Origin of the sequence: Commensalibacter papalotli (ex Botero et al. 2024) (assembly GCF_947179115.1) — a bacterium.
Lineage (GTDB): Bacteria > Pseudomonadota > Alphaproteobacteria > Acetobacterales > Acetobacteraceae > Commensalibacter > Commensalibacter papalotli.
On record NZ_CAMXCI010000001.1, the window covers coordinates 1 to 461,373 of the forward strand.

Sequence of the window (461,373 nt, forward strand, 5' to 3'; positions counted from 1 at the left end):
TTTGATGAAGGTAATTTATCGCAGGCGCGTGAGTGTTGGGAAGTGATTACTCGGGAAGATGATCCGAAAGCATATGTAAGCGCACGATTATATTTAGGCCTTTCTTATTTTAAGGAAAATAATCTATCGAAGGCACGCGATTGTTGGGAAGTGATTAGTCGAGAAGATGATCCGGAAGCATATGCGATAGTTCAAACAAAACTCTTTTTTTTATTTGTGAGAGAAGCTGATAATCTTCAGGCACATAAGTATTGGAAAAATCTTTGTGAAATTTCAGTTCTGCCTAAATATAATTGGTGTGGTAACGAATGGTTATTTTTCATTATAAAAAAAATAAATTCTTTTATACCGAACAATAAAGATATTGATAGAGCAATAGAGTTATTCAAATTGTTAAGCAACATTAACGATAGCGCAGATCGCATTCGTAAAGCGTTACATATGAATTCGGATTTGTTTTGTAAGGCGTTACATATGGATTCGAATTTATTGGATGATAACGTAATAGCGCATGCTGATTTGACAAAATTAGAAGTGTTTTTTGCACATTATACAAAAGTAGAAGTAGCACAGAAAATTATTCAAAATGGCAGTTTTCACTTGGGTATTTCAAATTATATGAATGATCCAACAGAAGGAAAAATTTTATTAACAGAGTGGGAAATACCTGTTTCTTATAATGACCATTTATTGGCTTTTTTAACGAGTTTTACCTTTAATGAGAATTCTTTGAACCAATTTCGTTTATATGGCAAAGAAAACAACAAAGAAGGCTCTGGGGTCAGTTTGGTTGTTACAAATTCTTTCTTTGATAATCAATTCAACCCAGAAAAGATCGCTCATGTTAATACAAGCTGGTTATATCAAAATACATATCAAATCATACCCAATTTAATTGATGATAAAGAGAAAAAAAATGATCAATGTAAAATAGATAGCAAACTTAAAAAATTATCTGATCCTTTACCCCTTTTTCGATGTATCTACATGGATCCAATGACAAATTATCTCAGTGTAGCTCATCAGAGCAAGTCCTCTTTTCGCAGCAATATGTCGCTTTATCTTGATAATAAAGTTGAGGATATTGAGGTAATTTTTGAAAAACTATGGGCTTTTTACATTGCTACAATGGATCAGATCACAAAAGATGTTAAAACAAAAATGCAAGAGATTAAAAATAATATTGATGAGATCAGAAATTTGATCGAACAAGAAATTACAGCTCATCAAAATAAAATTTATGAGGCAATTGCGACGACTTTACTGCCGATTATTTATTTAACTAAACATGCAGCGTTTGAAGAAGAGGCCGAATGTCGTATTTTATATATAACCTCTATTCTTGATGACGTCATACAATGGCAAGGGGATCGTGTTTATGTCGAGTATACGACAAACCTTGCCGATCAATATCAACAAGGCAAACAGTCTCGTCATTATTTGGAAAAGATTTATTTGGGTCCTAATGCTGATCCCAGAGCCGAATTGGGTATAAAAAAATGTTGGATCGATAAGATGCGAAGTAAAGGCATGCCCAATAATGATATTAAAATTCCCACTCTTAAAAAATCAGAGATGCCATTGGCTAAATCTTAGTCATTACTTGCAGCTCTGAGAAAAATTAAACCGAATTTCACCGGTTTCGCCGCCGAATTCCTTACCTTTGGCAATAGTGATGTTATGACTTAACCATTCTTGTAAAATTCTGGGCATATCTTTAATTTTATACTCATGAAACTTGGCATAACAATACAATCCGCCTTGCGGTGGGATAAAGGATAAATGATCCGCGTGATCGTTTTGTAGCCATTGGCATAAGCGCGTTGCTCTGGCGGAAAGTTGTTGTTTTAACTCTTTGCAATGGTGGTCTAATTGATATCGTAAATAATTTTCTGCTAATAATTGTGGCAGGACGCTTAAACCACCGTCAATTTGCTGACGAATATGTGCCAGTTGAGTAATAATGGCTTTGGGTGCAATAATCCAACCCGCACGAATATTCTTGCCCATATATTTTGACAAAGAACCCACATAAATTACTTGTTGATGCGTATCATAAGCTTTGATCGGCGTAATATTGATGTTTGATGTAAAAGATAACATGCTGCACGCATCATCTTCGACGATTGGGATTTGATATTGATGGCAATAGCTTAAAATCTGTTGTTTACGTTTGTGATCCATACAAGATCCCGTAGGATTTTGAAACAAAGGATTTAAAAACACCATTTTAATTGGATTTTTTTGAATTAATTCTCTTAACCCTTGTAATGTTACGCCGTGTTCATCCATCGGCAGCGCGCAAATTCGCAATCCAGCAGCTTGAAATATGGGTAAACGATAAAACGAAGACGGTGATTCTACACCAATACGATCGCCTGGTTTTAACAAGGTTTGTGAGATTAAAAATAAAGCCTGTTGTGTGCCTGTGGTAATTAATATCTCGGATAGATCAACAGATAATCCCAATCGTTTTTGCATGTGATCTTGCACAGCCTGACGAAAAGAATACAGGCCAAGCTGTGTCGTTTCATTATCTTGCTCAAGTGACAAAAGTTCTTTTACAGGGAAGTCCGTTAAGTTTAAATCAGGTAATAATGTTGGAGAAAGATCTCCAGTCGCCATATCTTGCAGTGATTTTTGGCGTTCAAGGCACTCTTTGCGTAGATGTTGAACTTGTAAAACATAGTCATCCTTGGGAAATGCCGTATAAGCTGATTTCAAAGGCTGCCAATTCATCAAAGGATGTGTTTGTAACCCCCATTTATCCGGATTAACAAAAGAACCACTGCCAATTTTACGAATAATCACGCCTCGATCGCTAAGCTCGTTTAATGCATGAATAATGGTTGAACGATTAACCTGTAATAAAACACTCATCTTGCGTTCAGAAGGCAATTTTTCTCCTGGCGATAATTGCCCATTCATGATTGACTGTTCAATCAGGTCAATGACTTGTTGATATAAAGATTTAGATGAGGATAAAGGTAGATGCCACATAATATTGTTGTTGTTATTTAAATGATAAATAAAAAGTATGGATATATTCTTATGAATATGTAGACAAATAATTTTAAAAAATACAAATTTTACTTTTTAAAACATACTTGCTTAGTAAGTATAGAACATCATATTATCACTGTTTTAATAAACAATAAGATTATATTAAATTTATAAATTAACTAAGAAAATTGTTCTGACTTAAATAAAAAAATTCAGCAGAGCAAAGAACAATTTATTAATTGGTCAATTTAAAATGAACTAAAAAGCAACTTGGATTTTGCTAATAAGGAAAGTTTTATACTTTCCCTATTAAAGTTTTTGATTGGTTGGATTTACTTACTTAATTGTTTTTAAAGTATCTTAAATCAAGAAATAAAATCAGTTGGATAATTGGATACTCGTTTCATATGAAAGAAATAATATCGACCATTTTGAATTATTTCAGGCAATCCGCTTGTGTTTTTCCCATTCATTACACCTAGAACATGATTGTCTGAAATCTTTCTAAAATGATCGAAAATGGGAACGCCATCGTAAACCATTGTTGCTGTTGTAACCCCGCGATATTCTACCATCCATAATGATGCTTCTCCCTTAAATTTTTGTTCAGAAAATAATTTTCCCTGCTGATTAAAACAAACAAGGGGAATAGCTTCCAGTTGATTTTTATACCATTTTCCATACCAATTCATATTAACAAGTTCCTTGGAAACCCAATGACCAGTATTAATGTCTTCACCTTTCCATTTCGAAATCATATCATCAATAGTAAGAGGTAATAGACTATCAAAAAAATTAAATAATTGTTCATCATTTCTGGAATGATCTTGTGATAGTAGCTCTGTAAATTCTTGTGTTTTAGTCACTTATTTTTCCTTAATGTGTTATTAGTGTTTTTTCTTATAACATTCATTTTATATAAAAAAAATGTTGAAAACATTCAAATTTTTGCCTATTTATGTCAAATGAATAAAAAAAATTATAAAAAAATTGTCAAAGATACTATCTCCATGTGTATTACCCAGGCACCTAATGGAACAATGAAAACTGCTGTAAAAGGGGTTAAATTATTTTGGGGAGTTGAAGCATCATTACCTCGACCACTCGTTTATCAGTCAGGTCTATTCTTTTTGCTTCAAGGGGAGAAAAAAGGACAAATCAGAAATTATACGTTTGTTTATGATCAAGATTATTATTTGGTTTTTACGTCACCAGTTACGTCACTATGTTCATATAATGCCAGTTATGAAAAGCCTGTCTGTGGGTTATTTATAGAATTTTGCAAAAACGATATTAGAGAGATTTTAACTAAGTTTCCTATGACCGACAAAACAAAATCAAAAAGACACGATCATTCACCACGGTTTGAAACGATCAATCCGACTAAAGTTAATAGTAATATGCGTATAGCTATTCACAGATTACTAACAATTATAAATGATGATATAGCTTCTCAAATTTTAGGAAAATCTATACATCAAGAAATTTTATTTTACGCATTACAAGATCGGAATAATTTGTCATTAAGATCCTATTATGATAGAAATAATACTAATGGTAGAATAGACAAATTAATAGAAGATATTTATTTAGATATAGCACAACCAATAAATATACAAAATATGGCTAAGAGTGTGAATATGAGCTCATCTACTTTTTATCGTATATTTATAGATAAAACTGGGCAATCACCTTTACAGTTCATTAAAAAGCTAAGGTTACATAAAGCAAGAGATATGATCGTTTTTGATGGTATGAGTGTTGGTCAAGCCGCTCATGCTGTTGGTTATGAAAGCCAATCACAATTTAGCCGCGAATTTAAAAAATATTTTGATATGCCTGCCAAGGAGTATCATCGTTCTTCAGAATCTTATTGGAAATTTTCTGACTAAAATTAATTAAGAAAAAATGAAATTAATTAAATAATTATATTTGAGCTTCACAAAATTTTCCTGATTAAATAAAAATAATGCAAACAGAATATCAAGAAGAAATTAATTCTAGTTATATAGAGGGTTAACTATCATTTTTTAAATAAGAATAATTTTATGGCACTTTTCAAAAAAATTAACAGCTTCGGAAAAAAAATCAGATCTGATTGGCAGAATGCTCTAAAAAATTATCAAAAATATAAAACTTTGCAGCACATTAAAAGAAATGGTCCTTTTTTAACAGGTATATATTTATAACCAGTTTATGCTGGAGAGTATTATGTTCCTGTTTTTCATACGTATGATGACTGTTTTCTCTGCCATTTCGCTGAGCTCTCCTCTTTATTTAAAAGGAAAAAAAGGAGCAAATGATTCAATAAGTATGTTACGACATAAATCTGAATTTCCACAACTTGTTTCTGAGTTCGAAAAACAAGTTCCGTTGGCTTTTGTAAAAGAACTTCATGACCTAATATTAGACCAATTTTATCAACATTTGATTGCTATAGATATTGGTTATTTAATTCATGTGATGACAGAAATTATATTGCTTTTATTTTGGTGTCATCACGATCAAGCTATTATTGACCAAAGAATTAATAAATATAAATCTATTATTCAACAATGGCCTGATGCTGCAAAACTTCGTTTTCAAGGTGAACAGGGATGGGAAAAATCTATACGCCCATTAATGTCAATGGATAGGCTGCAAAAAACAGTTCAAAATGAGTTGTTAAAATTTAAATTAGATCAGATTGAAGATAGTGGGTTGGTTTTTGATTTATGAAAGATAGTTTTTTTAATATCTGTAATTGGATGGGTAAAAAACAATCCAATTGGTTGTTGCAATTTTTCTCTTTTCTCTCCATGATGAACCCAATTTATATATGGAGAAAAAAATGAATAAAAAAATTGGTTCTGATACCGTAAAACGCGGCATGGCTCAAATGCAAAAAGGCGGCGTGATTATGGATGTTGTGAATGCTGAACAAGCAAAAATTGCTGAGGCAGCAGGTGCAGTTGCAGTGATGGCATTGGAACGTGTTCCTTCTGATATTCGTGCTGCTGGTGGAGTGGCTCGTATGGCTGATCCAACCATTGTTGAACAAGTCATGAAAGCAGTGACTATTCCTGTGATGGCAAAGGCGCGTATTGGGCATATTGCCGAAGCTCGTATTTTAGAAGCTATGGGCGTTGATTATATTGACGAAAGTGAAGTCTTAACCCCAGCAGATGATGAATTCCACTTGTTAAAAAGCCAATATACGGTTCCTTTCGTTTGCGGTTGTCGTGACCTTGGCGAAGCACTTCGTCGTATTGGGGAAGGGGCTTCTATGCTTCGTACCAAAGGGGAACCAGGCACAGGAAATATTGTTGAAGCTGTTCGTCATATGCGTATGGTGCAAGCACAAGTCAGAGACGTTGTTGCGACCTCTGATGATGAATTAATGGTTGTCGCCAGAGATATGGGTGCGCCTTATGAACTCTTAAAACAAATCAAAGAATTAGGTAAATTGCCAGTTGTGAATTTTGCAGCAGGTGGGATTGCAACCCCAGCAGACGCAGCATTAATGATGTCTTTGGGTGCGGATGGTGTATTTGTTGGTTCTGGTATTTTTAAATCGAACAGCCCAGAGAAATTCGCTCGTGCAATCGTACAAGCAACAACCCATTTTGAAGATTATAAAATGATCGTAGAACTTTCAAAAGGTTTAGGTGAACCGATGAAAGGGATTGAAATGAAGAATTTAAGCGGTTCAGACCGTATGCAAGATAGAAGCCAATAAAAATGACAAAGAAAGTTGGAGTTTTAGCCCTGCAAGGGGCGGTCAGTGAGCATATCAATCAGATTAATCAACTGGGCGGACAAGGCATTGCCGTTAAAACTCCAGCTGATTTGGCTACGGTTCAAGGGCTGATTATTCCTGGCGGTGAATCTACTGCGATTAGTCGTTTAATTCAACAGGTTAATTTATATGAATCTATTCAGGAATTTGCCAAAAGCAATCCAGTCTTCGGAACTTGTGCAGGGTTAATCTTGTGCGGTTCTGGCATTACGGATGGTGGAGAAAAATTAAAGCCATTAAATTTGATTGATATCGCGGTAACGCGCAATGGCTTTGGCCGTCAAGTGGATAGCTTTGAAGTGGACTTGGATATCGAGAATGTTGGTAAAGCCATTCCTTCAGTCTTTATCCGTGCGCCTTTTATTGCCACAGTCGGGCAAGGGGTAAAAACCTTGGCTACTTATGAAGATAAAATCGTCATGGCAGAGCAAGGCAATATTTTGGTAAGCTCATTCCATCCAGAATTGACCGATAATAACCAAGTGATTGGATATTTCATGTCCAAAATTGCTGGGTAGGGTTTGAACGCGATTGATATAAATGGCGATTGCGTTTTTAAGATGAATAAAACGGATTGATCCAAGAGGGTTTGATTGATTTGCTTATAATAGGGTTAGTCATTTTAAATAATGACTAGCCTTTTTTATTGGCAGATAATTTCTATAAAGAAATATTTTATTTACTTTGGAAATGACTTACACTGAAAATCAGTAATTCATATTTTTGTTCAGGAACCGACAATGAAAGTTAAAAACGTTCATATTCAAAATTTTAAACGCTTTACGGATTTAACTATTGAAGGCATTCCTGAAATAGCTAAAATGGTCGTCTTGGTTGGGCCAAATGGGTGTGGGAAGACATCTGTGTTTGAGGCTTTTAATTATTGGCAATATAATAATTTTTCTTCAGGTATAACGCAGATAAAAGGCCCTATTCAACAAAAATATTTATTGAAACAGTTAGCAGCACATAATCTTTTAGATGATAAAAAACGTTTGTATATGTTAATGCAGAATATCATAATAAATTGCTATAATTTATCTACTAATTTTAAATGCTATTTTAGAACTGCCTATCGTAATCAAGCGATTATGGATGTGAATTCTTTATCATTAGAGAATTTAGAACAAAGACAGTCTACATTATTAATTGAGAATGATGAGAGAGTTTCGTTTAATTATACTAAATTAATATATCAAACCCTTAGCGGTGTTTATGCAGAGCGCAATAATGATAAAACTATTAAAGTATTAAGAGATGAATTAATAGGTAAAATTCAAAAAGCTATGAAAAATATATTTGGAGATTTGATATTAAATAATATTCACTATCCATTAGAAGAAGGTTCTTTTTATTTCCAAAAAGGAATAGTCGATAATTATCATTATAATAATTTATCTAGTGGTGAAAAAGCAGTTTTTGATTTGCTCTTAGACCTCATTGTAAATCTTGATGATTATCAAGATTCCTTATTCTTTATTGATGAGCCAGAAGCGCATATTCATACAAAATTACAAGGACAAGTGGTTGAAGAAATTTATAACCTCATTTCTGAGAATTCCCAATTGTGGATTACAACGCATTCATTAGGGGTTATGACAAAAGCAAAAGAGCTTGCTAGTAAAAATCCTGAAAGAGTGGTTTTTCTTGATTTTGATGGACATGATTTTGATCAACAAGTTACTATAACTCCATCTCCAATTGATCGTATTGTATGGCAAAAATTTATGTCTGTTGCTTTGGATGGCTTAGAAGAAAAACTTGCACCAGAAATTATCGTTTTGTGTGAGGGAAGCTTTAAAGGAACAAAACGATTTAATTTTGATGCAGAGATTTATACTAAGATTTTTCAAGATAACTATCGTAACATTACCTTTATTTCAGGGGGGGCAAGCGAGGATCTTTTACAAGAAAGTAAAGAATTTAAGATGCTTTCTTTATTATTGAACAAACAAAGCAAAATTGTCCGTTTAATTGACCGTGACGATCATAGTGATGAAGAGGTCATCGATTTACAAGCGCAAGAAATATTCACAAGTTCTCGTCGTCATATAGAAAGTTACTTATTTGATGATGAATTAATCCAACAGCTAGTGATCCAAGAAAATAAACAAGAGTTATTGGGTCAAGCTTTAACTATTAAAGAAACAGCTCTTAAAAACAGTATTGCTCGTGGAAATGCAAAAGATGATGTTAAAAGTGCAGCTGGTGAGATTTTTACGGGGCTGAAAAAATTACTCGGTTTAACCCGTTGTGGCAATAAGACCGATCTTTTATGAAAAATACAATGCTCCCTCTCATCACACCTGAAACTGAAGTATACAAAGAAATGGAGAGGGAGATTATTCAACCTATTTTAAAGGCAAGCGGACATTAATTCCATTCATCCACAGACCAGTCACCTTTCGCCCAATTAGCTCGCAAAGTGGCTGCGGTTTCGGTCAAATTATCCTCAATAATCGCCTGACGAATAGTCCGCATTAAACGTTGATAATAAGCAATATTATGCCACGTTAATAACATCGCCCCAAGGATTTCTTTGGCGCGGAATAAATGGGTCATATACGCACGGCTATGTTTTGAACAAGCAGGGCAATCACATTCTGGATCAATGGGGCGAGGGTCATGAATATGACACGCATTTTTCATGTTTAACGTGCCTCGTGAAGTATAAGCACGCCCTGTACGTCCAGCGCGTGTAGGCATGACACAATCAAACATATCGATACCACGTTCAATAGCCCCTAACATATCATCAGGCGTGCCAACACCCATTAAATAACGAGGTTTGTCTGTTGGCATTAAATGTGTGGTAAAATCAAGTGTAGAGAACATTTGTTCTTGAGGCTCCCCAACGGCCAGCCCACCGATGGCATAGCCTTCAAAGCCGATATTGGTTAATGCTTCGACACTTTCGGCACGCAGGTCGGGTTCAATTCCACCTTGAACAATTCCAAATTGCGCATAACCAGGGCGATTTTTAAATTGCTTACGAGAACGCTCTGCCCAGCGCATAGATAGACGCATAGATTTAGCAATAGCATCATAAGTCGCTGGTAACGCAGGACACTCGTCAAAGCACATTGTTATCGTAGCATCTAATAAATACTGAATATCAGTAGAGCTTTCAGGCGTTAAACGGTGTGCTGATCCATCAAGATGAGAGCGAAATGTTACACCGTCTTCGTCCAATTGACGTAAATCCCCTAAGGACATCACTTGAAATCCACCTGAATCCGTCAAAATAGGGCCTGGCCAATCCATAAATTGATGTAATCCACCCAGTTCGTGTACCAACTCTGCTCCTGGACGTAACATTAAATGATAAGTATTTCCCAATACAATTCCAGCACCAGTAGAGCGCACCGCGTCCATAGTCATTGCTTTAACAGTGCCTACGGTGCCAACGGGCATAAAGGTTGGCGTTTGTACATCTCCATGTGCCGTATGCAATGTTCCTGCGCGGGCATTTTTATGTTGAGCTTGTTTAGTCCAGTGGAATTTAGGTTGGGTCATGATGTAACAATTAAATAAAGTGGATAGGTATGTATTCTTATATAAATCTATAAGTTGAAAAGAAAGAATAAATTTATCTCTAATAAAACTTGACGCAATTTAATTCGAAACTATAATTTAATGAGTGATCGTTCATTCAATAAATAAGTGTTAATTTTATGGTTAAGCATCAAGATAAAAAAGCAGATACACGACAAAAACTGATTGTAAGTGCAGCAGAATGTTTTGCAAAGAAAGGATATGAGGGTTGTTCTATCTCAGACATTTCAAAAGCCGCAAAAATCAGCCAAGGCAATATTTACGTGCATTTTACGAATAAAGAAGAATTGTTTTTACATATTATTATTGAAGATCACATGAGTGCGACAAAAAAATTACAAAATGCTTTGGTAACAGCACCTTCGTTTGATGCATTGTTGGGTGCTTTATTGGAGTGTATACGAGATGTATCTTATCCGATTGATCATCGATTATGGACAGAGATCCTGGCACAAGCAACACGTAATCCATCCGTGCGTTCAGCCTTTCTTGCCAGTGATAAAATAATGAGGGAGGCTTTTATTGATTTATTGAAAAAAGCTATTGAGTTGGGACAGATCGATCCTCATGAGGATCTTGAAACTGTATCGATCTGGGTTTACTCGATGGTTGATGGGCTGATTACAAGAACAGCTTATGATCCTAATATTAATTTAGATACGCAAATTCCTATTTTTGAAAAGCTTATTCGAAGAGCTCTGGGAGCATCTTAAACCTAATTGTTCAAGGAATATAATCATGTCACAAAGTAAAACTTTACGGTTGTTAATGCCTCAATGGCAAGGCGGCGGAAATAATCCAGCCTATCCTTTGGGTGCGCGTTTACTTGAATGGTTGGCTCCTAAGGGAAACAGTCCGACGATTGAAGTTCCGATAAAGCCTTATGATGCATCCTCTATTCAAAAGGAAAGAGGTATTGTTGAACAGAGTGTATTGCTAGAACAGTTACAAAAATGCACGGATATTATTAAGCAACATCAACCTGAAAAAATTATTGTTTTTGGTGGGGATTGCTTGGTTGAGCAAGCACCAATTAGTTATTTAAATCAACGTTATGATGGCAATTTAGGTGTTTTATGGATGGATGCGCATCCTGATGTGACCACACCCAAAGAATTCCAACATGAACATGCAATGGTGTTAGGAAATTTATTAGGAGAAGGAGATCCCGTTTTTGCAGCCAAAGTGCCTGTGAAATTGAACCCTAAAAAAGTGATGTTTGGTGGATTACCTAAAACAACAGAACAAGAAACAGAGGTTATCCAAAGATTGGGATTACGCCAAGCCACGCCATTTGAACTAGCTGACAATAGTCATTCTATTGTAGAGTGGATCAAAGAGGAAAACGTTACCAAACTCTTTATTCATATTGATCTTGATGTCCTAGATGCTAGCTTATTCAGGGCTTTATTGTTTGCTGATCCAAATAAAGAAGCAGGTTTCTTTGATCATATTATTCATGGTGAAATGACATTGCCACAATTAACCAGAGTGGTTCAAGATACGGCCGCGGTAACGAATGTTGTAGGAGTGGGAATAACCGAGCATATACCATGGGATGCTATTCATTTACAAAATATGTTAAATCAATTTCCATTACTAAAAGATTGATCACAATTTAAAAATAATTAGTAACTTTCCAGTTAAAGTTCCGTTTTAATTAAAGAAGCTTTATAAAAAAATTATTTTTGTTTACGAATATAACGTGAATTCATATTGTGATTATTAAACCGAACAAAACTATGGGCTGCTTAAGTTATAATTAATACAGCTCATAAGCTTTTTATTTAGTTTTTTTTGCTAAAATTTAAGAGGTTGAATTCGATTTACTCTGTAAAATTACGGCCAAATTCTTATCATGTTTGGCTATTATATCATGAACTACGTGAATTGCTAAATGTTGTGCAGGGAATATAAGCATTACTCGTGTTATATACTAAAAAAGAAATAGATATGTTATAGTTAATATTAAGTAATCTATTCATCTTCTTCAGTTAAAAATTCAAAATCATTATCAATTAAATCTTGTAAATACGCATCAAAACTATCGGCAATGACAATATAGCTATCTGGATCATGTAAATATCGAATGATTTGCCCTATATTGCCTTCTTTTGCAGGATTAAAATCAATATATAGTCGTGAGGTACCACCGTTATTCATACAATGAGAAAAGCATAAATGTTGTTTGAGAGGTAAATGAATATCAATGCGAGGATCGACTTCTACAAATTCTTCTAACGCATCATCTTTTGTATTGTCACCATCCATATATATTTCAAAAATACTATTTGGAGATGATTTGGCTTCGTTTAACATATCTTGTGTTGATAATAAATAATAAGGATATTCATATACATCAGAGCCCAGCATATATATTAATACAACCTCTCTATCTCCATAATCTCGGTGATAAGTTCCATCTACGATACTTAGCAATTCAATGAGACTATCTGGACATAAAGGATATTTGGCTCTAAGTTTTTCTATCTCATAATGTGCGGCACCATGAACTTTATTAAAAGATTTTATATCTTCTGTGGTAAAGTGCGTTTTTAAAGTGTTCAAATATTCAGTAACAACTGACATTATATAGTATTCCTATCAAAAGTTTATCTTATTAAATTACTCATTATGATTAAGATGATCATTTGTCGCACTGTTATTTTTAAAGACAAATTGAGGTTATGACTGTTGTAATGATAGGATACCACAGAAACCAAGTGAGGACACATACGATATTGATGAATATATTTTATAAAACTATGTTTATTTTATATCTAATCCTTTTCTGTATTGAATGTTATATTTAATCAAAATATTAAAAATAAAAGGGAATACTATGCAATATCGTTCACTTGGAAAACAAGGGTTAAAAGTATCTGCTTTAGGATATGGATGTATGGGATGGGGATATAGTGGTGGCACTAAGTCCGATGCTGTTACTTTCATCCGTCAAGTTGTAGATCAAGGGGTTAATTTTTTTGATACTGCAGAAGTTTATGGCCCGTATGAAAATGAAGAAATGGTAGGTGAGGCGTTAAGTCCTATTCGTAATCAGGTTATACTTGCTACTAAATTTGGGTTTAATATTATTGATGGCCAAAATAAAGGCGTTACCAGCAAGCCCGACCATATTCGAAAAGTTGTTGATGCTTCGTTAAAGCGTTTAAAAACAGATTATATAGATTTGCTTTATCAACATCGCGTTGATCCAAATGTGCCTATTGAAGATGTGGCTGGAACGGTCAAAGAACTTATTCAAGCAGGAAAAGTCAAATATTTTGGAATGTCAGAAGCTGGGGTTAAAACGGTCAGACGTGCGCATGCGGTACAGCCTGTTTCAGCATTACAAAATGAGTATTCTTTATGGACACGTCAGATTGAAACTGATGGGATTTTACAAACTTGTGAAGAATTAGGAATTGGCTTGGTTCCATTCAGCCCATTAGGTAGAGGATTTTTAACAGGCACGTTAAATGCAAATTCTCAATTTAATCCTAAAGATTTGCGTAGTGTATTTCCTCGCTTTACTGCCAAAGCTATGGAAAAAAATCAAGGGTTAATTCAGCTTTTGCAACAAATTGCAGAAGAGAAAAAAGCAACGCTTGCACAAATTGCATTGGCTTGGTTATTAGCTCAAAAACCTTGGATTGTTCCTATTCCAGGCACTACAAAAATGCATCGATTGACAGAAAATATTGGATCTTTGAATATCAGTTTAACCCCAGAAGAAATCAATAAAATCAGAAAAAAAGTTGAAACCTTTGAGGTGGAAGGTAACCGCTATCCTGATGCGGTTTTGGCGATGACAGGATTATAAACTCGATTTTACTGGCCAGATAATTGAATATGTTTGTTATGGCCAGTTTAAAGAGGTTTCATTATTTAATTAATGATATTTATATTTTAAAAAAACTTCTTTTCCATCATATTCGCCATCAGAGAACAAGTCAGTTTTAAAGGAACCTTGTATAATTTCAGCTTCTTGATTGTCTTTACGCATGGCTATTCAAAGGAATAAAAAAACCTAAAAGTATAAAAATCTTTAGATAACTCATATTTATTTTTAATGGCATTAATACTTGTCCATAGTTTTTATAATGGTAGAAATTAATCAATTGCTAAACAATTATAAAGTATTGTTTAGCTATATGATATTTTTTACATTGATCAAAAATCGTTATTTAGAGACAAGATTAACCATTTTGTTTTTATTAATTTTTTTTGCCAGATAAAAACAACCAACTAAAAAGATAATCCATATAATTCCTATATAAAGTGCAACGCGTGTTTCTGGAATTATTCCAATCACCACAATGGTGAAAATCATAAAGAGGATGGTTAAAATAGGTCCTATTGGCCAAAAAGGAATTGGATATTGCAAGGAAGCTATTTCTGTCTTTGGTAACTTCATACGCATGCAAAACTGTGAAAGTAAAATCATAAGCCATACTAATACAGTTGCAAATGTAGCCATGGCAGCAATAAAAAAGAATAAGCCGTCATGATAAAAATAATTTAAAACGACCCCTAACACTAAAACTAAAAACATTACTAAAACAGCACTTACAGGTGTTCCATTTTTAGAAAGATAGTTTAATTTTCTAAGTGTTTGGCCTTCTTGAGCTAAACCATACATCATTCGACTTGCGCCATACATGTCACTGTTAATCGCAGAGATTGCGGCGGTAATAACGACAATATTAAAAATATTGGCTGCTGATTTAATACCAATACTGTTAAAAATGGTGACAAAAGGGCTGCCTTCCAGACCAATTTTATCCCATGGATAAATTGACATTAACATGGTTAAGGTCATAATATAAAAAAGCAGAATCCGTAATGGAATGGCGTTAATGGATTTTGGAATATTCCTTTCAGCATCTTTTGTTTCAATGGCGGTAAGGCCGATAATTTCAATCCCACCAAAAGCAAAAACAACAACACTGAAACAGGCCATAAAACCAAACCAACCATTTGGCATCCATCCACCATTCGACCATAAATTATGAAGGCCAGCAGAGGTATGATGAGAATAATTCAATCCAAAGATTAAAATGACAATTCCTGCCAAAATCATAGCAATAATAGCTGTAATTTTCACTGCGGACAGCCAAAATTCTAATTCGCCATAGATTTTAACAGCAGCTAGATTAATTGCAGTAATTATTAAGGTAATTCCCAAAGTCCAAATCCACGGCGAGACCCCCTGATACCAAAAATCCATATAAGTGGCAAAAGCGGTAATATCCGTTAGGCAAACCAATGCCATTTCGAAAACATACGTCCATCCTGTAATGAAACCAGCCAAGGGGCCGATAAAATTGGTTGCGTAATACCCAAAAGATCCTGCGGAGGGTTCATGTAAAGCCATTTCACCCAAAGCACGCATGACCATAAAAACCGCAGCACCCGCGATACAATAAGCGAACAGAACACTTGGGCCTGCAAGTTTAATAGCTGCTGCCGAGCCATAAAAGAGCCCTGTACCGATAGCCGAGCCAAACGCAATAAAAAAGACATGGCGTTTGCTTAGCCCTTTTTGTAATTTATTGTCCGTCAATACAAAGACTCCTTTAGAGTAGACCTAGAACTTGTAAGTAACTCATAAAATATTTTTGGGTAAAATAAAAGCGGATGTTTTTCGAATGGGAAATTGGTTGGTTATTGTATCTTTTCTATTAACAATAATAGGCTTTCAATTAGTGAACTAATTTATATTATCTCAAAAAGTAAAGCGTAATAGATCTATAGTTTTAAACTTTATAGTTATGAGAAACATACGCTTTTTGATTTTCATATTTCTCTTGCCGTTGGTTGCTTATGCACAAATAGAAGTTTCAGATATTATCATTTAAAACGTAGCTAATGATTTAAAACTTGCTTTGTGCAAATGATTTGAAACAAGTGATTCAAATAGTTGAAGGATGTTATGCAAAAGTTGATCAAGATAGTGAAAGCACTAATATAAAATAATACGTAGCAGAGTATATTTTTATTACGAAGAACGTCTTTAAAAAATATACTGGTAGTTTGCAGACAAGCCAATATGCTAATTTAGATTATATTGCGCCAGTTAATATTGACTTACGGATATCAAAGCATCCGAATAGTATAAAAAAACTTTTCTACATAAACGCCTTTTCAATCAAACAAGCATCTCCATAGGAATAAAAACGATACCCATTTTGAATAGCATGTTGATAAGCATGTCGCATTTTCTCTGCTCCTCCAAATGCACTAACCAGCATGAATAAAGTTGATCTTGGTAAATGAAAATTTGTCATCAGCATATCCACGGCTTTAAATTTATAACCTGGGCGAATGAAAATAGATGTTTCTTTGTGAAAGGGATGAATAACCCCATTCTCATCAACGGCACTTTCAAGTAATCGTAATGACGTTGTTCCCACTGCAATTATGCGGCGTTTTTCAGTTTTAGCTTGGTTCAAACGTGTGGCTACCGCTGGAGTAATAATGCCATATTCCGCATGCATATGATGATCGCTTATATTATCGCTGCGTACAGGTAAAAAAGTACCAGCACCAACATGCAAAGTTAACGTCAACCGCTCTACACCAATATCGTCCAGTTGAGTTAATAACTGATCGGTAAAATGCAGACCTGCGGTGGGGGCGGCTACCGCACCTGGAAACTGAGAAAAAATGGTATGATAGTCTTCTTCATCTTCTGCTGTAGGGCCATCTGGCCGTTCAATATAAGGAGGAAGTGCCAGCTTACCAATGTCTCTTAGCCAAGCATCGAAAGCATCTCCTTCTATACTAAAACGAATAAAACCACTTCCTCCTACTTCTAATTCATCAATAGTTGCATAGACTTTACCATCAGGAAAATCCAAGCGATCCCCCTGTTTTAAGCGTTTACTATTTTTAATAAGAACGTGCCAACGCTCATCACCCATAGGACGATCAAGTGTAATGCCGATATGTGCAGCGCCTCGCATTGCAGATAATTTTGCATGAATGACCTTCGTATCATTGGCAACAAGAATATCGCCTTTGCGAAAAAAAGAGGGGAGGTCACGAATAATATGATCTTCTGGAAGGCCTGTTGTCGGAATATATAGTAATTTGGCCATATCTTTGGGACGCATTGGATGATGTGCGATGCAAGATTGTGGTAAATCAAAATCAAAGTCAGCAGTTTGGTCAGTCATTTCAGATCATCCAATGATATTAGGGGCAGTTGAATATGTTTATAGATAACGAATGATTGAAATTAATCAAGAAAGTTTTTTGTTGAATATTACGGTTACTATTCTTCAAAGTTATGAAAAAAAATATTTATTTAATTTTAAATCTATGTTTTTTATCCCCTTTAAAATAATCAGTGCTTGTATTTAAAGGGGATAAAAACAAAATATTGGTAAAGGTTTATCAAGCTGAAAGTTTCTTGGTAATTTCAGCAACATGTTTTCCAAAAAACTCTGCGCCGTTTAACTCATTTTGTGATACTGCACGAGACCCATCTGGACCTGCAATAGTAGAGGCTCCATATGGCGTGCCGCCTGTAACTTCGTTAATTTCACTAAGTCCTGCGAAGGTAAATGGGAAGCTGGCAATCGTCATGCCGTAATGCATTAGATTAGTAATTAATGACATCAGTGTCATTTCTTGTCCTGCATGTTGTGTGCCTGTACTTGTAAAAGCACCGCCGACTTTGCCAATCAAAGCACCTTTGGCCCATAATCCACCTGTTTGGTCTAAAAAACTGGCCATTTGTGAAGAAATCCGTCCAAAACGTGTGCCTGTCCCAAGAATGATACCATCATAATCAGCAAGCTCACCTGGAGTGGCAATTTGAGCTGTTTGATCTAATTTAAAGTGATTTTTACGAGCAATTTCCTCTGGAACCGTTTCTGGAACGCGCTTTACCACAGCTGTGGCTCCTGATGATTCGATTCCTTTGGCAATTGCATAGGCCATTGTTTCAATATGGCCATAGGAAGAATAGTATAAAACTAAGATACGTGCAGACATAATATTTTCCTTTTTATATAATTAACTATACGCAATCATAATCATAGTTGTTTATTATAAAAAGATAATGGGTTCTTTTATAAAAATATTTTAAACTGAGAGTGTGAGATGATATGCTGTATTTTATTATAGTAATTAATCTCAATGTTTCGTTGGATTAAAAAAACCCCTCTTTTTACCGTTCATACAGAATAACACCAACTGAATTACTTTATCTTTCATCATTATCCTTATTACGTATTTGAACAGAATATAATGTTTGAGGATGATATGATTGGTTATGCTGGGTTTAGATGGAATTAATTACTGAAATTATATATAATAAATGGTATAGGTCTTACTTGGGCATTGCCAATATATATACAAACAGAGTTGCTGCATATATTTAACTAAAGACAATAGCTCTCAATCTTTATTGGTTTTTAATAAATATCACCAAATGAGAGATAAAATTTAATCGTGTTTTTTTCGAAATGCATCCAAACTAATGATTTGGCCTTCTTCTTTCTCTTCTGTATTTTTAGATGCTTCTTCATTGTTTTCATTTTCATTTATTTCAGCAATGAGATTGTCAGCAACGCTGAGAATAGAAGGGGGCAACGCAGTAAACGTTAACAATAATTTAGCTTCTGGGTCAGAAAAAGCAGTAAACGCACCGAATGGAATCACTAAAATAGAGGCAACACCACCAAAAGATAATCCAACAGACATCTTTTTTTCTTGTTCATTAACAGTAAGATCCCAAAATTGATGTTGTAAAACAATAGTCATTTCATTGGGATATTGTGCTTTTAAACGAGAGGGAATAGAGACACCAGGATAAGTAGTGTCAAAAGTTAAATAAAGACTGTGATTACCAGGCAATCCATTTTGTGCAGCGTATTTGACAGCATTACGAGCAACTTGACGGTAGGCAGCTTCGATCCATTCTTGATAGGGCAGTAAAATATTTGGAGGGTTGCTATCAAAACCATCTGAATTCGTCATATTATAATTTGTCTCTATTAAGTATTAAGCAATTCATTATTTTCAATATATCAATAGTGAGGGGCTTCTGTTGCCCGGCGCACCCTCAGCCGCGCTTGTTACATTGGCTTATTAGGCCGCAACAGCGTGTGCCTCGAAATTATCGTTGGCATTTGTAAAATAAAGCCCGATAACGGCGGTACAATGCCGAGTAAAAAATATATCTTTACTACGCGTGTCGAGCCTGTTTCATCCCCATATATTTATGGTGGAGATGCCGGGTACTGCCCCCGGGTCCACTACGCTTATTCCATATACCGTTTATTACCATAGCTGGTAAAACCAACACTTTTAATATATGATGAATTCTCAAAGAAAAAAAGAGTAAATTTAAAATAAAAATAATTTTGTTTATTCTAAGAGCCATAAACTACTAAAATGATTTTTTTTTAGAGAAGAATTGTGTATAGTAAGGTGACGTTTATAATTGTTCTTGAGTTTAGATTTTAATAGTTTTAAGGGTGATCTTTATGAGTAAAGCTGCTGTTGTTGGTGCCGTTGTTATTATTGGCGTTGGTGTTGTTGGTGGAGGTGGATATTATTATATGTCCAACAAAGCAAACCAAGAGCTACAGAATACGATTAGTTTAATTGAAAAATCAGCACCAGGGCTTTCTATCAAATATGAAAGTTCCAGTGTCAGTCCATTTTCTCAATCAGCAACTTTGCAAAAACTGATCATCAAAGATAAAGATGGACAAGAATATACAGCAGATACATTGACTTTAAGCGGTGTATCTGATGGTAAGGTTGATACGATTGCAGTTGACAAATTCCATACAGAAATGCAGGGCGGAAAGATTGATGCTGCCCATATTGATGTTAAGAATCTAGATGTGCCTACTGGCGCAATCATTGTTGAAGATGGAAAAATTAAAAAGATTTATCCTTCAAAAATTAGCTTTGACTTATTAAATATTCAAAATGCAAGTGCTTTTGGTCCTGATAAAACAGGTGGGACTTTTGCTCAATATGAGTTAAAAAACTATGGATTGAAACGTAATTCGGATCAAGTTTTAAAACAAGTTGATGTTAAAGCAACTACAGACGGTAAAGAATTTTTAAAATTAAATCAGGTCCAAGTGAACGGTCTTGATTTGGCAGGTATAATAGAGCTGGTCGAGCAGGGGCAAAAACCAAGAGCAATTTCTGGACAACCTAGCAAAGGAACCCTTGAAGGGTTAACAGCGCATGTTGATGATCAGGATTGGTCACTTGATAAATTTGAAACAGATAATTCTGTTGCTGCGAATGGTGATTTAAAAAGCTCTGCTGTATTCTCTGGTTTTAAAGTTTCTACTGCACATAATGCAAGATTATTCCTTTTAAAAGAAATGGGCTATGATCAAATTGACGTTTCTGGAAATATTTCTGGTAACTACATTAAAGCAAAACAAGAATGGTCTTTTACACCATTTGATATTTCTATTAAAGACGTCGGTAATTTAAATGCAAATATGCAATTTACGGCACCAGAAGATCTTTCTAATGTTGACCCTCAAGAGGTAATGAGCAGTTACAAGTTAATTTCTTTAAAAGTTACGTTGCAAAACAAAGGGTTGCTTGAAAAGATTTTTGCTAAAACAGCTAAAGAAAAAAATATCACTGCTGATCAAGCCAAAGAAAATATCGTGACAATGATCAAGCAAGATGCTCAAACAGCAACTATTCCTGTTCAAAAACAAGGGGATGAAGCTTTCATTGCGCTTATTAATGATCCTAAGCAGTCTTTGGTTATTCAAGTTAAACCAGCACAACCTGTTACAGCATTAGAATTGATGGGTAAATCTCAATCTGAGATATTGGACGCATTAAATTTAAGTATTAAAGCAGAGGCCACAAAATAATTTTTTGTTAGAAATAAAATAACGTTGATTATTGTAAAAGCTGTAGAGGCATATTGTGTTTCTACAGCTTTTTTTTAAAAGAATATAATATATAGATTAAATAAGGTGGTTTACATGAGTAAAGCTGTGGTTATTGGTGCGGTTGTAGTTGTTGGTGTTGGTGTAGTTGGAGGGGGTGGATATTATTATGCATCTCAGCAAGCAGAAAAAAAATTCCAAGAAAAGATTGAGTTGATTAAAAGTTCTTTTCCTGGGGTTGCGATTACCTATGCTGATCATCATATTAATGTTTTCTCTCAGGAAACAACAATAGATAAAGTTGTTTTAAAAGATAAAGATAATACTGTTTATACGGCAGATAAAGTCAGTGCAGTTTTGGGTTCTGAGTATGAAATTAAGAAGCTAAATATAGATAAGTTAGCAATAAAAAAAGAAAGAGATACAGAAGCCCCTTTCACCATTGGGTATATTGAGATTGCCAATGCCAAAGCAGATGCTGGGTGGATTGTGTTAGAAGATGGTAAAATAAAAAAAATTGTTCCATCGAAGATCAGTTTTGGATTGCTAAATATTCAAAATTTTAGATTTAAAGATAAATATAGTCCTGAGTTTAAAATTACTCAATATCAAATGAAGAATTATGGGTTAGATCAAAAGACAGATCTTTTGCTGAAAGACTTGACTTCTAAGGACGGAAGAAATGATTTTTCAATAGGGTCTTTTAACATTGATCAAGTGAATTTGGCGGAAATATCCAAAAGACAAGAAGAGTTTTTTGCGGACGAAAATAATTATAGATCAGTGAATGCTGTAACTAACGGTCTAATTCAGCAGTTGTCCACGATGCAGTTTAGTACGTTGAATGTTGAAAATTTGCAATATAAAGATGCATATAACACGACGTTCAAAATGGCTCAATACCAGATAAAAGAGTATGGGTTGGATAAAAAGACAGATATTTTGCTAAAAGATTTGTCTATTAAAGACAGAAAAGATGATTTTTCACTTGGGGCTTTTAACATTAATCAAATCAATTTAGCAGATATTGTAAAAAGTCAAGCAGAGTATTCAGTAGGTGAAAATAATCACAGATCATTGAATGATGAATTCAAAAGAGTCTTTCATACTTTATCGATGGTGCAGTTTAATTTGTTCAGCATCGATAATTTGCAATTTAAAGATTATAATTCTGCGTTTAAAATTGCTCAATATCAAATGAAAGATTACGGGGTGGGACGTAAGACCAGCCAGTCTTTAAAAGATTTTTCTGTAAATATTCCAATATATAACAAAATAGCAGTATCGTTAGCATCTTATGAAAATTCTGGAGTGGATTTGGCAACGATAATGAAGGTGTTTGGATCTCAGTCTTTTGACTTGAATAATCTTAATGATCTCAGCAAAAAAATGAGAGATGTACAACAAGAATATATTCAAAAATTGGGTGGAATTCAAGGAGTGACTAAAGCTGCAGGTTTTAAATTCTCTGTGGGTGAGGATTTTGCTTCGCTTGGTACACTGACAGTAAATTCAAATTTGGATAAACAAGGAAAATCAGATCAAACTTATGCTTTTGATAATCTAGAATTTTCTGTGCTAGATTCAAATTATGGTGAGTACTGGGATATTTTTAGGCAGATGGGATATAAAACAATATCTGCTTCTGGAAGTGTAAATGTGCAATATCAAAATGATACAAATGGCTTATCTGTATCGTTAAATAATTTAGTATTTAAAGATATTGGAAAGATTAATGCGACTTTACAGGGGAATATTCCACTAGATATTGTTTATCGTTCTCCAGAATCTATTTTATCGAACCCTAATGCTAAATTTAAAGAATTTAGTGTGGTTATACAAAATACAGGTATATTTGAAAGACTGTTAAAGTTAGGTAGTCAAAAACAAGGAAAAACAGAAGCAGAAGTTAAAGAATCTATGGTTTCATCTGTGAAAGATGTTATGCAAGGTCAAAAAGAAATTCCTGCATCTTTTGCTGAGGATACAGTAAAAACACTTGAATCTTTTATGCAAAACCCACAAAAAACAGAGATCCAATTTTCATCATTGCCAGCAGCTCCTATTTCTGCAGCTAATATAAATGATAAAAGTCCTACAGAGTTATTTGGTATGTTCAATCTTAAAATCCAAGCTGTTCCTGTAAAGTAGATTGTAAATATAATTTTTTATCAAGCCATGAAATTATTGTCATGGCTTTTTTCGGGATTTATGTGAATAGTAATAATTAAATAAAATTTTGTTTCTTTGTTTTTTTATTCTATGCTTAACAAATAACAGATTTAAAAAACTAACTCGTTATACTCAGGTTGCGAATATTATTTATAGCATGAAAAAGAAGTTCTTATTGATACTGGTGATTCTCTCTCTATTTGTGTGGATAGGGATCAAAGGATACCAAGTTGCTCATTCTCATGCACAAAATGCACTGCACCATGTGCAATCCAGATTACAACAAATAGTAGGCTCTAATGGGCATTATTCTTATTCCAATGCTCATATCAGTTGGTTAACACAGTCTGTTGTTATCACAGATGTTCGTTTGTCACTATCTAACGATGTAATGATTACTATTCGAAAAATCCGTGCAGCTCCAAAAGACACTGGTAGTGTCAGTAGCCTAGATATGGATAATATTGAGGTCAAATCCCCTGACTTATCGGCAAATATTGCTTCGGTTTCATTCAGTAATCTCACAATTCCTGCGTTTACTAAGGAAAATAAAGGGTTGGTATTATCCTGGTCTGATATTTGGAATATTTCTTTTGAACAAGGGAATATGAAAGGGGCTTATTTTTATACAAAATGGGGTAAGTTCAAGTTAGGGAGTTGGAATATAGCGAGACAAGGATCAGCAAAAAAACGTCCTTATTTATTTTATAATGTCGATATTGCTCCGGCTATCAAAACAGGGCAAACGGCATCTTTGGATGCGCTTCATTTTGATCAACTGATTTGGGAAATGTCTAATGATCGCAAGTTTAATGAAAAAGAATTTTTTTCTTCATTTTTAACAAGCACAGATTTTTTCTTTAAAGCCTATAATATGATTGGGTTTCGTGATCATAAAAAACGTGTATCAATTGGACAGTTAAATATTCATCTTTCTCGTCAAGAAACAACTTGGGATGGTGAAATTTTAGCTGATAAATTAGATTATGATTTAACCTCTTCTTTTAGCCTTTTTGCCGAGTATTTAAAAAGATTAGGTTATGAGCATATTAATGGGGCTTTTCATTCTAATTTTACTTATTATACCAAGGATTCATTGTTTTCTTTGCATAAATTTAATTATTTTGGCTATGATTTTCTGGGGCTTTACTTGCAAAGCCGTTTTTATATCGATCCAAAAACTTTTGATTTTTACAAAGTCAATTGGTCCAATAGCATCTTATTAAAATCAATGGTGTTATCAATTTATGATGCAGGTTTAAAAAAACGTTTATTTTCGATTATAGCAAAAACTTCTGGTAAAACAGAAAAAAAGATTTATGATGAAACGTTGGCTAAGTTCTCGGCATTTGCCAAAGGGAAAGATTTCGAGCTTGATCGTCAACTTTATTCGGCTTTAACAGATATTTTATTAAATCCTAGACATATGATGCGATTAGCAATTACGTTTGAAACTCCAGAACGTATTAACACTTTGTTGAATATGAATTTTCTAGACTTTTTCAAGTTAATAAATCAAGATAATATGACGATAACAGCGATACCTAAAAATTAGTTATTTCAGTGGGTATTCATGGCGATAGTTGTGGTTTATAAAGAAAGCACTTTTTTGCATTTTTTATTTTAAATATAGCGGGATGAACATGCCTCTTACAGCAGAACAACAAGCAGAAATTAATTCTCAATCTAATATACAAATACCAACTAAACGCCCTGTTTCCCCAGGGTTGGAGGCGATGCTGTTCAAAGCATTACCTGTTCTAGATCATGGTTTTATTCGCGTTGTTGATTATATGGGGGATGATTCGTCTATTGTTCAAGCTGCACGAGTGTCTTATGGTGCTGGAACCAAGAAAGTATCAGAAGATCGTGGATTAATTCGTTATTTAATGCGCCATCATCACACAACGCCGTTTGAAATGTGCGAGATTAAATATCACGTACGCCTACCAATTTTTGTTGCCCGTCAATGGATACGTCATCGCACTGCTAGTGTGAATGAATATTCTGCACGTTATTCCATTATGGATCGTGAGTTTTATATTCCTGAACCAGAAGCCTTAGCAGCTCAAAGTGTAGTGAATAATCAAGGCAGAGGAGATGTCTTATCATCCGAACAAGCTGCCGCAGTTATTCAATTATTAAAACAAGATGCTCAACAATGTTATGATCATTATGAAACTATGTTGAATCCAGCTGAAGAAGGTGGTTACGGGTTGGCTCGTGAATTGGCTAGGATGAATTTAACATTAAATAGTTATAGTCAATGGTATTGGAAGATTAATCTTCATAATTTGTTTCATTTTCTGCAATTGCGTATTGACCCGCATGCTCAATATGAAATCAGAGTTTATGCTGAGGCCATGTTAAAAACCCTACAAGCTTGGGTACCGATTGCTTGTGAGGCTTTTGAGGATTACCGTCGCGGTGCGGTTACTTTTTCAGCTTCTATGATGAAGGTTTTAGGTAAAATGCTTGGTGGTGAAGTTGTTGAGCAGGCTGATAGTGGTTTAACAAAACGTGAATGGACGGAAATGATGCAAATGCTTGCGCCGTATCATCAAAAATAATTATTATTATGACGAATAGGGAAGAACAAAGTGCAAAAAATTATTTATTGTGGTGCCATTGCTTTATTGTTTATTATTGTAATAGCTGCTATGTGGTTCCTCCCTATCGGTCGTGATTTACAGGTGGATAAAGATTATTTACATCAATCAGTTATTCCAAATTCTAATTAGTCAAATTCTGTAAAGTATTAATTTAATTAAATCGCTAATTGGATTATAGTTTTTAATATGATCTAAAGTTGCTGATGATTTACATAAGTTATATAAATGCTGTAATTAAGAAATTATTATGTTGTTATTTACAAGATTTTATAAGAGATGAGATTTTTTTAGGTCAGTAATTCAAAATTGCCAAGTTGATATGTACTAAGAGCTTATGACTGAAATAAAGTCATCTTTTGAATAATTAAATTAAGAATTCAAAGAAAATCTTGTAGAGGGAAAAAGATGTTCATTGAGACTAAGGCTTGGCATTGGTATGGTTCAGACAATCCAATGGAATTAGATTTAAAAACATACCAAATGGGTCCTTTAGCAGATCATCAAGTATTAATTGAAAATAGAGCAATAGGATTAAATCCTGTTGATTGGAAATTAATGTTAGGGTTTTCCAAAGATTGGAAACAAGGTCAAATTCCAGGTGTAGATGGTATGGGAGTTGTCGTAGCTGTTGGTAAAGATATGCGTCATATTCGTATTGGCTCACGATATACTTACCATACTGATCTTCGCTTTTCAGGCAGTTTCAGCCACCACATAGTGGTTGATGGGCGTGCTCTGATTGCTGTACCTGATCGACTAAACAATGTCTCTGCAGCTGCTTTTCCTTGTCCAGGTTTAACAGCATGGCAAGCTTTCCAAAAAACTTCAAATCTTGGAGGAAAATCAGTTTTGGTTAATGGTGCAGGGGGCGGTGTTGGTAGTCTTTTGACACAATTATTAATTGATGCTGGGGCTAAAGTTTACGTAACTGCCAGTTCACATCGCCATCAAATGTTGCGCAGTTATGGAGCAATTGCAACGTTTGACTATCATGATCAAGATTGGCATCAACAATTGCAAAAAGCTTTGGCAGGGCAGCCACTTTATGCAGCATATGATACAGTAAATGGTCAAAGTGCAGCAGAAATTGCCCCTTTATTAGGGTTTTATGGGCATTTGATTTGTATTCAAGATAGAATAGAAAAAGCCCCATTGCCTGCATTTACAACCAGTATTTCTTTACATGAAATTGCTTTGGCTTCAACACATGTCTTTGGCAGTGATCAGCAATGGGCATGCTTGGTGCAAGATGGACAATTGTTACTTAATCACATTGCTGATTATAAATTACACTTGCCACAGATACATACCGTGCAATTTGAAGATATTCCAGAAGTTTTGTCATCATTAAAACAAAATAATAATGGAATAAAATATGTGGCTTGTATTAATTAAAAAATTAAAATAACCAAAGCTTTTAACAATATCAGTGAGGTGAAAAACGGTTAAATAATATATTTATTTCATAAGATAGAAGTATAATAGTAGAGTGTTTATTCGATGCTGATAATAACGGTATATTCTGACTTTTATATTATATGAAATATATATTAAAAAAGTTAAAATTTAACAAAAGATATGCAAACTATGGTCAAAGCCAATAATAGTTGAAAATGAGGTTTAAATGGATGGTAGTTTATTACTAAATGATTTTTTCTTGGTTCCACAAACAATCCCCAAAGTGGCATTGATTACAGGGGCTACTATTAGGTTAGGAAGAGAGATAGCCTTGACGTTGGCAAGGGTTGGCTTTGATGTTGCTATTCATGCACGCTGTCATACTGTTCAGGCTGATCAAGTCTTACAAGAAATCCAAGATCTAGGTCGTTCTGCTATTTTATTAACAGCAGAGCTTTCTAATCCTGATGAAGTAGGCTTTTTGATAGAACAAGCTACTCAAAAGTTGGGGCCAATAGGTGTATTGGTTAATAATGCCAGTGTTTTTGATCGGGATGAATGGGATACTGTAACGTTAGAAACGTGGCAACATCATCAAAACCCTAATTTGTGGGCACCATTTCAATTGATTCAAGATTTTGCAAAGGCTCTTCCTACTGGTGCAGAAGGATGTGTGATCAATATGCTGGATCAACGTGTTTGGTCACTAACCCCTCATTTTGTCAGTTACACTATTTCCAAAGCAGCTCTATGGACGTTGACGCAAACAATGGCTTTAGCGCTGGCATCAAAATCTATTCGGGTGAATGCAATCGGCCCAGGCCCAGCCATGGCGCACAAGCGGCAAAGTGATGAACAATTTAATCGTCAGTGCCAGTCGACACCTTTGGGGCAAGGTACCTCTTCACAAGAAGTGGCAAGAGCAGTATTAGGGTTGCTTTGCTTACCATCAGTGACGGGTCAAATGCTTGCATTGGATGGTGGGCAGCATTTACAATGGTCTCCTGCGCTAGGGGTTTATAATGATGAGTAATAGAATTTAAAAATGAGTTTTTTCCCTTCATGGTCAAATAGACCAGCACTTAGACGTATTTTTATAAAAAATTTAGTTCTACAAGCTCGAATTGGGGTTTATCCTTTTGAGCAGGAAACTACGCAACGCTTACAGGTTAATATTTCTATTGGAGTGATAGAGGAAAAAGGCGTAGGTATTGATGATATTGCCCGCACTGTTTCTTATGAAGATATTACCAATCAGGTTAAAACGATTATAAAAAATACACATTTTCATTTAGTTGAAACATTGGCAGAAACAATTGTTGAAACAATTTTAGAAGATAAACGTGTCTATGTAGCGCGTGTGATGCTAGAAAAACTGGATATTATTTCTGAAGCGCAAGCTGTAGGCGTTGAAATAGAGCGTTGGAATGAGGATACTCAGATTTAAAGAATGATTGAAGCCAGCAAAGATTCTGTTTTATCAATAAAAAAAATATCTGCTCTTGATCAGGGACCATATTCCCTTGAGGTTGCTAGTGGTGATTGTATTGTGATTACAGGGGAATCTGGTGTGGGTAAATCAGTTTTCTTGCGAATGATTGCCGATTTAATCCCTAATCAAGGTCAAGTGTTTTTAGATGATAAAGAACGTAATTTTTTTCCGGCACCAGAATGGCGTAAACGCGTAACTTATATTGCAGCTGAATCTGGATGGTGGGCGCAAACGGTTAAAGAACATTTTGCTAACCTTGATTTAGTGCGCTATTGGTTACCTAAATTTAACTTAAAAGAAACATTGCTGGATGCAGATATTCTACAACTTTCAACGGGTGAAAAGCAACGAATGGCATTATTAAGAGCGATCTCTGCAAAGGTTCGCTTTTTATTACTTGATGAAATAACGTCTGCATTAGACCCCAAAACAGTTTTGGTTGTAGAGAAATGTGTGCAAGAGTTACAACAGCAAAACATCGGTACTTTGTTGGTCTCTCATAATATGGAACAAGTGCAACGACTGGCAACAAAACATTATCAGTTAAGAACGGATCAGTTAGTAATTTGTGAATAGTCATAAAATACTAACTGATAATTCAAATGATTTTTAGGGTGTTTAGTGATGGGAACTTTAAAAAGAAATTGGATTTAAAAATTTATTATTCTTTTATGGTGGGCATTAGAATAATGCTATCAACGTAGATCAGTTGATAGCTGCACATTAAAAAGCCGCAGATGAAAGGGATAGTGAAGCACAGTATACTCTTGGTTTGCTTTATGAAATGTTTAAAGAGTATGATCTGGCAGTTAAATATTATACTACGGCTGCTGAGCAGATCAATGATAGGGCAGGATTAAGTCTTGGGTGTATGTATGTTAATGGTCGGGGTGTTGACCAAAATTATTAAAAGCCAAAGAATATTATAAATAAGCCTGTTTAAATAAGTCGCAAGTGGGTTGTTATGCTTATAAGAGGCCTAATAAGGAATAGAGTAAATATAATTTAAAAGGTTGTATATTATATCGTGGTTTTTCCTTTTTTTAATGTCAAATACCCCTTAGCATCTCATAAGAATTCATTTATAACAGCCAACAGTAATTACTTTATAAGTGTAATATTTTAAATGAATGGCTATATCCATCTCAGCTTTATCGATCTTTCTTTGGCGACATCGTTATTATTGTTCATTACAATCTTATCGATGGTGTTATCGATTGGTATAGGGCGAACTGTTATAATTGCTGCCACTCGGTTGGTACTGCAATTATTATTGGTAGGTTTTATATTATTAAAAGTCTTTGCATTACAATCTTTTTGGTACAGCCTGTTGGTTGTTATTGTGATGATGTTGGCTGCCAGTCGAGAGATCGTTGCTCGTCTTAAATCAGGAATAAAATGGCGATGGACTTTGGGTATAAGTGGCACGGTAACGGGTATTGTGACATTGATTGTAAGCTTTGTTGCTTTAAATACAGCATTGCGCCCACATCCTTGGTATGATGCGAAATATTTTATTCCTTTAACTGGGATGATCTTGGGGAATGTGATGAGTGCAGCCTCCTTGTCTTTAAAAGGGTTGCTGGATATCATCCAAAGAGAGCAGCGAACCATTGAGGCACGTTTGGCGTTGGGGCATACACGTGGGGAAACTTTTAATCCATTGATACGTCAGGCGGTGGTGATTGGAATTATGCCCTTAATTAATCAAATGTCTGCCGCAGGAATTGTAACGTTACCAGGAACGATGTCTGGGCAAATTTTGGCGGGAATAAATCCTTTTGATGCAGCAAAATACCAGATTTTATTAATGCTGCTTATTTCGAGTGCGGGGATTTTAGCTGCAATTGGGGTATCTTTTCTGGCGGTTTTACGCATTACAGACCACAGAGACAGGTTGAGAATAGATCATTTATTTAAAAAATAATTATTTAATAAAGCTGTTTATAATCAAGAACAGCTTCAATACTTGTTAAAGATACATTTGCACTTATGTAGCGAAAAAACTGAAGAGGAATATCCTGGTGCCAAGGAACAAGATGGTGGTGATAACCATGCAAAAAATGGTTGTAGTAAAGGATTTATACTTATTAATATAGTTAAGTTTTTTTGCTAAGAGGGGGAAGGTGAACTCGAAGAATATTTGAAAATATGGCTTATTCCTGGCGCTAAAAAATACGTAAAACAAATATTGACCAAGTTTATGTCTTTAAGATTGGTATGATAAATATCACAATCTTAGTGATCGCGTATATCTATCGTGAAGTTTCGATTATACTAGGACAATAAAAAAGACTTTGAAAAAAGTTCAAAGCCTTTATTTAAAAAGTTGATATAAATCTGTTTTTAAGAATCGTCGTCTCTGCCATCATCTTTGATGACTTCGATTTCAGAGCCGATTGTATCGTCATCATCTTCAAGATCTGAAGTGTCTTCGATCACAGTATCAACATCTGTATCATCTGTATCTAAATCATCTGTATCTATAGAAGTATCTAAACCTTTATTATGAATAGTATCATCTTCTTCTGGAGGACGGCCACGGGGCAGTTCGACAGGTTGTTCAGTGCTGCATTTAGGGCATACAGGTGGCATTTTGTTAAGATCATAAAAACGAGTACCACATGAACAACATACTCGTTTAATACCCAACTCTATTTTAACCATTGATTTATTCTACCTCTAACCAATAAAGTATACACAGGCGACATGCCAGTTTATAGCCCATATGTCAAACTTTAAAATGACAATTTCAATATTTCTGATAAAAGTTTTATGACGCGTAGTGAATTATTTAGCAATAATTTATTTTAGAAAGTAAAGATATGACCAATTCTTCTGCAACAAAACCACTTACTGTTTCTTTTTTACAATCGCCATTACAAGGGAAAATTAAAGTCCCTGGGGATAAGTCCATCAGCCACCGTGCATTAATGTTTGCAGCCCTTGCTACGGGGGAAAGTCATATCACAGGGTTGTTGGAAGGCGAAGATGTAATGCAAACAGCACAAGCAATGCAGGCATTAGGTGCAAAGCCACAACGTATTGCCGAGGGTGAGTGGCATGTTATCGGTAAAGGCATTGGTCAATTAACTGAACCAGAAGATGTGCTGAATATGGGAAATTCTGGGACCTCTGCACGCTTGCTAAGCGGTATCTTAGCCAGCCATGGTTTTTTAAGCATTATGACTGGTGATGGCAGCTTGCGTAAAAGACCTATGAAGCGTGTTACTGTGCCTTTGTCAGAAACAGGTGCAAGGTTTGAGACACGAGAAGGCGGTAAATTGCCTATGGCAATCATAGGAACAGCGAAAGCCAAGCCATTAGAATATTGCCTGCCTGTTGCATCTGCTCAAGTGAAATCAGCTATTTTGCTAGCAGGGTTAAATGCACATGGGATTACTTGTGTTGAAGAACCTGTTGCAACGCGTGATCATACTGAAAATATGTTAAGTCATTTTGGGGTCGAGGTTCATGTTGAGAACTTGCCCAAAGGAGGCAAAAAAATCAGTGTTAAAGGTCCAGTAACATTGACGGGAAAAGATATCAAAGTTCCAGGGGACCCTTCATCGGCTACGTTTATGTTGGTTGCGGCTGCAATGATCAAGGGATCAGATGTTTGCATTGAAAATGTTGGATTAAATCCATTACGCACTGGTGCCTTTGAAGTTTTGAAATGGATGGGTATAGATTTGCAAATCTTGAATGAACGTATTGAAGGTGGGGAACCAGTTGGAGATTTAGTCATCAAAGCAGGCGAGTTAAAAGCAGTGGATGTTCCTCCTGAACATGCACCTTCTATGATTGATGAATATCCGATTCTCTCTGTTGCAGCTGCATTTGCTCATGGCAAGACAATTTTCAGAGGACTAGAAGAGTTAAGAGTTAAAGAAAGCGATCGTTTTACTAGTATCGTGGAAATGTTGCGTGGTAACGGTGTACAGGTTGATATAGACGGGGATGATTTAATTATCCATGGCACTGCGGGCAATATACCTGGTGGTGGATTGGTTGCTACACATATGGATCATCGTTTGGCGATGAGTGCATCTATTCTAGGTCTGGTTGCGCAAAAGCCGGTGAAGGTTGATGATATTACTTTTATTCGTACCAGTTTCCCAAATTACTTTCCATTAATGAATGCTTTGGGGGCAAAGTTTGACATATGAGTAAGAAACTAATTATTGCAATTGATGGCTTGTCAGGGGTTGGCAAAGGCACTTTGGCCAAAGCGCTGGCAAAGCAATTATCCCTTCCATATTTGGATACGGGTTTATTATACCGTGCAGTAGGCCGAAAAATGCTGGATGCGGGTGTTGCGGTAGAAAGTGAAGCTGTTATTCATATCGCAGAGCAGTTATCCCAAAAAGATTGGAGTAGGGATGATTTACGCACACCCGAAGTTGATAAAGCGGCCAGTCAGGTTGCAGCACAGCCCAAGGTAAGGGCTGCTTTGTTAGATATGCAGCGTCACTTTGCTACGCAACAAGGGGTAGTCATGGATGGTCGTGATATCGGTACAGTGATTTTTCCCAGTGCAGATATTAAGCTCTTTGTGATTGCTTCGGCCAAGGTGCGTGCAGAGCGTCGTTGGTTACAATATACCAAAGATCCCAATGATCCTTTGAAGACAAAGCAAATTGAAAAAATTGCTGCAGAGCTTTCCGAGCGAGATGAAGCGGATGCTTCTCGTGCGATTGCGCCCCTTCGTCCAGCAGAAGATGCTAAAATCATTGATACAGATCATCTGAGTGCTGATGCGGTGCTTGCTCAAGCACTGGAAATAATACATCGTTACTAAAGAGAGTTTTTGTTGTCTTATTTTTATAATTATCATTAAATTGGATTACGATACATTATAAAAATGAGTCGACAATGAAAGTAATTGGTTTATTGGGTGGTATGAGCTGAGAGTCAACCGTAACTTATTATCAACTCATCAACCACAAAGTCAAAGAAAAGCTTGGTGGATTACACTGTGCTAAAATTTGTCTTTATAGCGTTGATTTTGGTGAGCTTTAACAACTACAACATCAAGGAAAATGGGACGAAGTGGGGGAATTACTTGCCAAAGCTGCTCGTAAAGTTGAGGCGGGTGGAGCAGAATTTTTGGTTATTCGCACCAATACAATGCATAAATTTGTAGATCAAATCCAAAGTGTGATTGCTATTCCAGTCAGTCATATTATAGATGTCACGGCTTAAAAAATATAGAATGATGCGTTAAAACTGTTGGGCTGTTAGGCACAAAATTTACAATGGAAAAAGATTTTTACAAGCCTCGTTTATTGGATAAGTTTGATATTTAAACAATTATTCCTTCCTCTTCTCCACGTGAAATCATTCACGATATTATTTATAACGAGCTTTGTTTAGGAATAATAAATTCTGCTTCTAAGAGGATATTTTTGGATATTGTTCAGGATCTACATAAACAAGGTGCAGAGGGGATTATTCTTGGTTGCACTGAAATCCCACTATTGATCCAGCAACAAGATTCAGCTTTAGGTGATAAAAAGTATCTGGTTGATATGTAATAATCAATATTTTTAAAGCAAAGTGATGACTATATAATTAATGATTACTTTTTTAATTTTCAGGAATGGCTCACTTAATGAAAAATAAGTTGTAATTATGAAAGCTGAATATTCGTTGGTTCGCATCGAAGTTGATCTTATCAATGTTTTTTTAATTATTTATACTGTGAAATATAATTTTAAATCAGCTTTTCAATGTAACTTGTTAAGTATATAGTTTTTGAAAATTAAACCGTTATTTAAATAACAGGTGCGCTGATGAAAAATACAAATACTCCCTTTTATAATCCATCGTTAAGTTATGAAAATAATTACCAACAAGGTCCTTTTGGCGATTTTTCAAAGCCTCCTAAGGTAAATATCCAAGTTGCCAAACCAACACGTTTTTTGGATTTGGATGTTAATTTACCATTTGGTATACCCGCTGGCCCTTTGTTGAATGCTAATTATATCAAAGCTGCTTTTGCATATGGGTTTGATTTATGTGTTTATAAAACCGTGCGCACCAAAGCGCATAAAAGCCATGCTTTACCTAATATATTATCCATTCATCCTCAGGGGATGCTATCAGCCAACCTTGATACTGTATTAGCTGATTATCATTATCAATCCCCAATTTCAATTACTAATTCTTTTGGTGTGCCTTCTTATAGTCCTGAAATTTGGCAAGAGGATTTGGCCAATGCCGTAAATGCGGCTCAAAAGGGGCAATATGTCATTGGTAGCTTTCAAGGGACACCAGGAAATTCTGTTAATATCGAAGAGGATTATGCATTGGCTGCACGGTTGGTTGCTGAGACCAAAGCGCCTATTTTAGAGGCTAATTTGAGTTGTCCTAATGAAGGTGTAAATAAATTACTGTGTTTTGATTTTGACAGGGTTGAACGTATTGCAAAAGAAATTAAAAACAGTGTTCCAGATAGACCTTTATTTTTAAAGCTTGCTTATTTTGCTAATGATACAGAGGTTTTACCGCTTCTTAAAAAATTAGATGGTATTGTTGATGGTTTCAGCACAATTAACACCTTATCAGCAAAGCCCGTTGATCAAGAGGGAAAACCAGCCTTGGGGGCTGACCGACCAACAGGGGGTGTTTGTGGGGATGCTATTCGTTGGGCTGGGCTTGATATGGTAAAGCGTTTAGTTAGATTACGGAATGAGTTAACCAATCATTTTGCCATTATTGGTGTTGGGGGTGTTTGTTCCGTAGAGCATTATCAAGAATATATTGATGCTGGAGCTGATGCTGTAATGAGTGCTACGGGGGCTATGTGGAACCCAAATTTAGCGTTTGATATAAAGACACAATATAGCTGAGTAATTTCAAGTTATTATCTTTAAATATTTTTAAAAATTTTACTAAGAAATGATTGAATTACTTATGTTGTTTCTATATAATCCCCGATAATATTTTTTCAGAAATATTACAAGTATTACTCTCATCTGTTTTTTGAAAATTTTCAAAGAAAAGTCGTATGTTTATTTTATCGTAATTAAAGTAAAAACGCGCAAATTAAAGTTGTATAATATTAGGGCAAGTCAAGCGTTAATGTTATAGCTAGGATTATAAAAGCACATGGCTGAAGCCACACAAAACCATCAAGATCACTTTGCTGGTGAAGATTTTGCAACCCTACTTGAAGAAAGCTTGGGTCAGGATATTGGGTTCGAAGGTTCCGTTGTAACAGGAAGAATCGTCCGTTTGACGGACGATTATGCGATTGTTGACGTTGGTTTAAAAAGTGAAGGACGCGTTCCTTTAAAAGAATTCGCACCTGTTGGTGCTAAACCAGAAATTAAACCTGGTGACATGGTGGAGTTATATATTGAACGTTACGAAGATCGTGACGGTTTAATTCTACTTTCACGCGAAAAAGCACGCCGTGAAGAAGCTTGGACTGCTCTTGAAAAAGCATTCGAAAACAACCAACGTATTAACGGAACAATTTTTGGTCGTGTTAAAGGCGGATTTACAGTTGATCTTGGCGGTGCAATGGCATTCTTACCTGGATCACAAGTAGATATCCGTCCAGTACGTGACATTAACCCAATGATTGGTGTTGCTCAGCCTTTTCAAATTTTGAAAATGGATCGTGCTCGTGGAAATATCGTTGTTTCTCGCCGTGCAGTTCTTGAAGAAACACGTGCAGAACAACGTAGCGAATTAATTCAAGGTCTTAAAGAAGGCATGATTCTTGACGGTGTTGTTAAAAACATCACTGATTATGGTGCATTCGTTGATCTTGGTGGTGTTGATGGTCTGTTGCATGTTACCGATATTGCTTGGAAACGTGTTAACCATCCTTCAGAAGCATTGCAAATTGGTCAACCAGTTCGCGTTCAAGTTATTCGCTTTAATCCAGAAACACATCGTATTTCTTTGGGTATGAAACAACTTGAAGCTGATCCTTGGGAAAATGTTGCAAGCAAATATCCTTCTGGTGCTCGTTACACAGGTCGCGTAACTAACATCACTGATTATGGTGCATTCGTTGAGTTGGAATCTGGTGTAGAAGGTCTTGTTCATATTTCTGAAATGTCATGGACAAAGAAAAACGTACATCCAGGTAAAATCGTTTCTACTTCTCAAGAAGTTGATGTGGTTGTATTAGACGTTGATAGTTCAAAACGCCGTATTTCATTGGGCTTAAAACAAGTTCAACCTAACCCTTGGGAACAATTTGCAGAAACACACAAAGTTGGTTCTGAAATTGAAGGTGAAATCCGTAATATTACAGAATTCGGCTTATTCGTTGGTTTGTCTGCTGATATTGATGGCATGGTTCATATGTCAGATTTGTCATGGGATGAAGCAGGTGAAGCTGCAATGGCCAATTATAAAAAAGGCGACGTGGTAAAAGCTAAGGTTCTTGATGTTGATGTAGAAAAAGAACGTATTTCTTTGGGTATTAAACAACTTCAAGAAGATCCTGCTGCTGATGCATTAGCTCAAGTTAACAAAGGTAGTGTTGTTACTTGTACCGTTACAGGTATTCAAGCAAATGGTGTTGACGTTAGCGTGAATGATGTTCTTGTTGGCTTTATCCGCCGTACAGAACTCTCTCGTGACAAAGCAGAGCAACGTCCAGAACGTTTTGCTGTTGGTGAACGTATTGATGCTAAAATCGTTACAGTTGACAAAGCTGCTCGTCGTTTAACTTTGACTATTAAAGGTCGTGAAGTTGAAGAAGACAAACAAGCTATTTCTGATTATGGTTCTGCTGATAGTGGAGCTTCATTGGGTGATATTCTTGGTGCTGCTATTCGTCGTCGTAATGAAAACGATACCGATGAAGAATAATTTCTATTTTAAGTAGTAACTTAATAAAAAAGTAACTTAGAATGAATATAAGGCTAAGTGTTATATATAATGCTTAGCCTTTATTATGTTCAAATATATTTATAACTTAAGGCAATTAAGTAATAGCAACTATTGACTATTTAGATTATAAATACATTTATTAAACAAGTCTCAATTAAACAATTTATATTAACAAACAATAAATTGCGTTTTAAAATATCAACTGGATGATAAGATTAAATCATGGCCGTTATTTACAATACGAATTATACGCACAATTCTAACTCCTATTTAACACTTGCTGTTGCTAGAGCTGCAAAAAAACTGTGGGGAGAGGAGAATGTTGAAGTTGCTGATAATATGACTTTACTATCTATTGCAGCAACACATGAGCATGAAGTTCTTATTTGTATAGATGGCCAGCGCACTGATTTTGAGTTAATGAAGCGTTTGCGTCCCTGCTTTAAGACGATGATTTTTTGGGCATTTGAAGACCCATTTATGTTGGATTTTAATGTACATGTGACATCCAATTTTGATTATGTGTTTACAAATGATCCGAGTTGTGTAGATTCATATCAAGTTGAAGCTTATTATTTACCCTTAGGGGCGAGTACATCTATTCATTTGCGTGATGTAAAAAATACCGAAGATCTAGATTATGATATCTTTTTCGCGGGTACAATGTGGCCTAACCGTGTCGATGTTTTGCGCCGCTTACTAATCGCTTTCCCTCAAGCACGCTTTAAGTTAATTTGCCCCGGCAATGATTATTTGCCGCCTTTACCAAAAGATTTGGTTGAGCGTATTATTCCAAGGCCTGTGAGTATTGAATCATTTATTGATTTTGCAAATGCAAGCCAAGTTACTTTAACAATGTTTCGTAATTATGCCAGCCACGGGGATGTTGGGCAGGCAACGGCTCCAGGTCCACGTTTATATGAGTTGGCTTTGGCTGGAACGGCGCAGGTTGTAGAGCTTCCTACTGAGATGGATGAGAAATACCTCAAAGAATTAAAAGGCGTTTCCATTGCGCGTAATACGAATGAAGTTATTGAATCCATTGCTAAAATCTTAAATGAAAAAGGTTTAAGAAAAAAAGTAGCAACTGATACACAAAAAGTAGCTTTAAGTCAGCATTTATATCTTAATCGCTTGCAAAAAATTGCAGAAATAACAGATGCGAATTTTAAGAAAAAATATAAGCAAGATATTTTACCAGAAAGACCACTAAAACAAGGTAAATTAAGAGTTTTATTCGTAACTCATTCAACTGTTCATGAGCATGTTTGGGGTGGAATTGAAGTTTATCAACAAATACTTTCTACGACTTTAGTAAAAGATGTTGAATTTTTTTACTGGTTGCGCAGACGAGGTGCATGTTATTTAACTGATGCAAACGGTAAAGAAATTGAGCGGTTTGATATGCCTGATGTGGGCTGGCTTGATTCTATGAATGATGCTGGCGAGGAAATGGCATTCTCAAGTGTTATAAATCAATACGGGTTCGATATAGTTCATATTCAGCATTTGGGGCATCATACATTATCCTTGCCTATTATAGCCAAAGCCTGTGGCGTTGGTGTCGTTTTCTCTTTTCATGACTTTTTAGCAGTTTGTTCCCATTATAATTTACTGAATTACGAGCAACGTTATTGTGAAATAGATAAAAAAAATATAGGTGCATGTGATATTTGCTTAAAGACGTCAGAGAAACTTGAGTTTGGTGTTCAACAAACAAGACGTGCTTTTGTCGCAAAAATTATGAAAAATGTTGATGTTTGTTTATACGGAACTGAGCATTCATATGAGTTAGCACGTAAAATTTATCCAGTTTTGAATGCAAAACAAAATTATATTTTAGGCATTCCTTCTCCTGATACTACAATCCCTTTGAGAAAGAAAAAATATGAGCCACTAAATGGTAGAAAACTAAAAATTGCGACGGTTGGTAATTTTATTCGCTCTAAGGGTGCGGATACTATTCTTTCAATTTTACAATCGGCCAATCCTGATTTGTATGAGTTTCATATTTTTGGATATATGCAGCCCGACTATGAAAACGTTTTGAAAGAAATGAAAAAAGAGAACGTCGTATTACATGGTGCATATGGTTTAGGTGAAGTTGCAGCATTACAAGTTGCTGATGTGGCGATGACGCTTTCTATATGGCCGGAAACATACTGTATTTCTTTGTCAGAGGCATGGCAAAATGGTTTAATACCTATTGTTACGGATGTTGGTGCGTTGGGTGATCGCATCACTGATGGTGTGAATGGTTTTAAAGTTAAGATAGGCGCTGTTAATGAAGTAATTGATCGTTTAGAGCTTATTCGTTCTGATGAAAAATTACGTCAACAGATGATGGAAAATATAGTGCCAGATTTATGGGTAACTGCGCTAGACTATTCTAAAGAATTGTTGACTATTTACGAGAAAATTACTCCTTATGATAAATTAGGCATGAGTAATTTAAAATGGGATATTGGTCGCCTTCATTATTTACCACATGTTTCATGGAAAGACCAAGCGCCACCACGTCATATTTTTGATCCACCAATAGGAAATGACCTGCATGTTGAATTGCCTCAAACAGTTGATGATTGGGCTGTAGTTCAAGGTGCACATTATTATTTAGATGATATTTGTTATCATATTTTGAATGTAGATGATATTAATAGTTTTAAACCTGTAAATGAATTTCATATTCGAGGATGGTTTATTTTTCCAGAGCTTTCGAATGCTGGTACTTTATATACGGTACTAATTCAAAAGGATGGTGATTTGACTATATTTTTGGAATGCCAACGTGAAAATCGTGGAGATGTTGCACAAACATTTGCTAATGCACCTATTCGTAATGGTTTTTCAGGGACTGCTGCATTAAGAGGAAAATGGTGTGAAGGTCGCTTTAGAATAGGGTTGATCAATATCGTTAACGGTTCTGCTGCGTTTCAACTGACAACAAATGAAATTGATGTTAGTGAAGGGCAAGTAAAATCAATTCATAATGTGGCTCATAGTAATCAAGATATTTTGGATGATTTCTTTCGTATTATTGAAAAAGATGGATTAATGCGAGGGATTAAATTGAATGCATTTGTAGAAAAAAATATTCACGCTCAACGTTTTGGAGAGTTAGAGTATTGTATTGAGTATTTGACAGGCTTTATTCAAGATGATGAAGAAGTTATAGATAATGACAAGGGTTTATTAAAAATTTCGGGATGGGCATTTAATCGTAATAATTTAATGGCTGGTCGGATGTATATAGCATTTATTAACGAACAAAATGATGATTGTTTTGTCGTTGGTACATCAAGATTTATGCGACCAGAGACCTCAGAATATTTTCAATCTGCGCCATTAAATAATGGTTTTGTTTCTAAAATAGATCTGAAGCAAGGTTGTTTTTCTACGGTAAATGGGCATTATCACCTTTATTTAGTTAATGTTATACAGAATGAATATAAAGTTGCACAAACAAATATAATCATGCATATCGTTGACAACACAGTTGAGGATATAGCAGATAGTATTTTAACAGATGATGTGATCACCAAAAGTATTCAGCTGATTGATAGAAAATTTAAATAATTCGTAATTTTATAATTTATTAAATGATATCTGATTATATTTTATATTAAATAAAATGTAAGAAAATAAGGGTAATCTGGCTTGCAGTTATGTAAGTCAGATTATTCTACATAATGATTGAAGAGTAATATGAATCAAATAGAACGATCAAATATAAAATGGATGCAGTTTGATACTGAATGGTACTGTAAACGTTATTCTTCTGTTAATCCAATAGTTCAAGATATTTACGGAGGGGATATTCATTTATATTATCGAGAAAAAGGGAGAAAAGTTGGTCATTCACCTAATCCTTATTTTGATGAAAAATGGTATCTCTTACGCTATCCTCTGATTGCTAAGGCTGTTCGAGAAAATCAATTTCAGTCAGGTTTTGATCATTATTGTCAAGAAGGTTTTCAAAGTCATTCACCGCATTGGTTATTTGATGAAAATTTTTATAACCAAGCATATCAAGAGCAAACTAATAACTTTTCTGGTTATAAAAATGGTTATGATCATTATTTGAGTGAGGGGGATCAGTCTTTATATTCAGGAAGCCTTTTATTTAATCCTAGGCTTTATTTGTTACAAGGAATTAATAAAGAAATAGTAAATGAGCAGGGAGGTCCCTATCAATTTTTTTTAAAAACATTAGTTCTAAAAGATAAAAAGTTCAAAACTTCTTGGTTGTTTGATGAAGAATGGTATTTGCAAAATTATCCTGAAGTTAAAGTTTTAATATCTCGTAATTTGTATTTAAACGGGCTGCACCACTACCTATCAAATGAGACACCTTCATTTTTCTCTCCATTAATCGATTTTTCAGAGGAATTTTATTGCAAACAATATCCTGATGTTGCCTCTTCTATTGGTGTTGATAAGGCATTTAGAAGTGGGTTTATCCATTTTATTCTATATGGTTTTCAAGAAGGAAGAAAACCTAATGAAACATTAGATCTTGAGCAATTTAAAAAACAAGAAGATGTTGTTGAAGTTGTATCTAGTCATCTATTTTATAATGCGTTTGAATATTGGGTTGCACAGCGTCAGTCATTATTATTTGAGAAGTTTTATGAAACCTATAAACTTGATTATAATCTTCATATTTCAGAGAAGACCGAAATATCACAAGATAAGACGAGCCTTGTTGATGCTGAGATAATATCAGATGATCAAGACTTAGAACGGCTTAATTTGGATGTTAAACAAGATGATCTTGAACATACTCATATCAAAGAAAATCTAGATACTAAAACGTTAAATGAAGAACAAGTGAATGTTAAACCACAAGTTTCAGAAGTTAAAATTGATAATGAGGAAGAGGTTCTATCATTTACTGTAAAGGAAGATCCTTCTTTATTCTTGGTCGATCCACCCAAGAAAGAAATTAAATTTGTTGCGCATCATACAGAAACTTCTAAAGCAAAAAATGATGTAGATGCTATTCAAATTACTAAAGAGAAATCAGAGATAATTGCTGTTAGTTCTAATCACGCTTTTTGGAAAGATTTTGATGAAGAGTGGTACACTCGCATATATAAAGATGTAACTTCTCAAATGAAAGCATTAGAACTAGATAGCGTTGAAGAATATTATAATGCGTTTGGATGTCATGCGGGTCATTCTCCAAATCCATATTTTGATGAGCAATGGTATCTCGAAACTTACTTAGATGTTAAAGAAGCCGTAGAAAAACGCCAATATATTTCTGGATTTGATCATTATTGTAAACAGGGATATTTGACAAATTCCCCGCACTGGCTATTTTCTGAGGCTTATTATAAAAAGGTAAACACTGGGTTAACAGATAAAGTCCTTGCAGAAAGTGGCTTTGTTAATGGGTATGATCATTATTTGAAAGCTGGAGATAAAGAAGGGCTGAGCGGAAGCTTGTTTTTCGATCCAGAATTTTTCATAGGTCATTATAATAAACCAATTCAATATAATATGGGAATTTATTCGTATTATTTAAAGCATATTGATAGCATTGATGGTTTGATAAGAACATCTTGGTATTTTGATCCTGTGTGGTATTCTCAGACATATCATGATGTTCAATTATTGATACAAGAGCAGAAATTTATCAATTTATTACATCATTATTTAACGAATGATATCCCAAAAAAATATTCACCATTACTTTGGTTCGATGAAGAATTTTACGTTTCTGAATATGCGGATTTATTGGTAGATCAAAATAAGATTGAATTATATAGAAATGGTTATGCTCATTTTATAGATAAAGGGATCGCTTTATTACTACAACCATCAATGTATGTAAATTTAGGAGCGTATTCCCTTAAAAAAGACGTAGTACATGATATGAAGGAAGGACTATACCCTAATATTTATGTGCATTGGTTGTCTAATCATATTGATATTCAGCATATTGATGATTTAAAACAAGAAGATACTGAAACTTATAAAGTTATTAGTGATATTCTTGAGGATAATAACGCTTATCAAGGTGCTGTGTGGGCACAGTTTGATGAAGAGTGGTATTTAACAATGTATCCTGATGTTTCAGAAAAAATGGAAATCTGTGGTATTGAGACCGTCCAAGAGTATTATGAACAAATTGGTGCCTTTTTAGGACAATCCCCCAATCCTTATTTTGATGAAGAATGGTATCTTAATCACGATGAAGCTATAAAAAAAACGATCAAAAGAGGAAAATTCAAAACAGGTTTTGAGCATTATTGTCAAATAGGATATAAGAAATATCAGCCTCATTGGCTTTTTTCTTCTGAATATTATTTATATCATAACCCTCAATTTACTTTTGAAATTAATAATTCGAAAGAGTATATCAATGCTTACGATCATTATCTAAAAAAAGGTGATGCATTACGTAAATCAGGTTCTCTTTTCTTTGATCCTTTGGTTTATGAGCGTCATTGCTACGAAAGTGGCAATGTAGAGAAAACTTTTTTTCCATATCGTAATTATTTATTGAATATCAGTAAAGCAGATCTCAGGGCTACTGTTTCTTTATATTTTGATACAAGATGGTATCTAGATAGATACCCTCAAGTGTTGGAAAAGATAAAAGCAGGAGAATTGACAAGTCCTTTACAGCATTATTTTATGAATTCTACACCAACGTTATTTGATCCTTTACCTTGGTTTTCTGAACAATTTTACATAGAGACTTATCCTGATTTAGCAGGTGCCATTTTGCAAGATGGTAGTGGCTTTTTTCGTAATGGGTATGAACATTTTATTTTGCACGGTACTTTTGAGTTTAGGAATCCCTATCCTGATGTTCATTTAAGAGAATATTTCTTATCAGGTTCAGTTCGAGAAGATATTGAGAACAAGCTTTATCGAGATGCATTTGCACATTGGATTTTTAATAAGCGTTTAGAGACATGGATTAATACTCTTCCAGAAGATTCTCATTATCGTTTAAATAATAAAACTATTGAATCTAGAGAATATTTTCGTAAAAAAGCACATTTTATATTACCTACAGTAGCACATCAAAAGCTGGATTTTTCTTATGAAGGAAAACCAGATATTAGTGTGATTATGTTGGTTAAAAATCAGCTGGCTGTTACATTGACGGCATTAGCTTCTTTACGGACAAATTACAAAGGAAAAATTCAGCTTTTAATAGGGGATAACTATTCAACTGATGATACGCGGTTTATGCAAAATTCTTTGATAGGTGCCCATATTACTCGTTTTGCTTATAATTTTGGATATGGCAGGGCATGTAATTATTTGATTGAACAAGTTGATGCTCCAATAACTGTATTCTTAAATAATGATATTTATTTATATCCCAGTGCGATTGACGTTTTATGCCAATATTTAGTGTCAAAATCAGATATTGGTGCTGTTGGTGGTAAAATTATTCATCCGGATGGTAATTTACAAGAAGCAGGTTCAATTATTTGGCGAGATGGAACGACGACGGGATATCTACGTGGAAACGACCCATCGATTGCAGAAGCAAATTTCGTCCGTGATGTTGATTATTGTTCAACGGCAATGATGGCGGTAAGAACAATTTTATTACAACAACTCAAAGGGTTTTCGCCTATTTATTATCCCGCTTATTTCGAGGATACTGATTTATGTGTTCGGATTATTAAGGCAGGGTATCGCGTTGTTTATCATCCTGATGCTGTTGTAGAGCATATGGAATATGCGTCAAGTGATCCGATTGTGTCTAGTGGGCTGATTCGTCGTAATCATCAAAAATTTGTTCAAGAACATACAGAATTTTTGCGTTTTCAGCATCCTCGGCACTCAGATAATATAACGATTGCAAGACAACGTGAAGGTGAAGGTAAACGAATTTTATTTGTGGAGGATCGTGTTCCACTTCGTCGTTTGGGTTCTGGCTATGTTCGTTCTAATGATATTATTCATCAAATGGCAAAATTAGGCTATCAGGTAACTGTTTACCCAATTAATAATAATTTTCCACATCTTTATCAAATCTATTCTGATCTTCCAGAAACAGTAGAAATCTTATTTAATAAGACTATTGATAATATTCGTGATTTCTTTTTAGAACGTGCAGGATATTATGATGCAATTTGGATTGGACGTACTCATAATTTACATCGAATTTTACCGATGATGGGTGAAGCTAATCGATATTTACCTCAAGATTGTTTAGTTTTAGATACAGAAGTAATAGCAGCGCCTAGAACTATATTGCGCAAACAAATTCTGGGTCTGGAAACTGACGAAGATGAAACATTACAAGATGCTTTGGAAGTTGAATTGTCTTGTGCACGACATTGCCAAACAATGATTACTGTCAATCAAATCGATGCTGATTATGCAAAAGAGGCAGGGTTCAATCAGGTCTCAATTTTGGGTCATATGGTGCATATTAGGGCAACACCTAAGGCATGGGAAGATCGCAAGGGTATATTGTTTGTAGGTGCTTTGCATGATGATATGTCACCTAATTTTGACAGTTTGCAATGGTTTGCTAGTGCAGTTTTGCCAATTTTAGTTGAAAAAATGGGAGACGAATTTACATTAACAATTGCTGGTTATGTACATCCATCTGTTGATATGTCTATATTTGCAAAATATCCACAAGTAAAACTATTGGGTCCTGTTGAGGATTTAACAGAGTTGTATAATAACCATCGTGTATATATAGCGCCAACGCGCTTTGCGGGGGGAATTCCTTATAAACTGCATGAAGCAGCTTCTTTTGGTATTCCAATCGTAGCAACAGAGTTGTTGGTTCATCAATTAGGATGGAATGACGATAAAGATATTCTAGCAGCATCGATTGATAACCCAGAATTTTTTGCATCACAAATTATACGTCTTTATCAAGAGAAAAAATTATGGAATAAGCTGCGAAAGAATGCTTTGACACGTATTGATACAGAATGTAACGAGCAGAGATTTAGAGACACTCTTCAACAAATTTTAACACAAGTAACTTCTCATACATAGGGAATGGGCAAAAAAATGGCAGTAAAAACGACAAGAAAAAAAACTCCAACACAAACAAAGGCGAGTAGCACGACAATCAAAGAAACGGCTACTATCAAAGTAACCAATGATAAAATGAGTGGCAAAATCATGGTTTGTAGTGGTGGTCGTTATGAATCTCAGGCCAATGCTCAAATTCGCGAAGCAATTATGTCTGGGTGGGAAAATGTTTTTGGTGAAGGAAATGTAATTTCTACGAATATCGCAGGCGCGGCAGCAGCGATTGAGTATATTAAACCTAAAATTGTTTTCTCAATTGGGTCTTATTTGCCAGAAAGTACATATTTTGGAGAAGTCTGTCAAAAAGCCAAAGAAGTTGGAGCAATAACGATTTTTTGGGCTACAGAAGATCCTTATGAGCAAGATGCAAATTATCGCATTATTGATGATTTTGATGTAATTTTATCATGCGATCGTTGGGGGGTTAATTTTTATGAGCATCCTCATGTACATTTTTTACCATTAGCAGCGTGTGAGAAATTACATTATCGTCCTTTGGACGAGACAATGGAAAAAAATATTGATGTTATGTTTTGTGGTGTTGCTTTTGGCAGTCGTAAAGACGTTATGCGCAGTATCAGACCAGCATTATCAGATTTAAATATTAAAATTGTTGGACCTGGATGGGGTGAATTTGGAATTGGTTTTTCTGATGCCCGAATTGAAAAGGATCAGTTGGTTGAATTATATCAACGCTCCAAGATTGTTCTGAATTTAGGCCGTAGCTTACATTTTGAAAATAAACGTTTTATTATCATGCCTTCTAATCCTGGCCCAAGAACGTTTGAAGCAGCAGCAGCAGGCGCAATGCAGTTATTTCATGAAGATAACTATGCCATTCATGATTTTTATGAACGTGATGAATTGCCGGTTTTCTCAACACGTTATGATTTTCAACAATTGTTGGATAAATATTTAAATGATCCAAAATTAATTCTTGATACTGCTAAAAAGGCTCAGGCACGAACATTAAAAGATCATACTTATACCAAGCGTATTGAAACCGTACTACAGATTTTGAAACAGGATGGTTTCTTGTCATAAGTGAGTAGTAATATTCATGGAAATATAGAAGGCATGTTTTTTAAAAGCATGCCTTTTTTAATAATTTAGGGGCTTACTTAATGATTATAGAGAAAGTAACGAGAGATAAAATAGGTGATTTACAACAAGTTGCTAGAAAAAGTTTCTTTGATACATTTGTGGAATTTAATACCCAAGAAGATATGAATGCTTATTTGCAGAATAATTTGTCTGTTGAACAATTAACGAAAGAGCTTTTGCATCCTCAATCAGATTTTTTTATAGTAAAATATGATCAGGATTATGTTGGATATATTAAATTAAATTATGGAACGGCTCAGAATGAGTTCCAAGAAGATAATGCTCTTGAAATTGAGAGATTATACGTACTGCAACAATATCATAGAAAACAAATAGGACAGAGTTTGTTTAATTATGCTTTGGAAATTGCACATAAAAAATCTGTTGATTATGTGTGGTTAGGGGTTTGGGAGAAAAATCTAAAAGCAATTTCTTTTTATCAAAAGAATGGATTGACTGCTTTTGACAAGCATGAGTTTATATTAGGGAAAGATATACAAACAGATATTTTAATGCGTAAATATATTACTATTTCTTCTGAATGAGATGCTTAGAATGGCTAAACCTCTTAAACCTAATTTAAATTATGATTTATTAATAAAAAATACAGAGCGATTAGAGGATTTGTTAACTACATATAAAGACGGTGAATATGGTCTTAAAGCATTATACGAAATATTACAGCCATTATTCCAGCGAGTATATGAAAGGCAAGTAGAGAAAAATTTTGATGGTAAATCTTCAGTAAATGCTATTCTGAGTTGCGCTGGTTATCAAATTTCTGATTCAGGATATGATCGTTATTATCCTGATTTGAGAAATCTTTACTCTGATTTTTATTGGGAGGTCCAAGGTTTAGGGATACACTCAGATAGAAAGCCAGGTCATTTTCATATAAATAGTATAGAAACTGAAAATTTAAGATCTGGCGGTTGATATTTGTTATGACTTGCCAACAAAATAAGATAATTTACCAGGATCGATAGAAATGGCGTGTAAAGCGTTGCGCCATTTTTGTGTGTAATGGGGACTGAATAAAAGATATTCATCACAAGGTGCAATATGCCAAATACTATTTTTTAACTCTTCTTCTATTTGCCCAGGGGCCCAATTTGCATGCCCTAATGCAAGCAATGCATGTTTAGGGCCTTTTCCCATCGCAAGATCACGCAAAACATCAAGACTAGCGTTCAGCATAACCTTATCTGTAACAGGAATACATCCATTCGTTTCCCAATCAGTTGAATGCAGGACTAATCCATGGGCATTTTCAATAGGTCCTCCAGCACTGACAGAGAATTGTGCTTGTTGTGGAATAGGTGGAATACCCAATTGTTGCAATAACTCTTCGGGAGTTGGTTTTGTAAGGTGACGATTGACAATAATTCCCATAGCCCCTTCTTGAGGAGAGTAAGCACAAATAAAGATTACTGTTTGTGCAAAAGGAGGCGTTGTAATAAAGGGGCTGGCAATTAAGATATAACCAGCAAGACCATTGGTAAGATCAGAGAAATGCAAAATCATTTACCTTTTGACATAAGGAACTAAACACTATGAGTTTATTTTATGAGAATAATGAAGCTTTTTAAAGGTTATAATTGAAATATATTTTTAAACTATCAAAATTAATTTACTATAATTGCGTATCAATATGATTTTATAATGGTACAAATAGTTTATTATTTCAAGGAAACAATTTATGACGCATAAAGGGATTGCGCTGGTAACGGGTGCCTCTGCTGGTTTCGGTAAGGCAATCACTTATCAATTGGTTCAAGATGGCTATAAAATTATTGCAGTTGCGAGGCGTAAAGAAAAATTAGAACAACTTTCTCATGATTTTCCAGATCAGATTTATCCTGTTGTGATGGATATGACGGATACTCGTAATATGGAAACCACTATTCATACACTTCCCCCAGAATGGCAAGAGATTGATGTTTTGGTCAATAATGCAGGTTTGGCTTTGGGAGTAGATCGTATTCCTAATATATCTTTGTCCAATTGGGATCAAATGATCAAAACCAATGTAATTGGGTTAATTCATTTGACACAGATTATAATAGGTGGAATGCTGGATAGAAAGAAGGGACATATTATTTCTCTTGGCAGTATTGCAGGGACTTATCCATATCCTGGTGGAAATGTTTATGGAGCAACTAAGGCCTTTGTTGCTCAGTTTATGCTTAATTTAAAAACCGACTTGATCGGTACACCTATTCGCGTAACAAATATTGAACCTGGACTGTGTGGAGGGACTGAATTTAGTGATATTAGGTTAAAAGATCATGAAAAAGCACAAGCAGTATATGAAGGAACAACACCTTTAACAGCAGATGATATTGCCAAAACGATCAGTTGGGTTGTTGGGTTGCCTGCTCATGTAAATATAAACCGAATTGAAATGATGCCAGTATGCCAAGCACCTGCAGGTGTTGCGGTATTCAAAAATATTAAATAAATAACTTATTGGAGAACAAATATGATTGATAAATCTATTCGCGAGATATTAAGAACAAAATATCGCGTTGAAAATGGTAAAAAATTTAAACTTACTGATTTTGATCCTGCTGATACAGCTGGCTTGTCCTTAACCAAAAAAGAAGCCAAAAAAGCGCTCAGAAAGCGTGTTAAACGTCTCTGTGAATTGCAAGAGCTATTATATGCCAATGCTCAACGCACATTAATTGTTGCTTTGCAGGGGATGGATACATCAGGCAAAGATGGAACAATTAAACATGTAACGTCTGGTATTAATCCTCAAGGTATTTCTGTGGCATCATTTAAGCAACCTGGACCAGTGGAGTTATCTCATGATTATTTATGGCGTGTCCATATGGCAGTCCCGGCTAAGGGTAAAATTGGTATTTTTAATCGTAGCCATTATGAAGAAGTTTTGGTTACAAAAATACATCCAGATGTCTTAGAAAAACAAAACCTACCTAAAGAAATTATGAAGGATAAAAAATTCTGGCAGCATCGCTATGAAGATATTTGTAATTGCGAGACTTACCTTGATCGCCAAGGTTACAAATTTGTCAAGATTTTCCTAAATATTTCCAAAGAAGAACAGCGTTTACGGCTTTTATCCCGTTTGGATCTAACTGAAAAGCAATGGAAGTTCTCTCCAAGTGATCCAAAAGAAAGAAATTTCTGGGATCAATATCAAGATGCTTATCAAGAAGCTATTGCGACCACGGCAACAACTGAGGCGCCTTGGTTTGTGGTACCTGCGAATAATAAGTGGTTTACCCGTCTTGTGGTTGTTGAGTTAATGATTGCAGAGCTTGAAAAGTTTGAAATGGTTGCTCCCAAACCTAATCCTGAAGTGCTAGCCTCTTTGAATTTGTTAAAGAAAGAGTTGGGTGGGGTTCCTGATCATCAAGAGCTTGAGAAAGAATTAGAAGTCAAAAAAATTAATGAGCTTAAGGAGATAGAAAAAAAGATACAAATGGAAAAAGAGAAATTAAAAAGTAAAAAGATTAAATAACGAAGAAAATGTATATTCGTAAATTTTTGAACCTTATTTTTGTTTGTATTTGCACTTTTGCCAATGTAGCCGCATTGGCAAAAGATTATGCGGCCTCTTGTGATAATAGAGGCTTTTTACAAGCACAGCAGAATTTTGAAAATAAAAGCGATTATTCAAAAGCTGATGTGCCTGTGCATATCTGTGGAACAGTTTTGGCTATTTCAGCGTCACGTTTTACACGTAGTGGCAAACATGGATATTTTTATTTGAACATCGGTTCTGGTGTTTCAATTCGCATTGTCAGCAATCTTGATGAGATGCATGCACCCCTTTGGCCTTGGGTAAAAAAAGGCGATTATGTAGAGGTTGCGGGGCGTTATTATTATGATAACCCTAGGCGTCAAGGAGTTGATTGGACGCATAAAGGAACCAGTCGTAAATGGCCATATCCAGGATATGTCAAAGTCCATGGTATCAAATACGACTAGTTCACTAATTATTTATGAAGATTCCAAAGCAGCTTTTTTCTGAGCTTTACGTTTTTTTGGTAAAGAGTTAGGTTTATATTCAAAAGATAATTGATCATTATGTGTTTGAATATGGGCTTCTCCACCATTCATTAACTGACCGAATAAGATCTCTTCGGCTAAAATTTTACTGATATTATCCTGAATAATTCTATTTAAAGGCCTAGCACCGTAAACAGGATCATATCCGTGTTTTATTAACCATTCTTTTGCACTGTGGGATAAAGTTAAAATAACTTTTTGCTCATTTAATCTATCTTGAAGTTCTTGAATGAATTTATTAACAACTTTGGCAATTGTTAGTTTAGAAAGAGCAGAGAATGGAACAATTGCGTCTAAACGGTTTCTGAACTCAGGCGAGAATGTTTCTTTGATAGCTTCATTATTATCAATATTAACGTGGTTATTTATAAAGCCAATTGAGGGTTTACCGAACTCGGCTGCACCAGCATTTGTCGTCATAATAATAATCGCATTTCTAAAGTTAACGAGCTTACCATTATGATCAGTCAATGTGCCATGATCCATCACTTGCAGTAAGATATTATAGATATCTGTATGTGCTTTTTCAATTTCATCAAGTAATAAAACACAATGAGGATGTTGATCTACAAAATCGGTCAGCAACCCACCTTGGTCAAACCCAACATAACCAGGGGGTGCACCGATAAGTCTGGAAACAGAATGTTTTTCCATATATTCAGACATATCAAAGCGAATAAGTTGTATCCCAAGGACTTGTGCAAGTTGACGTGCAACTTCGGTTTTTCCAACCCCAGTTGATCCACAAAATAAATAACTGCCGATTGGCTTTTCAGAAGAGCGCAGCCCTGCTCGGGACATTTTAATCGCAGAGGTTAATATGTCGATAGCCTGATCTTGTCCAAAAATTGCCTTTTTAAGTTTACCCTCAACTTGTTTTAAGGATTTTTTATCATCTGAAGAAACAGTTTTTTCTGGAATTCTAGCAAGCTTGGCAATTGTTTTTTCGATATCAATAATATTGATCGTTTTTTTCCTTTTGCCATCAGGAAGTAAAGCCTGGATAGCACCAACCTCATCGATAATGTCAAGAGCTTTATCAGGAAGTTTACGGTCATGAATATATTTTACTGATAAAGCAACGGCTGTTTTAATGGCTTCTTTAGTATAAGAAACATTATGATGTTTTTCATAATTTTCTTTCAAACCCAACAAGATTTGGAAAGTTTCTTCGGCAGAAGGCTCTACAACATCAATCTTTTGAAAACGTCTAACTAAGGCGTGATCTTTTTCAATATGCTGACGATATTCTTTGTAAGTAGTTGAACCTATACAACGTAAGCTGCCATCCGCCAGAGCAGGTTTTAATAAATTAGAAGCATCTAAAGATCCATTGGATGTAGATCCAGCACCAACTATTGTGTGTATTTCATCAATGAAAAGGATTGCTTTATCTTCGTTTTGCAAAGCTTGAACGATGGCTTTTAATCGTTCTTCAAAGTCTCCTCTATAGCGTGTTCCTGCCATCAAAATTCCCATATCAAGGGCGTATATTGTACTTTTTTGTAAAATAGCAGGAATAGTTTTATTCACTATTTTTAAGGCTAATCCTTCAATTATTGCTGTTTTGCCAACGCCAGGGTCGCCAACCAATAATGGATTATTTTTGGTACGACGACATAAAATTTGAATTGTGCGTTCAACTTCTGCATCTCGGCCAATCAGAGGATCAATAAGACCCGATGCAGCCTTTTCATTGAGATTAACACAATATAGATGAAGGGGGTTTTCATTATTTTGATTGGGCTCTTTATGCTCTTCTAAAAAGAAATCTTCCAAATCATCATTTTCTTCGCCTGCATAATGATGCATTGGGGGGGCTTTGTTGATTTTATGAGCAATAAAATTAAGAACATCCAGTTTTGTAAGATGTTGAGTTTGTAAAAAATAAATAGCGTGGCTTTCGTGTTCCGAAAACAGCGCGACAATCACATTGGCAGCAGTGACTTCTTGTGTTTCGCTGGATTGAACGTGAATGCTGGCACGTTGTATTACGCGCTGAAAAGCCGTTGTGGGTTTGGGTTGGGTATCTATGTTCGTTGTTAAGATTGATAAATCATTTTGTACAAAATATTGAATATCATGACGCAATTGTTGAATATTAATACGACACGCATCAAAAATAACCAAAGCATCAGGATCTTCTGTTAATCCAAATAACAGATGTTCTAATGTTGCATACTCATGGTGATATTTCCCAGCTAATTCAAAAGCCCGGCGCAGGGAATGCTCTAAATTATTGGATAACACAATATTAGTACCTTTTATAACTACAAAATGCTTGAAGATTGATTGTATTGCAAGAAAGTTATTTTTCAAACACTATTTTCTATATAGATGCACTGTCTGTGCCTTCAAAGCTATTTTTTATTAATAATCAAATAGATAACGTCTAATTATTCTTTTTCAAGGATGCATTGTAAAGGATATTGATACTTTGTTGCTAATTCTATCGTTTCTTTTTTTTTCGTTTCGGCGATCTCGTATGTGAACGCTCCACAAACACTAAAGCCTGTATTGTGAATCTGGAACATAATTTTTGTGGCTTCTTCATTATTTTTTTGAAAAATAGTTTCTAAGACATAAACAACAAAATCCATTGGCGTATAGTCATCATTCAACATAATAATTTTATACAAGGGGGGTTTTTGTATTTGTGCAGATGTAAGGATATTTGTTTCTTCAAGAGTTTGAGAATCGGCATCATTAAAAACAGCGCAAAAGCAAATATGTGTATATAGAGATGAAAAAACAGACATATTAAGTGATAAATTTTCATGAAAAAAATAAAATTGAACCAAACTTTACAAAATTATAAAAAAAAAAGAAACATATCTTTTTTTAAACATGCAAAAGCTTATTCATTATTGAATTCCAAGCATATCTATTTTATTTGGCTTTAAAGTTTATTTTTTTGATTATAATTTCTTGATAATATACTTTAATTATATGTAGTATCTGATTGTATTTTATAATTTTTATTATATTTTGGATTGATAGGATGGAACGAAAATGATAGAGTTAATTGGTTAAAATTACATAGATTAAGTTCGTATAGCGTTGACATTAAATAGTGCGTTACGTGGTATCCGTTACGAAGAAAAATATTAATCTCTGATTATTGGGGCAGCATTAGGGGAGCAAAGTGACAAGATATATTTCTCATCATAAGAAAGACGTTCTATCAAAGACACGGCTTTTAATGGCAAACTCACTATTGAAAATAAAGAGGAAGAAAACAGCAGGTTTCGTTGCGTGTTCTGTGTGGTTATGCTCTTTTATTTTGTCCCCGATGGTGCATGCACAATATGTAGGTCGAATTAGTACAATCGTTACGGATCTTAATGGAAGTGTTCTTTCTAAAGATGATGCTGATTTACAACGTTATCCTGCCAGTTTAACCAAAATGATGACGTTATACATGACCTTTCGTGCTTTGCATGCCAATGCGATTTCCTTAGATCAACGTATTCCTGTATCTATTCGTGCTGCTTCTATGGAGCCTTCTAAGTTAGGGCTAAGAGCGGGATCTACGATTACCATCAGAGAGGCCGTTTTAGGTCTCGTAACGAAATCAGCGAATGATGCGGCTTGTGCTCTGGGTGAATTTATTGGTGGAGGGGATGAAACCCGTTTTGCCCAGATGATGACCCAACAGGCCAGAGTGATTGGAATGAGTCGCTCAACATTCCGTAATGCTTCTGGTTTGCCCAATCCTGATCAAGTTACAACAGCAAGAGATATGGCGACTTTGGCGCGTCATCTAGTTTTAGACTATCCTGAATATTATCCTTTTTTTAAAGTTCCCTCTTATAACTTCAGAGGACGTAATATTCCCAATCATGACCCTTTGATCAAGGGTTATGCGGGTGCAGATGGTTTAAAGACAGGATATACAGCTGCTGCAGGGCATAATTTGGTGGGTTCCGCTGTCCAAGGAAACGTCAGGTTATTTGGTGTTGTGATGGGAGCATCAAGTAATGGTCAACGTAATACGATTATGATGAATGCGCTTGATAGCGGATTTGTTAAAAACGGTGTATCGCCTGCCGAAAGACCCTTATTTTTAGCAAGAGCCAGTAAACGTGTAAAATCAAGGGGGGGCTCTAAAGTGATCCTTGCAAAGGCCAGTCGTTCTTCTAAAGTGCGAATTGTCGAAGTCGCACAAGCATCAAGTAGGTCAAAGAAAGCTACCGTTTCTAAGGTATCGACAAGCCGTGCTGTAAATAGCAAAACGACAGCAGCCAAACATAAAAAAAGATAATTTTTTTAATTAAAATATAAAAAAATCTATAAAGAATAAGTTTACGTTACCCAACTAATATGTATTATTAGTTGGGTATTATATTTTATAGCTTGCTTATATTGGAGACTTTGATGGCTGATAGACGGATGGTATATTATACTCAAGAGGATTTCGTTGGTTTAAGGGCGGCGGGACGTTTGGCTGCTGAAACCTTGGATATGATTGCTCCTTTTATTAAGGAAGGGGTTACAACGGAAGAGTTAAACCAAATTATTCATGATTACACGATTGAACACGGGGCTATACCAGCACCATTGAATTATAGAGGGTTTCCTAAATCTTGTTGTATTTCAATTAATCATGTTGTTTGTCATGGTATTCCAGGTGATCGTCGTTTAATGAATGGGGATATCCTCAATATCGATGTGACGCCAATATTAGATGGTTGGTATGGTGATAGCAGCCGTATGTATGTTGTGGGTAAGATATCTCGTTTAGCACAAAGATTAATTGATGTGACGTATGAATCTTTGGTTCGTGCAATTAACGAGGTTAAACCTGGAAATACTCTGGGTGATATCGGGTATGTTATTCAAGAATATGCCGAGGCTCAACGTTTCTCTGTAGTAAGAGATTTCTGTGGTCATGGTATTGGACGTGTTTTCCACCAAGAGCCTAATGTTTTGCATTATGGTAAAAGAGGACATGGACTAGAGTTAAAACCTGGTATGGTTTTTACAATTGAACCCATGTTGAATGTTGGAAAACCTGATGTGAAAATATTAGATGATGAATGGACGGCGGTTACACGTGATCGTTCTTTGAGTGCACAATTTGAACATATGATGGGTGTGACTGAGGATGGATGTGAGGTCTTTACGTACTCACCCAAAGGGTTAAATCAGCCCCCTTACGAGTAATAGGGATATAAATGGGTATTCCAAGTGAAAATTTTCATAATAAATCTCGTCAAGTATTTGATGAACTTAGAAATAGTGAGTTGTGGCAAGTAAGGGATGACGTTTATATCCCTACATTGCAACATGCTGTATTGGTTATGTTGGTTAAAAATGTAGAGGATATTATCGGAATTAATCTTCGTCATCATTATACATTAGGTTTTCGTAAATTTTTTATCTTGGATAATAACAGTAATGATACAACTGCCAGTATTATCAAATCGTTTAAATATGATCATAAAGATGCCAGTGTTTTTTATAGTACAGATTTTTTAGAAGGGCATTACCAGCAGACGAAAACTGAGGCAATGGCACGTTTTGCTGAATTTTATCTTAGAGAAGAGGGGGTTCCATCTTGGATATTTCCTATTGATGCGGATGAGTTTATTACGTGTTGTACTAAGGAAACAGATCAAGCTATTGAGAATTTTACGAAATATTTGATGGATCCTCATGCTCAAGTTTTTGTTTTTAATTGGGCACAATCCGCTTTGTTTTCAAAAGAAAGAAATGAGCTTACTACTTTTGAGCAAACTTTGTCGCAAACAGAGTTCGTCGTATGGAAAAGAATGAAGCCATGTGTTACGAAATCAGCCTATAGAACGGGTCACAATATGTCTCCAACCATGGGTAATCATTTTGTCAATGCTTATCAAGGCACGGATGAGGGGTTACGTTCTATGGTTGATATTGGTTTTTGTATGTTACATTTCCCGTTTCGTTCTTTAGATCAGTTTCGTTTAAAAATTACTGATGGAATGAGGGCGCTTGCACTTACCAACTATGATCAATCCATTGGGCATCATTGGCGTGCTTATTTTGCAGACTATCAGGAAAAAGGAGATAGTGCGTTAAAATGGTATCTTGATGAGCATATACGTCAATGTTTATAGTGCAGTAGAGTAACTAATTTATAATTTTGCAGCAGCTTTAAATATACACTCTTTCATTATTTGTGACGGATAATTTTTGCTTGTATCTTGTTTTTGTAAGCATTGTTCGAAAGATTGTTGAGTTTGTCGAGTTAAGTTTAATGTTGCTGCATCCCATATATATTTCTGAAATAGATTTTTTTTAGGATCAAAGTAGTGATTTTGGTAATATGTTATGCATAAATAAATTAAAACAATACTGAGCAAAGATATAATGATCCAATAAGATCCTACAAAAACACGATTGGTTATATGAATTATTTCAGATAAATTCATCGGATCCTATATGTACATTTCTTAACAGCTTCGAAATAAGTAAAAACTTTCGCTGTTTTGATACAATGATCAAATTGTTGTTGCACAATCGTTTGCCGATTAAAATCGATACGTAGAGAAGATGCATAGGCAATAATTGGGATGAATTCTTCATAATATCGGCGACTATCGTCAAAAGCGGTCATTAAAGCAAGCCTATAACAAGCAAAGCATAAACCAACTATCAGTAAAAGTCGTAATGTCCATTGCAATGTGATTTTCAAAGCGTTATGGAGCATATTTGCTTACTTTTCTTGTTACAAAAGAACAAATATTATCTCATTTTTTTAAAGAATCAAGGGAATAACAAGTAAAATTATATTTTTTCACAGAATCTTGAATAGTGTCTTGTCATGCCCATTTGCCTTGGTGCATAGTAGAAACAGTTATTTGAATAATTTTTAAAATTTAAGGATGGATCATGTCAAATTTCTTTTTTAATGATCGTACAGCTCTTGTAAATGATGCGATAGAAGGTGCTTTGGTTACAGCACCCCATAAAAACCTTGCTAAACTTGATACAGACCCTTCAATGCGGGTTGTCGTGCGTAAAGATTGGGATAAGAAAAAGGTAGCGGTTGTTTCAGGAGGAGGTGCAGGACACGAGCCAGCACATCTGGGTTTCGTTGGAAAAGGAATGTTAACGGCTGCTGTTTGTGGTGATTTATTTGCATCCCCTAGCGTTGACGCTGTATTAACTGCAATTATTGCAGTGACGGGTGAAGCTGGTTGTTTATTAATTATTAAAAATTATACAGGCGATCGTTTAAATTTTGGGCTTGCTGCTGAAAAAGCAAAACATCTGGGATATAAAGTGGAAATGGTCATCGTTCGTGATGATATTTCTTTACCTGACAATAAACAACCTCGTGGTATTGCGGGAACAGTGTTTATTCATAAAATGGCTGGTTATGCAGCAGAAGCAGGCTATTCTTTGGCTGAAGTCAAAGAATTCGTTGATCATGCAAATAAACAAGTGTTCAGTATCGGTGCTGCAATGTCTGGGTGTCATTTACCTCAAGCACAAAGTGATGCACAACGTATTCCAGAAGGTTCTATTGAACTTGGGTTGGGTATTCACGGAGAGCCTGGCGCCAGCACAGTTGCAACCCAAAATAGCCGCGAAGTTATTGAGCTAATGCTATCAAAGCTTACTCCTCATGTCACAGGTAAAGATCGTGTTGCAGTGATGGTTAATAATCTTGGTGGTGTGTCTGCATTAGAAATGGGGATTTTAACCAAAGAACTCTATCACAGTGCCATTGCTTCAAAAATCTCTTGGATTGTTGGGCCAGCTTTAATCGTGACAGCTTTGGATATGAAGGGTTTGTCATTAACTCTTTTAGCACTTGATGAAAAAATTGAAAAAGCTTTAACAGCGCCTACAGAAGCTCCAGCTTGGGTTAAAGCTGTAGAACCTGAAAAAATGTCTGTTATTTCTTTGGAAGCAGTTGAAACCAAAGTCCAATATACACCTTCTGATGACAAAGTTTCTGGTAAGATCGTCGATGTGGTTACTCAGACATTAAGCGAGCTTGAAGACGAGCTTAATGCCCTTGATGCTAAAGTAGGTGATGGCGATACAGGGGCAACCTTTGCAGCGGGTGCGCGTGGGATTGCAGCATTATTAAAAGCTCAAGATTTACCATTGGCTGATCAATCTAAGTTATGTTTGGTTATTGGTGAACGTTTGGCTGTGGTTATGGGTGGTTCTAGCGGTGTTCTGATGTCAATTTTCTTTACTGGCACAGGACAAAAGTTGGCAGAAGGTCAGTCTCTGGTTGATGGTTTATTGTTCGGGTTAAAACAAATGAAGCATTATGGTGGTGCTGATTTAGGTGACAGAACTATGATTGATGCATTACAACCTGCACTAGAGGCTCTAAAACAAAGTAACAGCTTGGATGTTGCCGCCAAAGCTGCAAATAATGGAGCAGAAGGCACCGCAAAATCCACCAAAGCGAATGCAGGACGTTCGTCTTATTTAAACAGTGACAGCTTGGCTGGAAATCCTGATCCTGGAGCGGTGGCTGTGGCAAAAGTATTTGCAGCATTGCTTAAAGCAGGTATTGTTTAATAATTAACCTGAAAAACTAATGTTTTGAGTAAATAAAAAAAACCGTATTCCAGCTAAGGATTACGGTTTTTTTATTGATAGAGTCTGATGTTACTTATGAACTGTTTTTAATTAAAGAATTATGTAAGAATTTTATTCTTGCTAAGACTGATTGAGTGTCTTCAATTTCTGAATTTTCAAATTTCTTGATTACTTAAAAGAGTAATTAAATAACTTCGGAGCGTTTTTCTATTTTTGCAAGCGCATTAGCTAGATTCAGATATGCTTTTGCTGCTTAAAGCAATACATTTTCATTCGTGGCGTTTTTAAAGCGATCTATTAATTTTAAACAAGTAGTAATCTTGTTTACACCTTGGCTATTGCGTACTGCTTTAAAAAGATTAATAGCTTCTTATTTCCTCATCATTTGTAGAAGTTAAATTTCAGCTTCTAATTTGTCTTGTTTAATATTTGTTTCTTTATTTGATACTGTAGAAATTGTTTTGTGGCTGACTGCTTCTATTAATCTATAAGTATTTTCTTATTTTAGAAAATTTAAGAAATTTTTTGGTAGATTATCTTTGATATTTAGAATGGTTTCACTTTTATTATCGGCTAACCATTATGTATATTCTCTTTAGGCAAAGATACTAGTAATAATACTTATGATTGTAACAATTAGGGTTATAAAAGCATACTAATAAAAAACTATTAAATGTAACCATTGTATTTCTGCTTTATTACTTCAAATGTCAGACTTTAACCCATCGATTTTATCATTAATTTTTCTAACTCTTCAACTCTAAACTCAAGGATAAAAACTTGTTTATCCAAAAAGATATAGTTACTCTGTGTGCCTTCAATTTTATCAGAATGGTCTTGTGAAAAAAAGAATGGTGAAAATAAAAAAAACTCAATAACATCATGGGTATCACAGTCAAAGAAACTATTTTCATTATATAAACTACCTATTAATACAAAATATAAATAAGGCGATAACATAGTATAGTCATATATTACTGAATAGTGATGTTATTGGGGCAATGCCACCATACAATTCATTAGATTTGAATTGTGTAACTCTGGACAGAGCAACAAAAAATAGAATAGTATTTTTGAAATATATTGAATGAACACATAACAAGAAAGAATTGCCGTGAGAACGATTTCTCCCCGAATGAAACTAAATGTTTTAAAATCCACCTTTGGAGCATTATTGCTCTCCAGTAGTTGCTTTTCTGTTCCTGCTTTTGCACAAGCGGGTAATGGGGCTGATGCGTTGGCATTCGGTGGAACACCAGCGGCAACGGTGTCAACACAACCCGTTGCGGCATATAATGGCATGGTTGTTTCTGCCAGTGATTTGGCTGCCAAAGTTGGCGCACAAGTGTTAAAAGATGGTGGAAATGCTGCGGATGCTGCGGTTGCGGTGGCTTATGCAATGGCGGTGACGTATCCTGCGGCGGGGAATATTGGTGGGGGTGGGTTTTTAACCATACGTTTGCCCAATGGTCAGGCTCATTTTGTTGATTTCCGCGAAAAAGCCCCTAGCGCTGCGACTGAAACAATGTATCAAGACAAAGATGGCAAAGTTATTCCGAACGCATCTGTTCTGGGTTGGAAAGCGGTCGGTGTTCCTGGAACAGTGGCAGGTATGGAACTGGTTCGTGAAAAATGGGGCAGTAAAACCAGAGCAGATTTGATCGACCCTGCGATTAAACTTGCCAAAGATGGGTATGTTCTAACTAAAGAAGATATTGAGTTATTTTCAACCTCTACTTCTGACTTTGCTAAGAACCCCGAGGCAGCCAAGATTTTCTTAAAAGCAGATGGGTCTCCTTGGAAAGTTGGCGATGTGTTCCGTCAAGAAGATTTGGCAAGAACGCTGACTTTAATTGCGAAAAAAGGGAATGATGCATTTTACAAAGGCAAAATTGCCAAACAAATTGTTGCTGCCAGTGTGAAACATGGGGGTATTTTGCAAATGAAAGATTTTGAAACGTACCAACCGCGCATCATGCAACCTTTAACGTGTTCTTATCGAGGATATGTGATTGATACGGCACCGCCTCCAAGTGGTGGTGGGGTGGCATTATGTGAAATGCTGAATATCATTGGTGGGTATGATATGCGCAAGCTGGGATTGCAAACATTACCAGCAGCCCAAAGAGAAATCGAAGCCATGCGTCGTGCGTATTCTGATCGTCGAGATTTAGGGGACCCTGCGTTTGTGCAAAATAATATCGAACGTTTTTTAAATCCACAATATGCAGCGGATGTTCGTAAAACTTTAAATTTCAAACATGCAGTTGATTCTGCCGCTTTGGTTCCAGGACAAGTGGCGTTGGCTAAAACTATAAAAGCTGGCGTTCAACAAAAGCATGAAAAGAATGAAACCACGCATTTCTCTATTATTGATAAAGACGGCATGGCAGTTTCAATGACCTATACTTTAAATGGTTGGTTTGGTGCGCGCGTGGTTGCGGGGTCAACAGGAATCGTTATGAATGATGAAATGGATGATTTTGCAACCGCAGCAGGGCAAGCCAATATGTATGGAATTGTAGGAAGCAAAGCCAATGCTATTGCAGCGGGAAAGACCCCATTGTCATCGATGACTCCAACCATTGTTTCTAAGGATAATCAACCATTCATGGTGATTGGCAGCCCTGGTGGATCTCGTATTCCAACGATTGTGTTGTCTGTGTTAACTGGTGTCATTGATTATGATCTGAATATTCAACAAGCGATTAATTTGCCTCGCATTCATCAGCAATGGGAACCTGTTCCTGTACAGTTGGAATTTAATGCGTTAAGTCCTGTGGTTCGTGAAGAGTTGAAGAAAAAAGGATATCCTTTGGATTTATACTCTACATGGGGGATTGCAGAGGGCATTGTTGTTGGTAAAGATAAAGATGGAAAACGTATTTATTATGGAGGTACGGACTATCGTCATTCTGGCGGTGCCGCTGTTGGAGAATAATTTTTTTAAAATGTGAAAAAAAGACTTGTCATCCACCCCACTTGTTGTGCTAGAAGAGGGGTGGGAAGTCATGAGTGGACGAATACCTTGTGAACTCGGTCAGGTCCGGAAGGAAGCAGCCATTGCGAGTATCATTCGGGTCACTTGTGGCTTGCCACCTTACATTCATCGTTAAAGGTAAGGATGCAGGTTTTTAAAATCTATACCTGCCTTTGTTATTTTATTTCCTGGAATGAGTTTATGACAGATCTTCCGGACGAGAATTTTCCTTTACCTAACGAAACACTAGCTGCTGGTTTATTTGAAGATTTACCCAAATCAACGCCAAAAGTTGAGAAATCTTATCGCGTACTGGCACGTAAATATCGTCCCCAAAATTTTGATGATTTAATTGGCCAAGAAGCCTTGGTGCGCACGATGCGCAATGCTTTTGCCATGGGACGTGTGGCGCACGCATTTATGTTGACGGGGGTGCGCGGTGTTGGAAAAACAACGACGGCTCGTATTATCGCACGCGCATTAAACTGTGTTGGTGAGGATGGTCAAGGTGGCCCGACGGCTGATCCTTGTGGGGTTTGCCCTAATTGTAAAGCAATTTTAGCAGATCGTCATCCTGATGTATTAGAAATTGATGCTGCCTCTCATACAGGGGTAGATGATGTGAGAGAGATCATTGAGGGGTCTCGTTTCCGTCCGTTGCAAGCGCGGATGAAAGTATATATTATCGACGAAGTCCATATGTTATCTCGTAATGCGTTCAATGCATTGCTAAAAACGTTGGAAGAACCTCCAGAACAAGTTACTTTTATTTTCGCCACGACGGAAATCCGTAAAGTCCCCGTTACGGTATTATCACGTTGCCAGCGCTTTGATTTGCGCCGTGTACCCCAAGAGCAATTACAAGATCATTTTGCTAAATTAGCCGAGTTAGAGCACGTATCGATTGCCCTAGAAGCAATTAATTTAATTGCCAGAGCTGCCGATGGATCGGTAAGAGACGGGTTGTCTTTGCTTGATCAAGCCATCGCTCAAAAGGATGGTCAAGAAGGTGCTGGACTAATTGAGGCATCCACTGTTTCAGAAATGTTGGGTTTTGCTGATCGTGCATTGGTGTTTGATTTGTTCAAAGCAATGATGGGGGGCAAGCCTGATAAAGTTTTAGAGCTTACCGATCAAGCTTATGCCACTGGTGCTGATTTAGGGGTGTTATTAACAGATTTGTTGGATTTAGTGCATTTGCTTTCTCGGATGAAAGCGGTGCCTACGTTACAAAAGAGTGCTGAACTTTCTGAATTAGAACGCGTTCAAGGTGGGGAGTTAGCAGATAAACTTTCTGTGCCGGTTTTGGGGCGTACGTGGCAAATGCTTTTAAAGGGCACAAATGAAGTAGATATGGCACCTAACCGTAAGGCTGCGGTAGAAATGGTGCTTATTCGTTTATGTTATGTTTCTGATCTTCCGTCTCCTGATGAGTTGATCAAGCAAATGAAGAATGAGGGAGGTAGCCCACAAGGAAATAATAATAAACCTCATATATCTTCATCGTCTTCTTCTGGCTCAACAGCCTCGTCGCCTGTGCAAGGAGATGGAGACACATTTTTATATGCAGTAGGGCAAAATAGTTCTGTATCTTCTGGATATCCTCAGGCGGATGTTATGCAGGCCGTGGGCGTTCCTGCGGTTCAAGAAGTGGAAACTTTACCAGAAAAAATCACTTGGCAGAGTTGGCGAGAAGTTGTTGTTTTTGTCAAAGAAAAACAAGAGCGTTTACTCCATGCGCATTTGCGTAATTTAGTACATTTGGTAAAATTTGCGCCACCCACGATCGAAATTCGAGTAGAGGATAAAGCGCCAAACAATTTGGCACAGCAACTTTCCAAGTTACTTAATACCTATTCAAATCAACGTTGGACGATTGTTCTGTCTCAACATCAAGGGGAACCCTCTTTGATGGAGCAAGAATCTTTACAAGCCGAGGCGGATTTAAAAGAGGTTGGGCAAGACCCATTTATATTAGGGATTCTGGAAATATTTCCAGGGGCACGACTTGGAAAGCTTGTCAATCCTCAACTAGATGAGTATGGTTTATTTCCAGAAAACATCCCATCAATGGAAGATGACGAGGGGGCAATGCGTTTTGATGACGAAGATATTCCCCCTTATGATCCTGATGAATATTAATTTTTAACTCATGGAGTGTATAAACTATGAAAAACTTTGCTAATCTTATGAAGCAAGCCTCGCAAATGCAAAGCAAAATGAATGAAATGCAAGAAAAGCTGGCTTTGATTACAGTAGAAGGTGTTTCTGGTGCTGGCATGGTGACGGTTGAATTGGCAGGTAAAGGGGAAATGAAATCGATTAAAATTGATCCTAAACTTGCTGATGCGAATGAAATGGAAATATTGCAAGATTTAATCGTTGCTGCTTATACCGAAGCGCGTCGTCGTTTAGATGAGAAAACCAAAGAAGAAATGCAAAAAGTAACTGGTGGAATGAATCTTCCAGAGGGGTTAAATTTACCCTTTTAATTGATTATATATTGCTGGATTATAGATCAGTAATATTATCAAAGGACAGAATAATGGGTGGCCCTGAAATAGAACGATTAATTGCGTTACTAAGCAAATTGCCAGGATTGGGGCCACGCTCTGCTCGCAGGGCAACACTTGCTTTATTAAAGCAGCCGCAATCTCGTATGTTGCCATTGGCTCAGGCATTACAACATGCAGCCGATCATGTTAAAATCTGTTCAGAATGTGGAAATCTTGATAGTTCAGATCCTTGTGTAATTTGTAGTAATCCAGATCGAAATGACGAGCAAATCTGTATTGTTGAAACGGTCGGTGATTTATGGGCATTGGAAAAGACATCGATCTTTAAAGGACGCTATCAAGTTTTGGGTGGGTCTTTGTCTCCATTATCAGGTATCGGACCAGAAGATTTAAATATTACCCCATTATTGCATCGCCTTGAGAAGCTTGAAGTTAAAGAAATTATTCTAGCTTTGGGAGCGACAGTAGATGGGGTGACCACCATGCACTGGTTATATGATCAACTGTTACCTTATGGGGTAAAGATCACGCGGGTTAGCCAAGGCATTCCTATGGGTGGATCTTTGGAAGTTATGGACGAGGGAACGTTGACCGCGGCGATGACAACAAGACGATCTGTTTAGTTTTGTTGTGTGCGCAAAACCATAATTCCAGGTTTATTTTTTATATATTCTAAAAAAGGACTATCAACGACTTTTCTATTTTTTTTCAAAGAGGAAGCATTGCGGAAATATACTTGGTTGCCTTTTTTAATTAAAATACCTACATGGGATGCATCAAGCCCTACTTGATTAGTATAAATTCCGATAAAGTCCCCTGTTTTTAATTTACTAATCACGGCTTCATTGACATAGCTGCTTGGGATGTAATTGATATTTCTGGGGATGGCTCCAATCCCTGCCAGATATTCTGTGCCATCAGGTTTTTCATTAAGGCGTTTAAATACAGTAATACTGTTAGGGCTGATTTTTTTTGTTATTTCTTCAGCATTTTTAGGGGCGATATAATACCAGTCAGAAAAGAAATGTTTACGATTATAAAAACTGATGGTTCCATCAATATATCGCACTCTGATAAGGTTCTCAATAAAAGCATCAACGTTATTTGATAAAGATAATGCCAATACATAATCAATAAAAGTAAAGCAATCTACAGCATTTAAATTAACGACCATTTTTTCAGGCTGGGTTGAAGAGCCAATTAAGGTATCACTTTGATAGGGCGTGTTCAGAAATTGTTTTGAAATTTCTTCGATAGAATGCGATTTATTTTTTAAAACAGTATTGATTTCTTGTTGGGATTTATCATCAAGATAATAATGATAAGCAGCTTTGGCATCAGGTAAAGAGATACAAAAGCTATATAAAGCAAAAGATAAAAGCGTAATTTTTTTGGAAATAATCATGATGTTTCTGCTTTAGAATTAATTTAGCTATAATTGTATTATCTTCTTCTGGGATTAGGCATAAAGTAAAGAAAAAATTAAATAAAAATATCAACTTTTTGTGCATAATAGATTTTATCAAAGATAATTCTGTATCAATAGAAAAAACTTGTTAGGATTATTTAATTCATTAAAGTTTATATAAATAAAGGGGGTTTGTAAAAAATGAAGGATGATCTTTTATATCATGCACTAGAGCAACTCTCTGAAAGTATTTTATTATCTATTCCCGAGCAGTGCAAAGAAGGTGTCTTAAAAAACACGAAAATATTGCATGATTATAGTCAGCTTATTCATCAATTTAAAATTCCTGAAATTAAAGAGAATGGGTGAACGGAATGCGTTCTGTAAAAGACATTGCCAACTCTATTCGTTTGGGACGCGCTTCTGCACAACAAACTATATCTCATTATTTGCAAATTATTCGGCAATATGATCCACCAATAAATAGTGTAACGCGTATTTTGGGTGAACGTGCGTTAAAAGCGGCAGAGCGGATCGATCTTCTTATTGCCACAGGTCAAGATCCAGGGCCTTTGGCAGGGGTTCCTTTTGCGGTCAAAGATCTTTTTGATGTGCAAGATGAGGTAACCACTGCGGGTTCAAAGATTTTATCAAAAAAAACATGTGCCAACCAAGATGCTGAGGTTATTCAACGATTATGTAAAGCGGGTGCTATTCCTGTGGCGACGTTAAATATGGACGAATTCGCTTATGGGTTTGTTACTGACAATGTTCATCATGGTATGACATATAATCCTCATGATTTATCGCGCTTTGCAGGAGGGTCATCGGGAGGATCTGCTGCCTCCGTTGGTGGAGGGATTATTCCGTTCTCTTTGGGATCTGATACGAATGGATCTATTCGAGTGCCTGCATCTTTGTGCGGTGTGTGGGGCATAAGGCCAACTTTTGGTCTTATGCCGATGCAAGGGGTTTATCCTTTTGCTAAAAGCTTTGATACTATTGGTCCTTTTTGCCAAACGGTTGAGGATTTAAAGCTTGTTTTTAATGTGATGGCAGGGGTTGAGGATAACGCTTCTATTTTACCATCTGTTTCTGATTTGCGGATTGCACAAGTAGGGGGTTGGTTTGAAAGAGATGTTGAGCAGGATATTTTAAAAACTATTCAAGAAATTATGCATCTTTTTAGTCAGCAAAAAAAAATTGAAATTCCCTATATAGAGCAAGTGCGCACAGCATCCTATTTAATGACTGCTTCCGAAGGCGGAAATCTACACTTACCCATGCTCAGAACACAGCCTTTGGATTATGATCCTGCAACCCGAGACCGTTTGATGGCAGGGGCGATGTTACCTGTTGCCTCATATTTGCAAGCACAAAAAGTTAAAACATGGTTTCAAAATTATCTGGCCGAGATCTTTAAGGAATATGATCTGCTGATTGCGCCAGCAGTAGGGGCTGCAGCACCACTTATTGATAATCCTATTGTGTATGTCGATGGACAGCCAGTTCCTGCCAGAGTGCATTTGGGGATTTATACTCAACCCTTTAGTATGAGTAAATGTCCTGTTTTATCAATACCTTTTCAAAGAAAAGGAAAGCCACCAGTTGGTCTGCAACTGATTGCACAACCTTATCAAGAAAAGCTATTATTTGCTGTAGGTTCAGTATTAGAGCAAAATGGTTTGGCAAAAGCATCTATTATTCACCGTGATGCTATTACATAAGTATTTTTTAAAGAAAGGAAAATCTAAATGGAGATGAAACGTCGACATTTTCTTAGTGGTATAGGGGGCTCTTTGATTGTTCCCGCTGCTAATGCAGCAGAACCCGTTGCTCGAAATAAAGTAAATTCATACAAGGTAACTTTATCCACGCATATTTTGGATATGGTTTCAGGAAAACCTGCGTCGAATGTTAAAGTAAATTTATATCAAGAAACAACGCTTTTATTTGAGGGTCAAACCAATCAGGATGGGCGCTGCGTGATTTTACCTCGTCATCAAGAGAAACTGGCAGCAGGATATTATCAACTGGCTTTTTATGTTGCAGAGTATTTTAAACGGCAACATTACGCAGTTACCGATCCTGCTTTTTTAAATATTGTGCGAATAGACTTTGGAATTGCTGAAAACCCTGCTTCAGATCATTATCATGTGCCTTTATTGCTTTCTCCTTATGGATTTTCAACATATAAAGGCAGCTGAATATAGATCGATTGAAATTAAGATAGTAATATATACAAATTGAATTTCTGGTTAAATATTCTATAGTGTTATTCATTCTTATTCTCATAAACCAGAAAAACTTCTTATGATTAAAAAAATACTGTTTATCTTAACATTTATCCATCGTTGGGGCGGTTTAATTGGAGGATGGTTTTGTTTTTTTTTGGTGATAACAGGTACGATTTCAATTTTTGACCAAGAAATTTCACAATGGATGCAGCCAGAATTGGCAAATTACAAGCCAACACAAATAGTGTCAGAAACGGGGTTACAAAGTGCTTATAATGTCTGGCAAGAAAATGCGCGCAAGAACCAATTTAGTTTTGTAATTTTACCTTCTGAACGATATCCATTTTTACAAGTGCTGAACAGCCATGATAAATTATTAAGCTGGCAAAATATCGAACCAACTACTGGAGAGGTTATAAAATCTCCCTCTACTGTAGGAGGATATTTTTTTGATAGTTTACATAATAATCTTTTAATGGGTCGCCCAGCAGGTGATATAGCGATTATTACTTTATCTATATTGTTTTTTCTTTTTATCCTCAGCGGCTTTATAATTCATCTGCAGCATTTGTGGAAAGAGTTTTTTAAAATCAGACCTAAAGCATCTGCACTACGTTTTGTATTAGACATTCATTTGGGAATAGGGGTTTTCTTTTTACCGTTTTTACTCATGATGGTTATAAGTGGTTTTTTATTTTATGCACCCAATTATATTTCATTTTTTAATCCATCCGCCAATCATTATCACTCAGAAACTTTGAAAGATGTTTCTGTTACCACTGACCTTCCAGCACAGAATTTATATTCTTTGGTGCAAAAGGCACAAACTTCTTTTCACTCTATGCCAGGGTTTATATTAATTACCTCAAAGCAAATCCGTGTGGTGCAAAGTGATGTGGATCAATTGGCAATTATGCGTAATTATATCGAGTTAGATAGAGCCACTGATCAAGTTTCTCGTAATATTAATCAATCCTCAGCTGGCCGATATTTCCTTAATTTAATGTTTGGACTACATTTGGCGCGCACAGGGGGAGATGTGTTGAGGTGTATTTATTTTATAGCAGGGGTTGGGTCTGCGGCATTAATCGCGACGGGGTTATTATTTTTTTCAAATAAACGCCGCCATTATAATAAAAAACATGTCTCAGCAAAATTGCTGATGTTCTACAAGTTAACTGATGGGTTGCATGTCGGGGTTATAATGGGTGCTTTATTGGCGTTATTATCAGTATTTTGGGTGAATATGCTTGTGCCTAAACACATTATTGATAAACCGTTTTGGGAAGTGACAATCTTTTTGTGTGTATTTATTTTATCGTTTATTCAAGGATTGTTTTATAGTTTTTATTCGACAGTGATGAAAGCATGGCAATATCAAATTGGATTATTTGCATGCTTATGTATTTTATTACCAGTTGCAAAAGCTATTTTATTCCCACAAATCCTGACGTCAATTTTTAATCAAAATGGTGTTTACACTGTGATGAGTATTACGTTTATCAGTATTGGTTTGATTTTTGGAATAGTGTATTTTTATTTGCAACGAAAAAATGTTTTTAAGCGAAGAGCGTAAAGAAACTTTTATCCAAGTATGATAATATCTTGGATAAAAGTAAGCTAAAATTACCAGTTATAAGAAAGCTTTCCAATAACAGTTCTGCCTTGCCCGATGGCACAACCAAAAGACTGGCTGTAACAAGCAGTAAAGTAACGTTTGTTCGTTAGGTTTTGAAACGTAAGTTGAGCATCAAGCCCTTTTAAGGTTGGAAGTGTATCATCGAACTTATAATGTGCTTGCATATCTATCAAAGTATATGCAGCGGTTCTAAGGTAAGATGTATAATTCCCATTTGTATTGCCGTTATATCTGACACCAATAGCACCCCCTAGGTTTTTAAGTGTGCCAGACTGAATGGTGTAATCTCCCCAAAAGGAAAACATGTTTGCAGGGACTTGAGTTGGACGAAGACCGCTATATTGTCCTTCAGTAAATTTAACATTTTGGTGTGTATAAGCTAAGATTAAGTTTAACCCAGCAATTGGCGATGTATGGGCTTCCAATTCTAGACCTCTAGAACGCTGTTTTCCTGCTTGAATACTCCATGAAGCGTTTTCAGGATCTGGAGTTAAGACATTTGTTTGTTCTAGATTATAAATAGCTGCTGTAAAGAACCCATTGAAACCTTCGGGTTGATATTTAACCCCGAATTCATATTGTTCTCCTCGCGTAGGTTGGAACGGTTTTTGATCTTTTTGAGATACTTGATTAAGCGGTTGAAACGATTGTGAGTAGATGAAATAAGGAGAGATATTATGAGGTAAATTATAAAGGATACCTCCACGAAAGGTAAATGCCTGATCACTTTGTGTAAAGCTGTTTGATGGGCTAAGGTGATTTCTCGTATGAATAGTAGACCAATCATTACGAAATCCTAACTGCACGTGTAGGCGCTTATAACTCATATTGTCTTGTAAGAAAATAGCTTCTTGATTGGTTGTTGCACTCGTTTGAGTACTAATTGCAGGAATTTTAATCGGGGCTGAATAATTTGGGTGATATAAATTAAGAGGGGGGGCAGAGCCCCAACCATAGTCAAACCCATCACGTAGATTTTGCCAACTGACCCCTAATAATAAATCATGTTCAACAGGACCAGTATGAACGTTTCCATGTAGTTGTTCTTCAATAGTCATCGTATCGAGATGTTCTTTGGAACCATTTGCTAGACGATACATATATTGACTTCCTGGGGAGTATCCAGCACTACTATTGCTAGCTCCACCTGTGCCATAGACTTGATTATAGTTGGTTCCAACATTGGTATAACGCCCTAGAGATCGAAATTGCCATTCTGGATTAAGTTGATAGATAAATTTATATCCTACGGAAGCTTGAGTACGATCATAATCTTCGAAATTTTTATCTCCTGAATAAAAATTAGAAGGAAAATGATATGGGCTGGATAAAACAGAGCCATAGGCAGGAAAGGTTTGATAGGATGTATCACTAGGATCAGCTTGGTAACGACCGTAAACTGTTAAGTTAATATCATCGGTGGGTTCCCAGTATAAGGATGGCTGGATTGCATAGCTTTCTGCTTTGGTATACCAATCCATTCCATCTTTTCTAAATCCAGTGCCAACAACGCGCCAAGATAGATTATCAAGACCTTTGAACGTATCGCCCAAGTCAAAAGTGCCGCGGACATAATCATAATTTCCACCTTCAATGGATACATGACGAAAGCGTGATCCATTGGCAAATTTACTGGTTAAGGCTATAATGCCCCCTGGACTACTTTGACCATACACAACGGAAGATGGACCTTTGACGACTTCTATTTCTTGCAATAAGTAGACATCTACTTGTTGAGCGGCGTAATATTGCCCTTTGAACATTAATAGACCATCAAGATATTCGCTGGAATCAAAACCACGGATCGTCCCAAGATTATATCTGTTATTTGCACCACGCTGCTCCATAGCGACACCCGAACTGTAACGTAATGCTTGCCCTAGTGTTGTGGCATTTTGCATTTCCATTTGTGAAGCGGTCACCACGGATACTGATTCTGGTGTATAGATCAAAGGTGTATTCGTTTTAGTGGCTGCTGAAGATGACTTGACTACAATAGAGTTTTTCTGACCTCTTACGACAATTTGCTCATCATTTGATGATGAATCGTCAGATGCTTTTGTAGTATTTGTATTTTGTGTTGTTGATGAAGTTGTTTGTGCAAAACTTTGTTTTGGTAAACAAAATAAGACAACACCAGAGGTAACTAATAATAAATAACGATACGTACAGGTCATGGGTTTGACAAACACTCTATATTAATAAATGATAATGATAATCGTTATCAGATAGTATATAAGAATACTCTTTTCAACCTAAATTTTTAAATAAGTATATTTATAATATTGATTTTTTATTTCGTATTTTAAACGTCTTATATTTGTAGAAGTTATTTCTTTTCATCTATTTTTAGTTTAAATAAAGTTGGGACTTTATTTGATGTAAAATCATGGTGTGAAAAAATGATAAAACGAGTTTTAACCGTAGCGATAGCAGTGGGGGCTTGTATATGGTTTGTTACGTATATCAAATCTTATAACAGCAATACAAACTTTAATGTTCAACAGCGTTTTGATGATATTATGGATTCAGCACAAGATCAGGCTCAATCCATTTTAAAAGAAGCGGATGAGAAGAAGAAAAAAGCGTTTCAAATTCTCAAAGAGAGAAAAGATACATTAATACAACAACAGCAAAAAGAATTATTTGATCAGCGTTAATGGATCATGAGTATTTTTATTTGCTTTTATATTCCACTGGGTCAAATTCAGTTCCATGGGTAAAAAAGACACGCCTTTTTTTGAAAATTCTTTATCAAAAGGTTGGAACTGAAATTTTTCATAAAAGCGAATAGCTGTTACTCTGGCATTTAAGTATATTGTTTCAATTTTTTTATTTGCTAACTCTAGTAAAATATGATGAAACAAGAAACTTCCAATACCTCGATTTTGATAGTCTGTTTTTGTTGCAAATTTACGAATTTGATATCGTATGGGCGAACGGTAAAAAACAGATAAACAACTAATGACTTTTTGGTCTTTAATATACCCATAATGAGTGGCATTCTCATCATCTTCTTCAATACAGTCTTGTAAAGTGCCATTAGGCCATAAGATATCCCTTCTCAAATTCAGGCAATCGCTTAGTTCAATTTGTTTAATTGAATTATGTAACATCGTAGACTCCTTTTTTTTGTAATAGATATGTTATTATTTTCTAGTAGAAATTTAATTTATTGATAATGTAGGTTTTTAATCTTTGATCTTAAAAGAGTTTATAATGAAACAAGTCTATAAACGTTTTTTCTGTAATGGAATATTTTGTGCATTCGTAATTTATGCCAACTTTCCTGAACAGTCAAAAGCATTTCAGGTACTTGAGCATACGGTTCATCTTGAACAAGCCGATACAAAACAAAATTTGGATCAATTAACCAAAGCAGCCACAGCTGGGAATGCGGTTGCACAATATCATTTGGCCCTTAGGTATCAACAAGGCCAAGGGGTTCTTCAGGATCAAAATACAGCAATAGAATGGTTCGAGAAAGCGGCTAAAAACGGTAATGCCAAATCACAATTGGCATTAGGAATTTTTTATGGTGGGGGTATTGGTGTGGAGCGCGACTATATTCAAGCGAGAAAGTTTTTAGAGCAGGCCGCTGCTCAAAGTGAACCAGAAGCTAATTTTTATTTAGGGTTGATTTATTTTAAAGGATTAAGAGTTCCCAGACTATACATAAGAGCAAAAAAATATTTTGAACTGTCGGCTCAAAAAGGTAACAGTGATGCTCAATATTTTCTTGGGCGGATGTATTATAGTGGACAAGGAATTCCACAAGATTATCACAAAGCAATAGAATGGTTTGAAAAATCTGCCAAGCAAGGAAACAAGCATGCGAATGCAATGCTTGGAATTGCATATGATAATGGTCACGGTGTTAAAAAAGATTATAAAAAATCGTTTTATTATTATCAACAAGCAGCCAAACAAAATGTTCCCGAGGCCCAACTCGCTGTTGGAGTGTCTTATTTAACAGGGCATGGAACCAAAAAAAACAAGCAAGAAGCAAAAGTATGGTTGCTTAAATCTTGTCGACAAAATAATAACTCTGCCTGTGAGATAATCTCCAGTATGAATTAAAGACACAATGGTTTGATAAAACATTTTTTCTTGATTTTTATTATTGATTATCCGTCATAGTCTTATTAATTTTAACGAACTAGCTGTCTTTATTTTTCTCGGGCATTGATTAGGGTTTATATGATTCATTATATTTTTATTATACTGATCATCATATGCGTAATTTGTATTGCATTTGTTGTATATGATATAGGAATACGTAAATTTCGAATATCCAATCATATAAATCATGCCAGTTCCGCTATCAATTCAAATAATGAAGTAGAAGTGGATTTCATTGAATCCAGTACGCCTATGGATAAAGGTTTGATGCATTTTAAAGGGGATGGCGTACCTCAAAACTATAAAAAGGCCAAAGAGTTTTTTGAAAAAGCGGCGTCTGGTGGTCATGTTCAAGCAATTTTATACCTAGCTATTATTTTTTATGAGGGATTAGGCGTTGAACAAGATGATTCCAAAGCCCTAGCTTATTTTGAAGAGGCAGCTAAAAAAGGTAATGCCAAAGCTATGTTTGCTTTGGGAAGAATTTATATTACGGGTCATGTGGTAAAGCAAAATTATGATACCGCCCGCGAATATTTTGAATCTTCTGCACGTCAAGGTGAGGTGGAAGCGCTTTTAAACCTTGGTATGATGTATTACGAGGGGGTTGGAGTTACTCAGGATTATAGCAAAGCAAGAGTATATTTAGAGCAAGCTGCTCAAAAAGGGGCTGCTGAAGCACAAAATAATCTAGCTTACATGTATGTCCGAGCCAAAGGCGTAGAAAAAGATCTTGAAAAAGCTAGAGAATATTATTCTTTTTCGGCTCGACAGGGAAATAAGCAGGGTGAATATCAATTAGCATTAATGTATTGGAATGGTGACGGAGGAGAGCAAGATCGTCCAAAAGCCAGAGGGTATTTCGAAAAGGCTGCTTATCAAGGTGAGGTTGAAGCTCAGTTTTTTATGGCTAATATTTACTATCATGGTCAAGAAATGGCTGTGGATTATAAAAGAGCTGCTTATTTTTACGAAAAAGCCGCACGTCAAGGTCACGTACAGGCTCAAAATATGATTGGCTACATGTATTCAGAAGGGCAAGGTGTTTCCAAAGATTACAAGCTAGCGATATATTGGTATGAGCAAGCTGCTAACTGTGGAGATGTTCAGGCACAATATAGTTTGGGATATGTCTATTTAGCAGGGCAAATTATTAAGATTGATCTTGTGAGAGCCTTTGAATATTTCCAAACTGCGGCGGAAAATGGGTATGATCTGGCTCAATTTAACCTTGCGATTATGTATTATAAAGGTGATGGTGTCCCCCAAGATTTTTTAAAAGCAGCGTTTTGGTTTGAAAAAGCTGAGGCTCAGGGTCATAAAAAATCCAGTTTTATTCTTGGAAAAATGTATCTAGAGGGGCAAGGTGTTCCTCATAATCATGATAAAGGAATGGCGCTGATTGCAAAAAGTGAAGGCTAAATAAGCGTTTCAATTATAAAGGTATTTTTTTTCTATAATGAGATCATAAAACGTAGTATAGTCTTTTCACACTCCTAATATTCGCTTTTTGTCTTTGTTATATCGGTTTTTTATGTCCAGATCTCATATTGCTCTTGTTGGAAAAATAGCAGCGATTGCCTGTATTATTTTTATTGTTTTTTGTATTTGTTTTTATAAAACAATTCGAACTGGTTTTATTGAGGCACAATTTGATCGTGCCAGTATGTATATGCAAGGTGAGGGTAATCCTCAAGATTTTAAAAAAGCACGTGAATATTTAGAGCAGTCTGCTACTGCTGGCAGTGATAATGCTCAATATATGTTGGGTGTTATGTATGAGAAAGGCCAAGGGGCCTCTCAAGATTTTTCAAAAGCGATGAATTTTTACAAACAAGCTGCTAATAAAAATCATGCCAAAGCTCAATATGCATTAGGTAGTATGTATGACCATGCACGTGGCGTGCCAGAGGATCATACCGAAGCCGTTCGGTGGTATGAGAAATCAGCAAATCAAAATAACCCTGCGGCGCAGTATGCGTTGGGCTATGCATATTATAATGGTATCGGCACCAGTAAAAATATTGATAAAGGGTTACAGTATCTTCAAAAATCCGCAGAAAATGGGTATGTTAAAGCCCTTTTTTATATTGGATCCTTGTATTTCGAAGGTAAAAATATTCCTCAGGATACCAAAAAAGCATTTTCATATTTCGAAAAGGCTGCTTACAAAGGCAATCATGATGCACAATTTTATTTAGGGGTGATGTATGAAAATGGGAATGGGGTAAAGCTCGATTATACCAAAGCAATATATTGGTATGAAAAATCATCAAAAACCCACTCGAGTGCAGCATTTAATTTAGCTAAAATGTATAAAAATGGTTTGGGAGTAGAGATTGATTATAACCATGCCTTTGAACTCTTAAAAAGAGCAGCGAATGGAAATAATATTCAGGCGCAATATTATTTGGCTAATTTTTATGACAAAGGGGACAATGTTCCACAAGACAGTGCTAAGGCAGCTTTTTGGTATGATAAAGCTGCAAAACAAGGGGATAGTAGATCTGCTTATCGATTAGGTGAAATGTATATAGATGGTCGTGGTGTGAATGAAAATTTCGACAAAGCGTTTCAATTATTTCAACAAGCTGCTCAGGATGGAAATGTTCAGGCCCAATTAAAGATGGCCACAATATATTTCAAAGGAATGAATACGCCAATTGATCATAATAAAGCAATTGAATGGTATCAAAAAGCTGCTAATCAAAATAATTCAGAGGCTTTACTTGCTTTGGGAAATATTTTTGATCAAGGGTTAAACGTTCCAAAAGATCCAGCAAAGGCAGTAGGATTTTATCAAAAAGCTGCTGAGGGTGGAAATGTCGAGGCTCAATTAAAAATTGCATCGTTTTATTTAGCGGGAACGAATTTACCAAAAAACCCAGCAAAAGCAATTGAATGGTATCAAAAGGCTGTCGACCAAGGAAATATTCAAGCAATGTTGGTATTGGGCCAGATTTACGAACAAGGTATTGGAACGACTGAAGATTATCAGAAGGCCTTTGAAATATATAGTAAAGGATTAAGTAGTCACAATGCTGATCTGCAATATGCTGTTGGCATGTTATATGCAAAAGGATTAGGGGTTTCCAAAGATATTGAAAAAGCGAGAAATTTCTTAAAAAAAGCAGCTCAACAAGGTTTAGTCGTAGCGCAACGTGAATATGCTAAACTTGATTTATCAAATCAGGTTCAAGATCCCAATATGCAAACAGTGATATCTTATCTTCAAGAAGCGATAAAAAATGGTGATGCGGAGTCTATGTTCATACTAGGAAATTTATATTTAAATGGTAATCATGTAACCAAAGATACCAAACTTGCCAAAGAATTGTTTATGCAAAGTTGCGAAAAGGGTTTTGAAAACGCTTGTCATATTTTAAAAACTACATATTAATTACGTTGTTTTTTTAATCAATTCTGTAGCTATTTTTATGATTTGAATATATAAATAAAGATGTTCATTTTTAAGTGATCTCTTTTCAAATTTGAAGTAGGAGTCTGTTCAATGTATATTGGTATTGATATTGGAACGTCTGGAATCAAAGGTATTTTGTTAGATGATAAACATCAAATACTTGCCAGTCATACTGAAAGTCTAACAGTATCGCGCCCACAAGCTTTGTGGTCTGAACAAGATCCTCATTCATGGTGGGAAGCTGCAGACAAAGTAATGTCTGCTTTAGGTCAAAAACATTCTTTGAAAGATGTCCAAGCAATTGGCCTAACAGGTCAAATGCACGGGGCTGTTTTATTAGATAAAAATGGCAAAATATTACGTCCAGCAATTTTGTGGAACGATGGACGTAGCTATCAAGAATGTGTGGAACTTGAACAAGCGGTTCCAGAATCTCGTAAAATTACTGGTAACTTGATGATGCCAGGATTTACCGCACCTAAAATTTGTTGGGTGCGTAAGTACGAACCTGAAATTTACAGTAAAATCGATAAAGTCTTATTACCCAAAGATTATCTTCGTTGGTTAATTAATGGTGTTTTTGCATCTGATATGTCTGATGCTGCAGGAACCATGTGGATGGATGTTGGGGCACGTTCTTGGTATAAACCTTTATTAAATGCTTGTGGTTTAACTGAAGACAATATGCCTAAATTATTCGAAGGTAATGAATCTACAGGAACAATCAAACCCGAGTTAGCTAATCGTTGGGGGATGCCAAAGACTGTAACGATTACTGCTGGTGGTGGTGATAATGCTGCGGGTGCAATTGGTGTTGGTATTTGGCGTAAAGGTCAGGCAATGCTGTCCTTGGGAACTTCTGGAGTGTATTTTGTTGCAAGTGATGGTTTCCTAAGTAATCCTGAAAAAGCAGTTCATAGTTTTTGTCATGCTTTACCGAATACATGGCATTTGATGTCAGTAATGCTGAGTGCTGCGTCATGTTTAGATTGGGCTGCTAAAATTACAGGTGTTAAGTCTGTTCCCGAGTTATTAGCACTGGCTGAAACAACAGGCAAAGATCCTTCTTCTGTTATTTTCTTGCCTTACCTATCAGGTGAACGTACTCCACATAATAATGCCAAAGCAACAGGATGTTTTATGGGGCTAACACATAAGCATGACAGACAAGATATTGCACGTGCTGTGGTTGAAGGTGTTAGTTTTGGTCTTGCAGAGGGAATGGAAGTTTTACATGCTACAGGAATTAAGCCTGATAATATCAGTTTGATTGGTGGTGGTGCACGTAGTGCTTTTTGGAGACAATTATTAGCTGATATTACTGGATATCCGTTGGATTATCGTGAAGGTGGGGATGTTGGTCCTGCACTTGGCGCGGCAAGATTGGCGATGTTAAGTTGTAACCAAAACACTTCATTTGGAGATTTGTTGCCGCAACCTCCTGTTGAGGCATCTTATATACCACATCCTGATATTAGTGTTTTGTATACTGAAAAATATGAACAATTTAAAGCTATTTATAAAGCGTTAAAACCTATTTTTTTAAAGTCACTGTTATGACTAATTATTGTGATTTTGACGATGGTTATTGTGATGATTATGGTGATTATTGTTATAATCCCCATTACGATCAGAATTGTTAATGTTGTTATTATTATAATTATTGCGAGGATTATTCATATTATCTAATTTTTTCTGTAAACCGTCTCTTTTTTTGCAAAAACCAATTGCAGCTCTGGGGTTAGGAAGGTTATTACGGCAATTATTATCCGCAATATCCCTTTGTTTGCTAATTTGTTGTAAGGCATTGTTTCTGTTTTGGGCGAAAGAAACTGTTGGCAGTAAAGTTATAGATAAAGCAAATACTAAATATTTTTTCATTTTATCTCATTATATTTAATTGATTATCGTTTGTTATAAAAAGGTTCCTTTAATCATAAGAAACCTTTTTCGCATATGTTGGTTTGACAACTAATGTTGGTGGCGGTTTCCACGGTCATTGCGATCATTATCATGACGGTTTCCACGGTCATTGCGATCATTATCATGACGGTTTCCACGGTCATTGCGATCATTATCATGACGGTTTCCACGATCATTGCGATCGTTATCATGACGGTTTCCACGATCATTGCGATCGTTATCATGACGGTTTCCACGGTCATTGCGATCGTTATCATGACGGTTTCCACGGTCATTGCGATCGTTATCATGACTGCTTTCACGGTCGTTATGATAATTATCATGACGTTTAGAACTGTTGTTATCTTGGCTATTTGTTTGTTGTGTTTGGTCTGTAATTGTATCAGTGCTTTGTGCGAAGGATACTGATGGCACCATGAGCACAGATAAAGCAAGTAAAGTATATTTGTTCATTATTTAAGTTCTTTGACGTTTTATTAATTTATAATGATATTTTTTGTATTTTATTATGGTTATTTTATGAAATTATAAAGGTAATTATTCCATAATTGGAAAATTAGAGTAAGCCAAATTTTAAAAATATTTCTGATTTTTTTAATTATCAGTTATTTATTTTGTTACTCAACGAGAAATATAATTTATAGATACATCTATATGTATTGAAGTTCTCATTGTGCTTTGTATTATAATGCAAATAAGTTTCTGTATTGAAGTATCTTTATAGTTCAAGATTAATATTAAAAAAATATAAAATGTGTAAAAGTTAAAATTAAGCATATTTAAAATTATAGAAAATATGCTTAATTTTAGATTATTGTAATGGCGGCGGAACCTTTGCCTCTGCTAACGCTCGGGCTTGATCTTGATTCATCTTGTCTTGATTAAAGCCTTCAACCATTTCTTGGAAAAGATTATGCCAATTTAACTTTGCATGTAGTTTTGTGGATATACTTCCCAAACCAATAGCAGAGCGATCAATTAGCACAAATTCACGTGGAGGGGTAATGCCACCTGTTCTTTGCAAGCCTTTATGGACTTTTTCAGCGAGTTTTCGCGCAAAAGCAGGATCTTGACTATCTTGAATAAATCGTTCTCTATCTTGAGTTAATGGTGCATATAAATAACGTGCCCATTCATTTAAGATTTCCATTGTTTCTTTGGAAATATCTTTAAATCCCCAAGAAGTATAAGCATGATGAGCCAGTTCATCATCATGTGTTTCAATCGCTCGACAAAGATCAATTACACCTTGTACAAATTTACCATCAAAAATACGAATGGAACCAAAATCAAGTAAACATAGTTTATTTTGCGAGTTGATTAAAAAGTTACCCATATGAGGATCGCCATGAATGACCCCGTAATGATAGAAGGGAACATACCACGAGCAGAATAAAGAACGTGCAATTTCGTTACGACTTTCTTGATTTAACCCACTATCTATTAACTTTTGTAAGCTTTGCCCTTCAATCCATTCCATTGTTAATAATCGTTTAGTCGAAAGTTCCTCAACTATATTTGGGACAATGGTTTGGTCGTAATCTTTAAGCATCAGAGAGAATAGGCGTATATTTGCGGCTTCTCTTTTATAGTCAAGCTCTTCTTGAATGCGAGTAACCAGCTCTTTATAAACTTCATCTTGTTTGATGGCATTATCTAATCGATGATAAATAGCAATTAATAAATTTAGCTGTTTTAAATCTGATTCAACAGAACTTGCCATGTCGGGATATTGTAATTTACAGGCAACCTCTTTTCCGTTTGGTAACGTAGCACGATGTACTTGCCCAAGGCTTGCAGCAGCAGCAGCCTCTTGAGAGAATTTGGTAAAATGTTGTTCCCAATTGGCTCCTAATTCTGCTTTCATTCTTCTGCGAACAAAAGACCAACCCATTGGGGGCGCATTAGATTGAAGATTAGCCAATTCATCAGCATATTCTTCGGGTAATACATTAGGAATAGTGCTTAATAGTTGAGCAACTTTCATAATGGGACCTTTAAGACCACCCAGTGCATTTTTTAAATCTTCTGCGTGCGCTGCTTTATTTACAGGAATTCCCATTTTTTCGCCAGCTAAACGCGCAGCAATCCCACCGACAGTTGTCGTGGATTTAATCATGCGACGCATACCACCAAAAAGGCTTGTTTTGTCTAGATCGTCATCTTTTTCCATGGTTTATGCTTGTTCCAGTTCATCGATAAATTGAGAAATTACATCAAGTCCTTTGCGCCAAAACGCTGGGTCAGAAGCATCCAACCCAAATGGAGCCAATAATTCTTTGTGTTTTTTTGTACCACCAGCTTGCAGCATTTCTATGTATTTTTCTTGGAAATTTTCATGCCCATCTTGATAAACTTTATACAAAGCATTTACTAAACAATCCCCGAACGCATAAGCATAAACATAAAATGGAGAATGAATAAAGTGCGGAATATAAGTCCAATAAGATTTATATTCTGGAGTAAACTCGAATGCAGGCCCTAAGCTTGCTTGTTGAGTTTCCATCCAGAAATTGCCTATTTCATCGGGCAACAACTCATTCGTTTGACGTGCTTCATGAACTTTACGTTCAAATTGGTAAAACGCAATTTGCCTTACGACAGTGTTTAACATGTCCTCAACCTTACGGCTGAGCATGATGCGACGTTGTTCTGGAGTCTTTTGAGATCGTAACAGACTTTGAAAAGTTAACATCTCTCCAAATACACTGGCCGTCTCAGCCAAAGTCAAAGGAGTATTGGATTGAATGTAACCTTGTTTAGCAGCTAAAATTTGATGAATACCATGACCTAATTCGTGCGCAAGGGTCATGACATCACGATTTCGTCCATGATAGTTTAATAAAATATAAGGATGAACGTCGGGAACTGTTGGATGTGCAAAGGCTCCAGAGGATTTTCCAGGGCGCAATGCTGCATCAATCCAAGGTTGATCAAGGAATTGCTTGATCATACTACCCATATCTGGATTGAACTCGTTATATGCTGTATGAACGATTTCTTTGGCTTGCTCCCAAGGGATGGTTTGATCTGTATCATCAGGCAAAGGGGCATTACGATCCCAATGTTGTAACTTATCAAGACCCAACCATTTTGCTTTGAGTGTAAAGTAACGATGAGAAAGACGTTGATAATCTTGGGTTACAGCATTCACCAAAGCGTCAACAACATCGTCTTCAATCATATTATCGCAGTTACGCTCTGAATCAACACGGGGAAATTTGCGCCATTCATCCGTAATATGTTTATCTTTGGCCAGGGTATTTGTAATCAAAGAGAAGAGGCGTATATTGCCATTAAAACTTTCACCTAATCCTTTGGCTGAATTTTCTCTCATTTGACGATCAGCAGAAGAAAGTTTGTTTAAAGCCTCACCCAGAGTAACCTTTTCATCTTGCACAGTTACTTGCATAGAGGCCAAAGTTTCATCATATAATCTTGACCAGGCCGTTCTGCCGGTAACAGATTTTTCATGCAGAACTTTTTCGATTTCATCGTTAAGCTGATAAGGTTTAAAAACACGTATACTATCAAGAAAAGGTTTCCAAGATAACAAAGCTTCATTGCTTAGTTTTGCTTGTAACTCTTCTTCGGAAATGCGGTTTAACTCTAATGTAAAAAACAGAGTTCCAGAACTTATATTGGTAATTTGTTCGTTGATATACTGATAGAATTGAGCAACCTTGGCATCTGTTGAATCGGTAGCAAACATTAATTGTGCATAAGAACCAACACGCCCTAAGATTTCACTGATTTCTTGATAAAGATCAATTGCCATAGCAAGCTCTTGGCCAGAGGCATCTTTAAGATTGCCTTTCCAATTAGCAGCAAAAGCTTCTACTTTTTCACGTGCTTTTTCCAGATCATTTTTTAATTCTGGACTGTCAGGAGAGGGGTAAAGGTCAGATAAATCCCAAGAGGGAAGATCTTCGTTATTTGACATTCCTGAACCAGTTTGATTTTCGGTATTATATTTAAAATGCTCTGATGAAAACATGATGTTCCTATCGTTAACTATATAAATTCTATTAAATTAATTTATCTTAATATAAATTATTCAGAAAAGGAAAGATTTACTGGGAATTAAATACAGGAATAAAAGGAAAAGATACTTGAGTATGGTTGTGTTTAGATTATATGCAGGCCTGGTAAGTTCTTATTTGATAAAAATTACTTGTTTAACTCTTAATAATATCAAACTTTAAACGGCTCCAAAATTTAGGGGTATAGCGGTTAACAAATTCACAATATTTTCTGAACCTTTTTCTATAATCTTTCATTGAAAAATCAGTAGACCATGGAAAAATAATCTTTTTGAAAACTTCGATACTATAAGTATTGTAGCTAAATATAAAAGTAATTTTATTCGGGGGAATAAGTTGAAAATCTTCCAAATGTCCATAACATAGTGGGTCGTAAACCCACTCGAAGCCATCACTTTCAGATTCTGCTTTTTCTTGATCTGATGCAGCGTCTATACTCCAGCGTTCAAGAATCTTACCCGATGAGGTGATTAAATAAATATAGCAAGCCTCTAAACCCAAGTTTCCGTAATCTTCTGTTGTAGAAACAAAGAGCAAATAGTAAGAGTGAATTTGGATAACTTTTTCTAAGCATTTTCCCCAGATTGTATATCGAGTGCGGTGTCCATTTATATAAATTCGACTGCTATATGGTTTAGATTTGATTGGATCTAACGTAATTCGATTATCTTGAATAAATTTCATATAATAACACCGTTTTAATATACACTCATATTACAATTTAATATAAGAATCCATTAGATAAATAGCTAGAAAACTTCCTATCAATCCTCCTCCATACGCACAAAATGGCCCGCATATAACTCTCCCTACAAAACCACCAGCATACATACCAACCGCTCCTGCTCCATACGACATGAGTTCACGTTCAGTCGCAGCAATCTTATCATCCGCAGTTATAATATTATAACAGGAAACATAAAGCGTATATTTTCCTATAACATCTAATGTTTTAATTGTTGTTTTAAATAGCCTAAGATTTTTAAGAGCTTCCATTGCTTCTTGCTGAGGATTACCAGAAGCTTGCAATATTCGTTTTTTAATGCGCGGGCAAATCCTCATACATCTTAAGTTGCTCTTAAGAGGATAATCTCGCTTTTATTGCCTTGACTTGTTGTTTGATAAAATCCTTTTTTTATATTCTATTACTTAAGCTTTGCTATATATAGTTGTTAAAATATATTGTTTCTAATATCATAGAGATAACGCTTTATCCTTTAATAACAATGTTTAAGTCTTTTTGTAATTCCCATGAAAAAAACCAAAGCTGCAGATTATAAAGTTATTTTCCATCCTGATAAGATTCCTGCAAAACCAAAAACTAATCATTTGCAGGTTGTCTCTGAATTCGAACCTTCAGGGGATCAGCCTACGGCGATTAAAGCTTTATCTGAAGGGATAATCGGGGGAGAGCGTGATCAAGTTTTATTAGGGGTAACAGGTTCAGGTAAAACCTTTACTATGGCCAAAGTTATTGAGACTGTTCAAAAACCAACGTTAATCTTGGCACCCAACAAAACTTTAGCAGCTCAGCTTTATGGGGAAATGAAAGAGTTTTTTCCAAATAATGCAGTTGAGTATTTTGTAAGTTACTATGATTATTATCAACCCGAAGCCTATATTGCCCGCTCTGATACATATATTGAAAAAGATAGCCAAATTAACGAGCAAATTGACCGCATGCGCCACTCTGCAACGCAGGCTTTGCTAGAACGCAATGATGTAATTATTGTTGGGTCTGTGTCTTGTATTTACGGTATTGGATCCCCCGAACTCTACTCGCAAATGGTAGTGAAGATAGAAGTTGGGGCTGAGATCAGTCGGGATCTTTTAATAAAAAGATTGGTAGAGCAACAATATCGTCGTAATGATTTGGCCTTTCAACGTGGGACTTTTCGGGTGCGTGGTGAGACAATTGATATTTTTCCTGTGCAAAATGCTGACCGTGCTTGGCGCGTGCATTTATTTGGCGATGAGGTTGAGGAAATAGACGAATTCGATCCTTTGACAGGTATTAAAACGGGATCATTACCTTCTATTACCGTTTATGCAAATAGTCACTTTGTTACACCGCGACCAACCCTTACTCAAGCGATGAAAACAATCAAATCAGAGCTAAAATTACGGCTTGATCAATTTGTTTCTGAAGGGAAGTTGCTGGAGGCAGAGCGCCTGCAACAACGTACGACTTTTGATTTGGAAATGATTGAGACGACTGGGTTATGTAAAGGGATTGAAAATTACTCTCGTTATTTAACAGGTCGTAATCCTGGTGAGCCACCACCGACTTTGTTTGAATATCTGCCTGAAGATGCATTATTAATTGTTGATGAAAGTCATGTCAGTGTTCCGCAAATAGGCGGGATGGAGCGAGGGGACTATGCGCGCAAAAAAACTTTGTCAGACTTTGGGTTTCGACTGCCATCTTGCCTAGATAACAGACCCCTTAATTTTGCCGAGTGGGATTCTTATCGTCCTCAGACTGTTTTTGTCAGTGCAACGCCAGGCCCTTGGGAAATGGAGCGAACACAAGGGGTTTTCGTTGAGCAAGTTATTCGTCCCACAGGGTTGGTAGATCCTGTGACAGAGGTTCGCCCTGTTGAGCTTCAAGTAGATGATTTATTAGCAGAATGCAGAAAAGTTATTGGCCAAGGTGGGCGTGTGTTGGTTACAACATTGACCAAGAAAATGTCCGAGAAATTAACCGATTATATGAATGAATCTGGGATAAAAGTGCGTTATCTTCATTCAGATATTGATACGTTGGAACGTATTGAGATTATCCGAGATCTTAGGCTTGGTGTTTTCGATGTCCTGGTGGGAATTAACTTGTTACGAGAGGGTTTGGATATTCCTGAATGCCAATTAGTTGCAATTTTAGATGCAGATAAAGAAGGATTTTTACGTTCCAAGACTTCACTTGTGCAAACAATTGGGCGGGCAGCGCGTAATGTTGATGGTCGCGTTTTGCTTTATGCTGATAAAATGACGGACAGTCTGAATTATGCAATTTCCGTAACGGCCAGTAGGCGAGAAAAACAAACGCAGTGGAATAAGGAACATGGGATTACGCCTGCTTCGGTGAAAAAGAAGATAGGGGAGTTGATGGCTTCGGTGTATGAACAAGACTATGTGACGGTTTCTAAGGGTAACATATTTTCAGATACTTCGTTTGTGGGTAAAAATTTACAACAAACCATTGCAGAGCTCGAAAAAAGAATGCATGCTGCAGCCGCAAATTTAGAATTTGAAGAAGCAGCGCATTTACGAGATGAAATTAAAAAGCTAGAAGAAACAGAATTAGGGATAGGAGGGTCTTTTTTAGATCAGAAGCAATCTTCTGTAATTTCTCCTAAGTTCAAAAAAAATAAGAAAGGCTGAGGGGCAGATATGTTAGAAATCAAATCAGGGCACCATAGGGTTGGTATATATCCTGCTTTGGGTGGTGCAATTGGGTATTGGTTATGTCAGGATACTCCTATATTTTATCCTTTGATTAATTCACATCTGGCAAAAAGCGCAAATCAGATTATTGCCGCATATCCACTATTACCTTATTCAAATCGTATTGCAGACGGAAAATTCGAATTTGAAGGACGCAAATACCAACTTGATGTGAATGCATTAAATGAAAAAGATGCTATTCATGGCAATGCCTGGGAAAGAGAATGGGAGCTAGAAAGTTTTTCCAAAAACAGTGTGACCATGATTTTGTGTCATGAGCCTGACAAAGATTCTAAAAAGCAATGGCCTTTTTCTTATAAAGCTCAGATAATATACACTATATTGGAAACAGGATTATCTGTTCATTTATCCTTACAGAACAGTGATCGTTGTAATCAACCTGTAGGGCTTGGATTCCATCCTTATTTTCCTCGCAAAGATTCCGTTGAAGTCGGTTTTACAGCGAAAACAGTATGGAATAACGGTAATGATGGATTACCACAAGGTCGTATGTCGATTGATGGTCGATGGGCTTTTAACGAAATGCGCGCTTTAACTCAAGATGAACAGTTAGATAATTGTTATGCAGGGTGGGATAATTTCGCATTTATTCGCTGGCGATATTCTAATGCATATTTAAGCATTACCAGCAGTCATAATTTTCAACATTTAGTGTTATTTAATCCTGAAAATAAACCATATTTTACACTTGAGCCTGTGATGAATATGAATAATGCTATTAATATGCCTGAAATTTCAGATCGTGGCTTAACTATTCTAAAGCCAGGGCAACGTCTTGAGGGTAATATTTTTTACTCTTTTTCAGGGGACTGAAGAGGAATAAAAAAATGGCAGTTGCATCTCAAACGCCTCCACATTTAACGCCACAAGGATTTGATCGTTTAAAAGATGAGCTTAATAGTTTATTGCACAAAGAACGTCCCAAGATTGTAGAGATTGTTTCTTGGGCTGCGGGTAATGGTGATCGATCTGAAAATGGCGATTATATATATGGTAAACGTCGATTAAGGGAAATTGATCGTCGTGTCCGCTTTTTGTTAAAACGTCTTGATAATGCCGTTGTGGTTGATCCCAAAGAACAACCCCAAAAGGACAAAGTTTATTTCGGTGCAACTGTGACTTATGTCACTGAAGAAGATCAGGAATATACAGTTACCATTGTTGGTGTGGATGAAGCAATTACCGAGCAAGGTCAAATTAGCTTGATTTCTCCTATCGCTAGAGCTTTAATAAAGTCGAAAGTTGGCGATGAGGTAAAATATCAAAGCCCTGCTGGAGAAAAATTTCTCGAAATTCTAGAGATTGCTTATCCATCTTAAAAGATAGTTTAATATAAGTGAGTATAAAATCTATGCTAAAAATTGCTGTGCAAATGGATCCGCTGGAAAATATTAATATTAATGGGGATTCTACGTTTGCATTAATGTTAGAGGCTCAGGCCAGAGGGTATGAATTATTTGTTTATTCTGTTGATACGCTAAGTTTATGTAGCAACTCTAATTCAAAAAAAATCACCGCCAGGGGCAAAAATGTTACTGTGCAACGCGTACAGGGTAACCACGCTCAATTGGGTGAAGAAAAAACGGTTGTGTTGAATGATTTTGATATATTGTTAATGCGTCAAGATCCTCCATTTGATATGGGATATATAACAGCAACACATTTGCTTGAACAAATTCACGGTATCGGTAAAGATAAAGTTTTCGTTGTGAATAATCCTGCATCCGTAAGAAATGCACCAGAGAAAATCTTTGCAACCTTATGGCCTCAGATTATGCCTCCCACTTTGATTACAAGAGATATTATTGCCATACGTGAATTCCGCGCTGAATATAAAGATATAATTATTAAACCTTTATATGGAAATGGTGGAATAGGGGTTTTTCGCATTCGAGAAGATGATGAAAATTTAAACTCCTTATTAGAAATGCAATTTGCTGCTTCGCGTGAACCTTTGATGATTCAACGTTATGAACCTGCTGTACGTAAAGGGGATAAAAGAGTTATTTTGGTTGACGGAGAACCTATTGGGGCGATTAATCGTGTTCCACAAAAAGGTGATTTGCGTTCTAATATGCATGTTGGTGGTGTTGCGGTCAAAGTCGAGTTAACACAAAGAGACAAAGAAATTTGTAAAATAATAGGACCTACTTTGAAACAGCAAGGATTAATATTTGTTGGAATCGATGTGCTTGGGGATTATTTGACAGAAATAAATGTAACATCCCCTACAGGCCTACAAGAATTAGATCGATTTAATCAGATCAACTCTGCCGCTATGATTTGGGATGTTATTAATTCTTATGTAAGATAAGGTTTATTCTTTAGAAGGTTCAGCTTTTGATGTTTTTTCGTAATTGAAAGTTGTTCCTTCTCCTATATTTAAAGAACTTTCTTGTTGTTTAGGTACAGGAGGCATAGGATCGTCTTTACCAAATTTATTGTCTAACCAGTCCGTAAATCTTGCGCGATCATATACAATATATGTTCCAACCCATATAGTGATGCTTAATATCGCCATAAACCAATTAAAATATGTCAACCACATAAGGGGAGCTGCTCCTGAATCTGCTCAATTATTTATTTACTTGTTGTGATACTTATAATACATATTTGCTTTATAATAAACAATTAAAGGGCATCAAAAAAATAAAGTAATTAAATATGTTGCTTTTTAGTATTTTTTTCCTTGTTAAAATGTAAAAAAAAGAAAATCTAACTAGATTTTTCTTTGTTTTTGGTTAATAAGACTTGTTGTATAGTAATTTTGTTAATTGTTTTTAGGAGCAATAACGTGCCTCCTTCACCTCATACTGCGTTAAGCGCAGATGCTGTTAAATTAGCTTATCGTCGTTGGGCGATGGTTTATGATGCTGTTTTTGGAAGTATATCCTCGTTTGGGCGCCGCTGTGCTGTTGCCGAAGCTAATCGTCTGCCAGGACAAAAAGTTTTAGAAGTAGGGGTTGGGACAGGATTAGCTCTTCCTTCTTATAATCTTGATAAGAGAATTACAGGAATTGATCTGTCGACAGACATGCTTAAAAGGGCAAGGCAACGGGTTCAACGTCAAAATTTATCTAATGTAGACAATCTATTCGAGATGGATGCTGAGGAGACAAATTTTGAGAGTGGCTCTTTTGATATTGCAGTAGGTATGTTCGTTGCCTCTGTAGTACCACATCCAGATCGTTTATTTGCAGAACTAAAGCGAGTGGTTAAGCCAGGCGGTCATATTTTGTTTGTAAATCATTTTTTAGCACAAAAAGGGATCCGTTATCATGTTGAACGTATTATGGCCCCTGCATCAAAATCATTAGGTTGGCACCCAGACTTCTCAATAGAATCTTTGCTTCCACCAGAGGAGTTAAAACAAGCGACTCTGCAACCTGTTCACCCATTTGGTTTGTTTACATTGGTCAGTCTCCCTCGATAAAATTTGATGGTGATACTTTGTAAAAGCTATGTTATATCATAGCTTTATTTATTAGTAATGCGATAGAATATGTAATGAATACACATTATAAAATTGGAATGAGTGCTTTATTTCTGGCTATATTGGCAGGGATTAGTGGTGGTATTGCAGCTTTGTTTGTTCAACTCAATACATATATTCCTGTTTTGGGCAAGTTCAGTACAGTTGATTTTATACAAAATTTACCAAGAACACATGCCAGAATGATGGTGTTTTTTGTCCTTCAACCAGCATTAATGTTAGGGTTTGGGGCTTGGTTCGTGCCTTTATTAATTAAAGCAAAAGATATGGCCTTCAAAGGAGTGAATGCTTTTTCTCTTTTATGTCTTGTTATAGGCTTTATTTGTAATTTCTTAACTTTTTTATACCCTGATCATGCATTATTTGCTTTGTATAGTTTGGGGTTGTGGTCGATATCAGCAGTTTTGTTTTCAATAAATATGTTAATTACGATCATTAATAATAGAGCACCTGACGTTAGTTATGCGTCATTGCCTTTGTTCGTTTGGGGACAAGGGATTTCTGCGGCTTTATTGTTACCTACGGCGTCTATTTTATTAGCAGCCTTAACAAAAAATTATTATCATGCTGCTTATTCAGCTGCTGCACTTCAACAAACTGTTCGTTCTTTTTCATATCCAATGTTGATGATTTTGATCATCCCAGCAATTTGCATGGTATTTCATATTATTACTACGATTTCTAATCAATCTATAAAACAAAATAAAAATGTTATTTTAATGCTTATTTTGGTGCCTTTTATTGTTTTACTTTCATGGAATAAAATGATTTTTAACACGCACTTAATAAGCATGCATCAGAATATTACATTACAAGTATTTTATGCATGTGCGTTATATGCGCTGACTTTATTTTTATTAGTTTATTGTATTAAACTTTTCTTTGTAGGTGAAAAACACTGTCCAGCACCTGTGCTATGGTCTTTTGGTTTTATAGGGTTATTAGCAATTGGTTGGCCATATCAAGGGATCACGAAAGAAGTTGGATTAATCCATTCTTCTATTTCCTATGGAATTCTTTTTGCGGTTTTTGCAGGCTTTTATTTTTGGATGGGCAAAATTCTAGGTAAGCAATATTCAGAATTATTAGCAAAAATACATTTTATAACGACCTGTGTTGGTGTTGTCTTTACACTAGATATGTTTGTAATAGGTGAAAAATCCATTCTTATTGGGGCAGTTTTCATGGGGCTTTCTTTGCTATCCTTTATTGTGATGTTGGTGAATGCATTACGTAGTGAAGTGAAATTACCAAGTAATTATTGGGGAGAAGGTGCAATAACTAATGAGTGGCAACTTCCTTCCCCTGTCTTTTCTCATGTAAAATAGGATTTACAGAATGGGGCAATCACTTTCAGATGAAGTCGTAGGATCAAAACGGGTTCGATTCGATCCGGCTATGGTAGGCAGTGATGTTAAAGATTGGGTTGCTTTATTAAAACCCAGAGTGATTTCTTTGGTAGTTTTTACAGGTGTGGTTGGAATTGTTCTTGCACCTGGTCATATTAACCCAATTATTGCACTGATTAGTATTCTATGTATTTGTATGGCGTCTGGTGGGGCTGGTGCAATTAATATGTGGTATGATCGTGATATTGATCTGATCATGCAAAGAACAATCACACGCCCTTTACCTGCGGGCAGAGTTAAATCTGATGATGCGTTGATTTACGGAATTGGCGTTTCTGTCCTGTCTGTAATTTTAATGTTTTTGGCTACTAATTTTCTAACCGCAGCTATTTTAGCTTTTTCTATTTTCTTTTATAGCGTTGTTTATACAATGTGGTTAAAGCGCTCTACCCCACAAAATATTGTTATTGGCGGGGCAGCTGGGGCTTTTCCTCCGTTAATAGGGTGGACTTCTGTTACTGGCAGTCTTGATATATTCCCTATTATTTTATTCTCTATTACGTTTTTTTGGACACCACCACATTTTTGGTCATTGGCTTTGTATGCGTGTAAAGACTATGGACGTGCAGGTATCCCTATGTTGCCTGTTGTAAAAGGTGCGCGTTATACACGGTGGCAAATTTTAATTTATACAATTATTTTAGCAATTGTTACTTTATTACCTGTTTATTTAGGATATACTTCTTATATTTATATGGGTACAGCAATTTTATTAAATGCTGGATTTATTTACATGGCGGTTAGAGTGTTATCAGAACAGCAAACCGCTGACGGATTAAGTTTGAATAATGATAAAGCTGCCAGATATTCTTTTCGTTTTTCTTTGATTTATTTATTTTTCTTATTTTTTTCTTTGATTATTGATCATTTTGTTTAAAAGGAAATCGTCTTAATGAAAAGACAACAACAGGCCAAAGCAATTGCAATTTCGCTAACTGCGGAACAACAAAAAGAGTTTGACCGACGTCAAAATAAACGGAATATGGCGTTACTTTCAGCGTTGCTTGGATTAAGTGGGATTTTATATACTCTAGCGTTGATTCAATTATAATCAATGGCTTTATACTAAAAGGCAGATAGTTCTTCGATTATCTGCTTTATTTATATTGAGTGTAATTAGTTTATAAAACTATGAAATATCATGAGGGTTTATCATATTTTATAGTTAATTAATGATTTGATATTATTATTTATTTCTAAAGAAGAAATATTCAAAAGGTAAGTTTTTCATACCTTAAAAGTTATTACATAAGTTGTATCGGAAAAGTAAGGTAGCATTTCAGATGTTATTTTTTCTATGTACCTTCAAGCGGTATGGCTGTGGATAATCAGACCGAATATCAATGCCACTATTGATGCTGTTGTATAACAATTTGGTCCAAGTTTGTGTGCAATGACAGTTGATGGTATTCAAATAAAGTCGCCGCTGAAAAATCTATGACTGTTATCAAAAAATGCCTAAAGTTTGCTTTTTAGGTGATGGTGTTGTCAGTTCAATCTTACAACCACTAACAGAAAAATCTGAAGCTTGAGGAAAAGCTAATCCTTTTGAGGATATTACTTACTCTAAGAACCACAAATTTTTAAAAGAATAAAAGAAAGAATGGTTTTTCAAAATATAGAAACTATACCGAGGAAGAAGAAAAAGAATATCAATCAAGTTCTGGAAGAGTATTCGTTAATAAAGTAAATGCAACTTACAATCTATTAGGACTGACCAATTTTTTAATTATATGAGTAATTAATAAGTTAAATAGGTGCATGTATAAAACAAGTAATTGCTTACATTATAAACTTAAAACTACTAATTACTATATTTTAATAAAGAAAGAGGACTATATAGTCCTCTTTCCAGTTTGGATTAGATTAGATGAAATTCCTAGTTTATTTGCTGAATAGCAGATAACAACCACCAATTATTATTAACAGCTCTGACAAAAGTCCAAAGCTCGGTAATAATAACAGGTTGATTTGGATCACCTTCAACAACGCGTCCAGTATTGTCTGTGGTAATATCAATCAAAGAATAACGCATAGAAACGGTTGCATATTCTCTGTTTCCTTCTTGCCATGCTTCTGACAGATCACCTTGCAAGAACTGAACATTAGAGGTGCTGTTATGCAAACCTTTGGTAGAAAGATCAGTTAATTGCTCACTGAAGTAAGCCAACATCTCTGGTGTGGTGATTTTTTGTAATCCAGCAAGATCTTGCCTATTCCAACTTTCTTGCACTTCAGTTAAACGTTGTTGGAATGCGATATAATCTTGTTGTTGTAACTGAATATTAGCTTGCTGTGTAGTAGGTTGAGCAGCATTCATTGCTGGATTAACACGACTAGCAGACATATTATTATTGTTATTATTAAGATTTGCACTACGACGTCTACGAATAAAGCGCATAACTAACCAAACAATTAACCCAATGATAATCAGGCGTGTTAACAAGCTCATAAAACCACCGCCTTGCTTTTGTGGGGCTTGTTGTTGGTTTTGTGCTTGGCCTTGTTGTTCTGCACCATTACTTGGTTGTTGAGCATTACTTTCTTTGCTGCCTGTCAGCATATGATAACCTGCTGCACCAATAGCACCCCCAACAAGACCTCGAGTAAAGTTACTCATTCCTGATGCAGGGGCAGCTTGTTGTTGTGGTTGAACAGGGCGATTCATCCCGCCACCAGCCATTCCTGAATTTACACCTGTGGGAGCAGCATTCGGCGTTGCAGCTGGGGGACGTGTCATCGAACGTTGCATGGGCTGTGCACCCATAGGGCTACTTCTGGTATAAGAAGGCGCACTAAATGTTCTGCTGCCACGGCTGCCCATTGATGAGCCTCGACCCGCTCTTGCCTCTGCCTGAGGAATTAAATCCACAAGAATAGGAGGAGCAACAAGAGTAAAACTTAAAAGACAAAGTAGGGTACGGCTATTTAAGGTCGTACGATTCATTTCTTTCATCCATTTCGGTAAACGTATGTTAATTGCCCGCAACACTCATTGCATCAATGCGTAATGTTGGGCTGTTAGTACTATAGCGGAATTTTAAATCATTAGCGACATGTAGTTGTGAAAACATTTCCTTGAGTGTCGAAGCAAGGGTAAATTCCATAATTGGCTCTGCGATTTGACCATTGCGGATCATAAAACCACTGGCGCCACGACTGTAATCCCCTGTGAGCATATTTACCGAAGAACCAATCATCTCTGTGATATAGAGTCCTTCTTTGATATCGGCCATCAGTTCAGTAGGGGTTTGCTGTCCTGCCATAACGTATAGATTAGTAGTTGTTGGTGATGGAGGAGAAGATGGGCCTCTGGTTGCATGCCCATTACTTTTTAACCCAAGTTGATTGGCGGTGCGGTTGTCTAGCAACCAATTCGCAATTTTTCCCTGATCAACCAATTTAAGTTCTTCGGGATATAACCCTTCAACATCAAATGGACGAGAGGCTAACCCTTTTACTTGATAAGGTTGATCAATAATAGTTATGCCTTCAGGAAAGATCAGGTTCCCCATATCATTTTTAAGAAAAGAAGTGCCTCTGGCAATGGCATAACCATTTAAAGCACTAGCCAAGTGTCCAATAATGGAGTTTGCTACTCTGGGATCAAAAATAACTGGTAATATACCCGTTTTAGGTTTGGTTGGATTTAATTTAGCGACTGCTTTTTCACCAGCACTGCGCCCAATTTGTTCTGCATCTTCCAGGTCTTTTAAATGCACGGTTGAATGATAATCATAATCGCGCTGCATGTCTGTGCCTGTGCCTGCTAATACACAAGCAGATAAAGAGTGAGACGTGCGGGCATAAGTGCCAAAGAAATCGTTACTGTTGGCCAGAATCATTTCAGTTTTGCCATAACCACAGCTGCCGCCCATAGAGTTGGTAACGCCTTTGACCGCCAAAGCTGCGGCTTCTGCCCTTTTGGCTTGTTCTAACATTTCCTGTGTAGAACGTTCAGAGGCATCTAACAAGTCAAGAGTTCTAGGATCAATGCAGGGTTTATCAGAAGGTTCTGGTAACCCAGAAAAAGGATCTTCTGGTAAAATCTTGGCCATAGAAATCGCTTGTTCCACCAATTTTTCGATATTATCTTTTTGTAAATCTGTGGTGGAAATGGTAGCAGAACGTTTATCAATAAAAACCCGTAACCCAACAGTCTTTGTTTCTGAACGTTCCAACTCCTCTGGCTGGCCATTTCTGACCTGCACGCCAACAGAGGTCGACGCTAACATTACTGCATCAGCTTCAGTTGCGCCCGCTTTTTTAGCTTGATGGATCAAATCTTTGATAAATTTTTGATGTTGTGTCATGAGTTCAGACTTTCAGTAATATCGGCAAGAGAAGGCACATGGCGAATAGGCCCCAACGTGGTTAGAGTAGGTTTTCCATGAAAAATACTCTTGGCAATCTGATAGATATCTTCGATTGTAACGGCATCAATTTTTTCAACCATCTCTTGTGGAGAAATAATACGATTATAAATTTGTAAATGTCGTGCTATTTGCTCACAACGACTGGCGGTGCTTTCCATAGACATTAACAAAGAGGATTTAAGCTGGGCTTTGGTACGGTTAAGCTCTTCTGGTTTGATCAGCTTTTGGATTTTCTTGAGTTCTTGGATTAAAATGGGCATCAATTCTTTTGTTTGTTCTTCACCTGTGCCAGCATAAATACCAAATAACCCATCATCTTGATGTGCCGTGTTATAAGCATAAACAGAGTAAACTAAACCATGTTTTTCTCGTACTTCTTGGAAAAGACGTGACGACATTCCACCACCCAAAATAATAGAGAGTAGAATTGCTGCGTAATATTGAGGATGGTTATAATTAACGGATGGGAACCCCATTAAAATATGAGCTTGATCTAGCTCTTTTTCTTTACGAAATTCACCACCTTGATAATTTGCAGGTAAGGCGGATTGTGCAGGTGTTCGAGGCAGATCTTTGAAATATTTTTCTGCTAAGGTTACGATGTTATCGTGATCCAGATTTCCCGCCGCAGCAAAAATTGTATTCTTACTGTTATAATGACGCGTCATATAGTGTTGCAAATGATCACGTTGCATAGTGCGAATCAGGTTTTCTGTACCCAGCGTTGGGCGACCCATTGGTTGATCAGGATAGGCAGTTTCTTGGAAGTAATCAAATACAATATCATCAGGGGTATCATTTGATTGTCCAATTTCTTGCAGGATGACACCACGTTCTCTTTCCAACTCAGCTGGATCAAAAGTGCTGTGGGTTAAAATATCCCCTAAAATATCAACGCCAAGCTCGTGATCATTCTTTAAAAGCTTGATGTAATACGCGGTAATTTCACGTGCCGTATAGGCATTAATATGCCCCCCAACATTCTCAACAGTTTCCGCAATATCCAAAGCAGATCTGGTGTTTGTTCCTTTGAACGCCATGTGCTCTAGAAAATGGGAAATCCCATTTTCTTCGGCAGTTTCATAACGTGTTCCAACATTGACATACGCACCAAGGGAAATCGTTTCAACACGATCCATTTTTTCCGTTACAACTAACATTCCAGAGGGTAGGCGTGTGATCTTTATAGCTTGGTTCATATTTATCCTAGAGTGAAATTAAATATTGTTTTTATGCGCAACGGCGCGAACTGAATCTTCGATTTTTTTAAGGTCTGCAGGTAGAACTTCATAGCGTTCTTTGCGTTCATATAAATCAGCCAAAGCCAATGGCAACGCAGGTGTTATGCCTGTTGCTTGTTTAATGGCATCGGGGAATTTAGCAGGATGAGCTGTCGCAACAGTAACCATTGGAATTTCAGGGTTACGATATTTTTGTGCTGTTGCAATCCCAATAGCAGTATGAGGATCTGCCAAATAAGCTGACTTTTTGTAATATTGCTGAATAACTTCTTTGGTTTCTTGATCGCTTAGTGCCATACCTTTGAAGTTTTCAGAGGCTTTGTTCCAAATGCTGGCAGGAATATCCATTTTGTTATTTTTACGGAAATCTTGCATAATTTGGCGGCATTGATCAGTATTTCGATCAAGTAATTCAAATAATAAACGTTCAAAATTAGAAGAAATTTGAATATCCATAGAGGGAGATAGGCTTGGGCGAACGCCTTGGATACTCATATCATTATTAAGTAAAAAGCGTGTAAGAATATCATTATGGTTAGAACCCACGCACAGAAGGTTAATGGGCAGTCCCATTTTACGTGCAGTCCAAGCCGCCAAGATATTCCCAAAATTGCCTGTTGGAACGGTAAAGGAAACTTCTCTATCAGGAGCCCCCAGTAACAAAGCTGCATAAATATAATAGGGAACTTGGGCTGCAATACGCCCCCAGTTAATAGAATTTACAGCAGAGAGATGCATTTCATCTCGAAAAGGCGCATCTGCAAACATTGCTTTGACCAAGTCTTGGCAATCGTCAAAAGAACCTTCAACGGCAATATTATTAATATTAGGTTCCATTACGGTCGTCATTTGACGACGTTGCACTTCTGAGGTTCTGTTATACGGATGCAATATTGTAACGCTGAGGTATTTGCTGCCTTTAAATGCTTCAATTGCAGCAGAGCCCGTGTCTCCAGAAGTCGCTCCAACAATGGTTATTTTCTTATTTTTTTGACTGAGGACATAGTCAAATAAATGACCCAATAACTGCATCGCCATATCTTTAAAGGCAAGCGTTGGCCCATGAAATAATTCTTGGACAAAAAGATTATGGTCTAGCTGTACCAAAGGAACAATGGCTTGATGATTAAATCCTGCGTAAGATTTTTTACAAATATCAAGTAAAACAGCTTCGGGAATTTCATTTCCTGTAAAAAGATGAACGATCTTTGCAGCTAGTTCTGGATAGCTTAATCCCCTCATGTTGCGCAAATCATCCGCAGAGATTTGAGGCCAAGTTTCAGGAATATATAATCCACCATCTTGGGCAAGACCTGCAAGAAGGGTGTCAGAGAAATTTAAAACGGGGGCTTGCCCTCTGGTAGAAACGTAACGCATTGTATACCTAGTAAAAAATAATCAATTGAGGAATTTATTTATTTTGTAAAGGAGGTGGGGTTAAACTGTATATTTTTAAAGGCCATTCAATCGTTGAATGGTCTTGTTTATTCAAAATTTGTGTTTGATCAAGTTGTATCGTTGGGATATAAAGCTGGTTATTCTTATCCACATAAGGATGGGCAGGCCATTTTAAACGTTCATCCGTGATTAACTTGTTTAAAATACGCCCTGTGGTAAATCGATAAATACTGTTGGTTGCAATATCATCAATGTATATAGTTCCATCTGGCCCACAAACAATCCCCCCTGATGAAGGTGTTTTAAACCAAATCATCATTGCTTCGTTCAGTTCGGCTGGGGAGTAGGTTGCATCTTTGAGATACATGGTATCAATACGGTATAAAGGTCCACTGACAGCTTGGTAATATAAACGTCGGCCATCAGGAGAAACGGCAATTTGGTTAACGTTAAATTGTGACGTTTTATCAGAATTCGGCTTTATCATTTTATTATTGACAATAACAGCTTGTCTTGAATATAAAGAAGGCGAATTTTCAAGCAAACGTCTTGCTTTGCCCGTATTAAGATCATAGATAATAATTGCAGGCGTGCCTCGATCAGCAAGATAAATATGGTTCTGATATACAGCAATACCATTCAAAGCACTTTTATCAAGGATAACATTCTCAGGAATAGGGTATGTTTTGACGACTTGATCTGTTTTAGTATCAATTTTTACGATTTTAGCCGCTTTTTTATTAGTGGTCTCACCAATTTTTGAAATGCCACTATCTAATACCCATAGATTACCATCTGGGGTCAAAGTCATCCCAGCAAGTCCAATAAAATTATTGCTGGGATCTTGTGTATTAATGGTATTCCATTGCTGATTGGGATAAGGAACAAGTGTATTATCAGATTTGACCACAGCCATAGAAATGCCTTGCTCGTCTGTAAATCGGGGGAATTGGGCGATCATACGCTTATTATCATCTACAACGATATAATCGGGCAAATATTTATTAATTGTTGCGACTTCTTTTAAGGCATCAGAAGACAATAGAGCAGGTTGATCTAGTTTTTGTTTTGAATAAGCCAAAGATGGAGGTAACAGGCTTAATGCCAAGGCCAGAGATGCAGAACGGGTAAAAGATTTTAAAATGACCATAACCGATTTCTATTCCTGATATAAAATATAGATTTCATTTATAAGGTAATTTTACAAAAGATGATAGGGAATATCCAAGATAAAAGCTGATATTTAGGCGAGTTTTTTTTACACATTCATTATTTTGTATTTGTGCAAAGCTTTTGTATAGTATTGATATGATGTATTGCCTTGTATAACTAAAAATTGAGTGAATTTTATGGTAAATGAACAAAAAATTAAAACAGGACTGTCTTTACTATCTCAAGGGCTGTTCAAAGAAGCTGATAAAATTTTCTGTGATATTTTACAAGAAACACCAGATTTTCCTGAGGCATTGCATGGCAGAGCATGTGTTGCTCGCGCAGCAGGAGAGATTGCATTGGCGATTGGATTTGCGGGTCGTGCTATAGAAATTGAACCTCAATCATATTATTATATTACACTGGGTTGGGCTTTATATGAAGAAGGGCATCTTGTCGAAGCTCAAACAGCTTTTAAAAATGCGATTTTATCAGAGTCATATGATCCCAGAGCCTATCATGGATTGGCAATTGTCCAAGACGCACTTGAGGATAAGGCACAGGCAGAATTATCCTTTCGTAAAGCGATAGAGTTAGCACCTGATTCTTTGATATTTTGGAAAGAACTGGTGCGTTTTTACTGGCAAGGTAAAGCATTTGATCAAGCTTTAAATATTGCCAAGGATGCAGTCACTAATAATCCAGGAAAGATCGAATTTTTACACGAATTGGGCTTGGTTTTATATCAGCTTGGCCAATTGGGTGATGCGGAACGTGTGTTTAGAAAAATCATACGATTAAACCCTAAAATAGCCTCAGCTTATGCAAATCTGGGGGCTATTTTATTCCAGTTGAACAAGCTGAGGGAAGCAAAGGCTTATTTGGCTGAGGCATTGAAACAGGCTCCAGAAATTATAGAAACGCAAGTTAATCTTGGTTTGGTGCAAATGGGGCTTGGAGCATTAGCTGATGCTAAAATATTACTTGAAAATGCATATCAACACTCTCCACATGATGCACGAATAGGACTAAATCTGGGAACTCTTTATTATGAGCTTAGGGAATTAGACAAGGCCGAAAAACTTGATCATTATTTATTGGAACAAGCACAAAATTTAGCATTAATTCAGAATGATAAAGATAAGATAAAAAATAACCTATCAACCATATTGCTTGCCAAAGGGCAATTTCAAAAAGGGTGGCAGCAAATGGAGGTGCGTCATCGCTTGTTACATCATTTCAAAGAAAAGGAAGCTATTCCAGTTTGGAATGGTAAAGAAAAAGTCGATCTTTTATTGGTTCGTGTTGAGCAAGGTTTAGGAGATACGATTCAATTTTCCAGGTTTTTAGGGGCTTTATTACAAAAATATTTGATTATAATAGAAGCCCCTAAAAACCTGGTAAGGTTGTTGCAAGAGATAATGAGGTCATATAATGAGGGTAATTCATGGCAAGTCATCGAAATGGGGCAGGGTTTACCCCAAGGAATAACACATCAAGTCATGCTGATGAGTTTGCCTTATTTATTAGATATAAACACTGTTCCTTCACACTCCCTTGATAACTCATTATTCCAAGAAACGGTTCCATTAGTTAGCTCAGATCATTTGAAAGTGGGCTTATGTTGGTTTGGGAATAAAGATTATCGTTTTGATCAACTACGTTCCCTTGCTGTATCTGAGCTTTTTCCACTATTTAGTGTGCCTAGGATTGATTTTTATGCATTGCAAACAGGGCTTCAAAAATCAGATCTCCTCAAAGGCTTTGCTGGGATGATACCCAGTGGAGATTTATATAAAACCGCTTGCTTTCTACAAGAGCTTGATCTTGTCATCAGTGTGGATACGGTTATAGCCCACCTAGCAGGGACGCTTGGTAAACCAGTATGGTTATTAAACCGATTTGGAGGAGATTGGCGCTGGTATCCAGCGCATCAAGACCAATATGGATATAGTCTTTGGTATCCAAGCCTTAAAATTTACCAACAAGCTCAGTCTTTGCCTCCTGATCAAGCCTGGAAATCTTTGATACAAGAGGTCAAAACTGATTTAATCAAAATGCAATCAACTGCAAAAAATTAATTTTTTTCTTCCTTTGGAGGCACCACTTCCATTTGCACAATAGAGGCTGTGCTGTTGGGTTGAATACCAGTAATATTTTCTTCAACCTCTTCTAGTACTTTCAAGATCGCTTCACGGATGATAGATAATCTTTTTTTATCCAGAACTTTAAGGCCAAAAACATCTTTGACATAAAATACGTCAACAGCACGAATGCCATAAGTTGTAATATGTGCAGAGCTGATTTGTAGTTTTTGTTCCTTAATAGTCTTAGTAACATCATATAAAAGCCCAAGACGGTCTCTGCCGTTAACCTCAATTACAGTGAAACCATTAGAGGCCTGATTATCAATAACAACGCGTGGAGGTACATGAATGGCACGCATGCGACGGCCATATAGCATATGACGATTACAATCATTTAAACGTTGTTCAATATCAATTTTTTCTGCCAAAGCATCAGAGATTAATTCTATGATACGTTCTAAACGATGGGGATCATCAAACACATCTTGCGCTGCATCTTGTACCCAAAAAGTATCTAACACCATCCCATTGGTCAGGGTATGAATACGTGCATCAACAATTGATGCCCCAGCGACAGCTAACGCTCCAGCTATTTTAGAAAATAACCCAGGGTGATCTACTGCATAAACTGTAACCTCTGTCACTCCACGATCTGGTAAAGGATAAGAACGGATGGTTAAAGGTGATTCTTCTTTGTGTGCTTGGGTAATGAGATGCGCATGGCGGATATGTGTGTCTTCATCAAAAGACAGCCAATAGCTTGCATATCCCAAGTTCATAAAAAATTCGACCGCAGAATTTGGTAAATTTTGAATAGCAAATTGTTTTTCTAAATGATTTTTAACGCGATAAACGCGTGTGTCACGCTCTTGAGTAGCAAGGCTACCTTCTAATACTTCAGCAACACGATTGTAAAGCTCGGTTAACAAGGTTGCTTTCCAAGCATTCCATACTTTTTTATTAACTGCACGCATATCTGATACAGTTAATAAGAACAATAATCTTAAACGTTCAGGGGATTGTATGGTATCGACTAGATCCAAAATGGTTTTGGGATCATCAATATCACGTTGAAAAGCAGTATGACTGAGTAATAAATGGTGCAGAATAAGCCAAGAAACCGTATCTGTTTCTTCAGCAGACATGTTTAACCTTGAACAAATGGTTAGCGCCATTTCAGAACCTACTTCTGAATGGTCACCACCTCGGCCTTTACCCATATCATGCAATAAGGTCGCCATATACAAAGCTCTTTTGGATTGAATACCTTGTAATAATTTATGAGCAAATTGTAAATCGTCTTGGTGATATCCAGCTTCTAGTAATGCAAGTAATCTTACGGCCTCTATACTATGTTGATCCACAGTAAAGATATGATAAGTATCAAATTGCATTTGCCCTACCATACGTCGCCATTCGGGCATAAACTGGCCCAGGATTCCAGTCTCATTCAAAATATGCAACCAGTGCATATTAAATTGTTCTTCAGGTGGAGGCAGAATATAGGTTGTTCTTTCTTCCTGATTATCTTTGTTATTTAATAAACGATAACGTGCTTTGGGTGATAAATGTATAGGGGTATCACATAAAAGATCAAGAAAAATCTCTGAAGCTTCGGCATTCCCACGTAAAGATGCTGCTTTGCGCTCCCAACGAATAAGTTGATGAACGGCCAAGGGATGAATAGCGCGTTTTTGTGTTTGTGCAAGCTTTAATAAGCACATCATTTCAATAGGATTTTTTTCAAAAGAAATATGTGCTGTTGGAAGGATTTTTCCTTCTAATAACGTGCATCCTGTATGAGGAATAAATTTGCCAGATTCAAACTTGTTAAGTGTTGTTTTCTGAGTATAAAGTGTTAATGCAGATTCGATCACATAAGTTAAACGCATGACTTCTCTGGCAGTAAGGAAGTAGTGACGCATAAAACGCTCGACACCTACTTGTTGACCATGTTTCGTATAACCAATACGCCCACCGACAACTGGTTGCATATCAAACGTTAAACGATCTTCTGCTCTACCAGAAATATAATGAAGTTGAAATCTTACCGTCCATAGAAAATTATGTGCTCGTTGTAAACGATGAATTTCTTGTTCAGTTAGGAGGTTAAGTTCACGAATTTTAGGAGATGAGAAATCAGCAAATTGATCAAATCCCAAAGTAAAATGATATTCCCAGTATATGGTTTGTAAGTCTCTTAGACCACCTTTGCCTTCTTTAATATTAGGCTCAACAAAATAAGGTGTATCTCCAAATTTTTTATGACGATTTTCACGCTCTTTACTTTTTTCCAAAATAAAACGAGAGGCACCAATTTCATTGCATAATTCTTTTAATTGAGGAATAAAATCGTTATAAAGCCCTTGATAACCACTTAGCAAACGGATATCTAATAATGCGGTTAGGATTGTAACATCCTCTTTTGCTGCCGTTAAACATTGCGGTATAGAGCGAATAGCGTGGCCAATTTTCAATCCTAAATCCCATAAGAAATACAGATGTTGTTCGATCGTATCCTGTAATTCTTTGGATGGTTGTTTTGGAGTTATGAATAGTAGGTCTAAATCACTAAATGGGGCCAAGCAGTTTCTGCCATATCCACCTGTGGCAACAAGTGCAATATAATTATTTGGATCATCAGAGTTTAATAATTTATTATAAAACAGATCAAAAAGGACACTCATTAACCCATCTATATATGCAGTCAGTTGTTTGCTTGCTTGCAATCCAGAGAGTCTGTTAATTTCAAATTCAGTACGAACTTGTGTTTGTACGCGTCCTAAATGGCGGCGAAAAATTTGAAGCAACTCATCTCTTGATAGATTAGAGTTGTCACGAAACGCTATACGAGTTTGTTCTCGTAATGTTTGTGTGGCGAGAGTAGGATTAGAAGGAAAGTCAGCTGTAGGATGCTTCAATTATTTGACCTGTTAGCAAAATTAATAAAAAACCAGTATTATATATTAATTTAAGGGGATATAATTATTTATCAATAAGATTTTTCAGTTCATAAAGAATATTTAACGATTTTTTTGGGGTTAATTCGTCTGGATCAATTGTTTTGATCAAATCAACAATTTTTTCATATTTTTTTGGTAACGTTTCTTGCTTGTTTTTTTCTTCAATACAAGGTGTAGGCAAAGGAAGAGTAATTTGAGGATTTAGATATTGTTTTTCTAAATTTTGTAAAATCTGCCCTGCACGTTTTAAAGTGGGTAAAGGAACACCCGCTAGTTGAGCAACATGAATACCCCAACTATGCTCGGCAGCTCCAGGAATGACTTCATATTGAAAAATAATACTATTTTTCCATTCTTGAACCTTCATTGTAAAAGGCTTGCATGATTTTAAGTGCTTGGTTGATTGAACTAATTCATGAAAATGAGTAGCAAAAATAGTTCTACATTGAATAATATTATGTAATGTTTCTAGCATAGCCCACGCAATGGCCATACCGTCCAGTGTTGATGTGCCACGGCCGATTTCATCGATAACGACCAAAGATCTTGGCCCAGCTTGGTTTAAAATTGCAGCAGCTTCGGTCATTTCAACCATAAATGTTGAACGTCCATGAGCCAGATCATCAGAGGCTCCAACCCGAGAGAATAAATGATCAACAATACCAATTTCAGCCTCTTCTGCGGGAACAGGCAGACCTGCTTGGGCTAAGATTACGCATAAAGCCACTTGCCTAAGGAAAGTAGATTTCCCAGCCATATTAGGACCAGTAAGCAACATAATTTTTGTTTTTTGAGATAAATCACAAGAGTTGGGAGTAAAATTAGCTTTGTGTCGCAAAGCAGCTTCAACAATGGGATGCCTACAGTTGGTTAGTTTAAAGACAGTATCATCACTAAGTGTTGGAACACACCAATGATAGGATAAATATAAAGTGGCACAAGATTGTAAAACATCTATCATGGCAATCGATTTTGCCAGTAAAGGCAGCTTTTTTTCTTTTAGAGTTTCCTCTATTAATTCCGAAAATAGTTGCCATTCTTTGTCCGCAGCCAGGGAATTTGCTTCAAGGATTTTTTCACTTAGTTCGTTTAATTGGACGGTGGTAAAACGTGAAAGATTGGCGGTGCCTTGTCGTAATATTAAGTCTGGATGCTCTCTAAGTTTGCTGCCTGCAGCATTACTAACTTCGATAATGTGCCCAAGTTGATTATGGTGCTTAATCTTTAATGTGTTGATATTAAATTTAGTTTTATACTCTTCTTGCAAACTGATAATAACTTGACGGCTATTATCCTTTAAACGTCGATAAGCATCTAATTCATCATTATAGCCTTCTTTGATTATAAAACCCTCTTCAACTTTTAAAGGAGGATTTTCATTTAATGCTGTGCGTAATTTAATGAGTAGTTCTTCACCATATAACAGATAGCCAGAAGTATTTTGAATGATTGAACAATAACGTCCTGTTTCTTTTTCATATTTTTTAAAAATATGCGCTATATTACGGCTAATTTCTAGACCATTACGAATAGAAGCTAAATCTCTGGGTTGACCTCTGCCCAAAGATAATCTACTCAGGGCACGTGCAATATCAGGTGCTCCTTTTAATATTTTGCGTAGCTCATCTAAAAGAGCTGCGTTTTGGTGTAAATATATCCAGCCTTCTTGTCGTTGTTTAATATATTTAATTTGTGTCAAAGGGGCTGATAACCAATTGGCCAACATACGAGCACCAGAGGCCGTTACGGTATAAGATACGCTGGAAAAAAGAGTAAATTTTTGACTGCCGTTACTATTTTGTAAAATATCAAGACTGTTACGTGTGGCGGGATCAATAGCCAAAATGGTTTCATATTGTTGGGATTGTGGGCGGGCTAATTGAGGGATTTTACCAGCTTGGGTTTTTTGAATATAATGAACTAATTCAAAGCTAGCGATAATCTCCTCATCACTAAAATTACCCAACGCATCAAATGTATTCACATTGAAAAGCTCTGATAATTCTTTTTCTGCTGTTTTTAAAGAATGATGGTCTCGAATAAGGGTGCGACGATTATCATAATCATTTAGTATAATATCTTTGCAACATAAAATTTCTGAAGGGTTAATTCGCCCCAGTAAATCATTTAATTTAGAGTGATCAATAAAAGTTGTTTCAAAAAAACCAGTAGAAATATCAACCCATGCTACACCAATTGTAGACCCTTTATTTTTGAGATGAGGGATAATAGATGCAATATAATTGGCTTGTCCAGCATGTAATAATTCATCTTCTGTTAATGTACCAGGAGTGATCAGGCGAACAACAGCTCGCGATAATGGTCCTTTTTGTCCTTTAGGGCGATCTGCAGGAGTTTCTGTTTGTTCTGCAACAGCGACTTTAAATCCTTTTTTAATTAATCTGGAAAGATAATTGGATGCAGTACCAACAGGAACTCCACACATGGGAATTGGGTTTCCTCCATGGGTGCCACGTGAGGTAAGAGCGATGTCTAAAGCATTTGCTGCGGCTTCTGCATCACTAAAGAATAATTCAAAAAAATCTCCCATACGAAAAAAAAGTAACGCATCAGGATACCAATCTTTTAATGAAAACCATTGTGCCATTACAGGTGTGGCACCTTCAGAGGATGGAATTGTCATTTTAACTCGTCTAGTTCAGCAGTGAATGATCAACAATTTTCAAGATAAAATTGCTTTGTATTATTTTTTTAATATTCTCTTTGTAACTTTTGCAAAAAATTGCAAAAAGTTAATAACTCCGAAAATATGTAAAATAATACCGTACAATAACCCTCCTAAAGAGGTCAATAAAATCACAGAAAATAAGCGATATAAAATATTTTGTTCTGGAATTTCAACGAAACATAGATGCATTACGCTCATTAAAACCACACACATTAAAAGTGAGGCCACTGTCATAGCAGCGATTCGTTTCAACAATGAAAAAGGTACGGACAAAGCATCTCTTTTATAGAGCACAACAGCCAGTATAATGACATTGGTTATAGCTGCTAAACTATTAGCAAGGGGTGGACCCATATGGGCAAGAGGCTTCATAAAAATCAGATTAAGAATAAGGTTAAGAAAAATTGTAAATATTCCGATTTTAACCGGAGTTGTGGTATCTCCTCTGGCGAAAAATCCAGGTGAAAGGACTTTGATTAACACAAAAGCAGGTAATCCGATCGAATACATTTGTAAAGATTGCGCAGAATAATAAACATCTTTAACTGTGAAGGCGCCATGCCCAAATAAAGTCGAAATAATTGGAGTTGCAATACTGAATAATCCAAAAGCCGCTGGCAGGGTCAACAGTAAAGAATAATCAAGGGCTTTATTTTGTGCATCAAACGCTGCATTGGGATCTTTGTTATGAAGGGCTTTGGTTAAGATGGGTAAAAGGGTTGTTCCTGCTGCTGCACCTAAGACCCCGAGTGGAAGTTGATTGATACGGTCGGCAAAATACATCACGGAAACACTGCCTGCTGGCAGTAAAGTTGCAATAATTGTACTAATAGTTAAATTAATTTGAGTAATACCGCTTCCAACAATACCAGGAGCCATTTTTCTAAATAATTGGCGTATATCGTTGGTTAATTTTGGAAAACATATCCTTATTCGCATTCCCGCTTTGTGGGCTGCAAATAACAAAATACCTAATTGCACAAACCCTGATAAAGTAACGCCCCATGCTGCAGCCCAAGCAGCATTAGGCATAAAAGGGGTTAACCATAAAAGAGCTGCAATTCCTACTACGTTAAAGCTGACATAAGCCGCTGCTGCAACACCAAAACGATGAAGACTGTTTAAAACACCGGCAACCAATGCTGCTGCACAAATTAATACCATATAGGGAAAGGTAATACGACTGAGGGCAACCGCTTCATCATAACGCGCTTTGTCTACGGTAAAACCAGGTGCAATCACTCTTACAATTTCGGGCATAAAAATTTCAGCCAAAATTGTAATAATAACTAATAAAGTTATAAGAACACTAAATGCTTCATTGGCGAAACGTTGTGCTTCTTGTTGATTTTTTTTCGTTAATGTCGTGGTGAATAAAGGTACAAAAGCTGCGTTAAAAGCACCTTCACCAAAAAGGTTGCGAAACATATTGGGAAGGCGAAAAGCCACCTGATATGCATCTTGTAAAGAGCCAGCCCCTAAAAAAGCCGCCAAAAGTTGGTCTCTGACCAGCCCAAGTAGGCGGCTGAGCATTGTCCAGCTGCCCACAGTTAAAATATTTTTTAACATTCTTACCTTAACGAAATTGAATGCATTTGAGGATAGTTAATCTGTTAAGATTACATATTCTCTTTTAGAAATCATAACAAGTCCGTTCAACTGCATTAACAAATCGTTTAGAAGCAGGGCTGGTTATACTGGAAAAGCTTTTATAAAGTTTTCCTTGACGATTAATAACATATTTATAAAAATTCCAACGAGGTTTTGCAAGGATTCCGCCTTGTTCTGATAACCATTTGAACAAAGGAATTGCATCATTGCCTTTTACATGGCTTTTTTGGGCCAAAAGAAAGCTGATATTGTAATTATTATTACAAAAATTTTGAATATCTTCATTACTTTTAAATTCTTGATTCCCAAAATCCCCAGATGGAATACCAATAATTGTTAATCCCCAATGGCGATACATAACCCATAAATCTTGTATAGCTTCATATTGAGGTGTGAATTTACAATGTGAGGCTGTATTTATGATTACTAAAGGCTTACCGCGATAGTCATTTAAATTGAGGGTTTCTCCAGATTGCATCGTTAGGCTAAAATCATAAATAGTTTGTGTGGGCATTTTTGTTCCTTGGTATCGTCTAATATTATTATTTATTAGTTTAACAGAGTCTTATTCACTGCCTAGGGGTCTAGACATTAAAATATTTTGCGCCGTTTTAATAGTAATTTTCTTATTTAAAATATGGGTAACGGCTTCTATAATCGGGGTATTAACGTTATGCAGCTTGGCTCTTTGTAGGATTGCAGGGGCAGTGGTAACGCCTTCGGCAATGGTTGTTCTTTGTGATAAAATTTCTTCTAGGGTTTTCCCTTGTCCCAGCTCATATCCCAAGGAGTAATTTCTTGACCCTTGGCCTGTGCAAGTTAAGATCATATCTCCAACACCTGCCAAACCTGATAAAGTCATTGGTTCTCCACCAAGTCCAGTGCTCAATTTAGAAAGTTCGGAGATACCACGTGTAATAATTGAGGCTCTGGCATTTTCTCCGAGGCCTGCCCCCATTGCAATTCCAGATGCGATCGCAAAAACATTTTTTGCAGCGCCACCAATTTCGACACCAATAGGATCATTATTAGCATAGAGGCGGAACGTAGAAGTAGAAAGCTTATTGGCCAAATCTTGGGCAAGCTCTTGATCTTTAGAGGCAATTACACTTGCTGTGGGATAACCTTTAGCCACTTCATGAGCAAAGTTTGGACCCGATAAAGCCCCATGCTTACGGTGGGGATAAATTTCCTCCAAGATTTCCAAAGGAAACTTAAGGCTAGTTGTTTCAACACCTTTACAACAAGCAATCAGCGGGCCATGACCATCAGGAATATAAGGTAAAATAGAGCGCATATACTGTAAAGGAACAGTTAGAAAAACAATATCAGCTTGTTTTGGAAAAGCATTGCTTACGGTAATTGTTTCAGGGATTTCTATACAATTTAAACGTGATAATATATTTGTTTGAGGATCAGGAAGCTCTTTTCTGCTCCATAAATATACATTAGCACCTGTTCTGGCCATTTGCAGGGCAAGGGCTATTCCCCAAGCACCCGCACCAATAACAGCAATATTTATAGGCATATTATATCCTTTAAGAGTCAAAAATTTGTGACATTTCTGATAAAGGCCAACGTGGACGAGGCAACATAGAAATATCATCTATGACTTTATTGTTTTTGGCAGCTTGTTGCAATATTTCTATGGCTGCCCAACCAATCATAACTGCGTTATCAGTACAATATTTCATGGGGGGGGCAACAAAGGGCAGATTATATTTATTGGCAAGCTCTTGTATATGTTTGCGTAAATATTGATTGGCCGCAACCCCACCAGCAGTAGCTAGTAAGGTGCTGTTTGGAGAGGCTTTAATCGCGTTTTCTAAACGATTAATAATGGCACTGGTAATCGCTTTTTGAAAACTTGCGGCAATATTAGCAGCCAGCTTACGTGGAAGTGTGTCTATATTTTCATATTCTGTTAACAAATTCCCCACAGCAGTTTTTAACCCAGAGAATGAAAAATCACATCCTGGCCTGCCATATAAAGGGCGGGGTAAAGAAAATGTATTCTCATCACCTTCTTTGGCTAAAGCTTCTAATGCAGGTCCCCCTGGCCAAGATAACCCTAACATTTTGGCAACTTTATCAAAAGCCTCACCAGCAGCGTCGTCAATTGTCCCTCCTAGGCGATGGTAATCACCAATATCCTTCACGTGGATGCATTGGCAGTGCCCCCCAGAGGTTAAAAAGAGGAGATAGGGAAAGTGCACTTGATGTTCAGAAATATGGGGGATTCTCACGGTTAATGCATGAGCTTCTATATGATTAATTCCGATAAATGGAAGGTTTCGAGCCAAGGCCAACCCTTTGGCAAAGCTGCTGCCTACAATAACACCACCGATTAATCCAGGTCCACAAGTCGCAGCAACGGCATTAATGTCTTTCCAGTCGATATTTGCTTGATTTAATGTTTTTTTAACTAGATCAGATAAATGAGAAAGATGGGCTCTAGCAGCAATTTCTGGAACGACACCACCAAATTGAACATGTTCTTTTTGTGAATAAATCTGTTCTGCCAGCACTGTTCCATCTGAGCATACGATCGCACAGGCAGTATCATCACATGATGATTCTATTGATAGAATTATCATGTTGTTATTTGTTTTTACGTCACTTTGGTGTATGGATGGCATAATAAAGCATTTCTTTAGTTAAAAATAGTCACTATTAAAGCGTAAAGTAGATCTTAAATGAGCACGGATACAGTATTTAATATTTTTTCTAACTCTGCTTTGCAAGATATTGCAGCCAAAGCAGCTAATAAAGGGTTACAAGAAAATCATGATACGTATAAAAGAAAAGGCCTACCTTTGAGAGTTGGTACCAGAGGATCTCCGCTTGCCCTGGTCCAGACTCGTAATTTTCTTACAAGATTAACACAATTTTGTCCATTGTTACGAGAGCTAGGCGCATTTCAAGAGTTTCAAATTCATACCACTGGGGACAGAGTACAAGATCGTCGTTTAGCTGAAATCGGTGGTAAAGGTTTATTTTCCAAGGAAATTCATGAGCAGCTTTTGGCTGGAAATATTGATTTTGCTGTGCATAGTTTAAAAGATTTGGAAACAACCTTGCCTGATGGATTAGTCTTGGCTTGCACTTTAAAACGTCAAGATGCCCGAGATGCATTGATTGTTAATGCCAAATATCGGCCTATTGATGTGGATTATCCTTTTGATTGCTTACCCCGAGGCGCAAAAATTGGAACGTCTTCGGTGCGCAGGCAAGCTCAGCTTTTGCATATGCGTCCAGACTTGGAAATTGCTTTGTTACGCGGAAATGTTCAATCACGTATAGATCAAGTGACCGCAAATAAATATGATGCAACCTTTTTGGCGGCTGCTGGATTGCAAAGATTAGGAATGGAGGATCGTATTGATGTGTTACTAGATCCATCTGTTATGGTTCCATCTGCGGGTCAAGGAATTGTCGGCGTTACGGTTCGTGCAGCTGATGTTGAGCTCAGAGAAATGTTGGTTGCCATTGAAGATCAAGAAGCAAAAGCAGTTGCAACCGCAGAACGTGCGTTATTAGCCGAGCTTGACGGGTCTTGTCGTACACCAATCGGAGGTTATGCTCAATTATTACCTGTTGTCGCGGGTGGGGAACCAGAGTTGCATTTGGTTGGTTTAGTTGCCAGAGAAGATGGTTCGTTTTTACTTAAAAAAGAGATTAGCGGTTCACCTGATGATGCCGAGGCTCTGGGGCGTGAATTAGGCGAACAATTGCGCAAAGATAGCCCCTCTGATATTTTTGATGAATAAGCAAAAGCCCTTTTTGGTTATTACGAGGCCAGAGCCTGGTTTAAGTGAAACGGCACAAAGAGTAAGCCAACTAGGGTGGGAACCTTTGTTAATGCCTGTAATGATCATACAGTCATTGCCTATTGACTTTGTTACGATTGAAAATGTTCAAGCAATCATTTTTACCAGTCGCCAATCCATCACACCAATGACAGAGCAATTATCAATACAGAATATTGCGTATCAACAAATTCCAGTCTTTACGGTTGGGGATATTACCGCCAAAGATGCTCTGCAAGCTGGGTTTTGCAATGTAATTAGTGCTGACCAAGATGCTGTTGCTTTGGCCTCTTTAATTAAAAAAAAATTAAATCCTCAAGCAGGAAGATTACTGTTTCCCTGTGCAAAAGGGCAGGGGAAATTACTGATTGCGTTGCTTAAACAAGCTGGGTTTATCATTTCTTATTGTGAAGTATATCAAACAAGGCCTGTGAAAAATTTGTCTGCTGCGTTTTTACAAGCTTTAAAAGCAGATAAAATTAATAGTATTTTATTTTTCTCTTCTGAAACGGTGCGTTTTTTTCTTGAATTATTTCCAGAAAACTTACAAGGAAATTTAAAATTTATTCAAGCTGTGGGAATAAGTATCAAAACAAAATCAATACTTGAACGTGTTTCTTGGCGCTCTATTGAAATTCCCAGCTATCCAAGAACGGAAGAAATGCTCTCTTTGATAAAAGAGCATTCCTGAATCTGATATTATGCGTGACCAGCTTCAGTTTGTGTTTGAGCTGCTTGCTGTGCTTGTTTATTTTGCCACAAAGAGACAAAATCAATTGGTTGTAAGATAACGGGTGGGAAACCACCATCACGAGTTACATCACCAATAATATTACGAGCATATGGGAAAATTAAACGAGGAACTTCGACAAGTAGTATTGGCTCAATTAGTTCTTGAGGAGGTTCATTTAAAGTTACAACTGCGCAATAAACAAGCTCTGTAACAAAAACAGTGCGAGGTGTAATTTTATCTTTTCTTTCTGCTTCTGTTGCATCAACTTTAATAGAAAGACTAACCTCGTAAACACCCTCTTCACTCAGACGATTAGCATTTGCATCAATCGCAACAGAAATTTGAGGAGATTCTTCTAGGGTTGCAAAAATTGATGCACCATGAGGTACTTCAAAAGAAAGATCTTTGGTAAATTGAACATTTAAAGTCAGTGGAAGTGGTGGAGGTCCTTCTTCTAGATGAGAATCAGCGACATCATTCATTGTTTCAGACATAATTATCCTTTAAATTTATTGAACGTTATTCATTTTATTACTAAGAATTATACCATAATATTTAAAAATGATAAAAAATTAATATTAAAATTTTTATCATCATAAATAATAATACAACGCTTTGTTTTTATTTTTATATTTTATACGTAAAGATAAAATTAATTAAAAATAAATATGAATTTTTTTTGTAATGTGACAAATTATAAATATATTGTTAGTATAGATTTATAAATTAACGCAATTCTCTTTATCAGGAATTCATTAAGTTAACAGGTTTGAAAATGGATTTTGCTAATTTCCCAGTGGATATTATTATTCTGGCTTTAGTTGCTGGTTTTTTAATCCTACGCTTACGCAGTGTTTTAGGAAAAAAAACGGGCTTTAATAAAGAAGATAGAGTAGCCGCACCAACAAGTCGTTCATCAAATATGCAACAAGTGATGAGTAATAATCAGGACAAACCGACGGAGCCTGTGAAGCCCAAGGTTGAAGTTAATGTTCCTGCACCTGAAACAGAAGTTGGGCAAGCCCTTAGTAAAATAACGCAATTAGATGCATCTTTTTCAACACAAAAATTTGTTGATGGGGCAGAAATTGTTTTTCGTAAAGTGTTAACAGCCTTTTCTGCTGAAGATTTACCAGTCTTACAATCAATGTTGGTTGTAGATGCTTATAATGCATTTGAATCAGCAATTATCGCACGACGTAATCTTCAACAAAAACAAACGATTGAAATAAAATCTATTCACTCTATTACAATTAATAAAGCCCAAGTTATAGAGGATGCAGCGGTTAATCGTGCAATCATAGAGGTACAGTTTATTTCTAATCAAATTAATTGTACTTTTGATAAAGACAATAATCCTGTTACAGGGACGGAATCTGTTACAGAGTTCATTGATTTTTGGACCTTTGAGCGTTTATTAGGTGTAAATAGTCAAGGCATATCTTGGCGTTTAAAATCAGCACGTAGTGGTAATTAAATTAATTCTTTAAAGGGATAATTATGAAATCGTTTGTTCGTTTTTGTGCTTTGTTTTTAGCAGGTGGACTTGTCGCATGCGTACAAACTCAAGAGAATCTTTCTGACTTTTATCCTGTTTCATATCAGAATTTATCAGGTTGGGATAAAGAGAATTATAGCCAATTATTAACATTATTTCGTCAAAATTGTCAGCAAATTCAAAAATTACCTCCCAATAGATATTTGGGAGGGGTCAAAGGTTTGTTTGGCGGAAAAGCTCAAGATTGGCTTCCCGCTTGTAATGCGGCAATGACGATAAATATTTCTGATCCTGTACAGTCAAAACAGTTTTTTGAAACTTGGCTGCAACCTTATCAATATACATCATCAGGGCAAACAGGCAAAGTTACTGGCTATTATGAACCTGAGGTGCAAGGATCAACAGTTCGTTTTGGAGCTTATCAAACCCCAGTATATGCGAAACCCAGCGATTTAATTGCCAGAAAAAATACCGATGGGCAGGTTGATTATGGCGTTGTTAAAGATGGTATTTTGGTCCCCTATTATTCTCGTGCAGAAATTGATCGTGGCGCGTTAAAAAGTAAAAATCTTGAGATTGCATGGGTCAAAGACCCAATAGATTTATTTTTTATGCAAATTCAAGGCTCAGGAAGAATAGTTTTACCAGATGGTAATATTGTACGTTTGGGCTATGCGGGTAAGAACGGCCAACCCTATACAGCTTTGGGTAAGGTAATGATTGATCAAGGTTTACTGGATGCTCAATCTGTAGATATGTATTCTGTAAGATCATGGTTACATAGTCATCCAGATCAAGCTGTCGCGCTGATGGAACAAAATAAAAATTATGTATTTTTTCGAAGCTTAAAAGATCAAAACCCGAATACTGGGCCTATTGGGGCTTTTGGGTCTTCTTTGATTGCGGGCCGCTCTGTTGCTGTGGATAGACAATGGATACCACTAGGTGTACCTTTGTGGTTGGAAACGACAATGCCTACAACTGCAAATTCCCAAGGCAGATCGCCTTGGAAACATATGGTTTTTGCACAAGATATTGGTGGTGGTATCAATGGGATAAATCGTATTGATTTATTTACAGGATGGGGCAGTCAAGCCGCGTGGTATGCAGGGTTTATGAATGAACAAGGTAAAATCTTAATGTTATTACCGCGTCATTCTGAACAACAATCTTTGCCAGTAATGACGACAAAATAATCTTCTATTTAATGGTGAGGATTTAGGGTGTCTCCTAAAAAAATTAAAAAAATCGATATGGTGGTCGAGAGGGAAACTTCTCGGCCTTATAGTTTTAAGGTAGGTCAGCACACATTTGTGCGTGGCGATTGTTTAACTGTTTTAAAGAAAATGACAGAGGAAAGTATAGATGTCATTGTGACGTCTCCGCCTTATAATCTTGGTATAGCCTATAGTTCTTATAAAGATAAAAAAGAAGAAACTGATTATTTAGACTGGTTAGAGACAATTTGTGTCGAGATCAAAAGGGTTATGAAAAAGGATGGATCTTTTTTCTTAAATATTGCAGGATCTTCTTCTTATCCTTGGTTACCTTTTGAGTTGATGGTCAGGCTAAGACAACATTTTTACTTACAAAACCATATAGAATGGATCAAGTCTATTTCAATTGGTGAGGATAGCCATGGTCATTTTAAGCCAGTGCCAGGTAGCCGTTTTCTACATAGAAACCACGAACATTTATTTCATTTAACTAAAACAGGTAAAGTAACTTTGCAGCGTCTTAATGTTGGTGTTCCTTATAAGGATAAAACCAATATTAAACGCAGATCTCATGCTCATGATTTACGTTGTCGGGGGGATGTTTGGTTTATCCCTTATAATACGGTTCGAACAAAATCTGAAAAATTCAACCATCCGGGGACTTTTCCTGTAGCTTTGCCAGAAATGTGTTTGAGGCTTCATGGTAATTTGAAGCCTGTTGTATTAGATCCTTTTATGGGGACTGGTACGACTATATTAGCAGCAGACAAGTTGGGGGGACAGGCAATTGGGATTGATGTGGATAAAAATTATGTCAAAATAGCAATAGAAAGAGTAAAAATGTTACACTCAGATGGTAAAAATGGCTCTAAATTGTAAAGTTATTTGCAGAAAACGAAGCTTTTGATATTATCCCCACTGATTAAAATGTTTTGATTAAATAAATTTTTAGATATTCGATAGAAAGCTGATCATGAAAAAACTGATCCTAGCCATCATTGTTTTAGGCGCCGTAGTCTATGGTGGCACGACATTATATTTGTCTAGTTTTGACCGTAAAACAGCTCCTAGACTGGCTGAAAACTCACCTTCCCATTCAGATGCTGTGACAATGGCTGCTTTTGATGTATTAAAAGAAGCACGTTGTGATTATTGTCATGCTGAAAATGTTGAGTTACCTTTTTACTTTAAATTACCCATTGCAAGTAGTTTAATGGAACAAGATCGCTTTAAAGGGTTAAGAAATTTTCGTATGGAACCCGTTATTGCAGCAATTAATGAGGGTAAACCTGTTGGTTTAGTTGCGTTGTCACGAATTGAATTCGTAATGCAACGTAATTTAATGCCTCCTACATTGTACTTGATCATGCATTGGCATGCGCGTCTTTCCGAGCAACAACGTGATGATGTGATTAAATGGGTTCGACAAGAACGCCAAAAATATTATGCTACTCAAGGTGTTGCAGATCGTTTTGCTTCAGAGCCAGTACAACCTGTCCCTGAATCTGTGCCTGTTGATCCTAAGTTGGTTGTTTTGGGTAAAGAGCTATTCTTTGAAAAAAGATTATCAGGTGATAATACATTAAGTTGTGCAAGCTGCCATGATCTACAAAAAGGTGGTGTAGATGGATTAGTGACTGCAACAGGTATTTTTGGGCAAAAAGGGCCTATTAATGTCCCAACAGTTTACAATTCTGTTTTCAATCACAGTCAATTCTGGGATGGTCGTGCGGCTGATCTTGAAGAGCAAGCCGCAGGTCCTGTGATGAATCCATTGGAAATGGGATCAAAAACTTGGGAAGATGTTATTAATAAATTACGTCAAGAACCTTCTTATGAAAAAAGATTTGAAGAAGCTTTTGGAACGCCAGTCATTGATAAACAAAGAATTACTGATGCGATTGGTGCTTATGAAAAAACATTAATTACACCTGACAGTCCTTTTGATATGTATTTAAAAGGTGTGGACGGTGCTATTAATGCACAAGCAAAGCGTGGTTATGAGTTATTCAAAGAAAATGGATGTGCCAGTTGTCATAACGGTGTTGCCCTTGGTGGTGCTGCATATGAAGAGCTTGGTTTACAAAAAGATTATTTCGCTGATCGTGGTGGTAAATTAACTGATGCCGATATGGGTCGTTTTAATGTCACTCATAAAGACATGGATAAACATAGCTTTAAAGTGCCATTGTTACGTAATATTGCTTTGACAGGTCCTTATTTCCATGATGGAAGTGTAAAAACATTAAAAGAAGCTGTTGAAAAAATGTTGAAATATCAAACCCCTTATCATAAATTAACAGATCAAGAGGTTGATGATATTGTTGCTTTCTTAAAAACATTGACGGGTAAATACCAAGGCCAATCAATAGATAAGCTGGCACCATAACAAATAAAGATTTGTAAAATCGTTTAACCTTTCACTGGTTCACTGGTGAAAGGTTTTTTATTGGTTATGTTTAAAGAATTTAAAGGTAAAATAAATTGGCAAGAGGGCGACAGTTAAATAAAGAAGAACAATCATTATGGGATAATTTTGCCAATCGCATTAAAGGGATTCGTAAAGACACACCAAGGGAAACATCTATTGCTAAAGTGGCATTTCATGAGCGACCAGATAATAAAAAGAAATTATTAGCGAACGCTTATCGTTCACAAAGGCTTACTCAAACAGATAGTTTTATTCAGTATTATAAATTATTTAAGAAGAGACAAGAACAACCTCTTGAACACATAAGCTTTATAACAATAGGACAAAAGCAAGCAGGTTTGGATACGAATACTTGGAAAAAACTACATAAAGGACAAATGCAGCCTGAAAAGATTCTAGATCTTCATGGTTATACTGCACAACGAGCTTTTTTTGTCTTAGAAGAATTTTTAATTCGAGCACAGCGTAATAATATACGCTGTGTTGAAATTATTACTGGCATTGGAACTGGATATAAAGAGGGAGGCATCTTGAAACGAGAGCTCCCTTATTGGTTAAATCGTCCAGCGATTCAATCTTTGATCTTGGGAACAACTTATCCCGCACAATGGAATGGCGGGGCAGTCAGAATTTTACTTAAGCGTAATCGTTAAATTTATTGGCCAGGTGACCATTTTTGAAATTTAACAGATAACCAACGTTGGAGTGCCATTGTTGTAATAATAGGTGGACACATTTTACTTATCGTATCGTTACAAACAGGGTTCTCTTGTAATGTCATTTCCTCGCTTTTTGCTAAGTTAACAATTGCATTATCTTTTATAACTTTACCTGTATTTAAACGCCATTTAGCCAAGAGTGCAGATGGTGTTAGCATAGGAAGCATAACTGCAATATTCATTCGAGAAGCCAACGCAATCGCATTCCACGCATCAAATAACGTATTATCTGTTTTATAGTGATGTAGCTGATTATATAAATCAGCAAAGCGAGGGCCATATGTCGTCGAATTATCAAGAGAGAAAAAACTGTGTAGTCCGTCTTTTAATAAATCTGGTAAAGCCGCAATTGCTTGAGGAGTGCTCAGTTGCAAAGCGTCAACATCTCCTTTTTTCAAAGCCTTCACTGCGGTTGAAAAATCAGTTAATCCTTCAACGGGAATCGTATTTATCTTCAGTAACTCAATGCCCAGTAAAGTAGGTAGCTCACGGCCAATAATAGACGATACGGCAACTTTCATAGATCTATTTTTCAAAAGATCTGGAATAGAATTATGGAAAGGTTGACGAGCTATGGTGATTGACGGTGAAAGGCTGCATAAAACAGGGATCCACCGCTCGCAATCAAAATGGACACGTTTATCACCAGACATAGAGGCTATAAATGTATTTCCAGAAGTAATAAAAGCTGTATTTCCATCAGGTGTTGTTCTGGTATCGAACAAGTTTGCTCCTGTTACCCCATCATAACCAGTGGTGAAATGTACAGGTAAGGGGGTGTCTTCTTGTAAACTAGTCGCAAAAGCAGACGAAAGTTGAGATGCCCAAGAACCGAGTTCGCTTTTTTCGGGTCCTCCTACTAAAAAAGAAAAATCGTCATCTTTATGAGTTTTGATAGAGGTCATAGGCAAAGTTTCATTGGCATTCGCTTGTAATATACCAGTGGTTAGATCTGCTCCTGCTAGGGAAAGAAGACGAAAAAATTGACGTTTAGTTACCGATAATGGCATTCGAGTAGTATTTCTTTGTTAGTGTTTAGGTTGATGAAAAAAGGGTGTGGCAATTATGAAAGATTTTAGACTTTCTTTAAAGGTTTTTTTTACTTAATTTTATTTTCCATATAAATATAGCAATATAAAGGCAAAACTATTTCAAAAAAATGGTTTTATGCCTAGAATTAGTAAAGTTTATCATATCATTTGATGCAAAGTGGTTGTAATGTCTCAAACCTCTAAACCCTGTCCAGATCAAGACAAACAAAAAAAAATCAATAAAAAAACAATTTCACAATGGATTGAAGAACGATTACCTGTTTTTTCAATGATTCAACGTGAGTATATTCGGTTTCCTATGCCGCGTAACTTAAATATTTGGTGGACATTTGGAGCTGTGCTTACGGTTGTTTTAGTATTAATGCTGGCAACGGGTATATTTTTAGCCATGTCTTATACACCCTCTGCTGAGGGGGCTTTTGCATCTATTGAAATGATAGAGAGACGTGTGCCCAGTGGGTGGTTGTTAAGATCATTACATATGGCAGGATCTAATTTATTTCTTGCTTTTTTATATTTACATATTTTCAGAGGATTATATTACGGTTCTTATAAAAATCCCAGAGAATTAGTTTGGTTTTCGGGATTGTTCTTAATGCTCATGGTGATGATGACGGCATTTGCTGGGTATATTCTACCATGGGGGCAAATGTCTTATTGGGCTGCAAATGTTGTTATCCAAGCCATTTCTTCTATTCCTTGGATTGGGGAAGGGTTGGCTCATTGGTTAATGGGTGGCAGCTCACCAAATGATTTAACATTGCATCGGTATTTTGTATTACATTTTGTCATGGCCTTTTTAATTATTGGGGTTGTGTTTATTCATGTAGTTTGTCTGCATTTCGTTAAATCAAATAATCCCAAAGGAATTGAACCGAAGACTAAAGAGGAAACCTTACCTTTTTATCCTTATTATGTAGCCAAAGACGCGGTTGTTATTGTTGTTTCTTTGTTATTACTAATTTTGCTGGCTTTCCTTTTTCCTGACCTATTAACGAATAGTGAGAACTATACCCCAGCTAATCCTTTGGAAACCCCTGCGAATATAGCCCCTGAGTGGTATTTCTTACCTTTTTATGGAATCTTACAATTAATTCCTTTTAAATTTTTAGGGTTGGTTCTATCTGCGGGTTCATTACTTATTTTATTTGCTGTGCCATGGCTTGATAGATCATCGATTAAATCCGCGACATATCGTCCCCTATATCGCTTATCATTATTTATCTTGTTAATAGCTTTTGTGATTTTGGGTATTGTTGGGAAATATCATACACATGGTGGGTTAATTTGGTTGGGTAGACTAGCGTTGCTATATTATTATTTACATTTTTTAATGATTTTGCCATTTTCACATCGTTTTGAATTAAAACGAATATTACCAGTCTCTTTGTTAGATGATGATAAAGGGATTAAATCATGATACAAATTACTCGCAAGCTTACTTTTAAAGCCATTGGGCTATTGATTGTGATGTTTTCTTTGAATGTTGCTGGATATGCAGAGAGAGTAGCAACTGATAAAAATTCCTACCCAAAATATCCTTGGAGTTTTTCAGGTATCTTTGGATCTTATGATTTATCTAGCGTGCAAAGAGGATATCTTGTTTATCGTAAAAGCTGTGCCTCTTGTCATTCTACAGAGTATATGCGTTATGCTGATTTACAGCAGATGGGGTTAACACTGGACCAAATTGATAAAATGGCGAAAACAGATCAAATTCTGGATGGTAAAGATGCGCAAGGCAAAGACCATTATCGCCCAGCAACTGTTGTTGATTATATCCCTTCGCCATATGTGAATAAGTTAGTGGCACAATCTGTTAATATGGGAAAAGTGCCTTTGGATTTATCCAGATATGCCATGACTGTTGATGGTCAAGCAGATTATATTATGGCGATCTTATTAGGCTATACAAAGCCTCCCGCAGATTTTAAGCTTGATCAGGATGGACTATATTATAATCGATATTTTCCTGGCCATCAAATTGCCATGAGGCCTCCATTGGTCAAGGGGGGTGTTCAATATACGGATGGTACGAATACAACGATTGAACAGCAAGCCAAAGATGTGACTACATTTTTGAGTTGGACAGCGCATCCACATCTGATAGAACGTCATCGTATTGGGATTATGGCCCTGATTTATGTGGCCTTTATTGCTGTCTTAACCTTTATTATAAAACGAAAAGTTTGGTCTAATGTCAAATAAACAAACACATGCTCAACCAGTTATTGGGATTATTGGTGGTTCTGGCCTGTATGATATTTCAGGATTAACCGATCAACAATGGGTCAAAGTGGAAACACCATGGGGCGATCCATCTGATGAGTTGTTGATGGGAAAACTTGAAGGGGTTTCTTGTGTATTTTTACCTCGTCACGGTCGTGGGCACGTCATTTCCCCTACAGAGGTCAATTACAAAGCCAATATTGCAGCGATGAAAAAACTGGGTGTTACTGATATTGTTTCTGTGTCTGCGGTGGGATCGTTAAAAGAGAAGTTGGCTCCTGGAACTTTTGTGGTGGTGGATCAAGTGATTGATCGTACTCGCCTAAGAGATAAAAGCTTTTTTGGCACAGGATGTGTTGCGCATGTTTCTTTGGCCGATCCTTTTTGTGATAGAATAGGACAAATATTATTTGATAATGCCAAAGAATTAGGATTATCGGTGGTTAAAGGGGGGACTTACCTTGTGATGGAAGGACCTCAGTTCTCTACTCGTGCAGAAAGTAATCTCTATCGTTCATGGGGAGCATCAGTAATTGGCATGACGAATATGCCAGAAGCTGCTTTGGCTCGTGAAGCAGAGATTTGTTATGCAACCGTGGCAATGGTGACGGACTATGATTGTTGGCACGAAGACCATGATGCTGTAAGTGTCGAGGCTGTGATTAAAACATTAACAGCCAATGCCAGCAATGCACGTTCTTTGGTTGAAAAAATCATTCCTAGTTTAGGAAAGCAAAGACCGGATTGTTCTGCTGGATGTGATCACGCATTAGAATATGCGTTAATGACAGCACCGCAAAAACGTGATCCTAAACTGGTAGAAGATTTAAAAACGATCGCTGGACGAGTTTTATAAAAAATAGAATAGGAAAACCATGAATGAATAAGCAAAATTTTAGAAATAAAAACGTAGTTATCGTTCATGGTTATGCAGCTCCATCTCAGTCACATTGGTTTCCTTGGCTAAAGGAAACTTTAGAAAGCCAAGTTGCTGTCGTGACTATTGCTTGTATGCCCAACTCATCGACCCCTGACCCTGTGGAGTAGTTACAATATTTAGGACAACCTCTCTTTACCTTTAGATGAAAATACTATTTTTATAAGTCATAGTTTAGGGTGTGTCAGCGTGCTTAACTTTGTAAATAAATCCTGTAAAGAGATCGATAGAATAGGGGGGTATATATTGGTTTCTGGTTTCACTGAACCATTAGAAACACTTCCATTTTTAAAAAGACATACAGATAGTAAGTTAGATTATAAGGCTTTACTATCCTTCACATAGCAGCGCGTTTCTATAATTTCTTCGAGTGATGAAATTGTTCAGCCAAAGCTTTTTGAAAATTTAGCCATAATACTTAAAGCACAGATCGTTTATGTTAAAAATGCTGGCCATTTTCTTGATAGGGATGGATATAAAGAATTTGCTAATATTTTGCCAATTTTAGAAGTTAAGTGATATTAATACGAAACAAATTATCAAAGGTTGTTTCTCTGATAAGTTTTAAGAGTTCTTTATCGGTCACAAAGTTGATATGAATAAAGATACTGTAAACTATTTTTTTGATAATATAGCGAGTGTTTACAGGATAGAGCTTAATGGTTCGTTTTGTTATAATGTTTACTTTTAGTTTGATGCTATCGTCTTATGCTTTGGCAAAATCACCCAAATTATCTTCTTATCAGGTCGAAGAAATTTACCAAGGTAAAAATCATCCTGCGCAACAAGGTGACGAATATCGTTCTACCACCCTTGAGCAAGTTTTGAACAGTAAAAAAGTTAATTGTGCTGGCCACTATATTATTTATATGGATAGTTGTGGGACAGGCGGTTGTATTCTATATGCTATTGCAGATGCTATAACAGGAAAAAACATTGCCATTTTTCCAACCAGTTATATAGGAGACGTCGAGGATCAATATACGCCCAAGATTGATTGTAAAGTGAATAGTAAACTTATTCATGTTTCTGGAGTAAATGCAGAAAGAACAAATCAATATCAGGATGATTATTTTATCTTGGAAAATAATCGACTTGTCAAAATAACTGGAGCGAATAAAGTTATTCGAAGTGAATAAAATTGGTTAAAATTGCAGGAAAAATAAAAAAAGCTCTTCTTACATTACGTCAGAAGAGCTAAAGAATGGGATCATTTAACATATATTAGATTATATGGGGTGAGTTTTTTTAATTTCAATAGTCGGTATACCCTTTTTTTCCTTGAGTGAACCATGTTTCAGCATCATCAGGTGTAAATGGAATATCGTTTCTTATTTTATTCACAAGATCAGGATTGGAAATATAAGGGCGTCCAAATGCAACGCCGTCTGCTTGGTTATTTTCCATTATTTTTTTTGCAGATGCGCCATTATAAGAACCATTAATGATGAATGGGCCATTAAAATTCTTTCGCATCGCAGGGGCGATTGGTGAATGTAAGTCATCGTCAGTTAAATCCGCCATGATGAAATTATTCTCACCTGGTCTTGGTTCACGCACCTCTAAAAAATTAATTTTTGCATTGCTCATCGCTTGTGAGGCTGCAATAAATAGGGGTTCTGGATTGCTATCAAAAACACCTTGGATAGGTTCGTTAGGTGACAATCTAACTGAGGTCCGGTCTGAACCAACTGCTTGGCAAACAGTGTGAGTTACTTCCGTCAGTAGGCGAATTCTGTTTTCAATGCTTCCGCCATAATCATCAGTTCTGAGATTTGTACTATCTCTTAAAAACTGATCAATTAAATAACCATTTGCAGCGTGAATCTGAACACCATCAAAGCCTGCTTCCATCGAATTTAAAGCAGCTTGACGATAGTCTTGTAGTAATCTTGGGATTTCTGCAACTGGTAATGCTCTGGCTTGTTCAAGCGGTTTTTTACCTTCATAAGTGTGTGTATGGCGAGGTGATGTTGTCGCGGAAGCAGAGATAGGTGAGGGGTGAAATGAAGGATGAACTGTTCGACCCATATGCCAAATTTGACAAATGATTTTTCCACCTTCTTCATGAACGGCTTTTACAATAGGCTTCCAAGCTTCAATTTGATCCTTATTCCAGATCCCTGGTGTATATGGCCAACCTAAACCTTCTTGTGAGATGCCTACACCTTCGGAAATAATCAACCCTGCACTTGCACGTTGTCGATAATAGTCAACCATCAAAGGTGTGGGAATATGTTCTTTACTCGCACGTCCTCGCGTCATAGGAGCCATGATAATACGATTTGATGCATGAATTGCGCCCAACTGAATAGGGTCAAATAGACTTGGCATAACGATAATTTCCTTTTTTGAAATATATTAAAAGTAAGTTAACAAAAAATAGACCGGTCGTCTATACTTTTATCAAAGTATTTTTATTTTTCCAAAATATTCATTGTATAACGAAGTGCAATTTTGAAGGGGTGTTTATTTCTTTGGATTTTTGTAAGTAAACTGGCTCCAAGCCATTGTTGATATAATTCTTGTGCTGTTAAATCAGGATTTAGATGATCGGGTATTGAGCCATCTTGTTGGCCTTTATATATGACGCTGGCGATTAAAGTTAGAACTTTATCGATGCCTTTACAGAATTCATGACGCATTGCTTCAGAAAAATCAGCTACCTCAGAACTTAATTTTACAACCAAACATCGACCTTCGTAATCATTATTGCATTGATTTTCATTCCAATTTTCCCAACAGCTCAATAAACGTTCTTTACCCGATAGATCAGGAGTATTAAATAATGTAGAAAGGTGAGTTGTATATTGATCCATATAATATTGAATAACAGCAACGCCGTAATCTTCTTTAGAGTCGAAGTAATAATAAAATGACCCTTTAGGAATCCCTGCTTTTTTTAAAAGTTCAGTTAGTCCAACATTGGTAAATCCGTGGCTCGCAAAGATTTCTTGTCCAGTTTTTAAAAGTAAATTTTTTTTATTATTAGGTATAGAGTTCATAATTATTTGAGATCTTTTTATTATTAGTTTAAGAAGCACTATAAGTGTAAATATTGCGCTTAATGTTGAGTTTTATAAGTTTTTTGCAAAAAAATCTAAAGTTCTTTGTTGAGCTAATTCATAAGCTTCTTTGTGAAAACTTGCACGTGCTTGGCATCCAAAACCATGATCGGCATTTTTATAAACATAAATATCGACATCATTATAGGTGCGTTCGATTTTTTCAATCGCATCCAAAGGAATACTGTGATCAAGCTCGCCAAAATGCATTTGCACAGGGCAATGATGAGGATGATCAAGTAATGAAGGAATCATCGCTCCATACCAACAGCTTGCTGCGGAAAAGAGTTTTGTTTCTGTGGCCGCGCGCCAACTTATGCTGCCACCCCAGCAATATCCTACGATGCCTATTTTGTCATAATTCAGATGCTGAGCCGCGGCAATAATATCCAACAAGGTTTTTTCAGGTTCAATTTTTTTTCTTAATTCGATCCCTTGCTTCATATCTTCTGCTTCATAACCCAGTGAAACATTGCGTTCAGCCCGGTCAAATAAAGCAGGGGAAATAATATGATAGCCATGTTTGGCAAAATTATCGCAAACATCACGAATATGAGGATTAACCCCAAATATTTCTTGTAATACAACTAACCCAGCCAAAGGCTTTGCGGGGATATGCTCATAAGCATTTAAAATATGCTGATCAGAAGTTGTTAATTGAATATCACGTTTCATAAATAAAACCCTTACTCTGTAATATAATGCGTAAAAATTAAGAATAATATAGATTATTCTAAGATATGTTTCAAATGATGGTTTTAATGAGAATTTGTGGCTGAAATAGATTTAAATTTTCTTGACAATGTCTTAAGCAATACATAAATTAAACAATGAAATATCAATTTATATTATTGATATATCTTGGAGTAACGCGGCAATACGCGCGTAGTTAAAACCCATAATGCTGCTTTCATAGAAGGGCATTATATAGAAATATGGAGCGATCCAAATGACGAATTTTCGTCCTCTACACGACCGTGTGGTCGTTCGCCGTTTAAATGGTGAAGAAAAAACTGCTGGTGGTATTATCATTCCAGAAACAGCAAAAGAAAAGCCTCAAGAAGGTGAAGTCGTTGCCGTAGGACCTGGTGCTCGTAACGAGCAAGGTCAAATTGTTGCCCTCGATGTTAAAGCTGGTGACAAAGTATTGTTCGGCAAATGGTCAGGCACAGAAGTAAAAATCAATGGTGAAGATCTTCTGATCATGAAAGAAAGCGATATTATGGGGATTGTTGGTTAATTCCACAATTCTATCAATAAGTGATTAGCTTTATTTTTGACTTTATACTTTAATTGGAGAAATGAATTATGGCAGCCAAAGATGTAAAATTTGGTTCTGATGCTCGTCAACGTATGTTGCGTGGTGTTGATATCCTTGCTGATGCAGTAAAAGTAACATTAGGTCCAAAAGGGCGTAACGTTGTTCTTGATAAAAGCTTTGGTGCACCTCGCATTACTAAAGATGGTGTATCTGTTGCTAAAGAAATCGAACTTGCTGACAAGTTTGAAAATATGGGCGCACAAATGTTGCGTGAAGTTGCTTCTAAAACCAACGATATTGCTGGTGATGGTACAACAACAGCAACCGTATTGGCTCAAGCAATCGTTCGTGAAGGTTTAAAATCAGTTGCTGCTGGTATGAATCCAATGGATTTAAAACGCGGTATTGATAAAGCTGTTGGCGTTGTTGTTGAAGAACTACAATCAAAAACAAAAAAGATTTCTACACAATCTGAAATTGCTCAAGTTGGAACAATTTCTGCAAATGGTGAAACAGAAATCGGCGAAATGATCAGCAAAGCCATGGAAAAAGTTGGCAAAGAAGGCGTGATCACTGTTGAAGAAGCAAAAGGTCTACAAACAGAACTTGATGTTGTAGAAGGTATGCAATTCGATCGTGGATATATCTCTCCATACTTTGTAACTAATTCAGAAAAAATGACAGCTGATTTAGACAATCCTTTAATCTTGATCCATGAAAAGAAGTTATCTTCTTTACAACCTATGCTTCCATTATTGGAAAGCGTTGTTCAAAGTGGTCGTCCATTATTGATCATTGCTGAAGATATCGATGGTGAAGCATTAGCAACTCTAGTTGTTAACAAATTACGTGGTGGTTTGAAAATCGCTGCTGTTAAAGCTCCTGGTTTTGGTGATCGTCGTAAAGCAATGTTGGAAGATATTGCTATTCTTACTGGCGGACAAGTTGTTAGTGAAGACCTTGGCATTAAACTTGAAAGCGTTACTTTGAAAATGCTTGGTAATGCTAAAAAAATTCATATCGACAAAGAAAACACCACCATTGTTGAAGGTGCTGGTGATGCTGATCAAATTAAAGGTCGTTGTAACCAAATCCGTGCACAAGTTGAAGATACAACTTCTGACTATGACCGTGAAAAATTACAAGAACGTTTAGCTAAATTAGCTGGTGGTGTTGCTGTTATTCGCGTTGGTGGCTCTACCGAAGTTGAAGTGAAAGAACGTCGTGATCGCGTTGATGATGCTTTACATGCAACTCGTGCTGCTGTTGAAGAAGGTATTGTTCCTGGTGGTGGTACAGCACTTGCTCGTGCATCATTGAAACTTGCTGAAATTGCATCTCATACCAATGATGATCAACGTGTTGGTGTAGAAATCATTCGTCGTGCATTGCAAACGCCATTACGTCAAATCGCAGAAAACGCTGGTGAAGACGGTGCTGTAATCGCTGGTAAAGTTCTTGAAAATAACTCTTATAGCTTCGGTTTCGATGCTCAAGAGGGTGAATATAAAGATCTTGTTCAAGCTGGTATTATTGATCCAACCAAAGTTGTTCGTACAGCATTACAAGATGCAGCATCTATTGCTGGTCTATTGATTACAACCGAAGCTATGGTTGCTGAACGTCCAGAAAAGAAATCTGACGCTGGTGCAGGAATGGATGGTATGGGCGGAATGGGTGGTATGGGCGGAATGGGCTTCTAGTCCAACGTTAATACCCTTATTAGCTTGATAAATAAAAAGAGGGACGCCTCTTAAAGTTAAAAACCGCTACTTTTCAAAAGTAGCGGTTTTTTATTATGGATATGTGTATTTGGGGCTGCGTTAATTATTTAAGAACTAAGTCATACCAAACAGGTTTTTCCAGTATTATATCTATAGAGTTGATAAATTGTTTATTTCAAAAGGGCTTTTAATAATATGGATTCTAATATATTTCAAATATAGATAAATATTAAGATATCGTTTTGATGATGCTAAGCACGCTAAATATAATATTGAAAAAATAACAAAACCAAAAGTCTTTATCTTAGAAAAAACCGTAGTTGATATTAAAGTTAATTTATTAGGCAATATATTTTAATATAGTTATAAATGTTTGGTTAAATTCGGATATTATGTATCAAATTTTAACTGGATAGCGTGATTTATTAGGTGTTCTGATAAGTATATATGCTTATAGTATGATTCTTTATACTATTACCTCGTACCAATGTGATCAAAAGCAAATTAATGGTGATTAGCTGCTAAATGATATTAAATAAGTTTAAACCCGCATTATTTTATTAAATATAACTTCTTATAATAGTCATTACTTACTTTAAGATATGTTATATCTTTTATACTATCTTTTATTGTATAATTATTTTTTAATTACTTTTATTTTTAGACTAATTTTTTTTGGTTATTTTTATGTGATTTATAGTTTAAGAATGATTTGAAGAAACAATTTCAACTATAAGTGACTAATATTCTATTAAAAATAAATAATATTATTAATTTATACAAAAAATTAGAAGATTTAGAGTTCGAAAATATGAAATTAAGTTTTCCTTTAATCAAATTATTTTAAATGTCACTGAAATAACGAACTAGTCCTTTGTTAATAAAAAATTAACTTTTTATTAATAATCAATCATTCAAAATTAATATTTGATTAAATAATTTATTTTTTTTACATATTTTTGCATATTTTATTTGACACAAAGACCCTTTTCAGTGTCAAATGTAACTCAGAAAGGATTATTATAATTCTTTCGTACAAAGTAAATAAGGTTGTAAAACTTTATTTAGATATTTTAACTCTGATATCAGGTCTGTTTTTCAAGGGCTTGATTCTCTAATTGATAAAGGATCCGCGGTTAATGCAAACTGGAACCGTGAAATGGTTTAATCCTACAAAAGGATTTGGTTTTATTGTACCTGAAGAAGGTGGTAAAGACGTTTTCGTTCATATCACTGCAGTTCAGGCGGCTGGTTTACGTGATTTGAAAGAAAATCAACGTGTAAGTTACGATATCGTGACAGAGCGCGGTAAAGCTGCTGCAGCTAACTTAAAGCCTTTGTAAGGTTTAAAGCATTAGATTACTGGTATTAGAGTAAGCTCGTTTACCGTAAGCATACCGGTTCTTGTAAAAGAGCCGGTTTTGTCGTTTTAATAATCCTTCAACTAATATCTTGATAAAATTCATGAATAGATGTTATTGCATCTTGTAATGCGATTCGTACAATCGGCACGTCAGGAGGAAATGCAGAAAGCATTTTAGTGGGTGTGCGGCGGTCCAAGATAACGAAAATACCACGGTCCGTTTGTGTCCGTATTAATCGACCGAAAGCTTGCCTCAAGCGTAGGCGAACTAATTGTTCGTCATAAAGATTCGGATTTTCTGGGTAAAAATACTTACGTCTTTCTCGGTGCAGGATATCAGGTCGAGGCCATGGTATTTTTTCAAAAACAACTAATCTCAAAGCGTCCCCTGGGATATTAATTCCATCACGCATAGCATCTGTTCCCAATAAACATGAATGTGGCTCTGATTTAAAGAGCTCTATTAAACTGTTGTTATTCATAGGGTCGACGTGTTGAGCAAACAAAGAAATATTTTTTTCTTCAAGGGGCTGAATGATCCGTTGCTGCACGGCTTTTAAACGTTGTATAGCCGTAAATAATCCTAGGGCTCCGCCTTTGGAAGCTACAAAAAGATTGAGATAGGCATGTGCTAGATTGCTAATAGAATGGCTGTTTATATCATTAATAATATAAATACGTGCTTGTTTGGAATAATCAAAAGGACATGCAAGCGACGCCCGAATTGGGGCAAGAGGTAGATGCGGGGTGCCAATACGTTTTTCCGCAGCTTGCCAAGTAGCTTCAGTATCATGATGGCTATCGTCTCTGAGTGTAGCAGAGGTTAATATCATACCGTGGGCATAATTTGATATGGTTTTCATAAAAGGGAAGGTGGGGTCTAGCCAATGATGAAAAATACCAATATCCAAAATACGTGTGCCAACTTTATCCATTTTCAAGAATGTTACATGAGTTTGTTGCTGTTGTAGATTTTTGTTGGGTTGATCCAATAGGTTTAAGATATCTACCCATACACTCAATGGATTAATAGCACGTCGTTCAAGTGAGCTCATCGTGGTTTCAATACGATCTTTAGTGTATTTATCCAGCGTATCGATATCAGCTTTTAATTTATGCTCCAGCGTTTGGATAAATTGAGTTAAAGGGGTTAAAATTTGAAGAAAATATTCAGAGAGAATAGATGCTTGTTCTTGAAGTTGTGGCAGAATAGGGAATAAATCACATTCGTTTTGATCATAATATTCTGGCATAGGAATAGGGGAAGCATTTTTCTGAGAGCGCGCTTTAATTTGTGTATATACTAAATGGAAAAAATATTCAGTTGGGTTGCTGTTCGGAATATGTCGATCATCAAGCTCTGTGGAAAAATGTGAAGACCAGTTCAAGACAGGTAAGGCATGTGTGGCTTGTAAGATAGCTTCAAGTAAATTTTCAAGCTTATTATCGCCAACAATAACGTCGTGTATCCGTTTTTTTAACCCTTTAGAGCGAGTTTTGTTGCCTTCATTACCCAGCAACCATCGGCGAAGTTCACTGGTCTCTAGCATTGAAAATGCAACAGAATAAGCGCTATCGGTTGCGTCTAGTAAATGATGGGCTTCATCAAAAATAAAACGTGTGGGAAAGCTAGATTGTTCAGCAGAATCGTTATTTGCTTGCCAAGAGATATGCTGCATCACCAAAGCATGGTTGGCAATAACGATATCTGCGCTTTGTGCTTTATGAATAGAATGCTCAACAAAGCAGCATTGATAATGTGGGCAGGCTCCGTGAATGCATTCTCCTCTACGCTCAGCCAGTTGATAAAGTAACCTTTCGTTAAACAGATCATTAAACCAGTTGGGTAAATCGCCACCAAATAAATCACCATCGTTACTTTCTTCGGCCCAACGGCAGAGTAGAATAAGTCCAATTTTATTTCTATATTGTTGTTGAGGTAAAGTATTAAGATATTCCTCTAAGTTCAATAAACATAGATAATTTTCCCGTCCTTTGCGCACGACAACGTGCTTATTTTTTTCTTCTTGGTCGGGATAAAATCTTGTAAATTCGTCCTCGATTTGACGTTGAAGATGTTTGGTATAGGTATTAATCCAAACAGATCCTTCATTTTTTTCTGACCATAACGTAGCAGGAGCCATATAACCCAAAGTCTTTCCTGTCCCTGTTCCTGCTTCGGCCAAGACAACATTAGGGCATTCTTGGTGATTGCGTGCGGCAAAGGCTGCTCTGGATATATCGGCAAAGTCGATTTGTCCTATTCGAGTTTCGGCATCTGGCCCCAAAAGATTTGATAAACGTTGTAATGTTTCTTTGCGTTCTAATGGCAATTGCCTTGGAGGTGGGCGAGGTGGGGTATCTTGCCATTTAGGCAGATTGCGCCATATTTTGAGACTATCATTAGGTTGCAGATTTTTGGCTGGGATCGGTAAAGTTATCTTTAAAACATCCAGAATTAAAGGTGCCCATTTCCATTGTGCGTAAAATAATGCTGCACCTTGGGCTTGAAGAGATTCCGAAGGAAAGTGCAGTTGCTTTTCTTGTAATAATTGAGCAAGATGCTGAATAATAGTAAGAAGAAAATCTGCTTCTACAGGGGTTGGACAAGGAATACCCAGTGACTTAGCTATGCTTTGAGGGGTAAAGCCCAACGATTTTGTTGGATAAATAAATGCGGCCAGCTCTAAAATATCGAACCATTCATGTGGATTGATATGTTTAGGAGAATGTAATTTGCGATAGGTTATGGGGGCATGAATGACAAAAACAGCCGGTTCTTTACTGATTTTATTTATAGTTTGCTCTATAGATAAGTCGAGGATTTCTCCTTCAGATGTTAAAAGAGAGCATTGATGTTGATGGATCGTGAGTGCTGAATATTTGTCTAAAAACATTTTTTTACTAACAGTTTAAGAATATATGATGATATTCTAATTTTTTGTGCTGTTCAATTGAACAGAGTGTTTTGTTGTTAATTTAATTTATTACAGAGGGTAGGCATGTTTAGAATGCCTGTAAAATAATGTCTGAAAATAACTTTTCTTCTTTTACATCGATACCAAAATCTTGGCCTTTTGAGGAAGCTGTTAAGCTTGTTGATCGTATAAAAAATAAGAAAGATAAATCAGATAAACCTGCTTTGTTGGAAACGGGGTATGGACCTTCGGGATTGCCTCATATTGGAACTTTTGGTGAAGTCGCCAGAACATCTTGGGTACGTCAGGCATACCAAGCATTAACGGGACAGCCTGTTCATATTTTGGCCTTTTCTGATGATATGGACGGTTTGCGTAAAGTTCCTGATAATGTTCCAAATAAAGATATGTTGGCACAGCATTTAAATAAACAACTTTCACGTATTCCTGATCCATTTGGAACACATGATTCTTTTGGGGCGCATAATAATGCGCAACTTTGCTCTTTCTTAGATCGTTTTGGGTTTGAATATGAATTTGCCTCTGCAACGAATTATTATAATTCTGGTCGCTTTGATGCGGCATTAAAGCGTGTGCTGGAAGTTCATGATGAGATTGTGGCTGTTGTTGGTAAGACCTTAAGAGAAGAAAGACGTGCGACTTATTCACCTGTATTGCCTATTCATCCTGAAACAGGGATTGTGATGCAAGTGCCAATGGAAAAAATTGATCCAGTTGCAGGAACTGTGGCTTGGCGTGACGAAAATGGTAAATTTTTTGAAACGTTGGTTACAGGTGGTCATGCCAAATTGCAGTGGAAAGCAGACTGGGCGATGCGTTGGTATGCTTTGGGTGTTGACTATGAAATGTCAGGAAAAGATTTGATTGATAGTGTGAAGTTATCAAGTAAGATTTGTAAAATTTTAGGAGGAGAACCTCCTATCAATCTGACCTATGAATTATTCTTGGACGATCAAGGGCAAAAGATTTCTAAATCTAAAGGTAATGGTCTGTCTATTGAAGAATGGTTACAATATGCGCCAGAGGAAAGTTTGGCTTTGTATATGTATAATGCGCCTAAACGTGCGAAAAGATTATTTTTCGATGTTATTCCAAAGGCTACAGATGAGTATTTAAAGCATGTTTCTGATTGGGCAGAATTGGAAAAAAATAAAGATAATCTAGAAGCAGCAGAAAAAGAGAAAATTTTCAATAATCCAGCATGGTTCATTCATCAAGGGAAAGTCCCAGAAAAAGTTGGTAGCCCAATCAGTTTTGCGATGTTATTAAACCTTGCGTCTGTCGCGAATGCGGAGCGTGCAGAAATTTTATGGGGCTTTTTGAAACGTTATGATGAAAGCGTTTCTCCTGAAAGTCATCCTATGTTGTCACAGCTAGTCGAGTATGCATTGGCATACTATGCTGACTTTATAAGACCTCATAAAGTATATCGTGCTCCTGAAGTCAAAGAAAAGCAAGCTTTGACAGCGCTTGCGGATAAATTGCGTGAAGTTCAAGGCCAATCTATCAATGCAGATGAACTTCAAAATATGGTTTTTGCAGTCGGTAAAGAGTTCGAGTTTGAACCTTTAAGAGCCTGGTTCGGATGTTTATATGAAGTTTTGTTGGGGCAAAAAGAAGGACCACGATTTGGAATGTTTATTGCTTTATACGGGGTTTCAGAAACAATTGAGTTAATTGAAACAGCTTTAACCCGAGAATGACCAGGTTATCGATCATAAGTAGTTTGTTTTAATAACGATATAGTATGGATATGCAGCCAAGAAAATCTTGTTCACAAGAACTGACAAATTCGACTAAGAGAAACCATTTTAGAGATAGAAGCTGGAAAACATATTTTAAATATGGTTCCAAACTGTTCGGAATTATTCTTTTTGCGGCTGCAATCTATGTGGTGCAGAATGAGTTTAAACAACTTAGCCTTAAAGAAATTAAGGCTTCTTTAAGAGAAATTCCGAATGTGGCTTTATATGCTGCTGGGGCATGCACATTTTTATCTTTTTTAATTTTATCTTTTTACGATAAGTTAGCGGTCATTCAAGTTGGCCATCGTTTATCCTTTTTAAAAACTGCTTTTGCCTCATTTTGCTCTTATGTTTTATCGCATAATATCGGGTTTTCAGCGGTTTCAGGGGCGATTGTTCGTTTTCGATTATATGGCAGCTGGGGATTGCAAGCCATCGAAATTGTTCAAGTTATTGCTTTTTGCTCAGTTACTTATTTCCTAGGTGCTGCTGTTTTAATCGGGGGGTTGTTTATTTTCAAAGCAAGTGATCTTCCTGTAATAGGTCATGAGTTGCCTGGATATATTTTTGTTATTTTAGGCAGCTTATGTTGGTTATTTGTTGCTGGATATGTGATCATTTCTTTTTATTGTCATGAATTAAAATTTTGGAAATATCGTTTTTCTTTTCCTAGACCTGTTATGGCCATTGCTCAAATCATCATTGCTACTGCTGAAGTGATTGCAACAGCGGCCATTCCTTATTGTATTATTCCTGATCATTCACATTTGATCGGTTATCAATCTATTGATTTTGCAACATTTTTAGGAGTTTATATTGCAGCTTACTCAGCTGGATTAATTGCGAGTGTCCCTGGCGGTGCAGGTGTATTTGAAGGCAGTATGTTGCTGGCATTAAAACCTTATATGCCAGCTTCTGATATTATTTGTGTTATTTTTATATTTCGACTGTTTTATTACCTTGTTCCTTTGTTTTTTGCGGGCATTATGTTCGCAGGTCATGAGGTCTTTTTGAGAGGTGAGAACGCCCTTCAGAACAGTGCGAAAAAGTTTTTTATTTTCAAGTTACGTCCAAGATCATCCTCCACAGCCAATATTAGAGAAAGCGATGCTGCATTCTCAGTTAATATTGCAGCAGCGACAACCGCTTTGTGTGGTATAATTGTTTTAGTACTTCCGATGTTCGATCCGACGAAATGGGTGGCGCAGCAATCTATTTTCCTATTTATAGAGATTGCGGGAGATTACTTGCTATCTTTTCTAGGGATGTTTTTGTTAATATTAACAGTTGCCTTGACCCGACGGATTACAATAGCGTGGCGGCTAAGTTTAATTACTTTGGTTGTTTTGGTTGCTATTACTTTAATTCGAGGTGCACCTTTATTTATACCATTTTTGTTAGCACTTTCAGCCTTTTTTATTGCACCATTCAGAAATTGCTATTATCGCAAGGCAAATTTTTGTGCGGCACCTTTGTCTTTGAAAACCTTGATAGAAATCATGGTGCTATTTATTACAATTTATGTAATTATTTGGATTAGTCCACATTATACCAAAAGTCATGGCATCGTCGAAATTTTAATGTCTCATGCTGTCCCTTCTGAAACAAAATGGGTCGTTTTTTTAATGGTTGTCGTTGGGTGTGTTATTTTATTTAAAATGATGTTGCCTGCACAAATAAAGTTCAAAAGCTGGTCTCATGAGTCAGAAGAGTTATATAATGTACTATCAAATTCTACGATTAATAGTTTAGTTGATCATATTCTGCCTAGTGCGATTTTGATTTGCTCTACAGAAGGCACTGTCGCACCATTTTTAAGGAAAGAAGGGCTGTTGGTAGGAATTGGTGATCCTGTTGGAAAAGAAAGTGAGATTATTAATACAATATGGCGACTGCGTGATTTAGCAACCCAAGAGCACCGCTCTATTGCATTTTGGAATGTTAGTTCAAAATATTTGTCTGTTTACCAAGATTTAGGTCTGGCCAATATCGTATTAAAAGACGAGCGCTATGTTTGTTGTGAGCTGTATTACATGAACTATTTACATCAAGCTATTGAAAGGAAAACAAAAGAAGAAAAAGAATGGTGTGAAATCTTATCGTAATAGATAGGTTGATACAATATCGCAATTAAATTCTTTTTTATTGGGAAAAGAGCTAAAAAGTGAAAATTGGCAGATTTGGAAAGGTTCTGTTTTAAATAAGTTATATTTAAAGAGCCAATTTGAAATCTGCTCTTGGTTGATACCGATACCTTTTGCAAGCGTAATGTGAGGAGTAAAATGTTTCTTTTTAGTCTTTATACCAAGCTTGCGGTTAATATACTCAATTTTATTTTTTAAAAGCGACAAAGACGATGTTGGTAAAACAGTCGCACAAAGTTTTATTTCTTGGGTAGGTGATGTATAATGGCTGACACCTTGTATGCTAAGTTCAAAATTATTAAACCCGATTTTCTCTAAGGCGAGATCAAGGTCATTGAGTAAAACATTGCTATTAATTTCACCAATATCGCAAAGGGATATGTGATAAGTATCTGGATCGTTCCAGTGAATTGATGGCAAACTGCCACGTAATGATCCTATTTGCGTGCAGATCGGATCAGGGATAGTTAAACCAATAAAAAGCCTCATTATTTCCACTTTTTTACTATAAGTTTGTCAAATCTAGAATTTTTATAAACATAAAAACAACATATTTTTTTGTACACTTGATATTTAACTAACAATTGCAATATATTATTAGTTAATGAAAACTATTTTATGAGAAGAGTAAATGGCATTTCGTCCTAATTCATATAACGATACATCACAACATGTTGATGCTCAAGTTGCATTCGATGCAGGTCTTCGCAGCTACATGCTCCGTGTTTATAACTGGATGGCGTCTGGTTTATTATTAACAGCACTGGTTTCATATCTTGTTGCGAACTCCTCACTAGGAAGCCTATTTTATAAAATAGGTTCAGTGAATGGTGTTGTTACAACTGCCCCGACAACACTTGGGTTTATTGCAATCTTGTCCCCGTTGGCATTTATTTTAGTAATGTCCTTTGGTATTAACCGTCTGTCAACTCAAGCTGCACAAGCGTTATTTTGGGCTTTTTGTGCTGTTATGGGAATCAGTATGGCTAATATTTTCTTTGTATATACATCAGGATCCATTACTCAAACATTTTTGGTAGCAGCCAGCATGTTTGCAGGGATGTCTTTGTGGGGATATACGACAAATCGTGATTTAACAAGACTCGGTTCATTCTTGGGAATGGGATTGTTCGGTCTAGTTATTGCGATGGTAATTAACATATTTATGCACAGCTCAGGCATGTCTTTCTTGATTAGTTTGGTGGGCGTTGTTGTGTTTACAGGTTTAGCTGCTACTGATACACAAAGAATTAAACTTTCTTATCAAACATTTTATCAATATGAAGGTGCTGAAATGGCAGCAAAACATAGTGTGTTTGATGCGTTGACGCTTTACTTGAACTTTATCAACCTATTTCAATTTTTATTGCAATTCATGGGGGTCAGAGCGGGCAGTGATAACTAATTATAGTTAACAAAGTCGGCTTTTATCTTAAAAACGCACAGAAAAAAAACTGTGCGTTTTTTTATATTTTTGAAATTGTGTTGTAATTATCACTGACCTAGCAAAGTTATAATTGAGTTATTTTTTACATCGTTTTTATTAGGTATTAGGAGTAATATAAGTCAATCAACTCTATGAATAATGTTGTTATTTATAGAGTTTTTTTGATGTCTTACGAAAGTTGGTTGTAACATATTGTTATTTATAGTAGGAGTAAGGCACCAACTTAACATTATTGCTACACAAAGATTTGTGTCTTTTTTAAGTGTATAAAATGGTGTTATTATGAGTACAGGGTTTTTTATAAGGTAAACCATTATTTTATAAGGAATTCTAACAAAGAAAGATGTTCTATTAAATGAACAGGCTGATGAGTTGAGCAATGTCAGAATCAACGAGGCATAGAATGAAAAAAATATTACCGAAAATTACATTATCGGTAGTGGGTTTAGCATCTACCTTAATGTTAGGTGGATGTAATTTGGTTATAATGGATCCTAAAGGAACCGTTGGGCAAGGTGAAAAGCAATTAATTATAATGTCTGTAATAGCAATGCTGTGTATTGTTATTCCAGTAATTATTGCTACTTTGTTGGTTGCATATCGTTATCGTAAATCTAATACGAATGCGACCTATGCACCAAAATGGGACTTTTCAACAACGATTGAAATTCTTGTTTGGGGAATACCAATGTGTTTGATTGCATTCCTAGCATATCATACATACGTATCCTCTCATGAATTAGATCCTTATAAACCGATTGCTGCTCCTGCTGATAATCCAAATGTAAAACCTATAAAAATACAAGTTGTTGCATTAAACTGGAAATGGTTATTTATTTACCCAGAATACGGAATTGCAACAGTTAACGAAATGGCAATACCTGTGAATACACCTGTTGCGTTTCGTTTGACATCTGATGCAACTATGAATTCATTTTGGATACCACAATTGGGGTCTCAAGTGTACGTCATGGCTGGTATGCAAACACAATTGCACTTAATGGCAACCTCTCCTTCAGCAGAAGGTTATAGAGGGGTTTCTAATAATTACAGTGGTGCTGGATACTCAGATATGAAATTCCGTGCGATTGCAACTGATCAAAAAGGTTTTGATGAGTGGGTTGAGAAAGTTAAAGCTTCTTCTAAACAATTAGATGGAAAAGACGGTGACGCCTATAAACATCTAAAAAACAATCAAATGGAATATGCTAAGCAAAATGAAGGAAATGTTCTTCCTGAACCAGTACAATATTTTGGTACTGTAAAGCATCATTTGTTTGATGATATTGTTATGCAATATAACCACGGTCATTATGAAGTTGATACTCATGGCAACCCCCAAGCAGTTCCTACTCAATCTAATGATAATCACTCAGGGGAATAGGAAAAATGTTAGGAATTTTAACTCTTAAAGATATTCCGTATAATGTACCCATTTTGGTGGGAACATTTGTCGGTGTAGTCATTGTCGGGTTGGCAGTTCTTGCTGCTATTACTTACTATGGCAAATGGACAGTTTTGTTTAAAAACTGGCTTTTCTCGGTTGACCATAAACGTATCGGTATTATGTATATCGTTCTTGCGTTAGTTATGTTATTCCGTGGTTTCTGTGATGCGTTAATGATGCGTACGCAACAAGCGATTGCTTTTGATAGCCCAGGCTATTTGCCGCCTCATCATTATGACCAAATCTTTACAGCGCACGGCACCATCATGATTTTCTTCATGGCGATGGCGTTTATGCAAGGTTTGTTCAACTTAATTGTTCCATTACAGGTTGGTGCTCGTGACGTTGCGTTCCCATTTCTTAACTCATTAAGTTTTTGGTTAACAACAGCTGGTGCAATTTTAGTTAACATCTCTTTGTTTATTGGTGAGTTCTCAACTGCAGGTTGGTTAGCATATCCTCCAGTATCTGAATTACAATTCAGTCCTGGCGTTGGTGTTGATTATTATATTTGGGCTGTTCAGATTTCTGGTATTGGTACAGTGTTAACTGCGGTTAACTTTATGACCACAATCGCAAAAATGCGTGCACCTGGCATGACATGGATGCGCTTGCCAGTATTCTGCTGGACAACATTAGCATCATGTATAATGATTTATACAACTTTCCCTGCTTTAACCGTATCAGTAGCTGAGCTTACACTTGATCGTTATCTTGGTATGCATTTCTTTACCAACGATCTTGGTGGTAACGTCATGTTATACTTGAACTTGATTTGGGCATGGGGACATCCAGAGGTTTACATTCTTGTTATACCTGCTTTTGGCTGTTTCTCTGAATTGGTTCCTGTATTTTGTAAAAAACCGTTATTTGGTTATGCTACGATGGTTTATGCAACCTTAACAATTACTGTTTTGTCATTGTTAGTTTGGGTTCACCATTTCTTTACCATGGGTGCTGGTGCAAGCGTTAATGCCTTCTTTGGTATTATGACGATGATTATTGCTATTCCAACAGGCGTGAAAATCTTTAACTGGTTATTCACAATGTATAGAGGTCGTATTGAATTTACGGCGCCTATGTATTGGACGATTGGTTTTATGATTGTCTTTGTGATCGGCGGTATGACTGGTGTTATGCTTGCTATTCCTGCAAGTGACTTCGTATTACATAACAGTGAATTCTTGATTGCCCACTTCCATAATACAATTATTGGTGGTGTATATTTTGGATATATTGCTGGTATGAATTTCTGGGCTCCAAAAGTAACTGGCTTTAAAATGAGCCAAGGACTTGGTAAAGCTGCATTCTGGTTCTGGTTCTTTGGCTTCTTCCTATCATTCGTTCCTTTGTATATTACAGGTTTCGATGGTATGGTTCGTCGTTTGAACCATTATGACAATCCTGATTGGCATATGTGGTTAATCATTGCTTGTATTGGTGCTTTCTGTATTCTTTGTGGTGTTGTTTGCCAATTGTTACAAATATTCCTTGGTATTTGGAATATGGACAAACCAGGTCATAAAGATGTTACGGGTGATCTTTGGGATGGTCGTACTTTAGAATGGTCAACATCTTCACCAGCGCCTATTTATAACTTTGCTCATATTCCTGTTGTTCATGCACGTGATGCATTTGCATATGATAAAGAGCATGGCATTGATACACGTCGCACATCTGAACCATATCAAGATATTGTTATGCCAAAAAATACTTCTGCAGGCTTCTGGATTGGTATGATTGCATTCGTTTTAGGATTTGGTGCAGTTTGGCATATTTGGTGGTTAGTTGTTGTTTGTGCTATTCTCATACTGTTGATTGTAATTGGCTATAGCTTTAAGGAAGACAAAGAATTTGTTATTCCTGCAGCAGAAGTTGAACGTATTGAGAAAGAGCATTCTCGTAAACTTATGACACAGGTGGCTGAATAATGAGTGAAAATACTACAATGACAGCAAACGGTGCTCATCACGAACATGAAAATCATTCAGCATTTGGTTTTTGGCTATACCTTATGTCTGACTGTATTTTGTTTGGATGTTTGTTTGCCAGTTATGCTGTTTTACACGGACAATTTTTCGGCGCGCCAACATTTAAACAACTTCTGGATGCTGGAGATATCGAGTTTACCACAGTAGCTTATGAAACAGCTTTGTTGTTGCTCAGTTCTTTGGCTTTTGGTTTTGCGATGTTGTCTGCACGTAAAAGTAATAAATCTGGAACATTACTCTGGATGGTGGTTGCAGCTGTATTAGGTGCAGGATTTCTTGGGCTTGAAATCAAGGAATTCATACATTTAATTTCTAAAGGTGCGACTCCTGAATCCTGTGCACATTGGTCTGCATTCTTTACACTTGTTGGTACACATGGGTTGCATGTGACCATAGGGTTAATTTGGATGATTGTTTTAATGATCCAAGTTGCTACTAAAGGTGTAAATTCAAATATGATGCCTCGTTTAACTTGTTTAAGTCTATTCTGGCATTTCTTGGATATTATATGGATCTGTGTATTTAGTTTTGTATATCTGTTGAGTATGGTGTAATGGTAGAAAATCATGCAGTTTCTTCTCATGGGGAAGACCATGGACACGGCTCTATAGTTTCTTATATTGTTGGGTTCATATTATCCGTTGTGTTGACTGTAGCGTCCTTTTGGATTGTTTTGGCACATGCTTTATCAAATAGTGCGACAGTAATTGCATTAGGAGTGTTGGCTGTAATACAAATTTTTGTTCAAGTCTCCTTCTTCTTGCATGTTAGTGCAGCGCCTGAACAACGTTCAGAGGTAGTTTCTTTCTTATTCTCTGTATTTGTTGCTTTGGTTATTTGTTTTGGCACGCTATTCGTTATGCATAATGTTGGTCATTTAATGATGGCTCGATAATTTTCATAACAAGCTGTCTTTACTTAACTGGTAAAGACAGCTTATTGAATACAATAAAAGCCCTTAACTTTAAATAAAGTTAAGGGCTTTTTTAATAAGCAAATTAACGCTTGAAAATGGAACTAGTCTTTATGAGGTTCTTTTGAAAGCATATCTTTTTTATCTGTTTTGCCATTCCATTCATCTGCATCAGCAGGGGTATCACCTTTTCTGCTCATATTGGGCCATGATTTCGAAAGTTCAGCATTGACTTCTAACCAATCTGCAGCACGATCATCACTATCTGGGAAAATGGCTTCAGCTGGGCATTCTGGTTCGCATACGCCGCAATCAATACACTCTTCTGGGCTAATAACAAGGAAGTTTTCACCAGCATAGAAACAATCTACGGGGCAGACTTCGACACAATCCATATATTTGCAACGGATGCAGTTTTCTGTGACCACATAGGTCATTGCTTTCTCCGATTCATATCTGTTAAAGGGATAGTTCCCTGATCATTAAGAATTCTTTGGCATTCAGGCAAAGGCTGAATGGTTTGTCATAGAGATTTAGTAACTATTTACAGCTATGACAAGGAAATATTTATATTCTTTATTACTTTACTTATGAATTTTCAAGAATTTCTTGATAAATCAAAGATATATTTTTTCCTGCAACACGTTGTTTAGTTAGATTTAGGATTTTAATTACTCTGATCGTGTCATTCCAAGGAAAGGTTAAAATATCATTTAATTTGACTTGATAGGCTGGTTTACAAACAGAACAAGCGTTTATACGAAAAATATTTTGGCTTACAAAACGTGTGCTGATGCTTCGTGTCTTATATATTCTGGCATGCCAAAGCCAAATGTCTATTCTTTGTGTATCAATATCGTGGTCAATCATGTCGGTTGTTATTATAGAGTTGTTGTAGATCAGAAACAGAATGGGTAAGATTTTTCCTTTTTAGAAAAGGTTTCTTTTTAACTTTTTTATGAATTTGAAAAGGACGATTAGCGATTAATAAAGGAGCAGGGGGGCCCATGAGTTTCTTTGATGGGATTTGAGCTTTTTGCACAAATAAATTTAGAGATTTTAATAGTGAAGGGAGTGCTTCATTAATATAAGGCAGGGGTGATATATCTTGTTTTTTTATAGCAGCAGGATGATTTTTGATTTTATTATGTAGCGCTTGCCCTATTTTTTCGGCAATATCCAAACGGATAAATTGATTATCTGCTTTGATCCATCCCAAATAATGATAAAAATTAAGGTCTGCTTTCTGAGTAATCGCTGGAATATGAACGAGATGTGGCAGCGGGATCGTTTCTGGATCAATGGGTGCATAATATACATGATAAATTAATGCTCTAAGTTTAACTTTATGAGCTTTAAAAATATCTTTTACATAAAATGCATATTGTCCCTGATTAATGCCGTGTCTGGATAAAATTTTCAGCATAGATTTTGAAAGCTGGAAAGGTTTGTCTTGCCATAAAATGCCGCCGTTTTCACTGATTTGATGAAACAGACCACGGATTAATGCTGGAAGCTTTGTATTATGTTGTAATGTAAAAAGAGCAGGGCACAAGGTTTTAATTTGTGCATTAAGATAGTCTTGTAATTTTTTTAAAACAATTTGTTGTACGTCATTTTCTAGAAACTCATTTTCAATCAGTTGAATTTCTGGATGAAATAAATCATGGCCTTTCCTTAACCTTGCAATATTTGTGTTTTCCCATAGAATCAGCTTTGCTTTAATATCGATGTGAAACTCTTCAGGTTTTGCATTGATAAATTTTTGGAGTTGTTGAGGTATAAGCAGACGGATATTACGTCTGATACTTTTAAGTGCTAGCTTATAATCTTCTTGAGGGATTGCTTCTTGTAACTCAATTGAAAATCCTTTGAATGAGCCAATTGATTGACCTTCGATTAAAATTTGCCCTGTTGTAGAAATAGAAGTGAACAGATTATTTTGTTCTTCGTTTTTTAAGTTACGTAATAATGAGGTTGCTCGTTGGTTTACAAAACGGCTCATTAATGCAGTGTGCAGTGAGTCCGAAAGGCTGTCTTCAACTTCTCTGGCTTGAGCTTGCCAATATATAGCATTTTCTAGCCATTGGTTTTTAGCAGCAATATAAGAACAAATTCGAACACCAGAAAGCCTTTGCATCAAGGTATCAATATCTCCGTGAGGATGATTTAGCTGTTCAATTTGTTGGTGCATCCATGTTTCTGGAATATGACCTTGTTTTAGTAAGAATAAAAATGTTTTTTTACAAATTCTTGCATGATTGTCGTTTCCAAGTTTTTTAAAGTCTGGGATTTGGCAATTTTCCCAAAGCAATTGTGTTTTTTCAATCGTCGTACAAGCCGCCATTATTTCTGGGTCTTGGATTAAATAAATCAACGTTTGTAGATCAGTAGCATGTTGGCTGGTGATTAATGTTTTCAGAGGGGCAGATTTGCTGAGAGAGCTTAGTAAGCGGGATGGATTTGAAAAATCTGGTGTGTGATTGCGCCAATAAATTTGCTTTAAAGAATCAAAATTGTGATTCTCCACTGCATTGACTAATTTCTCAGACATGCCAGAGCAATTCGCCGTGGTGCCAAAAGTACCATCTTGCATCCCTCGACCCGCTCTTCCTGCTATTTGAGCGACTTCAGAAGGGAACAAATGACGCAATTGCCGACCGTCATATTTAGATAAGCTGGCAAAGGCAACGTGATTAACATTCATATTTAATCCCATTCCAATAGCATCTGTAGCGACAAGGTAGTCTACTTCTTTATTTTGATATAACTCCATTTGTGCATTGCGGGTACGTGGTGAAAGGCGCCCCATTACAATAGCGCATCCCCCATGGCGTCGTTTGATAAATTCCGCAATGGCATAAACTTCATTTGCTGAAAAGGCCACAATCGCCGAACGAGGGGGCAATCTTGTAAATTTATCAAAGCCTGTATAACTCAAAGAAGAAAGACGAGGGCGGGTATCAATCTCTATTTCGGGAATCAGCTGTTTCAAGATAGGAGTAATTGTATCAGCTCCTAGAAACATTGTTTCAATAAGACCTCGGCAGTGAAGCAATCTATCCGTAAAAATATGTCCACGATCAGGGTCAGCACATAGCTGAATTTCATCAATAGCGATAAAATCAACAGAAATATGCGTAGGCATTGCCTCGACTGTGCAAGAGAACCATTTGGCTTTGGGTGGAATGATTTTTTCTTCGCCCGTAATCAGGGCAACATTCTTTTCACCCTTGATTGCAACCATACGGTCGTAATTTTCTTTGGCAAGCAAACGTAAAGGAAAACCAATAATGCCAGATCCATGTGCCATCATACGCTCAAGAGCAAGATGTGTTTTACCTGTGTTGGTTGGTCCGAGAATTGCTTTGATGATATGAGTTTGAGGCATACAAAAACTTTATTTTAATGAAAATTTAAATTTATTATTCTGTTAAAAAAAAATATGACATAAGCTTTATATATTTTGAAATTTATTTTTAGAATCTAGGATATCATAAATAATTCTTATTTTGTATTTTAGGTGTCATAACAGTTAAAAAATAATGAGACAAAATCAATCGATATGATCTTGTTTCATTATTGTAAATACATAAGGTGATAAAGGCTTTTATATGGATCAAGATCAAAACGACAGCTTACAGCGTAATTTAAGCAATCGTCATATACAATTAATTGCTATTGGAGGATGTATTGGTACAGGTCTGTTTTTAGGATCTGGTAGTACTATTCAATTGGCGGGACCTTCAATTATTTTTATTTACATGTTGATTGGTATAGTTGTTTTTTTGGTCATGCGAGCGTTAGGAGAATTGTTACTTTCTAACTTGAACTATAAGTCTTTTGTTGATTTTGTTAGTGAGTTACTGGGACCTTTCGCGGGATTCCTTTTGGGGTGGTCATACTGGTTATGTTGGGTAGTCGTTGGAATTGCAGATTTGGTAGCAATTTCAGGTTATACGCATATGTTTTATCCCAATCTGCCATCATGGGTTCCTGCCCTTGTTTGTATTTTTTTGTTTTATACATTGAACTGTTTAACCGTTAAACTTTTTGGAGAAATGGAATTTTGGTTTGCAATTATTAAAGTCATAGCTATTTGTGTTTTAATTATCGTGGGTGGAACTTTTGTTGCGGTTTCTTTTAAAGCACCCTCTGGTGAGGTGGCCTCTTTAAGCAACATCTTTAACGGTGGTAATTTACTTCCTAATGGGTTTAGAGGGTTTTTGGCTGGATTTCAAAGTGCTACTTTTGCTTTTATAGGTGTAGAATTGATTGGAACAGTGGCAGCAGAATCGAAAAATCCTTTTAAAAATCTACCCAAGGCAATCAATAACATTCCACTGCGAATCATTATGTTTTATGTTTTGTCTGTAATGGTAATTATGGCTGTAATTCCATGGCACAGCATTGATCCAAATAAAAGTCCGTTTATCGTTTTATTTTTGTTTGCAGGGCTACCAGCTGCTGCGGCAGTGGTTTATGTGGTGGTTCTGACGTCTGCTGCTTCATCAACCAATAGTGGTATTTTTTCAAGTAGCCGTATGTTATATGGATTAGCATCATTGGACAAAGCACCACGTTTTTTTATGCAACTATCTAAATCATCAGTTCCAGTTAATGGATTGCTTTTTTCTTGTGTATGCTTGTTATCAGCCGTAGTTTTACTGGCTGTTGGAGATAAAAGTATAATAGATACTTTTACTTTAGTGGCTTCTGTAGCAACAATTATTACCTTATTTACTTGGTTTTTAATTGTTTATTCTTATATTCAATATCGCAAAAAATATCCAGAACGCCACAAGGCTTCAACATTTAAAATGCCAGGAGGTGTTTTTACGTGTTGGGTCTGTATTGTGTTTATTTTTCTTATTATTTTAACGCTTACTTTACAACCCAATACACGTATTGGTTTATATTTGGGAGTCATATGGTTTGCCTTTTTAGGCGGTAGTTATCTTTTAATACCTCAAAGTGTAAAGAAGAGATGGAAAGTATTATTAAATTCAACTATAAGTACAAATAAATATTAATCTTAATTGTTACGAATATGTAAGTAATTAAATAGCCATTATTACGAATATGTAAGGTTTATTTTCATAAATAAACCTTATTTCATAAATAAACCTTACCTTTTATTTAAAAATATATTAAATGTATTTATAAATCTGTAAAACTACATTGTAATATTGATCAAAACATTTGAAGTATTTTCTATACATGTAATTATATTTAAAATTATAATTTCACCAACATTATTTTGATTTCAATCTTGATATTAATGATGTGGATACTCATTTGTTGGACATAAAGAAATAATCTTGAAACAGTTTTGATAAAATGAATGGTTTAAATAATATGGTTAACGAAACTTTATCTTCTAGACGACAAATTGTTATATTAAAAGAAACAATCACGACAATGGTTCGCCAAGAAGCCCCTGATCTATCTGCACGTCAATTAGCGGTTTTTTTAATATGCTATTTGGATGATACTGTTCAAACCGTTAGAGGTTTGGCAGCTAGTCTTAATGTATCTAAACCGGCAATTACGCGTGCCTTAGATCGTTTAGAGGAATTAGAATTCTTATCTAGAAAAACGGATCCATTGGACCGTCGTTCTGTTTTAGTTCAACGTAGTGATGCTGGTAATGAATATTTATTAAATATTCAAAAAATTATGAATAGTGCCTCTCAGGAAGATGCATAAACATATTAAAACTGACCTTATTTAAAGATGATCAGAAAAGGTCAATTTTAATATGGGTATTCAAAATAAAAAATGGCTAACGAATACAAAAACAATATACCCAATAAGATATATTGTTTTTGTATAAGGCTTGAGTTATTTCTGTATTTATTGTTAGATAAAACAAGTATATAAATAATTAACTATAATTTATTTTGAAGGATTTATAATGAAAAAAATATCTGTCTTATTAGCCGCTACTTTTATTAGTGCACCTTTGTTGTTCAGCAACCAATCTTTTGCTGCTAATGATCATAAGCCAGCTGAGCATCCTGCTGCTGCATCTGAGAAACCATCAGGCACAGTGAATATGACCTTTCATTCTGCAGATGTAGGAGTTGGGTATACTTGGGGTGAAGGTGTTCTGAAGTATCGTGGTAAAAGCTATAATTTCCGTATTAAGGGTGGAGATATTGTAGCTCTTGGTTTTTCAAAATCTCAAGCTTCAGGTCATGTTTATAACTTAAAACATCTTTATGATTTTGCTGGAAACTATGCTTCTGCAAGTGGTGAAGCAACTGCTGGTGTAGGTGTTGGTGCAGGTAATTTGAAAAATACCAAAAATGTTGTTATTGCTTTTGATACGAATACAATGGGTGGGCGCGTAGCTGGTGCACCTGGTGGATTTACAATCAAATTTACAGATTCAAAATTACAACATGCTGCCAAAGCCAAAAATAAAGCTGATAAAAAAGCTGATAAGGCAAAGACAACAACAGAAGATTTAAACGAGCAACAATTAAATAAAATTAGTAAGTAATTATATTTAATACAAGCGATATTTGAAAAAATGGTAGGAGTTCCTCCTACCATTTTTTTATATGGTATTGTCTGGTTTTGTTAAGGATAAAAAGGGTCCAAATCAATTGGGGAACAATTAATAAGCTGTAGGCACAAAGTGTATTAAACATAGTGCTTAAAGGGATAAATAATATGATTACCCCTCCCCAAATACAAAAGCTCCATTGAACTAATGTTACAATGGCAGCTTTAACGCCACAACGATGTGCCATTTGATAAAGGTGGCTACGATGTGCTTGTAAAATTGGATCTCTATTTTTTGTTCGTCTGATTAATGTAAATGTTACATCGTAAATCACACCAAATAATAAGAAAAAGATCAAGATTGTTTCTGTAGGTATCGTAGTGAGCGTTATATGATCAATGTTATTCAAAGGAATAACAGCAAAAGTTGCTAAAAGTAACCCACAAGCTTGGCTGCCGACATCTCCCATAAAGATTTCTGCTTTGGGATAATTAAAAGGTAAAAAACCAATTAACCCACAAAGTAAAGCTAGTGCAATCAATCCAAACTCGATTTGATGTGTAGAATAATAAAAAAATATACAACAAATTGCTGCAATGCCCGCAGCTAGACCATTTAATCCATCCATAAAGTTAAAGGCGTTAACGATATAGACTAGCCAAATAAGGATAATAGGTAATAAAAGAAAATATGATTGTTGAAGCAATGAAAGTGAAGGAATGATTAGGGTTATAGTAATAGCACAGATTATCTGAGCTGCTAATTTGATAAGTGCAGGCCATTGCTTGATATCGTCTAACCATGAAATGATGGATAGAAATGCAACGGTTCCTAATAAAGCAATGATCGAAAAAAGATAAGGTTGATGTAGTAATGGAAAAATTACTATACTGCCTGTCAAGAATGCGCAGATAATTCCAATACCGCCTCCTTTAGGTGTTGGAACTGTATGAGAGCTGCGTTCTACAGGATTATCCATGACCCCAATTCGTGCCATTGTTTTAACAATAAGAGCAGACAAAAGCGTCGTTCCGATAAGCCAGGCTAAAAATAATAGATGATTTGTGTCAGGGGTCATTGTTTTTTTGAATAGATCAGTGATATGAGTTGATGATGTGTTATAGGCTATAAAGATGGAATGACGACATTGCAACAGTCTAATTTATCAACGACAACAAAGCAAACTAAGAGATATAATCGGATAGCGATCAATATATTTATGGACGCTATGCTTGCTGCGATTGCGGCACCTCTGGCGCGTTGGTTGTCTGATCCTCAAGGTGGATTGTTGCATCCATTGTGGTTTTTAACAGGGGGAGTGTTGACTTTATTGGTTAGTGGATTGCCATTTCATATCCCACAGCAATATTGGCGTTTTTCTGGTATAGCAGATTTGTTGAATATTGCTGCTGCCTCAATTGCCAGTTCCGTTTTATTTACATGCCTTTTATTAGTTACAGGATTTTCAACGCCATCAATTACTTTCCCTATTATATATGCAATGGTTTTATTAATATTGATGGGGGGGGGGCGCGTTGGATATCGTTTATGCACTTCTGAAAATATAAAACTAGACCGTAAGAAAAAACAAAAAATCTTATTGCTAGGTAGTGATGAAGACATTGACCTTTTTATTAGAGCAACAAAAAAAGATGTGCAGAATTCCTTAAAAGTAGTAGGTCTTATTTCTTTTCGTCAAAGTCGTAAAGGACACCGTATTCATAATGCGCCTATTTTAGGTAATTTAGAAGAGTTGCCCAAAGCGTTAGCGACATTGGAAAGTCAAAAAAAATTACCTTCTACTTTGGTTATCACAGGATCGGAGTTAAGAGGGCCACAGTTACGTCAACTCTTGTCGGTTGCTGAACAATGGAAAATCCAAGTACAGAGAACGCCAAGTTTAACCAGTCTAACGCCCGCCAGCAATGTAGAATTGCAACCTATTGCTCTTGAAGAACTTTTGAACAGACCGCAAGTCCCTTTGGATGAAGAGGGAATGGAGTATATGATCAAAGATAGAGTGGTTTTGGTCACTGGGGCAGGAGGCAGTATTGGTTCAGAGTTAGTTCGACAAATCGCAAGATTATCACCCAAGTTATTAATTTTACTTGATCATAGTGAATATGCGTTATGGAAAATTAACGTAGAACTTGTAGAAAATAAAATCCCAGGTGAGCGAAAGTTAGTGCTGGCTAATATTCGTGATCAAGCAAGAATCGAAGCAGTATTTCAACATTATAAACCAGAGCTTGTTTTCCATGCAGCGGCATTAAAACATGTTCCCATGATTGAAAATAATCCTATAGAAGGGTTTTTAACGAATATTATTGGCACACGTATCATTGCCAACGCTGCGGCACAAGCAGGTGTTAAAGCACTCATTATGATTTCTACGGATAAAGCTGTTAATCCGTCTAGCTTGATGGGAACCTCCAAACGTATTGCAGAAATGTATTGCCAAGCATTGGATATGGCGATGCATCATCAGTCAGATGAAACGCAAGATATTTTGAATATTCCTGATAACAGTAAAATGCGTTGTGTTACCGTACGTTTCGGAAATGTGTTGGGATCAACAGGGTCAGTTGTGCCGCTATTTAGGCGACAATTACGTCATGGTGGCCCTTTGACAGTAACGGATCCAGAAATGAAGCGTTATTTTATGACGGTTCCAGAGGCTGTAGGTTTGGTTTTACAGGCAAGTGTGCGGGCGACTGTACATAAAAACGGAGATGTTGCAACGGATGAGATGTTGCGTAATGGGGGTATCTTTGTTTTAGATATGGGGGAACCCGTTAAAATTATTGATCTTGCACGCCAATTAATTCGTTTGGCAGGATTGAAACCAGACGAAGATATTCAAATCGTATTCACAGGATTAAGACCGGGTGAAAAACTGTTTGAAGAACTCTTTCATGGGCGTGAAGCCCCGATGCCGACAGATCATGCAGGGTTAATGATGGCGACTCCGAGAATAGTAAATTTGCTAGAGGTTAATTTTTTAATTGATCAAATTGCCGAAGCTTGTCAGCAAGAAGATGTAGAAAAAGCGATTACGATTGTTCAAAATCTTGTCCCCGAATTTAAACATAAATTGAATGAGAGTTGAAGTTTAATAAAAATTTATTCTTTATTGGCCATAACTTTATTTATACAGTCTCTTTATTAAATCTTAATTTGTGTGATAGCTTTAAATAATTAAACTTTATTTTCACATTATATTAAGGAAAGTTCTAATGTTATTTAGTCATGTGGCAGTTGGAAGCAATGATATAGAAAAATCAAAAAAATTCTATGACGCGCTCTTCAGCGTTATTGGTGGAGAAGCTCTTTCAGATCCTAAAGGGCGTTTAATGTATATTAAAGATGGTCAACTTTTATTAGTTACCAAGCCTATTGATGGTAAAGCTGCAACCTGTGGGAATGGGATAACAATTGGCTTTATCTTAAATTCTGCAGAGCAAGTAAATCAGTGGCATCAAGCTGGCATAGATCATGGTGGTAAATCGATTGAGGATCCTCCTGGTGTCAGAGAGGCAGGTAACAAAAAAATGTATTTAGCTTATTTACGTGACCCCGATGGAAATAAACTTTGTGGTTATTTTTCAATAGCGTAATTGATATAACTTTATTTAACTGATTAGGTTTAAAAAATATAATCAATTCATTTTAGCAAAAGAGAATAAAGATGAACAATATGATATCCTTTCTTGATTTAAAAAAACAACAACTTCGTTTAGGCGATGCCATTAAAAAACGTGTTGATCAAGTGTTATCGCATTGTCAATTTATTCTCGGGCCAGAAGTCCAAGAGTTAGAGGAGCGATTAGCAAACTATGTTGGGGCTAAATTTTGTGTTGGAGTTTCTTCTGGAACGGATGCAATACAAATTGCTTTGATGGCAGAAAATATTGGACCTGGCGATGCTGTATTTTTACCAGCGTTTACTTATACTGCAACAGCAGAGGTTCCTTTGGTTTTAGGGGCAACCCCAGTTTTTGTAGATATTGATCCTGAAACATTTCAGATTGATCCTACGCATTTAAAACTTTGTATTCAAAAAATTCGTAATGAGGCAAGGTTAAAACCAAAAGCGATTATTGGAGTTGATTTATTTGGACAACCAGCTCCTTGGGATGTATTACGTCAAATTGCCAAGCAAGAGCAATTATTCTTGTTAGATGATTGTGCGCAGTCTTTTGGAGGAATGTATCAAGGTCACAAGCTTGGAAGTGAGGCAGATGCAACCGTTACTTCTTTCTTTCCATCCAAACCTTTTGGTGGATATGGCGATGGTGGTGCAATTTTTACCAATGATGCAGAAAAAGCCGAATTATATCGCTCCTTAAGAAGTCATGGAGAGGGCAAAACGCGGTATCAAGTATTGCGAACTGGAATGAATGGTCGTTTAGATACCATACAGGCGGCTGTTTTATTAGCTAAGTTAGATTTTTTTGATGAGGAACTATCGAGACGAGAACAAATTGCATGTTTATATGATCAACATTTAGCATCAATTGTTCAAGTTCCCATTAGAGTTCCCCAGAGTCAAAGTGCGTGGGCTATTTATTCAATTTTATTACAAGATGAACATTCACGTATTAAATTGCAAAACAAATTAAAAGAACAACATATTCCAACAGCAATTTATTATCCTTTACCCTTACATCAACAGCCCGCTTATTGTAATTCTCATGATGGCAGTGTATTACCTGTTTCAGAAAGAATATCTAAACAAATACTTGCATTGCCCATTCATCCAGAATTAACGGATCAAGAGGTTCTGCAAATTATCCATGCAATCAAAGGATAAGGCCTCGTTCTATGCGTAAACAGAATATTATTTTAACCTCACTCTTGGCATTTTGTGTTTTAGTGGTGCTGGTTGTATGGTTGTTGGTTCGTAAAGAGCTTACGCCTGTAACATTTCCTCCTGTTGTGAATGCTGAATTGATTGTTGGGCCATTACATAAAAAACGTGTTTTAACACCAGCAGAATTAAAAATTGTTCAAGATTGGATTCAAAAGAACGAAAAAGGATGGGGACCTTTGAAACGTAACCCACCCTCGACAGGGGATGTAGAAATACGTTTTAATCAGAATATTGATCCAAAAGAATATGCGGACAAGCCAAAAGAGCAACAGCCTTATCCTTTTACTTTGGTATTATGGTTGGGGATCAGCCAAGCAGATTGGAATAACAGAGTTTTTTATGAAGCAAACAAAGATGGTAAGACAAAAGTATTCTTGAAAAACTGCGATGATGATGAATTCGACCCATTAAGGAAATTGGTTGATCAGTATGATTATCAACGGACATTATTTCCCTAATTAAATAAAAGATTATCAAATGTCATCACAAGTACAAATCGCATTATTGAATAAAAAATTAATATATATTTTGATATTTGTTGCTATTTTTTTTGTTATTGCAGCTAGAAGGCCTGATATTCTTTTACATCCTCAGCTTTGGGCCGAAGATGGTAAAATTTGGCTTTCAGGAGCATATAATCAAGGGATATATTCTTTTCTTTTACCGCAAAATGGATATTATCAAACAATTTCTAGACTGACTTTTAGTATTGGATTGCTATTTGGTTTGTCTAAAGCAGCTTTGGTTGCAAATATTATTGCTATATCAATACGTTGTTGCTTGGTGATGTTTATTTTATCTTCAAGAATATCGTTTATTCATATATCTTACCGTATTGCAGCTGTTATTTATTTTTTATTTATGCCGAATCTCTCTGAGGGATATGTTAATATAACTAATGTACAATGGTATTTGTCTATATATCTTTTTATGATTATTTTTGCCGATGATGCCGAAAGTTTTAGTTGGAAGTTACATGATTATATTGTTTTGATTATTGCTGCATTGAGTGGTCCTTTTGTCATTTTTTTATCTGCATGTTTATTTATTAAACGGGTTGCACAATGGGGTGGTATAATTAATGCTGTGAAGCGAATTAATTATTTTGATATAATAATGGTTATTTGTTTTGTTATACAAGCTCTTGCCATTATTTTAACTGTCAGTTCACATGCACGATCTTCAGCTCCTTTAGGAGCTAGCTTTTCACTATTAATTAAAATTTTATCAACTCGTATCGTTTTGGGAACTTTTTTTTCTAACGATATGGTTTTTAATTTTGCGTCTAAAGAATGTTTTGTTTTTTTTAAAGGCTGGTTAAGTTTTGCTTTGATGTTTGTGGTTATGATTAGTATTTGTAAAGCAATTATATCTTCTGGATGGCGTTTTTGGATATCTGTAATTTTCCCTTCATTGATTATTGGTTTTACTTTGGCTAATCCAATGATGAGTTTAACAGAGGATCAATGGCCAACTTTTTTGATACCAGGTGGAGGAGAAAGATACTTTTTTATTACTAATTTTGCTTTTTTTTGTTTCATTTTATTTATAATTAGCCAAATGGGAAAATTCTCGCAGGCTTTATTATCTTGTTTAATGATATGCATAGTACCTTTGTTCTTTTTAAATTTTTCGATACCACCTTTGGCTCATGTTGGGTTTAGAGAGGATATTAAAAAATTTGATTTGCTACCAAAAGGGCAAGAAATGTCTATTCGAATTAACCCACAAGGTTGGCAGATGGATTTAAAAAAGAAATAAGCTATCAAATGAATGAGTAGTAAATAAATATTTTTATTTTTATTTACTACATTGTTTTAAGTTACTCTTGATTTTCTTCCAACTCTGTATGGAGTTCTAGCCATAACTCTTCAGCTTCGGTTTGTTGTTTTTGAAAATCAGCCATTTTAATCTGAATGGCGGTGATTTCTTCTGGTTTGGCAGAGCTATAAAATTTTGTATCGGAAAGTTTATCCTCTAGTTTTTGAATCTCAGAAGCGCATTTGTTCATTATTTTTTCAGCATCTTTAATTTTGTTACGTAAAGGTTGAAGTAATTTACGTTTTTCTGCTCTTTCTTTTCGAGCTTCTTTTTGAGAGCTGCCACCAGAGTTACTTTCTGATTTTGCTTGTTGATTGGCTTCTTTTCGTTGATCATCCAACCATTGGCGATACTCTTTAATATCTCCATCAAAGGACGCCACGGTACCGTTATTAACGAGCCACAAGGTGTCTGCGATTAATTCAATCAAGCGTGCATCATGGGAAATAAGAATAACTGCACCTTGAAAGGCTGACAGAGCATGAACCAAAGATTCCTTGGCATCCAGATCCAGATGGTTTGTTGGCTCATCAAGCAGTAAAATATTGGGGTTATGACGTGTGGCTAATGCCAGTACTAACCGTGCTTTTTCTCCACCAGACAAAGAGTTGACTTTGGTATCTACACGATCTGCATCTAAACCAAAACGTGCAAGTTGAGCACGAAGTTCGGTAGGAGCAGCTTTGGGTAAAGCAGTTTGAATATGTTGAAGAGGGGTTTGCTCGGGGATAAGATCTTCCAGTTGATGCTGGGCAAAATATCCTACAGATAATTTAGGATTATTTTGAATAGTGCCGGTAAAAGGGTTTAACCGTCCAGCTATCAGCTTAATAAAAGTTGATTTACCATTACCATTCGCTCCCAACAAGGCAATACGATCATCGGGGTCAATACGTAGGGAGAGATTAGATAGAATAGTGCGATCCCCATATCCAGCATTTACTTGGTGCAAAGTAATCAGCGGTGGAGGAAGTTCTATGGGTTGTGGAAACTCAAAGTGAATAGGGGTTTCTTCAACGATTGCTTGTAATGGTGGTAGTTTTTCAAGGGCTTTTAATCGAGCTTGTGCTTGGCGTGCTTTGGTGGCTTTGGCTCTGAAACGATCTACAAAAGACTGCATATGCGCGCGTTTGGCGGCAATTTTTTCGACTTCTCTATTTTGCTGTAAGGCTTTTTCATTTTTAATACGAATGAACTCTTCATACCCACCGATTGTCAAAGAAAGTTTGCGTTGATGTAAATGGGCGATCGCATTAACAGAGCTGTCTAATAAGTTACGATCATGACTGACGATCAAAGCGCTACCAGGAAAAGCCTCTAACCAAGATTCTAACCATAAGGTAGCTTCTAAATCCAAATGGTTGGTAGGCTCATCAAGTAATAAAAGATCAGGATTTAAAAACAAGGTGCTGGCCAAGGCAACACGCATACGCCATCCACCAGAAAAATCAGAGACTGAACGTTGTTGGTTTTCTTCGTTAAAGCCCAACCCTGCTAAAATAATAGCAGCGCGGGCAGGGGCGCTGTCGGCATTAATTGCGATAAGACGTTCGTGGACTTCTGCCAGTCTATACCCATCTTGGATTGTTTCTGCTTCGTGCAATAGACTCGCACGTTCTTGATCAGCAGCCAAGACAGTATCAATTAAGGATAGAGGACCAGAAGGAGCCTCTTGTTTTACACGAGCCATTCTGATTCGGCTTGGAATTAGGATTTCACCATCATCAATAGGCATATCCCCAGCGATAGCGGCCAGTAATGTAGATTTTCCTGTACCATTACGCCCAACCAATCCTACTTTTTGGCCATTTTCAATGGTTAAAGAAGCATTTTCCAAAAGGGGGCGACCGAAAATGCGAAGGGTCAGATTATTGATAACCAGAGTGCTCACAACGTTGCTCGTGTAAAATAGTGTAAATAATGATCGACAAAATAATAAAATTTCCTTTATTTACCAATAACGCGTGTCATTTACAAAGAATGATTTGCTTTATATCGAAATAAGGAAATATATCATGGCTATTCAAAGAACATTATCAATTTTAAAACCAGATGCAACACGTCGTAACTTAACAGGTAAAATTAATGCTGTTATCGAAAGCACTGGCCTTAAAATTGTTGCGCAAAAACGTTTGCAATTAACCCAAGCTCAGGCAGAAGCTTTTTATGCAGTTCATAAAGAACGCCCTTTCTTTGGTGAGTTAGTATCTTTCATGATCAGTGGCCCAGTTGTTGCTCAAGTTTTAGAAGGCGAAGACGCAGTTCAAAAAAACCGTGACATTATGGGTGCAACAAACCCTAAAGACGCTGCACCACATACTGTACGTGCTCAATTTGCTGAATCAATCGAAGCTAACTCTGTTCATGGTTCTGATTCTGCTGAAAATGCAGTAAATGAAATTAAATTCTTCTTTGCTGAAATCGAAATTAACGCTTAATTATTAAGCTGTTTAATTTGCTTTTTTTGTGGGCTGTAAAGGAAACTTTCAGCCCTTTTTGTTTTAATATTTTAAATATTTTTTCTAAAGTAAATGCCTTTTATATTAAGATAAATTTTTATTTTGTAAGAGGTTATAAGAAAATGTCAGTTACATCTAAAGGTGATCTTAAAAGTGCACTGGAAAAGGCTACTTTAGATCAATTAAATGCCAAATGTAAGCGTGTAGAAAAGTTTTTTTTGATTGATATCATAAGAAGATTAATATTAGATTAAAAGGAACTAGCCTTAATAATTCATCATTTGAAATAACGGGTGATATTGATAATGTTGAAGATGTTACAAAAATAGTTTTGGAACAAATTAAAAAAATGTAGATAATAATTATATTTATATTTTGGATCAGGTTATTTCATTAAAAAAGCCCAAGAAATATTCTTTCTTGAGCTTTGTTTTAACCATTTATGAGTGCGTCAACGCTTGCCTCAGGTTCTTCTTTATGTATAAAGTTTTTTAAGACTTGAGGGTAAAGAAGATGTTCTTGTTTCAATAAACGCTTGGCAAGACTATGCTCTGTATCGTCGGGAAGAATAGGAACAATGGCTTGGCCTAGGATAGGGCCTTCATCCATAACTTCAGTGACAATATGCACGGTACACCCATGCACTTTCATGCCAGCCTTGATGGCTTTGGCATGCGTATCCAGACCTGGAAATAATGGTAAGATACTGGGATGGATATTAAGAATTTTACCTTCCCAATTATTAATTAAGAATGGGGTTAAAATCCGCATATATCCAGCAAGGCACACCACTGAAATATTGTGAGCTTGCAGGGCGGCATCAATTTGACGTTCGTGTGCTTGGCGATCTTTGCCAAAACCATGATGGTCTATAACCTGAGTTGGAATACCAGCTTCTCGGGCAGCATCCAACCCAGCAGCATCAGGGTTGTTGCTGATCACCAGTTTAATAGAGGCAGGAAAAGAAGGTTTTTTACAAGCCTCAATCAGGGCATCCATATTGCTGCCCCGACCACTGATAAGTATCGCAATCCGTTCTTTAAAAGTCATAAGCGTTTCCTGTTAGGGGTTAGTCTTCACCTGAAATAAAGGTAAAGTCTGGAAAATCGCTAAATTCAACTGTTGGCTCACTGTTTTGATCTTCCGCTGCGGAAATATGACCAATGACATAGGCCTCGGTATCTGTATCTTTGAGTAGCTCATTAACTGCAGCAACGTCAGAAACAATTAAAATCATACCGATACCACAGTTAAAGACTTTTAACATTTCTTCAGTAGATACTTTTCCCGCATATGCTAACCATGAAAAGACAGCAGGCATAGGCCAGCTTTCTCCATCAATAATCGCAACACTTCCTTTGGGCATTACGCGTGGAAGGTTTCCTGGAATACCACCCCCTGTAATATGAGCAGCACCATGAAGTAATCCTGCATTATGTAAAGCAATAACAGGTTTAACATATAATTTTGTCGGTGCCAGCAAAGCTTCACCCAAAAGTTGATCTGGATCAAAAGGAGCAATATCATCCCAAGCAAGATTTTGAGATTTAACGATTGAACGAATTAAAGAAAAGCCATTAGAGTGAGGACCACTAGAAGCCAAACCAATAATTTTGGCACCAGGCACGATATTTTGAGGAAGTAAAGAATCTCTTTCGACAGCTCCCACGGCAAAACCGGCCAAATCATAATGACCATGTTGATACATCCCTGGCATTTCAGCTGTTTCGCCACCGATTAATGCACATCCACAATCCTCACAAGCATTACTGATCCCTGTGATAACGCGTTGTGCCTGTTCAAGTTCCAGCTTTCCTGTCGCAAAATAATCAAGGAAAAATAGAGGTTTCGCCCCTTGGACAATCAAATCATTAACGCACATACCAACAAGGTCAAATCCTAGGTTGTCACAAAGACTTGTTTCAATGGCCAATAATAACTTGGTACCAACACCATCCGTACCAGAAACGAGGATAGGATCTTTGAACCCTGCGGCTTTGACATCAAATAAAGCACCAAACCCCCCAAGATTACCCATGACACCTGGTTGGCGGGTTTTAGAAACAGCTGGTTTGATTGCTTCAATTAAAGCATCCCCAGCTGCTATATCTACGCCAGACTGTGCATAGGTTGCACTGTCATTTTCACAAGGGGTTTGTTTCGGTTCTGAGAAATCTGAAGTCATTATTAAGCAGCCTTTTATCTATATACTTGAAGTAATTGACGTTGAATTTGATTATGAATGATTTTTGCTTCATATTAAACTTATATTTACGGGCAGATATGATTTTTGGCAAAGCAAGAATGCAGAAAAAAATACAACAACAGCATTTTATAGAGCATTCGCGGCAGTTGGCATTGCCTTTTCCCTATACTCCGCGCTTTATTTACTCAGAATTTATCAGTGCACCCTCTAATGCAGGGGCCAGAGCGTGGCTGGGAATTAATCAGCGTGTTCGCTCTGTTCCTGATTGGCCAGATCAACGGTTGGCTATATGGGGCGATTCTGGTACGGGGAAAACCCATTTGTTACAAATATGGGCAGAAAAAGAATCTGCTTTATTTCTACCAGGATCAATCTTGGCTCAAAATTCTTCGGTTTATTGGCTGGAACAAATAAAAGAAGAATGGGTCAAAGCATTGGTTATAGATGATGCAGATATCATCACAAATTCGAATGCATTATTGCATTTATTAAACCTTGCTAAGGAATTGAACCTTTCTATTATTCTAAGTGGTCGCTCTCCACCAGCACGGTGGGATGTTGGTTTGCCTGACTTGGCTAGTCGGTTGCGGGCAATGACGACGGTTAAAATTGAACAGCCAGAAGATGAGTTGTTACGTATTTTATTTTTACGCTTGTTAGCTGAACGACAACTTATCGTATCGTCTTCTATGATAGAATGGTTGATTATTCGATTGCCCAGAACGGCTTTTGCGATTCGAGATGCCGTAAATCGTTTGGATAAAGCCACCCTAGCTGATGGAGGTGGGGTTACAAGAAATTTAGCAATCCGTGTATTAGAAGATTTACTTTCGTTTGATTTTGTAGAATCATTAAAGGATACTGAGGAGACATTATTTTTTTCTGACTTGAAATTTTAAAGTAGGATTCGATGACGCCCAAACCAAAAAATGTTGAGAGTAAACCAGTAAGTCAATCCGTTAACAAAACAACAACGGTGCGAACTCGCAAAGTGGCGCCTAATCGCAAAGTTGTGCCTGCGCACACAAAGCCAGAAATTGTTACTGTGCCCATTAAAAAAAGCCCAGAGCGATTTATTAATCGCGAATTATCTTGGCTGGGGTTCAACCAAAGAGTTGTCGAAGAAGCTCAAAATATCAGAAACCCTTTGTTGGAACGGTTACGTTTTTTATCGATCAGTGCTAGTAATCTTGATGAGTTTTACTCTGTTCGCGTAGCAGGGTTGGCAGGACAAGTCAGAGAGAAATTGATTACATCTTCTCCTGATGGATTAACGCCTGCTCAACAAATGGCTGCGATCAGAGAACGTGTAAAAGGCCTGTTTGCAGATCAGCAAGACACTTATACAAAGCTAAAGCAATTATTAGCAGAAACGGGTATTGTTGTTAGTCAGTCTCATGATTTAACTCATGATGATCTGTCCTGGTTAAAAACCTATTTTCTAGAGCGAATATTCCCTATATTAACACCTATAGCGCTAGATCCAGCTCATCCTGTTCCTTTTATACCCAATTTAAATATGGCACTTGCATTACGCTTGATAAGCCAAAGGAATGATCGTAATCGTAAATATGTATTAATTTTATTACCCTCGCAGCTTCCCAGATTTGTAGCGTTACCCATCTCAACAAAGCATCCTAAAATACAACGCTTTGTTTTATTGGAAGATATTATTACGCAGTTTATATCTATTATATTTCCAGGTTATAAAATCGGAAATTATGGGCTTCTGCGTGTAATTCGTGATACAGATGTTGAGTTTGAGGAAGAAGCTGAGGATTTAGTACGCTCCTATGAAACGGCGTTGAAACGTAGGCGCAGAGGGGTTGTTATTCATCTGGATATAGATAATCAGCTGCCAAGTAAGTTAGCTGATATGGTTGCACATGCGTTGGAAGTCCCTCCAGAAGAAGTCACTGTGCATCATGGATTATTAGGGATGGTCGATGTAAAACAACTTATTGTTGATAATCGACCTGATCTATTGTTTCCATATTATAAATCTCTTATTCCTGCGCGTATTCGTGAATGTGGAGGGGATATTTTTACCGCGCTTCGTTCCAAGGATTTATTAGTTTATCATCCATTTGAAAGCTTTGATGTTGTTGTACAGTTTTTACGTCAAGCAGCCCAAGATCCTCAAGTGCTGGCTATTAAACAAACGCTTTACCGCACTTCTAGCAACAGTCCAATTGTCAGAGCCTTGATTGAGGCTGCAGAAAGTGGAAAATCGGTTACGGCTATTGTTGAGTTACGTGCAAGATTTGATGAGGAAGCAAATATTCGTTTGTCACGTGATCTTGAGGCAGCTGGTGTGCAAGTGGTTTTTGGATTTGCAGACTGGAAAACACATGCAAAGCTCAGTCTTGTTGTTCGCAAAGAGGGGAATGTTATTCGAACTTATGCTCATTTTGGCACAGGAAATTATCATCCGATTACAGCAAAAATATATACTGATTTATCATATTTTACCTGTAACCCCAAACTTACGCGCGATGCGGCAAAATTATTTAACTATGTAACTGGATATGCACGTCCTTCACAGATGGAATCTATCGCTTTTTCTCCGCTAACTATTCGTAAAACTTTAAATGAGCTAATTGATCAAGAAATTGACTTTGTGAAAGCGGGTAAGGCAGGTTCCATATGGTTAAAAATTAACTCTTTGGTAGATCCAAGGCTTATTGATCGCCTTTATGAAGCGTCTTGTGCAGGGGTTAAGATTTCGATTATTGTTCGCGGGATTTGCTGTTTAAGACCTGGTGTTATTGGATTATCCGAAAATATAAAAGTCAAATCCATCGTTGGACGTTTTCTTGAACATGCAAGAATATTTGTGTTCGGCAATGGGCACGAGCTTCCTTCTAAATATGCCAAGGTTTATATGTCTTCTGCTGATTGGATGGAACGTAATATGGATCGCCGTATAGAGGAAATGATTCCTATTATTCCAGAGGAAATTCATGATAAAGTGCTTAACCAATTAATGGTTGCAAATTTGAAAGATAATTTGCAATCATGGCGTTTGGATCATGATAAAAATTGGCGAAGAGTAGAGCCAACAGATAAGCCTTTTTCGGCTCATGAATATTTCATGGAAAACCCATCTTTGACGGCAAAAAAGCATTAACTTTCAATCAATACTAAAGATACGTGAACATTAAACGATAAGGGTCATTTATATGAATTCTCACTCCTTGATACGCTCAGCAATTGTTGATTTAGGTTCTAATTCTGTTCGTTTGGTCGTTTTTGAGGGGAGAGAACGCAATCCCGTAATTATTTTTAATGAAAAAGCAACTCTTAGATTAGGTAGTGGTTTAGAAACGACTAAAAAGCTTAATCTTAAGGGCGTGGCTTTGGCAGAAGGCGTTTTTAAACGGTTTTATGCTGTGGCCACAACGATGGGTGCTGATCCTTTTGTTGTACTCGCAACAGCTGCGGTCAGAGATGCAACTGATGGACCAGAATTTATTGAAAAGCTGAAGCAATGGATGCCCAATGTTCCCATTCAAATTTTAACTGGGGAACAAGAGGCTGATTATGCAGCAGCAGGTGTTTTATGTAGCATTTCAAATGCAGATGGTGTTGTTGCTGATATTGGTGGCGGATCCATGGAGTTGGTGCAGATACGGGGTCAACAACGTTTTAACGCCCAAACATTGCCTTTGGGTGTTATTCGATTGATGGATCGTTCCGAGAAAAAACTTTCCAAAGCTAAACAGATTGTAAATAAAGATTTAAAAACAGTTGAGTGGATGGATGAAGTTAAGAAAAGAAATCTATATTTAGTGGGTGGTGCGTTTCGTGCCATGGCTCAGCTTTATATGGAATTTACTTCTTATCCACTTTCAATTGTGCATTACTATACGCTTCCTTATGATGAAGCAAAACGTATGGTCGAATGGACGATAGAAAAATCCAAAGGAGGGGTAAATAATATTCCTACCTTCATTCATAAACGCTTGAATGATTTGCCTTATGCGGCAACTGTTTTGGGTCAACTCTTGATGAGAATGCGCCCTGAAAAAATTGTCTTTTGTGCGGAGGGGGTGCGTGAAGGATGGTATATGCGTAATGTGGTTTCTGAAATAGCAAGATATCAAGATCCACAAGAAGCAGCAGCATTGGATATCAGTGAACGTTTAGGAAGAGTAAAAGAATTTCCTTTGGCATTAATGCAATGGACCAGCAATTTATTTAAAAATGAAAACGTTAATATGAAAAGATTACGTTGGAATGCATGTTTAATTTCCGATGCAGGATGTCATGATCATCCATCTTATCGTAAAGAGCAATCTTATTTTAGAATTTTATGTATGGCGGGCATGGCTTTTGACCATCCAACTCGAGCTTTCTTAGCGTTAACAACAGCAATGCGTTATGAGGCAGATGTTGATGAGGGATTTCTATCTTCTGCAAGAAAAATTTTGACACATAAACAGTTTGAACAAGCGATTATTTTAGGGATGGCTTTTCGGGTTGCTTATACCTTATCTGGGAACTTACCCAGTTTACTATTAAGAACACGGTTGAAAGTAGGTAAAAAGAAATTAACATTATATTTCTCTCATAACCTTGATGCGGTAATTAGTGATGCCGTGACAAGACGCCTAAGTCGTCTAGGGCAATTAATGGGTGTTGAAACTCAATTATTACCAGAGCACGAAGATGAATCTAAACTATTAGTAAAATAACAACAGAATATTTTTGAATTAGGATATTCATTACTGTGTATCCTAATTTCAAAGTTACATTTATTTTTTTATACCTATCCATTTTATATAAATTGATGGATAAAATCCTAAGCCTAGTGCAACGATAAATGCGTTGATTGAGGTCAGATTGATCCAGATCAACCATCCTGGATTGTCCCAATGATATAGACAAACTAGCAAACTCAAACAATTTAATATTACAAAACCACTTTTATAACAAAGATTTTCAGTAGGCGATGTATTCGCAAGATTATAACGTTTTCTAATAACGTTAAGTGCGCAAATCAGGAAAAATATACTGATCAGGTTAATTGTAATCACAAGAATAAACATTATTTTCTTCCTATGCTTTGGATATAAAAAAATAATCGTAGAAAAATCAAGCCTAAGAAGAAAATGGCACTATCCATTATAATATATAAATAATGTTGATTAAAGATGGCTGCTTTCAGATAGGAAGAACATAGGGCTATGTCTAAAACAGGTAAAAATAAACATAATATTGAGAAAAATCCAATTGAACTTATCCAAGTAAGATAAGTTTTATTATAGGTTGTGCTTAAGATAGATGTGATTAGTATAATAAAAAAAACTGAAAAAAAACCAGTTATTTCCCAGTGTAATCTTTGAGGTAATGATATGGGAAGTAACCGATTAAGCCAAAAGAAGGCAACTAATGCGATTAATATTCCCATAATAATTCCAATATTAATACCTTCTACGGTTTTATAAAAATATTGTTTATACATCGAAGTATTCGATGAAACACTGTTTCTTTTTTTATTACAGAAAAGTAATAGGCCATAAGCTACTAAAACTGAGCTGCCTATACCCATGAGGAAAAAAACAATTCTTAAGATGGTATCGCCAGCCCTGACCATATGAATACCTAATAGCGTTTTATTTAAAAGACTAAGTGCCGTAGGGGGCGTGGAGGATGAAGTTTGTTGCATGGTATTGCGATCAAATGCGACATAGTTTTTAAGTCGTGCAATTCTCGCCTCATCATTTTCCATAAAGCGAATTTCTTTTTTTGCAAACACAATAGCACTGGGCATAGCTCCAAAATAAGTTTGTGCTTTTGCAAGGAGAGGGAATAGATCGGGACGTGTGTCAGCATTCGTTTTTTTAAGATGTTGCGCAGAAATATGAGGTTTAGGTTCTGTGCTAGGCAAGTAACGGGGGGCTAAAAATAAAAAACCACTTATGGCAATAACAAAGAGGAAAGGTAAAAAGAAAATTCCAATAAGTGTATGTAGATCAGATTTAAATCGTAAAGATTTAGGTTTTGGATAAATGAAAAATAACTTTTTTATCAATGTCGGTAGGTAAATAACGATACCTGAAATTAAAATTAATATAAATGCGATATCTATTGTTAAAACAATAGCTCCGCCAATTGAGCGGCCTATAAATAAATGGCGGTGTAAACTATCAATAAAATCGCCTCCTCCAGTGGCTCTGGCAGGAATGATATTTCCCTCTTGAGGATGAATAACCACACCTTGGAGTAGTTCATCTTGATAATGTAAAACTCTAATAAACGGATCTCGGGCTGAGGGCAGGATAATTAAATTTTTACGAATATCCTTATATTCTTTCCAACTATCATAAGCTTGGTTCAAGGCTTGTGTAGACACATCCTTTGTCGGAGAATATAAAGCCAGTTCCGGTTGCATCCATTGCGTAATTTCTTTATCAAAAATAGAAATACTGCCTGAAATAAATATGATAAATAAAAACCAACCTCCGACTAATCCAATCCATTGATGACAAATACTAAAAAAAGAAAAAGTTTTTTTATTCATAAAAGTAGCCTATTGATAATAATGATTATTATTATCAATAAGTTTATAAAATATCTACTATTAAATTAATAATTATGAGAGTATGAATAAAATTATTGCTTTATTATTTATAATAAGTGGAAGTTTATGACAGTAGAAGGTGCATTACTTATTTCACCCCTTATTGGGTATATATTAATTATAGTTGGAATGATTGTTTTAATTATTTATAAGAAATTTTTTAAAAAATAATTGAACTATTTTAGCTTTTGTTGAATAGAATCAACAATATCTTCGAACATTTGTGTAGTTAATACACCTGTGCTGGTGTTGTAACGAGAAACATGATAGCTGTTTACCACAGTAATGTGATCATTGATTTTAAAAAATTGGCCGTGTTTAAATTTGATACTGGTTACGGGACGATTAAAACAAGCTAAAATATTTTTATGTGCGATTACACCCAGAGTTAAAATAAATTTCAAAGCTGGCATATGGTGTAGCTCTTTTAATAAAAAAGGACGACAGTTTTTTTCCTCTTGAGAGGTGGGTTTATTTTCTGGAGGGACACAACGTACCGCATTGATAATTCGGCAGTTACCTAAAGAAAGACCATCTTGGGGATCAGCTTTGTAAATACCGCTGGCAAAATGATATTTGACTAATGTGTTATATAATAACATGCCTGCATAATCCCCTGTAAAAGGGCGACCACTTAGATTTGCACCTTTGACCCCAGGTGCAAGACCCACAATTAAAAATTCTACTTGTGGATCTCCCCATGGTGGTACAGGTGCATTCCATCCTTTGGGATATAATTGTTTATTTTTCTCTCTATATTCCTGTAATCTAGGGCATAAAGGGCAATTCATATCAGGTTGCAAGGCGGGTATCATTATTCTGTAACTTATTCTGTGAAAGGAATAACAGGATTGGGAATATCATTTTGTACGGTGTTATCCCCCGAGCGACGTGTAAATTCAGGGGCAATATCAACAAGATCTAAAAACTGATCAGCTTGTCTTCGTAACTCATCACCAATCATTGGAGGGTTCGTTTTTACAGAAGATATCACAGTTACACGCACACCTTGTTTTTGTACCGATTCAACCAAACGGCGTAGGTCAGCATCTCCGCTAAACAATACAGCATGATCAATATGTGGTGCAATTTCCATCATATCGACTGCAAGCTCAATATCCATGCTTCCTTTAATTCTGCGACGGCCATTTTGGTCAGTAAATTCGCGTGCATTTTTGGTTACAAGGAAAAATCCATTATAAGCCAACCAATCAGTTAATGGCTTTAAAGGAGAGTATTCCTCGGTATCTAGCACAGCAGAATAATAATAAGCGCGTACAACATTACAATGTTTTCTAAAGAAGGCTAATAAGTTTCTATAGTCAACATCAAAGCCCAAGTTGCGAGAGGCAGAATATAAATTAGCGCCATCAATAAAGAGGCAAACCTTTTCATTTTCTCTAAAAAGCATGCAAATAATCCCAATTAAAAAAACAATTATGTAAAAAATCAGTATAATTGATATGAATAAAGTAGCAGATAGTATAATGATAACAATCTTAATATGTTTCAATTAAGTGACGAATTTTGTGTTAGATGAAAATATGATTATTATAGCAGTTGGTAGCAATCTTGGAGGCGTTTGGTCTGATACTCCTTATGGTATGTGTCAAGAGGCGTTGCGTCGTTTATCCGTTAAATTGCAATGTTCTATAAAGCAATCTTGTTGGTACCAAACTAGCCCAATTCCTCCATCTTCTCAACCTCTTTATACGAATGGGGTTGTTGCATTGGATGTAAAAATCAAGCCAATTGACTTGCTGAATATTTTAAATGAGATGGAAAAAGAGGCTGGTAGAGTGCGTCAGAAACTTAACGATGCACGACCGTTAGACTTGGATATTTTGGATGTTAACGGCGAAATAATCAATGATATACCCAAGCTCATAGTACCTCATCCCAGGATGCATCAAAGGGGGTTTGTATTATATCCATTACGTGATATTGACCCTGAATGGATACACCCCATATCACATAAAAGTGTTGATCAATTGATCTCGGAGCTTCCTAGCGATCAAGAAATCATTCCTTTTATAGATAATAAACAAGAAGAAATTTGATTTTTAGTTAAATTTAGAATAAACATACAAGATTGATTTAAAATCCGGAGATAAATGATTCATGGCACGCGTTACTGTCGAAGATTGTATTGAAAAAATTCCTAACCGTTTTGATCTTGTTCTGCACGCAGCACAAAGAGCACGTAACCTTTCAAGAGGGGAAGCTTTGACTTTGGAACGTGATAATGACAAGAATCCTGTCGTTGCATTGCGTGAAATCGCCGAAGAAAAATTAGATTTAGAAGCGATTAAAGCGGATATTATTCGTTCATTAGCCAGAGCACCAGAACCAGAACCTGTTGATGAAGAAGTTGTGGATTTAATTCCAACTGAAAAAAATATTTTCGGTTTACAAGATGTAACTGCTGAAGAAGAAAAACGTCATACTTCTCAGAACTCTTTTGAAAACATTAATGAAATTATGAGTGAGTTAGATCGTCGCCGCTCTGGGTCTGAAAATTTTTAGTAAAACCCTTGTTTTATTATCGGTTTTTATGCTTATACTTAATGATATGGTAATTAATCAGTATCAGGGGTTAAGTGGAAAATATTTATCTTCCCACAGTTTCATTAAGTGAAAGCGATCATATTGATTGTGAAGGTTTGATTCGTCATATTCGTAAATATGATAGTGAATCAGACCTTTCACTTGTTGAAAAAGCGTTCAAAGTAGCGCTTAAAGCGCATGAAAAACAGTTCAGAGATAATGGGGCCCCTTATATTATTCATCCCCTAGCTGTTGCTAATATCTTGGCTCATTTAAGGGTTGATACTACCTCTATTATTACAGGTTTATTGCACGATACAATCGAAGATACTGAAGTCACACGAGAGTTCTTGGAAAAAGAATTTGGGGTTGTAGTTGCTGATCTTGTCGATGGTGTTACCAAACTTACCCGTTTAGAATTACAATCAGATCGCACAAAGCAAGCGGAAAATTTTCGCAAGCTTGTCTTGGCAATGTCCAAAGATATCAGGGTATTAATTGTAAAGCTGGCCGATCGTTTGCATAATATGCGAACGCTTCATTATGTTCAACGTTTGGATCGCAAACAACGAATTGCGCGTGAAACCATGGATATTTATGCGCCCTTGGCGGAGCGCATTGGTATGGATAATGTTAAAACAGAGTTGCAAAATATTGCTTTTGCTGTTTTAGAGCCAGAAGGTGATGCTTCTATACGGGCTCGGTTAAATTATTTGAGGGGGCAAGGGGCTGATATTGTTGAAGAGGTTTGCTCTGAATTAAAGGAATTGTGCGAGCATTCCGGTTTAAAAAATGTTGAAATAACAGGGCGTGAAAAATCTTGTTATTCTATTTGGGAAAAGATGAATAGAAGGCAAGTCGCATTTGAACAACTATCTGATATTATGGCATTTAGAATTGTCGTTGATAGTAAAGAAGAATGTTATACTGCTTTGGGGATTGTGCATAGCAGCTATCCTGTTGTTGCTGGACGGTTTAAAGACTATATTTCAGCACCCAAAGCCAATGGTTATCAAAGTATTCATACAGGTGTTAACTTAAGGCAACCGCGTAATCAGCGTATTGAGATACAAATTCGTACGCGTGAAATGCATGATATTGCTGAAAATGGGGTGGCATCTCATTGGGTTTACAAACAACTACCTGTTGCAGATAAAGGGCAAAATAAACTTAACTCTGAAGTCAGTGTGGTGGCTCCTAGATTAAAGAAACTGCGCTGGGTTCAGGATCTTTTGGATATTTTAGAGGATTCTGCAGCACCTGATGAGTTTTTAGAAAATACCAAATTAGAATTATATCAAGATTCAGTTTTTTGCTTTACCCCAAGAGGTGAGTTGATTCAGCTGCCAAGAGGGGCAACGCCTGTAGATTTTGCCTATGCTGTACATAGTCAGGTAGGGGATCGCTGTGTCGGAGCCAAAGTAAATGGGCGTTTGGTGCCTTTGCGAGAGCAATTGCATAATGGTGCTCAAGTTGAGATTATGACTGCCCGTGAAGGAAACCCTTCTCCTTCTTGGGAGCGTTTTGTTGTCACGGGTAAGGCTAGAGCGCGTATTCGCCATTTCGTCAGCAGTCAACAAAAAGAAATTAAGGTTGAAGCAGGGCGCGTTGCGTTGGCTAAAGCATTTCGTCAAGAGGGTGTTGACGGATCTCAGAAAATTCTTGAAGGGGTTTTAAAACCGTTAAAACAAGCGTCCGTTACTGATTTATATGTTTCAGTGGGCAGTAATTCATTTTTGGCAAAAGATGTTGTTTATACAGCTTATCCTGAGTTGCGCCCTATCAAAAGAGCTCCACGCTTTGTCCCTGGACTGACCGAGAAAAAAACACAATCCGCCGTGTTGAATGCAAATGCGCATCATCATAACGTGATCCCTTTAAAGGGAATGAGTAAGGGGATCAGTGTGCATTTTGCAGGATGTTGCCATCCTTTGCCTGGGGATACGGTTGTTGGAATTGTAGCAACGGGTAAGGGGATTACAGTGCATCGCAAATCTTGTTCTATGCTCAGTAACTATGCTTCTACACCTGAACGTTTTATGAGTATGGATTGGGATTATGATATTCTGGGCCATGTAGATGCCAAGAAAAATTTTGTCGGTCGCGTCAAGGTTGTCGGAGAAAATAACTCAGAACTTTTGGCCAGCATTACTAATCGTGCAGCACAGTATAATGGTAGTATTCTAAATTTAAAGATTTTAAATCGTCATATAGATTTTATTGAAATTCTATTGGATTTAGAGGTGAAAGATGTTGAACATTTAAATTCTCTAATTTTAGGACTGCAAGTTATCAAAGGTATTATTCACGTTGAACGATCTACGTCTTAAGGGTTAAAAATGATTTTAGGTATAGGCTCTGATTTATGTGATGTAAGAAGAATAGAAGAAGTCTTAAACCGACATGGAAAGCGTTTTACTCAACGCATATTTACGCCTAATGAAATAAAAAAAGCAGAAGCACGTTATGGAAAAACGCGAATTGGGACTTATGCAAAACGTTGGGCTGCAAAGGAGGCGTGTGCCAAAGCATTAGGAACGGGATTTACTGAGGACGTATTTTACCAAGATATTGAGGTTATAAATTTACCTAGTGGAAAACCCTCTTTAAAGTTAACAAATGGTGCATTAAAGCAGTTAAATAAATTAGGAAAAGAGGGTTATGAGCCGAACATTTTATTAACGATGACGGATGAGCTTCCTTATGCCTTTGCGCAAGTAATGATTGAATTATTGCCCAGTAAGGAATAAATAGGAGGAAAATTGTGATAACGCATTTGGCATTATCGCAAACTATATAAAATGACCCAACGTGATAGATAAGAGTTTATGAATAATAATTTGAAAAATGAGATAGATCAAATCCCACAACAGGGAAAGAAAAAACCTGGTGGTATCACAGAGTTGATTTCCACAGTTTTTTGGGCAGGGCTGATTATTGTTGTTGTTCGTTGCTTATTGTTTGCACCTTTTAATATTCCATCAGGCTCAATGATCCCATCTCTATTAATTGGGGATTATATTTTTGTCAGCAAATATAGCTATGGTTTTTCAAAACACTCATTTTTCTTTTCCCAACCTGATTTTAAAGGGCGAATTTGGTATACGCCTCCTCAAAGAGGAGATGTTGTTGTTTTTAGAAGTACCAAGGCGCCATTTGATTATTATGTTAAAAGATTGATCGGCCTGCCTGGCGATACGGTTCAGGTCAAGGATGGGGTGCTTTATATTGATGATCAGCCTGTTAAACGTCGTTTAGACGGGCCTTATACATATCAAGAATCTTTGAACGAGTCAGATCTTACTGAAAATTTATATACAGAATATTTACCTCGTAAAGATGGCTCAATTGTTGAGCATAAAATTTTACAAAGTATGAATAGTCCTTGTGGTCAAGATCTTGTATGCGAAGGGGATGTTAATCCAAATTATACTATTCCTTATCATGTTCCTGCAGATCATTTTTTTGCTATGGGCGATAATCGAGATCATAGTGCTGATAGTCGTTTTAATAATCCTGATACGTCGAATTATTTGGGATTTGTACCTATTGAAAATCTAATTGGCAAAGTTCAGTTTATTTTTTACTCTTATGATAGTAAATATCCTGTATGGCAATTTTGGCATTGGCCTGAGGAAATACGCTGGAATCGGTTATTTAAGAGCGTAAAATGATAGTAGAAAAGCAAGAGGCGCTTGGCGTTTCTGAAAAAAAATTAGAAAGCAAGCTGGGATATGAATTTCAATCAAAGGCATTGTTAAAAAAGTCATTGACTCACCGTTCTGCGATTTATGAAAATCGAACTCCGAGGAAAAAAGTAAAGCGTGTCAGCTCCAATGAAAGATTAGAATTTATAGGTGATAGAGTTCTGGGGTTGGTGATGGCAGAATGGTTACTAAAGCGCTATCCTAATGAGCAAGAGGGTGATCTTGGTCCCAGACATGCGCACTTGGTTTCTAAAACTGTATTGGCACAAATTGCAGAGCTTCTTAATATTTCCGAAGCTATCCATGTGGCTTTACATGAAGAAAAAGCAGGTGTTCATCATACAGACAGCGTCTTGGCTGATGCTGTAGAGGCTATTTTAGGAGCTATGTATCTTGATGGTGGGTTAAAACCTGTTCAGAAGCTGGTTCACAAATTATGGGAAAAAATTATTGAATCCCAGCCTTTGCCGCCAAAAGATTCTAAAACAGCGTTGCAAGAGTGGGTTTTGGCTCGAGGATTGCCATTACCTGTTTATGAATTGGTTTCTCAAGAAGGACCTTCTCATACACCGTTATTTGTCATTAAAGTTGTTGTGCAAAAGTATGAGGGCCAAGGGCAGGGCGGTAATAAGCGTGCGGCCGAAAGTGCAGCAGCAAAAAATTTACTTATTCAATTAGACTCAATTAAAAAACCAAAAAAAGCAGGATAAAAAATATGCATTGTGGATTTGTGGCTCTGATAGGGGCGCCAAATGCTGGGAAATCAACTTTACTGAATAAAATGGCAGGTGCCAAATTATCAATTGTCAGCCCTAAAGCGCAAACAACGCGTATGCGTATTTTGGGTATTGTTATGCGTCAGCAAACTCAGATTTTGTTGATGGATACGCCAGGTATTTTTAAACCAAAAAGAAAGCTTGATGAAGCAATGGTTTCTGCGGCTTGGACGGGGGCTGTGGATGCTGATATTACGCTTTTGTTAATTGATACGATTTATGGTTTAACAGAAGAAAATATTGAGATTATCAACAAGTTAAAAGAAACCTCTCGTCGTATTTGGGTGGTATTTAATAAGATTGATAAGATTAATACACAAAAACTATTACCTTTGACCGAGGAAATAACAGCGTTACTACCTATTGAAAAAAGCTTTATGGTTAGCGCTAAGACAGGCAGTGGAGTTGATGATTTACTTGATGCTTTAGCTGAAGATTTGCCTAAAGGGCCTTGGTTATACCCCGAAGATGATTTAACCAATTTGCCTGATCGTTTATTAGCAGCCGAATTAGTCAGAGAGCAAATCTTTATGCAGACGCATGAAGAGGTTCCCTATTCTGTGACTGCAGAAACCGAGAGTTTCAAAGAAAGACCAGATGGTTCTGTTCGCATTGATGTGACAATTTATGTTTTGCGTGCTAATCATAAGGCTATTATAATTGGTGACAAGGGACAAAAAATTAAAATGATTGGTGAACGTGCTCGTAAAGAGTTGAATCGTTTGTTAGAGCGTCCTTGTCATTTATTTTTGATTGTTAAAGAACGTAAAGGCTGGGATGGTGAAAAAGCTCGATTGAAAGCTATTGGTTTGGAATGATAATTTTTTTATAAACAACAAACTCTGTCAAAAATGATTTCATACTTTTAAAAAACCGCCTGCTGATGTAGTATTCTTTACCGTTTATAACCTAAACTAGATGTGAAAAAATAATGAGCTCTTCAAAAAATTATACCCCTAAACGTGTGTTATTAAAAATATCCGGAGAAGCCTTGTTAGGGCGCGGAGCCTATGGTGTTGATCCCGAGATTGCCAATGCAATTGCGGAAGATATAGCAAGTGTTGCCAATTCTGGTATAGAGGTTTGTTTGGTGATTGGTGGGGGTAATATTTTTCGTGGAATGACCGCTGCCGCCAAAGGAATGGATAGAGTTCAAGGTGATTATGCAGGAATGTTGGCAACCGTAATTAATGCGGTTGTGATGAATAGTGTTTTGCAACAACATAATATTGACAGCTATATTATGTCAGCGATTTCTATGCCGCAGATTGCTGAAACATATATTCGTGACAAAGCAATGCGCCATATGGACAAAGGGCATGTCGTTATTTTTGCTGCGGGCACTGGTAATCCATATTTCACAACGGATACAGCAGCTGCTTTGCGTGCCATTGAAATGGATTGTGACCTTATGTTAAAAGGAACACAGGTTGATGGTGTATATGATTCAGATCCTAAAAAAAATCCAGAGGCAAAACGCTATGATACTCTGACTTATACAGAGGCATTGGCCAAAGGATTAAATGTAATGGATGCGACAGCTTTGAGTTTGGCTCGTGATAATCAATTGCCTATTATTGTTTTTGATGTGCATGAAAAAGGGAATTTTAGTCGAGTTTTAAATAATCAAGGCACTTTTACCAAAGTTGTTGTTTCTGCTGAAACTGATTCCTAGTTCACTATATTCAAAATTGATTTTATTAAAAAAAGGATTTTTTCTGTGGTTGATGATATTGATAGCCTGAAAAAAGATATAGAACGTCGTATGAACAGCGCAATTGATTCTTTTAAGCATGACTTAGCGGGACTGCGTTCTGGCCGTGCAACAGCAGCTTTATTGGAACCTATTCGCGTTGATGCTTATGGCAGTATAACCCCTATTACTCAAGTAGCTTCGATCACAGCACCAGAACCCAGAATGTTAACCGTTCAAGTCTGGGATAAAACATTAGTTAGTGCTGTTGACAAAGCTATTCGTGAAAGTGGATTGGGATTAAATCCTATGCCAGACGGTCAGCTTATTCGTGTGCCGATTCCTCAACTAACCGAAGAACGTCGTATCGAAATGGTGAAAGCTGCAGGTCGTTATACTGAGGCTGCCAAAGTTTCTGTGCGTGGTGTTCGTCGAGATGGTATGGATAAAACCAAGGCTGCTGAGAAGAAAGGTGACATCAGTCAAGATGATGTTAAGGATTGGTCTGATGAAATTCAAAAGATTACAGATCAATTTATCAGTAAAATTGATGAAATTTTTATTGAAAAAGAACGTGATATCAAGCAAGTCTAGTTTTAGACTGAATAGATATTTATAGTATGGCTTTTTCTTTAATAGATCACTCTGACGAATGTTTAAAATTGTCTGAACAAAAATCTTTGCCTCAGCATATTGCGATTATTATGGATGGTAATAGCCGATGGGCTAAGGCAAAGTCTTTGCCAAGAGTTGCTGGACATAAAGAAGGAGCGCAAGCTGTAAAACGGTGCATAAAAGGCGCAATTAGCAACCATATTCAATGGCTAACCCTTTATGCATTTTCTTCGGAAAACTGGCGCAGAACGCCAGAGGAAGTTGCTGATTTAACGGCTCTGTTGCGTTATTACTTGAAATTCGAAGCGCGCAAATTACACAAAGAAGGTGTTTGCGTGCGTATTATTGGTGACATAACGCGTTTCGATAAAAAATTACAGCAAGAATTTAAAGCAATTGAACAATTAACAGAAAAAAATAATCGTTTGATTTTAACGCTTGCTTTATCTTATGGCGGTAGAGGGGAAATCCTTCAGGCCGTTAAGCGGATCGCTGATGATGTTCAAGAACACAAACTCATATCAGAGCAAGTGACAGAAGAAATATTTTCTCAATATTTGTTTGCTCCTGATATTCCTGATCCAGACTTAATTGTCAGGACGAGCGGTGAGTATCGTTTGTCTAATTTTTTATTATGGCAATCTGCATATGCAGAGCTTATCTTTGTAGAAACTTTATGGCCAGATTTTAACGAAGATCATTTCAATCATTTGCTGGATGTGTATGTTCGTCGTGAACGGCGTTTTGGCAGCAGGCCAGGATTAAAAGTCAGTGACAAATAAAACGAAATCTTCTTGGCAAGATTTGCCTTTGCGTATTGCATCTGCTCTTGTGATTATCCCCGTAGCTTTATTTTGTATTGTTTATGGTGGTTGGTTTTATATCGGGTTATTGGTTATTATTTCAGTTGCCATGACTGTGGAGTGGGCTAATTTATTTAAAGCAAACCTGTTTAATTATCGAGTAGCTATCTTTTTAATTTGGCCCCTAGTTGCTTATGCAGCTGCATTGCAAGGGATGTGGTTTCCTGCGCTTGTTATCACAGGATGTTTTGCATTTATTTTCGGATCAAAATTATGGTTGGGCTCTGTGGTTATTGGTGGTGCAGGGCTTTCGCTACTTTGGTTGCGTTTTATGACTTTTTATGAAATGTGGACGGTTATTTTTATTGTAGCTGTGGTGATTGCAAGCGATAGTTTTGCTTATATTGCAGGAAAAACTTTTGGTGGGCCTAAGCTTATGCCTTCAGTTTCTCCTGGAAAAACATGGTCTGGTGCTGTTGGCGGATTAATTGGCGCAGGGTGCGTTGGTGGTGGTATTGTTTGGTTTTTATGTGGTGGTTTAACGACTGCTTTTATCGGTGGAGCGTTGTTTAGTGCGGTTACAGGTATTGTTGCCCAAATAGGCGATTTATCAGAAAGTAAGCTTAAAAGAGAATTGGGTGTCAAAGATTCTGGTAAAATTATCCCTGGCCATGGTGGGGTATTGGATCGTTTTGATGCTTTATTGCTTGTATCTATTTTTGTTGCTTTTATTTCCTGTGTCTTACCTACTGGCAATGCTTTGGATAAATGGGGTGGGGCGTTATTATCAACTAAACCAGTTGGCGACCAACAGCCTATCTTTGTTCCTTTGACGATTTTTAGATAAAATAACTGATCAACTTATGTGTAAGGATATTTAAAAATGAAAACAGTTTCTATATTGGGATGTACTGGTAGCATCGGTTGTTCAACAGTTGATTTGTTATTACAAGATCCGTCCTCATTTCAAACCGTTGCTTTGGTTGGTGGTAAAAATGTTAAAAAGCTAGCTGAACAAGCGATTGCTTTAAATGCAAACTATGCTGTGATCGCTGATGAGCAGTTTTTGCCAGAGTTAAAAGAATTATTATCGGGCCATGCAACCAAAGTAAGCGGTGGTAGGCAAGCTGTTTTAGAAGCAGCATCAATTGCTGTTGATTGGACAATGGCAGCTATTACGGGAGCTGTTGGTTTGGAACCGACAATGGCCGCTGTAAAAAATGGTAAATATGTTGCTTTGGCTAATAAAGAGGCCTTGGTTTCTGCTGGTGATGTGATGTTGAAAGCAGTAAAAGAAGCAGGTGCTACTTTATTACCTGTAGATTCAGAGCATAATGCAATTTTCCAGTCTATGGCTGATAAGCAAATTCAATCAATTGAAAAACTTATTCTTACTGCTTCAGGTGGACCTTTTCGTAATACATCCCTTGAAGATATGAAAAAAGTTACTTTAAAGCAGGCCTTGAAACATCCAACATGGACAATGGGTGCAAAAATCACCATTGATTCAGCTAGTATGTTTAATAAAGGTTTAGAAATCATAGAAGCTGCACGTTTATTTGATATGCCAGAAGAAAAAATCGATGTGTTAATTCATCCGCAATCAATTATTCACAGTATGGTTCAATATGAAGATGGCAGTATGATTGCTCAGCTTGGCGCGCCAGATATGCGTATTCCTATTGCTCATACATTGGCATGGCCACACAGAATGTGTTCTAATGTAGACCGTTTAAACTTGACTGAGGTAGCTAAATTAGAATTTGAAGCTCCAGATGAAGTGCGTTTTCCAGGGTTGCGCTTATCTCGTGAAGCCTTACGTGCTGGCAAATGTGCTCCTGCGATTTTATCTGCTGCAAATGAAATTGCAGTTGATGCTTTTTTAAAAGAGCAAATTGGGTTCTTGGATATTCCTCAATCTGTTGAATTTGTAATGAAGAAATTAGGTGCTCCAGAAGCAAATAGTATCCAAGAAGTTATTTACTGGGATCAAGAAGCCAGAAGACATGCTGAAGAATGGATCAAAAACCGTAATAGTATGTAATTTTATAAAATAGTAAGCGTGTAGGGTAAATTTTAATGTTGGCTATGTATGATTTCTTGCGAATGATTTTATCATTTGTGTTTGTCCTAGGGGTACTCGTTTTTATACACGAGTTAGGACATTATTTGGCTGCACGTTGGCGTGGTGTTCATGTTGATGTGTTTTCAATTGGTTTTGGTAAACCTTTATATCGCTGGCACGACAAAGTCGGAACCGAGTGGCGTATTTGTCCTATTCCTTTGGGTGGGTATGTAAGGCCCCATGGATTTGCTGATCCAGAAGACGTTACCGAAGAAGAAAGAGCGACTTATATCGACGGAAAAACCTTTCACGGAAAGGATGTCGGCAGCAGGGCTATTGTTATTGCAGCAGGACCCATATTTAATTTTTTATTAGCGATCATTATTTATTTTGGATTGTTCGTAACAGTTGGTCAACCTAAATTAGGTGAGCCCATTGCACAATCCATTATCGCAGATAGTGCTGCAGCCAAAGCTGGGATTCAACCAAAAGATAAATTGATTAAGATTGGTGATATTGACAAACTCAATGTTGAGAAAGTCATTTTATTTGCTCAACAACATCCTGATCTATCTACAACAATTACAGTCAATAGAGAGGGTAAAGATATCTCTCTGCCTATTACAATTGGCAGTCACAGCCAAGATGGTAAAAAAATTGGCCAATTAGGTATTGGACTTGATATGAATATTATCAAAGGTAAGCCAATGTCTATCGGGAGTGCAGCAATTGCATCTGTAGAAAAAACATGGGACGTTAGTGCTCAAACAGTTGTGGGTTTGGGGCAAATGATTACTGGTCAGCGTTCTGCCAAAGATCTTGGTGGGCCTATCAAAATTGCACAATTATCAGGGCAAGTATCTAAAGGCGGGTTTGCTGATCTTTTTAATTTTATGGCTATTCTTTCGATTAGCTTGGGATTAATTAATTTATTTCCGATTCCTATTCTTGATGGTGGCCGTTTGGTTTTTTATGCATTCGAAGCAATTTTTAGAAAACCTGTGCCAAAACCAATACAGAATTGGGCGTTTCAGATTGGATTTGTTTTGATTTTATTACTTTTTGTATTTTCAATGTACAATGATATCTCTCAATTAAGTGTATTTCGTTGGCTTACAGGTCACACTAATTAAAAATCTGTTATGTTTATAGCAAGTAACGACTTGTCAAATGGTATAAAAAACGGATACTCACTGAATTAAGATTAAATAAGACGATTTGTATTTGCTTATAAAAACTCTTGTGATATGCAATTTAGTGGGTTTCCATTGGTAATAAAGGGTGGCTGATTTGTCAGGTAAACGTTCGGCGCTGTTTGCTTCTGTATGTATGTTTCCGTTTGTGTGTAGCTCTGTGCATGCGCAAACAACAGGTAACGTGTCTCATAATTCCTCACACGGTAAGAAAGCTGTAAAAAGCACTCACCATGGGAAAAAAGGTTCTGTTGGTAAAAACGTAACAAAACAAGGTGGAATTATTCAATCCATCCAGGTTGTTGGTAATGATCGTGTTGAAACACCAACAGTATTATCATATATGTTGGCACAACCTGGCGATCCATTTAACAAAGATTTGTTAGATCGTTCCTTAAAAACCCTATACGCAACAGGGCTATTTAAAGATATAACTTTCCATCGTTCCGGCAATGATTTGCAAGTTAAAGTCGTAGAGAATCCTATTGTTAATGTTGTTGCTTTTGAAGGCAACCACAAGATGAAAGATGGGGATCTGCTTAAATACACGTCTTTAAAGCCACGTGCTGTATATTCACCTGCTTTGATTTCAGAGGATCGTAAACGTATTTTGGCAATGTATGCTGCCAAAGGACGTTACTCTGTTACAGTAACGCCGCAAATCATCCATTTATCAAAAAATCGTATTGATGTTATTTACAAAATCAATGAAGGTCCTAAAACAGCGATTGAAAAATTAGCTTTTGTTGGCAATCATGCGTTTAGTGAGGCACGTTTAGCCCAAGTAACATCCTCCAAAGAAACAGCTTGGTATCGGTTTTTATCTTCTGCTGATGAATATAACCCTGAACGCGTAAAATACGATGCTGAATTGCTTCGTCGTTTTTATCTTCGTAATGGTTATGTCGATTTTAAGATCGTTAACGCTACAGGTGAATTGTCTCCTGATCACAAATCATTTTATATTACCTATACGATGGTAGAGGGGCCTCAATATCGATTGGGTAAAGTTGATGTTCGTTCTAACCTCGAAGGGGTTAAGGAAGATAAAGTCCGAGAAATGATTGTGATGCATAAAGGTCAAATTTACGATGGTAAAGAGATCGAAGATGTTGCGAAATATATTCAAGAAACATTACAATCACAAGGTCACCCTTTTGCAGTTGTAAGACCTGAAATTGCACGTAATCCTGAAAAGAAAAGAGTTGATCTTTTATTTGATGTGATGGAAGGGCCTCGTGTTTATGTTGAGCGTATTGATATTAACGGAAATACCGTCACAAAAGATAATGTAATACGTCGTGAGTTACCTGCTGCGGAAAATGATCCATATACCAACACAACTGAAAAATACATGAAAATGGCAGCTGATGATTTGGGATATTTCAAAGAGGTTAAAGTACAGCAAGTCAAGGGATCTGCTCCAGATAAACGTGTCGTCGCTATTAATGTTCAAGAAAAACCAACCGGTGAATTTTCACTTGGGGGTGGTTATTCTACCGATTCTGGTGTTTTGGGAAACATTGGCCTGAGGCAGCGTAATTTCCTTGGAACTGGTGTTGATGCAGGTATTTCTGGAACAGCAGCTTATTATGCAAAGCAAGTGAACTTGTCTGTTACTGATCCTTATTTTCTTAATAAGAATATGGTTGCTGGTATAGATTTATTCTATATTCAAAACAGTTATCAAACCTATCAGAACTATGGTGAAGATCGTTTTGGGGCCTCATTCCGTATGGGGTATGCGTTTAATAACGTTTTATCTCAACAATGGACATATTCAATTATAGACCGTCGTGTTCATGACATTTGGGATGATTCTTCTTACTATATTTTGGATCAAAAAGGGCATTCTTTATTATCTCAGTTAAGCACAACGATTGCTTATGATACAAGGGATGCTCGATTTAATCCTCATACTGGTACGTTGGTTAAACTAGGTGGAGATATTGCAGGTCTTGGTGGTGATGCAAAATATGCTCGTGGTAAAATTGACGCATCTCACTATATTCCATTGGATGAAATTACAGGCAACCGTGATTGGACATTAAGCTTAACCGCAGGTGCTGGGTATATTGCTGATATGGGCAGTGATAAAGACACAATGGTTATTGATAACTTTTATCTTGGGGGTAATAACTTAAGAGGTTTCTATGACGGAGGTGTTGGTCCACGAAGTCAGGGTATTCCAAAGAGAGGGCCTAATACGCGCGCCCATACTCAAGAAGATTTCTTGGGTGGGCGTACGATGTATACAGCTTCTGCACAGGTCAATTTTCCTATGCCAGCCGCAAGAGATTTAGGGTTAAGTGGACGTTATTTTGTTGATATGGGTGCCCTGGATGGGTTAAGGGTAAAACGTAAATATACTAACCAAGCAACGGCTGGTGATAAATATACTGGTGTTTATGGCGATAGTTTATCACCGCGCGTCAGTACTGGTTTAGGTGTTTCTTGGAAAAGTCCATTTGGTTTATTAAACGTTGATGCGGCACTTCCTTTGGTCAAAGAAAAGCATGACCGTAAGCAATTAGTAAGATTTGGTTTTGGACAACAGTTTTAAGGGTAGATAATGGTTAATAAGTTAGGATTATATTTTGCTGTTGCTGGGGCTTTTTTAGCACCGTCTTTTATTACGATTGCATCCCCAGCACATGCTGAAGAGTCAAATGGTTGGTTTATTCCCAAAAATAGTCAGCCTAAAACTGCGACTACTGCACCGAAAGCAGCTGTCAGGCATGCAGCTCCAAGAGCTATAGCGCCAGCACCACTTCCTAATGATGATGGTTCTGAAGATGGAGACGTGCAAAATCAAGCTCAGGCCGTTTTGCCGTTGCCACCAGTTCCTAAACCAGCGGCTTTGCCAAAGACTAATTCCCCACCAACAGCGGTTATTGGGGTCATTAGTGTTCCAGATGTGATGCGTCAATCAGTTGCTGCACGTGAGGCTGAAAAAATATTAGTAGAGCGTCGTGACCAATTGCAAAGAGATGTTCAAAAGGAGCAAAAAGCTTGGCGAGCTGAGCAACAGCAAATCCAAGCCAAAGCAAAAACCATGACTGATGAGCAACTTCAAGCACGTGGTCGCAAGTTGCAAGCGCGCGTGATTAACGCTCAAAAGGACTTCCGTAACCGCAGTCGTATCATCCAAGAAGCTGCACAAGTTGCTTTTGGTCAGGTAGAACGTGAACTTATTTTGTTAATTCAAAATGTTGCTGCAAGTCGTAATATGAATTTGGTTTTACATCGTGAGCAAGTTGCTTTGAGTGTAAATGAGCTTGATATAACGAATGAAGTTGTTAAAGAGCTAAATAAAAATTTATCTTCTGTATTTATTCCAGCAGCAGATGTTGATCCTGAAGAATTAGCAAAAAGTGGTTCAATGCCAACAACAGCCAACCCAGAGGCTGAACCAAAAACAGAAACAAGTAGTGTTGTTAAAAAAGCTCCTGAGCAACAACAGGGTAATAATCCTAAAAAATAAAGGTGTATCGCGTGAGTATTGAGCAAGAAAATCATCATCCTGGTGACAGTCGTTTTTTTTCTAAATCTGGTCCTTATACTATAGAAACTTTGGTTAAGGAAACAGGTGCTCAACTCAACTCACCTGATATTCTTACTAAAGATATACAATATACAGGTATTGCTCCTTTACAAATTGCTAGTTCCTCAGAAGTCAGTTTTCTAGATAATAAACGTTATTTACCACTACTAGCACAGACCAAAGCTGGGGTTGTGATTGTTGCCCCTGCTTTTGCAGATAAAGTGCCACAAACCAGCCATGCTTTAGTGACCTCAAATCCTTATTTAGCTTGGGCAAGAGTTGCAACTTTATTTTATCCTAAAACGCCTGCAAAGCCTGGGGTTCATCCTACAGCTTACATCCATCCTGATGCAGTTATTCATCCTAGTGTAGAAGTGCAGGCTTTTGCAGTGGTGATGAATGGGGTGCATATCAATAAAGAATGTATTATCGGAGCTCACTCAGTAATTGAGCAAGGTGTGCAAATCGGTCAGTATTGTCGTATAGGTAATCATGTATCTTTAAGTCATGCAGTGCTTGGGGATCGTGTAACCTTGTATTCAGGCGCAAGGATTGGTCAAGACGGTTTTGGTTTCGCTATTGGTGAGCAAGGTTTTGTAAGTATCCCTCAAATTGGCAAAGTAATTTTGAAAAATGACGTTGAGGTTGGTGCAAATTCAACAATTGATCGTGGTTCAGTCAAAGATACTATTATTGGAGAGGGTTCCAGACTAGATAACTTGGTTCAAATTGGCCATAATGTAGAAATGGGAAGATGTTGTATTGTTGTATCTCAGGCAGGTATATCAGGTTCAACACAATTGGGTGATTTTGTTACTATTGCTGCGCAAGCTGGGTTAATTGGGCATATTCATATTGGTGACCATGCCAGAGTGGGTGCCCAATGTGGTGTTATGTCTGATGTTGAGGCAAAATCAGATGTGATTGGTAGTCCGGCAATGCCATTTAAAGAGTTCTTTAAAAACGTTGCGTTTTTAAGACGGATGGCAAAATCGTCAAAAGGCAAAGAAGATAGTCAAAAGTGAATTGATGATTTTGACAAAATAAGTATTAATAGATAACTATAAAACTGATATTATTTATAAGTGGTTAAAAAAAGTGAGCATAGAAACAAATAAAACAAATGTTGCCCCTCAAGACCAAGATTCTGCTATTGATCTTCCCGTCATTGATATAGAAGGCATTATGAGTGCAATTCCGCATAGATATCCATTTTTATTAATTGATCGGATGATCAATGTAAAAAAAGGATTGTCTGCTACCGGTATAAAAAATGTTTCTGTTAACGAGAATTTTTTTCAAGGGCATTTTCCTTCTCGTCCTGTTATGCCAGGTGTTTTAATCATCGAAGCAATGGCTCAAACTGCTGCTGTATTAGTTGTTAAAACGCTAGGCGCAGAATTTGAGGGAAAAATAGTTTATTTTATGACGATTGAAAACGCTAAATTTAGACGTCCAGTCGGGCCTGGCGACCAATTATTTATTGATGTAGTAAAAGAACGCCAACGTGCCAATGTTTGGAAATTTCGTGGTATTGCCAAAGTGGATGGTGTTTCTGTTGCAGAAGCAATGTTTGGTGCAATGATTATGGGATAATCAAAATATATCGTTATCGTGTATATTTTGATTTTTCTTTATTTGGTAAAGCACAAATGACATCAAAAAAAATTAAAAGATGGAGGAAATTCTGGTAGATATTTCAAACGCTACTGTCAGTAATAGCGAAATTCATCCATCTGCGATTATTGCTTCTGGAGCTAAAATAGGTCGTGGGGTTTGTATTGGCCCATGGTGTTCAGTAGGTGCAGATGTTATTATTGAAGATGGTGTCAAGTTAATTGCTAATGTAATTGTTGATGGTCATACTACATTGGGTAAAGATTCTGTGTATTATCCATTTTCAACCATAGGATTGGCTCCACAAGATTTAAAATATAAAGGTGAGCCAACGCGTTGTGTGATTGGCAGTAGAACAGTAGTTCGTGAACAAGTAACGATTCATCGTGGTACGACTTCAGGAAATGGGATTACTACGATTGGTTCTGATTGTTTAATAATGGTTAATGCGCATATTGCTCATGATTGTTATATTGGTGACCGTGTTATTATTGTCAATAATGTTGTATTAGGTGGACATGTTCATATTGATGATGATGCCAGAGTAATGGGGTCTGCGGCTATTCATCAATTTGTTAGAATTGGTAAAGCAGCTTTGGTTGGTGGTGTGACTGGAGTTGAATCAGATGTTATTCCTTATGGTAGTGTGCTTGGAAATAGGGCGCGTTTAGTAGGAATGCATTGGATATGGCTGAAGCGTAATGGTGTTCAAAGCTCAGAAATTCATATTTTAAGAAACGTATACCGCGCTTTATTTCCTAAAGATGAAGAATTATGTGGCGTTTTTGAAGAACGTTTACAAAATGTAAAAGATAAATTTGGACATATAGATCGTGTTCAAGAAATTATTGATTTTATTGAGCAGCCCAGCCGTAGAGGATTGGTAAAAGTAGGACGTTCAATTTCCTCTTCAGAAAAAGAGGGATAAATAATCATTTAAATGCAAAGCCAATTAATGGAAAACAAAACAGCCGTTGGAATTTTAGCTGGGGGAGGGCCTTTGCCAGGTAAAGTTGCAGAGGCTGTTTTTGCTATGGGACGTTCTGTATTTATTGTTGGGTTTCAGGATTTTGCAGAACCGCAAATTATTGAAAAATGGCCTCATGAATATGTAAGATTGGCTGCGGCTGGGCGTATTCTTGCTGCGCTTCGTGAAAATCATTGTGAAGATATTGTGTTAATCGGCCCAGTCAAACGTCCATCTTGGCGTGATTTACGACCAGATGCAGAGGGGGCAAAAATCCTTGCCCGCATAGGTAAAGCGTTATTTGCAGGGGATGATGGTTTATTAGCTGCGTTGGTTCGTGTGTTTGATGAAGAAGGCTTTAAGGTTCGTGGTGCGCATGAGTTTCTAGATCCTGTGATTGAGGGTGTTTTTGGAAAAATACAACCTGATTCTCAAAGCTTGCATGATATTGATAAAGGAATAGAAGTTAATCAAGTCTTGGGTCGTTTAGATATCGGGCAGGGGTGCATAGTCCAAAATGGCTTGGTCATTGCTGTTGAAGCGATGGAGGGAACGGATTCTATGTTAAAAAGAGCCAAGGATTGTCAGCAACCTGGTTTAGGTGCTATTTTAATTAAACAAGTTAAACCTGATCAAGAAAGACGTGCGGATATGCCGACAATTGGTCCACGCACGGTCATTGGTGCATATGAGTCAGGCTTAAGAGGAATAGCGTTTGAGGCAGGAGGTACGTTAATTGTGCATCAAGAAGAGGTCGTTCGTTTGGCTGATGAAAAAGGAATATTTCTGTTAAGTTATAATCCAGATACATTCAAACAAAAATATATAAAATGAAAGAGAAACAAAATGGCAACTTATCTTCATACAATGATTCGAGTTCACAATTTAGATAAAAGTTTGGCTTTTTATCAATCTCTTGGAATGAGAGAAATTCGTCGTAAAGAAGTCCCAGAGGGTAAATATACACTGATTTATGTTGGATTTGACGATAATGCTGCTGGTGAAGCTGAAATCGAATTGACTTATAATTGGGGACATGATGTGCCCTATGATATGGGCACAGGTTTTGGACATTTAGCCTTGGGCGTTGATGATATTAATGCTGTAGTAGAAGCAGTTCGTAAATTAGGTGGAAAAGTAACCAGAGAACCTGGTCCAGTAAAGTTTGGAACGACAGTGATTGCTTTTGTCGAAGACCCAGATGGATATAAGATTGAGCTAATACAAACCGATACTTACAAATAAGATTTCATGGATGATTATGAATAGACAAGATTTGCTTGCGTATGCCAAAGAAAATTTTAAAACCATTCCTGATTATCCATGGCTAAGATTTCCTGAATATGTTGTTTTAAGGCATCAAGGCAATAAAAAATGGTATGGCTTAGTACATGAACGTGTCAGGAGATCGACTGGGTTTAAAATCTAAAGATCATGTTGATATTTTGAATGTCAAAGTTAACCCAGAATCTTCTTATTTTCTGCAACTTAAGCCTTATATTTTTCCTGCTTATCATATGAATCGTGAACACTGGGTCAGTATTCTATTGAATGGCAGTGCTTCAGATGATGAAATTATTTTATTATTAGAGCAGAGTTATAAATTAACTAAATAGATTTATTTTTTGTCTCTTTTAAGTATTCCGCAACTTTTTCAATAGATTGTGCAATAGATTCTGCTGATTGTAATGTTTTTTCATCAGCTGTTTTATTTAACAAGATACGGTCAGCCATCAAAAGAGCTGGTGATAATATGCCTTTGACGTCATGTCGTAAAATAGAGAGTTGTGAGGCATGTTGTGTTTCTATTTTTGCAAGTTTTCTTTGATACCCAGTGATTATCAAGGTGGTTACAGTAGTAATATATAGACCCATTAGGACAAATATGCACCATAAAGGAAGGGTTGCATCATATAGAGAAAATGTTAAAACACATAGAAGGATTCCTGAACTTATTCCGATAAAGTAGCGAAAAAATCTTTTTTTCTGTAATGGTTTGGGCAGAGAGCTTGCCATCTATGAAAAAATCCTTTGGAAAACAAATTATTTTCCTTAAATAGCATAAAAAAGCAATTCTGCCTATGGACTTAGATTGACGATTTTCTATATTCAGATTATAACCACCTCTTTAGGACTATAATTATTTGTTAAGTCTGAATGCAATTTATAATATTTATTTGTTTTCAGAAGGCTTTAAAGGAGAGATTTCGTGAAGCGTACATATCAACCTTCAAAAATTGTTCGTAAACATCGTCATGGTTTCCGTGCACGTATGGCTACTGTTGGTGGACGTAAAGTAATTACCAACCGTAGAGCAAAAGGACGTAAACGTCTTTCAGCTTAATGGCGTTTGGCGTTAAAGCGAGTATGGTTTGTGACTGATATAGGTAACAAGCTCCAGCCTGTCTTGCGTTTAAAAAAGCGGGTACAATTTTTAAATGTAGCTGCAAACGGTCAGAAAGTCCCTACATCTAGTGTTGTCTTGCAATTATTACATAGAAATGATTGCGAAGCAGGTAGAGTAGGGTTTACCGTTACTAAAAAAGTTGGAAATTCCGTTGTTCGTAACCGAGTAAAAAGAAGGTTGCGAGGGGTTATGCAAGAATTAGCGCAAAAAAATTCTTTTCAAGGCATTGATATGGTGATGATAGGGCGTAAAAACACCTTTGAAAAACCATACCAAGCAATTGTAAAAGATTTTCGTTGGGCTTTGTATAAAGCTGGGGTTATATTGAATAAATAAATGAAACGAATTTTTATTGGTTTGATTTATCTTTATCAGCTGACTTTACGGCCATTACTTGGGCATCATTGCCGTTTTAACCCATCTTGTAGTCATTATGCCCAAAAAGCTATTCAAACACATGGTGTTTTTAAAGGAATCATGATGGGTGGATGGCGTATTTTACGGTGTAATCCTTGGAATTTGGGTGGGGATGATCCTGTTCCCCCTAAAAAATAAGGCGATATTTTTTTAAATTCAATGAATGATTGGCTGGCTTTGAATGGATAACAAGCGCTTTTTTCTGGCGACTTTGCTTTCTGTTTTTCTTCTTTTTGCATTTGAGTATTTTACCCCAAAAAAAGAAGAAACACACAACACAACACAACAGGTGAAACAAGAGCAAACGCCGCTTTCAACGCAAAAAGTTGAATCATCATCAAATCAAGAAGTTGCAGAAACAGGGCCAGATATCAGGGTTCCTATTAATGCAAATCAGGTAAAGGGTTCTCTTAATTTAAGGGGTGCTTTATTAGATGATTTGGTTTTAAAAAACTATCGTGAAACGATTAAAAAAGATTCACCACTTGTTCGTGTACTTTCTGGCCCTAAATCCAAAGATGCAAATTATGTGCAAACAGGTTGGGTCAATGCCGATCATGATACAACAAAACTTCCTGATATCAATTCGGTTTGGAAAACTGACCAAAAAGAATTAACCCCTGAACAACCTGTCACCATGACATGGGATAACGGGCAAGGGGTAAAGTTTGAAAAAACGATTTCAATTGATAAAAATTATATGTTCAAGTTTGAACAAAAAGTCGTTAATTCATCAGATAAACCTGTTTCTGTTTTCTTTTTTGGCCGTGTAAGTCGTGGCTTTACACCAAAAGAGTTAAACGGTTACTTAGTACATGATGGCCCGATTGGGATTGTTGATCAGCGTCTTGAGCAATATTCTTATGAAACGATTCGTAAAGATTCAAAAGCACCTTCTGATATTTCTTGGAGCAAGAATACAACTGGTGGTTGGGCTGGTATAACTGATAAATATTGGTTAACGGCTATCGTTCCTCAACAAGATAAAAATGTTAGTGTTGTTTATGGTTTTACACCAGATGCTGATCAGTCTGAGAATATCAACACTGGTGGTGTTGAAAAAGGAACATATCAAGTTGGTTTTACCTCACGTCAACCAATGGTTGCTGCACCAGGTGAAACTGTTTCAACTTTTGGACATGTATTTTCTGGGGCTAAGGTTGTTGAACTTTTAAACCAATATGAAAAACAATATCATATTCCTGATTTTTGGAAGGCGGTTGATTTCGGTTGGTTCGCGTTTTTAACGTATCCTATTTTTATTGTTTTGGATTGGTTGAATAATTTTTGGGGTAATTTTGGGTTAGCTTTGTTAACCTTTACCTTGATTGTTAAAGCTGTGTTTTATCCTTTGGCTTCAAAGCAATTTCATTCAATGGGTAAAATGAAGGCTTTACAGCCTAAAATGAAAGAAATTCGCGAAACTTATAAAGATGATCAACAGTTGATGAATCAACAAATGATGCGTCTTTATAAAGAGCAAGGCGTTAATCCTGCCAGTGGTTGTTTACCAATCTTACTTCAAATTCCAATTTTTTGGTGTTTGTATAAAGATTTGTATGTAACAATTGAAATGCGTCATGCACCTTTCTTTGGTTGGATTCATGATCTGTCTGCTCCTGATCCGACGAATATTTTAAATTTATTTGGATTAATACCATTTGATCCATCGACGATTTCACCATTTTTGCATGTTGGTATCTGGCCTTTGATTTTTGGTTTTACAATGTTCTTGCAACAAAAGTTAAACCCTGCGGTATTGGATCCAGTTCAAAAGAAAATGTTCCAGTTTATGCCATTTATTTTTACGGTTGTTTTGGCTACACAACCAGCAGGTTTGGTGATTTACTATAGTTGGAATAATACATTAACCGCATTACAACAGTTGGTGATTCAAAAGCGTATGGAAGCTAAAGCTAAAAAAGCATCTTTAAAAAAGGCAAAAGGATAAATTGTGGCCGAGTTATTACCACCATCTGCTGATGATTTAGAGCATCAAGCAAAGTTAGAGGCTGGGCGACTTCTCTTCGCCCAAGAATCCAAATTCTTTTTTGGTGCTCAACGATTAAACCAATTAGAGCCAGCAACTTTACCCGAGGTTGCTTTCGCTGGCCGTTCAAATGTTGGAAAATCAACTTTAATTAATGCGATTACTGGACGTAAGATGCTGGCCAGAGCATCTTCTGAACCTGGGCGTACAAAACAGTTAAACTTCTTTAATATTGGTAATCAGCTCGTTTTTGTTGATATGCCAGGTTATGGTTACGCCAAAGCCTCAAAAGATGTTAAAAGTGACTGGCAAAAAATGATGTTTGCTTTTTTAAGAGGCAGACCGACTTTGTTACGGGTAATGTTGTTGCTAGATGCACGGATAGAGTTGAAACAAAGCGATCATAATATTATGGATTTATTAGATCGTGCTGCGGTTACTTTTCAAGTTGTTTTAACAAAAGCAGATCAGTTATCTGCAGCGCAATTAGATAAGAAACAAGGCGAAATCTTAGACGTCATTAAAGAACATACTGCGGCATATCCTTTTATTCGTGTGACCAGCAGTCAAAAAAATATTGGTATTGAGGATTTGCGTGCGGATTTAGCACGTTTAATTACTAAGAACTAAGTTCTATTAGAACGATCAGGATTGTAAAGTTATGACCAACCGAAAATCATTAGATTCTGTAAAAAAGGCTGCAAAAGAGGCTCACGAACAGGCCAGCGTTTTAGCAAGAGCTTTGCCTTATTTGCGACGATATACAGGGGATACTATTGTTGTAAAATATGGTGGTCATGCAATGGTTGATAATGGCCTGTCCAACGCATTTGGAAATGATATTGCTTTGTTAAAACAAGTAGGCATCAATCCAATTATCGTTCATGGAGGTGGTCCACAAATTAATGCTATGTTGGAACGCATGGACGTTGAAACAACATTTGTTGATGGGCTACGAGTGACAAATGCTGCAATTATTGATGTTATTGAAATGGTTTTGGCTGGCACAGTGAACAAACAAGTTGCAACTTTGATCAATCAAGCAGGGGCTTTGGCAGTTGGTATATCAGGAAAAGACGGTGGCTTAATTGAAGCACACAAGCTGGTTAAGCATGTTTGGGATGATTCATTAAAAAGAGAACGGGCTATTGATCTTGGATTAGTAGGGGAGCCTGTGCGTATTGATCCTAGAGTTTTATATGCGTTATCTGGTTCTGGCCTTATCCCTGTGGTGGCACCTATTGGGATGGATAAACAAGGACAGACCTATAACATTAACGCTGACATTGCTGCCGGTGCTATTGCAGGTGCCGTGCGTGCATCTAGATTATTTATGCTGACGGATGTGCCTGGTGTTTTGGATAAAGATGGGAATTTAATCTCTGAGTTAACTGAGGAAGAAGCTAAAGAGGCGATTGCTACAGGTGTGATCACAGGGGGTATGATTCCAAAGATTGAAACATGTTTAGAAGCTGTGAAAACAGGTGCTCAGGCCGCCGTGATTATGGATGGGCGTGTTCCGCATGCCTGTTTATTAGAATTATTTACTGAGGGCGGGTCAGGCACTTTAATTCGTGCTAATCGTTCATAAAATTATTTAAGTATTGATTTAAGAAAGAGGGAAATACAAATGACTGATCATTCGATGTTACAAGCAGAAATTGAAAAATTATGGGAAGATCGTACTAATATTTCCCCATCAACCTCTGGTTCAGCACGTGATGCTGTGGAAAAAGCATTATCAATGTTGGATGCAGGGGAACTACGCGTAGCAACTCCTGGTGTTAGTGGTTGGACGATTAATGAGTGGCTTAAAAAGGCTGTACTATTGTCTTTTCGTTTATATGATAATTATGGCATGAAAAGTGAGGCAGGCGTTCCTGCTTATGATAAAGTTGCATTAAAATTTGCAAATTGGAGTGATGCGGATTTTGCGACAGCAGGTTTCCGTGCAGTTCCTGGTTCTATTGTACGCCGTTCAGCATTTATTGCACCAAATGTTATTTTAATGCCCAGTTTTGTCAATGTAGGTGCGTATGTTGACAGCGGTACTATGGTTGATACTTGGGTAACTATTGGCAGCTGTGCGCAAATTGGTAAAAACTGTCATATCAGTGGTGGTGTTGGTATTGGAGGGGTTTTAGAACCTTTACAAGCAGCCCCAGTCATTATTGAAGATGATTGTTTTATTGGCGCACGCTGTGAAGTTGCAGAAGGTGTGGTTGTAGAAAAAGGTAGTGTCTTGTCCATGGGTGTATTCTTGGGTGCATCTACCAAGATTATTGATCGTAATACAGGCGAAGTATTTATGGGACGTGTACCTGCATATTCTGTGGTTGTACCTGGCACATTGCCTCCTAAACAAGCCACCAGTGAACAAGGTAATCCATTGCCAGGATTGGCTTGTGCTGTGATTATTAAACGTGTTGATGAACGCACACGCTCTAAAACATCTATTAATGATTTATTAAGAAGCTAATTTACAAAATATAGAAGGGGTGACTATTCAATGAGCGATCCAGTTTCTCTGTTACAAGAGTTAATTCGTTGTCCATCGGTTACCCCACATGATGCTGGTGCCCAAGATATTTTAAAGGCACGATTACAAAAAATAGGATTTGAAATCTTTGACCTTCCATTTGGCGAAGGCGAACATCGGATTTTGAATTTCTTTGCAAGGTTAGGCTCAGGCCATCCTCATTTTTGTTTTGCAGGTCATACAGACGTTGTGCCAGCTGGAAAGAATAATTGGGATAGTGATCCTTTCTCAGCAGAGCTTAAAGACGGTGTGATTTATGGCCGTGGGGCTTGTGATATGAAAGGTGGTATTGCTGCTTTTATATCGGCTGTTGAAAATTTCCTTGAGGGTCATTCTGAATTTTCAGGATCTTTGAGCTTTCTTATCACTGGGGATGAAGAAGGTCCTGGCATTAACGGCACGGTAAAAGTCTTGGAATGGATGCAAAAGCATAATCATATTCCGGATTTTTGCTTGGTTGGAGAGCCTACTTCTGCACAGGTTCTTGGAGATATTATTAAAATTGGCCGAAGAGGCAGTTTGAACGCGGTGATTGAGGTCGAGGGCACTCAAGGGCATGTGGCTTATCCTCATTTGGCTGATAATCCTATTCATAAATTAATGACGATTTTGACCTCATTAACACAACCTGTGTTGGATAATGGGAACGAATGGTTTCAACCTTCATCTGTACAAGTAACCTCTATTGATGTTGGAAATGTGGTTACGAATTTAATTCCAGGTACTGCAACAGCTCGTATAAATATTCGCTTTAATAATTTACATAGTGGCACAGCCTTGAAAGGTTGGATTGCCACACAATGTCACCGTGTTGCAGAGTATTGTAAGATTGATGTTGCCATTTCTGGTGAGGCATTTTTAACTGAGCCTGGTGAAGAAGTCAGGGCTCTTTGTGAAGCGATTCATCAAGTTAATCAGGTAAAACCACGTCTTGATACAGGTGGAGGTACTTCTGATGCACGTTTTATTTCTCAATATTGTGCTGTTGCAGAATTTGGTCTGGTCGGACAAACGATGCACAAAGTAAATGAGGAGGTTTCCATTCTGGATTTAAATCAGTTAACAACGATTTATCAAAATGTGATAGAAGCGTTATTTAAAGAATAATCTGAGCTATAAACTATAAAGAGGGTAAAAGTGAAAAGTACTATTCGTGGAATGTTTATGTTAGGAAGAGGAAAGCGTGAGGGTATTCACGAATTTTCTAACAGCTCAGATTCTGTATTAAGTGCGTTAGCCCCATGGATCGCGTTGGCAGTTGTTGGAAATCTTTTACCACTTTTGATGATGAAATTCAAAGACACACATGCGGTTTATATCAGTGTATCTATTTTCCTAGTTAAAATTTGTTCGTTATTGATAACTGTTGCGATTATTCATGCTTTTGCTGTTTTGTGGAAACACGAAGATTATTGGAAACAAACGACTGTTGCCGTATTATGGTGTTTTTGGGTGCCAATTCTCGATTGTATTTTGTTTTTCATGATCGTTGGCTTATTATTTTCAGGTTCTCCTAATATTTTGATGGCTTTACTTGGATTGGCCAGCATTTTATATTTGGCATATAGTCTTTGGTTAAATTGGTTTGTTATTAAGGTTGGCTTACAAACCACTGCGGCCAGATCTGCTGTGATTGTTGTAACATTAATCACGGCAAGTATGGTTATTTATGGTATATTTATGATGCATAACTATCCATACATGATGCAAATGGCACATGATTTACAACAACAAATGCAACATCAAGCTAAATCTGCTCAATAAATGGATCTGTTGGATAAATAACCTCGGTTAAAAATAATCCTGTCGCAGGGGCGTTGATTCCTGCGGCCTTGCGATCTTTGGCTTGTAAAATAGTGAATGCTTGCTCTTCTGGCCAATAGCCGTCACCAATCATTTTAAGGGTGCCAACCATATTCCTTACCTGATGGTGCAAGAAAGAGCGAGCTTCAGGTTCAAAGTATATATAATCATCTTTTTTATAAATATCGAAACGATCTAGTTTACGAATAGGTGAGTTTGCTTGGCAAGCTGTGGCACGAAAAGATGTAAAATCATGTTGTCCTAATAGATATTGTGCGGCTCGAACCATTTTGTCGACATCTAGTGGTTTACGTACATGCCAGACGTAATTCGTATTCAGTGCAGGTCTGCTGAGACGATTAAGAATGACATAACGATATTTACGTTGGACAGCTGTAAACCTGGCACTCCATTGTAAATCGACTTGACCAGCTTGTAAAATTGCAATGGCATGGGGTTTCATATAATGATTTAACCCATCGCATATTTTCTTTGCAGTCAAGGGAAGGTGCGCTGGAAAATCCAAATGGGCGACTTGTCCCATTGCATGCACACCAGAATCGGTGCGTCCCGCGGTAATAGAGTTGATCTTATATTGATGATTGCAGATTTTTTCCGCAGCTTCTTCCAAAACTTGCTGAATGGAAAGGCCTTTTTTTTGACGTTGCCAACCTACCAGTCCTGTGCCGTCATATTCAATTTTGACGGCCCATCTTTGAATATCCATAATCAACTAGCCCAGTATAGCTTTAGAATTGATAGAATTACCCCTAAGGAAATCTTGTACGGACATGGCTTTTTTGCCAGCCAGTTGGACTTCTAAGAGTTCTATAGTGTGATGATCCCCACAAGTTACTAATAACGCATTAGAAGATACGAGAGTAGAACCTGGGGTGTTTGTGTTTTTTTCTGTGCTGATTGCAGCTTTGGTTATTTTCAGCAAGTTCCCATCAAGTACTGTAAAAGTTCCAGGCCAAGGCGTTAAAGCACGGATTTGTTGGTCTATTTCCTTGGCTGTTAAAGCCCAGTTAATTTTACCATCTTGTTTGTTGAGCTGACGAGCATATATTACCCCTTCTTCTGATTGTGGATGGGGGGATAAAGAGGGATTATCAGCAAGAGCGTTTAAAGTTTGAAGGATTAATTTTCCACCGAGTTGAGATAAATCATCATGCAATGATTGAGCGGTTGTTTGATGCGTAATAGGTAGAATTTCTTCCTTATAAACGTCTCCAGTATCTAATCCAACATCCATTTTCATGATGCTAACCCCAGTCTGGGTATCTCCAGCCCAGATAGAACTTTGAATAGGAGAGGCTCCACGCCAACGTGGTAAAAGGCTGGCATGAATATTCAGGCAGCCTAACCTCGGTATATTAAGCATCTCAGAAGGAAGGATAAGGCCGTATGCAGCCACAATTGCTATATCAAGATCAAAAGAAGCAAAACGCTTAAATTCTTCGGGTTGATTTTTCAGTTTTGTAGGAGAATAAACTGAAATATTTAATTGCTCGGCTGCTTGTTGTACTGCGCAAGGGCGAATTTTACGTCCTCTACCAGCAGGGCGAGCAGGTTGGCAATAAACAGCAACAATCTCGTGTCCAGCTTGATGTAATGCTTGTAAAGCAGGAACCGCAAAATCAGGTGTCCCCATAAAGGCGATGCGCATTTTGGCTTTCCTTGAATATAATTAACGGCTTTTTCTTTGGTCTTTAATAATCTTACGCATAATCATATTACGTTTTAACGAAGAAAGATGATCTATAAACAAGATACCATCAAGATGATCGGTTTCATGTTGAATACATCTGGCCAACAAATCGTCAGCTTGCATTTCTTGTTGTTTACCATCAAGATCCATATAGCGCAGCTTGATTTTCTCTGGACGAATAACTTCTGAAAACTGCTCGGGAACGGATAAGCATCCTTCTTTGGCTTCTGAACAGTCCTCTGATTCTTCGATAATCTCAGGGTTTAGGATAACATATTGTTCTTTCTCGTCACCTTCTTTGGCTAAATCCATAATAAAGAAACGTAAACCAATTCCTACCTGAGGTGCGGCCAAACCAATGCCTGGTGCATCATACATAGTATTAAACATGACAGGAACGATTTTTCTGACTTCTTCAAGGTCTTTTTCTTCAACTAGTCGTGCCTTTTTTCTTAAAAAAGGATCTGTTGCAACCAGAATAGGTAAAAGTTCTAAATTTTTTTCTTCAGTATTCATGTTTAATTTTATGCCGTTATAAAAGGTGTTTGTTACGTTTTTATATATATAATACAGTTGATATTACAATATTTTGTCATGATGATAAATCATAATTTTATAAGATATGCTTGCATAACAACCTATTTTTCCCATATTATATATTGAGGTAAGTGCCATAGTGGGCTTATCTGAATACATGTCTCGCTCATAATTAAAGGAGGAGGCTTTCATGTCAGGAAGGCTTTTTACGTCGCCTATGTTCCTGGGATTTGATCATTTGGAACAAATTTTAGAACGTGCTGCTAAATCTACGTCTGATGGATATCCGCCATATAATATAGAACAAATTAATTCTTCTAGTTTGCGTATTACATTGGCTGTTGCTGGGTTTATGATGGAAGATCTGCAAATTACTCAAGAGGATAACCAGTTGGTTATTCGTGGAAGACAGTGCGAAGATAATACTCAAGAACGCGTTTTTTTGTACAGAGGGATCGCCGCAAGACAGTTTCAACGCGCCTTCGTATTGGCTGAAGGAATAGAAGTCGAGAGTGCTTGGTTGGATAATGGCCTTTTACATATCGATATTACTCGTCCTCAACCAGAAATGAAGGTAAGGCGTATTGAAATCACACAAAATACAGTTTCTCGTAAGAAAACCAATACCAAAGTTCCTGCTTACAAAGGGCATCTGGCTGAACCCCATCATACAGAACGCTCTGGTTTAGAGAGAAACATTCAAACGATCGAAAAATAGAGATAAAGCACAAGGTTTTATATTTTTTTGATGTCATTGATGGAAAGGGTCATAAATATGAATGATCAAGATATAAATGATAAGGCTAAGTTAATCGCTGCTAAAGAAGATGAGAATGTTATCGATGTTCGTAATCTGACAGACGGGCAATTAAAAGCATTGGGTGTCAGCCAAATGGCATATGTAAAAATTGTTATGATTAATGGTGAACAAGTTTTTGCTATTCATGCGGCTGATGGAACCCCAATGGCAGTTGCAGATAACGTAAAGACAGCGTTTGCAGCTATTGTTCAGCATGAAATGGTGCCTTCTTTTGTAAATTAAACACAAGGCAAATATTGTTAAAGCAAAAGGGAGGATATCAAATCCTCCCTTTTGCTTTAGTTGCTTATACCAGAATCAAGCCAGACGACTTGGCCATCTGTATGGCGATAAACAACATTGATACGGTCGTTTTCAGAATTTTTAAACATTAGAACTGGACGTTCTGAAAGGTCAAGATGCATAATCGCTTCATATACAGTAAGGCTGTCAATCTCGGTAGCTCTTTCTGCAATGATACGTTCTTTGATTGCTTGTTCCAGTTGCTCTTGTTGTGTGTTTTCTTGCTCTTCTATTTCTTGGTCAGGGCGAATAACATATTGACGACCTTCAACAAATTTATTGAAGGCAGCTTTTGTACCTCGACGTCCTAGTAAACGGCTTTTATAACGGCGTAAGCGTTTTGTAATATGCTCTATTGCATTGTCAAATGCAATTTGTAGTTCTGTAGCTGAACCCTCACTGCGAATAGAAAGACCACGAGATGCATGAGTATGAATTTGGCAGGTGTAAGAAGATGGTAATTTATTAAAAGTAACAGAAATATCATTAATATTATCAAAATATTTTTGTGTAGTTTTTTCTAACGTCTCTTCAACTTTTTGGCGAAACCAATCGGGTATTTCTATTTTTTTTCCATAAATTGATATCTTCATTAATACTCTCCATCTTTTTTTATAAATAGCGATGTATCTAATAGAATTAAGATAAATATCTTATATTTAGGTTACTCATGTCTTGATCATTGTGCAACACTGATTTTTGTGTATGACGAAGATATTATCGATACTATATTATTTAATAGAATTCACAGAGATAAGAGAATAAACTATTGAGCTTCAAAAGATTATCTTGGAATATAAACGGTCTTTTTTATATGTTTTAAAAACACAGTAATGGTAAATGTCATAATGACTAGCAATGCCCATGAACTCCATTTTCCTGTATGTACCATTGACCAAGAGGTAATTTGATTTGGGTATTTCCATATGCCAAAGAAGGTACTAATATTTTCCGCTAGCCAAATAAAAAAACCAATCAAAATAAATGCGAGTAAAAGTGGCATTTTCCTTTCACGGTCATAAGGGGTAAAGACAACGGTTGTACGAGCATAAAGCCCCAATACACCAGCAGCAATATACCATCTATAGTCACCAAAATAGTGATGGGTAAAAAAATTTATATAAATTAACAAAGAAGTAATAACTGCAAAAATATAAGGGGGATGATGATATATTTTCAGATCAAATAAGCGCCATGCTTGGATGATATAACTGCCAATAGCTGCATACATAAAGCCTGAGAATAAGGGAACATTCAGCACTTTGGTATAAGCAAAATCAGGATAACTCCATGATTGGATATTGGCAGATGTTTTGAAAACTTCTAACACAAAGCCTACAATATGAAACAGCATCACGGCCTTTAATTCATCTAATGTTTCTAGTTTGCTATAGACCATCCATAATTGAATTATAATGGCAATAATGAATAAGACATCATAACGTGGAATAATCCAAATACCACTTTTGGGGACGATAAAAATAGAGAGAAAAAATAACCCCACAAACAGGCAAGAACGTGCTTCTTTAGCGCCAAAAAATAAAAATTCAACACAAAACCGCTTCCATCCATAAAGATGTGGGATAAGAGGAGGGTGCAGGAGTTTTTCGTCCAAAGACTGCAATGAGTGCATTTTTTCTCTAATCAAGGCATTTTTGACTTTATTAGGCTTGTTGAATAATATGATTTAATACAAAAAGATATTTTAAAATTATGATTCTATAAAAGAGAATTCCAGAGAAAGAATTCAAGAACAAGCAAAAGAGCATAGTTAAAATTAATTGAAATTATTCGCAACTTGTAAATCAAGTTATCCCCTTACTCAGTAAAAGTTAAGGGGATAACTTGATTTACATAGAGAATTTTTCACCAAGATAAACGCGACGAACATCTTCATTAGCAACAACTTCGGACGGAGCGCCTTCCATCAGTAATTGACCACTATTCATAATATAAGCGCGATCAATAATTTCCAATGTTTCACGAACATTATGATCTGTAATTAATACCCCAATTCCACGATCCTTCAGATGGGAAACAAGGTCACGAATTTCCCCAACTGCAATTGGGTCAATTCCAGCCAAAGGTTCATCTAGCAAAATATAATTTGGGTCACTGGCTAATGCTCTTGCGATTTCCAAACGACGACGTTCACCACCAGATAAAGATAAAGATGGAGAGCGACGTAAATGACTGATCCCGAACTCAGCCAGCAAGCCATCTAGAATTTCTTGACGTTTTTGAAAGTCAGGTTCAACAACCTCTAGTACAGCCATAATATTTTGCTCAACATTAAGTCCACGGAAAATACTGGCTTCTTGAGGAAGATAACCGATACCTAGACGTGCTCTGCGATACATTGGAAGTTTTGTAATATCTGCACCATCCAATTTGATTGAGCCTGTATCAGGTTGGACAAGGCCTACAATCATATAGAAACTCGTTGTTTTTCCTGCACCATTAGGTCCTAATAATCCAACAGCCTCTCCACGATGAACACGCAAAGAAACATTTTGAACAACAGAACGCTTTTTATAGGTTTTGCCAATATTGGTGGCGACTAATCCTTCTCCAGGAACATAATGAGGATTATTCTTATGGGTTGGTGTACCAGTATCAGTATTCATAATAGGATAGTACCTTGTATAAAAAGCAGTAGTGATTATTTAGGTTGATTATTAGATTCGTTTGGAACAACTAGACCCTGAACACGTCGTCCAGGTGCTTCTGTCATATGGGCGATACCTGTTTTCATGTTAATAATGGCGGCATGACCATTTAATTGATTAGATCCTCTGGTGATATGTACATTACCCACAACCCGAGCAATACTAGAATCAGGGACGTAAACACCCCGATCTCCTCTGACGGTTTCTGTTTGTGTTCTGACAACAACATTACCAAAAGCATTCACTTTTTCTAACTTACTAGATCTGCTCATATCATCAGCGTCATTGTTATTAGACGGTTTGTTTTTTGCGTTGGGATCTTTTTGATCTGTGGGTTTACTATATCCAACTAACACATCTGCTGTGATACGGCGACCATCTTTTAGATTGGTAACAGTTGCATCTCCACGCCCCACAGACATACGGGTTTGGGAATGATATTCCATGGCATCTTTGGCTGTCATTAAGTTTTGTGGTGTCGTCAGCTTCATATTCTTACCTGTTAAGACAAGCGTAGCCTGATCAATATCATAAACGGCTTTATCTCCCCAAGCTTGGTCGGTATTGGTGTAAATATGTACATGCCCATAAGCATTTAAACGATAAATCTCGTTGGAACCAGAATCTTTTTGGGTGATGTCACCAGTTTTCTCTTGAGCTTTTTCTTCTGGTTTAGGTTGATCTGAACCAGCTTTTTTACGATATAACGCAACTAACCGATCAGCGGTAACAGTAACATTTCCTCTGACAGCTTTTGCTTGAGTATAGGCGGTTACAGATTTATTATTTTGATCCCAGTCAAACCCACCAAGAGCGGTAACCGTGATTTGTCCTCCATGAGACAAATCAATGTTTTGAGCTGATACAGGGGAAACGTGGAATAATCCAATACCTATTAAAGATGCAAAAGATAAAAATAAAGCTTGTTTAGTATTCATGGAGATTATTCCGACGTTTTAGAAGGTTGCGAAGGAGGAGAAGAATTTTTATCATCATTTAAAATTAAACGACCAGGACCTTTGAATTGAGCAACATTAGTATGCATATCCAAGAAATAAGCTTGTGCATCAAGTTGACCAAAAGGACCTTCGGCATGGATCCAGTCATTAGCGGTAACGATTGAATCTTTTAAAGCAATATCAGCAATATCACTATACATAAACAATCCATCGTCTCTATATAAAACAACATTTTCGTAAAGGTTGAGGTTTTGAAGATGCTGCATATAAATGCCTTTATTAGCTGTAACCATTATCCAACTATTATTTTGTAATAGAATATCAGCTTTTGGATCAGCCAGACGGATCATATCGCTGTTGTTGGATTTTTGAATAACTTTACTCGAAGTAATTGTGTAAGGTCGTTCTGAAGAATCAAGGCCGTGAAACGTTGCCCCGATCATTGTCCCACTTTCTACTTTGATTCTAGATAATTGCTTAACGACTTCTTTATTCGTATTAATCATACGGTCAATCTCTGGCCAAATAGCAATTGAGCCTAATAAAAACAACGCAAGGATCGGTAAAACCCATTTTGTCCATTTAATTACTTTTTTACGACGCAGAATATCTTTTTCATGGGGTACCTGACGCCTCGTAATATTAGAGCTTGCACGTTGCTTTAAATATTTTTGCTTGGCTTGAAAGTCAGTTCTTTCAATCTGCGAAGTCGTTTTTGGCTGATCTTGTTTATTGTCAGTCATGCTATTCCTGCACGTAAAAGATCGTGAATATGTAAGACACCAGTGGGTTTATGGTTTTGGTCTATCACAAATAAACATGTTATGGGATGTTTTTTACTATTCATTAACCGCAAAGCTTCTGCGGCAAGAATATCTTCATGAACAGTCATGGGGCTTTTATTCATTACGTCCTGAGCTGTTAAGTTGCGAATATCTTTGTCAAGCGTCCTGCGAAGATCACCATCTGTAATTAAACCGATTAATATTCCTTGTTCAGAAATAATACCAATACATCCAAGGGCTTTTTTGGTCATTTCCATAATTGCTTCTAAGATTGGCATGTTAGGTGTACCCAGTGGAATTTCTTGATGTGTATGCATAAGGTCGCGTACAGCTTTTAACTTGCTGCCCAAACGTCCTCCTGGATGATATATACCAAAATCGGATGCAGTGAAATGGCGTTTTTTTAATAATGTAATTGCAAGGGCGTCACCAAGGGCTAATTGCATTATAGTGCTGGTTGTAGGTGCTAATCCAAAAGGACATGCTTCTTTAGATTTTGGTAGTGTCATTGCAATATTCGCAGCTTTAGCCAAGGTAGATTGCTCGTTGGTAGTCATAGCAATTAAAAAAATATCAAATCGTTTTGTGTGAGAAATAATATTGGTCAGCTCTGCACTTTCACCTGAGGCTGAAATCGCTATAACGACGTCGCTAGGTTGTATCATGCCCAAATCGCCATGAGCAGCTTCGGCAGGATGAACGAAAAAAGAAGCTGTTCCAGTAGAAGCAAGGGTTGCTTGAATTTTTTTTGCAATATGACCAGATTTACCAATTCCTGTTAAGATAACGCGCCCTTTGAGTGTAAATAATGTTTGAACGGTTTGATCAAAAGCTTCTGATAGGACATGATTATTTTGCAAGGCATCAATAAGCTCTTGAATCCCTTGCTTTTCGATAAGCAAAGCATCACAAGCATTTTGAATATCACAAACAGACATAGGTTCCATTTATTATACACTTAAAAATTGATAAATTATAAAGTATTCATACTATAAAACAGTTATCATCAGGGATCAAATAGATCTTTTACGAACTACGATGTTGAAAAATATCAGGTTCTTCATATCCTAAAATATCAAGATCTGCACGTGCAGAGAGAAAAGAAAAACAGGATTGAGCCAGTTCTAAGCGGTTTTCACGAATTAAAAGTTGTTTTAATGCATCCCATAGTTGATGTAAATATAAGACATCAGATGCAGCATAGACCAGTTGTTCTGGGGTTAAGATGGGTGCACCCCAATCAGAGCTTTGTTGTTGCTTGCATAACTCAACTTTTAAAATATCTCTACATAAAGCAGCTAAACCGTGTTTATCTGTAAATGTTCTTGTTAGTTTGGCAGCAATTTTAGTACAAACTACTGATGAAAGTTTGATATCCAAAGCATATTGTAAAATACCCACATCAAATCTGGCAAAATGCATTATTTTTGTTACAGAAGGGGAGGTTAAAAGTTTTTTAAGATTAGGACACGCAGTAAAGCCTTTTCCCCCTAAATATTCAGGAATAAATTGCACTAAATGAACTTGACCATCACCACTGGAAATTTGTACCAGACACAAACGATCTCGATAATGATTTAATCCCATTGCTTCTGTATCAATAGCTATTATTGACCCAAGGTCTAAATGATCAGGTAAATCATGTTGATAAAGATGAATGTAATCAAGGGCAGTGTTATCATTTGTTGGCATAAATAAAATCCAGTAAAGGCTTTAAGTAAAAAGTGATTTATAATAAGACATAAAATAAAATAAGAATATTATTATTTTTTTATATCAGCTTGAGTAATTCCTCCCAAGTTACATAGTAATTTCCAATGTTCAGGTGTAATAGGCATAACGGACAGGCGTGATTGTTTAATAAGGCTGACTTCTTGTAATTCAGGGATTGCTTTGATTTGTTTTAAAGTCACAGGTGTTGGAACGGAACAGACTGTTTGTACATCCACGCACGACCATTTTTGATCTGGATCGGTGGGGTCAGGATATGCCTCTTTGACAATACGGACAATACCAACAATCTCTTTACCAACATTAGAATGATAAAAAAATGCCAAATCTCCATTTTTCATAGATTGTAAGTTCTTTTTAGCTTGATGATTTCGAATACCTGTCCAAGGCTCAATATTATTTTGTATTTGTTCTTGCCATGAAAATGCATCAGGTTCTGATTTGATTAACCAGTAATTCATCATGTTTGTCCTTATTCTTCATTATATAGTGGTTACTTAATTATATATTATGACTTTTTTTTGTATAATAAAGTTTGATGAAAATTTCAGTTAAAAACAAATTTATTTTGATAAGTGATTTTAAATCATAAGTATGAAGAAATAGTCGATTGTGTATTACGAAAAATGAATAACTAAAGAATGTTTAAAATTATTTTGTAATTTTGCTTGTATTCTTGCTTTCTAATTTTTCATTAATTTTTATTATAGATGTAAGGATTTCTTATGTCACAGTATTACGTTTAAGAGTTATTTCTAACTTATTGTTATATATAAAATAAAATCTTATAAATTTCTTTGTAATAATGAATTGTGATAAATAAACAACATTTTTTATAAGATACATTAAGGTTATTGCTTTTTTATTTTCTTATTGATAATTATTCTCATTAACATCTTTAATAAGAATCATTCTTAATATTATAAAGCGATATGCAATGCAGAAAAACGGTATCAAAAGAATAGTTAAACCAGTATCACTGGCGACGGTGATGGTTACTTTGATTGGCAGCCCAGTATTAGCGAAAGATATTTCTACTGATAAAAAAGAAGTAGAAGCAAGAGACGGAGATACAGAAAGTTCCAAAGCAAATGAGCATATTCTTGTGCGTGGAAAAAAAACGTCGAATATTTTAACGCATGATACAGGCGTGGATTTAATGCCTCAGGATGTGATGCATACACCACAAAATATCAATGTCGTGCCTCAAAAAATCCTTCAAGAGCAAAATATAAAATCTTTAGATGAAGCATTAAAAAATGTTCCAGGGGTCACGTCATCTGTGGGTGAAGGACGTGGTGGTATGTCTGGAAATCAGTTCTTGATTCGGGGATTCCAAGCTCAAAATGATATCTATGAAGACGGATTAAGAGATTTTGGGGTTTATAGCCGTGATAGTTTTAATTATGACAGTGTTGTTGTGATTAAAGGACCATCCTCTTCTGTTTTCGGAAACGGAACGACGGGTGGAGCTATTAATGTTATTACCAAGAAACCAATGTTAACAGATCGCTATGATGTTAATTTCACGGGAGGTAACGGGGATTATTATCGAGGAACAATCGATTTAAATAAAGAAATTAATGATCATATAGCTGTTCGCCTGACAGCTGTGGGGAACAGTAACAATGTTGTTGGCCGTGATTATATCTATTCAAAACGTTGGGGACTAGCACCTTCTGCTCTCTTTAAGTTTAATGACAAAATAAACTATGTTGTACAGTTTATGCATCAACAAGATGATCGTATGCCTGACTATGGAATTCCTACATTAATTAAACCAGGGAACAGTATTGCCAAACCGATGACAAAATATGGGGTCAGAAGAAGTAATTGGTATGGTAGAAAAGAAATAGATCGTGATCAGACACAAGATAATCAATTAACAGGCAGATTAACTTATGATGTTAATCCTGACATCGTTATTCATAATGATACCAGATATGGAAATTATTCTCGTTATTTTGCGGTGACACGACCAAGATGTAATGGCAGACCTACTTGCAGTGGATTATTTTTCTCTAATAATCCAGGCGCAGCTATGATGAATACGGATGGGCCATCGCCTTATAATCAAGATACTTGGTCATTTCAGAATGTGCTATCAACAGTTGCTAATTTTGAAACTTGGAAATTTAAACATCAGTTAACCGCTGGTGTCGACGTTGTCTATGCGAGTGAACGCAGAGAATACGGTGAATTTTCCGAGACATTCCCAGATAATAATGTGTTAAATCCAAGCCCTTATCTTCCAACGAACATTGTTGTGTTACCTGGGAATCCTCATAACACATCAATCAGTGGTGCGACAGGGGCAGGTGATCCAGCTTCCAGAAAAGGAAATACTCGGGATGTTGGTGTATTTATTTATGATCAAATCTGGTTTACCGAACAATGGTCTATCAAAGGTGGTGTAAGATACGATAATTGGAGAGCAAAATATAATACTGAAGGTGGAAGTTCGTTTACCGCAAATAATATGAAAACGAATAATAATGTTGTTAATCCCACCGCAAGTTTAATGTTCAATCCAGATGATAACCAAATGTATTATTTTACATGGGCTTTGTCGACCACACCTCTTGGAATGTATTTAACTAACTCTTATGCGCCGATGCAAGATGGCGAAGGGGGCATGAAACCAGAAAGAAGTCGTTTATACGAATTAGGTGGAAAATGGAGTTTGATGGATAAACGTCTCGGTTTAACGGCGTCGTTATTTCGACTTGAAAAAAACAATCAATTAGTTAGTGATCCTTTGGATGGTTCAGTAGTCAGCTCAGGCGATCAAGTTTATAACGAGGGGATTGAGCTGGGAATTTCAGGAAATATTACGAAACATTGGGACGTTTATGGTGGGTTTGCTGCATATCACAGTAAGGTAACAGACTCTCAAACAAAAGGAATGAAAGGATCTCGTGTTCAATATGTACCAACACAACAAGGGTCACTTTGGACAACGTATGAAATTCTACCGAATACCCCCTATAATTTACAAGTTGGAGGGGGAATTACTTGGAGGGGCGATGTATGGCTCAGTTATGTGAATACACGTCAGGCACCAAGGGGGAAGGCGCCTGCAAATATGAGTATTGATGCAATGCTTTCTCATAAATTTGATGAACATTGGAAGGTTGCGTTTAATATGTATAATGTGACCAATCGTTTAAACTATGATTCTTTATTTAGTAATCGTGTTACACCTTCTGCTGGTAGAGCATTTTTGTTTAGTTTAAATATGACACAATAATTATCAATTTTTCTAGAGGAGAAGATTAAGTCATGATTATTCATATTCCAGAGGTTTTGACCTCAGAAGAATTATCTTATGTGCGTTCTGTCTTTGCAAAAGCTCAGTTTGTTGATGGAAAAGTCACTGCGGGTGAGCAATCGATGCAGGTAAAGAAAAATGTACAAATTGACCAATCTTCTCCTGAAAGTAAAGAATTAGGAGAAATTGTTTTAAAAGCTTTAGGGCGTAATCCTATTTTTAATTCTGCGGTTATGCCTTATCGTGTGGTGCCCCCTTTATTTAACCGATATGATACGGGGATGGAGTTCCCCGATCATGTTGATAATGCACTTCGCCCTATTCCTGGGACAAATATGCGTATTCGTACAGATGTATCATCGACTTTGTTTTTAAATGATCCAGAAGAATATGAGGGTGGAGAGTTAATAATTCACGATCACAGTGGGTCTCAGGCAATTAAACTGCCTGCGGGGGATATGATTGTTTATCCAACATATAATTTGCACTCGGTAAGTAAAATTACAAAAGGCAGTCGTTGGGCGTCTTTCTTTTGGACTCAATCGATGATTAAAGAAGCCGATAAAAGGAAAGTTCTTTTTGATTTAGATATGACAATCATTAAGTTACGTACCAGAATGGATGACAATGACCCACAGATTTTAGAGTTAACCAATGTGTATCATAATTTGATGCGTATATGGTGCGAGCTGTAGGTTATATTCAATCAATCCTACATGAATATTTGTAGGGTTGATTTTATGACTATAAAATCTCAAGAATTTTAAGGGATTTATTAATCAAATCACGACGTAAAGATGGAGGGAACTCTGGCTTCATTTCAAGGTTCAAAGAAAAAGCAATTTTCTCTCCATTAGTTTTTTCAACCCATCCTGTTAACCAACCCACTTGTGGTGTTTTATTTATACCCAAACCACTTTTTGCATATATTTCATTACCATTGATCACGTCAATAAAAAGCATGTTACGAACTTCATCTTGGACTTGTTTCTTAAATGGTAATTGTTGATGTGCAAGTTTATAGACAAATTGTGCTTCTTGAACGGGTGTTACTTTTAAAGGTCCTGATAACCAAAATTTATCAACCTGATGACCTATATTTTCATTCCCAAAGTGGACACGCTTAACTTCTTTTTGCATCAGGGATAAACCCGTACGGCGAGCCAACTCTTGATAAACAGGAACAGCTGATAATCGCATAGCTTCTCCAAGGGTCATATCTTTGTCCCAAGAAGACAAAAAGTGTTTCTTGCCATCCCATTTAAAAATAGTTTTAGGAGTTGCTTTGTTATTTTCCAAGCCTATTAACGCATTTAATATTTTAAAAGTAGAGGCGGGGTTATAATAGGTTTGCGCACGTGTTAAAGAATTTCCATAAGCTGTAATTTTATTATTGCTATCAATAATAATAACGCCTTGAGTATGTAATTGATCAAAAAGTTGTTTTATTTTAAGTTGTTGACGTTGTGTTATTTGAATTACTTTATTTTCGGCATGAGCAGGAATAGAAACCAATCCAGCACAAGAGATCAAGAGAAGCAGTATAAAAAACTGCCAGTTTTTTTTCATTTGATATTCTCTGAGGTCATCATTCAACATTATTGCCAGCATTAAAACATATTTAATAAGCGATAGATATAATCAAGATCTTTTCCTGAACGATTGGGGTCATCAGCACGTTTACGAAGTTCTTCTTCTATTTTTCGAGCAGTAGATGCATTTCCAGACAATTCAATTTGACTATTATTTTCATTTGGAGATCTTCCTAATGGATCTTTCTTTTTATCAACGTCAGCTTTGTTGTCTGCTGAGGGATCTTCTTGAGGATTTTTTGCTGTAAAAACTGGGAAAAAATTAGAAAAACGCTGTGCTTCTTGTTGCATAGTTTTTTTGGCTGAATCTTTCCCTTTTTGCAAATTAATCAACGCTTTTTGTTGAGCTGCAGCAGCTTTGCTATCATCTTTATTTTCTAAAGCTTGCTGCGCATCTTGCATATTTATTTTTGCCAAATCCAGATTTTGGATAGGCTGTTTTGTGATTGCGTGCATTTGAGTTTGAAGTTTGGTCAAACTTTCAATTAATCCCTGTTGAGACTGTGCTGTTTGTTCAACAGAGGCCAGGGCGGGTTCAGATTTCTCTTCGTCTTTGTGCGGTGTTATTTGTTTGATAAGGTCAGAAGTAGAAAGCTTATTTAAATCTTGACTAGGACGCAAAAGAAGAGGGACAGACTGATTAAGTCTGGCATAAGTCTGATTTAATAAATCTTGCTGTTCTTTAATTAACTTTTCAATATCCTTGGTCAGTTTTTCCATTTCTTTTTGGGATTTAAGATGATCTTCCAGCTTTTTAATATCTTTAGGAGTAGCACCTCGCATCGTATTTAAAACTTGATTGGTATATTCCAATTGTTGCATAGCTTTGTCCATATTGCCATTTTCCATGGTTTTGGACATATCTTTGAACATATCTTCGAAGGAACGCGTACTGGTATATTGCAACTCTTTGCTATTACCATCTTGAGGATTATCTTTGGCATTTTGTTTTGCAAGCGCCATCATTTTTTGTGCGACTGCATTTTGCAAGCGCTCTAGTCTTCTATTAAGCTCTTGTCGATCTTGATTAGTAATTTTATCTTTGCCAAGACGTTGCATTTTATCAAGTTGTTCTTGTACGCTTGCCTGTGCTGCACGCAACTCTATATTGGCTTTGGCAATTTCAGAGTTACTACTTTTTCTTTCCTGGGTATCAATCATAAGATCCCAAAGACGAGATAGCGTTTCTGTTTTGACTTGCGCGGTATTTTTATTGGCATTATCAAGGAAATAAATAATGCTGATATAATTTAAAAAGAGATCATAATCTTGAAACGCATTAGGGATGTTTTGTAGTTGAATAAGCTCATTGAGGGTATTTTCTTTAGAGAGCTTATCTGTTCCATAGGCTTGTCGAATTTGATCTAGTTTTTGTGCCACAGGAGAGGAAAAGGTTCTTCTAGGTAAGGTAAAAGTAACCACTTTGCTGGTGGTATTTTGTCCTGTGACATCGGTCGCACTGATGATTGCTTGTGCTTGGCTGCCAGCCCAAATATTGTTAGATAAATCTTGATGTAAAATTTGTATAATTTTTTTTGGATGATCGCCTAAAGGTTGCGTTAAAGAGAGAATTTTTTCTTTGGGGTGATCCTTATTTTGAGGCACCGTTACAACTAAGCGAAAGGACTGGATACCATAATGTTGTGAAGCTTCAAAAGGAAAAGCAGTTTTCCAGTCATAGTTGCTTTTTTCAATAGGGCCTGTCCATGTGACTTTGGGAGGCAGGTTATCAGGTAAGTTTATATTCCAAGAAGCAACTTCTCTGCCACGAGCTTGTATATTGATAGTTCCAGAATTTTCAATTGTTGCCTCAATTTGCCATTGATTAGCCTCAGGCTGTTGAATTGAAATGTTGCTTATTACATTTTTCTTTTCAGAGTAAATAAGTTCAGGGCGTTGTTTTAGATCTGTAAGGGCTATATGCAACCGTGCTTTGGGATCAGTCGCAATCGTCTCAGTTCTAGATTTAATATATATGGGGGCAGCATTACTATAAGAAGGTGGAATCACCCAAGCTTGAAAATTAGGCAATGGCATTGAGGCATCATCATACCCTGGTCGCATCGCGGATAATAAGCGAGATGAAGCAATATGCTTGTTTGATACGAAAAGTGCTGCAAAAATACAAATCGTAACAATTGCAATGCGATTTATATGGTAATGCCCTTTAAAGATTTTAGGTGCACCAACTTTTAAATCAGGAAAGTTTTTAAAAATTCTTTGTATATGAATATTCCAAACAGCTCTATTTTCCGTTTGCACAGGAGTATCGTAAAGCGTTTGTAAAGGTTGATTTGGTAATTTATTAATTTGTTCAATACGGTTTAAGTTTTCTTTGAAAGAAGTAAAAGGAAAACGTTTAATTTGGTAAATTACTAGTCCAATACTGCCAATGCACATAATAGCAAGGATAAGTATACGTAAAATATCGGGTAGACGCTGAGGAATACCCAGCAACCCTAAACAAAGATATATCCCCCATAAAGAGAGAAATAATAAAAAAATAGGCCAATATTTCTCTATCCAAACATTGAGTTTGGTAAGAAAAATAGCTTTTTTAATCTGTGCTTTATGTTCTTGGGGAATATTCATTAATTTACAAAGCTTGTTAAGAGTTTTTAGGATACCAAGAAGGTATTATTTCATCTTTCCATAAATCTTCGATAGATTGACGAGGTTGAATAACAGCAGATTGATTACCAGAAACCATAATTTGTGCGGCCAAAGGGCGTGCATTATAAGTAGAGCTCATGACGCTGCCATAAGCACCAGCATCCAAGATAGCAATGTAATCTCCAGGTAATAAATTCGGTAATAAGCGATCTCTCGCAAAAATATCGCTTGATTCGCAAACAGGACCATCAATATTTAACGATTGACAAGGACGTTGATAGATTTCTGAGGAAATTGGCAAAATGCCATGCCAAGAATCATACATTGCAGGACGAACTAAATCATTCATTGCCGCATCAATAATAATAAAAGGTGCTGCATCAGGACCATTGCTCTTATGCATAACAACTTTACTGATTAACACGCCAGATGGGCCAATAAGCCAGCGACCAGGTTCAATTCCAAGTTTTAAATTCAAAGGACCTAGGACTTCTTTCATCAATGTTGCAATTGCATCGGGACGAGCTTCTTTTTCATCATGATAAGAGATTCCAAAACCACCCCCGCAATCCAGTGTGGAAACCCCTAATCCTTGATTGCGTGCTTCTTTAATCAAAGCAACCATTTTAATAAAGGCTTGACGATAAGGATCCGTTGATGAAATTTGACTGCCGATATGCACATCAAATCCTAAAGGTGTAATATTTGGCAACTCATAGGCTTCTTTATAAACCGCAATCGCTTGTTTATAAGCAATACCAAATTTATTTTCTGCTAGTCCTGTTGTGATTTTATGATGGGTCTTGGCATCCACATCAGGATTAATTCGTAAACAAATGGCTGCATTTTTACCAATTGATTGCGCAATCTTTGACAATAAATGTAATTCTTCACGGCTTTCTACGTTGATTTGTGCAATTTGTGTCTCAATGGCTAAACGTAATTCATCTTCAGTTTTTCCGACACCAGAAAAGCAAATTTTGGCAGGGGAGATGCCCGCTTTTAACGCTCTTAATAGCTCACCACCACTGACGATATCAGCCCCAGCACCTTCTTTGGCTAGCAGATCTAGAATCGCTATATGCCCATTGGCTTTCATGGCATAATGAATAGAGACATCCAGTTGTTCTGCTTTAAATGCTTGGTCCAGGTTGTTGTAACGTGCTTTTAAAATATCAGCATTAATAACCCATGTGGGACTGCCATATTCGGTTGCAATTGATTGTAAAGAAGCTTGTCCAAAAAGTAACCCTTGGTCTTTATCAAGGGTTAAATCTGGATGAGTTTGCAAAAGCGCTTCTATCGTTGCAGGCAAGGATTGAAAAAACGAAGTCATATAGTTAGAAAGCCTTTTTCTAAAAACTTAAACATTATTAAAGCAGTTGAATATATATAAGGGTGTATTGTATCTTTTCTTCATTGTACGTGCAAACAAGAACTAGAAGCTTCATAATATTTTTTGGGAAGATTTCATGAGATTATCAATAAATCTGTTTACAATTTATGTTTTTATTTGTGCTATAACTAGTATGATCATTTTAAACAGCAACAAAGTAATTGCCCAAGATGTGCAAATTCCCAAATTACCTGGGTTAAATAAAGAAGACGAACATCGACAAACCGTTGATGTTTCAGAGGAGCCTTGGCAAATTATCGGAAAAGTGCAAACGAATGCAGGTCAAAAATGTACTGGATTTTTGATTTCTCCTCGAATTGTTGTGACGGCTGCACATTGTTTGTGGATTAAAAAAACGAAACAGTTTTTTGCACCTCAATCGATTCATTTTTTATTAGGGTACCAACGTCAAAAATATAAAATTGCTGCATCTGTTAGTCGTATTTTATCTTTTGAAGCATATCGCGATTTAATGATGAATAGGGTCAATAATTTAATCTTAAATAAGCCTTTGGATGATATTGTTTCAGATCGTGTTTATTTATTACTATCCAAAGATATTTTGCCAGCTTCAAAACTCGTTCCTCTTGCTAAAGAGTTGCCTGTAGAAAAGACCCCTCTTTGGTTGGGTGGTTATGAGCAAGATCGTCAGGAGGTTTTATATGCTGATAAAAATTGCGAAATATCTGAACGTGTTTATTACCCTGACACACCTTCTAAATTATTCCATACGTGCCAAGCAACATATGGCAGTAGCGGTGCGCCTTTATTTACTAAAAATACAGATGGAAAATGGACAATTGTTGGAATACAAGTGGCAGCGTTTGATGGCAAATCAGGTGGAATAGCTGGTTCTTTGATTCAAAAATAAAAGCTTGCCTTTATTAATAAAGACAAGCTTTTTGAAAATCAATCTGCAGGGGGATATCCACGAGGATACGTTATTTTATCTGCTGGTCCAGGTGGTTTAGGAGAGCCTTTCCGTCCGCAACCAGAGAGTTGTAAAGTTGCCATTGTTAAACAGCTAACTAACAAGCAAAAAGAAATATATTTTTTCATGGTTAATCCTGTAATATTTTTATCCATTTTTGTGCTTGAGTGATGACATTGCTTGGCGCGGTGCCTCCCTCACTGACACGAGAAGCCAAAGAAGCTTCGACGCTGAGCACGGAGAAGATATCTTGCGTAATTTTAGGTTCGATTTTTTGCATATCCTCTATGGATACTTGATCTAAAGTAAGGTTTTTTTGTTCAGCGAGGCTTACAATTTGACCTGTAACATGATGCGCTGTACGAAAAGGCATTTGTAGTTTTTGCACAAGCCAATCAGCAAGGTCTGTTGCCGTAGAAAATCCAGATCCAGCCCAACGACGCATATTCTCTTTGTTGGCTTGTAAATCCCCAATCATTCCCGAACATGCAGCAAGGCATAACATCATCGTATCAGTAGCTGCAAATACTTGCTCTTTGTCCTCTTGCATATCTTTGGCATAGGCCAAAGGTAGCCCTTTCATGACGGTTAATAACCCAATTAACGCACCAGAAACACGACCTATTTTCGCACGAACTAATTCGGCTGCATCAGGATTACGCTTTTGTGGCATAATCGAAGAGCCAGTGGTATAGGCATCAGACAATTTGATAAATGAGAATGGAGAAGAGCACCAAATAACGATTTCTTCGGCCATTCGGGATAAATGCATGGCCATAATGGATAAAGCAGATAAATATTCCAAAGCAAAATCACGATCAGAAACAGCATCCAATGAATTTGCCATCGGGCGATCAAACCCCAATAGTTTAGCTGTCATTTGACGGTCAATAGGGAAGGAGGTACCAGCCAATGCCGCAGCGCCTAATGGACTTTCATTTAGACGGTTGCGTGCATCAATTAAACGTCCTTTATCTCTGGATAACATTTCAACATAAGCTAGTAGATGATGGCCGAATGTAACAGGTTGTGCGGATTGAAGATGCGTAAAACCTGGCATTGCCGTATCAGCATATTCCTCAGCACGTTGTGCCAAAGTCAACATGAGATGTTCAGTAGACAGAATCATTGCATCAATATTATCACGAACCCAGAGGCGAAAATCGGTTGCAACCTGATCATTTCTAGAGCGTCCAGTATGTAATCTTTTACCAGCTTCGCCTATATTATCAGCAAGGCGAGCTTCAATATTCATATGAATATCTTCGAGGGCACGGCTAAATTGAAACTGATCATTTTCAATTTCAGTTTTAATGCGTGCAAGGCCTTCGTGAATAGTCATTTTATCTTGCTGTGAAATAATACCCATTTTAGCAAGCATTTCAGAATGTGCCAAAGACCCTTTTATATCTTGGTGCCAGAGCCTTTTATCAAAATCAATAGAAGCATTAATTTGCTCCATAATAGCAGAAGGCCCCTCTGCGAAACGCCCGCCCCATTGTTGATTGGCCAAATTTTTATTTTTATCTTGTGTCAATGAGTTATAGCTCCCAGAATTATTTATAAGTATACTGTCATTATTCTTTTATGTTAAGGATAAGAACAGGTAATTTCAAAAAAGAATCATTTGGATAAAATGTGTGAACAAAAAAACGAATCATTTTATATTAAAATTGAACATAGAATAAAATCAAAAGAAAAACATGTGCTTTCTGATAAAAAATTACTGGAATATTTATCTCAATGGATCAATCTTAATAAAAATATAACAGATTGGCAGAGTCTTACCTTGTCACGTTTTGGTTCTTTTCCTGCAATTTTAACGGCAAGTAAAGATGAACTCCAAAAAGGGTTGAATTTATCAGAGAAAGATTCGGCAAATATTAAACTATGTTATGAAATCTCTTTGCGGTTGTTAAAAGCAAGAATATATAATTGTAACATATTAGAAAATAAAATTTTTTTGACAGATTATTTAATTGCTCATTTGTCGCGTAAACAAACCGAGGATTTTTTAATTTACTTTTTGGATGAAGAAGGCCAAATCATCCAAGAAACGTTGCAAGGAAATGGAACGGTTAATGCTACTTCTTTATATATTCGTGAAGTGACGAGAAGTGCATTAAAATGCAATGCTCACTCATTAATTTTGGTGCATAATCATCCCAGTGGGGTCGCAGCTCCCTCTGGTTCAGATGAAAAATTAACTGAAATGGTCACGTATGCGTTAAAGGTTATCAATGTGCAAGTCGTTGACCATTTAATTATTGGGAATGGTTGTTTTTTTTCTTTTGCAGAAAATAACCTTGTCATTCCTTCGAATATAAGCCGTTTGAAATAGCTTGAATACCGAAATCACCAGGCAAGCTGTTATAAGGGAAGATAACGTTGACATGGCCCATTTTACGACCCTTTTTGGCAATGTCCTTGCCATATAAATGCCCAATCAATTCTGGTGTAGCCAAAATTTGAGGCCATAACGCCATATCTTCTGGGCCAATCAAATTTTTCATCACAGCATCAGAATGCCTGATTGCGGGTGGCAAAGGTAACCCTGTGACAGCTCGAATATGCATCTCGAATTGATCAATAGGACAAGCATTCATGGTCCAGTGCCCAGAATTATGAGGCCTTGGGGCAATTTCATTAACCAATACTTTATTGTTACAATCAATAAATAATTCTACACCCATAATTCCAATTAAATCGAGAGACCTCGCTATATGTATGGCTAGTTCTTGAGCTTGTTTTTGAAGCTCGGGCAGAATGCGAGCAGGGGCAAGACTGATGTCGAGAATACCATTTTTATGCCGGTTTTCGGTAACGTCAAATGTCTGTACAACACCATGAATGTTACGAGCGACCATCACGCTGACCTCACAACTAAAATCAACCATTTTTTCAGCAATTAAAGGATGAGGCTTTAAATGAGCAAATGCGGTTATAAAATCTTCTAAGTTGTGAATGACAGCCTGCCCTTTGCCATCATAGCCCAAGCGAGTGGTCTTTAGAATATAAGGGTATCCTAAATTTAAAGCAGCACACTCACCATCGGCAGGTTGTTCTATTTTGATCCATCGGGTGGTAGGAATATTATGTTGATTTAAAAAAGATTTTTCCAAAATTCGATCTTGGCTGATCCGTAAGATATTCCCAGAAGGATGAACAGGACGAATGGAGGATAATAGATCAATGCCTTGCGCACTTATATTTTCGAACTCGAATGTAATGACATCAACTGCATTGGCAAAAATTTCCAGTGTTTTTGGGTCATCATAAGCTCCAATCGTTGTTTTTGACGCAACTTGACTGGCTGGAGCATTTGGAATATCGGATAAAATATGCGTTTGAAACCCAAGGCGAGACGCGGCAACAGCTGACATGCGTCCCAATTGCCCCCCGCCAACTATACCAATGGTAGAATTAGAAGAAAGCATTAAAGACCTCTTTTAAAATAATATGAAGGGATTATACAGGCTCTAAACCAACTGATTCGGTTTGTTGATTACGCCATTGCATCAGGCGTTGTTCAATTTCAATGTCTGATAAAGATAAAATTGAGGTTGCTAAAATAGCCGCGTTAATAGCACCAGCTTTGCCAATTGCCAAAGTTCCTACTGGGATTCCAGCGGGCATTTGCACAATAGAAAGTAAACTGTCTTTACCATTTAACGCATGGGTTTGCATAGGGACACCCAAAACAGGCAAATGCGTCCAGGCTGCGGTCATTCCAGGTAAATGTGCGGCACCGCCAGCCCCAGCAATAATAACTTTGATACCGCGAGTGGCCGCGGATACAGAATATTCTCTTAATCGATCTGGAGTCCGATGCGCAGAAACGATTTTAACCTCATGAGGGATATTAAGCTCGACAAGGAAATTAACCGTATGGCTCATGACATCCCAATCAGATTGGCTGCCCATAATAATTCCAACAAGAGGGAAGGATTCTTTGGGTAAAGACATCGCTGATTATTCTTCTTCTGAAGTATCAGATTTATCAGCATATCCAGCAAAAATCTGATTAACATCATATTCTGGCTCTTGAGAGCTAGAAGAATGAGGTGGTGTAAATGCGTCTTCTAAATCTTGTACGGGAGCAGGAGCTTGAATGCCTTCTTTGGCAAAGCGTTCATTACCTTCTGCGACAGCAGTATTTAAATCCATTTGACTACAAAGGCCCAAGATAACTGGATCGCGAGGTTTAATATTAGAAGAGTTCCAATGTTGTTTATCTCTAACTTTGGCAATCGTATCTTTGGTTGTCCCTAATAGTTTAGCAATTTGTTGATCCAATAATTGTGGATAATTACGAAGCAAGAATGCAATAGCATCAGGACGATCATTTCTTTTAGAAATAGGGGTATATCGTGCCCCTTTTGAACGTCTTACAATTTGCATTCTGGAAGAAGACAAACGAAGTTTACGAGAAGTATCAGCTTCACAACGTGTAATTTCATCTTGCGTTAACTGACCATTAGATACAGGATCATAACCAATGATACTTTGTGCAACTTCACCATCAGCAATAGCTTGTACTTCTAGAGGATGCATTCCACAGAAATCTGCAATTTGAGTAAAGGTTAATGCAGTTTTTTCAATTAACCATACTGCGGTTGCCTTTGGCATAAGAGGTAAAGTCATATTAATCCTATGAATGATATAGAGGCGTAAGCGTTAATGATTATATAAAATATGATACAGACCCTATTTTACATAATCATTATAAGTGCAAAAGAAAATAAATCTAGAGTTAAGAAAAGTCAAAACCCTCTCTTAACTCTAGATAATCTATTTTGACAATAGAAATCAAAGAAAAAGGGATTAACCTTTTTTTTGACCAATACCAGCAAAACGTTTATTAAATTTGGCAACTTGACCACGAGAATCATTGATACGTTGCACACCAGTCCAAGCTGGATGAGACTTTGGGTCCACATCAAGACGTAAGGTGTCCCCGCTTTTACCATAGCAAGAGCGAGTTTTAAATTCAGTACCATCTGTCATGACAACAGTAATTTCGTGATACTCTGGGTGAATATCGGCTTTCATGATTTTCTCTTAACAGACTATAAAAAAACCTCCGCAACAGACGGAGAAACAGTTTTTCCTTATAATCTGTTTATAAATTGAAATCAATCCATTCTATGTAATCTTTTTTAATTTCTACTCTTTTTTATTATACAGGTAATGAATATATATGATTATAATATTAAAACGATTTTGTTTCATCAGTATTAGAAAGGGACTATAAATTGAGTGAAAATCAAACAGAAGTAAAAAGTAAAACACCTAAATGGCTAGCTGATTTTCAGGCTTTTATCATGCGTGGAAACGTTATTGATTTGGCTGTTGGTATCATTATTGGTGCAGCCTTTACGGCTATTGTTAATAGCTTGGTTAAAGATATTTTAAACCCAGTAATCGGATTAATTATTGGTGGAATAGATTTTAGTAATTTATTTATAACACTTAAAGGCCAACACGTTCAAACCTTGGCTGAAGCACAAAAGATTGGGGCTGTAACGATCAATGTAGGTGTATTTTTAAATGCCGTTATTCAATTTGTAATTGTTGGTTTTGCAGTTTTTTGGTTTGTTAGAGGTTTAAATAAGCTATATGTAAGCACCAAGAAAAAAGAAGAGAAAACACCTGAAAAACCATCAAAAGAAGAAGTTTTATTAAGTGAAATCAGAGATGCTCTGGTTGCGCAAAATAAAAATAATAGCTAAAGATAAAGGATGTATAACCAATACACAAAGATTACAGTGAATGAAAAAAATAAAATGTTTGTTTGTCCTAGCTATTTTGGTTACCCCACTATTAGGGTGTCAAATCGATCAGAATAGCAATTCTTATGATAAGCCAACATCGCACTCTGTTGCGTTAAATTATTTATTTGTTCATGGTATGTGTGTTGGCTATTTACAAAATTCCTCAATTACCAAAGAGCAATTTCTGGCTTTGGCTCAGTTAGATCAACAAGCTAAATTATCTGTTGTAAAAGCACTAACGCATTCCAATTCTGCTAATCTAGAGCAAGCTCAATATTTGATGAAACAGATAATTGCTTTTATATCCTCTGATAAACAGGATCATTGATAACAAAAAAAGGTAGTTCAAATAATGAACTACCTTTTTTTATAGAGTTAATTTATCAAAGTTTTAAGAAGCCTTTTTTGCTTTTCTTTTAAGGCTTCCTTCTTCCATAAAGAGTAATAAAGGTGCCGCAATAAAGATCGAAGAAGATGTCCCAACGACAATACCAAATAACATAACCCAAGCAAAACCTGATAAGGATGCGCCTCCAAATAGTGCCAAAGGCAATGCAGCTAGAAAAACAGTTGCAGAAGTAGCAAGGGTTCTGCTTAGTGTTTCATTAATCGACATATCTATAAGTTCACGAATTGGCATGGAATGATATTTGCGTAAATTCTCTCTTACACGGTCATAAACAACCACTTTATCATTCGTTGAATAGCCTAAAATAGTTAAAAGTGCAGCAACCATAACCAAATCAAACTCAAAGCGAGTAATGACTAGGAAACCGATTGCTTTGGTTAAATCAAGAAGCAATGTGATAATTGCACTGACCGCGAACTCCCACTCAAATCTAAACCAAATATAAATCATGATCATCAGCAAACTAAATCCAAGAGCTAGCAAACCATGATAAAACAATTCGGAAGACACAGAGGCACCAACTGCGTCTGCTCTGACAATTTTCGTACCATCTTGCGCTGAAGTAACAGCCTGTTTAACTTGGTTAATCAGTGTTTGGGTTGCTTCGGCATTATTTTCTTTGGGAGCATCCAAACGAATTAACACATTATTTTTTGTACCAAATTGTTGTAATCCAGCCGTTGAAATATGAGCTTGATTAAGCTCCATTCTAATTTTAGAAAAATCAGCAGGACCTTGGGTCTGGGCTTCGACAACCACCCCGCCACGGAAATCCAACCCCAGATTTAACCCTGGGTGGAAAAATAAGATAAGAGACGCAATAGACAGAACTGCAGAAGTAATCAGCCCAATAAAGCGTCCACGCATAAAGTGAATTTTAGTGCCATGAGGAACTAAATGTAATAAAGGACGGCCTAGCATGTTCTTTCTTTCAAATTGGTAGCTCTTTAGGACGAGTAACCGCATACCAGCGGATAATCAACATCCAAGATAAACATAAAGTCGTAAAGATCGTGGTAACAATACCAATGGTAATGGTTAAGGCAAACCCACGTACTGGTCCTGTGCCAAACACAAAAAGCATGACATGAGATAAAAATGCTGTAACGTTACTGTCAACAATAGTGCTGAGGGCTCTATCAAATCCTGTTTGAAGCGCATTTAAAGGGGTACGTCCATTACGAACTTCTTCACGGATACGCTCATTAATCAAGATATTTGCATCCACGGCCATACCCAACGTTAATAACATACCTGCCATACCAGGCAAAGTCAGCGTGGCTTCGAATAAGGATAAGATTGCCATCATTAATATCAAGTTTGCAAATAGGGCAACATCGGCATAAAAACCAAAACGACCATAAAATACTAACATAAAGACGATAACAAAAGCGAAACCAACAACTAAGCTGATAGCCCCTGCACGAATAGCATCTTCACCAAGTGAAGCCCCAATCGTACGTTCTTCAACGACTTTTAAAGGAGCAGGCAATGCACCAGAGCGTAACATTAACGCAAGATCTGTTGCTTTTTGTGCAGTAAAGCCACCTGTAATTTCCCCTCTACCATTAGGAATAATACCTCTGATGACTGGAGCAGTAATAACCTGATTATCTAAAACAATAGCAAAAGGTTTATCTTTGTTTGCTCTGGTTACATTTGCAAATGCTTGGGCACCAGCTGTATCAAATTGAAAATTGACAGCATATTCACCACTTTCTTGATTTAGTCCAGCACTGGCATTGGTTAATTCTGAACCATCGACCTCTACATGATCACGTATCGGTAGTTTTCTAGAAGGATCTTCCGTCATTGGCATAAAAGTAACCCCAGGAGGAGGAAAATCTGGGTTTGTCGCACTTTCATCCAATAGATGGAATGTCATTTTTGCTGTTGTTCCCAGCAGTTTCTTAATACGTTCAGGATCATCAACGCCTGGTAATTGCACAACAATACGGTCTTCACCTTGACGTGTAATGGATGGATCAACGGCCCCCGTGGCATCAATACGTTTTCTGATAATTTCGATAGATTGTGCAATGGCTTCAGCACCACGCTTTTGCATGGCTGTTTCTGAAAGCGTTAATGAAATCTGATCATTAGCACCGTCATTAACAGAAAACTCATTAACAACAGCTTTGGGCATAGCGCGCAAAGCTTGTAATACGGCATCTTTTTCAGAAGGGCTGCGTAGGGTAAAGTTTACACTACGAGTTTTATCAGAGATATGAATATCTTTATAACCCAGATTTTTAGAAATCAGGGTTTGGCGGATATTATCGCTGAGAGTTTGCAGACGATTTTTTGTAATTGTATTTAAATCAATCTGCATTAATAAATAAGATCCACCTCGCAAATCCAATCCAAGATGCACTTGGCGCCAAGGGATTTTGGGCGAGGGAGAGGACATAAAATTCGGTAAACATAATAATAGCCCAATAAAACAGGTAAGAATAACCAGGGCTAGTTTCTTGCGGCTGTAATACATCATCGCAGTAACGACTAAATCCTTATTTATAGACCATCATGGACTAAAATGGTTGATGAGAACGCTTAACGACGATGTCGTTGTGACGCAGGGTGTGGAATAAAGTTTTGCATATACAATAAAAACTTTATCAAAGTTAAAGATATATAAAACAAAAATGAAGAGTATTAAATAAGATAATTAAATTCGTGCCTATTTTACACTATTTTTGATAAAAAACCATAATATGTATCAAATTATTTTCTGAGTAATTGTTTTAGAAAATTAATTGTTAAGTGATGGTAAATATTTTTCTGTATTCATGTAATTATCAGTATATATTTTTTATGAGTTGCCGATATTCGCCGTTGTGATTTATGGCAATAAACACAAGTCAAGGAATAAAACTGTGAATGATAAGATAATTTCTTCTGGAAATATAATTAACACCAATAGTGATAATGGTAACATTTATCTTAACAGAGCTACTGTGATTACAGGTAATCAGTATGTTGATCAAGGACAAATTGCTAGCGATACAACGATTAGTAGTGGAACACAGTACGTTTCAGGAGGGAGAGCCATTAATACAAGTTTTTATAATGGATCTCAAGTTATCTCTTCAGGTGGTAGTGCTGACGGAAATTTTTTTTATGATGGATACGGATATCAAGTTGTTTCTGCAACAGACGCTTTCGTAGCTAACACCAGTATGAATAGTGGATATCAAAGAATACTAGGAAGTGCTATAAATACTAGTATTGGTAGTGGTATACAAGTGATTGGTGGTCTTGCATATGTATCTAATACTACTATCGATAATGGTGAGCAAGATATTTGGGGAGGTAATGTTCTTTATACCAAAATTGGTAATGGGAAGCAAAAAGATTGGGGAGCAGGAGTAGTTAGTAATACTACACTTATTAGTGGATCTCAAGAAGCTGGTGGAGCTAATTATACTAATAATTTTATTGATAATGGATTTCAAATAATTCATGCTGGAGTTGTTAGTAATACTAGTATTAATACTGGATATCAAATTATTTCTAATGGAAAACTTGATGGGTACCTTAAAAGCACAATTGTTGTTGATACACAAATTAATAGTGGTTATCAAACTATTTCAGGTGGAAGTGTTACTAATACAAGAATAAACAATGGCAATCAGTATATTTCTGGAGGAATTGTTTCTAACACTAATATTAACATTGGATCTCAAATTGTTTCAGCTGGAACTGTTTATGACACAAGTGTAAATAGTGGCGCACAAATTATTTATGGTGGGGCAATCAGCGGTATTACGCATTTATACACGAATGCCTCTCAAGTAATTATGTCAGGTGTTTATTTGAGTGGCGCAGTTGTTAGTGGTTCTGGAAGTCAAATAATTTCATCAGGTGGAGCAGTTTACAATAATACAATGCATGGAATAACACAGGTTATTTCATCTGGTGCTGTTGCGAGTGGAACAATTCTTGATGCAGATTTTTCTGTTTCATCTGGTAATAGTTTTTCCTATTCAGGAGACGGTGCCTCACAATTTGTTTTGGGTGGAGGAAGCGCTTATGGAACCATTATATGGGTTGGATCTCAGGTAGTATCATCCGGTGCTTTTGTGGATAGGACTGTTGTAAGAAATTTAGGTAGTCAATTTATTTCATCTGGTGCTATTGTTGAGAATACTACTCTTATTAATGGGGGTAAACAGTTTGTAAGTTCTGGTGCTAATATTAGCTATACAACGGTTTCACTTGGAGCAGTTCAATCTGTTTTATTTGGTGCTACTGTTGATTATACAAATATTGTTAGTGGTGGCTCCCAAACAGTTGCTTCTGGTGCCATTGTATATAATACGAGTATTCTTGGTTCTGGGCAGGGTACAGGGCGAACAAGTCAAACAATATTATCAGGAGGTATTGCAAGTAATACATTTATTAGTGGTGGATATCAAAATGTTGGTGATGGTGCGACAGCAAATAATACGACTGTGACTAATGGTGCTATTTATGCTGGTGATGGTTCAAATTTAGGCAATATTACTATTAATAATGGTGGTTGGTTAGATGTATCTATGGGTACAAATATTAAAGGCGAGGTTACATTAAATCCAGGTGGCAGTGCGTTGATAACAACATCTAATGGTGGGGTTATTAATCTAGTAGGTGATACAAATGGTGGATTAACGATTATTGGTGAACCACCATTAATTAACTGGGAAGGGAATGATGCAAGTGTTACCACTCAAATTCAAGGATTCTCTGGAACAGATGCAGATCATTCAGATAGTATTTTATTAGAATATGAAGATATCGAATTTGGAAAATTAACTGGTGTAACATTCCCAGATAATGATCATATTACCATTACAATGGATACAGGCTTTTCCCTTACGTTGAATATTGTTGGTATTAAGCAAACAGGATATTCAATTCAGACACCAAGTGATGGAGGATTAGGGTTAGTTCTAACAGTTTGTTTCTTGTCGGGAACAGAAATTCAAACAGAAACAGGAGTTAAAAATGTTGAAGCTTTGCAATCGGGTGACTTAGTAACGACTTATGATTGGGCTAAAAAGAAATATATTGAACGTGTAGTTACGTGGGTTGGGCAAAAATATTGTCGCGTTAATAAACATCTTCCTGATGATATGGCAGGGTATCCTGTACGTATATTAAAGGGGGCTATTGCTGAAAATGTTCCTTACAAAGATTTATTAATTACCGCTGAACATTGTTTATTCTTTGAAGATAAATTCATACCAGTTCGTATGTTGGTCAATGGATCAACAATTTTTTATGATTACTCTATAACTTCGTATGAATATTATCACGTTGAATTAGAGGAACATTCTGTAATTATTGCAGATGGTATGCTTACTGAGAGTTATTTAGATACAGGTAATCGTCATGCTTTTAATCACCATCATAAAGTAATAGAAACTTCTTTATGCTCTGCAAAAGATTGGACTAAGAACGCTGCGGCTCCTCTTGTTGTTGATAGAGGTGTGGTAGAACCATTATATAATGAACTCAAAGAACGCAACTCTATCGTAAAAACAGAGTATCAAGGACGTAATTACAAACTAATAGAAGATCCAGATATTTATTTGGTTACTGATCAAGGTGTAATCATTCGTCAAAAACGCGTTTTCAATGGTTATGTAACTTTTATGCTTCCATCAACAGTTCAATTTGTTTGGATTAACTCAAGAAGAAACCGCCTTTGTGATGTGATTGGTCCTTTCATAGATAACCGTCATTTCCTGGGTGTGTTGATTAATGAAATAAAAATTTATGCTGATAGTGCACTAGAGTTCATAGGAGCTCATAAAGAGCAAGAGGAGTTATTGGGTTGGCATGCAAGACAAGAACAATTAGGGCGTTGGACAAACGGAAAGGCCTTCTTACCAATTAATAGTAAGAACTTATCAGATAACTCAGTATTGTATATTTCAATGCAGATATTGGCTGGTGGCCCTTATCTAGAGATTGCTCAAGAAGATGAGATTATTCTTGCAAGTTAAAAGATTTATTCGGTTGATTTAATTCTTGATAAAAAGCTTGTTGTAAAGCAGGCTTTTATTCGTTGTATTAAGTAAAAATGCAAGAATATATATAAATATCAATTTCGAGTTAATAAAAATATAAGACGAGATTACAATTTATTTTGGAAAAATAGTTAACCTCTCAGTTTCAGCGACTTTGAAAGTGATTGGAATATAGTTCAAAGAAAGTAAATTAGCGATTGCATTAGCTTGCTGTTGTGAAAAATTCCCTTCAATCATTACCCTTCCACCGTATATAGGTGCTCTGATATGTGATGCAAATATAATTTTATTGTTCATAACGGTTGCTATAATTTTATCTACATTTTGGCGTGTAATATTATAAAGTTGTTCTTTATTTGAATTATCAAAATTTATATTTACGGAATAACTTTGTAAATACGGGTCGAATTTTGAGTCTGCGTTGATAATAGACTGACCGCTCATTAATTGTTGTTTATAGATTGGCAATGAGGTGTGTTGTGAAAATAAAAAAGGTAAAATGATTGTATCAATAGAGGAAGTATTATGAGAAATAGAATTCTCATTAACAAGATGCAATGTTACATTCCCAACATTTTGAAAAAGGTTTGATAGATTATTTTTATTATCTTCTATTGGTATAATTATGAATTTATTAAGCGCCATAGGCAACATTATTGCGTGTATATTATTGATCATCAAAACGTCTTGAATAATCCATTTAGACTTTAAATATAATTCTTTTTTAATGCTTTGTTTGGGAATTGTTAAAGTCATTTGCAGTTGGTTACCAATTAATTCATTTTTTACCTCTGCATTATTAAGTATATTTTTAGGTAATATTTGTATGATGTTTAATATATTTGTGGAATCTAGAGCGTTTTTGTAAAAAATAATTAAATCATTATCTTTTTTTGCGATTTCTATATTATGAATAGACCGCTTATCGATTTCATTTTGGAGCTGTAGAGAAATTTTTGATAATTTATAATCAATAACTTTGTCCATATTGGCTTCGATGATGAAATATTTTTTAGCAGTCAAAATATTTATAAGATTGTTTGGATAAGAAGCTAGATCAGAGAGAACACTATGAATGCAATTTGGTTTTGCTTGAACTGATTTCGTATAACCTAGGTTTGTAATAAAGAGAAAAATACTTACACAATAAAGAAAGATATTTTTATTCATCTTGAGGTATGTCATCATTATTTTCATATAGCTATTAATTTCAACAAAGAAACATTTTTAAACTAAAAGAGTGCAGCATGAAAGAAAAAACAATATTACGAGTAGGGCTTGTTGGCGCAGGATATTTTGGACGGTTTCATGCATTAAAAACGGCCGCCTCTCAACGTGAAGCGTTGGTTGGTGTTTATGACCCTGTTGTTGAAAATGCTGAACGAGTAGGCAAAGAGGCAGGTGGTGCACCTTACATGCCTTTGGATAAGCTGTTGGATCAATGCGAGGCTCTGATTATTGCGGCTCCTGCCGAGGAGCATTATAAACTTGCAGTTCAAGCTATTCAGGCAGGCAAACATGTTTTAATCGAAAAACCCATTGCTTCCACCCTAGTACAGGCTGATCATTTAATTGAGCTTTCTGAAAAGGCGGGTATTGTTTTACAAGTTGGACATTTATTGCGTTATTCCGCTGAACAAAAAGCGATTAGTGAACGGATCAAACGTCCTCTTTATATTGAAACAACCCGTATTGCACCGTTTAAGCCTCGTGGAGTAGATGTTTCTGTGGTTTTGGATTTGATGATTCATGATTTGGATTTGGTGATGGCAATTGTAAATTCTCCGATAGATAAAGTCGATGCATTGGGGGCTGCGGTAACTTCCGAATTCGAAGATATCGCAAATGCAAGGGTGACTTTTGTCAATGGGTGCGTTGCCACAATTGCAGCCAGTCGGATTTCCTTAAAAACTGAACGTAAAATGAGAATTTTCTCTGAAGAAGGTTATTTATCAGCGGACTTTATGGAAAAACAATTGGTCATGATTGGTCGAGAAAAAGGCTTGCCTCTGCCTGGCACGAATGGGTTCAGACGCGAAGCAGTTAAATGGAAAGATCACGATAATTTAGAACAAGAACACGCCGCCTTTGCTGCGTCTTGCCTCGATGGCGCACCTGTGATTGTCGATGCGGTGGCTGGACGAAATGCGTTGGAGGCTGCCTTGGCAGTGATTAATAGTGTGAAAGAGTCAAGAGAGCGGATGCAAGCATCAGGGTTGTTAAGCCCGAAGAAGATGAGTTTTTGATTTTAAATGGAAGAAATTAACCTTTCCATTTAAAAGATAGGTTGATGAGCTATATTTCTTTCTGATTAACTCGTTTTGACAATTCTTCTGCACTTTCGATGCGTTCAGAATAGCGGTTGGTTAAATAATCACTTTGTCCTCTGGTTAGTAATGTGAATTTATAGAGTTCTTCCATCACATCGACGATACGATTATAATAAGGAGATGGTTTCATACGGTCTTGCTCATCAAATTCTAAAAAAGCTTTGGGAACAGAGGATTGATTAGGAATAGTAATCATCCTCATCCATCGTCCCAAAATACGCATTTGATTCACGGTATTAAAGGATTGTGATCCACCACAAACTTGCATTAATGCCAAGGTCTTGCCTTGAGTATTTCGAATAGTTCCCGCAGCTAATGGGATCCAATCAATTTGAGCTTTAAAAATAGAGCTCATTGAGCCATGGCGTTCGGGAGAACACCATACCATGCTCTCTGACCATGCTAATAATTCATAAAGTTCTTTGACTTTTGGATGAGTATTTTTGGCGTTTTCGGGCAAAGGCAATCCTTTGGGATGAAATATTTTTACCTCACCACCAAGATATTCTAGAATTCGGCCTGCTTCTTGTACTGTCAATCGACTATAAGATTTCTCACGATTAGACCCATAAAGTAATAAAAAACGTGGTGGATGGGTTAAGTTTTTAGCTTGCACTTTGTCAAAAGAAGGTTTTTCAATTTGTTCTATATGAATATTTGGAAGAATCATGCGGATTGTTCTTTCTTAAAATATTTGCGGTTAAAGCTTAACGCAACATTTACTAATAAAATCAAAGCTGGTACTTCGACCAAAGGGCCAATGACGGTTGTAAATGCAACGGGTGAGTTGAGCCCAAATGTTGCAATTGCAACAGCCAAAGCAAGTTCAAAATTATTCCCTGCTGCGGTAAAGGAAATTGAGGTCGTAATGGGATATGTATTGCCCATCCATTTGCTGATAAAAAAGCTAATCATAAACATCAGCACAAAATAAATAATCAGAGGAACAGCAATTTTAATGACATCTAAAGGTAAATGAACGATATCGTTGCCTTTAAGGGAAAACATCGCAATAATTGTTAATAACAGTGCAATCAGGCTAATAGGGCTGATTTTTGGTAAGAATTGATCTTGATACCAATTAGCACCTTTTATATGGATGAAGATAACTCTGGTTAAAAAGCCTAATAAAAAGGGAATACCTAGATAGATCAATACAGAATGGGTTACTAACCAAAAATCAATATAAATAACTTCTGATTTAATTCCCAAAAATGGAGGAAGGTAGGTTAAAAAGAACCATGCATATGTGCTGAAAAATAGAATTTGGAAAATACTATTAAAAGCAACCAAGGCTGCTACATATTGATTATCTCCTTTTGCTAAATCATTCCAAACCAATACCATCGCAATACATCTGGCCAACCCGATCAGGATTAATCCTGTCATATATTCATAGTTATAACGTAAAAATATAAATGCCAGCACAAACATTAAACACGGCGCAATAATCCAATTTAAAATTAAAGATAAAGTTAGTGTTCGTTTATCTTTAAATATTTTTGGTAGAGTTGCATAATTGATTTTAGCCAGCGGTGGATATATCATTAAAATTAATCCGATAGCAATTGGAATATTGACATTATGAACGCTAGATTGGTTTAAAAATTGTGGAATTTGTGGAATAAAATTTCCAATTGTAATGCCGATCGCCATGGCAATAAAAATCCATAGCGTCAGGTTGCGATCTAAAAAAGAGAGTTTTGATTGGGACATATTGCTTTTTATGCTAAGGGATGGTGGGAAAGAGTGGTTAAAATTTCTTTTGCCCAAATGGGAAGGTCTGGATTTAAACGATAATATACCCATTGACCTTGGCGTTGATCCAGCAAGATCGCATGAGTTCGAAGTAATGCTAGATGACGAGAAATCTTTGGTTGGCTAAATGCCAGTTGCTCTGTGAATTCGCAAACGCAAATATTACTCTTGCTGATTACCATTTTTATGATTTGCAAACGAGTAGGGTCAGAAAGACATTTGAAGAAATCTGTTTGGTTCATTGATATATCCTTTAATATGAATATATATATATACGAATAATCATATATATTCAATCACAAAATCACTTTCTGATTTAGAGGCATTTTAAATAAGATTAACTTTGCTTCAATTCTTCTTGTAACATTTCCAACTCCAACCAACGTTCTTCCATCTGATGATGTTCTTGATGGGCTTTGGTCAGTTGCTCTGTGAATTTATGGAAAGATTTTGGATCTTTTTCATAAAGAACAGGATCAGCTAGTTTTTCATTGAGTAACGCAATCTGAGTATCTATTTTTTCTATTTTTTCAGGTAAATGATCTAGCTCATATTGATCTTTATAAGAGAGTTTCTGTGTCTTGCTTTTGACTGGCTTGCCAGAATTATCAGCTTTAGAGGCAGCTTTTTTAACAACTTCCTCTTCTTTCTGGCTTTGTTTACGCAGTGCCATCATGTCTGAGTAACCACCAGCATATTCAAGCCATTCGCCATTTCCATTGGCTATCAAAGTCGAGGTTGCCACGCGATCCAAGAAATCACGGTCATGGCTAACAACCAGAACAGTGCCAGGATAGGATGCAAGCAGTTCTTGTAATAAATCCAAAGTTTCCAAATCCAGATCATTGGTCGGTTCATCAAGAATTAAAACGTTAGAGGGTTTTGCTAGTGCACATGCCAAAAGTAACCGAGCTTTTTCCCCACCAGATAATGCATGAACAGGTGTTTTGGCTTGCTCTGGGTTAAACATGAATTCTTTCATATAACCTACGACATGTTTTTTTTCATCTCCAATTTGAACATAATCTCCACTGCCACTGGTCATTGTATCCGCAAGCGTTTTATTGGGGTCTAATAATTTGCGTTGTTGATCTAATGTATTGACCTCAAGGTTTGCCCCAATTTTAATTTCCCCACTATCGGGGGTTTCTAAGCCTGTTAAAAGGCGTAAAAGAGTTGTCTTGCCTGCACCATTCGGGCCAACAATTCCCAAACGATCTCCACGCAAAACACGCAGATCAAGGTTTTGAACAATGACCTGATCACCATAGGCTTTGTTGATTTGCTCTGCCACTACCACCAATTTTCCTGAAATATCTGCTTGAGTAGCTTGCATAGAAGTCATAGACGGGTTTTTAACAATCTCTTGGCGTTTCGTGCGTAAGTCAGCCAGCTCTGCCATCCGGCGAACATTGCGTTTTCGACGAGCCGTAACACCATAACGAACCCAGTGTTCTTCTCTAACAATTTGACGGTTGAGTTTATGTTGCTCAAGGGCTTCTTGTTCAAAGAATTCTTCTTTCCATTGTTCAAATTGCGAGAATTTTTGCTCTAATTGTCGCGTTTGTCCTCGATCTAACCAAATAATACCATTCGCTATATTTTCCAAAAAGCGACGATCATGGCTGATGATAATCATAGCCGATGATAGTGATTTTAATTCAGCTTCCAACCACTCAATTGCAGGGAGATCTAAATGGTTCGTAGGTTCGTCCAACAATAATAAATCGGGTTTAGGAGCCAATGCTTTGGCCAAAGCACAACGGCGAGCTTCCCCACCTGATAAATGTTTTGGATTTTCGGTGCCATCTAGCCCCAGCGCATCAAGTAAAATTCGTGCACGATAATGATCTTCATGGTCAGGTAACACAGAACACACATAGTCTAATGTCGTATTAAATCCCGAGAGGTCTGGCTCTTGTGTTAAATATTGCACAGACGTCCCAGGTTGTAAAAAGATACTGCCAGAATCAGCATGTTGCTGTCCTGTTGTAATTTTTAATAAAGTTGATTTTCCAGACCCATTACGTCCCACTAAACACACACGCTCTCCTGCGCTAAGGCTGAAGCTTGCATTATCGATAAGCGGTTTTCCCCCAAGGGTAAAAGAAACATCTTGTAGCAAAAGAATAGGTGTGGACATAATGAATAGAACCTAATGTCAGATATTATATTTTTAATATAGTAAAAAGTTTATATTGAAATATTTAATTTCCAACTTTGTTTTTTGATAGTATTTTAAAAGAAAGTCGTTGAGAGTAATGAATGCTGGGGCGCTCAATCATATAATAGCTCAATATACTAATTAAAATAGTTGTTATTATTTCTATAATAGAATGATAAATAATTGGTAAATGTTGATAGAAGTTTAACTTAAGATTTATTAGAAGACTTAGTCCTATTATCGGAAAATGCCATAAATAAATAGAGTAAGATATATCACCAAGTTTTTTTAGAGATGTTGGTATATATATTTTATTATGATATTCTAATCCAACAAAACCATATAAGAGCAATGCTGAACCAAATCCATTCAAATATACAATCTCCCAATATCCAAGGTAAGCGTGTTTAGGAACATTTACATAAGCATTTGATGCACCAATAAGAATTACTATTGCTCCAAATGTAATACTTATATATTTATCATAGAAAACATTTTTTCTTCTAATTAAAATAGGTAAAAGTAAGCCTCCTATAAAAAACTCTAAGACTCTGGGGTCTGTCATAGTATAATAATTAAAAGTGAATATATTATTATGATGGAGGATTATAAATATAAAAAGAATTCCTCCCCAACATAATAAAAATTGAATGAAGTATTTTTTGTTAAAAAAACATAAAAATAAGAATACACCCAAGTAGAAAAAAACTTCAAAAGAAAGAGTCCATGCTACGCCTAAAAATGGATAAATATGTGCTAATAATAATATAACTTTGAAATCATATAATTTTTGAAATTCAATACCGCGATAACCGATTAGAAATGTTATGTAAGCAGCTACAGATATAGTAATCCAAAAAAGAGGATAAATTCTGAAAAATCTTTTAATTAAAAAACAAAAAGCATTCTTAAAGGAGCACTCATTTGTTTTAAAAATTAACAAAGTTATAATAAATCCACTAATAATAAAAAATAAATCAACACCCCAATTACCAATAGATATAAAGATACGTCCTAATTCCGCAATGATAGAGTGGGTATTTTCATTAGATCCAATTTTAGATGTGATGCAGTGTACACAGCATATTAATAAAGCAGCGATACCACGAAGTGCCTGTATGCTATTAAAAGTTTGTTTTGTCATTTCTAGGTCTTTTGATTATTTTTTTACAGGAAGTTTTATTTGGATCCAATTAGAAGGCCATATTTGGAAAGTGTAGTCTGGATCTTTTTTCCATAATGCTACTTGCTGTTGCCAAGATAAGTAATTTTTAGGTGCTTTGACAATGAATGCTGGTTGTGTAAAAAAATGAATTCCACCAATAAAAATTAACCAACAAATAATTGTTTTGCCAATTTTTCGTCTTGCGTTAGGTAAATGATATGTTATGTAAACAAGCATAATACATAATAAAGATTGGCTGATAAATACGTAACGTTGATTAGCGAATGGAACTAAAAAGCTATTTCTATCCCCGATTGATCCGATAATAGAAATGCAAAAAAGTGTTAAAGCCGCTAGGAAAAGGAATATAGCGGATCTTGTCGTTGCGTTTTTATAAAAAATATAAATTATACCTGTGATGAATAAAGCCACAATGACACAAGGGAATACGAATGCATATAGATCATGCATATGATCATGTAAAAACGCCATATATGGCACTGTGTAGGAATTATTACCTAAAAAGGGAATATATAGTTCATGAATAAAGAAAATATTCAAAAAATCACTTACAAAGAACGCATGAAGGCGACCGTCTACTTTCTCATAGAAGAAAAAATACTGTATTAAACAACTGAGTAATAAAATTGAAAATTGTTCAATCCGAAGTTTATTTTTATCGATCCAGCAACGTATCGCATAAATAGGTAAAAGAGCAAAAACCATTAAACCAGAAAGCCCTGCTAGCAGTAAAATGATTATTTTTAACCATCTTTGATAAGAGTAACTGGGTTGAAGAATGAGGATAACACCACAAGCCAAAGTTAATTGAAACTGAATATGTAAACTATGTAAAGATGTCTCTGCTGTTTCAGGAACAAAGAGCAGCAATAAAGTTAAAAATAATCTTACTTGAAAAGAGACAAGCCATTCATCTTTTGCAGTTAAGAGTAAAAACAAAGGTAACAGTTGGAATAAAATTCCAATAATTGTTGTCAAATAAGGTGCATACTCAAAAGGAATACACCATCTTGCAATCAGGGTGACCCCATTTGTAGAAAGGTTTAAATAGCCAGCAAAAGGATGAAACAATGCTTGTAGAGGAGACATAGTCCAAGCATTGTAAAAGAAAATATACCCTTCTTCTGCCCAAAAGCGCCCATATAAAAACACGTCTGGTGCACGTAAGCACATTATGATTACAAACAAGAACAATAGCGCAATGGTTTGGATAGAGCGGTTACGTTTGAATGATGGCATATTTAAAGCTTTGAATATGTTTAATGAATATAATTTCAGTCAGAGTGTATTTTTATAAACCACCCTTTGGGCCATATTGCAATATTAATATTGGGATTTTGTTTTATTAATTTTATCTGTTGTCTCCACGGGGGGACACCATAAGAATGCGAGACAAAATGATAATAATTATAAGTATTGGCAATTAATAACCAAATACTTAAAGTAATACAAAAATATTTCCCCAATTTAGGTAGAGAATAAATAAAATAAACCAATAATAGACACATTAATGATTGGTTTATAAAAGCATAACGTTGATTAAAATAAGGTTCAAAAAACCAGTAACTTGGACCGATTGCTCCAAAAGTGGAAAGTGCAAGGTTCAATAAAGCGCTAATTAACAAGTAGCCAGCAAGCCTTGTTCTCGGATAATTATAAAAACAATATATTAGGAGCAGCAAAACAAATATACTTACACTACAGGCAAATATAGGTAGTTGCTGATTTTTAACTAATGATTGTAAATATAATAGATAAGGATTTGATAAAGAATTATTACCAAATAACGGAAGATATATATCTTTAGCAAAGAAAATACTTAGAAAATCTATAAAGGACGTATGATATTGGCGTTGATTAAAAGAGGTATAAAAAAAAGAAAATTGAATGATATTACCAACAAGCAATGTTAAGAATTGCTCTATTCTAGGACGGTCTTTATCAATAAGGCAGCGACATAAATATAGAGGAATTAAAATAATGCTTATTACACCAGAAAGAGCGGTTAAAAAAAGAATACTTAATTTAAACCATCTTTGATGTATTGGCTGGGTATCTAGTATTAAAATAATTGCAGTTGCTAAGGTTAACTGGAATTGAATATGTAAACTTTGTAATGAAATTTCCAGGGATTCAGGAACGAAAAGAAGTAATAAAGCGGCTAACAAACGGATTTTAAAAGAACTCAGCCATTTATCTTTGGCGGTTAAAATCAGAAAAGTTGGTAAAAGTTGAAATAATAGGCCTATTATCATAGTGACATAAGGCGCGTATTTTAAAGGTACACACCATTTGGCAAGAAGTGTTGCTCCATTAACAGGAAGATTTAGATAACCACCATAAGAGAAAAATAGCGATTTTATAGGATTGCTTAGCCAAGCATTTAAAAAAAATCCGCCTTCCTCTGCCCAAAAACGACTTTCAATGATAACTTCTGGTGAGCGCGTTATATGGATACAGGCTATTACTAATAATAGGAAAAAAGTTTGATATTTTTTTTTGTCATAATAATTTTGAATAGTTATCTTCATCAGAATGTCTAATTATTTTTTGGTGCCGTGTGTGTAGATAGTTGTTTGGGTATAACCATATACCAACCACTACTCCAGATTTTAGGGTGATATTCAGGATCATTTCTCCATTTTTCTAACTCTTGCCTCCAAACATGTCCAGCGCCATCTTTAGCTTCAGGCAGCAGTTGAAAAAAATTAAAAGAACCAACGATAAGCACCCATATAATAGTAGCATTAGCTACAATTTTTCCTGCTCTGGGTAATGTTATAGAAAAATAAAGAAGCATTAGAGCGAATAAAGCTTGGCTGAGAAATGCATAGCGTTCTGTAAAATAAGGATTAACTAATTGAATTGTGCCACCAACAACACCATAAATGGAAATACAAACCATCAGTATAGCTGTGATAAAAAAAAGTAATCCTTTGCGTGTTTTGGAATATTTGATGAAAATACTGGAGATAAAAATAATAAAAAAACTTGAAATTAAACAGGCTTTTATTGAAATCTGATGAGCCTCAACTTTATGAAATATATTGGCCATAATTCCTATAGACACGTGATAACGATGCCCTAAAAATGGAAAGATTATATCTCTAACATATAGAACACTACAAAAATCATTATAAGAAAAATGGCGTTGACGTACGATTGCAAAGTTATCAATATCGATTTTATGTACTAAGTTAAATAAGTAAAAAGAAAGTTGAATTGAGCTGCCTAATACAAGTGCAATAGTTTGTTCATTACGTAAATTTTCTTTTTCTAGCCAAGATTTTGCAACAAATATCGGAATAAGAACAACAGGGAGTAAGCCACATAAAGGGGCAAAAAAAAGTAAAAAAAGCTTAAAGTAACGTTTATTTTTGATGTCCGTTTTTAAGAATGCTATGATTGTACAGGCCAACGCAAGGTGAAATTGAAGATGAAGGCTTTGTAAAGATATTTCAGAGGATTCTGGAACGAATAATAGCAATAAAGTTGCCAGTAATCGAACGTAAAAAGGGGATAGCCATTCATCTCTAGCTGTTAATAACAAATATATAGGAGTGATTTGAACAACCAATCCAACAAAGATTGTAAAGTAAGGTGCGAATTCTAAAGGAATATATAAATATCTGGCAATTAAGGTGGCGCCGCTGGCACCTAGATTAATATATCCACCAAAAACCACAAATAAAGCGTTCAAGGGGCTCATATTATAAGCATTAGCGTAAAATATATATCCTTCTTCTGCCCAAAAGCGGCCTTGAGTAAAGATATCAGGAGCACGAATAAAAAGAAATAATATATAAACAAATAGCAAGAGGCTGGTTTGATTACTGCGTTTATCTAATATATTGCCAGACAAAATATAAGACTTTCACTATATACTAAAAGATAAAATACGTTTTAAATTTATTTAGTTAGGGTCAGGGAGTTTGATAATTTTATTGACAATTTTTCCTAAATGCCAAATTAGTAGTCCTGTTCCAATAAAAGCAATGGCTAATAATAGATGTTTAATAGAAGCAATATGTTGTGTTTGTAAAGAAGTAACTTCTGTGCTGGCGATATGCCCCATGACGACATAACCAAACAAGGCTGGTAAAGAAGCAAGAGTTCCAATGAGATAAGCTCTTACAGAAATAGACGTCAACCCCAAAGCATAACTGGTTAAAGCAAAAGGCATAATGGGTGAAATACGTAATAAGCACACCAGTTTCCAACCATCAAGATGAAGTAAATTATCCAGTTTTTGCATTCTTGAAGATCGTTTTAAAAATTTTTCTATAAACGATCTAAAGATAGAGCGACTAAGATAAAACGAAATAAAAGCGCCAATCAAGGTGGCAATAGCAGAAAGGATAAACCCCTGCAATATACCATACAAAGCACCAGAACCAAAAGCAGCAGTGGATGCAGGTAATACGCCACATAAGGCAATAATAACTTGTATAATTTCGCTGATAATAAGCTCTTTGAGGGTAGAGGCTTGTTTTCTTTGTTGATAGAATTCTATTAATTGATGAAGAGTATCTGTATTACGACTGATTAAGATCCAGGCTCCAATTATGCTAATCGCGACCAAAAAAATGATAAATAAACAAAATGATTTTTTAGAAGTTTTTTGAGACATAATAATTTATTTTTTGAATAGTGTATTTGAAATCAGCCCCAATTTATGTAACCGATACTCAATTGATGTCTTTAATACGCCCAGCCCATAAATAGTGCTGCGTTTTAAGTTAATAGAAGAAGCTTCTTTAAAATATTTAGTTGGGCAAGAAATTTCCCCAATACTAAAATTTTGATTAATAGCTTGTGCTAACATCTGATTGTCGAAGATAAAATCGTCTGAACAGCGATCAAGAGGCAAGGCTTTTAGGACTTCTTTGGTCCATCCTCTGTATCCTGTATGGTATTCTGAAAGCTTAGTGTTAAGTAAAATATTTTGAATAAATGTTAAGCCACGATTGGCAATATATTTATAAAGTGGCATTCCACCTTTCAAAGCACCTTTTCCCAAAATACGAGAGGCAATAACAGCATCATAATGGCCTGAAGTTAACATACTGACCATAGCTCTCAATAATTTAGGGCTGTATTGATAATCAGGATGTAACATAATAACGACATCAGCCCCTCTTTCCAAAGCGGCTTTGTAACAGGTTTTTTGATTTGCACCATATCCTTTGTTTTTGGCATGAATAATGGTATAAATATTTAACTTTTGGGCGATTTTAGCTGTTTCATCTTTGCTTGCATCATCAGTTAGAATAATATCATCTATAAGATCTTGAGGAATCTCATCAAAAGTTCTTTGTAATGTCTGAGCCGCATTATATGCAGGTAAAACAACCGTTATTTTTTTATTATTCATCATGATATTTGTGTTTCATTTAAATTATGAATTAAATAATTGTTTAACACATGAGACTTATTTTTTAAAAGCATTAATGTTTGAAAGTAAATTAGTTGTTTTATTTTAGTAACAGTAAAAAAATAAATTTTACTTGTTAGGTCGGCTAATTATAGATAGAACCATAGTTAAACGCCTATAAACACTTGGTCTTGTGGATTGGACAAAGCGGATTTACATGCAAAATAATAAAGCAAAAATTAAAAATTGGACGAAACAGCAAACTAGAATTGGAAAAAAGGCAGTTTTGCCACTTATAATATTGGGAATTATATCCAGCTTTATTGCTGTTGCATTGGCATGTTGTGTTGCGCAAATCCTGGGTATTTTACTGGTTCCTTCTTTATTGTTTTCTCTTGGGTTTGATCCATCTATATTACTAGCTAGTTTTGTTATTTTATTTATAATCAAAGGGATGATTATTTATAGCGAAGATTTATTAAGTGCTAAAATTGGGTTAAAAGCGCGTCATCGGTTACGCAAAGATTTTGTTCAACAAATTATGCAAATTGGTCCATCGATTTTATATCGACAATCAGGGGGTGGCTTGGCAACCTTAATTGTCGATCAGGTAGAGTCTTTGGATGGTTATTTTTCCAGATGGCTTCCTGCTTCAGTATTATGGCTAGTATCCCCGTTAATTATTTTAGTTTGTGTTTATTTTGTTCAACCATGGGCAGCTTTGGTAATAGGGGTATGCGGATTAATGGTACCAATTGCACAAGCAGTTTTTGGTATCGGCGCTGCCGTTGCGGCAAGACAACAATTTTTAGCAATGACACGCTTGCAAGCTCGATTTTTGGACCGTATTCAAGGAATTGCAACAATTGTCTTGGCTGGTAGAGCTGAAGATGAAGCAAAAAAGATTGCGCAATCTGCAAATGAGCTCAGGTTTAGGACGATGAAAGTGTTGCGCGTGGCTTTTTTATCTTCGGCCTCAATTGATTGTGCTATGATTGTCGCTATTATTTTGGTTGCGATCATGGATGTGCGACATTTTGCAGCTGCTGAACAAGGTGCAGTCACAATTCCAGTAGTTCATGCTTTATTTGCTTTATTAATCATTCCTGATTTTTTTGCACCCTTACGTAGCCTTGCCCTAGCATACCAAGACAAAGCGAAATTAACAGGTGCAGCGGCTTCAGCGGTTGAGTTGCCAGAGATTGGTCATGAGGTAGAAAAAACAGTAATTTTATCTAAAAATAAACCTGTTAGTATTGTTTTTGATAACGTCTCGTATATTTGGGATGAAAAAAGAGGGCGTGCAGTTGACCAGATCAGTTTTGAAGTTGCACCGAATAGCACAACGCTTTTAATTGGGGCGTCTGGTGCAGGAAAATCTACAATTATCAGTATGTTACTAGGTTTTATTAAACCAACTTCAGGCAAGATTTTATTCAATGGTCAAGATGCTTCTCTGATTAATCATAATTCACTATCTGATTTAACGGCTTGGATTGGTCAGAAACCTGTTATATTTCTAGGAACTATCAAAGAAAATATCCTATTTGCAAAACCTGATGCAACACAAGAAGAACTACAAAAAGCCGTAAAAGCCGCAGCAATTGATCAATATTTAGAAGCTTTACCAAAAGGACTTGATACTGTGATTGGTGAGGGAGGATATGGATTGTCGGGAGGGCAGGCACAAAGAGTAGCAATCGCCAGAGCCTATCTTAAAAATGCGTCTTTATTATTCCTTGATGAGCCAACAGCACATTTAGATCCAGTTACCGAACAAGATATTTTCAAGAGCTTGGTTGATTTAGCACAAAACAGAACCGTTATTATGGCAACACATTCTGCTTTGGGACAACAACTCAAGGGAAATCATATTGAACTTGATCATGGGCATATTATTGCTCAGACAGAGGTGAAATAAGATGTCTGAATTTCAAGATCCTTTGGCACAAAAAGAAACACCCAAAGCAGCTTTTCAGCAAATTTTTAAAATTTGGAAACCTCATTTCGTTTCGTTAATGATAGGGATTGTCTTCTCTTTAATTGCACTGGCTTTGGGTTTGACCTTAATGGCTTCTGCTGGAGGTAAGATCGCATTTGCAGCGATGGGAATGGCGATTATCAGCTCTGTGTTCTTAAAAATGCTAGGTGGCGGACGCCTGTGCATGCGTTATGTAGAGCGTTTATACACTCATAATGTAATGTTCAAAGCGATTGCTGATCTTCGAGTTTGGTTTTTTTCTAAACTATCCAAAGGGGCAGCAGCAGGCCTGGGTTTTCGTCACAGTGGAGACGTTTTGTCCCGTCTTGTCTCTGATATTGAGACGTTAGATGGTTTGTATTTACGGTTAATGTTACCTTTTGCGGGGTCAATATTAACATTCATAGTTTTACTAGTTATTATTGGGTCTATTCACATACCTTTGGCTGTATGTGTTGCTGGATTATATTTTCTGGCAGGCTTTGTTTGTCCTATTATTTCAGCATTAATTACCAAAAAACATGGACAAACCTTGCTGCACTCTGTCGCACAGCTCAGAATAAGTGTTTTGGATTTTATTCACGGTCTCAGGGAAATTCGTGCCTTTGGTGCTGAAAGCCGTATTGAGGATTTATTAGAAGATAGAGAAAAGGTACTATTTTATAAGCAATTTCATCAGGCTAAGAAAATAGCTTTGATGAGTTTTATCTCTTTTGTATTAAGTCAAATAGCTGTTTTACTTGTTTTAGCGGCAGCTTTAAATATTGGCTTTCACGGAATAGGTGCAGCTCATATTGTTGTTTGTTTATTTTTAGTTATTACTGCTTTTGAAGTCGTGATTCCTTTAACCCGAGCTGGTGGATTAGCGGGTCAAATTATTAATGCTGCAACGCGTGTAGTTGGCGTTAATCAAGATCATGTTAATAATATTCCCAAAGGGACAGAGCAAGCTCCTGAGCAAACAGATATTCAGTTTAATCATTTAGGATTTCAGTGGGATAAGAATCAACCTTTTGTATATCGTGATTTAAACCTTACAATCCTTCAAGGACAAAGAGTGGCTATTATCGGCCCTTCAGGTGCGGGTAAATCGACATTAGCAGCATTGTTGTTAAAGGTCATCGTACCTCAAGAAGGTAATATTACCCTAGGGGGGAAAGATATTGCCCTTATAAGCGAGGATTCTGTACGCACAAAAATTGCTTGGCTTTCACAAAATACGCATTTATTTGATGATACGATTCGTCAAAATTTATTACTCAGCCATCCTCAGGCAACTGATGATGAGTTATGGCAGGCTTTGTCCGAGGCTGCGGTTGCTGATGTTGTTAAAGCTATGCCTGATGGATTGGATACTTGGTTGGGTGAAGGTGGTATAAAGGTTTCTGGAGGGCAGGGACGTCGTATTGCGTTGGCCAGAACTTTACTATCGAAGGCACCGATTCTGTTACTTGATGAGCCCACAACAGGACTTGATGCAGATACAGAGGCTGAATTTTTTAATATTTTAAATCAGGTTGCCTCTAATCGAACTATTATTTTGATTGCTCATCGCCTTACGGGCGTGGAAAAGCTTGATAAAGTATGGCGTTTATCTGACACTCGTTTGATTTCTTTAAATTAAAAAAATTTTTATATTTTTTATGTTAAAATGTGGGTATGTTACGAGGTAAGTTATTATAGCTTTGTGCTTTAAAGTTAAGGAAAATTAAATGCGTCGTTTTTTACCAATTATATTTGGCTCTTTTATGCTGGCGGCTTGTTCACAACCATCAAATTTAACACCTAATAATGATAGAACTTATGTGGTGTTTTTTCCATTTGCTTCCAGTGAATTGGATGATGCTGCAATGACAACAATTGATCAAGCAGTAAGATATGCAAAAAGCTTTCCAGAGAAAAAAGTTTATGTAGAGGGATATGCAGCAGTTTATGGTGATTTATCCTTGGATGAAATGATGGCTGCTCAACGCACACAAGCAGTTGCACAACAAATCGTTTCCGAGGGTATTGATAAAAGTCGTGTTGATGACAAAGCACAACAACCAGAACAAAGACAAAGCCAAATTGCAGCGCGTCGCGTTGAAATTGAAGTTAAATAACTGATCTGATTTATGATATTACCTTCTTTATTAAATGACGAAGATTCAATAAGGAAGGGTATCACCCCCCAAGGGGTTCTGGAACATGTTTTCGGATATGAACATTTCAGAGGTTTACAACAACAAGCCATTGATTTTGTTATGCAAGGTCAAGATGTGCTGTTGTTAATGCCGACAGGGGGTGGAAAAAGCATTTGTTATCAAATCCCATCTTTATGCAGAGCAGGTATGGGGTTAATTATTTCCCCACTTATCGCATTAATGAACGATCAAGTCGCTGCCTTACGCCAGCTGGGTATTAATGCAGGAGCTTTACACTCAGAACTAGAACCTCAAGAAGCGACGACTATTCGTCAAGATATGCTCAGTGGATCACTTGATATGCTCTATATTTCACCAGAACGATTGCTTTCTGATGAAATGTTACGATTTTTAAAGAAAATCCCATTATCATTAATCGCTATTGATGAGGCGCATTGCGTTTCAGTGTGGGGGCATGATTTTCGCCCTGAATATCGATTAATGACAAATTTATCCAAAGAATTTCCAGGCGTTCCCAGAATTGCTTTAACAGCAACAGCAGATCCAACGACCAAGCAAGATATTATTGTTTCTTTGGGTATGCCAGATGTTCAAATCTTACAGGCTAGTTTTCATCGAACTAATTTATTCATTAGAGCAATACCTAAGGAAGGTGAAACAAAGCAGCTTTTAACGATTTTACAAAAACATTCAGAAGAAGCCTGTATTATTTATTGTGGTAGCCGTAATAAAGCAGAGCGCATTGCGGCTATGCTTGTTGATCGTGGCTTTACGGCTTTGGCGTATCATGCAGGCTTATCTGCTCTTGAAAAACGAACGGTATTGTTGCGATTTCGCTCAGGAGAGCCTGTTATCATTGTGGCTACGATTGCTTTTGGTATGGGAATTGATCGCCCTGATGTAAGATTGGTCGTGCATTTGGATATGCCCAAAGGACCAGAGCACTATTACCAACAAATTGGCCGTGCGGGCAGGGATGGTGATCCAGCAGAAACTGTATTGCTCTATGGGGGTGAGGATATAGTTAAGGCTCGTTATTGGTTAGAACAATCCAACAGTAATGAAGAACAAAAAAGAATTGCTAGGTCAAGATTAAATACCATGATCGCATTCGCTGAGACAACAGATTGTCGAACACAGATTTTACTGCGTTGTTTCGGTGAAGAGTTACAAGAACCTTGTGGTCATTGTGATAATTGTAAGTATCCTGTTTCTTTGTTTAATGGTACGGTTGCCGCACAAAAAGTGTTATCAGCGGTTTATAGAACTGGCCAACGTTTTGGTGCTATACACATTATTAATGTTTTAAGAGGAAAAAAGAGTGATCATATTGATAATTATCAACATGATCAGTTGCCTGTATTTGGTATTGGTAAAGATAAACCCAATCAGTTTTGGCGTGCTGTCATCCGACAATTAATGGCCAAAGATGCATTAAGGCAAGGGGCAGAACATTCTAACTTGTTTCTTAATCAAGACAAAGCGTTGCCACTTTTAAAAGGCAACGAACAGCTTTACTTAAGAGAGGATATTGTTCAGGTTCGCTCTGAGAAAACGCATGCTTATCCACAGCAAATAGAACTTTCTCAAGAACAGCAACATATCTTTGATCAATTGAAATTGTGGCGTTTATCTGAGGCCAGAGAGCAAGAAGTTCCTCCTTATATCATTTTTCATGATGCGGTTTTACGAGAAATAGCAATAACGTGCCCTCAGAATATAGAAGCATTGAAAAATGTAAAAGGAATTGGAGACAGTAAAATTGAACGTTACGGTCAGATTTTGTTGGAGTATATTCACCGTTAAGGAAATCTTATATATTCTTAGACTATGGATATGATTTATTAGCGAGCTCATTCATTTTAAAGTTAACTTTTTAATTCGTGTTATTGATGTAATTTTCGTTTGTATTGTGGTGTTCATGGTGAACTAAGTGTTACAAATCTTGGAAATACCATTGTTGGCTATTTAGATTATCTTTGTTTTGCATGAGTTGATTATTACGTTTTTTTAAAAATAAAATTTAGAAGGAATATATTATTAATGATGCAGATTATTCTTCATATCTTTAAATAATTACTTGATTTTTTTCGGAAATTCTTTCATATAAACTCTATCGAAATTGCTCGATAAATTCACACGTAAAGTCTTTGCCACTGGTGCCTGAAATATGGATCGGCGCTTTACGGAGGTTTAACCAGAAAGAAAGGATGCACGTCAAATGGCGATGCCACATTTTACCCTACGTCAATTATTAGAAGCTGGTGTTCATTTTGGACATCATACCCGTCGTTGGAACCCAAAAATGGCTCCATTTTTGTTTGGGGTTCGTAACCAGGTTCATATCATCGATTTGCAACAAACCGTTCCTATGTTGGATCGCGCATTGAATGCTGTTCGTGATACCGTTGCTAATGGTGGACGTGTTCTTTTTGTTGGAACAAAACGTACAGCAGCAGAAAGCGTTGCTGAAACTGCAAAACGTTGTGGTCAATATTATGTTAATCACCGCTGGTTGGGCGGAATGTTAACCAACTGGAAAACTATTACTAATTCCATTAAACGTTTACGTCATGTAGAAGAAACCCTTGATGGCGATACAGCAGGTTTAACAAAGAAAGAAGTTCTACAATTAACACGTGAGCGTGAAAAATTGGAACGTTCTTTGGGCGGTATTAAAGAAATGGGAGGTCTTCCAGACATTCTTTTCATTATTGATACAAACAAAGAAAAACTAGCTGTTCAAGAAGCAAATAAACTGGGTATTCCTGTTGTTGCTGTTTTGGATAGTAACTCTGATCCAGCAGGAATTACCTATCCTGTTCCTGGAAATGATGATGCATTACGCTCTATCAATCTTTACTGTGAGCTTGTAGCTGGTGCTGTTTTAGATGGTATTTCTGCTGAACTAGGTGCTTCAGGTCAAGATCTTGGTGCTTCAGAAGAACTGCCTCCTGAAGTAATGATGGAAACAGTTTCTATTGAAGAAACATCTGAAATCCCAGCTTAATTATCATAGTTATCAAAACTTGATTTGATATAGACAAAACCAATAACTTTGTCTGAATAGTGATAAGTGGGCGTCTCGAACTATCGGGACGCCTCTGCATTTAAAAAAGAGGAAAAATATGGCACAAATTACAGCTGCGTTAGTCAAAGAACTGCGCGAAAAAACCGGTGCTGGTATGATGGATTGTAAAAAAGCACTGAATGAAACTGCTGGAAATGTTGAAGAAGCAATTGACTGGTTACGTACTAAAGGTCTTGCTACTGCGGCTAAGAAATCAGGTCGTGTTGCGGCTGAAGGTCTTGTTGGTGTTGCAACTGCAGGTAACAAAGCAGCCATCGTGGAAATCAATGCTGAAACAGACTTTGTTGCGCGTAACGAACAGTTTCAACAATTTGTTGAAGATGCAGCAAAAGTTGCATTAACAACAGGGAATGACGTCGAAGCATTAAAAAATGCAACCATGGATAATGGTAAAACTGTTGCTGAGAACTTAACTTCTTTGATTGCGACTATTGGCGAAAACATGACCATTCGTCGCGTAAGCGTTCTCGAAGTTGGCTCTGGTGTTGTTGCAAGTTATGTTCATTCTGCACTTCGTCCAACTGTTGGTAAAATTGCGGTATTGGTTGCTCTTGAAGCACCATCAGCATCTGCTGATCTTGAAGACCTAGGTCGTAAAATCGGAATGCAAGTTGCTGCTGTTCGTCCAATTGCATTGCGTATTGAAGAAGTATCTTCTGAAGAATTAGAGCGTGAAAAAGCGATCTTTGTAGAACAAGCTCGTGCTTCTGGTAAACCAGATAATATCATTGAAAAAATGATTGATGGTCGTATCCGCAAATTCTATGAAGAAGTCGTGTTACTTGAACAAACTTGGATTCATGACGGCGAAAGTAAAGTTAAAGCTGTTGTTGAGAAAAGTGGTTCTAAGCTAGTTGTTTTCGAACGCTTCCACCTTGGTGAAGGCATTGAAAAAGAAGAAACAGATTTTGCTGCTGAAGTTGCTCAGGCTGCTAAAGGCTAATCTGACGATAAAGGGAGGAGAAGTTATTCATGCTTGAATGGTCTTCTCCTTCTATTATCCTAAGCACACGGTATTATGGCGAGATCGATGGAATTGTCAGTGTTCTGTCCTTAGATCATGGATTATATCGTGGCGTAGTGAGAGCAATGGGGGCTCGTAAAAATTCCTCAGTCTGGCAAATGGGTAATTTTATTGCAGCAGAGTGGTCTGCAAGGTTACAAGATCAGCTTGGTCATTTCAAAGGCGAGCTTGTCAGAGCTAATTTTGCTTCTTTGGCATCATTTCCTTTTGCTTTTTCCATTTTATCTTCGATATGTGCCGTTGCTGAGGGCAGTTTAATTGAAAGACAGTCTGTACCTGATATTGCACGTTTATTATTTAAGATATTGACGTTTCTGACACTAGATCCTCAGGAAGCCGAAGAAAAAGCCTTGTCTCAACTTCTTCGATGGGAAGTCATGCTGTTGGCAGAGTTGGGATATGGTTTGGATTTTTCTGTTTGTAAGGAATATGGAACGGGTATTTCTTATTGGGTTTCCCCTAAAACAGGAAAAGTCGTAACAGAAGAAATGGCAGGAGAGTGGAAGCCTCGTTTATTACCTTTGCCTGCTTTGTTTATTGATGATCAGAACCAAGGAAATTTACAAGATTGGCATGACGGGTTACGCTTAACTGGTTACTTTTTAGAAAAGCATATTTTTTATTTAAAGAACAAACCTTTGCCAAATGCTAGAGGATTATTGCTTGAAAAAATCAAAAGTCAGCTTTGAATTTTCATAATACTGAGAAGTAAATTTTGATTTTATAATTTAAAATATTTTTTTTGAGACAATGAAAATAGTTTTATGAATTTTTTATAACTGTTTAATTGGCTCTTGATTATACAAATAGAAGATAAAATTGGTAATAGAGTTTGCTTTAGATAAGCGTTTTCATCTTTGACAAGAAATTCTTTAAATCTTTGATAATCTTTATCTATAGATTGTGTATTCAATAGCTTAGGAAGAATATGAATTTGATATAATAAAGAGTTAAGGATATTTTTTAATTCAACAGGAAGATTTTTCTCTTGTTGCAAGAAAATGCGTATTTGAATAATTTGAACGCCTGTCAAAATAATGGATTGTGCTCCGTAAAAGTAAATATTCTGATTTTCTTTTGGTAGGTTTTTGGTATCGTCAATAAGGTAAACAAGATTACTGATTTGTTGATCAATCCATTTTTGTGTTGAAGGTAAAATATATTTATTGGGAAGATTGCTCAAATTTAAAATCATTTGTTTACAGGTAAAGCAATATTCTTTTGTGTCATTAATGGGAAAAATCAAACGGCACATTAACCAAGTAAAAATAATGGCGCAGATCAAAGCTAGGCAAAGATTAAAATATGTTATTTCGTTAATACGACTTTGATTATTATAGCTGATTAATACAGAAAATAAAAAATTATAAGCAATACCAGTCAGTGCTATTGCTGGGTTACAAGATGCTAAACCAGCAATAAACATAAAAGGTAGAACAATAATGGTTAATATTTCAAAATTGCTGACAGGTGGGATTAATATAAAATTGATCAAAAAAATGCTTAATATGGCATATACAGCACCATTTAAATAATGCTTAGCTGCTTTTGCTGGGCGATCCGCAATTGAGGTAATCGCACAGATAATCGCAACATACATGACGAATAACATTCCGTTACTCCATGCTGTAACCTGCCATATAATCGATGCTAAAATAATAGAGATAAATACACGCAGCCCATTGCTGAGTGATTTTCTCAAATTTCTATAGGTGTTAATTCGATAGTTATAATAGGTTGCTTTTTTACTTTTTGTATGATTGTTAAGTTGAATAAACATATATTCTAAATGAGATAAAGAATCATAAACAATAGATAACTCCGCAAACAATAATTCTTCTTTTGAAATAGTTTTATCCTGCAAATTGAGCAAAAATTCTGCAGTTTTAAGAAGTTGTTTGTATATATTATTTCTAACTTCTTTAATTCTTTTTAATGTGTCGTTAACGTTGGTATTGCTTTTTATTAAATCAGGTAATTCTGTAAAAAAAATAGCTGCTTTTTTTGGTAAATCTTGAATAGTGTTGTTTGTATTTCTGGTTGGAGCTAGTTTTTGTAAACAAAAAGTTTTAAATAAAATGTTATTAGCGATTGCCAATATCATTCTGCCATGTGCCCCAAGATGACTGTGTGGAGCAATTGCCATGTCTGTAAATTCAGATTGTTGATTAAGTTTATAAAAAATAGAAAAAATATTTTTATTATCTTCTAAGATAGAAATATTTCCTTTGAAAAAGCTTGATAAAACAAAGCAAGTTTTACTGATGGCTTGATCTAGATTGTCTTGTAACCATTGTATTTGTATCGTTCTTTGACCTCCTACACAAATAGAAGTCGCAGTCTTTTGAAGAATAATAGCGAGAATAATATAGGAGGCTCTGGCCATAGCAATATCAAAAGCTTGATTAGGATTAGGAATGGCATCAATAGCAATCAAAGCATATGTAAAAGCAGAAACGCGCATCCCATGAACGCGATAGTTATTAAGGAGCGTTGCCAAAAAGCAGCATAACGATACCCAAAAAGCAAGCGTGATCATAAATAAGGATGCTTGTTGAGGGAAAATCACGACCGACGTTACTGCGGCGATTGTTCCCAAGATTGTACCAAACAAATGCCAACGAGATTTTGCATTGCTTTCTTCTGGGGTTAAAAGGGATACCATCCATACAGTTAAGGGAGCCCAAAAAGGAGAGCTCATCTCCATCCATAAAGCAATATATAGAGCAACAATAGAGGTAACTCCTGTTCTACATGCAAATCCCAATGCAGGTTTGCTGGGTGCATATAACCACTGCCATTTTTTTAAATTGATAACGGGCAAGAATAATTTCATATGTTAAAGTTTAAATAGATATTGATCACTTTATTGTGATGTAAATTATATAACAGTAATTAGCAAAGCTGAGTCATAATTAATCTATTCTATAACGATAGTGGAAACAAAGGATAAATTATCATGGCTCGCGGTCAATTTTCTATTCAGGAACAAGAATATGGTAAAACCAGTGGTGGTGAGATTGTTAAAGAATTTACACTCAGAAATGCCAAAGGTATAGAAGTCAAATTTCTCACATTTGGGGGTGCAATTACTTCTTTGTTAATTCCTGATAATAAGGGACATTTTGAAAATGTCGTTCTAGGATTCTCAACACTAGAGCAATATGAGAATGATCCTGGCCCTAGGCCTTATTTTGGCGCATTGATAGGTCGTTATGGTAATCGTATTGCAGGTAAATTTTCTCTCGAAGGTAAAAGCTATAATTTATCACTAAATGAGAATTCTAATTGTTTACATGGTGGTAAAATAGGTTTTGATAAACGTGTTTGGCAGGCAGAAATTTTACCTCAAGATGATCAACAAGTTTCTGTATCTCTATCGTTACTTAGTGAGGATGGAGATCAAGGTTTTCCAGGAAATTTATCCGTTCGTGTCATTTACAGTTTAAATAACAATGATGAATTTACCATTCATTACCAAGCACAAACTGATAAAACAACTGTCGTTAATTTAACAAATCATAGCTATATTAATTTGTCAGGTGAGGGGAATGGCTCTATTGAAAATCATACTCTTCAATTATTCTGTAGTCATTATACGCCAGTAGATCAAAATATGATACCGACTGGTGAAATTGCACCTGTTGCCAATACCCCGATGGATTTCAGAGCATCAACTCATATTGGCACCAATATTCGTGATAATTTTGAACAGCTATACAGAGCAATTGGATATGATCATAACTGGGTTGTTGATGGTAAGGTTAGTAAAGAAGTAAGACCTGCCGCTAAATTAGTTCATGCTGCCAGTGGCAGAAAATTAGATCTATATACAACGTTACCAGGAATGCAGGTATATACAGGAAACGCGTTGAAAGGTAATTTAAAAGGATATTCTGGTAAAGCTTATCGTCAGTGTGAAGGTATTGCTTTTGAACCTCAATATTATCCAGACAGTCCTAATCAACCGAATTTTCCTTCGACAATATTAAAACCAGGTGAAGTTTACGATCAAAAAACAGTTTATCATTTTTCTGTTGTGGAATAATTCTCAAAGATAATTCTGATTAAATCATGAGGTTTATGATAAGATTTTATGTCATAAAGTTTATGAAAAGGATCGGACAATGTTTAAATTATGGAGTAATTCTTATAAAGAAGGTGATACTATGCCAAAAGCACAACGCTTTAATGGCATGGGCCAAGACGGAGATAATTTATCGCCTTCTTTGTTTTGGGAAAATGCACCCAAAGGCACTAAAAGTTTTGTCATAACAATGTTTGATCCAGATGCACCAACGGGATCAGGATGGTGGCATTGGGTGGTTGCAAATATTCCAGCAACGGTAACTCACCTTGACGAAGGTGCATCTTCCAAAAAAATGCCAGAGGGTTCCATACAAATTCGTAATGATTTTAGTTTTTATGAATATGGCGGTGCTGCACCACCTCCTGGGGTCAAACATCGTTATATTATAACGATCCATGCAATGGATGTTGAAAAACTCGATATCACCAAAGATGTATCCCCAGCATTTGTTGGCTTTAATACGCATTTTCACTCTTTGGGTTCAGCACAATTAACGTGTTTTGTTGAAACAGAAAAGTAAGTTTTTATGGCGATAAAGTTCCTTAATTTAAAGAACTTTATCTTATTTAATCTGGGAGTATGAGAATGAGTAAAACTAAACAGCAATGTGGAATTATCATGCCTATTTCAACCATTGATGGTTGTCATGAATCCCATTGGTCAGAAGTTTTATCTATTTTAAAAGAGGTTATCGAAAGTTCTGGACTAAAAGGGGATGTTGTCAGTTATGCGGATGAGGTAGGAATCATTCAAAAACGTATCATTGATAATTTATATCATAATCCCATTATAATTTGTGATGTGAGTGGTAAAAACCCGAATGTTATGTTTGAGCTTGGAATGCGGTTGGCCTTTGATAAACCAACCATTATTATCAAAGATGATTGCACGTCTTATTCTTTTGATACGTCACCCATTGAGCATTTAGAATATCCCAGAGATTTAAATTATATCAAAATTAATGCGTTTAAAGAACGATTGGTAGGTAAGATTAAAACTCAATTAGAAGCGATTAATAAAAAGGGTGCTTATAGTCCATTTTTAAAGCATTTCGGAGAATTTACAGTTGCTAAATTAGATCAAAAGGAAGTGTCTGGGCAGGATTATATTGTCGAGCAGTTGGGAGAAATAAGTAAAAAAATTGGCACGCTGGAGCGTGGATTTTCAACGGATAGAATTTTAACACAATCTATATCTAAATACTCCGCATCATGTATCAAAGCAAAAAAAGTATCTGATAAAGACTTGTTACGTTTAATTACGGAATTAGAGAGTCTTGGTATCCGTGTATCTGATGTAAAAAGTAGAAGAGATGGTCAACAAGATTTATGTTTTAGTTCATTTATGTATGATCCTAGCGTTATTGATTTAATAGTTGATTCTATATTAATAATTATTGAAAAAGAAAAAAAATAAAATTAAGTATATTATTTTTAGCAAGTATAAATTATTCAGAGTTATTTTTGTATGAACCGTCGTCAATTTTTAATAGGATGTGTAACTGCCAGTATGCTATTAGGCATCAAGCCAGTATTTGCTGCCAAGTTGCAATATACAGAAAAGACTATTCGGTTATGGCCTGGAACGCCTCCTGGTGGTGGTGGGCCTGTTGGTGAAATGACACTGTCTATGAATGGATCGGTCAGTAATGTTAGGGTTCCAACCTTAACCATTATGACACCCCCAAGTCCTAATGGTCATGGCGTTCTGATCGCAGGTGGAGGAGGATATAAACGCATAGCTATACGCTTAGAATCTCGCCCAGCAGCAGAGTGGCTGGTAGCACGTGGATATACGGCATATATATTGACGTATCGTTTGCCCGATGAGGGGTGGAAAGCAGATGCTTTGGCACCGTTACAAGATGCACAACGTGCTATACGTATCATGAAGCAACGTGAAAAAAAAGTAAGTCTTCTTGGGTTTTCTTCGGGGGGGCATTTAATGGGAATGGCGGCGGTAAAATCTAAATTTCAATCTTATGAACCTCAAGATGAGGTAGATAGTTTGCCAGCTACTGTTGATAAAGCTGCATTAATTTATCCAGTCATTACCATTGAAAAACCTTATGATACGACCTCATCTCATCATGTTTTGGTCGGCAGAAAAGCTTCTGATGAGAAAAATGCAGAGTGGTCAATTCAAAATTATGTAACACCTCATTCTCCACCATTCTTTTTAGTACAAGCAGAAAATGATCCTGTTGTTTCCCCACAAAATACTTTAATTATGAAGGAAATTTGTGACAGAAATCACGTGCCAGTCACAATGTATCGTTATCCTAAAGGCGGACATGGATTTGCTCTTGGAAAACCTAACACGCCTGCTTCGGAATGGCCTTCACATTATGAATTATGGTTACAGGATAAGTAAGATCTTATCCTGTCTGATTTAAAAGAGTTATACAGAAACTTTTCCTGCTCCATTCATGGCATGACAAATATAAAAGCTTTCTCTTAAACCTGTTTGTGCGTAATATTCTTTCTCAACAACTTTTCTAATAGGCTCTATCATATCATGAGGGGCAAGGGCCACAACACATCCTCCAAAGCCACCTCCAGTCATACGGACACCACCTTTATTACCTAAGACTGATTTTACTATATCAACCAAGGCATCAACCGCTGGTGCTGTAATTTCAAAATCATCTTTCATTGAGAGATGACCAGCTTGCATTAGCTCTCCTAATTTTGTGATATTATTTTCACTTAAAGCCTTGGCGGCTTCCAGAGTACGGGTATTTTCAGTGATAATATGCTTGGCACGACGATATACAACATTGCTCATTTTTGTTTTATGCTGTTCGAGTAATTCAATAGTTGCGTCACGTAATTTAGGAACATTTAAAATTTGTGCTGCCTCTTCACATTGTTGACGGCGCAAATTATATTCACTGTCTACCAAGCCATGTTTAACATTGCTGTTAATAATCACGACAGACAGATTGGTTGGCATTGAAATGGATTGTGTTTCAAGGTTACGGCAATCAATCAATAAAGCATGATCTTTTTCCCCAAGTGTAGAGATAAACTGATCCATAATTCCACAATTCATACCAACGAATTTATTTTCTGCCTTTTGACAAATTTTAGCTAAAACTTTGGGATCAATAGGAAGATGATAAAGGGTTTTAATCGTGGTCGCAATGGATACTTCTAGCGCTGCGGAAGAGCTTAACCCTGCGCCTAAAGGAACGTTTCCATGAATAATTAAATCTATTCCAGTAAAGTCAGAGTGGAGTTCTTGAACATATTTAAAAACGCCCCTGACATAATTTGCCCAACCTTGCTCGGATTTATTAATAGGTTTACTGAGATCAAAATTATCTTTTCCATCAAAATCTACAGCAATAATATTAACTTGATGATCAGTTCTTTTCTTGCTGGCAATAAAAGTGCTGTAGTTGATCGCACAAGGCAAGACAAAACCATCATTATAATCTGTATGTTCACCAATTAAGTTAACACGCCCTGGGGCTTGAATAACAAGTTCCGCAGGATATCCATAATGGGTTTGAAACTGTGATAAAGTTTCTTGGATCATTTTTTGCATTCAATTAAACCTCTTTATAATGGATGTTGCTTAAGACGCGTAACCGCTCGGCTGCCTGTTCTGCTGTAATATCACGCTGAGCTTGAGCCAACATTTCATAACCTACTAAGAATTTCTTAGTTGATGCAGAGCGTAATAAAGGGGGATAAAAATGGGCATGAAGTTGCCAATGTTCTTTGGGATCGTCAGTGAAAGGAGCACCATGCCATCCCATTGAATAAGGGAAAGAACAATTGAATAAATTATCATATTTTGTTGTAAGAGTTTTTAAAATAACGGCTAAATCGGCTTGTTGCTCTGAGGTAAGTTCGTTAAGACGGTGTACAATTGTTTTAGGTAATAGCAGAATCTCGAATGGCCAAATAGCCCAATATGGCACTAATGCAACCCAAAATTCTGTTTCAACGACAATGCGCTCTTGGAGTTGTAATTCTTTTCGCACATAATCCATTAACAAAGAAGAATTATGTTTTTTGTAATAATTGGCTTGGCAGGTATCTTCTTTACGGATTTCATTGGGAATAAAATTGCCGCTCCAGATTTGTCCATGAGGGTGAGGGTTGGAACATCCCATCATGGCACCTTTATTTTCAAAAAGCTGCACCCACTTATAAACTTTACCCAGCTCGTTTAATTGTTCAATCCAAGTTTTGATAATATCTTGAATCGATGATACAGGAAGTTCGGGAAGTGTTTTGCTGTGATCAGGGGAAAAACAAATAACCCGACATGTGCCTTGAACACTCTCTATTTTAAATAAAGGATCATCAAGATGTTGATATTTCGGTGCATCAGGCAGCAAGGCTGCGAAATCGTTATTAAAAACATAAGTTGATTGATAATCGGGATTAATATCACCCGTGATTCGTTTGTTTCCTGCACATAAAAAACAATCTGGATCATGGTGAATAGCTTCTTTATGAACAGGGGGTTCTGTTTGCCCCTGCCAGGGTCTTTTTGCGCGGTGAGGAGACACCAATACCCACTCATCTGTTAATGGATTATAGCGTTGATGAGGATGATCAACGGGATTAAATATGGGCATTAGAAATCTCCTTAGTTATAAATTAAATAAATCCTTTGGGATTTTGGCTTTGCCAGTTCCATGAATCTTTGACCATGTCATGGAGGCTCAGTTTGGTTTCCCAATGAAGTAATTTTTTTGCTTTATCAGCATTTGCCCAATAGGCAGACAGATCTCCAGCACGACGTGGTGCATAATGCCAAGCTAGTTTTTTACCAAATACATCTTCAAAAGCAGCAATGACCTCTAAAACACTATTCCCGTTACCTGATCCAAGGTTAAAAATATGTGAACCCTTATGATCTTGATTATATTTTAGTGCAGCTAGATGCCCGTCAGCTAAATCCATCACATGAATATAATCACGCACGCAAGTTCCATCGGAGGTTTCATAGTCATCACCAAATACAGCAAGAGATTCTCTTTGACCAATAGCAACCTGGGTCATATATGGCATTAAATTATTGGGAATTCCTTGAGGATCTTCCCCCATCAAACCAGATGGATGAGCACCAACAGGATTAAAATACCTTAGTAATGTAATAGACCAACCGTTTTCAGCAATATTAAGGTCTTGTAAAATCTTTTCGATAAAAAGTTTGCTGCGCCCATAAGGTTGGGTTGGCTCACCCGTTTCCATCGTTTCAACATAAGGAACAATAGGCTGTGTGCCATAAACCGTAGCAGATGAACTAAAGATTATTTTTTTTACATTTGCATCACGCATGGCTTCAAACAAGCTTAAAGAGCCATAAACGTTATTATCATAATATTCCAATGGTTTTGATACAGATTCACCAACAGCTTTTAACCCTGCAAAGTGAATTACACTATCAATAGTATTTTCTTTAAAGATTTTGTTTAATAAGGCCTTATCACGTATATCCCCTTGATAAAATTTTGGTTTTTTACCAGTGATCTCTTTAATGCGATCCAGGACAATTTCTTTACTGTTACATAAATTATCAATTACAATCGGTTCATATCCTTGGTTAATTAATTGAACACAAGTATGGCTGCCGATATATCCACATCCACCAGTAACTAAGATTTTCATGAAATTAAGACCTTTTATCAAAGAGACTATAAATAATAATTAGAGAAATTATATCGTTAAAGTAAAATTATACAAACATCTTCTTCTGAATAAAGGGTGGTATATGTATGATAATGAATGATGAACAAAGAGAGCTTGATTAAATATGAAAAATTATCTGCACTTATTAACAGTTAGTTTCTGTGTATTGATGCTGTCTGCTTGCACAATGACCCCTAGACAAAATGCCATTGTTCAGTGGAAAAAAAATCAGCAAATGATTTTGGTTTTATCCTCTGATTGGAATAGTAACCAAGGAGTTTTATTGCAATTCGAATATAAACATTCTCGATGGATTCATATAGGTCAGTCTTTCAATGTTTCATTAGGAAAAAATGGTGCAGCGTGGGGAATAGGGTTACACCCATACGTCAGTCAAGGTATTGTAAAGACAGAAGGGGACATGCGTAGCCCAACAGGAATTTTCAAAATAGGATCAAGTTTCGGATACGCTAAGAATGTTGATCGTTCGTATCCATATCAAGCATTAACTAAGGATGATTATTGTATCGATAATAGTCTCTCCCCATATTATAATCAAATAGTAAACCATCAAAAGGTCCTATTTAGCTTGCCTCAAGATTCGACCGAACCTATGCGGCGTGATATTCATTATAATGGAGATCAACTTTATAAATTAGGATTTGTTTTAAATTATAATCCTAACAATATTCCCAACGCGGGGAGTTGTATTTTTGTCCATCTTAGAAAAGATCGTTATGCCACAACAGCAGGATGTACTTCTATGGATGAAGTTCATATGCGTGCGTTGTTAAGTTGGCTTAATAGTGAACGAAATCCAGTTTTTGTTTTATTGCCACTAGAAGCTTACGAACAAAAACATAAAGAATGGAATTTACCGAATATAAAATGGGAATTTAAATGATTAAGATCAATAAACTAATGAAAAAATCATTTATAAAATGTATAGTTTGTTCATTACTAGATTATTATAATACTGGTTAAATTGACGAATTTAAATCGTAAGTATTGTATAATCTTAATATGGACAATGTTGACTGTTTTTTGAACATTGAATGTAATTATTTATATTATACTATAAAGATTTTATGGTGCGCCCTGCTGGATTCGAACCAGCGGCCCACAGCTTAGAAGGCTGTTGCTCTATCCTGCTGAGCTAAGGGCGCTTAAATAAAATCCTAGTGTGTCCAATTCATTTTGCGGTTATGATGATAATTATCTTCATAATTTTTTACTACAAAACGAGTTGTTCCTGGTTCTTCTATATCATAAGGAATAGATTTACGCTCAGCATAAGCAATTGCTTGTTCTTTGGTTTGAAAAGAAATGCTTACTTGAGTTTGTGTATCGTTACTGCCAACCCAACCAGTAATCGGGTCATGAGAACGAGGAGAGGATTGTCCATAATCAAGAACCCATAAATGACGAGCATGTCCTGATTGTGTTGCCTTTTTGGCGCGTTTGTAAATACGAGCCTTTGCCATATAATCCTCTTTGTTTTTTAAGTAAGCTCTAACCTAAGTTAGAGTTTATTAATGGTCGGGGAGCCCGGATTCGAACCGGGGGCCTCTTGTACCCAAAACAAGCGCGCTAGCCAGGCTGCGCCACACCCCGAATGAGCTTTTAATTAGATGGTTCTGAGCAAGAACGCAAGTCTTTTTTATAAAAAAAATTCATTTTTTTTTATTTTTTAATTTTGATTAAAGGAGGAGCAAAAGCTGGTGCGGAATCCCAAGGAAATAAAATCCATGTATCCTGTTGAACTTCCATAATAAAATCATCAGTGCATGGTTTACCTGCTGGCTTTGCATATAAACAAACAAAATATGCTTTGGGTAATAATTTACGTATCGCTTTGGCAGTGATACCCGAATCAACCAAATCATCAACAATTAAGAATCCTTCACCATCACCAGCAACAGTAGGATGTTTGATGATTTTTAACTCGCCTTGTTCTTCTTCATCGTAACTAACGATTGAAACCGTATCGATTAATCGGCATTCCAGTTCTCTGGCAATGATGGCGGCGGGAATCATCCCTCCACGTGTAATAGCAACAATTCCTTTGAATTGTCTGTTGCTGAGTCGTTCACTAAGAGTGCGAGCATCTCTATGCAGTTGATCCCACGAGATGGTCATATAATGTGTTGTCATGAAAATAAAGAGCCTCCGTTAGGGATACAGTAATCTGGTTGAATAGGGATGTAATGCCCATCACTATCAAGCATACAAAGTAAAATAGTGTTTAATGTTTTGATATTCTTTTTATATCCTGGAAAGTTAATTATCGCACAGACATGTTTTTCCAAGAGGGATTCAACATTAATATATGGAACGGCTTGTAATAAACACGTTCTGATGCCGATAATTGAGCCAAAATTAACTTTCAACAAATAGCTTCCTGGTGAGGATATAGCATCTGCGTGAATAATTGTGCCTGCACGAATATCAAAAGAATAGGAAGGAGAAGAATTTGCCATCGTATTTTGAATATAAAGTGATCAATAAACGTTTAACCTATAAAAAAAAGAACGCTAAGAAAAGGTAAATATGTCAAACAATAAAAAAAATATGGGTTACGTGTTTTATTTTTATAAATGTTAATATATCGTTTACTTTAATTTTATTCTTCTGTAGTCGATAAAATATTAGAAAACGAGTTTTATATGCAAATATATTTTTTAAAAAAATGGTATCTAGCCATAAGTTTTTTCTTGATATTTTTGCTGATAGGTTGTGCTTCATCTTCTGTTCCAAATCTGAAAAGTGTCACCATGACACCAGAGCGTATAGCTAGACAAAAAATACAAACTCGTTTTTTCGAAGTTGAACAACCAGATCGTTTAATACGTGCAGTAATGAATGTTATTCAGGATCAGCATTATACGATTCGAGAGTCAAATATCCAAGCTGGAATGGTTTTTGCAGATCAAACCAATGAATTAAACGCACCATTTCGATTGTTTGGAATGCCTGTGACAGGATATAATCAGGGAAATATGCCTGGATTTGGATTGTCTTTTGGACCTTCTTTGGATTTTGGAAATGGCTCAGATATTCCTTATGTGCAACGCCATCTGGGTTCAATCTCGGTTGTGATTTATCCTGTTATGGATAAAAAAGGGTATGAAATGCATGTTTCCGTAGAATTGCGCAGTTTTTTAAACACAGGAATGTTAAACCGAGTTTGGCTTGTTAAAGACCCAGCGCTTTATCAAAAATTCTTTGAGGCTGTTTCCAAGGCATTATATCTAGAGGAGCATCCAGTATGAATAAAAGTAACTTATGGGGTGGTTTCTTAGTCTTGTTGATGTTGGCAGGTTGTAGTGGTTCTGATGCCCCAACTGATTTACAGTTGACAAAAACATTGCCTTCACAACTCAGGAATATGCAAAGCAAGCAGTTTAATCAATCAAATCAAAAGATTGTTTTGCAATCTATTATAAAAACATTAGCCAGCCTAGATTTCCAAATTGTCCGAGTAGATGTGCAACTCGGAATAATTGAGGCAATGCAGCTGGATCATGATCATATTATGCAGGTTAACGTTGTTATTCAACCTGCATCTGGTCGAGGTAGTTTAGTGCGAATAAATGCACGATATAATCAATATCCTGTTGAAGAAACGCAATTTTATCAACGTTTCTTTGACACACTATCACGCAATTTATATTAAAAATTATAGGTTATCCCTAGCATGATATCTTGAGTAACAACTTTTATTTTTGATTTCTCATGCCGACCAAGGTAATATGTTGACGCAGGTTGTCTCCATGTGGTGAGTGATGATTTGCCAGCACCTAAATATCGATAGCTAAAATCGAGATCAAAATCTTCATTAATTTTATATCGAACACCAGCGCCAGCATTCCAAGCAAAGTTGTTTGTAGTACGTGATCCTTTAATACCGTTTTTATAATATCCTGTCATTTGATTGCTCGTATCATAATCTGTATAAGAAACGGTTGGTTGAGATGTATGCTTAAATGATGCTAGGCCAACGCCAGCCATAAGATATGGGGTAAATGCAGATTCATTTTTAAAATCATAAAAGCCATTGAACATAAACGTATTTAGTTGGACTTTGTTATTAATTTTATTTTCATAATCAGATCGTCCTTCTAACCAAGAATAGCGAAGGGATTGGCGCTCACGCAGATAATTTGAACTGTCACCCATACGTGCCATAACATCGATTTCAGCACGAACAGGAACATTAAAACGATTATCAAAATTATAACCCACAGCAATACCACCACCTAGTCTGGCATTAGTGTGTGTACCACCTGATTTTCCATAATAAGTTTGATTAAAACGTGTTTCAGTTTCGTAATCATAACGTTGATAGCGCTCAATATATTTCTGATTTTTCTGTTGTAAAACAGAGGCTCCAACTTTTCCAGTAATATAAAACCCGGAATGCTTATTATCAATTGCAAAACTAGTTGTTGTTACACAAATCATACCAGCAACTAGCAAGAGATACTTTTTAAACATAATGAAAAACCTAAACTATTTCATGTGGCGAATAATTTTCATTTATATATAAAAAAATTTAAGAATAGTCATAAAAGAGATGTTTGTTTTTTTTGTAAAAGTATGTGTTGTGATAACAACACATACTGTTGTTATGTATAATCTGAAAAAGTAAAAATGCTCTGATAAAGTATTAAGTTTATACTCTCAGATTAATTAATTTTTTATTCAAATATTATAATTAAGATCTAGAAAATTTTGAGGCTTCTAACATCAGATTTTTGTCTGGACGCACGCCTGTATAAAGTTCGAATTGTTCCAAAGCTTGCAATGCAATCACCTCTGCACCTGTAATGACTGGTTTATTGTGTTTCCGCGCAGCTTGAATAAGGGGTGTTTCAGAAGGGAGAGCCACAACATCAAAGATATAATTAGCTGTCATAATCTCTTTTTCTGTAAATGCTAAATCATTTTCTTCAATCCCACCAGACATACCAATAGGTGTTGTATTTACCAAAACTTCACTTGGATTTTGTGGCATTTCTTTGGAGTATTTAAAGCCATATTTTTTAGCTAGACTCATCCCATGTTCTTCATTACGGGCATATATGATAACGTTGGTAAAACCATTATCACGAAAAGCCGCAATCACAGCCTTTGCCATGCCACCACTTCCCCTTATAATAACTGTCATATTTTTATTGCTATAATTTTGTTCAACAAGTTTTTTTACTGCAAGATAATCTGTATTATAAGCCGTTAAGTGACCATTATCATTTACTATTGTATTAACTGAATTAATGGCCTTGGCTGTTTCTGATAAGGTATCCACAAATGGAATACAACTTTCCTTAAAAGGCATAGATACGGAACAACCCCGAATTTCCAAAGCCCGTACGCCTTTGATAGCATGTTCAATATCTTTGGTTGTAAAAGCTTTATAAATAAAATCTAAACCAAGTTTATTATATAAATAATTATGAAACTTGGTGCCCGTATTACTTGGACGAGCAGCAAGAGAAATACACAGTTTGGTATCTTTGTTAAGCATAATAGACTCCTTACTTTGTGTAATGAATAATGAGTATCTATTAATGGTAACCTGCATCTATAAAATGTAAATGCGTTAATAAATTTTGTTAGCGTTTAAAAAGGCTGCTTGAGATAAATGATTAAAGAAATTTTGATAAAAAACAGGATCATCATCCATAGGAATATTATTCCTTCGTCCTGATGCTCGAACGGTCATTGAGTGAGTGATTGGCTGTATAGTTACGGTAATTTCTGTAATATCATTGGCAAACTGAGCAGCATTTACAAAGCCCAGTTGATTGTCAATCCTGCCAATAATATATCCCATATCTTGCAAGGTTGAGACTATATTTTGCAACATTTTTTGTGTATCAGTTGTTTCAAAAGATCGGCTTTGAATAGCTCTGAGTGATAATGTTTGATGAGTTTGAGCTTTTACGTATTGGGCAGGAAAAGTAAAAACCGCTCCTAAAAGCAAAGAGCGGTATAAGTTCGAATGAAATAGGAACATTTTAAAAATTACTATATCGATAAGAGAAATCTCTTACTTTTTTCTGATCATCAAATTTAACAATGAGGGTCAATGTGCGTTGAGATACGCTGGTAGTATTTGCTTTATTTCCGATGCCCAAGATTAAAATTGTTGCCCATCCGCCAGAGTTTGTATGTGCACGCATGGTTGAAATACGATCCCAGACCCATACTTCGCGGTGCTGATCATCGGTTGTTACTATGTTGGGTGGTCCAAAAGTCTCAATGACTGCAACACTGCTCATACCATTATGAAGCTGGCTTTCAATAGTACCCAACGTTAATCGAGCATCTGCATTTTGTGCTGCTTGCACATCACTTATTTGTTGCGGTGCAGATTTGCAGGCAGAGAAAAGGGCAAGTAAAGGGAAAATTACATATTTTAAAGAACGCATCTGAGGCTCTCTGTCAAAGGGATAAGGGGCGATAAAATTATTTTATGATGAAAAAGGTTAATTGGAAAGATTTTCTTTTTGTATAAATAAAGATTTTGATAGAGGCTCAAAAAAGTCTTTTTGATAAAAAACAGGATCCATAATAATTTCATATCCTGTCGTATTATTACTGAACAAATTGGCGTTTCTTATATAGCGTTGTGCATTGGCGCGAACGGCAAATTGTTGTGGGTTTGTTTGATAGGCAATGACACTGATTAAAACATTCCCATCTCGTTGTGCGGTAATTTCTGCATTGTTACTGTTGACTTTGACAATATTATATCCTTGGTCTTGCAGCGTGGTCAGAATGGTTTGCAAAAGTATTTCTTGGCTTGGGGCAGAAAAGATGCGTGTTTGATTAATTCTTTTTTGTGTGGTGGGTGTTTTTATGGATGGATCATCGTTTGCACAGCCAGTTATTCCGATAGCAAAGCTTATGATTGCAACTTTAAATAGATGAGAAGGGAAAATTTGCATTTAATTAAGTCTTGTTGATGTGGATTGAATATGAAAAGGCATTAAAAAACTGTTGGTATAAAATTGGACTTTGAACCGTGCTGGATTGCCTTGGGGGTTGTCCTGCCAGATTGGCGCCTTCTTCACCATAATAAAAAGGAGAATAACTAAGTGATAACCGACAAGTAATTTTGGCTTCTTTCCCTGGGTTGAGAACTAGGGTTAAAGTAGCTTGGATAATCGTGTTTTCATCAGGCCGCGTTTGATTGGCCTTGATTAATCCCAATGAGGCCGAGCTTTCAGTAATGATAAATCCTAGATCTTGAAAAGTTGCTATTCCTATACTCAAAGCTTGTGCTTGATTAATGCCTGTAAATTCTCTGGTTTGTAAAGCACGAATAGCCAAAGGAGATGTGACTATATCTTGGGCATAAACAGCAATCGGGAAAGGGTTTAAGGCTAACGTTAAAATAAAGAAAGATTTGTATAAACTCATTTAATAAATCTTTATGCTATGAAAAGCGATTTTCTAGGTAAACTAAGATTTCAAGTTTATTCTTTTGCTCAAGATTATCAAGTTTAATTTTGTGACAGAGACTTGGGATAATTCTTTAAAATTGGTAAGTTATCAAGGTGCTTGGCAAGGATGTTATAATAGATTAAAGTAGCAATAATTTTGCACTCTAAATGTTGAGAATATAATGGCACTTTACCTTCTTGGAAAAACAAGTTTTTATTCGTCAGAAGACATTGTCATTAATGGGCGTATAATTTATGAGCAATACCCTCAGATTGCTCAAATCCTAAAAAAGCATTGCCCAACGATCAGCCTTGCTGAACCTACGATTACCGCTAATAAAGAATCTGATGATTCTTTTATTAGTTGGTACGCTGATACGAAAACAGAGCCAACTTTACCTTTGGAAAATCAACAGGATTTCGTTGAACAGAAACTGGCTGAAGCAATAACATCCTTATCAGATGCTTATCCTGAGGGAAGTGCAGATAGAGCGTTATTGAACGCTGCGTTATCGGTGCAAAATAAACAAGATATTTTGATTGCGAATGATCAAATTGTTATCAAAGGATGGGGACAGCCTGGATTGTCCCTTTTTTCTCAATTTACGCCTCAAAAAGAAATACCCCCTTTAACAGAATCTTTGACAGAGCAACAGCAAGCAGCGCCCCTTAAAACAGTTCCTCCTGTGATGGGAACGGCACAAGCGATGCCTAGAACGGTAGTTGGTTCTATGAATAAAATGCCGATATATTTAACACGACTAGTTGCCGCAGTTTTATTCTTTATTATTGGCTTGTTTATTGGTTGGCGATTAATTTATGCAGAGCGCCCAACTAAAATTGCCAAGATTCCAGTGATAGAGGCACAAGATCTGGTGCGTAAGAAACCAGAAATAGAAAAAAAGAATAAAGACCTAGAAGACGAAATTAAAAAGCTTGAAGAGCAATTAAAGAACCCACCTTGTGATCTTGAAAAAAGTAGGGCCGCACCAGAGTTAAATAAAAGTCTTGATAACTCATCTACACCAATGAAGTCGGATGGTAAAAATTTCCAAGGGAGCCTGCCAGAGCTTTTGGAAAAGAGTACTGTTTTTATTTTGGTCAAAGCAAAAGATGAAGATGGTGATGAGGGTGTTGCTATGGGAAGTGGCTTTTTTGCGACTCCAGAATTAATTGTGACCAACAGACACGTTGTTGAAAACTCTGAAGATAATACGGTATTGGTAACCAATAAAGCGTTGGGCCAATTCAAAAAAGCTCATATTATGTCCATCAGCGACCGGTCAAGTGATGTTAATTCTTTTGATTTGGCAGTATTAAAAATAGAAGATGCGCCCCCTCAGCAGCCACTTAGCTTTACTTTGGAGGCTCAACCTTTACAAACGGTGGTTGCTGCTGGGTATCCTGGTATGATTCTTCGTCAAGATGGGGCTTTGAAACGGTTAGCTCAAGGCGATATTACGGCCATTCCTGGTGTTGTGTTAACCAAGGGCGAGATCAATGCTATTCAAGTCAATTCAAATGGTGAAAAAGTTATTCCTCATAGTGCAGCGGTTTCGCCAGGTAATTCAGGAGGAGCCTTGGTCGATCTTTGTGGCCGTGTTGTTGGCGTAAATACATTTGTGACAATGGATAAAGAAACATCTTCTCACAGTAATTATGCTCAAAAATCAGATGCAATTGTCAGGGCTTTGCAAAATGCCAATATTCCAATTCAAGTAAAGGCAGGTGCTTGTAACGATACAACTCCGTCTCAATCATCAGAACCTGAAAAGAATTCTGATACACCTAATAAATCTGAAAATCACGAAGAGTCTACTGCACCACCTGATCAAAAAAACGATGCAACCAAGCCAGAAGAAAGTAAAACTCCTTCTGTGCCAACGGTATCAGAAAAGAAACCTGATACATCTTCTAATACACCTGAAAAACAAAAAGAGCCTGCTGTTAAGCCTGATCAGAAAAGTGATGCTAATAAAGAAAATAACAACAAAGGATCTTCTGAAAATACTGCACCAAAAGCTGATCAAAAAAAAGATAAAATCCCTTCAACAACGGCAGATAAAAAACCAGATCAGCCCTCCGCCACTCATGGAGATAAACCATGACCTATCAGTTTATAGCAGGTAAACCTGTTACAACAACGAATTTTAAATCTGTTCAACCTCTTGGGGTGGGCGGGCAACTTGTGTTGGAACAATGGGAGGCCTTGTATCAAATATTAAAATATGAGATCAGCCCTCAATGTGCAGGATTGTTGTTGGAACCTGTTATTGATCGACAAAGAGGTGAGGTCGATTGGTATATTCCCTCTGATTTACAATCAGCAAAGACCTCTCCAGTTTCTAGGCAAGACTTGTTACAAAAAGCCGATCGCTTTATTGCTCAAGCTAGGCAATTAGCCAAAAAAATGGCTAATTCCTCTGATATGGTTCAAAGACAAAAAGGGGCTTTGCTTGAACAAGCGTTAAGTTATCCGTCTAAGGATTATATTATTGAGACACCCTATGGCCCTGCGTTGATTGCGTGGGGGCATCAATCCAGTGAAAGTGATGTTGAACATGTGGCCGTTGTTGCTGCGAAAGGGGATCAGCAAGGTATAAAATCCACTTTGATTTTACCCCCTCCAATTTTACCGATTAAACAGCAAGGGCTTTTATCTTATTGGCCTTGGTTAATGGGGCTATTATTATTAATTTTAATGATTATTTTGCCTTGGTGGGAAGGTATTATTCCTGTTCAATATTGTCGTTATTATTGGTTAGCCCCGTTGATTTTACTATTGATATTATTACCGCTGATTGGTCTTTTTGTGAGAAATTACTTTTTGTCTGCTAAAAGGAAATAATATCATGGTTGTGGTCCTAAGCAGGCAAGATGTTCATCAATTAACACCTTTATGTCCCAGAGAAATTGGGTTATGTGATCGTTTAGTTCATGAAATATCAACAATCGCCAGTTCTGAGCATGCAGCTCTTTTTGCGCGTGTTGAATATAATAATAATATTGTAAGATGGAGCGCAGAGGGTAAAGATTTTACGCCGTGGAATAAACTGAACTCATCTCAACAAGAAGCCTTATTAAAAGCTATTCAGTCTATATTGTCGGATATTCAACTTCAGTTGCATGATTATCCAGATATGATGATAGCGCAACATTTTGATCAATATCGACAAATTCCATCTACAGAGTATATTTATGCAGTTGATGGTAAACCTGTATTAACAGGCTGGGGATATGGCGGGGATAAAGGCAGCTATGACCCATTGGGTACATTGTTGGTTTCCATTACACCTCAAAAAAAATATCCATGGTTTATGTTCCCATGGATTACGGCATTAATGGCGTTATTTTTAGGTGTATTAGCGTCTTTATTATGGAATGTTTCTCGTCATTCAGACAAAGTTTGTTATGCAACTTATCCCCTGGTTAAAGAGGTCGAGGATGCCTTAAAAGAACAAAACAATAATAATGATCTTACTAAAAAGCGCGATGGTTTATCAAAAGCGTTGGAAACTTTAAAAAAACAATGCAAAATTCCACCTGTACAGCCATTAGAACCACAAGATGTGCCAGACCTGAAGCCTTTACCAGAAGAGCAAAAAGTTCCTGAATTGCCTCCTGTTCCAGAAGTGGATAAGCTACCTAATCCAGAAACTGTTAAAAAGCAAGAAGTTCCTCAACCCAAACCTGAACCAAAACCCGATAATAAAGCTGCTTTGCCTCAAGATTCTTGGAATAAAAAAGATAAATCTATGTTAAATGGTTGTTGGCATTTAACAACGCATCTAGAGCTTTATGAACAACGTTTATTTGGCTCATCTCACCAACCGGTAACAAACTGGAATTTATGCTTCAATCCTAATGGTGCAGGAAGACAAGTCTTAACCCGTCGTGATGGGGGAACGTGTACTGGCCCCTTAAACGCGCAGTTCCAAGGGAATCAACTGGTTTTAAATCAACCAACAGATTGTCAAGGGGCTTTCCATTTAATTCCTGGACGTAATGTTTGTACGAGAATAAATGACCAAGAAGCTCGTTGTACATATATAGATGCTGAAGGGCACCAATCTACGGGAACGTTCAAGCGTTAAATTATAGAAAATATAAATATTAAAATTAAGATTGGTTTAATAGAGAGCAGATGTGCACAGGAATAAATAAGATATGAATTTGATTTTAGCACAGCACTCTCTTGGTCAGTTGTTTTCTTTATATAAAAAAACGCCTGAACAAGATCAAGAATTCATTCGTGAAGTATCTTGGAAGGTAAGCCTTCAGCATGCTGCTTTATTTGCCAAACCAAATTTTATAAAAGATACAATTTATTGGCATTCTGAAGGGCAAAATACAGTTTCTTTGCAATCATTGTCAAAGGCGCAACAACAAGAAATCATTGAAATCATTCAACTGATATTAATCGATATTGCTTCTATTGCCAGACTTCACCCAAATGACAAATGGTCTCGTTCTTTCAGTCTTTGCAGTTGTTTTCCCTCGTTGGATTATGTGTATGTTGTGGATGGTCGTCCTGTTATTACTGGATGGGGATATGCTGGGGAGAATGGGTTCTATGATCCATTACAAGGAGAAACAGTAACAATCAAAAAACAAACACAACGGTTTTTATGGTTAAAATTTCCATGGGTTACCGCTTTAGTTGCTTTGTTTATGGGTGTTTTAATTTCATTACTGTGGCATGTTACTCAGCATTCAGATAAAACATGTAATGTTCAATATACTTCAGCTCTAGAGGTGGAAGGTGCGTTGAGAGCTCAAGATAAAAATCAAGAGCTTAATAAAAAACGGGATATATTATTACAGTCTCTGAAAAACTTAGATACACAATGTAAGGTGCCACCCGTTCATACGCAACAACCTCAAAATACACCTGAATTAAAGCCAAAATCACAACAAACAATAGATTTGCCAAAAGAATTTTGGAATAAAAAAGAAGTATCAATGCTTGATGGATGTTGGAATTTGACAACACCGTTAACACTTGTGTCTCGCCAAAGTAAAAAAATTGTTCCAGTTAAGACGTGGCAGGTTTGTTTTAATGAGGCTGGTAAGGGTAATCAAGCAATTACGATGATGAATGGTGTTTCTTGCAAAGGGCCTCTTGCTGCGCGGTTTGAGGGTACAAAAATTATTTTAGAGCAGCCCAAAAATTGTGATGGTGAATTTACGCTTGTCAAAGGAAATCATACTTGCACCAGAATTAACGATCAAGAAGCAAGTTGTATTTACAAAGACGAAGAGCAAAAAGATTCTCATGGAAGTGTTGGTATTTTCAAACGATAAATAAAATAGAAGTAATTGTAATGATTAAAAAAATATTCTTAATTACCGCAGGTCTACTTTTCCCGTTGATCACGAATGCGGGCGAACCAGTCTATCAACTGGATGGTAAAGATGGAAACTGGTCAGCTTTTCATTATTATGATCCACAGTTACAAAAAGTTACTGCATGTTTTGCTCTGTCTAATGATTTAACATTAGGGTTCAAAAGTAATGATGAAGGAGTAGGGTTATTACTTTGGGATAAGCAAGGAAACCTGGTTCCCAAAACAGATTCTAAGGCTGCAATTACTGTTGGTAAGCAACATTTTATTTTTATGATGCAGGCAATGGATAAAAATATATCTATGAATAGGTTAACTGAAACTGATTTTAAAGGGTTATTGCAAGCTTTGTCTTATGGGCAGATTGCTTTGCTTGAGTACCAAAAACATCCCGTTTCTATGGTAGATTTATCCGGATTACCCAATATGTTAGTCAAGTTTCATCAATGTATCGAAAAAGCCAAATTTAAAGATTATAAATAGGATAAATGGTTTGATAACAAAAGGTTGATAAGAAGATGTGTTTATACTTAATGAATATTTTGTCTTGTTGAATAATGGGTATTTTTTAAAGCAGCTATTATGCTTATCAAATTGCCAGAAATAATAATCTGTGCACTCAGATATGATTTTGGTATAGTAGCTATTATTAATCCAGCGCAAATGCCAAGTTAAATGATTAATATAAAAAGGCTTTATAAAATAAAGCCTTCATAGAATAAACAGTTATTTTACATCTTGTGCTTGCTTCAGTTTTTCAAAAGCAGCTCTTTGTTCAGGGGTCAGTTTGCTTAACTGTTCTGGACTAACATTTTTCAATTGTGTTTGCATAGCTTTTTGTGATGTCTCAATTAGTGCTTTGCGTTCTTCTGGTGTCATTTTAGCCATCATATCAATTTGTTCAAGAGCTTTTTCTTTTGCTGTTTCAAATTGTTTTTTTTGCTCTGGAGTAGATGCCTTTTTAATCATAGCATCCATTTGTGATTCAACCACTTTTCTTGATTGTGCTATTTGTTCTTTTTGTTGCTCTGGAGATAACTTATCGAAAGCAGCCATTGCGCTGGCCATATCATTACCAGCAGGAGCTGAAGAAGCATGAGGTGCAGTGGTTTGCGCATATACTTGAGATGTGATCCCAGCTGTTAATAAAGCTGTACATACACCAACGGATAGCATGATTTTTTTTGAAATTAATTTCATGATAGACAATATCTCCAAAACACTTAAAAGGTTAAGCTTGTATAATATTGATAATTATACAAGCTTTTATAGTATAATAGTTTTTATAAAAAAGCTATGAACTAATTTGATCAAGTATAATAAATATTATTTTACTTCTTGAATCCATTGATGTGTATCTGTGGCATTGCCATATTGAATATCAACAAGCATTTTATGGATTTCTTGGGTTAGTTTTCCAGGATTTCCATCGTGGATTTGATATTCACCCTCTTTATTTTTAACAAAACCAATTGGCGTTACAACTGCTGCTGTACCACAAGCGAAAACTTCACGGATTTTACCAAGCTCAATATCTTTGATCCATTGTTCAGCAGAATAACGTTCTTCACGAACAGTAATCCCTTTTTCTTTTGCAAGGGTAATAATAGAGTTGCGGGTAACACCAGGTAAAATAGTTCCCCCCAAAGGTGGTGTTAATAATGAACCATCATCCATGACAAAGAAAATGTTCATTCCGCCCATTTCCTCGATCCATTTATGTTCACCAGCATCCAAGAAAACCAATTGGTCGCAATTATTTTTTGTTGCTTCTTGTTGAGCGAGTAAGCTTGCAGCATAATTACCACCACACTTTGCTTCACCAGTTCCACCAGGCGCAGCACGGGTGTAATGTTCTGAAATCCATACAGTTACTGGTTTTGCACCTTTGGAAAAATATGAGCCTGCAGGAGAAGCAATTAACATAAATAAATAATCAGGGGAGGCTTTTACCCCAAGATAAGGAGTGCTAGCAATCATAAAAGGACGAAGATATAAAGTACCAACGGATTGATCTGGAATCCAATTTTTTTCAATTTTAACGAATTCATGAACTGCTTGTAAAAAATAGTCTTCTGGTAAAGGTGCCATTGCCATACGTTTGGCAGAGTTAATAAAACGTTTAGCATTTGCCTCTGGGCGGAAAAGTAGTATACGACCATCTTTTGCTTTATACGCTTTTAGCCCTTCGAAAATTTCTTGTCCATAATGAAAAACACAAACCGCAGGATCCAAGCTGATATTCCCGTATGGCTTGATATGTGCATTATGCCAACCTTTTTCTTCATTATAGTGAATTAGCAGCATGTGGTCTGTGAATTTTTTTCCAAAACCAGGGTCTTTTAATATTTCTTGTCTTTGATCTTCTGATACGGGGAATGAATTTTGTTCGAATGCAATTTCAAGACTTTTCCCAGAGCTCATTTTCTTATCTTTCTTTAATTGGCTATTTTATGTAATTTTATTACAAAATATATAACTACAAAATTCTTTTATTTGCAAGAGTTTTAGTTTTATATAATTATCAAGACCGTTATAAAATAAACAAACTTTGTATAACAAGCAAATTTTATGATAAATAGCGTTTTTTATATATTAATATATAACGCACTTGAATGTGATTTTATCATATATAAGATTAACGGCTAGAATAGGAGTAATTTTTATAATTAGAAGCTTAATGCTAACAATTATAAAATACCAAAGTTACTCACAATAATACTAGATCAAATGAGAAAGAAGTTATTATGAATCTAAAAAATCCATCCTTATTTCGTCAACAATGTTATATTAACGGCCAATGGCTTGATGCAGACAGTGGTCAAACAGTTAACGTAACAAACCCAGCGACGAATGATGTGATTGGTACTGTGCCTAAAATGGGTGCAGATGAAACACGCAGAGCAATCGAAGCAGCACAAAAAGCACAAGTTCAATGGCGCAGAAAAACAGCCAAGGAACGTTCTGTTATTTTGCGCCGTTGGTTTGATCTGGTGTTAAAAAATCAAGAAGATCTAGCGTTATTATTGACCTTAGAGCAAGGTAAACCTTTGGCAGAAGCAAAGGGTGAAATTGCATATGGTGCGTCGTATCTGGAATGGTTTGCCGAAGAAGCAAAACGTATTTATGGAGATGTTCTTCCTGGGCATATGACGGATAAACGTATTACGGTTTTAAAACAACCTATTGGTGTTACAGCTGCGATTACACCTTGGAATTTCCCTAATGCAATGATTACCCGTAAAGCTGGGGCGGCTTTGGCTGTTGGATGTTCGATGGTTTTAAAACCTGCAACTGCAACGCCATATTCTGCATTGGCTTTGGCTGTATTAGCTGAAGAAGCAGGCTTGCCAGCAGGGGTTTTAAATGTTGTAACAGGGGCTGCTAAAGCAATTGGTGATGAATTATGTAACAATCCAATTGTTCGTAAAATAACCTTTACAGGCTCTACGGAAATTGGTGCAGAATTGATGAAAAACTGTGCTGCAACTGTTAAGAAAATGTCTATGGAACTGGGTGGAAATGCACCATTTATTGTTTTCGATGATGCTGATCTTGATGCAGCGGTCGAAGGGGCAATGGTATCTAAATATAGGAATGCCGGTCAAACTTGTGTTTGTGCTAATCGTCTTTATGTTCAAAAAGGTGTTTATGATGCTTTTGTTGAAAAATTAAAAATTGCAGTTGGTAAATTGAAGGTTGGTAATGGTACAGAAACTGGTGTTACTATCGGACCAATGATTGATGCTAAGGCTGTTGCAAAAGTCCAAGAACATATTGATGATGCTGTTTCAAAAGGTGCTAAAGTTGCTGCGGGTGGTAAGGCATTAGGCGGTAATTTCTTTGAGCCAACTATTCTTGCAAATGTTCCAACCAGTGCAGTTGTCTCTAAAGAAGAAACATTTGGGCCTTTGGCACCTGTATTTTGTTTTGAAACAGACGAAGAGGTCATTCGTTTAGCAAATGATACAGAATTTGGTTTAGCTTCTTATCTATATGCGAATGATATGTCTCGGATCATCAAAGTATCAGAAGAATTAGAATACGGCATGGTTGGTATTAACACAGGTTTGATTTCTAATGAAATGGCACCTTTTGGTGGTATTAAAGCTTCTGGTTTGGGTCGTGAAGGATCTAAATACGGTATTGAAGATTATTTAGAAATTAAATATCTTTGCTTAAGTATCAAGCAATAAGTTAAATAAAAGGCTATTTAGAATATTCTAAATAGCCTTTTTATTAAGAAGGTTAACCTCCTAATGTTTTTTCAGCTAAAGCAATTGCAGATTCTTTGGTTTCTGTAACAGCAATAAACAAGCCTTTATGCACAAATTTCGATCCTGGAATTCCTGTTTCAGTAGCTAGAGCTTCACCCTCTAGTCCACCCCAGCTGGCTGGGAATAATTTACGCCGATCATTACCGTGCATGCGAATGGGAACCGTTCCAATACGCCATTCATTTTCTGCTGGGTATATGACAAGCTGTGTAGCCCATGCGTTGGCGAAAATAGGATAAATATGAGGCATCCAACGAGGGAGCATTAAAATACGTTTATCTGGACTATTTTTATAAGCTTCTTCAGTGCATCCAATGGCTCTGAGGCGAGCAAACTCGATATTTAACTGATAAATTAAAATAGTACGAACAATTTTCGATGCTTCAAAAAAACGCTCTAGTTGAGTCGAGGAATCATCTGTATCCCATGCTGGATTAAATACATTGATAATAGAGGAAAAATTTAATCCATTTTCAGGACGCATTTTACCGTTATCAATGGCATCAATAGGTATAACGAGTGCTTTTTCAATAACATTATGTGCGATTTTACGAGATTTATCATCAAGATCAGGTGCCAGTTTTTGAATTACGTCCAATCCAAATGCACGCCAAATTAACCCAGCAGAGCTGTAGGGAATGGTTCCCTCTATACCCTTGGGTGTTTGTTTGATATCTCTTTCTGGTGCGCCAATTTGATGATGGTCAAAAAGACGTTTTCCATCAAATACCCCCCCTACATCAAAGACTATATCTGCCTTTTCAATAATTTCAGTATCCCGCGTTCTTTCTACTTTAAAGGGGCGGTTATCTAAATCTAGTGCTAAGGATAATGTTGTGAACGAAAAAACATCATCAATATGAAATCGGCCATTATGGGTAACAATCAAAAGTTCTTTGTTACGATCCATGAGCCCTTCTGTAAGAGAATCAGAAGGAATTGTAACTGCACTAGACATAATGTCTCCTGTGATAAAAGCTATTAATATATAAAAATGTTAATTTTTGCCTATCATAAAGAAAAATAAAAAGAGAAGCGAGTGTAAAATTGTTTTTTAAGCTATGTATCAAAATCGATTATTTTTTTATACTATGTGGCTTTTCTTAAGATTGATTATAACAATTTATAATATTTTAATATTTGCAGAATTACTTTAAAACAGTATAAGAGGCTCTTAGTAGTTTTTGGACTAAGAGCCTCTTTAATGATTATCCTATAAATTTACTGACTGCGTTTAATAGCGCTTTTAATGAAGAGCTAAGAATATCATTATCAATAGCAACCCCCCAGAAGCTCTCACCAGTTTTATTAGAACATTTGATATAGCTTATTGAACGACTATCACTATTTTTCCCTAAAGTATGTTCATTATATTCTACAATACGAAAATCTAGATGTGTTTTTTCTTTTAAGATTGCTGTTCCTGCGGATAATACACCATTACCTTCACCTTCCATTGTTGATTTTTTACCATCAATATTCAATGTTAATTTCAATTTGGTGTTGTTGGGCGCATTTTGCTCGACATTGAATTCTTGCAAGGTCAATTTGTTTTGACCTGTTAAGCCATAGTGCTCACGGAAAATAGACCAGATTTTAGCAGGGGTTAATTCATGACCTGATTGATCTGTTTTTTGTTGAATAATAGTACTAAATTCACGTTGTAAATGTGGTGGCAATTCAATTCCATGATTTTGTTGTAAAATCCAAGCAGCGCCACTTTTTCCGGATTGACTGTTTACGCGAATGACGGCTTCATAGCTACATCCCAAATCAGCAGGGTCAATTGGCAAATAAGGCATTTCCCAATAAGTATGATTTTGTTTTTGGCGATTTTGAAAGCCTTTTTTAATGGCATCTTGGTGGCTACCAGAAAATGCACTGAACACTAAATCACCAACATAAGGATGCCTTGGATGAATTGGAAGCTCGTTACATTCTTTGACCACTTCACCAATATGTTTAATATCATGGAAATCAAGGTTAGGATGGATCCCTTGGGAATATAGATTCAAAGCTAATACAACCAAATCAGCATTGCCCGTACGTTCGCCATTACCAAATAAGCATCCTTCGATACGATCAGCACCGGCTAGTAAGGATAATTCTGCGGTTGCAATGGCGGTGCCTCGGTCATTATGAGGATGGACGCTGATACATACTTTGTCTCTTTGTGAAAAATGCGTGCAAAAATATTCGATCTGATCGGCAAAGACGTTCGGAGTGCTGGCTTCTACAGAGCTGGGTAAATTGATAATCATTGGTCTTTGTTCGGAAGGTTTCCATACATCAGCCACCGCTTCACAAATACGAATGGCGTAATCGATTTCAGCCAACGAAAAATTCTCGGGCGAATATTCAAATGTCCAATGAGTTTCTGGATTTTTATTACAATGATCGACCACTAATTGTGTGGCTGTCGTGGCCATATCGATAATTTCGTCTTGAGATTTATTGAACACAATTCGTCTGAAGATTTCCGCAATGGCGTTATAGACGTGAATGACGACTTTTTTTGCACCCTTTAACGCTTCAAAGGTGCGTTCGATCAATTCTGGTCTGGCAGCCGTTAATACTTGAATAGTGACATCTTCAGGGATCATGTTGTTATCAATTAAGTAACGAACAAAGTTAAATTCTGTCTCAGAGGCGGATGGAAAGCCGACTTCAATATGTTTAAAGCCACAATCGACTAACAACTTAAAAAAGCGAATTTTACGATCATGATCCATAGGGTTGATTAAAGATTGATTGCCATCACGCATATCCACAGCACACCAAATTGGAGCCTTGGTAATGGTGTTATTCGGCCATGTGCGTTCAGGAAAAGGGAATGCGTTAAATGGGCGGTATTTTGTTTCTGGATTAGTCAACATTGGAGTTTACCTTTTTAAAATGTCTTTAATAATGACGATTGAGATCAGTATAACCAAGGTAAATTTGATTCGCTTTTGAAGCCCAGACATGTTTTTTCTCAAAATGGACAATTTGTTCTATTATTAGCATTAAAACTGCTGTAAATTATCGTATGTTCGATAATATATAGCATGAATGGTTAGTCTGTTTTGACCCTCTTATCCGTTAAAGAATATCATTTTTCGAGTGAGCATTTTGAAGACAAGTTGCATCGGCATGAATGTGTGCAATTATTGGTCATTAAAAAAGGGCTGATTCGAGTAGAAACACAGACAAGCTGCTCGGTCATTACAGAAAAAGATGGTATTTGGATTATTGCAGGGTCGATGCATAGGCTGACAATGCTTAAGGATACGTCTTTATATAGTATCTATGTTGATCCGTTTGCGCGTGCTGATTTTCCCTATAAAACTCAAGTCGTGAATGTTTCGCCGTTAATGCATGCGTTGATGCCAAAACTGGTTGGGATCGATAGTCATTATTTACCTCATTCTATTGAAGAATGGACGATTGAACTTTTTTTAAATGAATTACGTTCTTTGTCGGATTTATATGCATTCGAATTGCCTTATCCCAAAGATCTGGAGTATCAAGAAATCTGTCATTATATTTCTGAAAATTTAGACTACCCTTGGTCTGTGGCTGATTTTTCTAAACGATTAAAGGTCAGCGACCGCACAGTCACACGTCAATTCTATAAACAAACAGGGTTGAGTTTTGTCGAATGGCTACGCAGAAAACGGATGCAAGTCGCTTTGGAATTATTGACCTCTGGTGAACCAATTACTCAAGTTGCATTACAAGTTGGCTATGACAGCCCCAGCGCGTTTACGACTGTGTTTAAACAAAGGTTGGGTTTTACGCCTAGAGATTATGTGAATAAGGTGATGGGTAAGTAATAATAATGTTTATATAATAAACAAAATATAATCGTTTCAACTAAAGAGAAACTGAATGCACAAATTATCCTTAATTGTAGATACTAATTTTTTTCATGAATGTAGAGAAATCGAGACTCTGAATTGGGCTATATTAGGGAGTTTTGATAGCATTAATGTGATTGTTACTTCGCGTGTTATAGCAGAGCTAGATAAGCAAAAAAATGATTCTAAACCAAGAATTAAACGTCGTGCATTAAAGGTTAATACAATCTTAGCAAGTATTATAGATGCTAATTTAGAACCTTATGTAATTCAAGAAACGGTTCCGCGTGTTTTACTAACAGTTGAGAATATAGCACCATCTCGTCAATATAGTCATATTTTAGATGATCGTGTAACAGATGATATGATTGTTGCAACAGCATGTGCACTAAGGGATAAATATCAAGATAGAGAATTCTATTTGTTGTCAGGAGATTTGGGCGTAGCAGCAAAAGCATTAGATCCAGACATTCAATTAGCTTTTAAGCGTATTCCTGATGAATGGAAACGTGGTTTAGAGGAAGATGAAGAGCAAAAAAAAATACGGCGGTTAAAAGAAGAACTAGCTAAATATACAAAACAAGAGCCTGATATTCAGATTTCTGTAAAGAAGAAAGATGACCAAGAGAAAACAGATAAACTAGTTTTATCGCGCGATGCTTTTGTTTCATTAACCTATGAAGAAGTGCGTAAATTAGAAAAATATTTAAGAAATCAATATCCCGTAGAACCACAACCATATTCTTTAGTAATGTCACATATTAATCGCTTTTATAATGCTAATCCTGGAATTACTTTAGAAGAATATTATAATTATGAAAGAGAACATAACTATTGGTTGATAGAGAGTGAAAATGAATTTTCTAAATTAGATAAAAATTTTAATAATAACCTTTCTTGGATAGCTTGTATCTCTATTGATAATCAAGGGAGTATTCCCGCACAAAATGTTACTGTGCGTTTAACAGCGAAAGGAAAAATAAAAGTAGCTTATTATTGTGAACGAAATATAAGTAGAAATATTTTAACTAATCCTCCTTGCTTACCCTTTGCTAGTGGAATAACAGCTAACTATAATCCATATTCTAAACAACGTAATTTAGATAATATAGATTACCAACCATATAAATGGATAGAATTTACATTTGATTCTTTACAGCATCAGATTGGTGCTCAAAAATTATGGATAGATATATTTGCTGAGGATATTGATGAGCAGCTTAACGCCGCAATTGAGGTGAAAATATTTGCAGCAAATATACCGACTTCTATTAAAAAAACTATTTCCGTTCAATTACAACAAAAAAAGTGTTTGGCATTATTCGATAAAGCTAAAGAAATGATTGATCATATTGCAGATTAAGAATAGATAAGCTTTACAAAAATGAAATAGGATCAATATCCACATCAATTTTAACGCTTTTCTTAGCTTTTACGCTAGATAGCCATTGATGTAAAATCGGTTGAATGGCGATATGTTTCTGCGTTCTAAGTAACAGCCGTTGTCTATAGCGATTGCGCAGTAAAGCCAAAGGTGCAGGAGCAGGACCAAGAACAATCACACCTTCCATTTGTGGGGCATTTTGTCCAAGTTCATAAGCAATTTGCATCGCTTCATCACTCGTATCTGCACTGACGATAATGGCGGCCAGACGACCATAAGGCGGCCAAAATCCCATTTGGCGTTCGGCGGCTTCTTGTAACATAAATTCGTTGAAATCGCCTTTGACTAATGTTTCCATAACGGGATGATCGGCAAGGTAGCTTTGTAACATCACTATCCCTGCGGATTGTGCGCGTCCAGCTCGACCTCCAACTTGGTGTAACAGTTGCAATGTTTTTTCAGAGGCTCGCAAATCAGCACCACTTAGTCCAAGATCGGCATCAATCACACCCACTAACGTTAAAAATGGAAAATGCCAGCCTTTGGCAACAATTTGCGTGCCGATAATCAGATTGACTTCTTTCTGGTCAATCTGGCGAATGGCTTCAGCAGTTGCTTTGGGACTGGTTAAGCTATCACTCGACATCACAAGGATTTTGGCATCAGGGAACGTTGCGCGTGCTTCCTCTGTAATCCGTTCTATTCCTGGGCCAATAGGAACCATGCTGTCGGGTGCATCACAATGAGGGCATTCTTTGGGAATAGGAATAAAATACTCACAATGATGGCAAACCAAACGTTGAGTGCGACGATGTTCAACCAACCAAGCCGAACAATGAGGGCATTCCAGACGATGCCCACAAGCACGACACAGGGTTAACGGTGCATATCCTCGTCGATTTAAAAAGAATAAAACTTGTTCGTCTTTTTCAAGTCGCTGTTGAGTGGCTATGATTAAAGGTGGAGATAAAAATAAGCCTCTATGCGGTGGTGTTGCACGCAAATCAACGATTTGAACATCAGGCATAGAGGCTCCGCCATGACGCGCAGTCAACGTCAAATGGTGGTATTTTTGATGATATGCATTGGTTAGGGTTTCAAGCGATGGTGTTGCGGAGACAAGCACCGCTGGGCAATTTGATAATCTGGCTCTTACAATCGCCATATCTCTGGCGTGATAAATAATCCCTTCCTCTTGTTTAAAGGAGGTTTCATGTTCTTCATCAATAATAATCAGCCCCAAATGGGTAAAAGGAAGAAATAAAGCAGACCTTGCCCCAACAAGCACAGAAACTTCATTGTTAATAACGGCTTGCCAAGTTAATTTTCGTTGTTTATTGGTTAAGTCAGAATGCCAAAGCGCAGGTTTTACGCCAAACCTTTTTTCAAAACGCTCTATCCACTGTGAGGAAAGTGCAATTTCAGGCAGTAAAATTAAAACTTGTTGTCCTTGCTCTATACAAGTTGCAATAGCTTGCATATACACTTCGGTTTTTCCAGAACCAGTAACGCCTTGTAGCAAGGTAACAGAGAACTGTTGCTCTTTGACTTTTACACTCAGAAAGTTTGCTGCTTCTTGTTGTTCATCAGATAATAGAGGAATATGAAAGGATGGGTCAGGTTCGAGGAATGGACAATGATAAGGTAAAAGCTTTTCCTCTATAATACCAGCCTTGGCAAGCCCTTGAATGACGCTGGAACTCACTTGTAACGCATCCGTCAAAAAACCAGTTGTAAATGGATTTTCTTTATCTTTTAAAAATTGAATAATTTTCTCTCGAGCAGGAGTCACACGGATTGTGTCGATTGGAGTGTCGGATAAAATCCATCCTGATTTGGGTACATTGGTGGAGGCATAAGTTTGAATACCACGTAGTGCAATGGCCAAAACCAACCCTGGAGGTGATATTGTATATGCAGCAACCCAATCAATAAATTCAAGGAGAATAGTAGGTAGGGGAGGAATCGGTAAAATAGATATAATAGATTTTATTTTATTTATTTTCTTAGGCTTTTCTTCAGGTAAAGAAATACCTTTTGGTAAACTGTGTTTTTCCCAAATAACGCCCATTTCTTCTCTGCTACCTAAAGGCACTATAATCAATGTGCCGGGTCTCAATGATTCATACTCTAGTTCTGGGGGAACTTGATAATAAAAAGGCTCTTTGAGAGGGTAAGGTAATAAAACAGGCAGAATATGAGAAGGGGGCATAATATTTAAAGTGTATTAATGGAACATAGTATGACTTATACTCTTATTTATAAGATAGCAGCAAATAAAGAACAATGTTTTTCGCTTCAGGTTATTTCCTCTTTTATTTTTGATAAAATAAGTTTAGCAATATCTAAGATTGATCTTTTGGTTTCAAAGTCACAGGAACCGTTACTTTTTTACCATCATTCAGTGTGATGATAATCATTTTGCTATAATATTCAGCAATAAAGACTTCTTTTAATTCTAGCTTATTGTTTTCTAATAAATGCGCAATAAATTGATTGTCAGTATCAAACAACTCTAATGGTAAACGTTGTATTTCACCTCTTAAGATTAAAACAATTGAAGGCTCATTTTGATTTTGTTCAATGATTGTAAGTTGTCCATTAGGTTCAACTTGGGCGTAATGTATTTCTTGAATAGAGCCAATACCTCTTGAATGTAAAATAGATAATAAGTTAATCATATCGATTTTGTTTTGTTTGTTATTGATTGTATCGATCATGAGTTGACCATTTTTAATGATTGTAATAGGGTCACCCAGTGTAAATGATCGAAATATTTCAAATTTTTTGGCTACTTTGTTAAGCAAATGCATTAAGAATGTGCCAATAATTAGTACCAATACATAAGTATACATCGGAATGGTATCACTATAAATGACCCCACCGATAATACCACCAAGAATAAAGTTACCAATCAAATCAATTGGAGACATTTGAGAAATTTGCGTTTTACCAGAAAGGTTAAAATAACAAATGACAATAATAAAACCAATTATAAACTTAAGAAAAACTAATGCGAAGAAAGTCATAAAAGCCTCCTTTATTACAAAGACATTATTTATTTTAAATTATAAAGTGAAAATATAAGGATTTTTAAAAAGTTATTTCTAAGTTATATCAAATATTTAGATAAAAACGAATAATATATTTCAATAGGAAATAGGTTCAATGATAAAAAATATTTTAACAATTGCTGGCACCGATCCCAGCGGTGGGGCTGGGATCCAAGCTGATATTAAAACATTTTCTGCACTTGGAACCTATGCCATGTCAGTGATTACGGCTGTTGTTGCCCAAAATACCCAAGGGGTCAGATCTTATCGAACAATGGATGCTGCATTTGTTGGTGAGCAAATAGATACTATTTTCGAAGATATAACTGTTGATGCTGTTAAAATCGGAATGTTGGCTAATGCAGAAATTGTGGAGGTCGTAGCCGCAAAATTAAAACAATATGCTGTGAAAAATATTGTTTTGGATCCTGTAATGGTGGCAAAAAGTGGAGATTCTTTGATTGATGAATCTGCAGTTTTAGCGATTAAAGAGATTTTATTACCCCAGGTAACAGTGATAACCCCAAATATTCCTGAAGCTTGCGTTTTATTAAATATTAAAGAGCCAATTGCTTTTGACGAAATGGAGCAAGAGGCAAAAAGGATATTACAATCAAAGTCCCAATGGGTTTTATTAAAAGGTGGGCACTTAATAGGTGATATTTGTCGTGATGTATTATGTAACTCACAAGAAACATATGAGTTTGTTGGAAAGAGAATTATAACAAAGAATGACCATGGTACTGGATGTACGTTGTCTTCGGCAATTACAGCTTTATTACCAATGATGACTGTCCCAAAAGCTGTTGAAAATGCCAAAGAATTTTTAGAAGAGGCTTTGAAATCAAGCAACCAACTATCAGTTGGTCATGGTCATGGTCCATTGCATCATTTTTGTAATTTATGGAAATAATAGTGAACTGTAAATCAAGGTAAAATGAATGCTGGCTTTTGAATTATTACAACAATATTTAGGTTGGATGAGGGATAGCCGCAGGGCTTCTCAACATAGTTTGACCGCATATCAGCAAGATTTAACTCGGTTTTTGGGATTTTTAACCGTGCATTTCGGTGAGGAGCCCACCAAGGAAACTTTATCTACAGTCTCTCACAAGGATTTACGTTCATGGTTGGCTGATGAGAATGCAAAAGCTCTGAATAATCCTCAATTAGGTCGCGGAAGACATACTCAAGATGCAGCTATTCGTACTCGTCGCAGACGGTTATCGGCATTAAAATCTTTTTATCGTTATCTTGCCCTTTATCATCAAGTGGAAAATATTGCGCCCACTTTGTTAAATACACCAAAGGTGAAACAGCCTTTACCTCATCCTTTGTCTCAGGAAGAAGCAACCGCACTTGCCAAAGATATAGCTATTATAGATCAATCCCCATTGGCACAAAGTCGAGATATTGCGCTATTCACGCTGTTATATGGTTGTGGTTTACGTTTATCTGAGGCGTTAGGATTAGATTGGATCGACTTGTATCATGCAGGATTAAATGCAGATGGTGGAATGCTACGGGTTTTGGGAAAAGGGAATAAAGAACGAATATTGCCTATTTTACCGATGGTTGCAAAGGCATTAATACAATGGAAGGCACAATACCCTGGCATTTCAGAAGGTAAAAATCCTGTTTTTGTTGGACTAAGAGGAAAGCGATTAAATCCATCTATTGCACAAAAAACAATGCGAGAATATCGACGCATGATGGGTTTGTCTGAATTGGCTACACCACACGCATTACGTCATTCTTTTGCCACGCATATTATGCAAAATGGTGGTGATCTCAGAACGATTCAAACGTTATTGGGGCATGCCAGTCTTTCTACAACACAGAGATATACGTTAATGGATGAAACTCAATTATTAAAAATATGGGAAAAAGCACATCCGCGTGCGCATCAGGATAAGGAAATATGAAAAGAAACTTGTATTTTTGTTTTTATAGTCTGTTACTAGTACTAGTTTTTTTTAGTGTTGTTTCATCTGATGTCAAAGCACAAAATTCGTGTGATTATGAAAAAATAGGGCAAGCACCTTTAAAAGATGTTGGGGGATTTTTACTGGTCACAGTAACGTTAAATGGCCGTCATTTTAACATGGTCGTGGATACAGGATCAGAAGGCAGTTTGATTTCTCCAGGAGGGGCAAAGTTACTAAACCTTCCTATCGACCCTAATCGTCAAACAGTTGTGCAAGGCCCCAGAGGGGGACAAGAGCTGGTGCAAAATGTCCTTATTCAACGTATGGGGTTGGGAAAACTGACCATAGGGCCTTTATCAGTACCGTTGGGAAATTTACCTTCCTCTCCCAGGCTTGATATTCCTGTGATTGGTTTAATTGGTGCAGATATTTTATCTCATTTTGATTTAGAGTTTAATGTCCAAGCGGGAATTTTATCTTTTTGGCACGTTGAGTCTTATTCTATGTTATGTCATGTTCCGCCCTTTTGGGGGGATAATATGCAATCTGTGCCATTAAAAATGGTGGGGCATCGTCCTTTTGTGGATGTTAAGGTTGATCACAAACCTTTGGTGGCATTACTGGATAGTGGCGCACGCTCTCGAATTGTGGCTTTTGATACGGCTTTAAAAATAGGAGTGCCGTACCATATCTTAACCCAAGATCCAGGAGGAATTGCCAGTGGTGTGGATATGCGCAGCACTCGGTATTATTGGCACAAGTTCAAATCCTTTCAATTGGGCGACGATATAGAACCCAACCCAACCTTAACGGTTTCTCCTCTGCATGATTCAATGAATATGTTGATTGGTTCGGATTGGTTCGCAACACGCCATGTCTGGGTATCTTATGCTCGTCAGAAGTTGTTTTTTATGAATAATGCGGTTAAGGGGAAATGAAATGAGTAATCTTCCTGTAAATGCTAAAACACTTGAAGAAGCATTACAATTCAGTGAAGAGATTTTAACTTCTATTGAGTTAGAAACGACCTCGTTATCCAGTTATATGTTAAAAGCCAGTCGATTAGCAAGGTTACTGAATGATTTTGATTATCAACAGAAGAAGCCGATCGATATGTGATTTATACTTATTTGGTTATTGGGGATATTTTATCTTTGAATAAAGACGATCTAAAGGTGTCTTTAATTAACGAATAAAATACTAACGCTTCATAGGTTTGTAACGGTTTATCCTTAACGCATATATTAAAACCAAAATAACAAAAACTAACTCTGTTAATCTAAGTTGATTAAAAACGAAATTGTTAAAATGATATCCAGTTTTTTGATATGAAAATTGCAAAGCAAAAGGGAAAACAAGTCCCATTGAAAAGACTGCAATTCCTAATAATTTATAGAGTTTTTGTTGGTTGATAAGCTGTTCAGATCAGAAAAGCTTGATTTAAAATGATATTGTCGATATTTAATGACAAGATATAACAAACCAAAGAATGATCCTAAATATTGTAACAGTTTATAAATACACATTTCTTGTCTATTTATATTGTTAAAAACTGATATTTCTTACAAAACTGCCAGTTTCATGTGTAAAACCATCCCATATAATATGTGTTGCGGCGCCAATAAATAGAGATATATCAATTATAATATAACCTCTAAGGCTCCATTGATTATAGGCTTTAATAGGAATAGGCAGGGCTTTGTTCAAACTAGAAGAAAGCATCGATAGTAATATAAAAATTACAATGCAAAGTGGAAACGCTGTATATAACCATCCCGTAAAATGATGTGCCGTGGTCGAGATGTTATATAATCCAACCGAGTAAAATAAATCTGGTGATATACTGCCAATAATAAGAGCTGGCAGGTTTAAGAACTTTCCTATTCTAGATTGCTTTATGGGAAAAACGACAACAGGATGGGAAAATGTCCAAGGCATAGCACATTTATACTCTAATAAGAGCTGGCAGGTTTAAGAACTTTCCTATTCTAGATTGCTTTATGGGAAAAACGACAACAGGATGGGAAAATGTCCAAGGCATAGCACATTTATACTCTTTTATTTGGCATAAACATAAAGATAAAGGCACTGATCACTGTGATACAACCAAGATAAAACCACGTATAATGAAAATGTGTCGCAGGCACAGCATGAAGATGAATTTTCTCATCTAATGTTAATAATATCGCAGAAACTGCAACGCCCGCTGCCATAGAAACTTGCATAACGGTTGATAACAAACAACTGCCTGCAGGTTGTCTTTTGGCTGATAGATCTAATACAGTAGAAGTATTCATTGCTGTGAACTGCATAGAGTTAATAAAGCCTGTGATAAACATTAAGGCTGCAATAAAGGTCCAACTGGAATGATCATTAACAAAGCAATAAGACATATAAGATGCGCTTAGAAGAATAGTGTTGATAAATAGGAAATTGCGGTATCCCATAAATTTAATAGAGTGCGATACAAAAGGCTTGGCAATCATAGCTGCAAAGGCAAGAGGTAACATTGCCACGCCGCAAGCTACGGGGGATAGCCCCATTAATCTTTGTAACATTAAAGGAATCATGAATGGAACAGCACCACAGCCTAATCGTGCAACCAGATTTCCTAATATACCAATGGAAAAGCTTTTAATTTTAAAAAGAGTGGGGCTAAATAAAGGATAATCATGATACAACGATCTTACCCAATATAGAGCCAGTAAACATAATCCGATGCAAAAGATGATCGTGGGTGGTGTATAGTTTTGTGTTTCACTGTAAAGACTTAGTGCATAGGTAATTAATGCAATTGCCGCTGCAAAAATAATATATCCCCATCGATCAATACGAACGGCTTTGTCACTTTGCCTGGGAAAATAATGTAGTGCAAAATAAATACCAACTAAGCCAAACGGAACGTTAATCAGAAAAATCATAGACCAATCTAGATATGTTGCAATCATCCCTCCAGCAATTGGGCCAATTAAGGGGCCCATAAGCCCTGGAATAGTCACTAAACTTAGTGCTTTAACCAGCTCTTTTTTAGGAAATGTTTGAATAATCGCCAAGCGCCCAACGGGTAACATCATAGCACCGCCTATTCCTTGGATAATTCGGGCGGCCAAAAGTTGATTTAATGTATGCGAAATTCCACAAAGAAAAGAGCCCAAAGTAAAAATACATAAGGCAATACAAAAAACAATACGACAGCTATATTTTTGGCATAAAACACCTGTCAAAGGAATGAATATGGCATTAGCAATCATATAATAAATAATTATATTTTTCGTAACAGCCAAAGGAGCGTGAAAAACACCAGACAAATAGGGAATAATCGTATTAACAGAGGTCGTATCTAACGATGCCATAAAAAAAGCAATTGCCGCAACGATTGGCAGTAATTTTCTTTGTTTATCTATGTTGATATCACTCATGATTTTTGATGTAGTTACTTTGTTTTATTTTATGTATGATATAGAAGAATACATGATGAATAGTATTTATGGCTTTTATATGCTTTTTTTAATCAAAAAACATATCAAAAGCAACATAATGAATATTATTTTAAACAAAATTAAACCATAATAAATTTATAAAATTAATATTGTTTTCTGCTTTAATTATAGTAATCAATACTGACTTTTTAATCATTAAGAGAGTAAAGATCGTATGAACCGCACTATTACGCTTATTCCTGACAGTGGCTTGCAATTTTGGTCCTTCGCTTTTTCTACTGAGCAGATTAAGAATATTCGATGCTGGTTTTGGGAGGAACGTGACGGTGAATACGAAGATGGTAGACCACGTTATATATTGCATGCCTTACAAGAAGACCAAGAAACAGGGGTTATCAAAGACCCCTTGACGGGCCGTGCTCCTCCAGAAGATCAAATTTATGATGTGACTTGGAAATCAGTGATTCAATTCTTAAAGAATCAATGGTTGCCTTTACCTTTTTTTGCATTGCTTTCTTCTGAACAGGGTGGCAGTAAAGTATTCCGTAAAGGGCCAGGAAATTGGGTGCGAGGTCGCTTTGCAGAAATGGAAAAAGATCAAATTCATCTTGATCTTGTTTTTGATACGACTTTAGAGGAATTATCCGGTGACGGTTTATATAATGCACCGACTTTTGAAGATAGCCAACGCCAAGATCATTTTAAATTTGTTTCTTCTTTGGGGGATATTGCTTGGTTTTTAAACGAGGCTTGGGTTGGAGATTGGCTTTTAAAGGTTCAGCAAGAAGCTCAAGAGAAATCAGAGCAAAAATCTTTTACAGATCGTTCATATTATTGCTGGCATTATGCAGTTTATCAAACTCTTTTGCAAATTCTGCAAGAAATTCAACAAATGCCAACGATTCATTTATTAGACGGTGGTGCGGCTAAAAACCTTCAAAATATTGTTGAAGTTGATTTAGTATTAGATTTAGGTAATTCAAGAAGTTGTGGTATTTTAATTGAAGATCATTTGGGGCAGGATTTAAATTTCTCCAGCAGCTATCCTTTGGCACTCAGAGATCTTACACGTCCTTATTTAGAATATGATCAACCTTTTCCTAGCGCCATTGAGTTTGCCAAAGCGAATTTTGGTAATGATTTATTGTCTCGTCGTTCAGGCCGTGCCAAAGCCTTTTTTTGGCCCAGTCCTGTCAGGGTAGGGTTTGAAGCAGCTCATTTAGCGGGTATGCGTATAGGAAATGAAGGGTTAACAGGACTGACGTCTCCTAAACGGTATATTTGGGATGGACGTTTATCTCTGCAAAGTTGGCGTTATAATAGTCGTTCTATTAGTGATGGAGGTCGAATTATTGATCCTCCTGTAAATGGTCCTTTTATGGCAATGATATCTCCTGAAGGACGTGTCTTATCTGATGAAGAACGCCTATCAGGGGAAAATATCGCGACACAACCTAATTTCTCTCGCAGTTCTTTATTTACCTTTATGTTTGTCGAAATTTTAATGCAAGCGCGCTTGCAAATGAATTCTCCGCAAAACAGAGAACAACGTCAGGATAAAACCCTGAGGCGTAGATTACGTTCTATTGTTTTAACGATGCCACCTGGTATGCCTGTTGCAGAGCAAAAAATTTTACAAACCAGAACCAAAGCAGCCATAGATCTTTGCTGGAAAATGCTGGGGTTACCATGGGATACACGCCCGCAATTACAATGTCGTTTGGACGAGGCTACAGCTACGCAAATTGTTTGGTTATATAATGAAATTACTGAGCGTTTAGGGGGGAATGTGGATGAATTCATGCGCTTGCATGGTCGTTTACGGCCTGATCCAGAGCAAAAGGATCAAAATCTACCTTCTATTAGAGTAGCCAGCATTGATATTGGTGGTGGAACAACGGATTTGATGATCAGCTCTTATCATGTTCCATCTGGAGAAACGATTTGCCCCAAGCAAGAATTCCGTGAAAGTTTCAAAGTAGCGGGCGATGATATATTGGAACATGTAATTACCAATGTTGTATTGCCTCCTTTGGCAGAAGCTTTGGAAAAAGCAGGCGTCCAAGATACTCAAGTGTTGCTTAGTCGTATGATTGGTCAAGATTGGGGGGGGCAATCAGAACAAGAGCGCCATCTTAGGCGTTTATTCGTCAGTAATATTTTGGAACCAATCTCGATTGCTGTTTTAAAAGAATATGAATCTCTTACGGATAGAAGTATCGAGGGGTTAAATCCTTTTTATGTTCGAGATATTTTAGGTAAAGATAAAGAGAATATTGCCCGATCTGCCAGTTATATTCATCGTCAAGCCGAGTTGGCTGGAGCAAAGAATTTTGATATCACCGATGTTAAGATTGCTGTTAAAGTTCAGCATGTAGAGGCTTCTATTTCTCATGTGATGGGAGAGGTAATCTCTAACCTTTGCGAAGCAATCTGGGCGTATGATTGTGATGTGTTGTTGGTCTCGGGTCGTCCGTCTCGTTTCAGACGTATTGTTGATATGATCAAGGCTGCAATGCCTGTGCCGCCTCATAGAATTGTTGGAATGTATCATTATAGAGTAGGGGCATATTATGCATTTCGTGATGAGCGAAATCGGATTAGTGATCCCAAGACAACCGTTGTTGTTGGGGCTTCATTATGTTTGCAAGCAGAAGGAAAGCTTCAAAATTTTGTGCTCAGAACGCGTGATTTAAAAATGTATTCGACGGCACGTTTCTTGGGTCGTTTGGAGAAAAATGGACAGCTACGAAATAAAAATGTTTGGCTTTCAAATATAGATCTAGAAGGCAATAACAACGAAGAGGTTGGTTTTACCATTCAAGATTTTGAAAATACGACACGTATTGGGTTTCGTCAGTTGGGAATAGAGCGTTGGCCAGCCTCGCCTTTATACACGTTGGAATTCGGTAATTTTCCTGGATTTAACAGAGTAGCATTGCCTTTAACGGTTAAGATTGTCAGACAGGATATTGATCTGGACAAAGAGCAAGCACAAAATGATTATTCAGGCAGAGAGCAATTTAAAGTGGCAGAAGTCATTGATCATAATGGTGAACAATATCCTCCACGTATTTTATCTTTGCGTTTGCAGACCATGCAAAATGTCGAGGGATATTGGCGTGATACAGGTCGCTTTACGTTGGCTTAAGGAAAGAAATAATCAAGATGGTTGAAGATAATCAAACAATAATAAAAATACAACAAGCCCGTAATGGTGATGTATTAAAAGCATCTGAACAAACCTTAACTTGGTTTACAGAAAATCCCAAAGCAATTAAAGGGGATGGGGAGCGTCTAAAGGCCAGTTTAAGAAGGTTTCGCAGGCAAGCGCGCCAACTAAACAGGGCCTCTCATCAACCTCCCGCCATTGCTGTCTTTGGTGCTTCTCAGTCAGGGAAATCGTATTTAGTATCAAGCCTTGCTACGAAACCAGGGGAAACCTTGGTGGCCCATTATAAGGGTGAAAAACTAAATTTTCTACAAGATATGAACCCCCAAGGGGGGAATGAATCAACGGGATTGGTTTCTCGGTTTACGACGAAAACGCCGACCATTGTTCAAGAGGATATGCCTGTTCCTTTGCGCCTATTATCGGCAGCAGATATTATTAAGATTTTAACTAATACATCGCTCGAAGACTTTAAAGTCAAAGAGTTATCTATGGAAGAAGCAAAAATTGATGCTTTGTTTAATACCGCAGTAGCTTCTGCCAATGCCCAAAATACGATTTTAGATTTGGATGATGTAGAAGGGTTATTTGAGTATTTACAAGCTTTATATCCTGACTATCAGCGTTTAGAAAAGCTTGGTGAAGGATATTGGCAAAAATTAAAAGAGATGGTGCCATCTTTACCAGCAAGTGAATGTGCGGTTTTATTTTCGCCTTTGTGGAATGGATTGCCTGAATTTACCAATTTGGCACGCTCTTTATTTATGGTCTTAGAGCAAATGGGGCAACCTGATTTTGTATATTGTTCGACAGATGCCCTGCGCCCTAGAGAAAGAAGCATTTTAAATGTAGAAACGCTTTTTACCCTTGGTCAAGCTGACCCTGGCGATGCGATTACTTTATTGACTCCAAATCAGAAAAAAGTAACGATTAATCGTTCTATTGTCACGGCTTTAACAGCAGAAATTACAGTCCCTGTTGGGGATGCGCCCTGGCCATTTTTACAAGAGACAGATTTGCTGGACTTTCCAGGGGCAAGGTCTCGGGAAATGATTTATGATGCTCAAGAGTTTCTTGAGGCTCCTGAGGCTTTGGGACGTTTGTTCTTACGTGGCAAGGTTGCTTATTTATTTCAACGTTATGAAGCTGAACGTGAAATTTCCGCCATGTTATTATGTATTGGGGATTCAATTCAAAGTGTATCCACATTACCAGGAATGATTGATGGTTGGATTAAAACCAGTATTGGTGCAACCTCGGCTGATAGGACCAAGCAAAGAGATAATTTATTTATTGTTTTAACCAAGTTCGATCGTGAATTTGAACAAAAAGAGGGAGATGCTCCTTCATCGGGTTCAAGGTGGACAGCAAGAATTAATGCGAGCCTATTGGATTTTTTTAAAACGAGTAGCTGGGTAGAAGATTGGAAAAACAGTCGACCTTTTAATAATATTTATTGGTTGCGTAGTCCTGCGATAAGCTTTCCTGCTGTCATGGATTATCAGCATATTAATAATATCTCCAAAGAAGTAGGAATAGCCTCAAGAGCTCAAACACTGGTTGATACGATGAAACAAGCTTATTTAGCTAATGTCTCTATTCAACGTTATGTGGCTGATCCCGAACAAGCTTGGGAGGCAGTATTAATGCCTAATGATGGAGGTATTACCTATCTTGCCAATGCGCTCAGTAAAGTTTGTGATGCGAATTTAAAACTAGAACAAATTGCAGCACAGACCAACCAGTTTAGTGCTAATTTATCCAGATTTATTGCACCATTTTATCATAGTGGTAATAAAGAAGAGGCTATTCAAAAAGCTTCTTTGGAAGCGCAAACCATTGCTCGTTCTTTGATGAGGTGTGTTGCGGCGCAAATGTTTGGGCCATTAATATCCAGCCTGCAAGTTACCAGAGATCAAATGATAGAAGCTTGGCGCAGTTTGGAAACGCAGTCGGCTAATCAGAGGTTTCTAATGGGCAGGGCCAGTGATGTTGATAGTTTGTTCCAAGATATGTTTCCTGATGCAGAAGACGTAAACGTTCCACAAAGCACAGAGGTTGAAGAACCAGCAACAGCTAAGGATCGTCATGAACAATATGCTGATTTGGCATTAGCTAAATGGAATAGTGTAATGGATCAATTTGCAAGCCAAGAGTATGTGGCTGATACTTATCAAATGCCATCAGAGCAACTAACCGCATTGACTGCCGAAATTGCTTTATTATCCAGAAGGCTAGACCTTAGAGATCAATTAGCAGATAAATTGCGTAAAAATGCTTCTTTGACAGGGAGTTCGTCGTTAAGAGGTGAAACGCAGGCTTTATTGGCTGAGATAGAGATTGGTAATTTTGTGAATTGGCTGGGCTATTTTAATATAGCTTTGGAACAACGTCCCATGACCAGAGGGTTAAAAGGTGAGCATATTTTTGCCCCTAAGGAACCTTTAAAAGGATTATTATTATTACCCGAGCAACCGACACCTTATAATGAGCGTTTTGTTAGAGATTGGATTTCTGCTTTGGTATGTCGTTTTGAGGAAAATGCTGGGGCTTCTGATTTAAATGGAATTGATCCAGTAGCAAACGCGTTATTAGGTAAGATTATTTCTGTATTGGAGCAAAGATAAAATGAGTTCTCAGTTAAAGGTTTCGGCCTCAGCACCAGGGGAAGCAACAATCATTCTTGTTGGTAAGGCATTACATTATGGAGATGTTTTAACAATTTCTTTTCCTCAGTTCTCATCTATTTCTTCACAGAAAGTTATTCAACAATCCGTTGTTGGTGATGATTTATTATTGATTATTGATGCAGATAGTTTGGGTGATATTTTAGAACCTGATAGTCCTTACCAAATAAAAGTACCAGAGCTTGAAATTACAAGTACGGTCATCTGGCCAGAAATCGTTGGAAAAAGAGGGGCAAGCACAGGGGTAATCAATACGACGAAAGCTTCGTCTCCTTCCAAAGTGAAAACACCTATAATAGAAGAAGAACAGCCAGCTTCGTTGTCTTTTGAAACAGAACCACAAACATCCTCTTTACCCTCATCTTTGATAGAGGATACTCATGGGGAACAAAAGACCGATTATTTTACTCAAATACAAAATAAAGATGATAAAGAAGAAGATGCACCTTTGGTCTCTGAACCATCTAAAAGACATCAATCTTCTGTTCCAATCATTTTATTAAGTATTCTTGGTGTTTGTCTTTTACTGGCGGGGGGAGCAATTGCGTATATCAAATTTTCTAAGCCTCATTCTGAACCCACCAAAGAACAAATAGTTAAAAAAGAAGAACCCAAGAAAGAATTACCTAAGGCGGCTGAAACAAAACCGCCTGCGCCAGTGCAGCCTCCTAAAGCAGAACCTTCTTTTGCAGAAAATTTACAGAAAATGTCTGTGCCTGAAGTAATTGATAAAGCTCCTAATACAGTGATGATTACTCAGGAAGGCAAGCGCCGTTTAGAAGCCAAGCAATTTGACGATGGGATTTTATTATTGGAAAATGCAGCCGCTAAAGGGGATACTTTGGCGATGCTTAAATTGGGATTATTATATAGCCCTGTTGATTTTAAAACTGGGGGAGCTATTCCCAGTCCTGATATGAGAGAGGCCGCTCGTTATTTGCAAAAAGCAGAAGAGGGTGGCCTAAAGGATGCAACAGCTCCAAGAGCAGCTTTAAAAGATTGGCTTATAAAAAAAGCGGATGAAGGTGACGATATGGCACGGTTAACTTTGAAGGATTTTTGGAAATGAGTTTCAATAATTTTAAGTCATTATTAAAAGTCAGTGTATCTGTTTTTGGTTTAATTGCAGGGGGAATGGTTGCTTATGCTCAAAGCTCTGAGCCTACTCCTTTAACTCCAACCGCTAAAAATAATACAACGTCCAAAACACCTTTATTAATAGAAGGCAAACATAGTCTATATCAGCGTATTATTACCCGTCCTGGTGGGATTATTTCCCCTGAGCCTTCACAAGAAAATTCTAAGCCTTTAGAAGGATTTAAAGTTTTTTACGTGTATCAGCGTCATAAAGATGATCAGGGTAAAGAAGACTGGATACAAGTTGGCACGGATCTGCAAGGCCATATTGCAGGGTGGATTCCAGTCGATAAATCGATTAATTGGTCTCATACTTTGGTGGGAGCATTCACCAACCCTGCGGGCAGAGAACGTTCTTTATTTTTAAAGACCGAGCAAGATGAAAAACAACTGATCACTGATCCTGATACCGCACAAAAAGCCAAAGAATTAACTCAGGCAGCATTGTCTGGAAATTCGGATAAAGTTGTGGCGATGGAGCCCACTAATTATGTGGATATTACCAAAAATTTCTATTTGTTGCCGATCTTGGATGCACAGCAAATAGAACGCCCAAGTGGCCCACCTTTGCGTTTATTGCACGTCATTTCTGCACCTGCACAAACTGGAGGTAGTCAAGTTAATGCTTCACCTGCAAATTTGCGAAATTTCAAAGCCAATTTGGTTTTTGTGATGGATACAACCATCAGTATGGAACCTTATATTGAGGAAACACAAAAAGCGGTTAAATCGATTGTCAGTCGCATTCAAAACACGGCTGTAAAAGATAATTTTCGTTTTGGTTTGGTTGCATATCGCGATAGCTTAAATGATAATCCAGATTTGGAGTATGAAACAAAAGTATTTGCTAAACCAGATTTTTCCAAGCCAATCGATGTGATTAACGATTCTATTTCTATTGTTCATGATGCCAGCGTATCGTCTAAATCTTATGATGAAGATCCAATTGCAGGTATTAAAACAGCTTTGGATGAAATTGACTGGGATCAAGCAGCTGGTCGCTATATCATTTTAGTCACTGATGCTGGGGCTAGGGGGGCAGATCACCCAAACAGTATTACCAAGCTTGGGATCGAAGAAATTCACCAACTAGCTGAATCTAAAGGTGTTGCTGTATTTGTTGTGCATTTATTAACACCGTCTGGGCAGAAAAATAATAACCACTTAAAAGCGGAAAAACAATATCGTGCATTGAGTAAATATGGCACCGCAGGTTCATTATATTTCCCAGTCAAAGGGGGAACCCCAGAAGCTTTTGCCGAAGTCATTCAAACATTGTCTACATCATTATTACAACAAGTTTCTAATACTACGGGTCGCCCTGTTGCTGGATTAAATCCAGATATTAAAAATGCCAAACAACAAGCAATACAAAAGCAATTACAAGTTGTTAGTCAAGCGATGAAGTTAGCTTATGTTGGTAAAGAAGAAAAAACATCTGTTCCTGATGTCGTATCCAGTTACACAACAGATCGCGATTTGACTAATCCAATTAAGAAGTCTGTCGAAGTTAGAGTGTTGTTAACTCGTAATCAATTATCTGATCTGGCACAGGCTTTACAAATTATTCTTAAAACTGGGCTGGCTGGTCGTACTGAACCACAAACCTTCTTTACTCAATTGCGTTCCGCTTTTGCAGCCGCGGCCAGAGATCCATCTAAGATTGCGCAATCTCAGCAAATTGGAGGGATGTTGGGAGAGTATTTACAGGGATTGCCTTATAAATCTGATATTATGAATATTTCTGAAAAAGATTGGTTGGCAATGGGTGCCATTGCACAAAGAACCATATTAAATAATGTTGAAAGTCGTTTGCGTCTTTATCAAGAATATCAAGCACATCCTGATTTATGGGTAAATCTTAGTGGAAGCAATGATCCTGGTGAAGCTGTCTATCCTGTGCCTTTGGAAGCATTGCCATAAATATGTCAGGGGTTCAGAAAAAAGAAATTTTTAATCTCGAAAAAATATCTCGTCAATTTACAGGCGGTATATCCATAGAGATTACCAAAGCGCGTATCATGCTAGGGGATAAAATTCTGATTTCAGGCCCCTCGGGTTGTGGAAAAAGCACGATGCTGGGAATGTTGTCTTTGGCATTAAAGCCAGACCGAGGGAAAACATTCTTGTGTGATCAAATAGATATTCTTCAAAAATGGAAGAATAATAAACGTGATGACCTGGCGATACTGAGGGCTTCGTTATTTGGCTTTATTCCTCAGACAGCAGGGCTTATCCCTTTTTTAAATATCCAAGAAAATATTTCAATGCCTCAACGTTTGGTTGGAAAAAAAGATCAGGACTGGTTTTTCTATTTAGTGAATAGGTTAGAAATTAATCAGATCCTATATCATAAACCGCATCAAGTTTCAGTTGGGCAACGCCAAAGGGTTGCAGTTGCCAGAGCTTTAATTAATCACCCTTTAATTGTGTTGGCAGATGAACCCACTGCCTCTGTACACCCATCCCTTGCGGATGGAATATTAGAGTTGTTGTTGGAAACAATTGAAGAAACAGGAGCTGCTTTGATTATGACTTCGCACGATACAAAGCGAACCCTACAATATGGGTTAACCGAAGTTCCGTGCGAGCTGGATCAGGAAAATCAAATTACCAGGTTAAGTTATGAAGTATAAATTTTTTCATGGATCACTCTCAGCGAAACTAGCTTGGCAAGATCTAAAAAGTGAACCGATTTTATCGCTTTGTCTTATATTGGGTATTGTTGCTGTTCTGGCTCCTTTAATTGTAATCGCTGGGCTGCGAAGTGGTGTTTTAACCAGTATCCGCCAAACATTATTAGAAGACCCTCATGCTAGAGAGATTGTCAATATTTCTAATCGCAGCTTTACAGATCATACATTAAAAGAATTGGCCAACAGAAAAGATGTAGAATTTTTAGTTCCAAGAACCAGAACTTTGGCTGCCAGTCTTTTTATGGAAAAGCAAAATGATCCAGGTTCGGGTCGTCATATTATGTTGACCCCTACAGCAAAGGGTGACCCTTTGTTAAAAAATATTTCTTCTTTTATTCGTGATAATCAAGAAGTTGTTCTATCATCTTCAGCTGCGGATCACTTGCATCTTAAAAAAGGGGATGAGGCAACTGCTTATTTAAATCGTATTTTGAACGGCGAAAAACAGCAAGTGCAATTTGTATTAAAAATTGTAGCAATTGCACCATCTTGGGTAACGGATCAAGATACTGCTTTTTTAACTTTGCCTTTGGCAATAGGAATTGAAAATTATCAAGATGGCATCAAAAACTGGCCAGCACAATTAAAAGACTTACCAATGCCAACGCAAGGCGCGTATTCTGGATTTCGTTTATACACACATAATATTAATCAATTGCCTGCTCTGGACACATATTTACGCCAGTCTGGCATTGATGTTGTCTCTAAAGCAGGGGATGTCGAGGGGTTGCTCTCTCTTGATTATCGTTTATCATTGCTTTTTATCTGTGTTGCTTCTTTGGGTGGTGTGGGATTATGTATTTCCCTTGGAGCAGGGTTATGGGCTAATACCGAGCGTAAAAGAAAATCATTGGCGTTACTCCGTTTTAATGGGTTTAGTGCGATGGATTTAATTTTATTCCCAATGGTGCAAGCCGTTGTTCTTGCCTTGGCGGGTGCGATTATAGCACTCGGGGCTGCTTATGGGGCGGGACAGTTAATTAATGTTTTATTTAGTTCGGTTTTACCCCAAGGACATTCTTTATTTTTATTAAACAATTGGATTATTTTGGGATCCTTGGGGCTGACCTTACTGGGCGGGATTATTGTCAGTTTATTATCAGGTAACAGAGCCGCAAAAATCCAGCCTTGGGAAGGGGTTACTGCATTATGAAGCGTATTATTTATAGTTTAGCCATTGCTGGAGGATTATCCTCAATATCGGCTGATGCAATTGATGCTTCATGGCCCAAGAATTTGATAGATCCTCATCCAGCTGCTGATGATTTTACTTTGCCGATGCCTTGTGGAGGGGCAATGGTCTTCAGAGTGATTGAAGTGCCTTCAGAAGGTGGTGTGTTGGATGATATTCCTGTGCAAATGGGGCAAACCAGTACTGAACAAGGTTATAGTAATTATATTTATCAATCTCCGTTATCAGCGCCATTTTCATCATCTAAAGCTGGGGTGAAATTTTATTATATTGGAAAATATGACGTAACGCGCAACCAGTATGACGCTATTATGAATAGTGGAACTTGTCCTAAACCTGATCAAGCAGGACAAAAGGCTATGAACAATGTCTCATGGTTTGATGCTCAAGATTTTTCTAAAAAATGGTCTGTTTGGTTACTACAAAATGCTAAAAATGTTTTACCCAAAAGGGATAGTAGCTATAGTTTTATTCGTTTACCAACCGAAGCTGAATGGTATTATGCGGCACAAGGTGGGAATAAAGTAAGTAATACCGAATTTTTAGAACCGACATGGCCTATGCCCGAAGGGATAGAGCAATATGTGATGGCAGGATCAGAGCTGGCAAACGGTCAAGTTCAAGCCGTTGGTGCAATGAAACCTAATCCATTAGGATTATATGATATGCTGGGTGAAGTTGGGCAAATGATGCAAGATTATTATCATCTGAATCGCGTTGGGCGTTTACATGGTCAAACGGGAGGTATTATTGTCAAAGGAGGCAATTATACCTTTAATCCCTCTGATTTAAATACAGCCTTGCGCGAAGAAATTCCATTATATGATGCAAACAGTAACGAACCAACCAAACTTGCTACTATGGGTTTTAGAGTAGTGATTGCAGCACCCAGTTTAGGTAGCTTACAGGAAACGACACAAGCAGAAACTCAATTTACAGAGCTTTTGCAGAAGTCAGAAAATGTTACTTCGAATACGCATCAACTTATTAATAATTTAAAGTCACAAAGTACCGAAGCAACCACGAAAGCTGGTTTAGATCGTATTGCTGCTCAACTTGATTCCGATGCTAGAGCTAGAAATGATGCGCAAACTGCGACAATGCGTGCGCAGATTGAGGCGGCTTCTGCGTTAGCAATGAATATTTGGGAACATCAACATACTATTAAAATGCTAGAGGAATCTCTATCAACGTTAAAAATGCTGAATGACAAGCAAAAAGTTGGAATTACAGCCAATATAAGCAATCATAAAAAAATTATGAAAAGCTCTATTGAAGGATATTTAGATCTGATCCGACAAATAGCTGATGCACCTTCTGTAATTGATAAAAACAAACAATTTGTGATGGTGCATTCTGCATATAAAACCAGACAGTTGGATAATCTTGCCTTCTTTGCTGATCAAGCACAAAATTTACTTTCTTTGCCAAGAAAACAATGGAATGTTGATTTTGTCACTAAACAAATCAGCGATATTCCACCAGCACAAGCACGGGATAAGGAATAAGTTGTTAATGGATTTAAATATGAAAGAGGAAATAGAGTTTTATCAAAAAGATGAACCTAGAAAGTTCAACCTTCAAAATGATCTAATGGATGAGTTTTATTATTTCTTGGGATATTTAACGTTTCGGATGAATAAATTTGAAAAATTGTTATCTTATTATTTGTTTTTGCAAGAAAATATAAAAATAGCGGACTTATTACGATATAATATAGATTTTAAAAGAAAAATTTTTAGAACAAAGCGAAGAGTATAATAAAAAAATAACGAAAATTACGCTAGGTCAATTAATTAAACAGTTAAAACAATTTAACAGCTCTAAATTAAATTCTTTATCTGAGGAGTGCAAACAAAAAATATTGAAATAGAAAAACGTTTTGATGGACTATTGGATTTTAGAAACGATTTAACACATAGAATTTTTCCAGAAGCCTTTTTAGATGATTGTAAAAATATAAGACGGAATCCAGCAGAAGAAGCAAAGAGAATTCTTGCTTATTTAGAAACCTTAAGAACAGGATCTGCTTTTTTTATTAAAGATATTTTGTTTTTATTAGATGTAATTGATTAAATTACGCAAAAGATATTTAAAAAGAAGGATTAAAAAATCCTTCTTTAATTAGTAATTACTCAATTGTCATTAATGATGCATTACCACCTGCGGCAGTTGTATTAATACTGGTGGACTGTTCCTCCATAAGGAAATCACTTGGGTTATGTATTTCATCAACGATAAACGCTGAAACGATACCATGATTTGTAAATGCCAAAGTTTGACGTGCATTTTCAAATTCTGGGCATGCATTCTCCCCAAGAATAACCACACAAGGGTTTTCGTCTGCTTTTTTAACTTTGGTAATTTCTTGTTTAAGGAAAAGAGGAAGTTGTTCATACCATTCTGTGATTTTATCATTAGCAAGAATATTTACAGAATTCCCTGCACCCAGAGCCAAAGTGATTTGACGCATTAAAATATACTCTGTTTTGGCAATACATAGCACAGTTCCACGAGGGGATAGGCTATAGATATTTTCTTCGCCAACGGGGCCTTTAAGCTCTATTTTTGTACCGACAAGTGTATGGGATAAAATTTCATGTGCAACAGGCAAGAAATCTTGTTTATATTGCTCAAGCCATCTGATCCATTGTTGAGCAATGGTTGGAGGGGTTTGTTTAGGTAATAAATCATAAGAAGGAGCTTGCTTTAATAATCTTCTTATAATAAAAGGTGCCCCAGCTTTTGGACCTGTTCCAGAAAGTCCATGGCCGCCAAATGGTTGAACTCCAACAATTGCACCAATAATATTGCGGTTAATATAGATATTACCCGCATGGATTTTGCTGGTGGTATGTTCAATCATTTCATCAATACGTGAATGAACACCGAAAGTTAACCCAAAGCCTGTTTTGTTGATAGTGTCGATGAGGCTATCAAGTTGATTTCTTTTATAACGGATAATATGTAAGACAGGACCAAAAACTTCATCAGGAATATCAGAAATTTGATTAATTTCGATAATCGTAGGCATCATAAAGGTACCATTTTTTGTGCCGTCAGGTAAAGATAATGACCATACTTTAAATCCTTTACCTTTCATATACTCAACATGTTTATTTAAACGATCCAAAGCTTCCTGACTGATGACAGGGCCAACGTCCGTTTTTAAAGATATAGGATTAGCAACAGTCAACTCTTCTGTTGCGCCGCGTAACATAGTAATCACACGGTTAGCGCAATCTTCTTGGACACATAATACACGTAATGCGGAACAACGTTGACCAGCACTGTCAAAAGCAGAGGCAATAATATCAACGACGACTTGTTCAGCCAAAGCTGAGGAGTCAACGATTAGCGTGTTTTGTCCACCTGTTTCAGCAACAAAAGGAATAATATCACCTAATGGAGATCTTCTGCTGGCCAAGCCTTTTGAAATCTCACGTGCTACTGCGGTAGAGCCAGTAAACATAACGCCATAAACGTCTTTATGAGAAACCAGCGCTGCACCAACGTCGCCTTTACCAGGTAAAAGTTGCAATATTTCTGTTGGAATACCTGCTTCACGTAAGATCTGCACTGCTTTGGCTGCGATCAAGGGTGTTTCTTCGGCGGGTTTTGCAAGCACTGGGTTTCCTGCTGCCAAAGCTGCTGAAACTTGTCCAAGGAAAATAGCCAAGGGGAAATTCCAAGGGCTGATACAAACGACAGGCCCACCCAAAGCAATATGGGTTTTATTATCATAAGTCTGAGAAATCGTTGTGCCATAATAACGTAAGAAATCAACAGCTTCTCTGATTTCTGCTAAAGCGTTAAGAAAGGATTTTCCAGCTTCACGAACAATCAATCCCAGCAAAGGATATATTTGCTCTTCTAGCATATCAGCTGCTTTTAATAAAGGGGCTGCTCTTTCTTTAGGAGTGGTCGAGGCCCAACTTTCAGCAGCCTTAACAGCAGCTTGAAAAGCTTGATCAATATCTTCTTTAGATGCCTCAATTACTGTACCTACTTTATCTGTGTGATCAGCAGGATTTAATATGTCAGTTGGTTTAATTTTTGATTTTTTAACTTTGCCTGCAAGAATAGGCAAACATTCCCATTCTTTTGGAGAATCTTTTAATGCTTTTGAAAGCGCTTGCAGGGTAAATTCGTCGTTAAAATCAATCCCTTTTGAGTTTAGTCTTTCTTTACCATAAATATCTAAAGGCGCTCTGATAGAAGAATGTTGACTTCCGACAGGATTAATTTTTAATGCTTCGGCAATCGGATCCGAAATAAGCTGGTTAATGGAAATAGAATCATTTCCAATTTGGTTAACAAATGAAGAATTCGCACCATTTTCTAACAAACGACGAACTAAGTAGGCCAATAAAGTTTCATGCGTTCCAACAGGAGCATAAATTCGACAAGGTCTGGATAGATGTTCTGCTTGAACTACTTTATTATATAATTGTTCACCCATACCGTGTAAGCATTGAAACTCGTATTGTTCTGGGTCATAATTTTTACCAGCTAGAGCATAAATAGTTGTTAAGGTGCGTACATTATGTGTAGCAAATTGTGGGAAAACCGCGTCACGATGCTCAAGCAGTTTACGTGCACAAGCAATATAGCTTATGTCGGTATAGATTTTTCTGGTATAAACAGGAAAATCAGATTGTCCTTCTACTTGAGCTTTTTTGATTTCACTGTCCCAATAAGCGCCTTTGACCAATCTAATCATCAAACGGCGTTCCGTACGACGTGCTAGGTCAATTAAATAATCAAGAACATAGGGTGCTCTGCGACCATAGGCTTGGACAACAAAACCAATACCATTCCAATCTTTTAATTCTGGATGATGACAAATAGATTCCATTAAATCTAAAGAAAGTTCCAAACGTTCACTCTCTTCAGCATCAATATTAATACCTACATTGTATCGACGTGCCAAAATAATTAAATTGGTGAGTGTTGGGAGCAATTCTTCCATGACTCTGTCATGTTGTGCGCGAGAATATCTTGGGTGTAATGCAGATAATTTAATCGATAAACCAGCACGTTCGTAAACAGTGTTTCCTTGAGCAGAACGACCAATAGCGTGCAATGCATTCTCATAGTCAATACGATAACGTTCGGCGTCTTCTTTGGTGATTGCAGCTTCGCCTAACATATCATAGGAATAACGAAATCCTATTTTTTCTTGTTTTTTACTGTATTTCAAAGCTTCGTCAATCGTTTGTCCCAGGACAAATTGCTCACCCATCATACGCATTGCGCGATCAAGGCTGAGGCGAATAACCCCTTCACCTTGGCGTTGTACTAATTTGGTAAGCGCAGCTGCTAAATTGCTTTCTTTGACTGGGGTTACTAATTTACCTGTAACGGCCAATCCCCATGCGGCCGCATTCGTAAATATGGGTTTTTTGAACCCTGCGTGAGAGGTCCAATCCCCTGAGCTTATTTTATCACGTATAAGTGCATCACGTGTTTCTACATCAGGAATACGTAATAATGCTTCGGCCAAACACATCAATGCGATGCCTTCTGCTGAAGACAAAGAAAATTCTTGAACGAGTGTTTCTACACCCTTTAGGTTACGATGATTTCTTAGATATTGTGTTAATGCTTTGGCATGAATTGTGATTTGCTCATTCACAGCATCAGGCAAGATTGCTTGTTGAATAAGCGTTTGAACACACTGAGTTTCAGGAATGCGGGTTGCCTCAGTGATTTTGTTCCTTAAATTACCTTGTTGGTGTAAAATATCATCAAATTGAGAAAAAATGGACATGGGAGACCTTCGAAGCTGCAAACTAAATATAATTATGATTATGTAGTTTCTTACATCAAATATCTGTTGAATTAAATAGGATTTATATGGTTTTGATGGGTTTTTATTAAACACTTTAAGTTTATTTATCGATATTTATAATTAGGGGTAATATCCGCTCTGGTTTTGTATTACTTAAGGATATAATATGTTCGATATTTATAGCGGCCCTGTATTTGGCATGGCGCGTCAACAATTTTTGCAAGCTGCAGATATTTTAGAGATCCCGCAAGATCAGCGTGATCGTTTATTATATCCTAAAAGAGCAATTGCAGTGACATGCCCAATACATCGTGATGATGGCTCAACTGTTGTTTATGAAGGTTATCGTGTTCAACATCATTTGAGTTTAGGGCCAGCAAAAGGTGGTGTGCGCTTCTCTCCACATGTTGATATCGGTGAGGTTGCTGCATTGTCTCTGTGGATGAGCTGGAAATGTGCGTTAATGAACCTTCCTTATGGTGGGGCAAAAGGTGGGGTTCGTGTCGATCCTTATTCTCTTTCTTTAAAAGAGTTAGAGGCACTATCACGACGCTTTATGCAAGAACTGATTCCATTTGTTGGTCCACATGTTGATGTCATGGCTCCTGATATTGGAACCAACGAGCAAGTAATGGCTTGGTTTATGGATACCTATTCTAATGATGCAGGCCAAACTGTTACAGAAATTGTAACTGGTAAACCAGTAAGCTGTGGTGGAACCGTTGGACGTAGAGAAGCAACAGGACGAGGTGTGACGCATACAATTGTCCGTGCAGCAGAGGAAATTAATTTAAACCTTGCTCAATCAACGGCTGTGATCCAAGGATTTGGCAATGTTGGTTCTGTTGCAGCAAATGAATTGCATGCTTTAGGGGTTAAAATCCTGGCCATCAGTGATCATACTGCTGCTTATCATGATCCAAAAGGATTGAATATTCCTGAAATTATTGCATATGTTGCAAAACATGGTGTATTAAAAGGATATTCCACAGAGTGTTTGACTGATCCGAATACAATTTTAACGATTAAATGTGATGTATTGGTTCCTGCTGCGGTTGAGCGTGTAATTACTGAAGAGATCGCTAATAAAATTGAATGCAGAATTATAGCAGAAGCAGCGAATGGCCCAACAACATTAGAAGCAGATGCTGTATTTGCAAAACGTCCAGAAATTTTCATCATTCCTGATATTCTATGTAACTCTGGCGGTGTAACCGTCAGTTACTTTGAATGGGTTCAAGATTTACAACAATTCTTCTGGGAAGAAGAAGAAATTATCAGTCGTATGAAAAAAATCATGGATAAGGGATTCTATGACACTGTTAAAAGTGCCAAAGAATTAAAAGTAAGCAATCGTATGGCTGCTACATGTGCAGGGTTAAAACGTGTTCATCTTGCTAAGCAAGCCAGAGGTCTTTTCCCATAATCACATGATTACTTAACGAGTAGGATATTTCGGTAGATTTTTATTTACTGGAATATCCTGTTTGTTTTTGCTATTTTTCTTTGTAAAAATACTTTCAATAAAATCTAGTCGATTTTTAAAAGGGTCTTTTTCAAATTTAATTCCATCCATACCAAAATGCAGCAATTGTTCTGGTGCCTGATTAATTGGCAAAAAAATTGGAAACCCTTGGACGGATGGGTTACCATTCTTGGCAAAATTAACCCATGACATCATAATAGCCTTGGCCATAGCATGATCTTGGTTACTTACAGAACGATAAGCTTTAGATAAATTATCAAATATATAGGGAATTTCCGATGCGTGCGTTGCGCCAAAAGAGCTATAGGAACGAGCAGCATCCGCAATATATGAAAAGCGAAAACGATATACAGGTTTATTTTTACTTGCAACTTGATGTGCAAGTTGGCGTGTAGGTTCTAAAATCTGAGTATCAGCAATAAGTTGATGAATAATACTAGATTCAGACTTTTTATTGTCTGGATTATATATATGGTTAATGGCTTCTGTCGTTGTATGAAGATCTTTGGCTAAATCAGCTAAAGAGGTTTTAGATAATAATAAACCGTCACCATCCGTATCTCCAATTAACAAAGGAACAGGATAGAAATCTCCTTTAACATATGCTTCTTCAAGAGATTGAGTTAATAAGGTTTGATCAATAATTAATCCTGCAAATAAATTAGGCTGCAAATTTTGTATATTTAAATCATCAATTATATAATCTGTTGGTAAAGATCTAAGCTCTTGTAAGGCATCAACACCACTACTTAAAATATGATGCTTTTGTGCAAAATTAATTCCTATTGCTTCAGCTTGATTTTGGGGGGTAAGAGGGAATGCTTTGGAATGCCCTGTTCCAGATTGAATAATTGCTTTGTCAAATAAACCTTTGGCATCAGTAATAGTCATCAACGAAATAATGGAGGCCCCTCCAGCAGATTCTCCAAAAACAGTTACATTATTGCTGTCCCCACCAAAGGATATAATATTATTTTTTACCCATTTTAAAGCTGCTATTTGATCCATTAAGCCATAATTAGCCCATTGATCTTCTTCACTCTCTTGCTTTAAAGCAGGGTGAGCAAAAAAACCAAAACGTCCCAAACGATAATTAAAACTGACTACAACAATTCCTTGTTGAGCAAGAGCAGACGGATTATAAATTTCCAAAGAGCTGCCACCAGAAACAAATGCGCCACCATGTATCCATACCATAACAGGATATAAATGTTGATCCTGTGGATGATCAAAAAACGCTTTGGGTGCCCAAATATTTAAATATAAACAATCTTCACTAGTGTTTTTTAAAGCTGGATCAGTATCCCAACTAGTCGCCTTTTGACTGCAAATTGGAGCAAACCGTGTCGTTTCTTTTATACCTTGCCATTTTTGAACAGGCTGTGGAGGTAACCATCTAAAAGATTGAACTGGGGGACTAGCATACGGAACCCCTTTAAAAATAACTAAATTTCTATCAAAAATCCCTTGGATTTTACCTTGATTTTGTAATGAAATCACAGGAGCATTTTTTGATTCTATTTGAGGAGTATCAGCGAAAGATCCAGACATTGTTATGTATAAAGTTCCGGTAAAAAGTAATGATCGCAATAGAAAAGAAAAGCACATTGAGATAGTCTTTGAAAAAATAGCGAGTAATGCTTTATCCCTATAGATAAGCATTATAAAAATAAAGTGCTTTTAATGAAAGTGGTAAAAATACAACCCTATTTGTATATATATTGTAACATGTTTAATATTCATACACTACCGAGTTATTTATTGTAAAAATCTATGACAGATAATTTAAATAGAAGGTCATTGATAAATGCGTAAATATAGCTTTTATAAATTAATTACCATTGGCACAACTTGTGTCATGTTATCTGCTTGCTCTGCGACCAATAACCCTAATTTAACGCCTGAACAAAACAGACAAAATCAGCGCAATGCTCAGTATAATAATACAATGGGAACAGGTGCCATAGCAGGTACAGCATTAGGTGCATTGGTGGGTGGTCTTGCTGGAGGTAAAAAAGGATTGTTAATTGGTTCATTAAGTGGCGCAGCTTTGGGAACTGGTACGGGATACATGGTTGCTGAACGTAACCAAAATCAACAAATGACCGAGGATCAGTTAAATCAACAAATTGCGGCTGCACATCAAATCGCTTTGACAGCGCAATCAGATGCACAGCAAGCAGCACAACAAGTGGATGCTGCCCAAAAACAATTGGCAACATTAAACCAACAAATCGCATCTAAAAAAATCTCAACAACACAATATAAACGCCAATTAACGAAAATTCAAAAAACTTCTACTGATTTGAATAGTAAGATTAATTATTACTCAGAGCAAAGTCGTCAAATGCATCAATATGCGACATTATCCAAAGATCCCCGATTTACTCAAGAAGCACAACAAACAGACGATGCGATTAATCGTTTAAAGTATGCTGAAAACGTATTGGCCACTGGAATGGGGGCTCAGCCAACTGGTTATAGCCAAACAAGAGGGTAAAATGATAAAGTCTTTTCGTTTTTTCTTGCCATTGACAGGAATATTGTTGTTAGCAGGCTGCTCTTCTACGCAAGATTGTAATCCAGATCAGGCTGGTTTTTTTTCAGGTATTGGATGTTCTGTAGGAGGAGGATATCAAAACCGTACTCAAAATTTGCAAACTCAATTGGGTTCCGAAAAGCAAAATGCCGCGCAAAAACAACAGCAAGCTCAGCAATCATATCAACAGGCCAATCAACTCCAAGACAGTATTGCACAACGCAGAAATGAGTTGAGTAAGATTGATAGCCAAGCATGGGCCGCGCGTCAAAAATTACAGCAAGCCAAAGCAAACCATTCTTTGACATCCAAAGAGTTGCAATCAAAAGAAAAGCAATTAGCAGCTTATAATGCAAAACGTGCCAAGGTATCAACTGATCCTTCAGCGCAAGATCTCAATGCATTATCTAATATTTTAGGTAATATGTAGATACAAAAATAGCTCTTTTATAACTATAAAAGAGCTATTTATATCTTAATTGGAAAATTTATAATTAATTTTTACAATTTTTAGAAAATAGAATTGAAAGAGCAGCAAAGATTCCCAAGCCATCAATTGCTAATTCTTGTTTTCTATTATGTTTTAATCCAGTGATTAATAGACATAATGCAGAGGCAGCCAATAATAAAGCACCTAGTTTTGAAGTTTTTTTACAGCTGAGCAAAGCAGCACCAGCAATTTGTGCACCACCAATTGTCTTCATATTAGACTGAGTCCAATTTAGTTGTGAAAATCTTTTTTCTTGAATTTCAATACCCATAACTTTGCTGATTCCGCATGCGGCAAATCCCAGCCCAACAAGGGTACGCCATATTTTCTTACAAGGCTTAGCCATTTTAAACTCCTTTTAAAATCATAATTTCAGTATAAGGTTTCTTATTTAAAAAGTTAATATAAAAATTATGTTATTTGAAATATTCAACCTTAAAAGTGTTATTTCTAGGGCAATTATTAAAATAACATTTGTATTTTATATTATGCAATTGCTTGTTTTAACGCGGCGGTCATATCGGTTGTGGATGCGTTTCCACCAAGGTCTTTGGTACGGATTTTATCGTGTACTACAACTTTTTCAATGGCTGATTCGATCCGTTTTGCCAGATCTTCACGTTTAACATGCTCTAACATCATTGCTGAGGCACGTAATACAGCAAGAGGGTTAGCCATATTTTTCCCAGCGATATCAGGGGCTGAACCATGAACAGCTTCGAACATAGCAGCTTTTTCACCAATATTAGCACCAGGAGGCATTCCTAAACCACCAATCAACCCAGAGGTTAAATCAGAAAGAATATCCCCAAATAAATTCGTAGTAACAATAACATCATAAGTTTCAGGTTTAATCACTAATTCCATAGCACACGCATCAACAATACGTTCCTCGCAAGCAATTTTACCTTCGTATTCTTTGGCAACTTTGCGACCTTCCTCAAGGAATAAACCACAAAGCTCTTTTAAAATATTAGCTTTATGAACTAAAGTTACTTTTTTACGGCCATGTAGCACAGCATAATCAAATGCATATTTTACAATGCGGCGGCATTCTTTTCTGGATGTATATCCTGTACAAGTCGCAATCGCTTTTTGATCATCATCAACAGGAATATAATGTTCCATAGCAGCGTAAAACCCTTCAAGGTTTTCACGAACTAAAACAATATCTACATTTTCAAAACGTCCACCAGGAATCAAAGTGTGAGTTGGACGGACATTGGCATAAAGGCCAAATTCTTTGCGTAAAGTTACATTAATAGAACGAAATCCTTTACCAACAGGTGTTGTCAAAGGGCCTTTTAAAGCCAAACCAGTTTTATGAATACTGTCTATGGTTTGTTGAGGAAGAGGCTCTCCTGATGCATCAACAGCAGCCATGCCTGCTAATTGTTTATCCCATTGAAATGGCGCTTTAATTGTTTCTAAAATCTCAAGCGTAGATTTAATAATTTCTGGGCCAATACCATCGCCAGGAATAAGGGTTACGGGAATTAAATTAGCATTAGACATTTAAAATTTCCTTTAAATAAAGTTCAACATGACTGTGTTTTAATTATATTATAAAGTTTTTTATAAAATAGAAAAGGAACAACTATGTTACAGGCGCACACGCGCTTTGCAACCATTGTTGCTCTTCGATATCAAGATAGGGCGAAATCGTCTTGTGAACTTTTTGATGATACTGATTAAGCCAATTTTTTTCAGTTGGAGATAAATGCTCGGTTGCAATTAAATTGAGATCAAATGGCACCAAAGTCAAAGGCTCAAATTGCAAGAAATTATCAAATGAAGCCGTGGTTACCAGCAAAAGATTTTCTAAACGAATTCCATATTGTCCCGAAAGATAATATCCAGGCTCGTTGGAAATAATCATACCAGCCTCTAAAGGCACAGGAAAAGGGATAGAGGAAATACGGCAAGGACCTTCATGAACAGATAAATAACTTCCAACACCATGTCCTGTACCATGGTCGTAATCAAGCCCTTGTTGCCACAAAGCATATCTGGCCAAAACGTCAAGACGACTTCCTGTTGTTCCTTGTGGAAATACAGCAGCAGAAATAGCAATATGCCCTTGTAATACGCGTGTTGTAGCTTCTTTTACAGACATTGGAGCAATATTGTTACCAAGCCATATAGTACGGGTAATATCGGTCGTACCATCAAGATATTGGCCACCACTATCGATTAAGTAAGTTTGATTTTCTTTCAGTATTGAGCAATTCTCTGGGGTTGCATGATAATGAATAATGGCACCATTGGCCCCAACCCCTGAAATAGCAGGAAAACTTTCTTCTTTATAAAATATATCTCCAGACTCTTGGCGGAAAGCATTAAGTTTACTTGCAACCTCAACTTCACTTTGACCAATACCGTATTTTTCTAACCAATATAAAAATCGACACATTGCTACCCCATCTCGAATATGGGCTTGTCGTGCGCCATCTTGTTCTGTTTTATTTTTACAAGCTTTAAGGGCAATACAAGGATTGTTACGTTTATTAATAGTGACGTTATATTGTTCTAGGGTTTGTATAAACCAAACTGGCGTTTGGATGGGGTCTAATGCTATGGCTTTGTTACTAAAGCCAGCAAGATCATTTTCCAATTCTTTATGAGATTTTAAAAGAATATTGTCACCGAGAAACTCGGATAAACCCTCTGTGTATTGAGAAGGTTCTGCGTATAAAAAAACATGATCTTGTTGAATAATTGCAAAAACCAAAGGAATAGGCGTATAGGGAACATCACTTCCTCTGATATTTAACAGCCAACAGATAGAAGCTGGGTCGCAAAGAATAAAAGCATTTTGTTGGTTTTTAATAAGCTCTTGTTGTAAATTATTAATCTTTTCTTGATGATCTTGTCCTGAAAAACGCTCTTCATGAGGAGTAATCGGTTTATTCGGAGGGGTTGGTTGATCAATCCAAATAGCATCAATTAAATTTTGAGGTATAGGAACCATGGTGATTAAAGAGTGCTCAAAGGCTTTTAAATCTCTTTCACTCATTAATTTAGGGTCATATCCCACACGAGTTATATTTGCGTTTTGCTCTGCAATCCATTGACTGGGACGGTGCATAGAGATATGAAAATTTTCCCAACAAGTTTCATCCAGCTCTTGTTGCATTTGTAAAATATAACGGCCATCGGAAAATACTGCTGCTTTGTTTTCAAGAATAACTGCGATGCCAGCACTTCCTGTAAAGCCAGTTAACCATGACAAGCGCTCGGCATATGGCGCAACATATTCATTTAAAAACTCATCTCCGCGTTGAATGATAAACCCATCTAGGTTTTGTTGTTTTAGAATAGAGCGGAGTTGCGTAAGCTTTTGTATTGGTGTCATGAATTCAGTGTTTTCCTAAAGAAATTAAAGATCAGCTTTTAAAATTTTATACATAAAAAGTAGATTTAACCATTGATCGAATTTAACACCTGTTTGAGGTAGAACGCCACCATGTTTAAAATTAAACCATTCATGTAAGCGAATAGAAGCAGTATTACCCTCTGTAATGGCCGCAATCATTGTATGGACATGATGATTTTGTGCATAAGAGATGAGGTTTTTTAACAAAGCTTTACCAACACCCTTGCCCTGAGCTTTGGGAGAGATATAAACAGAATGTTCAACCGTATGTTTATAACCGTCATAAGGTCTAAATGAACCATAAGAGGCAAACCCTAATACTTTTTGAGTTTCATCAACAGCTACTAGGACAGGATAGTTTGCTTTTTCACGAGCTTCAAACCACTGAACTTGCTCTTGATAAGTTCTGGGGATGGTCATCCAAAAAGCAGTACCATTAATAATTTCATTATTGGTAATTTCTAAAATATCACGTAGATCAGAATGAATGGCGTGGCGAATATTAATCATGATGTTGTCGGTTTGTATAAAATTAATGCAGCCCAGCTGCCTTGAATAATTTTTTCTTGTAGTTTTAGTCCTTGGCGTTGATGTGCAATCAATACCATCGGAATTTGTGTTGCCAGTAATCCAGATAAAATTACTTTACCACCAGGTGCAAGGTTTTTAGCAAGGTCTTTGGCCATTTTACACAAAGGGCGGGCTAAAATATTAGCAAAAACCAAATCAAAAGGTGCTTTTTTACGAATAGAAGGCGATAACCATCCGTTTCCATGCTCACATATAACCAGATTTCTTAATCCATTACGAATAACATTCTGTTTAGCTGCTCTGACTGACCAAGGTTCGATATCCACCGCCAAGACTTTTTTGTTTAATAATGCCCCAGCACCCATAGCCAAAATTCCAGAGCCACAGCCTAAATCTAGAATACGTTTGGGTTTGCTATGTGCAATTTTTTCCAATGCAATTAAACACCCTCGAGTTGACCCATGTTCGCCTGAACCAAAAGCAACCCCAGCATCTAATGTTAATACAAGATGTGAAGGTGTAGGCGTATCATCAAGATGAGTGCCGCGAATGATAAAGCGTTTACCAATGACTTGCTCAGGAAAAGCCTCATAGGTTCTGGCAAGCCATCCATCACTTTCGGTTGCTTTTCTGTGTAATTCAGGGGATATGCCCGAGATACTATTTGCCAATGTTAAGGCATTGGCCAGTTCTTCTTCGCCATAGCCAACATCCTTAATGCCTTCTAAACGCCAAATATTTTTGTCAGAATCTTCTTCGAATATACCCACCGTTGGGCATATGGTTCCTAGTGCATTTTCAAAGATTTCCACATGTTCTTCGGGAACAACTACGGAAATGGTTTCAAGGGCGGTTGCGTGTCTTTTTGTTTTTAATGTCATGATTCTAAGGTTACAAAGCTGTCAATTACGTGTTTAATATCTGATTTATCAAAATCAACTTCAAGTTTATTATTCTCAGTGCTGAGAACAGTTCCATGTCCAAATTTTTGGTGAAAGACACGGCTGCCTGCAGGAATATTTTTACTTTGAGGGGCAGAGTAGGTGCGTTTTGATGGTGAGTAAGAAGCTCCTTGTGATTGCGGTGAAGAAAATTTAGGAGAGGAATAACTATCTGAAAACGTATTTTTGCGAAAAGAGCGTTGCTGGCTTTGCTTAATATAAGATGTTTTCTTGGTATATTTGTCAGAAACCTCATCAATAAAACGACTGGGTAGAGAAGACTGCCACTGTCCATATATTTGTCGATTGGCTGCATGAGAGATAAATAAGCGTTGTTTGGCTCGGGTAATACCAACATAAGCCAAGCGACGTTCTTCTTCTAACCCGGTATTTCCACTTTCATCCATTGTCCTTTGAGAAGGGAAAAGACCTTCCTCCCATCCTGGTAAGAATACGATATTAAATTCTAATCCCTTGGCAGCATGAAGGGTCATGAGATTAATTTTATCATCCCCTGATAAATCATCATTATCCATGATTAAGGAAATATGTTCAAGGAACTCTATTAATGAAGGAAATTCAGCCGTAGCTTGGAATAACTCTTTGATATTTTCTAACCTTCCAGCAGCCTCTATAGATTTATCTTGTTTCCACATATCAATATAGCCACAAGCATTTAATAAATAGTCAATGGCGCTGATATGGCCTTCTGTTTCAATTTTCTTGCGAGTTTGATCCAGTAAATTCATTAATTGTGTAAGTTCGGTAAAAATTTTACCTTTAAGCATATTATTAATGAGTAGATGATCCACAGCTTGTAATAAAGGTATATCCAGTTCTCTTGCCGCCATGTGTATTTTTTGTAAGGCAACACTGCCGACACCTCTTCGAGGTACATTGATAATTCTTTCCAAGGCCAGATTATCATTGGGTTGTGCAACAATACGCATATAAGCAATGGCATCTCTGATCTCTGCACGTTCATAAAATCGTAAGCCGCCAATAATTTTATATGGTAATCCCAGTGTAATCATGCGCTCTTCAAAAGGACGTGTCTGAGAGCCTGTTCTCATTAAAATCGCCATATCGCCATAGCGATAACCATCTTTTTGTAAATGTATAATTTGATCACAGATTAATCGTGATTCTTCATCAGAATCCCAGACCGAAGCAATCTGCACTTTTTCGTTTTGTAATTCTTTATTGGCGGCTTGCAAGGTTTTACCAAGGCGTTCGCTGTTATGATCAATAAGTTCAGAGGCAGCACCTAATATATTTTGCGTTGAGCGATAGTTTTCTTCTAACCGAATAATTTTGGCTTCAGGGAAATCTTTTTCGAATCGTAAAATATTGGCAATTTCTGCCCCGCGCCAAGAGTAAATAGATTGATCATCATCACCCACACAACAAATATTTGCAACTTCACCCGATCTTTGTGCTAGAAGACGAAGCCATAAATACTGGATTGTATTAGTATCTTGATATTCATCAACGAGTATGTAACGGAAATAGCGTTGATATTTTTGTAATATTTCTGGATATTGGTTAAAAATATTCATCATGTGCAACATTAAGTCGCCAAAGTCACAAGCATTTAATTGTTGTAATCTGATTTGATAGGCATGATAAATTTCTTGAATAATTACTTTTTCAGAGGTGTTTTTCTCACTTGGAGCAAGATTTCCATAAGAAAAACCTTTGTCTTTCCAAGATTGGATAATTCCCAGTATCAGTTGAGGAGGGGTTGTTTTTATATCAATAAGATAATTAGGAATAATTTGTTTTATAAGTCGAAGTTGATCATCTGTATCTAAAATGGTGAAATTTGAACTTAGTCCAACAAGTTGAGCATTTACTCTGAGCATTTTTGCACATATCTTATGAAAACTGCCTAGCCATAATCCTTCTATAGGCTGTTGAATGAGGTGAGCGATCCGTTCACTCATTTCTTTCGAAGCTTTGTTCGTAAAGGTAACAGCCAAAATTTGATTAGGGTAAGCTTTTCCGCTCAGTAAAATATGAGCAAAGCGTGTCGTTAGTACTTTAGTTTTTCCTGTACCTGCACCTGCAAGGACCAGTACAGGCCCTTCTGTTGCTTCTACGGCTTCGCGTTGTGCGTTATTTAGCTGGTTTAAATACTCGGTCATATTTTTAAGTAGCTTTGATCGGTTATTGTAAATCGAAATAAAGTAAGATGATAAGATGGATAATTCTTTTTTACCGCCAGTTTCACAAAGAAGCAAACAATTTGCAAATCTCAATGGTGTTGGTCATCGTGGTCGGATGCGTTTCAAAATGTTGCAAAAAGGAGGCCAAGCTTTTGAGGATTACGAACTTTTAGAAATGTTACTATATCTTGTTATTCCTAGAAGAGATACTAAACCTTTAGCAAAACATTTGATTAATCATTTTGGTTCTTTGAATGGGGTTGTTTGTGCCGAAGAGGATCAGTTACAAAAAGCAAATCTTTCACAAGAATTTATTGAGATTATAGGATTTTTAAAACAGGTCATAGAACGTCTTGTTGCTCCTGATTTTTTTAATCGTCCTTATTTAAGGCGTTGGAAAGATGTGATTGTTTATTTGAATGAGTATAAATTAAAAAACGAATTGCATAACAAAAAAGTATTACGATTATTATTTTTAAATAATCAGCAAAGATTAATTTGTGACGAATATATTATATATCAAGGGGTTGAGACAATTTCACATATTATTCAAAAAGCTTTAAATTTATATGCAATGAATTTAATTACAGTTTATTATGTTTCTGATACTGCATTCACATCTGCAATGCGTCAAGGTGAGGCAAAATTTGCACTAACATTACAAAGTTCTGGCCGTCTTTTTGATTTGAATATTAGTGATCATATTATTTGTATGGATTCACAGTATTTTAGTATTTTTAAAAAAAATAATTTTAGTATTTAAAATCAGATTCATACAAAATATTAAAGGATAAATTAATGTTGCTTGATACTCATGATCCACATCCTGTTTCTGTTATAAATAAGGAATCTTTATCTCCGTTTTTTATGGTTTGCGATCATGCTGGTTGTCTGATTCCCTCGCAACTTAAAACTTTGGGATTACAACAGTCAGATCTTTGTCAGCATATTGCATGGGATATAGGCATTCAAAAAGTTGGTGAGGCTATAGCGGTTCTGATAGATACCACTTTTGTTGCACAAACTTATTCTCGATTAGTGATTGATTGCAATCGTGGGTTAAATAACTCAACCTTAATTCCTGAAGTTAGTGATTGTGTCGAGATTATAGGAAATCTCAATTTGACTTTAGAGCAAAAACAAGCAAGAATCACCGAAATATATCAACCTTACCATCAAACGATTTCTCAATTAATTGATGAGCGGTTGAGGACTAATATTGAGACCGTTTTTATATCTTTGCATAGTTTTACCCCAGAAATGAAAGATGGTTTCAAAAGGCCATGGCATGCAGGAATTTTGCACGGCCAAGATAATCAATTTTCTATGGTTTTTAAAAAAATATTAGAAGAATATTATGCTTATCCCATAGGCGATAATCAACCTTATGCCTTATCACCTAAAAACGATTATACTGTTCCAACCCATGCTTATCAAAAAAAGCTACCATATTTAGAGTTGGAAATTCGACAAGATTTAATTACAACTGCTGATCAACAACAAGAATGGGCTGATCGTCTTTCTCTTTTGTTACCTTTGGCATTACAGGAGTATAGAGCATATGCAGTTAATAACTGGTAAAGCAAAGATAGCAGCAGTATTAGGATGGCCGATTGAACATTCCCGCTCTCCTTTATTGCATAATTTTTGGTTACAGCGCTACCAGATTGATGGTGCCTATATTCCTCTAGCGGTCAAATCAGAGGATTTTAAATCAGTAATTAAAGGAATGATGGCTGCGGGATTTAAAGGATGTAATGTAACTATTCCACATAAAGAGGCTGCTTATCAATGCTGTGATTATGTTGATGAAACAGCAAAAAAAATGGGATCTGTAAATACTTTATGGTTTACACAAGATGGTAAAATCCACGGTACGTCCACGGATGGTGCAGGGTTTGTTGCTTCGTTAAATGATTCTGGAGTAAATGTATCAGGTAAAAAGATACTTGTATTAGGCGCAGGTGGAGCAGCACGCTCGGTCGCTTATTGTTTGCAACGAGATAGTGCGCAGGTAACTATTACGAATAGAACTCTAAAACGAGCAGAACAATTAGTTCAGGACCTTGGGGAGGGAGATATACTTGAATGGCAATCTTGGAATCAAGAGCTAGATAAGTTTGATGTCTTGGTCAATACGACCTCTTTAGGTATGGAAGGAAAAGAAGATTTCCAGTTTGATCTAAAAAATGCCTCGCCCGATCTGATAGTAACAGATATAGTTTATGTTCCTAGAGTAACTCCTTTGCTAGCAGCAGCGCAACTAAAAGGGTTGAAAACTGTTGAGGGTCTTGGAATGTTGCTTCATCAAGCAAGGTTGGGTTTTACTCAATGGTTTGGGGTTGATCCAAAGGTTGACAGTGAACTGACCGAATTTGTAGCAAATAGTTTAAAGAAATAATAGTTCTATGAAAATTTTGGGTGTTACAGGCAGTATGGGAATGGGGAAAAGTACAGTATGTGAGCTGTTCCATCGTTATGGTTTTCCAGTTTTTGATGCAGATCAAGTTGTACATCAATTACAAGGTCCAAATGGTAAAGGACTTAAATTAATTGAAAAGACTTTTCCTGGTTCAGTTAAAAATAATGCCTTAGATAGGAATTATTTGCGTCGCATAATAGTTGAAGACCGTAGTAATTTAAAAAAAATAGAACAAATTATTTTACCCTTAGTAGCCCAAGAACGGGATCGATTTATTCGTCATGCACAGGCAAGGGGACTAAGTTGGTGTGTTCTTGATGTACCTTTGTTATTCGAGAAAAAAATTAATTTGCTCTGTACTAAAACTTTAGTTGTTACCGCACCTGTTGATGTACAAAAAAATAGAATTTTAAAAAGAAATACGATTACGTGGGAGCAAGCTCGTGCTTTTATTGACAGTCAGATGCCCAATCGAATAAAATGTAAGATGGCTGATATTCTTGTGAAAACTGGATTATCCAAAGCTCATACATTTTTTCAAGTTAAGAAAATTATCCGGTTAATGCAGATGGATCAACTATGAATCAACGTTCAGTTTTATTCGATACGGAAACAACGGGGGTTGACCCTCTTAAAGGCGATCGAATTATTGAAATTGCTGCAATCGAGTTGATTAATGATTTACCAACGGATAATTATTATCATGCTTTAATTAATCCCGAACGTGATATTCCGATTGAGGCAACACGTGTTCATGGAATGACAATCGAAGATTTAAAAGGAAAACCGAAATTTAAAGAAATTGCTGATGATTTCTTAGAATTTATTCAAGATGATCCTTTGGTTGCACATAATGCCCCGTTTGATTTTAAATTTGTGAATGCAGAGCTCAGCCGTATTAAACGTTCTGAGATTTCTTTAGATCGTATGGTGGATACGTTAAAGCTTGCCAGAGCCAAATATCCTCTTTCCCCCAATAGTTTGGATGCACTATGCCGACGTTTTTCTATTGATCTATCTGCACGAACAACCCATAACGCGTTACTTGACTGCAAATTGCTTTCCGAAGTCTATATTCAATTAACAGGGGGTAGACAAAGAGGGTTAGGGTTTGCAAGTCAAGGATCTGAAAAAACTGGGAAAACCTATCAAAAATTACAAGACCATATGCCGATTTTTGTAAAACCAACAGAGCAAGAGCTTGAACAGCATAAAAAATTTATAGAAAAAAATATTCCTGAAGCTTTGTGGGATAAAAATAGTTAAATACAAATATTATAAAATAACAACAATAACAAGCGTTGCAAATTTGTTTCTATTTTTGATTAAATAATTCAATCTAGACTGATAGGCGCATAAACAGCTTTTCTTTGAAAAGTAAAAGACGTAGATAATGAACAGAATACTCTCCATTTTCTCTTTCATAGATTGTAAGGTTATATTATGGGTCATCAGAAACGCGCCTCTATCTCTAAGTTTTTATTTACATCAGCTCTTGTTTCCGCTGCTGTTATCTCATCTTCTGTGGCGCATGCTACACCTAAACAAGATCCATACGATACGTTAACCTTACAATGGGAAAATGACGCTGCATCTACTTTAAATGGTACTTCTGACCAATATTATACAAATGGTTTAAAAATTGGCTGGACTTCTCCAACTGATAAACTTCCTAAACCGATTGCAGATGTTAATACATTTTTACTTGGTAATGGTATGCAACGTATTCATTGGGGGTTGCAACAAATGATGTTCACCCCACGTGATACCAAAGCTTCTGTCAGATTGCCTCATGATCGTCCTTATGCAGGGGTATTACTAACCACTGTTAATTTAATTAGTGATACTGATAATACGCGTAGTGTTTTTGGCTTTCAGGCAGGTTTGATGGGTCCTGGTGCTTTGGGACGTCAAGTTCAAAATGGATTCCATAGTATTATTGGAGATCATAAAAATAAAGGTTGGCATAATCAGTTGAAAAATATGCCAGTTTTTCAAGTGCAAATGGGACGTACATGGCGTTATAAATTTGCACAATTAGGTGGTGTAGATTTTGATGTTCTTCCCTCTGCAAATGGAGCCGCAGGTAACTATAAAACTTTTGCACAACTAGGTGGCATCGTCAGATTTGGTCAAGGGTTGGATAGTGATTTTGGACCTTCTCGAATTGGTTCAGGTAATGACGGCACAGATGCTTATGTTGGAACAAATTTTGTAAACTGGTATGTGTTTGGTGGAGTTGATGGTCAGGCTGTGGCTTATAACGCAACATTGCAAGGTGATCCAACACATTCGAATTCACAACATGTTTCAAAAAAATGGGATGTGGGTGAGATTCTTGCTGGTGCTGCTGTAATCGTTAAAGGGTATAAAATTGCATATACCCAAACATGGCAAACACAAGAATTTAAAGGCCAAAAAAGCGGACTTTTTAATTATGGATCAGTTTCTGTATCCTTTAAATTCTAGAATTGATTATCTTTGTATATAGTTTTTTGAAACCTCACTTTATGTGAGGTTTTTTTATGTAAAGCTGATTCAATACTTAGTTTACAATTTAAATCGAAATTGTAATTATTTATGTATTTTATCGACAGCAATCATAATCGATGTGATTGGCAGAGCTATTACGATACTGAATATAATGAATAAAAAAACAAATATGCATACACCCAGATTAAGAAAGTATTTTTATTTTACTTGCTAACCAGTGATGAAGCATCATAAAAATAAACGGGGACAGGATTGTAATTCGTACTCAATGCAGAAATTACAAATGCTGTAAACCTATTATTTCAAAGCATAATAGGTTTTCATTTAAATTAGATGAGGAACTAGTGTAGCACATTCGTGCATCATCAACGTAAAGCGCGTTGCAGCATTTTTTTAGGATCACGTGTAAGTAAATAAAAGCGTGTGGTTGATAAAAGTGCTAGAATTCCTAATCCTACGCCCATTCCAGCCCAAAGGCCAGGGGCATTCCATTGCCAACCAAAAGCAAACCATACACTTAACGTATATCCAACACCCCAAAAACTAATCAGTGCCAAGATCATAGGAATAGTGGTGTCTTTTAACCCTCGTAAAGCACCCATCGCTACAGTTTGTATCCCGTCAACGATTTGGAATAAACCAACGACCTGAATAATGGCGACAGCAATGGCTGCTGTATTCGCATTATCTGGAGAAGTAGTATCCAAAGCTAGGCGGACGACCAGGTAAGGAAAGCTGAAAATAAATATACAAACAAAACTCATAATTAACGCGCTGAGACCAATTGTTAAAAATCCACTTTTGCGGGCGCGATAAGGCTTTTGTGCCCCAATCCAATAGCTGACCCGAACATTTGCGGCTTGTGAAATTGCCAAGGGAATCATAAACGCAAAAGTTGCAAAACTGATGGCAATTTGATGCGCTGCCAAAGATTCTGTTCCAAGTTTAGTTGCATTGAAATTAGCAAAGAGGAAAAGTAATATCTCAGCAGCAGCACTTATACAAATCGGTAACCCCAATTTAAGTAAGGGTTTGAGCAACGCTAGGTCAATTGCAAAAGGATATAAATATTGCTTTAAATCTTTTTTAAGATGCGCCACCCCAATTAAAAGAAACGTTGAAAGCCATAAAGCCAGAGTGGTTCCTAATGCCGAACCATAAAGGCCCATTTTAGGGGCGCCCCATAATCCATAAATAAAGGCAGCATTTAACAACCCATTAATAATTGCAGTAATAGGAGTAATTTGTAGTAAAAGCTTAGATGCGTTTATTGCAGGTAAGATAACCCTAATAAGGCCCGTTCCTGCAATGACTGGAATAACACCCCACAGCAAAATATGCATGAAATGCTGTGATTTATCTAATATATTGCGATCATGTTCACCATTCCATTGCAGAATAGTGCTGGAATGGTATAAAATATATAAACAAGGTAAAGATAAAAGAATACCAAAAATATAAGTGGTCCAATATATTTTTGAGACATTATGAATAGCTTTTGCGCCAATATTTTGAGCAATTAAAATAGCAGCCGAACTGATAGCAGATTGAAAAATAATACAAATAGAAAAGAAAATATTGGTTGTTAATCCACCAATTGCCAAAGTTTCCTTGTCAACATGACCCAACAGGACTGTATCGGTAACGCCCATTGCCATTTGAAAGAGTTGTGAAAAAGCAATAGGAACAGCAATATAAGCAATTGCGTAAAGTTCACTTTTAAAAAAATTTTGTGTATTATTTTGCATTTAGGTATCTATGGTATAGCGAAAAAAAAGACTTGTATTTTTTTCTTAAGAAAATAAAAAACATTGTAGGCAACTTTAAAAATAGAGATAGTAAAGAAAAAAAGAAATGAGCAAATTGAATTTATCGTTATATGACAGTCGTCAACATAAGGTTGTTCCTTTTGTTGCTTTGGATCGTTTGCATGTTCGTCTCTATTTTTGTGGACCTACGGTATATGATTTTTTGCATATTGGTAATTTACGAGCAATGCTTACCGCTGATATTTTGGTAAGGACGCTCAGATCATTATATCCCAAAGTCACATATGTTCGTAATATCACAGATGTTGATGATAAAATCAATGCTCGCGCAAAATTAAATAATGAATCCATACAGTCTTTGACAATCAGAACTACCAAAGATTTTCATCAAGACATGCAATCAATGTATATTTTACCTCCTGATGTTGAGCCACGTGCTACCGAGCATATTGATGATATTCAAAAAATGATCGTGCAACTTATTGAGAATGGTCATGCTTATGCTGCTGAGGGGCATGTTTTGTTTTCTGTTCCTTCTTTTAAAGACTATGGTCATTTATCAGGTAGGAATCCAGAAGAGCTGATTGCAGGGGCGAGGGTAGAGGTTGCAACTTACAAAAAGAACCCAGGGGATTTTGTCTTGTGGAAACCTTCGACTGAAGATGAACCAGGATGGGACAGTCCTTGGGGAAAAGGCCGCCCTGGATGGCATATTGAATGTTCTGCTATGTCTTATCGTTACCTTGGGGAAAATTTCGATATTCATGGTGGTGGACATGATTTACTGTTTCCACACCATGAAAACGAATGTGCGCAAAGCTTATGTTGTTTTCCAGAAAGCAAATTTGCGAATATCTGGGTTCATAATGCGATGCTATTGGTGGATGGTGAAAAAATGTCTAAATCTTTAGGTAATTTCTTCACTATTCGTGAAATATTAGAGCAACATAATCCAGAAGCTATTCGTTTTGCGTTACTTCAAGCGCATTACCGTTCTGTTTTGAATTTTTCTCAAGCTGGATTAAAAGAAGCAAAGCAAATTATGGATCGTTTTTATCGTGCTTTGTCTACTTTTGAATCAGAGTTAGAACAAAAAGTTAACTTACCAGAAACTTTTGTTGAAGCAATGTTGGATGATTTAAATACTCCAAAAGGATTAATGATCATGCATCAATTAGCAGATCAGGCGCTAAAAGGGGATAAACAAGCAGCATTACAATTAAAAGAAGCAGGCAAACAACTAGGGCTGTTTAATAGTTTACCGTCAAAATGGTTCCAAAATACAGATAAAGCACAAGAGGTAGAGGTTTTAATTGAACAACGCAATGCTGCGAAAAAAGCCAGAGACTTTGCCAAAGCAGATCAAATTCGTGATGATCTAAAAGCCCAAGGTATTATTCTTGAAGACAGCCCTCAAGGCACAACTTGGAGGCAAGTATAAGATGACGGGCAAGGATGGTGGCGCAGATTTAGAGCCAATAGGTAATACACCTGTCGTAATTTTAGTAAGACCACAGCTTGCAGAAAATATTGGAACCGTTGCCCGAGCTATGGCAAATGGTGGGTTATTTCACCTCAGGCTGGTTGCACCGCGTGACGGTTGGCCACAACAAATAGCGTGGCGAGCATCGTCTGGTGCAGATCGCTTATTAGATAATGCTCAGGTTTTCAAAACAGTGGAAGACGCGGTTGCTGATCTTCAACATGTATTTGCAACCTGTCCACGACCACGACATATTATCAAGCCGTTGCTTACTGCACGAGGTGGTGCGCTGGAAATGCGTGAAATGACAAATCGTGATTTAAAAGTAGGGATCCTTTTCGGTCCAGAACGGACTGGATTGGAAAATGATGATTTTGCCCATACAGATTACTGGATCAGATACCCACTAGATCCAAGATTTATGTCTTTGAATCTTGCTCAAGCTGTGATGATTATGGCTTATGAATGGTGGATGGCCACAGAGCAAACACCGCAGCGTCAATTACAAACAAACGGTACTCATATTGCCAACAAAGGTGAGCTGGAAAATTTTATGGATCATTTGGTTAAGGAGCTTGATCATTGTGGTTTTTTACGTAATGAACAAAAACGCTCGGGAATGGTTCGTAATCTTCGTCACTTCTTTCAAAGAGGAGAGGTGACTGACCAAGAATTACGAACCTTACACGGGATTGTCTCTGAATTGGTAAGAGGACCTAAGAAAGACAACCTTTAATTATTGCTATTATTTATTTGATCTTGTTTTTTAAATTAAGACCCAGTTGTATCCAACCAGCACCAACAAAGATAAGATCAAAAGCAATCATAAAACCAATAAACCATAATCCACTGAGTGGTTGAATAAAGAGCATAACCCCTACGATAATACCCATAATACCACTAAACATTAAAAATCCCCAGCCGCCTGTTGATTTATGGTTTAATGCAATCATAATTCGCATGATACCGCCAAAACAAAAGCAAATAGCAAGAAATGTTGTAAGGACAAGAGATCCTAATACAGGTCCTTTGACAAGTAAGATCCCACCAACTAAATAGACAATCCCTGCAAGAGCGGAAAAGATAAACCCCTTCCAACCTTTAACGTAACAAGCATGAAATATCTGTGCAATGCCAGTAAGGATCAATACAACCCCCAAAGCAATAACAACAGCAATTGTTACGAGAACGGTATCGAGAAGTGCCAAGCATCCTAAAACAAGTGTAATAATACCCAAACCAATAAACCATTTCCACTTCTGTGCAAATAATTCGTCCATCAATAAACTCCTAATATATAATATCAATTGTTATTGATGCTATTCGTTTTGCCAATATTTTCCAAGTTATAATATTAAAAATAAAAACATCTATCTTTTGATTAAAGCAAAGAAGAGTTGCGAATTCACAAGGTAATTTATAAAAAAATGCATCACAATTTTGGTAAATGTGATGCATTTAAATAAATTAATAATATAAAAATCAAGAAATTAATATTAATTATGCTATTTGTTTTAATTCTTCATCCAACGATACACATGGGCCACCTGCTACAACATGGACAACTAAAATATTAACACGTGGATCATCAGCATTATTATATTCTGTTCCTAATGGTAAATAAGCATTCCCATCTGTCCAGCGATATAGGTTACTTTCAATACCATGCCAACCTTTTAAGTTAGTTTGACTTAAATGTGCATCAATTGCTTTCATATTATTCTGGCTTAACAAAGTAATATTACCGATTAATACTCCTAAAGATCTTTTGTCGTCTACATATTGACCACCAATCGTATCATTTGGGCGACCAACATTAGAAATTAAGTGAATGTTTTCGATATCATTGGGGACAGCAAAGAGAAAACGATCTTTATTTTGCGCGTGAGAATAAATGATCTTTCCGCTTTCAGTTTGGATACATAATTGCGGATCTTTGTCCAATACAAGTGCATTCATTCTTTTTTTCAATCCTAGTGTTTGAGCTCTATTTATAATTTGATTAAATAGTGGCTCAACCAAGTTACAGTCTGTAACTTGAGACGCACAACTATTTTTACCCCAGTTTTTCCCAACATTTTGTTGAGAAAATAGCATGACATTATTTTCAGGATCATTTAAGGTGCGACGATTACCTGCATTGAAATAACTCTCTGTCAACATTTCATCGGTATAAATTACTGAATTCTTATCGATTTCAAGGATGTCACCATCATTCACCGTTGTGTTGTAGACGTTTCCGTTACTTACATTACTCGTTGATGCCATCGTATAATCCTGTGAATTAAATATTTAATTAATGTCTATATAATGCACTTAATAACAATAAATTGTATTTCAATATAAAGAAGTATTTTTTTTATTGTTTATATTATTAAATACATTTATATATTTAATGTTTATTAACTTTTAATAAACATTATTAATATAGTATTAATAATGTTTGGTTTTTTAGTAATATTCTGTATTGTTCAATGATCAACAAAAATATATTACAATGATGATACAAATTCGTTTTTATTATTAACTGTTTGACTTTTTGAAGTAATCTTCGTATATAGCTTTCATTGCTGGGAAAGTGGTTTGTAGTTTTTACCAAGGTGTGTAGAGGTTAACTTGGTATATAAAATCATCGAACCCGTCCTTAGATAAGGAACTACCAGTACAAAAAAATGTTAATATTGTTTGCCTCTGCAATATTAGATGTATAAGAAAGTCTTAATCGTTATGAGTAAACGTTTACAAAGTAAGTATAAAATTAATCGTCGTTTAGGCGTTAATTTATGGGGACGTGCAAAGTCACCTATTAACAAACGTGAATACGGTCCAGGTCAACATGGTCAACGCCGTCGTTCAAAGCCATCTGACTTTAGTGTTCAATTAATGGCAAAACAAAAGCTGAAAGGTTACTATGGTAACATCAGCGAAAAACAATTCCGTCGTTATTATGATGAAGCATCTCGCCGTAAAGGGGATACTTCAGAAAATTTGATCAATATTTTGGAACGCCGCCTAGACGCAGTTGTTTACCGTCTTAAATTCGCAGCAACACCATTCGCTGCACGTCAATTTATTAACCATGGACATATCTTGGTTAACGGTAAAAAAGTTAATATTCCTTCATATTCTTTAAAAGATAACGATGTTGTCGAAGTTAAAGAAAAATCAAAACAACTTGCGATCGTTCTTGATGCTGTTCAAAGCAAAGAGCGTGATACACCTGAATATTTGCAAGTTGATCATCGTCAAATGAAAGGCAGCTTTGTCCGTTCGCCTAAATTAAACGATGTTCCATATCCTGTGACAATGGAACCAAATCTAGTGATCGAGTTCTATTCTCGTTAATTGTTCTTTGCTGTTATTGCAAGGTCGCCGAGCGGTATATATACGCTCGGCTTTTGTGTGTTTAAACCCCACTATTTTGAGTGCTTGTTATGTCAAATTCTGTTCAATCATTGGAAAAAGAAATTTCCCGTCGACGCACATTTGCGATTATTTCCCATCCTGATGCGGGTAAGACGACATTGACAGAGCGTATTTTGCATGCAGGTGGGGCTATTCAGATGGCCGGAAGTGTGCGTGCGAAACGTGAACAACGTCGCACGCGTTCTGACTGGATGAATATTGAAAAAGACCGTGGTATTTCGGTAGTAACCTCGGTTATGACATTTGAATATGGTGGGTGTATTTTTAATTTGCTTGATACCCCAGGTCATGAAGACTTCTCTGAAGATACATATCGAACCCTGACAGCGGTTGATGCTGCTGTGATGGTTATTGATGCCGCCAAAGGGATTGAGGCCAGAACGCGTAAGTTATTTGAAATTTGCCGCCTCAGGGATATACCGATTGTGACCTTTATTAATAAAATGGATAGAGAATCACAAGACCCATTTGATTTATTGCATGAAGTAGCTTCGGCATTGGCTTTAGAAACCACTCCATTGACTTGGCCAGTTGGCAGAGCTGCAAAATTCCTTGGGACATATGACCTGCGTAAAGATTCAATGCGTTTGAAAGAAGAGGTCGTGGATAACGATGAGCGCATTCTTCAAATGCAAGAAGAAGTTGAATTGGCTAAAGTAGGTTTGCCAGAGTTTAATCTTGATGATTTTAATGCAGGTTTTTTAACACCTGTATTTTTCGGAAGTGCGATTAAAGAGCTTGGTGTTGCTGATCTATTGGATGCATTAGCAGAGTTTGGCCCCAGCCCCAGAAATCAACCTAGCCAAGAACGTCAAGTAGCAGCGAATGAAGCGTCTATGACGGCTTTAGTCTTTAAAATTCAAGCGAATATGGATCCAAATCATCGTGACCGTATTGCTTTTGCACGTATTTGTTCAGGTCGACTCGAAAGAGGTATGAAATTGAAACATACCCGCACAGGCAAGACTTTCGCACTACATACACCACAATTTTTCTTTGCCAGAGACCGTCAGTTGGCTGAAGAAGCCTTCGCAGGGGATGTTGTTGGTATTCCTAATCACGGAACGCTTAGAATTGGCGACACATTAACAGAAGGTGAAGATTTGCAATTTACAGGTGTTCCATATTTTGCACCTGAAATATTACGTCGTGTAAATCTGAAGGACGCCATGAAAGCTAAAAAGCTAAAACAAGCGTTAACTGAATTAGCAGAAGAAGGCGTGGTGCAGTTATTTAAACCTCAAGATGGTTCAGCACCGATTGTTGGTGTGGTTGGGGTATTGCAGCTAGATGTTTTACAAACGCGTCTAAAACATGAATATGGTGTTGATATTACTTTTGATAATATTTCTTTTTCTCAAGCACGTTGGGTGCAAGGGGATAAGCTAACTATTGAGCGTTTTATCAATTCAAATCGCAGTGCAATTGCTGATGATATTGATGGCGATCCAGTTTTCTTGTCTACATCAGATTTTATGATGCAACGTGCAGTCGATGCTAATAAAGAATTATCTTTTCATGATATTAAACAAATTGGTATTGGGGTCACTTCTTAAAACCTCCAATTTTGTATTAAAAACTGTGTAGTCGGTAAAGTGTTTTCAGGTAATTCGGAATATTGTGAGCAACAAAGAATTTCATCATATTCTGGGTTATTATTTACTTGCCAAATAGTTTGTATTTGTTGAAATGATAATTTAGTTTCAAGTAAAATACCAATATCTATAATATGAGTATTAGTATGCTCAGTTGCAGAAATTATTCTTGGGTTTATTAAATTACTTTGATGTAACCCTAATTCTTCTTCGGCCTCGGCATAAAGTTGAGTATGCAGATCTACGTTATCTTTTCCTTCTCTAGATTCCACAGTACCTGCGGGTGGAGATTGCCAATATCCAGGCAAATAGACTGATTTAACAGTTCTTTTTCCTAATATAAAACCGTCTGGGCATTTGATTAAACCAATTACAGCAAGGGATCTTATTGATAGATCAGGATATAATTCTGGTTTTTCTGTTTGAGCTAAGACGTATTTGTATTCTGTCCAATAACCTGTAATAGCTTCTGTGTTTAATTGCTCAATGTTGAAAACTCTTCCGTTAAAGAGGTTAGGGTATTGTTTTCTTTTATTATTCCAAATCGTATGTACTTCATTTTCAATGGAAGAGGAATATTTTTGGATATTAGAATTTATACTAATTTTTAAAGAAGAATTTAAACTAGTTGTATTCCACTGCATTTCACAAACCACCTTTTGAAATTAATGTGGATTTTGGCTGGGAGACCTGGATTCGAACCAGGGCTGATCGGGTCAGAGCCGATAGTTCTACCGCTAAACTATCTCCCAATAGATCAATTGCGCTTGAATGACTATCATTAAACTATATATAAAACAAGTATATTATGGCATATATTCCATAAATAGTGTAGAAGAAATAAATGGCTATTACTAAGCTTTGTATTCATTAAAATTGTCAATCAAGAGGTTTATCTTATAAGATTACTTTAAAAGATTGGAACGAGGGGCATGTTCGCAGCATTAGATTTAGGAACGAATAATTGTCGCCTTTTGATTGTTTCTTCAGGTCAAAGGGGGGTGCGGATTGTAGATAATTATAATCGTGTTGTTCGTCTGGGTGAGGGATTGTATGAAACAGGCTTGCTTAGCGAAGCTGCAATGGACCGAACGATGCAAGCCCTGCATCATTGTGCTGCACGTATTCATCGAAGAAAATCTTTTAATTTATATGCTGTGGCAACAGAAGCATGTAGACGCGCAAGTAATGCCCCCTTTTTTTTAAATCGTGTTCAAGAAGAAACAGGATTAAATATTAGCGTTATTTCCCCAAGAGAAGAAGTAGAGTTGGCTGTTACAGGATGTAGTACTTTTTTACACGATCGTGTGTTGCGTCGCAATAGAACTAAAACGTTACTATTTGATATTGGTGGGGGGTCTACCGAAGTTGCTTGGGTTCGTATTGATCCTGTGAGGCGTAAACAAACTTTAATTGGCTGTTGCAGCGTTCCTGTAGGTGTCATTACGCTAAGGGAGCAGTTTAAGCGTTTAACCCTAAATGAATATTATCAAATGGTAGATTTTGTTATCAGCAAAATTACTGAATTTGAACGTGTTCATCAAATCAGAGCAGAGATTTTACGTGAGCAAGTGCAATTTATTGGGGTGAGTGGAACCGTTACAGCTTTGGCTAGTATGATTTTGAAACAGCCTAAATATAGCAGGGCTGCAATTGATGGATTGATGTTAGAAACAACACAAGTCAAAGATATGATTCGTCATATCTTGGTCAGTAAATTTAATAAAATTTATGACTATGCGACGGTTAATCATAGTAAATTACATTATTTACTGCCTGGTTGTGCTATTTTCGAAGCTATTCACACAGTGTGGCCTGTGGAAGATATTGTTGTTGCTGATCGCGGTATACGTGATGGTATTATTGCAAAAATGTTGGATAATAAGTTAAATAAAGCTAATAAGCATAATTTTGATATTCTTCATTCTTTTGTAAAGAATTAAATTTTAAATTGATAAAGTAATCTATTATGGATGATAAAAATGCGAATGGAAGTTCGCCAAAGAAGAAAACTTCGCGTTTTGCAACCGCTGGGTTGACAGTAAAGTTAAAGAAAAGTCATGGACGTTCTACCTCACAACAAAGATGGTTAACCCGTCAGTTGAATGACCCATATGTTCGTGCAGCTCAACAACAAGGGTGGCGCTCTAGGGCGGCATTTAAACTTATTGAGTTAGATGAAAAGTTCAAATTCTTACGCCCAGGATTAAAAGTAATTGATCTGGGTGCTGCCCCTGGTGGATGGTCTCAGGTAGCAATATTTCGAAAAGCAACAAAAGTTGTTGGGATCGATTTATTGCATGTTGATCCTATTCCTGGCGCGGATATTATTCAGGGTGATTTTACAGACCCTGCAAATATGGATACTCTTATTGACATGTTGGGGGGTAAGGCTGACTTAGTTATGTCCGATATGGCACCTAATACAACTGGGCATTCAGCAACTGATCATATTCGTATTATTGATTTAACCGAAGATGCGTTGGCATTCGCTTTGGATATTTTAAACCCTCATGGGATTTTTATCGCCAAAGTATTCCAAGGAGGATCTGAAAAAGGAATGTTGGATAAGTTAAAACAAAATTTCAAAGTGGTTAAACACGCAAAACCACCAGCAAGCCGAAAAGAGTCCAAAGAGCTTTATGTTGTTGCAATTGGATTTAAAGGTAAGTCAGAAGAAAAAGAAGCGTAAAGAATTAAAACAACTTTTTACTCTTGTGAAACTTCACATTTAAGTGTATGAAGAATTGCCAATAGTTGGAACCCAAAAAATACGGGTTATCCCTTTTCTATATCGTTATTTAATCTCTATAAAGGGCAGCAAGATGGCAAATTCTTCTTTTCAATTCAAACAGATTCGTGAAGCACTGGCTTTCGATGATGTATTAATTATTCCTGCGCAATCTGATGTATTGCCCAGCCAAACGGATGTAAAAACGTTATTAACACGTTCTATCCCTTTAAATATTCCCTTGATTTCCTCTGCTATGGACACTGTAACAGAATATGCTATGGCGATTGCAATGGCACAAAATGGTGGTATTGGGGTTATTCATAAAAACTTGACCATTGAAGAACAGGCCAATCAAGTGCGCCAAGTAAAACGTTTTGAATCTGGTATGGTTGTTGATCCAGTTACCGTTCATCCTGATAATACGCTAGCACAAACTATTGAAATAATGAAGCAAAATCACATTAGTGGTTTGCCAGTGATTGAACGTAATACCAGTCGCTTAGTAGGTATTGTTACCCACAGAGACGTTCGTTTTGCGACAGACCCAAATCAACTTGTTTCTGAGTTGATGACGAAAGAAAACCTAATCACAGTCAAAGAAGGTGTAAAACCAGAGGCTGTTAAAAAGTTGCTTCATCAACATCGAATTGAAAAATTATTAGTTGTTGATACCCAAGATCGTTGTGTTGGTATTATTACCGTCAAAGATATGGAGAAATCTGTTGTATATCCTTTGGCAAATAAAGATCAATTTGGTCGTTTACGCTGTGCTGCGGCAACAGGTGTTGGCGAGGATGGCTATCAACGAGGAATTGCTTTGATTGATGCTGGAGTAGATGTGTTGGTAGTTGATACAGCACATGGACATTCATCTGGTGTATTAAAATCAATTGAAAGATTAAAAAAAGAACATTCAAATATCCAACTTATAGCAGGAAATATTGCTACACCTGAAGGGGCGAAAGCATTAATTGACGCTGGGGCTGATGCGGTTAAAGTTGGAATTGGACCAGGTTCGATTTGTACAACACGTGTGGTTGCCGGTGTTGGTGTTCCTCAGTTCACTGCTGTTATGGAAGTTGCTGAAGTTTGCCATAATGAAAATATTCCATTAATTGCTGATGGTGGTATTCGTACATCTGGCGATATTGTCAAAGCAATTGGTGCTGGGGCTGATGTGGTTATGGTTGGTTCTGTATTGGCAGGAACCGATGAAGCACCTGGTGAAGTATTTCTCTATCAAGGGCGTTCATACAAAGCATATCGTGGTATGGGTAGCCTTGGTGCAATGGCTAGAGGCTCTGCTGATCGTTATTTTCAACAAGATATTAAAGAGAGCCATAAGCTTGTTCCTGAGGGTATTGAAGGTCAAGTTCCTTACAAAGGCTCTGCCGAAGCTGTTATTCATCAACTTGTTGGTGGATTAAAAGCTGGCATGGGGTATACAGGAAATCCAAGCATTGATGCAATGAAGAAAAATGTTCAGTTCCGTAAAATTACTGGAGCTGGTTTAAGAGAGAGCCACGTTCATGATGTGACGATCACACGTGAAGCTCCGAACTATCGTCACAATTAATTAAAAGTAAATAAGTATCGAATTATGACACCTTCCGCTCAAATATCTGCGGTTATTGAACTGCTATTAACCATTCAAAACCAAAGGCACGCACCAGCTGATGCGACGGCTAATCGTTTTTTCAGACAACGCCGTTATATTGGCGGGGGGGATCGTCGATATGTTTCTGCTCAGATATGGGAAATCATGCGTCATCATCGTAAATTACAATGGTGGTTAAAACGTATTGGTAGCCAAATTAATCCAAGAATGATGGTTGCTGCTTTTTTAATGCTATCTGGTAAAACTCTTAAAGAGGTTAATAATCTTTTTTCTGGCGAAAGATATGCCCCTTTATCTTTGACTCAAAATGAAGGATTGTTTTTACAATCCTTAGAAGGGCAAGAGCTTTTTTACAAAGAGATGCCAAAAGCTGTATTTTACGAGATTCCAGATTGGGTTTATCCATTGTTCCAACAACAATTTGGTGAGAGTATTGATGCTGAACTTTCGGCATTGCTTGAACCAGCCTCTCTTGATTTGCGCGTTAATATTTTAAAAGAAGAACGTAATAATGCCAAAGAGATGTTAAAACAAGAGGGAATTTCTTCTGAGAAAATGCCTTTGTCTCCTTGGGGATTACGAGTTGAAGGAAGGCAATCTGTTACGTCTACTGATTTGTTCAAAAATGGCATCATTGAAATTCAAGATGAAGGTAGTCAATTGATTGCATTAATGACTGGGGTGACGTCTCAAATGCGTGTTTTGGATTTTTGTGCTGGTGCAGGCGGTAAAACCCTTGCTATGGCCATGATGATGCAGAATAAAGGGCAGATTATTGCCTCTGACGTTCATAATGTTCGTATTAATGCTGCTGAAAAGCGTTTTCGTCGTGCAGGTGTTTTTAATGTTCAAACACATTTATTTGCCGAGGGTGCAAAATGGATCAAAAGACGTGTTAAGACATTTGATCGTGTGCTTGTTGATGCACCGTGCAGTGGGACAGGAACATGGCGACGCAATCCTGATGCGCGTTTAAAATTCAAAGCGATTGATTTAGAAGAGCTCGTTGCAAAGCAAGCTGATATTTTAGATTCTGCTTCTAAAATGGTAAAAGAGGGCGGGCGTTTAATTTATGCAACTTGCTCACTTTTGCAAAAAGAAAATCAAGACCAAATAGAGTTTTTTTTAAAAGCTCATCCAGAGTTTAAATTGGTATGTCCAGACACACCCGAGAAATTATTACCTGATGAATTTTACAAAAATCCAAGCTTCCAATTAACGCCAGCACAATATAAAACTGATGGTTTTTTCTGTGCTGTTTTAGAGCGTCAAAAGGAAAAGGCAGCCGAATAATTTATTTTTTATTTAATTTGTAAAAATAGTTAATAACTTTTTCCATAGTGAGTCCTTGTACAATTATTGTGAAAATAACACAGACATAAGTTATAATAAGGATATCACTTTTCAGTTCTCCATCAGGAAGGGATAAGGCAATTGCCAATGAAATCCCTCCTCTTAATCCTCCCCAAGTCAAGATTGAAATTAATCCTCTACGGTTACTGTCTTTATATAATAAGACAGCACCGCTGATTCCAATAGCAATGAAACGACTTAGAATCAAGAATGGGATACATAACAAGCTAATGAGCAGTGTTTGGGGGTGAAACGGAATAATCATAATTTCCAAACCAATAAGCAAAAATAATGATGTATTTAAAATTTCATCAATTACATGCCAAAACCCTGTAACTGTATCATGGTCCTCTTTGTTAGGACGCTTTTGAAGATAATCACCCATTAATAATCCGCTAACGACAACAGCGATCGGCCCAGACATATGTAAATGCCCAGCCAGAGCAAACGTGCCCGCTGCCAAAGCGAGAGAGAATAAAATCATAATCTCATCATGATTAATTCGCTTCATAATATAGATAATGATCAAAGCTGTGATTGCTCCGAGGATACCAGAACCAAATACTTCTTGTATAAAGACGAGCGAAAGTCCAGCAGCACTGGGATAAATACCGGTTGTTGCGATGGTGATTAATGTTGAAAATGCCAATAAAGCAATACCATCATTAAACAAGCTTTCTCCCGCAAAGATTGCTTGCAATCGGTCAGGTAGACCTAATCTACCTAACATATTAATAATTGCAACAGGATCTGTTGGAGCTAGGATTGATCCAAGGATTAAACACCAAATAAAAGGAATTGAAATAGGAGCTAGGTAGAATAATAACCAAAAAGCACTTCCTAGTGTAAAAATGCAGATTAATGTTCCTAAAATTGCCAAGGAGGCTACGTTAAATTTAGCTTTCCATAGCTCAGCAAGTTTTATATGTAAACTTCCCGCGAACAACAAAAATGCCAAAGCACCGTTTAATAAAAGTTTTGGAAAATCTAAATCAGATAAAATATCTTTGGCAAAATGGTATCCTGAAAAAAAGGAGATTGAATAATCACTGATAAATAAAATCAACGAAAATATAAAAGCCATAATCATAATTCCAATAGTCATAGGAAGATGAAGGAATTTATGATTAATTGCACTGCTGATTGCTGTCAGTAAAAATAGGCAAGATATAAGCGTTAGGATATCCATATGTCTTTTCTTTTTTAGAGTTTTTTATTTAATTAAAATAAATATTTTCTGATGATAACTTTTTTTTTATGATATTATAAGTAATAAATATAGTATTGATTAAATATTAGGACTGATATGGCTTTATAACCATTCCTCAGGAAATGGTTAAATTGTTTCAGGTGTGTTTTAAACAGAAGGATGATGCTTGATGGCTGGATTACACCCAATTTTGGTTGTTGATGATGACCCAAAACTGATCGAAACACTATCTGAACAGTTACAGTTAGATGGTGAATTTGAGGTTTTTGGTGCAAATACTGTTGAAGATGCAAAAACAAAAATCTTAAAATCAGACAAACATTATGATGCAATTATTTTAGACGTTATGCTTCCTGATGGTGATGGATGTGATTTATGTGCTTATCTTCGTAAAGAAGGGTGCAGAACGCCTATTATTATGCTGACGGGTTCTGACGAGGAAAATGATGTTGTTCGAGGTTTAGATGCTGGTGGTAATGATTATGTTTCAAAGCCATTTCGTATTGCTGAACTATTAGCACGATTAAGAGCTCAAATGCGGATTTTTGAAAATAGTGAAGATGCTGTTTTTGCAATTGGCCCTTATGTATTTCGTCCATCAGCAAAGTTGTTGCAAGAAAATGAAACTAATCGACGTATTCGATTAACAGAAAAAGAAGCTGCAATTTTAAAATTTTTATATCGTTCAGGCACAAGACCAGTGCCACGTCAAGTTTTGCTCAATGAGGTATGGGGGTATAACTCTGCGGTGACAACGCATACCCTTGAAACACATATTTATCGTTTACGTCAAAAAATTGAACCAGATCCTACAAATGTCTCTTTGTTAATCACCGAGGCTGGGGGATATCGGTTAAGCTTGTCAGTAGAACAAAGAGAAGATTCGTAGATTTATATTAAAAGAAAATCTTGAACACTTAAAATTATTCTAAGAAGAAAGATTTTCTTTTAATTCTAATAAAATAGGAACATGATCTGAAGGTTTTTCCCAGTTTCTGACTTCTTTAAAAATTTGAATCGTTTGTAAATATGGAGCCAAGCTAGGGGTGATCCATAGATGATCCAACCGACGACCTCTATTAGATTTCTCCCAATCTTTGTTTCTGTATGACCACCATGTATAAAGTTTTTCTGTAGATGGAACAATCTCACGCATTGCATCTATGAAACCTGTTTTTAACCAACTTGTAAGTTTTTGCGTCTCTATAGGGGTATGACTTACGACTTTTAGAAGTTGTTTGTGGCTCCATACGTCATGCTCTAATGGAGCAATATTAAGATCACCAACTAGAATACTATTTTCTTCTATATTTTTTTTAAACCAATCCGTAGTTTCTTTTAGAAAATTCAGTTTATGTTCGAATTTAGTATTAATAGAAGGGTCAGGCTCATCTCCACCAGCGGGTACATAAAAATTATGTAAAGTAACCAATTTTCCTTCAAAATGAAAATCAACAGCTAAATGACGGCAATCCTCTTGATTACACCAGTTTTTAGATGATGGACTGATTTCAAAAGAATGTTTAGATAAAATGCAGACCCCATTGTAACTTTTCATTCCTTTATAGGCGATATATGGATATCCAAGTGCTTTTATATCTTCTTGAGGAAATAAATTATCTGGTACTTTTGTTTCCTGTAAGCAAATAATATCAGGGTTAGCCAAATCAATAAGTTCTTTTAATAAAGGCAATCGTAATCTTAAAGAGTTAATGTTCCAGCTAATAATACGCATTATTTTATTTTCAATGATAGAGTAAATAGAAGATATATGGTGGAAAATATAAAGTTGTTATAAAGAAATTTATTCTTTTTTAAAAGAATTTTTTAGATATTTATTTAATTTTGTCCACTATTTTCATCAATTTATTTTTTTAGGAAAGGTGTGCATAATGTCAAGTTATTTATTATTAAGGTCGTTTCAATTTTTTATAAAAATACTTTAAAAACAATATGTTACCAAATATGATTAATTTTTAGGCAATACATGATAGAGCTTGATAAACTGCCCATTAGATCACTATATTGAATATTCATCCCTATAGTTATCCACAGAAACAGTGGAGAACTAAAATAAATGTTAGAAAACAAAGCTAAACCTTACTATAATGAAAATGTAACAAAGAGCTTTTATATGAATAACAAGCCTAATTCATCTCTTACACCTGTCGAAGGTGTGTTTGCGATTAAACAAGCATTAGAAACAATGCCTTCAGATGCTGGGGTATATCGTATGATTAACAAAGCTGGAGAGGTTTTATATGTTGGCAAAGCAAAAAATTTAAAAAAACGTGTGATTTCTTATACACATCTGTCTCGATTGTCTGATCGTATCCGTAGAATGGTTCAACAAACTGTTTCTATGGAAATTATTACGACTTATACAGAGGCTGAAGCATTATTGTTAGAAGCAAATTTAATTAAAAGCTTCAAACCACGTTATAATATTTTATTACGTGACGATAAAACATATCCTTGGTTAGTTATGAGTAAAGACGAATGGCCCAGAATTGATAAACAACGAGGCAAGGTTACTAGAACTAATGAATATTGGGGGCCTTTTGCCTCTGTTTGGGCGGTTAATCAAACTCTTGAATTACTGCAAAAGATATTCTTGCTTAGAACGTGCACAGACAGCGTTTTTAATTCACGCACACGACCATGCTTGCTTTATCAAATCAAACGCTGTGCAGGCCCTTGTGATGACCGTATATCACCATCTGAATACACTCACCTCGTTGAGCAGGCAAGATTGTTTTTATCTGGTCAAACAGTTTCTATTCAACAACAACTAGCCGAGGAAATGGAAAAGGCTGCATCAGAAATGGATTATGAACGTGCAGCTGTCTTGCGAGATCGCATTCGAGCTTTTACCTATGTGCAAAGCAGTGGTGTTGTTAATCCTGCTTCTATTATGGATGCCGATATTATAGCCTTATACCAACTTAGTGATAGCTGTTGTATTCAAGTGTTTTTTATTAGAGGCGGCAGAAATAATGGGAATAGGGCTTTTTTCCCTACACAAATTGAAGGGCAGTCTGCTGAGGAAATTATTTCGGCTTTTCTTGGACAATTTTATGAAAACAAGCCTCCACCTCAGCAAATTTTATTAAATATTGGTTTGTCTGAATTATCCTTGATGAGCGAAGCTTTATCTTTGAAAGCTGGGTATAAAGTTACGTTATCATTACCACAAAAAGGCGAGAAAAAAGCAGTTATTACTCATGCTGAAGATAATGCCAAAGGGGCGTTAGAGCGAAAATTAGCAGAAACAGGAACTCAACAAAAACTACTTGGACAAGTAAAAGCGTTATTTAATTTAGAGCACATACCTAAACGAATTGAGATTTATGATAACAGTCATATGATGGGCAGTCATGCTTATGGAGTGATGGTTGTAGCTGGACCTGATGGATTTAACAAATCGGCGTATAGAAAATTTAGTATTAAATCCTCAATTTCTCCTGGAGATGATTTTGGTATGATGAGAGAAGTCTTTTCCAGGCGTTTTGCTAAAGGTAAGAATACAGACCGAGAAAATTGGCCTGATATATTATTAATTGATGGAGGTGCAGGCCAATTCTCAGCAGTAGATTCTATTTTAACTGAACTTGAAATTACTGACATAAAACTGATATGTATAGCGAAAGGTAAAGATCGGAATGCTGGTAGAGAATGGTTTTTCACAAAGGATCAAGAACCTTTTCAACTAGCTATTCAAGATCCCGTATTATATTATTTACAAAGATTACGTGACGAGGCCCATCGTTTTGCCATTACTACGCATCGAAGTGGACGCTCCAAAGCTATTCAACGTTCTGAGTTAGATGACATTCCTGGGGTAGGGGCAAACCGTAAACGATTATTATTAAATCATTTTGGCTCAGCAAAAGCTGTGAAGGCTGCCAGTTTATCCGATATTACCGCTATTCCAGGGATTAATCAAACACTAGCAGAGGTGATTTATGGGCATTTTCGCTCTGAATAGTTTTAAGTATAAAATTACAGATTTGTTATATGATTTTTTTCTTAAATAACGTATAAGTATATAAAATATCTTATATATTCCATACACCTCAGCTTACGTTTGCGAAAATTATGTTCTTTAATTTACCGAATTGTTTGACCTTATCGCGCATACTAATCATTCCCATATTGGCTATTTTGGTAATGGTTGGCCGTCCTATGACTGATTTGATTGCTTGTATTTTGTTTATTTTTGCAGGGATAACAGATTATCTTGATGGTAAACTTGCACGTGCATGGCAGCAACTTTCTGAAATGGGCCGAATGTTAGATCCTATTGCAGATAAACTGCTGGTAGGAATTTTGTTAATTGTTATGGCTGCTTATGCACGCTTACCCTATGGTGGAATTATTCCAGCAATGGTGATTCTTTCGCGTGAAATCTTGGTAAGTGGATTAAGAGAGTTTTTAGCAACAGCTCAAGTGGGATTACCTGTAACAAAATTGTCGAAATGGAAAACAACTTTTCAAATGGTTGCACTGGGATTTTTACTAGCAGGTGATACGAGCGCTAAAATGTTGGGTATCAGTTGGTTTCCTGTCAGCATTATCGGATCAATATTGTTATGGATTTCCGCTATTTTAACAATTATAACTGGCTGGGGTTACATTAAGACTGGATTTAAATTTGTTAATAAATAATTAATTTTGATATATTTATAATCATTTTTTACTTGAGATTTTTTCGCTTTAAAGGCAAATTGCAACCTGTTTTGGTTTAATTATGAGTTGGAGGCTATGGATGCGCAGACATGCTGCTCTTATGGCAACGGTGTTATTACTTAGTGGTTGCTCCGGGTTTGATCGTTTTTTAGATGATACAGTGAGGCTTCCTGGGAGTGATAACCCTGAAGCACCAAAAGGAGATTCTGAAAATATGATGAAAGCTCGGGGTCAAATGGTAACATCAACTCCGATTCTTCCTCAAAGTGGAAATATATGGCCCTCCCGTCCGCCTGCATTGCCTACATTAAGTGATGTTGCCAATGATGAACAATCTTTTTCATTATCTGATTATAGCCACGCATTCGGTGCGGATGAGGATGTTGTAAAACATGAACAGGGCACAAATCATACTTTACCATCTGATTTTCCAGAAGATGGGGATTTAACCGCTGGTGAAAAAAATCAAATTAAAAATGGTGCTACTATAAATAAATCAGGTGGTTTTGGTAGTAGTAATGGTGGTATCTTGCCTGATCATATTGATGATCATGCTCCTAAATATATTGAAAAAGATACGAATAATAAACCTATTATTATACCTAATGGAGATGGCACTAGTACAGTAATCAGCTCAACTGGGAAAGTTTCTGTTATTAAAGATTCCCACAAATCAGAAAAATCCGCCAAAACACAAAATACATCTTCTGAGCCACAACGAGACGATACTCCAGCTCAGAAAAACGCAAATTAAAATTTTACCCATAAAATAATGTATGAACAATTGCCTGAGTTAACTTAGTTAACTCAGCAGTTGTAATGGTAAAAGATGGGGTTAAGTAGATAATATCTCCAAAAGGTCTGATCCATACTTTATGGTCTAGTAATCTATTTTTTAACAGATTAATATTTTTAATCTTATGTAACTCGACAACACCAATGGCACCTTTGACCCGAACATCTTTGACAATATCGAGTTTACGACATACTTCTAACTCGGCAGTCATTTGTAACTCTATATTTTTAACATTATTTTTCCAATCATATTGATCAAATAATTCTAAAGATGCAATAGCACAGGCGCAGGCTAAGGGATTTGCCATAAAGGTTGGTCCATGCATCAACGCATGATTTTCCTTATCAGATAAAAAACCATTAAAAATATGTTCTCTCGCAATAGTGGCAGCCAAGGCCATAGTGCCTCCACTGAGTGCTTTGGACAAAGTTATAATATCTGGCACGACATTTGCTTGGTTACATGCGAATAGGCTGCCTGTGCGTCCTAAACCTGTAAAAATTTCATCGAAAATAAGAAGAATATTAAAATGATCAGCTTGCTGACGTAAAAACATCAGTAATTCAGGGTCATGAATTAACATACCTCCAGCCCCTTGAACTAATGGCTCTATTAAAATAGCAGCGATTTCATGATGGTGTTTTTCAAGGAAAGCAATAAATTCTTGTTGTAGCTGTTTGGTTTTAGGTAGCGCGATAATATGCTGATGGGGTAAAATTCCTTGAAATAATTGGTGCATTCCTTCATCAGGATCGCAAACAGCCATGGTTGCCATTGTATCTCCATGATAGCCACCATAAAAAGAGAGAATTTTGGTTTTTTTTAAATGGTTTTGGTTTAACCAAAATTGAATAGCCATTTTCATAGCAACTTCAACAGAAACAGATCCTGATTCTGTAAAGAAAACTTTGTTCAAATTACCAGGCAATAAACTGGCAAGCTTTGCTGATAATTTAATGGCAGGTTCATGAATAATCCCTCCAAACATAATATGAGGCATTTTATATAGCTGTTTTTGGACTTGTTCGGCAATATAGGAATGGTTATAGCCATGACAGGCTGTCCACCACGAGGCGATGCCGTCAATGAGTTCTGTTCCATCACGTAAAGTAATTTTGGAGCCCTTTGTAAGTTCAGCTACGATAGGATTATTACAAGTTTGCATTTGAGTATAAGGAAGCCAGATATTTTTAAGCATTGAACCAGACATTTTCTTTGCATATAAAAGGAAGGGATAGAAAATTAAAATTAACGATATTTAATAGTGAACTCAAACAGATTATTTTTTATGAATCAATTTGACAATTTTTTTCAAGAAGCTTTATCAAAACGTGAAGAAGAAGGGTTTCGCAGAAAGCTGACACCAATTGACGTGGCTAGCTCAGTTCAAATCCAAGTTCAAGGGCAGAAATACCTTAATTTTTCCAGTAATGATTATCTAGGTCTGTCTTTTCATCCAGAATTGCTACAAAAAAGCCAAGAGTGTGTTGCTAAATATGGCACGGGTTCTGCTGCTTCTCGGTTGATTACAGGACATACATCGTGCCATCAAGCTATCGAAACACAACTTGCCCAGTTTTTAGGAACCGAAGCCGCTCTGGTCTTTGCTTCTGGTTGGCAAGCAAATGTTGCTGTAATTGCTTGTTTAATAGAAAATTTACCAAAGCCTGTTTACGTTATTACGGACAAGCTTAATCATGCAAGCTTGCATTATGGATGTAAAGCAGGTCAAGGCAAGCAAATCAGATTTCGTCATAATGATATGAATCATCTTCAACAACGTTTAGATTCTCTTAAAGATTTAGATGGCAGCAAATTAATTATTACTGAAACAATTTTTAGTATGGATGGCGATCAAGCAGATTTAAAAAGCCTAAGACGATTGGCCGATGAGCATCATGCTTTTTTGTTTCTTGATGATGCACATGCTACAGGGGTGCTAGGAGCGCAAGGGCAGGGGTTGGCACCAACTTATGCTGATTTAACAATGGGTACCTTCAGCAAAGCCTGGGGAAGCTTTGGTGCATATATCGCAGGGTCCAAAGCATTATGTGATTGGTTGGTTAATTTTTGCTCTGGATTTATTCATACAACCTCTTTACCCCCAGCAGTTAATGGCAGTATTGCTGCTTCACTAGAGCTGATGCCTTTATTAGATAAAGAGCGTGCTTATTTAAAACAGCAGTGGCAATATGTAAAACAGCAATTATCTTTGTGGGGAATTAATACAGGGGATACGGTTTCTCAAATTATACCTTTGATTGTAGGCTCAGCAGAAAATGCGTTGGAGATTACAAAATTACTAAAACAAGAAAAATTATGGGTTATGCCTATTCGTCCTCCAACGGTTCCTGCACATAGCAGTCGTTTACGTTTAACCCTAAGTGCAGCTCACCAGTCAAAAGATATTGAATATCTACTTGATAAAATTAATATATTGATCAAGCAAAAGCCCTCTTTATGGAAAAGCAGATGAGTTCAAAATATCGTTTATTATTTGTACATGGTTGGGGATTTTCTAAAGAGTTTTGGAAACCTGTTGCGAATTTATTTCAAGGTTTTACTATTGATTATATAGATCTGGGATATCTTGACAATCAGGTGACATCTGACAAAGCATTACAAATAATTCAAGAAAATCAAGATAATATAATAGCCATAGGGCATTCTTTAGGGTTTATATATCTACTTAAACAATTCCCTCTTAAATTCTATCATTATGTCGCGATAAATGGTTTCTTGCGTTTTTCAAAAGCGGATGATTTCGCTTCCGGTGTTCCTTTACGTATTTTACAGCGCATGTCTAAAAATATTGAAAAAGACAGTTCGGCAGTTTTATCTCAGTTTTATGAACAATGTCAGTATCATCAAACACCATCATTAATTTTGAATATAGAGCAGCTTAAAATAGGACTTGAATGGCTAGAAAAGAATGATTTTCGATCATGTTTATCAACTATTCAGAATAGATTGACGGTTATTGCTTCGGATCACGATCCTGTTGTTTCAAAGGAAATGACAAGCCATTCTTTTAAAAATCAACCCATTCAATGGGTAGAAGACAAAACGCATATATTACCAATAAAAAAACCTGAATTATGCGCTTCAATCATCAGGAATACCCTCATATCAAATGAATTATAATAAGCAAAAAATCATTCACTCTTTTAATCAAGCTGATTCATATGAGCAATCAGCTAAAATTCAAAAAATAGTAGTGAAACGATTGGTTTCCTATATAAAGGAACTTAATTTTGACCCAAGCCAACCTTTATCGATTCTTGAGATCGGTTGTGGAACAGGATTACTTACACAATATTTATTAGAGTTATTTCCCAAAGCAAAATTTATAATTACTGATATTTCTTCGAAGATGGTTGAGCGAACAAAAGCCAAGTTTGAAAAAAAATATTCAAATGTTCAGTTTAAAATTATGGACGGCGAAGCTCTCCAACTTGATCAATCTTTTGATTTGATTTGCTCCAGCCTTGCATTTCAATGGTTTGAAGATTTAAAAGGTGCTTTACAGAGAATAACTGATTTTTTGAACCCTAATGGTGTATTGCTTTGTTCGACTTTGGCTCAAGAAAGCTTTGAAGAGTGGAGAGCCATCTACGATCATTATGATTATTCTTGTCCACTTCAATCTTATCCCAAATTAGATAAGTTAGAATCCTATTGGCCAACTTTAACTGGTGGCGGTTATTGGGAGACCGAAAGTATTATTGATTCTATTCCAGATGGTCTTGAATTTATCAAAGAGCTACGTTGCATTGGTGCGCATACATCTTTGGCATCTCATCATTCCTTATCAGCGGGACAACTACGCAAGGTTATTATCAAATTCAACAGTGATTATGGATATACAACTTATCAGGTTGCTTTTGGTTACTTTAAACGTTTTTCAGCCAAAGGTTTTTTTGTAACGGGAACAGATACAGATGTCGGAAAAAGTTTTGTTTCAGCATGTTTAACCAAAGTTTTAAATGCTAAATATTGGAAGCCAATTCAAACGGGATTAAATTGTGATCAAGGGGATACAAAAACTGTCCAGCAGCTTGCAATGTTATCAGATCAGCAAGTCATTACCCCTTTGATAGAGCTTCAAGAGCCATTTTCGCCAGAAGAAGCTGCCAAGCGAGAAAATATTATATTAGATATTGAGCAATTGGACCTTTCATTATCATTTCACGATCAGCCTTATATTGTTGAAGGCGCAGGGGGGGCATTAGTACCAATTGCTGAATATCAGTTTATGATCCAGCTTATGAAGAAAATAAATTTACCTGTAATTATTGTAGCCAGAACTGAACTTGGGACTTTAAATCATACATTACTAACTCTTGAGGTTATAAGGAAATATCATATACCAATTGCAGGCGTAATTTTGAATGGAAAACCCAATCCTGCAAACAAAGAAGCTATAGAGCGTCATGGTAAAATCAAAGTTATTACCGAAATTCCACATATGGAAAAACTATCACTTGAATTTATATCGCAACTTTCCCAAGAAATTGCGTTATTTTATTAGAACTATTAAGTAATTTGATGTATAAAGAACAGGAACCACGATTGACTATTTGATATAATTTGAAAAAATTGCATGAAAATAGGAAGATTGTAAGAATTAACTTGATCTTTTGATAAAATGTAAGCATTTAGATAAAAGCAATATTTTAATATGAAGATAAGCTGATCAAAACGAGGATGTAATGGCTAAAAGTAACACAATTCAAATTAAATTACTTTCAACTGCTGAAACCGGTTTTTTCTATGTAACCAGAAAAAATGCCAGAGCACATACTGGTAAAATGGAATTAAAGAAATACGATCCAGTTGTTCGTAAACACGTTGTTTTCCGTGAAGCAAAAATTAAATAATTTTTCTTAATTGAAATAACAAATAAGAAAGGCTGGGCAGTTTTGTTCCAGCTTTTTTTATGCTCAATCGATAAACACTAACTTTAATAAAGATGATCGTTAGCTTTATAAGGAATAACAATTTCGTTTTCTTGAGAGAAACTCAGCATTACACGGGTACGTTCATCTAATAAATCTTTGTCTAAACGACCCTCTTTCAATCCAACGACCCTTCTAGCCCAAGCTTGTTGCTCTGAAATAGCATCTTGTTGTGCTTGTTGAGCTTCAACCAAAAGTTTTTGTTGTACATAATAGCTTTTTAATCCATGAGCACCATCCATTGTGTTCCACAGAAAAAAACCTGTTAAGCTTAAAAAGAAAACAGGGGGAATAGTTGCTTTTATAGCTTTTTTAACAAAATGTAAAAATTGCATTCACTAAACCCTATGAAAAAATTATTGATAAAGTCGGAAGTAATCTATAACTTCCGACTTTGTCAAGCAAAAGACTATAAAATTTCTAATGCTTTAAATGCGTTACGACCAGCATATCTTGCTGCATTACCTAAATCTTCTTCAATTCTGATCAATTGATTATATTTAGCAATACGATCTGAACGGGATAAAGATCCTGTTTTAATTTGACCAGCATTAGTTGCAACAGCGATATCAGCAATAGTTGAATCTTCTGTTTCACCAGAACGATGGCTGACAACGGTTGAATAACCATGACGATGAGCTAATTCCATAGCTCTGAAAGTTTCTGTTAATGTACCAATTTGGTTAACTTTAACAAGCAATGAATTAGCAATGCCTTGTTTGATACCTTTTGCAAGTCTTTCCGGATTTGTTACAAATAAATCATCACCAACTAATTGAACTTTATTACCAAGTTTTTGTGTCAGTTCTGACCATCCTTGCCAATCATCTTCAGCAAGACCATCTTCTGCAGAGATAATTGGGAAATCATTACAAAGACCAACGATATATTCAACCATTTGGCTAGAGGTAAAGATTTTACCTTCACCTGTCATGTTATATTTACCGTCTTTAAAGAATTCGGATGATGCAAGATCCAAAGCTAATGAAACTTCTTCACCAGCTTTATAACCGGCTTTTTCAATAGCTTTCATAATATAAGACAAAGCTTCATGAGCAGATTTAAGGTTTGGGGCAAATCCACCTTCATCTCCAACGCTGGTGTTTAACCCAGCTGCATGTAGATCATTTTTTAAAGTATGGAAGATTTCTGAACCCATTCTGACTGCTTCAGCAATAGAAGATGCACCATGTGGAACGATCATAAATTCTTGAATATCAATAGGATTATCTGCATGTTTACCGCCATTGACGATATTCATCATTGGAACAGGTAATACATGAGAGTAGGGAGAACCAAGGTAACGATATAAAGGTAGGCCAAGTTCATCAGCAGATGCTTTTGCTACAGCCATTGAAACGCCAAGTGTTGCATTCGCACCCAAGCGACCTTTATTTGGTGTTCCGTCAAGTTCGATCATAACTTCATCAACAAGCATTTGGTCTAAAGATTCAATACCAACCACTGCTTCTAAGATTTCACTATTTACGTTATTAACAGCTTTTAAAACGCCTTTACCAAAATAGCGATTTTTATCGCCATCACGTAGTTCAACCGCTTCATGAACACCAGTTGATGCACCAGAAGGAACTGCAGCACGACCAACCACGCCAGATTCTAATTCTACATCTACTTCAATAGTTGGTGTACCACGACTATCAAGAATTTCACGTGCTACGATGTCAACAATTGCACTCATTTTCTATCCTAACGTATATTAAGTGTTTTAAAAATATTTTAGATAATAAAATCACATTTCTTAAGAATACTGCCAAAGTTCAAGTTAAAGCAATATAAAAGCATATGTATTAGCAAAGGAACTTTGTTAAATACAAATTAGTATAGTAAAGAAAATGTTATTTTACTAGATATCCCTTTATTTATTTTAGAGTCATAATAGTAGTTTTAGGAGAATCTTAATGAAGCGTATGCCTCTTATATTTTTTTTATTAGGGGTTTTATCACCAGTCCCTTTGGTGATTATGGCTTTTATGATGATGTCTTATTCACCACAAACTGCGTTGCCAATATTGGAGCCTTCTTTTGTAGGATACGCAGCAATTATGCTTGCATTTATTGGTGGAATAAACTGGATTCTCGCAATGCAAAAACCTGTTATTTTGCTTGATAATGATACGAATAACATTAGTAAAAAAAGGTTACTTATAGCAGTTGTTCCCTGCTTATTTGCACAGTTTGCAATTATATGTACAGCTAATCAAAAATGGGCAATTGCATTATTTTTATTAATTATCGGGTTTGCAACCACATTGTTTTTGGAAAGAAACGCTTATTTGCAAACTGAACAACCTATCGGTTATAGATCCATTAGATGGCTTACAACCTTGGTTATTCAACTTTGTTTAGTAGGTGCTATAGTTTTTAGGGCGCCTTGGTAATTTTATCAATTTGATTAAGTTTGTTTAAAAGGGCAGGGACATCACAAAGTTTAATCATATTGGGACCATCACTTGGCGCATTATCGGGATCTTGATGGGTTTCAATGAATAAAGCTGCAATTCCAACAGCCATGGCGGCTTTTGCAAGGTAACCTACAAATTCTCGTTGCCCGCCAGAAGAATCACCCATACCACCAGGTTGCTGTACTGAATGAGTTGCATCAAATACAACAGGATATCCTGTTTGCGCCATGATGGGTAAACCACGCATATCACTTATTAAGGTATTATATCCAAAAGAAGTGCCACGATCACAAAGTAAAATCTGATCATTGCCCGAAGATGCAATTTTATCAGCAACATTTCTCATATCCCAAGGAGCAAGAAATTGGCCTTTTTTTACATTGATAACACGGTTTGTTTTAGCAGCTGCAATTAACAAATCGGTTTGACGGCATAAAAATGCAGGGATTTGTAATATATCAGCAACCAGAGCCACCTCTGAGCATTGCTCAGCAGAGTGCACATCCGTAAGAATCGGTAGTCCTAATTGAGTTTTAACCTCATTTAATACAGCTAGACCTTTTGTTATTCCCAATCCTCTTTGTTTTTGGATACTGGTACGATTTGCCTTATCAAAAGAGCTTTTATAAATCAGTCCAATTTGTTGTTTTGCACATATTTCTTTTAATTGGTGTGCAGTCTCTAATGCATGATCCTTAGATTCGATCTGACATGGGCCTGCAATCAAAGTAAATGGCAAGTTGTTTGCTATTGTTAAAGAACCAACATGGACTGATTTATTCAAATTCATTTAGATTTTTCCTGATCAATTGCAGCTTTAATAAAGCCAGAAAATAATGGATGAGGGGCGAAAGGTTTGGATTTTAATTCTGGATGATATTGCACAGCAATAAACCAAGGATGATCCTCATATTCGACGACTTCAGGTAAAACTTTGTCAGGTGACATACCAGAGAATTTTAATCCAGCACGTTCAATTTGTTCTTGATAGTGAATATTGACTTCATAACGGTGACGATGGCGTTCATGAATGGTTGTGTTACCATACATAGTTGCGACTTTTGATCCTGGGGTAAGCTCAGCAGTATAAGCACCAAGACGCATGGTACCCCCCATATTATCCCCTGAATAACGGCGCTTTACTTGTCCAGAATCAATCCATTCTGTTAATAACCCAACCAAAGGTTCTTCCGTAGGACCGAATTCAGAAGATGAAGCCCGAGGCAATCCAGCAAGATTTCTTGCACATTCTACGACTGCCATTTGCATCCCAAAACAGATACCCAAGAATGGAATGTTATTCTCACGTGCATAGCGAATAGCTTTGATTTTACCTTCGCTTCCACGCTCACCAAAACCACCAGGAACTAAAATTGCATTCGTGTTTTCAAAAAAGCTGTCAACATCTTGTGCATCTTCTAGATCTTCAGCTTTGATCCATTTAATTTTTACTTTGACTTTATGAGCAATTCCACCATGTAAAAGAGCCTCTATCAAAGATTTATAGCTATCAAGTAAAGCAGTATACTTACCAACAATTGAAACTGTTACTTCACTATCAGGATTCCTGAGTGCATCAACAATTTTATGCCATTTGCTTAAATCAGGTTCTTTATCATAAGGCAGATTGAAATGACGCAAAACTTCTGTATCTAAACCCTCTTTGTGATACTCAATAGGACATGCATAAATTGTATCAACATCTAATGCAGGAACTACAGATTCTGTTCTAACATTACAGAAATTAGCAATTTTTTGACGTTCGTGTTTAGGAATAGCACGATCACAACGGCATAATAGAATTTGTGGTTGAATACCGACATTTTGCAATTCTTTAACAGAATGCTGTGTAGGCTTTGTTTTTAATTCACCCGCAGATGCGATCCAAGGCACTAATGTTAAATGCATGAATAGTGTTTGATCATTTCCTAGATCATTACGCAATTGACGAATTGCCTCTAGGAAAGGAAGACTCTCAATATCACCAACGGTTCCACCAATTTCAACTAACATGAAATCAACAGCATCTGCATCTTGTAAAATAACAGATTTAATTGCATTAGTAATATGAGGAATAACTTGAACTGTTGCCCCCAGATAATCCCCACGTCTTTCACGCATCATTACATCAGAATAAATACGTCCAGATGTGGCATTATCATGACGCGATCCATCAACACCTGTAAACCGTTCATAATGTCCCAGATCAAGGTCGGTTTCTGCACCATCATCTGTTACAAAAACTTCACCATGTTGATAAGGACTCATTGTGCCTGGATCAACATTTAAATAAGGGTCAAGCTTTCTTAACCGAACAGAATAACCACGCGCCTGCAACAAACTTGCCAGCGCTGCAGAGGCGATACCTTTTCCCAAAGAGGAAACTACACCACCAGTAATAAACACAAATCGCGTCATATAGCCTTCTTTATATTGTTCTAACTAGAGTAAAAAATTAATAAATTTTGAATAAAATTATTTATTTGGTGTCGTTTTGTCATTTTGTTGTGGTTGTGTCTGAGGTGCAGGTTTTGGTTGAGACTGAGTTGTTTTTGGGGATTGATCAAGGATACTGTCAATTTTATTAGAACCACCACCTTTATTCATAACGGCTATGGTGATGCATAAAATCATAAAAATTGAAGCCAATATCGCCGTTGCGCGTGTTAATAAATTAGTAGTTCCACGCCCAGTCATAAAAGATCCCATTCCTTGACTGCTTCCGATACCCAAGCCCCCACCTTCGCTGCGTTGAATTAAAACAACAGCTATCAAAGCCAGAGTGACCAATAATTGTACGAATAGAAGAATAGTCATCATGTGTTTTGTATACTTTCACTAGCAGTCAAGAAAGAAGATTTAAAAAACTATGTAAAATCTTGAGCGATTGTAAGGAGTTGTAAAAAATCTTCTGGGATCAAACTGACCCCGCCAACCAATACACCACCAAGCTCAGAAGTTGCAAAAATATCTTTTACATTATTTGGCTTAACTGATCCACCATATAATATAAGTGTTTTTTTACCATTTTCTCCGTATTGAGCAACAAGTTTTTCACGAATGAAGAGAATCACTTCGGCGATTTCTTCATTTGTCGCAGTAACTCCTGTACCAATTGCCCAAATAGGTTCATATGCAACTAAACCAACAAAATGTTCAGGTAGAGATCCTTTTAATTGTTCAGCAAGAACTTCTTTATATTGACCAGATTCTCTTTCTTCCTTGGTTTCACCAATACAAACAACAGGTAATATATTTGCATTTTGTGCTGCGGTTGCTTTTTGATTAATTAACGCATTGCTTTCTTTATATTCTGATCTACGTTCAGAGTGACCTAAAATAACATATTTAACACCAATATCGTTTAGCATTGCTGCGGAAATATTTCCTGTATAAGCACCTTTTTCAGCTACATGACAGTCCTGAGCACCCAGTTCAAATGGTGTGTTTTTAAGATGTTTGCCAATATGATATAATTGTGTAAAGGGAGGACAAATAACAGTAGGTGCTAGATCTTTATTTTTTTCAGCATAGGCCAGTAAAGAAGAGACGATATGATCAGCCTCTTGTGTTAAGCCGTTCATTTTCCAGTTACCAATAATTATTGGTTTAACCATGTTAAATACTCCCTATATATGAATATTATTATGAATAAATTATAAAAGTTCGATTTATAATTGAATGATGGTATCATAGAATATAAAATATTTTGATATAATTCAAAAGATATAACATTTTTTTTGCAGCTTGGACATATATAGGTTATTGCTACTTTATATTAAAAAGTTAATTATTCGCATTTAAATTATTGGGTTACGTTACATGTTGTCTCGGTTAAGACATTTACTTATTGATTCTTGGTTAGGGCGTATTTTAGTTGGCCTTATTTTTCTTGTATTTATCAGTTGGGGTGCTGAAACCATTATTGAATCTTGGTCTCAAAGAGATGGGAATGTTGTTGCTTGGGTTGGCAGTCAAAGAGTGACAATGCAAGAACTAGATTCGGCAGCAAAAATGCAACTTCAACAATATGCGACACAACAAGGATTTTCTGATCCTTCACAAGTTCCTAATGTGATGAGGGGATCATTAGTTAATCAAGCATTACAACAATTAATCATTCAAAAGAATTTAATTGCTGCTTCTGAGCATGCTGGATTAAGTGTATCTGATGAGACTTTGCGTAACTTGATCTTTTCATTACCTGTGTTTCAAACCAATGGTAAGTTTAGTAGAGAGCTTTTTAATGTTTATGTAAAACAAACAAATATGACAGAAGCAGCTTTCTTGGACATTTTACGCAATCAAATTGCGATTTCAGGATTAACAGAACCCGTCACCGCTGGTGCAACGACCTCTGATATTATGGTGAAATCTATTTTTGCTTTTCGTAATGAAACAAGAAAGCTTACTTATATAAAATTACCATTTAGCCAGTTTAAAGCCGAGGCTACACCTTCTGATGCTGTTTTGAAAAGATATTACGATAATCATCTTTGGGAATTTACGGTTCCAGAATTCAGACGTATTAGAATGATCTTTTTTACTCCTGAAACTGTAGAGAAAAGTATTGAGGTCTCTGACGCAGATGCACAACAATATTTTAATTCACGTAAACAAGAATTTAATAAACCAGAATCAAAAAATCTTGAAATTATAACCGTAAAAGATAAAAAAACAGCAGAGGATCTTGCTGGGTCTTGGACCAAAGAACCTTGGGAAAATATCCAAAAAGAAACACAAAAGGCAAATGGTTTTGCAACAACTTTAAACGAGTTTACTCATCAAACGTCTCCTTCTGCGGAATTAGCCGATGCTGTTCAAAAAGCTCCTTTAAATATAATTTCTGCTCCAATTAAAACCCCTATGGGATGGAGTGTATTTAAGGTAACTGCTATTATACCACCTCACGAAGTTGCTTTTGATACAGTAAAAGACAAATTAAAAGCTCAAATTACTCAAGCACGTGCTAAACAAAAATTTGTTGATAATATCAAATCAACGCAAGATATGTTGGCGGGTAGTACGGGAAGATTGGATGATGAAGGTGTGAAATATCTTGGTGGAAAAGGTATTGTAGCCCTCAGGGGAACATTGAATGAACAAGGATTAAATCTAGATGGACAACCTGCTCCTATTCCTTCTGATGACAAAGTAAAGCAAGCAATTCTTGGGAATGTTTTCTCCAAAGCTAAAGATGCGCCAGCATCCTTAATTCAAGGGGATAATAATATTTACTACGCCTTTTTTGTAGAAGATATTGATCCAGCACATCAACAAACTTTTGAACAAGCCAAAGATCGTGTCATTAAAGCTTGGCAACAAGCAAATATCAAGAGACAAGCGAATATTACTGGAACAGCAATATACAAACAAACTCAAGATAGCCAGAAATCTGTAAAAGAGTTGGTTAATCAGCAGTTTCAAGCCAAAGAAAGTGAATCTTTCTCTCGTGTTAACCCATCAAAAACCCTGCCTGCAGAATTACAAGCACAGGCTTTTTTGATGCAAATTGGGCAAACGACTATGCTTGAATCTCCAGATAGCTTTTATATAGCAACTTTAGATAATATTAAAAAACCAGAGCCTCAAGATGATCAAGCTTCTTATAATGCATTAAGAGATACTTTAAAACAGGCGGAAAGTAACGATATTTACAATAGCTATGTTATCTTTATTAATAAAGAAGGTAAGGTTGATGTGAACCAAAAAGCTGTTAATAATATTATCGGTCAGGGTAGTAACTAAAAAAGGATTTTACATCAGTGTCTTATGATGAATTTAAAATAAGTGATCAAAAAACAGTTGTTTATACTGTAAATTCTGCTGATCTAATTACACCTGTTTCAGCTTTTTTACAGTTATCTGGCATCGTGGGTAAAAATCCAAAAAATATCTTTTTACTGGAAAGTGTGCAAGGCGGTGTAGCCAGAGCACGTTATTCAATTATTGGGTTGCTTCCAGATATGGTGTGGAAATGTCATCAAGGGGTTGTATCATTGAATACTGACCCTTTGAATAATCCTGATCAATTCGTTATTCAAGATATTCATCCACTTGAATCACTTCAACAATTTATTGATGATAGTCAATTGGATATCCCCGATACCATTCCACCAATGGTTGGCGGTATTTTTGGATATTTGGGATATGATATGGTTAGACAAATGGAACATTTGCCCAGCCCTCCTAAAAATGATCTTCAACTTCCCGAAGGGATAATGTTCCGCCCGTCTGTGTTTGCAATTTTCGATACAGTTAAAGATGAGTTGACATTGGCTGTTCCTCTGAGAGGCAAAACTGTTGAAGAGCAAGAGAAAGCTAAAAACTTACTTCGAAAAGCTCAGGCAGCATTAAATGAGCCTATACCCTCTGATAAAAAATTCAACCAGACCACTAATAATCATGCTCAAACGCCATCCTCAACTTTTACCAAAGAAGAGTTCAAACAAGCAGTCGAGAAAGCAAAAGAATATATCTTTGCTGGAGATGCGTTTCAGGTAGTGCCCAGTCAACGTTTTTCCATTCCTTTTAAACTTCCACCTGTTGCATTATATCGTTCTTTAAGAAGAATAAACCCAGCACCTTTTCTGTTTTGTTTACAGCTGGATAATTTTGCTTTAGTAGGATCATCCCCTGAGATTTTAGTAAGGTTGCGTGATGGAACCGTCACAGTAAGACCGTTGGCTGGTACACGTCCCAGAGGAAAGACTGAAGAAGAGGACTTACAATTAGAACAAGATTTGCTGGCTGATGCAAAAGAGTTGGCCGAGCATCTAATGTTAATTGATTTGGGTCGGAATGATGTGGGGCGCGTTTGTGAAGTTGGATCTGTGAAAGTAACAGAACAATTTGTAATAGAGCGATTTAGCCATGTTATGCATATTTCTTCTAATGTTGAGGGAAAATTAAAACAAAATCTAACAGCTCTTGATGCTTTAATTGCTGGTTTCCCTGCTGGGACTTTAACGGGGGCTCCTAAGATCAGAGCAATGGAAATTTTGGACGAAATTGAACATACACAACGAGCAACTTATGCGGGTTGTATTGGTTATTTTGGTGCTGATGGGAGTATGGACACATGTATTGGTCTAAGAACGGCATTGATCAAAGATGAAACGATGTATGTTCAGGCAGGTTGCGGTGTTGTCGCAGATAGCGATCCTGAATCTGAGTATGAAGAGACCAAACATAAAGCAAGGGCTTTATTTCGTGCAGCAGAAGATGCATGGTCTTTTGTTCCAGATATTGACCCACAAGCTCATTAATCCAATATATAAAGAATGAATAATTTTAAAAAATGCAGATTTTATTGATTGGCAAGGCCACATGATTTTACTCATCGATAATTATGATAGTTTCACCTATAATCTGGTTCAGTATTTTGGTGATTTAGGCTATGAGTGTCAGGTTCGTCGTAATGATGAGATTACGGTAAAAGAAGTTATTGCGTTAAAACCTGAAGCCATTGTGATTTCTCCTGGGCCATGCACGCCCTCTGAAGCTGGAATTTGTTGTGACTTAATCAAAGCTGCCGCAACGACGATCCCTATATTAGGTGTATGTTTAGGACATCAGGCGATTGGACAAGCTTTTGGTGCAAAGGTTGTTAAAGAAATACCAGCACATGGTAAAGTATTTCCAATTATGCATACAGGAGAGGGCGTTTTTAAAGGATTGAATAATCCCTTAAAAGTAACGCGTTATCATTCTTTGGTTGTGCAATTAGATACTTTATCAGACAGTTTCTTACCAACAGCATTTACAGAAGATCGTATTTTAATGGCATTTCAACACAAAGAACTGCCTATATATGGTGTTCAATTTCATCCAGAAAGTATTGCATCCGAGCAAGGTCACGAATTACTACAGAATTTTATGAATTTGGCCAGTGATTGGAATAAAAAAAAAGCTTTAAATGTTAGTAAATATTTACCTTATTTATTTACACCGACCTTAGAAAAATCTTTACAAAAAAACAATTTTTCTTTGGATGAAACGACAGAGATTTTTAATGCTATTCTCTCGGGATCTGTTCCTGATACACAAATAGCGGCTTTTTTGATGGTTCTTCGGATACGAGGCGTAAGCGTTGCAGAATTAGAAGGCGCAACCAGATCAATGCGTCATCAAATGTTGCCGATTACGTTGTCTGATCCTTTGACAATTGATGTGTGTGGTACGGGTGGGGATGGTCAAAGTACATTAAATGTTTCTACAGCTGTCAGTTTTGTATTAGCGGCAATGGGGGTTTCTGTTGCTAAACACGGAAACCGTGCCCAATCATCCAGATCTGGTGGTGTTGATGTTCTAGGGGCATTAAACCTTACACCACAAACAAATTTGAATATTTTACAAAATCATTTAAACAAGTATAAACTAGCTTTTTTACCCGCTTTTGTACATCATCCTGCTTTAAGTAAAATTAATATTGTTCGTAAAGAGCTTGGTATTCGAACTATATTTAACTTGCTTGGACCACTTTCGAACCCTGCAAATGTTCAATATCAAATGATAGGTGTTTATGATACGAAGTGGTTAGAGCCTTTTGCCAAAGTTTTACAAAATCTTGGTTCTAAAAGAGTATGGGTAGTTCATGGCCTTCTTGACAAAACTGAACAAAAGCAAGGGGTTGATGAAATTACTTTAGCTGGGCCATCTAAAATTATGGCCTTAGAAGATAATAAAATTATCCCTGTTACTTTATCTTTAAAAGATATCCAAAATGCTGGATTATCGCCTGCGCCTTTGTCAGAAATTACAGGCGGATCACCCAAAGAAAACGCTGCATCTATGCTTGCATTATTTAATGGTCAAAAAGGCGCTTATCGTGATACAGTATTGATTAATACAGCTGTTGCATTACACATCGTTAAAGATTATTCTTTAATAAATGCTAGCGGAAAAATTGATACTGATATCTTAGGAAAATTAATTTTAGAAGCAGCTAAAGCTATTGATAGTGGTGCTGTATTATCTATATTACATGCAATTCAGCAAAATAATTAAAGTAAACACCAGTTATATATTATGAATGAAATTACAACATCTGATCCTGTTTTAAATGCAATATTAGAATCCGAAAGTGAAAAATCTGATGTTTTGGCACAAATTTGTGCTAGAACCAGAGCAGAAACACATCAAAAGGCAAGTGTTAAATCTCTTAAAGAGATTGCGGAAGAGGCAAAAAACAAGAAAAATCCAACACGTGGTTTTGCACGGGTATTAAAAGAAAAAATGGCCAAAGGTCATATGGGATTAATTGCAGAATGTAAAAAAGCTTCTCCTTCTGCGGGGATAATTCGTCAAGATTATGATCCTGCGATGATTGCTGTTCAATATGAAAATGCAGGGGCTAGTTGCTTATCTGTTTTAACAGAAACAGGTTATTTTTATGGTAATAACGAAGATTTGAAAATTGCTCGAGAAGCATGTTCTTTACCTGTATTACGTAAAGATTTTATCCTTGAACCTTGGCAAGTTTATGAAAGCCGTGTGATTGATGCAGATTGTATTTTACTGATTATGGCTGCTTTGAAAGATCAAGAAGCAAATGATTTGGTTGAGTTAGCCAGATGTCTTGAGCTTGATATTCTAGTTGAAGTTCATAACGAAGAAGAGTTAAACCGAGCTTTAGCCTTAGATGTATGCTTGATTGGAATTAACAATAGAAATTTAAGCACATTAAAAACTGATATTAGTGTTACAGAAAATTTGGCTCCGTTGGTACCACCTGATAGATTGGTTGTTTCAGAAAGCGGATTAAAAACATTCGATGATATTCGCCGAGTACAGTCTATTGGTGCCAGTGCGGTATTGGTTGGTGAAAGTTTATTATCACAACAAAACGCAGGGGCAGCTGTCAGAAATTTACTCGGTATAGCCTAGACTGTATTTTATATTGTTGTAAATTGGTTTGATAAACGATTTACAAGGGAATTATAAATGACGGTAAAACGAATTCTTGTGCAACATGAACAAAAGCAAATTGTAAATTCGTTACCTAAACCAGATTGGATAAAGGTCAAAGTTAATCAATCAACTGTTTATAATGAAATGGGTGATTTGGTTAAGGAGCACCGACTTAATACTGTCTGTGCCGAAGCAGCTTGCCCTAATATTGGTGAATGTTGGACTAAACGTCATGCAACTGTAATGATTTTAGGCAGCATTTGCACTCGTGCCTGTGCTTTTTGTAATGTGGCTACGGGAAAACCATCAGCTGTGGATCCACAAGAAGCCAAACGTTTGGCTGCAATGATACAGAAATTAAACTTGCGACACGTTGTAATTACTTCTGTAGACAGAGATGATTTGAAAGATGGTGGGGCACAACATTTTGCTAATGTTATTGCTGAGATCAGAAAAACATCGCCTTCTATAACAATTGAAATTTTAACCCCAGATTTTTTGAGAAAAGAAGGGGCATTATTAACGATTGGTAAAGCTCAGCCTGATGTTTTTAATCACAATGTGGAAACAGTTCCCAGATTATATCCATCCATTCGTCCTGGTGCACGTTATTTTCAATCGTTGAGAATTTTACATGAAATTAAACAATTACAACCGAATGTTTTCACGAAATCAGGAATGATGCTTGGTCTAGGAGAGAGCAAAGAAGAAGTGACGCAAGTTATGGATGATTTACGTTGTGCACAAGTCGATTTTTTAACATTAGGACAATATTTAAGACCCACAATTAAACATGCATCAGTACAGCGTTATGTTACTCCTGAGGAATTTGATGAATATCGTCATATTGCTAAATCTAAGGGGTTTTTATTGGTTAGCTCATCGCCTATGACGCGTTCTTCCTATCATGCAGATGCTGATTTTGCAGTATTACAAAAAAAACGCCTTTTTACACATTTATCAAATTAAATTTTTTGGAGATTAAATCTTATGCCTACACATGCTGAAAAGCGCTTTATTGCTCATACTCCAGAACAAATGTTTAATTTAGTTGCAGCAGTTGATTTATATCCAGAATTTTTACCTTGGTGTACGGGCGCGATTATTCGTTATCGAGATAAGGAATTATTATTAGCAGATTTGAAAGTAGGTTTTGGACCTTTCAAAGAAGTGTTTGGTAGTCGTGTAGAATTATATAAGAGTGAAAATAAAATTATTGTGACCTATGATCGTGGTCCTTTAAAATATCTAAGTAATCAATGGCTTTTCATACCTGACCCGAAAGGCTGTATTATTGATTTTTTTGTTGATTTTGAATTCAAATCAAGAATTATGCAAAAAGCAATGGGGCTTGTTTTTAACGAAGCTGTTCAAAAAATGGTATCTGCATTTGTCAAAAGAGCAGATTTCTGTTACTCTGAAAAATATAAAAAGATACAGAAATAATAAAATATATCTAACAAATATAAGTTTATTCTCTTGTAATTTTTAATGATATAATTAGATGATAAAATATAGTTTTATCATTTATCAATAAAACCAATTTAGGTTATAATGAAGAGACATTAATTGGTTTCGTATTTAAGTAAAGGGTTTGTTATGAAGTCTATTTTTAAACTATCTCTATTTGCTGCTGCTATGACTTTTGCAGCTTCAAATGTTGCAATGGCTGCGCCTGCACATAATCAAGATGCTCATAAACATTACAAAGGGCACCAAGTTAGCAAAAAAATTAAAAAAACTGGTAAACAAGCACGCAAACATCAGCAAATACCTGCTGATCAAGAAACAGCAGATTTGAATGCTCGTAGCTTGCAAGCAGTTCAAACTGTGAATAATGGGGGAAACCCTGCAGCGGTTCAACAAGTTGTTCCAAATCCAGAAATGCAACTCCCTCCAAGTGCGAGAGTGCCATTGAGTGGAAATCAAACAACACAAACTTTAAATCGTGATAGCATGCAAGATGTTAACCGATATGACAGTCGGGGTCGTCGTGTAATTGTGGCTCCTGGTACTGGAAATACGGTTGCACCACCACCTCCTGGTGCAGTTAATCCAAATAATATGCCTCCTGTGCAATAATTAATTGTTGCTAGAAGACAAGAAATAGCCCCTTAACTCAATTTAAGGGGCTATTTTGTTTTAATATTGTTTCAATATTAGTTTGATTGCTTCATTAATTGTTTGCAATCTTATCGCTTCTCTATTTCCCAGAAAATTATATTTTTTACATATTGCTTGTGCATTACTTTCTTTAAATCCAATCCATACTAAACCAACATTGTCATGCACGTCTGGGCCTGCATATCCTGTAACTGACACGGCTATGTTTGCATTTGATGCTTTGCGCAAAGCACCAGAAACCATCTCAAGAGCAGTTTGCTCGCTAACCGCTCCAAATTCCTCAAGAGTCTGACAACTAACATCTAATATAGTGGCTTTCATATGATTAGAGTAAACTGCAAAACCGCCTTCTATATAAGCGGAAGAGCCAGGTAAATCTGTGAGATATCCACAGATTAGGCCTGCTGTACAACTTTCTGCTGTAACAAGTTTAAGATCATTCGTTTTACACAAAATTGAAAATTCTAAACATAAAGAGTATAATTCTTGCTTTAAAATATCAATATTCACTCGCTTATATCCTCTTTGAATGTTTATTACTTATTTATTAATTGATGTCTGATAAATAATTGTATTTTCAATTACTCTTTGAACGTAATTTCTGGTTTCTGTATATGGAATTTGCTCTATCCAATCGATTAATTGATTTTGAGCATCAGAGCCATTGGCTGGATCTCCATATTGAACAATCCATTTTTGTACACGATTAGGGCCCCCATTATATCCAGCAACTGTGTAAGGAATAACATTATTAAAACGTGTCATCAGTTTGTTTAAATAAGCAGTGCCAAGCTTAATATTATTTTCTGGAACAATCAAATTACCAGGATTTCCCATTTTTGCAGGTAGACCAATTTGAACGGCAATCTCTTTGGCAGTAGAAGGCAATAATTGCATTAAACCATAGGCATTTGAGGGGCTGACAATTTTCGGGTCAAAGCTGCTTTCTTGACGCATTACACCAAGTTCAAGGCCTTCAGGTAAGTTAGATGATGGAATAGCATAAGGACGAGGCCAACCATTTTTTAATAAAATGGTGCCCTTAGCTCCAGCAAATCTTGCCATCATTACAGCATCTTCGGGTAAGTTCATTTGATTAGCAATACTGGCATTCATTGCTTGTTCTATCGTAGAACTGCTTTGTTTATTTTCTGCCAGCAAAAATGGGCGTGCATGTGGAAAATCATTTCGTGAAACTAAAATTTGAGCTGCTTGAATTAACTCTCTGTTTTTAAAAGAATTTAACTCTAAAGATGACCATGATGGTTCTTTGATATATGACAGATATTTTGTAATGGCATTTGAGATTAATGATGGATTTAAAATAACACTGCCATTATGAATATTTTCTAGCTCTGCAATTGCCATTTGCCCATAGAAAGTGGTTGGTAATTGTGCTGCTTGTTGCCAAGCTTGCTGGGCAGACGAAGCATTATTCATGTCTTGATAAGCACGTCCTAACCAATAATAACCTCGGCTAGTGGTGATTACAGAACTTGCTTGAGTTAACTTCTTAAAATATCCGATTGAATCTAAAGGTTTATTTAATTTTCTTAGTAAAATCCATCCTGCTAAAAATGATGAATCTGCAGAGCATGAATCATTATTGCAAGCTTCTACTGAAGCCAAAGCGAAAGCAGTTTTAATATTCCCTTCATCCAACAAAGAACGAATAAGGGTATTGCGTTCTATCCAAAATCGTTTTTGATCAGAATTACGTTCTGCTTGAAAGCCAGTTTCTAGCCACAATTTTGCAGCTTCATCATTTCTGCTTTGTGAACGTAGCCAACGTAATCGAGCATAAACTAATCCAGGTATTTTTAAATCAGATGAATTAAGCGAAGAAAGCAAATTTACCGCATCGGGTTGTTGTTTGCGTAAAGCTAGAATAGCAGATGCAATTTTTTGTTTGGAAGGTTGTAAATTCTGAATTTGTTTGGATGCTGCTGCTAGATAACCATAGGACTCAAGGTAGTTGAACCGTTCCCATTGGTTTCGTGCTGTTAATTTATTGTTAAAAATAGTCAATATTTGCTGTGCATCTGCAAGTTTCGTTATGGAATGTGTCCAAGCATACTGAGCTTGTTGAATCAATCGATTTGTGATTTGAGTTTGTTGCGCGCAAAAAGTTAACGCATCTGCAGTTGTAATAGATTGGTTTTCACATATTGATTTGATGACATTTTTGTCAGTTTCGGTCAATAAAGCCTGCTGCATTTTTTGGATAAATACTTGGCGATTGGGCCAAGATGGATTTTCTTGTATAAATTGCGCATAAGTTATGGTGCTGCCACCATTAGGTTGTAAAAGCTGTAAATATAAATCGACTTTTTGTTGTACCGTTGCGTTGGGGGATAAACCAACATCATCCACATCATTTTTTTCTGAGAACGTTTGTGGAATTCCTGACGAAGGCGCTGTATTGGATAGCGTTTGTGCATAAGGTTGAGATTTCACGGAGTTACTATTGCTGCTGCATCCAACGATAGATATGGAAAAAACGGTTAATATAGTTGTAAAATTAAAAAAGGATTTCATTGTCAAGATATTCATCTAAAGAATATAGCCTTTATGAGGGTCAAATGTTTTTGTCAGACAAATATTAATTCAATTATCCTATAAAAAACAATGAATAATCTTATTTATTGACGATTATGTTAACTATTAATTATATGCTTTTGCCGATACCATAACAAATTTAACAAGATGTCATGTAAATTTAATTTATTTTAAAATTAAAAAATCTGGATGAAAGCGGAAAAAAATATGATATAAACTATTTTTAAGCTATCGACATAGAAAGGAACGACGGGGATGATACCGCGTTATAGCCGCCCAGTAATGACTGCAATTTGGGCACCTGAAAATCGTTATCGTATTTGGTTTGAAATCGAAGCTCTGGCCTGTGAAGCAATGGCCAAATATGATTTTATCCCCAAACAATCAGCAAAAAACATTCGTGAAAATGGCGACAAAGCCATGGTTAAGTTTAATGCTGACGATGTTGCTAAAATTGACGCAATTGAAGCAAAAGTACGTCATGATGTGATTGCTTTTTTGACATGGTTAGCTGAAAATATCGGCGAAGATAGTCGTTTTGTCCATATGGGCATGACTTCTTCCGATGTATTAGATACATGTTTATCTGTTCAATTAACCCAAGCTGCTGATATCTTATTAGAAGATATGGATAGAGTATTAGAAGCATTAAAAAATCGTGCTTTTGAGCATAAATATACCTTAACTATCGGTCGTAGTCATGCCATTCATGCTGAACCTGTGACTTTTGGTTTAAAATTGGCTGGTTATTACGCAGAATTTGCACGTAACAAAACGCGTTTATTACAGGCACGTGAAGAAATTGCAACTTGTGCAATTTCTGGCGCTGTTGGCACTTATGCGCATATTGATCCAAGAATTGAATCTTACGTTGCTGAAAAATTGGGATTAACAGCAGAACCTGTATCAACCCAAGTGATTCCTCGTGATCGTCATGCAGCCTTTTTTGCTGCATTAGGCGTTATCGCCAGTTCTATCGAACGGTTAGCTATTGAAATTAGACATCTTCAACGATCAGAAGTCCGTGAAGCAGAAGAATATTTCCATCCTGAACAAAAAGGATCTTCTGCGATGCCACATAAACGTAATCCTGTATTAACAGAGAACTTAACGGGTCTAGCTCGTATTGTGCGTTCTCATGTTGTGCCTGCGATGGAAAATGTTGCATTATGGCATGAACGCGACATCAGCCATTCCTCCGTTGAACGCATGATTTGCCCAGACGGCACCATTACCCTTGACTTTGCATTAAACAGACTTGCAAGCGTTATTGAAAAATTAGTCGTATATCCTGATCGCATGCAGGAAAATATCGAAAGTCTTGGTGGGGTTGTTCATTCTGGTGAAGTATTGCTAGCGCTCGCCCGTGCTGGATTATCAAGAGAACAATCTTATCGTATCGTGCAACGCTCTGCGATGGAGACTTGGACTAAGTTAGGGAAACCTGAAGGTAAAAGCTTTAGAGAGAATTTAGAAAACGATCCAGAAATTACAGGTCGTATTGATTCTTCGATCTTAGACAAAGCTATGGACGGCAGTATGCATGTTCAAAACCTTGATCACATATATCAAAATGTATTTGGTGAAACAGGACCTAAACCAAAGAATTAATTATCTTTGATAAAATAGCTTGTAAATCAAGCTATTCTGTCAATATGATATCTATGATATTAAATAATAGAATATATTCCGTTTGATATTATTTAATTGTTACAACTTTATTACGATATATTAAGGGACGATTATGACCCGCCGTCGACAAATTTATGAAGGTAAGGCAAAAATCCTCTATGAGGGGCCAGAACCTGGAACAATTGTTCAATATTTCAAAGATGATGCCACTGCTGGAAATGGTGCCAAAAAAGGAACTATTACAGGAAAAGGTGTTTTAAATAATCGCATCAGCGAATATTTAATGACGCAAATCGAAGATATTGGCATTCCAACCCATTTCATTCGTCGTTTAAATATGCGCGAACAGTTGGTTAAAGCTGTTGAGATTATTCCACTTGAAATCGTTGTCCGCAATGTTGCTGCTGGCAGTATTGTTAAACGGTTAGGGCTAGAAGAGGGGCTTCGTTTACCTCGTCCTTTGGTTGAATATTACCTTAAAAATGACGATCTGAACGATCCGTTGGTATTAGAAGATTACATCACTGCATTTAATTGGGCAACCGTTCAAGAGATGGATGAGATCGTTACTTATACACTCAGAATTAATGATTTTTTAAGTGGGCTATTACTTGGCGTTGGCATTAAGCTGATTGATTTCAAATTGGAATTTGGCAGATTTTGGAAAGATGATGAATCTCATATTGTTCTGGCTGATGAAATTTCCCCTGATAATTGTCGTTTTTGGGACATTGAAAGTGGCGAGAAACTAGATAAAGATCGTTTCCGTCGTGATTTAGGTAAAGTTGAAGAAGCTTATCAAGAAGTTGCGCGTCGTTTAAAAATAATTCCAGAATCAAATATTGAATCCCTCAAAGGTAAAGAAGGCTTGGAGAGTATCTAAATGAAAGTTCGTTTAATCATTATGTTAAAGCAAGGGGTTTTAGATCCTCAAGGCAAAGCAATTAATCATGCTCTACATAACCTGTCTTTTGAAGAAGTCCAAGATGTTCGCGTTGGTCGTGTGATTGACTTAGAAGTCACAGAAACATCTTCTGAAAAAGCAAAAGCCAGAGCTACTGAAATGGCTCAGCAATTGCTTGCAAATGGTGTGATTGAAGACTTTCAAGTCGAGGTTCTAACATGAATACAAAAAGAGCCTTACTTTTGGCTGGTTTTGGATTGATGGTGATTTCTGCTACTCCGAATGCTATGGCACAAAGAGTAACACAATTACAAGCAGGTAAATTCTTGCAATATTGTAAAAATCCAAAAGCCTTAAAATTATGTGATGCGTATATCAGTGGAATTTCTGATTCTGTTGCTTATTCAAAAATGTTTGCTAAAAACCAAGGAGATGTGAAATCACCTGCTGGTTTTTGTATTGCCACTAATATTTCTGGTAAAGAAATGAGGGATAAAGTGATTGCGTGGATGGATGGTCATTCAGACAAACTGACGCAACCTGCTGGGGCGGCTGTATTTACTGCATTACATGATGCCTATCCATGTAATCCTAATCAAAATGGAAAAAAATAATGAAAATAGGTATCGTTGTTTTTCCAGGCACTAATCGTGAAAGAGATATGGTTATTGCTTTTGAGCACGTAACTGGGGTTAGACCAAGTATCATTTGGCATCGTGAAACATCGTTACCACAACTTGATATGGTTGTACTGCCTGGTGGATTCAGTTACGGGGATTACCTGCGTTGTGGTGCGATGGCCGCACACTCGCCAATTATGCGTGAAATTCAAGCCTTTGCACAAAAAGGCGGATATATCATGGGTGTTTGTAATGGTTTTCAAATCTTGACTGAAGCAGGCCTTTTACCAGGTGCGTTATTGCCGAATGCAAGTTTAAGATTTCTTTCAAGAGATTGCCATTTGCGTATTGAGCGTAATGATACGCCTTATACTCGTGGATGGAAGCAAGGTGATGTATTTAAAACCGCAACTGCGCATGGTGATGGTAATTACTTCTGTGATGCAGAAGGATTAAAACGCCTTGAAAGTGAAGGGCAGGTTGTGTTTCGTTATACTTCTCCAAACGGAGAAATTAATCCATTGAATTCAGATTATAATCCAAATGGTAGCATTAATGCGATTGCAGGGATTGTAGATCAAACGGGTCGTATTTGTGGAATGATGCCTCATCCCGAAGATATGGTTGACCCATTAATGGGCAGCGAAGATGGAAAACCTCTTTTCCAAGGAATCATGGAGACATTAACACGATGAGTAAACCACAACTTATTGTAAATGAAGAGCTTGGTAAAGAATTTGGTCTTTCAAAAGACGAATATGCCAAAGTTTTAACGATCATGGGCAAAACCCCGAGCCTAACAGAGCTTGGTATCTTTTCCGTGATGTGGTCTGAGCATTGTTCTTATAAATCTTCACGTGCTTGGCTCAGTAAACTGCCAACCAAAGCACCATGGGTTATTCATGGACCAGGTGAAAATGCTGGTGTTGTCGATATTGGTCAAGGGTTGGCCGCTATTTTCAAAATGGAAAGCCACAATCATCCATCCTTTATCGAACCTTATCAAGGTGCTGCTACAGGTGTTGGTGGTATTTTACGTGACGTCTTTACCATGGGCGCACGTCCGGTTGCCAATTTAAATGCTTTACGTTTTGGCAGCCCAGAGCATCCTGCTACCCGTCATATTGTTGATGGCGTTGTACGTGGCATTGGTGGTTATGGAAACTGTGTTGGCGTTCCAACAGTTGGTGGTGAAGTAAACTTCCATGCCAGCTATAATGGGAATCCTTTGGTCAATGCCATGAACGTCGGTGTTGCCAGACAAGACCGTATTTTTCTTTCTGCTGCTGCTGGTATTGGGAACCCTGTCATTTATGTGGGGTCTAAAACAGGTCGTGATGGCATTCATGGCGCAACTATGGCCTCTGCTGAGTTTGACGAGGACGCAGCATCAAAACGTCCAACCGTTCAAGTTGGTGACCCTTTCGTTGAAAAATTACTAATTGAAGCTTGTTTGGAACTCATGGCAACGGATGCGATTGTTGCTATTCAAGATATGGGTGCGGCTGGGCTGACCTCTTCTGCTGTAGAGATGGCAGGAAAGGGGGATGTAGGAATTGAATTAAACCTTGATCATGTTCCTCAACGTGAAGAACAAATGACAGCCTATGAAATGATGTTGTCAGAAAGCCAAGAACGTATGTTAATGGTTTTACGTCCTGATCGTACAGATCTAGCAAAAGAAATCTTTGAAAAATGGGAGCTTGATTTTGCTATTATTGGTCATTTGACCGATACAGGTCATATTGTTATCAAGCATCATGATAAAATTGAAGCCGATATTCCATTAAAACCTTTGGCTGATGAGGCACCTCTATATCATCGTCCAACTGCACCTTCTCCAAAACCAGAACCACTGGGTGCATTAGATGTGAATGTCAGTATCGAACAGTCCTTAATTAAATTGCTCGGATGTGCAGATCTTGCTTCTCGTTCTTGGATTTGGGATCAATATGATAGTACTATTGGTGGACAAACCGTATATCGCCCTGGTCAAGCTGATGCTGCAATTATTCGTGTTGATGGAACTCAAATTGGTCTTGCGTTAACCACAGATTGCACACCGCGTTATTGTGCAGCTGATGCATATCAAGGTGGAGCCCAAGCGGTTGTAGAAGCTTGGCGTAATATCACCGCAACAGGTGCGAAACCCTTGGCAGTTACCGACAATCTGAACTTTGGCAATCCTGAAAAACCAGAAGTCATGGGACAAATTGTTGCCGCTATTGAAGGTATGAGAGATGCATGTAATGCTCTGGATTTCCCAGTCGTGAGCGGTAACGTTTCATTATATAATGAAACTCGGGATGCAAATGGCGAGAACGTTTCTGTATTACCAACACCTGCCATTGGTGCCTTGGGTGTGATTAATGACGTTTCTAAGACGGTCGGAAATGCCCTTAAAGCAGACTATGACCTTGTTGTCATTGGTGCAACCAAGGGCGAATTAGGACAAACATTGTGGTTAAGAGAAATCTTGGGTAAAGAAACTGGTAATCCACCCCAAGTAGATTTGCAAGCAGAACGCCGTAATGGTGATTTTGTCAGAGAGCAAATTGCTAATGGATTAATCAATGCCTGTCATGATTTGTCTGATGGTGGTTTGTTAGTTGCAATTGCTGAAATGGCAATGGCAGGTAATACCGGTTGTACTTTAGATGTGCCTGATGTGGGAATGCGTCCAGAAGCTTATTGGTTTGGTGAAGACCAAGCACGGTATTTAATCATGACCTCCAAAAAAGATACGCTTTTACAAGCCGCCAAAGAGCATAATATTCCAGCAAGACTAGTTGGTTGCACGGGTGGTGACAGTATAGTTATGCCTTCTGGTGCAGTGATAACAATTGCTCGAATGAGAACTGCTTCTAAAAGCTTTTTTGAAAAATTAATGAAAGTCTAATTTTATGGATGTATCTGAAATCGAAAATCGCCTACGAACCGCTTTTCCTGATGCAGAGATTGATGTCGGTGCATTAAAAAAAGATGGAAGGCATTTTTATTGTAAAATTTCAGCAAAAGAATTCACTGGTTTAAATAAAATCAAACAGCATCAGTTAGTATACAAAGCATTAGGGGATTATCTTCAACAAGATCTTCATGCTTTAGCTTTACAAACTGATGCTCTCTTAACTTAAATTAAATATTGGAAAAAAAATGAGTAATCCTGTTTTTGATCAGATTAAAAATATAATCGATTCTAATGATGTAGTTTTGTTTATGAAAGGAACAGCAGATTTCCCAAGCTGTGGATTTTCTGCAAAAGTTTCACATATTCTTGCTGATTTAGGTGTTTCTTTTAAAGATGTAAATATTTTAGAAGACGATTCTTTACGCCAAGGATTAAAAGAATTCTCTAATTGGCCAACGTTTCCTCAACTTTACGTCAAGGGAGAATTGGTTGGTGGGTGTGATATCATCAGAGAAATGCATGAATCTGGTGAATTAGCTCAACTTTTTAAAGATAATGCCATTTCTTGTCATTAATATTTGTCACATAAAAACAACATAAGAAGGAAAATTATTAAAAAATGATTATTCTTCTTATTCATGTATATCCAAGACAAACTTTTTAAGTTAGCTTTTAGCGTAACATTTTATGTATCCGTCAGCAGTTAATCTTATATCGTTAAAGAGAGAATAAATGGTCAGACATTTTAAAAAAACAGTTTGTATGCTTTTTGGTGCCGCAGCACTTATTTCCTTATCTCCATCTCCAGCAAAAGCACAACATATTGTTACTGAAACTGAAGCTGGTAAACTGACCTTTGAATCTTTAACTGCTGCTCCAGCCGCTCGTCATTATAAGGCAAGAAAAGTTTCTTATAATTCTTCTTCACAAAAAAGCCATTCAAAACTTGTTAGAAACGTTTCTTATAAACAAAAAGGCAAACTTACTGTAAAGAACGCTGTTTATAAGTCTTCTGCACATAGAAAGACAACATCAAAACGTCATCGCAGCTAATTTTTAATTTTCTGTTAAAATGATATTTTCGAAATGTTCGATTTGTCCTAATTGATCAATAGCGATCAGGTCAAATCGAACATTTTCTATTTCAGGATAATGATATTCTAAATAATATGATGCTGCTTTTAACAGTCTCTTTTGTTGATGTAGACTGATTGCTGCCAAAGCATCATTCATTTTTTTCCTAGCTTTGACCTCAACAAATAATAACAAGTTTTCTTTTTTAGCAATTAAATCGATTTCACCATACGGATTGTGAAATCGTTTATGTAAAATATTCCACTGTTGTTTTATTAAATAATTTGCAACAATATTTTCAGCTGACAAGCCTTTATGATAGGCAAACATACCTAGTTTTTGATTGCTATTTTTCATTGTGATATTTTATCATGAAATAACTCTATTTATAAAATAAATCTTAGTATTATATTTTTATTATGAATATCATTAAAAACTGAAAGTTTGATTGAATGCATGTATTTTATACGTATTTATTTTTAACAGATTTCAAGCAAGATTGGTTTTTAGCGATCTTACGGTTTATTTTGATATTATTTGTTATATTTCATTCTTTACGTCATGTTCGCGATACAAGAGCTACTATTGGTTGGATTGGCTTTACGTTAATTATGCCGATTACTGGTTTTATTCTTTACTCTATGTTTGGTGTGAACCGTGTGATGAGGCGAGCACAAAAATTGTTCAATAACCGTCCTTGGCACAGTCAATTATTAAGTAATATGACCCAATATTCTGTTAAGGGGCATTTTTATCCTTTGGCTAAGGTCGTGGAAGGGTTTACACAACGCCCATTGTTAATGGGTAATCAGGTGGACATTTTAAATAATGGGGATCAAGCCTATCCTATTATGTTACAAGCTATAAATTCAGCTAAGGAATGTGTTTTTTTATCATCTTATATTTTAAAAAGTGATGCCACAGGAAAAATATTTGCTGATTCTTTAATAGAAGCCCAAAAAAGAGGGGCAACGGTTCGGGTTTTAATTGATGGAATAGGAAGTGGATATTTTTATTGTCCTATTGCTAATTACCTAAAAAAAAATGGGATTATTGTTGATCGTTTTATGCATTCCTTTTTACCTTGGAAAATGCCTTTTATTAATCTTAGGACACATAAAAAAATATTAGTTGTTGATGGTAAGGTTGGATTTCTTGGTGGACTTAATATAGCTAATGAAAATGTGCTTTTAAATAAACCTAAACATCCTGTATCAGATACACATTTTCAGGTAACAGGGGGAATTGTGCATGAGTTAACAGAAGCATTTTTACAAGATTGGTTTTTTGTTACTTCAGAGGATTTGAACAAAAAGAAATTTTATCCTACTCCTGAAATAAAAGGAGATATGGTTTGTAGGATTATTACTGCAGGCCCTGATTCCGATTTGGAAAAAATCAAATATACGATGATGCAGGCAATAAGTTTGGCCAGAAAGTCTATTCGTATTATGACACCATATTTTTTACCTGATGATCGTTTTTTATCTCTTTTATGTCTTGCTGCTGTCAGAGGTGTGAATGTTGAAATTATTATTCCCAAGCAAAGTAATCAACAATTAGTCGACTGGGCTCGGAACATCAATAATATTATGCCATTACAACTTGGGTGTAAAATTTGGTTAGTTAACCCCCCATTTAATCATTCAAAATTAATGGTTGTTGATAGGGTTTGGTCTTTTGTTGGCAGCTCTAATGTTGATATGCGCAGCTTACGCTTAAATTTTGAAATTAATATGGAAGTTTATGATAAAGAATTTGCCGAAAGTATAGATGACTTTATGGGTTCCCATCGGGATAAATTATTAACATTAGATGCTTTGCAACAAAGACCAGCAATTGCTAAGTTTAGAGATGCAACTACAAGGCTTTTGCTGCCTTATTTATAACGTATTATAGAGGTCTCAATGTAACCATAATGGGACGATGATCAGAGGAAGAACGTGATAGAACTTGTTTATCTATACATTCCATTCCTCTGACTAAACAACGATCCAAACGAATAGGGAGTATATTAATCATTTTATGAGTTGGCACACGGGGGCCGACATCATTAAACCCAGGAAGCATAACAGGACCAACCAAGTTATAGTCTCCTAAAACAGCGGCACAGTCTGGTAAGTAATCTGAAAGTACTTGCAATTGTCTTCTATTTAGAATTTGTCCATGTGATAAATGAACGTTAGCAATCCAAAATTTTCCATAGTCAATTAATTGAGCTACTCTTTTTATCAAAGCGCCTTTGGGCAAGGTATATGTTGAGGGTGGTGCTTTGAAAGGATAAGGGCTCCAACAAGCAACACCGTGGATACGCCCAGGGAGAGGGAAACGACTGTAATATCCACCTATTAATTGAGGTAAAATATTCATTTCTTCTGTTGCTTCTTGCATTAAAAGTAATTCTGGTTGGTGCGTATTTACGAGATAAGCAACGTCATATGGAGAAGCACCAACTTTTCTTAATAAATTCCAACTTATAATTTTGAAATATTGTAGATCTGGCTGTGTATCAACACGGTAATGGGCGTCAATTTTAGATGGATAAGACATAAATATTATTACTTGTCACTTATAAATATTTGCTGAGTCTATCATAATCACACTTTGTTTATAATTGAAAATATTATTTTTCAATGCCTTCTTTGGAAAACTCTAAAGTCAACGTATATCCTAATCCTAATAAAACGGGCCCAAGAAAAATCCCTAATCCGCCAAAAGCCAAAACCCCTCCTAGAATACCAAGGACACTCAATAAGTATGGAAGCTTATTACCAGAGGAAATAAACATGGGTCTGATCACATGCTCTACACCAGATATAATTACAATACCATAAGTCAAGAGTAACAATGCAGAGATGATATGATGATGATAAAAACCAAGCCAAATAACGGCTGGAATCCATACAACTGGAGCCCCAATTGGGAAAAGAGATAGAAAAGCTGCAATACCTCCTAATAAAACAGGTTCTGGAATATTAAATAGAGCTAAACCACAACCCGTCAAAATACCCTGTAAAAGAGCTGTTCCGATAATCCCATATACAGTTCCTAGAATTGTTTTATTTGTCATTTCGACTAGACGTTTAGAAGACGGGCCTGCAATTTTAAAAATAATATCTAAGATTACTTTTCCTAAATAATCACCACTTAACCAAAAGAAAAAAGAAATGAATAATGCAAAAGCAAATTGAATAAATCCACCAATTGTTTGTAAAAAAACAGAAAAAGAAGCTCGAGTAATATCATAAAGATAAGGACGAAGGCTGTCTCCAATACTTAATAAATGTTCAGCGCCTTGCTCCCAAGTTTTGGCTAAATAATTATTGATAATAGGGATATGTTTCATCCAATTGGGTGGGGTTACAAAATTAATAGAAGCAGTTGCCGAGGAAATCGTTTGTACAACCCTTGGAACATCATCGATAATTGCCGAAGATAAAATAATAATAGGCATGACCATACACAAACCGCAAAAAAGCGTCATTAATAAAGCTGCAAAGACTTTCCCAATATATTTTTTAAGGAAAACGTACATTGGCCAAGTCGCAAAGCTAATAATAGCTGCCCATAAAATAGAAGAGAAAAGAGGGTGTAATATTAACCAACATCCATATGCAATTGCTGCTAGAATAATATATAAAATGACACGCTGATTCATAATTTTCTCTATTAATATATTTTATATAAAAGACTGTAAAAAGATTAAAAACTTTATACAATATGAATTGTTAAAAATACCATCATTAAAATTGGCAAGGATAGACTATGGTTACTTTATCTCCTGATGAATACGCAGTTTCTCATGGTTGGAAGGAATTATCAACATTACTTGTTACCGCAGGTAGACATAAAGAATCTCTTTCTGATCAAGGTCAATTTGTAAACGACCCTTTGCATCGAGGTTCAACTGTAATTTATCCCTCAGTTTCGGCAATGCGTAATACTGAAGGTCAACAATATCAACATCATACTTTATATGGAGCAATGGGATCTCCCAATCAACATGAACTTGAAAAAGTTATGACGTTGATAGAGGGTGGAAGTCATACCCAAATTGTATCTTCGGGATTAACGGCTTGTACTTTACCCTTATTGGCTTTTTTGTCTTCTGGAGATCACTGTTTATTAATTGATAGTATTTATGGACCTACAAAGCGCTTTTCAGAAAAAGTAATGAAACGTTTTGGTATAGAGATAAGCTATTATCCAGCAGATATTACGGTCGCTGAAATCGAAAGATACATACAACCCAATACCAAAGTCATTTTTACAGAAAGCCCAGGCAGTCATACTTTTGAAATTCAAGATATTCCAGCACTTGCTAGGCTGGCACATCAACATCATATCAAACTATTTTTGGATAATACTTGGGGAATAGGGATCTTTAAGCCATTTGAGCATGGCGTTGACGTCTCTGTGCAAGCTTTAACCAAATATGCGAATGGGCATTCTGATCTTGTGCTTGGAGCTGTGACAGTAAACAATGATCCAGACTGGCATCTATTAAGAGACACGGCGATTGCTCTTGGTGAAGTCGCTGGACCTGACGCTTGTTGGTTAGCCCTAAGGGGCCTTAGAACCTTGGGTGCGCGGTTGGAACAACAATCAATTTCTGCATTACATATTGCCAAGTGGTGCCAAAACCAACCAGAGATAGAGCGTGTCTTACATCCAGCTTTATCAAGTTGTTATGGTCATGACTTATGGAAAAGAGATTTTGCAGGTGCAAGTAGCCTTTTTACACTCGTTTTTAAAAGTCATATTCAAACCCAACAAGTTATTAACATGATTGAAAGGTTAAATCTTTTTGCTATTGGTGCATCATGGGGCGGATATGAAAGTTTGATTTTGCTGACTGATGGTGAGATCTACAGGAATTTTCCTAATCAACTCTTAACAGGGTCGGCATGTCGATTGCATATTGGCCTTGAAAATACTCAAGATTTAATTGATGATTTAAATAGTGCTTTCTCTATTTGGCGTTCATAAAAAAATTAGCGTTGTCGAAAAGTTAAAGCCTCGGCAACGCTGGATATATCGATTTCGGACTTTAATGCCAGATCAGCAATGGTTCTGGAAACTCTTAAAAGTCGAGTAATACCCCGAGCAGATAGTTTTAATTGCAAGGATGCCTTTTCTACCATTTCAGCAACCTCATGATCAAGTTGAATATGATTGGTATTAATTTCATTATTCAGCATATTTTGTCGTGTTAGTTGCTGTTCTCTGGCCAATTTTACTCGTTTTGCAACGACTTCACTTTTCTCTCCACAGGCAATATTAATGATATCTTTGGGTGGAACTGGCTCTATATTGGTAATTAAATCAATACGATCCAGCAAAGGACCCGAAATTTTTCGGGTATATTCTTCTTTGCATTTTGGAATACGGTGACATTCGCGCTCAATATCGCCTGCATACCCACAACGGCAAGGATTCATAGCCGCAATAAACTGAAAATGTGCAGGGTATGTTATATGCGATGTTGCCCTGGCAATTGAGATATTGCCTGTTTCCAATGGTTGACGTAAAGCTTCTAAGGCGTTTCTGGCAAATTCAGGGAGCTCGTCTAAAAATAAAACACCATGATGAGCTAAACTAATTTCACCTGGTTTTACTTTAACACCACCGCCTGTAATGGCAACTTGGCTGGCGGAATGATGAGGGCTACGAAAAGGAGGTCGAATTATTGGCGCAGAGTTTGGTAACAATCCAGCACAACTGTATATACGTGTCACAGCCAAAGATTGTTGTGGGGTCAAATTCGGGAGCAAGCTTGGTAAACGTGCAGCCAGCATTGATTTTCCAGCACCAGGAGGGCCAATCATAAGCATAGAATGCCCACCAGCTGCGGCAATTTCCAAAGCTCTTTTAGCACCTTCCATACCTTTGACTTCGTATAAATCTGGATCTTTGGGAGGTGGTGGTAATTCAGAAAATTCTGGTTTAGATAAAATCTGTTTGCCAGTAAAATGATGTAATAATGCTAGTAGTGAAGGGGCGGCTAAGATATCAATATCTCCACCAAGCAAGGCTTCACTACCTTGATTATAAGGGCAAATTATTCCTCTTTCTTCGGCTGCAGCACCAATTGAAGCAGAAATTACACCATTTACATTTCCTAATGCCCCATCTAAGGAAAGTTCACCCAAAGCAGCATAATGCATAAGCTCTTCTTGAGGAATAATATCCATTGCACATAAAAGACCTAAGGCAATCGGTAAATCATAATGTGTGCCTTCTTTAACGATATCTGCTGGTGCTAAATTAACTAAAATCCGTTTAGGAGGCAGGGCTATTCCCATCGAAGTCAATGCCGCACGAACGCGTTCTCTTGATTCCGTAACCGCTTTATCAGCCAAGCCTACAATGATAAAAGCAGGAAGCCCACGTGTCATTTGCACTTGAACTTCTACAGGAACAGGGTCAATACCAGAAAAAGAAAAAGTAAGAACTCTGGTAATACTCATTTTAATCGTCCTGTATAAATAACATTACATTCAGAGATTAAAATATATAATTTTATGAAATTAACAATCTTTTTGTAATAAATTAAAAGATGTTTAAGTTATATTTTTATAAATCAAACTTTAGGTGAAAAATATATAAATTATAAACAATAGTCGTAATTATATAAGATAGCCATATAACAGCAATTGTTTTTTCTATAATAAGTAAATGATTACATATAGAAATTAATAAAAGAACAGGAAAAAAAATACCAATACCCAACATAATGCCAGCAAAGCTAGTATCTTTGAAAATAAGCAGATTAGCTAAAACTAAAAAGGGAATAATTTTTTCTGTTTTAGAATCAGTCTCTTCAAAAAATATGTTTAGAATTGATTTATATAAAAGAGAAATTGTAAGGATACAAGGACCAAAAAATAATAAAATCAACAGAATGATTGAACATATATCCGAAGGCGTCATTCTGTGTTAGTTCCTTAATATTTTTTATATGCTATTAATGATTGAAAACTATCAATAGCATATAATTTTATTATTCCTATTTATCACATGGGCGATATAAGATACGTGCACGAATTGTGCCATCTAATTTACGTAATGAGCGTAGGATTTCGATATCTTTGTCATCTTCTGTTGTTGCTTCGATAACGACATAACCGACTTCACCACTGGTTTGCAAATATTGTGCGGAAATATTTGCGTCCGCTTCGGTAAAGATGTTATTGATTTTTTGCATAATACCAGGAACATTTTTATGCACATGCATATATCTTGTTCCTTTTAAGCGAATAGGAAGTTGAACCTCTGGGAAATTCACAGAGCTGAGTGTTGAACCAACGTCTGAATATTCAATGAATTTATTCGCAACTTCACGACCAATACGTTCTTGAGCTTCGATCGTAGAGCCACCAATATGTGGGGATAAAATAACATTATCCAATCCACGCAAAGGAGAAGAAAATTCTTCACCTTTTTCTTTGGGCTCTTTGGGAAACACGTCAATAGCAGCACCTAGTAAATGCTTGCTTTTTAATGCCGCTGCCAAAGCATCAATATCGACCACTTGACCACGAGCATTATTAATTAAGAAAGAGCCAGGCTTCATCATAGCAATTTCTTTTTCCCCAATCATATTAACAGTGCTTTCCAGATGTGGAACATGCAAACTGACAATATCACTTTGTTTTAACAGTGCAGCCAAAGACTCAACAGGCCGTGCATTTCCATGCATTAATTTATCAATTGGATCGTAATAAATCACATGTAGTCCAAATGCTTCTGCTAAAATAGAAAGTTGGGAACCAATAGATCCATACCCCACAATTCCAAGCGTCTTCCCTCTGACTTCCCAGCTATTTGTGCTACTTTTATCCCATAGCCCTTTATGGCATTCATCTGAACGGGTGAAAATACGACGTAATAGCATTACGATTTCACCCATTACTAATTCAGCAACAGAGCGTGTATTACTAAAAGGTGCATTAAATACAGGAATACCGCGATGACGTGCAGCGTCTAAATCAACTTGGTTTGTACCAATACAGAAACAACCAATGGCAATTAATTTATCCGCAGCATCTAACACGGCTTCGGTTAAATGGGTGCGGGAACGAAGACCAACCAGATGAACCCCTTTGATAGCTTCTTTTAAAGCATCTTCTTCCAAAGCAGTTTTTAAGTAGGTAATGTTATTATACCCATTTTGTTTTAAAAGCTCTACAGCACTGTCATGCACACCTTCCAACAACAAGATACGAATTTTATCTTTGGGTAAAGATAGATTAGAAGCCATTTTATTTTCCTATATTCCAATAAAAAAAATTAGTCATTATTTAGTAAATTAACCACCTGTTGTTTTAACTTGGGATCACCAAGTGCCAACACGGTTTCTTTACTATTTAAATTCAAAGGATTTCCTTGCCAATCTGTGATACTTCCACCAGCACCTTCGATAATAGGGACCAAAGCTGCCCAGTCCCATATTTTATTTCCATATTCTATAATTAAATCAATTTGCCCCAAGGCCAATAGACCATAGGCATAACAATCACCACCCCAGCTAATGCGCTTTGCCTGATTTAAAACTTTTTTCCAATATGTATTAGGCGCAGTTTCAAAGATTTCTGGTGCAGTACATGATGCCTCAGCAAACCTTAGTTCAGAGCAAATTCTGGTACCAATTTTCCCACCAAACTCTGAAATAAATTGTGCGGGCTGTCCTTGAACGCCAATCCAACGTTCACGTGTGATGGGTTGATCAATAATTCCCAGAACTGGACTGCCTTCATATAACAGAGCAATTAAAATACCAAATGAGGGACGCCCTGTAATGAAAGCACGTGTACCGTCAATTGGATCAATAACCCATTGATATTTTGAATTGGTTTTATTAATCCCAAATTCTTCACCAATAATACCAAAATGAGGTGTTTCTTTTTGTAAAACTGCACGAATAATTGTTTCAGATTCGCGATCTGCCTGCGTAACAGGAGACTCATCTGATTTGATGTCTGCTTGTAATAAAGGCTGTCTGAAATAAGGTCGAACCGCTTTACCCGCTTGTGTAGCAGCTTCCTGAGCTATTTGGAGATAGGAATCTAAGTGATGTTTAGTCATAAGATTAATGGTTACCCTGTGGAGAAAGAGAACGAAGATATGAAATAATATTTTTTCTTACTTCTTCAGAACTGACACCTTTATAAATCATTTTGCTGCCAGGAGCCCATTTTTGTGGATTCTCTATCAATTGATCCAAATCACTTTCAGTCCAATTCGTTTTTTTGTTTTTAAGAACCCCAGAATAGGTATAATTAGACTGTGACGCAATTGGTTTGTTTATAATATTATATAAATTGGGTCCTAATCTGGCATTTCCATTTTGGGTATCTGTATGACAAACAGCACAATTACGTTGAAAATCTTCTTTACCTTGAACAACTTGAGGATTTTTGTCTTTGGTTGGCTCTGATTGTTTGTTAGCTGTAGGCGTAGTTTTAGATTCAATAGCAGGAGCAGAAGGGGATATACTTTTTAAATAAGCAATAATATTGATGCGATCTTGGGTTGATGGAACGCCAGGATAAGCCATAATTGTATCAGGAGCAAAATTCATCGGGCGAGACAACCACAAATTAAGATTTTGTGCATTCCAATATTCTATATCATGCTTTTTTAAACTGGTTGAATAGTAAAAACCAGGAACAGATGCGATTTGACTACCCATAATATCATATAAGTTAGGGCCTATTTTTTGTGGACCATCTTTGGTGAATGTATGGCATAGACTGCATTGTTGAGCAGCAAGCTCTTTCCCTTTGGTAACATTTCCAGAGGTAAGGTCAATATGCTCATTTTGATCACCATCAATAAAAAAAGCAGGTTTAAAAGGCGTTGTATCGCGAATCATTACTGATCCTATGCCCCAAGCCGCCGCTAAAACACAAACAGAAAATACGCCTGCGACTGCTAATCTATTCCAATCGAAACTGTCCATTTTTGAATAATTTTCTTTATACTGTAAAATGAGCTAGACAACCATTATTTGTTTATAGAATAAAGATACGTTATCAGCTATAAAAGAAAAGAAAAAAAACGATCTTAATTGAGAACCACAACCAAATGAATGCGTTAATTATAATCCCCGCACGCCTGGCCTCTACAAGGTTACCTAATAAACCCTTGGCCGATATTTATGGAAAACCAATGATTGTGCATGTGATGGAACAAGCACAAAAAGCCAATATTGGTCCTGTTATTGTGGCTTCTGGTGACAAAGAAATTACAGATATCATTACTCAAGCTGGGGGCAGGGTTATTGATACAGACCCTGATCTTCCTTCTGGTTCAGACCGCGTTTATCAAGCATTTCTGCAAGTTGAAAACCATCAAGATTATGATGTTATCATTAATTTACAAGGGGATTTGCCTTTGATAAATCCTGATGATATCCGTCAGTCTTTACGCCCATTATCAGATTCAACGGTTGATATTGCGACTTTGATTGCACCTATTAAAACCGATTTTGAACGTAACGCCCCCTCTGTGGTCAAAGTAGCATGTAGCTTTAAAGATCAAGATACTATAGGAAAAGCACTCTATTTTTCCAGAGCGCTTATTCCTTCAGGAGAAGGTCCTCTATGGCATCATGTAGGAATTTACGCTTATCGCAAGGCTGCATTAGAACGTTTTATTTCTTTACCAGCATCCTATTTGGAAAGCAGAGAAAAGCTTGAGCAACTTAGAGCTTTAGAGGCTGGGATGAGTATTGGTTGTGCGACTATCCAAGATGCGCCATTCGGTGTAGATACACCAGAAGACTTGGAAAATGTCAGAAAAATAATAAAAGGTTAATCTATAATGACAGAAAAAAAAATTATTGCCTTCCAAGGCAGACCTGGCGCCTATTCTGACCTTGCTTGTCGTGAAGCCCGACCTGGTTGGACGACTTTACCGTGTGAAGATTTTCATGCAACCATTAAAGCTGTTCAAACAGGCAAAGCAGATCAAGCTATGTTGCCCTGTGAAAATAATTTAGTCGGTCGAGTGCCTGATATTCATACATTGTTACCTTCATCAGGGTTATTTATTGTTGATGAACATTTTCAGAGAGTTGAACATTGTTTAATAGGAATCCGAGGGGCAAAAATTGAAGACATTAAACGTTTGCATACGCATCCCGTAGCTATGGGGCAAGTAGCAGCGCTTATTCAAGATTTAGGTATTGAACCAATTATTGAATTTGATACTGCGGGTTCTGCTGAAATTATTGTTCAGTTAAATAATAAAGAAGACGCAGCAATCGCATCTTCCTTGGCTGCAGAACTTAACGGACTTGAGGTTTTACGTCACAATGTAGAAGATGAATCCTATAATACGACACGGTTTTACATTGTAGCTCAAGAAAAAGATGTTCCACCATTTCACGAAAAAGATATCATAACAACATTGTTATTTAAAACCAAAAATATTCCTTCAGCTTTGTACAAAGCTTTGGGAGGGTTTGCTACCAATAATATTAACATGACAAGGTTGGAAAGCTGCATGGCTGATGGGACTTTTATAGCTACAAAATTTTTAGTTGATGTTGATGGACATATAGAGGAAGCTGGTTTAAAGCGTGCTATTAATGAGTTGCGTTTTTATGCCGAGGAATGTGTTATTTTAGGGGTCTATCCTGCATCACCATATCGTCAATCAAAACAACATTAATCTATATTTTATGCTATAAATTACTAAGAGAAAGAATACAAAGGAACATTTCATGACAAATATTTGGCTAGAGGGCTCACTTACAGCATTAATTACTCCTATGAATCAAGATGGTTCTTTGGATGTTAAGGCGTTTGAGAAATTTGTAGATTGGCAAATACAACAAGGCACCTCTGCGCTTGTACCTGTTGGAACAACAGGGGAAAGCCCAACTTTGTCTCATGAAGAACATAAAAAGATTGTTGAAATTGCAGTTAAAGTCTCTGCTGGGCGTGTGCCTGTTTTAGCTGGTGCTGGTTCTAATTGTACAGATGAAGCAATTGAAATGGCGAATTTTGCCAAAGAGATCGGTGCAAATGCGGCTCTTGTTGTAACGCCATATTACAACAAACCTACTCAAGAAGGGTTGTTCCTCCATTATTCAGCCATTGCTAATGCATCAGAGTTCCCAATATATATTTACAATATTCCTGGACGTTCTGTAATTGATATGTCTGTAGAAACGATGGCTAGATTAGCGGAAAACCCTTATATTGTCGGTGTGAAGGACGCAACTGCGAATTTAGTTCGCCCTATTCAAGAGCGCCGTGCGATTAAAAAACGTTTTAATTTGCTTTCTGGTGAGGATGGAACAGTGGTTTCTTATCTAGCTGCTGGTGGGAATGGATGTATCAGTGTGACTGCGAATGTTGCCCCGAAATTTTGTGCGCAAATACACAAAGCTTGGAAAGAAGGAAAGGTTGCAGAGGCGATTGCTCTGCAAGATCGTCTTTCTGTACTACATGATGCAATGTTCTGTGAAAGTAACCCAGGGCCTGTTAAATATGCAGCATCGCTCTTAGGTTTATGTAACGAAGTTTGTCGCCTGCCTTTGGCACCGATTACTGATGCTTCAAGGCAAAAAATTAAACACGCCCTAGAGGTGGTTGGATTATTAGGTTAAGTTATGGCTGAGAAAAAAACGAATAGTTTAATTTCTTTTGGAAATGTTGCTAAAAACCGAAAAGCTACTTTCAATTATTCTATAATAGAAAAAATTGAGGCGGGCATTATGTTAAAAGGGCCAGAAGTAAAAAGTTTACGTAATGGCCGCGCAACAATTAATGAGGCTTTTGCCGGAGAAAGGGACGGGGAAATATGGTTGTTTAACAGCTATATTCCTGAATATCAAGGGGGTGTTCTGTCCAAATTTGATCCCAAAGCACCACGTAAATTGTTATTGCATCAAAAGCAAATTAACAAATTATTGGGATCAATCACACGCGAAGGCATGACGCTTGTTCCTTTAGATATATTCTTTAATTCAAGAGGGATAGCCAAGGTTTCTTTGGGGTTAGGGCAAGGTAAAAAGAAGACCGATAAACGCCAGGCAATCGCAGATCGTGATTGGAAAAGGGACAAGGCAAGACTATTAAGAAATAAAGTTTAAATTTTCTAAGAAACTTTTGACAAAAACTAAATAAAGTACCATCATAAAACAGAGGTGATCACAAAAGAGAGAGTGAAAACTTAGTGAAACTATTTAATTTTTATATAATAATGATTTCAAGCTCTTAAGGCTTCCTGTTGTTGAACACGCTCTAGATATACACTATTTTTCTAGTAAGGTTTTCTTGAATGGCAGATTCGGTATTAATAATAAATGCAGGTTCATCAAGTCTAAAATTTTCTTTGTATCGTGAAGATGCAAAGCAAGAGTTTGTTTGTAGCACTAATGGGTTGCTAGAAGGGATTGGGACCAACAAACCTCATCTCATCATTAAAGATAATAAAAAAAATATAATATATGAGAAAAATTGGATAGATCCTAAACTCTTCCAATCAAGTGCCAGAGGTGCCCTATTTGATGAAACGATGGAGTGGCTATTTACTCATCTAGGCAATGATCAAATTATTGGTATTGGACATCGTTTCGTTCATGGTGGTTCTAAATACTCTGCTCCTGCTATTGCTAATGAAAAAGTATATGAAGATTTAAAAGCCCTCACTCCTTTCGTACCTTTACATCAGCCTGGTAGTTTATCTCCTATGCGCGTGATGCTTGATAAAAGACCTGAAATTGTTCAAGTTGCATGTTTTGATACGGCTTTTCACGCAACCATGCCTGATTATGCAAAACGTTTTGCATTACCCAGAAAATATTATGACGATGGGGTACGGCGCTATGGTTTCCACGGTTTGTCTTATCAATATATTGTCCAATATTTACAAGAAACGAACTCTCCTTTAGCCAATGGTAAAGTTATTGTTGCACATTTAGGAAATGGTGCCAGTGTCACCGCAATTCATAATGGAAAATGTATCGATACCTCTATGAGTTTTACACCGCTTGATGGTTTAGTCATGGGAACACGTACCGGACATATTGATGCTGCAATTATTTTGTATATGTTACAAGAGGAAAAGTTATCTGCTGAAGAAATTCAAGATTTGATTTGGAAAAAATCCGGCCTTTTGGGTGTTTCAGAGGTTTCAAGTGATATGCGTGATATTGTCGAAGAAGTCAATACAAGCGGCGCCAAAGCAGTTTATGCAAAACAAGCACTTGATTTATTTACGTATAGACTGGTTGGCGAAATTGGGCGATTAGTTACCTCCTTACAAGGTTTCGATGGTTTAATATTTACAGCTGGTATTGGTGAACATTCTTCAACTTTGAGGTTTGAAGTTTGTAAAGCTTTAGAGTGGTTAGGCGTAAATATTGACAAAGAAGCAAATAATTCTGGAGATCTGATTATCAGTAAATCAGAAAGTAAAATTTTAGTTCAGACTATTCCTACAAATGAAGAGTTAATTATGCTTCAGGAAGTTTTGAAGTTCGCCAAGAATTAAAGAAACCTGCAACAATTTTATTAATGAAAGACTTTGATATTTGTAGATTATAATAAAAAAGGACGTGGATAAAATGACGAATAAGAATCCTTTATCCTCTAAAGAAGTAGAGCTATTTAACAAATGGTGGCATGCTGCTAATTATTTGTCCGTTGGACAAATCTATTTAATGAAAAATCCGCTTCTCAGAGAGCCTTTAAAATTAGAACATACAAAACCCCGCTTGTTGGGACATTGGGGTACGACACCTGGTTTGAATTTCATCTATTTACATTTAAACCGTATTATTAGAAATCGTGATTTAAATATTTTATATGTTGCAGGTCCAGGTCACGGGGCTCCAGGTGTTGTTGCTTCAACTTATATTGAAGGAACTTATACCGAGCTTTTTCCCGATATTACTGAAGATGAAGCTGGAATGCAAAAACTTTTCAAACAGTTCTCTTTCCCAGGGGGTATTCCAAGTCATGCCGCACCAACCACACCCGGCTCTATTCATGAAGGTGGTGAATTAGGGTATTCTCTATCTCACTCTTATGGTGCGATTTTTCATGATCCAGATTTAATCGTTGCTTGTGTTATTGGTGATGGTGAAGCAGAAACAGGGCCATTGGCTGCTTCGTGGCATAGTAATAAATTTGTTAATCCAAAAACAGATGGTGCTGTTTTGCCTATTTTACATCTTAATGGATATAAAATTGCTAATCCAACTGTTCTAGCTCGTATTTCTCATGAAGAATTATCAAATTTAATGCATGGTTATGGTCATGAGCCTATTTTTGTAGAGGGGCATGATCCTAATGAAATGCATCAAAAAATGGCTGTCGCTTTTGATGAGGCATTTGATAAAATTAGACAAATCCAAAAAGATGCCAGAGAAAACAATAAAACAGATCGTCCATTATGGCCTATGATTGTTCTGCGCAGCCCTAAAGGATGGACTTGTCCAAAAACAATCGAAGGCGAAAGAGTAGAAGATTTCTGGCGTGCCCATCAAGTACCATTTGGTGATTTAACAAAACCTGGACATTTAGAGCTATTAGAAAAATGGATGAAAAGCTATCATCCAGAAGAGTTATTTGATGAATCTGGTAAATTATTCCCCGAAATTGCTGCGTTAAACCCAGTAGGTTTTAAACGCATGAGTGCTATACCTCAAAGTAATGGTGGTGCAGTCAAACGAGCATTAAAACTACCTAATTTTACAGAATATGCTTTGGCTATTAGTGCACCTGGAAGAGAGGAAGGAGAGGCTACACGTATTTTAGGTAGTTACTTGCGTGATGTTGTTAAAGCAAATAAAAATAATTTCTTAGTTTTATCTCCTGATGAAAACAATTCTAACCGCTTAAATAACGTCTTGGAAGTTACTAACCGTGTTTGGAATGCAGAGATTTTTGATTTTGATGATCATTTGGCTCATGAAGGTCAAGTCATGGAAATCCTCAGTGAGCATACAATTGAAGGATGGCTAGAAGGATATTTGTTAACAGGACGTCATGGTTTCTTCTCTTGTTATGAAGCTTTTATCCATATTGTCGATTCTATGGTTAACCAGCATTCTAAATGGATTGATGGTGCCAAAGAGGTTGAATGGCGTAGGCCAATTGCTTCATTAAATATCTTGTTAACATCCCATGTATGGAGACAAGATCATAATGGATTTAGCCATCAAGATCCTGGTTTTATTGACCATGTGGTCAGAAAACAATCTGATATTAGTCGTATCTATTTACCACCTGATGCAAATACTTTGCTTTATATTGCTGATCATTGTTTGCGTACAAGTAACAGAATTAACGTGATTGTTGCTGGTAAACAACCACAAGCACAATGGCTCAGTATGGATGCTGCAATTAAACATTGTACTGAAGGTGTTGGTATCTGGGAATGGGCCAGTAATGACAAAGGGCATGAGCCAGATGTTGTTCTTGCCTGTGCAGGTGATGTTCCAACGATGGAAGCATTAGCTGCCGTTAAAATCTTACATGAACATATGCCAGAGTTAAAAGTTCGTTTTGTTAATGTTGTTGATTTAATGACATTGGCTGCACCATCTCAACATCCTCATGGTCTGTCAGATGGTACATTTGATTCCCTTTTCACTAAAGATAAACCAGTGATCTTTGCTTATCATGGATATCCTCAACTTATTCACTCTTTGGTTTATAAAAGAACAAATGCGAAAAATTTCCATGTTCATGGCTTTAGAGAAGAAGGAACAACAACAACCCCATTTGATATGGTAGTTTTAAACAATTTAGATCGTTATAACTTGGTTGCGAATATTGTTAATCGTACAGCCAAGAATAGTTCAAAAGTTGCTTATATAAACCAAATGGTTCGTGATAAATTAGTAGAACATAAACGTTATATCCACGAACATGGTCAGGATATGCCCGAGATCCGTAATTGGTCTTGGACTTCTTAAATTAAAATGATAATGGAGGAGAAGAGGAAATAGTCTTTTCCTCCTAATTATTTTGACTGGATATTTCTTTACATATAATCCTTACAGAAGGTTCTGCTCGTTTACTACAAATCGCTTGAACATCTGTTTCGCAAAATTGTATAGAATTCGAATATAGCGCTCTTAATATAGCGAGATTAATATCTCTTTGGGTATTGGGGGCTTTTGTTAATTGTTCTTTTAAATTATGTAGTTTTTTTAAACTATCCATACATGTTGGACTGATTGTCTCAGGTTTGGAATTCAAAACTTTGAACATTGTTTGCAAATGTTTATCTAAAAAGCTAATCGCTTTTTCATCATTTGACTGAGCAAAAGCAGAACATACAATTATGCTTGAGCTTAAAAATATACTTAGACATATAGCTTTTTTCACATAAATATCCCTATGTAATGATTACTCAATATTATATCAAAATAAAAATGGAAACTATAAAACTTTTATTATTCAGTTTTTTGTTTTGTAAAAAAATGTGTCATATTAAAAGTTTGTATAACTTTCTTCAATTTTATACATTCTATTCTATTACTATCCTTATATCATACACAGACTATTCCTCAAGCTTATCCCCGAAATTGTGGATAACTTTTGCATGCACTTTAAAAAAGACATACAAATTTGAAAAATCTTTTATTTAAAGCTAAGAATTATATGGTATCTTGTTTTATCGCAAATAGTTAAAGATTTGATTATTAATGGAGTATAAAATGTCTATGAATAAAAATAAAAAAAAGGCAGCCATTTTCGGGATTAAATCCTCATTACTAGGCTCTCTTTTATTACTAGCAGCTTGTACTGGAACAGCTGGCACGCCAGTGCCTCCTGGAACAGAATCAAAAGCTGGATATGGTACAGCTTGTAAAGCAGGAGCATATTCTTGTAATACTCCTTATCCTGTTCCTTTGGGATCTCCTTGTAGTTGTCCTGGTCTTGGGGCTGCTTCTTATGGAAATGTTCACGCAAAATAATTATTTCGTTGATGAATATTTTTAATTTCTTTGTAATCAGATACGGATAACTTTTCAATGGATTTATTCGCATCTGATACTGATTCAGAAAAACAATCTATATCTGTTAATGGTACAGCCAAAGAAAAATCCCCTTTGGCTGATGCTTTACGTCCGAAAACTTTAAATGAAGTGATTGGTCAGGATCATTTGTTGGGCCCTGATGGTATCTTAACGAATATGTTAGGACATCATACTTTATCAAGTTTAATTTTATGGGGAAACCCAGGCACTGGAAAAACAACAATTGCACGTATTCTTGCTCATGAAACAGATCTGCATTTCCTTCAAATATCAGCTATTTTCTCAGGGGTTAGCGATTTAAAAAAGGCTTTTGATGAAGCGAAACGGTTTCGCAATCACTCTGGTAAAGGCACTTTATTATTTGTTGATGAAATCCATCGCTTTAACCGTGCACAACAAGATGGCTTTTTGCCTGTTGTAGAGGATGGTACGATCATCCTTATTGGTGCGACAACAGAGAACCCGTCTTTTACTTTGAACAGTGCTTTGCTTTCACGTTGTCAGATTTTAGTTTTACGCAGGTTAGATGAACAGGCTCTTAGTTTACTTTTGTCTCGTGCAGAGCAGCAATTAGATCGTCAACTTCCTTTATCTAAAAATGCACGTAATGATTTAATTTCTATGGCTGATGGAGATGGTCGTTATTTATTAAATATGGTTGAACAAATTATTTTACATGCTAAGAATACAATTCTAGATAGTAAAAATTTAACACGTATCCTGAGCCGCAGGGCTACTTTATATGACCGTAACCGTGATGGACATTATAATCTAATTTCAGCTTTGCATAAATCATTAAGGGGCTCTGATCCTGATGCTGCTTTATACTGGTTTGCTCGAATGTTAGAGGGTGGAGAAGATCCCAGATATATTGCGCGCAGGTTAACTCGTTTTGCAGCTGAAGATGTAGGACTTGCATCACCTAATGCATTAACCCTTGCAATTGCAGCGTGGGAAACATATGAACGTCTTGGTACGCCTGAGGGTGAGGTTGCTTTAGCAGAATTGGTTGTATATTTAGCAACAGCTCCCAAATCTAATGCTGTTTACAAGGCATATAACGAAGTAAGAGCGATTGCTAAAAAAACTGGAAGCTTTATGCCCCCTGCACATATTTTGAATGCTCCAACAAATATGATGAAGGATTTAGGATATGGAAAAGGATATGAGTATGATCATGATACTGAAGAGGGCTTTTCTGGTCAAAATTATTTTCCTGATGAAATGCAACCTCAACAATTTTACACACCGACTAATCGTGGCGTAGAGGATACTATTGCTCAACGATTGTCTCACTGGAATCAACTAAGAAAAAAGCGTTCTGTATGAAAATTTTACATATTTCAATTTTAAAAGAAGATGGCGATGTTAGACTAGATCGTTGGATCAAACGGCAAAATCCTAATATCACCCAAGGCGTAATCCAAAAATTATGTCGTACAGGACAAATTCGTGTCGATGGAAAACGAGTTCAAGCCGCAACACATTTAAAAGAAGGTGAGATCGTTCGTTTTCCAATCGTTGAGATTGATCATGAAAAAGCCAAGCAACCTCAACAAGTTGATCCTAAACTAGCAAAACAATTAAAAGAATGGATTATTTATCAAGACGATGATTTGTTTGTTATCAATAAACCTTCTGGCATAGCTGTACAAGGTGGCAGTAACGTTACCAGTCATATTGATGGAATATTAGAAGCTTTACAATTTGACAGTAAATATCGCCCTTCTTTGGTACATCGTCTTGATAAAGATACTTCTGGACTATTGTTGATAGCACGCCACCCAGCTTCTGCTGCTAAACTCTCAGCAGCTTTCAGAAGTAGGGAGATGAAAAAAACCTATTGGGCGATTACAACGCGTCGACCTTCACCACTCAGTGGCCGTATTGATTTACCTTTGTTAAAAGTAGAATACCAAAATGGTTCTCATATAGAGGCCGCTGATGCTAAAAATAAAGAAGCACAACGTGCCATTACAGAGTACGAAGTTAAAGATTTTGCCGCCAGAAAGCTTGCTTTGGTTGAACTTTATCCTTTAACAGGGCGTATGCATCAGCTGCGTGTTCATTGTGCAGAAATGAAAACGCCTATTCTAGGTGATAAAAAATATAATAAAGAAATGCCTTTTATGGATGGTTTTTCTCAGAAACTACATCTTCATGCGCGTGCCCTAGATATGCCTCATCCGTCAGGGGGGAGGTTAGTTATAGAGGCACCTTTGCCTGAGCATATGAAAGAAACATTTGAGCATTTAGGGTTTGTGATCCCAACAGAAAAAACAGCTATTCGGACTAAAAAATGAATAAAAAAAAGGTTATTCTTGGAAGTTGTGGAATTATATTCTGCTTAATAGGGGGTAGTTTGTTCGCATTGGATCATTTTGTTGATCGCAAAATGATCTTAGAACAACTGTATTCGAATGTCGAAAAACAGACAGGGCGAAAATTAACTCTTACTAATCTAGATATTCATATTTTCCCTTGGCCAGAAATCCAAGCTTCTCAGATAACCTTGTCCAACATGCCGAATGGTAAAAACCCTGATTTTATTACCGCAGGTCATTTAAAAGCTGATTTAAATATATGGTCTCTGTGGCAGAAAAAAATACATTTTCAAACCATTGAGCTATCAGATGTTAAAATATATCTGGAGCGTGATGCACAAGGAAAGAAAAATTGGGATTTACAATCTATTGAAAAGCCAAAAGATATTTCTGCAATAGATGCAAATAAAGTATCTCGACGTAAATGGAAATGGCAGTTTAACAACGTACAACTTTTAAATGTGGAATGTTGGTATGATGATGCTTATACCCACAAAAATGCACATCTTATATTTACTCAAGCAGAGCTGAATCAGCTTGAATCAAATAAAGTTAAATTTAACATTAATGGTTCACATCATCATGCTGACTTTACTATTTCTGGCAGGGTAAGTCATTTTGATGAGTTGTTAGAAAATGAAGGGATTGTTTCGCAACCCGTTAAATTTCAAGTCAATTTAACGCAGTATATTCGCAAGCAAAATATTGGCAGTTTACGTGTCAGTGGGACTTTGAAAAATCTCGTTCAAATAAAAGGATATGATATTACACTGCGAGGAACTATTTTAAATCTAAATGATTTGAACCAACTTTTACCTCATGCGAATTTACCTTCTATTGAAAATATAACCTTGAGTACGGCTATTAAAGATGTTGCTTCTGATAATGATCCAGTGGCTAAACCCCAAATTAATCAGCTACAACTTCATACTGGTAAAATAAAAGCAGATTTTTTGCCTGCTGATTTACAACTTACCAGCACTGAAATCATTGCCAATGATTTAAATAGTAATGTCAATACTCAGATTACAGGTCAATTATATGGCACTATGTTTCGCTGGTCAGGAGATTTGGGATCATTAAGATCTTTACAAAATAACTTTTTCTTTCAAACTGAAAAAATGCTTTCAGTATCAGGAAAATTGACCTCTGCCAATTATAATCTCGAATTAAACGGAAATATAGGCGGTAATACACCATCATTAGATGTTAATCTAAATCTTTTAAAATATAATAATTACTTTAAAGGAATAGGAGATATTAATGCTCAAAATATTAAATATACAGGAAAAATTACAGCTTCATTTCCACTAATATTATCTTTTTTTATGCATATGTCCAACGAGGATTTGTATAATATTTATACAAATGGCAAGTTAACTAGTAATAGTATCAAAGTTAATCAATTTCATTTCGATAATTTCTCTACTAATGTTGCTTGGAAAAATAAAGAACTTGCTTTAACGCAGTTTCAACTTGCTAATAATGTGAGTAATTTCAAAGGAAATATTTTATATTCTATAAAGCAAGCCCCTCCAACAATAACTATTAACCTAAAACCATCTTCATTTCCCATGAAATGGATGGAAGCATATTTTGCTATTGCCAATGTCTATACAGGACAAGTGACTATTATGGGAGATTTCTTCAGTAAAGGTTATGATTGGCAAGAATGGAAAAATAATATCACAGGAAAATTGGGATTGCTGGGAACAGACGGCAAGTTAGAAGCAGAAGGTCTTAAACATTATATTGGCCAAGCGGCTTCAACTTTGCCCTTAAAAGAATCTTTGGCAACGCAATGTCTGGCAGTTCGTGCGCAGATTAATCCTGAAATATTATATTTTGATACATTAACCTTACAAACCAATCAATTTGCGCTGAATGGACAAGGTGATTTGAATATTCCTGATCAAAAATTAAATCTCCACTTTACTCCTGATATTCGTCTGGCAGCGATCAGTGCTTCTGCACCCATACGGGTGGGGGGAACGCTTTCAAAACCTTATACAACTTTTGATAAGAATAAAAATAAGGTTTTTTCTCTGAATATCAATGCATTAACAAAATCAGTAGTTCCTACAAATTATTGTAAGGACGCATTGGATAAGGCTAGAAACCCTTTGGGGATTTCTCTGAAAAAATAAGTAAATGTTTAAGAAGGATAAGATATCATTATGAGTGAAGTTATTAAATTACGTCGCTTTTGGGAAACTGTGAGTATTGTTCATAATGATATGGGATATCAAATTTTATTAGATAAACGTCCCGTAAAATTACCTAAAAAAACAGAGCTTTTTGTTCAAAATCATGTATTAGCAGAAAAAATTGCTGAAGAATGGGGAAAAGCAGGGGCTAAAAAAGGCGATACATTCTCTTTTGATGATTTACCAATGACCCAAATTACAGGAACAATGATTGAAAAAGTTGCACCTGATCGCCAAATTTATATTCAAGCTTTGCTGCCATACGTCAATGGGGATTTATTATGTTATCATGCTGAAACTCCCAAAAAACTTATTGTGCAACAGCAAGAAAAATGGATTCCTTTGATAAAATGGATAGAGGATAAATTTCAAATCAAGCTAAAGATTCAACCTGGAATCATGCCAATCAATCAACAACCAGAAGTCATTAATATTTTTGAACGTTACCTTTTGCAACTTGATGATGCAGAGTTAACTTTTTTTGCTATTACTATCCCTTTATTAGGAAGTATGATTTTAACTATTGCTTTAAAAGAAGGTAAAATTAATACACAACAAGCTTTTAAATATGCTTATCTTGACGAAACCATTCAGGCGGAAATTTGGGGAAAAGATACAGAACAACAAGAAAGATTAAAGAAAATTAATGCAGATTTAATTGATTCTTTCGAGTTTTTAAAAATTTCTAAAAATTAATATTTCACAATAAAAATATATTTTATTTATGACATTTTCAAAGTAGTATAATTCTACTAAGAATGTATGTTTTTAGAACAAAGAAATAAGATTTTTTAAGAAGAAACAAGATGTCAAATAAAATTTCAACATACGAAGCTGAACTCAAAGAAGCTAATCATAAAATGAGAAATCATAAGTTGTTTAGCTATATTAAAACAATTGATGATTTACGTTATTTCATGAAATATCATGTTTTTGCTGTTTGGGACTTTATGAGCCTTGCAAAACGTCTGCAACAAGAATTTACATGCGTAACCATTCCTTGGACTCCTAAAAGCAATAATAAAGCAGCAAGAGCTATGAATGATATTATTCTTGGCGAAGAAACTGATGTTAACCTTGATGGAACACATGCCTCTCATTACGAAATGTATTTACATGCGATGAAAGATGTTCAAGCAGATCCTAAACAAGTTCTTACTATGGTAAGTGATTTTGAAAAAAATCCAAAAGGGAATTTCAACGAAATCGTTGCTAAACAAGACATTCCTGATTACGTCAAACAATTTGTAACCCATAATTTAAATACAGCCATAAATGGCAGTATAGATGAAGTTCTTGGCTCTTTTTTTTATGGCCGAGAAGATGCTATTCCTGAAATGTTTAGTAATTTACTAAAGGAATGGGGATTAAAAGAGGAAGATTATCCTAAATTTGTGTATTATTTAGTCAGACATATTGAACTTGATGGCGATTCTCATGGTCCAGCCGTCAATAGTATCATTTCCAACTTAAAAGATAACCCAGAAAAATATATCTCCTTATTAAAAAGTGCCATAGCTGCTGTTCAACATCGAATTAATCTATGGGATGGAATCTATACAGATTTAACCTCTGGTGTCGCTAAAATATAACTTTTAAATAAAGTAGTAAGGTTTTTTAATAAACCTTACTTACTCATGTTTATTCTGGTAACAAAATACTCGTCATTGCCTGACAAGCAATACCTTCTTCTCTACCTGTAAAACCAAGTTTTTCAGTTGTTGTTGCTTTTACGGAAACACGAGAAAATTCAATTTGCAAAAGCTCTGCCACTTTTTCGCGCATTTGATCAATATATGGGCGCATTTTGGGACGTTCACAAATCAAAGTTAGATCAATATTAATAATCTTTCCTCCACGTATGCGTACACGTTCACCTGCATGAATTAAAAATTGTTTACTATCTGCATTTTTCCATTGATTATCAGATGGTGGAAAATGAGCCCCAATGTCTCCTTCTGCCAAGGCACCATAAATTGCATCACACAATGCATGTAAACCAACGTCTGCATCAGAGTGACCAGCCAGCCCAAATTCATGAGGAACCTCTATACCACATAAATGAAGAGGACGTCCTTTTTCAAAAGCGTGCACATCAAATCCAGCACCAACTCTGGGTAACATCATATTACTCATTAAACATTCCAGTCTTTTTAAATCTTCCTGATAGGTAAGTTTTATATTATTTTCATCCCCTTGAACTATAGCAACCTTTAGACCAACATTTTCAAATAATGCAGCATCATCTGTTGCGCTGGAACCCGCGGCCTGCCTATGAATTGTCAAGAAAGGCTGAAACTGAAACCCTTGAGGGGTTTGTGCCCTGTATAAATTATCCCTAGAAACAGTTTCTTCTATGAACTGATCTTTATTTCGTTTTAAGGTTTCTGCTACAGGAATAGCAGGAATAGCTGCTGGGTAATCTTTTAAAGCCTCAACAACTCTTAGAATAATATCGGTAGAAATATTAGGTCTGGCCCCGTCGTGAACTAACACAATATCAGGTTGCTTCTCAGCAGGTAACTTGGCTAGAGCTTCTAATCCTGCACGAACACTGTCTTGACGTTCGGCGCCACCTATAATAGGAGGTAAAATTTTGTTACTATTTAAAGGTGCCAAAATAGATAAAAGTTGATCGGGATCACCAACGGGTTGAATACAAGTTACGTGAGGTAAAAAAGCTTTTGTGGCATGATAAATGACAGGGTGCCCCATCAAATGAATATATTGCTTTGGCACAGTTCCATCTTTATTGAAACGTTTTCCTACACCAGCTGCGAGGATAATAAGGGCTATACGCATAAAATTAAGATATCCAACTTATTGAAGATTTTACTAAGTGTTTTTATTTAAGAATAAGCTTTTATTCAAGATTGAATAATAGAGCTATTATGATAATGTTGCCAGGTGATTGTAAAGAAAGCAAAAGATTGTGACCATTTCTACTAAAACTATTCCTGTATTAAAACCAATTTGTTTAGACAAAGATAAAATTATAGATGTTCCCATTATTCTTGCCCCTATGGCTGGGGTAACGGATTATCCTTTTCGTAAATTGGTAAAAGAATTCGGAGCAGGGCTGGTCGTTTCTGAAATGATTGCATCTTGGGCGCTTATTCGAGAAAACAAAACAACTTTACAAATGGCTGAGCCTCTTACAGATGGTTTAAATTCTACACAATTGGCAGGTTCTGATCCCACAGCAATGGCCGAAGCTGCTAGAATCGCTGTGGATCATGGGGCAAATATCATTGATATTAATTTTGGTTGCCCTGTTAAAAAAGTAGCCGTTGGTCAACAAGCAGGTTCAGCATTGATGCAGGACGAAGAAAAAGCAGCAACTATTTTAAAAGCTGTTGTCAAAGCAGTTAACGTGCCAGTGACCCTGAAAATGCGTATGGGGTGGGATCAACAATCTTTGAATGCGCCAGCACTTTCGAAAATTGCGGAAGATTGTGGAGTTAAAATGGTGACGATTCATGGTCGCACTCGACAACAACTTTATCGTGGTTCTGCCGATTGGGCTTTCATTCGTAGCGTCAAAGAAGCTGTTTCTATTCCTATCATTGTGAATGGAGATATTATTGATATTGAAACAGCAACAATCGCACTTCAACAGTCTGGAGCAGATGGCTTAATGGTTGGGAGGGGATGTTACGGAAAACCTTGGTTCCTTGCACAATTAAGACATTATTTTACGCATCATGAAATCCTTGATGATCCTTCTTTGCCAGCACAAAAAGAGATTTTATTAAAACATTATAACAGTATGTTATCTTATTACGGTGATCGTTCCGGGGTCAGATTATCACGCAAACATATTTCATGGTATTCAGCTGGATTACATGGTTCGGCTGCTTTTAGGGCATCAATCAATCAAATGGATAATCCTGAAGACGTGATTACAGCTATTCAGACCTTTTACGATCAAAATATTCAACATCATCAACAAGAAGCTTTACTTCATTAATATTTGTAAAAATGCAAGAACCTCTTAAAGATTCGAATGGCTATGATATTATAGAATCCTTGCCAACCCCTTTGATTGTGGCAAATGATCAATACAATATCTTATATATGAATGGTGCTGCTGAAGATTTTTTAATGATTTCGAGAAAAAACCTTCATCAATATTCTCTCTACTCATTCTTCCCCAAAGCCTATGACGTTGCAGACCTTATAAAAAAAGTAAAAGCAAAAAAAAGGGCTATTGTTGAATATGAAGTCGATATTTTTACTTACAATCAGATCATTAAACCAATAACATTATATATTGCGCCTTTTATTAATAATGAAAACTATATAACGATCAGTCTTCATGATTATTCAATTGTTAAAACAATTGAAGAAAAAGAAAGCTTCCATAAAGTTTCTAGAAGTGTAGCAAATATGGCTGCTTTGCTTGCTCACGAAATAAAAAATCCACTCTCTGGTATAAAAGGAGCTGCTCAATTACTAGAGAATTCTTTAAATGAAAATGATAAAGAGCTTACAACCTTAATTTGTAATGAGGTCGAGAGAATTAAAAACCTAGTTGATCGAACAGGCGTTTTTTATAATCGAACTTTGCAAATTAGTGATGTTAATATTTACTCTGTATTAGCACACGTAAAAAAAATAGCTGAAAATGGATTTGCCTCCACTATACCTATCAAAACTATTTATGATCCTTCTTTGCCATTGATAAAAGCTGATAAAGATCAATTAATCCAAGTTTTTATTAATCTCATTAAAAATGCGGCTGAAGCTATTGGTACAACGCGTAAGGATGGAGAGATTACGCTTATTATTGGATATGAACCTCATTTGGTTATGAATATTTCCAAAGCCAAAAAAAGAGTAACATTGCCTATGATGATCATTATTCGTGATAATGGTCCTGGCATTTCAGATTCTATCAAACAACGTTTATTTGAGCCCTTTGTCAGCAGTCGACCTAATGGAACAGGATTGGGATTGGCACTTTGTGGAAAAATCATTAATGATCATGGAGGAATCATTGATATTCATAGCCAAAAAGGTAAAACTGATATAAAAATATTTTTACCACTTACTGGTTTTTAACTCCTGGATATTTTTAATAATGTTTCAAAACGCTCCAACAATTCTTGTTGCCGACGATGATCGTTCTATTCGCACCGTCCTAAAGCAAGCATTGAACCGTGCAAAATATAATGTAGAACTGACCGATAATGCTACAGAGTTATGGCAATGGGTTTGTGCTGGAAAAGGAGACGTCATTATTACTGATGTTTCAATGCCAGATAAAAATGTTTTTGAAGTCATCCCAAAGATTAAAGAGATTAATCCAGATTTACCGATTATTATTATCAGTGCGCTTTCAACTTTATCAACGGCTTTACAAGCTGAAAAAGAAAGTGTTTTTGAATATTTACCTAAACCATTTGACTTAGATAAACTTCTTAATGCTGTTCAACAAGCGTTAACGCTTTCTAATAATGTAAATAAACAATCAGAAATTACCGAAGCACTACCACTGGTTGGCAAATCTGCTGTAATGCAAAATATTTATCGTATGATTGCACGCCTAATCAATTCTGATCTAAGCGTCATTATTTCTGGGGAAAGTGGTACAGGTAAAGAAGCTGTTGCAAAAACTTTGCATCATTATGGCAATCGACGAAATTATCCTTTTATATCCTTGAATATTACGGCTATGTCTGCCAGTGAAATTGAAAATAAGCTATTTGGAAATGAAGATACAGATAATTATCAACCAGGATATTTAACACAAGCAGCTCAAGGCACTCTATTTTTAGATGAAATAGGAGAAATGCCAATTGAAGTTCAAACACGTTTAATCAGAATTTTAAAAGATAATAGTAAAGGTTCGAAATTATCAACGAGGATTATAGCATCTACACGCCAAGATTTATTCACATTGGTACAGAATCAAAAATTTAGAGAAGATTTATATTATTGTTTGAATATTATTCCCGTGTACATGCCCCCACTAAAGGATCGTGCTGAAGATATTCCTTTATTAATCCAATATTTTTTACAAGAAAATTCAAGTTCTACAACATTAACAGAACAATCTATTAATCTTTTAAAAGCTTATCACTGGCCAGGTAATATTCGTGAGTTACGAAATTTGGTTGTACGCTTGGCTGCATTATATCCAAATCAATTGATACAAGATGATTTGATCACCAAAAGTCTACAAAAAAAATTGTCTCAGAAAAAACAATCCGAAACTTTATCTTTGTCTGTATTTATTGAAGATCACATTCGACGTTATTTTTTTGAAAATAAAGGCTTACCAATTAATAAATTATATGGTCAAATGGTTGCTGAAGTTGAAAAACCACTAATAGAGCAAACTTTAATTGAAACGGAAGGTAATCAAATCAAAGCTGCTGCTATTTTAGGTATTAACCGAAATACATTACGAAAAAAAATTAAAGATTTTAATATTACATATATCAAAATAAAGGCTTAATGTGTCTAGTAAAGTTAATCGTCAAACACTCTTAAGGCTAATGGAAAGGCTTTCAGGCAGGAAAGCAACTATAACATTGGTAGCACTAGCTTTATTTTTTGGTGTGGTTACTTTTATTTTTTTGTCTGGAGGGATCGTTACTTCACACAAGCATCATATACAGCTAATAATTTCTTTATTAAATTTATTTGTCTTATTGTTATTAGTAACCACTTTATTTGTTCGTATTTTGCGTGTTATTGCAGAGCGACGCAGGGGAATGGCAGGCTCCAAGCTCCATGTAAAACTGGTTGTTCTCTTTGGAATTATTGCTACTTTTCCCACTATTTTAGTCGGTATTTTCGCAACTATTTTATTTCATTATGGTATACAAATTTGGTTTAATAATCGTGTTAGCACCGCCTTAAATGAGGCTTTACAAGCTTCAAGAGGATATTTGCAAGAACATAATGCAAATATTCGCACAGAGGCTTTTGCATTAGCTAATTATATTCAAGGAATGCAAAATAATTTAGCTCAAGCAGGGCAAGATCTCTTTGATGATCCCAGCGTTTTAGATCAAATTCTTGATTCGCAAGCGACGTTAAGAGGATTAAATGCAGCTATTGTTTATAATCCTTCTACACAAAAGATTATTGCCTCTGGAGGGTTATTAAATAATATTTCTTATATTAAAAATTTACCCCGTACAACGACAAGTTTCATGTCTCATAACGATGTGGCTATTCTCGATTCATCAGACGAAGAAACGGTTAGGGCGGCAATTTCTTTAAATGATACCCCGCCTTTAATGTTATTGATTATTCGTCCAGTTGATCCAAACATTTTAAACCACATGTACAAAACTGAAAAGGTCGTTAATCAGTATAATTTATTAAGTGCTAATCAATCAAAAATACAAATTATGTTTATAATTATTTTTGGATTAGTTGCTTTATTAGTTTTGGCAGCAGCTGTACTATTAGGACTATATCTTGCTAATCAAATCGCACGACCCATTGGGTTTCTAACGCTTGCTGCGAAGAGAGTAAGCGAAGGGGATCTTAATGTTAGTGTTCCTGAGCGAGATAAGGATGACGAGTTAACTGATTTATCCCGCACTTTTAATCAAATGACGAATCAGTTGGCTGTTCAACACACAGAGTTAGTCGAAGCAAATAAACAAATTGATGATAGAAGGCGATTTACCGAGGCAGTTTTATTTGGTGTATCCAGTGGTGTAATTGGATTAGATAAAAAAATGGCCATAGAGCTTCCGAATCGATCTGCAAATCAGTTGCTAGATGTTGACTTATTCGAGCATGTTGGAGAAAAAATTACAGATATCGTGCCAGAGTTTACAGATTTTTTAAATAAAAATACAAATAATGTTCAACAATCAAAACCAGAAGAAATACAAATTCAAACACAAACAGGAAGCCATGTTTTATTAGTACAAATTGGCCCAGAAATTCAAGGTTCCGAAATCGAAGGTTTTGTTATTACCTTTGATGATATTACAGACCTACAATCCGCACAAAGAAAAGCTGCTTGGGCAGATATTGCCAGACGAATTGCTCATGAAATTAAAAATCCACTAACCCCTATACAATTATCCGCTGAGCGCTTAAAACGTAAATATCTTAAAGAAATTCAATCAGATAGCCATATATTTAGCCAATGTATTGATACTATTGTACGTCACGTAGGCGATATTGGGCGGATGGTGGATGAGTTCTCTTCCTTTGCACGAATGCCTCATCCTGTAATGAAAGAAAATAATATTTCTCGAATTGTTAAAGATACTCTGATCTTACAACAAAATGCACACTCTGAAATTACCTATCATGTAGACATACCAGACCATGGTCCGTTTTTAGATTGTGATCAAAGATTGGTAGGACAAGCATTAACAAACTTGTTCCAAAATGCTGCAGATGCTATTGGTATGGTTAACAAAGATAATAAAAATGAATCAGAAATTACAGGAAATATATGGATTAAAGTACAAGAAACTAAAAATGAAATATGCTTATCCGTAAGTGATGACGGCGTTGGTCTTCCTCAAGAAGACAGATTACGTTTGACAGAACCTTATGTTACTCATAAACCTAAGGGAACAGGATTAGGCCTTGCGATTGTAAAGAAAATTATGGAAGATCATAAAGGAACCTTACAATTAAAAGATCGTGCCGAAGGAAAAGGTACAACATCAATTTTGACTTTTCAAAAATGAGGATAATATGGCGCATGAAATTCTAATCGTCGATGATGAACCTGATATCAGGATGCTTATCGAAGGAATTTTACAAGATGAAGGATATTCAACACGTCTCGCAGGGGATGCTGATTCTGCGATTAATGCTTTTCATGCAAGAAGACCTTCTTTAGTCATTCTGGATATTTGGTTACAAGGTTCCAGAATGGATGGCTTGGAAATTTTGAAATTAATTCAAAATGAAAAACCAGCAGTTCCAACTATTATGATCTCTGGTCATGGAACAATTGAAACTGCAGTTGCAGCATTACAGTATGGGGCGTACGATTTTATTGAAAAACCCTTTACTTCTGATCATTTACTCGTTGTCGTTCGTCGTGCATTAGAAAGCGCAAGATTAACACAAGAAAATGCTGAGTTACGTATACGTAGTGGAGTAGAAATACAACTTGATGGTCAAAGCCAAGCTATCAGCATTTTAAAAAGTCAAATTGACAAAGTTGCACCAACTGGGTCCAGAGTTTTAATTTCTGGTGCTCCTGGAACAGGTAAAGAAATTGCAGCTAGGTCCATTCATAATCTATCAAAACGTGCAAGTGGGCCATTTTTAGTTTTAAATTGTGCAATTTTGTCTCCTAATCGTTTCGAAGAAGAACTCTTTGGAATTGAGGGAACGGCTGATGGCAGCCAACAAAGAAGAACAGGTGTTCTTGAAAGAGCACATGGTGGGACTTTGGTTTTGGATGAAGTGGCTGATATGCCTCTTGAAACCCAAGGGAAAATTGTCAGAGCTTTGCAAGATCAAACTTTTCAACGTGTTGGTGGCTCTACACGCGTAAAAGTAGACGTAAGAGTTATAGCAACAACCAACAGAGATTTAAATACTGAAATTAGTAATGGTAATTTCAGAGAAGATTTATATTATCGACTTGCAGTTGTTCCTTTAAAAGTTCCCAGCCTTAAGGAACGACGTGAAGATATTCCAGAGCTTGCTAGACTATTTTTAAAACGTTGTTCTGAATTAACAGGGCTTCCTTTGATTGACTTGTCAGCTGATGCGCTCACCACACTACAAACCTATGATTGGCCAGGAAATGTGCGTGAATTACGCAATCTGATGGAGCGATTGATGATTATGATGCCTGGAAATGTCAGTGAAGCTATTCGTACTGATATGCTCCCAAGCAATATTGGTCAAAATGCTCCTGGTCTATTAAAAGTTGATACGCAGACTGACATTATCAGTTTGCCTCTTAGAGAGGCCAGAGATCTATTTGAAACACAATATTTACAAGCTCAACTTATGCGTTTTGGTGGAAATATCAGCCGAACAGCAGGATTCGTCGGAATGGAACGCAGTGCCCTTCATCGTAAGCTAAAACAATTAGGGGTTACTTCTTCAGAAGAAAAAAATAACAATAACAATAACAATAACAATCAATAAGGTTTCATTGTGTCAAAAGATACGTATCAAAATATTCAAGATGTTTTTCTAAATCAGCTTAGAAAATCTAAGGTTTCAGTCACAGTTTTTTTAGTGAATGGGGTTAAATTACAAGGGATTGTTTCTGGTTTTGATAATTTCTCAATTCTATTACGAAGAGATAGTCACTCTCAACTTGTTTATAAACATGCAGTAAGTACAATTATGCCTGCAACACCAGTGCAACTTCCGTTTAATACACCAGAAGAGCAATTGAAAGATAATTAATGACAGATTTTGATTTAGATCATCAACAAACACGTGCCGCAGTCATTGTTCCTTGGGATGTTTCAAATCGTCAATCGAATAATCGAAATTCACAATCCAGATTAGAAGAAGCTATTGGGCTAGTCTCTTCAATACGCTTGGATATTTTATATCAAGAAATTATTAATTTACGCTCTTATCGCTCTGCTACATTAATCGGGCAGGGACATATAGAAGAATTGAGAAAATCTATAGAAGAAAACGAAATTGAAATTGCTATCTTCGATACAAAACTAAGCCCTATTCAGCAACGTAATCTTGAAAAAGCTTTAGAGTGTAAAGTCATCGACAGAACAGCTTTGATTCTGGATATATTTGGTGAACGTGCACAAACTAAAGAAGGAACGTTACAGGTTGAATTGGCTCATTTACAATATCAACGTAGTCGTTTGGTTAGATCATGGACCCATTTAGAGCGCCAACGAGGTGGTTTTGGATTTATGGGAGGTCCTGGGGAAACTCAGATTGAAGCAGATAGACGTCTTATTGATGAGCGTATTATTCGATTAAAGAAAGATCTAGAGCAAGTTCGCCGTACTCGAGGATTACATCGTAAAGCTAGACAAAAGGTTCCTTTTCCGATTGTCGCTTTAATTGGATATACGAATGCGGGTAAATCTACGTTGTTTAATCACTTAACGGGGGCAGACGTTCATGCTCAGGATCAGTTATTTGCAACGCTTGACCCGACGATGAGAAAATTACAGCTTCCTTCTGGTAAAACAATTATCTTGTCAGATACGGTAGGGTTTATCAGTGATTTGCCTACAGAGTTAATCGCCGCCTTTAGGGCAACATTAGAAGAAACAGCAGAAGCAGATATTATTCTTCACGTTCGTGATATTTCTCATCCAGAAACAAGCGATCAACGTCAAGATGTCTTTTCTGTTTTAGATATGATGGTTAAAGATCAAATTCTTGAAGCAAATTGGCGAGAAAACACAATTGAAGTACTTAATAAAATTGATTTAATTGAAAATATTGCTTTGATTGAAAAACCATCTGATTTTATTGGTATTTCTGCTTTGACAGGTGAAAATTTATCTTCTCTTATTCAAATGATTGATGATCGTTTGGCAAAATTAATGGAAGAAGCCAACTATTCAATTCCTGTTAATGATGGTGCTGCATTATCATGGCTTTATGATCATGGTGAAGTTTTGCAACGCCAAGATGATGAAAAGAATATAGCCGTGTTTGTTAGACTGTCACCAGCCAACAAAGCACGCTTTGAACAGCTTTATTCTTACTAGTCTTTACAATCTAATTGAGCTTCGAATACACGATGGGTTTTACAAGGTTTTGGAGCAAGGCGTTCAATCAAATTACGCATCGCTTTATTACTTTCTAAGATCCATCCTAATTCAATCATGTTGTAAGATAAAGCTTCACCACGATTAAACAACTCATCAATAACAAGAGAAGGGATTAACGCACCCATCGCCGTATCACGGATTGAGTGACTGATTCCCAATAAAATAACCCGAGCAGATTTAAACTGATGACGTAAAGCTTTATAACCCAATTTACCCCATCCAATTATAGAAGGTGAAGGGCCGACTTCCTCTGAAAGATCAAAAATATTGGGGATCATCAAAGCAACAGCGACAGGCATTTTGTTTTGCTCTACCAAAACATAGTTATCTGGTGTGAGCATCAATTTTAAATCTCTGATTAAAATAGACATTTCAGTTGGTGTTAAAGGAACAAATCCCCATGTGTCATCCCAAGCATCATTATAGAGTTGACGCAAAATTTCTCCATCACGAGAAATTTCTTTCATATTCAATTTTCTAGTTGTGATATTACCAAGACGACTTGATCCTACTTTTAATCCTGAAGGAATTTTATGAGCTTGTCTGATCTCTTTTGACATAATCATTTGATAAGAAACTAAATCCATAGCTTTGAATAAACCCGCAGCCTCTATATGTTTAACCAAATACTGTGGATGCCATGGCATAGCAATCATAGGGGGTTCATTTTGCCCTTCAACCATTGCTCCAGCTTGCGAGTTTGCATTAAGAGTATAAGGGCCTCTAATTTTTTCCATGCCATGTTTTTTCAACCATGTAATCGCAGTATTAATAAGTTGCTGTACAACTTCTGCATCATCAATAGCATCTAAGGCACCGAACAAACCAATCGGTTCTTTCCATTGGCGTAATGCATTTGGATCAATTTGTGCGGAAATTCTCCCAACGGGTTCATTATTCTTATATGCAAGAAAATATTGAGCTGATCCATATCTAAAAAAAGCAGATTTTTTGGGATGTAATAATGCTTTTTCTTCAAAATCCAAGGGAGGAACATAACCAGAATATTTACTGTATAATAAGCGCGGCAATCGAATAAAAAGATCCAGTTGTTTTGCCGTTCGTACAGGAAATACTTTTAAATCGTTCGATATAGCGGGAGGTACAGTCATGTGAAAACCATTAGTTAATTAAATCAAAAATGAAATTTATATTTTTGAAATTTAGGAAAAGGAGAAGTATAAAATTACTTATCAGAGTTTTATATAAAGGTTTTTTATCTTTATAGATATAACTTTATACAAAAAAATATTATTTTAAGGAAATTTCTTTGCCCAATTCATTAAACTCTATTTTAATTACGGGTGCCTCAAGTGGTATCGGTCAATCTTTAGCTTATTTTTATGCTGAGCCAGGGAAAAAACTGTTCTTATGGGGACGTTCAAAAGAGAAATTAGAGCAAACAGCAAAAAAATGTCATGATAAAGGGGCAGTTGTATATCTTTATCAAAGTGACCTTACGAATCCTATTAAAACTACGAAATTATTACATGAAATATTAAATAAATATAACATAGATATGGCAATTCTTGGTGCTGGATCAGGAGATATCAAAGCAGATAATGATGATATAGAATCACAACAATTACTTTATAACTTAGCTATGTTAAATTATGTGACCCCAAGTTTAATGGCTAATTTAATAGCACAACAAATGATACAAAAACAAATTCAGGGAAAGATCGTATTAATTAGTTCTGTTGCAAGATTTCACTCTTTACCTTTTGCCACAGCTTATAGCAGTTCAAAAGCAGGTTTGGCACGATTCAGCGATTCCCTTAGAATTGCTGTGAAAAAATGGAAAATTCAAATCACATTAATTACACCTGGTTTTATTGATACACCAATGAGTCAACGGTTAGAATGTGATAAACCCTTTTTAATCCCAATAGACAAAGCAATCCTTCAAATTACGAACGCCATAGCAGAAGGTAAAAGAGAGCTTGTTTTACCTAGAATTTTCAAACTATTAAAATGGATTGATTTACTTTCCCCTGATTGTATCCGAGATTTCATCTTATCTCGGATCAAAGTCAAACAGTATTAATTTAGGGAAATGGAGGTCCGGGAGGGAATTGAACCCCCGTAAACGGATTTGCAATCCGCTGCATGAGCCACTCTGCCACCGGACCATTTGACTCTCAATAAATGCTTGTATCATCTACTATGACAAAAAGGTCAAGAAAAAAATGTAAAAAACTTTACTTTTCATCCATAACGATTTCATGGTATTTAAACACAGCACACTATTACGGATCTTTTAGGAAACAATGAATCACTCTCATTTTGATTTTGCTCAAGCACGACAGAATATGGTTGAAAATCAACTTCGTCCTGCTGAAGTTAACCATACACAAATCATTGAAATCATGCGCGCGATCCCTCGTGAGGAATGTGTTGATGTTTCTCAACGTGAAATGGCGTATGCTGATATTAATTTACCGCTATCAAACAATCGTTTTTTAAGTGAACCTAGAGTAGTTGCAAGGTTAATGCAATTAGCTGACATCCGTCCATCTGAAAAGGTTTTGATTGTTGGTGCCTCTACAGGATATATGTCAACAATTGCTGATCTATTAGAAGCTGAAGTCTTTGCTATTGAAGAAGATGAAAAACTTTCCCTTCAAGGGCAAGCATTCTGTAAAAAATATGCAAAAAATGTTCAATGGCAAACAGGAAAGTTATCAGAAGGTTTTAATACACAAAAACCATTTGATATCATTATTATTGATGGTGCAATCACAGATATTCCTTCTGATTTAATTGATCAGCTAGCCCTAAATGGACGAATAATCACCATTATGAAAAAAGAGCAACAAGTCAGCCACGCTGTAAAAATTGAAAAAACCACAGATGGAATTTCAATACGCTCTTGTTTTTATGCGGGTTTACCTTTATTGCAAGAATTACAAAACTAACATTAGAAGTATTTGGTAGAAGGTTGCTGTGATGATAAAGTGTCGGTATTTTGGTGTAAGTTTATTTACTTTTTTAGTAAGCTCTACAGCTTGGGCTCAAAATTACGATGGAACTGGATCTCCCAGTTTTGTTCCTCATACCTTAGAAGAAGCATTATCTACTGCTTATTTAACGAACCCAGAGTTGCAACAAGAGCGTGCCAATCTAAGAGCAGCAGATGAAGGCGTATCCCAAGCAAATGCTGGTTGGCGACCAACAATTCAGACAACATTAGCCGGATCTATCAACAAAGGTGATTCACTATCTGTATCGGATTATACTGACCCTGTAACTGGGAAGAAAGCATCTACGGAAACTACACAAAGTTCAAATGGACAATTAGGATATCAAGCCCAAGTTACAATTACTCAGCCTATTTACCAAGGTGGTAAAACAACCGCAAAAACACATCAAGCGACCAGTCAAGTTATGGCAGAACGTGCCAAATTGCTATCAACAGAACAACAAGTCTTTCAAAAAGTTGTAAAAGCTTATGTAGGTGTTATTCAAGCACAGCAACTTTTACAAATTAACATTAACAACGAAAAAATTCTTGCTGAACAAGTGCGGGCTACACAGCAACGTTTCAGTTTAGGTGAGATTACTCGTACAGATACAGCTCAGGCAGAGGCTGCACTGGCTGATGCACGTGCGAAAAGACAAACTGCCGATGGAAGCCTTAGAGAAGCTGAAGCTACTTATGCACAAGTTGTAGGGATTGCACCACCTCCTAATTTAAAACCGCCACAACCTTTAATCTTACCCGTAAAAACAGAACAAGAAGCAATCTCAATTGCTGCATCTAATAACCCAGATATTATTTCGGCTTTGTTTGCCGAAGCAGCACAAAAAGCAGCTGTCAATCTGGCAATTTCTGAAATTATGCCCAAGGTTAATGCTAGTTTGCAATATTCAAGGTCAAAAGATCAATCCGTAGGTCGTTATATGACGGATGGCAAAACGGGCATGGTACAAATGACAATGCCTATTTATCAAAGTGGTTCTGAGTATTCTGCTATTCGTCAGGCTAAACAACAAGTTCAAGCAGCGCATCGGCAAGTTAGCAGTCAAAGAAGAACAGCGATGCAACTTGCCTCTAGCAACTGGCAAAAATTTCAATCAGCAAAAGCATCAATCAGCAGCAACCGTTCAGCAATTGCCTCGAATATCGTTGCTTTGGCTGGTGTTGAAAAACAAGCTGTGGTTGGAACCAGCACAACTTTGGAAATGTTGCAACAACAACAAACTTTGTTAAATTCTCAAACTACACTGATTCAAAATCTTGGAACCATGGTTACTGCATCTTATGACGTTGCTGCTGCTATGGGACGGTTAACAGCACAAGATTTAAAACTTAACGTTCCTCATTACGATTATACTGCTTATTATAATGCAGTTAAAAATAGATGGTGGGGAATGAATGACTATGCACAAGATCAGCCTGGTCGTTAATATTATATTTTTCCACTCTATTTAGTATATTATATCATCCAATGTTAGATAAAAAATTTATTCCTTCCTCTGTTGAAAATGATCTTTATCGCCTTTGGGAGGAGTCTGGTTTTTTCTCAGCTAACCCTGAACAAAAAGATAAAAAACCATTTGCAATTATGATTCCTCCACCAAATGTGACAGGAACATTGCATATGGGTCATGCATTAACAATGACATTGCAAGATACCTTAATCCGTTGGCGGCGTATGCAAGGATATGATGTATTATGGCAACCTGGCACTGATCATGCTGGCATTTCAACACAACTTGTTGTTGATCGTAAACTTAGTGAAAAAGGAATTGATCGTAAATCCATTGGTCGTGATGAATTTATTAAGCATGTTTGGGAATGGAAAGCTGAGTCTGGTGGAGAGATTACCAAACAATTACGCAGGTTAGGGGCTTCTCTGGATTGGAAAAGAGAACGCTTTACGATGGATGAAGGCTTGTCTGAAGCCGTTAAAAAAGTTTTTGTAACGTTATACCGCGAAGGTTTGATTTATCAAGATAATCGCCTGGTCAATTGGGATCCAGTTTTTCGTTCTGCGGTTTCTGATCTCGAAGTTGAAAATAAAGAAGTTAATGGACATCTTTGGTATATTCACTATCCCATTGAAAATAGTGATGCGGTAATTACGATTGCCACCACTCGTCCTGAAACAATGTTGGGCGACGTTGCTGTTGCAGTACATCCTGAAAACGAAAAATATAAACATCTTGTTGGTAAGAACATCATATTACCATTAACTGGTCGTTTAATTCCCATTATCGCTGATGAATATTCTGATCCTGAAAAAGGGACTGGTGCTGTTAAAATCACGCCTGCACATGATTTTAATGATTTTGAAGTCGGACGAAGACATAATCTAAAACTCATTACTATTTTAGATGAGAGTGCAGCCATAGATCTGAGTGAATTATCAGATAATGAAAGAACAGAGTTTGTGCTTTCATTGGATGGTTTGCCAAGAGATAAAGCACGAAAGCAAATCATTGCCGAGCTTGAACGACTTGAGTTGCTTGAGAAAGCAGAACCTCATCGCAATCAGGTGCCTCATGCAGAAAGAGGTGGGGCTGTTATTGAACCTCGTTTGACAACACAATGGTATTGTGATGCTCCAACTTTGGCCAAACCTGCAATTGAAGCTGTACAGACTGGTAAAATCAAATTTGTTCCTAAACAATGGGAAAATACTTATTTTGCATGGATGCGTGACCTTCAACCTTGGTGTATCAGTCGTCAATTATGGTGGGGTCATCAAATCCCAGCATGGTATGGCCCAGATAATCATGTTTTTGTTGCTTATGATGAAAATGAAGCCAAAGAACAAGCATTCAAGCATTATGGTAAAGAAGAAATTTTACGTCGCGATGAAGATGTATTAGATACTTGGTTTTCTTCTGCATTATGGCCATTCTCGACGTTGGGTTGGCCAAATGAAACTGCTGAATTAAAAAAATATTACCCAGGTAATGTATTAATTACAGGATTTGATATCATTTTCTTCTGGGTTGCCAGAATGATGATGATGGGTACGCATTTCATGCAAGATATTCCTTTTGAAACGGTCTATCTTCATGGTCTGGTGCGTGATGAAAAAGGACAAAAGATGTCCAAAACCAAAGGAAACGGAATAGATCCTTTGGAGGTTATTGATGAATTTGGTGCAGATGCAATGCGCTTTACGGTTTGTGCATTAACAGGGCCAGGTCGTGATATTAAACTTGGAAAGAAACGTATCGAAGAATATCGTTCATTCATTACTAAAATATGGAATGCTGCACGTTTCTGTGAAATGAACGAAGTTAAATATAATCCTAATTTCTCAGTTAACAATGCTAAACTATCTTTAAACCGTTGGATTTTAGGTGAGCTGTCACAGGCAATTATAGATGCAACAACAGCATTGGAATCATTCCGTTATGATGAGTATGCTTCTGTTTGTTATCATTTCACATGGGATAAATTCTGTGACTGGTTCCTAGAATTCGCAAAAGCAGCTTTTCAGAATGAAGATCAAACGATTGTCGAAGAAACAAGAGCTGTAGCAGCGCTTGTCTTAAAAACACTTCTTCAGATTTTACATCCAGTTATTCCATTTATAACAGAAACGTTATGGGGAGAATTTAATTTTGGCAACAAAGGAACATTAATGGTTTCTGAATGGCCAATTGCAGAAATGTTCTCTACGGTAAAAACACAAGAGTCTTCTGAAGAGATAGGTTGGGTGATTCGATTTATTACAGAGATCAGAACTTTAAGAGCCGAAATGAATGTACCACCAGCAAAATTTATTTCAGCCTATTTAAAAGATGCTAATGCAGATACATTGCAATATGCGAATGTTTGGGGTGATGCTATCAAACGTATGGCAAGAGTAGATTCTATCGAGTATCTGCAAGGGGAATTACCAAAAGATTTTGCGCAAACTATTATAAATGAAGCGACTGTTATTTTACCTCTAGCGGGTATTATTGATATTGACGCCGAAAAAGCGCGCTTAGCTAAAGAATTAGATAAAATTGTTGACGAACTTACAAAGTTAAACACTAAATTATCTAATCAAAATTTCATACAAAAGGCGCGGCCTGAAATTATTGAAGAGAGTCGCGAACGTTTAAAACAGCTGACACATGATAAAGAACGTATTGAATTAGCGTTAAATCATTTTTAAATGAAATGAAATTATAAAATAATTATAAATAGCTGTTGAAAAATAACTTTCAGCAGCTATTTTTTTAATAATAAGAAATTAATTATTTAAACTAGGGGAATTTATAATGAAAGATGAAGAATATATCGAAACTGTTGTCATTGGTGGCGGATGTTTTTGGTGTGTCGAAGCAATGTTAAGCCAATTCAAAGGTATCAAAGAAATTATGCCTGGCTATGCAGGGGGACATACTGAAAATCCAACTTATAAACAAGTTTATACCGATCTAACAGGACATGCAGAAGTTGTCAAAATTTCATTTGATACTCGTTTGATTATGATTGAAGATATTTTTCGTATTTTCTTTTTAACCCATGACCCAACGACACTAAATGCACAAGGTGCAGATGTAGGCACAAGATACCGCTCCGTTATTCTTCCTGCTAATAAAGAACAAGAAAAAGCTGCAATTTTAATCAAGAACGAGATTGAAAAAGCTGATATTTGGGACAAACCCATTGTGACAGAGATAAAAAAATTAGATCATTTTTATCCCGCAGAAATAGAGCATAAAAATTATTTCGAATTGCACCCTGAGGTAGCTTATTGCCAAGCTGTAATCGCCCCCAAGGTGCTTAAAGTTCGTAAAGAATTTACTGATTATTTAAAAAAATAATGATTTATTGTTTAACGGTTTTATCATCTTCATCCAAAAAGAATTGATCTGATTCTTCATCAAAATCGAATATCTCGGCATAACGTGCCCATCCAATAATGGTGGATAACGTTTGCCTTGCATATTCTGGTGACATTGTATCTTTTAATTCGTCCCTAAATCTTTCCGCGCTGGCTCGATGATTAGAACGTTCATCCAATACACTGCGAATAGCACGAATCAAAGTTACATTTTTGACAAGACTATGTCTGAAGATATCTTTTCGTTCTTCGATCTCAGAGTGAACCAGTTCTTTTCCTAGCTCTGTAAGGATAATATCCCCCTCTGCCATGTCAGCGAAACCCAGCATTTGCAAAGTTTCTCCAATAGGTAACAAATCATCCAGTTCCATTTGTAAACTTTGTGCAAGTTTAGGTAAATCAGCACGACCTTTATATGGTTCTGCTAACAAAGCTTCGACCATTCCGATCATTAAATTCATAGACATCGGCGGAATTGCTACAAATTGATTACTGTTTGCTTGTTTAACATCCAAATTATCAGGGCTTATTTTAGCTGGTTCACGATGCGTCATTAATGTGTAGATTTTATCTACTAATTGACGAAACGCAAAATCTTCACGGTTACGAGGATGAGGGAAAGTAACCTCTACTTCATGTGCAACACTTCCTGGGTTTGAAGAAAAAATCAACAAACGGTCACACATTAAAACAGCTTCTTCAATACTATGGGTAACAATCAGCATAGCCTTTACAGGTAGCTTTTTTTCAACCCATAACTCAATTAAGTCGGTACGTAGATTTTCAGCAGTTAATACGTCTAAAGCAGAAAAGGGCTCATCCATCAAAAGTAAGTCAGGATGCACAACAAGGGCTCTGGCTAACCCAACACGTTGGCGCATACCCCCAGATAGTTCTTTTGGATAGGCTTTTTCATATCCACCCAATCCAATCAAATCAATAGCCTCTTCTGCTAATTGTTCGCGCTCTTTTTTATTAACACCTTTGGCCTCTAATCCAAGTTGCACATTATCTTGCACTGTAAGCCAAGGAAAAAGAGCAAAGGATTGAAAAACCATTGCAACTCCTTCGGCAGGGCCAGATAAGATTTGATCTTTCCAACGAACTTCACCTTTGGTTGGTGCTAATAATCCAGCAACAATACGCAGTAAGGTTGATTTTCCAGAACCCGAACGTCCCAATAGGCCGACAATCTCACCACTTTTAAGTGTAACATTAACATCATCCAATACCACTAATTCTGAGTGGTTCTCTTTCGGATAAGATTGTTTACAATTTTTTACCTCGATCAAGGTTTCTTGAGTATTCATACTTTAACTTCCTCTTACGAAAAGGATAGGCGACGTCGAGCATAATCATACAGAGGATGCCAAACTAAACGATTAAATAAAATAACAAACGTAGACATAACAACCATACCCAGACCCACTTGGAAAACATCTCCAGCATCGGTCGCCTCGGCAATATAAGCCCCAAGCCCGGTTGCTTTTAAAGTATCATTTCCCCAGCTGGCAACTTCGGCCGCAATTGATGCATTCCATGCTCCACCGCAGGCTGTCAATGCCCCCGTGATATAATACGGGAAAATCGCGGGTAACATAACTTTGGACCACCAAAGCCATCCTTTAATATGAAAACTTTTTGATGCCTCTCTAAGGTCTCCTGGAAATGTAGAAGCTCCACCAACAACATTAAATAAAATATACCATTGGGTTCCCAATATCATCAAAGGGGTTAACCATATTTCTTTATTCAAACCAAAATGTACAATACCTACAACAAAAAAGGGAAAAAATAAGTTGGCAGGAAAGGCCGCCATGAATTGTGCTGCAACTTGGGTTCTTTTAGCCCACTGAGGGCGCAATCCAAGCCAAATACCTGCTGGCACCCAAATAATTGTAGCAATAATGATCATAACCACTACGCGAATTAAGGTAATAAATCCAAGACCAATAACATGCAACACTTCTTCAAACGAGATATGCCCATAGACGGATTGGTAAATAAAATAAGCAGCTGCTATCCCTAGCAAACACAAGATCGTCACATAAATAATATCGATCGTTTTTGAAGAGATGATATTTTTAGACAAATATGATTGTCTAAATGGGCGTTTACCAATCGGTAAGATTGCGATCCTGTGTGCAAATCCCTCAATATAATCCGAAATCCAACGTATAAAGCTGGTACGATGCATAAGGCGTAATAACCAAGGAGTTGTATCCGTATCGCTATTTGTTGTTTCAAAGCGAAACTTAGCAGACCACGCTACAAGAGGACGGAATAATAATTGATCATAAGCTAAGATAACAAATAGCATTGCCCCAATAGCATAAAAAATAGCAGCTAGATCTTTATGTACAATTGCCGTTCCGACATAAGAACCAATACCAGGAAGGGTGATTTCAGTGTTACCTACAGAAATAGTTTCTGAATAGACAATCATAAACCAACCACCAGACATGGACATCATCATATTCCAGATTAACCCTGGCATAGCTGCAGGAACTTCTAGTTTCCAAAATCGTTGCCAAGAGGTTAACCCAAAGCACTTAGCTGCTTCGCTCATATCCTCTGGAATGGTTTTTAGAGATTGATACATGCTGAATGCCATATTCCAGGCTTGACTTGTAAAAATCGTAAAAATAGCAGCTAGCTCAACACCAATAATTTGCCCTGGGAATAATCCCATAAAAAATACGACCGTAAAAGTTAGAAACCCTAGAATAGGAACTGACTGTAAAATATCTAATATAGGAACCAAAATCATTTCGGCTCTTCGGCTTTTTGCTGCTACCACAGCATAAGTAAACGTAAAAACCAAAGAAGCAAAAAGGGCTGCAAACATTCGTAATGTTGTTCGTATTGCATACCCAGGAAGATATGATGGATCCAGGTTAATTGCCTGAGCACTAGGGATATTTAAAGGTTGTAGTACATGCCGCGTTGCCGATGCAATGGCAACCCCAAGTGCGATAACACACAGGATAGTAATAACATCAAAAAAATTCGGTTTTGCCCGAGCAGCAACGCTGGCGGGGATATTGTCTTTTGCCATTGAACCCGCCTTTATCCTTATATAATTGTTAATGTGGTAATGAAGAATATAGCATTAAAACAAGATACTAAGCATCTCATTTTAATGAATTTTTTATTAAAATTTAATGGCCTGTACTGCCAAAACCACCACTCGATCGTTCGGTGTCATCTAAACTGTCGGTTTCCTGCCACACACCACGCACAACAGGCGTTAATACAGCTTGGGCAATACGCATTCCACGTTCAATGATAAAAGATTCTTTATCTGTATTGATAAGAATAACTTTAATCTCACCACGATAATCTTCATCAATTGTTCCAGGAGAATTTGGAAGCATAATACCGTATTTTAACGCAAGTCCTGAACGAGGGCGAATTTGTAATTCATATCCCACAGGTAACGCAATTTGCAAACCAGTAGGAATAAGTAGTCTTGCTTGGGGGAGAAGTATGATAGGTTCATCAACAGCTGCTAATAAATCCATACCCGCAGCACCCGCAGTAGCATAAGAGGGTAATGGTAAATCTTTGGCATGTGCCAATCGTTTTACCAAAATAATAGGGAAGGGTGGTAATGTCATAACGTTACCCCTTATGTTTTAATGATTAAAAAACTTAATGATTTCTTTAGTTAACAAACGGCCAATTTCTCTTTTATCAGCGCGTTTAAAATGTTGCTTATCAGAGGATGACAAGATTGTCACCTCATTTTCGACTCCTCCCATGATTTTTGTATCAGGGCTTACATCATTAACTACAATCCAATCACAGTTTTTACGTTTTCTTTTCGCATCTGCATTATCTAACAAATCGTTTGTTTCCGCGGCAAAACCAATAACAAGCTTAGGACGATTGATATTTTTCTGAGCAATCGTTGCTAAAATATCTGGGTTTGTTATCAAATCAAAAGTTGGCGTTTGTGCATCACCTGTTTTTTTTATTTTTTTAATTGAGATATTTTTAACACGCCAGTCAGCTACTGCTGCGGTCATTACGGCTATATCGACTGGAATATTAGATAAACAAGCATCCAGCATTTCTTGAGCCGTTTGCACAGAAATAAGACGAATATTCTGTGGGGGAAGTAAAGAAACTGGTCCTGAAATTAATGTAACCTGAGCTCCAGCGTCATGTAACTCTTCAGCAATGGCATATCCTTGGCGACCCGAAGAATAATTTCCTAAAAATCGCACTGGATCAATCGGTTCATAGGTTGGCCCTGCTGTGACTAACGCAGTTTTTCCAGATAGTGGCTTTGTCGCAGTAAAATAATGCTTAACTTGATTAATCATTGTTTCAGGAGCGATTAAACGACCAAACCCATACTCTCCACAAGCCATATCCCCTTGATCTGGTCCTACAAACACAATATCTCGTTGCTTCAATTTTTGTATATTCTCTTGAGTTGCTGCATTTTCCCACATTTGCACATTCATAGCAGGAGCAACAAAAACAGGGGTAGTCGGTAATGTTGCCAGCAGCAGTGCGCTGGCCAAATCATCAGCCAACCCCGTTGCCATTTTAGCTATTAAATCAGCGCTGGCTGGATAAATAATAACCATATCAGCTTGCCTGCTAAGGGTAATATGTTCGATTTCGCTTGTTTGAGTGAGAGCGAATAAATCTTGATATACTTCCTGTTCACTGAGGGTTTGAACAGAAAGAGGTGTTATGAATTGTTCTCCGCCCTTAGTAAGAATACATTTTACATTCATCCCTTGAGTGCGTAGCAATCGAATAAACTCAAGGGCTTTGAAAGCAGCAATACCACCACTAATAATCAAAAGAATATTTTTTTTCATCAGCTAAAGCTCTCTTAAATTTCTTACTAGGATCGTAAAGTTTTATATTTTGGTTAATACTGTAAAAACAGGATCTTCTTGAGTAATTATGACATAATCTGGATTATTGTCGAAAGCGGGAATAATAAATAAAGGATTGATCCAATCATCTTTATTGACCGCTTTAAAAATATAATCTAGCAGATCATTTTTGTTAGTTTCAATAACATTCCCTGTTAAAAAACGGTTTTACTTTATATCTTGGATGATTACTTATAATCAAATAGCGATGATAAATTACGAGCTTAAACAATCCATCCAATTCAATGTTTTTTTGTAGTTTATAGTTTCAATTAACTTTAAAAAAAACATAAAGATATTTGAGGCTTTTTTTTGATCAAATATCTTTGCTTTACGTAAATTAGAAAAACTATATTCCATTATGATAGAAGCCATTAAGGCTTTTTATTAATTTTGAGATTAAATACGCCATCCAGAGTGAATTGCAGCAATACCTCCAGAAAGATTTTGATAAGTTACCCGTTCTAACCCTGCATTTTCCATCATGCCTTTTAATGTTTCTTGATTAGGAAACATGCGAATACTCTCAGCTAAATATTGATAGCTGTCTCCATCCTTGGCAATGATTTGACCAATCCGTGGAAGTGCTTGAAAAGACCATGCATCATACAAAGGGCGTAACATAGGAATGATAAGCTTAGAAAACTCTAAACATAAAAAACGACCACCTGGTTTTAAGACACGACGTGCTTCAGCAAGAACATTGTCTTTATTCGTGCAGTTACGCAAACCAAAAGAAATAGTCACACGATCTACTGAGCGATCAGGCAAACAGATTTTTTCGCCATCGACGCAAAAAAGATTAATATTTTTAACATAACCTTTATCAAAAGCACGGCTTTGTCCAACACTTAACATACTATAATTTACATCGGTTAAATAAGCAGGGCCGCCTCCATTTTTTAACCAACCAAATGTAATATCGCCTGTTCCCCCCGCAAGATCTAACAAAGTCAGATTCGGTCTGGGAGCTAGTTCTTGAATAAAAATTTTCTTCCAAACACGATGAATTCCCAAAGACATTAAATCATTCATCACATCATATTTAGAGGCAACACTGTCGAATACCTCTCTGACCATCGAAGATTTTTCTGTTTGATTAACTTTACGAAACCCAAAATCTGTGACTTGATCTTCTTCTGCAAAAGAAGAATGATTGTTATTATTATTCATGTGATTATTTTTAAGAAAAACCTATGCCAGAATTACCAGAAGTCGAAACGATTAAACGAGGACTAGAAAATAGTCTAAAGAATCAGACCGTTTTATCTGTAAAATGTCATCGTGATACGCTACGTCAAGTCATTCCAAGACGAATAGAGTCCGATTTAACACATGCCAAGATGATCAACTTTGCCAGACGAGGTAAATATATCTTAATCGGGCTAAATAACCAACAAACTATTTTATTTCATTTGGGTATGTCAGGAAAAATAATTATTAGCCCTGAAATTATCAATTCCACCATACAAAAGCACGAGCATATGACCCTAATTACCCAAGAGGGGCAAAGATTAAGTTATATTGATCCTCGGCGTTTTGGAGTAATAGATTTATATCCAAGTGCACAAATCCATCCTTTATTAAGGCGTATGGGGCCAGAACCTTTGGGGGATAATGCTTATCAACAAACTCTGATCATACATTTGCAAAAATATTTAGCGAATAAGAAACAACCTATTAAGCTGACTTTATTAGACCAGCATATAATTTCAGGCCTAGGAAATATATATGTATGTGAAGCATTGTTTCTTGCTGGGATTTCACCATTAAGAGAGTCTAAAACGTTAAAGCATTCTGAAATTATTAAAATCGTTAAAAGAATTCAAGAAATATTAACCCAAGCCATCGAAGCTGGAGGGTCGAGTATACGTGACTATGTTCATTCGGATGGCAAAAAAGGATATTTTCAAATGCAATGGAAAGTTTATGGTAAAGAACATGATTTATGCATAAATTGTTTGACAAAAGGAAAGAAAATAGGAATAAAACGGATAACTCAAGGCGGAAGATCCAGCTTTTATTGTGATAATTGTCAAAAATAAAAGATATTTCCCTTGACGGGGCTTAAATAAAAGATTAAAAATCTGGTTTTAATTAGTATATCATCTTATTGATATTAGTTTGTTTTTATAAGAAGAAGTAAACAGGAAATCCATGGCGAATATCGCATCTGCGCGTAAGCGTATACGTCAAACGTTAAAACGTACCGAGAGAAACAAAGCTCGCAGATCAAGAGTACGTACGTTTGTTAAAAAAGTAGAAGAAGCTATTTCTTCTGGTAACAAAGAAGAAGCAGTCGTAGCTCTTCGTAATGCACAGCCAGAAATGCAAAGAGCATGCGGGAAAGGTGTTGCACACAAAAATACTGTGGCACGTAAGATTTCTCGTCTATCTCACAGAATTAAAAGCATTGTATCTGCTTAATCTTGTGTTAAAAGTAAAATAATAAATAAACAAAAGATATTTTACCTTTTGTTTATTTATCTATAAAACTATTAAAAAACCGACGAATGTTTTCATTCATCGGATTTTTTTTGTCTATAATAATAAAAATATTTGATGCTTTATAAAACATATGAAGCAGTGTATCCTTTATACATATCACTCGTTATTTAACCTAAGAGCCGAGCCCCAATCGCCAATGTCTGATTTTACCGAAGAATCTAACGAATTTACGCTCTCCTTAAAAGATGCAGATCCAGAAACCTTGAAAAGCATTTTAGAAATTCATTGGGATCGTATTTGCTCTCGCTTGAAAATCGAAGTGGGTGAAGTTGAATATCGTACATGGCTTCAACAAATTACTCTAGGTGGAATAGAAGAGGACGAATTAACTCTTTATTTACCTACGCGATTTTTGCGGGACTGGGTAAGATCACAATATAATAGTAAATTAAATCAACTCTGGAACAGCGAGCTTTCTCAGATTCGTCGTGTAGAGTTGGCTTTAACCATTCCATCAGCAAATTCGGAAGATAGCCCTACTAAAACGGAAGTTACTCAAGAAAATCATATAGCCTCGCCGTCAAATAGAACAAACAAAGATAGCACTCAACCTATTCAAGAAAGATCTGTTCCAATTACAGATAATAAAGAAGATGAGGGCAGTAAACTTCCTTTACAAACACAACTTGACCCACGATTTACCTTTGATAATTTTATTGTTGGCAAACCTAATGAATTTGCTTATGCATGTTCAAGGCGTGTAGCAGAACGCCCTTCTAGTCCTGGATTTAACCCATTATTTTTATATGGTGGTGTTGGTTTAGGTAAAACACATCTCATGCATGCAATAGGGTTCGAACTGGCCCAAGCAGGTAATATTTCTGTATCTTATATGTCTGCAGAAAAATTTATGTATCGTTTTATTGCTTCTATTCGTTCCCAATCTACCATTGAATTTAAAGAAGAGTTACGCTCTGTTGATGTATTGATGATTGATGATTTACAGTTTCTTATTGGCAAAGATAATACACAAGAAGAATTCTTTCATACATTCAACGCATTGATTGATGCGGGAAGACAGATTATTGTTTCTGCGGATAAATCACCGTCGGATCTTTCAGGTTTAGAAGATCGTTTACGCACCCGTTTAGGATGTGGTATGGTAGCAGACATCCATGCAACGACTTATGAGCTGCGCATTTCTATTCTTGAAGCCAAAGCTGCTTCGGCAAAAGTTGTTATCTCTCCGAAAGTTTTGGAATTTTTAGCTCACAAAATAACAACGAATGTCAGAGAACTTGAAGGCGCTTTAAATCGATTAATCGCACATGCGAACTTATTTGGTCGCCCTATTACTTTGGAAGCTACTCAAGAAGTTCTACATGATATTTTGAAATCTCATGAACGACGAGTTACAATTGAGGAAATTCAAAGAAAAGTTTCAGAACATTGTAATATTCGCCAAACAGATATGACTTCTGCTCGTCGAGCCAGAGCCGTTGCTAGACCCAGACAAATTGCTATGTATTTAGCCAAACAACTAACCAGCCGTTCTTTACCCGAAATTGGTCGTAAATTTGGTAACAGAGATCACACGACTGTGATGCATGCAATTAGCCGTATTTCTGAACTAATTGAAAAAGACAGTGCTTTTGCTGAGGATGTCGAGCTTTTACGCAGAATGTTGGAAAGCTGATTCATTTTTTTGTAGAAAAAAGCCTAATATTCTGTTACTAAATAAAGATTCATAGCATATATAAATGTTTACATATTACAGAATAGGTCATAGTTGATGAAGCTGAAAGTTGATCGCACTATTTTACTTAAAGCCCTGGCACATATTCAAAGTGTTGCAGAAAAACGTAACACTATTCCCATTCTTGCCAATGTTTTAATCGAAGTGCAAGACGGAATGATGACATTAACCGCAACTGATATGGAAATTGCGATTGTCGAAACCATTCCAGCCGAATCATTGGAAAATGGTGCTGTTACAGCACCAGCATCAGTTCTATATGAAATTGTTCGTAAACTGCCAGATACTGCACAAATTGAATTAACACATACGAATGATGACATGCCTTTATCCCTTCGTGCAGGAAAGTATGCAACAAGTTTAAATGTTTTAAATGTCGATGAATTTCCATCTATGACATCTGGGGATTTTCCACATCAGTTTAATATTCCAACTGAAACATTGAAAAAACTGATTGAGCAAACGCGTTTTGCTATTTCTACCGAAGAAACTCGTTATTACCTTAATGGTATTTATTTACATATTATGGAAACGAGTGAAGGAAATAAAAAACTTTGTGCGGTTGCAACCGATGGTCATCGACTTGCTAGAGTAGAAAGCGTAATGCCAGAGGGTTCTGAAAATATTCCAGGAATTATTATTCCTCGTAAAACTGTATATGAGGCTTATAAATTGCTTGAAGAAGCAAATGATGAGATCTCATTATCTGTTTCTGATACTCGTATTCAATTTAAATTTGGATATATTACATTAACGTCTAAATTAATTGATGGTACGTTTCCAGAATATGAACGCGTAATTCCTAAAAACAATACCAAGATATTACGTGTTGGAAAACAAGATTTTGCGACAGCTGTTGCTCGTGTTGCTGCTATCAGTATGGAACGTTCAAAGCCAGTTAAATTATCATTAGATAACAACTCTCTGATTTTATCAGCCAGCAGTGTTGATCAGGGCAATGCCAAAGAAGAACTTGACGAAACGCAAGTACAATATGACGGCGGCCCACTTGAAATTGGATTTCAAGCACGTTATCTAAATGACATTACTGATCAAATTGACAGTCAAGTAGAGTTTGTATTGGCTGATAATTCAGCACCGACTATTGTGCGTGATGTTGATGATATGTCTGCTTTATATGTTCTAATGCCAATGCGAGTTTAATGTTTAATTTTTGTGCTCTGTAAAGTTAGGGATGACTTCTTTACTTCGTCTTACCTTGACTAATTTTCGTAATTACGATCGGTTGGTTTGGTCACCCTCTGCTCAAAAAATAGTTGTTTATGGAGCAAATGGTAGTGGTAAAACAAATTTGCTGGAGGCTTTATCTCTTCTGGTTCCTGGAAGAGGATTAAGAAAAAGTCGTGTTGAAGATCTTGTCAAATCTGATCGTCAACACTTAGGGTGGGGAGTTGTTGGACAATTTTCGCACCCTCTTATCAATAATTTCGAAATTGGTACAGGGTGTTTTCCTAACAATAACAAAAAACAATTTCGCCTAAATGAAACACCAGTGCGCAGTCAGCATGAAATATCACAGTATTTATCTGCTGTTTGGTTAACGCCACAAATGGATCAGTTATTTTCTCAGAGTGCAGGAGGGCGCAGACGTTTTCTGGATCGATTAATTATTACAATGGAAAATTTTCATACCAAAGAAGTCTTTGCATATGAAAAATCTATGAGCCAACGCAATAAACTTCTGGCAAATAATAATTATGATCCCAATTGGTTGAACGCTATTGAAGAATCAATGGCTAGACATGCAGTAGCTATCACTGCAACCCGAAACACTTTCATTCATCAAATGAATCAATTAAGAATTATTAATGGCGTGTTTCCCGAAGCCATCCTTAAGCTACAATGTCCTATTGCTGATCGTTTAATGCAAGAACCAGCTATTGTGGTTGAGGACTTCCTTCGTCAACAATGGAAAAAAGATCGGCACCCTGATGCTCAAAGCAGATCTACACGCTTTGGTATTCATCGTTCTGATGTAATATTTATAGAAAAAAAATCACAAACACCAGCTGGTATGGCAAGTACGGGTCAACAAAAAGCATTATTAATTGGGATAATACTCAAGTTGACCGAGTTAATTAAAAGTCAAAATATCAGTCTACCGTTATTGTTATTAGATGAACCTTTGGTTCATTTAGATGAGATTCATCGTCAAACGTTGCTTTCGACATTGTTAAATCTTGACAGTTTCACCATGATGACAGGAACAGATCATTCTTCTTTTAAACAATGCACGAAAAAGGCTGAATTTTTACAAATAATTCAGGGGGAAATCGTGTAAATCTTTTCTTTTTTATAGAAAATCTGCTATGATTTTCTTAATTTTCTCACTTTGTCTATTTTATAAAAAAGATAGCTATCTCGTTATTTCGGAGCCTTATCGATTATGGTCACCCCACAAAACCCTTCTACAGATTCATCTACAGATACCAATGATGAATATGGCGCATCTTCTATTTCTGTTTTAAGAGGACTGGAAGCCGTCAAAAAAAGACCTGGTATGTATATTGGTGATACGGATGACGGGTCTGGCTTGCACCATATGGTGTTTGAAATTATTGATAATGCTGTTGATGAAGCCCAAGCAGGATATGCAGATCAATGTACATTAACCCTTAATACGGATGGCAGTGTTACGGTCAGAGATAATGGACGTGGTATCCCTACTGATATTCATCACGAAGAAGGGGTCAGTGCGGCTGAGGTTGTATTAACAAAACTGCATGCTGGGGGTAAATTTAACCAAAATTCTTATAAAGTTTCTGGTGGATTACACGGTGTTGGTGCTGCTGTTGTAAATGCTTTATCTGAATGGATGGAAGTCCGTATTTGGCGTAATGGCAAAGAGCATTTTATTCGTTTTGAAAATGGGGATACGACTTGTCCTTTAAAAGAAATTGGCCCCAGTGATGAACCTACTGGCACCGAAGTTACCTTTAAAGCCAGTGACGAAATTTTTACCCATATTACATTTGAAATCGGAATATTAATTCGACGTCTTCGTGAGTTAGCATTCTTAAATTCAGGATTAAAAATTACTGTTACCGATAAACGCGAAGAAGAGGTAACAACAGAACAATTCCATTATGAAGGTGGATTAGAGGAATTTGTTAAATGGATGACAAGAGCCAAAAACAATCTTATTGAACCGATTAATGGCGATGTATATCATGAAAAAAGTAATATTAAAGTTGAATGCTCTTTGGTTTGGAATGACAGTTACAACGAACATGTTATTTGTTTCACCAACAATATTCCTCAAAAAGATGGGGGAACGCACCTTGCTGGATTTAGACAAGCTCTAACTCGTGTTGTAACGAAATACGCCGAAGGCGTTATGAATAAAAAAGAAACTTTAGCGTTGACTGGTGATGATATGAGAGAAGGCTTGACAGCTATTCTTTCTGTGAAAGTACCTGATCCCAAATTCTCATCACAAACCAAAGATAAGCTGGTTTCTTCAGAAGTACAACCAGTTGTGCAAAGCTGTATATCAGATGCTTTGGGGCATTGGTTTGAAACTCATCCCAAAGAAGCAAAAATTATTATTGCTAAAGCACTTGATGCTGCTTCTGCCAGAGAAGCCGCGCGTAAAGCACGCGAATTAACAAGACGTAAAGGCATATTAGATATTTCTTCTTTGCCTGGAAAACTTGCTGATTGCCAACAAAGAGACCCATCAAAATCTGAAATCTTTATTGTAGAGGGAGATTCTGCAGGCGGTACAGCAAAGCAGGGTAGGGATCGTCGTTTTCAAGCTATATTACCTTTAAAAGGTAAAATCCTAAATGTGGAACGGGCACGTTTTGATAGAATGCTGAATTCTGCCGAAATTGGTACTTTAATTACGGCTTTGGGAACAGGCATAGGTCGTGGTGAAGTTGAACAAGGTGGTTTTTCTATTGAAAAACTAAGGTATCATAAAATCGTTATTATGACAGATGCTGACGTTGATGGATCTCATATTCGAACCTTATTATTGACGTTCTTTTTCCGCCAAATGCCCGAGCTTATTGAAAAAGGCTATATCTATATTGCTCAACCACCTTTGTATCGTGCGAAAAGAGGAAATGATGAACGCTATCTGAAAAATGATGAAGCATTAGAAACCTATTTACTGGGTAAAGCCATACAAAATGCTATTCTAACTTTTTCAAATGGTAACAGTCTTTCTGGTGATAGTTTAACAACCGAAGTTCTTGAATATGCAAAAATTACACAAAAACTTCAGTCTTTGGAAAAACATGCACCTTTATGGATTTTAGAACAAGCAGTTATTAGTAAATTTTTACATGCTGATCCTGTTATGGCACAGCCTCATTTAGAGGATTTTCAAAATAGATTAAACGCATTATCTTTGCCTAATGAGCAAACTTGGAAAGTCACAAATGATGATACAGGAATAGGCATAAATCGCACAGTTAGAGGTGTTGGTGAAAATTATTTTATTCCAGCCTCTATTTTAAAAGGGCGTAATATTCATTGGATCAATACTCATCAAGATGCAATGACTCGTGATTTCTATGAAAGTGCAGTTTTGAGTATTGATAATAAAGAAGAAAAAATCAGTGGTCCAAGTGGCGTATATGAAAAATTATTCAATTACGGGAAAAAAGGCTTAACTATTAACCGCTTTAAAGGCTTAGGTGAAATGAATGATGACCAATTATGGAGCACGACTTTAGACCCAGCAACCAGAACTTTATTACAAGTAAGAGTCGGAGAAACAGAAGAGGCTGATCAAGTATTCACCACATTAATGGGCGATGTCGTAGAACCAAGAAAAGAATTTATTGTTAATAATGCGTTAAAAGTAGCAAATTTAGATATTTAGATTTTCATCATAAAAATAATACTCATTACTAAAGAAAGGCATTATTTTTATGTAGCATCTTTTAAAAAGAAATATTACTTTACAATTTATTTCATACCAATGAATTTATGTATAAAGGTTAAATTGTCTGATGTTTTGTCCCTTTTGTGGAAACGAAGATACCATGGTAAAAGATAGCCGTTCCACAGAAGATGGAACGGCTATTCGCAGAAGACGTGTTTGCACGAAATGTAATGAGCGTTTTACCACGCTGGAACGTGTTCAAACACGTGAAATTATGGTTTTAAAACGCAGTGGACAGCGCGTTCCTTTCGAAAAAGAAAAGCTGATCCGTTCTATTGATCTGGCAACACGTAAACGACCAATATCTGCTGAATCAATTGATCAGATTGCCAACAAGCTTGAAAAGCAATTTATTGATTTAGGTGAAAACTTGATTTCCTCTGAATCAATTGGTAGAGCCACTATGGAAATTTTAAAAGATATCGATAAAGTTGCATATGTTCGCTTTGCCAGCGTTTATTCTGATTTTAAAAATGTTAAAGATTTTGCAGAAATTTTGCAAACTATGGAACATCACGATATATAAAAGTTTTACTCTAAAATAAAGAATTTCACTTTAGGTTAACAATGAATACTAATACTCAAATTACTCAACGACCAAGAACTTTAACTCGAATTGCTATTGTTCAAGCCTTGTTTCAATGGGAGCAAGGGACTGAAAAAGCAGCGAATTTAATTATAGAACAGTTTTTATTGCACCGTATTGATCCTCAATGTAATGAAGAAATATATAATGATGGCAAGGCCTATATCCCTAATGTAAATTTGTTTAAAAATATAATTCAACAATTTGTGCATCAACACTCTGAAATTGATGTTATTTTAATCAAAACATTACCCAAAGATTGGCCTTTACATCGACTTGATCCTGTTGTGAGAGCAATTTTAAGAGCTGCAATTACAGAGTTACTCAATGATGCCAAAGATCCACCTACCAAAGTGGTTATTAATGAATATATTGATGTAACTCATGCTTTTTGTGAGGGAGATGAATCATCTTTAATCAATGGAATTTTAGATAATATAAGTCGTCAATTACGTCCTGAAAGCGCATCTTCTGCTGATCAAACATAAGGTTTCTATGCAAAACTTTCTTGCTCCTGAATTTCAATTCATTCACCAATATATAAAAAAATTGGCAGGAAAGGGTGCTTTAGGACTAACAGATGATGCTGCTATATTGTCTGTAGAACCTGAATATGAGCTGGTATTAACAGCAGATGCTATGGTTGAAAATGTACATTTTTTTTCCAGTGATGCTGTTGATTTAATCGCACAAAAATTGCTGCGTTGTAATTTATCAGACTTGGCGGGAATGGGGGCAGAACCTGTCGGATATCTTTTAACTGTGTCTTTGCCTAAACATTGCTTTAACGCTACGTGGTTTGAGCAATTCACCAGTGGTTTACAAAGAGATCAGGAGTTATTTCATATTTCCTTATTAGGTGGGGATACCACAAGTAACCCTCATAACATGTTTTTCTCTCTCACCGCTATTGGAAAAACATTAAAAAACAAATCCTTAAGAAGGAATAATGCCCAAGTTGGAGATGGTATTTGGGTTACAGGAACAATCGGCGATGCAGCTCTGGGGCTTTTGGCTCTAAAAAATGAAGTAAATGATGTGGATGGTTTTTTAACGCAGCGTTATCATTTACCCCAACCAAGACTAGGATTAAATCTTGTGGATATTGCATCGGCAGGAATGGATATTTCTGATGGTTTAATACAAGATTTAGGCCATTTAACTCGTGAAAGTCAAGTTGGAGCCATTATATACGCTGATCAAATACCATTATCTAAACAAGCTAAGATACTAGGTAATTCATATTTAGAAACTTGCTTAACTGGTGGTGATGATTATGAACTTTTGTTAACCATACCACAAGATAAAGAACAACAAGCAATTACTCAAAGTCATAAAGCAAATATTCCTTTAACTAAAATTGGTTATTGCACAGACCAACAAGGTTCTGTGATTTGTTATGATAGCAATAAGATTACAATGAATTTTAAAAATACAGGATGGAGTCATATTTAAGTTGATATATTTTTAATAAATTGAGTTGGCATAATATATATTATACGTTTTTTATTATAATTCAAAAATTACACCTATATCCTTAACAAACTTCAGAAATCTATGTTAACCTAAACTTTCAAATTTATTTTATATTCAAAGGGAAATTTTATGACTTATCTTTATGATCGCGTACTTTTAACCAATGATGATGGCATAGAAGCACCTGGAATAAAAATTCTTGAAAATATAGCCTCTAAGATTGCCAAGGAAGTCTGGGTTGTAGCCCCTGAACAAGATCAAAGTGGAACTTCTCAATCTATTTCAATACATAATCCCCTTCGTGCTTTTGAAAAAAGTGATAAGCATTATGCTGTAACTGGAACTCCAGGAGATTGCGTTGTTATGGGACTGAGACAAATTATGCCGCAACTACCCGATGTAATTTTATCAGGTGTTAACCGTGGCTGTAATTTGGGTATAGAAACACTCTTTTCTGGCACTGTGGGTGCTGCTATGACAGGATGTTTATTAAATATTCCCTCTATTGCATTTAGTCAAAGCTTCAGAGATGGGCATGATATTTATTGGGAAACAGCCTATCATTATGGCCCCAAAGTCATGGAAAAGCTTTCAACTCTTTCTTGGCAACATCCAAGAACCTGTTTAAATATAAATTTTCCAGATTGTCCCTATGATGAAGTGAAATCTATTGAATTTACCACACAAGGTATTGGTTATATTGATGATATTTCTATTGTAAAAAAAACAGATATGCGTAAAACACCATATTATTGGCTTAACTTTGATCGTCCTATCAAAGAAGATATAGAGCTTACTGAAACTCAAGTGGTTAATAATAAATCCATTTCTATTACTCCCCTCTCCTTTGACCGTACGAATAATGACCTTTTACAAAAAATGAAATCTTAATGATTTGATAATAAGGGAAAAATAATATTTCTCTTTCTCATTCAATCCTTGCCCAAGGAAATTTGACGGGTAAACCTTGAAATTGAAAAAAGGTTTACCGATTGAACCTCATCCCAAATAGACAAATATTCAAGCAGATGTTGATGTTCAGTCTTTTTTCTTAATAAATCTAAGACTTCCTGAATAATTGGTATGTTTACTTCTATACCATTCCATAGATAGTCGTTGATGATATCTAACATTAAATTCATCAATATATGTCGCCTTGGATCAAAAGAATTAATGCCTAAAGAAACGATTATATATTTTGAAAGCCATTTTTGTGTTCGAAACTCATTGGGTAACCCGTACTCCCAATCTTGAATATTATCAGAGCAAAAGATAATTTTAAGTTTTTACATAAGCGTTTAATTGCATCTTGCATTATTTGGCAGATAAATTTCCACCACCAAAAATATAATTACTGATTTGCTGTTCAATACTAGTATATGGTTGGGTATTAGTAACAAAACTGTCAGGTTTTAAATATTCCTTTGATTTTCCAGGATGAACCATTATAGAGCCACTATCTGTCATCCCTAAAGAACCTATACTAAAGCTGCTATCATCAGGAAGATGAATGGTTTTATTGATCTCTAGTTTTACATCGGCCATAAATGTTTTTTTATTTAGTTGAACCGAACGTACTACCCCAACTGGCACACCTGAAAGGATAACACTTCCACCAGGTTCAAGTGTATTGGCAGAGTAAAATTGAGCAGTCAAAGGGTATTTATCTCCTTTAATACCAAACATTGTCATTCTTGAATAAGAGTAAAAACCAATAGCAACCACTAATACCAATCCACTTGCTATATATGCGCTTACTTTAATGTTTTTCACTCTGTAATCCTCGTATATCTATAAATCAATTTAAATTTAAATTGTCGTTCAGTAATTAAGATTATATTCATATAAGATGAAATACGATATAGTTTTATCTTATCCTATAAGATTTTCTTTTAGAATATTTCGTCTCAAAATACAAAAATAAAAAATATATACAATACGGATGGGTATTTATGTCATTCCTTCAGGCTATTTTTATTGCAATTTTACAAGGTGCAACAGAGCTCTTCCCTGTCAGTAGTTTGGGACATGCTGTCGTGATTCCAGCTTTGCTGGGATGGCTTATCAATCCTCAAGATCAAACATTTTTACCTTTTATCGTGATGTTACATTTTGGTACAATGTTTGCGTTACTCATATTCTTTTGGAAGGATTGGCAGGCTTTAACCAGAGGTGTTATGGGAAAAGAGGGACCCGCAATACGTGAGCAAAGTATTTATGTTGTCTTACTACTTGTTATTGCAACATTACCCGCCATAATAATTGGTTCTATATTAGAGAGCTTTATTCGAGGGCTTTTCTCAACACCTGAAATGGTATCAATTTTTTTAATCTGTAACGGATTAATGCTTTTTGCTGCTGAAAAACTCAGAAAAAAAAATCAAAACTCAATCATTGCTATCGCAGACTTAACCCCCAAAGATGCTTTAATCATTGGTTGTTTCCAATGCCTAGCCTTTTTTCCTGGCTTATCACGATCTGGTGCAACCATAGTTGGTGGTGTAATACACAAATTATCCTACGAAAATGCTGCTCGTTTTTCTTTTTTGCTAGCATTACCTATTATTTTCGCAGCGACCATTCATCAAACATGGAAAATTTATAAACATAATATTCCAATTGAAAATTTTGGGACGATATTTATCGCAACGATAGTTGGTGGAGTAACAGCTTTAATCAGCACTACTTTAATAATGAAATATTTTCATAATCATGAAAAATTGGCTTTAACGCCATTTAGTTTTTATTGTATCGCTTTAGGCAGTATCAGCCTACTTATTTTTTTAATCTAGCCCCTGAATAAAGGCTTCGTTTACAATAAAACGAAGCTCTTTAGCAACGGTTTAAATTAAAATAAAAGCTTTTATTTTTTTATCGTTTAATTTTTTTTTAATGCCATATACTCAATTTATAACAAAATACGGTGAGTATATTATGAAAAATAATACGCCTACAAAAACAACATCCACCTATAATATTATGATGGTTGGATTCTTAGCCTCACTTGCAGGGCTTATGTTTGGTCTTGATATTGGTGTAATGTCAGGTGCCAATGCTTTTATTAAACATGAATTTTCTGCATCAGATCACGATATTGAAACCATCGTCAGCAGCATGATGTTTGGTGCTGCGATTGGCGCTTTGGGATGCGGATGGGCATCTGCCAAGTTTGGACGTAATCGCTGTCTGATCCTAAGTGCTTTGATCTTTATCGTTTCTGCGATTGGATGTGCATTAGCCCAAGGCATTATTGATTTGGCTATTTGGCGATTTATTCTTGGACTTGCGATTGGTATTGCCAGTACGACAGCTCCTTTGTATATCGCAGAAATTGCACCAGAAGAAAAACGTGGTTCGATGATTTCAACTTACCAATTAATGGTTACTGTTGGAATTTTACTGGCATTTATATCTGATACTATTTTAGGATATTATAGTGCTTGGCGTTGGATGTTAGGTATTATTGCTGTACCTGCTATTCTATTCCTAATTGGATTATTCTCTTTACCAGACAGCCCAAGATGGCTTGTTATGCGCAATCGCAGACAAGAGGCTTATGATATTTTGCTAAGCTTACGTGGTGGTAATGAACATATCGCTCAAAAAGAAGTAGAAGAGATTGAAGAGCAAATTAAAAGCCCTAAAAAAGGCTTTAGTTTATTTATGTCTAATCGTAATTTTCGACGTTCTGTTGGGCTTGGTATTACCTTGCAAATTGTTCAACAATTTACAGGTATGAATGTAGTTATGTATTATGCTCCTCGTATCTTTTCTGATATGGGATATCAAGGCAGTGCTACCTTATGGTTTACTGCTTTGGTTGGTTTAGTCAATGTTGCTGCAACCTTTATTGCCATTGGTACTTGTGATAAACTTGGTCGTAAACCTACTTTATATGCTGGTTTTGCTGTTATGGCAGTAGGGTTAGGTGTCATTAGTTTCTTAATGAGAAATGGAAATATTGCTGATCCTACAATGCAGCTTTTCTGTGTTGCTATGTTGCTTTTCTTTATTGTTGGTTTTGCGATGTCTGCAGGCCCATTGGTTTGGACAATATGTTCTGAAATTCAACCATTACAAGGAAGAGATTTCGGTGTTGCTGCTTCTACGGTAACCAATTGGTTAGCTAATTTTGTTGTTGGTTATACTTTCTTGACCTTGAACAATAACCTTGGCTCATCACATACATTTCTTCTTTACGCTATATTAAACGTCATCTTTATTGCTGTTACCTTCTGGTTTATTCCAGAAACATCTAAGGTAAGCTTAGAGAAGATTGAAGAAAATCTTATGGCAGGCAAACCACTTCGTAAAATTGGACGTTAGCCCCTAGTATTAAAAAAAGCCAACCTGAAATAATTTTAGGTTGGCTTTTTTAGTAAATATTGTTGATTTTACAATCAATATCATTTTTTTATATAATTTCTTTACATCATACATCAAACTTTTTGATTATATTAAGAATATAGTTAACGAAATAATAACCTAAAATCTCATACAAAAAATTGATAAATTGCAGCAGATACAGCTATACACCCAATAATTGTTATAAATATATTGCTTTTTTTTCCTCTATATTTAGCCAGTGCTGGAATAGTATGAATAGCATACATTGGCATTAAAAAAAGAAATATAGCAAATACTGGGCCACTGATGGATTCAATTAAAGTTAAAACATTAGGGTTATATATTGAAACCAGCCATGCTGTAATAAAAATAAAAATCGTTGTAAAAATTTGTAAGAATTTATCTTGTTTTACATCTATATTTGCAAATTTAAAACTTTTGATAACAACCCCATGAATTCCTTCTTTTGCACCTAAATAATGCCCTAAAAATGATTTGCACATAGCAACAAAGGCTACTATTGGGGCTACCCAGCTAAGGAATGGTGTATGAAAATGATTGGCTAGATAAGACAAAATTGAAACATTTTGTATTTTTGCTTCATGCAGATTTTCTGGAGTAAGGCATAAAGAACAGCTAAACACAAAAAATAAAACTGTTACTACCATTAAAATATTACTGTATTTAATAATACTAGAACATTTCTTTTCTGCTTTATCACCATATTCTTCTGTTTTTGCAACAGCCAAAGATGAAATAATAGGAAAATGATTAAATGAAAAAACAGTAACAGGAATTAACAACCATAATGTCAATAACAGTCCATTGCCACCTTGATGCACGGCGCCAGAAAGGCTGACACTTTTAAAAATTTCACCCGTCCACTGAGGAATAAGACATACAGAAATAATCATGAGGATAGCAATAAAAGGATAAACTAATGTTGACATGATATTCACGATTAGCATTTTACCGCATTGCACAATCATCATTAAAAAACCAACCAAAATAAAGGCTATAAGTGCTCTGGATGGTGGGATCATGTGAAGCTGGTTTTGAATAAAACTTTCAATCGTATTGGTTAAGCTGACACTGTACATTAACAAAATAGGATATAAAGCAAAACAATAAAGTACGGTGATGAGGTATCCCAGATATTTACCAAACTGCTCCTCTACTACAACTGTGATATCAGCACCTTTGCCAACCAAAATAAACCGACATAAAGCCCTATGTGATAAATAAGTCATAGGAAAAGCAAGTATGGTCAATACTAGTAAGGGAATAATTCCTCCTGATGCAGCATTAATTGGCAAAAATAATACACCTGCGCCGATTGCTGTACCATAAAGACTGAGCATCCAAACGGTATCAGAGGATCCCCACTTTGGCATTTCGCCAGAATTATCTTGTCCCATATTAAAATAGTCACTTTGTTAATGATAAAATAAAATTTTGTTTGTAAAAAACGCGTTGTAATATTATTTCAAATTAAATCGAATTAAAACTATTTAAATGAAATATAAGTAAATAATCTATCAACGGCATATAATTATGACAGGTATATCAAGGACAAAGCATCACATAAGGTTTTTCATACTCTTGATGTTTAATAATTTTCAGATCTGCGCCATACCATTTAATTAAAATTTCTTCGGTAATGACATCTGTAACACTGCCACTTGCAACAATGGAACCTTTATTAAGTAAATAAATTTGATCTGACCAGAGCGATGCAAGGTTTAAATCATGTAACACCATACAAACCGATAAAGAATATTTTTTAACAAGACTACGTAATAAACGAAGCATTTGTTGCTGATGATATAAATCGAGTGCTGAGGTAGGCTCATCTAAAAATAACCAACCTGATGGCCCCTCTTCTCTCCATAACTGAATTAACGCCCTTGCAAGCTGAATACGTTGTTGCTCACCTCCAGAAAGAAACGCATAATCTTTATGCACTAGTGGAACGGATTGGGTAATTTCAATAACATGATCAAGGATATTTTTATTCATGGGTTCTTCCCATGGAGATCGACCTAACTTGATAATATCCAGTGCAGAAAGTGAAAACGGAATAATACTCTGCTGTTTCATCACGGCACGTTCTTTAGCAAGATCTTTTTTACGCCATAAGTGTAGAGGTTTACCTTTTAAAAAGCATTCTCCTTGCGTTGAAGGATAATATCCCGTCAACACTTTGAATAAAGAAGATTTCCCCGCACCATTGGGACCAATTAGGGTAATTAATTCCCCTTGAGTTAAGGTAATAGACACATCAAACAAAATCTTATGATTGTTTTTAACAAGGTGAATATTTTTTCCATGTAAAGTGTGCTTTATCATGCTCTACGTCTCCATTGTTCTTTCAAAATTAACCAAAAGAACCATGGTCCTCCCAAAAGACTCGTTAATAAGCCAACAGGCATTTCAGCAGGCTGTACCATTGTTCGAGCCAAGGTATCAGCAACGAGTAATAAAAGTGCTCCACTTAACGCCGAGGCCGGAAGCAAAATTTTATGATTATTTCCAAAGATTAAACGCATAGCATTGGGAATTACTAAACCCAAAAAACCAATAATCCCACTCACTGAAACAGCCGTTCCAACCAATAAAGCACTGAGTATTAATAATTGTTTTTGTGTTTTATGAACATTAAGGCCCAAATAATGTGCATCTTCTTCGCCTAGTTGTAACAAATTCAGACGCTGGGCATAGAATTGAATAATAATTACAGTTGGAATAATTAAAATAAGTGTAATAAAAATTAATGACCACTCTGTTTGCCCCAAACTTCCCATACCCCACAAGGAAAGTTGACGAAGTTGTTGATCATTGCTTACCCAGGATAAAATTCCTACAGCTGCGCCGCCCAAGGCATTAATAGCTATACCAATGAGTAACAAACTGGAAAGATTGCCTTTGGTTAAATTACTAAGTTGAAAAATAAGTATCGTAACCAATAAACTGCCAACAAATGCAGCAATTACAGGTAACCACAATGTTAAAAAATGAGGTAGTGCCATTGGAATTACCAATGCCACAGCAACAGCAAATCCAGCCCCACTGCTAATCCCGAGCAAACCAGGATCAGCCAGAGGATTACGAAATAATCCCTGCATCACTGTTCCCGATATTGACAAAGCAACCCCAATAATCACTGCTAATAAAATACGAGGAAGACGGATATTCATCCAAATACGATGATCTATATCTTCAGGATCAAAATTAAACAAAGAAGACCAAGAAAGATGTACAGGACCAATATTGGCTGCTCCTATTATTGCTCCGATTAAAAGCAATAATAGAACCATCAGATAAACAAAATATCGTTTATCCATGAGCGTCTGCTTCAGCCTTCATTCGTAAATCTTTGACCGCTTGAGGGGTGCGTAATCCAAACCCAAGTAATGCCATTTGATCAATAATAATTAAATTGCGATTCTTGGCTGCAGGAGTTAAAGCAATTCCAGGTAACTTCCATAGATTATCTGCCCCACCAATGGTTTTAATCGCATCACTATCGGTGATGATAATATCAGGAGCTGCTGCAATGATACCTTCCTGAGACATCGGTTGATAATGCAAAGAACTTCCCATCCCATTTTGCAACCCTGCATCATGAATAGCAGCGTCCGCTGCTGTATCTCGCCCAGCAACCAAGTTATTAATTCCAGTATGTGCCATAATATAAATTACGCGTAAGGGTAATTGCTTCTTGGGCATAGATTCAATAGTTTTTTCCACCTTTGCAAGCAATGGTTTGGCTTCTTTTTCACGATGCAACGCCGTAGAAATCACATTAATTTTTTTAGGAATAACCTCCAAGGAGTGTTTTCCAGAAACATATATCACAGGAATACCGACTTTTTTAATTTGCTCTAGAACTGCAGAAGGTTGAGCCAAATCGCTGGTAATAATCATCGTTGGTTTAAGCGACAAAATACCTTCTGTATTCAATTGACGCATATATCCGATATCTTTGATATCTTTTACTGCACTAGGTTGATTACTGGTAGTATCACGTCCAATCAGTTCATCTTGTGCGCCCAAAGCGTATATAATCTCTGTGACATCACCTCCAATAGAAATGACACGCTCTTTGGCTTGTATTGAAAAAGATGTCATCACCAACGATAGAGTTGCATAAAATAAATAAGAAAGTCTCATGCTACTTTGGCTTTCAAAGCAACCGCATCAATTTGATTACGCCAAGTTTCTTGTTCTAAATCGCCTTCTGTTCTTTGTCCATAAAGCTGAGCAATTTGCGTGCCATCTTTGGCAAATAGTTCAAGGCTGGTCACATATCCTTCTTTGGTTGGTTTACGCGTAACCCATGTTTCTGCAATTTGATCTTCCATCAAATGCATCGTGAATTTAGGATTAAAAATATTTAACCAATTATCTTTCGGCATTAATTTTTCAATTACACCCGTAAAGATTTGCACACAACCACGATTGCCAATGAAAATCATGATTTCATTACCATCATTCAAAGCTAAATTAAGGATCTCTGATAAAGCACTATTATCCACTTGGCATGCTAGCGTATCACTGACTGATGAAAACGCTTGTTGACGGGTGACATTATGACGATTTAACAAGTTAAAGAACTGATGAACGTCTGTCATCGCACGCCATTCTTCTTCTATTTTCTTGGCATCAAATAGAAGGTTTTCAGAAATATGCTCGTGTGGGGAAACTAAGAACTGATCCAAAGATTCCATTACAAATTGTGCAACCAAAGCATCCCATTCCTGACGATTTGTATTATCGGTCATATAAATTTTTAGAATGGCATCACCATAAGCATCAAAAATCTGAATGCTTTCTTTTTCACCTCGCTTTGTCATTTCTTTGATATAAAAAGAACTGACCCATTTACTGACAAAAAGACGTTGATCCAAAGCACGTGGGTTTAAAACGAGCCCACCATGATTTCCCAATTTTACATTGTCATATTGCCCAGCTTGTTCATGAACGGCATATTCATTACGAACAATATTCATGGTTTCACCGACTTTATGTAACTCTTTTAACAAAGCAGCAAAATCTGTGCTAAACGGTTTTACATCAGCACCAATACGTGCATAACAAAGCTCTGCCTCACTGATGCCTATCATTGTAGCAAGGTCACGTGCGAATTTATTCGTATGTTCGGCTTTTAAGGTTAAATAACGTTGATAGTATGCGTTCATAATGAATTATCTCTATGCAGTAATAAGGTTTCATATTCAATTTGGCCTATATAAGCATAACTAAGAACGATTATCAATATCAAATGATATTAATTATTAACATCATATTCTAAATCAAACTATTTAAACTCTCATATCAATATTTATGGTTTTCTACGGATGCTCGTTTTACTATCAACTTTATTTCTTAATTAAAAAATGATGATGTATTTTGTATAATTATACTCTCTTGGAATAATTATAATTTGATCAACATTCATACGTTAATTATATTTAACTGTTAATATTTATTTTAAACAAAAAAAAAACTGAACCATAAAAATATGATTCAGCCAAATCTCTCAACAGTTTATATTGAGGCTTAGAATTCTTTATAAGGCAAAAATTTACCGCTCATCACAATATTTACTCGATCGCCATTAGGATCATTTTCACGTTTTAAATCCATTTTAAAATCTATTGCGCTCATAATCCCATCACCAAATTCTTCATGTATCAGCTCTTTAAAAGTCGTGCCATAAACGCTGACCAATTCATAAAAACGATAAATTGTTGGATCTGTAGGAATGATGGTGGGTAAACTTCCTCTATAAGGAACCACCATCAACCATTTTTTTTCTTCTTCAGTTAATTTAAAAATATCTGCAAGAACAGAAGCTTGCTTTTCATTACAAGTCATTTGGCCTAAACATGCAGCCGTAACCCACTCTTTGCTACGACCAACCTTCTTGGCAATATCAGTCCATTTTAGACCTTGTGTTACTTTACTCGTAATAATCTTTTCAGTAACTTCTAATCTACTACTCATCATATTTTCCATATTACTGATTTGTTAAATGATTTATGGTCTTTTTATTAGATTTTTTTTATAATATAAAAAAAAACAACTTATTGATATAGATACATTGGCTATATTTGCATCATCTAAAGTAGAACATAAACCAGTCAAATATACTAATAAAATTATTATGATTTTAATTACAGGGAGCCAATGTCACTGCTAATCCACCCTGTGAGGTTTCTCGATATTTGGCATTCATATCTTTACCAGTTTGATACATCGTTTCAATAATGTTATCCAATGATACGGCTGGGTGTGTTGTCCGTCGCATTGCCATTCTGGCAGAATTAACAGCCTTAACAGCAGGAATAGCATTTCTTTCGATACATGGGACTTGTACCAGTCCAGCAACAGGATCACATGTTAACCCCAAATGATGTTCCATCGCGATTTCAGCAGCAATACAAACTTGAACTGCACTGCCCCCAATCAGTTCTGTTAATCCGGCCGCTGCCATAGAGCAAGCAACCCCGACCTCGCCTTGGCAACCAACCTCTGCCCCAGAGATAGAAGCATTTTGTTGATATAACCCTCCAATCACACCAGAGGTTAAAAAAAAGCGAACATACATCTCATCCGTTAAAGGTTCAACAAATCGATCATAATATTCTAATACCGCAGGAATAATCCCACAGGCTCCATTGGTTGGCGCAGTAACCACACGTCCACCCGCAGCATTTTCTTCACTGACTGCCAAGGCAAACATATTAATCCAATCTAAACCAACCATAAGATCATTTGACCATTTATTTTGTGCCATTAAAATACGATTTAACAACGGTGCGCGACGAGATATTTTAATCGGCCCAGGCAATAATCCATCCGTTTTTTGACCGCGTTCAATTGCTTTATGCATTACCTTACCAACACCAACAAAATAGCTTTCAATTTCTTCTTTGTTCCGATAAGCAAGTTCATTTTTCATAACAATTGTTGAGATTGGCAAAGAAAGCTCTTCACAATATCCGAGTAAAGTTTTAGCAGAATCTATAGGGTATGGAACATTCATATTATCAATAACAGGATGATGGAATTCTTGCTCTGAAACAATTCTTCCCCCTCCGACAGAATAATATGTTTGTTGCTCAAGAATTTCTTGTTTATTGAAAGCCGTTATGGTCAGTGCATTTTCATGTAAGGGTAAAAATTGCTCGTTGAAAATAAGATCATTTTCTATTGAAAAAGGGATTACATATTTACCCTGATAAATAGAAAGCTTTTGTGTACTTTTGATTATATTAATATATATTTCAATTTGATCGATATCAACTTTATCAGGTTCCTCGCCCATCAATCCTAATATAACAGCAATATCAGTTTTATGTCCTTTGCCTGTTAAGGAGAGTGAACCATACAAATCGACTTTCATTCTTGTTATTTTATTCATTAAATTAAGCTGTATTACAGAATCAATAAAACGTTTGGCTGCTATCATAGGGCCTACTGTATGCGAACTAGAAGGCCCAATACCGATCTTATAAATATCAACAACACTTTTCATTTTATTTTCCTTCAACTTTAGCAAACAAAATAATATTTTATTTTTTAAATAATAGTATAAACATGTATAAATTATCGAGGACACATAAAATATATAAAATAATTCAAACAGTTTATCTATGATATGAGTATCTATCTAATATTCTTTTGTTTGCAATTCGCTCTATATAAATAAGTTATAGACAGCTGCTGAAATAGCAATACATCCCATAATAACAATAAAGATATTGCTTAATTTACCTCTATATTTTGTCAAAGAAGGGATTGTGTGAATAGCATACATCGGCATAAGGAATAAAATCATAGCCAATACAGGTCCGCCAATAGATTCAATCATTCCTAAAATGCTAGGATTTAATGTAGCGATAATCCATGCTGTAACAAACATAAAAATCAAAGCAAATTTGTTTAATGTCTTCTCCTTTGCACTCATTCCAAAATAGTGTATTGATTTTAGAACAACGCCGTTAAACCCTTCCCTAGCCCCAAGATAATGCCCTAAAAATGATTTAGAAATTGCAACAAAAGCAACAATGGGTGCAACCCAATCCAAGAATGGTGTTTGAAAATGATTGGCAAGATAGGAAAGAATAGAAATATTATCCGCTTTAGCTTGCTCTAAATTAGCAGGGCTTAAGCAAAGCGCACAACTAAATACAAAAAACAATACAGTAACAACCATCATAATATTACTATATTGAATAATCTTTGAACATTTTTTTTCAGCAAATTCCCCGTATTCTTTACGCTTTGCAACAGCTAATGAGGATATAATTGGTGAATGATTAAATGAGAAAACCGCAACAGGAATAATCAACCATAAAGTAACTATAAGTCCCTTACCACCTGCTTGAGTAGCACCAGATAAACTCACATTTTGAAAAATATCCCCCGTCCATTGTGGGATCAAATATAAAGCTATTACCATTAAAACGGCCACAAATGGATAAACCAACGTGGACATTACCCGAACAATTAAATTTTCGCCAAATTGGACAATTAAAATCAAAAAACTAATTAAAATAAAAGAAATAATTATTCTTGACGGTGGCGTCATATGTAATTGATTTTCAATAAAGCTAATCACGGTATTTGTAATACTGACACTATACACAAGCAAAATAGGATAAATTGCTAAAAAGTATAATAGAGTGATAAGAAAACCCATTTTTTTACCAAACTGCTCTTCGACTACTTTGGTAATATCATCGTTGAAAGATGCAGTTCCAGACAGCACAAATCGACATAGTGCACGATGTGCGTAATAAGTCATCGGAAAGGCAAGTACAGCTAAAACTAATAGAGGAATTAATCCCCCTGCTGCGGCATTGATAGGTAAAAACAATACCCCTGCCCCAATCGCAGTTCCATAAAGACTGAGCATCCAAATAGTGTCAGAAGAACGCCATTTGGGCATTTCACTCGAAATGTTTTTTTCCATATTTTATTACTCAAAATTAAAGAACGAATTTTTCTAATATTTAATTCGAAATCTGCAAGAACCAAATAAAATTTATCTATATTTAATATAATTAAAACTATAATTTACATATTGAGCTTCGTGCAATATGTAAATTATGGTTATCAGGTAAATTGATTGAATATTATAGTAAAAAAACAATAGTAAAAACCTGCTATATCATTAATTATGAATATAACAGGTTTTATTAATTAACTTAAAATTCGCATGAAAAACTTTAAATTAATCATCTTTTTTCTTTGATTATGTTACTATAAAGGTAAGCACTTTGCTTTAAAGTGCGTTTTTGTGTTTGCCAGTCAACATAAATCATACCAAATCTTGATTTATAACCACTAAACCACTCTAAATTATCGTGACTTGACCAAACCATATATCCATCTATGTTTGAACCACTTTGCATGGATAATATCATTGCTTCAATATGTAACTGAATATAATTAGAACGTTTTGTATCTTCTACTTTACCATTGATCAGTTGGTCTTCACCCGGGAAACCAGCACCATTTTCTGTAATAAGAACTGTGGGGTTACCATACTCCGTACGAATTCGATCTAATAGTGCAGTTAATTGATCAGGGCGAACTGGTCCATTAAAAGCTGCATCTTGTCCAACTGGAATAAAGGTTTCTGGATTATATCCAGAACCTTTCCCATGACGAACATAGTTAGGTGCATAAAAATTGATACCTAAAAATTCAAATTGCGCATTCTGAATAGTTTTAGCATCTTCAGCTTGAACTCCAATATCTATATTCATGCTTTTTACCAGCGATAAAATATCTTCTGGATATTGACCTTTATAAATCGCATCAAGAAACCATCTATTAAGCACACCATCGGCAATTTTTGCATCAGCTTTATCAGCAGCACTCGCATTTGTATCCGTAAGAATTGGACTCAAAGGCAAAGCCATACCTAAACGTCCTTTATAACCACCAGCACGGAAAGATTCTTTAGCTTTTGCCGCTGCTAACAAGATATGATTATAGGATTTAAGGGAAACCTCCATAGTTTCAGAAGTTGCTATGACTGGTAACGCAGTATTGTCAAAATCACCTGCCAAATAACGTTTTGCAAGAATATTTTGTGCAACTTCAACAGAAGGTTCGTTAATCAAGACGAAATCCTGTATCAAATCTGAAAAATGCGTAAATATAATTTGTGCATAATAATTAAACCAATCAATACAGTCTCTGTTCTCCCAGCCCCCTTTGTTTGCAAGAGCCAGAGGCATATCCCAATGATATAATGTAACCAAAGAGCTAATACCTGCTGCTTTTAAATCAGCAATAAACCTGCGGTAATGTTCAACTGCTTTCATATTAACAGGCCCTAGACCATCGGGAATAATACGGGGCCATGAAATTGAAAAGCGATAGCAATTGATTTTAACTTTCTTTAACAGTTGAATATCCTCAAGATATTGATTTCTATCATAAAAATTAATAGAAACATCACCCGTTACACCCAGTCCACCCAGTTGTTTTTCATTTAAATAATAGTCCCAAATAGATTTGCCACGACCTTCTTCGTTGACACAACCTTCAACTTGGTAAGCTGCTGAAGCGGCTCCCCATAAAAACCCTTTTTTGATTTTGAAATTTGAATTAGTGGAACATCTATTTTGATCAATATTTGTATTAAATTGATTTTCCATTTTAATTACCTTTTTTGTAAAAAAATCAAAGTATAATTAAATATAATTTGATTAAAAATTTATTAAATATAATATGAATTGATAATATAAAGAAATATATACTTATAATTCTTTATATTTAATATTATATACCTTTTTTTATATTAAATAAATACTAATTCATTCCAATATCAAAATATATATTTATATATACTATTTTATTACTTTAAAAAAAAACTATACTCTATAAAGAAATAATTATTTTCAGATTAGTAAAAAAAAATCCAGTAAGCTCTATGAGCAAACTGGATTTAAAAAATTTTGTAAATAACTCTGTTTATTCGACAGTTACTGACTTAGCCAAATTTCTGGGTTGATCTACATCCGTTCCTTTGAGTAAAGCAGCTTCATAAGCCAACATTTGCACAGGAACAGTGTAAAGCGGCGGTGTAACAAAAGAATGCACTGTAGGAAGCACAACGATTTGCTCTGCAATATTTTTTACCCGCTCAGCACCTTTGGCGTCAGTAAATATCAAAATACGTCCACCTCTGGCTTTAGCTTCTTGCAAATTCGACAAAGTTTTTTCAAATAAAGGCCCTGATGGTAAAAGAGAAATGACAGGCACGGTATTATCAATTAACGCAATAGGCCCATGTTTCATCTCCCCAGCAGCATATGCATCGGCATGAATATAAGAGATTTCTTTAAGTTTTAAAGCGCCTTCCATCGCCACGGGGAACATAATCCCACGGCCTAAATAAATAACACTTTGAACCTGAGAAATAATGTGCGCCATTTTTTGGATTTGTTCTTGCATTTGCAAGATTTCTGCCACGCGGCTAGGCAAATCTAATAAAGCGGTTAAACATTCATCTGCATATTCAGAAGAAATTGTCCCGCGTTCTTGCCCCATTACCAAAGTTAAACACGCAAGCACCGTTAATTGCGCTGTAAACGCTTTTGTCGAAGCAACCGCAATTTCAACCCCAGCATCCATTCCTAACACCACGTCACTCTCACGAGCCATGGAGCTATGTTCGTTATTTAACACAGAAATGATTTTTTGCCCTGCTTGTTTTAAAGCACGAAGTGCTGCAAGTGTATCAGCAGTTTCTCCAGATTGTGAAACTAATAATCCCATACCCCCTTGATCAAAAGGAGGATTGCGATAACGCATTTCACTAGCAACATCCAAGTCAATAGGCAGGCGTGCAATTTCTTCTAACCAATAACGCCCAATAACCCCAGCATAAAATGCTGAACCACATGCGGTAATAATACCACGTTTAAGGTTTTTAATATCAAACGGCAACTCTGGAAGTTCTATTTTATGCGTGACAGGATTAACAAAGCGACGCAAGGTTTGACCAATGACAACTGGATGCTCATGGAGTTCTTTTTCCATATAATGACGATAGCCATCTTTACCAATAGCGCCTGCCATCAATGCTGTGGTTTGTACAGGACATTCCACAGTCGAACCATCCATATCAAAAAATTCAGCACCTTTATGAGACAAAACTGTCCACACACCATCAGGCATATAAGCGATTTTACGGGTCATGGGGGCTACCGCCAAACTGTCAGAACCCAAATACATTTCATCTTCACCAAAACCGACTACCAAAGGGGCACCATGTCGGGCACCAATCATGATATTTTCGTCAGATGCAAAAATCATTGCAATTGCATATGCCCCCTCAAGTCTTTGCAATGTTGCATATGCTGCTTCTTTGGGTGTTTTTCCTTGTTTCAAATGATAATCAACCATCTGAACAATGGTTTCACTGTCAGTTTCACTATTAAAAACCTGACCAAGTTCAATCAGCTCTTGCTTTAACTCTTCATGGTTTTCAATGATTCCATTATGAACAACGGCAACATTTTCAGTTGCATGAGGATGCGCATTATTTTCCGTCGGTGCACCATGAGTTGCCCAGCGTGTATGTCCAATCCCAGTAAGACCAGATAAAGGTTCACCATCCACACGCTTTACAAGATTATCTAGCTTTCCTGAGGCTCTTCTTCTGCCAATATGGCCATTTTCAATGGTTGCAACTCCAGCGGAATCATATCCCCGATATTCTAAACGACGCAGAGCTTCGATAATGGTAGGTACGGCGGGCTGTTTTCCTAAAATCCCAACAATTCCACACATAGATTTAATCTCCTAGTTTTCTTGACGCTCTATTTCGCCGTTTTGTTTTTATTGACTTGGCGCGCTCTGCCAAAAGCCAAGGTATTCTCTGGCACATCTTCGGTGATAACACTGCCCGCGGCTATTAAACTTTTATTACCAATTTCTACAGGTGCCACTAAAATCGTATCCGATCCAATAAAGGCTTCTTCACCAATAATCGTTTTGTGCTTGTGCACGCCATCATAATTACATGTAATCGTTCCTGCGCCTATATTCGTTTTACGACCGACTTCGGTATCGCCAAGATAGGTTAAATGATTAACCTTAGCACCCTCACCTAGTATCGTTGCTTTTAATTCTACAAAATTACCCACATGGGCATCTTGTCCAATCACAGCCGCAGGACGCAATCGGGCATAAGGGCCAATGATTGCCCCCTTTTTTACCTCACATCCTTCTAAATGACTAAAAGAACGAATTTCAACCCCTGAATGTACATGAACGTTAGGACCAAACACCACATGTGGATAGATTATAACATCCTCATCCAAAACCGTATCTGCTGACAAAAATACTGTTTCAGGAGCAATCATTGTTACGCCATTATCCATTGCTTTTTTTCGCAGTTTCTTTTGGACGATATGTTCTGCGATGGCTAGCTCGGATTTAGAATTAATCCCACTTAATTCATCCTCTGATGCGCGAAGTGCTTTGATACGCCGACCCTCTTGCACAGCAACAGCAACAGCATCTACAAGATAATATTCTCGCTTGCTATTTTTATTTTCTATTTGATGCAGCCAATATTTGAAGGATTTAACTTTTGCGCACAAAACCCCTGCATTACAAAGATGATTTTTCTTTTCTTTTTCAGTAGCATCAGCTGTTTCAACAATACGTCGAACCCAACCATTTTTTTCGATCACACGACCATAAGATTTCGGATCAACACATTCCATAGCCATTAAAACCATATCAACCCCATGCTGTTGTTGACATTCCAATATATTTCGTAACGTTTTTTGACTAACTAGTGGATTATCAGCATAAAGAATAGTGACGGTGCCTTTGCCAAAATAAGGTTCGGCTTGCATTGCCGCATGAGCAGTACCCAATCGATCCTTTTGCACCACAACCTGATGAGGCGCTGCAAGAGCTGCGACTTCATCCATATCAGGACCAACTACAACAACTACTTTATCAAATATTTTCTCCACATTATCCAACAGATAACGCAGCATTGGTTTTCCAGCCAAAGGATGCATAGCCTTGGGTTTAGAAGACCTCATACGGGTTCCCATGCCTGCGGCTAAAATAACCGCAACAGATTCTTGTAAAATATTTGTGGATTTACTCATAACTCGCCATAATAATAAATTCGTAATATCTTTATATTTATAACCAATTTTATAACTTTAGAAAGGGAAAAATAATGTCTTATATTTCCAATCCCGTAATTGTGTTCGACATGGACGGCACTCTAATCGACAGCTTACCTGATTTAGCCAACAGTGCACGTTTCTTGATGAAAGAATATGACCTTCCCTCAGTCACAGACCAAGATGTGCGTTTAATGATTGGTGATGGAATACGAGTGCTGGTCGAAAGGCTGCTTGCCTTTGCTGGAGACAAAGCTTCAGCGATTAATTTTGAAGAAGCCATGGATCATTTTATTGCCTATTACATGGATCACTCTACTGAATATTCCAAACCTTTTGACGGTGCAGTGCAAGCTATGGAAGAATTTAAAAAAAGTGGCTGGAAAATTGCCCTTTGCACAAATAAAATCACCAAAGCTGCCGAACAAATCTTAGTACAACTCAAGATTGATCATTTTTTTGATGCTGTGGGTGGAGGAGATCTCTTTGCAGATAAAAAACCACATGCTTGTCATTTAGAAGGCATTATAAAAATGGTCAATGCTGATCCAGCCAAAACCGTGATGGTCGGAGATCATATCAACGATATTCTTGTTGCAAAAAATGCCAAAGTCGCAGGCAGTATCTATGCTGCATGGGGATATGGAAAACCAGAATTGGGGCAGCAAGCGACACAGAGTGCAAATTCTATTTTAAAGTTGCCTGATTTGGCAGATAATATTTTGATTAAGTAATGTAAAAATATAGGGTTTGTGGGAGGGAATGATGGAATTATGTTCTTACGAAGAACTTGTTGAATTTATTCACAATAGTTTTATAGAATTTACCAAGGCCAGTTTTTATTTACAAGAAGAGTTTAAAAAAGAGAATATAGATAACAATATCAACATAGATGAATGGTTTATAAATAAATATAAAACAAATCTTATCTCTTTAAATAAATTATTATTTAATCTCAATAAAAATTTACATTCTTTATCAATACATGAAGATAAAACCATTTATACTAATCATTATTTTGAAATACCTGTCTATTTTCCATCTGATAACTATTTAGAATTAGACTATTCAACACGTTTTTCTTCTATTCACGATAAAACAAACGATATTAGCTACACAATAAATAATAAGATATCACCAGAATTCTCTTTACTTATGTTCAATCATTTGAGGATATTATATCCTCAACACACCATAGATGATAATAATTTTACACCTTTTGATGTGTTATTTAATGCTATTACTGATTACGGTTTAACAAGCCAAACAAATGTTTTATCATCTACATTTGATGAAATTTTTACACTAAAGATAACAACTAAAAAATCAAAAACACTTCAGGAATTCCAAAAATTAGCCAATGCTTTTTTATTCCAGATTATGTTGAAATGTAATGTTCCTTGTGAATATTACTCAAATCTTACATCATTACTTGGCATATATAACAATAACAAATCTAAAAAACAAAATCTTAATACATTATCAACCACACCACAACGTATTTACCGTGACCATATTATAGACTACTATTCTCTTGCTCTTTCTTCAAACGAACCTTTTGCACAATACCTTTCCTATTACCATGTTTTAGAATATTTTTTTGATGAAGTGTTTAATCAACATTTACGAAAACAATTCCAAGATAAAATAACTAGTCCTTATTTCGATAATAAAGATGATAAAGAGTTAGATAAAGTTATTAATTTTATTAAAAAAGAAACAAGGAATTGCAAAGAAAGTGGACAAGGAAATGAATTAGAATCTTTAAAGCTAGTTTTAATTAAATTTATAGAAATAGATGATCTTCAAGAAAAACTAACACCTGAACAAATCAAATATTATCAACAACATAAAATTACTTTTAGCAGCGCTCAAACGATTTCTTTTAAAGATGAGAAAATTTTTTATGCTCACCTAGCGCAACGCATCTATCAAACATGCAACGCTTTGGTGCATAGCAAAGAAGGTAATGTGGGACGCTATAAACCCTACCAAGATAATGAAGAGCTGCAAAAAGAAATCCCTTTAATCAAGTTAGTGGCCGAGCAAGTCATTATTAATTCATCAACCCCCTTATAATCTCTGTTAATATTCTGTATTTATGTCTTTGAACTTATTTATTTTAATGATCCATAGGATCATAGACACAACAAATGACATATAATCTAAATTTTAAAACAATTTTTTCCTTGTTTCTGGTCGGAATTATTGGCGGATGTGTTGGTATTGGCTTAACGTTGTTGATGCACATCATACAACATCTCACCTTTAATGCTCCACTTGATGCAATTATGCCCTTTCGAGTCATGGTTGAAGATGCTTCTCCGTTACGACGTGTATTGGCTTTGCTGGTTTGTGGTTTAATTGGTGGGGTTGGTTGGTTTTGCATTCATCGCTATGGGCAGCCTTTGGTTGATATTAAAACAGCTGTGCAAAACAAAGATAAAAACCTCCCTTTCCTAACGACTTTCTTCCACTCCTTATTGCAAATCATCACCGTAGCAATGGGATCACCTTTGGGGCGCGAAGTTGCCCCTCGAGAAATGACAGCGACTTTTGCTACGCAATGGATAGGAATATGCCATTTTTCCGATGAAGAACGAAAAATACTCTTGGCTTGTGCTTCGGGTGCTGGGTTGGCAGCCGTTTATAATGTGCCATTGGCTGCTATGGTCTTTACCTTGGAAACCTTATTGCTCAGTTGGAGCATTACTTCGGTTATCTCTGCTTTTATTTGTTGTAGTACAGCAGTCTTTATAGTGCGTATTGGCCTTGGGGACTTAGTGCAATATCCCATAGAGTATTTAAGATTTAACGAATATTTGGTCTTTTGGGCGGTTATAGCGGGGCCCATCATTGGTATAACAGTGTTTTTATTTGATAAAAGCATTAAATGGCTACCTAAATTACCTAAATCAAACCCAATTATGATTTTAATATCAATTGGTGCTTTTGGGTTGATTGGTATTCTATCGATTAAATTTCCAGAAATCCTTGGTAATGGTAAGGCTGCAAATCAACTTACTTTTACCTCTGATATTAGCTTAAATTATGCAATAGGACTATTTTCTACTAAGTGGACAGCTATTCTATTGGCAATGGTTGCAGGAGCTTATGGTGGACGTATTACCCCCAGTATGATGCTTGGTGGAGCGCTGGGGTTTATTACAGCATGTTTATGGAACATAGCTTTACCAAATATTCCAATGTCCAGTTCAGCAATTATTGCCGCAGCTGTTTTTTTAGGAATAGCTCAAAAAATGCCATTAACTTCAGCACTCTTTATGATTGAGTTATCTCGCTTTTCTCCTGCCTATTTTTATCCAATTTGTTTATGTTTTGCGACCGCTTTACCAACTTATTATTTTATTCAAAATAAGCTGACCAACATAGCTTAACTATCTGTTAAAATTCACTTAGTGACTTGAATTTTTCTCAATACGCCTGTCACAATTCCCATTTTAGGATTTTTAAAATCAAACCTAGCGGGCAAATAGCCAATACCCTCAATATCCTTGAACCATATTGAGCCTGGCTGTTGTTGCGAAAGCAAAACACGATTCTTAGAATGTGTTTTAAAACCACCCACTTGTTGAGCTGTTGCTCTACATAATATTGCTTTGCCTTTATAAGGGCTGGTCCATGTTGAGGGCATCTCGCTTTCCCCGACGCTTTGACTATGAAAAGTAAAAGAGCGTAAACCATCCAATAAATTAAATTGACTATCACATTTTCCTGTAGTTCTAACGTGATAAATCAAATCAGCCATCGCACTTAATATATCCAGGCTATGTGTTTGTTGTGCTGGAGTTAAAGCGTCCCTGTCATCACCACGTACTGGTTCAAGTGTTGTTATGTCAGTTTTAGTTCCATAATTTGAATTCATTACTAGCTTGAACTGACCATTTTTATCTTTACCTATGGATTGATACGTTCCAGGAAAAGCATGACCATTTTTAAAAACACCATCAACAGTAGCATTCGTATCTAAACTAAAAACAAGGCTAGCCATCCCTGCCGATGCAAAGTTTGCTTTCACTTTATAAGTTGTTGGCGATAATTCATAATCTGCCTTCATTGTAATAACATGCAAGCCTTTATTATAGATATCATAAACCAATCTTATAGATTGGTTTTTACCACTAGATACTTCTTGTGCATAAACCACACTGCATAAAGTCAAGCTATACAAAGATGCCACACTCATTACTTTTAAAAACCGCTGTATCATTCAAAGACCTTCAATCATAAGATGGAATTTAGAATAATATAAAAAAATTATGGCATTATATAGGTTGGTTTATTTTTAAATTTTATAATTGATATGGATAGAAATTAAATTACTCTATCCATATTTAAAAGAGAACAACTTTAAACGTTTAATACCCCTGTATCAAAAGCCTCTGCATGAATATTTTTAGCAGGAACCCCTAAATTTTTAAGATCTTTGGCTCGCTCTTGCATAAATTCTGTTGGACCACAGAGATAATATTGAGCATCAGGAATAATCGTCTCTTTGACTGTATTTAAATCTACTCTGCCAATATAATCATATTGTTCATCTTGAGCTTCTGGTTCAGAGTAAAACATAATTCTTTTCATATGATCATTTTTTTGAATGATATCGTTAATTTGATCATACATTGCGAGTGTTTTACTATTACGTGTACCATGAATAAATGAAACTGGCCGTTGAGTTTGATGTTCTGATAAGTAAGTAAGCATAGAAACCATAGGAGTAATACCGACGCCTGCGCTAATTAAAAAAACTGGCTTATCACTTTTTTCATCCAAGAAAAATTCTCCACCAGGAGGTGCCAAATCGATCACATCCCCTTCGTTGTAATTTTTGTGTAAAACATTGGATACGTGACCTGCAGGACTATAGGCATTACCATCTTCACGTTTTACAGAAATACGATAAGCGTCCGCACCTGGTGCATTAGATAATGTATATTGACGAGGTTGTATTAAATCCCATTCTGGAACATAAACCCGAACAGAAATATATTGACCGGGATGAAATTCAGGAACCTTTCCATGATCAACAGGTTTTAAATAAAATGAAGTAATCTGATCTGTTTCAGCTATTTTCTTAACAATTTTAAAGCTTCTCCAACCAGTCCAGGATCCTTCTTGAACAAGATCATTATAAAGCTTTGTTTCCATCTCAATTAATAAATTAGCAAGTTGCTCGTAAGCTTTGCCCCAAGCGTCGATTAATTCGTCTGTTGCTCCTTCCCCTAAAACCTCTTTAATTGAAGCCAGTAAATGTTTTCCAACAATGGGGTAATGTTCTGCACGTATACCTAAACTTACATGTTTATTAGCAATATGAACTAAGGCTCCTTGTAAAACAGTTGGATTATCAATATTTTGTGCATATGCCAATACAGCACCAGCTAACGCATGTTGTTGTTTACCAGCCTCTTGATGACCCCGATTAAATACTTGTTTTAATTCTGGATTTTGAGCAAACATTCTTTCATAAAAATGGGATGTCAACGCAACACCATGTTCAGCCAATACTGGAACTGTGGCTTTTATAATAGATTTTTGGTTTTCCGTGAGCATAAAAACAACCTCTCAACAAACTATAGAAACTAAAATGTAAATAAAGTACATCTTATTGAATATTATAACTATGAAAAGCTTCGAAGCATTCTTTTCCTTTAAAGATATAAAAAATATACATCTTTAAAATTAAAAGTAAACTATTTTGTACATCTTTAAGTATTTTTTTATAAGCCTAATATTTTTTTTGCTTTATAAACAATGACTTCTGTATCATCCAAAGGTCCTGTATTCCAAATTTCAAAACGACCATAAAACAATTTGACTCGTTTTTGCTGCTGCATAGACTGGATAAACAAAGAAATTCTTTTAGATTTTCCTGGTAATGATATGATCATTACAGGAACAGAAGTTGCGACAGCTTCTGAAACCATAGAAACACTATCCATTGTTACCAAGATTAAATCAGCACATGCTAGCAACCCTAAATAAGGGTTCTCACCTATTCCATCCCAAATAAAAGCACCTAATGGAGTTAGTATTGCTTTAAATACATCAATAGCTTGAGGATCTGTGCGTCGCGAAGGCGTCAAAGCAATAGTAACATTCTCTGTTATAATCAACGCTGCTAATTGATTAGCAATCTGCCTCGCTTCATTCAGCCCCAGAGTAAAACGTCCATTATTTCCACCTATTAATACTGAAACCAAAGGTTTTTTATAATTTTTGAAAAAAGGAGCCCATTTATCCTTACTTTCAGCCAAGAGTTGCGGCGAAATATGGTGCAAAGCCGTTCTTGAAATAAGGATATTTTTCCCCTCAAGCCGATCATGAGGGTTTACAATTACCAAATCAAATTTATTAGGCGAGATCCTAGGGTTTTGAATATGTATTGCTGGACGCTCTGAATTGCGAAGCGCTGCATTAATAACCCCACCTACACTGCCTACACTAATTATAATTTCGCTTGGCTCTATATGAAAAGGCTTTACCGACTTTAATGGAAAAGGCCAATATGGTGCTGAAATAAAACTCCAAGGCCCTTTAGGTGTTAAACTGCATAATTGTTTTTGATACCCTGCACGTTCCGCAAAACCAAAAGCTTGAGATTTCATTCCTGCGAAATCTTCTGTTAAAATAGTTGCTTTTGCCATAATCTTTTGACCTTATGGTGACTTATCGAGTTTATTCGTAATTTCATTAATCAGATGCTCTGCGAGCTCTTTCCACTCTTGATCAGCGTCGTGCTTTTTGCGAGATATAGGAAAATTAAGCTGTAAAATTTGATCTAACCCTTTAGCAATTTCATTTATGGTGGGCTCACAAATAAAAACTAGATCCAAATCTTCTTTTTTAAATTGCTCGGCTAAACCGCCTACATTAGTAATTAAAATAGGTTTACCAAATGCCAATGCTGTTGCTGCAATACCGCTTTGGCTTGCTTCTCTATATGGCAAAATAACAACGTCAGCCCATTGCATTAACTCCGCAATCTCTTCCTCTGGCACCCATCTATTTTCAACTGAAACGTTATCTCTTGCATTTAATCGATCTAATAAAGGATTTTGGGGGCCATGACCAACAATACGCAAGCGGTAAGCTTTTGAACTAGATACATGATCCAAAGCTTCTTCTAACAGGTCCAATCCTTTATACAATAACAGACGTCCAAAATTCAGAAGCTTAATTTCTGTTCCAGACACACTTTGTTGACTATTGTTTATTTTATAAGAAAAGGGTGGATGCCACCCCTCTATAATTTGAGACGTTGGTACGTAATCAACAGCAAGTAATTGCTTATAAATATATTTTGAGAAAGTAACAGTTAATCTTGATTTTTTAATCAAGATTTTTTGTAAAAAATGCTGAAATAAATATCCATCCCCAGGATGTGGGTGAACATCATGTACAACAACTACGTACGGAATATGTAACAATCGTAGTGTTATCGCCATAATTAAGTCCATAGGCCCAGGCATGGTACAAATGGCTATATTAATTTTATTTATTTTTATAAATTTAAACAAAGATGCAATTATTAAAGGGGCTTGTAAAATACGACATATATACCCCCAAATAGAAGAATATGTTTTTACAGGTAAATCAACAACCAAATTATTAGCTTTTATAACAATTTCAGCTTGGGTTGATAAAGATAAATATGTGTTAATACCAGGAATTGACGTAACTGCTTTAGAAAATTCAACAGCAGTCTTAGGCCCAGCACCGCGACGTCCCCATTGCCATATCAACATATTAAGAGGTTTTTTCATCCTTTATTAATTACCGCACCTATGGCGGATAACCCCTTTATCAAAGACTGTGAATTAAATTGCTCTTTAGCTCTTTTACATGCAACTTTACCTAATTCAAAACGATAATGCGGATTTAAGACCAAATTTTGTATCGCTTGTGCAGCAATACCACAATCAGGCTCTGCCCAATATGCATTCGAAAACTGATATACACTTCGTGAATCTTGCACAGGGATTAATCTATAATCAACAGGAACTCCACAAGATTCATCAATAAATTCTTCTGTTGCAGACCAATTTGTAGAAATAACAGCTTTACCACACAACATAGCTTCAGCGGGTACCAACCCAAACCCTTCACTGCGATGTAACGATAAAATAATATCAGAATATTTAAATAAAGCTTGATTTTCAACTGCTGATAAAACATGTTTAATAACAACAATATTATCACGATCTTGTATCATATTCATAATTTTTGCCATATCATCATGATAATATTCCGCATAGGTAATTTTTAGTACTAGAGCTATGTTCTTAACATGCTCATATACTTTAAGGAATGCTGAAATTGCTCCAATAGGGTTTTTTCTGGCAAAACTTGATGATAAATTAAAAGAAACTAAAATAATAATTTTGTTTTCTGGCAAACCTAACGCCTGACGACTAATATTTTCTACTGGATATGTAATACGATCAGCAATAGGATGAGGAACCACTCGAATTATTTTATTAAATTGCTTAGCCCATTTCTCCATAGACTTTGCGACAAATTTCGAAGGCACCCAAATTTCATGAACAAACTGAAAGCCCACTATCCAGTCTTTTGGTAATACTTCAAGTTCCCAAGCCCAATAACCAATAATTTTTCGATTTTTAATATATTTTCTGGGTAACGAAAGCAACGCATAGGGAATTTGAGGAGAATTAATATGTAAGATCAATGGAGCATGTAAATATTTTGATAATAATTGAGCAGATTTTTTATATCGTGCCATTGAAAATGAATAAGGTGAAACATCAAGTAAATGAGCGTCAATGTGATGCTTTTTTAAAGCCTGATGCATAACCCGTGCACCTTCTCCAAGCCCAGAAGCACGAGTAACCTCACCACCAATGATAACTGCTGAATCAACTGGTGGGGATGGTGTTATTGACGGAGCTATACACCCCCCAAACCTAGCCAAACCATAGCGGCGACTAGATGGAGGGAACATACGCCATAACTGATGTAATGGCTTAATCAGCAGTCATACTCCGTCTAATAAAAAAAACTATTTATATATAGGAAAACGATTACAAAGTGCAACAACTTTTTTATGCACTTCTTGTTCTATTTTACTGTTATCTCCATCTGAAGCATCAGCCAAAGCGGTAAGTACTTCGTTAATTAATAAGCCAATCTCACGGAATTCAACTTCTCCAAACCCACGAGACGTTCCAGCAGGACTTCCAAGACGAATACCAGAAGTAATAGCAGGTTTTTCTGGATCAAATGGAATAGCGTTTTTATTGGTGGTAATCCCTGCTCTTTCAAGGCTTTCTTCTGCTTGTTTCCCTGTTACTTTTTTAGGACGAAGATCAACTAATAATAAGTGACAATCAGTACCTTCGGTTACAATATCAAAACCACATTCAATTAAAGTTTCAGCTAAAACTTTTGCATTTTTAGCAACAGACTTTTGATATTCTTTGAATTCTGGACGTAATGCTTCACCAAAAGCAACCGCTTTGGCAGCAATGACATGCATTAATGGACCACCTTGCAATCCAGGAAATACAGCTGAATTAATTTTTTTAGCAAGATCAGGATTATTTGTAAGGATAATCCCTCCACGTGGTCCGCGTAAAGTTTTATGAGTTGTACTGGTCACGATATCAGCATAAGGCACTGGATTTGGAAATAATCCTGCAGCCACTAAGCCCGCAAAATGAGCCATATCAACCATCAGATATGCACCAACTTCATCTGCAATTTTGCGGAATCGTTCAAAATCGATGATACGAGGATATGCAGACCCTCCAGAAATAATTAATTTTGGTTTTTCTGCACGTGCAATTGCTTCCATCTCATCGTAATCAAGATATCCATCCTGACGGCGAATACCATATTGCAAAGCATTGAACCATTTCCCAGAGAAATTAGGAGCTGCCCCATGAGTTAAATGCCCACCAGAAGCCAGGTTCATTCCCAATACTTTTTCACCAGGCTTTACGGTCGCCATATAAGCTGCTAAATTTGCATTTGCACCTGAGTGAGGCTGTACGTTAGCATATTCTGCACCAAAAATTTTCTTTAATCGTTCAATAGCAAGTGTTTCTACTTTATCAACTTCGACACATCCACCATAATAACGACGTCCAGAGTACCCTTCAGCATATTTATTGGTTAAAACACTTCCTTGAGCTTCTAAAACTGCTTGAGAGACAAGATTCTCACTAGCGATCAACTCGATACCGTCTTGTTGGCGAACAAGTTCACCATGAATAAACTGGCTTACTTCTGGGTCCGTGCTAGATAAATCAGA

The 461,373-nt window shown here is 36.4% G+C and carries 419 protein-coding genes, 4 tRNA genes, 2 other RNA genes and 2 pseudogenes (1 of these 427 only partly in view); 257 read left to right on the top strand and 170 right to left on the bottom strand.

Annotation, left to right across the window (positions count from 1 at the left end):
- On the top strand, window positions 1-1,596 hold a 1,596-nt coding region (locus QMN76_RS00005; RefSeq protein WP_282065586.1), incomplete at its 5' end, for a hypothetical protein.
- Window positions 1,597-1,599: 3 nt separating this feature from the next.
- Here QMN76_RS00005 and QMN76_RS00010 read toward each other — a convergent pair.
- Together QMN76_RS00010 and QMN76_RS00015 are read right to left on the bottom strand one after the other, a co-directional pair.
- Window positions 1,600-3,000 (bottom strand): aminotransferase-like domain-containing protein, encoded by a 1,401-nt coding sequence (locus QMN76_RS00010; protein WP_282065587.1) that lies wholly within the window; start codon window positions 2,998-3,000, stop codon window positions 1,600-1,602.
- Window positions 3,001-3,368: 368 nt separating this feature from the next.
- A complete protein-coding gene (locus tag QMN76_RS00015; protein ID WP_282023298.1) occupies window positions 3,369-3,869 on the bottom strand; it encodes a DUF4334 domain-containing protein in 501 nt (166 codons plus the stop codon).
- Window positions 3,870-3,968: 99 nt separating this feature from the next.
- Here QMN76_RS00015 and QMN76_RS00020 point away from each other — a divergent pair, with 99 nt between their 5' ends.
- The 5 genes from QMN76_RS00020 to QMN76_RS00040 all read left to right on the top strand — a co-directional run bounded on the left by QMN76_RS00020 (window position 3,969) and on the right by QMN76_RS00040 (window position 9,060).
- On the top strand, window positions 3,969-4,895 hold the full coding sequence (locus QMN76_RS00020) for an AraC family transcriptional regulator (RefSeq protein ID WP_282023297.1): 927 nt from the start codon (window positions 3,969-3,971) through the stop codon (window positions 4,893-4,895).
- A gap of 319 nt (window positions 4,896-5,214) precedes the next feature.
- Window positions 5,215-5,721, top strand: a complete 507-nt coding sequence (locus tag QMN76_RS00025; protein WP_282065588.1) for a hypothetical protein — start codon at window positions 5,215-5,217, stop codon at window positions 5,719-5,721.
- A 112-nt stretch (window positions 5,722-5,833) separates the two neighbouring features.
- On the top strand, window positions 5,834-6,721 hold the full coding sequence (gene pdxS / locus QMN76_RS00030) for a pyridoxal 5'-phosphate synthase lyase subunit PdxS (protein ID WP_034337829.1): 888 nt from the start codon (window positions 5,834-5,836) through the stop codon (window positions 6,719-6,721).
- 2 nt (window positions 6,722-6,723) lie between these two features.
- The gene (gene pdxT, locus QMN76_RS00035) at window positions 6,724-7,299 is read left to right on the top strand and encodes a pyridoxal 5'-phosphate synthase glutaminase subunit PdxT (RefSeq protein ID WP_282065589.1); all 576 of its coding nucleotides are present in this window, start codon (window positions 6,724-6,726) and stop codon (window positions 7,297-7,299) included.
- A gap of 222 nt (window positions 7,300-7,521) precedes the next feature.
- Window positions 7,522-9,060, top strand: a complete 1,539-nt coding sequence (locus QMN76_RS00040; protein WP_282065590.1) for an AAA family ATPase — start codon at window positions 7,522-7,524, stop codon at window positions 9,058-9,060.
- Between the two features lie 94 nt (window positions 9,061-9,154).
- On the opposite strand, the gene tgt is transcribed toward QMN76_RS00040, so the two are convergent.
- Entirely contained in the window at window positions 9,155-10,297 is a 1,143-nt protein-coding gene (tgt, locus tag QMN76_RS00045; RefSeq protein WP_282023293.1) for a tRNA guanosine(34) transglycosylase Tgt, read from the bottom strand.
- A 158-nt stretch (window positions 10,298-10,455) separates the two neighbouring features.
- Between tgt and QMN76_RS00050 the strand changes: the two genes are divergently transcribed.
- Together QMN76_RS00050 and QMN76_RS00055 are read left to right on the top strand one after the other, a co-directional pair.
- Entirely contained in the window at window positions 10,456-11,049 is a 594-nt protein-coding gene (locus QMN76_RS00050; RefSeq protein ID WP_282023292.1) for a TetR/AcrR family transcriptional regulator, read from the top strand.
- A gap of 25 nt (window positions 11,050-11,074) precedes the next feature.
- Window positions 11,075-11,947 (top strand): arginase family protein, encoded by an 873-nt coding sequence (locus QMN76_RS00055; protein WP_282023291.1) that lies wholly within the window; start codon window positions 11,075-11,077, stop codon window positions 11,945-11,947.
- Between the two features lie 366 nt (window positions 11,948-12,313).
- On the opposite strand, the gene QMN76_RS00060 is transcribed toward QMN76_RS00055, so the two are convergent.
- On the bottom strand, window positions 12,314-12,925 hold the full coding sequence (locus tag QMN76_RS00060; RefSeq protein WP_282023290.1) for an SMI1/KNR4 family protein: 612 nt from the start codon (window positions 12,923-12,925) through the stop codon (window positions 12,314-12,316).
- Window positions 12,926-13,178: 253 nt separating this feature from the next.
- Here QMN76_RS00060 and QMN76_RS00065 point away from each other — a divergent pair, with 253 nt between their 5' ends.
- Window positions 13,179-14,159 carry an aldo/keto reductase gene (locus QMN76_RS00065; RefSeq protein WP_282023289.1) on the top strand — a complete coding sequence of 327 codons (981 nt, stop codon included), beginning with the start codon at window positions 13,179-13,181 and terminating at the stop codon, window positions 14,157-14,159.
- 360 nt (window positions 14,160-14,519) lie between these two features.
- Here the strand turns inward: QMN76_RS00065 and QMN76_RS00070 are convergent, their stop codons facing one another.
- The 5 genes from QMN76_RS00070 to ssrA form a co-directional block, all read right to left on the bottom strand.
- Entirely contained in the window at window positions 14,520-15,902 is a 1,383-nt protein-coding gene (locus QMN76_RS00070) for an amino acid permease (RefSeq protein WP_282023287.1), read from the bottom strand.
- A gap of 565 nt (window positions 15,903-16,467) precedes the next feature.
- Window positions 16,468-17,517 (bottom strand): tRNA preQ1(34) S-adenosylmethionine ribosyltransferase-isomerase QueA, encoded by a 1,050-nt coding sequence (queA, locus tag QMN76_RS00075; RefSeq protein WP_282023286.1) that lies wholly within the window; start codon window positions 17,515-17,517, stop codon window positions 16,468-16,470.
- A 220-nt stretch (window positions 17,518-17,737) separates the two neighbouring features.
- Window positions 17,738-18,340 carry an NAD(P)H:quinone oxidoreductase gene (gene wrbA / locus QMN76_RS00080; protein WP_282023285.1) on the bottom strand — a complete coding sequence of 201 codons (603 nt, stop codon included), beginning with the start codon at window positions 18,338-18,340 and terminating at the stop codon, window positions 17,738-17,740.
- A 453-nt stretch (window positions 18,341-18,793) separates the two neighbouring features.
- Window positions 18,794-19,327 carry an SspB family protein gene (locus QMN76_RS00085; protein ID WP_282023284.1) on the bottom strand — a complete coding sequence of 178 codons (534 nt, stop codon included), beginning with the start codon at window positions 19,325-19,327 and terminating at the stop codon, window positions 18,794-18,796.
- A gap of 55 nt (window positions 19,328-19,382) precedes the next feature.
- Window positions 19,383-19,692: a transfer-messenger RNA gene (ssrA, locus tag QMN76_RS00090) on the bottom strand.
- A gap of 144 nt (window positions 19,693-19,836) precedes the next feature.
- On the opposite strand from ssrA, the gene QMN76_RS00095 reads away from it, so the two are divergent.
- The 11 genes from QMN76_RS00095 (at window position 19,837) to QMN76_RS00145 (ending at window position 30,832) form a co-directional block, all read left to right on the top strand.
- Window positions 19,837-21,213 (top strand): hypothetical protein, encoded by a 1,377-nt coding sequence (locus tag QMN76_RS00095; RefSeq protein WP_282023283.1) that lies wholly within the window; start codon window positions 19,837-19,839, stop codon window positions 21,211-21,213.
- A 114-nt stretch (window positions 21,214-21,327) separates the two neighbouring features.
- Window positions 21,328-23,382: a hypothetical protein gene (locus QMN76_RS00100; protein WP_282065591.1), complete on the top strand. Its 2,055-nt coding sequence runs from the start codon at window positions 21,328-21,330 to the stop codon at window positions 23,380-23,382.
- A 205-nt stretch (window positions 23,383-23,587) separates the two neighbouring features.
- A complete protein-coding gene (locus QMN76_RS00105; RefSeq protein WP_282023281.1) occupies window positions 23,588-24,958 on the top strand; it encodes a hypothetical protein in 1,371 nt (456 codons plus the stop codon).
- An 88-nt stretch (window positions 24,959-25,046) separates the two neighbouring features.
- Complete coding sequence (thyX, locus tag QMN76_RS00110) at window positions 25,047-25,973, top strand: FAD-dependent thymidylate synthase (protein ID WP_034337777.1); 927 nt, start codon at window positions 25,047-25,049, stop codon at window positions 25,971-25,973.
- A gap of 30 nt (window positions 25,974-26,003) precedes the next feature.
- Window positions 26,004-26,144, top strand: coding sequence for a hypothetical protein (locus QMN76_RS00115; protein WP_161631848.1), 141 nt, complete (start codon window positions 26,004-26,006; stop codon window positions 26,142-26,144).
- A 276-nt stretch (window positions 26,145-26,420) separates the two neighbouring features.
- A complete protein-coding gene (locus QMN76_RS00120; protein WP_282023279.1) occupies window positions 26,421-27,410 on the top strand; it encodes a zinc-binding dehydrogenase in 990 nt (329 codons plus the stop codon).
- Window positions 27,411-27,639: 229 nt separating this feature from the next.
- Entirely contained in the window at window positions 27,640-28,446 is an 807-nt protein-coding gene (locus QMN76_RS00125; protein ID WP_051461891.1) for an SDR family oxidoreductase, read from the top strand.
- A 12-nt stretch (window positions 28,447-28,458) separates the two neighbouring features.
- On the top strand, window positions 28,459-28,860 hold the full coding sequence (gene folB, locus QMN76_RS00130) for a dihydroneopterin aldolase (RefSeq protein WP_282023278.1): 402 nt from the start codon (window positions 28,459-28,461) through the stop codon (window positions 28,858-28,860).
- Between the two features lie 3 nt (window positions 28,861-28,863).
- Complete coding sequence (locus tag QMN76_RS00135; RefSeq protein WP_282023277.1) at window positions 28,864-29,481, top strand: ABC transporter ATP-binding protein; 618 nt, start codon at window positions 28,864-28,866, stop codon at window positions 29,479-29,481.
- A gap of 208 nt (window positions 29,482-29,689) precedes the next feature.
- Window positions 29,690-29,815, top strand: a complete 126-nt coding sequence (locus tag QMN76_RS00140; protein WP_282023276.1) for a hypothetical protein — start codon at window positions 29,690-29,692, stop codon at window positions 29,813-29,815.
- Between the two features lie 216 nt (window positions 29,816-30,031).
- The gene (locus tag QMN76_RS00145) at window positions 30,032-30,832 is read left to right on the top strand and encodes an ABC transporter permease (RefSeq protein ID WP_282023275.1); all 801 of its coding nucleotides are present in this window, start codon (window positions 30,032-30,034) and stop codon (window positions 30,830-30,832) included.
- Between the two features lie 419 nt (window positions 30,833-31,251).
- On the opposite strand, the gene QMN76_RS00150 is transcribed toward QMN76_RS00145, so the two are convergent.
- On the bottom strand, window positions 31,252-31,572 hold the full coding sequence (locus tag QMN76_RS00150) for an FYDLN acid domain-containing protein (RefSeq protein ID WP_034337765.1): 321 nt from the start codon (window positions 31,570-31,572) through the stop codon (window positions 31,252-31,254).
- Window positions 31,573-31,730: 158 nt separating this feature from the next.
- On the opposite strand from QMN76_RS00150, the gene aroA reads away from it, so the two are divergent.
- From aroA to QMN76_RS00205, 11 genes and pseudogenes are all read left to right on the top strand, one after another.
- Window positions 31,731-33,074, top strand: coding sequence for a 3-phosphoshikimate 1-carboxyvinyltransferase (aroA, locus tag QMN76_RS00155; RefSeq protein WP_034337763.1), 1,344 nt, complete (start codon window positions 31,731-31,733; stop codon window positions 33,072-33,074).
- The gene (gene cmk / locus QMN76_RS00160) at window positions 33,071-33,706 is read left to right on the top strand and encodes a (d)CMP kinase (RefSeq protein ID WP_282023273.1); all 636 of its coding nucleotides are present in this window, start codon (window positions 33,071-33,073) and stop codon (window positions 33,704-33,706) included. Before aroA ends, cmk begins: the two co-directional genes overlap by 4 nt.
- Window positions 33,707-33,948: 242 nt before the next feature.
- A pseudogene (locus QMN76_RS00165) lies at window positions 33,949-34,110 on the top strand (aspartate/glutamate racemase family protein); the annotation flags it as partial.
- 176 nt (window positions 34,111-34,286) lie between these two features.
- Entirely contained in the window at window positions 34,287-34,442 is a 156-nt protein-coding gene (locus tag QMN76_RS00170) for an aspartate/glutamate racemase family protein (RefSeq protein ID WP_408869454.1), read from the top strand.
- A 258-nt stretch (window positions 34,443-34,700) separates the two neighbouring features.
- A complete protein-coding gene (locus QMN76_RS00175) occupies window positions 34,701-35,759 on the top strand; it encodes a beta/alpha barrel domain-containing protein (protein WP_282023272.1) in 1,059 nt (352 codons plus the stop codon).
- Window positions 35,760-36,018: 259 nt separating this feature from the next.
- Entirely contained in the window at window positions 36,019-37,743 is a 1,725-nt protein-coding gene (rpsA, locus tag QMN76_RS00180) for a 30S ribosomal protein S1 (protein ID WP_282023271.1), read from the top strand.
- A 243-nt stretch (window positions 37,744-37,986) separates the two neighbouring features.
- On the top strand, window positions 37,987-41,340 hold the full coding sequence (locus QMN76_RS00185) for a glycosyltransferase (protein ID WP_282023270.1): 3,354 nt from the start codon (window positions 37,987-37,989) through the stop codon (window positions 41,338-41,340).
- A gap of 129 nt (window positions 41,341-41,469) precedes the next feature.
- Window positions 41,470-46,758: a glycosyltransferase gene (locus QMN76_RS00190; protein WP_282023269.1), complete on the top strand. Its 5,289-nt coding sequence runs from the start codon at window positions 41,470-41,472 to the stop codon at window positions 46,756-46,758.
- 15 nt (window positions 46,759-46,773) lie between these two features.
- A complete protein-coding gene (locus tag QMN76_RS00195) occupies window positions 46,774-47,841 on the top strand; it encodes a CgeB family protein (RefSeq protein WP_408869451.1) in 1,068 nt (355 codons plus the stop codon).
- An 80-nt stretch (window positions 47,842-47,921) separates the two neighbouring features.
- A complete protein-coding gene (locus QMN76_RS00200; RefSeq protein WP_282023268.1) occupies window positions 47,922-48,446 on the top strand; it encodes a GNAT family N-acetyltransferase in 525 nt (174 codons plus the stop codon).
- A 10-nt stretch (window positions 48,447-48,456) separates the two neighbouring features.
- Entirely contained in the window at window positions 48,457-48,837 is a 381-nt protein-coding gene (locus tag QMN76_RS00205) for a hypothetical protein (protein WP_282023267.1), read from the top strand.
- 6 nt (window positions 48,838-48,843) lie between these two features.
- Here the strand turns inward: QMN76_RS00205 and QMN76_RS00210 are convergent, their stop codons facing one another.
- Window positions 48,844-49,425: a YqgE/AlgH family protein gene (locus tag QMN76_RS00210; RefSeq protein WP_034337741.1), complete on the bottom strand. Its 582-nt coding sequence runs from the start codon at window positions 49,423-49,425 to the stop codon at window positions 48,844-48,846.
- Window positions 49,426-49,600: 175 nt separating this feature from the next.
- On the opposite strand from QMN76_RS00210, the gene QMN76_RS00215 reads away from it, so the two are divergent.
- Genes QMN76_RS00215 through QMN76_RS00225 form a run of 3 tightly spaced genes read left to right on the top strand, consistent with a single transcriptional unit; the run spans window position 49,601 to window position 51,861 of the window.
- On the top strand, window positions 49,601-50,362 hold the full coding sequence (locus QMN76_RS00215; RefSeq protein WP_282023266.1) for an SDR family NAD(P)-dependent oxidoreductase: 762 nt from the start codon (window positions 49,601-49,603) through the stop codon (window positions 50,360-50,362).
- Window positions 50,363-50,383: 21 nt separating this feature from the next.
- The gene (locus tag QMN76_RS00220) at window positions 50,384-51,391 is read left to right on the top strand and encodes a PPK2 family polyphosphate kinase (RefSeq protein WP_084051513.1); all 1,008 of its coding nucleotides are present in this window, start codon (window positions 50,384-50,386) and stop codon (window positions 51,389-51,391) included.
- An 8-nt stretch (window positions 51,392-51,399) separates the two neighbouring features.
- Window positions 51,400-51,861, top strand: a complete 462-nt coding sequence (locus QMN76_RS00225; protein WP_034337735.1) for a DUF3465 domain-containing protein — start codon at window positions 51,400-51,402, stop codon at window positions 51,859-51,861.
- A 12-nt stretch (window positions 51,862-51,873) separates the two neighbouring features.
- Here QMN76_RS00225 and clpA read toward each other — a convergent pair whose 3' ends face one another.
- Entirely contained in the window at window positions 51,874-54,192 is a 2,319-nt protein-coding gene (gene clpA, locus QMN76_RS00230) for an ATP-dependent Clp protease ATP-binding subunit ClpA (protein WP_282023265.1), read from the bottom strand.
- Between the two features lie 146 nt (window positions 54,193-54,338).
- Window positions 54,339-54,701 carry an ATP-dependent Clp protease adaptor ClpS gene (locus tag QMN76_RS00235; RefSeq protein ID WP_084051545.1) on the bottom strand — a complete coding sequence of 121 codons (363 nt, stop codon included), beginning with the start codon at window positions 54,699-54,701 and terminating at the stop codon, window positions 54,339-54,341.
- Window positions 54,702-55,087: 386 nt separating this feature from the next.
- Here QMN76_RS00235 and QMN76_RS00240 point away from each other — a divergent pair, with 386 nt between their 5' ends.
- The 3 genes from QMN76_RS00240 (at window position 55,088) to QMN76_RS00250 (ending at window position 58,040) form a co-directional block, all read left to right on the top strand.
- On the top strand, window positions 55,088-56,206 hold the full coding sequence (locus QMN76_RS00240) for a D-alanyl-D-alanine carboxypeptidase family protein (RefSeq protein WP_408869452.1): 1,119 nt from the start codon (window positions 55,088-55,090) through the stop codon (window positions 56,204-56,206).
- Window positions 56,207-56,319: 113 nt separating this feature from the next.
- Window positions 56,320-57,108, top strand: coding sequence for a type I methionyl aminopeptidase (gene map, locus QMN76_RS00245; protein WP_034337728.1), 789 nt, complete (start codon window positions 56,320-56,322; stop codon window positions 57,106-57,108).
- An 11-nt stretch (window positions 57,109-57,119) separates the two neighbouring features.
- Window positions 57,120-58,040, top strand: a complete 921-nt coding sequence (locus QMN76_RS00250; protein ID WP_282023263.1) for a glycosyltransferase family 2 protein — start codon at window positions 57,120-57,122, stop codon at window positions 58,038-58,040.
- A 311-nt stretch (window positions 58,041-58,351) separates the two neighbouring features.
- Here the strand turns inward: QMN76_RS00250 and QMN76_RS00255 are convergent, their stop codons facing one another.
- Complete coding sequence (locus QMN76_RS00255) at window positions 58,352-58,540, bottom strand: hypothetical protein (RefSeq protein ID WP_282065592.1); 189 nt, start codon at window positions 58,538-58,540, stop codon at window positions 58,352-58,354.
- 275 nt (window positions 58,541-58,815) lie between these two features.
- Between QMN76_RS00255 and QMN76_RS00260 the strand changes: the two genes are divergently transcribed.
- On the top strand, window positions 58,816-60,471 hold the full coding sequence (locus QMN76_RS00260) for a dihydroxyacetone kinase subunit DhaK (RefSeq protein ID WP_282023261.1): 1,656 nt from the start codon (window positions 58,816-58,818) through the stop codon (window positions 60,469-60,471).
- 738 nt (window positions 60,472-61,209) lie between these two features.
- On the opposite strand, the gene QMN76_RS00265 is transcribed toward QMN76_RS00260, so the two are convergent.
- A complete protein-coding gene (locus tag QMN76_RS00265; protein ID WP_282023259.1) occupies window positions 61,210-61,452 on the bottom strand; it encodes a hypothetical protein in 243 nt (80 codons plus the stop codon).
- 175 nt (window positions 61,453-61,627) lie between these two features.
- Here QMN76_RS00265 and ggt point away from each other — a divergent pair, with 175 nt between their 5' ends.
- From ggt to recR, 5 genes are all read left to right on the top strand, one after another.
- A complete protein-coding gene (ggt, locus tag QMN76_RS00270; RefSeq protein WP_282023258.1) occupies window positions 61,628-63,433 on the top strand; it encodes a gamma-glutamyltransferase in 1,806 nt (601 codons plus the stop codon).
- 63 nt (window positions 63,434-63,496) lie between these two features.
- An RNA gene (gene ffs / locus QMN76_RS00275) (signal recognition particle sRNA small type) lies at window positions 63,497-63,591 on the top strand.
- A gap of 82 nt (window positions 63,592-63,673) precedes the next feature.
- Window positions 63,674-65,614 carry a DNA polymerase III subunit gamma/tau gene (locus tag QMN76_RS00280; protein WP_282023256.1) on the top strand — a complete coding sequence of 647 codons (1,941 nt, stop codon included), beginning with the start codon at window positions 63,674-63,676 and terminating at the stop codon, window positions 65,612-65,614.
- 26 nt (window positions 65,615-65,640) lie between these two features.
- Window positions 65,641-65,964, top strand: a complete 324-nt coding sequence (locus QMN76_RS00285) for a YbaB/EbfC family nucleoid-associated protein (RefSeq protein ID WP_034337708.1) — start codon at window positions 65,641-65,643, stop codon at window positions 65,962-65,964.
- Between the two features lie 53 nt (window positions 65,965-66,017).
- Window positions 66,018-66,611, top strand: a complete 594-nt coding sequence (gene recR, locus QMN76_RS00290; protein ID WP_034337705.1) for a recombination mediator RecR — start codon at window positions 66,018-66,020, stop codon at window positions 66,609-66,611.
- Here recR and QMN76_RS00295 read toward each other — a convergent pair.
- Window positions 66,608-67,393, bottom strand: coding sequence for a DUF1460 domain-containing protein (locus tag QMN76_RS00295; RefSeq protein WP_282023255.1), 786 nt, complete (start codon window positions 67,391-67,393; stop codon window positions 66,608-66,610). The genes recR and QMN76_RS00295 overlap by 4 nt on opposite strands.
- Window positions 67,394-67,597: 204 nt before the next feature.
- Between QMN76_RS00295 and QMN76_RS00300 the strand changes: the two genes are divergently transcribed.
- The 4 genes from QMN76_RS00300 to QMN76_RS00315 all read left to right on the top strand — a co-directional run bounded on the left by QMN76_RS00300 (window position 67,598) and on the right by QMN76_RS00315 (window position 71,209).
- Window positions 67,598-67,765, top strand: a complete 168-nt coding sequence (locus QMN76_RS00300) for an AtzG-like protein (protein ID WP_282023253.1) — start codon at window positions 67,598-67,600, stop codon at window positions 67,763-67,765.
- A 5-nt stretch (window positions 67,766-67,770) separates the two neighbouring features.
- A complete protein-coding gene (locus tag QMN76_RS00305; RefSeq protein ID WP_282023252.1) occupies window positions 67,771-69,123 on the top strand; it encodes an AtzE family amidohydrolase in 1,353 nt (450 codons plus the stop codon).
- Window positions 69,124-69,150: 27 nt separating this feature from the next.
- On the top strand, window positions 69,151-69,603 hold the full coding sequence (uraH, locus tag QMN76_RS00310) for a hydroxyisourate hydrolase (protein ID WP_282023251.1): 453 nt from the start codon (window positions 69,151-69,153) through the stop codon (window positions 69,601-69,603).
- Window positions 69,604-69,709: 106 nt separating this feature from the next.
- Window positions 69,710-71,209, top strand: a complete 1,500-nt coding sequence (locus QMN76_RS00315; protein ID WP_282023249.1) for a PepSY-associated TM helix domain-containing protein — start codon at window positions 69,710-69,712, stop codon at window positions 71,207-71,209.
- Between the two features lie 50 nt (window positions 71,210-71,259).
- Here QMN76_RS00315 and QMN76_RS00320 read toward each other — a convergent pair whose 3' ends face one another.
- The gene (locus QMN76_RS00320; RefSeq protein WP_282023248.1) at window positions 71,260-73,449 is read right to left on the bottom strand and encodes a TonB-dependent siderophore receptor; all 2,190 of its coding nucleotides are present in this window, start codon (window positions 73,447-73,449) and stop codon (window positions 71,260-71,262) included.
- Between the two features lie 225 nt (window positions 73,450-73,674).
- On the opposite strand from QMN76_RS00320, the gene QMN76_RS00325 reads away from it, so the two are divergent.
- Window positions 73,675-73,932, top strand: coding sequence for a hypothetical protein (locus QMN76_RS00325; RefSeq protein WP_034337697.1), 258 nt, complete (start codon window positions 73,675-73,677; stop codon window positions 73,930-73,932).
- Here QMN76_RS00325 and QMN76_RS00330 read toward each other — a convergent pair.
- Window positions 73,915-74,388, bottom strand: coding sequence for a GNAT family N-acetyltransferase (locus QMN76_RS00330; RefSeq protein WP_051461885.1), 474 nt, complete (start codon window positions 74,386-74,388; stop codon window positions 73,915-73,917). The genes QMN76_RS00325 and QMN76_RS00330 overlap by 18 nt on opposite strands.
- 103 nt (window positions 74,389-74,491) lie before the next feature.
- Here QMN76_RS00330 and QMN76_RS00335 point away from each other — a divergent pair, with 103 nt between their 5' ends.
- From QMN76_RS00335 to xylB, 4 genes are all read left to right on the top strand, one after another.
- A complete protein-coding gene (locus QMN76_RS00335) occupies window positions 74,492-75,352 on the top strand; it encodes an SEL1-like repeat protein (protein WP_282023247.1) in 861 nt (286 codons plus the stop codon).
- A gap of 267 nt (window positions 75,353-75,619) precedes the next feature.
- Window positions 75,620-76,816, top strand: coding sequence for an SEL1-like repeat protein (locus tag QMN76_RS00340; protein ID WP_282065593.1), 1,197 nt, complete (start codon window positions 75,620-75,622; stop codon window positions 76,814-76,816).
- 112 nt (window positions 76,817-76,928) lie between these two features.
- A complete protein-coding gene (locus QMN76_RS00345) occupies window positions 76,929-78,794 on the top strand; it encodes an SEL1-like repeat protein (RefSeq protein ID WP_282065595.1) in 1,866 nt (621 codons plus the stop codon).
- Between the two features lie 111 nt (window positions 78,795-78,905).
- Complete coding sequence (gene xylB, locus QMN76_RS00350) at window positions 78,906-80,375, top strand: xylulokinase (protein WP_282065596.1); 1,470 nt, start codon at window positions 78,906-78,908, stop codon at window positions 80,373-80,375.
- On the opposite strand, the gene QMN76_RS00355 is transcribed toward xylB, so the two are convergent.
- The 6 genes from QMN76_RS00355 to QMN76_RS00380 all read right to left on the bottom strand — a co-directional run bounded on the left by QMN76_RS00355 (window position 80,376) and on the right by QMN76_RS00380 (window position 85,843).
- A complete protein-coding gene (locus tag QMN76_RS00355) occupies window positions 80,376-80,696 on the bottom strand; it encodes a hypothetical protein (protein ID WP_282023242.1) in 321 nt (106 codons plus the stop codon).
- Window positions 80,697-80,786: 90 nt separating this feature from the next.
- A complete protein-coding gene (locus QMN76_RS00360) occupies window positions 80,787-81,191 on the bottom strand; it encodes a hypothetical protein (protein ID WP_282065598.1) in 405 nt (134 codons plus the stop codon).
- Window positions 81,192-81,549: 358 nt separating this feature from the next.
- The gene (locus QMN76_RS00365) at window positions 81,550-82,911 is read right to left on the bottom strand and encodes an ABC1 kinase family protein (RefSeq protein ID WP_034337685.1); all 1,362 of its coding nucleotides are present in this window, start codon (window positions 82,909-82,911) and stop codon (window positions 81,550-81,552) included.
- Between the two features lie 3 nt (window positions 82,912-82,914).
- Window positions 82,915-84,681, bottom strand: coding sequence for a M3 family oligoendopeptidase (locus QMN76_RS00370; RefSeq protein ID WP_282023585.1), 1,767 nt, complete (start codon window positions 84,679-84,681; stop codon window positions 82,915-82,917).
- Between the two features lie 235 nt (window positions 84,682-84,916).
- Window positions 84,917-85,465 (bottom strand): hypothetical protein, encoded by a 549-nt coding sequence (locus QMN76_RS00375; RefSeq protein ID WP_282023240.1) that lies wholly within the window; start codon window positions 85,463-85,465, stop codon window positions 84,917-84,919.
- Window positions 85,466-85,495: 30 nt separating this feature from the next.
- Window positions 85,496-85,843, bottom strand: a complete 348-nt coding sequence (locus tag QMN76_RS00380; protein WP_282023239.1) for a hypothetical protein — start codon at window positions 85,841-85,843, stop codon at window positions 85,496-85,498.
- A 189-nt stretch (window positions 85,844-86,032) separates the two neighbouring features.
- On the opposite strand from QMN76_RS00380, the gene uvrB reads away from it, so the two are divergent.
- The 4 genes from uvrB to gshB are packed head-to-tail and all read left to right on the top strand — an operon-like array spanning window position 86,033 to window position 90,560.
- On the top strand, window positions 86,033-88,162 hold the full coding sequence (uvrB, locus tag QMN76_RS00385; RefSeq protein WP_282023237.1) for an excinuclease ABC subunit UvrB: 2,130 nt from the start codon (window positions 86,033-86,035) through the stop codon (window positions 88,160-88,162).
- Window positions 88,163-88,171: 9 nt separating this feature from the next.
- Complete coding sequence (locus tag QMN76_RS00390) at window positions 88,172-89,059, top strand: aldose 1-epimerase (RefSeq protein ID WP_282023235.1); 888 nt, start codon at window positions 88,172-88,174, stop codon at window positions 89,057-89,059.
- A 14-nt stretch (window positions 89,060-89,073) separates the two neighbouring features.
- The gene (gene greB / locus QMN76_RS00395; RefSeq protein WP_034337671.1) at window positions 89,074-89,565 is read left to right on the top strand and encodes a transcription elongation factor GreB; all 492 of its coding nucleotides are present in this window, start codon (window positions 89,074-89,076) and stop codon (window positions 89,563-89,565) included.
- 23 nt (window positions 89,566-89,588) lie between these two features.
- On the top strand, window positions 89,589-90,560 hold the full coding sequence (gshB, locus tag QMN76_RS00400) for a glutathione synthase (protein ID WP_282023584.1): 972 nt from the start codon (window positions 89,589-89,591) through the stop codon (window positions 90,558-90,560).
- 3 nt (window positions 90,561-90,563) lie between these two features.
- Here the strand turns inward: gshB and QMN76_RS00405 are convergent, their stop codons facing one another.
- Window positions 90,564-90,794, bottom strand: a complete 231-nt coding sequence (locus tag QMN76_RS00405; protein WP_282023234.1) for a hypothetical protein — start codon at window positions 90,792-90,794, stop codon at window positions 90,564-90,566.
- A gap of 246 nt (window positions 90,795-91,040) precedes the next feature.
- Between QMN76_RS00405 and QMN76_RS00410 the strand changes: the two genes are divergently transcribed.
- From QMN76_RS00410 to QMN76_RS00425, 4 genes are all read left to right on the top strand, one after another.
- The gene (locus QMN76_RS00410; RefSeq protein WP_051461881.1) at window positions 91,041-91,679 is read left to right on the top strand and encodes a class I SAM-dependent methyltransferase; all 639 of its coding nucleotides are present in this window, start codon (window positions 91,041-91,043) and stop codon (window positions 91,677-91,679) included.
- Between the two features lie 74 nt (window positions 91,680-91,753).
- Window positions 91,754-93,067, top strand: coding sequence for a cbb3-type cytochrome c oxidase subunit I (locus QMN76_RS00415; RefSeq protein ID WP_282023233.1), 1,314 nt, complete (start codon window positions 91,754-91,756; stop codon window positions 93,065-93,067).
- A gap of 10 nt (window positions 93,068-93,077) precedes the next feature.
- Complete coding sequence (gene cyoE, locus QMN76_RS00420; RefSeq protein WP_034337662.1) at window positions 93,078-94,025, top strand: heme o synthase; 948 nt, start codon at window positions 93,078-93,080, stop codon at window positions 94,023-94,025.
- 15 nt (window positions 94,026-94,040) lie between these two features.
- Window positions 94,041-94,199 (top strand): hypothetical protein, encoded by a 159-nt coding sequence (locus QMN76_RS00425; protein ID WP_161631847.1) that lies wholly within the window; start codon window positions 94,041-94,043, stop codon window positions 94,197-94,199.
- A gap of 828 nt (window positions 94,200-95,027) precedes the next feature.
- On the opposite strand, the gene QMN76_RS00430 is transcribed toward QMN76_RS00425, so the two are convergent.
- The 5 genes from QMN76_RS00430 to QMN76_RS00450 are packed head-to-tail and all read right to left on the bottom strand — an operon-like array spanning window position 95,028 to window position 101,313.
- The gene (locus tag QMN76_RS00430; protein WP_282023231.1) at window positions 95,028-96,095 is read right to left on the bottom strand and encodes a Tim44 domain-containing protein; all 1,068 of its coding nucleotides are present in this window, start codon (window positions 96,093-96,095) and stop codon (window positions 95,028-95,030) included.
- Window positions 96,096-96,123: 28 nt separating this feature from the next.
- Window positions 96,124-97,461, bottom strand: a complete 1,338-nt coding sequence (locus tag QMN76_RS00435; RefSeq protein ID WP_282023230.1) for a TldD/PmbA family protein — start codon at window positions 97,459-97,461, stop codon at window positions 96,124-96,126.
- Window positions 97,458-98,723, bottom strand: a complete 1,266-nt coding sequence (locus QMN76_RS00440; RefSeq protein ID WP_282023229.1) for a M16 family metallopeptidase — start codon at window positions 98,721-98,723, stop codon at window positions 97,458-97,460. The genes QMN76_RS00435 and QMN76_RS00440 overlap by 4 nt, the downstream gene beginning before the upstream one ends.
- A gap of 18 nt (window positions 98,724-98,741) precedes the next feature.
- Window positions 98,742-100,142: a threonine synthase gene (gene thrC / locus QMN76_RS00445; RefSeq protein ID WP_282023228.1), complete on the bottom strand. Its 1,401-nt coding sequence runs from the start codon at window positions 100,140-100,142 to the stop codon at window positions 98,742-98,744.
- Window positions 100,143-100,176: 34 nt separating this feature from the next.
- Window positions 100,177-101,313, bottom strand: a complete 1,137-nt coding sequence (locus QMN76_RS00450) for an L-dopachrome tautomerase-related protein (RefSeq protein WP_282023226.1) — start codon at window positions 101,311-101,313, stop codon at window positions 100,177-100,179.
- A gap of 199 nt (window positions 101,314-101,512) precedes the next feature.
- Between QMN76_RS00450 and QMN76_RS00455 the strand changes: the two genes are divergently transcribed.
- On the top strand, window positions 101,513-103,396 hold the full coding sequence (locus tag QMN76_RS00455; RefSeq protein WP_282023225.1) for a tetratricopeptide repeat protein: 1,884 nt from the start codon (window positions 101,513-101,515) through the stop codon (window positions 103,394-103,396).
- On the opposite strand, the gene QMN76_RS00460 is transcribed toward QMN76_RS00455, so the two are convergent.
- The 6 genes from QMN76_RS00460 to tsaD all read right to left on the bottom strand — a co-directional run bounded on the left by QMN76_RS00460 (window position 103,393) and on the right by tsaD (window position 113,304).
- On the bottom strand, window positions 103,393-106,323 hold the full coding sequence (locus tag QMN76_RS00460; RefSeq protein ID WP_034337645.1) for a [protein-PII] uridylyltransferase: 2,931 nt from the start codon (window positions 106,321-106,323) through the stop codon (window positions 103,393-103,395). The genes QMN76_RS00455 and QMN76_RS00460 overlap by 4 nt on opposite strands.
- A 64-nt stretch (window positions 106,324-106,387) precedes the next feature.
- The gene (gene mutS / locus QMN76_RS00465) at window positions 106,388-109,009 is read right to left on the bottom strand and encodes a DNA mismatch repair protein MutS (RefSeq protein WP_282023224.1); all 2,622 of its coding nucleotides are present in this window, start codon (window positions 109,007-109,009) and stop codon (window positions 106,388-106,390) included.
- A 60-nt stretch (window positions 109,010-109,069) separates the two neighbouring features.
- The gene (gene murJ, locus QMN76_RS00470; protein WP_282023223.1) at window positions 109,070-110,623 is read right to left on the bottom strand and encodes a murein biosynthesis integral membrane protein MurJ; all 1,554 of its coding nucleotides are present in this window, start codon (window positions 110,621-110,623) and stop codon (window positions 109,070-109,072) included.
- Window positions 110,624-110,687: 64 nt separating this feature from the next.
- Window positions 110,688-111,179, bottom strand: coding sequence for a glutathione peroxidase (locus tag QMN76_RS00475; RefSeq protein WP_034337639.1), 492 nt, complete (start codon window positions 111,177-111,179; stop codon window positions 110,688-110,690).
- 51 nt (window positions 111,180-111,230) lie between these two features.
- On the bottom strand, window positions 111,231-112,193 hold the full coding sequence (locus QMN76_RS00480; RefSeq protein WP_034337637.1) for an NAD(P)H-dependent glycerol-3-phosphate dehydrogenase: 963 nt from the start codon (window positions 112,191-112,193) through the stop codon (window positions 111,231-111,233).
- Window positions 112,194-112,203: 10 nt separating this feature from the next.
- Window positions 112,204-113,304: a tRNA (adenosine(37)-N6)-threonylcarbamoyltransferase complex transferase subunit TsaD gene (tsaD, locus tag QMN76_RS00485; RefSeq protein WP_282023222.1), complete on the bottom strand. Its 1,101-nt coding sequence runs from the start codon at window positions 113,302-113,304 to the stop codon at window positions 112,204-112,206.
- Window positions 113,305-113,361: 57 nt separating this feature from the next.
- Here tsaD and hemC point away from each other — a divergent pair, with 57 nt between their 5' ends.
- Together hemC and QMN76_RS00495 are read left to right on the top strand one after the other, a co-directional pair.
- On the top strand, window positions 113,362-114,435 hold the full coding sequence (hemC, locus tag QMN76_RS00490; protein WP_034337634.1) for a hydroxymethylbilane synthase: 1,074 nt from the start codon (window positions 113,362-113,364) through the stop codon (window positions 114,433-114,435).
- Window positions 114,428-115,165 (top strand): uroporphyrinogen-III synthase, encoded by a 738-nt coding sequence (locus tag QMN76_RS00495; RefSeq protein ID WP_051461879.1) that lies wholly within the window; start codon window positions 114,428-114,430, stop codon window positions 115,163-115,165. The genes hemC and QMN76_RS00495 overlap by 8 nt, the downstream gene beginning before the upstream one ends.
- Window positions 115,166-115,173: 8 nt before the next feature.
- On the opposite strand, the gene secB is transcribed toward QMN76_RS00495, so the two are convergent.
- Window positions 115,174-115,701 (bottom strand): protein-export chaperone SecB, encoded by a 528-nt coding sequence (secB, locus tag QMN76_RS00500; RefSeq protein WP_034337631.1) that lies wholly within the window; start codon window positions 115,699-115,701, stop codon window positions 115,174-115,176.
- A gap of 281 nt (window positions 115,702-115,982) precedes the next feature.
- Between secB and QMN76_RS00505 the strand changes: the two genes are divergently transcribed.
- The 5 genes from QMN76_RS00505 to QMN76_RS00525 all read left to right on the top strand — a co-directional run bounded on the left by QMN76_RS00505 (window position 115,983) and on the right by QMN76_RS00525 (window position 121,006).
- Window positions 115,983-116,684: a Tim44/TimA family putative adaptor protein gene (locus QMN76_RS00505; protein WP_282023217.1), complete on the top strand. Its 702-nt coding sequence runs from the start codon at window positions 115,983-115,985 to the stop codon at window positions 116,682-116,684.
- 23 nt (window positions 116,685-116,707) lie between these two features.
- The gene (gene mltA, locus QMN76_RS00510) at window positions 116,708-117,901 is read left to right on the top strand and encodes a murein transglycosylase A (protein ID WP_282023215.1); all 1,194 of its coding nucleotides are present in this window, start codon (window positions 116,708-116,710) and stop codon (window positions 117,899-117,901) included.
- A 57-nt stretch (window positions 117,902-117,958) separates the two neighbouring features.
- Window positions 117,959-118,801, top strand: a complete 843-nt coding sequence (locus QMN76_RS00515; protein ID WP_051461984.1) for a DNA-methyltransferase — start codon at window positions 117,959-117,961, stop codon at window positions 118,799-118,801.
- A gap of 94 nt (window positions 118,802-118,895) precedes the next feature.
- Entirely contained in the window at window positions 118,896-120,311 is a 1,416-nt protein-coding gene (locus QMN76_RS00520) for a cytochrome c peroxidase (protein WP_282023213.1), read from the top strand.
- A gap of 95 nt (window positions 120,312-120,406) precedes the next feature.
- Window positions 120,407-121,006: a Smr/MutS family protein gene (locus tag QMN76_RS00525; RefSeq protein ID WP_282023212.1), complete on the top strand. Its 600-nt coding sequence runs from the start codon at window positions 120,407-120,409 to the stop codon at window positions 121,004-121,006.
- Between the two features lie 2 nt (window positions 121,007-121,008).
- On the opposite strand, the gene QMN76_RS00530 is transcribed toward QMN76_RS00525, so the two are convergent.
- Window positions 121,009-122,082 carry a hypothetical protein gene (locus QMN76_RS00530; protein WP_282023211.1) on the bottom strand — a complete coding sequence of 358 codons (1,074 nt, stop codon included), beginning with the start codon at window positions 122,080-122,082 and terminating at the stop codon, window positions 121,009-121,011.
- A 208-nt stretch (window positions 122,083-122,290) separates the two neighbouring features.
- On the opposite strand from QMN76_RS00530, the gene QMN76_RS00535 reads away from it, so the two are divergent.
- The 6 genes from QMN76_RS00535 to QMN76_RS00555 all read left to right on the top strand — a co-directional run bounded on the left by QMN76_RS00535 (window position 122,291) and on the right by QMN76_RS00555 (window position 126,429).
- Window positions 122,291-123,544 (top strand): cytochrome b, encoded by a 1,254-nt coding sequence (locus QMN76_RS00535; protein WP_282065604.1) that lies wholly within the window; start codon window positions 122,291-122,293, stop codon window positions 123,542-123,544.
- Window positions 123,541-124,332 carry a cytochrome c1 gene (locus tag QMN76_RS00540; RefSeq protein ID WP_282023209.1) on the top strand — a complete coding sequence of 264 codons (792 nt, stop codon included), beginning with the start codon at window positions 123,541-123,543 and terminating at the stop codon, window positions 124,330-124,332. The genes QMN76_RS00535 and QMN76_RS00540 overlap by 4 nt, the downstream gene beginning before the upstream one ends.
- A complete protein-coding gene (locus QMN76_RS00545; protein ID WP_282023208.1) occupies window positions 124,322-125,209 on the top strand; it encodes an S-methyl-5'-thioadenosine phosphorylase in 888 nt (295 codons plus the stop codon). Before QMN76_RS00540 ends, QMN76_RS00545 begins: the two co-directional genes overlap by 11 nt.
- 23 nt (window positions 125,210-125,232) lie before the next feature.
- On the top strand, window positions 125,233-125,400 hold the full coding sequence (locus QMN76_RS00550; protein ID WP_152534155.1) for an alpha/beta hydrolase: 168 nt from the start codon (window positions 125,233-125,235) through the stop codon (window positions 125,398-125,400).
- A 46-nt stretch (window positions 125,401-125,446) separates the two neighbouring features.
- Window positions 125,447-125,635 carry an RBBP9/YdeN family alpha/beta hydrolase gene (locus QMN76_RS10980; protein WP_152534187.1) on the top strand — a complete coding sequence of 63 codons (189 nt, stop codon included), beginning with the start codon at window positions 125,447-125,449 and terminating at the stop codon, window positions 125,633-125,635.
- A gap of 314 nt (window positions 125,636-125,949) precedes the next feature.
- A complete protein-coding gene (locus QMN76_RS00555) occupies window positions 125,950-126,429 on the top strand; it encodes a hypothetical protein (RefSeq protein ID WP_282023207.1) in 480 nt (159 codons plus the stop codon).
- A 115-nt stretch (window positions 126,430-126,544) separates the two neighbouring features.
- On the opposite strand, the gene QMN76_RS00560 is transcribed toward QMN76_RS00555, so the two are convergent.
- From QMN76_RS00560 to QMN76_RS00570, 3 genes are all read right to left on the bottom strand, one after another.
- Window positions 126,545-127,624 (bottom strand): alkene reductase, encoded by a 1,080-nt coding sequence (locus QMN76_RS00560; RefSeq protein WP_282023206.1) that lies wholly within the window; start codon window positions 127,622-127,624, stop codon window positions 126,545-126,547.
- A gap of 83 nt (window positions 127,625-127,707) precedes the next feature.
- Entirely contained in the window at window positions 127,708-128,295 is a 588-nt protein-coding gene (locus QMN76_RS00565) for a TetR/AcrR family transcriptional regulator (protein WP_034337611.1), read from the bottom strand.
- Window positions 128,296-128,367: 72 nt separating this feature from the next.
- Window positions 128,368-129,030, bottom strand: a complete 663-nt coding sequence (locus QMN76_RS00570; protein ID WP_282065605.1) for a dienelactone hydrolase family protein — start codon at window positions 129,028-129,030, stop codon at window positions 128,368-128,370.
- Window positions 129,031-129,304: 274 nt separating this feature from the next.
- Here QMN76_RS00570 and groES point away from each other — a divergent pair, with 274 nt between their 5' ends.
- The 3 genes from groES to QMN76_RS00585 all read left to right on the top strand — a co-directional run bounded on the left by groES (window position 129,305) and on the right by QMN76_RS00585 (window position 132,683).
- Window positions 129,305-129,595: a co-chaperone GroES gene (groES, locus tag QMN76_RS00575; protein WP_034337605.1), complete on the top strand. Its 291-nt coding sequence runs from the start codon at window positions 129,305-129,307 to the stop codon at window positions 129,593-129,595.
- Between the two features lie 68 nt (window positions 129,596-129,663).
- On the top strand, window positions 129,664-131,319 hold the full coding sequence (gene groL / locus QMN76_RS00580; RefSeq protein WP_034337603.1) for a chaperonin GroEL: 1,656 nt from the start codon (window positions 129,664-129,666) through the stop codon (window positions 131,317-131,319).
- Between the two features lie 1,160 nt (window positions 131,320-132,479).
- Entirely contained in the window at window positions 132,480-132,683 is a 204-nt protein-coding gene (locus tag QMN76_RS00585) for a cold-shock protein (RefSeq protein ID WP_034337601.1), read from the top strand.
- Between the two features lie 97 nt (window positions 132,684-132,780).
- Here QMN76_RS00585 and QMN76_RS00590 read toward each other — a convergent pair whose 3' ends face one another.
- Complete coding sequence (locus tag QMN76_RS00590) at window positions 132,781-135,600, bottom strand: ATP-dependent DNA helicase (protein ID WP_282023202.1); 2,820 nt, start codon at window positions 135,598-135,600, stop codon at window positions 132,781-132,783.
- Between the two features lie 128 nt (window positions 135,601-135,728).
- Between QMN76_RS00590 and QMN76_RS00595 the strand changes: the two genes are divergently transcribed.
- Both QMN76_RS00595 and QMN76_RS00600 read left to right on the top strand, forming a co-directional pair.
- Window positions 135,729-137,345 (top strand): lysine--tRNA ligase, encoded by a 1,617-nt coding sequence (locus tag QMN76_RS00595; protein WP_282023201.1) that lies wholly within the window; start codon window positions 135,729-135,731, stop codon window positions 137,343-137,345.
- A gap of 44 nt (window positions 137,346-137,389) precedes the next feature.
- A complete protein-coding gene (locus QMN76_RS00600) occupies window positions 137,390-139,492 on the top strand; it encodes a lysylphosphatidylglycerol synthase domain-containing protein (protein WP_282023200.1) in 2,103 nt (700 codons plus the stop codon).
- Here the strand turns inward: QMN76_RS00600 and thpR are convergent.
- On the bottom strand, window positions 139,484-140,020 hold the full coding sequence (gene thpR, locus QMN76_RS00605) for an RNA 2',3'-cyclic phosphodiesterase (protein ID WP_282023199.1): 537 nt from the start codon (window positions 140,018-140,020) through the stop codon (window positions 139,484-139,486). The two genes, QMN76_RS00600 and thpR, sit on opposite strands and share 9 nt — an antisense overlap.
- 142 nt (window positions 140,021-140,162) lie before the next feature.
- Here thpR and QMN76_RS00610 point away from each other — a divergent pair, with 142 nt between their 5' ends.
- From QMN76_RS00610 to cyoD, 5 genes are all read left to right on the top strand, one after another.
- Entirely contained in the window at window positions 140,163-140,936 is a 774-nt protein-coding gene (locus tag QMN76_RS00610; protein ID WP_282023197.1) for a Bax inhibitor-1/YccA family protein, read from the top strand.
- 445 nt (window positions 140,937-141,381) lie between these two features.
- Complete coding sequence (gene cyoA, locus QMN76_RS00615) at window positions 141,382-142,362, top strand: ubiquinol oxidase subunit II (RefSeq protein WP_084051509.1); 981 nt, start codon at window positions 141,382-141,384, stop codon at window positions 142,360-142,362.
- Window positions 142,363-142,367: 5 nt separating this feature from the next.
- Window positions 142,368-144,356 (top strand): cytochrome o ubiquinol oxidase subunit I, encoded by a 1,989-nt coding sequence (cyoB, locus tag QMN76_RS00620; RefSeq protein ID WP_282023196.1) that lies wholly within the window; start codon window positions 142,368-142,370, stop codon window positions 144,354-144,356.
- Window positions 144,356-144,970: a cytochrome o ubiquinol oxidase subunit III gene (gene cyoC / locus QMN76_RS00625; RefSeq protein ID WP_034337588.1), complete on the top strand. Its 615-nt coding sequence runs from the start codon at window positions 144,356-144,358 to the stop codon at window positions 144,968-144,970. The genes cyoB and cyoC overlap by 1 nt, the downstream gene beginning before the upstream one ends.
- A complete protein-coding gene (cyoD, locus tag QMN76_RS00630; RefSeq protein ID WP_034337586.1) occupies window positions 144,970-145,311 on the top strand; it encodes a cytochrome o ubiquinol oxidase subunit IV in 342 nt (113 codons plus the stop codon). Before cyoC ends, cyoD begins: the two co-directional genes overlap by 1 nt.
- Before the next feature lie 122 nt (window positions 145,312-145,433).
- Here cyoD and fdxA read toward each other — a convergent pair whose 3' ends face one another.
- The 3 genes from fdxA to QMN76_RS00645 form a co-directional block, all read right to left on the bottom strand.
- Complete coding sequence (fdxA, locus tag QMN76_RS00635) at window positions 145,434-145,766, bottom strand: ferredoxin FdxA (protein ID WP_034337584.1); 333 nt, start codon at window positions 145,764-145,766, stop codon at window positions 145,434-145,436.
- A gap of 151 nt (window positions 145,767-145,917) precedes the next feature.
- Window positions 145,918-146,199, bottom strand: coding sequence for a S4 domain-containing protein (locus QMN76_RS00640; protein ID WP_051461874.1), 282 nt, complete (start codon window positions 146,197-146,199; stop codon window positions 145,918-145,920).
- The gene (locus QMN76_RS00645) at window positions 146,192-148,720 is read right to left on the bottom strand and encodes a helicase-related protein (protein ID WP_282023195.1); all 2,529 of its coding nucleotides are present in this window, start codon (window positions 148,718-148,720) and stop codon (window positions 146,192-146,194) included. Before QMN76_RS00645 ends, QMN76_RS00640 begins: the two co-directional genes overlap by 8 nt.
- Before the next feature lie 223 nt (window positions 148,721-148,943).
- Here QMN76_RS00645 and QMN76_RS00650 point away from each other — a divergent pair, with 223 nt between their 5' ends.
- From QMN76_RS00650 to QMN76_RS00660, 3 genes are all read left to right on the top strand, one after another.
- On the top strand, window positions 148,944-150,362 hold the full coding sequence (locus tag QMN76_RS00650; protein ID WP_282023194.1) for an amino acid permease: 1,419 nt from the start codon (window positions 148,944-148,946) through the stop codon (window positions 150,360-150,362).
- 325 nt (window positions 150,363-150,687) lie between these two features.
- Window positions 150,688-151,038 (top strand): MarR family transcriptional regulator, encoded by a 351-nt coding sequence (locus tag QMN76_RS00655; RefSeq protein ID WP_371827968.1) that lies wholly within the window; start codon window positions 150,688-150,690, stop codon window positions 151,036-151,038.
- A 208-nt stretch (window positions 151,039-151,246) separates the two neighbouring features.
- Window positions 151,247-151,837, top strand: coding sequence for a hypothetical protein (locus QMN76_RS00660; RefSeq protein ID WP_282023193.1), 591 nt, complete (start codon window positions 151,247-151,249; stop codon window positions 151,835-151,837).
- A gap of 46 nt (window positions 151,838-151,883) precedes the next feature.
- Here QMN76_RS00660 and QMN76_RS00665 read toward each other — a convergent pair whose 3' ends face one another.
- On the bottom strand, window positions 151,884-152,864 hold the full coding sequence (locus QMN76_RS00665) for an MraY family glycosyltransferase (protein WP_282023192.1): 981 nt from the start codon (window positions 152,862-152,864) through the stop codon (window positions 151,884-151,886).
- Window positions 152,865-152,981: 117 nt separating this feature from the next.
- On the opposite strand from QMN76_RS00665, the gene QMN76_RS00670 reads away from it, so the two are divergent.
- From QMN76_RS00670 to QMN76_RS00690, 5 genes are all read left to right on the top strand, one after another.
- Window positions 152,982-154,952 carry a polysaccharide biosynthesis protein gene (locus QMN76_RS00670; RefSeq protein ID WP_282023190.1) on the top strand — a complete coding sequence of 657 codons (1,971 nt, stop codon included), beginning with the start codon at window positions 152,982-152,984 and terminating at the stop codon, window positions 154,950-154,952.
- A 127-nt stretch (window positions 154,953-155,079) separates the two neighbouring features.
- Window positions 155,080-155,460, top strand: coding sequence for a VOC family protein (locus QMN76_RS00675; protein ID WP_034337576.1), 381 nt, complete (start codon window positions 155,080-155,082; stop codon window positions 155,458-155,460).
- Between the two features lie 71 nt (window positions 155,461-155,531).
- Complete coding sequence (locus QMN76_RS00680; protein WP_034337574.1) at window positions 155,532-156,656, top strand: DegT/DnrJ/EryC1/StrS family aminotransferase; 1,125 nt, start codon at window positions 155,532-155,534, stop codon at window positions 156,654-156,656.
- Between the two features lie 11 nt (window positions 156,657-156,667).
- Window positions 156,668-157,174, top strand: coding sequence for a hypothetical protein (locus QMN76_RS00685; RefSeq protein ID WP_034337571.1), 507 nt, complete (start codon window positions 156,668-156,670; stop codon window positions 157,172-157,174).
- 19 nt (window positions 157,175-157,193) lie between these two features.
- Window positions 157,194-158,477 (top strand): hypothetical protein, encoded by a 1,284-nt coding sequence (locus tag QMN76_RS00690; RefSeq protein ID WP_282023188.1) that lies wholly within the window; start codon window positions 157,194-157,196, stop codon window positions 158,475-158,477.
- 61 nt (window positions 158,478-158,538) lie between these two features.
- Here QMN76_RS00690 and QMN76_RS00695 read toward each other — a convergent pair whose 3' ends face one another.
- Window positions 158,539-160,428, bottom strand: coding sequence for an ABC-F family ATP-binding cassette domain-containing protein (locus QMN76_RS00695; RefSeq protein WP_282023187.1), 1,890 nt, complete (start codon window positions 160,426-160,428; stop codon window positions 158,539-158,541).
- Between the two features lie 124 nt (window positions 160,429-160,552).
- Here QMN76_RS00695 and ndk point away from each other — a divergent pair, with 124 nt between their 5' ends.
- Together ndk and QMN76_RS00705 are read left to right on the top strand one after the other, a co-directional pair.
- A complete protein-coding gene (gene ndk / locus QMN76_RS00700; RefSeq protein WP_034337563.1) occupies window positions 160,553-160,975 on the top strand; it encodes a nucleoside-diphosphate kinase in 423 nt (140 codons plus the stop codon).
- A gap of 143 nt (window positions 160,976-161,118) precedes the next feature.
- The gene (locus tag QMN76_RS00705; protein ID WP_255343273.1) at window positions 161,119-161,250 is read left to right on the top strand and encodes a hypothetical protein; all 132 of its coding nucleotides are present in this window, start codon (window positions 161,119-161,121) and stop codon (window positions 161,248-161,250) included.
- Window positions 161,251-161,428: 178 nt separating this feature from the next.
- Here QMN76_RS00705 and purN read toward each other — a convergent pair whose 3' ends face one another.
- Both purN and purM read right to left on the bottom strand, forming a co-directional pair.
- A complete protein-coding gene (gene purN, locus QMN76_RS00710; protein WP_282023186.1) occupies window positions 161,429-162,046 on the bottom strand; it encodes a phosphoribosylglycinamide formyltransferase in 618 nt (205 codons plus the stop codon).
- 19 nt (window positions 162,047-162,065) lie between these two features.
- Window positions 162,066-163,181 (bottom strand): phosphoribosylformylglycinamidine cyclo-ligase, encoded by a 1,116-nt coding sequence (purM, locus tag QMN76_RS00715; protein ID WP_282023185.1) that lies wholly within the window; start codon window positions 163,179-163,181, stop codon window positions 162,066-162,068.
- Window positions 163,182-163,300: 119 nt separating this feature from the next.
- On the opposite strand from purM, the gene QMN76_RS00720 reads away from it, so the two are divergent.
- Genes QMN76_RS00720 through QMN76_RS00730 form a run of 3 tightly spaced genes read left to right on the top strand, consistent with a single transcriptional unit; the run spans window position 163,301 to window position 167,899 of the window.
- Window positions 163,301-164,101: a P-loop NTPase family protein gene (locus tag QMN76_RS00720; RefSeq protein ID WP_051461980.1), complete on the top strand. Its 801-nt coding sequence runs from the start codon at window positions 163,301-163,303 to the stop codon at window positions 164,099-164,101.
- A gap of 11 nt (window positions 164,102-164,112) precedes the next feature.
- A complete protein-coding gene (locus tag QMN76_RS00725) occupies window positions 164,113-166,332 on the top strand; it encodes an RNA degradosome polyphosphate kinase (protein ID WP_282023184.1) in 2,220 nt (739 codons plus the stop codon).
- 52 nt (window positions 166,333-166,384) lie between these two features.
- Complete coding sequence (locus QMN76_RS00730; RefSeq protein WP_034337550.1) at window positions 166,385-167,899, top strand: Ppx/GppA family phosphatase; 1,515 nt, start codon at window positions 166,385-166,387, stop codon at window positions 167,897-167,899.
- Between the two features lie 353 nt (window positions 167,900-168,252).
- On the opposite strand, the gene QMN76_RS00735 is transcribed toward QMN76_RS00730, so the two are convergent.
- From QMN76_RS00735 to QMN76_RS00745, 3 genes are all read right to left on the bottom strand, one after another.
- Window positions 168,253-169,728 (bottom strand): PepSY-associated TM helix domain-containing protein, encoded by a 1,476-nt coding sequence (locus QMN76_RS00735; RefSeq protein WP_282023182.1) that lies wholly within the window; start codon window positions 169,726-169,728, stop codon window positions 168,253-168,255.
- Between the two features lie 236 nt (window positions 169,729-169,964).
- Window positions 169,965-170,603: a uracil-DNA glycosylase gene (locus tag QMN76_RS00740; RefSeq protein WP_282023181.1), complete on the bottom strand. Its 639-nt coding sequence runs from the start codon at window positions 170,601-170,603 to the stop codon at window positions 169,965-169,967.
- 11 nt (window positions 170,604-170,614) lie between these two features.
- The gene (locus tag QMN76_RS00745; RefSeq protein ID WP_051461871.1) at window positions 170,615-171,199 is read right to left on the bottom strand and encodes a LabA-like NYN domain-containing protein; all 585 of its coding nucleotides are present in this window, start codon (window positions 171,197-171,199) and stop codon (window positions 170,615-170,617) included.
- Between the two features lie 106 nt (window positions 171,200-171,305).
- Here QMN76_RS00745 and folK point away from each other — a divergent pair, with 106 nt between their 5' ends.
- The 22 genes from folK (at window position 171,306) to QMN76_RS00855 (ending at window position 190,931) form a co-directional block, all read left to right on the top strand.
- Window positions 171,306-171,848: a 2-amino-4-hydroxy-6-hydroxymethyldihydropteridine diphosphokinase gene (gene folK, locus QMN76_RS00750; RefSeq protein ID WP_152534153.1), complete on the top strand. Its 543-nt coding sequence runs from the start codon at window positions 171,306-171,308 to the stop codon at window positions 171,846-171,848.
- Between the two features lie 61 nt (window positions 171,849-171,909).
- Window positions 171,910-172,314: a DNA-directed RNA polymerase subunit omega gene (gene rpoZ / locus QMN76_RS00755; RefSeq protein WP_034337537.1), complete on the top strand. Its 405-nt coding sequence runs from the start codon at window positions 171,910-171,912 to the stop codon at window positions 172,312-172,314.
- Between the two features lie 74 nt (window positions 172,315-172,388).
- Window positions 172,389-174,665: a RelA/SpoT family protein gene (locus QMN76_RS00760; RefSeq protein ID WP_282065606.1), complete on the top strand. Its 2,277-nt coding sequence runs from the start codon at window positions 172,389-172,391 to the stop codon at window positions 174,663-174,665.
- 9 nt (window positions 174,666-174,674) lie between these two features.
- A complete protein-coding gene (gene acpS / locus QMN76_RS00765) occupies window positions 174,675-175,085 on the top strand; it encodes a holo-ACP synthase (protein ID WP_034337533.1) in 411 nt (136 codons plus the stop codon).
- 78 nt (window positions 175,086-175,163) lie between these two features.
- Window positions 175,164-176,009: a signal peptidase I gene (gene lepB / locus QMN76_RS00770; RefSeq protein WP_282023177.1), complete on the top strand. Its 846-nt coding sequence runs from the start codon at window positions 175,164-175,166 to the stop codon at window positions 176,007-176,009.
- On the top strand, window positions 176,006-176,752 hold the full coding sequence (gene rnc / locus QMN76_RS00775) for a ribonuclease III (RefSeq protein ID WP_282023176.1): 747 nt from the start codon (window positions 176,006-176,008) through the stop codon (window positions 176,750-176,752). The genes lepB and rnc overlap by 4 nt, the downstream gene beginning before the upstream one ends.
- A 5-nt stretch (window positions 176,753-176,757) precedes the next feature.
- Window positions 176,758-177,636, top strand: coding sequence for a GTPase Era (era, locus tag QMN76_RS00780; protein WP_282023175.1), 879 nt, complete (start codon window positions 176,758-176,760; stop codon window positions 177,634-177,636).
- A gap of 113 nt (window positions 177,637-177,749) precedes the next feature.
- On the top strand, window positions 177,750-178,493 hold the full coding sequence (gene pyrH / locus QMN76_RS00785) for a UMP kinase (RefSeq protein WP_282023174.1): 744 nt from the start codon (window positions 177,750-177,752) through the stop codon (window positions 178,491-178,493).
- A 90-nt stretch (window positions 178,494-178,583) separates the two neighbouring features.
- Window positions 178,584-179,105 carry a ribosome recycling factor gene (gene frr / locus QMN76_RS00790; RefSeq protein ID WP_051461979.1) on the top strand — a complete coding sequence of 174 codons (522 nt, stop codon included), beginning with the start codon at window positions 178,584-178,586 and terminating at the stop codon, window positions 179,103-179,105.
- Window positions 179,106-179,131: 26 nt separating this feature from the next.
- Window positions 179,132-179,908 carry a polyprenyl diphosphate synthase gene (uppS, locus tag QMN76_RS00795; RefSeq protein WP_051461869.1) on the top strand — a complete coding sequence of 259 codons (777 nt, stop codon included), beginning with the start codon at window positions 179,132-179,134 and terminating at the stop codon, window positions 179,906-179,908.
- Window positions 179,898-180,776, top strand: a complete 879-nt coding sequence (locus QMN76_RS00800) for a phosphatidate cytidylyltransferase (protein ID WP_051461868.1) — start codon at window positions 179,898-179,900, stop codon at window positions 180,774-180,776. Before uppS ends, QMN76_RS00800 begins: the two co-directional genes overlap by 11 nt.
- Before the next feature lie 36 nt (window positions 180,777-180,812).
- Entirely contained in the window at window positions 180,813-181,973 is a 1,161-nt protein-coding gene (dxr, locus tag QMN76_RS00805; RefSeq protein WP_282023172.1) for a 1-deoxy-D-xylulose-5-phosphate reductoisomerase, read from the top strand.
- Between the two features lie 44 nt (window positions 181,974-182,017).
- The gene (gene rseP / locus QMN76_RS00810; protein ID WP_282023583.1) at window positions 182,018-183,127 is read left to right on the top strand and encodes an RIP metalloprotease RseP; all 1,110 of its coding nucleotides are present in this window, start codon (window positions 182,018-182,020) and stop codon (window positions 183,125-183,127) included.
- A gap of 196 nt (window positions 183,128-183,323) precedes the next feature.
- Window positions 183,324-185,750 (top strand): outer membrane protein assembly factor BamA, encoded by a 2,427-nt coding sequence (gene bamA, locus QMN76_RS00815; RefSeq protein ID WP_282023582.1) that lies wholly within the window; start codon window positions 183,324-183,326, stop codon window positions 185,748-185,750.
- A gap of 9 nt (window positions 185,751-185,759) precedes the next feature.
- Complete coding sequence (locus QMN76_RS00820; RefSeq protein ID WP_282023171.1) at window positions 185,760-186,671, top strand: OmpH/Skp family outer membrane protein; 912 nt, start codon at window positions 185,760-185,762, stop codon at window positions 186,669-186,671.
- Window positions 186,672-186,682: 11 nt separating this feature from the next.
- Window positions 186,683-187,756, top strand: a complete 1,074-nt coding sequence (gene lpxD / locus QMN76_RS00825; protein WP_282023170.1) for a UDP-3-O-(3-hydroxymyristoyl)glucosamine N-acyltransferase — start codon at window positions 186,683-186,685, stop codon at window positions 187,754-187,756.
- A gap of 127 nt (window positions 187,757-187,883) precedes the next feature.
- Entirely contained in the window at window positions 187,884-188,327 is a 444-nt protein-coding gene (fabZ, locus tag QMN76_RS00830) for a 3-hydroxyacyl-ACP dehydratase FabZ (RefSeq protein WP_282023581.1), read from the top strand.
- Between the two features lie 79 nt (window positions 188,328-188,406).
- Window positions 188,407-189,276 (top strand): acyl-ACP--UDP-N-acetylglucosamine O-acyltransferase, encoded by an 870-nt coding sequence (gene lpxA / locus QMN76_RS00835; protein WP_051461867.1) that lies wholly within the window; start codon window positions 188,407-188,409, stop codon window positions 189,274-189,276.
- A 27-nt stretch (window positions 189,277-189,303) separates the two neighbouring features.
- Entirely contained in the window at window positions 189,304-190,149 is an 846-nt protein-coding gene (locus tag QMN76_RS00840; protein WP_152534186.1) for an LpxI family protein, read from the top strand.
- Window positions 190,150-190,161: 12 nt separating this feature from the next.
- Window positions 190,162-190,560, top strand: coding sequence for a lactoylglutathione lyase (gene gloA, locus QMN76_RS00845; RefSeq protein WP_034337504.1), 399 nt, complete (start codon window positions 190,162-190,164; stop codon window positions 190,558-190,560).
- A 16-nt stretch (window positions 190,561-190,576) separates the two neighbouring features.
- Window positions 190,577-190,744 (top strand): hypothetical protein, encoded by a 168-nt coding sequence (locus QMN76_RS00850; protein ID WP_282023168.1) that lies wholly within the window; start codon window positions 190,577-190,579, stop codon window positions 190,742-190,744.
- Window positions 190,707-190,931, top strand: a complete 225-nt coding sequence (locus QMN76_RS00855; protein ID WP_282023166.1) for an MmcQ/YjbR family DNA-binding protein — start codon at window positions 190,707-190,709, stop codon at window positions 190,929-190,931. Before QMN76_RS00850 ends, QMN76_RS00855 begins: the two co-directional genes overlap by 38 nt.
- Here the strand turns inward: QMN76_RS00855 and QMN76_RS00860 are convergent.
- The gene (locus QMN76_RS00860; protein ID WP_034337499.1) at window positions 190,924-191,331 is read right to left on the bottom strand and encodes a hypothetical protein; all 408 of its coding nucleotides are present in this window, start codon (window positions 191,329-191,331) and stop codon (window positions 190,924-190,926) included. The two genes, QMN76_RS00855 and QMN76_RS00860, sit on opposite strands and share 8 nt — an antisense overlap.
- Before the next feature lie 193 nt (window positions 191,332-191,524).
- Between QMN76_RS00860 and rpmH the strand changes: the two genes are divergently transcribed.
- Genes rpmH through QMN76_RS00905 form a run of 9 tightly spaced genes read left to right on the top strand, consistent with a single transcriptional unit; the run spans window position 191,525 to window position 198,432 of the window.
- Window positions 191,525-191,659 carry a 50S ribosomal protein L34 gene (rpmH, locus tag QMN76_RS00865; RefSeq protein ID WP_034337496.1) on the top strand — a complete coding sequence of 45 codons (135 nt, stop codon included), beginning with the start codon at window positions 191,525-191,527 and terminating at the stop codon, window positions 191,657-191,659.
- Window positions 191,660-191,689: 30 nt separating this feature from the next.
- Window positions 191,690-192,058 (top strand): ribonuclease P protein component, encoded by a 369-nt coding sequence (gene rnpA, locus QMN76_RS00870; RefSeq protein ID WP_235176756.1) that lies wholly within the window; start codon window positions 191,690-191,692, stop codon window positions 192,056-192,058.
- Window positions 192,059-192,277, top strand: a complete 219-nt coding sequence (gene yidD, locus QMN76_RS00875) for a membrane protein insertion efficiency factor YidD (protein ID WP_034337494.1) — start codon at window positions 192,059-192,061, stop codon at window positions 192,275-192,277.
- Between the two features lie 43 nt (window positions 192,278-192,320).
- Complete coding sequence (gene yidC, locus QMN76_RS00880) at window positions 192,321-194,090, top strand: membrane protein insertase YidC (protein WP_282023165.1); 1,770 nt, start codon at window positions 192,321-192,323, stop codon at window positions 194,088-194,090.
- A gap of 3 nt (window positions 194,091-194,093) precedes the next feature.
- Window positions 194,094-194,759 (top strand): ribosome biogenesis GTP-binding protein YihA/YsxC, encoded by a 666-nt coding sequence (yihA, locus tag QMN76_RS00885; protein WP_034337488.1) that lies wholly within the window; start codon window positions 194,094-194,096, stop codon window positions 194,757-194,759.
- Between the two features lie 31 nt (window positions 194,760-194,790).
- Window positions 194,791-195,720: an acetylglutamate kinase gene (gene argB, locus QMN76_RS00890; protein WP_034337485.1), complete on the top strand. Its 930-nt coding sequence runs from the start codon at window positions 194,791-194,793 to the stop codon at window positions 195,718-195,720.
- Between the two features lie 39 nt (window positions 195,721-195,759).
- Window positions 195,760-196,608: a 2,3,4,5-tetrahydropyridine-2,6-dicarboxylate N-succinyltransferase gene (gene dapD / locus QMN76_RS00895; RefSeq protein ID WP_034337483.1), complete on the top strand. Its 849-nt coding sequence runs from the start codon at window positions 195,760-195,762 to the stop codon at window positions 196,606-196,608.
- 30 nt (window positions 196,609-196,638) lie between these two features.
- A complete protein-coding gene (dapE, locus tag QMN76_RS00900) occupies window positions 196,639-197,775 on the top strand; it encodes a succinyl-diaminopimelate desuccinylase (protein ID WP_282023164.1) in 1,137 nt (378 codons plus the stop codon).
- 30 nt (window positions 197,776-197,805) lie between these two features.
- Window positions 197,806-198,432, top strand: coding sequence for a hypothetical protein (locus tag QMN76_RS00905; protein WP_051461866.1), 627 nt, complete (start codon window positions 197,806-197,808; stop codon window positions 198,430-198,432).
- Here QMN76_RS00905 and truA read toward each other — a convergent pair.
- The 3 genes from truA to def are packed head-to-tail and all read right to left on the bottom strand — an operon-like array spanning window position 198,416 to window position 200,698.
- Window positions 198,416-199,198 carry a tRNA pseudouridine(38-40) synthase TruA gene (truA, locus tag QMN76_RS00910; RefSeq protein WP_282023163.1) on the bottom strand — a complete coding sequence of 261 codons (783 nt, stop codon included), beginning with the start codon at window positions 199,196-199,198 and terminating at the stop codon, window positions 198,416-198,418. The two genes, QMN76_RS00905 and truA, sit on opposite strands and share 17 nt — an antisense overlap.
- Window positions 199,199-199,204: 6 nt before the next feature.
- Window positions 199,205-200,140 carry a methionyl-tRNA formyltransferase gene (gene fmt / locus QMN76_RS00915; protein WP_282023161.1) on the bottom strand — a complete coding sequence of 312 codons (936 nt, stop codon included), beginning with the start codon at window positions 200,138-200,140 and terminating at the stop codon, window positions 199,205-199,207.
- Window positions 200,141-200,161: 21 nt separating this feature from the next.
- Window positions 200,162-200,698, bottom strand: coding sequence for a peptide deformylase (gene def / locus QMN76_RS00920; protein WP_034337473.1), 537 nt, complete (start codon window positions 200,696-200,698; stop codon window positions 200,162-200,164).
- Between the two features lie 211 nt (window positions 200,699-200,909).
- On the opposite strand from def, the gene QMN76_RS00925 reads away from it, so the two are divergent.
- A complete protein-coding gene (locus tag QMN76_RS00925) occupies window positions 200,910-201,437 on the top strand; it encodes an Hsp20 family protein (protein WP_051461865.1) in 528 nt (175 codons plus the stop codon).
- Window positions 201,438-201,494: 57 nt separating this feature from the next.
- Window positions 201,495-201,761: a DUF1150 family protein gene (locus QMN76_RS00930; protein WP_051461864.1), complete on the top strand. Its 267-nt coding sequence runs from the start codon at window positions 201,495-201,497 to the stop codon at window positions 201,759-201,761.
- Between the two features lie 56 nt (window positions 201,762-201,817).
- On the opposite strand, the gene hpf is transcribed toward QMN76_RS00930, so the two are convergent.
- The 8 genes from hpf to QMN76_RS00970 form a co-directional block, all read right to left on the bottom strand.
- Window positions 201,818-202,414, bottom strand: a complete 597-nt coding sequence (gene hpf / locus QMN76_RS00935) for a ribosome hibernation-promoting factor, HPF/YfiA family (protein ID WP_282023160.1) — start codon at window positions 202,412-202,414, stop codon at window positions 201,818-201,820.
- 191 nt (window positions 202,415-202,605) lie between these two features.
- Window positions 202,606-203,454 carry a DUF817 domain-containing protein gene (locus QMN76_RS00940; protein WP_282065607.1) on the bottom strand — a complete coding sequence of 283 codons (849 nt, stop codon included), beginning with the start codon at window positions 203,452-203,454 and terminating at the stop codon, window positions 202,606-202,608.
- A 217-nt stretch (window positions 203,455-203,671) separates the two neighbouring features.
- Complete coding sequence (lptB, locus tag QMN76_RS00945) at window positions 203,672-204,448, bottom strand: LPS export ABC transporter ATP-binding protein (protein WP_051461863.1); 777 nt, start codon at window positions 204,446-204,448, stop codon at window positions 203,672-203,674.
- A 35-nt stretch (window positions 204,449-204,483) separates the two neighbouring features.
- Window positions 204,484-205,428, bottom strand: coding sequence for an LptA/OstA family protein (locus QMN76_RS00950; RefSeq protein WP_034337463.1), 945 nt, complete (start codon window positions 205,426-205,428; stop codon window positions 204,484-204,486).
- Between the two features lie 5 nt (window positions 205,429-205,433).
- The gene (gene lptC, locus QMN76_RS00955; protein WP_034337460.1) at window positions 205,434-206,192 is read right to left on the bottom strand and encodes an LPS export ABC transporter periplasmic protein LptC; all 759 of its coding nucleotides are present in this window, start codon (window positions 206,190-206,192) and stop codon (window positions 205,434-205,436) included.
- On the bottom strand, window positions 206,189-207,181 hold the full coding sequence (locus QMN76_RS00960) for a KpsF/GutQ family sugar-phosphate isomerase (RefSeq protein ID WP_282023159.1): 993 nt from the start codon (window positions 207,179-207,181) through the stop codon (window positions 206,189-206,191). The genes lptC and QMN76_RS00960 overlap by 4 nt, the downstream gene beginning before the upstream one ends.
- 79 nt (window positions 207,182-207,260) lie before the next feature.
- On the bottom strand, window positions 207,261-207,926 hold the full coding sequence (locus tag QMN76_RS00965) for a ribonuclease D (protein WP_282023158.1): 666 nt from the start codon (window positions 207,924-207,926) through the stop codon (window positions 207,261-207,263).
- A 71-nt stretch (window positions 207,927-207,997) separates the two neighbouring features.
- The gene (locus tag QMN76_RS00970) at window positions 207,998-208,426 is read right to left on the bottom strand and encodes an EVE domain-containing protein (protein WP_282023580.1); all 429 of its coding nucleotides are present in this window, start codon (window positions 208,424-208,426) and stop codon (window positions 207,998-208,000) included.
- A 476-nt stretch (window positions 208,427-208,902) separates the two neighbouring features.
- On the opposite strand from QMN76_RS00970, the gene QMN76_RS00975 reads away from it, so the two are divergent.
- The gene (locus QMN76_RS00975) at window positions 208,903-211,215 is read left to right on the top strand and encodes a TonB-dependent receptor (protein WP_034337450.1); all 2,313 of its coding nucleotides are present in this window, start codon (window positions 208,903-208,905) and stop codon (window positions 211,213-211,215) included.
- Window positions 211,216-211,247: 32 nt separating this feature from the next.
- Complete coding sequence (locus tag QMN76_RS00980; protein WP_034337448.1) at window positions 211,248-211,931, top strand: Fe2+-dependent dioxygenase; 684 nt, start codon at window positions 211,248-211,250, stop codon at window positions 211,929-211,931.
- A gap of 49 nt (window positions 211,932-211,980) precedes the next feature.
- On the opposite strand, the gene blaOXA is transcribed toward QMN76_RS00980, so the two are convergent.
- Genes blaOXA through lysA form a run of 3 tightly spaced genes read right to left on the bottom strand, consistent with a single transcriptional unit; the run spans window position 211,981 to window position 216,777 of the window.
- Window positions 211,981-212,805: a class D beta-lactamase gene (gene blaOXA, locus QMN76_RS00985; protein ID WP_282023156.1), complete on the bottom strand. Its 825-nt coding sequence runs from the start codon at window positions 212,803-212,805 to the stop codon at window positions 211,981-211,983.
- A gap of 41 nt (window positions 212,806-212,846) precedes the next feature.
- Complete coding sequence (locus QMN76_RS00990) at window positions 212,847-215,420, bottom strand: DUF4175 family protein (protein ID WP_282023155.1); 2,574 nt, start codon at window positions 215,418-215,420, stop codon at window positions 212,847-212,849.
- A 16-nt stretch (window positions 215,421-215,436) separates the two neighbouring features.
- The gene (gene lysA, locus QMN76_RS00995) at window positions 215,437-216,777 is read right to left on the bottom strand and encodes a diaminopimelate decarboxylase (RefSeq protein ID WP_282023154.1); all 1,341 of its coding nucleotides are present in this window, start codon (window positions 216,775-216,777) and stop codon (window positions 215,437-215,439) included.
- Between the two features lie 136 nt (window positions 216,778-216,913).
- On the opposite strand from lysA, the gene QMN76_RS01000 reads away from it, so the two are divergent.
- The gene (locus QMN76_RS01000) at window positions 216,914-217,708 is read left to right on the top strand and encodes a trypsin-like serine peptidase (protein ID WP_282023153.1); all 795 of its coding nucleotides are present in this window, start codon (window positions 216,914-216,916) and stop codon (window positions 217,706-217,708) included.
- A gap of 38 nt (window positions 217,709-217,746) precedes the next feature.
- On the opposite strand, the gene QMN76_RS01005 is transcribed toward QMN76_RS01000, so the two are convergent.
- On the bottom strand, window positions 217,747-217,896 hold the full coding sequence (locus QMN76_RS01005; RefSeq protein WP_200867603.1) for a hypothetical protein: 150 nt from the start codon (window positions 217,894-217,896) through the stop codon (window positions 217,747-217,749).
- 2 nt (window positions 217,897-217,898) lie between these two features.
- Window positions 217,899-219,305: an argininosuccinate lyase gene (argH, locus tag QMN76_RS01010; protein WP_282023152.1), complete on the bottom strand. Its 1,407-nt coding sequence runs from the start codon at window positions 219,303-219,305 to the stop codon at window positions 217,899-217,901.
- 168 nt (window positions 219,306-219,473) lie between these two features.
- On the opposite strand from argH, the gene QMN76_RS01015 reads away from it, so the two are divergent.
- Entirely contained in the window at window positions 219,474-220,109 is a 636-nt protein-coding gene (locus QMN76_RS01015; protein ID WP_161631844.1) for a JAB domain-containing protein, read from the top strand.
- On the opposite strand, the gene QMN76_RS01020 is transcribed toward QMN76_RS01015, so the two are convergent.
- The 4 genes from QMN76_RS01020 to rpmE form a co-directional block, all read right to left on the bottom strand.
- Window positions 220,078-221,205, bottom strand: coding sequence for a 5-(carboxyamino)imidazole ribonucleotide synthase (locus QMN76_RS01020; protein WP_282023151.1), 1,128 nt, complete (start codon window positions 221,203-221,205; stop codon window positions 220,078-220,080). The two genes, QMN76_RS01015 and QMN76_RS01020, sit on opposite strands and share 32 nt — an antisense overlap.
- A gap of 31 nt (window positions 221,206-221,236) precedes the next feature.
- Window positions 221,237-221,734 (bottom strand): 5-(carboxyamino)imidazole ribonucleotide mutase, encoded by a 498-nt coding sequence (purE, locus tag QMN76_RS01025; protein ID WP_034337433.1) that lies wholly within the window; start codon window positions 221,732-221,734, stop codon window positions 221,237-221,239.
- A gap of 6 nt (window positions 221,735-221,740) precedes the next feature.
- Window positions 221,741-222,412, bottom strand: coding sequence for a DUF1013 domain-containing protein (locus QMN76_RS01030; protein ID WP_034337430.1), 672 nt, complete (start codon window positions 222,410-222,412; stop codon window positions 221,741-221,743).
- A 180-nt stretch (window positions 222,413-222,592) separates the two neighbouring features.
- Complete coding sequence (gene rpmE, locus QMN76_RS01035) at window positions 222,593-222,820, bottom strand: 50S ribosomal protein L31 (protein ID WP_034337426.1); 228 nt, start codon at window positions 222,818-222,820, stop codon at window positions 222,593-222,595.
- A gap of 272 nt (window positions 222,821-223,092) precedes the next feature.
- Here rpmE and mscL point away from each other — a divergent pair, with 272 nt between their 5' ends.
- Together mscL and QMN76_RS01045 are read left to right on the top strand one after the other, a co-directional pair.
- Window positions 223,093-223,500: a large-conductance mechanosensitive channel protein MscL gene (gene mscL / locus QMN76_RS01040; RefSeq protein WP_051461976.1), complete on the top strand. Its 408-nt coding sequence runs from the start codon at window positions 223,093-223,095 to the stop codon at window positions 223,498-223,500.
- A gap of 40 nt (window positions 223,501-223,540) precedes the next feature.
- Complete coding sequence (locus QMN76_RS01045; protein ID WP_282023150.1) at window positions 223,541-223,870, top strand: hypothetical protein; 330 nt, start codon at window positions 223,541-223,543, stop codon at window positions 223,868-223,870.
- A gap of 63 nt (window positions 223,871-223,933) precedes the next feature.
- Here QMN76_RS01045 and secF read toward each other — a convergent pair whose 3' ends face one another.
- Together secF and secD are read right to left on the bottom strand one after the other, a co-directional pair.
- Window positions 223,934-224,872 (bottom strand): protein translocase subunit SecF, encoded by a 939-nt coding sequence (gene secF / locus QMN76_RS01050; RefSeq protein WP_282065610.1) that lies wholly within the window; start codon window positions 224,870-224,872, stop codon window positions 223,934-223,936.
- 10 nt (window positions 224,873-224,882) lie between these two features.
- Window positions 224,883-226,442, bottom strand: a complete 1,560-nt coding sequence (gene secD, locus QMN76_RS01055) for a protein translocase subunit SecD (RefSeq protein WP_084051506.1) — start codon at window positions 226,440-226,442, stop codon at window positions 224,883-224,885.
- Window positions 226,443-226,827: 385 nt separating this feature from the next.
- Between secD and QMN76_RS01060 the strand changes: the two genes are divergently transcribed.
- A complete protein-coding gene (locus tag QMN76_RS01060; protein ID WP_282023149.1) occupies window positions 226,828-229,941 on the top strand; it encodes a Hint domain-containing protein in 3,114 nt (1,037 codons plus the stop codon).
- Between the two features lie 138 nt (window positions 229,942-230,079).
- On the opposite strand, the gene QMN76_RS01065 is transcribed toward QMN76_RS01060, so the two are convergent.
- Window positions 230,080-231,135, bottom strand: coding sequence for a SecDF P1 head subdomain-containing protein (locus QMN76_RS01065; RefSeq protein WP_282023147.1), 1,056 nt, complete (start codon window positions 231,133-231,135; stop codon window positions 230,080-230,082).
- A 77-nt stretch (window positions 231,136-231,212) separates the two neighbouring features.
- On the opposite strand from QMN76_RS01065, the gene QMN76_RS01070 reads away from it, so the two are divergent.
- Window positions 231,213-232,211, top strand: coding sequence for a Gfo/Idh/MocA family protein (locus QMN76_RS01070; protein ID WP_282023146.1), 999 nt, complete (start codon window positions 231,213-231,215; stop codon window positions 232,209-232,211).
- Window positions 232,212-232,260: 49 nt separating this feature from the next.
- Here the strand turns inward: QMN76_RS01070 and arsH are convergent, their stop codons facing one another.
- The 10 genes from arsH to QMN76_RS01120 all read right to left on the bottom strand — a co-directional run bounded on the left by arsH (window position 232,261) and on the right by QMN76_RS01120 (window position 242,780).
- Window positions 232,261-232,965: an arsenical resistance protein ArsH gene (gene arsH / locus QMN76_RS01075; protein ID WP_282023144.1), complete on the bottom strand. Its 705-nt coding sequence runs from the start codon at window positions 232,963-232,965 to the stop codon at window positions 232,261-232,263.
- Window positions 232,962-234,011 (bottom strand): ACR3 family arsenite efflux transporter, encoded by a 1,050-nt coding sequence (arsB, locus tag QMN76_RS01080; RefSeq protein ID WP_034337406.1) that lies wholly within the window; start codon window positions 234,009-234,011, stop codon window positions 232,962-232,964. The genes arsH and arsB overlap by 4 nt, the downstream gene beginning before the upstream one ends.
- Window positions 234,012-234,019: 8 nt before the next feature.
- Window positions 234,020-234,295, bottom strand: a complete 276-nt coding sequence (locus tag QMN76_RS01085) for a metalloregulator ArsR/SmtB family transcription factor (RefSeq protein ID WP_051461859.1) — start codon at window positions 234,293-234,295, stop codon at window positions 234,020-234,022.
- 95 nt (window positions 234,296-234,390) lie between these two features.
- Complete coding sequence (locus tag QMN76_RS01090) at window positions 234,391-236,199, bottom strand: ABC-F family ATP-binding cassette domain-containing protein (protein WP_282023579.1); 1,809 nt, start codon at window positions 236,197-236,199, stop codon at window positions 234,391-234,393.
- Between the two features lie 61 nt (window positions 236,200-236,260).
- Window positions 236,261-237,361: an acyltransferase family protein gene (locus QMN76_RS01095; protein ID WP_282023143.1), complete on the bottom strand. Its 1,101-nt coding sequence runs from the start codon at window positions 237,359-237,361 to the stop codon at window positions 236,261-236,263.
- A 15-nt stretch (window positions 237,362-237,376) separates the two neighbouring features.
- Entirely contained in the window at window positions 237,377-238,642 is a 1,266-nt protein-coding gene (locus tag QMN76_RS01100) for a hypothetical protein (protein WP_282023142.1), read from the bottom strand.
- Between the two features lie 35 nt (window positions 238,643-238,677).
- Window positions 238,678-239,934 carry a hypothetical protein gene (locus QMN76_RS01105; protein ID WP_282023141.1) on the bottom strand — a complete coding sequence of 419 codons (1,257 nt, stop codon included), beginning with the start codon at window positions 239,932-239,934 and terminating at the stop codon, window positions 238,678-238,680.
- Window positions 239,935-239,942: 8 nt separating this feature from the next.
- Complete coding sequence (locus QMN76_RS01110) at window positions 239,943-241,265, bottom strand: hypothetical protein (protein ID WP_282023140.1); 1,323 nt, start codon at window positions 241,263-241,265, stop codon at window positions 239,943-239,945.
- Between the two features lie 51 nt (window positions 241,266-241,316).
- Window positions 241,317-242,033, bottom strand: coding sequence for a TVP38/TMEM64 family protein (locus QMN76_RS01115; protein ID WP_282023139.1), 717 nt, complete (start codon window positions 242,031-242,033; stop codon window positions 241,317-241,319).
- A gap of 6 nt (window positions 242,034-242,039) precedes the next feature.
- Window positions 242,040-242,780, bottom strand: coding sequence for a glycosyltransferase family 2 protein (locus QMN76_RS01120; protein ID WP_282023138.1), 741 nt, complete (start codon window positions 242,778-242,780; stop codon window positions 242,040-242,042).
- 214 nt (window positions 242,781-242,994) lie between these two features.
- Between QMN76_RS01120 and cydD the strand changes: the two genes are divergently transcribed.
- The 7 genes from cydD to recO all read left to right on the top strand — a co-directional run bounded on the left by cydD (window position 242,995) and on the right by recO (window position 251,706).
- Window positions 242,995-244,698, top strand: a complete 1,704-nt coding sequence (cydD, locus tag QMN76_RS01125) for a thiol reductant ABC exporter subunit CydD (RefSeq protein ID WP_282023136.1) — start codon at window positions 242,995-242,997, stop codon at window positions 244,696-244,698.
- Window position 244,699: 1 nt separating this feature from the next.
- Window positions 244,700-246,382 carry a thiol reductant ABC exporter subunit CydC gene (gene cydC / locus QMN76_RS01130; protein ID WP_282023135.1) on the top strand — a complete coding sequence of 561 codons (1,683 nt, stop codon included), beginning with the start codon at window positions 244,700-244,702 and terminating at the stop codon, window positions 246,380-246,382.
- 88 nt (window positions 246,383-246,470) lie between these two features.
- A complete protein-coding gene (locus QMN76_RS01135) occupies window positions 246,471-246,860 on the top strand; it encodes an OmpA family protein (RefSeq protein ID WP_034337380.1) in 390 nt (129 codons plus the stop codon).
- A gap of 12 nt (window positions 246,861-246,872) precedes the next feature.
- Complete coding sequence (gene recQ / locus QMN76_RS01140; RefSeq protein ID WP_282023133.1) at window positions 246,873-248,708, top strand: DNA helicase RecQ; 1,836 nt, start codon at window positions 246,873-246,875, stop codon at window positions 248,706-248,708.
- 415 nt (window positions 248,709-249,123) lie between these two features.
- Window positions 249,124-249,912, top strand: a complete 789-nt coding sequence (gene rpsB, locus QMN76_RS01145; protein ID WP_034337377.1) for a 30S ribosomal protein S2 — start codon at window positions 249,124-249,126, stop codon at window positions 249,910-249,912.
- Between the two features lie 118 nt (window positions 249,913-250,030).
- Window positions 250,031-250,936, top strand: coding sequence for a translation elongation factor Ts (gene tsf, locus QMN76_RS01150; RefSeq protein ID WP_034337374.1), 906 nt, complete (start codon window positions 250,031-250,033; stop codon window positions 250,934-250,936).
- Window positions 250,937-250,965: 29 nt separating this feature from the next.
- Window positions 250,966-251,706, top strand: a complete 741-nt coding sequence (gene recO, locus QMN76_RS01155; protein ID WP_282023131.1) for a DNA repair protein RecO — start codon at window positions 250,966-250,968, stop codon at window positions 251,704-251,706.
- A 32-nt stretch (window positions 251,707-251,738) separates the two neighbouring features.
- On the opposite strand, the gene QMN76_RS01160 is transcribed toward recO, so the two are convergent.
- Window positions 251,739-253,853, bottom strand: coding sequence for an FUSC family protein (locus tag QMN76_RS01160; protein WP_282065612.1), 2,115 nt, complete (start codon window positions 253,851-253,853; stop codon window positions 251,739-251,741).
- Window positions 253,854-253,976: 123 nt separating this feature from the next.
- Here QMN76_RS01160 and QMN76_RS01165 point away from each other — a divergent pair, with 123 nt between their 5' ends.
- The 4 genes from QMN76_RS01165 (at window position 253,977) to QMN76_RS01180 (ending at window position 257,480) form a co-directional block, all read left to right on the top strand.
- Window positions 253,977-255,065: an aldose epimerase family protein gene (locus QMN76_RS01165; protein ID WP_282065613.1), complete on the top strand. Its 1,089-nt coding sequence runs from the start codon at window positions 253,977-253,979 to the stop codon at window positions 255,063-255,065.
- 79 nt (window positions 255,066-255,144) lie between these two features.
- On the top strand, window positions 255,145-255,627 hold the full coding sequence (locus tag QMN76_RS01170; RefSeq protein ID WP_282065615.1) for a kinase inhibitor: 483 nt from the start codon (window positions 255,145-255,147) through the stop codon (window positions 255,625-255,627).
- 65 nt (window positions 255,628-255,692) lie between these two features.
- Window positions 255,693-256,523, top strand: a complete 831-nt coding sequence (locus QMN76_RS01175; RefSeq protein ID WP_282065617.1) for a hypothetical protein — start codon at window positions 255,693-255,695, stop codon at window positions 256,521-256,523.
- Window positions 256,524-256,574: 51 nt separating this feature from the next.
- Window positions 256,575-257,480, top strand: coding sequence for an alpha/beta hydrolase (locus tag QMN76_RS01180; RefSeq protein ID WP_282065619.1), 906 nt, complete (start codon window positions 256,575-256,577; stop codon window positions 257,478-257,480).
- A gap of 27 nt (window positions 257,481-257,507) precedes the next feature.
- On the opposite strand, the gene galK is transcribed toward QMN76_RS01180, so the two are convergent.
- Genes galK through galE form a run of 3 tightly spaced genes read right to left on the bottom strand, consistent with a single transcriptional unit; the run spans window position 257,508 to window position 260,740 of the window.
- Window positions 257,508-258,659 carry a galactokinase gene (gene galK / locus QMN76_RS01185; RefSeq protein ID WP_282065620.1) on the bottom strand — a complete coding sequence of 384 codons (1,152 nt, stop codon included), beginning with the start codon at window positions 258,657-258,659 and terminating at the stop codon, window positions 257,508-257,510.
- Between the two features lie 4 nt (window positions 258,660-258,663).
- Complete coding sequence (galT, locus tag QMN76_RS01190) at window positions 258,664-259,704, bottom strand: galactose-1-phosphate uridylyltransferase (RefSeq protein WP_282065622.1); 1,041 nt, start codon at window positions 259,702-259,704, stop codon at window positions 258,664-258,666.
- Window positions 259,705-259,726: 22 nt separating this feature from the next.
- Window positions 259,727-260,740: a UDP-glucose 4-epimerase GalE gene (gene galE / locus QMN76_RS01195; protein WP_282065623.1), complete on the bottom strand. Its 1,014-nt coding sequence runs from the start codon at window positions 260,738-260,740 to the stop codon at window positions 259,727-259,729.
- A gap of 145 nt (window positions 260,741-260,885) precedes the next feature.
- Here galE and QMN76_RS01200 point away from each other — a divergent pair, with 145 nt between their 5' ends.
- Entirely contained in the window at window positions 260,886-261,665 is a 780-nt protein-coding gene (locus tag QMN76_RS01200; RefSeq protein WP_282023116.1) for a L,D-transpeptidase family protein, read from the top strand.
- A 185-nt stretch (window positions 261,666-261,850) separates the two neighbouring features.
- Here QMN76_RS01200 and QMN76_RS01205 read toward each other — a convergent pair.
- The 5 genes from QMN76_RS01205 to QMN76_RS01225 form a co-directional block, all read right to left on the bottom strand.
- Window positions 261,851-261,927, bottom strand: a tRNA-Arg gene (locus QMN76_RS01205).
- 12 nt (window positions 261,928-261,939) lie between these two features.
- Window positions 261,940-262,245, bottom strand: a complete 306-nt coding sequence (locus QMN76_RS01210; RefSeq protein ID WP_034337345.1) for an ETC complex I subunit — start codon at window positions 262,243-262,245, stop codon at window positions 261,940-261,942.
- A 52-nt stretch (window positions 262,246-262,297) separates the two neighbouring features.
- A tRNA-Pro gene (locus tag QMN76_RS01215) sits at window positions 262,298-262,375 on the bottom strand.
- Window positions 262,376-262,444: 69 nt separating this feature from the next.
- Window positions 262,445-262,915, bottom strand: coding sequence for a xanthine phosphoribosyltransferase (gene gpt, locus QMN76_RS01220; protein WP_282023113.1), 471 nt, complete (start codon window positions 262,913-262,915; stop codon window positions 262,445-262,447).
- Window positions 262,912-263,241 carry a hypothetical protein gene (locus QMN76_RS01225; RefSeq protein ID WP_034337341.1) on the bottom strand — a complete coding sequence of 110 codons (330 nt, stop codon included), beginning with the start codon at window positions 263,239-263,241 and terminating at the stop codon, window positions 262,912-262,914. The genes gpt and QMN76_RS01225 overlap by 4 nt, the downstream gene beginning before the upstream one ends.
- 294 nt (window positions 263,242-263,535) lie before the next feature.
- Between QMN76_RS01225 and QMN76_RS01230 the strand changes: the two genes are divergently transcribed.
- Both QMN76_RS01230 and QMN76_RS01235 read left to right on the top strand, forming a co-directional pair.
- Window positions 263,536-264,033, top strand: a complete 498-nt coding sequence (locus QMN76_RS01230; RefSeq protein ID WP_034337335.1) for a hypothetical protein — start codon at window positions 263,536-263,538, stop codon at window positions 264,031-264,033.
- On the top strand, window positions 264,030-264,437 hold the full coding sequence (locus tag QMN76_RS01235; RefSeq protein ID WP_034337332.1) for a hypothetical protein: 408 nt from the start codon (window positions 264,030-264,032) through the stop codon (window positions 264,435-264,437). The genes QMN76_RS01230 and QMN76_RS01235 overlap by 4 nt, the downstream gene beginning before the upstream one ends.
- On the opposite strand, the gene QMN76_RS01240 is transcribed toward QMN76_RS01235, so the two are convergent.
- From QMN76_RS01240 to QMN76_RS01265, 6 genes are all read right to left on the bottom strand, one after another.
- Window positions 264,434-265,258 carry an outer membrane protein gene (locus QMN76_RS01240; RefSeq protein WP_034337329.1) on the bottom strand — a complete coding sequence of 275 codons (825 nt, stop codon included), beginning with the start codon at window positions 265,256-265,258 and terminating at the stop codon, window positions 264,434-264,436. The two genes, QMN76_RS01235 and QMN76_RS01240, sit on opposite strands and share 4 nt — an antisense overlap.
- A gap of 220 nt (window positions 265,259-265,478) precedes the next feature.
- Window positions 265,479-266,288, bottom strand: a complete 810-nt coding sequence (locus QMN76_RS01245; protein ID WP_282023108.1) for a shikimate 5-dehydrogenase — start codon at window positions 266,286-266,288, stop codon at window positions 265,479-265,481.
- A 75-nt stretch (window positions 266,289-266,363) separates the two neighbouring features.
- Window positions 266,364-266,780, bottom strand: coding sequence for a hypothetical protein (locus tag QMN76_RS01250; RefSeq protein ID WP_051461856.1), 417 nt, complete (start codon window positions 266,778-266,780; stop codon window positions 266,364-266,366).
- A 1-nt stretch (window position 266,781) separates the two neighbouring features.
- Complete coding sequence (locus QMN76_RS01255) at window positions 266,782-267,195, bottom strand: hypothetical protein (protein ID WP_282023106.1); 414 nt, start codon at window positions 267,193-267,195, stop codon at window positions 266,782-266,784.
- A 57-nt stretch (window positions 267,196-267,252) separates the two neighbouring features.
- The gene (locus QMN76_RS01260) at window positions 267,253-267,714 is read right to left on the bottom strand and encodes a hypothetical protein (protein WP_034337320.1); all 462 of its coding nucleotides are present in this window, start codon (window positions 267,712-267,714) and stop codon (window positions 267,253-267,255) included.
- A gap of 4 nt (window positions 267,715-267,718) precedes the next feature.
- The gene (locus QMN76_RS01265) at window positions 267,719-268,189 is read right to left on the bottom strand and encodes a hypothetical protein (RefSeq protein ID WP_282023105.1); all 471 of its coding nucleotides are present in this window, start codon (window positions 268,187-268,189) and stop codon (window positions 267,719-267,721) included.
- Window positions 268,190-268,394: 205 nt separating this feature from the next.
- Here QMN76_RS01265 and QMN76_RS01270 point away from each other — a divergent pair, with 205 nt between their 5' ends.
- The 5 genes from QMN76_RS01270 (at window position 268,395) to QMN76_RS01290 (ending at window position 274,040) form a co-directional block, all read left to right on the top strand.
- A complete protein-coding gene (locus QMN76_RS01270) occupies window positions 268,395-270,320 on the top strand; it encodes a trypsin-like peptidase domain-containing protein (protein WP_282023104.1) in 1,926 nt (641 codons plus the stop codon).
- Window positions 270,317-271,060, top strand: coding sequence for a hypothetical protein (locus QMN76_RS01275; RefSeq protein ID WP_282023103.1), 744 nt, complete (start codon window positions 270,317-270,319; stop codon window positions 271,058-271,060). Before QMN76_RS01270 ends, QMN76_RS01275 begins: the two co-directional genes overlap by 4 nt.
- A 4-nt stretch (window positions 271,061-271,064) precedes the next feature.
- Window positions 271,065-272,306, top strand: coding sequence for a hypothetical protein (locus QMN76_RS01280; protein ID WP_282023102.1), 1,242 nt, complete (start codon window positions 271,065-271,067; stop codon window positions 272,304-272,306).
- 73 nt (window positions 272,307-272,379) lie between these two features.
- Window positions 272,380-273,516, top strand: a complete 1,137-nt coding sequence (locus QMN76_RS01285; protein ID WP_282023100.1) for a hypothetical protein — start codon at window positions 272,380-272,382, stop codon at window positions 273,514-273,516.
- Window positions 273,517-273,536: 20 nt separating this feature from the next.
- Window positions 273,537-274,040 (top strand): hypothetical protein, encoded by a 504-nt coding sequence (locus tag QMN76_RS01290; RefSeq protein ID WP_282023099.1) that lies wholly within the window; start codon window positions 273,537-273,539, stop codon window positions 274,038-274,040.
- A gap of 243 nt (window positions 274,041-274,283) precedes the next feature.
- Here QMN76_RS01290 and QMN76_RS01295 read toward each other — a convergent pair whose 3' ends face one another.
- Entirely contained in the window at window positions 274,284-274,757 is a 474-nt protein-coding gene (locus tag QMN76_RS01295; protein ID WP_034337301.1) for a hypothetical protein, read from the bottom strand.
- Between the two features lie 126 nt (window positions 274,758-274,883).
- On the bottom strand, window positions 274,884-275,981 hold the full coding sequence (locus tag QMN76_RS01300; protein WP_282023098.1) for a branched-chain amino acid aminotransferase: 1,098 nt from the start codon (window positions 275,979-275,981) through the stop codon (window positions 274,884-274,886).
- A gap of 323 nt (window positions 275,982-276,304) precedes the next feature.
- Here QMN76_RS01300 and gabD point away from each other — a divergent pair, with 323 nt between their 5' ends.
- Window positions 276,305-277,753, top strand: coding sequence for an NADP-dependent succinate-semialdehyde dehydrogenase (gabD, locus tag QMN76_RS01305; RefSeq protein WP_282023097.1), 1,449 nt, complete (start codon window positions 276,305-276,307; stop codon window positions 277,751-277,753).
- Between the two features lie 52 nt (window positions 277,754-277,805).
- Here the strand turns inward: gabD and QMN76_RS01310 are convergent, their stop codons facing one another.
- Both QMN76_RS01310 and leuA read right to left on the bottom strand, forming a co-directional pair.
- Window positions 277,806-278,792: an MYG1 family protein gene (locus QMN76_RS01310; RefSeq protein WP_034337294.1), complete on the bottom strand. Its 987-nt coding sequence runs from the start codon at window positions 278,790-278,792 to the stop codon at window positions 277,806-277,808.
- Window positions 278,793-279,042: 250 nt separating this feature from the next.
- Window positions 279,043-280,710 (bottom strand): 2-isopropylmalate synthase, encoded by a 1,668-nt coding sequence (gene leuA / locus QMN76_RS01315; protein ID WP_282065632.1) that lies wholly within the window; start codon window positions 280,708-280,710, stop codon window positions 279,043-279,045.
- Between the two features lie 189 nt (window positions 280,711-280,899).
- Between leuA and QMN76_RS01320 the strand changes: the two genes are divergently transcribed.
- Window positions 280,900-281,649, top strand: coding sequence for an AraC family transcriptional regulator (locus QMN76_RS01320; protein WP_282023094.1), 750 nt, complete (start codon window positions 280,900-280,902; stop codon window positions 281,647-281,649).
- A 55-nt stretch (window positions 281,650-281,704) separates the two neighbouring features.
- On the top strand, window positions 281,705-283,036 hold the full coding sequence (locus tag QMN76_RS01325) for a PIN domain-containing protein (protein ID WP_034337285.1): 1,332 nt from the start codon (window positions 281,705-281,707) through the stop codon (window positions 283,034-283,036).
- A gap of 13 nt (window positions 283,037-283,049) precedes the next feature.
- Here the strand turns inward: QMN76_RS01325 and QMN76_RS01330 are convergent, their stop codons facing one another.
- Both QMN76_RS01330 and QMN76_RS01335 read right to left on the bottom strand, forming a co-directional pair.
- Complete coding sequence (locus QMN76_RS01330; RefSeq protein ID WP_282065633.1) at window positions 283,050-285,269, bottom strand: primosomal protein N'; 2,220 nt, start codon at window positions 285,267-285,269, stop codon at window positions 283,050-283,052.
- 133 nt (window positions 285,270-285,402) lie between these two features.
- The gene (locus QMN76_RS01335; protein WP_282023092.1) at window positions 285,403-286,086 is read right to left on the bottom strand and encodes a DUF421 domain-containing protein; all 684 of its coding nucleotides are present in this window, start codon (window positions 286,084-286,086) and stop codon (window positions 285,403-285,405) included.
- Window positions 286,087-286,225: 139 nt separating this feature from the next.
- Here QMN76_RS01335 and thiD point away from each other — a divergent pair, with 139 nt between their 5' ends.
- Genes thiD through QMN76_RS01355 form a run of 4 tightly spaced genes read left to right on the top strand, consistent with a single transcriptional unit; the run spans window position 286,226 to window position 289,157 of the window.
- Complete coding sequence (thiD, locus tag QMN76_RS01340; RefSeq protein ID WP_282065635.1) at window positions 286,226-287,023, top strand: bifunctional hydroxymethylpyrimidine kinase/phosphomethylpyrimidine kinase; 798 nt, start codon at window positions 286,226-286,228, stop codon at window positions 287,021-287,023.
- Between the two features lie 28 nt (window positions 287,024-287,051).
- Window positions 287,052-288,035: a tyrosine recombinase XerC gene (locus tag QMN76_RS01345; RefSeq protein ID WP_282023090.1), complete on the top strand. Its 984-nt coding sequence runs from the start codon at window positions 287,052-287,054 to the stop codon at window positions 288,033-288,035.
- A complete protein-coding gene (locus QMN76_RS01350; protein WP_051461854.1) occupies window positions 288,032-288,976 on the top strand; it encodes a retroviral-like aspartic protease family protein in 945 nt (314 codons plus the stop codon). The genes QMN76_RS01345 and QMN76_RS01350 overlap by 4 nt, the downstream gene beginning before the upstream one ends.
- A 1-nt stretch (window position 288,977) precedes the next feature.
- A complete protein-coding gene (locus tag QMN76_RS01355; protein ID WP_282065636.1) occupies window positions 288,978-289,157 on the top strand; it encodes a hypothetical protein in 180 nt (59 codons plus the stop codon).
- Window positions 289,158-289,583: 426 nt separating this feature from the next.
- Here QMN76_RS01355 and QMN76_RS01360 read toward each other — a convergent pair whose 3' ends face one another.
- Both QMN76_RS01360 and QMN76_RS01365 read right to left on the bottom strand, forming a co-directional pair.
- Window positions 289,584-289,976: a DUF4184 family protein gene (locus tag QMN76_RS01360; RefSeq protein WP_282023089.1), complete on the bottom strand. Its 393-nt coding sequence runs from the start codon at window positions 289,974-289,976 to the stop codon at window positions 289,584-289,586.
- A gap of 110 nt (window positions 289,977-290,086) precedes the next feature.
- Window positions 290,087-291,457, bottom strand: coding sequence for a DHA2 family efflux MFS transporter permease subunit (locus QMN76_RS01365; protein WP_282023088.1), 1,371 nt, complete (start codon window positions 291,455-291,457; stop codon window positions 290,087-290,089).
- A gap of 235 nt (window positions 291,458-291,692) precedes the next feature.
- Between QMN76_RS01365 and QMN76_RS01370 the strand changes: the two genes are divergently transcribed.
- From QMN76_RS01370 to QMN76_RS01410, 9 genes are all read left to right on the top strand, one after another.
- Entirely contained in the window at window positions 291,693-294,629 is a 2,937-nt protein-coding gene (locus tag QMN76_RS01370) for a virulence factor SrfB (RefSeq protein WP_282023087.1), read from the top strand.
- Between the two features lie 17 nt (window positions 294,630-294,646).
- Complete coding sequence (locus QMN76_RS01375; protein WP_282023086.1) at window positions 294,647-297,277, top strand: virulence factor SrfC family protein; 2,631 nt, start codon at window positions 294,647-294,649, stop codon at window positions 297,275-297,277.
- A gap of 1 nt (window position 297,278) precedes the next feature.
- A complete protein-coding gene (locus QMN76_RS01380) occupies window positions 297,279-298,406 on the top strand; it encodes an SEL1-like repeat protein (protein WP_282023085.1) in 1,128 nt (375 codons plus the stop codon).
- Complete coding sequence (locus QMN76_RS01385) at window positions 298,403-300,397, top strand: vWA domain-containing protein (protein WP_282023083.1); 1,995 nt, start codon at window positions 298,403-298,405, stop codon at window positions 300,395-300,397. The genes QMN76_RS01380 and QMN76_RS01385 overlap by 4 nt, the downstream gene beginning before the upstream one ends.
- Before the next feature lie 2 nt (window positions 300,398-300,399).
- Window positions 300,400-301,110: an ABC transporter ATP-binding protein gene (locus QMN76_RS01390; protein ID WP_282023082.1), complete on the top strand. Its 711-nt coding sequence runs from the start codon at window positions 300,400-300,402 to the stop codon at window positions 301,108-301,110.
- A complete protein-coding gene (locus QMN76_RS01395; RefSeq protein ID WP_282023081.1) occupies window positions 301,100-302,323 on the top strand; it encodes an FtsX-like permease family protein in 1,224 nt (407 codons plus the stop codon). The genes QMN76_RS01390 and QMN76_RS01395 overlap by 11 nt, the downstream gene beginning before the upstream one ends.
- Window positions 302,320-303,870 carry a formylglycine-generating enzyme family protein gene (locus QMN76_RS01400; protein WP_282023080.1) on the top strand — a complete coding sequence of 517 codons (1,551 nt, stop codon included), beginning with the start codon at window positions 302,320-302,322 and terminating at the stop codon, window positions 303,868-303,870. Before QMN76_RS01395 ends, QMN76_RS01400 begins: the two co-directional genes overlap by 4 nt.
- Before the next feature lie 7 nt (window positions 303,871-303,877).
- On the top strand, window positions 303,878-304,123 hold the full coding sequence (locus QMN76_RS01405) for a hypothetical protein (RefSeq protein ID WP_034337255.1): 246 nt from the start codon (window positions 303,878-303,880) through the stop codon (window positions 304,121-304,123).
- An 87-nt stretch (window positions 304,124-304,210) separates the two neighbouring features.
- Entirely contained in the window at window positions 304,211-304,438 is a 228-nt protein-coding gene (locus QMN76_RS01410; RefSeq protein WP_034337252.1) for a hypothetical protein, read from the top strand.
- Window positions 304,439-304,493: 55 nt separating this feature from the next.
- Here QMN76_RS01410 and putA read toward each other — a convergent pair whose 3' ends face one another.
- Entirely contained in the window at window positions 304,494-308,135 is a 3,642-nt protein-coding gene (gene putA / locus QMN76_RS01415) for a bifunctional proline dehydrogenase/L-glutamate gamma-semialdehyde dehydrogenase PutA (protein WP_282023079.1), read from the bottom strand.
- A gap of 187 nt (window positions 308,136-308,322) precedes the next feature.
- Here putA and QMN76_RS01420 point away from each other — a divergent pair, with 187 nt between their 5' ends.
- Window positions 308,323-309,582, top strand: coding sequence for a Glu/Leu/Phe/Val family dehydrogenase (locus tag QMN76_RS01420; protein WP_282023078.1), 1,260 nt, complete (start codon window positions 308,323-308,325; stop codon window positions 309,580-309,582).
- Window positions 309,583-309,594: 12 nt separating this feature from the next.
- Here the strand turns inward: QMN76_RS01420 and QMN76_RS01425 are convergent, their stop codons facing one another.
- Window positions 309,595-311,193 (bottom strand): carboxylesterase/lipase family protein, encoded by a 1,599-nt coding sequence (locus QMN76_RS01425; protein ID WP_282023077.1) that lies wholly within the window; start codon window positions 311,191-311,193, stop codon window positions 309,595-309,597.
- 256 nt (window positions 311,194-311,449) lie between these two features.
- On the opposite strand from QMN76_RS01425, the gene QMN76_RS01430 reads away from it, so the two are divergent.
- Window positions 311,450-312,142 carry a glycine zipper domain-containing protein gene (locus QMN76_RS01430; protein WP_051461849.1) on the top strand — a complete coding sequence of 231 codons (693 nt, stop codon included), beginning with the start codon at window positions 311,450-311,452 and terminating at the stop codon, window positions 312,140-312,142.
- Between the two features lies 1 nt (window position 312,143).
- The gene (locus tag QMN76_RS01435) at window positions 312,144-312,611 is read left to right on the top strand and encodes a hypothetical protein (RefSeq protein ID WP_051461848.1); all 468 of its coding nucleotides are present in this window, start codon (window positions 312,144-312,146) and stop codon (window positions 312,609-312,611) included.
- A gap of 64 nt (window positions 312,612-312,675) precedes the next feature.
- Here the strand turns inward: QMN76_RS01435 and QMN76_RS01440 are convergent, their stop codons facing one another.
- From QMN76_RS01440 to QMN76_RS01465, 6 genes are all read right to left on the bottom strand, one after another.
- Entirely contained in the window at window positions 312,676-313,017 is a 342-nt protein-coding gene (locus tag QMN76_RS01440; protein ID WP_034337240.1) for a DoxX family protein, read from the bottom strand.
- A gap of 140 nt (window positions 313,018-313,157) precedes the next feature.
- The gene (locus tag QMN76_RS01445; RefSeq protein WP_282023076.1) at window positions 313,158-314,186 is read right to left on the bottom strand and encodes an isocitrate/isopropylmalate dehydrogenase family protein; all 1,029 of its coding nucleotides are present in this window, start codon (window positions 314,184-314,186) and stop codon (window positions 313,158-313,160) included.
- An 82-nt stretch (window positions 314,187-314,268) separates the two neighbouring features.
- Window positions 314,269-316,026: an aminopeptidase P family protein gene (locus tag QMN76_RS01450; RefSeq protein ID WP_282023075.1), complete on the bottom strand. Its 1,758-nt coding sequence runs from the start codon at window positions 316,024-316,026 to the stop codon at window positions 314,269-314,271.
- Window positions 316,027-316,050: 24 nt separating this feature from the next.
- Complete coding sequence (locus tag QMN76_RS01455; protein WP_282023074.1) at window positions 316,051-316,557, bottom strand: GNAT family N-acetyltransferase; 507 nt, start codon at window positions 316,555-316,557, stop codon at window positions 316,051-316,053.
- On the bottom strand, window positions 316,554-317,459 hold the full coding sequence (locus QMN76_RS01460) for a 50S ribosomal protein L11 methyltransferase (protein WP_282023073.1): 906 nt from the start codon (window positions 317,457-317,459) through the stop codon (window positions 316,554-316,556). The genes QMN76_RS01455 and QMN76_RS01460 overlap by 4 nt, the downstream gene beginning before the upstream one ends.
- On the bottom strand, window positions 317,456-319,666 hold the full coding sequence (locus tag QMN76_RS01465; protein ID WP_282023072.1) for an ATP-dependent helicase: 2,211 nt from the start codon (window positions 319,664-319,666) through the stop codon (window positions 317,456-317,458). Before QMN76_RS01465 ends, QMN76_RS01460 begins: the two co-directional genes overlap by 4 nt.
- Window positions 319,667-319,721: 55 nt before the next feature.
- On the opposite strand from QMN76_RS01465, the gene QMN76_RS01470 reads away from it, so the two are divergent.
- The 6 genes from QMN76_RS01470 to QMN76_RS01495 all read left to right on the top strand — a co-directional run bounded on the left by QMN76_RS01470 (window position 319,722) and on the right by QMN76_RS01495 (window position 324,578).
- Window positions 319,722-320,450, top strand: a complete 729-nt coding sequence (locus QMN76_RS01470) for a JAB domain-containing protein (protein ID WP_282023071.1) — start codon at window positions 319,722-319,724, stop codon at window positions 320,448-320,450.
- Window positions 320,451-320,485: 35 nt separating this feature from the next.
- Window positions 320,486-321,268 carry an N-formylglutamate amidohydrolase gene (locus QMN76_RS01475; RefSeq protein ID WP_282023069.1) on the top strand — a complete coding sequence of 261 codons (783 nt, stop codon included), beginning with the start codon at window positions 320,486-320,488 and terminating at the stop codon, window positions 321,266-321,268.
- Window positions 321,249-322,088 (top strand): shikimate dehydrogenase, encoded by an 840-nt coding sequence (locus QMN76_RS01480; RefSeq protein ID WP_282023068.1) that lies wholly within the window; start codon window positions 321,249-321,251, stop codon window positions 322,086-322,088. Before QMN76_RS01475 ends, QMN76_RS01480 begins: the two co-directional genes overlap by 20 nt.
- A gap of 7 nt (window positions 322,089-322,095) precedes the next feature.
- Window positions 322,096-322,692, top strand: coding sequence for a dephospho-CoA kinase (coaE, locus tag QMN76_RS01485; protein ID WP_282023067.1), 597 nt, complete (start codon window positions 322,096-322,098; stop codon window positions 322,690-322,692).
- Window positions 322,689-323,375 carry a DNA polymerase III subunit epsilon gene (gene dnaQ, locus QMN76_RS01490; protein ID WP_282023066.1) on the top strand — a complete coding sequence of 229 codons (687 nt, stop codon included), beginning with the start codon at window positions 322,689-322,691 and terminating at the stop codon, window positions 323,373-323,375. Before coaE ends, dnaQ begins: the two co-directional genes overlap by 4 nt.
- Window positions 323,376-323,552: 177 nt before the next feature.
- On the top strand, window positions 323,553-324,578 hold the full coding sequence (locus QMN76_RS01495; protein WP_034337202.1) for a lipid A deacylase LpxR family protein: 1,026 nt from the start codon (window positions 323,553-323,555) through the stop codon (window positions 324,576-324,578).
- Between the two features lie 389 nt (window positions 324,579-324,967).
- Here QMN76_RS01495 and QMN76_RS01500 read toward each other — a convergent pair whose 3' ends face one another.
- On the bottom strand, window positions 324,968-326,350 hold the full coding sequence (locus tag QMN76_RS01500) for an MATE family efflux transporter (RefSeq protein WP_282023065.1): 1,383 nt from the start codon (window positions 326,348-326,350) through the stop codon (window positions 324,968-324,970).
- A 106-nt stretch (window positions 326,351-326,456) separates the two neighbouring features.
- Here QMN76_RS01500 and cysS point away from each other — a divergent pair, with 106 nt between their 5' ends.
- Entirely contained in the window at window positions 326,457-327,812 is a 1,356-nt protein-coding gene (cysS, locus tag QMN76_RS01505) for a cysteine--tRNA ligase (RefSeq protein WP_282023063.1), read from the top strand.
- 1 nt (window position 327,813) lies between these two features.
- The gene (locus QMN76_RS01510) at window positions 327,814-328,590 is read left to right on the top strand and encodes an RNA methyltransferase (RefSeq protein WP_034337197.1); all 777 of its coding nucleotides are present in this window, start codon (window positions 327,814-327,816) and stop codon (window positions 328,588-328,590) included.
- Between the two features lie 13 nt (window positions 328,591-328,603).
- On the opposite strand, the gene QMN76_RS01515 is transcribed toward QMN76_RS01510, so the two are convergent.
- Entirely contained in the window at window positions 328,604-329,134 is a 531-nt protein-coding gene (locus tag QMN76_RS01515) for an HdeD family acid-resistance protein (RefSeq protein WP_034337195.1), read from the bottom strand.
- Between the two features lie 220 nt (window positions 329,135-329,354).
- Window positions 329,355-330,122, bottom strand: coding sequence for a hypothetical protein (locus QMN76_RS01520; RefSeq protein ID WP_282065639.1), 768 nt, complete (start codon window positions 330,120-330,122; stop codon window positions 329,355-329,357).
- A gap of 459 nt (window positions 330,123-330,581) precedes the next feature.
- Between QMN76_RS01520 and rpsD the strand changes: the two genes are divergently transcribed.
- Window positions 330,582-331,199 carry a 30S ribosomal protein S4 gene (gene rpsD / locus QMN76_RS01525; protein ID WP_034337192.1) on the top strand — a complete coding sequence of 206 codons (618 nt, stop codon included), beginning with the start codon at window positions 330,582-330,584 and terminating at the stop codon, window positions 331,197-331,199.
- Between the two features lie 89 nt (window positions 331,200-331,288).
- The gene (locus tag QMN76_RS01530; RefSeq protein WP_282023060.1) at window positions 331,289-332,836 is read left to right on the top strand and encodes a peptide chain release factor 3; all 1,548 of its coding nucleotides are present in this window, start codon (window positions 331,289-331,291) and stop codon (window positions 332,834-332,836) included.
- Here the strand turns inward: QMN76_RS01530 and QMN76_RS01535 are convergent.
- On the bottom strand, window positions 332,833-333,519 hold the full coding sequence (locus tag QMN76_RS01535; protein WP_282023058.1) for an NUDIX hydrolase: 687 nt from the start codon (window positions 333,517-333,519) through the stop codon (window positions 332,833-332,835). The genes QMN76_RS01530 and QMN76_RS01535 overlap by 4 nt on opposite strands.
- A gap of 34 nt (window positions 333,520-333,553) precedes the next feature.
- A tRNA-Gln gene (locus tag QMN76_RS01540) sits at window positions 333,554-333,627 on the bottom strand.
- A gap of 180 nt (window positions 333,628-333,807) precedes the next feature.
- On the opposite strand from QMN76_RS01540, the gene QMN76_RS01545 reads away from it, so the two are divergent.
- The 4 genes from QMN76_RS01545 (at window position 333,808) to QMN76_RS01560 (ending at window position 338,520) form a co-directional block, all read left to right on the top strand.
- Window positions 333,808-334,818, top strand: coding sequence for a Ppx/GppA phosphatase family protein (locus QMN76_RS01545; RefSeq protein WP_051461845.1), 1,011 nt, complete (start codon window positions 333,808-333,810; stop codon window positions 334,816-334,818).
- A gap of 26 nt (window positions 334,819-334,844) precedes the next feature.
- Entirely contained in the window at window positions 334,845-335,567 is a 723-nt protein-coding gene (locus QMN76_RS01550; protein WP_034337187.1) for an RlmE family RNA methyltransferase, read from the top strand.
- Window positions 335,568-335,700: 133 nt separating this feature from the next.
- The gene (gene guaB / locus QMN76_RS01555) at window positions 335,701-337,185 is read left to right on the top strand and encodes an IMP dehydrogenase (protein ID WP_282023057.1); all 1,485 of its coding nucleotides are present in this window, start codon (window positions 335,701-335,703) and stop codon (window positions 337,183-337,185) included.
- Between the two features lie 24 nt (window positions 337,186-337,209).
- Complete coding sequence (locus tag QMN76_RS01560; RefSeq protein WP_282023056.1) at window positions 337,210-338,520, top strand: RsmB/NOP family class I SAM-dependent RNA methyltransferase; 1,311 nt, start codon at window positions 337,210-337,212, stop codon at window positions 338,518-338,520.
- Window position 338,521: 1 nt separating this feature from the next.
- Here QMN76_RS01560 and QMN76_RS01565 read toward each other — a convergent pair whose 3' ends face one another.
- Entirely contained in the window at window positions 338,522-339,769 is a 1,248-nt protein-coding gene (locus QMN76_RS01565) for a cation:proton antiporter (protein ID WP_034337127.1), read from the bottom strand.
- Window positions 339,770-339,959: 190 nt separating this feature from the next.
- On the opposite strand from QMN76_RS01565, the gene QMN76_RS01570 reads away from it, so the two are divergent.
- Window positions 339,960-340,679 (top strand): response regulator transcription factor, encoded by a 720-nt coding sequence (locus QMN76_RS01570; protein WP_034337124.1) that lies wholly within the window; start codon window positions 339,960-339,962, stop codon window positions 340,677-340,679.
- Between the two features lie 39 nt (window positions 340,680-340,718).
- On the opposite strand, the gene xth is transcribed toward QMN76_RS01570, so the two are convergent.
- Window positions 340,719-341,525 carry an exodeoxyribonuclease III gene (xth, locus tag QMN76_RS01575; protein WP_282023055.1) on the bottom strand — a complete coding sequence of 269 codons (807 nt, stop codon included), beginning with the start codon at window positions 341,523-341,525 and terminating at the stop codon, window positions 340,719-340,721.
- Window positions 341,526-341,924: 399 nt separating this feature from the next.
- Between xth and uvrC the strand changes: the two genes are divergently transcribed.
- The 3 genes from uvrC to QMN76_RS01590 all read left to right on the top strand — a co-directional run bounded on the left by uvrC (window position 341,925) and on the right by QMN76_RS01590 (window position 345,233).
- Entirely contained in the window at window positions 341,925-343,778 is a 1,854-nt protein-coding gene (uvrC, locus tag QMN76_RS01580) for an excinuclease ABC subunit UvrC (protein ID WP_034337117.1), read from the top strand.
- 110 nt (window positions 343,779-343,888) lie between these two features.
- Window positions 343,889-344,458: a CDP-diacylglycerol--glycerol-3-phosphate 3-phosphatidyltransferase gene (gene pgsA / locus QMN76_RS01585; protein WP_034337114.1), complete on the top strand. Its 570-nt coding sequence runs from the start codon at window positions 343,889-343,891 to the stop codon at window positions 344,456-344,458.
- An 82-nt stretch (window positions 344,459-344,540) separates the two neighbouring features.
- The gene (locus QMN76_RS01590) at window positions 344,541-345,233 is read left to right on the top strand and encodes a hypothetical protein (protein WP_152534151.1); all 693 of its coding nucleotides are present in this window, start codon (window positions 344,541-344,543) and stop codon (window positions 345,231-345,233) included.
- Between the two features lie 4 nt (window positions 345,234-345,237).
- Here QMN76_RS01590 and QMN76_RS01595 read toward each other — a convergent pair whose 3' ends face one another.
- Complete coding sequence (locus tag QMN76_RS01595; RefSeq protein ID WP_282023053.1) at window positions 345,238-346,485, bottom strand: adenosylmethionine--8-amino-7-oxononanoate transaminase; 1,248 nt, start codon at window positions 346,483-346,485, stop codon at window positions 345,238-345,240.
- 78 nt (window positions 346,486-346,563) lie between these two features.
- Between QMN76_RS01595 and QMN76_RS01600 the strand changes: the two genes are divergently transcribed.
- From QMN76_RS01600 to rpmG, 4 genes are all read left to right on the top strand, one after another.
- Window positions 346,564-347,751, top strand: coding sequence for an aminotransferase class I/II-fold pyridoxal phosphate-dependent enzyme (locus tag QMN76_RS01600; protein WP_282023052.1), 1,188 nt, complete (start codon window positions 346,564-346,566; stop codon window positions 347,749-347,751).
- Window positions 347,748-348,419, top strand: a complete 672-nt coding sequence (locus QMN76_RS01605) for an alpha/beta fold hydrolase (protein ID WP_282023051.1) — start codon at window positions 347,748-347,750, stop codon at window positions 348,417-348,419. Before QMN76_RS01600 ends, QMN76_RS01605 begins: the two co-directional genes overlap by 4 nt.
- Window positions 348,409-349,806: a dethiobiotin synthase gene (bioD, locus tag QMN76_RS01610; protein ID WP_282065641.1), complete on the top strand. Its 1,398-nt coding sequence runs from the start codon at window positions 348,409-348,411 to the stop codon at window positions 349,804-349,806. Before QMN76_RS01605 ends, bioD begins: the two co-directional genes overlap by 11 nt.
- A 181-nt stretch (window positions 349,807-349,987) precedes the next feature.
- The gene (gene rpmG, locus QMN76_RS01615) at window positions 349,988-350,155 is read left to right on the top strand and encodes a 50S ribosomal protein L33 (protein ID WP_008853818.1); all 168 of its coding nucleotides are present in this window, start codon (window positions 349,988-349,990) and stop codon (window positions 350,153-350,155) included.
- Window positions 350,156-350,238: 83 nt separating this feature from the next.
- Here rpmG and QMN76_RS01620 read toward each other — a convergent pair whose 3' ends face one another.
- A complete protein-coding gene (locus QMN76_RS01620; RefSeq protein WP_282023048.1) occupies window positions 350,239-350,568 on the bottom strand; it encodes an FtsB family cell division protein in 330 nt (109 codons plus the stop codon).
- A gap of 74 nt (window positions 350,569-350,642) precedes the next feature.
- Window positions 350,643-351,932, bottom strand: a complete 1,290-nt coding sequence (gene eno, locus QMN76_RS01625; RefSeq protein ID WP_034337100.1) for a phosphopyruvate hydratase — start codon at window positions 351,930-351,932, stop codon at window positions 350,643-350,645.
- 220 nt (window positions 351,933-352,152) lie between these two features.
- Here eno and QMN76_RS01630 point away from each other — a divergent pair, with 220 nt between their 5' ends.
- Window positions 352,153-352,632 carry a DUF3429 domain-containing protein gene (locus QMN76_RS01630; RefSeq protein ID WP_282065643.1) on the top strand — a complete coding sequence of 160 codons (480 nt, stop codon included), beginning with the start codon at window positions 352,153-352,155 and terminating at the stop codon, window positions 352,630-352,632.
- Here the strand turns inward: QMN76_RS01630 and kdsA are convergent.
- Genes kdsA through tpiA form a run of 4 tightly spaced genes read right to left on the bottom strand, consistent with a single transcriptional unit; the run spans window position 352,616 to window position 356,273 of the window.
- On the bottom strand, window positions 352,616-353,446 hold the full coding sequence (kdsA, locus tag QMN76_RS01635) for a 3-deoxy-8-phosphooctulonate synthase (protein WP_282023046.1): 831 nt from the start codon (window positions 353,444-353,446) through the stop codon (window positions 352,616-352,618). The genes QMN76_RS01630 and kdsA overlap by 17 nt on opposite strands.
- A complete protein-coding gene (locus tag QMN76_RS01640; RefSeq protein ID WP_034337091.1) occupies window positions 353,443-355,074 on the bottom strand; it encodes a CTP synthase in 1,632 nt (543 codons plus the stop codon). Before QMN76_RS01640 ends, kdsA begins: the two co-directional genes overlap by 4 nt.
- A gap of 57 nt (window positions 355,075-355,131) precedes the next feature.
- Complete coding sequence (secG, locus tag QMN76_RS01645; protein ID WP_034337088.1) at window positions 355,132-355,476, bottom strand: preprotein translocase subunit SecG; 345 nt, start codon at window positions 355,474-355,476, stop codon at window positions 355,132-355,134.
- Between the two features lie 47 nt (window positions 355,477-355,523).
- Window positions 355,524-356,273: a triose-phosphate isomerase gene (tpiA, locus tag QMN76_RS01650; protein ID WP_034337085.1), complete on the bottom strand. Its 750-nt coding sequence runs from the start codon at window positions 356,271-356,273 to the stop codon at window positions 355,524-355,526.
- Between the two features lie 205 nt (window positions 356,274-356,478).
- On the opposite strand from tpiA, the gene QMN76_RS01655 reads away from it, so the two are divergent.
- From QMN76_RS01655 to QMN76_RS01690, 8 genes and pseudogenes are all read left to right on the top strand, one after another.
- Entirely contained in the window at window positions 356,479-358,404 is a 1,926-nt protein-coding gene (locus tag QMN76_RS01655) for a peptidylprolyl isomerase (protein WP_282023045.1), read from the top strand.
- 17 nt (window positions 358,405-358,421) lie between these two features.
- Window positions 358,422-359,924 carry an anthranilate synthase component I gene (gene trpE / locus QMN76_RS01660; RefSeq protein ID WP_282023043.1) on the top strand — a complete coding sequence of 501 codons (1,503 nt, stop codon included), beginning with the start codon at window positions 358,422-358,424 and terminating at the stop codon, window positions 359,922-359,924.
- A 61-nt stretch (window positions 359,925-359,985) separates the two neighbouring features.
- A pseudogene (locus tag QMN76_RS01665) lies at window positions 359,986-360,567 on the top strand (anthranilate synthase component II); the annotation flags it as partial.
- Entirely contained in the window at window positions 360,541-361,665 is a 1,125-nt protein-coding gene (trpD, locus tag QMN76_RS01670; protein WP_408869455.1) for an anthranilate phosphoribosyltransferase, read from the top strand. The pseudogene QMN76_RS01665 and the gene trpD, both read left to right, overlap by 27 nt.
- A 21-nt stretch (window positions 361,666-361,686) precedes the next feature.
- The gene (trpC, locus tag QMN76_RS01675) at window positions 361,687-362,544 is read left to right on the top strand and encodes an indole-3-glycerol phosphate synthase TrpC (protein WP_282023042.1); all 858 of its coding nucleotides are present in this window, start codon (window positions 361,687-361,689) and stop codon (window positions 362,542-362,544) included.
- 57 nt (window positions 362,545-362,601) lie between these two features.
- On the top strand, window positions 362,602-363,537 hold the full coding sequence (gene lipA, locus QMN76_RS01680) for a lipoyl synthase (RefSeq protein ID WP_282023040.1): 936 nt from the start codon (window positions 362,602-362,604) through the stop codon (window positions 363,535-363,537).
- A gap of 21 nt (window positions 363,538-363,558) precedes the next feature.
- Window positions 363,559-364,014: a type II toxin-antitoxin system RatA family toxin gene (locus tag QMN76_RS01685; RefSeq protein WP_282023039.1), complete on the top strand. Its 456-nt coding sequence runs from the start codon at window positions 363,559-363,561 to the stop codon at window positions 364,012-364,014.
- 153 nt (window positions 364,015-364,167) lie between these two features.
- The gene (locus QMN76_RS01690) at window positions 364,168-364,650 is read left to right on the top strand and encodes a hypothetical protein (protein WP_282023038.1); all 483 of its coding nucleotides are present in this window, start codon (window positions 364,168-364,170) and stop codon (window positions 364,648-364,650) included.
- 60 nt (window positions 364,651-364,710) lie between these two features.
- On the opposite strand, the gene QMN76_RS01695 is transcribed toward QMN76_RS01690, so the two are convergent.
- Together QMN76_RS01695 and QMN76_RS01700 are read right to left on the bottom strand one after the other, a co-directional pair.
- Complete coding sequence (locus QMN76_RS01695) at window positions 364,711-365,202, bottom strand: CinA family protein (RefSeq protein ID WP_282023037.1); 492 nt, start codon at window positions 365,200-365,202, stop codon at window positions 364,711-364,713.
- 30 nt (window positions 365,203-365,232) lie between these two features.
- Window positions 365,233-367,245, bottom strand: coding sequence for a lytic transglycosylase domain-containing protein (locus tag QMN76_RS01700; RefSeq protein ID WP_282023036.1), 2,013 nt, complete (start codon window positions 367,243-367,245; stop codon window positions 365,233-365,235).
- Window positions 367,246-367,506: 261 nt separating this feature from the next.
- Between QMN76_RS01700 and purB the strand changes: the two genes are divergently transcribed.
- The 9 genes from purB (at window position 367,507) to QMN76_RS01745 (ending at window position 374,368) form a co-directional block, all read left to right on the top strand.
- On the top strand, window positions 367,507-368,862 hold the full coding sequence (purB, locus tag QMN76_RS01705) for an adenylosuccinate lyase (protein WP_282023035.1): 1,356 nt from the start codon (window positions 367,507-367,509) through the stop codon (window positions 368,860-368,862).
- Between the two features lie 133 nt (window positions 368,863-368,995).
- Complete coding sequence (gene purC / locus QMN76_RS01710) at window positions 368,996-369,766, top strand: phosphoribosylaminoimidazolesuccinocarboxamide synthase (RefSeq protein ID WP_034337059.1); 771 nt, start codon at window positions 368,996-368,998, stop codon at window positions 369,764-369,766.
- Window positions 369,767-370,009 (top strand): phosphoribosylformylglycinamidine synthase subunit PurS, encoded by a 243-nt coding sequence (gene purS, locus QMN76_RS01715; RefSeq protein WP_034337056.1) that lies wholly within the window; start codon window positions 369,767-369,769, stop codon window positions 370,007-370,009. It begins immediately after the preceding gene.
- The gene (locus tag QMN76_RS01720) at window positions 370,006-370,401 is read left to right on the top strand and encodes a Rap1a/Tai family immunity protein (protein WP_282023034.1); all 396 of its coding nucleotides are present in this window, start codon (window positions 370,006-370,008) and stop codon (window positions 370,399-370,401) included. The genes purS and QMN76_RS01720 overlap by 4 nt, the downstream gene beginning before the upstream one ends.
- Complete coding sequence (gene purQ, locus QMN76_RS01725; protein ID WP_282065645.1) at window positions 370,401-371,102, top strand: phosphoribosylformylglycinamidine synthase subunit PurQ; 702 nt, start codon at window positions 370,401-370,403, stop codon at window positions 371,100-371,102. The genes QMN76_RS01720 and purQ overlap by 1 nt, the downstream gene beginning before the upstream one ends.
- Complete coding sequence (gene purL / locus QMN76_RS01730) at window positions 371,099-373,306, top strand: phosphoribosylformylglycinamidine synthase subunit PurL (protein WP_282023032.1); 2,208 nt, start codon at window positions 371,099-371,101, stop codon at window positions 373,304-373,306. Before purQ ends, purL begins: the two co-directional genes overlap by 4 nt.
- Before the next feature lie 4 nt (window positions 373,307-373,310).
- Window positions 373,311-373,541 (top strand): BolA/IbaG family iron-sulfur metabolism protein, encoded by a 231-nt coding sequence (locus tag QMN76_RS01735; RefSeq protein ID WP_034337045.1) that lies wholly within the window; start codon window positions 373,311-373,313, stop codon window positions 373,539-373,541.
- Between the two features lie 19 nt (window positions 373,542-373,560).
- Window positions 373,561-373,890: a Grx4 family monothiol glutaredoxin gene (grxD, locus tag QMN76_RS01740; protein WP_034337043.1), complete on the top strand. Its 330-nt coding sequence runs from the start codon at window positions 373,561-373,563 to the stop codon at window positions 373,888-373,890.
- 157 nt (window positions 373,891-374,047) lie between these two features.
- Entirely contained in the window at window positions 374,048-374,368 is a 321-nt protein-coding gene (locus tag QMN76_RS01745) for a hypothetical protein (protein WP_034337040.1), read from the top strand.
- A 3-nt stretch (window positions 374,369-374,371) separates the two neighbouring features.
- On the opposite strand, the gene QMN76_RS01750 is transcribed toward QMN76_RS01745, so the two are convergent.
- Entirely contained in the window at window positions 374,372-374,746 is a 375-nt protein-coding gene (locus QMN76_RS01750; RefSeq protein WP_034337037.1) for a YraN family protein, read from the bottom strand.
- A gap of 95 nt (window positions 374,747-374,841) precedes the next feature.
- Here QMN76_RS01750 and cls point away from each other — a divergent pair, with 95 nt between their 5' ends.
- Window positions 374,842-376,278 carry a cardiolipin synthase gene (gene cls / locus QMN76_RS01755; protein WP_282023029.1) on the top strand — a complete coding sequence of 479 codons (1,437 nt, stop codon included), beginning with the start codon at window positions 374,842-374,844 and terminating at the stop codon, window positions 376,276-376,278.
- A gap of 4 nt (window positions 376,279-376,282) precedes the next feature.
- Here the strand turns inward: cls and QMN76_RS01760 are convergent, their stop codons facing one another.
- Window positions 376,283-376,939, bottom strand: a complete 657-nt coding sequence (locus QMN76_RS01760; RefSeq protein ID WP_034337031.1) for an endonuclease/exonuclease/phosphatase family protein — start codon at window positions 376,937-376,939, stop codon at window positions 376,283-376,285.
- Between the two features lie 73 nt (window positions 376,940-377,012).
- Window positions 377,013-378,047, bottom strand: coding sequence for an AI-2E family transporter (locus QMN76_RS01765; protein WP_034337029.1), 1,035 nt, complete (start codon window positions 378,045-378,047; stop codon window positions 377,013-377,015).
- 107 nt (window positions 378,048-378,154) lie between these two features.
- Here QMN76_RS01765 and metC point away from each other — a divergent pair, with 107 nt between their 5' ends.
- Window positions 378,155-379,378 carry a cystathionine beta-lyase gene (gene metC / locus QMN76_RS01770; RefSeq protein WP_282023027.1) on the top strand — a complete coding sequence of 408 codons (1,224 nt, stop codon included), beginning with the start codon at window positions 378,155-378,157 and terminating at the stop codon, window positions 379,376-379,378.
- A 5-nt stretch (window positions 379,379-379,383) separates the two neighbouring features.
- Here the strand turns inward: metC and QMN76_RS01775 are convergent, their stop codons facing one another.
- The 5 genes from QMN76_RS01775 to QMN76_RS01795 form a co-directional block, all read right to left on the bottom strand.
- Window positions 379,384-380,859: a YifB family Mg chelatase-like AAA ATPase gene (locus QMN76_RS01775; protein WP_282023026.1), complete on the bottom strand. Its 1,476-nt coding sequence runs from the start codon at window positions 380,857-380,859 to the stop codon at window positions 379,384-379,386.
- Between the two features lie 106 nt (window positions 380,860-380,965).
- Window positions 380,966-381,322 carry a hypothetical protein gene (locus QMN76_RS01780; protein ID WP_282023025.1) on the bottom strand — a complete coding sequence of 119 codons (357 nt, stop codon included), beginning with the start codon at window positions 381,320-381,322 and terminating at the stop codon, window positions 380,966-380,968.
- 76 nt (window positions 381,323-381,398) lie between these two features.
- Window positions 381,399-382,652 carry a phosphoglycerate dehydrogenase gene (gene serA / locus QMN76_RS01785; RefSeq protein WP_282023024.1) on the bottom strand — a complete coding sequence of 418 codons (1,254 nt, stop codon included), beginning with the start codon at window positions 382,650-382,652 and terminating at the stop codon, window positions 381,399-381,401.
- Window positions 382,653-382,681: 29 nt separating this feature from the next.
- The gene (locus QMN76_RS01790; RefSeq protein ID WP_034337017.1) at window positions 382,682-383,476 is read right to left on the bottom strand and encodes an inositol monophosphatase family protein; all 795 of its coding nucleotides are present in this window, start codon (window positions 383,474-383,476) and stop codon (window positions 382,682-382,684) included.
- 4 nt (window positions 383,477-383,480) lie between these two features.
- Window positions 383,481-384,353, bottom strand: coding sequence for a c-type cytochrome (locus QMN76_RS01795; RefSeq protein ID WP_282023023.1), 873 nt, complete (start codon window positions 384,351-384,353; stop codon window positions 383,481-383,483).
- Window positions 384,354-384,478: 125 nt separating this feature from the next.
- Between QMN76_RS01795 and QMN76_RS01800 the strand changes: the two genes are divergently transcribed.
- The 6 genes from QMN76_RS01800 to QMN76_RS01825 all read left to right on the top strand — a co-directional run bounded on the left by QMN76_RS01800 (window position 384,479) and on the right by QMN76_RS01825 (window position 391,331).
- On the top strand, window positions 384,479-385,210 hold the full coding sequence (locus QMN76_RS01800) for a 3-deoxy-manno-octulosonate cytidylyltransferase (protein WP_282023022.1): 732 nt from the start codon (window positions 384,479-384,481) through the stop codon (window positions 385,208-385,210).
- Window positions 385,211-385,216: 6 nt separating this feature from the next.
- The gene (locus QMN76_RS01805) at window positions 385,217-386,068 is read left to right on the top strand and encodes a prephenate dehydratase (protein WP_282023021.1); all 852 of its coding nucleotides are present in this window, start codon (window positions 385,217-385,219) and stop codon (window positions 386,066-386,068) included.
- Window positions 386,069-386,120: 52 nt separating this feature from the next.
- Entirely contained in the window at window positions 386,121-387,011 is an 891-nt protein-coding gene (gene dapA / locus QMN76_RS01810; protein ID WP_282023020.1) for a 4-hydroxy-tetrahydrodipicolinate synthase, read from the top strand.
- A gap of 3 nt (window positions 387,012-387,014) precedes the next feature.
- Window positions 387,015-387,497, top strand: coding sequence for an SsrA-binding protein SmpB (smpB, locus tag QMN76_RS01815; RefSeq protein WP_034337007.1), 483 nt, complete (start codon window positions 387,015-387,017; stop codon window positions 387,495-387,497).
- 188 nt (window positions 387,498-387,685) lie between these two features.
- The gene (locus tag QMN76_RS01820; RefSeq protein ID WP_282023017.1) at window positions 387,686-388,900 is read left to right on the top strand and encodes an acetate/propionate family kinase; all 1,215 of its coding nucleotides are present in this window, start codon (window positions 387,686-387,688) and stop codon (window positions 388,898-388,900) included.
- 73 nt (window positions 388,901-388,973) lie between these two features.
- Window positions 388,974-391,331: a phosphoketolase family protein gene (locus QMN76_RS01825; protein ID WP_282023016.1), complete on the top strand. Its 2,358-nt coding sequence runs from the start codon at window positions 388,974-388,976 to the stop codon at window positions 391,329-391,331.
- A 43-nt stretch (window positions 391,332-391,374) separates the two neighbouring features.
- Here QMN76_RS01825 and QMN76_RS01830 read toward each other — a convergent pair whose 3' ends face one another.
- Window positions 391,375-391,746 carry a hypothetical protein gene (locus QMN76_RS01830; protein ID WP_034337002.1) on the bottom strand — a complete coding sequence of 124 codons (372 nt, stop codon included), beginning with the start codon at window positions 391,744-391,746 and terminating at the stop codon, window positions 391,375-391,377.
- A gap of 332 nt (window positions 391,747-392,078) precedes the next feature.
- On the opposite strand from QMN76_RS01830, the gene QMN76_RS01835 reads away from it, so the two are divergent.
- The 6 genes from QMN76_RS01835 (at window position 392,079) to QMN76_RS01860 (ending at window position 398,525) form a co-directional block, all read left to right on the top strand.
- Window positions 392,079-392,339, top strand: coding sequence for a hypothetical protein (locus tag QMN76_RS01835; protein WP_235176750.1), 261 nt, complete (start codon window positions 392,079-392,081; stop codon window positions 392,337-392,339).
- A gap of 57 nt (window positions 392,340-392,396) precedes the next feature.
- Window positions 392,397-393,731: a replication-associated recombination protein A gene (locus QMN76_RS01840; protein WP_282023015.1), complete on the top strand. Its 1,335-nt coding sequence runs from the start codon at window positions 392,397-392,399 to the stop codon at window positions 393,729-393,731.
- A complete protein-coding gene (locus QMN76_RS01845; RefSeq protein WP_034336996.1) occupies window positions 393,728-394,705 on the top strand; it encodes an RluA family pseudouridine synthase in 978 nt (325 codons plus the stop codon). The genes QMN76_RS01840 and QMN76_RS01845 overlap by 4 nt, the downstream gene beginning before the upstream one ends.
- Window positions 394,702-396,873, top strand: coding sequence for an AsmA family protein (locus QMN76_RS01850; RefSeq protein ID WP_282023014.1), 2,172 nt, complete (start codon window positions 394,702-394,704; stop codon window positions 396,871-396,873). Before QMN76_RS01845 ends, QMN76_RS01850 begins: the two co-directional genes overlap by 4 nt.
- A gap of 30 nt (window positions 396,874-396,903) precedes the next feature.
- The gene (locus QMN76_RS01855; RefSeq protein ID WP_034336990.1) at window positions 396,904-397,629 is read left to right on the top strand and encodes an ATP12 family chaperone protein; all 726 of its coding nucleotides are present in this window, start codon (window positions 396,904-396,906) and stop codon (window positions 397,627-397,629) included.
- A 110-nt stretch (window positions 397,630-397,739) separates the two neighbouring features.
- On the top strand, window positions 397,740-398,525 hold the full coding sequence (locus QMN76_RS01860) for a DUF3050 domain-containing protein (RefSeq protein ID WP_282023013.1): 786 nt from the start codon (window positions 397,740-397,742) through the stop codon (window positions 398,523-398,525).
- A 49-nt stretch (window positions 398,526-398,574) separates the two neighbouring features.
- On the opposite strand, the gene QMN76_RS01865 is transcribed toward QMN76_RS01860, so the two are convergent.
- The gene (locus QMN76_RS01865; RefSeq protein WP_282023012.1) at window positions 398,575-399,735 is read right to left on the bottom strand and encodes a bifunctional 2-C-methyl-D-erythritol 4-phosphate cytidylyltransferase/2-C-methyl-D-erythritol 2,4-cyclodiphosphate synthase; all 1,161 of its coding nucleotides are present in this window, start codon (window positions 399,733-399,735) and stop codon (window positions 398,575-398,577) included.
- Between the two features lie 130 nt (window positions 399,736-399,865).
- Between QMN76_RS01865 and dusB the strand changes: the two genes are divergently transcribed.
- Genes dusB through hflX form a run of 7 tightly spaced genes read left to right on the top strand, consistent with a single transcriptional unit; the run spans window position 399,866 to window position 408,596 of the window.
- Window positions 399,866-400,903 carry a tRNA dihydrouridine synthase DusB gene (dusB, locus tag QMN76_RS01870; RefSeq protein ID WP_282023011.1) on the top strand — a complete coding sequence of 346 codons (1,038 nt, stop codon included), beginning with the start codon at window positions 399,866-399,868 and terminating at the stop codon, window positions 400,901-400,903.
- 11 nt (window positions 400,904-400,914) lie between these two features.
- Window positions 400,915-401,997 (top strand): two-component system sensor histidine kinase NtrB, encoded by a 1,083-nt coding sequence (locus QMN76_RS01875; RefSeq protein ID WP_034336980.1) that lies wholly within the window; start codon window positions 400,915-400,917, stop codon window positions 401,995-401,997.
- Window positions 401,998-402,016: 19 nt separating this feature from the next.
- Entirely contained in the window at window positions 402,017-403,396 is a 1,380-nt protein-coding gene (locus QMN76_RS01880) for a sigma 54-interacting transcriptional regulator (RefSeq protein WP_282023010.1), read from the top strand.
- 40 nt (window positions 403,397-403,436) lie between these two features.
- Window positions 403,437-405,611 carry a sensor histidine kinase NtrY-like gene (locus QMN76_RS01885; protein WP_084051503.1) on the top strand — a complete coding sequence of 725 codons (2,175 nt, stop codon included), beginning with the start codon at window positions 403,437-403,439 and terminating at the stop codon, window positions 405,609-405,611.
- Between the two features lie 7 nt (window positions 405,612-405,618).
- A complete protein-coding gene (ntrX, locus tag QMN76_RS01890) occupies window positions 405,619-407,037 on the top strand; it encodes a nitrogen assimilation response regulator NtrX (protein ID WP_282065647.1) in 1,419 nt (472 codons plus the stop codon).
- 9 nt (window positions 407,038-407,046) lie between these two features.
- Window positions 407,047-407,304 (top strand): RNA chaperone Hfq, encoded by a 258-nt coding sequence (hfq, locus tag QMN76_RS01895; protein WP_034336970.1) that lies wholly within the window; start codon window positions 407,047-407,049, stop codon window positions 407,302-407,304.
- A complete protein-coding gene (hflX, locus tag QMN76_RS01900) occupies window positions 407,304-408,596 on the top strand; it encodes a GTPase HflX (protein WP_282023008.1) in 1,293 nt (430 codons plus the stop codon). The genes hfq and hflX overlap by 1 nt, the downstream gene beginning before the upstream one ends.
- Here hflX and QMN76_RS01905 read toward each other — a convergent pair.
- Entirely contained in the window at window positions 408,593-409,771 is a 1,179-nt protein-coding gene (locus QMN76_RS01905) for a hypothetical protein (RefSeq protein ID WP_282023007.1), read from the bottom strand. The genes hflX and QMN76_RS01905 overlap by 4 nt on opposite strands.
- Window positions 409,772-409,929: 158 nt before the next feature.
- Between QMN76_RS01905 and QMN76_RS01910 the strand changes: the two genes are divergently transcribed.
- Window positions 409,930-410,706: an SDR family NAD(P)-dependent oxidoreductase gene (locus tag QMN76_RS01910; protein ID WP_282023006.1), complete on the top strand. Its 777-nt coding sequence runs from the start codon at window positions 409,930-409,932 to the stop codon at window positions 410,704-410,706.
- A 10-nt stretch (window positions 410,707-410,716) separates the two neighbouring features.
- Here the strand turns inward: QMN76_RS01910 and QMN76_RS01915 are convergent.
- Window positions 410,717-410,791 (bottom strand) — tRNA-Cys (locus QMN76_RS01915).
- A 138-nt stretch (window positions 410,792-410,929) separates the two neighbouring features.
- On the opposite strand from QMN76_RS01915, the gene QMN76_RS01920 reads away from it, so the two are divergent.
- The 4 genes from QMN76_RS01920 to msrA all read left to right on the top strand — a co-directional run bounded on the left by QMN76_RS01920 (window position 410,930) and on the right by msrA (window position 416,441).
- Entirely contained in the window at window positions 410,930-411,577 is a 648-nt protein-coding gene (locus QMN76_RS01920) for a protein-L-isoaspartate O-methyltransferase family protein (RefSeq protein ID WP_282023005.1), read from the top strand.
- Between the two features lie 31 nt (window positions 411,578-411,608).
- Window positions 411,609-413,069: a TolC family outer membrane protein gene (locus QMN76_RS01925; protein ID WP_282023004.1), complete on the top strand. Its 1,461-nt coding sequence runs from the start codon at window positions 411,609-411,611 to the stop codon at window positions 413,067-413,069.
- Between the two features lie 41 nt (window positions 413,070-413,110).
- The gene (locus QMN76_RS01930) at window positions 413,111-415,786 is read left to right on the top strand and encodes a valine--tRNA ligase (RefSeq protein WP_282023003.1); all 2,676 of its coding nucleotides are present in this window, start codon (window positions 413,111-413,113) and stop codon (window positions 415,784-415,786) included.
- A 106-nt stretch (window positions 415,787-415,892) separates the two neighbouring features.
- Complete coding sequence (msrA, locus tag QMN76_RS01935) at window positions 415,893-416,441, top strand: peptide-methionine (S)-S-oxide reductase MsrA (RefSeq protein ID WP_282023002.1); 549 nt, start codon at window positions 415,893-415,895, stop codon at window positions 416,439-416,441.
- A gap of 4 nt (window positions 416,442-416,445) precedes the next feature.
- Here msrA and QMN76_RS01940 read toward each other — a convergent pair whose 3' ends face one another.
- The 5 genes from QMN76_RS01940 to QMN76_RS01960 form a co-directional block, all read right to left on the bottom strand.
- Window positions 416,446-417,771 carry an ABC transporter ATP-binding protein gene (locus QMN76_RS01940; protein ID WP_034336950.1) on the bottom strand — a complete coding sequence of 442 codons (1,326 nt, stop codon included), beginning with the start codon at window positions 417,769-417,771 and terminating at the stop codon, window positions 416,446-416,448.
- Between the two features lie 14 nt (window positions 417,772-417,785).
- Window positions 417,786-419,519, bottom strand: coding sequence for an ABC transporter permease (locus QMN76_RS01945; protein WP_282023001.1), 1,734 nt, complete (start codon window positions 419,517-419,519; stop codon window positions 417,786-417,788).
- Window positions 419,520-419,622: 103 nt separating this feature from the next.
- Complete coding sequence (dut, locus tag QMN76_RS01950) at window positions 419,623-420,081, bottom strand: dUTP diphosphatase (protein ID WP_282023000.1); 459 nt, start codon at window positions 420,079-420,081, stop codon at window positions 419,623-419,625.
- A gap of 18 nt (window positions 420,082-420,099) precedes the next feature.
- Entirely contained in the window at window positions 420,100-421,302 is a 1,203-nt protein-coding gene (gene coaBC, locus QMN76_RS01955) for a bifunctional phosphopantothenoylcysteine decarboxylase/phosphopantothenate--cysteine ligase CoaBC (RefSeq protein WP_282022999.1), read from the bottom strand.
- A 459-nt stretch (window positions 421,303-421,761) separates the two neighbouring features.
- Window positions 421,762-422,535 (bottom strand): class I SAM-dependent methyltransferase, encoded by a 774-nt coding sequence (locus tag QMN76_RS01960; protein WP_282022998.1) that lies wholly within the window; start codon window positions 422,533-422,535, stop codon window positions 421,762-421,764.
- 23 nt (window positions 422,536-422,558) lie between these two features.
- Between QMN76_RS01960 and mutM the strand changes: the two genes are divergently transcribed.
- The 10 genes from mutM (at window position 422,559) to surE (ending at window position 433,437) form a co-directional block, all read left to right on the top strand.
- Window positions 422,559-423,407: a bifunctional DNA-formamidopyrimidine glycosylase/DNA-(apurinic or apyrimidinic site) lyase gene (gene mutM, locus QMN76_RS01965; protein ID WP_034336938.1), complete on the top strand. Its 849-nt coding sequence runs from the start codon at window positions 422,559-422,561 to the stop codon at window positions 423,405-423,407.
- Window positions 423,408-423,519: 112 nt separating this feature from the next.
- Window positions 423,520-423,789: a 30S ribosomal protein S20 gene (gene rpsT, locus QMN76_RS01970; RefSeq protein WP_034336935.1), complete on the top strand. Its 270-nt coding sequence runs from the start codon at window positions 423,520-423,522 to the stop codon at window positions 423,787-423,789.
- Window positions 423,790-424,006: 217 nt separating this feature from the next.
- A complete protein-coding gene (gene dnaA, locus QMN76_RS01975; RefSeq protein ID WP_282022997.1) occupies window positions 424,007-425,506 on the top strand; it encodes a chromosomal replication initiator protein DnaA in 1,500 nt (499 codons plus the stop codon).
- A gap of 96 nt (window positions 425,507-425,602) precedes the next feature.
- Entirely contained in the window at window positions 425,603-426,730 is a 1,128-nt protein-coding gene (dnaN, locus tag QMN76_RS01980) for a DNA polymerase III subunit beta (RefSeq protein ID WP_034336931.1), read from the top strand.
- A gap of 31 nt (window positions 426,731-426,761) precedes the next feature.
- A complete protein-coding gene (gene recF / locus QMN76_RS01985) occupies window positions 426,762-427,868 on the top strand; it encodes a DNA replication/repair protein RecF (protein ID WP_282065648.1) in 1,107 nt (368 codons plus the stop codon).
- A gap of 105 nt (window positions 427,869-427,973) precedes the next feature.
- On the top strand, window positions 427,974-430,421 hold the full coding sequence (gyrB, locus tag QMN76_RS01990; RefSeq protein WP_282022994.1) for a DNA topoisomerase (ATP-hydrolyzing) subunit B: 2,448 nt from the start codon (window positions 427,974-427,976) through the stop codon (window positions 430,419-430,421).
- A gap of 130 nt (window positions 430,422-430,551) precedes the next feature.
- A complete protein-coding gene (gene nrdR / locus QMN76_RS01995) occupies window positions 430,552-431,010 on the top strand; it encodes a transcriptional regulator NrdR (RefSeq protein ID WP_282022993.1) in 459 nt (152 codons plus the stop codon).
- A 41-nt stretch (window positions 431,011-431,051) separates the two neighbouring features.
- Window positions 431,052-431,558: a transcription antitermination factor NusB gene (nusB, locus tag QMN76_RS02000; protein WP_282022992.1), complete on the top strand. Its 507-nt coding sequence runs from the start codon at window positions 431,052-431,054 to the stop codon at window positions 431,556-431,558.
- 7 nt (window positions 431,559-431,565) lie between these two features.
- Window positions 431,566-432,525 carry a thiamine-phosphate kinase gene (thiL, locus tag QMN76_RS02005; RefSeq protein ID WP_282065650.1) on the top strand — a complete coding sequence of 320 codons (960 nt, stop codon included), beginning with the start codon at window positions 431,566-431,568 and terminating at the stop codon, window positions 432,523-432,525.
- Between the two features lie 150 nt (window positions 432,526-432,675).
- Window positions 432,676-433,437 (top strand): 5'/3'-nucleotidase SurE, encoded by a 762-nt coding sequence (gene surE, locus QMN76_RS02010; protein ID WP_282065651.1) that lies wholly within the window; start codon window positions 432,676-432,678, stop codon window positions 433,435-433,437.
- A gap of 41 nt (window positions 433,438-433,478) precedes the next feature.
- Here surE and QMN76_RS02015 read toward each other — a convergent pair whose 3' ends face one another.
- Both QMN76_RS02015 and QMN76_RS02020 read right to left on the bottom strand, forming a co-directional pair.
- Window positions 433,479-433,688, bottom strand: a complete 210-nt coding sequence (locus QMN76_RS02015; protein WP_282022989.1) for a hypothetical protein — start codon at window positions 433,686-433,688, stop codon at window positions 433,479-433,481.
- Window positions 433,689-433,860: 172 nt separating this feature from the next.
- A complete protein-coding gene (locus QMN76_RS02020; protein ID WP_034336909.1) occupies window positions 433,861-434,319 on the bottom strand; it encodes an MlaD family protein in 459 nt (152 codons plus the stop codon).
- A 179-nt stretch (window positions 434,320-434,498) separates the two neighbouring features.
- On the opposite strand from QMN76_RS02020, the gene QMN76_RS02025 reads away from it, so the two are divergent.
- A complete protein-coding gene (locus tag QMN76_RS02025) occupies window positions 434,499-435,338 on the top strand; it encodes an undecaprenyl-diphosphate phosphatase (RefSeq protein WP_034336906.1) in 840 nt (279 codons plus the stop codon).
- Between the two features lie 142 nt (window positions 435,339-435,480).
- The gene (locus tag QMN76_RS02030) at window positions 435,481-436,872 is read left to right on the top strand and encodes a sugar porter family MFS transporter (RefSeq protein ID WP_034336904.1); all 1,392 of its coding nucleotides are present in this window, start codon (window positions 435,481-435,483) and stop codon (window positions 436,870-436,872) included.
- Window positions 436,873-437,039: 167 nt separating this feature from the next.
- Here the strand turns inward: QMN76_RS02030 and QMN76_RS02035 are convergent, their stop codons facing one another.
- The 11 genes from QMN76_RS02035 to glmU form a co-directional block, all read right to left on the bottom strand.
- Window positions 437,040-438,311, bottom strand: a complete 1,272-nt coding sequence (locus QMN76_RS02035) for an aromatic amino acid transport family protein (RefSeq protein ID WP_282022988.1) — start codon at window positions 438,309-438,311, stop codon at window positions 437,040-437,042.
- 148 nt (window positions 438,312-438,459) lie between these two features.
- Window positions 438,460-439,242, bottom strand: coding sequence for a heme ABC transporter ATP-binding protein (locus QMN76_RS02040; RefSeq protein WP_282065656.1), 783 nt, complete (start codon window positions 439,240-439,242; stop codon window positions 438,460-438,462).
- Window positions 439,239-440,237: a FecCD family ABC transporter permease gene (locus QMN76_RS02045; RefSeq protein ID WP_282065658.1), complete on the bottom strand. Its 999-nt coding sequence runs from the start codon at window positions 440,235-440,237 to the stop codon at window positions 439,239-439,241. Before QMN76_RS02045 ends, QMN76_RS02040 begins: the two co-directional genes overlap by 4 nt.
- Window positions 440,230-441,066 carry a heme/hemin ABC transporter substrate-binding protein gene (locus tag QMN76_RS02050; protein ID WP_282065660.1) on the bottom strand — a complete coding sequence of 279 codons (837 nt, stop codon included), beginning with the start codon at window positions 441,064-441,066 and terminating at the stop codon, window positions 440,230-440,232. The genes QMN76_RS02045 and QMN76_RS02050 overlap by 8 nt, the downstream gene beginning before the upstream one ends.
- Window positions 441,063-442,094, bottom strand: a complete 1,032-nt coding sequence (locus QMN76_RS02055; RefSeq protein WP_282065662.1) for a hemin-degrading factor — start codon at window positions 442,092-442,094, stop codon at window positions 441,063-441,065. The genes QMN76_RS02050 and QMN76_RS02055 overlap by 4 nt, the downstream gene beginning before the upstream one ends.
- A 361-nt stretch (window positions 442,095-442,455) precedes the next feature.
- A complete protein-coding gene (cynS, locus tag QMN76_RS02060; RefSeq protein ID WP_034336894.1) occupies window positions 442,456-442,902 on the bottom strand; it encodes a cyanase in 447 nt (148 codons plus the stop codon).
- 166 nt (window positions 442,903-443,068) lie between these two features.
- Window positions 443,069-444,436, bottom strand: coding sequence for an L-serine ammonia-lyase (locus QMN76_RS02065; RefSeq protein ID WP_282065664.1), 1,368 nt, complete (start codon window positions 444,434-444,436; stop codon window positions 443,069-443,071).
- Window positions 444,437-444,598: 162 nt separating this feature from the next.
- Window positions 444,599-445,876, bottom strand: a complete 1,278-nt coding sequence (locus QMN76_RS02070) for a serine/threonine transporter (RefSeq protein ID WP_282022984.1) — start codon at window positions 445,874-445,876, stop codon at window positions 444,599-444,601.
- Window positions 445,877-446,141: 265 nt separating this feature from the next.
- Window positions 446,142-447,575 (bottom strand): glycoside hydrolase family 1 protein, encoded by a 1,434-nt coding sequence (locus tag QMN76_RS02075; RefSeq protein ID WP_282022983.1) that lies wholly within the window; start codon window positions 447,573-447,575, stop codon window positions 446,142-446,144.
- Between the two features lie 316 nt (window positions 447,576-447,891).
- A complete protein-coding gene (glmS, locus tag QMN76_RS02080) occupies window positions 447,892-449,715 on the bottom strand; it encodes a glutamine--fructose-6-phosphate transaminase (isomerizing) (protein ID WP_282022982.1) in 1,824 nt (607 codons plus the stop codon).
- A 29-nt stretch (window positions 449,716-449,744) separates the two neighbouring features.
- Complete coding sequence (gene glmU, locus QMN76_RS02085; RefSeq protein WP_282022981.1) at window positions 449,745-451,055, bottom strand: bifunctional UDP-N-acetylglucosamine diphosphorylase/glucosamine-1-phosphate N-acetyltransferase GlmU; 1,311 nt, start codon at window positions 451,053-451,055, stop codon at window positions 449,745-449,747.
- A 74-nt stretch (window positions 451,056-451,129) separates the two neighbouring features.
- On the opposite strand from glmU, the gene QMN76_RS02090 reads away from it, so the two are divergent.
- The 3 genes from QMN76_RS02090 to QMN76_RS02100 all read left to right on the top strand — a co-directional run bounded on the left by QMN76_RS02090 (window position 451,130) and on the right by QMN76_RS02100 (window position 454,474).
- A complete protein-coding gene (locus QMN76_RS02090) occupies window positions 451,130-451,810 on the top strand; it encodes an HAD-IA family hydrolase (protein WP_282022980.1) in 681 nt (226 codons plus the stop codon).
- Window positions 451,811-451,838: 28 nt separating this feature from the next.
- Window positions 451,839-453,155, top strand: a complete 1,317-nt coding sequence (gene mauJ, locus QMN76_RS02095) for a methylamine utilization protein MauJ (RefSeq protein ID WP_282022979.1) — start codon at window positions 451,839-451,841, stop codon at window positions 453,153-453,155.
- A 74-nt stretch (window positions 453,156-453,229) separates the two neighbouring features.
- Entirely contained in the window at window positions 453,230-454,474 is a 1,245-nt protein-coding gene (locus QMN76_RS02100) for a chloride channel protein (protein WP_282022978.1), read from the top strand.
- Between the two features lie 14 nt (window positions 454,475-454,488).
- Here the strand turns inward: QMN76_RS02100 and QMN76_RS02105 are convergent, their stop codons facing one another.
- The 6 genes from QMN76_RS02105 to glyA form a co-directional block, all read right to left on the bottom strand.
- Window positions 454,489-455,307 (bottom strand): DUF3108 domain-containing protein, encoded by an 819-nt coding sequence (locus QMN76_RS02105; RefSeq protein ID WP_282022977.1) that lies wholly within the window; start codon window positions 455,305-455,307, stop codon window positions 454,489-454,491.
- A gap of 140 nt (window positions 455,308-455,447) precedes the next feature.
- Complete coding sequence (gene hmpA / locus QMN76_RS02110; RefSeq protein WP_034336869.1) at window positions 455,448-456,650, bottom strand: NO-inducible flavohemoprotein; 1,203 nt, start codon at window positions 456,648-456,650, stop codon at window positions 455,448-455,450.
- Window positions 456,651-456,817: 167 nt separating this feature from the next.
- Entirely contained in the window at window positions 456,818-457,744 is a 927-nt protein-coding gene (locus QMN76_RS02115) for a mitochondrial fission ELM1 family protein (RefSeq protein WP_282022976.1), read from the bottom strand.
- Window positions 457,745-457,756: 12 nt separating this feature from the next.
- The gene (locus tag QMN76_RS02120; protein WP_034336864.1) at window positions 457,757-458,863 is read right to left on the bottom strand and encodes a glycosyltransferase; all 1,107 of its coding nucleotides are present in this window, start codon (window positions 458,861-458,863) and stop codon (window positions 457,757-457,759) included.
- Window positions 458,860-460,062 carry a glycosyltransferase family 4 protein gene (locus QMN76_RS02125; protein ID WP_282022975.1) on the bottom strand — a complete coding sequence of 401 codons (1,203 nt, stop codon included), beginning with the start codon at window positions 460,060-460,062 and terminating at the stop codon, window positions 458,860-458,862. The genes QMN76_RS02120 and QMN76_RS02125 overlap by 4 nt, the downstream gene beginning before the upstream one ends.
- Window positions 460,063-460,119: 57 nt before the next feature.
- On the bottom strand, window positions 460,120-461,373 hold the 3' portion of the coding sequence (gene glyA, locus QMN76_RS02130) for a serine hydroxymethyltransferase (protein WP_282065665.1). It continues 36 nt past the right edge of the window; only the last 1,254 of its 1,290 coding nucleotides appear in the window; the start codon falls outside the window, past its right edge; the stop codon is at window positions 460,120-460,122.

Bases quoted from the DNA above. Each gene is read 5' to 3' on its own strand.
- QMN76_RS00010 (WP_282065587.1), bottom strand. From the start codon at position 3,000: ATGTGGCATCTACCTTTATCCTCATCTAAATCTTTATATCAACAAGTC.
- QMN76_RS00020 (WP_282023297.1), top strand. From the start codon at position 3,969: ATGAATAAAAAAAATTATAAAAAAATTGTCAAAGATACTATCTCCATG.
- QMN76_RS00025 (WP_282065588.1), top strand. From the start codon at position 5,215: ATGTTCCTGTTTTTCATACGTATGATGACTGTTTTCTCTGCCATTTCG.
- pdxS (WP_034337829.1), top strand. From the start codon at position 5,834: ATGAATAAAAAAATTGGTTCTGATACCGTAAAACGCGGCATGGCTCAA.
- pdxT (WP_282065589.1), top strand. From the start codon at position 6,724: ATGACAAAGAAAGTTGGAGTTTTAGCCCTGCAAGGGGCGGTCAGTGAG.
- QMN76_RS00040 (WP_282065590.1), top strand. From the start codon at position 7,522: ATGAAAGTTAAAAACGTTCATATTCAAAATTTTAAACGCTTTACGGAT.
- tgt (WP_282023293.1), bottom strand. From the start codon at position 10,297: ATGACCCAACCTAAATTCCACTGGACTAAACAAGCTCAACATAAAAAT.
- QMN76_RS00050 (WP_282023292.1), top strand. From the start codon at position 10,456: ATGGTTAAGCATCAAGATAAAAAAGCAGATACACGACAAAAACTGATT.
- QMN76_RS00055 (WP_282023291.1), top strand. From the start codon at position 11,075: ATGTCACAAAGTAAAACTTTACGGTTGTTAATGCCTCAATGGCAAGGC.
- QMN76_RS00060 (WP_282023290.1), bottom strand. From the start codon at position 12,925: ATGTCAGTTGTTACTGAATATTTGAACACTTTAAAAACGCACTTTACC.
- QMN76_RS00065 (WP_282023289.1), top strand. From the start codon at position 13,179: ATGCAATATCGTTCACTTGGAAAACAAGGGTTAAAAGTATCTGCTTTA.
- queA (WP_282023286.1), bottom strand. From the start codon at position 17,517: ATGACTGACCAAACTGCTGACTTTGATTTTGATTTACCACAATCTTGC.
- wrbA (WP_282023285.1), bottom strand. From the start codon at position 18,340: ATGTCTGCACGTATCTTAGTTTTATACTATTCTTCCTATGGCCATATT.
- QMN76_RS00085 (WP_282023284.1), bottom strand. From the start codon at position 19,327: ATGACGAATTCAGATGGTTTTGATAGCAACCCTCCAAATATTTTACTG.
- QMN76_RS00095 (WP_282023283.1), top strand. From the start codon at position 19,837: ATGAGTAAAGCTGCTGTTGTTGGTGCCGTTGTTATTATTGGCGTTGGT.
- QMN76_RS00100 (WP_282065591.1), top strand. From the start codon at position 21,328: ATGAGTAAAGCTGTGGTTATTGGTGCGGTTGTAGTTGTTGGTGTTGGT.
- thyX (WP_034337777.1), top strand. From the start codon at position 25,047: ATGCCTCTTACAGCAGAACAACAAGCAGAAATTAATTCTCAATCTAAT.
- QMN76_RS00120 (WP_282023279.1), top strand. From the start codon at position 26,421: ATGTTCATTGAGACTAAGGCTTGGCATTGGTATGGTTCAGACAATCCA.
- QMN76_RS00125 (WP_051461891.1), top strand. From the start codon at position 27,640: ATGGATGGTAGTTTATTACTAAATGATTTTTTCTTGGTTCCACAAACA.
- folB (WP_282023278.1), top strand. From the start codon at position 28,459: ATGAGTTTTTTCCCTTCATGGTCAAATAGACCAGCACTTAGACGTATT.
- QMN76_RS00135 (WP_282023277.1), top strand. From the start codon at position 28,864: ATGATTGAAGCCAGCAAAGATTCTGTTTTATCAATAAAAAAAATATCT.
- QMN76_RS00140 (WP_282023276.1), top strand. From the start codon at position 29,690: ATGTTTAAAGAGTATGATCTGGCAGTTAAATATTATACTACGGCTGCT.
- QMN76_RS00145 (WP_282023275.1), top strand. From the start codon at position 30,032: ATGAATGGCTATATCCATCTCAGCTTTATCGATCTTTCTTTGGCGACA.
- QMN76_RS00150 (WP_034337765.1), bottom strand. From the start codon at position 31,572: ATGGTTAAAATAGAGTTGGGTATTAAACGAGTATGTTGTTCATGTGGT.
- aroA (WP_034337763.1), top strand. From the start codon at position 31,731: ATGACCAATTCTTCTGCAACAAAACCACTTACTGTTTCTTTTTTACAA.
- cmk (WP_282023273.1), top strand. From the start codon at position 33,071: ATGAGTAAGAAACTAATTATTGCAATTGATGGCTTGTCAGGGGTTGGC.
- QMN76_RS00175 (WP_282023272.1), top strand. From the start codon at position 34,701: ATGAAAAATACAAATACTCCCTTTTATAATCCATCGTTAAGTTATGAA.
- rpsA (WP_282023271.1), top strand. From the start codon at position 36,019: ATGGCTGAAGCCACACAAAACCATCAAGATCACTTTGCTGGTGAAGAT.
- QMN76_RS00185 (WP_282023270.1), top strand. From the start codon at position 37,987: ATGGCCGTTATTTACAATACGAATTATACGCACAATTCTAACTCCTAT.
- QMN76_RS00190 (WP_282023269.1), top strand. From the start codon at position 41,470: ATGAATCAAATAGAACGATCAAATATAAAATGGATGCAGTTTGATACT.
- QMN76_RS00195 (WP_408869451.1), top strand. From the start codon at position 46,774: ATGGCAGTAAAAACGACAAGAAAAAAAACTCCAACACAAACAAAGGCG.
- QMN76_RS00200 (WP_282023268.1), top strand. From the start codon at position 47,922: ATGATTATAGAGAAAGTAACGAGAGATAAAATAGGTGATTTACAACAA.
- QMN76_RS00205 (WP_282023267.1), top strand. From the start codon at position 48,457: ATGGCTAAACCTCTTAAACCTAATTTAAATTATGATTTATTAATAAAA.
- QMN76_RS00210 (WP_034337741.1), bottom strand. From the start codon at position 49,425: ATGATTTTGCATTTCTCTGATCTTACCAATGGTCTTGCTGGTTATATC.
- QMN76_RS00215 (WP_282023266.1), top strand. From the start codon at position 49,601: ATGACGCATAAAGGGATTGCGCTGGTAACGGGTGCCTCTGCTGGTTTC.
- QMN76_RS00220 (WP_084051513.1), top strand. From the start codon at position 50,384: ATGATTGATAAATCTATTCGCGAGATATTAAGAACAAAATATCGCGTT.
- QMN76_RS00225 (WP_034337735.1), top strand. From the start codon at position 51,400: ATGTATATTCGTAAATTTTTGAACCTTATTTTTGTTTGTATTTGCACT.
- QMN76_RS00235 (WP_084051545.1), bottom strand. From the start codon at position 54,701: ATGTCTGTTTTTTCATCTCTATATACACATATTTGCTTTTGCGCTGTT.
- map (WP_034337728.1), top strand. From the start codon at position 56,320: ATGGCTGATAGACGGATGGTATATTATACTCAAGAGGATTTCGTTGGT.
- QMN76_RS00250 (WP_282023263.1), top strand. From the start codon at position 57,120: ATGGGTATTCCAAGTGAAAATTTTCATAATAAATCTCGTCAAGTATTT.
- QMN76_RS00255 (WP_282065592.1), bottom strand. From the start codon at position 58,540: ATGACCGCTTTTGACGATAGTCGCCGATATTATGAAGAATTCATCCCA.
- QMN76_RS00260 (WP_282023261.1), top strand. From the start codon at position 58,816: ATGTCAAATTTCTTTTTTAATGATCGTACAGCTCTTGTAAATGATGCG.
- QMN76_RS00265 (WP_282023259.1), bottom strand. From the start codon at position 61,452: ATGTTATCGCCTTATTTATATTTTGTATTAATAGGTAGTTTATATAAT.
- ggt (WP_282023258.1), top strand. From the start codon at position 61,628: ATGAAACTAAATGTTTTAAAATCCACCTTTGGAGCATTATTGCTCTCC.
- QMN76_RS00280 (WP_282023256.1), top strand. From the start codon at position 63,674: ATGACAGATCTTCCGGACGAGAATTTTCCTTTACCTAACGAAACACTA.
- QMN76_RS00285 (WP_034337708.1), top strand. From the start codon at position 65,641: ATGAAAAACTTTGCTAATCTTATGAAGCAAGCCTCGCAAATGCAAAGC.
- recR (WP_034337705.1), top strand. From the start codon at position 66,018: ATGGGTGGCCCTGAAATAGAACGATTAATTGCGTTACTAAGCAAATTG.
- QMN76_RS00295 (WP_282023255.1), bottom strand. From the start codon at position 67,393: ATGATTATTTCCAAAAAAATTACGCTTTTATCTTTTGCTTTATATAGC.
- QMN76_RS00300 (WP_282023253.1), top strand. From the start codon at position 67,598: ATGAAGGATGATCTTTTATATCATGCACTAGAGCAACTCTCTGAAAGT.
- QMN76_RS00305 (WP_282023252.1), top strand. From the start codon at position 67,771: ATGCGTTCTGTAAAAGACATTGCCAACTCTATTCGTTTGGGACGCGCT.
- uraH (WP_282023251.1), top strand. From the start codon at position 69,151: ATGGAGATGAAACGTCGACATTTTCTTAGTGGTATAGGGGGCTCTTTG.
- QMN76_RS00315 (WP_282023249.1), top strand. From the start codon at position 69,710: ATGATTAAAAAAATACTGTTTATCTTAACATTTATCCATCGTTGGGGC.
- QMN76_RS00320 (WP_282023248.1), bottom strand. From the start codon at position 73,449: ATGACCTGTACGTATCGTTATTTATTATTAGTTACCTCTGGTGTTGTC.
- QMN76_RS00325 (WP_034337697.1), top strand. From the start codon at position 73,675: ATGATAAAACGAGTTTTAACCGTAGCGATAGCAGTGGGGGCTTGTATA.
- QMN76_RS00330 (WP_051461885.1), bottom strand. From the start codon at position 74,388: ATGTTACATAATTCAATTAAACAAATTGAACTAAGCGATTGCCTGAAT.
- QMN76_RS00335 (WP_282023247.1), top strand. From the start codon at position 74,492: ATGAAACAAGTCTATAAACGTTTTTTCTGTAATGGAATATTTTGTGCA.
- QMN76_RS00345 (WP_282065595.1), top strand. From the start codon at position 76,929: ATGTCCAGATCTCATATTGCTCTTGTTGGAAAAATAGCAGCGATTGCC.
- xylB (WP_282065596.1), top strand. From the start codon at position 78,906: ATGTATATTGGTATTGATATTGGAACGTCTGGAATCAAAGGTATTTTG.
- QMN76_RS00355 (WP_282023242.1), bottom strand. From the start codon at position 80,696: ATGAAAAAATATTTAGTATTTGCTTTATCTATAACTTTACTGCCAACA.
- QMN76_RS00360 (WP_282065598.1), bottom strand. From the start codon at position 81,191: ATGAACAAATATACTTTACTTGCTTTATCTGTGCTCATGGTGCCATCA.
- QMN76_RS00365 (WP_034337685.1), bottom strand. From the start codon at position 82,911: ATGGAAAAAGATGACGATCTAGACAAAACAAGCCTTTTTGGTGGTATG.
- QMN76_RS00370 (WP_282023585.1), bottom strand. From the start codon at position 84,681: ATGTCAAATAACGAAGATCTTCCCTCTTGGGATTTATCTGACCTTTAC.
- QMN76_RS00375 (WP_282023240.1), bottom strand. From the start codon at position 85,465: ATGAAATTTATTCAAGATAATCGAATTACGTTAGATCCAATCAAATCT.
- QMN76_RS00380 (WP_282023239.1), bottom strand. From the start codon at position 85,843: ATGAGGATTTGCCCGCGCATTAAAAAACGAATATTGCAAGCTTCTGGT.
- uvrB (WP_282023237.1), top strand. From the start codon at position 86,033: ATGAAAAAAACCAAAGCTGCAGATTATAAAGTTATTTTCCATCCTGAT.
- QMN76_RS00390 (WP_282023235.1), top strand. From the start codon at position 88,172: ATGTTAGAAATCAAATCAGGGCACCATAGGGTTGGTATATATCCTGCT.
- greB (WP_034337671.1), top strand. From the start codon at position 89,074: ATGGCAGTTGCATCTCAAACGCCTCCACATTTAACGCCACAAGGATTT.
- QMN76_RS00405 (WP_282023234.1), bottom strand. From the start codon at position 90,794: ATGTGGTTGACATATTTTAATTGGTTTATGGCGATATTAAGCATCACT.
- QMN76_RS00415 (WP_282023233.1), top strand. From the start codon at position 91,754: ATGAATACACATTATAAAATTGGAATGAGTGCTTTATTTCTGGCTATA.
- cyoE (WP_034337662.1), top strand. From the start codon at position 93,078: ATGGGGCAATCACTTTCAGATGAAGTCGTAGGATCAAAACGGGTTCGA.
- QMN76_RS00425 (WP_161631847.1), top strand. From the start codon at position 94,041: ATGAAAAGACAACAACAGGCCAAAGCAATTGCAATTTCGCTAACTGCG.
- QMN76_RS00430 (WP_282023231.1), bottom strand. From the start codon at position 96,095: ATGAATCGTACGACCTTAAATAGCCGTACCCTACTTTGTCTTTTAAGT.
- QMN76_RS00435 (WP_282023230.1), bottom strand. From the start codon at position 97,461: ATGACACAACATCAAAAATTTATCAAAGATTTGATCCATCAAGCTAAA.
- QMN76_RS00440 (WP_282023229.1), bottom strand. From the start codon at position 98,723: ATGAACCAAGCTATAAAGATCACACGCCTACCCTCTGGAATGTTAGTT.
- thrC (WP_282023228.1), bottom strand. From the start codon at position 100,142: ATGCGTTACGTTTCTACCAGAGGGCAAGCCCCCGTTTTAAATTTCTCT.
- QMN76_RS00450 (WP_282023226.1), bottom strand. From the start codon at position 101,313: ATGGTCATTTTAAAATCTTTTACCCGTTCTGCATCTCTGGCCTTGGCA.
- QMN76_RS00455 (WP_282023225.1), top strand. From the start codon at position 101,513: ATGGTAAATGAACAAAAAATTAAAACAGGACTGTCTTTACTATCTCAA.
- mutS (WP_282023224.1), bottom strand. From the start codon at position 109,009: ATGACAATTCCATCCTCTGAAGGTGCCACACCTGTAATGGCACAATGG.
- murJ (WP_282023223.1), bottom strand. From the start codon at position 110,623: ATGTTAAAAAATATTTTAACTGTGGGCAGCTGGACAATGCTCAGCCGC.
- QMN76_RS00475 (WP_034337639.1), bottom strand. From the start codon at position 111,179: ATGCCCACACAAACTATTTATGATTTTAGCCTAACGATGCAATCTGGA.
- QMN76_RS00480 (WP_034337637.1), bottom strand. From the start codon at position 112,193: ATGCCTATAAATATTGCTGTTATTGGTGCGGGTGCTTGGGGAATAGCC.
- tsaD (WP_282023222.1), bottom strand. From the start codon at position 113,304: ATGCCATCCATACACCAAAGTGACGTAAAAACAAATAACAACATGATA.
- hemC (WP_034337634.1), top strand. From the start codon at position 113,362: ATGAGCACGGATACAGTATTTAATATTTTTTCTAACTCTGCTTTGCAA.
- QMN76_RS00495 (WP_051461879.1), top strand. From the start codon at position 114,428: ATGAATAAGCAAAAGCCCTTTTTGGTTATTACGAGGCCAGAGCCTGGT.
- secB (WP_034337631.1), bottom strand. From the start codon at position 115,701: ATGTCTGAAACAATGAATGATGTCGCTGATTCTCATCTAGAAGAAGGA.
- QMN76_RS00505 (WP_282023217.1), top strand. From the start codon at position 115,983: ATGGATTTTGCTAATTTCCCAGTGGATATTATTATTCTGGCTTTAGTT.
- mltA (WP_282023215.1), top strand. From the start codon at position 116,708: ATGAAATCGTTTGTTCGTTTTTGTGCTTTGTTTTTAGCAGGTGGACTT.
- QMN76_RS00515 (WP_051461984.1), top strand. From the start codon at position 117,959: ATGGTGGTCGAGAGGGAAACTTCTCGGCCTTATAGTTTTAAGGTAGGT.
- QMN76_RS00520 (WP_282023213.1), top strand. From the start codon at position 118,896: ATGAAAAAACTGATCCTAGCCATCATTGTTTTAGGCGCCGTAGTCTAT.
- QMN76_RS00530 (WP_282023211.1), bottom strand. From the start codon at position 122,082: ATGCCATTATCGGTAACTAAACGTCAATTTTTTCGTCTTCTTTCCCTA.
- QMN76_RS00535 (WP_282065604.1), top strand. From the start codon at position 122,291: ATGTCTCAAACCTCTAAACCCTGTCCAGATCAAGACAAACAAAAAAAA.
- QMN76_RS00540 (WP_282023209.1), top strand. From the start codon at position 123,541: ATGATACAAATTACTCGCAAGCTTACTTTTAAAGCCATTGGGCTATTG.
- QMN76_RS00545 (WP_282023208.1), top strand. From the start codon at position 124,322: ATGTCAAATAAACAAACACATGCTCAACCAGTTATTGGGATTATTGGT.
- QMN76_RS00550 (WP_152534155.1), top strand. From the start codon at position 125,233: ATGAATAAGCAAAATTTTAGAAATAAAAACGTAGTTATCGTTCATGGT.
- QMN76_RS00555 (WP_282023207.1), top strand. From the start codon at position 125,950: ATGGTTCGTTTTGTTATAATGTTTACTTTTAGTTTGATGCTATCGTCT.
- QMN76_RS00560 (WP_282023206.1), bottom strand. From the start codon at position 127,624: ATGCCAAGTCTATTTGACCCTATTCAGTTGGGCGCAATTCATGCATCA.
- QMN76_RS00565 (WP_034337611.1), bottom strand. From the start codon at position 128,295: ATGAACTCTATACCTAATAATAAAAAAAATTTACTTTTAAAAACTGGA.
- QMN76_RS00570 (WP_282065605.1), bottom strand. From the start codon at position 129,030: ATGAAACGTGATATTCAATTAACAACTTCTGATCAGCATATTTTAAAT.
- groES (WP_034337605.1), top strand. From the start codon at position 129,305: ATGACGAATTTTCGTCCTCTACACGACCGTGTGGTCGTTCGCCGTTTA.
- groL (WP_034337603.1), top strand. From the start codon at position 129,664: ATGGCAGCCAAAGATGTAAAATTTGGTTCTGATGCTCGTCAACGTATG.
- QMN76_RS00585 (WP_034337601.1), top strand. From the start codon at position 132,480: ATGCAAACTGGAACCGTGAAATGGTTTAATCCTACAAAAGGATTTGGT.
- QMN76_RS00590 (WP_282023202.1), bottom strand. From the start codon at position 135,600: ATGTTTTTAGACAAATATTCAGCACTCACGATCCATCAACATCAATGC.
- QMN76_RS00595 (WP_282023201.1), top strand. From the start codon at position 135,729: ATGTCTGAAAATAACTTTTCTTCTTTTACATCGATACCAAAATCTTGG.
- QMN76_RS00600 (WP_282023200.1), top strand. From the start codon at position 137,390: ATGGATATGCAGCCAAGAAAATCTTGTTCACAAGAACTGACAAATTCG.
- thpR (WP_282023199.1), bottom strand. From the start codon at position 140,020: ATGAGGCTTTTTATTGGTTTAACTATCCCTGATCCGATCTGCACGCAA.
- QMN76_RS00610 (WP_282023197.1), top strand. From the start codon at position 140,163: ATGGCATTTCGTCCTAATTCATATAACGATACATCACAACATGTTGAT.
- cyoA (WP_084051509.1), top strand. From the start codon at position 141,382: ATGAAAAAAATATTACCGAAAATTACATTATCGGTAGTGGGTTTAGCA.
- cyoB (WP_282023196.1), top strand. From the start codon at position 142,368: ATGTTAGGAATTTTAACTCTTAAAGATATTCCGTATAATGTACCCATT.
- cyoC (WP_034337588.1), top strand. From the start codon at position 144,356: ATGAGTGAAAATACTACAATGACAGCAAACGGTGCTCATCACGAACAT.
- cyoD (WP_034337586.1), top strand. From the start codon at position 144,970: ATGGTAGAAAATCATGCAGTTTCTTCTCATGGGGAAGACCATGGACAC.
- fdxA (WP_034337584.1), bottom strand. From the start codon at position 145,766: ATGACCTATGTGGTCACAGAAAACTGCATCCGTTGCAAATATATGGAT.
- QMN76_RS00640 (WP_051461874.1), bottom strand. From the start codon at position 146,199: ATGATTGACCACGATATTGATACACAAAGAATAGACATTTGGCTTTGG.
- QMN76_RS00645 (WP_282023195.1), bottom strand. From the start codon at position 148,720: ATGCCTCAAACTCATATCATCAAAGCAATTCTCGGACCAACCAACACA.
- QMN76_RS00650 (WP_282023194.1), top strand. From the start codon at position 148,944: ATGGATCAAGATCAAAACGACAGCTTACAGCGTAATTTAAGCAATCGT.
- QMN76_RS00655 (WP_371827968.1), top strand. From the start codon at position 150,688: ATGGTTAACGAAACTTTATCTTCTAGACGACAAATTGTTATATTAAAA.
- QMN76_RS00660 (WP_282023193.1), top strand. From the start codon at position 151,247: ATGAAAAAAATATCTGTCTTATTAGCCGCTACTTTTATTAGTGCACCT.
- QMN76_RS00670 (WP_282023190.1), top strand. From the start codon at position 152,982: ATGACGACATTGCAACAGTCTAATTTATCAACGACAACAAAGCAAACT.
- QMN76_RS00675 (WP_034337576.1), top strand. From the start codon at position 155,080: ATGTTATTTAGTCATGTGGCAGTTGGAAGCAATGATATAGAAAAATCA.
- QMN76_RS00680 (WP_034337574.1), top strand. From the start codon at position 155,532: ATGAACAATATGATATCCTTTCTTGATTTAAAAAAACAACAACTTCGT.
- QMN76_RS00685 (WP_034337571.1), top strand. From the start codon at position 156,668: ATGCGTAAACAGAATATTATTTTAACCTCACTCTTGGCATTTTGTGTT.
- QMN76_RS00690 (WP_282023188.1), top strand. From the start codon at position 157,194: ATGTCATCACAAGTACAAATCGCATTATTGAATAAAAAATTAATATAT.
- ndk (WP_034337563.1), top strand. From the start codon at position 160,553: ATGGCTATTCAAAGAACATTATCAATTTTAAAACCAGATGCAACACGT.
- QMN76_RS00705 (WP_255343273.1), top strand. From the start codon at position 161,119: ATGTCAGTTACATCTAAAGGTGATCTTAAAAGTGCACTGGAAAAGGCT.
- purN (WP_282023186.1), bottom strand. From the start codon at position 162,046: ATGACTTTTAAAGAACGGATTGCGATACTTATCAGTGGTCGGGGCAGC.
- purM (WP_282023185.1), bottom strand. From the start codon at position 163,181: ATGACTTCAGATTTCTCAGAACCGAAACAAACCCCTTGTGAAAATGAC.
- QMN76_RS00720 (WP_051461980.1), top strand. From the start codon at position 163,301: ATGCAGAAAAAAATACAACAACAGCATTTTATAGAGCATTCGCGGCAG.
- QMN76_RS00725 (WP_282023184.1), top strand. From the start codon at position 164,113: ATGACGCCCAAACCAAAAAATGTTGAGAGTAAACCAGTAAGTCAATCC.
- QMN76_RS00730 (WP_034337550.1), top strand. From the start codon at position 166,385: ATGAATTCTCACTCCTTGATACGCTCAGCAATTGTTGATTTAGGTTCT.
- QMN76_RS00735 (WP_282023182.1), bottom strand. From the start codon at position 169,728: ATGAATAAAAAAACTTTTTCTTTTTTTAGTATTTGTCATCAATGGATT.
- QMN76_RS00740 (WP_282023181.1), bottom strand. From the start codon at position 170,603: ATGATACCCGCCTTGCAACCTGATATGAATTGCCCTTTATGCCCTAGA.
- QMN76_RS00745 (WP_051461871.1), bottom strand. From the start codon at position 171,199: ATGCTTTTTAGAGAAAATGAAAAGGTTTGCCTCTTTATTGATGGCGCT.
- rpoZ (WP_034337537.1), top strand. From the start codon at position 171,910: ATGGCACGCGTTACTGTCGAAGATTGTATTGAAAAAATTCCTAACCGT.
- acpS (WP_034337533.1), top strand. From the start codon at position 174,675: ATGATTTTAGGTATAGGCTCTGATTTATGTGATGTAAGAAGAATAGAA.
- lepB (WP_282023177.1), top strand. From the start codon at position 175,164: ATGAATAATAATTTGAAAAATGAGATAGATCAAATCCCACAACAGGGA.
- rnc (WP_282023176.1), top strand. From the start codon at position 176,006: ATGATAGTAGAAAAGCAAGAGGCGCTTGGCGTTTCTGAAAAAAAATTA.
- era (WP_282023175.1), top strand. From the start codon at position 176,758: ATGCATTGTGGATTTGTGGCTCTGATAGGGGCGCCAAATGCTGGGAAA.
- pyrH (WP_282023174.1), top strand. From the start codon at position 177,750: ATGAGCTCTTCAAAAAATTATACCCCTAAACGTGTGTTATTAAAAATA.
- frr (WP_051461979.1), top strand. From the start codon at position 178,584: ATGAACAGCGCAATTGATTCTTTTAAGCATGACTTAGCGGGACTGCGT.
- uppS (WP_051461869.1), top strand. From the start codon at position 179,132: ATGGCTTTTTCTTTAATAGATCACTCTGACGAATGTTTAAAATTGTCT.
- dxr (WP_282023172.1), top strand. From the start codon at position 180,813: ATGAAAACAGTTTCTATATTGGGATGTACTGGTAGCATCGGTTGTTCA.
- rseP (WP_282023583.1), top strand. From the start codon at position 182,018: ATGTATGATTTCTTGCGAATGATTTTATCATTTGTGTTTGTCCTAGGG.
- bamA (WP_282023582.1), top strand. From the start codon at position 183,324: ATGTTTCCGTTTGTGTGTAGCTCTGTGCATGCGCAAACAACAGGTAAC.
- QMN76_RS00820 (WP_282023171.1), top strand. From the start codon at position 185,760: ATGGTTAATAAGTTAGGATTATATTTTGCTGTTGCTGGGGCTTTTTTA.
- lpxA (WP_051461867.1), top strand. From the start codon at position 188,407: ATGGAGGAAATTCTGGTAGATATTTCAAACGCTACTGTCAGTAATAGC.
- QMN76_RS00840 (WP_152534186.1), top strand. From the start codon at position 189,304: ATGGAAAACAAAACAGCCGTTGGAATTTTAGCTGGGGGAGGGCCTTTG.
- gloA (WP_034337504.1), top strand. From the start codon at position 190,162: ATGGCAACTTATCTTCATACAATGATTCGAGTTCACAATTTAGATAAA.
- QMN76_RS00850 (WP_282023168.1), top strand. From the start codon at position 190,577: ATGAATAGACAAGATTTGCTTGCGTATGCCAAAGAAAATTTTAAAACC.
- QMN76_RS00855 (WP_282023166.1), top strand. From the start codon at position 190,707: ATGAACGTGTCAGGAGATCGACTGGGTTTAAAATCTAAAGATCATGTT.
- QMN76_RS00860 (WP_034337499.1), bottom strand. From the start codon at position 191,331: ATGGCAAGCTCTCTGCCCAAACCATTACAGAAAAAAAGATTTTTTCGC.
- yidD (WP_034337494.1), top strand. From the start codon at position 192,059: ATGAAACGAATTTTTATTGGTTTGATTTATCTTTATCAGCTGACTTTA.
- yidC (WP_282023165.1), top strand. From the start codon at position 192,321: ATGGATAACAAGCGCTTTTTTCTGGCGACTTTGCTTTCTGTTTTTCTT.
- argB (WP_034337485.1), top strand. From the start codon at position 194,791: ATGACCAACCGAAAATCATTAGATTCTGTAAAAAAGGCTGCAAAAGAG.
- dapD (WP_034337483.1), top strand. From the start codon at position 195,760: ATGACTGATCATTCGATGTTACAAGCAGAAATTGAAAAATTATGGGAA.
- dapE (WP_282023164.1), top strand. From the start codon at position 196,639: ATGAGCGATCCAGTTTCTCTGTTACAAGAGTTAATTCGTTGTCCATCG.
- truA (WP_282023163.1), bottom strand. From the start codon at position 199,198: ATGGATATTCAAAGATGGGCCGTCAAAATTGAATATGACGGCACAGGA.
- fmt (WP_282023161.1), bottom strand. From the start codon at position 200,140: ATGCGCATCGCCTTTATGGGGACACCTGATTTTGCGGTTCCTGCTTTA.
- def (WP_034337473.1), bottom strand. From the start codon at position 200,698: ATGAATACTGAAGAAAAAAATTTAGAACTTTTACCTATTCTGGTTGCA.
- QMN76_RS00925 (WP_051461865.1), top strand. From the start codon at position 200,910: ATGTCAGGAAGGCTTTTTACGTCGCCTATGTTCCTGGGATTTGATCAT.
- QMN76_RS00930 (WP_051461864.1), top strand. From the start codon at position 201,495: ATGAATGATCAAGATATAAATGATAAGGCTAAGTTAATCGCTGCTAAA.
- hpf (WP_282023160.1), bottom strand. From the start codon at position 202,414: ATGAAGATATCAATTTATGGAAAAAAAATAGAAATACCCGATTGGTTT.
- QMN76_RS00940 (WP_282065607.1), bottom strand. From the start codon at position 203,454: ATGCACTCATTGCAGTCTTTGGACGAAAAACTCCTGCACCCTCCTCTT.
- lptB (WP_051461863.1), bottom strand. From the start codon at position 204,448: ATGAATACTGATACTGGTACACCAACCCATAAGAATAATCCTCATTAT.
- QMN76_RS00950 (WP_034337463.1), bottom strand. From the start codon at position 205,428: ATGAATACTAAACAAGCTTTATTTTTATCTTTTGCATCTTTAATAGGT.
- lptC (WP_034337460.1), bottom strand. From the start codon at position 206,192: ATGACTGACAATAAACAAGATCAGCCAAAAACGACTTCGCAGATTGAA.
- QMN76_RS00960 (WP_282023159.1), bottom strand. From the start codon at position 207,181: ATGGAACCTATGTCTGTTTGTGATATTCAAAATGCTTGTGATGCTTTG.
- QMN76_RS00965 (WP_282023158.1), bottom strand. From the start codon at position 207,926: ATGCCAACAAATGATAACACTGCCCTTGATTACATTCATCTTTATCAA.
- QMN76_RS00970 (WP_282023580.1), bottom strand. From the start codon at position 208,426: ATGAATTACTGGTTAATCAAATCAGAACCTGATGCATTTTCATGGCAA.
- QMN76_RS00975 (WP_034337450.1), top strand. From the start codon at position 208,903: ATGCAGAAAAACGGTATCAAAAGAATAGTTAAACCAGTATCACTGGCG.
- QMN76_RS00980 (WP_034337448.1), top strand. From the start codon at position 211,248: ATGATTATTCATATTCCAGAGGTTTTGACCTCAGAAGAATTATCTTAT.
- blaOXA (WP_282023156.1), bottom strand. From the start codon at position 212,805: ATGAAAAAAAACTGGCAGTTTTTTATACTGCTTCTCTTGATCTCTTGT.
- QMN76_RS00990 (WP_282023155.1), bottom strand. From the start codon at position 215,420: ATGAATATTCCCCAAGAACATAAAGCACAGATTAAAAAAGCTATTTTT.
- lysA (WP_282023154.1), bottom strand. From the start codon at position 216,777: ATGACTTCGTTTTTTCAATCCTTGCCTGCAACGATAGAAGCGCTTTTG.
- QMN76_RS01000 (WP_282023153.1), top strand. From the start codon at position 216,914: ATGAGATTATCAATAAATCTGTTTACAATTTATGTTTTTATTTGTGCT.
- QMN76_RS01005 (WP_200867603.1), bottom strand. From the start codon at position 217,896: ATGAAAAAATATATTTCTTTTTGCTTGTTAGTTAGCTGTTTAACAATG.
- QMN76_RS01020 (WP_282023151.1), bottom strand. From the start codon at position 221,205: ATGCTTTCTTCTAATTCTACCATTGGTATAGTTGGCGGGGGGCAATTG.
- purE (WP_034337433.1), bottom strand. From the start codon at position 221,734: ATGTCTTTACCCAAAGAATCCTTCCCTCTTGTTGGAATTATTATGGGC.
- QMN76_RS01030 (WP_034337430.1), bottom strand. From the start codon at position 222,412: ATGACTTTACCTCTTATGCCAAAGGCAACCGCAGTATGGTTAATTGAA.
- rpmE (WP_034337426.1), bottom strand. From the start codon at position 222,820: ATGAAAGCCGATATTCACCCAGAGTATCACGAAATTACTGTTGTCATG.
- mscL (WP_051461976.1), top strand. From the start codon at position 223,093: ATGCGTGGAAACGTTATTGATTTGGCTGTTGGTATCATTATTGGTGCA.
- QMN76_RS01045 (WP_282023150.1), top strand. From the start codon at position 223,541: ATGAAAAAAATAAAATGTTTGTTTGTCCTAGCTATTTTGGTTACCCCA.
- secF (WP_282065610.1), bottom strand. From the start codon at position 224,872: ATGCTAGGCCGTCCTTTATTACATTTAGTTCCTCATGGCACTAAAATT.
- secD (WP_084051506.1), bottom strand. From the start codon at position 226,442: ATGATGTATTACAGCCGCAAGAAACTAGCCCTGGTTATTCTTACCTGT.
- QMN76_RS01065 (WP_282023147.1), bottom strand. From the start codon at position 231,135: ATGAATAAAAATATCTTTCTTTATTGTGTAAGTATTTTTCTCTTTATT.
- QMN76_RS01070 (WP_282023146.1), top strand. From the start codon at position 231,213: ATGAAAGAAAAAACAATATTACGAGTAGGGCTTGTTGGCGCAGGATAT.
- arsH (WP_282023144.1), bottom strand. From the start codon at position 232,965: ATGATTCTTCCAAATATTCATATAGAACAAATTGAAAAACCTTCTTTT.
- arsB (WP_034337406.1), bottom strand. From the start codon at position 234,011: ATGTCCCAATCAAAACTCTCTTTTTTAGATCGCAACCTGACGCTATGG.
- QMN76_RS01085 (WP_051461859.1), bottom strand. From the start codon at position 234,295: ATGAACCAAACAGATTTCTTCAAATGTCTTTCTGACCCTACTCGTTTG.
- QMN76_RS01095 (WP_282023143.1), bottom strand. From the start codon at position 237,361: ATGACAAAACAAACTTTTAATAGCATACAGGCACTTCGTGGTATCGCT.
- QMN76_RS01100 (WP_282023142.1), bottom strand. From the start codon at position 238,642: ATGCCATCATTCAAACGTAACCGCTCTATCCAAACCATTGCGCTATTG.
- QMN76_RS01105 (WP_282023141.1), bottom strand. From the start codon at position 239,934: ATGAAGATAACTATTCAAAATTATTATGACAAAAAAAAATATCAAACT.
- QMN76_RS01115 (WP_282023139.1), bottom strand. From the start codon at position 242,033: ATGTCTCAAAAAACTTCTAAAAAATCATTTTGTTTATTTATCATTTTT.
- QMN76_RS01120 (WP_282023138.1), bottom strand. From the start codon at position 242,780: ATGATGAATAATAAAAAAATAACGGTTGTTTTACCTGCATATAATGCG.
- cydD (WP_282023136.1), top strand. From the start codon at position 242,995: ATGCAAAATAATAAAGCAAAAATTAAAAATTGGACGAAACAGCAAACT.
- cydC (WP_282023135.1), top strand. From the start codon at position 244,700: ATGTCTGAATTTCAAGATCCTTTGGCACAAAAAGAAACACCCAAAGCA.
- QMN76_RS01135 (WP_034337380.1), top strand. From the start codon at position 246,471: ATGCGTCGTTTTTTACCAATTATATTTGGCTCTTTTATGCTGGCGGCT.
- recQ (WP_282023133.1), top strand. From the start codon at position 246,873: ATGATATTACCTTCTTTATTAAATGACGAAGATTCAATAAGGAAGGGT.
- rpsB (WP_034337377.1), top strand. From the start codon at position 249,124: ATGGCGATGCCACATTTTACCCTACGTCAATTATTAGAAGCTGGTGTT.
- tsf (WP_034337374.1), top strand. From the start codon at position 250,031: ATGGCACAAATTACAGCTGCGTTAGTCAAAGAACTGCGCGAAAAAACC.
- recO (WP_282023131.1), top strand. From the start codon at position 250,966: ATGCTTGAATGGTCTTCTCCTTCTATTATCCTAAGCACACGGTATTAT.
- QMN76_RS01160 (WP_282065612.1), bottom strand. From the start codon at position 253,853: ATGAAATTATTCTTGCCCGTTATCAATTTAAAAAAATGGCAGTGGTTA.
- QMN76_RS01165 (WP_282065613.1), top strand. From the start codon at position 253,977: ATGGCTCGCGGTCAATTTTCTATTCAGGAACAAGAATATGGTAAAACC.
- QMN76_RS01170 (WP_282065615.1), top strand. From the start codon at position 255,145: ATGTTTAAATTATGGAGTAATTCTTATAAAGAAGGTGATACTATGCCA.
- QMN76_RS01175 (WP_282065617.1), top strand. From the start codon at position 255,693: ATGAGTAAAACTAAACAGCAATGTGGAATTATCATGCCTATTTCAACC.
- QMN76_RS01180 (WP_282065619.1), top strand. From the start codon at position 256,575: ATGAACCGTCGTCAATTTTTAATAGGATGTGTAACTGCCAGTATGCTA.
- galK (WP_282065620.1), bottom strand. From the start codon at position 258,659: ATGCAAAAAATGATCCAAGAAACTTTATCACAGTTTCAAACCCATTAT.
- galT (WP_282065622.1), bottom strand. From the start codon at position 259,704: ATGCCCATATTTAATCCCGTTGATCATCCTCATCAACGCTATAATCCA.
- galE (WP_282065623.1), bottom strand. From the start codon at position 260,740: ATGAAAATCTTAGTTACTGGTGGATGTGGATATATCGGCAGCCATACT.
- QMN76_RS01200 (WP_282023116.1), top strand. From the start codon at position 260,886: ATGAAAAATTATCTGCACTTATTAACAGTTAGTTTCTGTGTATTGATG.
- QMN76_RS01210 (WP_034337345.1), bottom strand. From the start codon at position 262,245: ATGGCAAAGGCTCGTATTTACAAACGCGCCAAAAAGGCAACACAATCA.
- gpt (WP_282023113.1), bottom strand. From the start codon at position 262,915: ATGACAACACATTATATGACCATCTCGTGGGATCAACTGCATAGAGAT.
- QMN76_RS01225 (WP_034337341.1), bottom strand. From the start codon at position 263,241: ATGGCAAATTCTTCTCCTTCCTATTCTTTTGATATTCGTGCAGGCACA.
- QMN76_RS01230 (WP_034337335.1), top strand. From the start codon at position 263,536: ATGACACCAGAGCGTATAGCTAGACAAAAAATACAAACTCGTTTTTTC.
- QMN76_RS01235 (WP_034337332.1), top strand. From the start codon at position 264,030: ATGAATAAAAGTAACTTATGGGGTGGTTTCTTAGTCTTGTTGATGTTG.
- QMN76_RS01240 (WP_034337329.1), bottom strand. From the start codon at position 265,258: ATGTTTAAAAAGTATCTCTTGCTAGTTGCTGGTATGATTTGTGTAACA.
- QMN76_RS01245 (WP_282023108.1), bottom strand. From the start codon at position 266,288: ATGCTTAACAAAGATACCAAACTGTGTATTTCTCTTGCTGCTCGTCCA.
- QMN76_RS01250 (WP_051461856.1), bottom strand. From the start codon at position 266,780: ATGTTCCTATTTCATTCGAACTTATACCGCTCTTTGCTTTTAGGAGCG.
- QMN76_RS01255 (WP_282023106.1), bottom strand. From the start codon at position 267,195: ATGCGTTCTTTAAAATATGTAATTTTCCCTTTACTTGCCCTTTTCTCT.
- QMN76_RS01260 (WP_034337320.1), bottom strand. From the start codon at position 267,714: ATGCAAATTTTCCCTTCTCATCTATTTAAAGTTGCAATCATAAGCTTT.
- QMN76_RS01265 (WP_282023105.1), bottom strand. From the start codon at position 268,189: ATGAGTTTATACAAATCTTTCTTTATTTTAACGTTAGCCTTAAACCCT.
- QMN76_RS01270 (WP_282023104.1), top strand. From the start codon at position 268,395: ATGGCACTTTACCTTCTTGGAAAAACAAGTTTTTATTCGTCAGAAGAC.
- QMN76_RS01275 (WP_282023103.1), top strand. From the start codon at position 270,317: ATGACCTATCAGTTTATAGCAGGTAAACCTGTTACAACAACGAATTTT.
- QMN76_RS01280 (WP_282023102.1), top strand. From the start codon at position 271,065: ATGGTTGTGGTCCTAAGCAGGCAAGATGTTCATCAATTAACACCTTTA.
- QMN76_RS01285 (WP_282023100.1), top strand. From the start codon at position 272,380: ATGAATTTGATTTTAGCACAGCACTCTCTTGGTCAGTTGTTTTCTTTA.
- QMN76_RS01290 (WP_282023099.1), top strand. From the start codon at position 273,537: ATGATTAAAAAAATATTCTTAATTACCGCAGGTCTACTTTTCCCGTTG.
- QMN76_RS01295 (WP_034337301.1), bottom strand. From the start codon at position 274,757: ATGAAATTAATTTCAAAAAAAATCATGCTATCCGTTGGTGTATGTACA.
- QMN76_RS01300 (WP_282023098.1), bottom strand. From the start codon at position 275,981: ATGAGCTCTGGGAAAAGTCTTGAAATTGCATTCGAACAAAATTCATTC.
- gabD (WP_282023097.1), top strand. From the start codon at position 276,305: ATGAATCTAAAAAATCCATCCTTATTTCGTCAACAATGTTATATTAAC.
- QMN76_RS01310 (WP_034337294.1), bottom strand. From the start codon at position 278,792: ATGTCTAGTGCAGTTACAATTCCTTCTGATTCTCTTACAGAAGGGCTC.
- leuA (WP_282065632.1), bottom strand. From the start codon at position 280,710: ATGTTGACTAATCCAGAAACAAAATACCGCCCATTTAACGCATTCCCT.
- QMN76_RS01325 (WP_034337285.1), top strand. From the start codon at position 281,705: ATGCACAAATTATCCTTAATTGTAGATACTAATTTTTTTCATGAATGT.
- QMN76_RS01330 (WP_282065633.1), bottom strand. From the start codon at position 285,269: ATGCCCCCTTCTCATATTCTGCCTGTTTTATTACCTTACCCTCTCAAA.
- QMN76_RS01335 (WP_282023092.1), bottom strand. From the start codon at position 286,086: ATGACTTTCTTCGCATTAGTTTTTCTTAAGTTTATAATTGGTTTTATT.
- thiD (WP_282065635.1), top strand. From the start codon at position 286,226: ATGATAAAAAATATTTTAACAATTGCTGGCACCGATCCCAGCGGTGGG.
- QMN76_RS01345 (WP_282023090.1), top strand. From the start codon at position 287,052: ATGCTGGCTTTTGAATTATTACAACAATATTTAGGTTGGATGAGGGAT.
- QMN76_RS01350 (WP_051461854.1), top strand. From the start codon at position 288,032: ATGAAAAGAAACTTGTATTTTTGTTTTTATAGTCTGTTACTAGTACTA.
- QMN76_RS01355 (WP_282065636.1), top strand. From the start codon at position 288,978: ATGAGTAATCTTCCTGTAAATGCTAAAACACTTGAAGAAGCATTACAA.
- QMN76_RS01360 (WP_282023089.1), bottom strand. From the start codon at position 289,976: ATGCCTTGGACATTTTCCCATCCTGTTGTCGTTTTTCCCATAAAGCAA.
- QMN76_RS01365 (WP_282023088.1), bottom strand. From the start codon at position 291,457: ATGAGTGATATCAACATAGATAAACAAAGAAAATTACTGCCAATCGTT.
- QMN76_RS01370 (WP_282023087.1), top strand. From the start codon at position 291,693: ATGAACCGCACTATTACGCTTATTCCTGACAGTGGCTTGCAATTTTGG.
- QMN76_RS01375 (WP_282023086.1), top strand. From the start codon at position 294,647: ATGGTTGAAGATAATCAAACAATAATAAAAATACAACAAGCCCGTAAT.
- QMN76_RS01380 (WP_282023085.1), top strand. From the start codon at position 297,279: ATGAGTTCTCAGTTAAAGGTTTCGGCCTCAGCACCAGGGGAAGCAACA.
- QMN76_RS01385 (WP_282023083.1), top strand. From the start codon at position 298,403: ATGAGTTTCAATAATTTTAAGTCATTATTAAAAGTCAGTGTATCTGTT.
- QMN76_RS01390 (WP_282023082.1), top strand. From the start codon at position 300,400: ATGTCAGGGGTTCAGAAAAAAGAAATTTTTAATCTCGAAAAAATATCT.
- QMN76_RS01395 (WP_282023081.1), top strand. From the start codon at position 301,100: ATGAAGTATAAATTTTTTCATGGATCACTCTCAGCGAAACTAGCTTGG.
- QMN76_RS01400 (WP_282023080.1), top strand. From the start codon at position 302,320: ATGAAGCGTATTATTTATAGTTTAGCCATTGCTGGAGGATTATCCTCA.
- QMN76_RS01405 (WP_034337255.1), top strand. From the start codon at position 303,878: ATGGATTTAAATATGAAAGAGGAAATAGAGTTTTATCAAAAAGATGAA.
- putA (WP_282023079.1), bottom strand. From the start codon at position 308,135: ATGTCCATTTTTTCTCAATTTGATGATATTTTACACCAACAAGGTAAT.
- QMN76_RS01420 (WP_282023078.1), top strand. From the start codon at position 308,323: ATGTTCGATATTTATAGCGGCCCTGTATTTGGCATGGCGCGTCAACAA.
- QMN76_RS01425 (WP_282023077.1), bottom strand. From the start codon at position 311,193: ATGTCTGGATCTTTCGCTGATACTCCTCAAATAGAATCAAAAAATGCT.
- QMN76_RS01430 (WP_051461849.1), top strand. From the start codon at position 311,450: ATGCGTAAATATAGCTTTTATAAATTAATTACCATTGGCACAACTTGT.
- QMN76_RS01435 (WP_051461848.1), top strand. From the start codon at position 312,144: ATGATAAAGTCTTTTCGTTTTTTCTTGCCATTGACAGGAATATTGTTG.
- QMN76_RS01440 (WP_034337240.1), bottom strand. From the start codon at position 313,017: ATGGCTAAGCCTTGTAAGAAAATATGGCGTACCCTTGTTGGGCTGGGA.
- QMN76_RS01445 (WP_282023076.1), bottom strand. From the start codon at position 314,186: ATGTCTAATGCTAATTTAATTCCCGTAACCCTTATTCCTGGCGATGGT.
- QMN76_RS01450 (WP_282023075.1), bottom strand. From the start codon at position 316,026: ATGACACCAATACAAAAGCTTACGCAACTCCGCTCTATTCTAAAACAA.
- QMN76_RS01455 (WP_282023074.1), bottom strand. From the start codon at position 316,557: ATGATTAATATTCGCCACGCCATTCATTCTGATCTACGTGATATTTTA.
- QMN76_RS01460 (WP_282023073.1), bottom strand. From the start codon at position 317,459: ATGACATTAAAAACAAAAAGACACGCAACCGCCCTTGAAACCATTTCC.
- QMN76_RS01465 (WP_282023072.1), bottom strand. From the start codon at position 319,666: ATGACCGAGTATTTAAACCAGCTAAATAACGCACAACGCGAAGCCGTA.
- QMN76_RS01470 (WP_282023071.1), top strand. From the start codon at position 319,722: ATGGATAATTCTTTTTTACCGCCAGTTTCACAAAGAAGCAAACAATTT.
- QMN76_RS01475 (WP_282023069.1), top strand. From the start codon at position 320,486: ATGTTGCTTGATACTCATGATCCACATCCTGTTTCTGTTATAAATAAG.
- QMN76_RS01480 (WP_282023068.1), top strand. From the start codon at position 321,249: ATGCAGTTAATAACTGGTAAAGCAAAGATAGCAGCAGTATTAGGATGG.
- coaE (WP_282023067.1), top strand. From the start codon at position 322,096: ATGAAAATTTTGGGTGTTACAGGCAGTATGGGAATGGGGAAAAGTACA.
- dnaQ (WP_282023066.1), top strand. From the start codon at position 322,689: ATGAATCAACGTTCAGTTTTATTCGATACGGAAACAACGGGGGTTGAC.
- QMN76_RS01495 (WP_034337202.1), top strand. From the start codon at position 323,553: ATGGGTCATCAGAAACGCGCCTCTATCTCTAAGTTTTTATTTACATCA.
- QMN76_RS01500 (WP_282023065.1), bottom strand. From the start codon at position 326,350: ATGCAAAATAATACACAAAATTTTTTTAAAAGTGAACTTTACGCAATT.
- cysS (WP_282023063.1), top strand. From the start codon at position 326,457: ATGAGCAAATTGAATTTATCGTTATATGACAGTCGTCAACATAAGGTT.
- QMN76_RS01510 (WP_034337197.1), top strand. From the start codon at position 327,814: ATGACGGGCAAGGATGGTGGCGCAGATTTAGAGCCAATAGGTAATACA.
- QMN76_RS01515 (WP_034337195.1), bottom strand. From the start codon at position 329,134: ATGGACGAATTATTTGCACAGAAGTGGAAATGGTTTATTGGTTTGGGT.
- QMN76_RS01520 (WP_282065639.1), bottom strand. From the start codon at position 330,122: ATGGCATCAACGAGTAATGTAAGTAACGGAAACGTCTACAACACAACG.
- rpsD (WP_034337192.1), top strand. From the start codon at position 330,582: ATGAGTAAACGTTTACAAAGTAAGTATAAAATTAATCGTCGTTTAGGC.
- QMN76_RS01530 (WP_282023060.1), top strand. From the start codon at position 331,289: ATGTCAAATTCTGTTCAATCATTGGAAAAAGAAATTTCCCGTCGACGC.
- QMN76_RS01535 (WP_282023058.1), bottom strand. From the start codon at position 333,519: ATGCAGTGGAATACAACTAGTTTAAATTCTTCTTTAAAAATTAGTATA.
- QMN76_RS01545 (WP_051461845.1), top strand. From the start codon at position 333,808: ATGTTCGCAGCATTAGATTTAGGAACGAATAATTGTCGCCTTTTGATT.
- QMN76_RS01550 (WP_034337187.1), top strand. From the start codon at position 334,845: ATGGATGATAAAAATGCGAATGGAAGTTCGCCAAAGAAGAAAACTTCG.
- guaB (WP_282023057.1), top strand. From the start codon at position 335,701: ATGGCAAATTCTTCTTTTCAATTCAAACAGATTCGTGAAGCACTGGCT.
- QMN76_RS01560 (WP_282023056.1), top strand. From the start codon at position 337,210: ATGACACCTTCCGCTCAAATATCTGCGGTTATTGAACTGCTATTAACC.
- QMN76_RS01565 (WP_034337127.1), bottom strand. From the start codon at position 339,769: ATGGATATCCTAACGCTTATATCTTGCCTATTTTTACTGACAGCAATC.
- QMN76_RS01570 (WP_034337124.1), top strand. From the start codon at position 339,960: ATGGCTGGATTACACCCAATTTTGGTTGTTGATGATGACCCAAAACTG.
- xth (WP_282023055.1), bottom strand. From the start codon at position 341,525: ATGCGTATTATTAGCTGGAACATTAACTCTTTAAGATTACGATTGCCT.
- uvrC (WP_034337117.1), top strand. From the start codon at position 341,925: ATGAATAACAAGCCTAATTCATCTCTTACACCTGTCGAAGGTGTGTTT.
- pgsA (WP_034337114.1), top strand. From the start codon at position 343,889: ATGTTCTTTAATTTACCGAATTGTTTGACCTTATCGCGCATACTAATC.
- QMN76_RS01590 (WP_152534151.1), top strand. From the start codon at position 344,541: ATGAGTTGGAGGCTATGGATGCGCAGACATGCTGCTCTTATGGCAACG.
- QMN76_RS01595 (WP_282023053.1), bottom strand. From the start codon at position 346,485: ATGTCTGGTTCAATGCTTAAAAATATCTGGCTTCCTTATACTCAAATG.
- QMN76_RS01600 (WP_282023052.1), top strand. From the start codon at position 346,564: ATGAATCAATTTGACAATTTTTTTCAAGAAGCTTTATCAAAACGTGAA.
- QMN76_RS01605 (WP_282023051.1), top strand. From the start codon at position 347,748: ATGAGTTCAAAATATCGTTTATTATTTGTACATGGTTGGGGATTTTCT.
- bioD (WP_282065641.1), top strand. From the start codon at position 348,409: ATGAATTATAATAAGCAAAAAATCATTCACTCTTTTAATCAAGCTGAT.
- rpmG (WP_008853818.1), top strand. From the start codon at position 349,988: ATGGCTAAAAGTAACACAATTCAAATTAAATTACTTTCAACTGCTGAA.
- QMN76_RS01620 (WP_282023048.1), bottom strand. From the start codon at position 350,568: ATGCAATTTTTACATTTTGTTAAAAAAGCTATAAAAGCAACTATTCCC.
- eno (WP_034337100.1), bottom strand. From the start codon at position 351,932: ATGAGTGCAATTGTTGACATCGTAGCACGTGAAATTCTTGATAGTCGT.
- QMN76_RS01630 (WP_282065643.1), top strand. From the start codon at position 352,153: ATGAAGCGTATGCCTCTTATATTTTTTTTATTAGGGGTTTTATCACCA.
- kdsA (WP_282023046.1), bottom strand. From the start codon at position 353,446: ATGAATTTGAATAAATCAGTCCATGTTGGTTCTTTAACAATAGCAAAC.
- QMN76_RS01640 (WP_034337091.1), bottom strand. From the start codon at position 355,074: ATGACGCGATTTGTGTTTATTACTGGTGGTGTAGTTTCCTCTTTGGGA.
- secG (WP_034337088.1), bottom strand. From the start codon at position 355,476: ATGATGACTATTCTTCTATTCGTACAATTATTGGTCACTCTGGCTTTG.
- tpiA (WP_034337085.1), bottom strand. From the start codon at position 356,273: ATGGTTAAACCAATAATTATTGGTAACTGGAAAATGAACGGCTTAACA.
- QMN76_RS01655 (WP_282023045.1), top strand. From the start codon at position 356,479: ATGTTGTCTCGGTTAAGACATTTACTTATTGATTCTTGGTTAGGGCGT.
- trpC (WP_282023042.1), top strand. From the start codon at position 361,687: ATGAATGAAATTACAACATCTGATCCTGTTTTAAATGCAATATTAGAA.
- lipA (WP_282023040.1), top strand. From the start codon at position 362,602: ATGACGGTAAAACGAATTCTTGTGCAACATGAACAAAAGCAAATTGTA.
- QMN76_RS01685 (WP_282023039.1), top strand. From the start codon at position 363,559: ATGCCTACACATGCTGAAAAGCGCTTTATTGCTCATACTCCAGAACAA.
- QMN76_RS01690 (WP_282023038.1), top strand. From the start codon at position 364,168: ATGAAGTCTATTTTTAAACTATCTCTATTTGCTGCTGCTATGACTTTT.
- QMN76_RS01700 (WP_282023036.1), bottom strand. From the start codon at position 367,245: ATGAATATCTTGACAATGAAATCCTTTTTTAATTTTACAACTATATTA.
- purB (WP_282023035.1), top strand. From the start codon at position 367,507: ATGATACCGCGTTATAGCCGCCCAGTAATGACTGCAATTTGGGCACCT.
- purC (WP_034337059.1), top strand. From the start codon at position 368,996: ATGACCCGCCGTCGACAAATTTATGAAGGTAAGGCAAAAATCCTCTAT.
- purS (WP_034337056.1), top strand. From the start codon at position 369,767: ATGAAAGTTCGTTTAATCATTATGTTAAAGCAAGGGGTTTTAGATCCT.
- QMN76_RS01720 (WP_282023034.1), top strand. From the start codon at position 370,006: ATGAATACAAAAAGAGCCTTACTTTTGGCTGGTTTTGGATTGATGGTG.
- purQ (WP_282065645.1), top strand. From the start codon at position 370,401: ATGAAAATAGGTATCGTTGTTTTTCCAGGCACTAATCGTGAAAGAGAT.
- purL (WP_282023032.1), top strand. From the start codon at position 371,099: ATGAGTAAACCACAACTTATTGTAAATGAAGAGCTTGGTAAAGAATTT.
- QMN76_RS01735 (WP_034337045.1), top strand. From the start codon at position 373,311: ATGGATGTATCTGAAATCGAAAATCGCCTACGAACCGCTTTTCCTGAT.
- grxD (WP_034337043.1), top strand. From the start codon at position 373,561: ATGAGTAATCCTGTTTTTGATCAGATTAAAAATATAATCGATTCTAAT.
- QMN76_RS01745 (WP_034337040.1), top strand. From the start codon at position 374,048: ATGGTCAGACATTTTAAAAAAACAGTTTGTATGCTTTTTGGTGCCGCA.
- QMN76_RS01750 (WP_034337037.1), bottom strand. From the start codon at position 374,746: ATGAAAAATAGCAATCAAAAACTAGGTATGTTTGCCTATCATAAAGGC.
- cls (WP_282023029.1), top strand. From the start codon at position 374,842: ATGCATGTATTTTATACGTATTTATTTTTAACAGATTTCAAGCAAGAT.
- QMN76_RS01760 (WP_034337031.1), bottom strand. From the start codon at position 376,939: ATGTCTTATCCATCTAAAATTGACGCCCATTACCGTGTTGATACACAG.
- QMN76_RS01765 (WP_034337029.1), bottom strand. From the start codon at position 378,047: ATGAATCAGCGTGTCATTTTATATATTATTCTAGCAGCAATTGCATAT.
- metC (WP_282023027.1), top strand. From the start codon at position 378,155: ATGGTTACTTTATCTCCTGATGAATACGCAGTTTCTCATGGTTGGAAG.
- QMN76_RS01775 (WP_282023026.1), bottom strand. From the start codon at position 380,859: ATGAGTATTACCAGAGTTCTTACTTTTTCTTTTTCTGGTATTGACCCT.
- QMN76_RS01780 (WP_282023025.1), bottom strand. From the start codon at position 381,322: ATGACGCCTTCGGATATATGTTCAATCATTCTGTTGATTTTATTATTT.
- serA (WP_282023024.1), bottom strand. From the start codon at position 382,652: ATGGCTTCTAATCTATCTTTACCCAAAGATAAAATTCGTATCTTGTTG.
- QMN76_RS01790 (WP_034337017.1), bottom strand. From the start codon at position 383,476: ATGACTAAACATCACTTAGATTCCTATCTCCAAATAGCTCAGGAAGCT.
- QMN76_RS01795 (WP_282023023.1), bottom strand. From the start codon at position 384,353: ATGGACAGTTTCGATTGGAATAGATTAGCAGTCGCAGGCGTATTTTCT.
- QMN76_RS01800 (WP_282023022.1), top strand. From the start codon at position 384,479: ATGAATGCGTTAATTATAATCCCCGCACGCCTGGCCTCTACAAGGTTA.
- QMN76_RS01805 (WP_282023021.1), top strand. From the start codon at position 385,217: ATGACAGAAAAAAAAATTATTGCCTTCCAAGGCAGACCTGGCGCCTAT.
- dapA (WP_282023020.1), top strand. From the start codon at position 386,121: ATGACAAATATTTGGCTAGAGGGCTCACTTACAGCATTAATTACTCCT.
- smpB (WP_034337007.1), top strand. From the start codon at position 387,015: ATGGCTGAGAAAAAAACGAATAGTTTAATTTCTTTTGGAAATGTTGCT.
- QMN76_RS01820 (WP_282023017.1), top strand. From the start codon at position 387,686: ATGGCAGATTCGGTATTAATAATAAATGCAGGTTCATCAAGTCTAAAA.
- QMN76_RS01825 (WP_282023016.1), top strand. From the start codon at position 388,974: ATGACGAATAAGAATCCTTTATCCTCTAAAGAAGTAGAGCTATTTAAC.
- QMN76_RS01835 (WP_235176750.1), top strand. From the start codon at position 392,079: ATGTCTATGAATAAAAATAAAAAAAAGGCAGCCATTTTCGGGATTAAA.
- QMN76_RS01840 (WP_282023015.1), top strand. From the start codon at position 392,397: ATGGATTTATTCGCATCTGATACTGATTCAGAAAAACAATCTATATCT.
- QMN76_RS01845 (WP_034336996.1), top strand. From the start codon at position 393,728: ATGAAAATTTTACATATTTCAATTTTAAAAGAAGATGGCGATGTTAGA.
- QMN76_RS01850 (WP_282023014.1), top strand. From the start codon at position 394,702: ATGAATAAAAAAAAGGTTATTCTTGGAAGTTGTGGAATTATATTCTGC.
- QMN76_RS01855 (WP_034336990.1), top strand. From the start codon at position 396,904: ATGAGTGAAGTTATTAAATTACGTCGCTTTTGGGAAACTGTGAGTATT.
- QMN76_RS01860 (WP_282023013.1), top strand. From the start codon at position 397,740: ATGTCAAATAAAATTTCAACATACGAAGCTGAACTCAAAGAAGCTAAT.
- QMN76_RS01865 (WP_282023012.1), bottom strand. From the start codon at position 399,735: ATGCGTATAGCCCTTATTATCCTCGCAGCTGGTGTAGGAAAACGTTTC.
- QMN76_RS01875 (WP_034336980.1), top strand. From the start codon at position 400,915: ATGCAAGAACCTCTTAAAGATTCGAATGGCTATGATATTATAGAATCC.
- QMN76_RS01880 (WP_282023010.1), top strand. From the start codon at position 402,017: ATGTTTCAAAACGCTCCAACAATTCTTGTTGCCGACGATGATCGTTCT.
- QMN76_RS01885 (WP_084051503.1), top strand. From the start codon at position 403,437: ATGGAAAGGCTTTCAGGCAGGAAAGCAACTATAACATTGGTAGCACTA.
- ntrX (WP_282065647.1), top strand. From the start codon at position 405,619: ATGGCGCATGAAATTCTAATCGTCGATGATGAACCTGATATCAGGATG.
- hflX (WP_282023008.1), top strand. From the start codon at position 407,304: ATGACAGATTTTGATTTAGATCATCAACAAACACGTGCCGCAGTCATT.
- QMN76_RS01905 (WP_282023007.1), bottom strand. From the start codon at position 409,771: ATGACTGTACCTCCCGCTATATCGAACGATTTAAAAGTATTTCCTGTA.
- QMN76_RS01920 (WP_282023005.1), top strand. From the start codon at position 410,930: ATGAATCACTCTCATTTTGATTTTGCTCAAGCACGACAGAATATGGTT.
- QMN76_RS01925 (WP_282023004.1), top strand. From the start codon at position 411,609: ATGATAAAGTGTCGGTATTTTGGTGTAAGTTTATTTACTTTTTTAGTA.
- QMN76_RS01930 (WP_282023003.1), top strand. From the start codon at position 413,111: ATGTTAGATAAAAAATTTATTCCTTCCTCTGTTGAAAATGATCTTTAT.
- msrA (WP_282023002.1), top strand. From the start codon at position 415,893: ATGAAAGATGAAGAATATATCGAAACTGTTGTCATTGGTGGCGGATGT.
- QMN76_RS01940 (WP_034336950.1), bottom strand. From the start codon at position 417,771: ATGAATACTCAAGAAACCTTGATCGAGGTAAAAAATTGTAAACAATCT.
- QMN76_RS01945 (WP_282023001.1), bottom strand. From the start codon at position 419,519: ATGGCAAAAGACAATATCCCCGCCAGCGTTGCTGCTCGGGCAAAACCG.
- dut (WP_282023000.1), bottom strand. From the start codon at position 420,081: ATGACATTACCACCCTTCCCTATTATTTTGGTAAAACGATTGGCACAT.
- coaBC (WP_282022999.1), bottom strand. From the start codon at position 421,302: ATGAAAAAAAATATTCTTTTGATTATTAGTGGTGGTATTGCTGCTTTC.
- QMN76_RS01960 (WP_282022998.1), bottom strand. From the start codon at position 422,535: ATGAATAATAATAACAATCATTCTTCTTTTGCAGAAGAAGATCAAGTC.
- mutM (WP_034336938.1), top strand. From the start codon at position 422,559: ATGCCAGAATTACCAGAAGTCGAAACGATTAAACGAGGACTAGAAAAT.
- rpsT (WP_034336935.1), top strand. From the start codon at position 423,520: ATGGCGAATATCGCATCTGCGCGTAAGCGTATACGTCAAACGTTAAAA.
- dnaA (WP_282022997.1), top strand. From the start codon at position 424,007: ATGTCTGATTTTACCGAAGAATCTAACGAATTTACGCTCTCCTTAAAA.
- dnaN (WP_034336931.1), top strand. From the start codon at position 425,603: ATGAAGCTGAAAGTTGATCGCACTATTTTACTTAAAGCCCTGGCACAT.
- recF (WP_282065648.1), top strand. From the start codon at position 426,762: ATGACTTCTTTACTTCGTCTTACCTTGACTAATTTTCGTAATTACGAT.
- gyrB (WP_282022994.1), top strand. From the start codon at position 427,974: ATGGTCACCCCACAAAACCCTTCTACAGATTCATCTACAGATACCAAT.
- nrdR (WP_282022993.1), top strand. From the start codon at position 430,552: ATGTTTTGTCCCTTTTGTGGAAACGAAGATACCATGGTAAAAGATAGC.
- nusB (WP_282022992.1), top strand. From the start codon at position 431,052: ATGAATACTAATACTCAAATTACTCAACGACCAAGAACTTTAACTCGA.
- thiL (WP_282065650.1), top strand. From the start codon at position 431,566: ATGCAAAACTTTCTTGCTCCTGAATTTCAATTCATTCACCAATATATA.
- surE (WP_282065651.1), top strand. From the start codon at position 432,676: ATGACTTATCTTTATGATCGCGTACTTTTAACCAATGATGATGGCATA.
- QMN76_RS02015 (WP_282022989.1), bottom strand. From the start codon at position 433,688: ATGAATTTAATGTTAGATATCATCAACGACTATCTATGGAATGGTATA.
- QMN76_RS02025 (WP_034336906.1), top strand. From the start codon at position 434,499: ATGTCATTCCTTCAGGCTATTTTTATTGCAATTTTACAAGGTGCAACA.
- QMN76_RS02030 (WP_034336904.1), top strand. From the start codon at position 435,481: ATGAAAAATAATACGCCTACAAAAACAACATCCACCTATAATATTATG.
- QMN76_RS02035 (WP_282022988.1), bottom strand. From the start codon at position 438,311: ATGGGACAAGATAATTCTGGCGAAATGCCAAAGTGGGGATCCTCTGAT.
- QMN76_RS02040 (WP_282065656.1), bottom strand. From the start codon at position 439,242: ATGATAAAGCACACTTTACATGGAAAAAATATTCACCTTGTTAAAAAC.
- QMN76_RS02045 (WP_282065658.1), bottom strand. From the start codon at position 440,237: ATGGATAAACGATATTTTGTTTATCTGATGGTTCTATTATTGCTTTTA.
- QMN76_RS02050 (WP_282065660.1), bottom strand. From the start codon at position 441,066: ATGAGACTTTCTTATTTATTTTATGCAACTCTATCGTTGGTGATGACA.
- QMN76_RS02055 (WP_282065662.1), bottom strand. From the start codon at position 442,094: ATGAACGCATACTATCAACGTTATTTAACCTTAAAAGCCGAACATACG.
- cynS (WP_034336894.1), bottom strand. From the start codon at position 442,902: ATGAGTAGTAGATTAGAAGTTACTGAAAAGATTATTACGAGTAAAGTA.
- QMN76_RS02065 (WP_282065664.1), bottom strand. From the start codon at position 444,436: ATGAAAAGTGTTGTTGATATTTATAAGATCGGTATTGGGCCTTCTAGT.
- QMN76_RS02070 (WP_282022984.1), bottom strand. From the start codon at position 445,876: ATGGAAAAAAACATTTCGAGTGAAATGCCCAAATGGCGTTCTTCTGAC.
- QMN76_RS02075 (WP_282022983.1), bottom strand. From the start codon at position 447,575: ATGGAAAATCAATTTAATACAAATATTGATCAAAATAGATGTTCCACT.
- glmS (WP_282022982.1), bottom strand. From the start codon at position 449,715: ATGTGTGGAATTGTTGGGATTTTAGGAAAACAGCCCGCCGTACCTACC.
- glmU (WP_282022981.1), bottom strand. From the start codon at position 451,055: ATGAGTAAATCCACAAATATTTTACAAGAATCTGTTGCGGTTATTTTA.
- QMN76_RS02090 (WP_282022980.1), top strand. From the start codon at position 451,130: ATGTCTTATATTTCCAATCCCGTAATTGTGTTCGACATGGACGGCACT.
- mauJ (WP_282022979.1), top strand. From the start codon at position 451,839: ATGATGGAATTATGTTCTTACGAAGAACTTGTTGAATTTATTCACAAT.
- QMN76_RS02100 (WP_282022978.1), top strand. From the start codon at position 453,230: ATGACATATAATCTAAATTTTAAAACAATTTTTTCCTTGTTTCTGGTC.
- QMN76_RS02105 (WP_282022977.1), bottom strand. From the start codon at position 455,307: ATGATACAGCGGTTTTTAAAAGTAATGAGTGTGGCATCTTTGTATAGC.
- hmpA (WP_034336869.1), bottom strand. From the start codon at position 456,650: ATGCTCACGGAAAACCAAAAATCTATTATAAAAGCCACAGTTCCAGTA.
- QMN76_RS02115 (WP_282022976.1), bottom strand. From the start codon at position 457,744: ATGGCAAAAGCAACTATTTTAACAGAAGATTTCGCAGGAATGAAATCT.
- QMN76_RS02120 (WP_034336864.1), bottom strand. From the start codon at position 458,863: ATGAAAAAACCTCTTAATATGTTGATATGGCAATGGGGACGTCGCGGT.
- QMN76_RS02125 (WP_282022975.1), bottom strand. From the start codon at position 460,062: ATGTTCCCTCCATCTAGTCGCCGCTATGGTTTGGCTAGGTTTGGGGGG.